This is a genomic window from Pseudoalteromonas shioyasakiensis (assembly GCA_013391845.1).
GTDB lineage: Bacteria > Pseudomonadota > Gammaproteobacteria > Enterobacterales > Alteromonadaceae > Pseudoalteromonas > Pseudoalteromonas apostichopi.
The window spans coordinates 2313599-2774971 of sequence record CP058414.1; the positions used below are offsets into that span (position 1 = coordinate 2313599).

The 461373-nt window shown below is 40.4% G+C and carries 394 protein-coding genes, 2 tRNA genes and 8 pseudogenes (2 of these 404 only partly in view); 152 read left to right on the top strand and 252 right to left on the bottom strand.

Annotation, left to right across the window (positions count from 1 at the left end; all coding sequences use genetic code 11):
- From HYD28_10620 to HYD28_10635, 4 genes and pseudogenes are all read left to right on the top strand, one after another.
- A pseudogene (locus tag HYD28_10620) lies at nt 1–433 on the top strand (AAA family ATPase); it begins 407 nt to the left of the window's first position.
- 528 nt (nt 434–961) lie between these two features.
- Nucleotides 962–1441 carry a DUF58 domain-containing protein gene (locus HYD28_10625; protein QLE09368.1) on the top strand — a complete coding sequence of 160 codons (480 nt, stop codon included), beginning with the start codon at nt 962–964 and terminating at the stop codon, nt 1439–1441.
- A gap of 2 nt (nt 1442–1443) precedes the next feature.
- Nucleotides 1444–3384: a DUF3488 domain-containing transglutaminase family protein gene (locus HYD28_10630; protein QLE09369.1), complete on the top strand. Its 1941-nt coding sequence runs from the start codon at nt 1444–1446 to the stop codon at nt 3382–3384.
- Nucleotides 3385–3392: 8 nt separating this feature from the next.
- Nucleotides 3393–4715 (top strand): Na+/H+ antiporter family protein, encoded by a 1323-nt coding sequence (locus tag HYD28_10635; protein ID QLE09370.1) that lies wholly within the window; start codon nt 3393–3395, stop codon nt 4713–4715.
- A 31-nt stretch (nt 4716–4746) separates the two neighbouring features.
- On the opposite strand, the gene HYD28_10640 is transcribed toward HYD28_10635, so the two are convergent.
- On the bottom strand, nt 4747–6717 hold the full coding sequence (locus HYD28_10640; GenBank protein ID QLE09371.1) for a response regulator: 1971 nt from the start codon (nt 6715–6717) through the stop codon (nt 4747–4749).
- A 173-nt stretch (nt 6718–6890) separates the two neighbouring features.
- Here HYD28_10640 and yvcK point away from each other — a divergent pair, with 173 nt between their 5' ends.
- Nucleotides 6891–7796 carry a uridine diphosphate-N-acetylglucosamine-binding protein YvcK gene (gene yvcK, locus HYD28_10645; protein ID QLE09372.1) on the top strand — a complete coding sequence of 302 codons (906 nt, stop codon included), beginning with the start codon at nt 6891–6893 and terminating at the stop codon, nt 7794–7796.
- Here the strand turns inward: yvcK and HYD28_10650 are convergent.
- Complete coding sequence (locus HYD28_10650) at nt 7761–8093, bottom strand: Hpt domain-containing protein (GenBank protein QLE09373.1); 333 nt, start codon at nt 8091–8093, stop codon at nt 7761–7763. The two genes, yvcK and HYD28_10650, sit on opposite strands and share 36 nt — an antisense overlap.
- A gap of 20 nt (nt 8094–8113) precedes the next feature.
- Between HYD28_10650 and HYD28_10655 the strand changes: the two genes are divergently transcribed.
- Nucleotides 8114–9148 (top strand): glycosyltransferase family 4 protein, encoded by a 1035-nt coding sequence (locus tag HYD28_10655; protein QLE09374.1) that lies wholly within the window; start codon nt 8114–8116, stop codon nt 9146–9148.
- On the opposite strand, the gene HYD28_10660 is transcribed toward HYD28_10655, so the two are convergent.
- The 14 genes from HYD28_10660 to HYD28_10725 form a co-directional block, all read right to left on the bottom strand.
- Nucleotides 9117–10571: a sigma-54-dependent Fis family transcriptional regulator gene (locus HYD28_10660; protein ID QLE09375.1), complete on the bottom strand. Its 1455-nt coding sequence runs from the start codon at nt 10569–10571 to the stop codon at nt 9117–9119. The genes HYD28_10655 and HYD28_10660 overlap by 32 nt on opposite strands.
- Nucleotides 10572–10674: 103 nt before the next feature.
- Complete coding sequence (locus HYD28_10665; GenBank protein ID QLE09376.1) at nt 10675–12132, bottom strand: SpoIIE family protein phosphatase; 1458 nt, start codon at nt 12130–12132, stop codon at nt 10675–10677.
- An 8-nt stretch (nt 12133–12140) separates the two neighbouring features.
- Nucleotides 12141–12839 carry an AAA family ATPase gene (locus HYD28_10670; protein QLE09377.1) on the bottom strand — a complete coding sequence of 233 codons (699 nt, stop codon included), beginning with the start codon at nt 12837–12839 and terminating at the stop codon, nt 12141–12143.
- Complete coding sequence (locus tag HYD28_10675) at nt 12836–14902, bottom strand: SLBB domain-containing protein (protein QLE09378.1); 2067 nt, start codon at nt 14900–14902, stop codon at nt 12836–12838. Before HYD28_10675 ends, HYD28_10670 begins: the two co-directional genes overlap by 4 nt.
- Before the next feature lies 1 nt (nt 14903).
- Nucleotides 14904–15761, bottom strand: coding sequence for an OmpA family protein (locus HYD28_10680; protein ID QLE09379.1), 858 nt, complete (start codon nt 15759–15761; stop codon nt 14904–14906).
- 8 nt (nt 15762–15769) lie between these two features.
- Nucleotides 15770–16090, bottom strand: a complete 321-nt coding sequence (locus tag HYD28_10685) for an STAS domain-containing protein (GenBank protein ID QLE09380.1) — start codon at nt 16088–16090, stop codon at nt 15770–15772.
- A gap of 186 nt (nt 16091–16276) precedes the next feature.
- On the bottom strand, nt 16277–18088 hold the full coding sequence (locus HYD28_10690; protein ID QLE09381.1) for a sugar transferase: 1812 nt from the start codon (nt 18086–18088) through the stop codon (nt 16277–16279).
- Nucleotides 18089–18097: 9 nt separating this feature from the next.
- The gene (locus tag HYD28_10695; protein QLE09382.1) at nt 18098–19177 is read right to left on the bottom strand and encodes a glycosyltransferase; all 1080 of its coding nucleotides are present in this window, start codon (nt 19175–19177) and stop codon (nt 18098–18100) included.
- Entirely contained in the window at nt 19174–20649 is a 1476-nt protein-coding gene (locus HYD28_10700) for a sugar transporter (GenBank protein ID QLE09383.1), read from the bottom strand. Before HYD28_10700 ends, HYD28_10695 begins: the two co-directional genes overlap by 4 nt.
- A 169-nt stretch (nt 20650–20818) precedes the next feature.
- Nucleotides 20819–21955, bottom strand: coding sequence for a glycosyltransferase (locus tag HYD28_10705; GenBank protein QLE09384.1), 1137 nt, complete (start codon nt 21953–21955; stop codon nt 20819–20821).
- On the bottom strand, nt 21952–22662 hold the full coding sequence (locus tag HYD28_10710) for an acyltransferase (GenBank protein ID QLE09385.1): 711 nt from the start codon (nt 22660–22662) through the stop codon (nt 21952–21954). Before HYD28_10710 ends, HYD28_10705 begins: the two co-directional genes overlap by 4 nt.
- On the bottom strand, nt 22655–24019 hold the full coding sequence (locus tag HYD28_10715) for an O-antigen ligase family protein (protein ID QLE09386.1): 1365 nt from the start codon (nt 24017–24019) through the stop codon (nt 22655–22657). The genes HYD28_10710 and HYD28_10715 overlap by 8 nt, the downstream gene beginning before the upstream one ends.
- Nucleotides 24003–25421 carry an oligosaccharide flippase family protein gene (locus tag HYD28_10720; protein QLE09387.1) on the bottom strand — a complete coding sequence of 473 codons (1419 nt, stop codon included), beginning with the start codon at nt 25419–25421 and terminating at the stop codon, nt 24003–24005. Before HYD28_10720 ends, HYD28_10715 begins: the two co-directional genes overlap by 17 nt.
- Before the next feature lie 9 nt (nt 25422–25430).
- A complete protein-coding gene (locus tag HYD28_10725) occupies nt 25431–26582 on the bottom strand; it encodes a glycosyltransferase (GenBank protein QLE09388.1) in 1152 nt (383 codons plus the stop codon).
- Between the two features lie 220 nt (nt 26583–26802).
- On the opposite strand from HYD28_10725, the gene HYD28_10730 reads away from it, so the two are divergent.
- Nucleotides 26803–27720, top strand: a complete 918-nt coding sequence (locus tag HYD28_10730) for a glycosyltransferase family 2 protein (GenBank protein ID QLE09389.1) — start codon at nt 26803–26805, stop codon at nt 27718–27720.
- Nucleotides 27717–28121 (top strand): response regulator, encoded by a 405-nt coding sequence (locus HYD28_10735; GenBank protein ID QLE09390.1) that lies wholly within the window; start codon nt 27717–27719, stop codon nt 28119–28121. The genes HYD28_10730 and HYD28_10735 overlap by 4 nt, the downstream gene beginning before the upstream one ends.
- Here the strand turns inward: HYD28_10735 and HYD28_10740 are convergent.
- The 5 genes from HYD28_10740 to HYD28_10760 all read right to left on the bottom strand — a co-directional run bounded on the left by HYD28_10740 (nt 28094) and on the right by HYD28_10760 (nt 31263).
- On the bottom strand, nt 28094–28741 hold the full coding sequence (locus tag HYD28_10740) for an endonuclease/exonuclease/phosphatase family protein (GenBank protein ID QLE09391.1): 648 nt from the start codon (nt 28739–28741) through the stop codon (nt 28094–28096). The two genes, HYD28_10735 and HYD28_10740, sit on opposite strands and share 28 nt — an antisense overlap.
- Nucleotides 28742–28799: 58 nt before the next feature.
- Nucleotides 28800–29009: a hypothetical protein gene (locus HYD28_10745; GenBank protein ID QLE09392.1), complete on the bottom strand. Its 210-nt coding sequence runs from the start codon at nt 29007–29009 to the stop codon at nt 28800–28802.
- A gap of 145 nt (nt 29010–29154) precedes the next feature.
- Nucleotides 29155–29589, bottom strand: a complete 435-nt coding sequence (locus tag HYD28_10750; GenBank protein ID QLE09393.1) for an acyl-CoA thioesterase — start codon at nt 29587–29589, stop codon at nt 29155–29157.
- Nucleotides 29590–29594: 5 nt separating this feature from the next.
- The gene (locus HYD28_10755) at nt 29595–30413 is read right to left on the bottom strand and encodes a M23 family metallopeptidase (GenBank protein QLE09394.1); all 819 of its coding nucleotides are present in this window, start codon (nt 30411–30413) and stop codon (nt 29595–29597) included.
- Nucleotides 30406–31263 (bottom strand): 6-carboxytetrahydropterin synthase, encoded by an 858-nt coding sequence (locus tag HYD28_10760; protein QLE09395.1) that lies wholly within the window; start codon nt 31261–31263, stop codon nt 30406–30408. The genes HYD28_10755 and HYD28_10760 overlap by 8 nt, the downstream gene beginning before the upstream one ends.
- Nucleotides 31264–31470: 207 nt before the next feature.
- On the opposite strand from HYD28_10760, the gene fabA reads away from it, so the two are divergent.
- Complete coding sequence (gene fabA / locus HYD28_10765) at nt 31471–31986, top strand: bifunctional 3-hydroxydecanoyl-ACP dehydratase/trans-2-decenoyl-ACP isomerase (GenBank protein ID QLE09396.1); 516 nt, start codon at nt 31471–31473, stop codon at nt 31984–31986.
- 78 nt (nt 31987–32064) lie between these two features.
- On the opposite strand, the gene rmf is transcribed toward fabA, so the two are convergent.
- Entirely contained in the window at nt 32065–32235 is a 171-nt protein-coding gene (rmf, locus tag HYD28_10770) for a ribosome modulation factor (protein ID QLE09397.1), read from the bottom strand.
- Between the two features lie 374 nt (nt 32236–32609).
- Here rmf and HYD28_10775 point away from each other — a divergent pair, with 374 nt between their 5' ends.
- From HYD28_10775 to gloA, 4 genes are all read left to right on the top strand, one after another.
- On the top strand, nt 32610–33242 hold the full coding sequence (locus HYD28_10775; protein ID QLE09398.1) for a TetR family transcriptional regulator C-terminal domain-containing protein: 633 nt from the start codon (nt 32610–32612) through the stop codon (nt 33240–33242).
- 60 nt (nt 33243–33302) lie between these two features.
- The gene (locus HYD28_10780; protein QLE09399.1) at nt 33303–34295 is read left to right on the top strand and encodes an oxidoreductase; all 993 of its coding nucleotides are present in this window, start codon (nt 33303–33305) and stop codon (nt 34293–34295) included.
- Between the two features lie 90 nt (nt 34296–34385).
- Nucleotides 34386–34802 carry a VF530 family DNA-binding protein gene (locus tag HYD28_10785; protein QLE09400.1) on the top strand — a complete coding sequence of 139 codons (417 nt, stop codon included), beginning with the start codon at nt 34386–34388 and terminating at the stop codon, nt 34800–34802.
- A gap of 196 nt (nt 34803–34998) precedes the next feature.
- Complete coding sequence (gene gloA, locus HYD28_10790; GenBank protein QLE09401.1) at nt 34999–35529, top strand: lactoylglutathione lyase; 531 nt, start codon at nt 34999–35001, stop codon at nt 35527–35529.
- Between the two features lie 73 nt (nt 35530–35602).
- On the opposite strand, the gene HYD28_10795 is transcribed toward gloA, so the two are convergent.
- The 10 genes from HYD28_10795 to HYD28_10840 form a co-directional block, all read right to left on the bottom strand.
- Nucleotides 35603–35815: a CPXCG motif-containing cysteine-rich protein gene (locus HYD28_10795; protein QLE09402.1), complete on the bottom strand. Its 213-nt coding sequence runs from the start codon at nt 35813–35815 to the stop codon at nt 35603–35605.
- Nucleotides 35816–36218: 403 nt separating this feature from the next.
- Nucleotides 36219–38042 carry a serine/threonine protein kinase gene (locus HYD28_10800; protein QLE09403.1) on the bottom strand — a complete coding sequence of 608 codons (1824 nt, stop codon included), beginning with the start codon at nt 38040–38042 and terminating at the stop codon, nt 36219–36221.
- Between the two features lie 55 nt (nt 38043–38097).
- Nucleotides 38098–38586, bottom strand: a complete 489-nt coding sequence (locus HYD28_10805) for a hypothetical protein (protein QLE09404.1) — start codon at nt 38584–38586, stop codon at nt 38098–38100.
- 106 nt (nt 38587–38692) lie between these two features.
- Nucleotides 38693–39454: an SDR family oxidoreductase gene (locus HYD28_10810; protein ID QLE09405.1), complete on the bottom strand. Its 762-nt coding sequence runs from the start codon at nt 39452–39454 to the stop codon at nt 38693–38695.
- 9 nt (nt 39455–39463) lie between these two features.
- Nucleotides 39464–40354, bottom strand: a complete 891-nt coding sequence (mmsB, locus tag HYD28_10815; protein ID QLE09406.1) for a 3-hydroxyisobutyrate dehydrogenase — start codon at nt 40352–40354, stop codon at nt 39464–39466.
- 17 nt (nt 40355–40371) lie between these two features.
- Entirely contained in the window at nt 40372–41514 is a 1143-nt protein-coding gene (locus HYD28_10820) for an enoyl-CoA hydratase/isomerase family protein (GenBank protein ID QLE09407.1), read from the bottom strand.
- Complete coding sequence (locus tag HYD28_10825) at nt 41514–42293, bottom strand: enoyl-CoA hydratase (protein ID QLE09408.1); 780 nt, start codon at nt 42291–42293, stop codon at nt 41514–41516. Before HYD28_10825 ends, HYD28_10820 begins: the two co-directional genes overlap by 1 nt.
- 10 nt (nt 42294–42303) lie before the next feature.
- The gene (locus HYD28_10830; protein QLE09409.1) at nt 42304–43461 is read right to left on the bottom strand and encodes an acyl-CoA dehydrogenase family protein; all 1158 of its coding nucleotides are present in this window, start codon (nt 43459–43461) and stop codon (nt 42304–42306) included.
- A gap of 110 nt (nt 43462–43571) precedes the next feature.
- Entirely contained in the window at nt 43572–45062 is a 1491-nt protein-coding gene (locus tag HYD28_10835; protein ID QLE09410.1) for a CoA-acylating methylmalonate-semialdehyde dehydrogenase, read from the bottom strand.
- Between the two features lie 92 nt (nt 45063–45154).
- Nucleotides 45155–46336, bottom strand: coding sequence for an acetyl-CoA C-acyltransferase (locus HYD28_10840; GenBank protein QLE09411.1), 1182 nt, complete (start codon nt 46334–46336; stop codon nt 45155–45157).
- Nucleotides 46337–46677: 341 nt separating this feature from the next.
- On the opposite strand from HYD28_10840, the gene HYD28_10845 reads away from it, so the two are divergent.
- The 9 genes and pseudogenes from HYD28_10845 to HYD28_10885 all read left to right on the top strand — a co-directional run bounded on the left by HYD28_10845 (nt 46678) and on the right by HYD28_10885 (nt 56254).
- Entirely contained in the window at nt 46678–47112 is a 435-nt protein-coding gene (locus tag HYD28_10845) for a MerR family DNA-binding transcriptional regulator (GenBank protein QLE09412.1), read from the top strand.
- A 44-nt stretch (nt 47113–47156) separates the two neighbouring features.
- Nucleotides 47157–48333: pseudogene (locus HYD28_10850) on the top strand (isovaleryl-CoA dehydrogenase).
- 9 nt (nt 48334–48342) lie between these two features.
- Nucleotides 48343–49950 carry a methylcrotonoyl-CoA carboxylase gene (locus HYD28_10855; GenBank protein QLE09413.1) on the top strand — a complete coding sequence of 536 codons (1608 nt, stop codon included), beginning with the start codon at nt 48343–48345 and terminating at the stop codon, nt 49948–49950.
- A 10-nt stretch (nt 49951–49960) separates the two neighbouring features.
- Nucleotides 49961–50731, top strand: a complete 771-nt coding sequence (locus tag HYD28_10860) for an enoyl-CoA hydratase/isomerase family protein (protein ID QLE09414.1) — start codon at nt 49961–49963, stop codon at nt 50729–50731.
- 8 nt (nt 50732–50739) lie between these two features.
- Nucleotides 50740–52704: an acetyl/propionyl/methylcrotonyl-CoA carboxylase subunit alpha gene (locus tag HYD28_10865; GenBank protein ID QLE09415.1), complete on the top strand. Its 1965-nt coding sequence runs from the start codon at nt 50740–50742 to the stop codon at nt 52702–52704.
- Complete coding sequence (locus tag HYD28_10870; protein ID QLE09416.1) at nt 52704–53609, top strand: hydroxymethylglutaryl-CoA lyase; 906 nt, start codon at nt 52704–52706, stop codon at nt 53607–53609. The genes HYD28_10865 and HYD28_10870 overlap by 1 nt, the downstream gene beginning before the upstream one ends.
- A gap of 11 nt (nt 53610–53620) precedes the next feature.
- The gene (locus tag HYD28_10875; GenBank protein QLE09417.1) at nt 53621–54319 is read left to right on the top strand and encodes a CoA transferase subunit A; all 699 of its coding nucleotides are present in this window, start codon (nt 53621–53623) and stop codon (nt 54317–54319) included.
- Between the two features lie 11 nt (nt 54320–54330).
- Nucleotides 54331–54987 carry a CoA transferase subunit B gene (locus HYD28_10880; protein ID QLE09418.1) on the top strand — a complete coding sequence of 219 codons (657 nt, stop codon included), beginning with the start codon at nt 54331–54333 and terminating at the stop codon, nt 54985–54987.
- Between the two features lie 388 nt (nt 54988–55375).
- Nucleotides 55376–56254, top strand: coding sequence for a LysR family transcriptional regulator (locus tag HYD28_10885; GenBank protein ID QLE09419.1), 879 nt, complete (start codon nt 55376–55378; stop codon nt 56252–56254).
- A gap of 50 nt (nt 56255–56304) precedes the next feature.
- Here the strand turns inward: HYD28_10885 and HYD28_10890 are convergent, their stop codons facing one another.
- Nucleotides 56305–56652: a hypothetical protein gene (locus HYD28_10890; GenBank protein ID QLE09420.1), complete on the bottom strand. Its 348-nt coding sequence runs from the start codon at nt 56650–56652 to the stop codon at nt 56305–56307.
- A gap of 98 nt (nt 56653–56750) precedes the next feature.
- Nucleotides 56751–57203 carry a hypothetical protein gene (locus tag HYD28_10895; protein QLE09421.1) on the bottom strand — a complete coding sequence of 151 codons (453 nt, stop codon included), beginning with the start codon at nt 57201–57203 and terminating at the stop codon, nt 56751–56753.
- A gap of 309 nt (nt 57204–57512) precedes the next feature.
- Between HYD28_10895 and HYD28_10900 the strand changes: the two genes are divergently transcribed.
- A complete protein-coding gene (locus HYD28_10900; protein ID QLE09422.1) occupies nt 57513–57935 on the top strand; it encodes a hypothetical protein in 423 nt (140 codons plus the stop codon).
- A 22-nt stretch (nt 57936–57957) separates the two neighbouring features.
- Here the strand turns inward: HYD28_10900 and HYD28_10905 are convergent, their stop codons facing one another.
- The gene (locus HYD28_10905; protein QLE09423.1) at nt 57958–58923 is read right to left on the bottom strand and encodes a hypothetical protein; all 966 of its coding nucleotides are present in this window, start codon (nt 58921–58923) and stop codon (nt 57958–57960) included.
- A 373-nt stretch (nt 58924–59296) separates the two neighbouring features.
- On the bottom strand, nt 59297–60736 hold the full coding sequence (locus tag HYD28_10910; GenBank protein QLE09424.1) for a beta-lactamase family protein: 1440 nt from the start codon (nt 60734–60736) through the stop codon (nt 59297–59299).
- A gap of 166 nt (nt 60737–60902) precedes the next feature.
- Here HYD28_10910 and HYD28_10915 point away from each other — a divergent pair, with 166 nt between their 5' ends.
- From HYD28_10915 to HYD28_10925, 3 genes are all read left to right on the top strand, one after another.
- A complete protein-coding gene (locus tag HYD28_10915) occupies nt 60903–62936 on the top strand; it encodes a winged helix-turn-helix domain-containing protein (GenBank protein QLE09425.1) in 2034 nt (677 codons plus the stop codon).
- 285 nt (nt 62937–63221) lie between these two features.
- On the top strand, nt 63222–63641 hold the full coding sequence (locus tag HYD28_10920; GenBank protein QLE09426.1) for a hypothetical protein: 420 nt from the start codon (nt 63222–63224) through the stop codon (nt 63639–63641).
- A gap of 194 nt (nt 63642–63835) precedes the next feature.
- Nucleotides 63836–64303 (top strand): hypothetical protein, encoded by a 468-nt coding sequence (locus tag HYD28_10925; protein QLE09427.1) that lies wholly within the window; start codon nt 63836–63838, stop codon nt 64301–64303.
- Between the two features lie 61 nt (nt 64304–64364).
- On the opposite strand, the gene msrA is transcribed toward HYD28_10925, so the two are convergent.
- The gene (msrA, locus tag HYD28_10930; protein ID QLE09428.1) at nt 64365–65642 is read right to left on the bottom strand and encodes a peptide-methionine (S)-S-oxide reductase MsrA; all 1278 of its coding nucleotides are present in this window, start codon (nt 65640–65642) and stop codon (nt 64365–64367) included.
- Between the two features lie 157 nt (nt 65643–65799).
- Here msrA and HYD28_10935 point away from each other — a divergent pair, with 157 nt between their 5' ends.
- The 5 genes from HYD28_10935 to HYD28_10955 all read left to right on the top strand — a co-directional run bounded on the left by HYD28_10935 (nt 65800) and on the right by HYD28_10955 (nt 73019).
- A complete protein-coding gene (locus HYD28_10935) occupies nt 65800–67323 on the top strand; it encodes a leucyl aminopeptidase (protein QLE09429.1) in 1524 nt (507 codons plus the stop codon).
- A 150-nt stretch (nt 67324–67473) separates the two neighbouring features.
- The gene (gene pxpB / locus HYD28_10940; protein ID QLE09430.1) at nt 67474–68142 is read left to right on the top strand and encodes a 5-oxoprolinase subunit PxpB; all 669 of its coding nucleotides are present in this window, start codon (nt 67474–67476) and stop codon (nt 68140–68142) included.
- Nucleotides 68139–69074 (top strand): biotin-dependent carboxyltransferase family protein, encoded by a 936-nt coding sequence (locus HYD28_10945; protein QLE09431.1) that lies wholly within the window; start codon nt 68139–68141, stop codon nt 69072–69074. The genes pxpB and HYD28_10945 overlap by 4 nt, the downstream gene beginning before the upstream one ends.
- Nucleotides 69075–69444: 370 nt before the next feature.
- The gene (gene asnB / locus HYD28_10950) at nt 69445–71112 is read left to right on the top strand and encodes an asparagine synthase B (GenBank protein QLE09432.1); all 1668 of its coding nucleotides are present in this window, start codon (nt 69445–69447) and stop codon (nt 71110–71112) included.
- 332 nt (nt 71113–71444) lie between these two features.
- The gene (locus tag HYD28_10955; protein ID QLE09433.1) at nt 71445–73019 is read left to right on the top strand and encodes a BCCT family transporter; all 1575 of its coding nucleotides are present in this window, start codon (nt 71445–71447) and stop codon (nt 73017–73019) included.
- Nucleotides 73020–73124: 105 nt separating this feature from the next.
- On the opposite strand, the gene HYD28_10960 is transcribed toward HYD28_10955, so the two are convergent.
- The 6 genes and pseudogenes from HYD28_10960 to HYD28_10985 form a co-directional block, all read right to left on the bottom strand.
- The gene (locus HYD28_10960; GenBank protein ID QLE09434.1) at nt 73125–73832 is read right to left on the bottom strand and encodes a 3'-5' exonuclease; all 708 of its coding nucleotides are present in this window, start codon (nt 73830–73832) and stop codon (nt 73125–73127) included.
- Nucleotides 73832–75730, bottom strand: coding sequence for a cyclic nucleotide-binding/CBS domain-containing protein (locus HYD28_10965; protein QLE09435.1), 1899 nt, complete (start codon nt 75728–75730; stop codon nt 73832–73834). Before HYD28_10965 ends, HYD28_10960 begins: the two co-directional genes overlap by 1 nt.
- Nucleotides 75731–75813: 83 nt before the next feature.
- On the bottom strand, nt 75814–78891 hold the full coding sequence (locus HYD28_10970; GenBank protein QLE10536.1) for an efflux RND transporter permease subunit: 3078 nt from the start codon (nt 78889–78891) through the stop codon (nt 75814–75816).
- 2 nt (nt 78892–78893) lie between these two features.
- A pseudogene (locus tag HYD28_10975) lies at nt 78894–79910 on the bottom strand (efflux RND transporter periplasmic adaptor subunit).
- Nucleotides 79911–80041: 131 nt separating this feature from the next.
- The gene (locus tag HYD28_10980) at nt 80042–80470 is read right to left on the bottom strand and encodes a hypothetical protein (GenBank protein ID QLE09436.1); all 429 of its coding nucleotides are present in this window, start codon (nt 80468–80470) and stop codon (nt 80042–80044) included.
- A 159-nt stretch (nt 80471–80629) separates the two neighbouring features.
- Nucleotides 80630–81637 carry a rhodanese-related sulfurtransferase gene (locus HYD28_10985; GenBank protein QLE09437.1) on the bottom strand — a complete coding sequence of 336 codons (1008 nt, stop codon included), beginning with the start codon at nt 81635–81637 and terminating at the stop codon, nt 80630–80632.
- A gap of 199 nt (nt 81638–81836) precedes the next feature.
- Here HYD28_10985 and HYD28_10990 point away from each other — a divergent pair, with 199 nt between their 5' ends.
- Together HYD28_10990 and HYD28_10995 are read left to right on the top strand one after the other, a co-directional pair.
- Nucleotides 81837–83162, top strand: a complete 1326-nt coding sequence (locus HYD28_10990; protein ID QLE10537.1) for a DEAD/DEAH box helicase — start codon at nt 81837–81839, stop codon at nt 83160–83162.
- A gap of 2 nt (nt 83163–83164) precedes the next feature.
- Entirely contained in the window at nt 83165–83995 is an 831-nt protein-coding gene (locus HYD28_10995) for a GntR family transcriptional regulator (GenBank protein QLE09438.1), read from the top strand.
- A 346-nt stretch (nt 83996–84341) separates the two neighbouring features.
- Here the strand turns inward: HYD28_10995 and ltrA are convergent, their stop codons facing one another.
- Nucleotides 84342–85826: a group II intron reverse transcriptase/maturase gene (gene ltrA, locus HYD28_11000; GenBank protein ID QLE09439.1), complete on the bottom strand. Its 1485-nt coding sequence runs from the start codon at nt 85824–85826 to the stop codon at nt 84342–84344.
- Between the two features lie 865 nt (nt 85827–86691).
- Here ltrA and HYD28_11005 point away from each other — a divergent pair.
- The gene (locus tag HYD28_11005) at nt 86692–87504 is read left to right on the top strand and encodes a hypothetical protein (protein ID QLE09440.1); all 813 of its coding nucleotides are present in this window, start codon (nt 86692–86694) and stop codon (nt 87502–87504) included.
- Nucleotides 87505–87803: 299 nt separating this feature from the next.
- On the opposite strand, the pseudogene pyrF reads toward HYD28_11005, so the two are convergent.
- The 9 genes and pseudogenes from pyrF to gyrA all read right to left on the bottom strand — a co-directional run bounded on the left by pyrF (nt 87804) and on the right by gyrA (nt 98051).
- Nucleotides 87804–88509: pseudogene (gene pyrF / locus HYD28_11010) on the bottom strand (orotidine-5'-phosphate decarboxylase).
- A gap of 32 nt (nt 88510–88541) precedes the next feature.
- The gene (lapB, locus tag HYD28_11015) at nt 88542–89678 is read right to left on the bottom strand and encodes a lipopolysaccharide assembly protein LapB (protein ID QLE09441.1); all 1137 of its coding nucleotides are present in this window, start codon (nt 89676–89678) and stop codon (nt 88542–88544) included.
- Between the two features lie 2 nt (nt 89679–89680).
- Complete coding sequence (locus HYD28_11020; protein QLE09442.1) at nt 89681–89962, bottom strand: LapA family protein; 282 nt, start codon at nt 89960–89962, stop codon at nt 89681–89683.
- A 20-nt stretch (nt 89963–89982) separates the two neighbouring features.
- Nucleotides 89983–90270, bottom strand: a complete 288-nt coding sequence (gene ihfB / locus HYD28_11025) for an integration host factor subunit beta (GenBank protein QLE09443.1) — start codon at nt 90268–90270, stop codon at nt 89983–89985.
- Between the two features lie 65 nt (nt 90271–90335).
- Complete coding sequence (rpsA, locus tag HYD28_11030) at nt 90336–92003, bottom strand: 30S ribosomal protein S1 (protein ID QLE09444.1); 1668 nt, start codon at nt 92001–92003, stop codon at nt 90336–90338.
- Nucleotides 92004–92095: 92 nt separating this feature from the next.
- Nucleotides 92096–92809, bottom strand: coding sequence for a (d)CMP kinase (gene cmk, locus HYD28_11035; GenBank protein QLE09445.1), 714 nt, complete (start codon nt 92807–92809; stop codon nt 92096–92098).
- Nucleotides 92810–92913: 104 nt separating this feature from the next.
- Nucleotides 92914–94194 carry a 3-phosphoshikimate 1-carboxyvinyltransferase gene (gene aroA / locus HYD28_11040; GenBank protein QLE09446.1) on the bottom strand — a complete coding sequence of 427 codons (1281 nt, stop codon included), beginning with the start codon at nt 94192–94194 and terminating at the stop codon, nt 92914–92916.
- Between the two features lie 2 nt (nt 94195–94196).
- Nucleotides 94197–95285: a 3-phosphoserine/phosphohydroxythreonine transaminase gene (gene serC / locus HYD28_11045; protein ID QLE09447.1), complete on the bottom strand. Its 1089-nt coding sequence runs from the start codon at nt 95283–95285 to the stop codon at nt 94197–94199.
- A 69-nt stretch (nt 95286–95354) separates the two neighbouring features.
- Nucleotides 95355–98051: a DNA topoisomerase (ATP-hydrolyzing) subunit A gene (gene gyrA, locus HYD28_11050; protein ID QLE09448.1), complete on the bottom strand. Its 2697-nt coding sequence runs from the start codon at nt 98049–98051 to the stop codon at nt 95355–95357.
- A gap of 176 nt (nt 98052–98227) precedes the next feature.
- Between gyrA and ubiG the strand changes: the two genes are divergently transcribed.
- The 5 genes from ubiG to HYD28_11075 all read left to right on the top strand — a co-directional run bounded on the left by ubiG (nt 98228) and on the right by HYD28_11075 (nt 103763).
- Nucleotides 98228–98938: a bifunctional 2-polyprenyl-6-hydroxyphenol methylase/3-demethylubiquinol 3-O-methyltransferase UbiG gene (gene ubiG / locus HYD28_11055; GenBank protein QLE09449.1), complete on the top strand. Its 711-nt coding sequence runs from the start codon at nt 98228–98230 to the stop codon at nt 98936–98938.
- Complete coding sequence (locus HYD28_11060) at nt 98938–99612, top strand: HAD-IA family hydrolase (GenBank protein ID QLE09450.1); 675 nt, start codon at nt 98938–98940, stop codon at nt 99610–99612. The genes ubiG and HYD28_11060 overlap by 1 nt, the downstream gene beginning before the upstream one ends.
- Nucleotides 99613–100004: 392 nt before the next feature.
- Nucleotides 100005–102290, top strand: coding sequence for a ribonucleoside-diphosphate reductase subunit alpha (gene nrdA / locus HYD28_11065; GenBank protein QLE09451.1), 2286 nt, complete (start codon nt 100005–100007; stop codon nt 102288–102290).
- A gap of 70 nt (nt 102291–102360) precedes the next feature.
- Nucleotides 102361–103491 (top strand): ribonucleotide-diphosphate reductase subunit beta, encoded by a 1131-nt coding sequence (gene nrdB / locus HYD28_11070; GenBank protein QLE09452.1) that lies wholly within the window; start codon nt 102361–102363, stop codon nt 103489–103491.
- Nucleotides 103491–103763 carry a 2Fe-2S ferredoxin-like protein gene (locus HYD28_11075; GenBank protein ID QLE09453.1) on the top strand — a complete coding sequence of 91 codons (273 nt, stop codon included), beginning with the start codon at nt 103491–103493 and terminating at the stop codon, nt 103761–103763. The genes nrdB and HYD28_11075 overlap by 1 nt, the downstream gene beginning before the upstream one ends.
- Here the strand turns inward: HYD28_11075 and HYD28_11080 are convergent.
- Nucleotides 103760–104287, bottom strand: coding sequence for a YaeQ family protein (locus HYD28_11080; GenBank protein ID QLE09454.1), 528 nt, complete (start codon nt 104285–104287; stop codon nt 103760–103762). The two genes, HYD28_11075 and HYD28_11080, sit on opposite strands and share 4 nt — an antisense overlap.
- 154 nt (nt 104288–104441) lie before the next feature.
- Between HYD28_11080 and HYD28_11085 the strand changes: the two genes are divergently transcribed.
- A complete protein-coding gene (locus HYD28_11085; protein QLE10538.1) occupies nt 104442–106844 on the top strand; it encodes a TonB-dependent receptor in 2403 nt (800 codons plus the stop codon).
- A gap of 98 nt (nt 106845–106942) precedes the next feature.
- Here HYD28_11085 and glnS read toward each other — a convergent pair whose 3' ends face one another.
- The gene (gene glnS, locus HYD28_11090) at nt 106943–108610 is read right to left on the bottom strand and encodes a glutamine--tRNA ligase (protein ID QLE09455.1); all 1668 of its coding nucleotides are present in this window, start codon (nt 108608–108610) and stop codon (nt 106943–106945) included.
- 228 nt (nt 108611–108838) lie between these two features.
- Between glnS and HYD28_11095 the strand changes: the two genes are divergently transcribed.
- Nucleotides 108839–109909: a DUF3083 family protein gene (locus HYD28_11095; GenBank protein ID QLE09456.1), complete on the top strand. Its 1071-nt coding sequence runs from the start codon at nt 108839–108841 to the stop codon at nt 109907–109909.
- 49 nt (nt 109910–109958) lie between these two features.
- Here HYD28_11095 and argA read toward each other — a convergent pair whose 3' ends face one another.
- The 9 genes from argA to sdhC all read right to left on the bottom strand — a co-directional run bounded on the left by argA (nt 109959) and on the right by sdhC (nt 121333).
- Entirely contained in the window at nt 109959–111299 is a 1341-nt protein-coding gene (gene argA, locus HYD28_11100) for an amino-acid N-acetyltransferase (GenBank protein QLE09457.1), read from the bottom strand.
- Between the two features lie 195 nt (nt 111300–111494).
- Entirely contained in the window at nt 111495–112367 is an 873-nt protein-coding gene (gene sucD, locus HYD28_11105) for a succinate--CoA ligase subunit alpha (GenBank protein QLE09458.1), read from the bottom strand.
- The gene (gene sucC / locus HYD28_11110) at nt 112367–113533 is read right to left on the bottom strand and encodes an ADP-forming succinate--CoA ligase subunit beta (protein ID QLE09459.1); all 1167 of its coding nucleotides are present in this window, start codon (nt 113531–113533) and stop codon (nt 112367–112369) included. The genes sucD and sucC overlap by 1 nt, the downstream gene beginning before the upstream one ends.
- Nucleotides 113534–113710: 177 nt before the next feature.
- On the bottom strand, nt 113711–115210 hold the full coding sequence (odhB, locus tag HYD28_11115) for a 2-oxoglutarate dehydrogenase complex dihydrolipoyllysine-residue succinyltransferase (protein QLE09460.1): 1500 nt from the start codon (nt 115208–115210) through the stop codon (nt 113711–113713).
- Between the two features lie 3 nt (nt 115211–115213).
- Entirely contained in the window at nt 115214–118033 is a 2820-nt protein-coding gene (locus HYD28_11120; GenBank protein QLE09461.1) for a 2-oxoglutarate dehydrogenase E1 component, read from the bottom strand.
- Nucleotides 118034–118117: 84 nt separating this feature from the next.
- A complete protein-coding gene (locus tag HYD28_11125; protein QLE09462.1) occupies nt 118118–118834 on the bottom strand; it encodes a succinate dehydrogenase iron-sulfur subunit in 717 nt (238 codons plus the stop codon).
- 10 nt (nt 118835–118844) lie between these two features.
- Nucleotides 118845–120617, bottom strand: coding sequence for a succinate dehydrogenase flavoprotein subunit (sdhA, locus tag HYD28_11130; protein QLE09463.1), 1773 nt, complete (start codon nt 120615–120617; stop codon nt 118845–118847).
- Nucleotides 120618–120965 (bottom strand): succinate dehydrogenase, hydrophobic membrane anchor protein, encoded by a 348-nt coding sequence (sdhD, locus tag HYD28_11135; protein ID QLE09464.1) that lies wholly within the window; start codon nt 120963–120965, stop codon nt 120618–120620.
- The gene (gene sdhC, locus HYD28_11140; GenBank protein QLE09465.1) at nt 120956–121333 is read right to left on the bottom strand and encodes a succinate dehydrogenase, cytochrome b556 subunit; all 378 of its coding nucleotides are present in this window, start codon (nt 121331–121333) and stop codon (nt 120956–120958) included. The genes sdhD and sdhC overlap by 10 nt, the downstream gene beginning before the upstream one ends.
- Nucleotides 121334–121742: 409 nt before the next feature.
- Here sdhC and HYD28_11145 point away from each other — a divergent pair, with 409 nt between their 5' ends.
- From HYD28_11145 to HYD28_11155, 3 genes are all read left to right on the top strand, one after another.
- Nucleotides 121743–123029: a citrate synthase gene (locus HYD28_11145; GenBank protein ID QLE09466.1), complete on the top strand. Its 1287-nt coding sequence runs from the start codon at nt 121743–121745 to the stop codon at nt 123027–123029.
- A 111-nt stretch (nt 123030–123140) separates the two neighbouring features.
- The gene (gene sufS, locus HYD28_11150) at nt 123141–124355 is read left to right on the top strand and encodes a SufS family cysteine desulfurase (protein ID QLE09467.1); all 1215 of its coding nucleotides are present in this window, start codon (nt 123141–123143) and stop codon (nt 124353–124355) included.
- Between the two features lie 13 nt (nt 124356–124368).
- Nucleotides 124369–124782: a SufE family protein gene (locus HYD28_11155; GenBank protein ID QLE09468.1), complete on the top strand. Its 414-nt coding sequence runs from the start codon at nt 124369–124371 to the stop codon at nt 124780–124782.
- A 3-nt stretch (nt 124783–124785) separates the two neighbouring features.
- Here the strand turns inward: HYD28_11155 and tcdA are convergent, their stop codons facing one another.
- From tcdA to HYD28_11190, 7 genes are read right to left on the bottom strand one after another with little or no spacing between them, the layout of a single operon-like run.
- The gene (gene tcdA, locus HYD28_11160) at nt 124786–125580 is read right to left on the bottom strand and encodes a tRNA cyclic N6-threonylcarbamoyladenosine(37) synthase TcdA (GenBank protein QLE09469.1); all 795 of its coding nucleotides are present in this window, start codon (nt 125578–125580) and stop codon (nt 124786–124788) included.
- On the bottom strand, nt 125581–126255 hold the full coding sequence (locus tag HYD28_11165; GenBank protein ID QLE09470.1) for a TIGR01621 family pseudouridine synthase: 675 nt from the start codon (nt 126253–126255) through the stop codon (nt 125581–125583). It lies immediately after the preceding gene.
- 3 nt (nt 126256–126258) lie between these two features.
- Complete coding sequence (gene kdsB, locus HYD28_11170) at nt 126259–127014, bottom strand: 3-deoxy-manno-octulosonate cytidylyltransferase (GenBank protein ID QLE09471.1); 756 nt, start codon at nt 127012–127014, stop codon at nt 126259–126261.
- The gene (locus HYD28_11175) at nt 127002–127199 is read right to left on the bottom strand and encodes a Trm112 family protein (GenBank protein ID QLE09472.1); all 198 of its coding nucleotides are present in this window, start codon (nt 127197–127199) and stop codon (nt 127002–127004) included. Before HYD28_11175 ends, kdsB begins: the two co-directional genes overlap by 13 nt.
- Nucleotides 127189–128166: a tetraacyldisaccharide 4'-kinase gene (locus tag HYD28_11180; GenBank protein ID QLE09473.1), complete on the bottom strand. Its 978-nt coding sequence runs from the start codon at nt 128164–128166 to the stop codon at nt 127189–127191. The genes HYD28_11175 and HYD28_11180 overlap by 11 nt, the downstream gene beginning before the upstream one ends.
- Nucleotides 128166–129908: a lipid A export permease/ATP-binding protein MsbA gene (gene msbA, locus HYD28_11185; GenBank protein ID QLE09474.1), complete on the bottom strand. Its 1743-nt coding sequence runs from the start codon at nt 129906–129908 to the stop codon at nt 128166–128168. Before msbA ends, HYD28_11180 begins: the two co-directional genes overlap by 1 nt.
- 59 nt (nt 129909–129967) lie before the next feature.
- A complete protein-coding gene (locus tag HYD28_11190) occupies nt 129968–131857 on the bottom strand; it encodes a DNA internalization-related competence protein ComEC/Rec2 (GenBank protein QLE10539.1) in 1890 nt (629 codons plus the stop codon).
- A 360-nt stretch (nt 131858–132217) separates the two neighbouring features.
- Between HYD28_11190 and HYD28_11195 the strand changes: the two genes are divergently transcribed.
- Complete coding sequence (locus HYD28_11195; GenBank protein QLE09475.1) at nt 132218–132727, top strand: DUF2062 domain-containing protein; 510 nt, start codon at nt 132218–132220, stop codon at nt 132725–132727.
- Nucleotides 132728–132810: 83 nt separating this feature from the next.
- Here the strand turns inward: HYD28_11195 and HYD28_11200 are convergent, their stop codons facing one another.
- From HYD28_11200 to HYD28_11300, 21 genes are all read right to left on the bottom strand, one after another.
- On the bottom strand, nt 132811–134544 hold the full coding sequence (locus HYD28_11200) for a DUF3466 family protein (GenBank protein QLE09476.1): 1734 nt from the start codon (nt 134542–134544) through the stop codon (nt 132811–132813).
- An 11-nt stretch (nt 134545–134555) separates the two neighbouring features.
- Nucleotides 134556–136466 carry an ABC transporter ATP-binding protein gene (locus HYD28_11205; protein ID QLE09477.1) on the bottom strand — a complete coding sequence of 637 codons (1911 nt, stop codon included), beginning with the start codon at nt 136464–136466 and terminating at the stop codon, nt 134556–134558.
- A gap of 14 nt (nt 136467–136480) precedes the next feature.
- On the bottom strand, nt 136481–136714 hold the full coding sequence (locus tag HYD28_11210) for a glutaredoxin family protein (GenBank protein ID QLE09478.1): 234 nt from the start codon (nt 136712–136714) through the stop codon (nt 136481–136483).
- Nucleotides 136707–138824 carry a bifunctional 23S rRNA (guanine(2069)-N(7))-methyltransferase RlmK/23S rRNA (guanine(2445)-N(2))-methyltransferase RlmL gene (rlmKL, locus tag HYD28_11215; GenBank protein QLE09479.1) on the bottom strand — a complete coding sequence of 706 codons (2118 nt, stop codon included), beginning with the start codon at nt 138822–138824 and terminating at the stop codon, nt 136707–136709. The genes HYD28_11210 and rlmKL overlap by 8 nt, the downstream gene beginning before the upstream one ends.
- 78 nt (nt 138825–138902) lie before the next feature.
- Complete coding sequence (locus HYD28_11220; GenBank protein QLE09480.1) at nt 138903–139433, bottom strand: cell division protein ZapC; 531 nt, start codon at nt 139431–139433, stop codon at nt 138903–138905.
- 120 nt (nt 139434–139553) lie between these two features.
- Nucleotides 139554–140564: a quinone-dependent dihydroorotate dehydrogenase gene (gene pyrD / locus HYD28_11225; GenBank protein ID QLE09481.1), complete on the bottom strand. Its 1011-nt coding sequence runs from the start codon at nt 140562–140564 to the stop codon at nt 139554–139556.
- Between the two features lie 112 nt (nt 140565–140676).
- The gene (locus tag HYD28_11230; protein ID QLE09482.1) at nt 140677–145515 is read right to left on the bottom strand and encodes an NAD-glutamate dehydrogenase; all 4839 of its coding nucleotides are present in this window, start codon (nt 145513–145515) and stop codon (nt 140677–140679) included.
- A gap of 212 nt (nt 145516–145727) precedes the next feature.
- Nucleotides 145728–148052: an MMPL family transporter gene (locus HYD28_11235; GenBank protein QLE09483.1), complete on the bottom strand. Its 2325-nt coding sequence runs from the start codon at nt 148050–148052 to the stop codon at nt 145728–145730.
- Nucleotides 148052–149056: a hypothetical protein gene (locus HYD28_11240; GenBank protein QLE09484.1), complete on the bottom strand. Its 1005-nt coding sequence runs from the start codon at nt 149054–149056 to the stop codon at nt 148052–148054. The genes HYD28_11235 and HYD28_11240 overlap by 1 nt, the downstream gene beginning before the upstream one ends.
- Nucleotides 149057–149180: 124 nt before the next feature.
- The gene (locus HYD28_11245; GenBank protein QLE10540.1) at nt 149181–150545 is read right to left on the bottom strand and encodes a DUF1329 domain-containing protein; all 1365 of its coding nucleotides are present in this window, start codon (nt 150543–150545) and stop codon (nt 149181–149183) included.
- 12 nt (nt 150546–150557) lie between these two features.
- On the bottom strand, nt 150558–152642 hold the full coding sequence (locus HYD28_11250; protein QLE09485.1) for a DUF1302 domain-containing protein: 2085 nt from the start codon (nt 152640–152642) through the stop codon (nt 150558–150560).
- Between the two features lie 299 nt (nt 152643–152941).
- Nucleotides 152942–153163, bottom strand: coding sequence for a DUF2835 domain-containing protein (locus tag HYD28_11255; protein ID QLE09486.1), 222 nt, complete (start codon nt 153161–153163; stop codon nt 152942–152944).
- Nucleotides 153163–155757, bottom strand: coding sequence for an aminopeptidase N (gene pepN / locus HYD28_11260; GenBank protein ID QLE09487.1), 2595 nt, complete (start codon nt 155755–155757; stop codon nt 153163–153165). The genes HYD28_11255 and pepN overlap by 1 nt, the downstream gene beginning before the upstream one ends.
- Nucleotides 155758–155798: 41 nt before the next feature.
- Nucleotides 155799–157280: a Na+/H+ antiporter NhaC gene (nhaC, locus tag HYD28_11265; GenBank protein ID QLE09488.1), complete on the bottom strand. Its 1482-nt coding sequence runs from the start codon at nt 157278–157280 to the stop codon at nt 155799–155801.
- A gap of 178 nt (nt 157281–157458) precedes the next feature.
- Nucleotides 157459–159483, bottom strand: coding sequence for a carboxy terminal-processing peptidase (prc, locus tag HYD28_11270; protein QLE09489.1), 2025 nt, complete (start codon nt 159481–159483; stop codon nt 157459–157461).
- 27 nt (nt 159484–159510) lie between these two features.
- Nucleotides 159511–160161 (bottom strand): RNA chaperone ProQ, encoded by a 651-nt coding sequence (gene proQ / locus HYD28_11275; GenBank protein ID QLE09490.1) that lies wholly within the window; start codon nt 160159–160161, stop codon nt 159511–159513.
- 14 nt (nt 160162–160175) lie between these two features.
- Nucleotides 160176–160454, bottom strand: coding sequence for a hypothetical protein (locus tag HYD28_11280; GenBank protein ID QLE09491.1), 279 nt, complete (start codon nt 160452–160454; stop codon nt 160176–160178).
- The gene (locus tag HYD28_11285) at nt 160451–160912 is read right to left on the bottom strand and encodes a GAF domain-containing protein (protein QLE09492.1); all 462 of its coding nucleotides are present in this window, start codon (nt 160910–160912) and stop codon (nt 160451–160453) included. The genes HYD28_11280 and HYD28_11285 overlap by 4 nt, the downstream gene beginning before the upstream one ends.
- A gap of 125 nt (nt 160913–161037) precedes the next feature.
- The gene (locus tag HYD28_11290) at nt 161038–161433 is read right to left on the bottom strand and encodes a hypothetical protein (GenBank protein QLE09493.1); all 396 of its coding nucleotides are present in this window, start codon (nt 161431–161433) and stop codon (nt 161038–161040) included.
- A gap of 154 nt (nt 161434–161587) precedes the next feature.
- A tRNA-Ser gene (locus HYD28_11295) sits at nt 161588–161678 on the bottom strand.
- Nucleotides 161679–161719: 41 nt separating this feature from the next.
- Nucleotides 161720–161810: transfer RNA gene (locus tag HYD28_11300), tRNA-Ser, on the bottom strand.
- Nucleotides 161811–162068: 258 nt separating this feature from the next.
- Here HYD28_11300 and HYD28_11305 point away from each other — a divergent pair.
- The 12 genes and pseudogenes from HYD28_11305 (at nt 162069) to HYD28_11360 (ending at nt 170038) form a co-directional block, all read left to right on the top strand.
- Nucleotides 162069–162734 carry a Bax inhibitor-1/YccA family protein gene (locus HYD28_11305; protein QLE09494.1) on the top strand — a complete coding sequence of 222 codons (666 nt, stop codon included), beginning with the start codon at nt 162069–162071 and terminating at the stop codon, nt 162732–162734.
- 55 nt (nt 162735–162789) lie between these two features.
- A complete protein-coding gene (gene tusD / locus HYD28_11310) occupies nt 162790–163143 on the top strand; it encodes a sulfurtransferase complex subunit TusD (protein QLE09495.1) in 354 nt (117 codons plus the stop codon).
- Entirely contained in the window at nt 163140–163496 is a 357-nt protein-coding gene (gene tusC / locus HYD28_11315; protein QLE09496.1) for a sulfurtransferase complex subunit TusC, read from the top strand. Before tusD ends, tusC begins: the two co-directional genes overlap by 4 nt.
- Nucleotides 163493–163759: a sulfurtransferase complex subunit TusB gene (gene dsrH / locus HYD28_11320; GenBank protein ID QLE09497.1), complete on the top strand. Its 267-nt coding sequence runs from the start codon at nt 163493–163495 to the stop codon at nt 163757–163759. Before tusC ends, dsrH begins: the two co-directional genes overlap by 4 nt.
- A gap of 3 nt (nt 163760–163762) precedes the next feature.
- Nucleotides 163763–164092 carry a TusE/DsrC/DsvC family sulfur relay protein gene (locus HYD28_11325; GenBank protein QLE09498.1) on the top strand — a complete coding sequence of 110 codons (330 nt, stop codon included), beginning with the start codon at nt 163763–163765 and terminating at the stop codon, nt 164090–164092.
- A complete protein-coding gene (locus HYD28_11330) occupies nt 164092–164739 on the top strand; it encodes an rRNA large subunit pseudouridine synthase E (GenBank protein ID QLE09499.1) in 648 nt (215 codons plus the stop codon). Before HYD28_11325 ends, HYD28_11330 begins: the two co-directional genes overlap by 1 nt.
- The gene (locus tag HYD28_11335) at nt 164732–165166 is read left to right on the top strand and encodes an NUDIX hydrolase (GenBank protein QLE09500.1); all 435 of its coding nucleotides are present in this window, start codon (nt 164732–164734) and stop codon (nt 165164–165166) included. The genes HYD28_11330 and HYD28_11335 overlap by 8 nt, the downstream gene beginning before the upstream one ends.
- Before the next feature lie 74 nt (nt 165167–165240).
- Entirely contained in the window at nt 165241–166341 is a 1101-nt protein-coding gene (gene mnmA / locus HYD28_11340; protein ID QLE10541.1) for a tRNA 2-thiouridine(34) synthase MnmA, read from the top strand.
- Nucleotides 166341–166943 (top strand): high frequency lysogenization protein HflD, encoded by a 603-nt coding sequence (hflD, locus tag HYD28_11345; GenBank protein QLE09501.1) that lies wholly within the window; start codon nt 166341–166343, stop codon nt 166941–166943. Before mnmA ends, hflD begins: the two co-directional genes overlap by 1 nt.
- A 33-nt stretch (nt 166944–166976) precedes the next feature.
- Nucleotides 166977–168348, top strand: a pseudogene (purB, locus tag HYD28_11350) (adenylosuccinate lyase).
- Nucleotides 168349–168421: 73 nt separating this feature from the next.
- Nucleotides 168422–169567 (top strand): cupin domain-containing protein, encoded by a 1146-nt coding sequence (locus HYD28_11355; protein QLE09502.1) that lies wholly within the window; start codon nt 168422–168424, stop codon nt 169565–169567.
- 12 nt (nt 169568–169579) lie between these two features.
- A complete protein-coding gene (locus HYD28_11360) occupies nt 169580–170038 on the top strand; it encodes a GNAT family N-acetyltransferase (GenBank protein ID QLE09503.1) in 459 nt (152 codons plus the stop codon).
- A gap of 68 nt (nt 170039–170106) precedes the next feature.
- Here HYD28_11360 and HYD28_11365 read toward each other — a convergent pair whose 3' ends face one another.
- From HYD28_11365 to HYD28_11390, 6 genes and pseudogenes are all read right to left on the bottom strand, one after another.
- Nucleotides 170107–170553: a DUF4826 family protein gene (locus HYD28_11365; GenBank protein QLE09504.1), complete on the bottom strand. Its 447-nt coding sequence runs from the start codon at nt 170551–170553 to the stop codon at nt 170107–170109.
- Between the two features lie 137 nt (nt 170554–170690).
- Nucleotides 170691–171179 (bottom strand): annotated as a pseudogene (locus tag HYD28_11370) (DUF924 domain-containing protein).
- 27 nt (nt 171180–171206) lie between these two features.
- The gene (locus HYD28_11375) at nt 171207–172451 is read right to left on the bottom strand and encodes a lipoprotein-releasing ABC transporter permease subunit (protein ID QLE09505.1); all 1245 of its coding nucleotides are present in this window, start codon (nt 172449–172451) and stop codon (nt 171207–171209) included.
- Nucleotides 172441–173139, bottom strand: a complete 699-nt coding sequence (gene lolD / locus HYD28_11380) for a lipoprotein-releasing ABC transporter ATP-binding protein LolD (GenBank protein QLE09506.1) — start codon at nt 173137–173139, stop codon at nt 172441–172443. The genes HYD28_11375 and lolD overlap by 11 nt, the downstream gene beginning before the upstream one ends.
- Nucleotides 173132–174349: a lipoprotein-releasing ABC transporter permease subunit gene (locus HYD28_11385; protein QLE09507.1), complete on the bottom strand. Its 1218-nt coding sequence runs from the start codon at nt 174347–174349 to the stop codon at nt 173132–173134. Before HYD28_11385 ends, lolD begins: the two co-directional genes overlap by 8 nt.
- Before the next feature lie 89 nt (nt 174350–174438).
- Nucleotides 174439–175320: a LysR family transcriptional regulator gene (locus HYD28_11390; protein QLE09508.1), complete on the bottom strand. Its 882-nt coding sequence runs from the start codon at nt 175318–175320 to the stop codon at nt 174439–174441.
- Between the two features lie 110 nt (nt 175321–175430).
- Here HYD28_11390 and HYD28_11395 point away from each other — a divergent pair, with 110 nt between their 5' ends.
- Nucleotides 175431–176552 (top strand): S-(hydroxymethyl)glutathione dehydrogenase/class III alcohol dehydrogenase, encoded by a 1122-nt coding sequence (locus HYD28_11395; GenBank protein ID QLE09509.1) that lies wholly within the window; start codon nt 175431–175433, stop codon nt 176550–176552.
- A 55-nt stretch (nt 176553–176607) separates the two neighbouring features.
- The gene (gene fghA / locus HYD28_11400) at nt 176608–177444 is read left to right on the top strand and encodes an S-formylglutathione hydrolase (GenBank protein QLE09510.1); all 837 of its coding nucleotides are present in this window, start codon (nt 176608–176610) and stop codon (nt 177442–177444) included.
- Nucleotides 177445–177458: 14 nt separating this feature from the next.
- Here fghA and HYD28_11405 read toward each other — a convergent pair whose 3' ends face one another.
- From HYD28_11405 to HYD28_11415, 3 genes are all read right to left on the bottom strand, one after another.
- On the bottom strand, nt 177459–177704 hold the full coding sequence (locus HYD28_11405) for a hypothetical protein (protein QLE09511.1): 246 nt from the start codon (nt 177702–177704) through the stop codon (nt 177459–177461).
- 52 nt (nt 177705–177756) lie between these two features.
- Nucleotides 177757–178101 carry a hypothetical protein gene (locus tag HYD28_11410; protein ID QLE09512.1) on the bottom strand — a complete coding sequence of 115 codons (345 nt, stop codon included), beginning with the start codon at nt 178099–178101 and terminating at the stop codon, nt 177757–177759.
- Nucleotides 178102–178176: 75 nt separating this feature from the next.
- Entirely contained in the window at nt 178177–179622 is a 1446-nt protein-coding gene (locus HYD28_11415) for a BCCT family transporter (protein ID QLE10542.1), read from the bottom strand.
- Nucleotides 179623–179894: 272 nt separating this feature from the next.
- On the opposite strand from HYD28_11415, the gene HYD28_11420 reads away from it, so the two are divergent.
- Entirely contained in the window at nt 179895–180311 is a 417-nt protein-coding gene (locus HYD28_11420; protein ID QLE09513.1) for an MgtC/SapB family protein, read from the top strand.
- A 4-nt stretch (nt 180312–180315) separates the two neighbouring features.
- Here HYD28_11420 and HYD28_11425 read toward each other — a convergent pair whose 3' ends face one another.
- Together HYD28_11425 and HYD28_11430 are read right to left on the bottom strand one after the other, a co-directional pair.
- On the bottom strand, nt 180316–181392 hold the full coding sequence (locus tag HYD28_11425) for an energy transducer TonB (GenBank protein QLE09514.1): 1077 nt from the start codon (nt 181390–181392) through the stop codon (nt 180316–180318).
- A gap of 102 nt (nt 181393–181494) precedes the next feature.
- Nucleotides 181495–183393 carry a beta-ketoacyl synthase gene (locus tag HYD28_11430; protein QLE09515.1) on the bottom strand — a complete coding sequence of 633 codons (1899 nt, stop codon included), beginning with the start codon at nt 183391–183393 and terminating at the stop codon, nt 181495–181497.
- A gap of 121 nt (nt 183394–183514) precedes the next feature.
- On the opposite strand from HYD28_11430, the gene HYD28_11435 reads away from it, so the two are divergent.
- From HYD28_11435 to HYD28_11445, 3 genes are all read left to right on the top strand, one after another.
- On the top strand, nt 183515–184531 hold the full coding sequence (locus tag HYD28_11435) for a helix-turn-helix domain-containing protein (protein QLE10543.1): 1017 nt from the start codon (nt 183515–183517) through the stop codon (nt 184529–184531).
- A 120-nt stretch (nt 184532–184651) separates the two neighbouring features.
- Nucleotides 184652–185851 (top strand): GAF domain-containing sensor histidine kinase, encoded by a 1200-nt coding sequence (locus HYD28_11440; protein ID QLE09516.1) that lies wholly within the window; start codon nt 184652–184654, stop codon nt 185849–185851.
- A 6-nt stretch (nt 185852–185857) separates the two neighbouring features.
- Nucleotides 185858–186757: a S41 family peptidase gene (locus HYD28_11445; protein ID QLE09517.1), complete on the top strand. Its 900-nt coding sequence runs from the start codon at nt 185858–185860 to the stop codon at nt 186755–186757.
- Here the strand turns inward: HYD28_11445 and HYD28_11450 are convergent.
- The 9 genes from HYD28_11450 to HYD28_11490 form a co-directional block, all read right to left on the bottom strand.
- Entirely contained in the window at nt 186734–187177 is a 444-nt protein-coding gene (locus HYD28_11450) for a GNAT family N-acetyltransferase (GenBank protein QLE09518.1), read from the bottom strand. The genes HYD28_11445 and HYD28_11450 overlap by 24 nt on opposite strands.
- A 33-nt stretch (nt 187178–187210) precedes the next feature.
- Nucleotides 187211–187705, bottom strand: a complete 495-nt coding sequence (locus HYD28_11455) for an MgtC/SapB family protein (GenBank protein ID QLE09519.1) — start codon at nt 187703–187705, stop codon at nt 187211–187213.
- Nucleotides 187706–187735: 30 nt separating this feature from the next.
- On the bottom strand, nt 187736–188839 hold the full coding sequence (locus HYD28_11460; GenBank protein ID QLE09520.1) for a GNAT family N-acetyltransferase/peptidase C39 family protein: 1104 nt from the start codon (nt 188837–188839) through the stop codon (nt 187736–187738).
- Nucleotides 188839–190233, bottom strand: coding sequence for a RimK family protein (locus tag HYD28_11465; GenBank protein QLE09521.1), 1395 nt, complete (start codon nt 190231–190233; stop codon nt 188839–188841). Before HYD28_11465 ends, HYD28_11460 begins: the two co-directional genes overlap by 1 nt.
- Nucleotides 190234–190433: 200 nt before the next feature.
- On the bottom strand, nt 190434–190910 hold the full coding sequence (locus HYD28_11470; GenBank protein ID QLE09522.1) for a GreA/GreB family elongation factor: 477 nt from the start codon (nt 190908–190910) through the stop codon (nt 190434–190436).
- A 76-nt stretch (nt 190911–190986) separates the two neighbouring features.
- Nucleotides 190987–191907 (bottom strand): protein translocase subunit SecF, encoded by a 921-nt coding sequence (secF, locus tag HYD28_11475; GenBank protein ID QLE09523.1) that lies wholly within the window; start codon nt 191905–191907, stop codon nt 190987–190989.
- Nucleotides 191904–193715 (bottom strand): protein translocase subunit SecD, encoded by a 1812-nt coding sequence (secD, locus tag HYD28_11480; GenBank protein QLE09524.1) that lies wholly within the window; start codon nt 193713–193715, stop codon nt 191904–191906. The genes secF and secD overlap by 4 nt, the downstream gene beginning before the upstream one ends.
- 74 nt (nt 193716–193789) lie before the next feature.
- Nucleotides 193790–194161, bottom strand: coding sequence for a hypothetical protein (locus HYD28_11485; GenBank protein ID QLE09525.1), 372 nt, complete (start codon nt 194159–194161; stop codon nt 193790–193792).
- Nucleotides 194162–194367: 206 nt separating this feature from the next.
- On the bottom strand, nt 194368–195414 hold the full coding sequence (locus HYD28_11490) for an NAD(P)-dependent alcohol dehydrogenase (GenBank protein QLE09526.1): 1047 nt from the start codon (nt 195412–195414) through the stop codon (nt 194368–194370).
- Nucleotides 195415–195623: 209 nt separating this feature from the next.
- On the opposite strand from HYD28_11490, the gene HYD28_11495 reads away from it, so the two are divergent.
- From HYD28_11495 to HYD28_11505, 3 genes are all read left to right on the top strand, one after another.
- On the top strand, nt 195624–197366 hold the full coding sequence (locus tag HYD28_11495) for an ABC transporter ATP-binding protein/permease (protein ID QLE10544.1): 1743 nt from the start codon (nt 195624–195626) through the stop codon (nt 197364–197366).
- A gap of 74 nt (nt 197367–197440) precedes the next feature.
- Nucleotides 197441–198154 (top strand): YebC/PmpR family DNA-binding transcriptional regulator, encoded by a 714-nt coding sequence (locus tag HYD28_11500; protein ID QLE09527.1) that lies wholly within the window; start codon nt 197441–197443, stop codon nt 198152–198154.
- A 53-nt stretch (nt 198155–198207) separates the two neighbouring features.
- Nucleotides 198208–199482: a protein kinase gene (locus HYD28_11505; protein QLE09528.1), complete on the top strand. Its 1275-nt coding sequence runs from the start codon at nt 198208–198210 to the stop codon at nt 199480–199482.
- Between the two features lie 41 nt (nt 199483–199523).
- On the opposite strand, the gene HYD28_11510 is transcribed toward HYD28_11505, so the two are convergent.
- From HYD28_11510 to glk, 7 genes are all read right to left on the bottom strand, one after another.
- Entirely contained in the window at nt 199524–200645 is a 1122-nt protein-coding gene (locus HYD28_11510; GenBank protein ID QLE09529.1) for a sterol desaturase family protein, read from the bottom strand.
- A gap of 183 nt (nt 200646–200828) precedes the next feature.
- Nucleotides 200829–201272 (bottom strand): hypothetical protein, encoded by a 444-nt coding sequence (locus HYD28_11515; GenBank protein ID QLE09530.1) that lies wholly within the window; start codon nt 201270–201272, stop codon nt 200829–200831.
- A gap of 125 nt (nt 201273–201397) precedes the next feature.
- A complete protein-coding gene (gene gap, locus HYD28_11520; protein ID QLE09531.1) occupies nt 201398–202402 on the bottom strand; it encodes a type I glyceraldehyde-3-phosphate dehydrogenase in 1005 nt (334 codons plus the stop codon).
- A gap of 18 nt (nt 202403–202420) precedes the next feature.
- Nucleotides 202421–203041, bottom strand: a complete 621-nt coding sequence (gene eda, locus HYD28_11525) for a bifunctional 4-hydroxy-2-oxoglutarate aldolase/2-dehydro-3-deoxy-phosphogluconate aldolase (protein ID QLE09532.1) — start codon at nt 203039–203041, stop codon at nt 202421–202423.
- A 34-nt stretch (nt 203042–203075) separates the two neighbouring features.
- Complete coding sequence (locus HYD28_11530) at nt 203076–204926, bottom strand: phosphogluconate dehydratase (GenBank protein QLE10545.1); 1851 nt, start codon at nt 204924–204926, stop codon at nt 203076–203078.
- A 431-nt stretch (nt 204927–205357) separates the two neighbouring features.
- Nucleotides 205358–206371 (bottom strand): LacI family DNA-binding transcriptional regulator, encoded by a 1014-nt coding sequence (locus HYD28_11535; protein QLE09533.1) that lies wholly within the window; start codon nt 206369–206371, stop codon nt 205358–205360.
- Nucleotides 206372–206393: 22 nt separating this feature from the next.
- A complete protein-coding gene (glk, locus tag HYD28_11540) occupies nt 206394–207392 on the bottom strand; it encodes a glucokinase (protein QLE09534.1) in 999 nt (332 codons plus the stop codon).
- 414 nt (nt 207393–207806) lie between these two features.
- Here glk and HYD28_11545 point away from each other — a divergent pair, with 414 nt between their 5' ends.
- On the top strand, nt 207807–208826 hold the full coding sequence (locus HYD28_11545; protein ID QLE10546.1) for a LacI family DNA-binding transcriptional regulator: 1020 nt from the start codon (nt 207807–207809) through the stop codon (nt 208824–208826).
- Between the two features lie 192 nt (nt 208827–209018).
- The gene (locus HYD28_11550; GenBank protein ID QLE09535.1) at nt 209019–211205 is read left to right on the top strand and encodes an OsmC domain/YcaO domain-containing protein; all 2187 of its coding nucleotides are present in this window, start codon (nt 209019–209021) and stop codon (nt 211203–211205) included.
- A 70-nt stretch (nt 211206–211275) separates the two neighbouring features.
- On the opposite strand, the gene HYD28_11555 is transcribed toward HYD28_11550, so the two are convergent.
- The 8 genes and pseudogenes from HYD28_11555 to HYD28_11590 form a co-directional block, all read right to left on the bottom strand.
- Nucleotides 211276–212196, bottom strand: a complete 921-nt coding sequence (locus HYD28_11555) for a hypothetical protein (GenBank protein ID QLE09536.1) — start codon at nt 212194–212196, stop codon at nt 211276–211278.
- Between the two features lie 159 nt (nt 212197–212355).
- Nucleotides 212356–212847, bottom strand: a pseudogene (locus tag HYD28_11560) (DUF1287 domain-containing protein).
- Between the two features lie 14 nt (nt 212848–212861).
- Entirely contained in the window at nt 212862–215261 is a 2400-nt protein-coding gene (locus tag HYD28_11565) for a glucan 1,4-alpha-glucosidase (protein QLE09537.1), read from the bottom strand.
- A gap of 12 nt (nt 215262–215273) precedes the next feature.
- Entirely contained in the window at nt 215274–216758 is a 1485-nt protein-coding gene (locus HYD28_11570) for an MFS transporter (GenBank protein QLE09538.1), read from the bottom strand.
- On the bottom strand, nt 216751–218628 hold the full coding sequence (locus HYD28_11575; GenBank protein ID QLE09539.1) for an alpha-amylase: 1878 nt from the start codon (nt 218626–218628) through the stop codon (nt 216751–216753). Before HYD28_11575 ends, HYD28_11570 begins: the two co-directional genes overlap by 8 nt.
- A gap of 91 nt (nt 218629–218719) precedes the next feature.
- Nucleotides 218720–220570 (bottom strand): glycoside hydrolase family 13 protein, encoded by a 1851-nt coding sequence (locus tag HYD28_11580; protein QLE09540.1) that lies wholly within the window; start codon nt 220568–220570, stop codon nt 218720–218722.
- Between the two features lie 2 nt (nt 220571–220572).
- Nucleotides 220573–222069, bottom strand: a complete 1497-nt coding sequence (locus tag HYD28_11585; GenBank protein ID QLE09541.1) for a tryptophan 7-halogenase — start codon at nt 222067–222069, stop codon at nt 220573–220575.
- 105 nt (nt 222070–222174) lie between these two features.
- The gene (locus HYD28_11590) at nt 222175–224964 is read right to left on the bottom strand and encodes a TonB-dependent receptor (GenBank protein QLE09542.1); all 2790 of its coding nucleotides are present in this window, start codon (nt 224962–224964) and stop codon (nt 222175–222177) included.
- Between the two features lie 683 nt (nt 224965–225647).
- Between HYD28_11590 and HYD28_11595 the strand changes: the two genes are divergently transcribed.
- A complete protein-coding gene (locus HYD28_11595) occupies nt 225648–227273 on the top strand; it encodes an alpha-glucosidase (GenBank protein ID QLE09543.1) in 1626 nt (541 codons plus the stop codon).
- Between the two features lie 59 nt (nt 227274–227332).
- On the opposite strand, the gene HYD28_11600 is transcribed toward HYD28_11595, so the two are convergent.
- Nucleotides 227333–227881, bottom strand: a complete 549-nt coding sequence (locus HYD28_11600; GenBank protein ID QLE09544.1) for a TIGR00645 family protein — start codon at nt 227879–227881, stop codon at nt 227333–227335.
- A gap of 240 nt (nt 227882–228121) precedes the next feature.
- Here HYD28_11600 and HYD28_11605 point away from each other — a divergent pair, with 240 nt between their 5' ends.
- Nucleotides 228122–228364 carry a hypothetical protein gene (locus HYD28_11605; protein ID QLE09545.1) on the top strand — a complete coding sequence of 81 codons (243 nt, stop codon included), beginning with the start codon at nt 228122–228124 and terminating at the stop codon, nt 228362–228364.
- Nucleotides 228365–228430: 66 nt separating this feature from the next.
- On the opposite strand, the gene HYD28_11610 is transcribed toward HYD28_11605, so the two are convergent.
- The 4 genes from HYD28_11610 to HYD28_11625 form a co-directional block, all read right to left on the bottom strand.
- Nucleotides 228431–228616, bottom strand: coding sequence for a YrhK family protein (locus HYD28_11610; protein QLE09546.1), 186 nt, complete (start codon nt 228614–228616; stop codon nt 228431–228433).
- Between the two features lie 9 nt (nt 228617–228625).
- On the bottom strand, nt 228626–229081 hold the full coding sequence (locus HYD28_11615; protein QLE09547.1) for a carboxymuconolactone decarboxylase family protein: 456 nt from the start codon (nt 229079–229081) through the stop codon (nt 228626–228628).
- Nucleotides 229082–229228: 147 nt separating this feature from the next.
- Nucleotides 229229–231886: a type I DNA topoisomerase gene (gene topA / locus HYD28_11620; GenBank protein QLE09548.1), complete on the bottom strand. Its 2658-nt coding sequence runs from the start codon at nt 231884–231886 to the stop codon at nt 229229–229231.
- A 308-nt stretch (nt 231887–232194) separates the two neighbouring features.
- Nucleotides 232195–235632 carry a hypothetical protein gene (locus HYD28_11625; protein QLE09549.1) on the bottom strand — a complete coding sequence of 1146 codons (3438 nt, stop codon included), beginning with the start codon at nt 235630–235632 and terminating at the stop codon, nt 232195–232197.
- Between the two features lie 192 nt (nt 235633–235824).
- Here HYD28_11625 and HYD28_11630 point away from each other — a divergent pair, with 192 nt between their 5' ends.
- On the top strand, nt 235825–237156 hold the full coding sequence (locus tag HYD28_11630; protein QLE09550.1) for a dicarboxylate/amino acid:cation symporter: 1332 nt from the start codon (nt 235825–235827) through the stop codon (nt 237154–237156).
- Nucleotides 237157–237233: 77 nt separating this feature from the next.
- Here HYD28_11630 and sohB read toward each other — a convergent pair whose 3' ends face one another.
- Nucleotides 237234–238250, bottom strand: coding sequence for a protease SohB (gene sohB, locus HYD28_11635; GenBank protein QLE09551.1), 1017 nt, complete (start codon nt 238248–238250; stop codon nt 237234–237236).
- A 115-nt stretch (nt 238251–238365) separates the two neighbouring features.
- The gene (locus tag HYD28_11640; protein QLE09552.1) at nt 238366–240798 is read right to left on the bottom strand and encodes a lipase; all 2433 of its coding nucleotides are present in this window, start codon (nt 240796–240798) and stop codon (nt 238366–238368) included.
- A gap of 228 nt (nt 240799–241026) precedes the next feature.
- Here HYD28_11640 and HYD28_11645 point away from each other — a divergent pair, with 228 nt between their 5' ends.
- The gene (locus tag HYD28_11645) at nt 241027–241770 is read left to right on the top strand and encodes a YciK family oxidoreductase (protein QLE10547.1); all 744 of its coding nucleotides are present in this window, start codon (nt 241027–241029) and stop codon (nt 241768–241770) included.
- A 204-nt stretch (nt 241771–241974) separates the two neighbouring features.
- On the opposite strand, the gene pssA is transcribed toward HYD28_11645, so the two are convergent.
- Complete coding sequence (gene pssA, locus HYD28_11650) at nt 241975–243300, bottom strand: CDP-diacylglycerol--serine O-phosphatidyltransferase (protein ID QLE09553.1); 1326 nt, start codon at nt 243298–243300, stop codon at nt 241975–241977.
- Nucleotides 243301–243588: 288 nt separating this feature from the next.
- Here pssA and trxB point away from each other — a divergent pair, with 288 nt between their 5' ends.
- The 4 genes from trxB (at nt 243589) to infA (ending at nt 246368) form a co-directional block, all read left to right on the top strand.
- Nucleotides 243589–244539: a thioredoxin-disulfide reductase gene (trxB, locus tag HYD28_11655; GenBank protein QLE09554.1), complete on the top strand. Its 951-nt coding sequence runs from the start codon at nt 243589–243591 to the stop codon at nt 244537–244539.
- A gap of 106 nt (nt 244540–244645) precedes the next feature.
- Nucleotides 244646–245362, top strand: a complete 717-nt coding sequence (aat, locus tag HYD28_11660) for a leucyl/phenylalanyl-tRNA--protein transferase (protein ID QLE09555.1) — start codon at nt 244646–244648, stop codon at nt 245360–245362.
- Nucleotides 245355–246059, top strand: a complete 705-nt coding sequence (locus tag HYD28_11665; GenBank protein ID QLE09556.1) for an arginyltransferase — start codon at nt 245355–245357, stop codon at nt 246057–246059. Before aat ends, HYD28_11665 begins: the two co-directional genes overlap by 8 nt.
- A gap of 90 nt (nt 246060–246149) precedes the next feature.
- Nucleotides 246150–246368, top strand: coding sequence for a translation initiation factor IF-1 (gene infA / locus HYD28_11670; protein ID QLE09557.1), 219 nt, complete (start codon nt 246150–246152; stop codon nt 246366–246368).
- Between the two features lie 176 nt (nt 246369–246544).
- Here the strand turns inward: infA and clpA are convergent, their stop codons facing one another.
- The gene (gene clpA, locus HYD28_11675; GenBank protein ID QLE09558.1) at nt 246545–248809 is read right to left on the bottom strand and encodes an ATP-dependent Clp protease ATP-binding subunit ClpA; all 2265 of its coding nucleotides are present in this window, start codon (nt 248807–248809) and stop codon (nt 246545–246547) included.
- 69 nt (nt 248810–248878) lie between these two features.
- A complete protein-coding gene (gene clpS, locus HYD28_11680; protein ID QLE09559.1) occupies nt 248879–249187 on the bottom strand; it encodes an ATP-dependent Clp protease adapter ClpS in 309 nt (102 codons plus the stop codon).
- A 209-nt stretch (nt 249188–249396) separates the two neighbouring features.
- Here clpS and cspD point away from each other — a divergent pair, with 209 nt between their 5' ends.
- Nucleotides 249397–249612 carry a cold shock domain-containing protein CspD gene (cspD, locus tag HYD28_11685; GenBank protein ID QLE09560.1) on the top strand — a complete coding sequence of 72 codons (216 nt, stop codon included), beginning with the start codon at nt 249397–249399 and terminating at the stop codon, nt 249610–249612.
- A 439-nt stretch (nt 249613–250051) separates the two neighbouring features.
- A complete protein-coding gene (locus HYD28_11690) occupies nt 250052–252274 on the top strand; it encodes an NADP-dependent isocitrate dehydrogenase (protein QLE09561.1) in 2223 nt (740 codons plus the stop codon).
- Between the two features lie 119 nt (nt 252275–252393).
- Here the strand turns inward: HYD28_11690 and HYD28_11695 are convergent, their stop codons facing one another.
- The 3 genes from HYD28_11695 to HYD28_11705 form a co-directional block, all read right to left on the bottom strand.
- The gene (locus HYD28_11695; GenBank protein ID QLE09562.1) at nt 252394–254628 is read right to left on the bottom strand and encodes a response regulator; all 2235 of its coding nucleotides are present in this window, start codon (nt 254626–254628) and stop codon (nt 252394–252396) included.
- Nucleotides 254629–254685: 57 nt separating this feature from the next.
- On the bottom strand, nt 254686–255954 hold the full coding sequence (locus HYD28_11700) for an extracellular solute-binding protein (protein ID QLE09563.1): 1269 nt from the start codon (nt 255952–255954) through the stop codon (nt 254686–254688).
- Nucleotides 255955–256068: 114 nt separating this feature from the next.
- The gene (locus HYD28_11705) at nt 256069–258087 is read right to left on the bottom strand and encodes a response regulator (protein ID QLE09564.1); all 2019 of its coding nucleotides are present in this window, start codon (nt 258085–258087) and stop codon (nt 256069–256071) included.
- 213 nt (nt 258088–258300) lie between these two features.
- Here HYD28_11705 and HYD28_11710 point away from each other — a divergent pair, with 213 nt between their 5' ends.
- The 3 genes from HYD28_11710 (at nt 258301) to HYD28_11720 (ending at nt 261805) form a co-directional block, all read left to right on the top strand.
- Nucleotides 258301–259599, top strand: coding sequence for a diguanylate cyclase (locus HYD28_11710; protein ID QLE09565.1), 1299 nt, complete (start codon nt 258301–258303; stop codon nt 259597–259599).
- An 88-nt stretch (nt 259600–259687) separates the two neighbouring features.
- A complete protein-coding gene (locus HYD28_11715) occupies nt 259688–260581 on the top strand; it encodes a TIGR01777 family protein (protein ID QLE09566.1) in 894 nt (297 codons plus the stop codon).
- Between the two features lie 81 nt (nt 260582–260662).
- The gene (locus HYD28_11720) at nt 260663–261805 is read left to right on the top strand and encodes a GGDEF domain-containing protein (GenBank protein ID QLE09567.1); all 1143 of its coding nucleotides are present in this window, start codon (nt 260663–260665) and stop codon (nt 261803–261805) included.
- Here the strand turns inward: HYD28_11720 and HYD28_11725 are convergent.
- Entirely contained in the window at nt 261802–262776 is a 975-nt protein-coding gene (locus HYD28_11725; protein QLE09568.1) for a LysR family transcriptional regulator, read from the bottom strand. The two genes, HYD28_11720 and HYD28_11725, sit on opposite strands and share 4 nt — an antisense overlap.
- Nucleotides 262777–262885: 109 nt before the next feature.
- On the opposite strand from HYD28_11725, the gene HYD28_11730 reads away from it, so the two are divergent.
- Together HYD28_11730 and HYD28_11735 are read left to right on the top strand one after the other, a co-directional pair.
- Nucleotides 262886–263827, top strand: a complete 942-nt coding sequence (locus tag HYD28_11730; protein QLE09569.1) for a sodium-dependent bicarbonate transport family permease — start codon at nt 262886–262888, stop codon at nt 263825–263827.
- A gap of 83 nt (nt 263828–263910) precedes the next feature.
- Complete coding sequence (locus HYD28_11735) at nt 263911–264330, top strand: hypothetical protein (GenBank protein QLE09570.1); 420 nt, start codon at nt 263911–263913, stop codon at nt 264328–264330.
- 13 nt (nt 264331–264343) lie between these two features.
- Here the strand turns inward: HYD28_11735 and HYD28_11740 are convergent, their stop codons facing one another.
- The 25 genes from HYD28_11740 to HYD28_11860 form a co-directional block, all read right to left on the bottom strand.
- Complete coding sequence (locus tag HYD28_11740; GenBank protein QLE09571.1) at nt 264344–264724, bottom strand: hypothetical protein; 381 nt, start codon at nt 264722–264724, stop codon at nt 264344–264346.
- Nucleotides 264717–265301, bottom strand: a complete 585-nt coding sequence (locus tag HYD28_11745; GenBank protein ID QLE09572.1) for a hypothetical protein — start codon at nt 265299–265301, stop codon at nt 264717–264719. The genes HYD28_11740 and HYD28_11745 overlap by 8 nt, the downstream gene beginning before the upstream one ends.
- Nucleotides 265302–265382: 81 nt before the next feature.
- Nucleotides 265383–265559: a hypothetical protein gene (locus HYD28_11750; protein QLE09573.1), complete on the bottom strand. Its 177-nt coding sequence runs from the start codon at nt 265557–265559 to the stop codon at nt 265383–265385.
- Between the two features lie 417 nt (nt 265560–265976).
- Nucleotides 265977–266927, bottom strand: coding sequence for a hypothetical protein (locus HYD28_11755; GenBank protein QLE09574.1), 951 nt, complete (start codon nt 266925–266927; stop codon nt 265977–265979).
- Nucleotides 266909–267601: a hypothetical protein gene (locus HYD28_11760; GenBank protein QLE09575.1), complete on the bottom strand. Its 693-nt coding sequence runs from the start codon at nt 267599–267601 to the stop codon at nt 266909–266911. The genes HYD28_11755 and HYD28_11760 overlap by 19 nt, the downstream gene beginning before the upstream one ends.
- Nucleotides 267598–268080 (bottom strand): hypothetical protein, encoded by a 483-nt coding sequence (locus tag HYD28_11765; protein QLE09576.1) that lies wholly within the window; start codon nt 268078–268080, stop codon nt 267598–267600. Before HYD28_11765 ends, HYD28_11760 begins: the two co-directional genes overlap by 4 nt.
- Complete coding sequence (locus HYD28_11770; GenBank protein ID QLE09577.1) at nt 268077–268775, bottom strand: hypothetical protein; 699 nt, start codon at nt 268773–268775, stop codon at nt 268077–268079. Before HYD28_11770 ends, HYD28_11765 begins: the two co-directional genes overlap by 4 nt.
- Nucleotides 268775–269107: a DUF1353 domain-containing protein gene (locus HYD28_11775; GenBank protein QLE09578.1), complete on the bottom strand. Its 333-nt coding sequence runs from the start codon at nt 269105–269107 to the stop codon at nt 268775–268777. Before HYD28_11775 ends, HYD28_11770 begins: the two co-directional genes overlap by 1 nt.
- Entirely contained in the window at nt 269094–269639 is a 546-nt protein-coding gene (locus HYD28_11780; protein ID QLE09579.1) for a hypothetical protein, read from the bottom strand. Before HYD28_11780 ends, HYD28_11775 begins: the two co-directional genes overlap by 14 nt.
- Nucleotide 269640: 1 nt before the next feature.
- Entirely contained in the window at nt 269641–270831 is a 1191-nt protein-coding gene (locus tag HYD28_11785; GenBank protein QLE09580.1) for a hypothetical protein, read from the bottom strand.
- A 3-nt stretch (nt 270832–270834) separates the two neighbouring features.
- On the bottom strand, nt 270835–272973 hold the full coding sequence (locus tag HYD28_11790; GenBank protein QLE09581.1) for a tail fiber protein: 2139 nt from the start codon (nt 272971–272973) through the stop codon (nt 270835–270837).
- Complete coding sequence (locus tag HYD28_11795; protein QLE09582.1) at nt 272970–273491, bottom strand: phage tail protein; 522 nt, start codon at nt 273489–273491, stop codon at nt 272970–272972. The genes HYD28_11790 and HYD28_11795 overlap by 4 nt, the downstream gene beginning before the upstream one ends.
- On the bottom strand, nt 273484–274635 hold the full coding sequence (locus HYD28_11800; protein ID QLE09583.1) for a baseplate J/gp47 family protein: 1152 nt from the start codon (nt 274633–274635) through the stop codon (nt 273484–273486). The genes HYD28_11795 and HYD28_11800 overlap by 8 nt, the downstream gene beginning before the upstream one ends.
- Complete coding sequence (locus HYD28_11805; GenBank protein ID QLE09584.1) at nt 274635–274940, bottom strand: DUF2590 family protein; 306 nt, start codon at nt 274938–274940, stop codon at nt 274635–274637. Before HYD28_11805 ends, HYD28_11800 begins: the two co-directional genes overlap by 1 nt.
- Complete coding sequence (locus tag HYD28_11810; protein QLE09585.1) at nt 274940–278023, bottom strand: phage tail tape measure protein; 3084 nt, start codon at nt 278021–278023, stop codon at nt 274940–274942. The genes HYD28_11805 and HYD28_11810 overlap by 1 nt, the downstream gene beginning before the upstream one ends.
- Nucleotides 278024–278193: 170 nt before the next feature.
- On the bottom strand, nt 278194–278481 hold the full coding sequence (locus HYD28_11815; GenBank protein QLE09586.1) for a hypothetical protein: 288 nt from the start codon (nt 278479–278481) through the stop codon (nt 278194–278196).
- The gene (locus HYD28_11820) at nt 278468–279103 is read right to left on the bottom strand and encodes a hypothetical protein (protein ID QLE09587.1); all 636 of its coding nucleotides are present in this window, start codon (nt 279101–279103) and stop codon (nt 278468–278470) included. The genes HYD28_11815 and HYD28_11820 overlap by 14 nt, the downstream gene beginning before the upstream one ends.
- On the bottom strand, nt 279103–279555 hold the full coding sequence (locus HYD28_11825) for a DUF2597 family protein (protein ID QLE09588.1): 453 nt from the start codon (nt 279553–279555) through the stop codon (nt 279103–279105). The genes HYD28_11820 and HYD28_11825 overlap by 1 nt, the downstream gene beginning before the upstream one ends.
- 13 nt (nt 279556–279568) lie before the next feature.
- Nucleotides 279569–280669, bottom strand: coding sequence for a DUF2586 family protein (locus tag HYD28_11830; protein QLE09589.1), 1101 nt, complete (start codon nt 280667–280669; stop codon nt 279569–279571).
- Nucleotides 280670–280691: 22 nt separating this feature from the next.
- Nucleotides 280692–281324: a virion morphogenesis protein gene (locus HYD28_11835; protein ID QLE09590.1), complete on the bottom strand. Its 633-nt coding sequence runs from the start codon at nt 281322–281324 to the stop codon at nt 280692–280694.
- Entirely contained in the window at nt 281317–281790 is a 474-nt protein-coding gene (locus tag HYD28_11840; GenBank protein QLE09591.1) for a phage tail protein, read from the bottom strand. Before HYD28_11840 ends, HYD28_11835 begins: the two co-directional genes overlap by 8 nt.
- Nucleotides 281787–282224 carry a head completion/stabilization protein gene (locus HYD28_11845; GenBank protein ID QLE10548.1) on the bottom strand — a complete coding sequence of 146 codons (438 nt, stop codon included), beginning with the start codon at nt 282222–282224 and terminating at the stop codon, nt 281787–281789. The genes HYD28_11840 and HYD28_11845 overlap by 4 nt, the downstream gene beginning before the upstream one ends.
- Nucleotides 282225–282328: 104 nt before the next feature.
- Nucleotides 282329–283075 (bottom strand): terminase, encoded by a 747-nt coding sequence (locus tag HYD28_11850; protein ID QLE09592.1) that lies wholly within the window; start codon nt 283073–283075, stop codon nt 282329–282331.
- Between the two features lie 85 nt (nt 283076–283160).
- Nucleotides 283161–284198, bottom strand: a complete 1038-nt coding sequence (locus HYD28_11855; protein ID QLE09593.1) for a phage major capsid protein, P2 family — start codon at nt 284196–284198, stop codon at nt 283161–283163.
- Nucleotides 284199–284240: 42 nt separating this feature from the next.
- Entirely contained in the window at nt 284241–285143 is a 903-nt protein-coding gene (locus tag HYD28_11860) for a GPO family capsid scaffolding protein (protein QLE09594.1), read from the bottom strand.
- Between the two features lie 195 nt (nt 285144–285338).
- On the opposite strand from HYD28_11860, the gene HYD28_11865 reads away from it, so the two are divergent.
- From HYD28_11865 to HYD28_11885, 5 genes are all read left to right on the top strand, one after another.
- Nucleotides 285339–287114 (top strand): terminase, encoded by a 1776-nt coding sequence (locus tag HYD28_11865; GenBank protein QLE09595.1) that lies wholly within the window; start codon nt 285339–285341, stop codon nt 287112–287114.
- Nucleotides 287114–288181: a phage portal protein gene (locus tag HYD28_11870; GenBank protein ID QLE09596.1), complete on the top strand. Its 1068-nt coding sequence runs from the start codon at nt 287114–287116 to the stop codon at nt 288179–288181. The genes HYD28_11865 and HYD28_11870 overlap by 1 nt, the downstream gene beginning before the upstream one ends.
- On the top strand, nt 288178–288504 hold the full coding sequence (locus tag HYD28_11875) for a hypothetical protein (GenBank protein QLE09597.1): 327 nt from the start codon (nt 288178–288180) through the stop codon (nt 288502–288504). The genes HYD28_11870 and HYD28_11875 overlap by 4 nt, the downstream gene beginning before the upstream one ends.
- Nucleotides 288504–288956, top strand: a complete 453-nt coding sequence (locus tag HYD28_11880; protein QLE09598.1) for a hypothetical protein — start codon at nt 288504–288506, stop codon at nt 288954–288956. Before HYD28_11875 ends, HYD28_11880 begins: the two co-directional genes overlap by 1 nt.
- Before the next feature lie 728 nt (nt 288957–289684).
- Nucleotides 289685–289927, top strand: coding sequence for an ogr/Delta-like zinc finger family protein (locus tag HYD28_11885; GenBank protein QLE10549.1), 243 nt, complete (start codon nt 289685–289687; stop codon nt 289925–289927).
- Here the strand turns inward: HYD28_11885 and HYD28_11890 are convergent.
- The 8 genes from HYD28_11890 to HYD28_11925 form a co-directional block, all read right to left on the bottom strand.
- Nucleotides 289924–290274 (bottom strand): hypothetical protein, encoded by a 351-nt coding sequence (locus HYD28_11890; GenBank protein QLE09599.1) that lies wholly within the window; start codon nt 290272–290274, stop codon nt 289924–289926. The genes HYD28_11885 and HYD28_11890 overlap by 4 nt on opposite strands.
- A 92-nt stretch (nt 290275–290366) precedes the next feature.
- Complete coding sequence (locus HYD28_11895; GenBank protein ID QLE09600.1) at nt 290367–291407, bottom strand: sensor domain-containing diguanylate cyclase; 1041 nt, start codon at nt 291405–291407, stop codon at nt 290367–290369.
- 226 nt (nt 291408–291633) lie between these two features.
- Nucleotides 291634–294063: a replication endonuclease gene (locus tag HYD28_11900; GenBank protein ID QLE09601.1), complete on the bottom strand. Its 2430-nt coding sequence runs from the start codon at nt 294061–294063 to the stop codon at nt 291634–291636.
- Between the two features lie 2 nt (nt 294064–294065).
- Complete coding sequence (locus HYD28_11905; protein QLE09602.1) at nt 294066–294347, bottom strand: hypothetical protein; 282 nt, start codon at nt 294345–294347, stop codon at nt 294066–294068.
- A gap of 31 nt (nt 294348–294378) precedes the next feature.
- On the bottom strand, nt 294379–294978 hold the full coding sequence (locus HYD28_11910) for a hypothetical protein (GenBank protein ID QLE09603.1): 600 nt from the start codon (nt 294976–294978) through the stop codon (nt 294379–294381).
- A 9-nt stretch (nt 294979–294987) separates the two neighbouring features.
- A complete protein-coding gene (locus tag HYD28_11915) occupies nt 294988–295389 on the bottom strand; it encodes a hypothetical protein (GenBank protein QLE09604.1) in 402 nt (133 codons plus the stop codon).
- Between the two features lie 11 nt (nt 295390–295400).
- Nucleotides 295401–295694: a hypothetical protein gene (locus HYD28_11920; protein QLE09605.1), complete on the bottom strand. Its 294-nt coding sequence runs from the start codon at nt 295692–295694 to the stop codon at nt 295401–295403.
- A complete protein-coding gene (locus HYD28_11925; protein ID QLE09606.1) occupies nt 295691–295909 on the bottom strand; it encodes a helix-turn-helix domain-containing protein in 219 nt (72 codons plus the stop codon). The genes HYD28_11920 and HYD28_11925 overlap by 4 nt, the downstream gene beginning before the upstream one ends.
- A gap of 188 nt (nt 295910–296097) precedes the next feature.
- On the opposite strand from HYD28_11925, the gene HYD28_11930 reads away from it, so the two are divergent.
- Nucleotides 296098–296718, top strand: coding sequence for a helix-turn-helix domain-containing protein (locus tag HYD28_11930; protein QLE09607.1), 621 nt, complete (start codon nt 296098–296100; stop codon nt 296716–296718).
- A gap of 12 nt (nt 296719–296730) precedes the next feature.
- Nucleotides 296731–297762: a RelA/SpoT domain-containing protein gene (locus tag HYD28_11935; GenBank protein ID QLE09608.1), complete on the top strand. Its 1032-nt coding sequence runs from the start codon at nt 296731–296733 to the stop codon at nt 297760–297762.
- 72 nt (nt 297763–297834) lie between these two features.
- On the opposite strand, the gene HYD28_11940 is transcribed toward HYD28_11935, so the two are convergent.
- Both HYD28_11940 and HYD28_11945 read right to left on the bottom strand, forming a co-directional pair.
- Entirely contained in the window at nt 297835–298680 is an 846-nt protein-coding gene (locus tag HYD28_11940; GenBank protein ID QLE09609.1) for a hypothetical protein, read from the bottom strand.
- A gap of 18 nt (nt 298681–298698) precedes the next feature.
- Nucleotides 298699–299946, bottom strand: a complete 1248-nt coding sequence (locus HYD28_11945; protein ID QLE09610.1) for a WYL domain-containing protein — start codon at nt 299944–299946, stop codon at nt 298699–298701.
- 150 nt (nt 299947–300096) lie between these two features.
- Between HYD28_11945 and HYD28_11950 the strand changes: the two genes are divergently transcribed.
- On the top strand, nt 300097–300471 hold the full coding sequence (locus HYD28_11950) for a S24 family peptidase (protein QLE09611.1): 375 nt from the start codon (nt 300097–300099) through the stop codon (nt 300469–300471).
- Between the two features lie 112 nt (nt 300472–300583).
- Here the strand turns inward: HYD28_11950 and HYD28_11955 are convergent.
- Nucleotides 300584–301068, bottom strand: a pseudogene (locus HYD28_11955) (hypothetical protein).
- A 302-nt stretch (nt 301069–301370) separates the two neighbouring features.
- Between HYD28_11955 and HYD28_11960 the strand changes: the two are divergent.
- On the top strand, nt 301371–302654 hold the full coding sequence (locus HYD28_11960; protein ID QLE09612.1) for a DUF4935 domain-containing protein: 1284 nt from the start codon (nt 301371–301373) through the stop codon (nt 302652–302654).
- Nucleotides 302655–302871: 217 nt separating this feature from the next.
- Here HYD28_11960 and HYD28_11965 read toward each other — a convergent pair whose 3' ends face one another.
- Entirely contained in the window at nt 302872–304068 is a 1197-nt protein-coding gene (locus HYD28_11965; protein ID QLE09613.1) for a tyrosine-type recombinase/integrase, read from the bottom strand.
- A gap of 138 nt (nt 304069–304206) precedes the next feature.
- On the opposite strand from HYD28_11965, the gene sbcB reads away from it, so the two are divergent.
- Nucleotides 304207–305658, top strand: coding sequence for an exodeoxyribonuclease I (gene sbcB, locus HYD28_11970; protein ID QLE09614.1), 1452 nt, complete (start codon nt 304207–304209; stop codon nt 305656–305658).
- Nucleotides 305659–305696: 38 nt separating this feature from the next.
- On the opposite strand, the gene HYD28_11975 is transcribed toward sbcB, so the two are convergent.
- The gene (locus HYD28_11975; protein ID QLE09615.1) at nt 305697–306578 is read right to left on the bottom strand and encodes an NAD(P)-dependent oxidoreductase; all 882 of its coding nucleotides are present in this window, start codon (nt 306576–306578) and stop codon (nt 305697–305699) included.
- A 114-nt stretch (nt 306579–306692) separates the two neighbouring features.
- On the opposite strand from HYD28_11975, the gene HYD28_11980 reads away from it, so the two are divergent.
- Both HYD28_11980 and HYD28_11985 read left to right on the top strand, forming a co-directional pair.
- On the top strand, nt 306693–307208 hold the full coding sequence (locus tag HYD28_11980) for a glutathione peroxidase (GenBank protein ID QLE09616.1): 516 nt from the start codon (nt 306693–306695) through the stop codon (nt 307206–307208).
- A complete protein-coding gene (locus HYD28_11985; protein QLE10550.1) occupies nt 307174–308157 on the top strand; it encodes a 2-hydroxyacid dehydrogenase in 984 nt (327 codons plus the stop codon). The genes HYD28_11980 and HYD28_11985 overlap by 35 nt, the downstream gene beginning before the upstream one ends.
- Before the next feature lie 105 nt (nt 308158–308262).
- Here HYD28_11985 and HYD28_11990 read toward each other — a convergent pair whose 3' ends face one another.
- Nucleotides 308263–309588 carry a sodium-dependent transporter gene (locus tag HYD28_11990; protein ID QLE09617.1) on the bottom strand — a complete coding sequence of 442 codons (1326 nt, stop codon included), beginning with the start codon at nt 309586–309588 and terminating at the stop codon, nt 308263–308265.
- 147 nt (nt 309589–309735) lie between these two features.
- Between HYD28_11990 and HYD28_11995 the strand changes: the two genes are divergently transcribed.
- On the top strand, nt 309736–310473 hold the full coding sequence (locus HYD28_11995; GenBank protein QLE09618.1) for a 4'-phosphopantetheinyl transferase superfamily protein: 738 nt from the start codon (nt 309736–309738) through the stop codon (nt 310471–310473).
- On the opposite strand, the gene lysC is transcribed toward HYD28_11995, so the two are convergent.
- Together lysC and nhaD are read right to left on the bottom strand one after the other, a co-directional pair.
- Nucleotides 310450–311829 (bottom strand): lysine-sensitive aspartokinase 3, encoded by a 1380-nt coding sequence (gene lysC, locus HYD28_12000; GenBank protein ID QLE09619.1) that lies wholly within the window; start codon nt 311827–311829, stop codon nt 310450–310452. The genes HYD28_11995 and lysC overlap by 24 nt on opposite strands.
- Before the next feature lie 341 nt (nt 311830–312170).
- Nucleotides 312171–313421, bottom strand: coding sequence for a sodium:proton antiporter NhaD (gene nhaD, locus HYD28_12005; protein ID QLE09620.1), 1251 nt, complete (start codon nt 313419–313421; stop codon nt 312171–312173).
- A gap of 148 nt (nt 313422–313569) precedes the next feature.
- On the opposite strand from nhaD, the gene HYD28_12010 reads away from it, so the two are divergent.
- The 5 genes from HYD28_12010 (at nt 313570) to HYD28_12030 (ending at nt 320857) form a co-directional block, all read left to right on the top strand.
- On the top strand, nt 313570–314844 hold the full coding sequence (locus HYD28_12010) for a hypothetical protein (GenBank protein ID QLE09621.1): 1275 nt from the start codon (nt 313570–313572) through the stop codon (nt 314842–314844).
- 2 nt (nt 314845–314846) lie between these two features.
- Nucleotides 314847–315392 (top strand): hypothetical protein, encoded by a 546-nt coding sequence (locus HYD28_12015; protein ID QLE09622.1) that lies wholly within the window; start codon nt 314847–314849, stop codon nt 315390–315392.
- Entirely contained in the window at nt 315392–318178 is a 2787-nt protein-coding gene (locus HYD28_12020) for an ATPase (GenBank protein ID QLE09623.1), read from the top strand. The genes HYD28_12015 and HYD28_12020 overlap by 1 nt, the downstream gene beginning before the upstream one ends.
- A gap of 122 nt (nt 318179–318300) precedes the next feature.
- Nucleotides 318301–318855 carry a DUF4136 domain-containing protein gene (locus HYD28_12025; protein QLE09624.1) on the top strand — a complete coding sequence of 185 codons (555 nt, stop codon included), beginning with the start codon at nt 318301–318303 and terminating at the stop codon, nt 318853–318855.
- Between the two features lie 163 nt (nt 318856–319018).
- Nucleotides 319019–320857, top strand: coding sequence for a TonB-dependent receptor (locus tag HYD28_12030; GenBank protein QLE09625.1), 1839 nt, complete (start codon nt 319019–319021; stop codon nt 320855–320857).
- 173 nt (nt 320858–321030) lie between these two features.
- Here HYD28_12030 and HYD28_12035 read toward each other — a convergent pair whose 3' ends face one another.
- Nucleotides 321031–321279: a YkgJ family cysteine cluster protein gene (locus tag HYD28_12035; GenBank protein QLE10551.1), complete on the bottom strand. Its 249-nt coding sequence runs from the start codon at nt 321277–321279 to the stop codon at nt 321031–321033.
- Nucleotides 321280–321437: 158 nt separating this feature from the next.
- Here HYD28_12035 and HYD28_12040 point away from each other — a divergent pair, with 158 nt between their 5' ends.
- The 6 genes from HYD28_12040 (at nt 321438) to HYD28_12065 (ending at nt 330223) form a co-directional block, all read left to right on the top strand.
- Entirely contained in the window at nt 321438–322610 is a 1173-nt protein-coding gene (locus tag HYD28_12040) for an efflux RND transporter periplasmic adaptor subunit (GenBank protein ID QLE09626.1), read from the top strand.
- A 3-nt stretch (nt 322611–322613) separates the two neighbouring features.
- Entirely contained in the window at nt 322614–325766 is a 3153-nt protein-coding gene (locus HYD28_12045) for an efflux RND transporter permease subunit (GenBank protein ID QLE09627.1), read from the top strand.
- Nucleotides 325767–325923: 157 nt separating this feature from the next.
- On the top strand, nt 325924–327540 hold the full coding sequence (locus HYD28_12050; GenBank protein ID QLE09628.1) for a L,D-transpeptidase family protein: 1617 nt from the start codon (nt 325924–325926) through the stop codon (nt 327538–327540).
- An 8-nt stretch (nt 327541–327548) separates the two neighbouring features.
- Complete coding sequence (locus tag HYD28_12055; protein QLE09629.1) at nt 327549–328412, top strand: hypothetical protein; 864 nt, start codon at nt 327549–327551, stop codon at nt 328410–328412.
- 70 nt (nt 328413–328482) lie between these two features.
- Nucleotides 328483–328758 carry a hypothetical protein gene (locus HYD28_12060; GenBank protein ID QLE09630.1) on the top strand — a complete coding sequence of 92 codons (276 nt, stop codon included), beginning with the start codon at nt 328483–328485 and terminating at the stop codon, nt 328756–328758.
- Nucleotides 328759–328780: 22 nt separating this feature from the next.
- Entirely contained in the window at nt 328781–330223 is a 1443-nt protein-coding gene (locus tag HYD28_12065; GenBank protein QLE09631.1) for a serine hydrolase, read from the top strand.
- A 30-nt stretch (nt 330224–330253) separates the two neighbouring features.
- Here the strand turns inward: HYD28_12065 and HYD28_12070 are convergent, their stop codons facing one another.
- The gene (locus HYD28_12070; protein QLE09632.1) at nt 330254–331192 is read right to left on the bottom strand and encodes a LysR family transcriptional regulator; all 939 of its coding nucleotides are present in this window, start codon (nt 331190–331192) and stop codon (nt 330254–330256) included.
- A 102-nt stretch (nt 331193–331294) separates the two neighbouring features.
- Here HYD28_12070 and HYD28_12075 point away from each other — a divergent pair, with 102 nt between their 5' ends.
- Nucleotides 331295–331951 (top strand): nitroreductase family protein, encoded by a 657-nt coding sequence (locus tag HYD28_12075; GenBank protein ID QLE09633.1) that lies wholly within the window; start codon nt 331295–331297, stop codon nt 331949–331951.
- A 36-nt stretch (nt 331952–331987) separates the two neighbouring features.
- Here the strand turns inward: HYD28_12075 and HYD28_12080 are convergent, their stop codons facing one another.
- From HYD28_12080 to dapB, 5 genes are all read right to left on the bottom strand, one after another.
- On the bottom strand, nt 331988–333031 hold the full coding sequence (locus tag HYD28_12080) for an LD-carboxypeptidase (GenBank protein ID QLE09634.1): 1044 nt from the start codon (nt 333029–333031) through the stop codon (nt 331988–331990).
- A 119-nt stretch (nt 333032–333150) separates the two neighbouring features.
- On the bottom strand, nt 333151–333627 hold the full coding sequence (gene greA, locus HYD28_12085) for a transcription elongation factor GreA (protein ID QLE09635.1): 477 nt from the start codon (nt 333625–333627) through the stop codon (nt 333151–333153).
- Between the two features lie 51 nt (nt 333628–333678).
- Entirely contained in the window at nt 333679–336897 is a 3219-nt protein-coding gene (gene carB, locus HYD28_12090) for a carbamoyl-phosphate synthase large subunit (GenBank protein ID QLE09636.1), read from the bottom strand.
- 16 nt (nt 336898–336913) lie between these two features.
- Entirely contained in the window at nt 336914–338050 is a 1137-nt protein-coding gene (gene carA, locus HYD28_12095; protein QLE09637.1) for a glutamine-hydrolyzing carbamoyl-phosphate synthase small subunit, read from the bottom strand.
- 207 nt (nt 338051–338257) lie between these two features.
- A complete protein-coding gene (dapB, locus tag HYD28_12100) occupies nt 338258–339055 on the bottom strand; it encodes a 4-hydroxy-tetrahydrodipicolinate reductase (protein QLE09638.1) in 798 nt (265 codons plus the stop codon).
- Nucleotides 339056–339349: 294 nt separating this feature from the next.
- On the opposite strand from dapB, the gene HYD28_12105 reads away from it, so the two are divergent.
- Complete coding sequence (locus HYD28_12105) at nt 339350–340663, top strand: Na+/H+ antiporter NhaC family protein (GenBank protein QLE10552.1); 1314 nt, start codon at nt 339350–339352, stop codon at nt 340661–340663.
- A 91-nt stretch (nt 340664–340754) separates the two neighbouring features.
- Nucleotides 340755–341537, top strand: coding sequence for a nucleoside-binding protein (locus HYD28_12110; protein QLE09639.1), 783 nt, complete (start codon nt 340755–340757; stop codon nt 341535–341537).
- Between the two features lie 75 nt (nt 341538–341612).
- On the opposite strand, the gene HYD28_12115 is transcribed toward HYD28_12110, so the two are convergent.
- Entirely contained in the window at nt 341613–342410 is a 798-nt protein-coding gene (locus tag HYD28_12115; protein QLE09640.1) for a M48 family metallopeptidase, read from the bottom strand.
- A 192-nt stretch (nt 342411–342602) separates the two neighbouring features.
- Between HYD28_12115 and HYD28_12120 the strand changes: the two genes are divergently transcribed.
- Nucleotides 342603–343793, top strand: a complete 1191-nt coding sequence (locus tag HYD28_12120; GenBank protein QLE09641.1) for a Bcr/CflA family efflux MFS transporter — start codon at nt 342603–342605, stop codon at nt 343791–343793.
- A 103-nt stretch (nt 343794–343896) separates the two neighbouring features.
- Here HYD28_12120 and grpE read toward each other — a convergent pair whose 3' ends face one another.
- Entirely contained in the window at nt 343897–344505 is a 609-nt protein-coding gene (grpE, locus tag HYD28_12125) for a nucleotide exchange factor GrpE (GenBank protein QLE09642.1), read from the bottom strand.
- A 58-nt stretch (nt 344506–344563) separates the two neighbouring features.
- The gene (locus HYD28_12130; GenBank protein ID QLE09643.1) at nt 344564–345508 is read right to left on the bottom strand and encodes an HrcA family transcriptional regulator; all 945 of its coding nucleotides are present in this window, start codon (nt 345506–345508) and stop codon (nt 344564–344566) included.
- A 120-nt stretch (nt 345509–345628) separates the two neighbouring features.
- Between HYD28_12130 and nadK the strand changes: the two genes are divergently transcribed.
- The 4 genes from nadK to HYD28_12150 all read left to right on the top strand — a co-directional run bounded on the left by nadK (nt 345629) and on the right by HYD28_12150 (nt 349343).
- On the top strand, nt 345629–346513 hold the full coding sequence (nadK, locus tag HYD28_12135) for an NAD(+) kinase (protein QLE09644.1): 885 nt from the start codon (nt 345629–345631) through the stop codon (nt 346511–346513).
- 94 nt (nt 346514–346607) lie between these two features.
- Nucleotides 346608–347171, top strand: a complete 564-nt coding sequence (locus HYD28_12140; GenBank protein QLE09645.1) for a hypothetical protein — start codon at nt 346608–346610, stop codon at nt 347169–347171.
- A 68-nt stretch (nt 347172–347239) separates the two neighbouring features.
- Nucleotides 347240–348913 carry a DNA repair protein RecN gene (gene recN / locus HYD28_12145; GenBank protein ID QLE09646.1) on the top strand — a complete coding sequence of 558 codons (1674 nt, stop codon included), beginning with the start codon at nt 347240–347242 and terminating at the stop codon, nt 348911–348913.
- Nucleotides 348914–348944: 31 nt separating this feature from the next.
- Complete coding sequence (locus tag HYD28_12150; protein QLE09647.1) at nt 348945–349343, top strand: hypothetical protein; 399 nt, start codon at nt 348945–348947, stop codon at nt 349341–349343.
- A gap of 74 nt (nt 349344–349417) precedes the next feature.
- On the opposite strand, the gene HYD28_12155 is transcribed toward HYD28_12150, so the two are convergent.
- Together HYD28_12155 and HYD28_12160 are read right to left on the bottom strand one after the other, a co-directional pair.
- Nucleotides 349418–351016, bottom strand: a complete 1599-nt coding sequence (locus HYD28_12155; protein QLE09648.1) for a hypothetical protein — start codon at nt 351014–351016, stop codon at nt 349418–349420.
- Between the two features lie 415 nt (nt 351017–351431).
- The gene (locus HYD28_12160; protein QLE09649.1) at nt 351432–353027 is read right to left on the bottom strand and encodes a hypothetical protein; all 1596 of its coding nucleotides are present in this window, start codon (nt 353025–353027) and stop codon (nt 351432–351434) included.
- Nucleotides 353028–353339: 312 nt separating this feature from the next.
- Between HYD28_12160 and HYD28_12165 the strand changes: the two genes are divergently transcribed.
- Together HYD28_12165 and HYD28_12170 are read left to right on the top strand one after the other, a co-directional pair.
- A complete protein-coding gene (locus HYD28_12165) occupies nt 353340–355382 on the top strand; it encodes a tetratricopeptide repeat protein (protein QLE09650.1) in 2043 nt (680 codons plus the stop codon).
- Between the two features lie 66 nt (nt 355383–355448).
- The gene (locus HYD28_12170) at nt 355449–355910 is read left to right on the top strand and encodes a hypothetical protein (GenBank protein ID QLE09651.1); all 462 of its coding nucleotides are present in this window, start codon (nt 355449–355451) and stop codon (nt 355908–355910) included.
- 23 nt (nt 355911–355933) lie between these two features.
- Here the strand turns inward: HYD28_12170 and HYD28_12175 are convergent, their stop codons facing one another.
- The 4 genes from HYD28_12175 to gltB form a co-directional block, all read right to left on the bottom strand.
- The gene (locus HYD28_12175; GenBank protein ID QLE09652.1) at nt 355934–356626 is read right to left on the bottom strand and encodes a response regulator; all 693 of its coding nucleotides are present in this window, start codon (nt 356624–356626) and stop codon (nt 355934–355936) included.
- A gap of 13 nt (nt 356627–356639) precedes the next feature.
- Complete coding sequence (locus HYD28_12180; protein ID QLE10553.1) at nt 356640–356837, bottom strand: hypothetical protein; 198 nt, start codon at nt 356835–356837, stop codon at nt 356640–356642.
- Nucleotides 356838–357126: 289 nt separating this feature from the next.
- Nucleotides 357127–358542, bottom strand: a complete 1416-nt coding sequence (locus HYD28_12185; protein QLE09653.1) for an FAD-dependent oxidoreductase — start codon at nt 358540–358542, stop codon at nt 357127–357129.
- 9 nt (nt 358543–358551) lie between these two features.
- Complete coding sequence (gltB, locus tag HYD28_12190; GenBank protein QLE09654.1) at nt 358552–363009, bottom strand: glutamate synthase large subunit; 4458 nt, start codon at nt 363007–363009, stop codon at nt 358552–358554.
- 695 nt (nt 363010–363704) lie between these two features.
- Here gltB and HYD28_12195 point away from each other — a divergent pair.
- From HYD28_12195 to HYD28_12220, 6 genes are all read left to right on the top strand, one after another.
- Nucleotides 363705–364958, top strand: coding sequence for an HlyD family efflux transporter periplasmic adaptor subunit (locus tag HYD28_12195; GenBank protein QLE10554.1), 1254 nt, complete (start codon nt 363705–363707; stop codon nt 364956–364958).
- A gap of 21 nt (nt 364959–364979) precedes the next feature.
- The gene (locus HYD28_12200; GenBank protein ID QLE09655.1) at nt 364980–365687 is read left to right on the top strand and encodes an ABC transporter ATP-binding protein; all 708 of its coding nucleotides are present in this window, start codon (nt 364980–364982) and stop codon (nt 365685–365687) included.
- A 2-nt stretch (nt 365688–365689) separates the two neighbouring features.
- Nucleotides 365690–367003, top strand: coding sequence for an ABC transporter permease (locus HYD28_12205; protein ID QLE09656.1), 1314 nt, complete (start codon nt 365690–365692; stop codon nt 367001–367003).
- An 11-nt stretch (nt 367004–367014) separates the two neighbouring features.
- Nucleotides 367015–368220 carry an FtsX-like permease family protein gene (locus tag HYD28_12210; GenBank protein ID QLE09657.1) on the top strand — a complete coding sequence of 402 codons (1206 nt, stop codon included), beginning with the start codon at nt 367015–367017 and terminating at the stop codon, nt 368218–368220.
- A gap of 81 nt (nt 368221–368301) precedes the next feature.
- Entirely contained in the window at nt 368302–369630 is a 1329-nt protein-coding gene (locus HYD28_12215; protein ID QLE09658.1) for a sigma-54-dependent Fis family transcriptional regulator, read from the top strand.
- The gene (locus tag HYD28_12220) at nt 369630–370931 is read left to right on the top strand and encodes a GHKL domain-containing protein (protein ID QLE09659.1); all 1302 of its coding nucleotides are present in this window, start codon (nt 369630–369632) and stop codon (nt 370929–370931) included. Before HYD28_12215 ends, HYD28_12220 begins: the two co-directional genes overlap by 1 nt.
- Before the next feature lie 68 nt (nt 370932–370999).
- Here HYD28_12220 and HYD28_12225 read toward each other — a convergent pair whose 3' ends face one another.
- Nucleotides 371000–371338 (bottom strand): Grx4 family monothiol glutaredoxin, encoded by a 339-nt coding sequence (locus tag HYD28_12225; protein QLE09660.1) that lies wholly within the window; start codon nt 371336–371338, stop codon nt 371000–371002.
- A 264-nt stretch (nt 371339–371602) separates the two neighbouring features.
- On the opposite strand from HYD28_12225, the gene HYD28_12230 reads away from it, so the two are divergent.
- From HYD28_12230 to HYD28_12250, 5 genes are all read left to right on the top strand, one after another.
- On the top strand, nt 371603–372184 hold the full coding sequence (locus HYD28_12230; protein QLE09661.1) for a superoxide dismutase [Fe]: 582 nt from the start codon (nt 371603–371605) through the stop codon (nt 372182–372184).
- 239 nt (nt 372185–372423) lie between these two features.
- The gene (locus HYD28_12235) at nt 372424–374346 is read left to right on the top strand and encodes a PrkA family serine protein kinase (protein ID QLE09662.1); all 1923 of its coding nucleotides are present in this window, start codon (nt 372424–372426) and stop codon (nt 374344–374346) included.
- 26 nt (nt 374347–374372) lie between these two features.
- Nucleotides 374373–375659 carry a YeaH/YhbH family protein gene (locus HYD28_12240; protein ID QLE09663.1) on the top strand — a complete coding sequence of 429 codons (1287 nt, stop codon included), beginning with the start codon at nt 374373–374375 and terminating at the stop codon, nt 375657–375659.
- 20 nt (nt 375660–375679) lie between these two features.
- On the top strand, nt 375680–377194 hold the full coding sequence (locus HYD28_12245; protein QLE09664.1) for a SpoVR family protein: 1515 nt from the start codon (nt 375680–375682) through the stop codon (nt 377192–377194).
- Nucleotides 377195–377199: 5 nt separating this feature from the next.
- The gene (locus HYD28_12250) at nt 377200–378081 is read left to right on the top strand and encodes a universal stress protein (protein ID QLE09665.1); all 882 of its coding nucleotides are present in this window, start codon (nt 377200–377202) and stop codon (nt 378079–378081) included.
- Between the two features lie 50 nt (nt 378082–378131).
- Here HYD28_12250 and HYD28_12255 read toward each other — a convergent pair whose 3' ends face one another.
- Both HYD28_12255 and HYD28_12260 read right to left on the bottom strand, forming a co-directional pair.
- The gene (locus HYD28_12255; protein ID QLE09666.1) at nt 378132–379094 is read right to left on the bottom strand and encodes a diguanylate cyclase; all 963 of its coding nucleotides are present in this window, start codon (nt 379092–379094) and stop codon (nt 378132–378134) included.
- Nucleotides 379095–379097: 3 nt separating this feature from the next.
- A complete protein-coding gene (locus HYD28_12260; protein QLE09667.1) occupies nt 379098–380102 on the bottom strand; it encodes a response regulator in 1005 nt (334 codons plus the stop codon).
- A 205-nt stretch (nt 380103–380307) separates the two neighbouring features.
- Between HYD28_12260 and tpx the strand changes: the two genes are divergently transcribed.
- The gene (gene tpx, locus HYD28_12265) at nt 380308–380889 is read left to right on the top strand and encodes a thiol peroxidase (GenBank protein ID QLE09668.1); all 582 of its coding nucleotides are present in this window, start codon (nt 380308–380310) and stop codon (nt 380887–380889) included.
- An 80-nt stretch (nt 380890–380969) separates the two neighbouring features.
- Here the strand turns inward: tpx and adk are convergent, their stop codons facing one another.
- From adk to HYD28_12310, 9 genes are all read right to left on the bottom strand, one after another.
- Complete coding sequence (adk, locus tag HYD28_12270; GenBank protein QLE09669.1) at nt 380970–381614, bottom strand: adenylate kinase; 645 nt, start codon at nt 381612–381614, stop codon at nt 380970–380972.
- Between the two features lie 179 nt (nt 381615–381793).
- A complete protein-coding gene (gene htpG / locus HYD28_12275; protein ID QLE09670.1) occupies nt 381794–383707 on the bottom strand; it encodes a molecular chaperone HtpG in 1914 nt (637 codons plus the stop codon).
- 160 nt (nt 383708–383867) lie between these two features.
- Nucleotides 383868–384476, bottom strand: coding sequence for a recombination protein RecR (gene recR / locus HYD28_12280; protein ID QLE09671.1), 609 nt, complete (start codon nt 384474–384476; stop codon nt 383868–383870).
- Between the two features lie 10 nt (nt 384477–384486).
- Nucleotides 384487–384813, bottom strand: a complete 327-nt coding sequence (locus HYD28_12285) for a YbaB/EbfC family nucleoid-associated protein (protein ID QLE09672.1) — start codon at nt 384811–384813, stop codon at nt 384487–384489.
- 59 nt (nt 384814–384872) lie between these two features.
- Nucleotides 384873–387320 carry a DNA polymerase III subunit gamma/tau gene (dnaX, locus tag HYD28_12290; protein ID QLE09673.1) on the bottom strand — a complete coding sequence of 816 codons (2448 nt, stop codon included), beginning with the start codon at nt 387318–387320 and terminating at the stop codon, nt 384873–384875.
- Between the two features lie 3 nt (nt 387321–387323).
- Nucleotides 387324–387869, bottom strand: a complete 546-nt coding sequence (gene apt, locus HYD28_12295) for an adenine phosphoribosyltransferase (protein ID QLE09674.1) — start codon at nt 387867–387869, stop codon at nt 387324–387326.
- 365 nt (nt 387870–388234) lie between these two features.
- On the bottom strand, nt 388235–388951 hold the full coding sequence (locus HYD28_12300; GenBank protein ID QLE10555.1) for a putative DNA-binding domain-containing protein: 717 nt from the start codon (nt 388949–388951) through the stop codon (nt 388235–388237).
- 28 nt (nt 388952–388979) lie between these two features.
- On the bottom strand, nt 388980–389843 hold the full coding sequence (locus HYD28_12305) for a DUF692 domain-containing protein (protein ID QLE09675.1): 864 nt from the start codon (nt 389841–389843) through the stop codon (nt 388980–388982).
- 54 nt (nt 389844–389897) lie between these two features.
- On the bottom strand, nt 389898–390386 hold the full coding sequence (locus tag HYD28_12310; GenBank protein QLE09676.1) for a hypothetical protein: 489 nt from the start codon (nt 390384–390386) through the stop codon (nt 389898–389900).
- A 172-nt stretch (nt 390387–390558) separates the two neighbouring features.
- Between HYD28_12310 and HYD28_12315 the strand changes: the two genes are divergently transcribed.
- Together HYD28_12315 and HYD28_12320 are read left to right on the top strand one after the other, a co-directional pair.
- Entirely contained in the window at nt 390559–391536 is a 978-nt protein-coding gene (locus HYD28_12315; protein QLE09677.1) for a tRNA-dihydrouridine synthase, read from the top strand.
- Nucleotides 391537–391587: 51 nt separating this feature from the next.
- Entirely contained in the window at nt 391588–391923 is a 336-nt protein-coding gene (locus tag HYD28_12320) for a TraR/DksA C4-type zinc finger protein (protein ID QLE09678.1), read from the top strand.
- Nucleotides 391924–391937: 14 nt separating this feature from the next.
- On the opposite strand, the gene HYD28_12325 is transcribed toward HYD28_12320, so the two are convergent.
- The 10 genes from HYD28_12325 to pyrC all read right to left on the bottom strand — a co-directional run bounded on the left by HYD28_12325 (nt 391938) and on the right by pyrC (nt 401092).
- On the bottom strand, nt 391938–392942 hold the full coding sequence (locus HYD28_12325; GenBank protein QLE09679.1) for a hypothetical protein: 1005 nt from the start codon (nt 392940–392942) through the stop codon (nt 391938–391940).
- 56 nt (nt 392943–392998) lie between these two features.
- Nucleotides 392999–394258, bottom strand: coding sequence for a tetratricopeptide repeat protein (locus HYD28_12330; protein ID QLE09680.1), 1260 nt, complete (start codon nt 394256–394258; stop codon nt 392999–393001).
- A gap of 11 nt (nt 394259–394269) precedes the next feature.
- Entirely contained in the window at nt 394270–394887 is a 618-nt protein-coding gene (locus HYD28_12335) for an energy transducer TonB (protein ID QLE09681.1), read from the bottom strand.
- Nucleotides 394887–395291 carry a biopolymer transporter ExbD gene (locus tag HYD28_12340; GenBank protein ID QLE09682.1) on the bottom strand — a complete coding sequence of 135 codons (405 nt, stop codon included), beginning with the start codon at nt 395289–395291 and terminating at the stop codon, nt 394887–394889. The genes HYD28_12335 and HYD28_12340 overlap by 1 nt, the downstream gene beginning before the upstream one ends.
- 14 nt (nt 395292–395305) lie before the next feature.
- Entirely contained in the window at nt 395306–395830 is a 525-nt protein-coding gene (locus HYD28_12345) for a MotA/TolQ/ExbB proton channel family protein (GenBank protein QLE09683.1), read from the bottom strand.
- Complete coding sequence (locus tag HYD28_12350; protein QLE09684.1) at nt 395830–397194, bottom strand: MotA/TolQ/ExbB proton channel family protein; 1365 nt, start codon at nt 397192–397194, stop codon at nt 395830–395832. Before HYD28_12350 ends, HYD28_12345 begins: the two co-directional genes overlap by 1 nt.
- 6 nt (nt 397195–397200) lie before the next feature.
- Nucleotides 397201–397971 carry a DUF3450 domain-containing protein gene (locus tag HYD28_12355; GenBank protein ID QLE09685.1) on the bottom strand — a complete coding sequence of 257 codons (771 nt, stop codon included), beginning with the start codon at nt 397969–397971 and terminating at the stop codon, nt 397201–397203.
- A 474-nt stretch (nt 397972–398445) separates the two neighbouring features.
- Nucleotides 398446–399060, bottom strand: coding sequence for a response regulator transcription factor (locus tag HYD28_12360; GenBank protein QLE09686.1), 615 nt, complete (start codon nt 399058–399060; stop codon nt 398446–398448).
- A 430-nt stretch (nt 399061–399490) separates the two neighbouring features.
- Nucleotides 399491–399700, bottom strand: a complete 210-nt coding sequence (locus HYD28_12365; protein ID QLE09687.1) for a cold-shock protein — start codon at nt 399698–399700, stop codon at nt 399491–399493.
- 345 nt (nt 399701–400045) lie between these two features.
- Complete coding sequence (pyrC, locus tag HYD28_12370; GenBank protein QLE09688.1) at nt 400046–401092, bottom strand: dihydroorotase; 1047 nt, start codon at nt 401090–401092, stop codon at nt 400046–400048.
- Between the two features lie 191 nt (nt 401093–401283).
- Between pyrC and HYD28_12375 the strand changes: the two genes are divergently transcribed.
- Nucleotides 401284–403653, top strand: a complete 2370-nt coding sequence (locus HYD28_12375) for an EAL domain-containing protein (protein QLE09689.1) — start codon at nt 401284–401286, stop codon at nt 403651–403653.
- A gap of 58 nt (nt 403654–403711) precedes the next feature.
- Here the strand turns inward: HYD28_12375 and HYD28_12380 are convergent, their stop codons facing one another.
- Nucleotides 403712–405991: an acyl-CoA dehydrogenase gene (locus tag HYD28_12380; protein QLE09690.1), complete on the bottom strand. Its 2280-nt coding sequence runs from the start codon at nt 405989–405991 to the stop codon at nt 403712–403714.
- Between the two features lie 168 nt (nt 405992–406159).
- Between HYD28_12380 and HYD28_12385 the strand changes: the two genes are divergently transcribed.
- Complete coding sequence (locus tag HYD28_12385) at nt 406160–408010, top strand: M2 family metallopeptidase (protein ID QLE09691.1); 1851 nt, start codon at nt 406160–406162, stop codon at nt 408008–408010.
- A 57-nt stretch (nt 408011–408067) separates the two neighbouring features.
- On the opposite strand, the gene HYD28_12390 is transcribed toward HYD28_12385, so the two are convergent.
- The 11 genes from HYD28_12390 to HYD28_12440 form a co-directional block, all read right to left on the bottom strand.
- Nucleotides 408068–408862, bottom strand: a complete 795-nt coding sequence (locus HYD28_12390; GenBank protein QLE09692.1) for a putative porin — start codon at nt 408860–408862, stop codon at nt 408068–408070.
- 220 nt (nt 408863–409082) lie between these two features.
- A complete protein-coding gene (locus HYD28_12395) occupies nt 409083–409457 on the bottom strand; it encodes a PH domain-containing protein (GenBank protein QLE09693.1) in 375 nt (124 codons plus the stop codon).
- A 2-nt stretch (nt 409458–409459) separates the two neighbouring features.
- Nucleotides 409460–410368 carry an ABC transporter ATP-binding protein gene (locus tag HYD28_12400; GenBank protein QLE09694.1) on the bottom strand — a complete coding sequence of 303 codons (909 nt, stop codon included), beginning with the start codon at nt 410366–410368 and terminating at the stop codon, nt 409460–409462.
- Entirely contained in the window at nt 410365–411183 is an 819-nt protein-coding gene (locus tag HYD28_12405) for an ABC transporter permease subunit (protein QLE09695.1), read from the bottom strand. The genes HYD28_12400 and HYD28_12405 overlap by 4 nt, the downstream gene beginning before the upstream one ends.
- Nucleotides 411184–411297: 114 nt before the next feature.
- Nucleotides 411298–412476 (bottom strand): cystathionine beta-lyase, encoded by a 1179-nt coding sequence (locus HYD28_12410; protein QLE09696.1) that lies wholly within the window; start codon nt 412474–412476, stop codon nt 411298–411300.
- 19 nt (nt 412477–412495) lie between these two features.
- Complete coding sequence (gene nudC, locus HYD28_12415) at nt 412496–413413, bottom strand: NAD(+) diphosphatase (protein QLE09697.1); 918 nt, start codon at nt 413411–413413, stop codon at nt 412496–412498.
- Nucleotides 413414–413527: 114 nt separating this feature from the next.
- Nucleotides 413528–414322 (bottom strand): glucosamine-6-phosphate deaminase, encoded by a 795-nt coding sequence (gene nagB, locus HYD28_12420; protein ID QLE09698.1) that lies wholly within the window; start codon nt 414320–414322, stop codon nt 413528–413530.
- A gap of 210 nt (nt 414323–414532) precedes the next feature.
- Nucleotides 414533–415663 (bottom strand): DUF5009 domain-containing protein, encoded by a 1131-nt coding sequence (locus HYD28_12425; GenBank protein QLE09699.1) that lies wholly within the window; start codon nt 415661–415663, stop codon nt 414533–414535.
- Between the two features lie 61 nt (nt 415664–415724).
- Complete coding sequence (nagA, locus tag HYD28_12430; GenBank protein ID QLE09700.1) at nt 415725–416837, bottom strand: N-acetylglucosamine-6-phosphate deacetylase; 1113 nt, start codon at nt 416835–416837, stop codon at nt 415725–415727.
- Nucleotides 416837–417751 (bottom strand): ATPase, encoded by a 915-nt coding sequence (locus HYD28_12435; protein ID QLE09701.1) that lies wholly within the window; start codon nt 417749–417751, stop codon nt 416837–416839. The genes nagA and HYD28_12435 overlap by 1 nt, the downstream gene beginning before the upstream one ends.
- Nucleotides 417752–418123: 372 nt before the next feature.
- Nucleotides 418124–418618 carry an NYN domain-containing protein gene (locus HYD28_12440; protein ID QLE09702.1) on the bottom strand — a complete coding sequence of 165 codons (495 nt, stop codon included), beginning with the start codon at nt 418616–418618 and terminating at the stop codon, nt 418124–418126.
- A 155-nt stretch (nt 418619–418773) separates the two neighbouring features.
- Between HYD28_12440 and HYD28_12445 the strand changes: the two genes are divergently transcribed.
- Both HYD28_12445 and HYD28_12450 read left to right on the top strand, forming a co-directional pair.
- Nucleotides 418774–419391, top strand: coding sequence for a hypothetical protein (locus HYD28_12445; protein QLE09703.1), 618 nt, complete (start codon nt 418774–418776; stop codon nt 419389–419391).
- Complete coding sequence (locus tag HYD28_12450) at nt 419388–420134, top strand: DUF3307 domain-containing protein (GenBank protein QLE09704.1); 747 nt, start codon at nt 419388–419390, stop codon at nt 420132–420134. Before HYD28_12445 ends, HYD28_12450 begins: the two co-directional genes overlap by 4 nt.
- A gap of 62 nt (nt 420135–420196) precedes the next feature.
- Here HYD28_12450 and HYD28_12455 read toward each other — a convergent pair whose 3' ends face one another.
- Nucleotides 420197–421603: a DEAD/DEAH box helicase gene (locus HYD28_12455; protein QLE09705.1), complete on the bottom strand. Its 1407-nt coding sequence runs from the start codon at nt 421601–421603 to the stop codon at nt 420197–420199.
- Nucleotides 421604–421806: 203 nt separating this feature from the next.
- A complete protein-coding gene (locus tag HYD28_12460; GenBank protein QLE09706.1) occupies nt 421807–422649 on the bottom strand; it encodes an isopenicillin N synthase family oxygenase in 843 nt (280 codons plus the stop codon).
- A gap of 238 nt (nt 422650–422887) precedes the next feature.
- Here HYD28_12460 and HYD28_12465 point away from each other — a divergent pair, with 238 nt between their 5' ends.
- The gene (locus HYD28_12465; protein QLE09707.1) at nt 422888–423775 is read left to right on the top strand and encodes an MBL fold metallo-hydrolase; all 888 of its coding nucleotides are present in this window, start codon (nt 422888–422890) and stop codon (nt 423773–423775) included.
- Nucleotides 423776–423782: 7 nt separating this feature from the next.
- Here the strand turns inward: HYD28_12465 and HYD28_12470 are convergent, their stop codons facing one another.
- From HYD28_12470 to aspS, 5 genes are all read right to left on the bottom strand, one after another.
- Nucleotides 423783–424514: an alpha/beta hydrolase gene (locus tag HYD28_12470; protein ID QLE09708.1), complete on the bottom strand. Its 732-nt coding sequence runs from the start codon at nt 424512–424514 to the stop codon at nt 423783–423785.
- A 1-nt stretch (nt 424515) separates the two neighbouring features.
- Nucleotides 424516–425103, bottom strand: a complete 588-nt coding sequence (locus HYD28_12475; protein QLE09709.1) for a GNAT family N-acetyltransferase — start codon at nt 425101–425103, stop codon at nt 424516–424518.
- 14 nt (nt 425104–425117) lie between these two features.
- Complete coding sequence (locus HYD28_12480; GenBank protein ID QLE10556.1) at nt 425118–425705, bottom strand: pentapeptide repeat-containing protein; 588 nt, start codon at nt 425703–425705, stop codon at nt 425118–425120.
- Complete coding sequence (locus HYD28_12485) at nt 425705–425911, bottom strand: hypothetical protein (protein QLE09710.1); 207 nt, start codon at nt 425909–425911, stop codon at nt 425705–425707. The genes HYD28_12480 and HYD28_12485 overlap by 1 nt, the downstream gene beginning before the upstream one ends.
- Nucleotides 425912–426020: 109 nt before the next feature.
- Nucleotides 426021–427790 (bottom strand): aspartate--tRNA ligase, encoded by a 1770-nt coding sequence (aspS, locus tag HYD28_12490; GenBank protein ID QLE09711.1) that lies wholly within the window; start codon nt 427788–427790, stop codon nt 426021–426023.
- 227 nt (nt 427791–428017) lie between these two features.
- On the opposite strand from aspS, the gene HYD28_12495 reads away from it, so the two are divergent.
- A complete protein-coding gene (locus HYD28_12495; GenBank protein QLE09712.1) occupies nt 428018–428866 on the top strand; it encodes a DUF72 domain-containing protein in 849 nt (282 codons plus the stop codon).
- A gap of 34 nt (nt 428867–428900) precedes the next feature.
- The gene (locus HYD28_12500; protein QLE09713.1) at nt 428901–429395 is read left to right on the top strand and encodes a M48 family metallopeptidase; all 495 of its coding nucleotides are present in this window, start codon (nt 428901–428903) and stop codon (nt 429393–429395) included.
- Nucleotides 429396–429512: 117 nt separating this feature from the next.
- On the opposite strand, the gene HYD28_12505 is transcribed toward HYD28_12500, so the two are convergent.
- Together HYD28_12505 and HYD28_12510 are read right to left on the bottom strand one after the other, a co-directional pair.
- Nucleotides 429513–430529 carry a DUF2914 domain-containing protein gene (locus HYD28_12505; protein ID QLE09714.1) on the bottom strand — a complete coding sequence of 339 codons (1017 nt, stop codon included), beginning with the start codon at nt 430527–430529 and terminating at the stop codon, nt 429513–429515.
- Between the two features lie 357 nt (nt 430530–430886).
- Nucleotides 430887–431567 carry a DUF3334 family protein gene (locus HYD28_12510; GenBank protein QLE09715.1) on the bottom strand — a complete coding sequence of 227 codons (681 nt, stop codon included), beginning with the start codon at nt 431565–431567 and terminating at the stop codon, nt 430887–430889.
- A 118-nt stretch (nt 431568–431685) separates the two neighbouring features.
- On the opposite strand from HYD28_12510, the gene cmoA reads away from it, so the two are divergent.
- The 5 genes from cmoA (at nt 431686) to HYD28_12535 (ending at nt 436043) form a co-directional block, all read left to right on the top strand.
- Nucleotides 431686–432411 carry a carboxy-S-adenosyl-L-methionine synthase CmoA gene (gene cmoA / locus HYD28_12515; GenBank protein QLE09716.1) on the top strand — a complete coding sequence of 242 codons (726 nt, stop codon included), beginning with the start codon at nt 431686–431688 and terminating at the stop codon, nt 432409–432411.
- A 27-nt stretch (nt 432412–432438) separates the two neighbouring features.
- On the top strand, nt 432439–433407 hold the full coding sequence (cmoB, locus tag HYD28_12520) for a tRNA 5-methoxyuridine(34)/uridine 5-oxyacetic acid(34) synthase CmoB (protein QLE09717.1): 969 nt from the start codon (nt 432439–432441) through the stop codon (nt 433405–433407).
- A gap of 191 nt (nt 433408–433598) precedes the next feature.
- Complete coding sequence (gene purM, locus HYD28_12525; GenBank protein ID QLE09718.1) at nt 433599–434651, top strand: phosphoribosylformylglycinamidine cyclo-ligase; 1053 nt, start codon at nt 433599–433601, stop codon at nt 434649–434651.
- Nucleotides 434651–435298, top strand: coding sequence for a phosphoribosylglycinamide formyltransferase (purN, locus tag HYD28_12530; protein QLE09719.1), 648 nt, complete (start codon nt 434651–434653; stop codon nt 435296–435298). The genes purM and purN overlap by 1 nt, the downstream gene beginning before the upstream one ends.
- Nucleotides 435243–436043: a DUF3108 domain-containing protein gene (locus HYD28_12535; GenBank protein ID QLE09720.1), complete on the top strand. Its 801-nt coding sequence runs from the start codon at nt 435243–435245 to the stop codon at nt 436041–436043. The genes purN and HYD28_12535 overlap by 56 nt, the downstream gene beginning before the upstream one ends.
- Nucleotides 436044–436060: 17 nt before the next feature.
- Here HYD28_12535 and HYD28_12540 read toward each other — a convergent pair whose 3' ends face one another.
- A complete protein-coding gene (locus tag HYD28_12540; GenBank protein ID QLE09721.1) occupies nt 436061–436825 on the bottom strand; it encodes a class II glutamine amidotransferase in 765 nt (254 codons plus the stop codon).
- A gap of 337 nt (nt 436826–437162) precedes the next feature.
- On the opposite strand from HYD28_12540, the gene HYD28_12545 reads away from it, so the two are divergent.
- From HYD28_12545 to HYD28_12560, 4 genes are all read left to right on the top strand, one after another.
- Nucleotides 437163–439619, top strand: coding sequence for an acyl-CoA dehydrogenase (locus HYD28_12545; protein QLE09722.1), 2457 nt, complete (start codon nt 437163–437165; stop codon nt 439617–439619).
- 198 nt (nt 439620–439817) lie between these two features.
- Nucleotides 439818–441743, top strand: coding sequence for a S9 family peptidase (locus HYD28_12550; protein QLE09723.1), 1926 nt, complete (start codon nt 439818–439820; stop codon nt 441741–441743).
- A gap of 302 nt (nt 441744–442045) precedes the next feature.
- Nucleotides 442046–442483: a hypothetical protein gene (locus HYD28_12555; protein QLE09724.1), complete on the top strand. Its 438-nt coding sequence runs from the start codon at nt 442046–442048 to the stop codon at nt 442481–442483.
- A 40-nt stretch (nt 442484–442523) separates the two neighbouring features.
- Nucleotides 442524–443003: a YchJ family protein gene (locus HYD28_12560; GenBank protein ID QLE09725.1), complete on the top strand. Its 480-nt coding sequence runs from the start codon at nt 442524–442526 to the stop codon at nt 443001–443003.
- Here HYD28_12560 and HYD28_12565 read toward each other — a convergent pair.
- Both HYD28_12565 and HYD28_12570 read right to left on the bottom strand, forming a co-directional pair.
- Nucleotides 443000–443824: an alpha/beta hydrolase gene (locus tag HYD28_12565; GenBank protein ID QLE09726.1), complete on the bottom strand. Its 825-nt coding sequence runs from the start codon at nt 443822–443824 to the stop codon at nt 443000–443002. The genes HYD28_12560 and HYD28_12565 overlap by 4 nt on opposite strands.
- A gap of 2 nt (nt 443825–443826) precedes the next feature.
- Entirely contained in the window at nt 443827–444387 is a 561-nt protein-coding gene (locus HYD28_12570; GenBank protein ID QLE10557.1) for an alpha/beta hydrolase, read from the bottom strand.
- 446 nt (nt 444388–444833) lie between these two features.
- Here HYD28_12570 and HYD28_12575 point away from each other — a divergent pair, with 446 nt between their 5' ends.
- Together HYD28_12575 and HYD28_12580 are read left to right on the top strand one after the other, a co-directional pair.
- Entirely contained in the window at nt 444834–445721 is an 888-nt protein-coding gene (locus HYD28_12575) for a LysR family transcriptional regulator (GenBank protein ID QLE09727.1), read from the top strand.
- A 55-nt stretch (nt 445722–445776) separates the two neighbouring features.
- Nucleotides 445777–446541 (top strand): YdcF family protein, encoded by a 765-nt coding sequence (locus HYD28_12580; GenBank protein ID QLE09728.1) that lies wholly within the window; start codon nt 445777–445779, stop codon nt 446539–446541.
- Nucleotides 446542–446547: 6 nt separating this feature from the next.
- Here HYD28_12580 and HYD28_12585 read toward each other — a convergent pair whose 3' ends face one another.
- Complete coding sequence (locus HYD28_12585) at nt 446548–447300, bottom strand: Nif3-like dinuclear metal center hexameric protein (protein ID QLE09729.1); 753 nt, start codon at nt 447298–447300, stop codon at nt 446548–446550.
- Between the two features lie 150 nt (nt 447301–447450).
- Between HYD28_12585 and HYD28_12590 the strand changes: the two genes are divergently transcribed.
- Nucleotides 447451–447828 (top strand): hypothetical protein, encoded by a 378-nt coding sequence (locus HYD28_12590; GenBank protein ID QLE09730.1) that lies wholly within the window; start codon nt 447451–447453, stop codon nt 447826–447828.
- 30 nt (nt 447829–447858) lie between these two features.
- Here HYD28_12590 and HYD28_12595 read toward each other — a convergent pair whose 3' ends face one another.
- Nucleotides 447859–448335, bottom strand: coding sequence for an HPP family protein (locus HYD28_12595; protein QLE09731.1), 477 nt, complete (start codon nt 448333–448335; stop codon nt 447859–447861).
- A 99-nt stretch (nt 448336–448434) separates the two neighbouring features.
- On the opposite strand from HYD28_12595, the gene HYD28_12600 reads away from it, so the two are divergent.
- Nucleotides 448435–448977, top strand: coding sequence for a TetR/AcrR family transcriptional regulator (locus tag HYD28_12600; GenBank protein ID QLE09732.1), 543 nt, complete (start codon nt 448435–448437; stop codon nt 448975–448977).
- Between the two features lie 55 nt (nt 448978–449032).
- On the opposite strand, the gene HYD28_12605 is transcribed toward HYD28_12600, so the two are convergent.
- The 6 genes from HYD28_12605 to HYD28_12630 all read right to left on the bottom strand — a co-directional run bounded on the left by HYD28_12605 (nt 449033) and on the right by HYD28_12630 (nt 460038).
- Nucleotides 449033–452218 (bottom strand): PD40 domain-containing protein, encoded by a 3186-nt coding sequence (locus HYD28_12605; GenBank protein QLE09733.1) that lies wholly within the window; start codon nt 452216–452218, stop codon nt 449033–449035.
- A gap of 107 nt (nt 452219–452325) precedes the next feature.
- Complete coding sequence (locus tag HYD28_12610) at nt 452326–453150, bottom strand: zinc-dependent peptidase (protein QLE09734.1); 825 nt, start codon at nt 453148–453150, stop codon at nt 452326–452328.
- 89 nt (nt 453151–453239) lie between these two features.
- Nucleotides 453240–456146: a diguanylate cyclase gene (locus HYD28_12615; GenBank protein ID QLE09735.1), complete on the bottom strand. Its 2907-nt coding sequence runs from the start codon at nt 456144–456146 to the stop codon at nt 453240–453242.
- Between the two features lie 131 nt (nt 456147–456277).
- Nucleotides 456278–456913, bottom strand: coding sequence for a chloramphenicol acetyltransferase (locus HYD28_12620; protein ID QLE10558.1), 636 nt, complete (start codon nt 456911–456913; stop codon nt 456278–456280).
- A 157-nt stretch (nt 456914–457070) separates the two neighbouring features.
- On the bottom strand, nt 457071–458111 hold the full coding sequence (locus tag HYD28_12625) for a Glu/Leu/Phe/Val dehydrogenase (GenBank protein QLE09736.1): 1041 nt from the start codon (nt 458109–458111) through the stop codon (nt 457071–457073).
- A 400-nt stretch (nt 458112–458511) separates the two neighbouring features.
- On the bottom strand, nt 458512–460038 hold the full coding sequence (locus HYD28_12630) for a fumarate hydratase (protein ID QLE09737.1): 1527 nt from the start codon (nt 460036–460038) through the stop codon (nt 458512–458514).
- A 181-nt stretch (nt 460039–460219) separates the two neighbouring features.
- Here HYD28_12630 and pabB point away from each other — a divergent pair, with 181 nt between their 5' ends.
- Nucleotides 460220–461373, top strand: partial view of an aminodeoxychorismate synthase component I gene (gene pabB / locus HYD28_12635; protein QLE09738.1) — the 5' portion only. The gene runs 190 nt beyond the window's last position; the window shows 1154 of its 1344 coding nt (coding positions 1–1154); its start codon is at nt 460220–460222; its stop codon lies beyond the right edge, outside the window.

Here is a 461373-nt window from a genome sequence, read left to right on the forward strand (position 1 = left end):
CCAATTTTTTGTTATTGCAACTCAAAACCCAGTGCACCAATCTGGAAACTTATCCGTTACCAGAGTCACAATTAGACCGATTTTTCATGCGTATCAGTTTAGTTTCCTGATAAACAAGCGAGAAAAACCTTATTTTAGGTCTAAACAACCGTAACTATGATGATTTACCTGTTCGCATTAACTCAGAACAACTCGCTGTTATTCAAAAAGAAATTAATACTGTAACAATAAGTCATACGGTTGTTGACTACATACTCGAACTAGTCGCTTTTACTCGCCAAGATAGTCATTTTGTAAACCCATTATCACCAAGAGCAAGTATTGCACTTGCTCGTGCTGCAAAGTCATGGGCGTATATCGAAGGTCGTGATTTGTTTTGCCTGAAGATGTACAAGCGGTTTTTCCTAGCGTGACTGATCACGATTGGGGTTAAATTCTGGCGACAGTGGTTTATGCACTTAAACATGTGCCTGTAAGCTTGTAAACATGTTAAAGCGCCCTGCTTTTGTTAAACAATTTCGTCAATTAGTTTTAATAAGTTATTAAAAAACAAACATAAAAAAAACGAAATAGAACTCCAACATAAAACTATTTATGTGCTTCCTTCTAAACTTGGTGGGCAGTTTCTAATAATTGCCCTACTTAACTTTGTGATGGGTATTAACTATCAAAATAACCTTATATTAGCGATGGCTTATTTATGGTTGTTGTTATGGTATTTGCGGATACTAACTGGCTAAAAAATGTCAGAGGTTATTGGTTAAATATCTTTCAGTGAAGGAGATTATCACCAAAAGCGCCCGTAGCACGCTTTGAACTACAAGCAAAATCACGCTGCGAATTAGTAAAACTAATCAATAATAACATCGAATCTGAAGCTGTTTCACTACAAAGCAACGAGAAAAACTCGGTTGAAATAGCACTTAAATGTAGCGAACGTGGTGCTTATGGTTTTGACAGAGTGAAAATTATTAGTCATTTCCCTTTTGGCTTAGTGTCGGTTTGGAGCTACATAGAGCCCATAGATACAGTTTATGTTTATCCAAAGCCAATACCCACAGAAAAGCTTGATACACAACTTCATGACAATGACGAACATGATGGCGATAATGCACAAATCAAAGCCGGTAATGATGACTTTTATCAACTCACTTCTTTTGTGCAAGGCACTGCACTTAATAAGGTGTCGTGGAAACACTACGCTAAAACTCAGCAGCTATTAACGAAAGAGTTTACCAGTGATGCATCACAGGAATTAGCTCTTAATTACAATACGTTAACAGGAAATAACGAGCATCGATTAAGCCAATTATGTTTTTTAGTAAACCAGTTAACCGATCAACAAATCGCTTTTTCGTTAACTTTACCCAATAAACATATCACAAAAGGTTTAGGGCGAAGTCATCAAGAAACTTGCCTGAAAGCTTTAGCGGAGTTTTAAGCATGAATACGCCGCTTATTAATACCGTTTTATCACTTCTGTTTATTGTTATTAGTGGTTTTTTGTTTACTGAAGTACCTACTCCATTTCTAGCCATATTGGCTGGCCTCAGTTTTTTAAACCTGTTTTTAGGTAAATTTTATAAAAAACTAAATGGATTGGTCGCGAATATGTTGGCAGCAATTTGCTTAGTTGCCTTATTTGTTCTGGTTGGCGTGGGCGATACAGTAAAGCTATTTGTATCGATGATGCTACTTGCTAGTAGCTTTAAATTGCTCCAAGCGAAAACCGTCAAACAGTATCAAACCGTTTGTTTACTGGTGTTTTTTAATCTTTCGACGGTATATTTATTCCATCAAGGATTATTTGAAACCTTGATTGTGAGTGCACTTTATATTGTTAACTTTGCTGTTCTTGGCTATTTGACCAGCCCGCAAAGCTTTAAGGCTGCTAATAAGCAAAGTTTTAAAACGATATTACTAGCCTTACCCATAGCGGCATTTTTGATTTTGTTTTTACCGAAAATACCGGCGTTTTGGCAATTACCGGGGCCAAAGCTTGCGAAAACGGGTTTATCAGAGCAAGTTAACCCCTTTTCTATTGCGAAATTAGCTGAGTCAGATGACTTGGTTTTTCGGGTAGAACAACAGCCTGGGCAAGCCTTACAGGCCCCCTATTACTGGCGCAGCCTTATTCATGATGAGTTTAATGGCAGTGAATGGTTAATATCGGACATTTTGAAATCTCAACAATTTAACCAAATTCGCCGTACAGTTACTCAAAGTAATAGCGTAAATTATCAGATTATTGCAGAGCCTTCATCTTCAAATTGGCTATTTGCACTTGGCTTTGCACAAAGTGCTAATTCAGATGTGCACTCAACCTACAATGGTTTGTTAAAACGCAAAGGTAACTTAAACAAAAACATTAAATACGCGGTAACCAGTAGTGAGGCTATGCTGAGCCTAAATAACTTTGAAAAACGCTTATACACTCGCTTACCTAAAACAACCAATCCACAAACAACGGCACTGGCAAAACAGTTGTCTGCTGAGCATGAAAATGCGCAAGGTTACTTTAACGCGCTACTTGATTACTTTAATCAGCAGCAGTTTGCTTACACATTAACGCCTACACCAATGTATGGTGATAATACGCTAGACCAGTTTGTATTTGATACCAAACGTGGCTTTTGTGGGCACTATGCGAGCACCGCTGCATTTATGTTTCGTGTTGCCGGTTACCCTGCCCGTGTTGTGTCAGGTTATTTAGGTGGAGAACAAACTAAAGCCGCTACGCTTAACATTTACCAATATGATGCCCATGCATGGGTTGAAGTGTTCTTTGATGAAAAATGGCATATTTTTGATGCTACCGCTGTTGTTGCTCCTGAACGTTTAAACGGTTCGTTATCACAACTGGGAGATTTAAACGAAAGCTTTAACGACAATCTTAACTTTGGTCTAAAACGTTGGAGTCATTTTAAAGCAATAAACTGGCTGCGAATTCACCTTGAAGAGCTCGACTATAAATGGACTAACTGGGTGCTTACGTTTGACCAAGAATCTCAGCAAAGTTTGTTTGATTCACTGTTTGGTAATAAGTCTGCATGGCTAACACCATTAATTGTATTAGGTACGTTATTACTGAGCTTTACTGGTTATTTCTTATATAACAAACGCCCTATTCGAAGTAGTGAACCGTTGGTTGATGACATCACTAAGCTTTATCAGTGGGCAAAAAAGCAAGGTATAGAGCCTCTAGACACTAACACGCCACTACAAAATATTGCTTTAATTAAACAGCAAAAGCCTAGATCAGAGGCATACCTAAGCGAGTTTGAGCAAATAATCATCGAAGTACGTTATCAACAGCATTCATATAACCAAAACCGCAAAAACCGCGTGCGAGTTCTGTTAAACTCTCTCAAAACAGCCAAATAGAGAACAATATGAATGCAGTAATTGTCGGCGTTATGTTGATGCTGATCCTGACACTTTGTCGAATTAATGTCATTGTAGCGATGACAGTAAGCGCTATTGTTGCGGGTTTGACCGCAGGCCTAGGTTTATCTGAAACCGTTAATGCATTTAATGATGGTTTATCGGGTGGCGCTGAAATAGCGCTTAGCTATGCGATGTTAGGTGCGTTTGCAGTCGCAATCTCGAAGTCGGGTTTAACACGCATTTTAGCGTCTAAGTTACTAAAGCAAGTAAACGACAATAGCCATAAAGGCGAAACTACACTTAGTTATCTTATATTAAGTATTATTTTGCTGTGTGCGATTTCGTCGCAAAATTTGATACCCGTACATATTGCTTTTATACCCATTCTAATTCCGCCATTACTTGTGGTGTTTAACAAGTTACGCCTTGATAGACGTGCCATTGCGTGTATTTTAACCTTCGGCTTAGCTACCTCTTATATGGTGCTACCTTATGGTTTTGGTGGCATTTACCTATACTCGATACTACACAAAAACCTCACTGAAAATGGCTTAGAAATTGTGAATACACAAGTACCGATGGCAATGATCATTCCAGCTATTGGAATGTTGTTTGGTTTATTCGTTGCGGTGTTTATCACTTATCGAAAACGCCGTAGTTACGACTCGCATACTTTAACAGAACAACAAAATGAAGTTGTGATAAAACAACCTAAAAAGGTATTAGTTGTGGGCATAACAGCCGTACTTTGCTCTTTAGTCGCACAAAATATCAGTGATTCAATGATCCTTGGTGGTCTTGTTGGTGTGGCCATATTTACCTTGTTTGGTGTTGTAAAACTTGAACAAAATGGTGATGTTTTTAGTAAAGGCATTGCTATGATGGCGATGATTGGCTTTATTATGATTTCTGCACAGGGCTTTGCTTCAGTTATGCAAGCAACGGGTGATGTAGCCTCATTAGTTAGCTCTGCAGCAGGTATCATTGAAGGTAATAAACCTCTTGCGGCTGCATTGATTTTACTCGTTGGATTACTAATAACCATGGGCATAGGCAGCTCGTTTTCGACGGTGCCAATTATCGCGACTCTATTTGTACCATTATGCATGGAACTAAATTTTTCGGTAATGGCTACAGCTGCACTGGTTGGTACTGCTGGAGCACTAGGTGATGCAGGCTCCCCTGCTTCTGACTCAACACTTGGCCCAACATCCGGTCTAAATGCAGATGGTCAACACGACCATATTTGGGATTCAGTGGTGCCCACTTTCATCCATTTTAATATTCCGCTACTTGTTGCTGGCTGGGTTGCGGCAATGGTGTTGTAAAATAAAGAAGCCCCATTATTTTGGGGCTTCTTTATTGGCTAAACAAAATGCGTAGTGCGCGGTTTAGATCATGAAAGCGAATGGGTTTGGTCAGCACTTTGTTCATACCAGCCTCAAGGCAAGTGGCTTTATCTTGATGTGATGCATTAGCTGTTAAGGCAACAATGGGTAAAGTCATTTTTAATTCTTCACGCATGTATTTAGTTGCGGTAATACCATCCATCACTGGCATCATCATATCCATAAGAACTAAATCAAAGTGTTGCTGTTGTACCTTATCGATCGCTTGTTGGCCATTATCTGCAAGGGTAACGTGGTGATTGAGCTTTTCTAAAAAGGTTTTGATTAGCACTTGGTTGGTTTTGTTATCTTCTGTAACAAGAATAGCCATTGGTTCAAGAGTTTGCTCATGCTCTATTGATTGCTGATCATCGGCAACAACAGAATATGGAATATAAATAGTAAACTTAGTGCCTATATTGATTGCACTAGCTACTCTAATCTCGCCTTTCATTAAATCAACAAGGCTTTTGGTAATGCTAAGCCCAAGGCCAATCCCTTCTACTTGTCGATTAACACCATAGTCATGCTGTTTAAAGGCGTCGTAAATGCTGGCTATTTGAGATTGAGAGATCCCCTGCCCAGTATCTGCTATCTCAAATAACAAATGGGTATCATTGAAATCAGCGTTAAAATTAACTGTGCCTACTTTGGTAAACTTGAAGGCATTATCTAAAATATTAAACAGAATTTGCCCGACCCGGACCCCATCAATATTAATTTTGTTGGGTAAGCCATCGCTTATCTCTGTGGTAAACAAGACATTAGAGCCTTGAGTGGTTTCTTGAAACTGTGCAGTAATATTTTTAACCAGCGCATTTATATCTGTTGCTTTAACATCAAGCTCCATCGAGCCACTTTCAATTTTTGAAAAATCCAGTACATCACTGATCAAATCAAGCAATAAGTCAGCGCTTGAGTTTGCGTAATCAAGCCAACGAGTTTGTTTGTCATTAAGTTCTGAATCGGCTAACAACTCCAACATGCCGACAATGGCGTTCATAGGAGTTCTGATCTCATGGGACATCACAGTTAAAAACTGTGACTTTGCTTGGTTTGCTTCTTCTGCTTTTTCTTTTGCTAATTGTAGTGCTTGCTCACGCTCTTTGTTAACCGTGATATCTTTTGCGATGCCTAAATAGCCGCGAAATTTCCCACTTGAATCAAATTGTGGCTTACCACTCAAAGAGACCCAGGCCGGAGGCGACGAATTAACTTCAAATTCAAAATCTAAAAACTCAGCATGATCTGCCAGCAAGTGTTTAAAGTGTGACCATTTTTTTAACTGATTTTGTTCCTGCTCAGTGATAATGGCATCAAAATTTTTATGTAAAAAATGGCGTTTGTATAAGTTACTATGGCTGGCGGTAGTTAAAACATTAATAAAGTGCTCATCTTTATTAGTACGCCAAAACCATTCGCTGGCGAAGTCTCTGAATAGTTCTGATAACTCTCCAAGTCTTGTTAGTAAAGAGGTTGAGTGAAACTTTTGCCGGTTAAGTCTTGTTTGCGCAGCTAATTGAACCGCTACTTGCTGTAATAAGATTTTGATTGCGGTTTGTGATTTATCATTAAAACTAGCCTGCTCTTTTATATCGAAAAAGACCAAGCACTGCGTTGTGTGTTCAGAAATATCAACATGAAATATTAGGTTATTTACGAACTCATTACTATAAAACAGTGAGTTATCTTCATTAAATAACCACTGTGACTGCGCTTGTTGTAACTTTGACTTTAATATTGTTTCGTCAAATTCAATGTACTTAATAGTACGCATTTCGAGGGATGCTTTTGAATCTTCGAAGTTTATTAAGCAAAACTCTTTAAACGAAAAATATGGCAGAAGCACTTTTTCAAGTTGAGCTTTTAATGCACGGCTATCATTTATGCCATGAAATGCCGTTAGCTCAAGTTGTAATTGCTCTAAGTTTAACTCTGCCATTGCCATTCCTAGTTAATATTGCATCGCATATTGCAAATATAGAAAACAGTTCTCAGTTTAGCCATAAAAATATCAAAATAAATTATTTAAATTTCATTGTGTTATATAAATCCGAACACTTGGTACGGGCCATGCTTCCTAAATATTAAATAAGCTTAATTAAGGCGAGTGTTATGAAAATAGTATGCATAGGCGGCGGACACGGTTTATCCCATATGTTAAGTGCAATTAGACCTCACTGCGCCGAACTGACAGCTATCGTTGCAACCACAGACAACGGCGGAAGCACAGGTAAATTACGTCAAAGCCAAGATGTAGTTGCCCTTGGTGATATTAGACGTTGTTGTTTGCAATTAGCTGATAGTGACTCATTAATCCATCAAGTTTTTCACCACCGTTTTGATGGTGGTGAACTCAATGGCCACAGCCTAGGTAATTTAGCCTTATTAAGCTTAACCCAACAAACTAACTCAGCAACTCAAGCGGTTGCATGGTTCAATGCTATGTTGGGTAATTCAGAAACGATTCTACCCATGTCAGACGAACCGACTGATTTACTAGCGGTTATGTCATCAGGCATCAAAGTATTTGGTGAATGCGATATTGATTCACAAGAAGAGCTCCCAGACTATTTAACGCTCTCACAAGATGTGAATGCTGCTCCTGGTGTGGTTAAAGCTATTGAAAACGCCGATATGCTAATAATTGGCCCTGGAAGTTTAATTACCAGTGTAATGCCTGCCATGTTAGTTGAAGACATAGCTAAAGCGGTGCAACAAACATCAGCATGCCGATTGTTTATCGAAAATATTGCCAAAGAAGCCAGCGTAATTAAATCGCTCGATATGCAACCGGTTGATTGGCTCGAAGGCATGCTTGGTTACCGGTTTTGTGACATGAGTATCTCTTTAGATGCGCTTAGTGAAATTGTGTCTCACTTTGACGATGTTGTTAAATCGCCAAACCAGCAGCACGACATTGAGCAGCTAAGTAATGTATTTGGCGAAATATTAAAAATGCCGTTAAGCCTAGAAGCTGAGGAACTAGTCAGTAGCAATCAAACTTTGCGCGTGAGTTAGCGTTTGTGCAAATTGGTCTTGCAGTAAGGCTATTAAGCTTTGTAGTTCATCGTCAAATTGTGATGCCTTCGCTTTTTGCTCAATTTGTTCTGCAAGGCCGCCTACGGCTAATGCCCCGTAACTACGGCTACTGCTTTTTAAACTGTGGGCATTTATTTCGATTTCAGACTGTTTCGTTGCGTCAGCAAGATCAGCAACGATTTGGCGGGACTCAGTGATATATACCTGCAAAAGTTGTTTTGCTAGGTCGTCACCAACATCCTGTTGTAATTGCGTATAGGTCGCAGTATCTATCATGGTCTCACCTTGGAGTGAATATGAAATATAGTGTTATTTTATTCGTAGATTCAAGCTTAATTGGTGGCATCGAAAGCCATTTGATTGCCATGAGTAAGCTGTTAGAACGATATAATATTATGAGCTCGGTACTATTTTATCAAGATCATAATAACCGTGAATTATATAAGCGCTTAGAAAATGCAAATATCACTTTCGGTTTTGCTGGCGGAAATTTAAAAAGCTTGAACGAAATACTAAAAATGTTTCCTCGCTCAGCGTTACTCCACACCCATGGGTACAAGGCAAGTATCATGGGCAAGTTAGTGTGTCGTTGGCAAAACCGCCCTTGTATTTCAACCTATCATGCCGGTGAAGCAGGCACGGGGAAGGTTTATTTTTACAATAAGCTCGACAAACTGCTAAGTTACTTTTCACTTAACTTTGCTGTTTCTAGCAAACTCACCGAAGAGCTTTACAATGCTGAATTACTTGAAAATTTTATTCCAGTAAATGAGCATACTAAAGTTTTAGGTATAAAAAATAATGATCAATTAAACGTTGGATTTGTTGGTCGTTTATCCCATGAAAAAGGCCCTGACATTTTTATTGAAACAGCCAAACGATTCAACACACCTAACTTAAAATTTCATATGTTTGGTGATGGCCCTATGGTCAATGAGCTTGATATGTCAGCGGTGAGTTATCATGGCCAGTGTGACCAACGAAAAATATGGCAACAACTTGATGTATTGGTGATCTGCTCTCGGGCTGAAGGTCTACCTATGGTGGCATTAGAAGCTATGGCACACGGGGTACTCGTTATTGCATCGCCTGTTGGTCAGTTACCACAGATAATAAAGCACCTATCAAATGGGTTAATGATGACTGAAAGTACAAGCGACGCTTTGCATAAACAGCTGAACAACGTACTTATGTTGAGTGTTGATCAAAGAAGTTACATACAAGGCAATGCACAAAAACTTGTTCAACAACGTTTTTCTGGAGAGCAGCAATTTAAGCAGCTAGATAGAGTCTATAGCTCTAGCTTACTTGCATCTCTTCCCAGCTTTTAATTTTACGATAAATGGTTGATGGACTCACATCCAAAAGAGCTGCAGCTTTAGGAATATTGTTATCACAAGCATCAATGGCTTGCTCAATATAACGTTTTTCTACTAACCAAAGCGGTTCAATATCAGCTTGAGAAAATGCTGTTACTACTTCGCTCATTACAGGAGCAGATTCTGTTGTCGGTGTTACAAGGCTCTTTGTTGCCATGCTTTCTGAATTAACAGTGGAAATAGCAGCTGTGGCTGTATGTGTTTGGCCTTGTGCATTTGGTAAGGCTGGGATCATACTCGCTTCTATATAGTCTTCATCATGCAAAACGAGAATGTTACGAATAGTATTTTCTAATTGGCGAACGTTACCAGGCCAGGCATAGCTTAAAAACAAGTTTTTAACCCCTTCTGACATGCCTTTGTATGCACGGCCTTCTTCTTTACTTATTTTTTTAAATAATGCATCGGCAATTTCGATCACATCTTTGCCACGCTGATTCAGCGGCGGTAATGCAATAGGGATAACATGTAAGCGATAATATAAGTCTTCACGAAAACGACCTTCTTGCACTTCAAGTAATGGGTCTCGGTTGGTGGCACACACAAAGCGGACATCAACTTTAACTTCTTTTTCGCTACCTACTTGCTGATAACAACCGGTTTGAATAAAGCGCAGTAGCTTACTTTGTAAATTTATGTCCATTTCACATAGTTCATCTAAAAACAAAGTACCGCCATCGGCTTGTCCTGCGGCCCCTTCCCGGTTGGCTATCGCACCGGTAAATGCTCCCTTTAAGTGACCGAATATTTCACTCTCAATTAAATCCTTAGGGATAGCTGCACAGTTAAGCGCTACAAAAGGTTTATTAGCACGAGGTGAGGCTAAATGCACCGCACGGGCACATAGTTCTTTACCGGTTCCGCTTTCACCTGTGATAAAAACAGTAGCTTTACTCGCTGAAGCAGATTTTATGATTTGATAAACAGATTGCATTTCTGATGAGCTACCAATCAAATCATAATATTTACCGTTCTCGTAGGTTGTTTGATAGCTTTTGACTGTTTGTTTTAAATCTTTAAGTTTTAATGCGTTGTTTACTGTAATGCGAAAACGATCGGCTTCGATTGGTTTTTCTAGAAAGTCACTGGCACCGAGTTTAATGGCTTTGATTGCCATTTCTTTAGTGGCATGCCCTGTTAAAACAATCACTTGTGGAGCTGAGTCTGGGTCTAAAGAGGATAAAATATCTAGCCCGTTCATATCTGGCAGCATAACATCTAAAATCACTAAATCAGGCTCAAACTCCTGCAGAGCAACTACGGCTTGTTCACCATTGTAGGCAATGCGTGTTTCGACCCCGGTTGGGATCAAATATGATTGGTACATCAGCGCTAGCGATTCTGTATCTTCAACAATGAGTATTTTGGGTGGCATTACTGACTTCCTTTATTATCGTTTTATGCTGAGATAAAGTGATTATTTAACAGTTCCTTATTAGTAGCTTAGTGCGTATTTGACCGGTTTGTAAACTCAAACTTTAGTGTTTATTGATCACAATTAACGAGGCATCGTCTATTTCAGCAGTTAACTCAACCTGGCTTGCCTGCCAAAGTGCATAAGCAAACTCTTCACTTTGCACATTTTCGTCAGTTAATTTAGTAATAATTTGGTCTACATCGCTTAATTGCTGATTATCAAGCCAACCATCGGTGAATAATAAAATGTGTTCAACATCATTTAAGTCATAACTATAATGTTGATAAACATGATCATCACTAAGGCCTAGTAAGGGATCAGTGCCGCTTAGCTGGATCAATTTGCCATTTTTGGTTATCACACAGGGGGCTGGGTGGCCTGCGTTAAACCAGTGAAGTGTGTTATTTTCAATAAAACTTATTAGTAAAGTGACTAGACTATTTTTACATAACCGCTGTTCATACAGGGCTTGGTTTAAGGTTGTTAAAACGTTTTGTATTGGGATTTCTGTCGCTAAACAGCCACTTAAAAAGCCCTTTATGGCAAAACTTTCTTTTAGTGCTGTTATACCGTGCCCCATCATATCGCCAATGATCACGGGCGCTTGCTGCTGGTGGGGGTACATACAAAAATCTCCTCCATTTTGGCTGATAATTGAGCCAAAATTATAGGCATTAAACTCCCCTATTTTTTGCCTTGTTTGCATACGCTCTTCGTTAATTAAATACTTTAATGCAGAAAAACGATGCACAATGCGCTCGATACTTTGTAATAACCGAGTTTTGCTAACGGGTTTTACTAAATAATCATCAACACCTAACAGGTTTATACGTTTTATAAGTTCTTCACTGTCATCACCTGTCAGCATAACCACAGATAAATTAGTTTTTAGGTTAGATTGATTAAGCTTTTTAAGTAAAGGCTCACTTGTGCCATTTTTAAGTTTATGATCAAGCAATAAAATTGTTGCCCCAGAGGTGAGAATTTCTTGCCAACCCGATTCACTGTCTTCACAGCAAATAACCTGAAAATGCTCAGATAAATAAGCATTCAGTAAAGCAAGTTGTGCTTTATCATCGTCTATATATATAAGCGTGGGTCGTTTATCGATATTGGTTAAACAAAAAGAGAATGTATTCTGTTGGCCAACAGTTTTATAACAAGCGTTTGGAAAGTAATGCTTGATGAGCGCAACCCCCATACCCCCTTCAACTAATTCACCACTGTCTAATTGCCACCCTGATGCTTGTTGATTAAATAAATCATAGCTTGGCATGCTGTCTTTAAATTCTATTAGCAGCTGTTTATCGGGCAGTTTATGCATAGCAAACTGCACATGCATTGACGTTTCTTGGCTATGTCGTAGTAGATTTGTCAGGTATTCTGTTGCTACTAACCCTGCTGCATCTATATCTTGATTTTTAACACTTATCGCCGTCAAAACATGTTTTAAAATGTGGCAAATCTCACTGACCGTAGGCCAATCTAAGTTAAAAGATTTTTGATATAAGCAGTCCATTTAAACTCTCAATATGGTAAAAACAACCAGCGTTGTTTAATAACTTTGTTTAACAAGTACTCTGTGAGTTTAGGCCATTTTGGTTGAAACGCTTTGAGCGTTTTCACGATGCGGCTACCCAATGGAGCAAACTGATGCTGAGCAACAACAATTTTTACATTATTAACTCCTGCGTGTTCTAGATTAGCCACACCGTGACATAAAGCTTCTTCGTCGTTATAACCAAGAGATACCGTTAAAAATGTGAGATCAGTACACAAACTCAGAGCATGCAGTGGTACATTGCCACGATTGCATTTAAGAGCAGGGCTCATATCTAAAAAAATATAGTCGTACTCTTGCTTTATGCGCTCAATAGCATCATTTAGTACACTTTTATTTTTGACCGATTCGAGCTCTTTAAGGTGCTGCATGGTGAGCAAATCTACTTGCTCAGTATTGATAATATTCAACTGACATGAAATATCACTGAAGCACCAAGACTCCGGTGTTTCTGGCTTTTCGAACTTAAATGGATTTAACGGATTTAAGTCGATAATCAGCACTTTGGCGGCTTGCAAACTTAAGCGTTTTGCGACACTGGCACAAAGTGATGTAGAGCCCTCGTTGCCGGTTAAAGATATAAAGCAAATACAACGCGCTTTGCTGTTATCTATTTCATTACACACGGCTTCAAGTTCCTGATATTGTGCTGGTATTAGTTTCATAAGCCCACCACTAAAGCAACAACAGTAATAAAGTCTAAGAAGTTTGATTTAAACTGGCTCATTAAATCCTGACCTTTGTCTGGCACATATAAGGTATCGCCAGCACGTAACACAGGGATATACGCTGAGTTAGGGTTTTTAACAAACTCTTCTAAATCAAATACACGAGACTGTTCTTTACAGCATGAGTGATTAACCACCACGATTTTGTCTATAAGTGCAGAGCTTGATGGACCGCCCGCCTCAGCAAGCACGTCAAGTACAGTCATGGTGTCATCAAAGCTGTAACGACCAGGTTTTTCTACCGCCCCCATGATACGTACTACTTGTTCTTTTGGCGTGCGTAACCAGTCTTTATCTTTTTCTGGAATATAGATAGTATCGCCCGGTAAAACATGCGGAAATAATGTTTCGTCACCGGTTTCAAAATACAGTGCAAGGTTTAATTTGCTGACTCTTGCAGCATTGCCGTTACGATGAGTAATACGAATATTACGTAAGTCAGCGTTATCTGTAGGGCCATCAGCTGCGGCTAAAATGTCGATAAAGTGCATATTGGTATTAAATGCATAGCGACCTGGTGAACCCACCTGCCCCATAATGTAAATAGACTTGCTTGATTCTTGACGGATCCATTGAGATTTATTGTCTGCAGGATCCACTGGTAACTCTTCAACAATAATGGTATCGCCAGCCATTAAACTTGGTAGTGCATACTTACCCGAATCATTTATGGTGTATTGCTCTAAATCGAAACGTTTAGTCACCTCACCGTTTCTAACAATTTTAATATCATTAATATTGGCACCTTTAGTTGGACCGCCAGCATGGGCAAGTAAATCAGTAAAATCCATTTCAGGGCTCCACTCATAACGACCGGGAGATAAAATGGCACCAATAATTTTGATTGCACGTTTTGGTGGTACTTTTAACCAGCTTTTTTCGTTTTGATCTGTTTTCTCTGGGACAAAAATGACATCTCCTGGGTTTAGGCTTGGCACTTTTACTGTTACTAAACCTTCGCTGTAACCTTGTAGGTCAAATAAGATGCTTTCGCCTGCTGGAGTTAAGATTTTAATCTGGCGAGTTTCTGCAAAACGGGTTGGGCCACCTGCATTAGCCAGAATATCCAAAAAGCTGGTGCTTTCGCCTGCCTCATAAGCGCCCGGCTTTTGTACTTCGCCCATGATATAAACTGTTCTTGAAGTGGTATTTACATCATCAACCATGATTGGCACATAAATAGTAGAACCCGCTTTTAGCTCTGGCATAGTGTCGTTATTAGGTTTATCTAAATACGCTTTTAAATCGAACACGACTGGGGTTTTATCTACGATAACGCGAATTTTGGTTACATCTGCATAGCGGGTTACACCCTCAGCACGCATTAGCGCATCGAGTACACTCATGTTTTCTTTAAATGAAAAGCTACCAGGATTGTGCACCTCGCCAAGTAAGGTAATTGCACTGTTATCACTTGCATCACCTGACGCACTTAAGGTTTGTGCATCAAAGTCAATTTGTACGTTACCTAACAGCGGAGACACTGGAGCAAAGACTGTGTCAGCACTTTGTAATGCAGGTAATAAATCAATGTTGCCTGAATCTAAGTAGGCTTTATAGTTAAACTCAATCATCTCGGTGCCACGGCGAATTTGTAAACGGTCTAATTGAGCGCCTGGTTTTAAGCCGCCAGCACGGGCGATGACCATTTGAATGTTGCCATCTTTAGGAATACTTACTTGTGATGGGTCGTTCACATAGCCCATAACATTGATAAAAATATCTCGTGAATGAATTTCGACATAAAAGTCATCCATCGCCACATACATTTCACTTAATGCTATGCGTAGTTGGTTTTGCACATCATCTAGCTGTAAGCCTGCTACTTTAAAACGACCTAGCTCTGGTAAGGTAATAGCCCCTTCTTTATCAACTTCAAACGGTTCGCTAAATTCAGCTTCGCCTGGTAGGTATAAGTAAAGTTTATTACCGACTTCAATCTCTTCTGCGAAAGTAGGTAACGCGAATATAAGTAAGCAAAGTAAGATTAACTGTTTCATGTTATTTCTCCTTAGGACCATTTAAGATTTTAGTCCAGCGGGATAATGCATGTTTTTGTTTAGTGGCTTTATCGTCACTCATGTCAATAATAATTGCCTCTACTCGTCTATCTGAATGACGTTTAGAACGTGAGTCAGGTTCGTCGCTGTACGGTGTTAAACTACCTTGCGTTAAGGTTGTTATTGTCGCAGGGTTTACACCATAAATACCTAGCCAGTGTTTTACAGTTTCGGCACGTTTTAGTGCTAACTCATAGTTGTTTTGTTGCTGACCACTAATGTCAGCATGACCAACAAGCAGTAAGTTAACTTCATCAACTTGTTTAATTAAGTCAGCCGCTTGTGCTAAACGTGTGATGTATTTAGGAGTAACCTGAAAATCATTAAGCGAGAACTGGTTATCACTATTTAAAAGCTCAGTGATCTGGTCTTTAAGTGATGCTGTCATGTTTTTTTCAGTATCAGTAACGCCTGCACATTGGCTCATCGCATTAACAGTTTCAAAGTGCTTAGCAAGCTGATTTAAACCGTGATAGTGAATAAGTAAATCATGCTCAGCATCAGACCACATTTGCGCTGCTATTAGGCGTCTTATACGGTTTTCGTATATTTGTGCTTTTAGCAGTTGTGCTGGCATACATTGCTGTATCCCTTGTGCTTTTAATAAATCTAACTTTAAAACATGATGTTGAAATTCGCTTAGCACCACGGTTTCTTGTGTGTCATAGATCATCTCGTGTTGTTCATCAGTAAGCGGATAATTTTGATATTTTTCTGCCCAGCCTCCTTGCCCCTCATCAGGCCAAGAAGCACATCCACCAAGCGTTAGCAAAATGATTGTAAATAGTATGTGCTTCATAAATCACCTCACGCGATATCAGCTTGTTCGATAAATGGAATCGTCTTATCAACTCTTAATAGACTCATTAGTTTGTGTGGTTGCCCAGACACATTAAGCAGTGATAATTTTTGCCCTTTTTTCTCAATCCGTTTATATAAGAACACCATGGCACCAATGCCAGATGAATCAATAAATGTAGTAGAGCTAAAATCGAGTACCACACTTTGCTGTTTGCCATGTGCAACTTCTTCAAACTGATCTTTAAAGCCATCGACGGCTAGACCAGAAAAGTCACTAGGTAGTGAAATTAGTTTGGTATCGTTAGAAAATGATGTGTTGTTAGCCATGATCTTCACCTTAGTTAAATTGGTTAGTCATAGTAACTAGTACAACTAAAATGCCAGTTTATAAGGTGTTGAAATTTAAAGGCTAAATGATGGGGGGATGCATAATGCAATTAACTTTTTGCTGTTAATTTGCATTATGCAACGTGATTTGCTTAATTTATTTGATAAAAAAGACGTGGATTGGTATCACTGCCCTTTGCCTGTAAAGACAACTTGTAATGTTTTAACCACAATTGAAAACTCAAGCTTCGCCCAAGCACGCGGTGATGACATACTCAGTGAATAGGCGTAATCCCAGCCAATTTTACTGCGTGCATCGTCTATGGTTTCGTCATAACCGTTCATCACTTGAGCAAGACCAGAAATACCTGGTTTAACCCCGTAAGTACGCTGGCAAAAATAAGGGATGTCTTTTTCTAATTTACCATAAAAAACAGGACGCTCTGGTCTTGGGCCAATTAATGACATCTCGCCTTTGAGCACATTAATTAATTGCGGAAGTTCGTCAATTCGTGTTTTACGCATAAAGCGCCCTACTGCCGTTATTCTTGGATCATCTTTACTGGCCCACACAGCACCAGAACGCGACTCAGCATCAACAACCATAGAGCGAAACTTATAAACATAAAATAACTCAACGAAGTCATCTGAGCTTTCACCCACTCTAAGTTGCTTAAAGATGATAGGACCTTTAGATGTAAGCTTTATAGCCAGCGCTGCAATTAAACAAACAGGCCAAACTAGACTTAACGCAAATAAGGCACCTGCAATATCTAGGCTTCGTTTGATGACTCTAATAACAGACTTGGTTTGTGCTTTACTCGCAGATTTTACACGTTGCCAAGGGGTGTCGAAGTAACCTTGTTCATAACGAATGATCCCCCAAAGTGCTAAAAAGTAGCTATTTAAGATGTAATTAACTTTATCGACGATAGGAATGCGTTTTTTAAACGCGAATAGTGTTTTAACAGCTTGTACTGCGTGAAGTGACAAAATGCCTGTAGCAATCAATTGTGACCATACAGATTGCGTGACGATAGCCTCTATAAATACACAAGCATAAATACAGGCTAAAATAATTGGCATAACCCCACGTAATACTTTGTGCGAGAAAAAGTTCATACAAGTCCACCCTAAACGCGGGTTAAGTAATAAAAAAAGCGCTTTTATTTGTTGCCAATTACCGGCACCTAATCTTACTCGGCGTTTATAATCCTCACTTTGCTCATCGCATTCTCGCTCGTAAATGACTACTTCTTCATCAACAACGGCTTTACCACCTTTGCTTAAAGCTTTCATTGATAGCACGAAGTCGTCGTTAATGGTGTTTTTCTCTAATTCATTTGCATACTCAGCTCGCATGGCAAACATTGCCCCTGGTACGCCAATCACAGCGCCAAGGTTTGACTCTGATTTTTTCACTTGGTTTTGGTACTGCCAGTAGGCTTTTTGCGCATCTGGTGCATTTTCATCTAAGGTGTAAACACCTGTCGAAATTGCCACTTGCGGATCACTAAATTGCTTAGCTACTTTGTTTAATGCATCAATGCTCAATAAAGCACTAACATCAGTGAACATTAAAATATCATTGTGATATTTCGCCATCCCCATCAAGGTATTTAACCCTTGTACTTTACCTTGGTTTTCATCACGATGGTGAAAATAACACTGCACGCCTTGCTTATGTAATACCTGCTGTGCTTTAAGAGCTTGTTGATAGCTTTTATCGGTGCAACCATCAAAATAAACATGAATAGAATAATGATGAGTGTCATATACTAGTGATGCTAGGTTATAAAGCTTTTCAGCAATATGCTGTTGTTCATTGTAAGCACACATCAAAACAGCAATATTCGGTGTGTAGTTGTCATCAAAAACGGTTTGCTTGCTTGTTTTTTGCTTTTTGCCTGCAACACACTTTAGTAATAATGGGTAGCCAATATGATGATATGCAGCAATACACATCAAAATGATGAATAATGTAGTAAAAATAGTCATGGTTGGCTCCTACACTGCTAATGCAGAATATAAATTGTCGTATTTACTACTCATGGTTCTTGCATCAGCGACTGCAATAGCATGATGACGAATGCAAAGACCATGTGGCAGTTTACATGCTCTCAAAATAGCCGGTGCAAGCTTGTTAAACTCGTTCAAAGACACAAGCTCACCTTCGTTATCGGTGACAACCTCATGAATTCCACCTACATCAGACGCTACAACTGGAATACCACATGCCATGGCTTCAATAATCGATAATGGCAAACCTTCACGCTGTGAATACAAACACATCACGTCGATACTCGAATAAAAGGCTCGCATATCGTGAACATTGCCTAAAAAGTGCACACGTTCGTTAAGCCCTAAATTACGTACCAAATTCATTAAAATGACTTTTTGATCGCCATCTCCAGCAAACACCATATGGTAATCTTCAGGTAAGTAATGCAATGCATGAATAAGATCTTTGTGTCCTTTACCTTCAATTAACCTTGCAGCACAGCCAACTAGCTTAACTTTGTGGGGTAAATTGAGCTGATTTCTGGCGGTTGATTGATTAATTGCGACAAAATTATCGCAATCTATACCATTTAAAATGGTGCGCTCAGGAATGATTGCTGTTTTAGCTCTAAATTCATCGGCAACAATACGTGCATCTGCGACCCAATAAATATTTGTTAACGAGTTAAGTAACTTAGTGAAAGTACATTGTTTAACGTTATTTAAATACCAGGCATCATGAATTGTTGATATATGACGAACCGTATCACCGGTCAACGCACAAGCAAGGCCTGCATAAATAACAGGACCAACATGATGACTGTGAATAATATCGATATCATGATCTTTTATTAATGCCTTTATCTTTGCTATAACAGAAATACTCACGCCTGGTTTTTTGTTTAAACAAATCACGCGATGGCTAAATTGTTCAAGCTCTGGCCATTGCTCAAACGCAGATTGTCTATCTCCCTCAAGAGAAACAATAATACTTGAGCTACTAAATTGGCTGTTTTTGAGTAAAGTAATTGCCATTTTTTCTAGGCCACCTACTTGCAGGTGTTGAACTAAGTGCATGACATTCATGATTTATCTCCTTCAATATTACCGAAGTTAGTTTCGGCATTGACGATAGGAAGTACTGTTACCACCTCTGCGCTGGTAAGTTTTTCGATGGTTTTAATATCTTTTAAGTGACTGTCACAAAGTGCAGCAACAAATACGCTTGCACTACCTGTGAAAATTCCAAGCACAATGCCAACGATAACGGTCATCAGCATTGATGTATTGATAGGTTGTGTTGGGCTATAAGCTCGCTCAATTGTTTTAACTTTGTCAGGTCCTTCGTATTTAACTAATTTGCCCGTAACTTTGGCCATTTCGTAACGGCTCAGCATGTCTTTATAAAGTGATTGTTTAACATCGTAATCACGCTCTAGTTTACGTAATTGTTTTTCTACATCACTGGTTACTAACAGACGTTCACTGACAAGCTGCACTTGCTCTTCGAGCATTGCAAATTCTTGCTCTTGCTGAAGTAAATTATTACGGGCCTCTTCAAGCGCAAGAAGTTGTGATACTAAAACACTGCTCTCTTTACCATCACCAGACGGAAGCGTATTAACCATTTGCCATAACTGATCAAGATTCGTTGTGTCTAGCTCTTCACTAGATGCTAACAGCGCCTGTTGGCGACTTTTTAAGTTTGCCAGTGTGCGTTTTTTCTCGATAATCTTGCTATGTTTATCGGTATAGCGTGTTCTCAAAAGACTTAATTCAGATTCAGTACGAATTATCTTTTCTTCTAAATTGCCTAAAATTGGATTGGCCTGCCCTACTTTACTCACTAAGGCATTCAGTTTTGCTTTAGCGCCTGAAAGAGCAATCAGCTTTTGTTGTTTTTCGCTTAGTAAGCTGTCGAAGGTTTGGCGATTGCTATGTAATACATCGGGTAAGGTATTACTGTTTTTGGTTTTAAAATCAGCCAGGGCTTCTTCAGATAACTCAAGTTCTTCGCGTAAACTATCGAGCTGTTTAAAGAAAAACTGCTCAGAAGTATCAAGTGACGCCTTTGTTGGTGCTAATAAACGTTCAATAAATTTTTCTACCACCTTTTCAAGTACTGGCTTCATTTGTGATTGGTCATGCCAAATAAAGTTAATGCGGACCAGCTCATCGCCAATTAACGAAAGTGATAACGCTTTAGATAGTTTTTGATGGATTTCTTCAACTTGTTTTGGCGTAGCATCTTCAGCTATTAATTGGGTTTCTTTTGCTACTGCAATAAGTACCTTACGACTGATAACTAAGGTACGCAGCGCTGCCATACGATCAGAAAGCTGAAACGAGAAAGACAGATCATCTAAGTAAGGATTAAGTAGTGCAGACTCTTCAATTAAGATGGTGGCGTGATTGGTATATTGTTTTTGCGCAGATAAGCCAAGCGCAATGACGACGATTGGCACAATGCAAAACGGAATAATAAAGAGCTTAATACGCGTGTAAAGCGCATAAAGCCCTAAATAAATTAACCGTTTGATCTGCTCTTTAACTAACATACTTTACCTTTTGCTTTGCATTTTGCGAAATTGCTCGGTTTTAATTTGCAAATTGATAAAAACAACCGAAATTTCTATAGATAGTTAGTTAATTGCAGTTAGTGAGCCAAAATGAAAAAAGCCGCATCTTGTATCGATACAAGATGCGGCTTTGGGTAGAAAGGTTTATTTAGCAAAACCTAAGTTGTTTACAGACTAGCTTGGCTTTTGCTTGCCAGCTATGATCACTTGCCTGCCGAGATTGGTTTGCTCGCCAATTCAAGTTGTTTGATTTACTTAGGCTTACAGCATAGTCGACACGCTCAATAAAGCCCTGGTGGTTGTCTGCTATTAATATGGTCTCTTGGTACGGATTAACCGCAGCAAAGCGTGTCGTGACAATCGGTGTGCCTGTGGCTATGTATTCTTTTAATTTAAGTGGATCACAGGCCCTGATCTGTTCATTATCAACAAACGGTAAAATTGACACCTGCCAATGCTGTGAAAATGAAGCTAAGCGATCATGCTCTACAGCTTGTATATGGGTTACATTGTCTAACTTTAGTAGCTCAGAGAAGTTTTCTACTATGTGGCCTATCAATACTAATTGATACATAGGTCTCTCTTTGGCTAGTTTTAATAATAAGGCTTTATCAAGCCACGCATTTAAGGAGCCATAGAAACCAATAATTGGTTTGCTTATTTGCTCAAGTTCAACGGCTTTTGTGGTTTGCGTGGTAAAAAGCTCTAAATCGACACCATGAGAAAGCATTTTAACTTTAGATTTCGGCATTTTGTTGGCAAGAAACTCACTCACAACATAGATGGTGTCAGCTTTTTCGATAAGGTCACTTTCAAAAGGCGCGACCATTTTATGATCAACCCCCGCAAGTGCAGAGAAGTCATCACCACAATAATAAATGACTTTATCCTGCGCTCGCGGTGAGATTAGACTAATTGCAGTAGGCACACTAAGCCAATAAACTATTGGCTCATCATCTATGAAACCTTTTCGATTAAAAATCCATTTATTAAATAGCCTTACTATTACGCTATCGTGCCAAGGTAAAACCGCTAATGTGTGAGCTGTTAAATTAATGTTCTGGCCAGTTTTGGTTGTCGTCGTTTTCGGTCTTGAGGGCTTTGATAAAAAAAGGCTTTTTAATTTATTAAAAACTCGTTTCACATCAATCAAGCGAAATGTTGGTTTTCGCATACCAATCGAGTTAATCCAAATAACCTGATGTTGTTTTGCTAGTTGTTTAAATAGGTGCTGTGTACTACTTGGGTGACTTTGCCAGTCTTCGCCGAATACAATAAACTTCATAGCGAATCCTCCAGCTGTTTAACAGTTTTAGCTGGATTGCCAGCAACAATAGTATTTGCTGGCACATCTTTAGTAACTACAGCGCTTGCAGCAACTATAGCACCCTCGCCTATTGTTACACCTGCAAGCACAGTTGCGCCGGTGCCTATCCAAGCGCCTTGTTTGATAATGATATCGCCAACTTGGCATTCATCATCAGGCTCACCAAGAGCACGTCTTTCAGAGTTTAGAGGGTGACCAGGAAAACCAGCTAAAAATACCCGACCTGCAAGGCGAACATCATCTTCTAAAACGATTTTTCGACCAACAGAAAACGCATTCTGCCAACCAATATCTACATTACTGCCAATTATAAGTTTGGGTGTGTTATTACCATGACTACGCCCACAAAAAGTACTGATGCCACTAATTCGTGTGTTGTCATTACAGCTAATTTCAAGTTTTCCTAAAATTTGCGGCATACCAGAATATAGGTATAAATTTGCTTTTGAGCCCTTGATTTGGCTTTTAAATAGTGGTGTGTAATAAAAAATGCGCCCTAGCTCACTCACTACTGTTTTAACCAATAAATGTAATTTATATATAAATGAATGAATACCTGGGATAACCCACATTTGCGGATTGCGAATCGATTTCGCAAATTGAAAAAGTGATTTTGCAAATGGGCTGTCACTTGATTTAAGCCATTGTTTAATATTTTCACTCATGTGAGCTCTCCCTTTGTCTATCAATTACAAGCTTTTCTAATGCAATAGTTAAAGCAAGAATGATATAAATAGGCCATGTAAATGCCTGAGTTAAAAAGGTGCCTGACACCATAAAGCCAATTAGGCCGCCCTTTAGAGCTTTCGCATTTACATCTATTTGTTTGTCATTAATCTGTTTATTCATTAAGAACACACGGTTCAAGGTGCGATAAATACAGGCAATCACTAATACAAAAATGCATATTCCTACGATGCCTGTTTCACCTAATACCTGAAACCACGTACTGTGTACTGCATGATTCTTGCCATCCCAATGTGGGCTGTAGAAATAGTAATTAACGACAAAGTTATTAACCCCAACCCCAGTTAATGGATTATGTATTGCCATATTGATTGCAGCTTGCCATGCGTAAATACGGCCCATAGCAGATTCATCAACACCGCCCTCATGAGAACCGCCACTTTGTCTGTCTGCAATACCTGCAAAAGCAACCATGGCTAACATGCCCACAGCTCCAATACAGCCTACAACTACCGGATTTTTAACTTTTTGATAAATAAAGAAACTAAGTACAGCAGCAATGCCAAGTAAACCACCTCGGCTTTGCGTGGCAATAACACCGCTAATTGCAATAACTAAGCAAATAAATGCAATGATGCGTCTAAATTTATGGGCACTTGAATCAAATACTTCAGCAGCTAAAAAAGACACGGGAAACATCATTACAAGTGATAAATCGTTAGGATCACCAAGCTGCGAGCGAAGTTCTCGCGAAATAGTGACGCGAGTACCTTCTACTAGGCCAATACCGTTCATTTTATTACTCAGGGCAACTGAGGCAATGGCGGCACCTGAGATCATGATGCCAATTCTAACCAAATTAAAATGCTTTAATGTGCTCATCCACCACGAGATTGCAAATACCATAATGAGTACTTTTGTTAGTACACCTGACCAGTACTCCATCGCTAAACCGCGGTTTGAGGCACTAAAAACACAGATAGTGAGCCAAATAAACCAAGCAAAAAAAATCAGATGATTAGTATGCCAATGCGGCTTTAATTTTTGTGAGATAAAAAGGTGCCAAGCTATTCCCAATAATGATGCAAGCGCAAGTAGCTTGGGAATTTTAAAAGGCATTAAAAAAGGAAAAGCTTCGTGTAATCTAAAATAGCTAAATAAAATAAACAAAATTATAAAAGCCACACTTACCTTTACTGCAGTGAAAGCGGCAAAAGGTAATAGCAGCAATGCAAAAACTGCTATCGGGCCCAAAATGGCATAGGTAACAACCACAAGTAAGGTTACTAAAATGCCATTAATGAATAACTGATTTTGTTTATAGTAATTGAGCATAGTGATGCTCCTTCATTAAGCTTGTAATTACATGCTTAATCAAAGATTTATATTGAAATACTAGGCCAACTAAATAAATTAAACACACCACCCATTTAGCATAACTAAGCTCGTTAAACTGTAATGTGATAAACGTTATAGAGGCCAATGCTAACCAGCTTGGAATTAATGCAGCAAAATTTAGATTTAGAGGTTCTAAATATTGACTAACTGAGTAAAGGCAAACTAATTTAAAGCTTTGCATAATAATTAACGACAAAATTGCGCCTTCAACTCCAAAGTTGGGCACTAAAAAATACAGTAGACTTAGGCCTAAAAGCGCTGTGATAAAGTTAATTAAGGATACAAACACACCATTCTTGTGCATGTAGCAACCTATATTAAAAATATCGCTGTGATGGCGTATGGCAACAACAATAATTAATAAAATCAGCCAGCTATCTTTGCCATGGTATTCAGCAGGAAGTACAGAGTTTAGAGCGATGGGTGCCAGTAAACTCATTAAAACACACATAGCTAAGCCTGCATTTAACGAGATGATTGCATAATTTTGGTATTGTATTTTATCTTGCTTAATTAAGCTGAAGCGCTTAGCAAACCACCAAAGTCGGATTGGCTCAAAGGTAAATGAAGTTATAATGGCGAATTGTGCTGCGACGTAATAACTTGCTAAAACACTCTCGTTGAACCGTGCAACAATGAACCAGTTCTCGGCACCATTCCCTACATAAACAAACAATCCTGACGCGATAATTGATGTTAAAAATAACGTCTGTGATTTTTCTATTCTCCAGCTAAAACGTGAATAGCTCACTTTAAGTACGTGTCGCATATCACTCAAAGTGACTAACATAATCATAAAGGTACACACCACACCAGAAATCATTACACCAGTTACACTAAGGCCAAGTACTAACAAAGTGACCGTTAAGCAAGTTTGCATGACCGTATGCGCAATACTAAAAAAGCAATATTTTTGCGCGTAGCCAAATAAACGGTAGTAGGTGTACGGGATAGCAAGTACCGAGGCAAAAGTTAAATTTAAAATAAGTAACCTAAAATCAATCACCTTTATTTGCGCAGGTAAGGTTGCAATAATTTGCTCGCTAAATATAAAGCTACAGCCTAAAAAAAGCGCACTAAAACAGATTGTTAATACCAGAGAGTCTCTAAATAACGCCATTTTTTCACGAAAAGATGGATACTGTTGTTTTAGCAGTAGCTCAGGTAAACCAAGCGAAACCACTAAAGAACATAGCGCCGACATGGTCACCAAAAAGTTCAGCTCACCAAATTCGCTTTTTTCTAAAAAGCGTGTAGTTATTGGTAAAAGCAAAAAGCCAAAACCTTTAACAGCAAATATTGCTAAAGCAAAGTAAACGATTTGTTTTAAGTTACTCATAAAACCTCCCTATAAAGATTCAACCCATTTGGAAAGTTGCTGAGCTTGCTTAACTGCGTTGTAACGCTCGTTAACATGTTGCTTAGCATTTTGACCAAGTAGGTAACGCTTATGTGGAGATAATTGGTGAAATTTATAAAGCATTTTGCTAAGCCCGGAGATACTACCTGGCATACATTTCATACCAACACTTGGGGTTACAATTTCGTTTGCTCCCATTAACGTGGTAGTGAGAACAGGAAGGCCACAAGCCATGGCTTCTTTTAAAACTAACGGGCCTGTATCACGGTCGCCATTCTCTGCGACGCAAAAAGGCGCAATAAGGGCTGAGTAGAAAATCAGGTTTGAACTAACCCAGTCATGAGGTTTTTCACCTAGAAAGCGTATATATTTACGAATACCTAACTCTTCAGCCATGTACATTAAATCGTTCAGCATTGGACCGTCCCCTACTATATCGAGGGTAATACCAAACTCTTTTGGAATATGCTTAATTGCGGGTAAAAGAAATTGAAGACCTTTCTTTTCGACAAGGCGGCCAATGAAAATCAACCGAACAGATTCATTTAGTGAAGATGGTTCAAATTTAAATTGGCTGGTATCGATACCGCAATGCAGCAATTTAACATTGCTCTTTGAAAAGCGCTTAAATTGCATAGCCATTTCTTCACAAACAGCAATCGAAAAATCACAAAGTGCTAGTTTTGGTTTTAAATCTGCGTTGTTAACGTAAACATCATGACCGTGGCCAATAGAAGACACGGTAATGCCTGATAGTTTTGCTGCAACGATGCCGTATGCAAGTGGGCCATGCATAAAATGACAATGTAAATGGTCTATCTTTGCTGCTTTTATATAGCGTGCAATTTGATAACCATACGCAAGTAATGATTGTGTTGAAATTGATTTAAATTGAGCTGCAGTATGCGTTGCCCTTGCTAACTTATAAATGTTAAACATAGAAGGTAAGATCAATTTAAACGCAGGTTTAGTGATTTTTTTAACTTCAATGACACTGGTTAAGTTAATCAACACACTGGTTTTTTCAAATGTAAGAACTGTCACCTTATGCCCTGCATTTAAAAGAGCTTTAATTTCCGTAACAACAAATGTTTCAGATGCAATCGGAAAGCTTGGGACCAAAATAGCAATGTGCTTCATAAAAACGCTCCTATAAAAACTGTTATAAGAGCTATGGCAAGTTCCATACCCAGCAAAAAAACCGAAATATTCCCGAATTGAGATAAAAAATTACCGAAGATTTGCAAAATGCAACGCACAAAGAGAAAAGGCTGAGTAATTTAACAGAAAATACAGATTTAAAGCTGGCTTTTAAATTGCGTATCCTTCAATACGTAAATTAATGCTTTTGGAGCATATTATGAACAGCCAAGTCAGTATTATCATTCCCAACTACAACTGTTTGCAGTATCTAGATACGTGTATTAACAGCATTTACCAGCAAAAAAATGTAAATTTTGAAATCATTATTGTTGATGATGGCTCTACAGATGGCAGCAAAGAATACCTTGAGCAACTAGCTGCTGACAAAAGTGAAGTACGCATCTTTAGCCAACAAAGAAAAGGGGTTGTCGCTGCTCGTAACCTGGCAATTACGCAAGCAAAGTCAGAGTACTTAGCTTTTTTAGATGCCGATGATTATTGGTCAGCAGATAAACTTGCAGCTCAGTTATCATTTCATAAAAAACACCCAGATTGCGTGTTAAGTTTTACTGACTACATGCATTTTAATGAAAAGAACGAAGATATAATTGGCTGTTTTGATTACTGGCCTGAGTTTAAATGCAACGAAGAAAACACAGACTTCCAATTTCTTGATAATCCAATAAGCCAAATGATCACCACCAACATTGTTGGCACTTCGTCGGTCATGGTTAAGCGCTCTGCCATTGTTGAGGTGGGTGGTTTTGATAATAAGTTAAGTAGCGCTACCGATTTAGATTGCTGGTTAAAAATAGCTAAAAAAGGTTATGTAGGTTATTCAACCCTGTGTGCAATGCACTATCTAATGCGTGCTAACTCTATAACATCAAATAGAGAAAATAGATTAGCAGCGATGGTCGAAATTATTAATCGTAACCAATCTGTTGTATCAAACAATGAACGAAAAAAAATTAAAGCACGATTAAGTGAATGCTATGGCGAGTTCTACCGTGAACTTGGTCAGTATTCAAAAGCACTTATGTATTCAAACAGAGCCTTTTGGCTATTCCCTCATAAACGAAACTTTAAACATATGCTGTATGACTTGAAGCACTTATTTGGAGCGCATTCATGAAAAAAAACATTGTAATCATCGATGATGATGAAGCAATTTTAAGGTCGCTAAAACGGTTATTAGGTACTAACAACCATGTAATTTGTTTCAACGACCCTCTATCGGCAATTGAGTATGCGAAAAAGAACCCAATTAGTTTAGTCATTTGTGATTTGCTTATGCCTGCAATCAGTGGTTTTGCTGTTTTAGAGGATATTAAATTGCTACAGCCGAACTGCTCTCGCCTTTTGATTACTGGCTATGCAGAGCTAGAAGCTTCTAAAAGTGCACTTAACAATAATATAGCTAATATGATTACCGCAAAACCTTGGGATAACTTTGAACTAACTATGCTGGTTGATATATTAATTGAAAATAGTCACCTTAAATTTAATCAATGCGTAGAAAATGTGAGTTCATAGTGCAGCAGTTTGTGGTCGCTGCCGTTTACTGAGTTAACACCAACATTAGATAAAGAAATGTTTTCACTCACTAAGCAGTGATCTATTGGTAAACCCAAAACTTTTAAATCACTTAGCTGATTATTGAAAGACCAACTTGTATAAAAATCTGCGCGATTAAAGCAACTGCTTTTAGTCTTTATAAAGTACCGTGACCAAGGTACTGTATTAAAATCACCGGCAACTAACCAACTCCCTTTCAAGTTTTTAATTTCATTACTAACTTCACTTAATACACTATTTCTCTGACTCCATAAAGTATGAGTTCTAGGTGATGGAGGATGAAAAAAAACACTATTTAACATAATGTTATTGTACAAGAAACTAAGTTTTACATAGCCAAGTTTAGGATTATCAAAGCGTTTAATTTGCCTTTGCACAATAGGTAGCTTGGAGATAACAAGAATGCCAAATGGTGCCCCTTCAACTTCAGCATAACCAAACAAATGATATTGCGTGTTGAGTTCATCAAGCACATGGCGCTGCGTATCATTAAACTCAAACAGTACCAAGATATCATTTTGCGTACCTAAAAATTGACTGTCGATGATCTGTGCTAAGTTAGGATTGCTATATTGCAAATTTACTTGTGCGATTTTGATATCGGAATTTTTAACAGCTTCAGATGATGAGTAAGGTTTAAAGTGAAATAGAAACTAAGCCAATACTTAAAAAAACTAAACAAAAAGAAAGCTTTTTATTCCATAACAATAAAAGTATTGCAGGTAATAAGCTACATATAATCAGCACGCCACGCAAAGCGCCTGCTAAATCAAACAGGTAACCTTCGAGTTGATTAAAAGCCAACAATATAATTAATATATAAATAACCAGTAATATTAAACGCATCGCACTCCCCCCTTTGATTACTTATAGCTGCATATTTTGTTCCTTGCTGATAGATTCATATAACATAAATAGTATGATGTGTTCTTTTGTTGTAAAAAATTAAGCACCCGAAGGTACTTAATTCACTTTAAACTTACAGTAAGTCTTACTCGAAACCGTTAATCATTTTATCGCAAACTACCGGAGTTGGTCTGTGGTTATCATCAACAGCAACAAACGTAAAGCTACCTGAAATAGCTAAGTGCTTGTCATCTTTGTGCATTCTTTCTAAAAAGATTTCAACGTCTACTTTAAGGCTGGTATTACCTACATGTACAACTTTAGAGATAAGCTCTGCGAATGTACCAGCCGGAATGGCTTCTTTAAAATCTACACGGTCAGACGAAATCGTTACAAGTGGCTTACGACAAAAACGTGTAGCAGCAATAAACGCTACTTCATCCATCCACGCCAACGCGTCACCGCCAAATAAAGTATTGTGGTGGTTGGTACGGCCAGGAAAAACAGTTTTTGTTACTGATGTTGTTGAGTCAGCAATACGCTTTGCAATAATAGCGTCACGATCGATTTGTTGTGTCATAGTCTCTACTTTTTATTAGCTAATGTATCTTGCATCATTAGCGCAGGATCAAGGCGTTCATTCTTCCAATTAAAACGCCAGTCTAAATGAGGGCCAGTTACGCGACCAGTCGCGCCGATCTCAGCAATTTTATCGCCACGCTTAATTTCATCCCCTACTTTTACATCTAATTTGCTTAAATGGATGTAAGTAGAGGTAACGCCATGGCCATGGTCAAGAATTAAAGTACCACCAGAGTAATATAAGTCAGCATCAGCAAAAACCACTGTGCCGCTGACTGGGGCATACACTGGACTACCCGTTTTATTGGCAATGTCTAATCCAAAGTGTGGTCGACGTGGTTCACCATTAAAGTAGCGCTGGCTACCATAAACACCAGAAATTCGCCCAACTGCAGGCTTATAAACGGGATCTAAAAAATAACGTAAATCAGAATTAACTTGTCTAGCTTTACGAACAGCAACAGCTTCACGGCTAATACGTTCAGACACTTCTTTAGGGGGCGAAACATATTTTTTTGCAACACCGGTGATTTTATCAATTTTGTAATCACGCTTAGTGATCACAATTGCTTGTTCGTGGCTTACACCAGCACTATCAACCCAAGAAAGGCTATGATTTGTCTTAGCATCACGACCAAAGCCGAAAACAAACTCACCATTTGTTGAAAGCTTAAGAGACTCACCATTGAAGCTAACACTTTTAGCGCCTTCAATTTGACCTGTTACTAAACCGCCTTGAGTTAAATGTCCTTTTAATTCAACAGCACTTGCAGTTAAAGAAAACAATCCTGCAAATGCTGCTATTAGTAATCCTTTACGCATAACTTATAGACCCCTTGCCAACCCCTTCATAAGCTGTAATTTTTACTTCTGATTCAGGGTATTGGTTTTTAACTTGTGAACTTAAGTAGTCTGCAATGCACTCAACCGTAGTATCGCAAGGTAAAATGTCGCAGCGTGACTTATCAATCGCCATTTCAAAATAGCCTTGCTGTGATGTATAAGCAAAACATACATCGTTATCTTGTGCTGTTACATGCTTAAGGTCTGATTTATTAATTTCATCTTCAGCTGTTGCTAAATAAATGTCTTCCCATTTATCTGCCCACTCTTTTTGTAAGCGAGGCATAGCCATACCATCAAGGCTAATACCAATTTGTGAGCGATGACCATGAATAATACGCTGACAATTACCATCGTGCTTTTTAAGACCGTGACTATAGTGATAGTAAAAGCTTTGGCTGTGCTCTGGGTATAAATTAATTTCAATCTTTTCAATGTTGCTAGGTAACTCAGGCATAATAGTTTTAATTAAAAACTCAGTTACCGATTTTTCATCTACAATATCAGCATCAATTAAACAAAATGCTTGATTTGGAGCACTCATAGCTAAGTGGTAATTATCACCAAAGTGACAATCTAACACGCTGTGATCAGCATGCTTTATAATTGAACCGTTTAGACTGTTAGGCACAGCAAGTTTATGGTCGATACAGTTATCAATAATGCCCTTAATCTGTTTTTTGACTAAACCAAAATCAAGGACCATCGACTCATCATTTAATTGACCGTGCAGAGTTAAATCCACAATCCAGCTCTCGCCAACTGCGCCGCGTTTATTACACAAGTAAGAAAAATCAATCACTGTTAGTGAGTTTACAAAAAGGATCATAAATTTCCTTTAGACTGGTTAAAGAATCACAGCAATTATAATGATTTTTACTTCACAATGCGCGGTTTTATCTCCCTTTATCAGCGACACTTTAATTAAATGGTCATAAAACAAGCGAAAAATAGCAAAAAATTAACTGCTCCGAGTTGTTTAGCGTACAAGTGTACGCTAAAGTACGGGGCAATTTCTAAGCGATGAATAAGAGTTATGGAACCTAAAAACAGCTATACAAAAGAAGAATTGGTCCTTTGTGGTCAAGGTGAAATGTTCGGTGAAGGCAACTGTCGTTTACCAAGTGACAACATGCTAATGATGGACCGCATTATCTCTATCACTGCTGACGGTGGTGAGCACGGTAAAGGTCAGATCGTTGCAGAACTAGATATCAACCCTGATCTTTGGTTCTTCGACTGTCACTTTAAAGGTGACCCGGTAATGCCAGGTTGTCTAGGCCTAGATGCAATGTGGCAATTAGTTGGTTTCTTCCTTGGTTGGTCTGGTGGTCCAGGTCTTGGTCGTGCACTTGGTGTAGGTGAAGTTAAATTCACAGGTCAAATCTTACCAACAGCTAAAAAAGTAACTTACCGTTTAGACATGAAGCGTGTTATTAAACGTAAATTATTCATGGGTATGGCTGATGGTACTGTTGAAGTCGATGGCCGCGTTATTTATGAAGCAAAAGATCTAAAAGTAGGTCTTTTCCAAGATACATCTGCGTTTTAATCTTTAATTTAAGATACAAAATAGCAGGTACAAAAAAGCCCCTTGATGGGGCTTTTTTGCGTGAATAAGGTGCCTATATTAAGTTTTGAACATATTACGGTTTTCAATGGCCTCTCGCCAGCCACCCAACCATTCAGATTTAGGGTCGATTTGTTGATAAGGGCATTGTTCTTTTGAACGGCCTGCCAAGCCTGCTTTATAACCTTGAGAATGAGCTCTTTCTAAACGATCTCTTTTCTGTCTCTTCATAGGTAATATCCTCACCTTTTATATTTATAGATATGTAGCGAAATTGACATCTACATTTAATGAATAGTTAATAAAACTGTTAAATTCAAATGGCAAAAAACAATTAAATAGTTTGACAATAACTAACATGCTGATGCTCAAATGAATTAACATTTAAAATGACTAAGTGGTCGTACCTCTTCATCTAAAACGACCTATAAATACACTTAAATTCAGCTAAACACGATACAGCTCTTTTTAGCCTCCTAAATTATGACCAACACTTTTTTAGCAAAGTTCCCATTTAAATTGTAATCATGACAAATTTATGATGATTACAATTTAGTCAAATTAATTCTTGCATATTAAAAACCGATCGGTCTAATATAGTCGTCATGGAAAAACATAGCAAAGTGCCAAGCCGTCGCGGCAGGCCACCCAAAATAGCGCGTTCAAATGCAGATACTCGTGCCCTATTAATTAATACGGGCTTAGCTGTATTGACCGAAAAAGGCTTTAGCGCAACAGGCATTGATTTAATTTTAAAATCGGCTCAAGTGCCAAAAGGGTCTTTTTATCATTATTTCAAAAGTAAAAATGATTTTGGCTTAGCACTCATCGATGCTTATGACAATTATTTTCAAGCAAAGTTAAAACGCCATTTAACAAACGAAGCTACAACACCTCTTGAGAGAATTGTGCTGTTTGCAAATGATGCTAAACAAGGGATGGCAAAATTTGAATTTACACGTGGGTGCTTAATTGGCAATTTAAACCAAGAACTCAGTTACCTTGATGATTTCATGATTGAACGCATCAAAAAGGCTTACAATAGCTGGCAAGCATTAATTGAACAGTGCTTACTTGACGCTAAAAAGCTAAAACAAATACCCCAAGCATCAGATTGTAAGATGCTTGCTGAATTTTTTTGGATTGGCTGGGAGGGTGCAGTAATGCGCTCTAAACTTGATAAATCAAGTGAACCGCTTACCCTTTATACAGCACAATTTTTACGCTTAATTTTATAAAGCCGTTTTAAACGGTTTTATTTTAACCATTAAAAGACGATCGGTCTAAAAGGAGTCAACATGACAACATCAGTAAAATCGGTAGTTATAAACAAAGATGATCAAGGCTATCATGCCGAGTACACAGACTTTCCCGTAGAAAATATCCACCAGCACGATGTAAATATTGATGTTGACTACAGTACCTTAAATTACAAAGACGCTTTAGCTATCACTGGTAAAGGCCCAGTAGTAAGAACATTTCCAATGATCCCAGGCATCGACCTTGCTGGCACTGTTAGCGAATCTAACAGTGATGAATTTAAAGTAGGGGATAAAGTATTATTAAATGGCTTTGGGGTTGGTGAAAAATACCTAGGCGGTCTTAGCGAAAAAGCATCAATGAGTAGTGATTGGCTGATCCCCCTACCCGCTAACTTAACACCAAAGCAAGCAATGCAAATAGGAACAGCTGGTTATACAGCTATGCTAAGTATTATTGCTTTAGAAAAACAAGGTATCACGCCGCAAAGTGGCGAAGTCCTTGTAACTGGTGGTAATGGTGGCGTGGGTAGTTTTGCTATCTATTTATTAAACAAGCTTGGCTTTGATGTTGTTGCTACAACAGGCCGCATGAATGAAGCACAGCACCTTGAAAAATTAGGTGCAAAACGTGTTTTATCGCGTGATGAATTTTCGTCACCGGGCAAACCACTAGCTAAAGAACAATTCGCTGGTGCAATTGATTCAGTAGGTAGCCACACACTTGCAAATGTGTGTGCATCAATAAAATATGGTGGTGTTGTAACAGCGTGTGGTTTAGCACAAGGCATGGACTTCCCAGCAACAGTCGCGCCGTTTATCCTTCGCGGTATAAGCCTTATGGGTATAGATAGTGTAATGCGTCCTAAAGAAGACCGCATTGAAGCATGGCAGCGTTTAAGCGAGCTTGTTGAAACACAATACCTAGATACCATATCGCAAGAAATTCCTCTTTCACAAGCGATAGCAAATGCAGAAGCGTTACTAAAAGGTGAAATTCGCGGCCGCGTTGTGGTTAATTGCAAAGAATAAGCTCGAAAACAAACATTCTTAGCAAGTTAGCTATAAAACTAGGGTAAAGGCAATTATACTTACCCTAGTTTTGTAATACCGGACAGTCTAATGAGTAATAAAGAAATTTTCAGCAACAACCCACTGCAAGGTGTTGGTATCGAGCAAGTCGTAACAGAGCTTGTCGAACAATATGGCTGGGAATTACTCCACGCCTATATGCGTCTAAACTGCTTTAAAAATAATCCTGATGTTAAATCTGCGGTTAAGTTTTTACGTAAAACCCAATGGGCACAAGAAAAAGTAGAAAACTTTTATTTGTATCGTCTTAAAAACTTACCACGCCCTGATGATGTAAACTATGAATTGCCACCTCGCGATCGTGTGATCCCTGCTGATCAAAAACCAGGTGATCCTTGTGAGTTAAGTTTTACCGACGCCAAACGCATTCATGCTAAAAAAGAAGCCAAGCAGCAAGCACGAGCACGTAAGCAGCGTTCAAATGCGAGTAACCCTTGGGGTAATTGATCGACAAAAGCTGTAAGTTTTATGCTATAAGTTGAAATGAGCCGCCTGTTGGGCGGTTTTTTTATATGAGTGAGTTAGTAAGTTAAGAATTGAAGTGCTACCTAAACACGTCAATAATATTTGTTATTAATTTAAGGGTAACCTGATTATGTTAGACTGATTGCATCATCAGTAATTTGAGTTAAAAAGGATGTGTATGTCTAACTACAACGAGTCACCTGAACAAATCGCAAACGCAACGCAAGATTACGTAATGCAACAAACAATGTTGCGAATTAAAGATCCAAAGCCATCTTTAGATTTCTACCAAAACGTTTTAGGCATGAAGTTATTGGGTAAATATGACTTCCCTAAAATGGAGTTTACACTGTACTTTTTAGGTTATGAGCAAGACATGCCAACAGGCAGCGATAAAGAAAAAGCACAGTGGGTATTTCGCCGCCCTGCTCTTATCGAGCTTACACATAATTGGGGCACAGAAAACGACGACAGTTTTGCTGGTTACCACAGTGGTAATGATGAACCAAAAGGCTTTGGTCATATCGGTATTAGCGTGCCAGACGTGTACGCAGCATGCGAGCGCTTTGCAAAATACGATGTTGAGTTTGTTAAAAAACCTGACGATGGCTCAATGAAAGGCTTAGCCTTTATTAAAGACCCAGATGGCTATTGGATAGAGATACTCTCAGCTGAAGGGATCACTGAGATAATTGAAGAGCATAAGTAAAAGTCAATCACTCATAAACCTGCTATTTAGCAGGTTTTATATTTCATAACTTAGAATTCTTACAATCTAATTTCTAAAAATTAGAAAAACCACTACTTTCATCATCACTTGATACTGTAACTGAAAGCTCTTGATCTATGCTTTCAAAAACTAAAAAGTTTATTGGCTTACAACAAACCTGACAATCTTCGATGTACTGCTGATCCAAGTCTGCTGGATCTAGCAAGATTTCTATTTGCTCACCACAATAAGGACAAGTAATCCTTTTCTCTGTTAATTGATTCATCAGTTATGTTCCTTATTATTGAGATTACTGTTAGTAATTTTTATTTAAATAAATTCAAACATGTAATTATTAGGTTGTATCAAAAAGCTCATGGCACTTAGGAAGATATCCCCAAACCCTTATAGTTGTTTTGCCTTTTTCGTAAGATAAACCTATCTTATCTAAAAGCTCAGTTAACCTCTGAGAATGATCATGCTCTTTTATAGATTGATTCCCTCTGACGTCTACCACTTCTTCTATAAAGCACAAATCTAGCCACCGAACACCTATAAAAGGAAATGGTAAATGAAAGTACTACTCACAATCCCATTCTGATATGTGCCCAGTTACCCATTTTGAACGAAAAGGTGGTTGCCAATTTTGTCTTTCTCACTAGCCGATGTATAAGCCAAAGGCAGAAGGCTCAGATGTCTAACACTCTTTTTGGATCTCGCGGATAAAACTCATCAGGCTGTTTAGTGCACAAATCAAATTCACGGGTATTTTTGTAAGGTAGCTTCATAAAGCCTGCCACACCGACATCAGTGATATTGACAGCATATTGCATAAGCTTGCTTAATAAGCGTTTAAATTCAGGCTCTTTACTGGCATCAAGCAAACGATAGTAATGATGTATTTTCATCCTATCAGGTAAGGCTTCAAAAATGATGCAGCCAGTATGGTGTATTTGGTTTAGCTCAAATACGCACTTAATGACCTTTTTCGGGAGCTGTAACTGCTCATCTGGGTCTTTACCATCTTCAAAGTAAGAATGCGGTCTGGTTACGTCTGAGGCTTGTAAATCCATTACTTCATAATCAAGCTCAGGTAAATGCTCAAACTTAAATGCACCGGTGCCATCCCGTTCCAGCTGAATGGTTTTACGTGCATCAAACAGGCAACATTTAAAGAGACCTTTTTGTTCAATTCCCTGCGCCAACATCACAGTGTTGTTTATGGCATCGGTAAACGCAGTGCCAAGTGTTTCATCATGCAGAATAAGTGAAGACTCAACAAACAGGGAGTTTTCTTTCCAATGAAAGCTCAAGCCCCCTACTACCGGGTATTTAGCTAAACGGCTTATTGATGCCAGAAAAGCTTTTTCGGTGTCGCCGGTATCAAATAAAAACTCTTTGTAGTATCTATCGAGCTGAGCGTCATTTACATCAAGTAATTGTTGATTATGGTCGGCTTGCCTTAAAAATTGCTTACGTGAGCTGTAAACCACCGTATCTGGGTGCTCATCAAACTCACTAAACCAATAAGGAATATAAGGGCGAATGACTTTACAAGGTAGCTCAGGTAGGTAAGCTTTAGCCATTGTAGGCATATTACGCATAAAATAATCACCCGCCCCATCGCGAGTGGCCTTATTTTTTGAAAGCATACCATCAATGACTCGGGCAAGCTCCATAGGTAAATTTAAGCTTGTAGCCGGAATAACCGCTGCACCAAATCGGCAAGATTGAGCAGAGGCTAATGCATAAAGAGTTGATGCAACACCTTGTTCATCAAATCGTGGCGATGATTGTCCACCTGACATTTGCTCGTCACCAATAAAATACACATCACCCATACGTGCATTCGTGGTGCTTATATCAGCAGACATAAGATCCATAAAATTGCTGGCAACCGGATTCCCTTCAGCGTCTATTTGTGCATAAACAGAGCTGCCCCAGTCTACCAACGACAATTTATTGGTTTGTTCATCATAAACAATATTAGAGGGTTTAATATCGCCATGCACAATTGGCTGTGGACTTAGACCATTTTTGTGTTCACGCAAATCTACCAGCACATTGCGTAGCCTAAGAGCCAGCGCCATGACTTTTGCTGCACTAAAACGCCCCTGTTTGATGGATATTTTCTCTAAGTCTTCACCTAGAGCGCGCTCCATCATTAAAATACCTTGCTTTTTAATGCGTTCAAAAGCATAAAATTTGGGCACCAGCGGGTTATTAACTTGCGAGAGCATGTAGGCTTCGTCTTCTAGGCGATCACGTACACTTTGTGCAAGGGTTATACGTGAAAACTTAAATACCCAAGGTAAGCCTTCATCATCAACACCCGCAAAAACAAATCCAAACGCTCCAGAACCAATTAATTCAACGTCACTGTAACCAAGCAAGGTAAGTTGTTTAATACATATGTTAAGCCATTGACGGTGCTTTTTAGCATCATGGTGAGACAGCAAATAAACAGACTGTTCTTCATTGATATAAAAATTGCGGATTTGTTTGGGATTCACTGCATCTCTCAAAGTTAAGCGGCATTTAACCGCTTAATTATTGAATGCTAGACAGTTAATTACAAGGCTTTTGCTCTTCGATGATCCAGCCATGATTTTTAAAGACTAATTCTGAAAAAATTAAGATGGCGCCAGCAAGTAAAATAAGCTCGTTGAGTGATATAACTTCTGCCATGAATATCCATCCCAAAACAAAAAATGCTAAGAGATCGAGATACCTGAAATACCAAGCGACTTTTCGTGTTTTACCGTATGTGAGTCTGTAGCGTTGTACTAATTCACCTTCACACTCTAATGATATAACAGCTGAGAACTTGAAGAAGGGTTTAACGCTTATACACAACTGACAGGATTTACCATCAATATTAAACTCATGAACAGATTTTGTTTTAAAGTTACGTGATTCTGCTATTAATTCACCGTCTACTTTCAGAACTTCTTTACCTGAGTAAGCAGAACCCCAGTATTCAATTAAATGTTCACCCAGTTTGAAGTTAGCTTTAATTCCCTTGCTCATTGATACTGTAATGCCATCACTATTCATAAAATCTCCTTATCATTATGAATTTAAAATACTTTAAATATAAAAAAACGGCAAGCTAGGCTTACCGTTTTGGTACTTTCAATTGGTAAAGGGTTACCAATTAAAATTAAAGGCGAATACCGCCATCAATTTCAACAACACGACCCGTAAAGAAATCATTCTCTACAATGTATTGTGCTGTTTGAGCTATTTCTTCAGCTTCACCAAAACGACCGACAGGCGTTACCGCCATCATGCGTTGTTTTGCTTCTGGTTTCATTGCATCTGTCATTGCTGTGCGAATAACACCTGGTGCAATTGCACCAACACGGATACCAAAACGACCTAACTCTTTCGCCCAACCTGTTGTCATCGCAACAACACCGGCTTTAGATGCAGCATAGTTTGTTTGGCCTATGTTGCCAGCGCGTGCAACGCTAGACATATTAACGATAACGCCACCTTTGCCTGACTCAATCATGTGGCTCGCAGCTTCACGTCCTGCTAAAAATACACCGGTAAGATTCACATCAATCACTGATTGAAACTGAGCCAACGACATTTTATCAACCACTTTGCCTTCTTTCGCTTTAATAAACATACCATCGCGTAAGATACCTGCATTGTTAATTAACACACCGATATGGCCAAAGTCTTTGTTAATAGTATTAAACGTTGCTACAACAGCGTCTTCATCGGTCACATTGGCAGCATAAGCCATCACTTTTGTGCCATGTTTAGAAAGTGCAGATACTGCAGTATCAAGTACGTCTTGTTGCATATCTATAAGTGCAATGTTAGCACCAAGTGATGCAAATTTTTCGGCCATCGCAAAGCCTAAACCTTGCGCACCACCTGTAATTACGATGTTGTTGTTTTTAATTTCCACAACAAACTCCTACTTCGAGAATAATTTAAAAATAGCGCTAAAATCATCACTACCTGCACCTTGATGCTGAAGCATAGTGTATAAATTCTTCGCCATTGACCCCATTGGGGTAGATGAATTACTTTGTTGAGCCGCTTCCATAGCAAGACCTAAGTCTTTTGCCATCAAATCAACCATAAAGCCAGGTTTATAATCATTACTTGCTGGTGCTGTTTCCATTACACCAGGGCATGGATTGTAAAGCTCAAGCGTCCAGTTACGGCCAGAGCTTGCAGTCATGATGTCACTTAACACTTTTGGATCAAGCCCGTTGTTAATGCCCATTTGTAGTGCTTCGCTAGTACCAGCCATTAAAATGCTTAGCAGCATGTTGTTACATATTTTTGCCACTTGGCCAGCGCCAATATCACCAGCATGGAAGATGTTTTTACCCATATCAACTAAAGCAAGCTTAGCTTTTTCAAAGTGGCTTTGCTCACCACCAACGATAAAGGTTAAAGTGCCTGCTGTTGCACCAGCAACACCACCTGATACCGGCGCATCAACAAAATCAATGCCTTTTTGAGCAAGTTCGCTGCCCACCTGACGCGCTGACTCTGCGTCAATGGTTGAGCAGTCAATGACTAAGGTTTTGCTATCAAGTAAGTTGATAAGACCCGTTTCACCTAAGTAAAGCGACTTAACATGCTTGCTTGCCGGAAGCATACTGATAAATATATCTGCACCAATGGCACACTCAGCCGCATCATTTGCAGCAACTGCACCTTTATCGGCAAGTTCACTTACTGCTGTTTTATTTAAGTCAAACACACGAACTGTGTGACCCGCATTAACAAGGTTTGCCGCCATCGGGCCACCCATGTTGCCTAAACCAATAAATCCTATTGTTAATTTAGCCATTTGTTTACCCCTTGGACTTAAGATGAAGTTAACGAATTGAGTGGATGAGTTTGCTCATCCCAGCGTGGTGTAAAGAAGCTATCTACAACTACTTCGTCGATATCGCTAAGCGATTTAAACTGCCAGTTAGGTGCACCGTCTTTGTCGATTAATAGCGCACGGACCCCTTCTTGGAACTCGCCTACTTCGCCACAGCGTACCGACATGCCTAGTTCCATTTTGAAGCACTGTGCTAATGTCATCTCTTTTGAGTTTGCTAATTGACGTTCAACCAGCGCACAACTAAGCGGACAACCATGCGCTAATGACTTTTGCGCACGTGTGAGCCATTTGTCTTCGGTATCTAAACCTTGGATGTAGTCGATTTTGCCCTGCAATGAGTCAAATTCAGCCAACTTTTGAATAACCTCAAGATTATCCTTTACGTTTCCTTTAGGTACGCGGCCTGAAATATTATCAATCGAGATTAAAATTTTAGTCAGCTTTTCGTGATTTAATGAAGCTGTTTTGCCCCACTTTTCATCAGTGATAGCCGTTAACATAGCATCATATTTATCGGCAGTTGCATAGTGATCAGCAAGATTAACAAACAATGCATCTTCAGCATTGATAGACGCTGCAGTTAATCCTAAAAATAGACCAACTTGCTCAGGCATTTTATGTAAGAAATAACTGCCACCAACATCAGGGTATAAACCAATGGTAAGCTCAGGCATTGCAATACGAGAGGTTTCTGTTACCACGCGGTGACTTGCCCCTGCCATTAAACCTAAGCCGCCACCCATAACAATGCCATTACCCCAAAGTAAAATTGGTTTTTCATAGCAATGAATCAGATAGTCTAATTTATACTCAAGGGTAAAAAAATCTTCGATGTAATTAGCTGGCTCACCCGTGCTCATTGCTTTATGCAGGCTTACTACATCGCCACCGGCACAAAATGCTTTTTCGCCAGCACCTTTTAAAATAACCATGGCAACAGTGTCATCTTCAGCCCATTTTCTAAGCTGAGGCTCAAGCAGTTGGATCATGTCGTAATTTAAGGCGTTTAACGATTTTGGCGCATTGAGTGTAGCAATTGCAATGAGGCCACTTGCGGCCTCAGCAGTTTCAAACACCACAGGCGCATCTTGATGATTTAGTAGTGTTACATTAGTCATTAGCCATTTACCCAATTAGCTTTACGCTTTTCTAAGAACGCATTCACACCTTCTTTTTGGTCTTGCGTATCAAATAATTGTACAAATAACTCACGCTCTAGTGGTAAAGCATGAGCCATTGGCTGCGTGCGACCTTTTTGAATAAGCTCTTTACATGCAGTAACAGCAACCGGACTTTGCTCGCCAACTTGGTTAGCAAGTTTCATTGCCGCAGCTAAACTTTCGCCAGCGCCAACCACTTCTTCAACAAGGCCTATCTCGCGTGCTTTGTCTGCTTTTAGGCGCTCGCCACATAAGATCATGCGTTTTGCCCAGCCTTCACCTACAAGCCATGCAAGATTTTGCGTACCACCAGCACATGGCAGTAAGCCAACTTTTGCTTCTGGTAATGCCATTTGTGCTTGCTCTTCGGCAATACGAATATCACAAGCAAGTGCAACTTCAAGGCCGCCGCCCATGGCATAACCATTAATTGCCGCGATTGATACGCCACGGAAATTGGTTAGTGCTTCAAATGCATCACCAAACACTTTTGACATAGTTGCAGCTACACCTTTGTCACCACTGGCAAACACGTTTAAATCGGCACCAGCGCTAAAGAACTTTTCACCTTGACCTGTGATCACTAATGCATACACATTTTTGTTGGCATTTAGCTCAGTCACAGTCTCTTTAAGTGCTGTTAATGTATCTTGTGTCCAGGTATTCGCTGGCGGGTTGTTCATGGTTAAAACCGCTACGTTACCTTCAATATTTAAATCAATCGATGGATTAGACATAGTATGCTCCTTATAGAATGTCGCCAGCTGACTCGGCTAAGATACGACGTGCGATAATCACACGCATGATTTCGTTTGTGCCTTCAAGTATTTGATGCACACGTACGTCTCTAAAATGACGCTCTAATGGGTATTCTTTGATGTAACCGTAACCACCGTGAATTTGCAGTGCATCATCACAGACTTTAAAACCAACATCTGTTGCAAAACGTTTTGCCATTGCACAATAAGTGGTTTTTTCGCTATCACCGGTATCTAGTTTAAATGCCGCTAAGCGAACCATTTGACGAGCCGCAACAAGTTCTGTGTTCATATCGGCAATTTTGAACTGCAATGCTTGGAAAGCAGCTAATGGCTTACCAAATTGCTCACGTTCTTTTAGGTATTCGCGAGCAGTATTAAGAGCTGCTTGTGCTGTACCTAATGAACAGGTAGCAATATTAATACGACCCCCGTCTAAGCCTTGCATTGCAAACTTAAAGCCTTCGCCTTCTTGGCCTAATAAGTTAGCCGCAGGAACTCTTACACCTTCAAAACTAATTAAGCGTGTTGGCTGGGCATTCCAGCCCATTTTTTCTTCAGCTTTACCGTATTCAATACCCGCTGCGTCAGCAGGAACAACAAAAGCCGAAATACCTGCTGCGCCTTCGCCACCAGTGCGAGCCATAACAACGAGTAAGTCAGTTTCACCAGCACCCGAGATAAACATCTTAGAGCCTGAGATCACATACTCATCGCCCTCTTTTACTGCTTTGGTTTTTAGCGATGCCGCATCAGAGCCAGAGCCAGGCTCAGTTAAACAGTAAGAAGCAAGTAACTCACCCATCACTAATTGTTCACAGTACTGGGCTTTAACTTCATCAGTACCAAAGCTTGCAATCATCCACGTTGCCATATTATGAATGGTCAACATAGCGGTCGTTGCTGTACAACCCATGGCAAGCTGTTCAAAAATAATGCTTGAATCTAGGCGAGATAAACCTAAGCCACCCGCTTCTTCTGGGGTATATAAACCACAAAAGCCAAGCTCACCGGCTGCTTTTATCGTGTCTTTAGGGAAAATGTGTTCTTGGTCCCACTTAGCTGCGTATGGAGCAAGTTCAGACTCTGCAAACTGACGGGCTGTTTCAGCAAACGCTTGCTGATCTTCGGTTAAATTAAAGTCCATAGTAGACCTCTATTTTGTTGTCTTATTCTTGTGTGAATAACGATTGTTGTCGTTTAAATGTGTGTTCTTTGAGCGAGCGTGTGCTCGCTCAGCAGTAAATTAATTACGGCTTATTTAAGGTTGATACTCATGTTAGGACCTGAGGCGATATCATCCTCGAACCAACGTGAAGTAATTGTTTTCGTTTCTGTGTAAAAACGAATACCTTGCTTACCATAGGTGTGTTGATCACCGTAGAATGAGCCTTTCCAACCTGTGAAAGAGAAAAACGGTAGTGGCACAGGAATTGGCACATTGATACCAACTTGACCTACTTCGATTTCATGTTGGAATTTACGTGCAGCAGCGCCGCTTGATGTGAATAACGAAGTACCGTTACCGTACGGCGAGTTATTGATAAGCTCAATCGCCTCCTCAAGAGTATCTACAAACATACAAGCCAATACAGGACCAAAGATCTCTTCTTTGTATAAATCCATCTCGGTTGTTACATCAGTAAATAGCGTTGGACCAACCCAGTTACCTTGCTCGTAACCTTCAACAGTAAAGTCAGAGCCATCAATTAAGCACGTTGCACCTTGTGCTTTACCACTTGCGATAAGTGATAAAATACGATCTTTAGCTGCTTTTGATGTTTGTGGGCCGTAAGCCGCGTTAGCATCATCCCATACACCAGGGCGTACGTTTTCAAAGCCTGCTTTAATTTCATCAACCCAGTCTTTTGCTTGACCAACAAACACAGCAACCGAAATACCCATACAACGCTGACCTGCAGCACCTACTGACGCGCCAACTAAGTTATTAACAACATGCGCTTTACTCGCATCAGGCATAATAACCATATGGTTTTTTGCACCTACACAGGCTTGTACACGCTTAAGATTTGCAGTGCCTTTTGAATAGATGTATTCACCAACACCACACGAACCAACAAATGAAATAGCGCGCACTGCTGGATCTTCTAATAAACGGTCAACTTGAGGTTTTGTTCCATGCACAACTTGTAACACCCCTTTTGGTGCACCCGCTTCAACAAATAGTTCAGCTAAACGCATTGGTGTTAATGGATCTTGCTCTGATGGTTTCAGAATAAAGGTGTTACCACACACAATAGCCAGTGGGAACATCCATAATGGGATCATCGCAGGGAAGTTAAATGGCGTAATACCCGCACATACACCTAGTGGCTGCATGTAAGAGTAAGTATCGATTTTACGGGCTACGTTTTCCATTGTTTCGCCCATCATTAATGATGGTGCATTGGCTGCTTGCTCAACAACTTCAATACCACGCCAAACATCACCTTTGGCATCTTCAAATGTTTTACCCAGCTCATGACAAATAATCGTCGCAAGCTCATCATGGTTTTCTTTTAACAGTGCAGCGTATTTCATCATAATGCGCGCACGCTCAGAGATAGGTACTTCTTTCCAAGTTTTAAAAGTTTCTTTTGCAGATTCAATGGCTGCATTCATTTCTGCATCCGTTGCACACGGAACTTGAGCTAACACTTCTTGGTTTGCAGGATTGATAACATCAATCAGCTGCGTTGAACTTGATTGGGTAAATTCGCCGTTGATAAATAAAGGTACTTGGTGCATGAGGCACTCCTCCCCAGTGGGTATAAAGAGGCCGCAACATGATAGTTTTTAAAATACGTTGCGGCTGTGAGAGATTAAGTTCGAAAACGTAATTAAATTGCTTCGACTGCCATAGCAACAGCTTCACCACCACCGATACACAGTGAGGCAACACCTTTGCTAAGACCACGATTCTTTAATGCATGAATTAACGTTACTAAGATACGCGCGCCACTGGCACCAATTGGGTGGCCGAGTGCACAGGCACCGCCATTGACATTTACTTTGCTTTCATCAAGTTTTAACTCGTTAATTGCAAGCATAGTCACCATCGCAAAGGCTTCATTGATTTCCCATAAATCAACATCATTAACAGACCAACCTGCTTTTTCTAAAAGCGATTGCATAGCGCCAACCGGTGCTAGCGTAAATTCGCTAGGTGCTTGTGAATGTGTGCTGTGAGCAACGATACGACAAAGTGGTGTTAAACCTTGTGCTTTAGCATCTGATTCACGCATTAACACAAGCGCTGCTGCACCATCAGAAATTGATGAAGAGTTTGCAGCTGTGATAGTGCCGTCTTTTTTGAATGCAGGACGTAAACCAGGGATTTTATCAGGACGTGCATTACCTGGTTGCTCATCAATCGCAACAGTCACATCACCTTTACGCGTAGAAATAGTATGCGCTGCAATCTCGTTCGCAAATGCGCCGGTTTCAATCGCGCTGTTTGCTTTAGTCAGTGAGCTAAGTGCAAAATTATCCATTTGTTCACGACCAATTGAATACTGATCGGCAGTGTCTTGAGCAAAACAACCCATTGCTTTGTTATCGTAAGCATCTTCAAGGCCATCACACATCATGTGATCTTTTACTTCACCATGACCCATACGCATACCTGAACGTGCATTCGGTAACATATAAGGCGCGTTGCTCATGCTCTCCATGCCACCAGCAACCGCTGAGTTGATAGAGCCTGATTTAATTAAGTCATGGGCAAACATCGCAGCCTTTAAGCCAGAGCCACACACTTTATTAATTGTTGTTGCACCAGTACCTTGATTAAGGCCCGCTTTTAACATCGCTTGGCGCGCAGGTGCTTGACCAAGACCAGCTGGTAATACACAACCCATAATTACTTCATCAATCTTATCGGCTGATAAACCGGCTTGCTCTAAGCTACTTTTAATAGCTGTAGCACCTAAATCAGTTGCGTGTGCACCACTTAGTGCGCCCATAAAACCACCCATAGGGGTACGTTTTGCGGCAACAATAACAACGGCTTCAGTAGTCATAATTGGCTCCATGTAAGTGGTTATCATCATGTGTTCAAATCATGTGTAACCAAACAGTTAATTTGTTATAGTTTAAATTCGATTTAATTCAGCATACATAATATTTACGTTTACGCCAACGTAAATCTAAAATCAACTTTTTTGCGGTCGCTAAAACTGTAAACTTATCTGTATTTTGTTGTATTAAAAATCGAACATCTGCTTACAAGGCTAGATAAATTAGGCTTTTCAACAAATCCAACCAGTTATCTTTATAAGTCTAAAGTATAACCCCCAAATCACCCTTTACCTTTACGTAAACTTCACTTATATTGGTGTTATTCGAATGAGGTAAATAAATCATGAAACAAGACAATCAAACAAACTTCGAAAGCGCAGCAGTTGAACCTGCTAGCAATGAGCAAACGTTTAGTATCAGCGAACTAGCAAAAGAATTTGATATTACAACCCGCTCTATCCGCTTTTATGAAGACCAAGGGCTGATCTCACCTGATCGCAATGGGCAAACCCGTATTTATTCAAAACGCGACAAAGTAAGACTAAAACTTATTCTACGCGGTAAACGCTTAGGTTTTACCTTGGCCGAAACGGGCCGTTTGTTTGAACTGTACGACGCAGATAAATCAAGCGCTAAGCAGCTAGTGACTATGCTTGACCTTATCGCAGAGAAAAAAGCGGACCTAAGCCAACAAATGGACGACATTAAAGTCGTACTGATGGAATTGGTTACAGCAGAACGTCGCTGTCGTGAAACCCTTAATAATTTAGACGAATAACCTGACAACAATCTCGTCAACAGACTCTCACAGGAACACACATTATGAGCACTATTTCACTATACAAAGAAATGAACTTCGGACTTGGCGAAACAGCAGACATGATCCGCGATCACGTTAATAGCTTTGCTAGCCAAGAAATTGCCCCGCTTGCGGAACAAACAGATTTAGACAATGCCTTCCCTAATCAACTTTGGCCACAGCTTGGCGAAATGGGTTTATTGGGTATGACAGTGCCGGAAGAATTTGGCGGTGCAGGCCTTGGTTACCTTGAACATGTCATTGCAATGGAAGAAATTAGCCGTGCAAGTGCATCGATTGGTTTAAGTTATGGTGCTCATTCAAACTTATGTGTTAACCAAATTAACCGTAATGGTACTCAAGCACAAAAAGAAAAATACCTGCCTAAGCTAATCAGTGGTGAGCACATTGGTGCCCTTGCGATGAGTGAGCCAAATGCGGGTTTCTGACGTAGTTTCAATGAAATTAAAAGCTGAGAAAAAAGGCGATGTATTTGTGCTTAACGGTAACAAGATGTGGATCACTAATGGTCCAGATGCCGATACCTTTGTTATCTATGCAAAAACAGACTTAAATGCCGGCCCTAAAGGGATTACAGCTTTCATCGTAGAGCGTAACACGCCTGGATTCTCAACAGCACAAAAGCTAGACAAGCTTGGGATGCGCGGCTCTAACACCTGTGAATTAGTGTTCGAAAACTGTGAAGTACCAGCAGAAAACATTCTAGGTAACTTAAACGAAGGCGTAAAAGTACTTATGAGTGGTCTTGATTATGAGCGTGTTGTACTAGCAGCTGGCCCGCTTGGCATTATGCAAGCATGTATGGACATTGTTGTTCCTTATATTCATGAGCGTAAGCAATTTGATAGCCCAATTGGTCAATTCCAGCTTATTCAAGGCAAAATCGCTGACATGTACACGCAAATGAATGCAGCTCGTTCATATGTTTACACGGTAGCGCGTGCCTGTGACCGCGGTGAAACAACACGTAAAGATGCTGCTGGTGCGATTTTATATGCGGCAGAGCTTGCGACTAAAATGGCGCTTGATGCTATCCAAATCTTAGGTGGTAATGGTTATATCAACGAATATGCGACAGGTCGTTTATTACGTGATGCAAAACTATATGAAATTGGCGCAGGTACATCTGAAATCCGCCGCATGCTAATTGGCCGCGAATTATTCACTGAAAGCCGATAGGACCTTGTTATGACGATTTTAAAATCGAGTGTAAATCCACACGATCCGCAATTTTTGCAAAATCACAACAACATGGCCGCTCTCGTAGGTGATTTACGTGAAAAAGTCGCTGATATCCGTTTAGGCGGTGGCCCTGCCCTGATTGAGCGACACCAAGGTCGTGGTAAGTTGTTTGTTCGTGACCGAATTGAAACGCTACTTGATGAAGGCTCGCCATTTTTAGAGATTTCTCAATTTGCTGCCTTTGGTGTGTACGAACAAGCTATTCCATGTGCGGGTGTTGTTGCCGGTATTGGTCGTGTGAAAGGCGTTGAATGTATGATCATCGCCAATGATGCAACGGTAAAAGGCGGTACATACTTTCCACTAACGGTGAAAAAACATCTACGTGCACAAGATATCGCAGAACGTTGTCATTTACCGTGTATTTATTTAGTTGATTCAGGCGGTGCAAACCTGCCTGAACAAGATGATGTATTTCCAGATAAATTACACTTTGGCCGTATTTTCTACAATCAGGCACGTATGTCTGGTAAAGGCATTCCACAAATAGCGGTCGTAATGGGTTTATGTACCGCAGGTGGAGCATATGTACCGGCTATGGCTGATGAAAGTATTATCGTAAAAGAACAAGGTACAATTTTCTTAGCAGGTCCGCCACTGGTTAAAGCGGCTACAGGTGAAGAAGTGAGTGCTGAAGAGCTGGGTGGTGCTGATGTTCACTGTAAAACATCAGGTGTTGCCGACCACTATGCTGAAAACGATACTCATGCACTTTCTATCGCGCGCCAATGTATCGAACGAATTAACTATCAGCGCCCTACTGCACCCTTACTTGATGATGTTAAACCACCGCGTTACGACATTAACGAAATTTACGGCATTGTTGGTACCGACCTTAAAAAACCATTTGATGTCCGCGAAGTGATTGCCCGTGTTGTTGATGATTCATCATTTGATGAATTTAAACGCTATTTTGGCGAAACCTTAGTAACCGGCTTTGCAAAAATATTTGGTCACCCTGTGGGTATTGTTGCCAACAACGGCATTTTATTCAGTGAATCAGCGCAAAAAGGCGCGCACTTTATACAGTTATGTGCACAACGCAAAATCCCTTTGGTGTTTTTACAAAACATTACTGGCTTTATGGTTGGTAAAAAATACGAAGCCGAAGGCATCGCCAAACATGGTGCAAAAATGGTAACCGCTGTTTCATGTGCTGATGTGCCAAAATTCACCGTGTTAATTGGTGGCTCGTATGGTGCAGGTAACTACGGTATGTGTGGCCGCGCGTTTGAACCAACCATGATGTGGATGTGGCCAAATGCCCGTATCTCTGTGATGGGTGGTGAACAAGCTGCTGGTGTTCTTGCACAAGTTAAACAAGACGGTTTAGCCCGTAAAGGCGAAAGCATGACTGATGAGCAAGTCAGCGAGTTTAAAAAGCCAATTATCGAGCAATACGAAAAACAAGGTCATCCATATTACGCCAGTGCCCGCCTTTGGGATGATGGCATTATCGATCCTGCTGATACTCGCAATGTATTAGGGCTTGCCTTAAGCGCAGCTAAAAATGCACCAGAGCGCGATTCACAGTTCGGCGTATTTAGAATGTAATGGAGGCCTTATGTCAGTAACACTCGAAATAACAAAATCAAATGTGGCTGTGCTGGTACTAAGTCGCCCTGAAAAACACAATGCATTTAACGAAGAAGTCATCAGTGAGCTGATCCGTTTAATTGAACATGCAAATAGCTGTGATGTGCGCGCACTGGTTCTTAAAACCGAAGGTAAGCATTTCTCTGCTGGCGCTGATTTAAACTGGATGAAATCTATGGCTGGCAATGACTTTGCTGAAAACTTAGCGGATTCAATGCAGCTCGCTAAGCTTATGAAAGTACTTGCTACAAGCCCTCACCCAACGGTTTGTGCAGTGCAAGGTGCAGCCTTTGGCGGTGCATTAGGCTTAATTGCCTGTTGTGATATAGCTATATGTCAAGACGATGCACAATTTTGCCTAAGTGAAGTAAAGCTAGGTCTCGTTCCTGCAGTTATCAGCCCTTATGTTATTAAAGCCATTGGTGAGCGCGCTGCACGTCGTTATTTTTTAACGGCAGAGATATTTGACGCTCACACGGCTAAGCAACTTGGTTTAATTCACCAGGTCACTGGCGATTTACAAACAGCCCTCGACAAACACTTACAAAGTCTGGTTAACAATGGCCCTGTCGCTGTCAAAGCAGCGAAGCAGCTTATTAATGATGTCGCAGGTAAAGAAATTGATGATGCACTTATTGAATTAACCGCTGAGCGCATTGCACGCATTCGTGTATCTGAAGAAGGCCAAGAAGGTCTCACTGCTTTTTTTGAAAAACGTGCCCCTAACTGGCAGAAATAGGAACCATTATGACAACAAAATCATTGAAAAAAATTCTCGTTGCCAACCGTGGTGAAATTGCCTGCCGTGTTATGCGTACAGCTAAACAAATGGGCTTAACGACGGTCGCTGTGTACTCAGATGCGGATAAACATGCTCAGCATGTAAAGCTAGCTGATGAGGCGTATCACATTGGCCCTGCACCAAGTAAAGATTCATACCTAGTAGCAGACAAAATCATCGACGTTGCTAAACATGCAGATGTTGATTGTATTCACCCTGGTTATGGTTTTTTATCTGAGAACTGTGACTTTGCACTAGCATGCGAAAAAAATGATATCGCTTTTATTGGCCCGCCAGCATCAAGCATTGAAGCCATGGGCTCAAAAACCCGTGCTAAAGAAATTATGCACCAAGCAAATGTGCCTTTAGTGCCTGGTTATTATGGTGACAATCAAGATACTGATTTCTTACAAGGAGAAGCTGAAAAAATTGGTTATCCAGTACTAATCAAAGCAGCCTTTGGTGGCGGTGGTAAAGGCATGCGAGTTGTTGAACACGCAAAAGACTTTATCAGTGCACTTGAAGGCGCAAAACGTGAAGCTAAAGCCGGGTTTGGTAACGACTTAGTACTTCTAGAGCGCTATGTCACTAAACCTCGCCATGTTGAAGTACAAGTTTTTGCCGATAGTCATGGTAACTGTGTGTACTTAGGCGATCGTGACTGTTCTTTACAACGACGTCACCAAAAAGTAATTGAAGAGGCCCCAGCACCTGGTTTATCTGATGCACTTCGCAAAGAAATGGGTGAAGCAGCGGTACGTTGTGCCCAAGCGATTAACTATCGCGGTGCAGGTACGGTTGAGTTTTTATTATGCGGTGATGAATTCTTCTTCATGGAAATGAACACCCGTTTACAGGTAGAGCACCCAGTAACAGAAATGGTAACTGGTGTTGATTTGGTGAATTGGCAAATCAACATTGCGGCAGGTCAAGCATTACCTCTTAACCAAGCTGATATTCAGCTACAAGGCCACAGTTTTGAAGCGCGTATTTATGCGGAAGATCCTAGCAATGACTTTATTCCGTGTTCTGGTCACATTGACGCCCTATTTACACCGAACGAATCTGAATTTGTACGAATAGATACAGGCATTGCAGCAGGTGATGAAATTAGCCCGTTCTACGACCCTATGATCGCTAAATTAATTGTTCATGACGATAACCGCGAGGCAGCACTGGGGCGTTTATCGAGAGCACTTGAGCAATTTCACCTAGCAGGTTTTAGTTGTAACGTTAATTTCTTACATAACCTTACTAACCACCCTACTTTTCAAGCAGGTGCACCCGATACGCACTTTATTGAAGACCAAGGTGAGCGCCTTGTTGCTAAAAACGAGCAACAGTCAGTTATTGCAACCGTGGTGGCAGCCTATGCGTATGCACATCAACTAAAAGGTGAAAGCAGCAGCCCATGGCAACAATTAACAGGCTTTATGCTAAACAGTGACGCTAAAACCACGATTCCGTTTGTTGATCTAGACGTTCATGCGGTTAAAACCTCAGATGGTTTTAGAATCAGCCTTGACGGGGTTGACTATACAACTTCGGGCAACGTTGAAAATGGCCTTGCAAACCTAGTCGTTAATGGCGAAAAAGTTGTTGCTCATATTAATCAAACAGACTCTCACATCACAGTGATGTACAAAGCACAACAAAAGGTGCTTGAGCTGATTGATAAACACTATATTAGTGAGCACGAAAGTGATGCACTACCACTTGCCGCGCCACTCAACGGTACTGTTGTTAAGCATTTAGTTGAGGTAGGTAGTACTGTTTCTAAAGGTGATGCGGTCGTCATTATTGAAGCTATGAAAATGGAATACACCCTTAATGCCCCGCATGATGGCGTATTAACGAGCTATTGCTTTGCTGAAGGTGAACTGGTGAGTCACGGTGATATGCTAGCGATTGTTGAAGAGCCGGAGGCGTAATGGCACAGTTTCCTGATTTTGTTCGCATTGTAGAAGTTGGCGCCAGAGACGGTTTACAAAATGAAGCAGCCGTTAGTACTCAAGATAAAGTAGCACTGATCAACGCCCTAGCTGAAGCTGGTCTTAAAGATATTGAAGCAGGCGCATTTGTGTCACCTAAATGGGTGCCACAAATGGCTGATTCTAGCGATGTAATAAGCGCTTTAAATTTACCAGACGTTAATTTAAGTGCCCTCACCCCGAATTTACGTGGTGCAGAAGCAGCTAAACAAGTCGACATACAAGAATTTGCTATCTTTACAGCTGCAAGCGAAGCGTTTTGTCAAAAGAACATCAACTGCTCTATTGATGAAAGTATTGATCGCTTTAAAGATGTCATGGATTTTGCCAAAGCGAATAACATTCGTGTTAGAGGCTACGTTAGCTGCGTTATGGGTTGCCCATATCAAGGTGATGTCGACTACAATGATGTATTAAAAGTATCAGAGCGATTACTCGAGCTTGGTTGTTACGAAATTAGCCTAGGTGACACCATTGGTGTGGGTACGGCGAAAAAAGTTGATGAGTTATTAGATTTACTCTTGCAACATATTGATAAGTCGAAACTCGCTGTACATTTTCATGACACCTATGGACAAGCGCTCACAAATATTTACACCGCGCTAAACCGCGGTATAGCAACGGTTGACAGTGCTGTTGCAGGCCTAGGTGGTTGCCCTTATGCCAAAGGCGCGTCAGGAAATGTTGCCACTGAAGATGTAGTTTACTTACTACAAGGGCTTGGCATAGAGCATGGAATTGATTTAGAAAGACTGGCGAAAGCTGGTTGGGCTATTTGTAGTGCATTAAATAAACAACCTGTCAGCAAGGTATCACTTGCTCTAAAGAACACTCAGAATAATTAAGGAGTAGGCTCATGGCCGGTTTCGATAAAGTGGTTTCAAGTTATGAAGCTGCAATGGAAGGTTTAAAAGATGGCGATACCATTATCGCTGGTGGCTTTGGCTTATGTGGTATTCCTGAAGGACTTATCAGTGAAATTAAGCGTAAACAAACTAAAAACCTAACAGTTGTTTCGAACAACTGTGGTGTAGATGATTTTGGTTTAGGCATTTTACTTCACGATAAACAAATTAAAAAAATCATCGCTTCTTATGTTGGCGAGAATGCGCTTTTTGAACAACAACTTTTAAATGGCGAAATTGATGTAGTTTTGACACCGCAAGGGACGCTCGCTGAAAAAATGCGTGCTGGTGGTGCTGGTATTCCAGCATTTTATACTGCAACGGGTTACGGTACCCCTGTTGCCGAAGGTAAAGAAGTCAAAGAGTTTGATGGCCGCCCGTATATCTTAGAAGAATCAATTACTGGTGAGTTTGCCATTGTTAAAGCTTGGAAAGCAGACCGCTACGGTAATCTTGTATTTCGCCATACAGCAATGAACTTCAACCCGATGGCTGCGACAGCAGGTAAAATTACTGTTGCTGAAGTAGAAGAGATTGTAGAACCAGGTGAACTTGAGCCAAGCCAAATTCATACCCCAGGTATTTATGTTAATCGCGTGATCAAAGGCGACTTTGAAAAACGCATCGAACGTGTAACAACTCGCGATTAAGGAGCAATAAAATGGCATTATCACGTGAACAAGTTGCAATGCGTGTTGCACAAGAGCTACAAGATGGCTATTACGTAAACCTAGGTATTGGTATCCCTACTCTAGTTGCTAACTATGTCCCAGATGGCATCGAAGTCATGCTACAGTCTGAAAATGGCTTACTAGGCATGGGTGCGTACCCAACTAAAGACCAAGTTGATGCAGATATGATCAATGCGGGTAAAGAAACCGTGACAGCAGCCACAGGTGCAGCAATATTTAATAGTGCAGATAGTTTTGCCATGATACGGGGTGGTCATGTAGACTTAACAGTATTAGGTGCATTTGAAGTTGACCAGAACGGTAACATCGCATCGTGGATGATCCCAAAGAAGCTAATTAAAGGCATGGGTGGCGCGATGGACCTCGTTGCTGGCGCGAAGAATATTATTGTTACGATGACTCATGCAAGCAAGCATGGCGACTCTAAGTTATTAGAAAGTTGCACTTTACCGTTAACTGGGGTTAACTGTGTAAAGAAAATCGTAACTGATTTAGCCGTACTAGAAGTTAAAGACGGCGCATTTCATCTAATCGAACGCGCTCCAGGCGTGTCGGTAGACGAAATCATTAGCAAAACGGCAGGCAAATTGCTTGTTGAAGGTGATGTTCCAGAGATGGCTTTATAAGCTACTCACATCCCATGTACCGACCTCATTCCCAGTGCCAATGGCGCTGAGTTACCCAAAATCCCTCGCAAGAGGGATTTTTTTTATCTAAAGTTAGCCTTTCGCCGCACCATTTTGTCACATAAATAGTATAAAATGCCCTACCTTAGTGAATCGCTAGTATCTATTACTTAGACTATTACCAAAAAGGTAAAACTGCTAAGATCACTTTTTTGCTAAACATTAGCCTAAACATAGATTAAACGAGCGATTCGCGGCTGTTTTTTATACAATATAGCAAGAGTTAGCTATATTCATTCTTTAATCTCTATTTTTTTACATTTTGGGATAATAATTGCTTAGCAGTTAATTAACTAACAAGCGCTATTGAGACTTACTGAAATTAACTATGCAAACACCTATTCGTGGCTTACGCTCATTTTGTTTTGCTGCTCGCACTCTTAGCTTTAAAGATGCAGCAAACCAACTTTACCTTACGCCTTCTGCCGTAAGCCATCAGATCAAACAATTAGAAGAACAATTGGGTATTGAACTGTTCGAACGTCAAACCCGCTCTATCCGCTTAACTGCGGCTGGTAAGAATTTTTATGACTCTGTATCGCCGCTTATTAAAGCGCTAGAAAAAACCATCAATGAGTTTAGTCAGTTACAAGAAAATGTGACTATTAGTATTACGCTACCTGAGTTTTTCGCCAGTGAGCTTTTAATGCCAAAACTAAGCGAATGGACTAGCGAACATCCAAATACAAACTTACAGCTTAATACCTTAAAAACGCGTAAAGAACTGACTAAGCAAAGCGACTTGTCGATTGTATTGTCTTCGTCTAAACCGCATGAAGGCGTTGTACATGAGCTATTTTCGCTATCGTACACACCAGCTTGCAATAAAGAAAACTGGCAAGCATGGCAAGAAAACCCGTTTCAGGCCTTAAACGAAGTACCTCTTATTCTTCATAAAGCACGGCCGTGGGCTTGGCACCAATGGGCAGAGCATGCTGGTATTGATGACTTTGCACCAAAACAAATTATTCAGGTTGATAGTATGTTTGGTGTGGCACGTGCGGCTCAACAGGGCATGGGTATTGCTCTTATCCCCTTGCCAATTAGTCAAACTTGGTTTGATGAGCAGTGGTTATTTAATTTCACCGATATGCCACTAAAAACCAAAGATAAGTACTACTTAGTACAACACGAGCCGGCAGAAACCAATGCACAACTAGAGCTATTTATTAAATGGATGATAGATACTTTTAAACACCTTAAGTGAGTGATAGAGCGTAATGACCCTCAAGTTAATTGAGGGTCAATTTTTAAAATTTAGCTTTTAGACTTGGTCACCAAAATACTCACTTTGTTTTCACCAATTTCAAAAGAAGCCTGTTTACCATATTCCACAATAAAAGAAGGAGTAAAAGATCTTCCAGCGAGTGTGATAGATGTTTCTATAGCCGCCGTATTCTCTTTTTGTGGTGTAACTTTAACTTCATAGCTAAACCCCTCACCTATAGAGATGGTCGCAAGTTGTTTTTCTTCCACCCGCATTACTGGCGATGCTAGTAGCTCATTCGCTTTATAAACAGATGTTTCAACTTGAAAACTATCAGCTGCGAAACAACTTGTTGATGCTAAAAATACTCCAGCTACTAAACCTAACTGTTTTTTCATATTTATTTCCTTATCTCATTTATAGGGTTTGTCCGTAATTAATATCAGTTAGTACGTTTATTTGATACACGGAAATTTCTGAATGTTAATTATCTCTATCAAAGCTCTCGATAATACACATCAATGGTATGTGATATAGCTTCATAGCTGTTATTTTCGTGTTTAAAACACGCTTTTCTTAGTTCCTTCTCTTCGTAGTTTTTACCTGCAACAACGACTTGATCTAAAGTTTGTGAACGTGCACAAAATTGTCTTTTTGAAATTGTTTCTATTTTGACTGATTCAGCTTTTGAGCGCGGCAATGAACTAGGCTTTGGGTTTTGCTTCATGCCTTCAAGTAACTGAGCTTTAGTAACAGGCACAGTATCTGACCCTACCCCTGGAACATGCAATGTTTGTTTAATCGTATAGTTTTTACTTAATAATGGCGCAAACAAAGATACATCGTTGCTCAAATAAGCCTGCTCAAAATTAAGATAAACAGCGACTTTATCTTCAGCAGCATTGGCAATAACAGGCCCTATAAGTAACAACGCGAATATCAGTTTCATGGTTATACGCTTATTTTTATGAATAAACTCAATGACTATACATACCACCATAAATTACCGATTTTATTTTTAATTAACAACAATTTGTTTGTTTTCTGTACTCTTTAGGTATTAAAACCCCGTGTCTACTTTATCCGGGTCAGATTCAGAAGGCTTACGGCTCAAAGATTAATTCACTGCATTAGACTAAAGTCTATAGGTTAAATTTCCTCATCTATTAGGTCATTTTTTATCGTTTGTTGAATTTGCGCTGTTCAATTAAAGTTCATTTGTCGGCGATTGATGCCGATTTAAATAGAGGAAAAGATTATGTTTAGTACACTTATGAAACGCGTTGCACTTAGCTCTTTATTAACTTGTTCAGCTATGGCAGTGGCTGATCAAAGTGACTACAAATTGATGGTAATTGACCAGTCTATTACTGCTAATGTTGCAGAAATCCGTCAATACGAACAGGCATTTAATGACTGTGCTTTGAGTGTGAAAGATAAAAAGTTCTCTGAAGCTGAAACACTATGCTCAAAAGCAATCAGCTTACTAAGTTCTAGTAAAGTACCTAGTCATAAACGTCGCGAATTAACGTCGTTTACGTTAAGCAATCGTGGTGTTGCCCGCATCATGTCTGAAAACGACACTGCAGCACTGTCTGACTTTTACGAAGCAGTACAAATTTCAGGTAACGAGTTAGTTGAACACAACTTAACTCGTGCTAAAAAGAACTTAGCTTTATAAGTTCTCACAGAATTGTGTTGTCTCAAAACCCAGCTTCGGCTGGGTTTTGTCGTTTATGTGTTATTAGTTTTTTGTTTTGCGATTCTATTAATGAATCAAGCTCTTTAAGTAATAGGCTCTCTACGGTCTTTTTATCCAATTTTGCCAATTGTTCTAAGCTGTAATTTTTGCCAATTTCTTTAGCTAAAATATAACCTAGATAGTAACCTCTCCTGTATGGTAGGTTTGTCTCGTCCTGTGTGAAATTGAAAAATGAAGAATATGTTTCAGGCTTTATTGAATAAAACTTTTTCTTAAGGTCAACGAGAGAATACAGCTCTCTTGATTGAATCTTTTCAATCAGATTGTCAGGTATGTTTAGCATCAATTCATCATCACTCGCTGACGGGCTCAATTGATGTGAAACGTAAGTTGCTAAACCCTCAGTCCAAATCGAACACCATAGCTCAACATCACATTGAAATAAATTTTCATGATAAACATGAAATAGTTCGTGATGAAGAAATGGCGTATCATTTTTCCAATTATGATATTTGGCCATAAGATCGACACCAAACATTAAGTAAGACTTACCATTCAAATCACGAGTTGCACCATTGAACCTTCCAAGCGAGTGAAGTATGTAAATGGGTGTTTCAGATTTGAAATTGGGGAAAGTAGCAATGAATGATTCCATACTGCTATTTAAATCTTTAGATAAACGCTTATTTTTTGAGTGATAAATCTCTTCTATTGCACTAAAACCCGCAATAGCTTTTAAAAAGCTTTTATCACTATAAAAAGGTGCAAATTGAGAAGCGAAATGTTGAGAGAACTGCTCTGCTCTCTTTTCTTGTGTCAAAGTCTGGGTTGACTGATATAAAGTATAAAAATCATCAGCGAGATTAATTACTTCGACGTCAGCTGACTGGGCGTTAGCAAACGCCTTAAATGAAAGCACTCCAGATATGAATGTTGGCAGTAAAAGAGCTTTAGATAGATTTAGCATAATTATAATTAGTAATATTTGTCATGTTAAAGCCAGATACGTTGAGGCTTTGGTATTCCGTACGCCCAGTAGCTTTTTGAAATAAACCTGTAAATTACATCAATATCGAGGTCAGTTTTATCCGTGCTGATTTTATATGCTTGCACCAGTATTCCTTTATGATGTTAACACCTGTTATTTAAGAAGTTTAGTTTTAACAAAGTTACTAACCGATTGCTACATATAAAATTAGAGCGCATTTTAAACAGGGAATAGCCTACTGACACAAACACTGCCACAACGTAAAACCATTACATTGTTATTAAATTTAACAATAATAGATTTGCATGTTGTTTATAAGGGGCTTTAATACGCCCCTAATTTTAATGAATTTTTACAAACGCTTTATTAGTTGATCTACTTTTGCCACAACAGGCCATGCAGAAGATTGATAATTGCCTAACACAACTAAAATATACCCATTGTCCATATACATATTTAGCCTGGCAGTCATACCTAAATGCGAACCATTATGCCCAACAATCGTATTTCCTTCTGAGTTTCGGACTGAAAACCCATAGCCCCAGTTTGGCGCATTAAGTTCAGGCTTTGCTGTAAGGGCAACTTTAGAAAGCTCAAGACTGAGTAACCCTCCATTTTGCATAGCCAAGGCGAACTTATGTAAATCGCCTACCGTTGAGTATCCACCACCTGCTGGCCCCCCTTTCACTGATTGAAACATTAAGTTTTCAGTTACTTGACCCGTTTCTACTGAGAACCAATAATTCCGAGCAGTGTTCTTGACCGGTACGTCTAGATCAAAACTTCCGCTTTGTTGCATGTTGGCTTTTTGATAAATATTTTTGTTAATGAAATCAAAATAACTTTCGCCAGTAACATTCTCAATAATCTGACCAAGTAATGTCACACCTGTATTGCTATATCGCCATTGTGTTCCAGGTTCAAATGTTGTGTTAATAGACGTGTATAAATGTTGAATATCTTTAAGTGAACGCACTTTATTTTCTATTTCGCCATACCCAGACATATTGCCAATACCCGATGTATGACTTAATAAATGTCGGATCTTAATTTTTTCAAAGTCGCCCTTGCCTAAAAGGCTTTTATCAATAAATTTGGTTAACGAATCATCAAGAGATAGTTTGCCAGCTTCAATCAATTGCAATATAGCAACACTCGTAAACATCTTATTCATTGAGCCAATCTGAAACTTAGTATCTAAGTTATTTTTTACATCATAGCGATGTGAAGCGAGGCCATATGCAGCGTTAAATAAAACATTATTATGTTTGGCAAGTAGTATTGTGCCAGAGAAAGCGCCATTCTTAGCAAGCCTCTCAGTATATTCTTTAACCTCGTTAACTAATTGAGACTCAGTAAATGAACCTTTAGAGTCTGGGTTTTGAGGGTCAGCATCGATATACCAACCTGTAATTGCTTGTAATGGCTCATTATTAAAAAGAATAACCACCTCGTGCTGCATTTCGGTATTTTTTGAATACACTTTACTGATATGTCGTATACGATTATTTAAGGTTTCAAGCTCTGTTGAAATAACATTCAACTCGCCATGGAAAAGTGCGGTGTTGATAGAATACCCAACATATCGATCTTTGCCTGTACCGTCCCAACGTGCAAGAGAGTCTGGCGAAAAGTTCTTTACTACAAATCCTTCAACCTTATTTAAATCTTTGCTGTTCAAAACAGTGATGAATTGATTAGCCAAATTGTTATAGTCTAGTTCTTTTGTTGCCTGTGCTTGTTGACTAATGCAAGAGATAAAAATTATAAGTGTAATTAAATATTGCTTCACTTTATATTCCTTTTACTATTTATTGATTAAGATGGCACTGGGCCTTTTGATTATTTTTTACTGTTATGAATCGTAAAAAGCGATGAAGCACTAATTAAGAAAACATTAAGAAAGCATTAAGCTTAAAATAACTAATAATAACAACAGGATAAGATTAGCTTTGAGTGTGAGTGAATTGCCAAATCAATTTTGTATTAATGACTTTCTGATTGATGTTGAAACTGGCGAGGTAGTAAGTGAAGGTAAAGTCCAAGTTATAGAACCTAAAGTGATGGCTCTTCTGCTGGTTTTTGCTCAAAGACCGCGACAAGTTCTATCGGCCGAAATGCTTTTTGAAATTGTTTGGCCACAGGCAATTTATAGTCCAAACTCAGTTCGAAGAAATATCGCACTTTTAAGGCAAGCATTGTCTGATGACAACAAAAGCATTATCAAAACACATCCAAAACGAGGCTACAGCCTTGACGCTCAAATACATTTTCCTGATAAGAAAGCAATCACCTCATCTAAAGAACTACTACACAAAAAATATTTAAAGCAAACACTGTTACTTGTCCCTGTTCTATTTATCTTTATATTGTTTTTTAGTTTCTCTAGCTCAAGTAATGACATTTCTCTAGAGAACCTTGAGCCAGTTACGGCAAGTAATGAAAAAGAACGCTTCATGCAAGTTAGCCCTGATGGGCGGTTTGTCGCTTATATTCAAGCTACCAATAAACCAAACAAGCGAAAGCTTTTAATCAAAGACCTAAAATTAAATGCACATTGGCAACTAAATACAACCTTAAAAGCGTTTACCTATCTTGCATGGGATAAAAACACAAATGCACTGGTTTATTCATTTAAAGGAGAAGAAGGTATCTCATTTAACCGCTTACTACTGAATGAACAGGCTAAAGTAGTAAATGAAGAAAAGCTTTTCTCGCGTAGCGATATTACTTGGAACAGTTTGTTTTTTATAGATGACCAGCAAAACCTTTATTATTTGGCTAATCGAAATAGCTCCGAGCACAGCCGAAATGTAAGCTTGTATCGCCATAACTTGATAACTGGCAATTATGAAAAACTACTCCAGCCAAGTGATGACTTTAAACCTTATAAACTCGCTTTATCACCAGATCAAAAACAATTAGCATTAGTTGGGTTTAATGAAAATGCAATATCTGAAGTAAAGCTTTTAAACTTAGCGAATAGCGAACTTACATCAGTCGGTAAAATCGATCATAACTGGCATTTTATGGATTGGTTTGAAGATGGTGATTCTTTGCTGCTAAGCAATGGCAGTGAGTTAAAGCAACTTAAATTAAGCGGAGAACTAACTACTCTGAATTTTAAAAGCTATAACTTTTTGGTTTATCCCCAAATAGTTAAAGACAAGCTTTATTTTATTGAAGCTAAGTCTGATCAAGATATCTTAATTAGTAGTTTAGATTTACTGCCTACTCCTACCAAAATTATAAACTCTAACACTATTGATAAAGGAGCTGCACTTTCACCGGATGAAAAACACATTGCCTACATGTCAATGAAACATGGACTACCTCAACTTTTTTTAAAAAATATAGAGAATGAAAAAGAAACACTACTGTTTGAGAACACTAAGCAAGAATTTGCTTTATCAAAGCCTATCTGGGACATCTCGGGAACCCGCATAGCAAGCAGTATAAATAACAAACCGTTTATTATTGAGTTTGAACAGAACCAATTCTCAGTCAGATGGTTAAATGAAATCATTGGTGAACCAATAGCGTGGTATAAAAAGTCAGATGCCATTTTGTTTGTTGATAAGAACACTCACAATGACGAGATAGTTAGGTTTAATTTAACTACTAATCAGATAGTGTCATTGAAAACACAATTGACCTATAAAGAAGTCTTTTTAAATGATAAAGACGAATTACTGAGCTTTCACAATGGCCGAGTTATAAGCAATGGAGACACTAACCTTTTAAATAATAGGCATTTTATTTTAAGTGTCTATCCACAGGAAAATGGTTTTTTCTATCAATACACACAAAATCAGACACCTACTATGAATTTTTATGATTATAAACAAGGTGTTCAAAATCTAAGTAATGATTTTCAACAGTTTTGCGTAGTGTTTTGTAGCCAAATAACAGCACTAAACGGAAATACCATTTTATTAAAAGAACAACATGATACGGCAGATATTTTAGTTTTGAAAATAGCTCTAAAGTAATAGCCATTCTTCTGATATCTGCCGTATACCTACAAATCTACTTGCTAGGGGCACTCTCTGAAATAAAGCAATGACATTAGTGTGTAAGTTTAATAGCTTAATTGGTTTTTTAATATTCAAATTCCCCCCTCTACTACCCCGCCACACCTCAAATACTGAGTAATTACTCTATAGATTAAATTTCTTCATCTATCAGTTTTAATTTAATCGTTTGTTTAGCTTATAGGAATATTTTAAAGTTCACTCGTTGGCAAGAAACACCAACTTATTCAGAGGAAAACTATCATGTTAAAAACACTTGTAACCACTATTGCACTTAGCTCTTTATTAACTTGCTCAGCGATGGCAGTAGCCGATCAAGCTGATTATAAACTGATGGTTATTGAGCAAGCTCAAACTAACGACAATGCAACTAGCCAATACGAAACTGCCTTCAACCGCTGTGCATTAAGCGTTAAAGAAAAGAATTTTTCAGAAGCGGAAAGTCTGTGTACTCAAGCAATTTCTCTTCTAAGCACAAGTAAAGTACCAGGTTACAAACGCCGCGAATTAACATCGTTTGCACTTAGTAACCGTGGTGTTGCACGCATCATGTCTGAAAACGATACTGCTGCACTTTCTGACTTTTATGAAGCAGTGCAAATTTCTAAAAACGAACTTGTTAACCATAACTTAAGCCGCGCAAAACAAAACCTAGCGCTGTAAAAGTTACCCCAACCAAATTGTTGTCGAAAGCCCGGTTCTTGTGTGTTCTGACCGGGCTTTTTTTCGTCTTAAATATCTGCTTTATAGAATACTTTTCTTCACCTAACGGGTGCGATTATCTCGTTTGTCAGTTTTATACAGTGTTTCTAACTTTATAGAGTAAGCATATTGCTTACACTAACAAGGAGAAAACAATGTTTAAATTAAATCTTAAACCCTGCCTGTGGTTAATATTATTTGTTTGTTCAAATTTTGTATTTGCCAACAACAACGACTTTAAACTCATGGTTGTTGACGATAACGCAAGCTCAAAAGCAATTATGCAAGGTAACTTTGCTAATAATTCTTTAGAGACAATGAACGAAGCTAACAACTATATCGTGCCATTTAATCGTTGCGTTGCGAGTGTGAAACTGAAGCAGTTTGATAAAGCTGATCAAGATTGCTCTCAAGCAATCGCGATGCTTAAAAAGGTCAATGCTCCACACTATAAGCGTAATGAACTGACGTCTTATGCATTAAGTAATAGAGGTATTGCCAGACTAATGGCGAAAAATGATACGGCAGCCATTGCCGATTTCTATGAGGCTGTGCAGCTAAATAATAACGAGCTGGTGTCGTTTAACTTAAATCTCGCTAAACAGGAATTAAAATTGTGGTAAAAAGTCATCAGGCTAAAAGAAAACCAGCCATGTTGGCTGGTTTTCTTATACCAATTACATTTTAAGATTTATCTCTTGGCACAAAATCAAGCACTGTAGCATTTATGCAGTATCTATCTTTACCTCTTGGCCCTTCACCAGGGAACAAATGACCTAAGTGAATGCCGGAGCTTTTTGACTTAAGCTCAATTCGCTGCATGCCGTAACTATTATCTTCATGCATTGTCACACTATCTTTTACAGGATGAGTAAATGAAAGCCAACCGGTGCCAGAATTGAATCTGTTTCGGGTGTCAAAAAGCGGCGCACCACTTAACTTATCAATGAAAATTCCATCAGGTGTATTTTTAAAGATATCGTATTGTTTACAAAAAGGGCTGTCTGTAGTCGCATGAAAAGCCACTCTAAAAGCTTCACTGTCACCCAGCTTAAATGCGCCTAACGCTTTGTAAAACTCACCTTTACTAACATACCCTTGTCTGCCATAAACCTCTTCACCATTTTCAATAAATAGTAAAGTAGGAGTCGCCCATGTCGGAGTTTTTATGTTTAAACCATCAAGTTCATCAGCATGGCGAAAGGTCATAGGGATCGACCCCATGTATTCATTGGCGACCTCTTTTTTGAATTTTTCACAGTATGGGCAATAACCTTTAGCATCTATCACTACAATTTGCTTACCTGCCAATAAGGCTGTGTTATCAACCTGCTGTTTTTCTACTGGTGTAAAAACAACGCCTGTTGAGTGATCTGGGCAATAGCCATTAGGATTTTTCTTTAAATAATCTTGGTGATAATCCTCAGCAGCATAAAACGCATCAAGCGGTTTTATCACAGTTACAATCATGCCAAACCCTGCTGCTGTTAGTTTCTCTTGATATTCATCTTTAAGTTTATTGGCAATCTCGAGTTGCTCATTATTACTAGTCAAAATTGTTGAGCGATATTGAGTACCAATATCATTACCTTGGCGATTTAGCTGAGTAGGATCATGGTTTTCAAAATAGTGTTTTAAAAGTGATTGTGTTGTTAACTCGTTACTGTTGTATGTCACTTTAACTACTTCTGCGTAATTGTTTTCATCAAAACGACGAGAACTACGAGTAATATTTTTGTAAGTTGCTTTAAATCCATGCCCATCAGCATAACCAGATACCGCATCTAACACGCCATCCAGTGCTTCATAACGTTTTTCTGCTCCCCAAAAGCAACCCGAGCCAAGCACTATAGTTTCGATATGCCCTGTTGCATTATCTGGCATTGTGTCAGCTTTAATTGGGCTGATGGTAAAAATGGCACTGCAAGTGAATAGTGTCAGTAACATCGACTTAATTGTCATACTAATTTCCTCGTAAAAGCCTGTATTTAATAGAGACCGAGCATAGGTATTAATAATTTCAACTTAAACGCATGCAAACAGCGATTCACCGCTAACAATTTAACTCTTAACCTTATTTACGGTAAAACACAGCTTTTTAACATTGGGATATTAAAAAATGAAAATTGCACACAGCTTATCTGCTATTGCATTAGGATTAACACTTGCTACGCAAGTGAATGCCGCAGAGTTCACTTTTGCAAAATCAATTAAACCGAACGACAACACCTTAGTTTTATTTTTAGATACAGATAGCCAAGTTGCTAACTTTAATTATTTAAAACCAGAAACCCAAACTCACTTAAACAAAGTTATTGAGTTTAGTGACTTTAAAGCTGGCTATGGCAAAACATTAGAAGTAATCGCGCCAAATGGTAGCGAACACCAACGCATCTTACTTGTTGGCTTAGGAGAGCAGCCGAAGCTGGATGCAGCAAAAATGGCAAAACTGGGTGGTAATGTTCACGCTAAATTACAGTCTGCTAAACAAGCAACTGTAAGCCTAGATTTTTCTGAGTTAAAAGACAGCGCAATCAATGCAAAATACGCTGCTGAATTTGCTCATGGTGCGAATTTACGTGACCATCGTTTTGAGCAATATAAAAAAGAACAAGACAGCCATGTTGTTAACTACACGGTTGATGTTGAAAATTTAGACCAAGCAGTCAAAACTCACAAATTACTGCAAAGTATTGAGCAAGGTGTTTTTTTAGCGCGCGATTTAACGTCTGAAGTTGCAACAGAAATGACTCCTGCTGATTTTGCAAAAGCTGCAAAAGAGCTTAAAAAGTTAGGTGTTAAAATCACTGTTTTAGAACCTAAGCAAATCAAAAAGCTTGGCATGGGCGCACTTGAAGCGGTTGGTCGTGGTAGTGAAGAAGGTTCACGTTTAGTTGTTGCTCATTATCAAGGTAATAAAAACACGCCTATCGCATTAATAGGTAAAGGTATTACCTTTGATTCGGGTGGTTATAGTATTAAAACAGGTGCATCAATTGCCCGCATGAAGTCAGACATGGCAGGCGCAGCAGCAGTACTAGGTACTGTAAAAGCAATGGCACTTGCTAAAGCCGATACTAACGTAGTTGCTGTGATGGGCATGGCTGCAAATATGGTGTCACAGTTTTCTGTAGCGCCGGGTGATGTAGTTAGAACTGCTGAAGGTTTAAGCGTTGAGATTGTCAATACGGATGCTGAAGGCCGCTTAGTTCTAAGTGACGCAATGTGGTATGCCCGCGACAAGTTTAAGCCGAGCATTATGGTAGATGTTGCAACCCTAACAGGCTCTAAAATTCGTGCTGTTGGTAATGAATATGCTGCGGTATTCTCTGATGACGATACACTTGTTGAGCAGTTAACAGTGGCTGGTAAACAAGTAAACGAAAACCTATGGCGTTTACCACTAGGTTACAAAGATGCCTTAAAATCAGACATTGCTGACCTAAAAAATATCGGCTCACATGGCCCTGGGGCGACTACAGCTGCAAGTTTCTTACAACACTTTGCTGGTGAAACTCGCTGGGTTCACATTGATATTGCTGGCAACGCGCTAAACTCTAAAGCTAAAGATGAACTAGCTGAAGGCGGAACTGGTTACGGTGTACGTTTATTATCTAATTGGTTATTAAATAACGCACAGTAATTGCTATTGCACTTTTCAAGTGGCTATAAGTAATTATAGCCACTTGATTGTCATGAGTTTTTCTAATTAACACCAAAGACACATTTACATCATCAACATCCAGCCTATATGCTAAGAAGCATTAAGGGATAATAATAAGATTAATGAGTAATGACGACGACCAATAGCACACCTAAGATTATGGCGCTCACTACACACAGCATTTTTTTTGATGCCTACGTGACAGGAAGCGACACACTTAATACACAAAAGAAAATATGGGCATTAGCTCAGTACTGTAAAAATAGTGATGATTTTGTTGATGTAGTTCCTGCCAATAATAATTTAACCCTATATTTAAAAGAACCAACTCAACTTGCAGGCTGGCTACCAAGATTACTTGAGCAATGGCACGAACTTAAATCCAGTGACTTTAATTCGCGTCATCATAAGTTAGCTACGCGCTACGGCGGTGAATATGGGCCTGATATCGCGCATGTTGCTAAGCATCATAACCTCTCTGTCGACGATGTTGCTCAAATGCACAGCAATGCCAAATACCATGTTCTGTTTTTAGGCTTTAAACCCGGCTTTGCTTATTTAGATGGTTTAAATCCAAAGCTTTTTACACCTCGTCATGCTGAACCACGGCTTTCTGTACCAAAAGGTTCTGTTGCTATCGGCGGTGAGCAAACGGGTATTTACCCTGAAACTTCCCCCGGTGGCTGGCAGATTATCGGCCATACAGATTTTAAATTATTTGATATTAATGCTGCTTCACCATGTGCTATTGAGCCCGGCGATACTTTAGAGTTTGTTATTCAGGAGGTGTTAAAATGATCACTATCATCAAACCTGGCATGCAAATGTCTATACAAGATCAAGGACGCACAGGATCTCGTCACTTAGGAATTGGTCAATCTGGTTGTATCGACCCTTATGCGCAAATAATAACGAACCGTTTAGTCGGCAATGATGATAATAATCCAGTAATCGAAATCACCTTAGGTCTTGCTGAGATACAATTTGATAATGATTATTACATTGCTCTACATGGCACTGATATGAAAGCCACAGTAAACGGCAATGCCGTGGAACCAGGATGGAGTTTTTATATCAAAAAAGGTGATGTATTAAAGCTCAATGCAGCACGCCATGGTTTTAGAAGTTACCTTGCGATTGGCGGCAAGTGGCATTTACCAGAGCCTATTTTAGATTCTTACTCAACTGATATTTCAGCTGGTTTTGGTGGTTTAACCGGTCACGCACTGCAAACTGGTGATACCTTTCAAATTACGCCTAAGTACAAGACCAAAATTGGTTTAGGCGCCATGCTTCCACCTAAAAGTACGCAGATACGAATTCATGCTGCACCACACGCCGCGTTGCTACCTAAAAACACCATTGTAAACTTTATTAATCATTCATGGCATGTGTCTCCTAACAGCAACCGCATGGGCACAAGACTATTAAGTGATGAGTGTGATATCAGCCATGATATTTCACTACCATCTATGGCTGTTGCTCCTGGGTGTATCCAGTTACCGCCAAACGGTGAACCCATAGTGCTTTTAAATGATGCGCAAACAACGGGGGGTTACCCATTACTTGGTACAGTGATCGAAGCAGATCTTCGTCACTTTGCACAATTAAAACCAGGCGATTTCTTACACTTTAAGTTTGTGACACTCAAGGAAGCGCATGAAGCACAAGAAAAGCTAACTGCACACTTAAATCAACTTGCGATAGCCCTTAACTATATTAATAAATAACTCATAATTTATTTAAGTTAAAATTAGCGAGCAAAGCTAACCTTTGCTCGCGCTATCTTTACGACTTGTCTATACATTTAAAAAGGTAAAAAACCACACATTTTTATGCACCAAAGCTGTGCAGGTCATTTAGTAATAAGAGCCTTTATATTAGGCCCTATATCACCCAATTTGTGCAAATCAAGCATTTAAACTGCTCAGCCTTTAACCACTTACCCCATACTGGTGCAAAGACATAATCCTAGGTGCATATTTTATTCTCAATTAATTAAAAAACCTGTGTGACTTAGGTAATTATTTCTGTTAAAACAAACATTCGCAGTTATATAAATTCTGTTAACTGCGCACATAATTGGAATGAGGAGTCACTATGTGTTCAATATTTGGGGTATTAGATATTAAATCTGATCCCACTCAATTGCGAAGCCAAGCAATTGAGATGTCAAAACTATTAAGACACCGCGGACCAGATTGGTCTGGCGTATATTCATCTGATAAAGCTATTTTAGTGCATGAACGTCTTGCTATTGTTGGCGTTTCGAGTGGTGCACAACCATTGTACAACCCAGAGCGTACAAATATTCTTGCTGTTAATGGTGAAATTTATAACCACAAAGAATTAGCCGCAAGCTTAGAAACTGATTTTACTTTTCAAACTCAGTCAGACTGTGAAGTTATTTTGGCTTTATATAAGCAAAAAGGCCCTGAGTTTTTAGACGATTTAAATGGTATTTTTGCCTTTTGCTTATACGATGAAGAGCAAGATGCCTACTTAATTGGTCGTGACCATATCGGTATTATTCCACTTTATACAGGTCATGATGAACATGGTAACTTTTATGTAGCTTCAGAACTGAAAGCACTTTCGCCAATTTGTAAACATATTGAAGAATTCCCTCCGGGTCATTTCTTATGGAGCAAAGATGGGCAACTTCGTAAATACTACAGTCGTGATTGGCAAAGCTATGATGCTGTAAAAGACAACGAAGCAAAAACAAGCGATGTAAAAGAAGGTTTAGAGGCTGCTGTTAAACGTCAATTAATGTGTGACGTTCCATATGGCGTTCTATTATCAGGTGGTTTAGATTCATCTGTTATCTCGGCTATTACGCAACGTTTTGCTGCAAAACGTATCGAAGACAATGACGAGTCTGATGCTTGGTGGCCAAAACTACATTCATTCTCTGTGGGTCTTGAAGGTTCGCCTGATTTAGCAGCTGCACAAAAAGTAGCTGATATGATTGGTACGATTCACCACCCTATTCACTTTACAATTCAAGAAGGTATTGATGCACTACGTGAAGTGATTTATCACATCGAAACGTATGATGTAACAACCATTCGTGCCTCAACACCAATGTATTTAATGGCGCGCCAAATTAAAGCTATGGGTATTAAAATGGTGTTGTCTGGTGAAGGTGCCGATGAGCTTTTTGGGGGTTACCTTTACTTCCACAAAGCGCCAAACGCGCAAGAGTTCCATGAAGAGCTTAATCGTAAGGTATCAAAACTAAATATGTTTGATTGCTTACGTGCTAATAAATCGATGGCAGCATGGGGCGTTGAAGCGCGTGTTCCATTCTTAGATAAAGAGTTTGTTGATGTAGCAATGCGCATCAACCCAGAAGCGAAAATGTGTAAAGACGGTAAAATTGAAAAACACATCATTCGTGAAGCGTTTGACGGCTATTTACCAGACGAAGTGCTTTGGCGCCAAAAAGAACAATTCTCTGATGGTGTTGGTTATAACTGGATTGATACTTTAAAAGAGTATGTAAACGATCAAGTTAGTGATCAAGACCTAGCTAATGCAAAATACAAATACCCGATTAATACCCCAGATTCTAAAGAGGCGTATTTCTATCGTAGTATTTTTGAAGAGCACTTCCCAGGTGATGCAGCTGCGAAATGTGTTCCGCATGGCAAATCAGTTGCTTGTTCAACTCCTGAAGCGCTTGCATGGGATGCATCATTCCAAAATAATGCTGATCCTTCGGGTCGTGCTGCGGGCGTTCATAACGACGCGTACAAGAAGTAGTAAATTTGTGCTGCAAACACTATGTTTGCAGCACTTTCATCTCAACTAAAATAATTTGCTTTGAAATAATACTGTCATCAAATTATTCCTCACCCGCAGCAATTTGTTCACAATTCCAACAAAAAAAGAAAAAAACTGCATTTATTCGGCTGTTTAGGGACAAAACCATTTACATTTTTTTTCGAGCTCCTACACTAAAGATTAGACTTTGGTACAAATTTAGTTCGTCTACAAACTATTTTTTAATTTCCTACGTAAAAAGAGGATTAGTTGAACTTGTGCCATCCGGCCGTTTAGCTTTCTGCTAGATATAACTACAACAAGAGGTATTCATGAGCGAACATCATGATAAGTACAGTATCGACAATACCGACTATACCGTCGGTCAGGACAATGTACAAAAATGGGGTTTTGATGTGCATAACCCTGTATTTGGCATCAGCGCTGGTTTAATTGCCCTATTCTTAGTGGCAACATTAGTTTCAGATGCTGAAACAGCAAAAACTACCCTGAATGGTATTAAAAACGACATTATTAATAATTTTGATGGCTTTTTTATGTGGTCAGCAAACTTATTCGTATTGTTTTGCTTAGCATTAATTGTTTCACCATACGGTAATATCCGCCTTGGTGGTAAAGAAGCACGCCCAACTCACTCTCGTATTTCTTGGTTAGCAATGCTATTTGCTGCAGGTATGGGTATTGGGTTAATGTTTTGGGGCGTGGCAGAGCCAGTCGCGTACTTTACAGGCTGGTACGAAACACCACTAGGTGTTGAAGCAAACACACCAGAAGCCGCTAAATTGGCAATGGGCGCAACTATGTTCCATTGGGGTCTGCATCCTTGGGCAATTTACGCTGTTGTTTCTCTTTCGTTGGCATTCTTTTGCTACAACAAAGGGCTACCTTTATCTATTCGCTCTATTTTTTACCCTATTTTAGGCGACAAAGCATGGGGCTGGCCTGGGCATTTAATCGATATTCTAGCAGTGCTTGCTACCCTATTTGGCCTTGCGACCTCACTTGGATTAGGCGCACAACAAGCGGCCGCAGGTATTAACCATGTATTTGGCACTGATAGCGGAATTGGTTTACAAATTGGCGTTATTGTTGGTGTAACTCTACTGGCTGTGATCTCTGTTGTTCGTGGTATTGATGGTGGTGTAAAACTGCTTAGCAACGTAAACATGCTTATCGCTCTAGTGTTACTAGTATTTGTTGCAATCGTTGGCTTTGCCGCAGCTTTTGGCAACCTTCCTAACACAGTAATGGGTTATGTTGAAAATATCATTCCACTTAGTAATCCACATGGTCGTGAAGATGAGACATGGATGCACGGCTGGACAGTATTCTATTGGGCTTGGTGGATTTCATGGTCACCGTTTGTAGGTATGTTCATTGCGCGCGTATCTGAAGGCCGTACAATTCGTGAGTTCTTAATTGCTGTACTACTAGTCCCAACTATTGTCACCATCTTCTGGATGTCAATTTATGGTGGTATTGCTATTGAACAAGTGGTTGATAAAGTAGGTGTGCTAGGTGAAAAAGGTTTAACTGATGTACCACTGGCTATGTTCCAAATGTTTGAAGCTCTGCCAATGTCGCAAGTGCTTTCGTTCATTGCTATTGTGCTGGTACTTGTGTTCTTTATCACTTCATCAGACTCAGGTTCATTAGTAATCGACTCAATCACTGCAGGTGGTAAAGTTGATGCCCCTGTACCACAGCGTATTTTCTGGGCATCAATTGAGGGTGCTATTGCAGCGGCACTTGTTTGGATTGGTGGTACACAAGCTATCGAAGCATTACAAGCTGGAGCCGTATCAACTGGCTTACCTTTCACATTTGTATTGCTACTTATGTGTGTGAGTTTAATCCTTGGTTTAAGAACAGAACCGAGAAACTAACCACTCAGCTCTAAATAATAAAAACGCCGCATTTGCGGCGTTTTTTATTTATAAGCTTTGGTCAATTAATTTAAATTACCCGATATATAGTCGGTGCAACGGTTGTTATATAAGAAATTCGCTTAGCGGCGTATCTTGGCGGTAATGATATGCGATTTGCGCTTGTAATAGCTCTGCGGTAGCAGTGGCATCATTCAGCGCATTGTGGTTTTGATACGCGGGCAGCGAATAACGAATACGAGAATCAGCTAATCGCACAGAATCAAGCTTAGAGTTGAATAATCTACCTAGTAACCCCTGCTTTGCTCGCAGAGCACGAGTTTCCAGATCTAGCGTGTCTATAACGGCAAACTCAAGGCCTTCACCTAATCGAGCTTGCAACGCTTGATATAAAAAATGCCTTTCAATGGGTGCAAAATGCACCACAATCACTTTGCCCTTCAATGCTGTTAGCAATGGTTCCATAATTGTTGAGAAATCTGGCGCATCGCTTACTTCTGAATGGGTTATGCCATGAATAACAATCGACTCTTCAGCAAGCTTACGCCTTGGCTGAACAATCCAATGCTGGCTATCTTTACAAAAGATACGCTTAGTATTAAATGGGATTAAGCCGACACTGACTATATCGTCATTTTGAAAATTTAGACCTGTTGTCTCAAAATCAAGCGCCACTAAGGGAACGTCACAGATTGGTATCTTTAGGTCACAAATGGCAGATTCATAAAACTCTTGAATTAACGGCTGTTTACTAGCAGCTAATAACTGCTGATACCGAGTCGGCCAATCAAGTTTTGCCCCTTGTTTTGCCATTACTTAATCCCTGAGTTAGCAGAGTATCTGAATTTAAGGAAACTCTGCGCTTTATCTAGAATCGCAAATGCCTCTTTTAGATTTCGTTGCTCAAAAGGAGAAAGCAAATGAGGCTCAAGATCGTTATCAGGTTCTTCATCAAGCTTTTCAATTTGCCATGCTTGGTGCCTAATTCTGATCATGGCAATATATTCAAGGGCATCACGTAGATCTTGTGCCTTACCCTCGGGCAACAATTTAGCTTCGATAATATCTTCCAAACGCTCGAATGAATTTTGTTTGCGGCTACCTACTGCCAGAGCATGTACACGAATAACATCTGATAAAGGCGCAGTTCCACGGCGTTTTAAATTCATTGATCGCTTATGCTGACCATTGTGCTCTAACACAAAGTCTTTAAAGAAACCTAAAGGCGGTGTTCTATTTCGTGCATTGGCAGCAAGATTAGCCAAGAAACGTTTATTCTTGCGCCCTTCTGTTGCAATGAATCGCTTAAGCTCATCAGCCCACTTGTTTTTACCGTAAACGCCATCTAAATCAAAAAAGATGGAACTATGTAATAATGCCTGTGGTTTTGGTTCTGCCATCCAACCGGCAAATTGTTCTTTCCACTGCTCCCGCGTTAAACGCCACTTTTTAAAAGACGCCATAATTTCACCTTCACAGTATTTATAACCACACTCGGCTAAACCATCACAGACAAAATCAGCTAACTTTTGAAAATAATCGTCGTGTAATTCTTCATTAAAACTATTATCAAGGATAATGGCATTATCTTGGTCGGTGACAATTAATTGTTCATCACGAGCCATTGAGCCTAAAGCGATAAAACAATAAGGAACTGGTGGCGGGCCAAATTTTTCTTCGGCTAAATCAAGCAAACGCTGTTTAAATGTGCGTCCTATCACAGCCATAGCTGTGCCTATCATATGTGAGTTAGCATCTTCATTTACCATGCGCACAAACACATTAGGTAGTTGTCTTGCATAGTAAGCTAAATCTTCAATCGATTGCTGAGCTAATATACCTCGCACCAACAATAAGCTACTTTGCGATTCGTAACGTAAAATATCCGATAACGAAATAACACCAATGGGTTTTTTCTTCACAACGACTGGCAGGTGGTGAATGTTATCTCTGAGCATAGCAAGCACAGCTTCAAACACGTACGCATTACTATCAAGCAGAACTAAGTCTGTTTGCATAATTTGCTCTGCTGGCGCTTCGTAACTCAAACCTTCAGCAATCACACTGGTACGTAAGTCTCGGTCAGTAATGATTCCTACCACCTGACCGTCATCATCATCGGGATCATCACTAATTGGTTTATCCGCATCAGTCACTAACACTGAAGATACCGACTCTTGTGTCATCAATTGTGCAACCATTTGCACAGAGGCACTTTTTGCAACAGTCACTGCATCACGGTGCAGTAGTGACTTCACTTTTGCTGTTGTTAAGTCGTTGCTATCCGCTTGTTCAACAATTGCCTGATGAAGGCGCACATTACCATCGGCTTCAAAAAAGTCGGCAAATACTTCGTATTCATCACAGTATTGGTTAAACAACTTCACATTGATGCAATAAACTAAGGTATCTTCAAGTGCCTTTGCCGGAAAACGCACTTTACGGTTCATAAGAAGACCCATTGAACCAAAAATTCCACCGATAGTTAAACGGTTATATAAATCACCATCACGCCGATACATTTCAACGGCACCAGTGCGTATAACAAATAAGTCTGCAATATCATCACCATAATTTAATATTTCTGTGCCGGCCCGAAAATAGGCTATTTCGACTTGTGATGCGAGTTTATTTACAGCCTCATCAGGTAGATCATCAAAAGGAGCATGATCGGAGAGAAATTGGGCAATATCAACGTGTTCGGCTTGCATACGCGTACCTAGTTTTAAACATTTGATTTAATTGTGAGGGTAATTGGCTATTTTTTCAAAGAAAAATAGCCAATTTGTTAGGATTAAGCCTTTTCTAACTCTTCAGCAAGAAGTTTCGACTCATCACCTCTTGGTTTTGTGAAGCGCGCTAGACCAAGATAAATAACCGGTGTTAAATAAAGGGTAAATAACACCGCAAGTGCTAAACCGCCAAACACCACCCATCCAATCGCGTTACGAGCCTCTGCTCCAGCGCCAGTAGATAGAATTAGTGGTAATGCACCCAGTAAGGTTGAAACCAGTGTCATTGCAATTGGGCGAAGGCGAACTAATGCGGCCTCTTCAACAGCGACTCTTACCGTTCGGCCTTGGTCACGTAACTGATCAGCAAACTCCACCAGCAATATTGCATTTTTGGCAATCAAGCCAATCAACATCACTAATCCTATTTGCGAGTATATATTTAGTGAGGTACCTGTTAGATACAAGGCTAAAATGGCTGACGTAATACCAAATGGCACTGTAATCATCACCACTATTGCACTATTAATACTTTCAAACTGCGCCGCAAGTACCAACAGTACAATTAAAAACGCCAATACATAGGTCATCAATACTTCATTGGCAGTTTCTTCGAAGGTTAATGCTTCACCTTTAAACGCCAAACTAATACCAGCAGGTAGAGATTGCTCTGAAATATCACGGATTTTTGTTACCAGCTCAGCAATTGTAACACCCTCTGGCATTTCCATACTTAGCTCAATAGCACGACGCTGTGCATGGCGCTCTAGCTCTGCAGCCACACCTTCTTCTGTGATAGTCGCAACGCTACTAAGAGGCACTAACTGACCGTTACGACCGCCAACATACAAATTAGCTAAATCGCTTGGATTAGTGATAGTTTGGTTTTGAGCTTGCAACATGATTGGGATTGATTGATCACCAATATTTAAATCAGCAATATCATCACCATTAATTGCAGCTCGTAGCGTTACTGATATATCACTAAGCGAGACACCAAGCTCTTCGGCACGACGTCTATCAATATTGACCCGTAATTGTGGTTGTGACGGCTGATATGAAATACGCACAGGGGCCACTTCTGGCACTGCCTTTTCAATCTCAGCAGAAAAGTCTTGTGCTGCTTTAAATATCTCAAGATAGTCTTGCCCTAATAACGCAAGCTCAATACCACCACCTTGACCGCGTAAATTCAAACTATTTGAACCACCTGGGTAACCAGCCGCACCTGGAATATTTCCTAAAGGACCACGAATCTTATTGATGATTTCTTGCTGGCTAAAGTGACGTTCGTCCCAATGTTTTAATGGCACGGTGATAAATACAATATTTGGATCCCATTGCCCAACCACAGTATAAATAGACTCAATATCACCACTTTCTACATACGGCAGTAAGATATCTTCCATTTGCACCGCTTGCCTGTCCATAAAGTTCAAGCCAACACCATCAGGACCTCGTGCAAAAATACGAATTTTGCCGCGATCTTCTGTTGGCAATAGTTCGTTATCTAAATTGAAATACAGTGCCCCAGAGCCTGCTGCAACCAACAAACACGCAAAAAAGGTTAGCCATGCATGTTGAAGAACTCCGTGTATTGTGCGCTTATATACGGCGGCTAAAACATGGCCAACTTTAGCAAAAGGATGAAAACCGCCCTGCTTTAATTTCAGTTTTGAAGTTAGTGCAGGTACCAAGGATAAAGCAACAAAACTTGAGATGATAACCGCGCCAGCTAGCACACCACCAAACTCTCTAAATAATCGCCCTGCTGTTGAAGGTAAAAAGGCAATAGGCACAAACACCGCAGCTAATACTGCGGTTGTCGCCACAACAGCAAAGAACACCTCGCGAGTACCAACCACGGCAGCAGCACGACGTCCTAGACCTAAACCACGTTGACGCTGTATGTTTTCACTGACCACAATTGCATCATCAACAATTAGGCCTGTTGCTAATACTAATGCAAGTAAGGTAAGTATATTAATTGAGAAACCAAGGGCCCAAATCAGTGCTAAAGAGCCAATTAACGCAACAGGTATCGCAAATGCAGGAACAAGTGTTGCCCGCCAAGAGCCAATAAACACCCAAAGTGTGATCACTACTAATAGTACTGTAAGTAATAGTGAGTTAATTACCTCATCAACTGAGCTTCTAATAAACTGCGCATCGTCAGAGGTTAAAGTAAACTCCATTTCAGGAAAACGTTCACGCATACGCTCAATTAAAGTGAGCACTTCATCAGAAATTTCAATGGTATTAGATTGGGCCTGACGAATAATTTCCATGCCAATAACAGGTGTGCCATTGAGCCTGACAAATGAGCGCGGATCTGCTGGACCAAAGTAAACAGCAGCGACATCACCAATACGAGTATCATCACGGACAATGATGTCTGCCACTTGCTCTGCAGACACTGACGTTGCATCCGCACGAACAATGACTTGTTGATCGCTTGATTTTAAACTACCCGCAGGCACATCAAAGGGAGCTTGACGAAGTACATTAGCAATATCTGGCACCGTAAGGTTAAAGCTGCTGAGCTTAAGCGGGTCGATACGCACTCTAAGTACCCGTTCACGGTCACCATTTAAGCGAACATCGGCAACCCCAGGAATGGTTAAAAACTGCGGAGCTAAATCAACATCAACGCGCTCTGTCAACGCCTCAAGGGACAAACTATCGCTTGATACTGTTAAAGAGACAACCGCTTCTGCATCATTATCGGCTTTAATAATTGATACCCGTTCAACTTCTTCGGGTAATTCTCGTTGTACTCGCGCTACCGATTCGCGTGTTTCGTTTGCAGCATCATCTAGATTAACACCGGGGCGAAACTCAACCACAATACGGGCATTGTTTTCTTCACTTTGCGCACGAATTGACTTAACACCACTGACCCTAGCAACCGCCCCTTCGAGCTTACTGGTTACTTCGGTATCTACAGTTTCTGGTGAGCCCCCAGGAAAAGAAGCTGATACAGTAATACGAGGTCTATCAACATCAGGAAGCTCTCGTACTTCAACTCCCGCTATTGCAGCAATACCAGCGATAATAATGAGTAAGTTAAGTACCACAATTAAAACAGGGCGACGTATCGCCATTGATGGTAAGTCTTCCATCATAGGTTGCTGTTTCATCATTACTCCTTGGCTAGCTTAATTTCATTAATGAAATTAAGCTCTTGATTAGGTCTAAGGCGTTGAACCCCTTCAGTTACCAGTAAGTCGCCTTCTTTTAAGCCTCCGGAGACTAATAAACGCCCAGCTAAACGCTGCTCAATTTTTACATCAACGCGGGTTGCTTTATTATCAACACTCTTCCAAACATAAGGGCCTGCAGCTCACCACATCATCGCTGCTTCTGGTACTACGGCAAGCTCTTCACCTAGAATATTTATATGTACACGGAAGCTCATACCCGGCATAAACTGTTGATCATTATTATCAAGCTTAGCTTTTGTTCTGAGTGTGCGGGTTTGTGCATTGATACGTGAATCAAGCTCTGCCACCTTAGCCGTGTAAGTTTCATCGCCTAACCAAGGCACCACTTCGACTGCTGATTTTTGTTTGAGCACAGACACAGCTGCCTCTGGGGCATTAAAATTAATATAAAGCGCTGAAATATCATCGATGGTAGCGATGGCTGTTTGGGTTGTGATCCTGTCGCCCACTTCGACGTCAGTTAAGCCCATAACACCGCTAAATGGAGCGCGAACTTCACGGTCTTCACGCTCTGTTTTTGCTTGCATTAACTTCACTTTTGCAAGCTCATAAAGCGTTTTGGCATCATCTAAATCACTTTGCGGTACCGCACCACGGGAATGGCTTTCCTCAAGCCTTTTCATGGTGCGCTCAGCATCTTTTAAAGTAATTTCAGCTTCCATCAGCGCAGCTTTTTGTCTGCGCGAATCAAGCTCTAATAGTAAGTCACCTTTGGCAACCTTATCGCCGGGCTTGAAGTAAACAGCAGTGACTCTATCCCCAACAGCTGGGTAAAGTGTTACAGAATGAATAGCTTCAGCATTACCCACAGCTTTTATCTGTTGTTTAGACTTTTCAACAGACACTGATTCTACAACTACATTAGCCGCCTCAGCGACAGAAACACAACTAATACAGGCAATTAAAGTCCATGTATGTAATTTGCCAATTGTCAAAATTTCACCTAAATAAGAATCGTTTTAATTGTTACGAAGTGTAACAGCTTTGTGATCAATAAAAAGCTGACTTCGTTTAATAAACAATTAGCCAAGGTGAAATAGACGACGCGCTCTCGCGTGTTTATTAATTAGAAACGGCAATGTAATGAATCTGTTTCTTTTACATGTGCTTCACTGGCAACGGTTACCTCAACACATCCAGATGCACTATTTAATTGTTCCTTTTGAATAAGCGTAAAATTCCCTTCTTGCTCTGATCTTAAAGAATATTCAAAGGCATCATTACTACCTTCTGATATCGCAGTCACTATGCCGCCAACAAGCGCCCCAGCAATAGCGCCTGCAATCATATCTTCGTGGTTACCATCTAACTGATCAACAATGCCTATAGTAGAACCTGCAGCAATCCCTGTTTTAACGTTGGATGACAATTTAACAGGTTGCACTGACATGACTTTTGCGTAAAAGCGTTTGATCATTACATTTTGGTCTGCTCTATCAACACCTTGCGAGGCACAACCTCCTAGAAATAGTAAACCTAGTAGTAATTTCTTCATTGTTTTCTCACCCCATCAGTTTAAAGCTTAAGTAAGATACTATTCCTGATATAAGTTAGAGACTGTTTAAGATGTGTAAGAAACTGTATGTGGCTAATATACGAGCATAAAAAAACCCCAGACAGTGCTGAGGTTTTTATCAATTCAAAAAGCTAAGAATTACTGTTGGCGCTGTGCTTCTTTTTGCGCTTTTTTAGCTTCTTTACGCTTACGCAGAACTTCTTGCGCTTCGTTACCGATATGGCCTTCACCGCGAGCTTGTGCTAATTCGATTTGCTTTTGACGCTCAGCAAAACGTGCACGTTGCTCTTCTGTAAGGCTGTCGTGACAGTGATGACACGAAACACCTTCCATGTATTCAGGCTTTTGCTTTTCTTCTTCAGTGATAGGCATACGACACGCATGACATTGGTCGTAAGAACCTTTTTGTAAATCGTGATTTACTGCAACACGGTTATCAAATACAAAACACTCACCTTCCCACATAGTTTCTTCCTTTGGTACTTCTTCTAAGTACTTAAGAATACCGCCCTCAAGGTGGAATACTTCGTCAAAGCCTTGCTCTTTCATGTATGCAGTTGATTTTTCGCAGCGAATACCACCGGTACAGAACATCGCCACTTTCTTGTGCTTTTCTGGGTCTAGGTTTTCTTTCGCCCAAGCTGGGAATTCGCGGAACGTTTTGGTGTTTGGATCAACCGCATTTTGGAAAGTACCGATCTCAATTTCGTAATCGTTACGCGTATCGATAAGAATCACTTCAGGGTCTGAAATTAATGCATTCCAGTCAGCTGGTTTTACGTATGTACCCACTACTTCACGTGGGTCGATACCTTCAACACCCATAGTTACAATTTCTTTTTTCAGTTTTACCTTAGTACGGTAGAACGGGCATTCGTCATCGTAAGACTCTTTTGTCACGATGTTATCTAGGTTTGGTTGTGAATCTAACCATGCAAGTAGGTTATCGATACCTTCACGCTTAGCAGAAACAGTACCGTTGATACCTTCAGCCGCAAGTAACAAAGTACCGCGTACTTCATTGTCTTCCATCACTTTAAGTAATGGTTGGCGAATCGCTTCAAAATCAGGAAGGGCTACAAATTTGTATAGTGCGCAAACAACAAAGTGCTCGCTAGTTACATTGTCTTTATGAACAGCAGTCATGGTTTTACCTTTTGCTTTAAATGCCCATGTTGGGCGTTAACCGAATCGCAAATCCGGCGCATTGAGGGCGCGTATTTTACGCGAATTAGCGATAATTGCAAAAACTGATGCGAAATAGCTGTGTTTTTACTGTCTCCTAGTAAGGCAAGTGCGTTATAATGAACAGGATTTACAAATTTTGCTCATCGGAGATTACGCATTGCACTTTACTGAACTTGGGATTGATACACGCCTCGAAAAACAACTAGCGCATCAAGGCATCACCCAGCCCACTGACATTCAAGCTCACGCGGTACCTACAGCTATCGCAGGCCATGATATTTTTGCACAGTCAAAAACAGGATCGGGCAAAACGCTGGCGTTTTTATTACCTGCTGTACAGCGCGTAATGAAACAAAAAGCTCTCAGTAAACGCGACCCTCGCGTTTTAATCGTTGCGCCTACCCGCGAATTAGCAACCCAAGTATACAGCCAATTAAGATTATTAATTGCTGGCACAAATATTAGTGCGGTAAAAGTACTCGGTGGTGAAAACTTTAATGACCAAATTAAAGCACTTCGTAAAGACCCTCATTTTGTAGTGGCAACTCCGGGGCGTTTAGCTGACCATTTAAGTCAACGCTCATTACAGCTTTCAGGCTTAGAGCTTTTAATTTTTGATGAAGCCGACCGTATTTTAGATTTAGGCTTTACCGAGCAAGTTAAAATGATCAACGAGCTTGCTGATCACCGCTTGCGTCAAACGTTATTGTTCTCAGCAACCCTTGACCATGCACAAGTTGATGCCCTGTCACGCAACTTATTACGTTCACCAAAACAAATATTGTTAAGTGCCTCAAACGAGCAACATAGTGACATTACTCAGCAACTTTATTTAGCTGATCACTTAGATCACAAAGAAGCCCTACTTGAGCACTTTGTAAAACAAGACAATGTTGGTCAGTGTATTATTTTCACCGCAACACGTGCCGACACTCAGCGTTTAAGCCAACTTTTAAATGATAAAGGCTTTAAAGCGCAGGCGCTTGCGGGTGACTTAACACAGGCTAAGCGCCTTGAAATCATGGATGCCTTTAGCCGTGAAAACTTCAAAATTTTGATCACTACCGATGTTGCATCACGTGGTCTTGATTTATTAAGCGTGACCCACGTTATTAACTTTGACCTACCAAAACATGCCGAAGAATATGTGCATCGTATTGGTCGTACAGGTCGCGCAGGCTTTAAAGGTACTGCCATTTCATTAGTTGGCCCGAAAGATTGGCCAAGCTACAAAGCAATTAAAGCATTTTTAAATGATGAATTAAGCTTTTTCACCGTTGACGGCCTTGTTGGTAAATTTAAAGGTCTGCGTGAGAAAAAACCAAACACAGTTTGGAAAAAAGCAGAGAAAAAAGTGGCTGCTAAACCTGCTAAACCAAAACGCAAAGCAGCCCCTAAGAAGCCAAAAGCCCCTATTCAAGCACCAATTGATGTAGATGGTTTTGCTCCAATGCGCCGTAAGAAAAAGCCAGAACAGGAATAACAATGAGTATTTTAGGAACCACACAAACCCTTTTCGTTAACGAAATATCTAACGAAGGTGCTTATTTAGATGGCCGTGATTTAGGCGAAGTATTCTTACCAAGCAAAGAAATTGACTACGATCTAGAAGCTGGCGACAGCGTGCAAGTATTCATCTACTTAGATCATGCAGGTCACCCAACCGGCACCACAAAAAAACCATTGGCTGAGGTAGGCGAATTTGCCCTACTACGTGTTAAAGCGATTAATAGCACCGGTGCGTTTATGGATTGGGGCCTCGAAAAAGACGTACTAGCACCATACAACGAACAAAAGCCAAAAATGAAAGACGGCTTTTCGTATCTTGTACGTTTGTACCTAGATAACGCCAGCCAACGTATTTGTGCATCGAGCAACTTTAATAAGTTTTTATCGAAAGATGAGCCAACTTACTCTGTAATGGAAGAAGTTGACTTAATCGTTGCCGGTAAAACAGACCTAGGCTACAAAGTACTTGTAAACGAAGCTCACATTGGCGTTGTTTACTACAACACGGTATTTAAAAAGCTGTTTGTTGGCCAGCGCTTAAAAGGCTTTATTCAAAAAGTACGTGAAGACGGCAAAATCGATGTACTACTTGAAAAGCCAGGTATGGGTAAAGTAAACGACTTAGGCGAAAAAATCTTAGATAAATTAAAAGCCGAAGGCGGCGTACTTCACCTAGGTGATAAGTCAGACCCTGAAGCAATTAAAAAGACTTTCTCAACCAGTAAAGCAAACTACAAAAAAGCCATTGGCGGTTTGTTTAAGCAAGGTTTAATTGATATTGAAGCAACATCGATTAGATTGAAATAAGTTGCGAGCCACGAGCTACGAGTTACGAGCTACGAGCTACGAGCTAACAAGATCATTGATATATGAAAAAGAGTAAAGTGAAAGCTTTACTCTTTTTTTATTCTTACTGGTTTTGTTAGCTTTAACGTGTGGATGCCGTAAATTTTCTAACGCTATATTGAGTATTTTTCATTTAAAAGTGAAAGTCGGCATTGTGTCATGAACTGCCTTTCCGGTTTGGTCTAACTCATTCCTGTCGGATAGACGACACCTGTTACCAAGTGTCGCCCTCCTAAGAACCGTACGTGCAACTTTCACTGCATACGGCTCAAGCCTTCACGAAGGCACCTAATTGGTACCCAGCAACTTATAAAGCAGCGAGATTAGGCTCATTCCAAGAGTTGCGGCATTGCCTCTTTGCTTTTCTCTTTGCCAAGTATTCTTGGTATAAAGGATCAAAAGGCGTAGCTTCACTCCTGATTTTCACATGTCTCTCTATTGGCACCTTAGCTATTTGAAATAGATTAAACTGACAATCCATGTTCATGTTCATGTTCATGCTCTTCTGCCAACCGTGAAATTGCCATTGGCCTCGACGGTTGATAAAGTACTTCATGGCGATCCAAGTTTTTGATTTTGTTGGATGACGCCTTTTAGCCCAATGCCATAACGCTAGAAATAGTTTGTGGCTCACATATCCGAATACTTGTTTGGCAACGCAATGGCGATAGTAATTCGACCAACCCCTGAGTTTCGGATTTATCAACTTGATTAGATCGTTAACGGGGGTAGTTGCGTGCTTTTTAATGAGTTCGCGCAAGTTACTCAGAAATATTAACGTGTTAGATTTGCTCGGTTTAATGAGCAGTTTTCCTTTGTACTTCCTATGGTTAAAGCCTAGGAAGTCAAAACCACGGCTAATGTGGGTAATGTGCGTTTTCTCTTCGGAGAGCGTTAAGCCTCTATGTGCTAAGAAGTCAGCAATCAACGGTTTGATATCGTTCTCCAGCACGTCCTTTGAAGTGCATGTGACTACGAAATCATCGGCGTATCCTATAAAGTTGGCTCTCGCCCCATTTTTAAGTGCGGTGGACTTAATGCGTTGCTCAAGACCTGCAAGAGTCATCAGCATCAAGGTTGGAGATATGATCCCGCCTTGTGGTGTTCCCTCGTCAGTGCGATAGAACAGCCCTTTGTCCATAAAACCAGACTTTAACCATTGTTCCAACATTCGTTTATCTACAGCTATATTATTCATAAGCCATTGATGCCCAATCTTGTCGAAACAGGCTTTGATATCTCCCTCAAGAACCCATTGCGCGGATTGCTTTTTACTCAAACAGAGAAAACACTGAGCAATAGCATCAGCAGTGCTTCTATTGCGCCGAAATCCGTAGCTATTTGGGTCAGCAAGTGTTTCTGACACAGGCTCTAGTGCAAGAAGGTGAAGCGCTTGTAGCGCTCTATCGACCATGCACGGGATACCCAAAGGTCTGAGCTTGCCGTTTTTCTTAGGGATGTAGATACGCTTGAGCGGTTTGGCTTGATAAGCCTTTCTGCTCAATTGATTGACTGCTTTCATGCGGCGCGTATCCGTATTCCAGATGACGCCGTCTATTCCGGGCGTTTTACTGCCTTTGTTTTGTGATACTCGCTTAACAGCAAGAAGTTTTGCCGAATGCGAGTGAGTCAGTATCCACTGCAACGCTTTCGCTTTGCTGTGTTTACCTTCTCTTGTTGCTTTTGCAATACGCATCTGAAGCTTTAAAACGTGCGACTCAACAGTTTTCCAATTTATGGATTGCCATTGAGCACTGTCAGGGGAGGCACTAATCTCTTTTGAAATCATCATTTGCGTTTCTCCTTGAATAAAGTTCTTCAAATTCTCTTGCAACGGAAGACCAGTCGGAAGTCAGCTCACTTTCGTGCCAGACAGACGTCTGTATCTGCATCATTACAATCCAGCCTTTGCTTTCTCCAACATCCTCTACCTGCATCACTATCGGCTATATAAGCTTTCCCAAAGGGAGTGATACAGGCTTACCGTGTTCCGTATGTTGCGCAATGTCAGGTTAGATGCCCGCTATAGTGCGGAGAGTTCAGTGATCACGAAAGAGCATGGGGCAATCTCTTTCCGACTCTCGTGCCTTTTGGCTACAGCGTATTAACCACTTCCGCTGTTTCATCGTATAACGCACCTTACGCGGATTCACTTATGTTCATCATACTGACTGCCTAGCACTCACCCGATTTGTGGTTATCAGGAGGATCGTCCTCTCACGATTAAGATCCCGATTGGCGCATACCAACCTTCGTTACATTGTCAGAGCCGCTACTTTATTCAGGCTCCTAGGATCATCTGGTGATACAGATGGTTCACTCATTAAGCGGTGAACAGCGCTTCATACGACTTCACGTCGCACGCCCCAAAACAAGTTAGGGTAAATCCTCTAATGGTTGCTTTTAGCGAAGCAGGCATTCAAAATGTTAATGAATAATCAATTCTCGTAATGTAATTTTAGCAATTCTCGAAAAAGTAAATTCTCGGTTATAGGAGAATCTAAACAATTGTAATTCCTTTAGGCTATGTGTAAGTTATTAATAATTAAATTAATAAAAATCGTATTTTGATAATTCTGGAAATTGACACATTGAGTGTTAACGGGAATTCTCGGTAATACGCTGTTATGCCACTACCGAACTGAAAAGGTAAGTTGATGTCCCGATTACCATCTAGGTTATTCAGAAAGAATCGAGTAGCGAAGGCTGTCGATGAAGTTATCTTATCTGCGTATAAGAAAGATCTTAGATATAATTTCATTAAAAAAGATGTTCCATTACTTGCAACAAAGAAAAAACCAGCAGCTTTTAAAGAAATTTCTAAAGTACTATACGTAAACGACATTACACCACCTGTTTCTAAACAAGGGCATGATGCAAAGACAGTGTTAGGAGCTACTGGTGAAGCTTTAACAGAGTTATTATTTGTAGAAAAACCAGATCTTGATTCAAATAATCGTGGTTTTGATTTAAAAATTGATGCTAGTTTAGTAGAAGTAAAAAGTACTGTTGAAGATAAAGTATCACTAAGTAATGTTCAGTATGAAAAATCTGATTATTTGATAATTCACATTTTTCATAAATATAATGATTCATATTTATCTTCATACCTTGTACCAATGAGAATTCTGCGAGAAATAAAAGGTGATAAAAATGGAAGAGTTTCTGTAAATATCTACAAAGAAAAATGGGTTGAAAAGTTCAAAATAACACCAATAAGAATTATTCAATATTTCAAAATTAGAAAACGATATATTACCGGAAAAACACGAACTCTAGTTCATGTGGCTAATCAAGATGTCTTAGATAAAAAAATAATACACGCATCAGTTCATGTACAAGCTATTTTTGAAATGTATAGTAGCTTTAATGCCTGGAAATGGGAGTTAAACTTTGTATATTATGAATATTTTTATCATCAAACATTGGATTGGGTGTATACATATGATTACTTTAATACTAATAGATAGTGGCATAAAAAACGCTTTAAACGTACAAAAACAGTTGGTTAGGTTCCGCTTCGCTCCACAAAATAACCAACAATTTTTGTCCGCTTAAGCGGGCGTTAACCCATAGAAATTTTATGCAAAATTCGTCGAATACAGCCGACGACCTAAAACGTTTTTGTCCAAAAATGAGTTTGCTCGAGTTCCTGATTCTCAGATGTAGATAACCTAGTGTAATTACCACAAACAAAAAAGAGCACTGTATATAGCGCGATTTAAACCGTGCCTACAATGCTCTTTAAAGACTATTTAAAATAACGAGGTTATTTTAGTGAGTCGTTAATTTCTTTTAGTGTTGCAACTGGGTCTGCCGATTGGGTGATTGGGCGGCCTACAACTAAATAGTCGCTGCCATCTTCAACGGCTTGTTTAGGTGTCATGATGCGCTTTTGGTCGCCTGCATCGCTGCCTGCTGGGCGAATACCAGGGGTAACCAGTTTAAAGTCTGCGCCGAGTTTCTGCTTTTAGCTTTTTCGCTTCTTGTGCTGAGCACACTACCCCATCAAGGCCTGATTCTTTGGCAAGTTTTGCTAGGTAAATGACTTGCTCTTCTGGTGTTTTATCTACACCTAAACGAGTAAGCTCTGCGGCATCCATACTGGTTAGTACTGTTACTGCAATCAGTAATGGCGCGTCATCACCAAACTGCTCTAAAGCTTGTTTTGCTTTAGTCATCATTTCAACGCCACCAGAGGCATGCACGTTAACCATCCATACACCCATTTTTGCAGCTGCGGTTACAGCTTTAGCCACTGTGTTTGGAATATCGTGAAATTTTAGGTCTAAGAATACATCAAAACCTAAGTCGATTAGTTCCTTAACAAAGCTAGGACCAAAATACGTGAACATTTCTTTGCCAACTTTAAGGCGACACGTATCAGGCGATAATTGCTTTACAAACGCAAGAGCTGTTTGTTGATCATCGTAATCAAGGGCAATTAATACTTTTTTTGAATCTTCGACAGACATAACTTTCCTAAAAACTAATGGACTAATATGAATTAAAAACCGTCTATGCCACGGCTTGGAACAATTGTTTCCCAGTGCTTACAAGATGGACATACCCAATAAATGGTATGACTGGTAAAGCCACAGTGTTGGCACTGAAAATCAGGTTTGGTTGCGATATAAGAGGTTACTAGCTTATCAATTTGATCGAGTACATCTTTAATATCGTTGTTTTGTTTGGCAAGTAGCTGTAATAAAAAGCTAAAGCCCCGAATAGTTGGATGACGCTTTAAACTATCCGTTAAAAATTTTATCGCTTGCTCTATGTGACCTTGCTCAAGTAAGGCTTGGCAGTGTTTTATTTTTATTAATACGCCACCTTTATCGAGCAGTTCATTAAGTAATTCGTAAAACTGATGCGTTAAATTTAGCTTTTGATAGCTCAGCGCAAGCTCTTCAATAAATACTGGCGCAAAAAACGTGAACTGACTGATTAGCTCGCGCCAATAGTAAATTGCTTTTACATAATCTTCATTGGTAAAGGCACTGTGACCAAGCTCATATAATGGACGAATGGCTTTATGGTTTAAGCTAATGGCTTTACGCATAATTTGCGTATCATTATCTTGTAAAGCCGCTTCACAGTAAAAATTGGCAATGGCTTTTACATGCTGAGGTTTAGTGAACAACTCACTGTGGGCCTCGTACATGTTAATGCCCTTTTCCCATTCACGAGTTTGTGAATAAAGATTGATAATTGGTTCGAGCGCTTCTTTATATCCTGCTTTTACGAGCCAAACTAAATGCTCTTCTGCGCTATCTAATAAGCCTGCCATGATGTAATCTTCAGCCAGCTCTAAACGACTGGTTGCAGCTTGTTGTTCATCAAGGCTTGGGTGTTTTAATAACAACTCATGAATTTTAATTGCGCGGTCAAGCTCGCCACGGCGGCGAAACATAGTTGCCAGTGTTGAATAGTGTTCAACTGAGTCGGCAGCAACTTCAAGTAGATTGATAAGGTGCTCTAAGCCTTGGTCTTCTTCTCTGTCTAAGAGAAATTTAAGGCCTTTAGAATATTCAGAGGTGATTTGGCGATTAAGCTGATGAGCTTGGTTTTTAGCGCTGTTTTTACCCATTATCCAACCGTAACCGGCTGCAACGGGTAAAAGTAAAAACAGAAGCTCAATCATGATTAGGTGTCTTTATTAGCAACAAGCTTTTTATTGTTTTTTTCAGGCGCTAATTTTTTCTTTAAACGATAATTTTGCCACTTTAACTGAGAAAATAGTGTAAAGCTTATAAAACAACCAATTGCGACACCTAAAATAAAGCAGATACTTATTACAACAGCTAGGGGTAAAGTATTACTAGCGATTAAATAATTGATTTGCACCAATTGTGGATTCTGTGAACCAAGTACAAACGCAATAAATAAACACAGCGCAATTAATACAATTTTTAATACCCTAAACAAGTAACTACTCCTGTATAAAACTAGGCAATACTCGCATTTACGCGGTCACGTAACTCTTTACCTGGTTTGAAATGTGGTACGTGCTTACCGTCTAACTCAACTGTTTCGCCAGTCTTTGGATTACGACCTGTGCGAGGAGAACGATAATGCAATGAGAAACTTCCAAAGCCACGGATCTCGATGCGATCTGAGCTAGATAATGAACCGGCCATTTGTTCAAGAATTTCTTTAACGGCATTTTCAACATCTTTCACAGGGATGTGTGCATGTTGCTCGGCAAGTTGTTCTATCAATTCTGACTTAGTCATAGCGTTTCCTTAAAGAGTGGTAAAGGAAGGGCAAAACTGCCCTTCCAATTTTAAAAGACTAGATATTAGTCTTTTTGAGCATTTTTGAATGCTGCAGCCATAGCGTTTTCGAACGCTGGCTCTTCTTTCTTAAGCTTCTCTAGTACTTCTTTCTCTTCTGCTTCGAAAAGAGCTTTAACAGATAAGCTTAAAGTGCGGTTCTTACGATCAACACCAACGTATTTCGCTTCGATTTCGTCGCCTGCAGAAACTACAGTAGTAGCATCTTCAACACGCTCTTGAGCGATATCAGCTACACGGATGTAACCTTCAACGCCTTCGATAAGCTCAACAGTTGCGCCTTTCGCATCAACTTCAGTCACTTTACCTTTAACAATAGCACCTTTTTTGTTTGCGTCCAGGTAGTTATTGAATGGGTCAGCTTCGATTTGTTTAACGCCTAGAGAGATACGCTCACGCTCTGGGTCAACTTGTAATACGATAGCAGTGATTTCGTCGCCTTTCTTGAATTCACGTACAGCTTCTTCGCCAGGCGTGTTCCAAGAAATGTCTGAAAGGTGAACAAGACCGTCAATACCGCCTTCAAGACCGATGAAGATACCGAAGTCAGTGATTGATTTGATCTTACCAGTAACTTGGTCGCCTTTGTTTTGTAGACGAGCAAATTCTTGCCATGGGTTAGCAATACATTGCTTAAGACCAAGAGAAATACGACGACGCTCTTCGTCGATTTCAAGAACCATAACTTCAACAGTGTCACCTAGTGAAACAACTTTTGAAGGGTGGATGTTCTTGTTAGTCCAATCCATTTCAGAAACGTGTACTAGCCCTTCTACGCCTTCTTCGATTTCAACGAAACAACCGTAGTCAGTAAGGTTAGTTACACGACCAGAAAGCTTAGAACCTTCTGGGTAACGACCAGCGATAGCTGCCCATGGATCTTCGCCAAGCTGTTTAAGGCCTAGAGATACACGAGTCTTTTCTTTGTCGAATTTAAGAACTTTAACTGCGATTTCGTCGCCAACATTAACGATTTCTGAAGGGTGCTTAACACGCTTCCACGCCATGTCTGTGATGTGTAGTAGACCGTCAACACCACCAAGGTCAACGAACGCACCGTAGTCAGTAAGGTTCTTAACGATACCTTTAACTTCTTGACCTTCAACAAGGTTAGCAAGAAGCTCTTCACGCTCTTGTGAGTTTTCTGATTCGATAACTGCACGGCGAGAAACAACAACGTTGTTACGTTTTTGGTCAAGCTTGATTACTTTGAACTCAAGCTCTTTACCTTCAAGGTGAGTTGTGTCACGTACTGGACGAACATCAACAAGTGAACCAGGTAGGAAGGCACGGATTGAATCAACTTCAACAGTGAAACCGCCTTTAACTTTACCGTTGATAACACCAGTAACAGTCTCTTGCTCTTCACATGCTTTTTCTAAGCGGATCCACGCTTCGTGACGCTTCGCTTTCTCACGAGAAAGGATAGTTTCACCGAAACCGTCTTCGATTGCGTCTAAAGCAACATCTACTTCGTCGCCAACAGCAACTTCTAGTTCACCAGCAGCATTTTTGAATTGCTCAGCAGGGATTGCACTTTCAGATTTAAGACCAGCATCAACAAGTACGATGTTGTTCTCGATTGAGATAACAGTACCTTTAACGATAGAGCCTTGCTCTGCTTCAAAACCCTTAAGGCTTTCTTCAAATAACTGCGCAAAATTTTCTGACATTATACGTCTCTAAATAATTAAATAACCAATTAGCAACCATGCTGCATGGGGTTGTTAAAATAGCGCTGGCTTCCTGCCGGCACCTTAATAAATTACTTTTTAGCTTTTGGAAGCTTTCCTGCAAGTACTGCTTCGTCGAGTAAAGTTACAACTTTATCAAACACTTGCATTGCATTGAGCTCACTAGTATCAAGCTCAATAGCGTCTTCTGCAGGAACAAGCGGCGCAACTTCACGCGTCATATCGCGGTGATCACGAGCTTTTATGTCCTCAAGTAGACCACTTAGTGTAACATCAAGACCGCGTTCATTCAACTCAGCAAAGCGACGACGAGCGCGCTCTTCAGCTGATGCGGTTAAATAAATTTTCAATGGTGCATCTGGAAACACAACTGTGCCCATATCACGACCATCGGCAATTAGGCCGCTCTCAGTACGAAACGCACGTTGACGACGTAATAATGCTTCTCTCACCCGTGGTAATGCAGCAATCTTTGATGCCGCAGCACCCACTTCTTCGTTGCGGATTGTGGTTGTGACGTCTTCGCCTTCCAAGACAATTTTAGAAGTATGTGTTTGGCTGTCGACCAAAAACTGTACATCTAAGTTTGCAGCTAACGGCACTAGCGCATCTTCATTATCTAGTTCAATTTGATGATGAAGCGCTGCAAGTGACAGCACACGATAAATCGCTCCACTGTCTAATACATCCCAACCTAATTTCTCGGCTAACAAGCGACAAACAGTTCCTTTACCTGAACCACTTGGGCCATCGATGGTGATTACGGGCATTGATAACGCCTGCATTTATAACCTCCTGCAATGCACACCAAAATAAATCCGCGATATTATACGTCAGTTCTTAAAATAGATCCGCATCTAGAGTGTAACTTTTTATATTTTCTTCTGTTTTATTGACTTGAGACAGACTCTAGTACTTTGAAAAACGTTGGAAAAGTTTTGTATGTACATTTAGGATCGTTAATGGTTATCGGCTTCCCGCCAACAGCAACCATCGCAAAACACATGGCAATACGGTGATCGTTGTACGTATCAATCGCTACATCATTGAATGTTTCTGGTGGTGTTATTTCGATGAAATCTTCACCCTCAACAACTTCTGCACCAACTTTTCGAAGCTCAGTAGCCATTGCATATAAACGGTCTGTTTCTTTTACACGCCAGTTATAGATATTACGAATCGCCGTTGTACCTTTTGCGAAAAGCGCAACGGTTGCGAGAGTCATCGCTGCATCAGGGATTGCATTAGCATCAATATCAACCGCGTTCAGCTCGCCTTTACGAACCACCAGCTTTTCATCGTACCAATCGATTTTAGCGCCGACTTGTTCCATAACTTTGGCAAAACCAATATCACCCTGAACAGATGCAGCACCTACCCCATTAATTTCAATTTCGCCGCCTGCTATTGCAGCCGCCGCAATAAAATAAGAGGCGCTTGAAGCATCACCTTCGACCATAATACGCTCAAGTGCTTGATACTGCTGACAGCCTTTAACGTAAAACGTTTCATAGTTGTCATGACTCACAATAACACCGAAACGCTTCATCACATCTAGGGTAATATCAATGTAAGGCTTTGATACCAGCGTGCCTTTAATGGTGATTTCTGTGTCGCCATTAAATAATGGCGCCGCCATTAGTAACGCAGTTAAGAACTGGCTCGAAATACTGCCATCAATTTCAACTTTACCGCCGTTGATTTTGCCGCCTTTAATGGCCAGTGGTGGATAGTCTTTATGCTTAAGATATTCAACATCACCACCCAGGGCTTGCAGTGCATCAACCAAATGGCCGATTGGGCGCTCTTCCATACGTGGCTCACCCACCAGCTGATATTCGCCTTCTACAGCAGCTAATACAGCTGTCAGTGGACGATAAGCAGTACCAGCATTGCCTAAAAATAATGGCTCACTTGGGGTTTTAAATTTACCTGCAACCCCCTCTACGGTAGCCACTGTTTTATCTTCATTAAGCGATACATTTACGCCCAAAAGATTTAACGCACCTAGCATATGACGAATATCATCACTGTCGAGAAGGTTTTCAACAACCGTTGTGCCCTCTGCCAGTGCTGCTAACAGTAAGATACGGTTTGATAAGCTTTTTGAGCCTGGCAGTGTCACACTACCATTTACTTTTGAGATTGGTTCAAGACGAAGCTGTTCCATAATTAGCTGTGCTCCTTGGCGAATTTTTCCATAAAATTAACCAAAGCTTGAACACCTTCAAGTGGCATCGCGTTATAAATGCTTGCGCGCATACCACCAACGATACGGTGACCTTCAAGGGCTAATAAGCCTGCTTCTTTTGACTCATTAATGAATTTTTCATTCAATGATTCATCGTTTAACCAAAACGGTACGTTCATGCGTGAACGGCAATGCTTGGCAACTTTATTACTATAAAAATCTGAGCTATCAATAAAGTTGTAAAGTAATTCTGCTTTTGCGATGTTTTGCTCTTCCATCGCTTTAACGCCACCGTTTGCTTCAAGCCATTCAAATACTTCAGCAGCTAAGTACCACGCAAATGTAGGTGGTGTGTTATACATGCTGCCTTGTTTCGCTTCTAATGCGTAATCAAGAATTCCTGGCTTTGCAAGGCCTTCACGTTCAAGTAGCGTTTTACGAATAATAACAATCGATAAACCAGACGGGCCGATATTTTTTTGTGCGCCAGCGTAAATAAGATCAAACTGATTTACATCAAATTCGCGCGATAAAATAGTCGATGACATATCAGCAACAATCGGTGCAGATGGATGTGATGGTACTTCGAAAATTTCAATGCCATCTACGGTTTCATTCGGGCAATAGTGAATGTACGACGCATCAGCAGGTAATTCCCAGCTGCTTGCTGGTTTGATAGAGAACTGACCATTTTGCTGTTCATCATCACGTACATTAATACTTTCAACAGCAGTGAATTTAGCAGCTTCTGAAGTAGCACCTTTAGACCATACACCGTTTTCACAGTACACAGCTGGTTTATCATCAAGGTGAAGATTCAATGGCACAGCACTGAATTGACCACGGCCACCGCCGTGCATAAATAACACTTCAAACTCATCACTAATATTCATTAAGCGACGCAGGCTTGCTTCACATTTAGCAGTAAGTGCTAAAAAGTCGCTGCTGCGATGGCTAATTTCCATCACAGAGACACCTAAACCTTGCCAATCTATAAATTCTTTTTGTGCTTTTTGCATAACTGCCGGCGGTAGCATTGCCGGTCCTGCACAAAAATTATATTTAGTCATTACTTTGCCTCATTCCAGTAATTATAGTGCGGATAAAAAAAGCGGCCGAAGCCGCTTTTTAAATCAATGTTATTCTGAAGGTGGGTTATCACCCGTTTCTTCAGTATTGGTATCGACTACTTCAACGGCCTCGCCTTCGATGGCTTCAAGCTCATCAACTTCGATTTCTTCGATACGTTGTAAACCAACTACTTGCTCTTCGTCAATAGTTCGTATCAAAATAACGCCTTGAGTATTACGACCAACCGTAGAAACCTCATTAACACGGGTACGTACTAATGTACCGCGATTAGAGATGATCATGATTTCGTCGTTTTCGTCAACTTGTACTGCACCAACCACAGCGCCATTACGCTCGCTTACTTTGATTGATACAACACCTTGTGTTGCACGGCTCTTCGATGGGTAATCTTCAAGTGCTGTACGCTTACCGTAACCGTTTTCTGTCACAGTTAGGATCGCACCATCTGACTTAGGTACGATTAACGACACAACGCGTTGGTCATCAGCCATCTTAATACCACGAACACCCGTTGCTGTACGGCCCATCGGACGTACACCTTTGAAGCGGATTTCCGGGTTACCATTTTCATCTAGAACTGGGTTGCCGTTTTCATCAACAACTTCTGACTCTTCTGCTTCTTTAAAGCGGACAACTTTACCGGCATCAGTGAATAGCATGATTTCATTCGTGCCATCAGTGATATCAACACCAATTAAGCTATCACCTTCATTCAGGTTAACAGCGATAATACCGCTCGCACGTTGACGGCTGTATGCTGTAAGTGGTGTTTTCTTAACTGTACCAAACGCAGTGGCCATGAAGATGTATTTATCTTCTTCGTACTCACGTACTGGTAAGATAGCGGTAATACGCTCATCAGCTTCAAGTGGTAATAAGTTAACAATTGGCTTACCACGCGCTGCACGGCTTGCTAATGGTAACTGATAAACTTTCAACCAATATAAGCGACCTGCCGTTGAGAAACACAGAATTGTATCGTGTGTGTTAGCAACCAATAGACGCTCGATGAAGTCTTCATCTTTCATCTTAGTTGCTGACTTACCTTTACCACCACGGCGCTGTGCTTCGTAATCAGAGAGTGGTTGATATTTAACGTAACCTTCGTGAGAAAGCGTTACTACAACGTCTTCTTCATTGATTAGGTCTTCAAGGCTAATATCGTGAGCAGCTGCACTGATTTCAGTACGACGTTCGTCACCATATTGCTCTTTAATTTCTACTAGCTCGTCGCGGATAACTTCCATTAAACGATCTGGGCTTGAAAGAATGTGTAAAAGCTCAGCAATTAGATCAAGTAAGTTTTGGTACTCGTCTAAGATTTTCTCATGTTCAAGACCTGTTAGTTTGTGTAAACGTAGGTCTAAAATTGCTTGTGCTTGTTGCTCAGATAAATAGTACTGACCGTCACGGATACCTAAATCAGCGGCTAACCAGTCAGGACGTGCTACGTTATCTTCACCTGCCTTTTCAAGCATAGCTTTAACTGTACCAAGTTCCCAAGGGCGAGCTGTTAATGCTGCTTTTGCTTCTGCTGGGGTTGGTGACTTACGAATAAGTTCGATAATCGGGTCGATATTCGCAAGAGCAATCGCTAAGCCTTCAAGCGTGTGAGCACGGTCACGGGCTTTACGTAAATCGAATACAGTACGACGTGTAACAACTTCACGGCGGTGAACGATAAACGCTTCAAGCATTTCTTTTAAGTTGAAACACTTAGGTTGATTGTTATCAAGTGCAACCATGTTCATACCAAACACAGTTTGTAACTGAGTTTGTGCATATAGGTTGTTTAAGATTACTTCACCAACATCACCACGTTTGATTTCGATAACGATACGCATACCGTCTTTATCTGATTCGTCACGTAGTGCGCTAATACCTTCAATCTTCTTATCTTTAACTAGCTCAGCGATTTTTTCGATAAGGCGCGCTTTGTTAACTTGATAAGGAATTTCGTGAACAATAATGGTTTCACGACCAGTTTTTTCGTCAACTTCGATTTCAGCGCGAGCACGGATGTATACTTTACCACGACCCGTTAAATACGCCTGCTCAATGCCTTTTTTACCATTGATAATCGCCGCAGTCGGGAAATCTGGACCCGGGATATATTCAATAAGGTCAGCAATTGACATGTCTGGGTTTTGGATCAGCGCTAAACAACCATTGATAACTTCTGTTAAGTTATGAGGTGGGATGTTTGTCGCCATACCAACAGCGATACCCGAAGAACCATTTACTAATAAGTTAGGTACTTTAGTAGGTAATACGTCAGGAATTTGCTCAGTACCGTCGTAGTTAGGTACGTAATCAACCGTTTCTTTTTCTAAATCAGCTAATAATTCATGTGACATTTTCGCCATACGGACTTCCGTATAACGCATTGCTGCCGCAGAGTCACCGTCAACAGAACCAAAGTTACCTTGGCCGTCAACAAGCATGTAGCGTAATGAGAAAGGCTGCGCCATACGAACGATGGTGTCATATACCGCGCTGTCGCCATGTGGGTGGTATTTACCGATTACATCACCAACAACACGTGCTGATTTCTTGTAAGGTTTATTCCAATCATTATTGAGTTCGTTCATTGCGAACAAAACGCGGCGGTGAACAGGCTTTAAGCCGTCACGTACGTCTGGCAATGCACGACCTACGATTACACTCATGGCATAATCAAGGTAAGAATTTTTTAATTCATCTTCAATATTGACTGGCAGAATTTCATTGGCGAGATCAGTCATTTGATTTCACATTCCTTCAGTATTGACTCATTAAGAGGCAAATCGCCGTCTTAAGAGGTTTAGTTATTATTTCCTGACCATGCTATCACAATTTATTTAGATTTACAGGCGCTAAATCTTTGCGATTTATTAATTTACCCCTATATAATGGCCTCAGATTAACGAGGAAGTTTTTTATGACCGAGCATCAGAATGTAGATAATGCAGAAATTGCAAAGTTTGAAGCCATCGCAGAACGTTGGTGGGACCGCGACGGAGAGTTCAAACCCCTTCATGAAATAAATCCTCTTCGCTTGGATTTTGTCGCAGATAAAGTGGGCGGCTTATTTGATAAGGAAACCTTAGATGTTGGCTGTGGTGGCGGCATCTTAAGTGAAAGCATGGCCCGTATGGGCGCTAAAGTAACTGGCATTGATATGGGCCAAGAGCCATTAACCGTTGCTAAGTTACATAGTTTAGAAACAGGCGTGCCTGTTGATTATATAAAAGTACCTGCAGAGCAATTTGCTGCTGAGCACCCTGCTCGCTTTGATGTTGTGACGTGTATGGAAATGCTTGAGCATGTTCCAGATCCTGCTTCTATTATTCGCGCTGTAGCAGAACTTGCTAAACCTGGTGCCGATGTATTCTTTTCAACATTAAATAAAACACCAAAAGCTTATTTGTTTGCCATTGTTGGTGCTGAAAAGCTATTGAAAATGGTACCTGAAGGTACCCATGACCATAAAAAATTCATTAAACCTGCACAGCTTATTGCATGGGCTGAAGAAGCTGGATTAAAAGTACGCGCCAGTACAGGTCTTAACTATAATCCGTTTTCTAAGCAGTACAGCTTAAACGATGATGTAAGTGTTAATTACATCCTGCACTTTGAGAAACTAGCGTGATGAGTGGTGTGCAAACACCCTCTATCGATTTTGATGCCTTTATCTTTGATTTAGATGGCACTCTACTCGATACTGCGGATGACTTAGGTGGTGCATTAAACCGCGTGTTAGCAGATGCCAATGTGGCCCCTGTTGCTGAACATGTTTATCGCCCTGCTGCTTCTAATGGTGCAAATGCATTATTAGAAGTAGGCTTTGGTGATAAATGGCCAGAACTTGAACAACTCGCTTTGCGCCAACAGCTTCTTGATTACTACGCCGAAGATATCGCTGTACACAGTAAATGCTTTAATGGCATCGAACAGCTTTTAATTGCACTTGAGCAAAACAATATTAAGTGGGGCATTATGACTAATAAGCCCGGCTTTTTAACTGAGCCCTTAGTACAAGCTATCCCCTCTTTGAGTAAAGCGATGGCGGTAGTAAGTGGCGATACATTAGCTGTTTCAAAACCATCTCCCGATCCACTTTTACACACAGCTGAGATCTTAGACGTTGATCCCTGTCGCTGTTTATATATCGGTGATGCTGAACGTGATATTCAAGCTGCAAAAGCTGCCAATATGTATAGTGCAACGGCGTTATGGGGTTACATACCCAGTGTTGATGCTGCTCTTGACTGGCAAGCGGATTTCAATTGGCAAACACCCATTGATGGATTTAACCATATATAGTGTTATTTGATAGAAGAAACCCCATATATTGTGATTTGATTCACTTTTGAGCATTCTTTGATGATAAAAAAATCAGTCAAAATTTATTTTTAAAAACGATAAATTTTCTGGATCTTTTGTTGATTTCTACAAATTTCGTCTTCTATGAATGTTCAAAGGTTAATGGTTACTAACACAATACGTTTATCCAATAGTTATCCACAAAATGGGGCAATTCTATCCCTTGCAAAACAACGCAGACCACACTATCTTGTGATCTGCAATTTAAACAACACCAGATATTGTGGCTAAATGTTATTCAATTAGTTCACCCTGGTATTGAATAATAATAATTACATAAAGAATACCTTTGTCTTTACAACGATAATTTCCCAAGGAATACAGGCAAAACTATGAACCAACAGCTATCTGTAAGCAAACGTGACGGCCGTAAAGAGTCACTTGATCTAGATAAGATCCATCGCGTGATCGCTTGGGCCGCAGAAGGTCTAGAGAATGTGTCTGTCTCACAAGTTGAATTAAAATCTCATATTCAATTTTATGACGGCATTCGTACCGATGACATTCATGAAACAATCATCAAAGCTGCAGCTGATCAGATCTCTAAAGATACGCCTGATTACCAATACCTAGCTGCTCGCTTAGCTGTATTCCATTTACGTAAAAAAGCGTACGGTCAATTTGAGCCACCACGCTTATATGATCACATCACGAAATTAGTTGAAGACAAACGTTATGATCAACACCTTTTGGTTGATTATACCGAGCAAGAAATTGACGAGTTAGATGCTTACATCGATCACAACCGTGACCTAAACTTCAGCTACGCTGCGGTAAAGCAACTTGAAGGTAAGTATTTAGTTCAAAACCGTGTTACTGGTGAAATTTACGAAAGTGCACAGTTTTTATATATCTTAGTTGCTGCAAGCTTATTCTCTGATTATCCAAAAGAGACGCGTATTGATTACATCAAGCGTTTTTATGATGCAGTGTCTACCTTCAAAATTTCGTTACCTACGCCAATTATGGCCGGTGTTCGTACGCCTACACGTCAGTTCAGCTCATGTGTACTAATTGAATGTGGTGATAGCCTAGACTCTATTAATGCGACATCATCTGCGATCGTTAAATATGTTTCGCAACGTGCTGGTATTGGTATTAATGCGGGTCGCATTCGTGCGCTTGGTAGCCCTATTCGTAATGGCGAAGCGTACCACACAGGTTGTATTCCATTTTATAAGCACTTCCAAACTGCTGTTAAGAGCTGTTCACAAGGTGGTGTTCGTGGCGGCGCAGCTACGCTGTTCTACCCACTTTGGCATTTGGAAGTTGAAAATTTATTAGTTCTAAAGAACAACCGTGGTGTTGATGATAACCGTGTACGTCACCTTGACTACGGTGTGCAGTTCAACAAATTAATGTATAGCCGTTTAATCAAAGATGATTACATCACATTATTTAGCCCATCAGATGTTCCGGGTCTATACGATGCATTCTTTGAAGATCAAGCGAAGTTTGATGAGCTATACATCAAGTACGAGCAAGACGAGTCAATTCGTAAAAAACGTATTAAAGCGATTGAGTTATTCTCAATGTTTGCACAAGAGCGTGCGAGCACAGGTCGAATTTACTTACAAAACGTTGACCACTGTAATACGCACAGCCCGTTTATCTCGACTGTTGCGCCAATTCGTCAATCTAACCTATGTTTAGAAATTGCATTACCAACTAAGCCTCTTAGCAATGTAATGGACGAAGAAGGTGAAATTGCCCTTTGTACGCTTTCAGCGTTTAACTTAGGTGCAATTGAGTCACTTGATGAATTAGAAGAGCTTGCAGAGCTTGCTGTACGTGCTCTTGATAACTTACTTGATTTCCAAGACTACCCTGTTCCTGCGGCTAAAAACGCAACGATGGGTCGTCGTACGCTAGGTATTGGTGTTATTAACTACGCATACTACTTAGCGAAGAACGGTAAGCGTTACTCAGATGGCAGCGCAAATGCCCTAACTCACAAAACATTTGAAGCTATTCAATATTATCTAATGAAAGCATCAAATGAGTTAGCGAAAGAACGTGGTGCGTGTCCTAAGTTTAACGAGACAACGTATTCTCAAGGCATTATGCCAACAGATACTTATAAGCGTGACCTAGATCAGTTCTGTGATGAACCTCTTCACTTAGATTGGGATTCATTACGCGAAAGCATTAAAGAGCATGGTATGCGTAACTCTACGTTATCTGCACTTATGCCTTCAGAGACATCATCGCAAATCTCTAACGCAACAAATGGTATTGAGCCACCACGAGGTCATATCAGCGTTAAAGCAAGTAAAGATGGTATCTTAAAGCAAGTAGTTCCAGATTATGAAAATCTGAAAGATAACTACGAGCTACTGTGGGATATTCCTTCAAACGATGGTTACCTACAGCTTGTTGGTATTATGCAAAAATTCGTTGACCAAACGATCTCTGCAAACACCAACTATGATCCATCTAAGTATGAAGGCGGTAAAGTACCTATGAAGGTGCTATTAAAAGACCTACTGACTGCGTACAAGCTCGGTGTTAAAACTCTGTACTATCACAATACACGTGATGGTGCATCAGACTCTCAAGATGAGTTAACACCAGAGGTAGAAGATGACGGTTGTGCAGGCGGCGCTTGTAAAATCTAATTAAATTAATAACATAACAAAAGCGGGCTCATTAGCCCGCTTTGTCCTGACTGTTTTTTGAGAAATCACTATGTCTTATACAACTTTTAGCCGAAATCATAATAACCAATTACAAGAACCGATGTTTTTCGGCCAAACGGTAAACGTGTCACGTTACGACCAACAAAAGTACCCTATCTTCGAAAAGCTAATCGAAAAGCAACTTTCGTTCTTTTGGCGTCCTGAAGAGGTTGATGTAAGTAAAGACCGTCTTGACTTCCAAGCGTTACCAGATCACGAAAAGCACATCTTTTTAAGTAACTTAAAATATCAAACTTTACTTGATAGTGTGCAAGGTCGTTCACCTAACGTTGCGTTACTACCAATTGTGTCTATTCCTGAGTTAGAAACGTGGATTGAAACATGGGCGTTTAGTGAAACGATTCACAGCCGTTCATACACACACATTATTCGTAACGTGACGCAATCTCCTGAGCTTATCTTTGATGATATCGTAAGCAACGAGAAAATCAGCGAGCGTGCTGATGCCGTAACTAAATATTACGACGATTTAATCAACATGATTTCTGTTTACAACCTTTACGGTGAAGGAAAACATGTAATCAACGGTGAAGAAGTTAAAGTCAGTTTATTTGACCTTAAAAAGCAACTTTATCTTGCTATGATGTCGGTGAATATTCTAGAAGCTATCCGTTTCTATGTTAGCTTTGCCTGTTCATTTGCATTCGCAGAGCGTGAATTAATGGAAGGTAATGCGAAAATTATCAAGCTAATTGCACGTGATGAAGCTCTACACCTTTCTGGAACACAACACATCTTAAACATTATGCAAGAAGGTAAAGACGATCCAGAAATGGCCATCGTTGCCGCACAATGTCGCGAAGAAGCGATTCAGATGTTTGTTGAAGCAGCTGAGCAAGAAAAAGATTGGGCTGAGTATCTTTTCAAAGATGGTTCAATGATTGGTCTGAACAAAGATATCTTATGTCAATACGTTGAATACATCACTAATGCCCGTATGACTGCAGTAGGCCTACCAGCACAGTTCGAAAGTAAGAGTAACCCTATTCCGTGGATCAACTCTTGGTTAGTATCTGACAATGTTCAAGTTGCCCCACAAGAAGCTGAAATTAGCTCTTACCTTGTAGGTCAAATTGACTCTCAAGTTGATGCATCTGACTTTGGTGACTTCGACCTGTAATGAGCTCAAACACAACTGCAGAGGTTATCCTTGCAGGAACAGACAGCCAGAGTCTTGAATTCGATTCTGGCTGTTCATCTCTCCTTGAATGCCTAGAACAACACAAAATTGATGTCCCCTACCAATGCCGTGAAGGCTATTGTGGCGCATGCCGTGCTAAATTAGTCGAAGGTGATGTGAGTTATAATCAAGAGCCACTCGCGTTTGTGCGGGCAGGTGAAGTATTACTATGTTGTAGTAAACCCAATGGAAAAGTAAAACTTGAGCTTTAATGCCATACAAGCTCGCTAGTTTGGTAGAAATTTTCTTTATCAGAGACACTCACCATTTGCTGATCAATTGTAACATTCCACTGTAGATTTTTAGTTAAATGACTCGCCAACTGCTCAATGAAGTTATCATCAAACGCAATTAAATGACCATTACTGATCAGCTCCAACTGATGTTCATTTTCTTGTAACCAATTGTTGTTTAATGTTGTTACAACCCAAAGCTCGTCAACTCTTTTAGCTATTTTATTGAGTTGTAAAATATCCGGTTGGTCAACAGCAAGCCATGTTTGATAATGCTCATCTAATGCTTTTATTGACACATCCGGTTCGCCATGACTGAACTTTGCATTCAGCATCGCTGTTTCGTTGTGTGAAAATAAGCAATAACTTAAAAGCTTAAGAACAAAGTGTTGATAGCTTTCACGACGGTCACAAGCAGTAGTAAACACCTCTTTGTGATTGCGGTGCTCTCTTAAATCAGCAATTGTAAAATTCGCTTTAAAAACTCTATTTTTATCAGACATAAGATTTAGCCATCCAAAAGTAACAGCCTAAGTATAGTGTATGGTGTTAAAATCGCGACTTAATGGAAAGTTATAGTATAACGTTATTGCGATTGAAAAATTGCAGTGTTATATTATAACGCAACACTTAACAACAAACTTAGAAGTAGTAATGATGAAACAAGTTTCAATTCTTTCTAGTGCTGTTGCCGCTGCGCTGTTTTCTCAATCCACAATGGCTGCTGTGATCACAGGTCAAGTATTAGATAAAAACCAACAACCTATCAGCAATGCTGAAATACACGTACACGGTAAATCTCAAAGCGTTGTTACTGACAAACAAGGTCAGTTTAAAATTGATGTAGACAACCAAGGTCAACTACACATCAGTAAAAATAATTTCATCGATAAACGCATTGCTATTAATGGTGACGATCAAAACCTAGTCGTTACACTTACACCTACTTCCGTTGAAACGGTTGTTGTTTATGCATCAGCACTTCATAAGAATAGTCTTGAGATGATTTCGCCAGTTAATGTATTAGCGGGCGATGAACTAAAAGACAAGGCTAAACCGACTTTAGGCGAAACACTAAAAGGTTTACCCGGTGTTAATGCAAGCTATTTTGGCCCTGTATCTTCTAGCCCAATTATTCGTGGTTTAGATGGTCCGCGTGTAAAAATCACCCAAAATGGTCTTGATAGCAGCGATGCATCACGAATTGGTCCAGATCACGCAACATCGAACGACAGCTTAGCAGCTGAGCAAATCGAAGTACTTCGCGGCCCTGCTACCCTACTTTATGGCTCTGGCGCAATTGGTGGTGTGGTCAACGTAGTTGATAACCGTATTCCAACGGATAACATTGATACTTTAACAGGTGCTGCACAATACACTCACGATACGGTATCAAATACCAACACTTATGCTGCAAAACTTGAAACCGGTAACGATGGTTTTAACTTCCATTTTGATGGTACTAAGCGTAAAGGTCATGACTACAAAACACCAACGTTCGAGCTTCCTGAAGAGCATGACGAACATGAAGGTGAAGATCATGAAGAACACGAAACAGCTAACAGTGTTGAAAACACCTTTATCGATAGCCAAACTGTTAACTTTGGTACAAGTTATGTTGGCGACCACCTAACACTGGGTGTTTCTTATGGTCGTATCGAAACTGATTATGGTATTCCTGCTCATTCACACCATCATCATGCGCATGACGAACAAGATGAACATGAAGACGAGCATGATCAACATGAAGAACCTGTTTTCGCTCAGCTAGAGCAAGATCGCTGGCAAGGTTACATGAGCTATGCACTTCATGATAACTGGATTGAAAATATCTCACTACGCGTTGGCTACACCGACTATAAACATGCAGAAATTGAAGATGGTGCCGTGGGAACGGTGTTTACAAACAAAACAACTGAAGCACGTGCAACCGTTGAGCACAAGTTAGGCCTTTGGCACGGTATGGCAGGTTATCACTACACTGAGTCTGACTACGATGCAGATGGTGAAGAAGCTTTTACACCTGCAAGTGTGACTAAAACAAACGCAATTTTTATGCTTGAAGAGCGCCAGTTTGGTGATGTGACCGTTGAGCTAGGTGCACGCCTTGAAGATTACCAAATCGACTCTGCTGTAAGCATGGCTGAGCATCATCATGATCACGATCATGAAGAGGAAGAAGAGCACCATGACGAAGAAGCTGAAATCATCAACTACAGTGAAGATTTCACAAACCTGAGCTTATCTGCAGGTGCAATTTGGCAATATCAAGAAGGCCAAAGTGTAGCTTTAAGTGTGTCTCGTTCTGAGCGTGCGCCACTAAGTGCTGAATTACTGTCAAACGGTGTTCATATCGCAACAGGTACCTACGAGCTTGGCTTAGGTTATCATATTGAAGACAGCGAAATTCATTTTGAGCCAGAGGATATCGAGCAAGAAACTGCAACCAACTTTGATTTAAGTTTCCGCCGTTTTATTGGTGATTTTGGTTATACAGTTAACTTCTTCTATAACGACATTGAAAACTACTACTACCAGCAAAATACAGGTTTGGTATTTGATGAAGAGCATGGCTTAGAATCTGCAGCTGAAGCAGACGAAGATGCAATGGCGGTTTATCAGTTCAGTAGTAAAGATGCAAAATTATACGGCATTGAATTTGACGTACACTATCAAGTAACGCCAAGTGCCTTGGTTAAAGTGTTTGGTGATTCAACAACCGCTAAACTAACAGATGATGAAGGTTATTTACCTCGTATCCCAGCTAATAAACTAGGCTCTGAATTACAGTACACAATTGCTGATTGGAAATTTAGCCTAACAGGGACTCATTATTTTGAACAATCAGACATTACTGCTTACGAGACAAAAACAGATGGTTATACCCTGTTTGATGCATCAGCTAACTACCAACTTGACCTAGGTCCTGTGGATACACAACTTTATATCAATGTTGACAACTTAACCGATGAATTAGGCTTCGTACACAGTTCATTTATTAAAGAAAAGGCTCCACTACCAGGTCGTAACTTCAGCCTAGGTATTCGTGGCTATTTTTAATCTGATTTAACTTTTAATAGTTATAAAAAAACCCTTTCACTTTAAAAGTGAAAGGGTTTTTTATTAAGCTTAGAAACTTAAACAATTAGTAAAGGGGTTTAGCCTTTCTGTTCAATCTTCGCCCATGAATCTCGAAGACCCACAGTTTGATTGAATACTAATGAATCTGCTTTGCTATCACGACAGAAATAGCCTGTACGCTCAAACTGGAAGCCCTGCTCTGCTTGTGCATTTGCAAGCGATGGCTCAACTTTAGCATTTTCAAGAACCACTAGAGATTCAGGGTTAAGTGTTGCGTTAAAGTCTTCTGCTGCAGCTGGGTTTGGTACGTTAAATAAACGGTCGTATAAACGAATTTCAGCTGTGATAGATTCACTTGCTGATACCCAGTGAATTACACCTTTAACCTTACGGCCATCACTTGGGTTTTTACCCAGAGTTTCAGGATCGTAAGAACAGAAGATAGTCGTGATTTCGCCATTTTCGTCTTTTTCAACGCGCTCAGCTTTAATTACATATGCACCACGTAAACGTACTTCTTTATCAAGCACTAAACGCTTGAACTTGTTGTTTGCTTCTTCACGGAAGTCTTCACGCTCGATATAAAGCTCACGAGTGAAAGGCACATCACGGCGACCCATCTCTTCTTTATTCGGGTGATTTGCAACAGATAACGTTTCTACTTTATCTGCGTCATAGTTCTCGATAACAACCTTGACCGGATCAAGAACAGCCATTGCACGTGGTGCATGCTCATTTAGGTCTTCACGGATACATGCTTCTAACATGCCCATTTCAACCATGTTTTCTTGTTTAGTGACACCGATGCGTGAACAAAATTCACGTACTGAGGCAGGTGTATAACCACGACGACGTAGACCAGCAATCGTTGGCATACGTGGGTCGTCCCATCCTTCAACATGACCATTAACTACTAAGTCGTTTAATTTACGCTTAGACATAATGGTGTATTCAAGATTTAATCGTGAAAACTCGATTTGTTGCGGATGACACTCAAGGCTGATGTTATCTAATACCCAATCGTATAAACGACGGTTATCTTGGAATTCAAGCGTACATAATGAATGTGTGATGCCTTCTAGCGCGTCGGAAATACAATGCGTGAAGTCGTACATTGGATAAATGCACCATTTGTCGCCCGTTTGGTGGTGATGAGCAAAACGTACACGGTATAAAATCGGATCACGCAATACCATAAATGAGCTTGCCATGTCGATTTTTGCACGCAGTACACACTCGCCTTCTTTGAATTCGCCATTTCGCATTTTTTCAAAAAGCGCTAGGTTTTCTTCAACTGGCGTGTCGCGGTAAGGACTGTTTTTACCTGGTTCTTTCAAAGTACCACGGTATTCTCTTGCTTGATCAGGAGATAAGAAACATACATATGCAAGGCCTTTTTCGATAAGCTCAACAGCATAACCATATAAAGCATCGAAATAGTTAGATGAATACTTAATTTCACCATCCCATTTAAAACCTAACCACTGCACATCTTCTTTAATTGAGTTTACGTAGTTGATGTCTTCTTTTTCTGGATTCGTATCATCAAAACGTAAATTACAAAGACCTTGATAATCTTGGGCGATACCAAAATTCAAACAAATAGACTTCGCGTGACCAATGTGTAAAAAACCATTTGGTTCTGGTGGAAAACGCGTGTGTGTAGTCGCATGCTTACCGCTTGCGAGATCTTCATCGATACGCGTTCTAATAAAGTTACTTGGGCGATTCTCAATTTCCGCCATAGGAGCATAATCCTCTGAATATTGCATGGTGACAAAACTAATGCATTATTACAAAAACAAACCCTAACATACAGTAGTAGAATCATGTTTATTGAAGATATTAAGTCGATTGTTGAATACATAGTTCACAGACTCAACAAAAACGGTAAAAAAATTGTTCTAACGCAATAAAATGATCATTGACTAACGATATAGTGCCACTAGTTTCACTACCAATAAGGAAAAAAGATGGCTTCGCTCAATCAACACCGAGTCTATATTCCAAGCTCAGCACGTGCAAATCAGTATGTGTTAGTTGAATTTAAACCTACTGATGAGTTTTTTGCCCAGTTCACAAATGTTAGCTGTGCTTATAAGCGTCTTGCAAGGGAGTTATTTGCACTCTGTGATGAGTATGAATTACACAACGTTCACTTAATCGCTAACGATAAACTGCCGGTAGTTCGTTACCATGATGAGGCGTATAGTTTAGAAACCGCGAAACAAATTTTATTTTTCTATAACCCTCAATACCATGAAGCACACAATGTGTTTGCTGATGGTGAACAAAAATGCAAAAAAATTCGTTTATTGTTCTTGGCGACTGGTGAAGATATTCGCGCTAATGCGGCAAGTTTTCATCATAATGTGCAGCGAGTAATAAACTCTTTACAAGAAAAGATATTAAGCAATCAGCCAGCTTTAAAAGTTCGTGATCACCAACACCTTACTTATGATTTATTTGCTAAAGCAAAAGGTCACAAAGAAAGCTATGGTTATAAATTACGAAGCTTGTATCCTCGCTTTCAATCTCGCCAATGTCATTTACCAACTGAACACAGTGAGATAGCTTATGCAGGTTTTTCGATTCCTGTGACTCGTGCTATCAAAACTCAATTTCAACATATGTTGAATGAAGAGAATTACACCGAGTTTTATCAATACATTTTTGATGCGTTTAAACGTGCTTGTGATAAACGCGGATTAACACTGGGTGCATTTATCGCTAATGGAACACGACCTATTGTCCGAAATAGTAATATTGATAACGCACAAAGTAACAGTGAACTACAAAAGTTAACCTTTGATTGCAGCTCTGAGCAAGTACAATTACAACAATATTGGAATGCAAATCAACTTGTTGATTCACTGCATTTCGTAATAGCAGCAGCAGACAAAGACAAACATGACATTGGTTATGGCAAGTTTATGAATCATGTACAGAGTGCGATTAATGAAGTGACAGATGAACTGGCATTTAATCCAACTCGTCAAGATTTACGTGTTCGTTTTTATCAGCACATAAACTATCAATACTAACTAAGTTTAGTTTAATTAATCGAGGTGACGTATTCACGTCACCTTTTAATTATCGATTATTGCTTAGCTTAGTTAAGTCTAGTCGTAGCACCTTAGAACGACGCTCGTAGTTATAAAGTGCTTTTTTCTTTTCAGGTAATTCATCAACCGTGACCAGTTCAAAGTTTTGCTCTAAAAACCAATGAATACTACGGGTGGTCAACGCAAATAAATGCGAATAACCTGCACGTTTGGCTTTATTAATAATAAACCGCAGCAGAAAACTGCCACGGTCTGCATCTCGGTACTGAGGATGAACAGCAAGACTTGCAAACTCCCCCACTTGTTCATCTGCAAACGGATACAAAGCCGCACAGGCAATGATAAGCCCATCACGCTCTATCACAGTAAATTGTTCAATTTCAATTTCAAGCTGCTCACGAGAACGGCGTACTAAATACCCCTGCTGTTCAAGTGGCCTGATAAGATTAATAATACCGGTAATATCAGAGATGCTAGCACTTCGTAATTGTTCAGAGCTTTGCGGCGCGATTTGTGTACCAATACCATCTAATGAGAACAACTCTTGTAGTAACGCGCCGTCTTCTTTATAACTAACTAAGTGACAACGATGCACGCCACCACGACAGGCACCAATCGCCGCTTGTAAGAAAACCGTTGCACTTAAACATGCATCTGGTTGATTACGATAACTTGCTAATAGTTGCTCAGCTTCATTTGGCATTAACTCAGCAATCGCTTCACCATTTTCATCTAAAATACCAGCTTCTTGGCAAAACCCGAGCATTTTATCTGCACGAAGCTTTAGCGCTACTTGTGTTGCAATTTCTTCTGCAGTTAAGTTAAAGCTTTCACCGGTAACCGATGCCGCGATTGGTCCAAGTAATACAATACCGTTGTTATCTAATTGATGGCGAATCCCCGCGACATCAACACGTCTTACTCTACCTGAATGATGATAGTCTACACCTTCATCAACCCCTAAAGGTTGAGCAATAACAAAATTACCACTCACTACATTTAGAAAAGAACCTGACATAGGAGTACTACTTAAAGACGTTGATAAGCGCGCGGTTATATCGAACTGCATAGCACCCGCGACTTTTTTAATGACTTCAAAAGTTGCATTATCAGTCACTCGTATCTCATTATGAAACTGACTAGTTATGCCAACTTGTTCAAGTGCCGCATTAAACTGTGGACGAGCCCCAAATACTAATACAATCTTAATACCAAGACTGGTTAATAGCGCGACATCGTTGATGATGCTGCGACAACCAGACTGATCAATCGCCTCTCCGCCAAGCATTACAACGAATGTTTTACCGCGGTGAGCATTAACGTATGGGGTTGACTGGCGAAATCCATCTACCAATTCTGTGGTACGCACGTAATATTTACCTTATTAAAGTCGAATGTTTTAATAAAAACAGATATACAAGCCACAAGTGTAGAGAATTTATATTCACAAATAAAGCATTATTATTCTTAATTTATGATTAGAATTTTCTTGTCGGATCTAAAAAAATTGATAGATACAAAAAAGGCCCGCATAAGCGAGCCTTTTTTAAGAGATTAAAACTGATTACCAGCCTGTTTTCTCTTTAAGTGCATTACCGATATCAGCTAGTGAACGTACAGTTTTTACGCCAGCAGCTTCTAATGCAGCAAATTTCTCATCAGCAGTACCTTTACCGCCTGCGATGATTGCACCAGCGTGACCCATACGCTTACCTGCAGGTGCAGTAACACCCGCAATGTAAGAAACAACTGGTTTAGTCACGTTGTGCTTGATGTATTCTGCAGCTTCTTCTTCTGCAGTACCACCGATTTCACCGATCATAACGATAGCTTCAGTTTGCTCGTCTTTCTCGAACATTTCTAAAACGTCGATGAAGTTAGTGCCAGGGATTGGGTCACCACCGATACCAACACATGTTGATTGGCCGAAACCAGCGTCAGTAGTTTGCTTAACCGCTTCGTAAGTAAGAGTACCAGAACGTGATACGATACCTACTTTACCAGGCTTGTGGATGTGACCAGGCATGATACCGATCTTAGTTTCACCCGGAGTGATAACACCTGGGCAGTTAGGACCGATCATACGAACACCAGTTTCATCAAGCTTAACTTTAACGTCAACCATGTCTAGTGTTGGGATACCTTCAGTGATACAAACGATTAGCTCGATGCCAGCATCGATAGCTTCTAAGATTGCATCTTTACAGAAAGGTGCTGGTACGTAGATAACTGATGCAGTTGCGCCAGTTGCTTCAACAGCGTCACGTACTGTGTTGAATACTGGAAGACCAAGGTGCGTTTGACCGCCTTTACCTGGGCTTACACCACCAACCATTTGTGTACCGTACTCAAGCGCTTGCTCAGAGTGGAAAGTACCTTGGCCACCTGTGAAACCTTGACAGATAACTTTTGTATCTTTATTGATTAATACAGACATTATTTGCCCTCCGCAGCAGCAACAACTTTTTCAGCTGCGTCTGTTAGTGATTCAGCAGCGATGATGTTAAGGTCAGAACTAGCTAGTACTTCACGACCAAGTTCAGCGTTAGTACCTTCTAAACGTACTACTACAGGAACGTTAACACCTACTTCTTTAACTGCGCCGATGATACCTTCTGCGATCATGTCACAACGTACGATACCACCAAAGATGTTAACTAAAACAGCTTTAACGTTGTCGTCAGATAAGATGATCTTGAATGCTTCAGATACACGCTCTTTAGTTGCACCGCCACCAACATCTAGGAAGTTAGCTGGCTTGCCACCGTGTAGGTTTACGATGTCCATAGTACCCATTGCTAGGCCTGCACCGTTAACCATACAACCAACGTTACCGTCTAGTGCAACGTAGTTAAGCTCGAAGCTTGCAGCGTGAGCTTCACGCGCGTCTTCTTGTGAAGGATCGTGCATTTCACGGATTTTAGGTTGACGGTAAAGCGCGTTACCATCTACACCGATTTTACCGTCTAGACAGTGAAGGTTACCTTCGTCTGTGATTACTAGAGGGTTGATTTCTAATAGAGCGAAATCGAAATCGTTGAACATGTTAGCAAGACCCATGAAGATCTTAACGAACTGTTTCATTTGAGTAGGGTTTAAACCTAGTTTGAAGCCTAACTCACGAGCTTGGTAAGCTTGAGGACCAACTAGTGGATCGATCTCAGCTTTGTGAATTAGTTCTGGAGTTTCTTCTGCAACTTGCTCGATTTCAACACCACCTTCAGTAGATGCCATGAAAACAACTTTACGAGAAGCACGATCTACTACAGCGCCAAGGTATAATTCGTTAGCGATGTCAGTGCAGCTTTCTACAAGGATTTTAGCTACTGGCTGACCATTTTCGTCTGTTTGGTAAGTAACTAAGTTTTTACCTAACCAGTTCGCAGCGAACTCTTTAACTTCGTCGATTGTTTTAACTAGCTTAACACCGCCAGCTTTACCACGGCCACCTGCGTGAACCTGTGTTTTAACAACCCACATATCACCGCCGATTTTCTCAGCAGCTGCTGCAGCTTCTTCAGGTGTATCGCAAGCGAAACCTTGAGAAACTGGTAAACCATATTCGGCAAAAAGTTGTTTTGCCTGATACTCATGCAAATTCATGATGCTTTATCCAATTTTTTATACTAAAAGAGCTGAATATTTATGCAAAATAAACAGCTATCCCAAATTGCGCACTTAGTATAAATCCCAAGGCTCCACATGAAAACCCCAGTTAGACCAAAGGCGCAAAAAAAAAGCTGTGAACAAGGTTCACAGCTTAGTTTTCATACAACCAGATTAAACATCTAGTAGTAAACGAGTCGGATCTTCAAGTAACTCTTTAATTGTTACTAAGAAACCTACAGATTCTTTACCATCGATTTGGCGGTGATCATAAGATAACGCCAAGTACATCATTGGTAAGATTTCAACTTTACCATTTACAGCCATTGGACGCTCTTGGATTTTGTGCATACCTAAGATTGAAGACTGTGGTAAGTTGATGATTGGTGTAGATAGTAATGAACCGAATACACCACCGTTAGTGATAGTGAAGTTACCACCAGTCATGTCATCAATTGATAATTTACCGTCACGACCTTTAAGCGCTAGCTCACGGATACCTTTTTCGATTTCAGCAACAGAAAGCTTGTCACAGTCTTTAAGTACTGGTGTAACAAGACCACGTGGTGTAGAAACCGCGATGCTGATGTCGAAGTAGTTGTGATAAACAATATCATCACCATCAATAGACGCATTTACTTCAGGGAAACGCTTAAGTGCTTCAGTTACGGCTTTAACATAGAAAGACATGAAACCTAAACGAATACCGTGACGTTTTTCGAATACTTCTTGGTACTGCTTACGAAGATCCATGATTGGCTTCATGTTAACTTCGTTGAAAGTCGTTAACATTGCAGTTGAGTTTTTCGCTTCAAGAAGACGATTAGCGATTGTTTTACGTAAACGAGTCATAGGAACACGTTTTTGTGTACGATCACCCATAGGTGCTGCTGGTGCTGCTGCTGCAGCTTTAGGTGCTGCTGCAGGTGCTTTTAAGAATTTATCAACATCTTCTTTTGTTACACGACCATTTTTACCAGAACCTTTGATTTTTGATGCATCAAGGCCTTTCTCAGCAATTAAACGACGTACTGACGGCGTTAATACGTCAGAGCTATCATTTGATTCGCTTGCTGGCGCTTCTTCAGCTTTAGCTGCTGGCGCTGCAGGTGCTGCACCCGCTTTAACTTTACCAATTACTTGCTCACCAAGTACTGTTTCGCCTTCAGCGTGAATGTGCTCACCCATGATGCCGTCTTCTTGAGCAACAACTTCAAGAACAACTTTATCAGTTTCGATGTCAACAAGGTTTTGATCGCGAGTTACCGCTTCACCTGGTTGAACGTGCCAAGTAGCAATTGTCGCGTCTGCGACTGATTCTGGAAGTACAGGTACTTTAATGTCCACTTCTTTACCTTCTGATGCTGGTGCTGATTGCGCCGCTGGCGCGTCTTCTGATTTAGCTGGTGCAGATTCGTCACTTGCTGGTGCAGCATCTGCATCACCAAGTAATGCAATTACTTGTTCGCCAAGTACTGTTGCACCTTCTTCTTGTGAAATTTCAGTGATTACACCGTCATTTGGTGCAACAACTTCTAAAACAACTTTATCTGTTTCGATATCTACTAAGTTTTGGTCGCGGCTTACTTTGTCGCCAACACTTACGTGCCATGTTGCAACAGTAGCATCAGCAACCGACTCAGGAAGTACAGGAACTTTAATTTCTGTGCTCATTGCTTATCCTTTCTTTTCAATAGTAAGCGCATCTGCAACGAGCGCTTGTTGTTCTTTATTATGCACTGACATGTAACCACACGCTGGTGATGCTGATGCTTTACGACCTGCGTAAGTTAATTTAGCACCGGCTGGAATTGCATCAACGAAGTGGTGTTGAGAACAATACCATGCACCTTGGTTTTGCGGTTCTTCTTGACACCAAACAAAATCTTTAACGTGTTGGTAACGCTGCATGATTGTATCCATCTCAGCATGTGGGAATGGATATAGTTGTTCTACACGAACAATAGCAATGTTATTTAATTCTTGCTTACGACGCTCTTGTAGTAGCTCGTAGTAAACTTTACCACTACAAAATACAACGCGTTCTACTTTATCTGCTGCAATATCATCGATTTCGTCAATCATATTGTGGAACACACCTTCTGATAACTCTTCAAGTGAAGACGTTGCCAGCGGGTGACGAAGTAGCGACTTAGGCGTCATAACAATCAATGGACGGCGTAAAGGACGAACAGATTGACGACGAAGCATTGCATAGACTTGTGCAGGTGTTGAAGGAACACATACTTGCATATTGTGATCAGCACACAACTGTAAGAAACGTTCTAGACGTGCTGAGCTATGCTCTGGACCTTGACCTTCATAACCATGTGGAAGTAAACATGTAAGACCACATAAACGACCCCACTTCTGCTCACCTGAACTTAAGAATTGGTCAAATACAACTTGTGCGCCATTCGCGAAATCACCAAATTGTGCTTCCCACATTACAAGTGAAGTAGGTTCAGCTGTAGCATAACCATATTCAAACGCAAGAACAGCTTCTTCAGAAAGAACTGAATCGTAAACTTCAAATGCACCTTGATTTTCACTGATATTTTGCAGCGGTAAGTATGTTGATGCATCTTTTTGATTATGGATAACCGCATGACGGTGGAAGAATGTACCACGGCCAGAGTCTTGACCAGTTAAACGGATATCTGTACCCGCATCAACAAGCGTTGCATAAGCAAGTGTTTCAGCCATACCCCAATCAAGTGGTTTTTCACCTGTAGCCATCAACTTACGGTCATCGTAGATTTTATTAACACGCGACTGAGCTTTATGGCTTTCTGGGAAGCTTGCTACTTTTTTACCAAGTTCTTTTAATTTTTCAACAGATACTGTTGCATCGTACTCAACATCCCAATCGTGACCAACAAACTTAGCCCAATCAGAAGAGTGCGATGTTTCTAGTTGAATTTCTTCAACAACACAGTTGCCTTTATCTAGACCGTTACGGTAATCATCAGCAAGTGCTTTTACTTCATTTTCTGAGAATGAACCTTCAGCAACTAATTGATCTGCGTAAATTAGACGAGGTACTGGATGCTTTTTGATTTTTTGGTACATAAGTGGTTGAGTCGCATTCGGCTCATCCGCTTCGTTATGACCATGACGGCGATAACATACTAAATCAATCACTACATCACGTTTAAACTGGTTTCTGAAATCTAGCGCGATTTGAGTGACAAATGCTACCGCTTCAGGATCGTCAGAGTTAACGTGGAAAATTGGTGCCTGAACCATTTTCGCAATATCAGTACAGTAAGGTGTAGAACGTACATCAGACTGTTTAGACGTTGTAAAACCTACTTGGTTATTTACAACGATGCGAATACTACCACCACAACTAAATGCATTAGTTTGCGATAAGTTAAATGTTTCTTGAACAACACCCTGACCTGCGATTGCAGAGTCACCGTGAATAGTAATCGGTAATGCTTTAATACCTGACTTATCACCTAGACGGTCTAAACGAGCACGTACCGAACCCATAACCACTGGATTAACGATTTCTAAGTGAGACGGGTTAAATGCAAGTGCCATGTGCACGTTGCCACCCTTAGTTGCAAAGTCAGATGAATAACCCATGTGATATTTAACATCACCTGAGCTTAATGTGTCTTTGTGTTTACCAGCGAACTCATCGAATAATTCTGATGGGTTTTTACCTAATACGTTCACTAGTACGTTCAAGCGACCGCGGTGAGCCATACCAATAACAGCTTCTTTTTGTCCGCTTTCACCTGCACGATGAATTAGTTCTTTAAGCATTGGTACTAATGCGTCACCACCTTCAAGTGAGAAACGTTTTGCACCAGGGAACTTAGCCCCTAAATATTTTTCAAGGCCATCTGCAGCTGTTAATCCTTTAAGGATACGTAGCTTTTCTTCTTTAGAGAACTTTGGACGTGATTGCACTGATTCTAAACGTTGTTGTAACCAACGCTTTTCTTCAGTTGAAGTGATGTGCATATACTCAGCACCAACCGACCCACAATAAGTCGTTTTGAGTGCTTGATATAGCTCACCTAATGGCATGGTTTCGCGACCGACAGCAAACGAACCCACATTGAATTCACGGTCAAAATCAGCTTCAGATAAATCGTGGTATTCAAGTTCAAGATCTCGAACTCGCTCGCGTTCCCAGATACCTAACGGATCTAGGTTGGCATTTTGGTGACCACGGAAACGGAAAGCATTAATAAGTTGTAGCACTTTGACCTGTTTAGGATCGCCAGAGCCACCCTCTGCTACCACTACTTCTCTATGCTTGTTTTTAGCAAGCTGTGCAAATTGTGCACGAACATCTGAATGTTTTACGTCAACATCCACACCATCAACTTTTGGTAATTGTTCGAACACTTCTCGCCATTCTTCTGGCACAGAAGTCGCATCATCTAAGTACGCTTCATAAAGCTCTTCTACGTAAGCAACGTTACCGCCGTTTAAGTGAGAAGATTCTAGCCATGCCTTCATCACACCTTCGTGCATTTATAAGCCCTTTTCTTTAGCGCAGAAATTAATTGTTGTAAAAACAAGGTGGTTAATCACTTAACCACCTTACATATTCAAGCTTTAAACAGCGCGGTTCAATAGCATTGATTTGATTTGTCCAATTGCTTTGGTCGGGTTAAGACCTTTTGGACACACGCTAACACAGTTCATGATACTGTGACAACGGAACACGCTGAACGCATCGTCTAGGTCTGCAAGACGCTCTTCAGTTGCTGTATCGCGGCTATCAGCCAAGAAACGATAAGCATGAAGAAGACCCGCAGGACCGATGAACTTGTCTGGATTCCACCAGAACGAAGGACACGATGTTGAACAACATGCACATAAGATACACTCATATAAGCCATCTAACTTATCACGTTCTTCGATTGACTGAAGACGCTCACCCGCCGCAGGCGTGTCGTTGATTAGATAAGGCTTAACTTTTTCGTATTGAGTGTAGAACTGACTCATGTCAATAACAAGGTCACGTACCACTGGTAAACCTGGTAAAGGACGAATTACGATTTTACCTTTGCCACCTTTTAGTAGCGTTGATAAAGGTGTAATACACGCTAAACCGTTTTTACCATTCATGTTGATACCGTCAGAACCACACACACCTTCACGGCATGAACGACGGAATGATAATGTTGGATCTTGCTCTTTTAATTGCATAAGAGCATCCAATACCATCATATCTTGGCCTTCTTGCGTTTCTAGCGAGAAGTCTTGCATACGTGGTGCATTATCAACATCTGGATTGTAACGATAAACCGAAAATTGTACTTGTGCCATCGTCTCGCTCCTAGTATGTACGTGCTTTAGGTGGGAAAGCTTCACGCAGTTTCGGCGCGTAGTTTACTTCACGTTTTGTCATTTCATCTGTAACTGGGTTATAGATAGAGTGACATAACCAGTTGTCGTCATCGCGATCTGGGAAGTCAAAACGAGAGTGTGCACCACGGCTTTCTGTGCGGAAGTTCGCAGCTACTGCTGTTGAGTAAGCTGTTTCCATCAAGTTATCTAGCTCTAGACATTCGATACGTGCTGTGTTGAATTCAGTTGACTTGTCGTCAAGACGAGCGTACTGAAGACGTTCACGAATTTCTTTAAGTTCTTTCAGACCTGTTGCCATTGCATCACCTTCACGGAATACCGAGAAGTTAAGTTGCATACACATTTGTAGATCTTTCTTGATTTGAACAGGGTCTTCACCTTGGCCAACTTTAGAGTTTTCCCAACGATTAAAGCGAGCAAGAGATGCTTCAAGGTCAGACTCAGACGCATCTTTACCAGCTTCAACACCGTTAAGGTACTTACCTAAGAAGTTACCGGCTGCACGGCCGAATACAACTAAGTCAAGTAGTGAGTTACCACCTAGGCGGTTAGCACCGTGTACAGATACACAAGCAATTTCACCAACAGCGAATAAACCTTCAACTACTTTTTCTTGGCCATTTGCATCGATTTGTAATGCTTGACCATTAACGTTAGTTGGAACACCACCCATCATGTAGTGACATGTTGGGATAACTGGGATTGGCTCTTTAGCTGGATCAACGTGTGCGAATGTTTTCGCAAGGTCACATACGCCTGGAAGACGTAGGTTAAGTGTCTCTTCACCTAAGTGGTCAAGCTTAAGCTTGATATGTGGACCGTAAGGACCATCGCAACCACGACCTTCACGGATCTCAGTCATCATTGAACGAGCAACAACGTCACGAGACGCTAAGTCTTTAGCATTTGGCGCGTAACGTTCCATGAAGCGTTCGCCGTCTTTGTTTAGAAGGTAACCACCTTCACCACGACAACCTTCAGTTACAAGTACACCAGCGCCAGCAATACCTGTTGGGTGGAACTGCCACATTTCCATATCTTGCATTGCAACACCAGCACGTGTAGCCATACCAACACCGTCACCAGTATTGATGTGTGCATTCGTTGTAGATGCGTAGATACGGCCTGCACCGCCTGTTGCTAAAACAACAGCTTTCGATTTGAAGTAAACAACTTCGCCAGACTCGATGTCGATTGCTGTACAACCAACAACGTGACCGTCGCTGTTTTTAACTAAATCAAGTGCGTACCACTCAGAGAATACGTTTGTTTTGTTTTTAACGTTCTGTTGGTATAAACAGTGTAATAGCGCGTGACCAGTACGGTCAGCTGCTGCTGCAGTACGTGCAGCCTGTTCACCACCAAAGTTTTTCGACTGACCGCCGAAAGGACGTTGATAAACACGGCCATTTTCAAAACGAGAAAATGGTAAACCCATGTTTTCTAATTCAGTAATAGCTTCAGGACCTGTTTTACACATATATTCGATAGCGTCTTGGTCACCGATAAAATCGGAACCTTTAACAGTATCGTACATGTGCCATTCCCAGTTATCTTCATGTGAGTTACCCAGAGCAACCGTAATACCACCCTGTGCAGACACAGTGTGAGAACGTGTAGGGAAAACTTTTGAGATAAGTGCACAGGTTTTGCCTGATTCAGTGATAGCTAGTGCTGCGCGCATACCCGCACCACCGGCACCAATCACTACAGCGTCAAATTCACGAACAGAATAATTCACTTAAACACCCCATAAAACGATTAGACCAATTGCTACGTAAGCAACAGCCATAAGGTTTAATACAAAGCCTAAAACAGCACGTAATTTAGCGTTTTTGACATAGTCCGTAAGAACTTGCCAAAGGCCGATACGGGTGTGAACCATGATGCAAACTAGGGTAATTAAGGTAAACCCTTTCATTGCTAGGTTAGAGAATAGGCCCTGCCAGGCTTCGAAAGTGACTTCTGGCGTACATAAAAAATAACCGATAATAAAAATCGCGTAAGCGCCGATTATTAATGCAGTTGCACGTAGTGATACGAAATCTTGTACACCATCACGTTTAAGAGTTGCTTGATTTAAAACCATATCCACACTCCTGCTAGAATTGCAGCTACAACACCTAAAGCTAATGCAACTTTAGCGCTGAAGTTACCTGATTCAAGTTCTTCCCAGTGACCCATGTCCATAATGATATGACGGATACCACCGATTAAGTGATACGCCAATACAGAAATGGTGCCCCATGCTATGAATTTGGCAATGAATCCGCTGAACAGACCCTTGACGAATTCAAAACCTTCTGCAGAAGAAAGAGACTCAGACCAAGCCCAAATGACAAACGTTAAAGCAAAAAATAATGCAACACCGGTGACGCGGTGAAAAATTGATGCTTTAGCCGTTGCCGGCATAGATATAGTTGTTAGATCTAGATTTACAGGTCTTTGCTTTTTCACAGTTACTTGCCCATCTTGCCCACTTAGGAGCTCATCTACTTGTTTTTCTAAAACCCATCAAAATGAATTTCGATGGAACTATCTAAGTAAACCGTGTTGATACACAAAAAGTTCACACTGATGCAAAACTCAAATGTAAAAATAAAGTTTACCTACAGACAATACGGTATAAAACCTTGGATAGTATATATAGCCAATGGTCTTTTTACAATTCTTGTTTAGTAAGAGACGTTTGCGAATTAGCCAATAGTATAATATTTAATCCTGGTAGAATATTTATTATCCATTTGTGCATAATGTTTATAAAAATTGACTTTACACCCCTCTTTCACGTTAAAATGAAAAGAATGTGCTTAAACAGATTCAGAACATAACAATCAGAGTTGTTATCTTAATAGGAGATAAATAGATGGCGGATAAGAAAGCCACGGTCCATATTGATGGTCTTGATCCAATCGAACTTCCAATTTACCAAGGCACTGCTGGCCAAGACGTAATCGACGTACGTACGTTAGGTTCTCACGGCCACTTCACTTACGACCCAGGTTTCATGTCGACCGGTTCTTGTGAATCTTCAATCACTTACATCGATGGCGGCAAAGGTGTTTTATTACACCGTGGTTACCCAATCGAGCAATTAGCTGATGAATCAAACTACATCGAGCTTTGCTACTTACTATTAAACGGCGAGTTACCTACTAAAGAACAATACGAAGCGTTTGCTCAAGAAATCACGCACAACACAATGCTTGATACTAAAATTGCAAACTTCTTCCAAGGTTTCCGCTTTGACGCTCACCCAATGGCAATGCTTTGTGGTGTTGTAGGTGCTCTTTCTTCTTTCTACCACGAAGATTTAGACATCACAGATGCAACACAACGTAAAACAAGCGCAATCAAGCTAGTTGCTAAATTACCAACTATCGCTGCTATGGCTTACAAATACAACGTAGGCCAACCGTTTGTTTACCCACGTAACGACTTAAGCTTCGCTGAAAACTTCTTACACATGATGTTCTCAGTACCAGCTGAAGAATACAAAGTAAGCCCTGTTCTTGCTAAAGCAATGGACAAAATCTTCATGCTTCACGCTGACCATGAGCAAAACGCGTCTACGTCAACTGTTCGTTTAGCAGGTTCTTCAGGTGCTAACCCTTACGCGTGTATCGCTGCTGGTATCGCATCTTTATGGGGTCCTGCGCACGGTGGTGCTAACGAAGCATGTCTTAACATGTTAGAAGAAATCGGTTCTGTTGACCGTATCGACGAGTACGTTGCTAAAGCGAAAGACAAGTCTGATCCTTTCCGTCTTATGGGCTTTGGTCACCGTGTATACAAAAACTTCGACCCACGTGCGACTGTAATGCGTCAAACGTGTCACGAAGTACTTGCTGAGCTAAACATTCAAGATCCACTTCTTGATATCGCTATGAAGCTTGAGCAAATCGCACTTGAAGACCCATACTTCGTTGAGAAGAAATTATACCCTAACGTAGATTTCTACTCAGGTATCATCTTAAAAGCAATCGGTATTCCAACAAGCATGTTCACTGTAATCTTTGCAATGTCACGTACTGTTGGTTGGATCTCTCACTGGGATGAGATGCTTTCTCAACCTGGTCACAAGATCAGCCGTCCTCGTCAGTTATATACTGGTGAAACTTCACGCGATTACGTACCAACAGACAAGCGTTAATACGAATTTGCGTTTAAAAAAGGCCGCTTTGCGGCCTTTTTTGTTGCCCTGCACTTGTCTATTTGTACAAAGTAATTAAAATCGTCGCATTCTTGTAGCTTAAGGCCTTTCATGTTCGATATCACAAAAATACGTGCTGACTTTCCAATACTGAATGAAACAGTCAATGAGCAGCCTTTGGTGTATTTAGACTCAGCGGCTACCTCACAAAAGCCACAGGCAGTTATTAATGCACTTAGCCGTTTTTATAGCCACGAGAACGCCAATGTGCACCGCGGCCGCCATACTCTCAGTGAAAACGCGACACGCCAATATGAGCATACAAGAACGCTACTTGCAGATTATTTTTCAATAAAAAATAATGAGATAGTGTGGACCAAAGGGGCAACCGAATCGATTAATTTAATCGCAAATGGTCTGGCTTCGAGGCTTAATCCTGGCGATAAAATTGCCCTATCTGCTATTGAACATCACGCCAATATAGTCCCTTGGCAACAACTAGCACAGCGTACCGGCGCAGAGCTTATTATTATGCCTATTGAAGATGATTTGGTCATTGATAGTGCTCATTGCAGTGACTTTATAAAACTGCATCAGCCAAAAATTGTCGCTGTTACCCATGCATCAAATACATTAGGAAATATTACTGATTTAGGACCTATCCTTGCAGCATGTAAAGCCTCAAATGCGATTTCTGTAGTTGATGGTGCACAGGCTGCTATGCATTTACGTCCTAACTTACAAGAAATTTCCTGTGATTTTTATGTATTTTCTGCCCATAAAATGCTCGGACCAACAGGATTAGGTGGTCTATATGGACGTTTTGAGCTACTAAATTCGCTTGACGTTTACCAGACCGGTGGTGAAATGATTGAAGCAGTGAGCCTTACTCATAGCACTTTTCGAGAGGCGCCAGGTAAATTTGAAGCCGGCACTCCAAATATTGCTGGTGTAATCGCCTTTGCTGAAGCCATTAATTATTTAACATCTTTAGATTTTCAGCAGATGCGTCAACATGAGCATACAGTTTTCGATTATGCAATAAATAAATTGGCTGCTATTGATGGTATTAAAATCTATTCAAACCAAAGAGATAACATTGGTAACATCAGCTTTAATTATCGCGATGAACATCCTTTTGATTTAGCCACCCTACTTGATGGGTTTGGCGTTGCAGTTCGCAGTGGTCACCATTGTACACAACCTATAATGAGCCATTTAGGTATTCCTGGTACAGTACGAGCCAGTTTTGCGTTATATAACAATAAAGATGACGTAGATGCATTTATCAGTGCCGTTAAAAGTAGTATCGAAATATTAGATTAATTGTGGATAAAATATGAATTCAACGTTTGAAGCCATTAGTAAAGATATTGAAACGGCTGCAGGCTGGCAGCAAAAATATCGCCAAATAATGCTGTTAGGTAAGCAATTACCTATTATGCCTGAGGTACTAAAAGTTGATGACGCGCTCGTTAAGGGGTGTGAAAGTAAAGTTTGGCTATATATTGACTTTGATCACTCAGAAAACAGCCTCGTTTTAGCTGGTGACTCTGATACTCGTATCGTAAAGGGGTTATTGGCTTTGATTTTAGCCTTATACAATGGTCTAACACCGGAGCAAGCAGCACAAATTAATGCATATGATGAGTTTGAACGACTCGGTCTAATTAGCCATTTAAGCCCTTCTCGGGGTAATGGCATCAAAGCCATGGTTGATAGAATTCAAACCATGGCCGACCAAAAACGATAAGTCTTATACATGACGCTGTTTTTTATCAAGGTACTTTCTAATTGCTTTGGCTGCAACAAAAAAGCCAAAGCTTCCAGTTACCATCGTGGCTGAGCCAAAACCATTGTTACAATCCATATTCATTGAGCCATCTGCACCTTGTTTTGCTTGGCATACCTCACCTTCAGAGGTTGGATATACAAGCTGCTCTGTTGAATAAACACAATCAACGTTAAATTTACGCTTTGGATTGCTACTAAAGTTGTACTGTTTTCGAAGAATATAACGTACTTTTGCTAGCAAAGGGTCATGAGTAGTTTTAGCTACATCACCAAAGCTGATTTGACTTGGATCAGTTTGCCCACCTGCACCACCGGTAGTAATAACGGGTAACTTTATACGTTTACAATGAGCAATTAGCGCCGCTTTTTCTTTAACAGCATCAATACAGTCAATTACATAATCAAAACCTTGAATATGTTCACGAATGTTATCTAGCGTAATGAAGTCATCAATAACGTTAATTTTGATATCAGGGTTTATCAGCTCACAACGTGTTTTCATGGCTTCAACTTTTGCCTCACCTACCGTACCAGTTAAAGCATGAATTTGACGATTCACATTCGTAGCACATATATCATCAAGGTCAATGAGAGTTAGTTGCCCTACACCCGTTCGAGCCAACGCTTCAGCGGCCCAACTACCTACGCCCCCAATACCTATGACACAAAAATGTGCTTGTTGTATCCAATCAAATTGCTGATGACCATATAAACGTTTAATGCCACCAAAACGGATGTCTTGTGTTGTTTCTTTCATTTACCAATCCAACGTCCAAGGAGCTGTCCACTCTTTGAATTCGTCTGAGTTAAAAACTTCATTGAGATGAGCGCCTAAAGTGTAATCGCAGCGATATTCTTTAAGTTGCTCTTTATAACTAAACTGTAGTGCATAGGCATGCAAATTTGTTCGTTCATCCTTGCTTCCTGCGTAGAGTGTATCGCCGAGTATAGGTGCACCTAAACTTTTCATCGCCACCCTTAGTTGATGAGTCTTGCCAGAAAATGGTTTTAACAAATAAGCACGTAATCCTGCTCGAATACTTTTTGAGTAAAATCTTGTTATAGCAGGGTTAGTTTGACTCTTTAATAACTTAAATGCCCCTCGACGACTTTTCTGCATGTCACCTTTTATCCAGCCTTGTTTTTTCTTTGGTTTAGCATCACTGAGTGCTAGATAAAACTTGTTAACTTTATGAGCACTAAACAGCGCGGTGAATTCAGCTGCTGCTTCTTTGCTACGGGCTAAAATAATCAAACCTGAAGTAACTTTATCGAGTCTATGAACTGGATATAGCTTTTCATTTACCAGTTGCTCAGCAAGTACAACAAAACCAGCACATTCTTCACTGTGAAAGCTAACACCTGCAGGTTTATAAAAGACATGGAAATCATCTTCACTTGCATGAAGATGAACGCTGTTTACATCATGCATTATTTAATTGCCAAGCACAGCTATGACGCGAGCCAAATCTTCAGGGGTATCAACGCCTGCTTGTGGAGCGCATTTTGCCTTAGCGATTTTAATCTTGTGACCATGGTAAAGTACACGTAACTGTTCTAAAGACTCTAGTAGCTCTAAACGCGTTTGCGGCAACTCAATATAATCTTTGATGAAGCCTGCGCGATAGGCATAAAGACCAATGTGACGAGCAAAATCAGTTAAATTTAATTGAGAGTGATCATTTTTCATCATCGCATCACGGTGATAGGGAATTGGCGATCGAGAAAAATACAGCGCGTTGTTATCCACATCGCTAATGACTTTTACACAATTAGGATTAAAAATATCTTCAATCTCATCGATACTTGTACTTAATGTAGCCATAGGTGCATCCGAATCAGCAAGAAGCTTAGCAACTTGAGATACGTTTTCACTTGCTAATAAAGGCTCATCACCTTGTACGTTCACTACAATGGTGTCACTCTCTAGCTCTAATTGCTCAACGACCTCAGCTAAACGCTCAGTGCCCGATTGGTGATCTTCACGTGTCATCAGTACATTACTGGTAAACTCTTTAACTGCATCAAACACTATTTGATGGTCAGTCGCGATATAGACTTTTGATGCACCAGAAGCAACCGCTTTTTCATAAACGTGTTGGATCATAGGCTTGCCACATATATCAGCAAGTGGTTTACCAGGTAAACGCGTCGATGCGTAGCGTGCTGGAATGACGACTACGAATTCCACTTATCAACCTCTTCTTGGCTTAATTCACGAGCTTCATTTTCTAGTAGCACCGGAATATCATCTTTGATTGGATACGCAAGTTTCGCAGCAGTGCTAATAAGCTCTTGATTCTCTTTATCAAGACGTAATTTACCTTTGCACACTGGGCAAGCGATAATTTCAAGTAATTTTGTATCAAAGGCCATTGAGGATCCCTTTTTGTTTTAATAATAAATTAAGTTTTTCGATAACTGCAGGTGTCGGTTTTGCATCAACAGGTAAATAATACCAATTAGGCTTTGCAAAACTAAAGCATTTAACTGCATCTTTTTCTGTCATAAACACGGCGTCATCTGCAAAATCGCTAAAGTCACTTGCTTGATAAGCATAATGATCACGAAAATGATGGGTAGATAACAAGCTAATACCCTGCTGCTTTAAACTCATTTCAAAGCGTTTTGGGTTACCAATAGCACTTACGGCATGGCCTTTATCTTGTACTGAACCGATCGGTTCTGCATTGCTAACGGCTCTAAACGGACTACACGTTAAATCATAACGACTCTGTGCGTCGCCACCATTTTCAATTACTAGATCAACCGATTTTAAACGCGCCTTTGTTTCGCGAAGCGGACCTGCTGGCATGAGCAGTCCGTTACCAAATTGACGTTCACTATCAACAATACAACACTCAATGTCACGCGCCATTTTATAATGCTGCATTCCGTCATCAGAAATGATGACATCGATATCATGTTGTTCTAATTTTTTAATGCTAGCTTGTCGATCCGGTCCTACCATAACAACACAGCCTAAGCGTCGTTTAATAAGCACAGGTTCGTCACCTGCTTGTGTTGTAGTTGTTTCATCAGTCACTAACAACGGATACGAATCAGACTGACCACCATAGCCACGGCTGATCACTGCCACTTTTAAACCTTGCTGTTGTAAGTATTCAGCAAGCCAAATAACAAATGGCGTTTTGCCATTGCCACCGACACTAATGTTGCCGACGACTATTATAGGAACACGCGCTTTAAAAGCCTTAAGTATATTAAGCTTATAAAGCAAGGCACGAAGTGTAGAGATAAGCCAAAAAAGCGCACTCAAAGGTAACAACAAAACACTGAGTAAACCTGGCTTTTTATACCAGCTTTTTTCAATTACACTCACTACTGCTCACCAAACTGCATTTTACATAAAGCGGAATAGGTGCCGTCTTTTTCAAGCAGCTCGCTATGCGTGCCCTTTTCGATAACCTGACCATGGTCGATTACATAAATACAATCACTGTTTTCTATTGTTGATAAACGGTGTGCTATCACAATCGAGGTTTTTTCTTTCATTAAGCTATCAAGTGCTTGCTGGATCAGTTTTTCAGACTCTGTATCGAGAGCAGATGTCGCCTCATCAAGAATTAAAATAGGAGCATCTTTTAAAATTGCACGCGCGATTGCAATTCGCTGACGTTGACCGCCTGATAACATTACGCCGTTTTCACCTACCATGGTATTTAAACCATCAGGTAAATCTTTAACGAACTCCCAGACATGGGCTTGCTTAGCAACTGCCATTAACTCATCGTTTGTTAATTCGCGCTCGAGTCCATAACAAATATTATTCGTAATAGTGTCGTTAAATAAAACCACTTGCTGTGAAACCAGTGCAAATTGCTTACGTAGGTCTGTCAGTTTGTAATCAGCGATGTTGACACCATCAAGCAAAATTTCACTGTCACCTTCAAGCTCATAATAACGTGGTAATAAATTCGAAATGGTCGATTTACCTGAGCCTGAACGACCCACTAAAGCAATACTTTCGCCAGCATTAATCGAAAGTGATAAATTCTTTAATACAGGCTCATCTTTAGTTGGGTATTTAAAGGTCACATTGTTTACTTCAATTTTACCAGTTACTTTATCAACGCTGTAACTGCCAGTGTCTTTTTCTACTTCTTCATCAAGTACTAAAAAGATACTTTGCGCTGCTGAAATACCACGTTGTAAGTCACTATTTACGTTTGATAGTTGCTTAAGTGGACGTAACAACATCATCATTGATGAAATAAGTAATACGAAGTCGCCAGAACTGATGGTATCAATCATTGACGGCATAGACACGACCCATAGAATAACCGCCATCGCGCTTGCAGCTAATATTTGGATTACGGAGACACTTAATGCTTTGGTCGCGTCCATTTTAATGCGCTGCTGACGGTTATGATTGTTGATTGCAGAAAACTGTGAGATTTCTTGCTGCTGACCACCAAAACCATGAATAACTTTATGACCAGATAGCATTTGTTCTGAGCTGCGAGTGACTTGACCCATTGCAGACTGGATTTTTTTCGAAATCATACGAAATCGTTTTGATACAAATGCGACAATAACAGCCACCAGCGGAATAATGACTAAAAATATCAGTGAAAGCTTCCAACTGGTATAAAACATATTGAAAAGTAAAAAGACAACAAACGCCCCTTCTCTAACAACAATTAATAAGGCTTTAGTAATGGCTTGTTGAACTTGCTCGGTATCAAAGGTGATTTTAGATATTAAATCACCGTTCGAATTTTTATCATGAAAAGAAACTGGCAGATGTAAAATATGTTCAAATAATTGCTGGCGCAGGGTTCTCACAACTTGAGAGCCCACATAGCTTAAACAGTAAGACGACATGTAGTTAAACATGCCTCGACCTAATACCAATGCAATTACAACAAAGGGAGCGTAAGTTAAAACATCCGTGTTACGGTCATTTAAACCATCATCAATGAACGGTTTCATTAAATTGATAAACAATGCATCCATGGCAGAATAACCAATCATGCCCACAATGGCGAAAAACGCGATTAACTTATAATCACCCACATAACTGATTAATCGCTTGTAGATTTGGGATGTAGTTTGATCCATAACACTCTCTTATTCATAGACTTTGACTATTGTAGCCTTAAGGGGGTAAAAACAAAACGTCAATCTTGTTCGAACCAATAACTTTCCTGCTCGCGCGCAAACTCTATACGATAATTATCTTCATAGAATTTTATACGAATATGGCCAAGTTCTGCAGTTGAGAACTGTCGTATATGGTGCTCATTGTATCGTTTTACAACATCTGGGTGAGGAAATAACCATTGTCCTTGGTAAGCAGATGAATGGATAACCACTTCAGGCTCTACAGCATTTATAAATCTATTACTTGAAGAAGTATTACTACCATGGTGTGGGCTCAATAAAACAGTCGATTGCAGGTCGACACCATTTTCAATAAGCTTGGTTTCCGCAGCTGTCGAAATATCGCCCGTAAGTAACACCGAATAGTTTAAACGCGTTATTTTTAATAAACATGACAGATCGTTTCGATTATCTCTACTGTCGTCGGCATGAAAACTATTAATTTTGACCCCTTCGAGTATGAGACTGTTTGTTTTACACGCCTCTTCAAGCCCTTTAGGATGGAAGGTGCTTAAAGTCTCTGCATAGCCTGCTAATTGCCAACTAGCTAATCCGCCAGAATGGTCTTTATCTAAATGACTGATCACGGTTGCAACAACAGAGAGTTGTTGTTTACGAATGCTTTGAAGTAATACTCGGCGAATATAATCGTAGCGGCCAAAATACTGAGGCCCTAAATCATAGATAATGGCTTTGTTATTGGCACTCACCATCACCATTAAACCATGCCCCACATCAAACACGTCTAACTGAAATTGAGCTTTGGGCTGTAACTTGAAATCAACGGCATAAATACAAATGGGTATTAAACAAACGTACTTGTTTGGACAAAATAACAAAATAAGCAATGTGCTGTAACTAATGACTAATAATGAAAAATCAAACTCGCTGAATGGAAACCAGCGCAAATCATGGGGAATAGAGAGCAACAATTGATAACTCAAATACAATACACTGTCTACTAAAGACAATAAACTTGTAATATCGAATAGACTCGAAAGCAAGCTATAAAAAATCAGCAGTGGTAATATCAGTAAACCTACTAAAGGTACGGCAATAAGATTTATCAATAAGCCGATAATGCTCGTGCCATTGAAAAAATAAAGAGATAAGGGAAGTAACCCGATAAACAAAGCACACTGAATCTGGAAGAGTTGAACAAACCTGTTTAAAAATCCAAGTCTTACATCTAGTGTATTTCTAGTTAATAAAAATATTATTGTTACCGCTATAAAACTAAAATAGAGTCCAGGGTTCAACATTGCAAATGGATCTATCAACAATACGATACATAAAGCATAAAGAATTGAGCGCCAACGCAGCGGATTTTTACCCAAATTATAAATAACCAAATAACACCCAAGCATTACAAGTGCACGACTGGCAGAGACAATGAAACCGCTGAGGTAGACATAAATAAATGAACAACTAAATCCAAATAAAGCAAAAATATTATTCAGTTGGAATGATTGTCGAATAGGCAAATGACTGACTCTTAGCAACCACTTCGAGCTAAAAAACCCTACTGCATATATAAGTCCGATATGAAGTCCTGAAATAGCAAGCAAATGACTTAAACCTAATTCACGCAATTGATTATTATCTTCGTAGCTTATTTTGCTTTTATCGCCAGTTAAAAGCGCATAATAGAGCCACTGTAATCGGCTATTTGCTGTAATTTTATCTATGTATTTTAGGTATCTATCACGTAAACTCGTATTGGTATGATGATCTAGATAAGTTATTTCTCCTACGCTTCGACCTTTATAAAATATTCGCTCGAGTAGCGCTTGCCTTTCTCTATCAAAACTATAGAAATTCTTAACAGAACGATAACGCTTAAGTTTTAGGGATGCACTTATTTCATCACCTGAAACAACGGGTTTATCTGATGAAATACTTAGCATCGCAAAAGGAGTTGGTCGAATCGTAGCAGGACAAGATTCAATACTTTTTAAATTGGCTTTTATATAGTAAGGGCTTTTATCACTGTATGTTTCAACCACCTCAAATCGAACTAATCGCCTTTGTTGATAATCGATTTGACAGTCAGAGGTTGAGTAAAAAATGAAGTAATGAAAAATCACTACTAAAATAGCGCAAATAAACCCTGACAATAGAGTTAAAAAAGGCTTAAAATAGGCACCTGCTAGCAATACAGCAAAACTCATTATATAAAACGCCGCAGTGCTAAATGTATATAGGGTGAAAAAACAGCCTATGACAAAGCCGCTGCATAACCAAATAGATGTAAATGGTTGCTTTAAATGGCTAAAAAAACGATCCAACGCTTTTTACCTGATCATAACAAGGTAAGAGAACACAAGTATTTAAGAATTTTTGGTCGTTTATTGCATGATGCCAATTTATGGCACTTAAATAGACGTTCAGCACGCGGTGCATTTGCGGTTGGTTTATTTTTTGCGTTCATCCCTGTTCCTTTTCAAATGGTTCTTGCAGCCGCCCTGGCTATTCCATTTCGAGTGAATTTACCGATTTCTGTTGCAACAGTGTGGATCACTAACCCACTGACCATGCCTCCTATTTTCTATTGTTCATATATTGTTGGCACTATTGCACTTGCTCAACCACAGCAGCACTTCCAATTTGAACCAAGCTGGCAATGGTTTATAGATAGTCTAACAACAATTGGCCCAGCCTTTTTAGTCGGTTCACTCATTTGTGCAACAGCTGCTGCAATCATAGGCTATTTTGCTACCGACATGCTTTGGAAACGCTCTGTTCGTAAAGCGTGGATACATCGCCATAAAAAATAACTGATTTCAGTATAGACAAAAAACCCAGCTTTAAGCTGGGTTTTTTATTTAGGTTTTAAAGTAATTTACTTTATACCAAGTTTTTATTTTCTAAATATACGACGTGCTGCTGCAAATGGTAATAGCAGTAATGCATACCAAGGAAAGCTTGCTGATTGACGCTCGTATTGCTCAACCTCTTCAGCTTGACACTCTTCAACATTGCCATCAATTGGTGTTAACTTAACAGCAACTGCAACACTTTCGTATTCGGTATTGCCGTTAATATCTACAACAACATTGCCAAATGAATCTGTTTTTTCAACTGTTTTAGTCGCAACACCGAAGATTTCGTTATTGTTGTTAATTGCCTTTGCTTCAGCAACCGTATATTTAAAACGAGTCTCACCATCTTCTTCGAAACACGGTAATAAATCGTTTAAGTTAACAATTTTATCTTCACCAATGGTGTACATGAAACCTTCACGACGACGAGTTGACGTATTGTAGATATCTGTCTCGCCTTCACCAACTACAATACCATTATCATTGATATCGTTTGCTAATGAGCTAGAGCTCGAGAAGTAATCCGTTGGGAAAACAACACTGTCGCTTTTCTTGTCATAGTAAAAGAATTTTGTTCGGTTTGTGCCGTCAATACGTTTACTTGCATAACCAACTACAACGTCATCGTTGTTAACAGCTAAAGGCTGACCTGAGATCCAATCATCTTCTTGATCAATAAACTCTTTTACTTCACCATTTTCGAAGATAACAGGCATTGTAATTCGCGTATCTCTGCCTTTGTATCGAACATCAGAAGTACCGACGATTAAGCCACTTTCATTGATCGCAATTGCGTTGCTACGAAAAGCGAAATCTTCGTCATCTTTCGGTGTTAAGCCTAAACCAAGCATCTCAGTGTTAGTAATGTTTAAATTGCTATCTAACGTCCACTTCACAGCCTGTTTATTATAGATACCTGTTTTATATTGACGATTATATGATTCCACACAATCAGAAACAGGTTCATCTTCGTTATCGCATTTATCTTCAATATCTTTTAAAGGGTCAGCAGCAATGTTCGTTGATACTGTACCTACAACTTCGTAACCATTGGCAGTCTTGACAATATCATTCGCCGAACTAACACCACCAAAATCATCAAATTCAGGCGCAAGTTCAACTTTTACACCATCGGCTGAGATTACGATGGCACGACTGATAAAATCTCTTAAGAAATGCGTTTCTTCTTCGTCTTCATCTGTTTGAGTAAACGATGTTTTCTCATAGGGTGCACTACCCCAACCTACCATCACACCATCATCTGTTACAGCATTAAGTAAGTTAGAAGTCGAGCGCGTTAAACCATCAAAATCAACTGACTGCTCATCAAATAAAACTTGCTCTGTCGAACCTTCTGCGGTGTAACGTGTTGCGATTGCACTTGATAGCTTTTGGTATTCTGAGTCAGTTGCACGTCCAGTTAAAAAACTAACCATGAATGCATGAGCATCAGCGTTAGTATTCACTGCATCGTTGTTCTCAATGTCATCTAACGTAAATGTGATTTCTTTATCAATTAATTCAAATTGTTTTTTAGCGGTATCATAGGCGTCTTTGATCAACGAATCCGTAAAATCGATATAAGAGATATCTACTGGTAACTTGTAAAGACCATTTGCTAAACCAATAATGTGTCCATTTTCACTAACATCTGTTATGTAGTTAAACTTCGCGCCCTCGATTCCACCTAATTCTTCTAATTTATAGGTTGCGCTCATCGCTGAGGTACTTAGGGTGGCTAAAATACTGGCAGCGAGTAATTTGTATTTCATTTTAATCCTTACTACTGATTCTTTAAATCTTCGAGTTCTTCCCAGCGCTCAAAAGCGGCTTCAAGCTCAGACTCTAACTCGGCTAAATGGTTCAATGCTTCTGTTGTAATTGCAGCATCTTGCTTAAAAAAGTCAGGGTCATTAACCACAACTTGCTGAGCGTCTAACGCTTTTTCAAGTTGTTCCACTTTACTGGGTAATTCTTCTAATTCAAGTTTTAATTTGTAAGAGAGTTTATTACTTTTCTTTGGTGTATTATCTTGGCTAACAACGGCTGGCTTTTCTTGCTTAATTTGTTGCTGTTGTTGTTTTTCTTGCTCAGCTAAATGAGCAGCGTATGCTTCATAGTCGCTGTAACCGCCAACAATGTCTGTGATCTTGCCGTTCCCCTCAAAGGCCCATACAGAGTTACAGGTATTATCAATAAATTCACGGTCATGGCTAACTATCAATACGGTGCCTTGGTATTGGTTAATAATCTCCTCAAGGAGCTCTAACGTTTCGATATCAAGGTCATTGGTTGGCTCATCGAGTACAATAATGTTAGATGGCTTTAAAAATAGCTTTGCTAACAATAAGCGATTCTTTTCACCACCAGAAAGTGCTTTTACAGGCGTACGAGCACGTGCCGGAGGAAATAGGAAGTCTTGTAAGTAACCTAACACATGACGAGAACGACCGCCCATCATCACTTCTTGCTTGCCTTCAGCAACGTTGTCTTGCACTGTAGCTTCTTCATCGAGCTTTTGGCGGTATTGGTCAAAATAGGCAAATTCTAAATTAACACCTTGTTTAACACTGCCGCTATCTGGAACTAAGTCACCAAATAAAATTTTCAGCAGCGTTGTTTTACCTATACCGTTTGGTCCCACAAGACCAACTCGGTCGCCCCGCATAACAAGCGTCGAGAAATCTTTCGCAATCACTTTGTCTTTAAATGCATGACAAATGTTTTTAGCTTCAAACACCAACTTACCAGAACGATCAGCAGTTTCAATGTTGAAATCAGTTTTACCAACTTGATCTACACGTTGCTTACGCTCTTTACGTAATTCTTTTAGTGCGCGTACTCGCCCTTCATTACGTGTTCTACGTGCTTTAATGCCTTGACGGATCCACGTTTCTTCTTCAGCTAAACGTTTATCAAACAGTGCATTCTGTGTTTCTTCTACTTTTAAATCATGCGCTTTTTGCTCAAGATAAGTTGCGTAATCACCAGGATATGAAACAAGCTTACCACGGTCTAAATCGAGAATACGAGTAGCAACTGCACGTATAAACGCACGATCGTGAGATATAAAAACGATACCGCCTTTAAACTCTTTTAAAAACTGCTCAAGCCAAATAACACTACTCATATCTAGGTGGTTAGTTGGCTCATCAAGTAACAGTAAGTCGGGTTCACTAACCAAAGCTCTTGCTAGAGCAACTTTACGTAGCCAACCACCCGATAATGATTCAAGTTTGGCCTCTGGCTCCAGCTCTAAGCGAGATAAAACTAATTGAATACGGGTATCAAAACGCCAGCCATCAACTGTTTCCAATTCATTAGATAAACGCTCTAATTTGTTCAGCAATTTATCGTTATAGTCTGTTTGCATTTGATTACTAACGTGGTGATATTCTATCAGTAAGTTAGCAATATCTGGCATGCCTTGAGCAACATAATCAAATACTGAACCTGCTGCCCCTTTGGGGGGATCTTGCTCTAGACGAGAAATACGAATACCGCCTAATTGGTTGATTTCGCCATCATCCAATGTCACTTGGCCATCAAGTACTTTTAGTAGTGTTGATTTTCCTGCACCGTTACGGCCAACGATACATACACGCTCACCTGACTCAATAACGGCATCGGCATCATCTAGTAGCGGATGTGTACCATAAGCGAGTTGCGCTTTGGCTATTCTGATTAAATCCATCGTGATTACTACTCTTATTCTTTATTATCAGCAATAAATTGCGCTAACTGCTCAGCATCAAAAGGCCAGAATAATTTCTCACCTTGATGAGCTTCAACAACCGGAATACTGGTTTGGTATAGAGCAATCAGCTGTTCACTGTCCATAATGTCTTTTGCTACAAACGAAGCGTTTGCAGCAATTAATAATTCATCGGCCATTTCACACAGATGACAGCCATCAGTGTGGTACAGGGTAAAATTAGCCATGGGTAATAAGCCAACTATTATGGATTTGCTTATTACGCTTAAAGTCTGGTGATAGAGTCTTATCTGAAATGTTTTCTGCTTTTAAACCCAGACCCATTAGCCCTACTTCATCCATGCTAAAGCCACGCTTATTATTTGAGAAAATAAGCGTACCGTTCGGGCTTAAGATTTTCTTAACCCACGTAAGTAATTTAATGTGATCGCGTTGTACATCAAATGCATCTTTCATACGTTTTGAATTTGAGAAAGTCGGTGGGTCTAAGAAGATTAAATCATATTGACCTTGAGCATATTCAAGCCATTTCAAGCAGTCAGCTTGTTCAAAACGATAGCGAGTATTACTTAGGTCATTCAACGCAAAGTTCTCTTGCGCCCACTTTAAGTAAGTTTTTGACATATCAACGGTGGTGATAGCTTTAGCACCACCTACTGCCGCATGCACAGATGCACTGCCAGTATAAGCAAACAAGTTTAAGAAACGTTTGCCTTGCGAATTTTGTTGAATATATCGGCGTGCCAAACGATGATCTAAAAATAAACCAGTATCTAAATAATCAAAAAGGTTAACTTTAAATTTAGCACCAAACTCTTCGACGACTTGAGTGCGATTTTGTTTTGATACTTTAGTGTATTGCTCTTCACCTTTTTGTTTTTTACGCACTTTAACTGCGATATTTTCAGGTGCAATTGCTAACTGTTCAGCAGTCAGGCTTATGACATCCTGTAGGCGTTTTTGTGCCGTATTATCATCAATTTCTTTCGGTGCAGCATATTCAAAAATAACAGCTGAGTCATCATAAACATCAACAGCTACGTTATATTCTGGAATATCAGCATCATAAACGCGATAACAGCTCACTTCATTTTGTTTTAACCAGTTCTTTAAGTTTTGCTTGTTTTTCTTTAAGCGGTTTGCAAATGCCGTTGAGCCTTCAAAATTAAGTGCAGGTTTGTCTTCTTTGCTTAGCTCTACTTGTTTATCGTCTAGTTGGTATAGATTTAAAACAACATCTAACGGGCCATTTTTGAACTTATAGCGTTTTAATTTAACAAGTTTTAATAATTTAAATAGGCTTTCGTCTGTGCCTAATAAAGCAAGCTTCCAATGGTTAAAGTGCTTTTTAAAGCCCACACCTAAACTACGGTGTAAGTTAACCAGTTCAGCCATTGAACCTAAGCGCTCACCATAAGGTAAATTTGAAATCACCACTCCTGGTAATTTCGCTACAGAGGTTAACTTAGTCGCATCGCTTTGTTTAAATTTAATCACATTACCAAGGTCTGCTCGCTCGGCGTTTTCCTGAGCTTTTGCAATCACACCGCCATCAATATCATGGCCAATAAGCCATAACTTTGGATCTGTAATTTGAGCAGTTAATTCAGCTTTTAACTCTTTATATTTTTGAATACGAAAACTTGGCAAGCGCTCGAACGCGAAACCTTCACGGAATAAACCCGGAGCTTCATTGCGTGCCATGCTGGCTGCTTCAATTAAAATGGTACCAGAACCACAACATGGGTCGAACAAAGGTTGCTGTACGTTTTCAAGCCAGCCACTTCGTTTTACAAGAGCTGCAGCTAAATGCTCTTTAATCGGAGCCTTGCCTTGATCTTGACGATAACCACGTTCAGATAAACGAGGGCCAGAATAATCGATATAAAGCGCGACCCCTTGGCGGTTCAATCTAGCTACAACACGAACATTGGCGTTGTATTTATCAACATCTGGGCGTTGTTCAAATAAATCCGCAAAATAATCGACAATCGCATCTTTAACAACGAGACCTGAAAATTGCGTATTTTTTAAGTCGTTATTAGTACCGCTAAAATCAACAGCAAAGGTTTGTTTAGGACCAAACCATTCTTGCCAAGGCTGCAAACGTGCAAATTGATAAAGGCTGTCTTTGTCTTTCACGCCTTCTTTTTCTTCTATCAGCATCATGATACGAGTGGCAAAGCGACTCGATAAACAAATCTTTTGTGCTAATAAGCTATCAGCTTCAAAACGTACAGAGCCCACGGTTTGTTTTGAGACTTCTGCACCGAGTGCTGTAAGCTCATCAACAAGTAAATTTTCTATTCCGATAGAAGTAAGTGCGATAAATTGCAAAGTAAAAACCCTTAAATGCTAATTGCGCAGGATTATAGCATAGCTTGGCGAACAAAAACGCCAACATTTGCAGGGATATTAGGCAGATTTAAACTGTTTTTGTTGAATATAAACAGGATGGATACGGTTATTTAAAACCTTAATGGCTTCAAACTGCTCAAGTGATAGATTTTCGTCTAATTGAAAATGTTGACTTAAGTTAATACACACTGAGGCTTCACTTGAATGGTCGACAATTAAAAACTCACCCTCTTGTGCTTGTGAGCACAACTTCACTACAGCTTCAACACTTGGTTGGCTGCCGTGATACTCATGAAAAAACCAACTTTTTGCAAGTACTGGCTTTAAATGAAATTTTACCGCTGTGGCATTAAGAGCAATTTGGCAAAGCTCTGCAGGATTCCATAATGAGAAAGTTTCGAGGTATTGATAAACTTGCTGATAAAAAGCAGCATCTTCAAGGCTAAAATTTGGTTCTTTTAGCACAGCATCGGTAAGTTGGCGAAGTTTATAAGGCGTGCACAGTTGCATATCTTGGTCAAGATCAACCAAAAGACGATTATTTTTCGCACAAGCAAGCCATTTCCATTGCTTAGATGCTTGTAACATGTCTCCTCCCTAAAGAATAAATACTGTGCGCTTAATCATAAATTATAACTAAAGCAGACCATTAATAAAATGATTTTTTAGAACATTTTATTAATGATCAATTGCTTAGATAACTGATCCTTATAAGCCATTTAGGATCGTTTTTACCAATTCCGGACCTTTATAAATAAAACCAGTGTAAACTTGAACTAGGTCTGCACCTGCTGCAAATTTTTCTTTTGCCGACTCGGCATCGTCGATACCACCCACACCGATAATCGGTAGTTTACCTTCGGTTAAGCGCTTAAGCTCGCTAACCACGTGGGTTGAGCGCTGACGAACTGGTTGCCCAGATAAACCACCCGCTTCATTTGCGTATTGTTGGCCTTGCACCAAAGCGCGCTCAAGAGTGGTGTTCGTGGCAATAACGCCATCGATCTTATTGTTGATCAATGATTCACTTACTTGAGCAATTTGTACTTCATCAAGATCTGGGGCGATCTTAACCAGCATAGGTACTTGTTTGTTATGCTTTGCAACTAAATCAAGTTGTTCGTTCTTTAAGCTTTGTAGTAAATCATCCAGCGCTTCACCGTATTGCAAGTCGCGTAGACCAGGGGTATTCGGTGAAGAGATATTTACCGTAATGTATGATGCATGTTCGAACACTTTACGCATACAGTGGATGTAATCATCTTTACCCTGCTCGTTTGGTGTATCTTTATTTTTACCAATATTGATACCTAAAATTCCGTCATATTTCGCCGCTTTAACATTGTTAACTAGGTTATCAACACCCTTGTTGTTAAAGCCCATGCGATTAATAATCGCATTTGATTCAGGTAGGCGAAAAATACGTGGTTTATCGTTACCAGCTTGAGGACGTGGGGTAACAGTACCTACTTCAACAAAACCAAAGCCCATTTGCGAAAATGCATCAATACACTCTGCATTTTTATCTAAGCCTGCTGCTAAACCTACCGGATTTTTAAACTCTAACCCTAAAAAATTTACAGGTTTATTAGGGACAGATTGAGACCACGCAGCACTCAATGGCGTATGAGCAAATCGTCGTAAATTATTAAGTGCAAATTCATGAGCCCACTCCGCATCACGGGTAAACATAAAACGGCGAGCTAGATCATAAAACATGGTTTGTTCCTCAGGTAAAATAAACAAGGTAGCCGTTTAAAACGGACCATTGCAAATTAAGGGCAAAAAAATACCCCAGCGAGCTGGGGTATGTATTTTAACGACTTTTCACTTATTTGGAAGTGTCACAGTTGTGGCTTAGCAACATTAGTTCACGAAGTGCCACTGAGAACTTCGCAAAATCGTGGCTTTGCGATGTTTTGAACTCAGATAACATCTGCTTCCAACGTTGTAATAGTAGATCTTGATTATCCATCCACTCATCAATTTGTGCATCAATGTCTTTGCTATCTGCTGCAAAGCTATTAAGTACCACAGCTGATAATGTACGTTGTTGCCAATCCAGCTCTTCACGGTATGACGCACGAGCAAGTGCTTGCCAGTGGTTCGCAACCGGTTGGTTAGTGATTTGGTCAAGGAACCAATGAAGGCCCATACGTGCACCCAACTTGAAGTACGTATTAGAAACCATATCAATACTACGCTCTGAATTATTTGCAATTTCAGCTAAGTCCATTACAGAGAATAAGCTTGATAGTGAAACTATGCGTGTCGCTAGTGCTTTTGGTACATTGCTGTCAATTAACTTGTCAGCTGCTTTAACTAGACGCTCGCTCTCTTTTTCAACCATATAGCTGTTTAGGTTTTCACTTAAATCAGCAAATGTTGGTGCGAAGAATTCAATTGCTTGCTCAATCGTTTGTGCTTTATTGCGATGACGTAAGAACCAACGTGTTGCACGACGAACCGTACGACGTAACTGATATAGCATTTCTGTTTGCACAGCTGCTGGGATCTTATTATCAAGCGCAACAATTGATGACCACGTTTCTGGCATCTGGAACACTTCTTTTGCAATTGAGTAGCAAAGTGCGATTTCAGCTTCATTCGCACCTGTTTCTTCTTGCATACGAACCATAAAGTTAAGGCCCATATCGTTAACGATATTATTCGCAAGTTTAGTTGCGATAATTTCTTTACGAAGTGGGTGGTTATCCATTGCATCGTTGAACTTCTCACGAAGTGGCACTGGGAACGACTTAACTAATAATTGACGGTAGTATGGGTTTTCAGTGATTTCATCAACCACTAGAGACTCTTTAAGTACCATCTTCGCATAAGAAACTAATACAGATAGCTCTGGACGAGTTAAATCTTTACCCGCTGCTGCGCGCTCTGCAAGTTCTTCATCAGTTGGAATAAACTCGATTGCACGGTTTAACTTGCCATCTTTTTCAAGTGCGTGGATGAAACGTACTTTTTCTTTTAGCGTCGACGTACCTTTTGATTGAGTAATCGATAAGGTATGCGTTTGACGATAACAATCTTTTAATACTAACTCAGATACTTCATCAGTCATTGAATAAAGTAGCTCATCACGTTGCTTACGCGTTAAGTCACCTTCAGCAACTAGACCATTAAGTAAAATCTTAATATTAACTTCGTTATCTGAACATGCTACACCACCCACGTTATCAATGAAGTCAGTGTTAACACGACCGCCTTTAGCAGCAAATTCGATTCGACCTAATTGTGTTGCACCTAAGTTACCGCCCTCGCCTAAGATCTTCGCACCAAGCTCAGAACCATTAATACGAAGTGCATCATTCGCGCGGTCACCAACATCAGCATCAGTCTCTTTAGAGTGCTTGATGTAAGTACCGATACCACCATTCCAAAGTAAATCAAACTCCATCATTAGTGCTGCTTTGATTAACTCATTAGGTGTCATGCTCGCTTTCTTAGTGCCAAGCATTTTCTTCATTTCTGGGCTTAAGCTAATTGATTTAGCCGCACGAGAGAATACACCACCACCTTGTGAAATAAGGTCTTTGTTGTAATCTTCCCAAGAAGAACGCGGTAGATTAAATAAACGTTCACGCTCTGGGTAAGATGTCGCTGCATCTGGGTTTGGATCAACAAAGATGTGCATGTGGTTAAACGCTACTTGTAAGCGAATGTGCTTAGAAAGCAACATACCATTACCAAATACGTCACCCGCCATGTCGCCGATTGCCACAACAGTGAAATCAGTTGTTTGACAGTCAATATCCATTTCACGGAAATGACGTTTAACAGATTCCCACGCACCTTTTGCCGTGATACCCATTTTCTTGTGGTCGTAACCTACTGAGCCACCTGATGCAAATGCATCACCTAGCCAGAAGTTATATTCATTTGCGATGCCGTTAGCGATATCAGAGAAAGTCGCAGTACCCTTATCGGCAGCAACAACTAAATACGGGTCATCTTCATCATGACGAACAACATCAACTGGTGGCACAATTTCACCACGTTCAATGTTATCTGTGATATCTAATAAACCACGGATGAAAATCTTGTAACACTCTTGGCCTTCTTTGAAGAATGCTTCACGCTCTGTTGGTAGCTGTTTACATACGAAACCGCCTTTAGAACCAACTGGTACGATAACCGTGTTTTTAACTTGTTGCGCTTTAACAAGACCCAGTACTTCAGTACGGAAATCTTCACGACGGTCTGACCAACGTAAACCACCACGAGCAACTTTACCACCACGTAAATGCACACCTTCAACGCGCGGCGAGTATACGAAGATCTCGAACGCAGGAAGTGGTAATGGCATTTCTGGGATCATAGAAGGTTGCACCTTGAATGATACGTAAGACTTAAATTGGCCATCCGCTTCTTTTTGGAAGAAGTTCGTTCTTAGGGTTGCATTGATCATATCAACGTATAAACGGATGATACGGTCATCATCCAGGTTTGCTACGTTTTCTAGTTCAAGATTTACTTGTGCAACTAGCTTCTCAAGAGCCTTCTCACTACCTGGGTTCTTAACAGAGAACTTTTTAGTGAATAAGTTAACGATTTGCGAAGCAATATGTGGGTAATTGGCAAACGTGCTTTCGATGTATGTTTGCGAGAAAGTTACACCAATCTGACGCATGTATTTAGCGTATGCACGAAGAATAGACGCTTCACGACCTGTTAAGCCACCCATTAATACTAAACGGTTGAAACCATCGTTTTCTAATCGGTTATTCCAAACATTAGTCAGTGCGGCACGGAAACGTGCTGATACTTTATCAAAATCAGCAATGCCCTTATTGTCAATTAGCATGGTGAAATCCATGATCCAATTAACTTTACCGTCAGTCGTTTTAACTGAGTAAGGTGTTTCACCCACTACGCGTAAACCAAAATTTTCTAACATTGGCATTACGTCAGATAAGTGGATTGGCTCATCTTTATGGAATAAGCTTAAACGAACAACGTTAGTATTTGCTTCTTCTTGTGGACGGTAAAACAACATTTCTAGTTTGTTTTCGTCAGTAAGAAGTTCTAGTTTTTCAATATCAACAACCGCAGCACTTGGTAAAACCTGATCTTTATACGCACTTGCAAACGCTTGTGCATATTTACGGTTTAGTTCTTTGCCGCGTGCTTCACCTGCACTTTCAAGTAGTGCAGATTGGAGTCTATCTTCCCAAGTACGGGCAGCTTCAATTAGGTTGTTTTCGATGTCTTTCACGTTATATTCAATATTATTGTCAGTCACACGCACCGTGTAATGTGTACGGGCTAATGTTGACTCAGAGAAGAAAGTAGTAAATTCGACTTTTTCGTCAGAATTAAATGCATTGGCTAAGATACGTTGCGTTTCACGACGAAGAGCCGTGTTATAGCGCTCACGCGGTACATATACCATGCAAGAGAAGAAACGGCCATATGCGTCTTTACGCACAAAAATACGGCACATATCACGCTCTTGTACTTGTAATACGCCCATGGCAACTTCAAGTAGATCAGCTTCACGTGCTTGAACAAGTTCATCACGTGGATACGTTTCTAAAATATTTAATACCGCTTTGTATGCATGAGTGCCTTTTGCAAAGTCACACATTTCCATAATGCGGTTAATCTTACTTTTCAGTACAGGTACATCAGCGGCGCTGTTGTTATAAAAGCTTGATGAGAATAAACCAAGGAAACGGTCTTCACCAATTACATTGCCCGCATCATCAAAACGCTTAATACCCACATAGTCGATATACGCAGGGCGATGCACACGAGATACTGAATTTGTTTTCGTTAAAATTAATAAATTGCTGCTACGTGCTTCTTGGCGAGCTACTTCAGGTAATTCTGAAAGTAAACGGCTATGCTCTTCGTCTGTGTTTTTCATTAGACCAAGGCTAGTGCCCTTTTTACCTTTTAACTGGTAATCACCTTGCACTGGCGAAAGTTCATACTCACGGTAACCCATTAGCGTAAAGTTATCCTTGGCTAACCAGTCTAAAAATTCTACCGTTTCTGCAACTTCGCTTTCGTTATTATTATGATGGCGTTTTGGTAAGTCTTTCGTTACCGCAATAAGTTTTTCACGAATTGGCTGCCAATCTTCTACAGCAATAGATACGTCAACTAACACACTCTCAAGTTCTTTTTTGAAAGACTCAATGACTTTTGCATCTGTTTGACGATCAATCTCGATAAAGAACACAGTTTTTGTCGACGTTGATTCTTGCTCAGCTTTTAAGCTTGAAATACCGGTGATTTTAGCGTTTTTATCACGTTGGATTTTCAGCGGAGAGTGAAGTAATAAGTGAGAAGCGATGTTTGCGCGGGTCATGGCCATGCGCACAGAATCAACTAGGAAAGGCATGTCTTTCGCGATGATTTCAACAATAGTGTGCGATGACTGCCAGCCATCTTTTGCTACTTCAGGATTGAAAACACGGACAACCGCGTCATCAGAATTATTTTTTTCTAGCGAGTTCCATAGGCTTAGTGCAGCGCCATATAAGTCACTATCGTTGCGATGAGCCAAATCCTCTTTAGACATATTGCTGTACAAGGCTTTGGCGAATTTCTCAACGAGTAACACATTATCAGCGTGAACTTTTTTCTGGATCAGCTTACAGACATTATCTAAGATAACCGAGGCTTGCCCTTCATTTCGTGTCATTGTATGTTCCTTAATCTATACTACTTATCGATTAGTAGAATATTTGTACAGCCATTTATTAGCGTGGAGTCAGGTAAATTCTAACTCTTTTACAGCTAATAAACAGCCTTTTCGATGAAATCATTTTAAGCTTTTCAGCTATTTGGTCATCTATTCACAAAATATAGATATAAATGGCCATTACTGGCCATATTGGAGCACAATTATTCACATTATTTTTTCTGGTCAGTCCAGAGGAAGCTACCAATTGCAGGTAAAAGTAGTACTGCACCCAACATGTTAACCAAAAACATGAAGGTCAGAAGAATACCCATATCCACTTGGAACTTCAGATCAGAGAAAATCCATGTGCTAACACCAATGGCTAAGGTAATACCTGTGAACAGCACTGCACTACCACGCTCTACTAATGCATTACGATAAGCTACTTCCAGTGCCACACCTTGTTTTAGCTGCCCCATCATTGATGAAAGTATGTAAATCCCGTAATCGACACCAATACCAACACCTAAAGCGATAACTGGTAATGTCGACACTGTTAAACCTATTTCAAGTTGTACCATCAACGCTTGCGCTAAGGTTGATACGATGTACAGAGGTAATACGACTGCAACCGTAGCCTTAACACTTCTAAAGCTAATTAAGCATAGCAGGATTACGGCGCCGTAAACGTAAAGCATCATAGGTAACTGTGCAGCCGATACCGATTCGTTCGTTGCAGCCATTACACCTACTGGCCCTGACGCGAGCTTAAACTTCAATTTATCCGTACCTTCAGCGGCAGCAAACTCTTTAACCTTTGCTACTACATGGTCAATAGTTTCTGCTTTGTGGTCATTTAAGAAAATAATCACTGGCATTACAGAACAGTTACCATCGAGTAAACCTGAGCTTGTTTCGACGCGTGAAGTAGCTTGCACTAAACTGGCGGTATTGCGCGGCAGACTCTGCCATTTTAAATTACCTTCGTTAAAGCCGGCATTCACTGACTGTGCAACAGAACTTAAACTCACTGCTGATTGCACCCCTGAAACGTTCTCCATTTGCCATTGGAAGCGGCTAATACGTTCCATAACATCATGCTCAGTACACGCAGCAGGATACGCTTCTACAATCACTTTTAGGATATCTGATGAAATGGTGTATTTATCAGAAATCAAAAAGGTGTCTTGGTTATAGCGGGCATCTTGGTGCAAAGATGGCGCACCAGCATGTAAGTCACCAATACGCATTTTGTCAGCTTGCCAGTAACCCACTGCAAATAACACAGCCGTAAAGACGATAATAAAACCAGCTGTTTTACGATCAGTAGCTTTTACTAATAGCTCGCGTAACTTATCTAAGAAATTTGGTTTATCTGTGTGAGTACCCGCTTGAATATGCACAGTGCCTTCAAAGCGCATATAAGATGCCCATACAGGTAATAGAATCAGGTTAGTGAAAATAATTACCGCCACACCTAAACTCGCTGTGATGGCAAGTTCGCGAATAATACCAATATCAATGGTTAGTAAAGTTAAGAAACCAATTGTGTCAGATAACAGTGCGATACCACCTGGGATCAGAAGTGCCCTGAAGCTTGCCTGACAGCAAACCCGAGTTGAACTACCTGTTGACACTTTTTTACCGATGTCATTAATCATTTGCACACCATGGCTTACGCCAATCGCAAACACTAAAAACGGCACTAGAATTGACATAGGATCTAAACCAAAGCCTAAGGTCGATAACAAACCTAACTGCCAGACAACCGCAATGATTGAACACGCAATCGGTAAAATCGTCAGCTTTAAGCTTTGACAAAATAACCAAACCATCACGAATGTGAAAGCAATCGCAATAGCAAAAAATAACAGTACGCCTTTAGCCCCCTCAGCTACATCACCTGCCATTTTTGCAAAACCAATGATATGGATACTGACTTTATCAGTACTGAGCGGATCACGGACTTGCGTTTCTAACTTTTCAGCAAACGCTAAAGTGTCTAGTTTTTCTTGTGTTTGCGGGTCAGTTTCGAGTAATTGGGCTGTCACCATCGCGCAAGAGTAGTCACTGGCAATCATGCGGCCAACCACTTTTGCTTTTTCGATATTTTCTTTTACAACCGCAAGACCACGTTTGTCAGCGGTAAAGTTTGCCGGAATAATTGGACCGCCAGCAAAACCATCTTCAACCACTTCAACAAAACGCGCACTCGGTGCAAAGATTGAATTTACTAATGGACGATTCACACCGGGAATAAAATAAAGCTGGTCATGAACTGCTTTAAGTTGGGTAAAAAATTCTTCATTAAAAATATCACCGTCTGCATCACAGACTGAAATCAAAATACTGTTTGCACCACCAAATTGTTTTTCGTGTTTGGTGTAAACCTTCATATAGTCATGATTGAGCGGAATATTTTTATTAAACGATGCGTCTAATTGAATTTGTGTTGCTTTGAATAATAAAAAACAGGTGATCAAAGCAAAGGAAATAATTGCGAATAAGCGATGACGAAACACCGCTCTTTCTAAAATATCTAAAAAACCACGCATTACGGATTCAACTCCTTCACTTTAATGCCATTTTCTGAAGCCATAATTAGTTTGTCTTGAAACACAACACCATCAAGTAACGATTTACCATCGGCCATTTGTTCTTCTGTAAGTTGGTCATTCTTAATATGGAAAATCACCCCACTGTTAGCAAATAATAGCCACTGGTTGTTGTAGTTAATCGCGCTATTAACGGTTGCATAATTGTCGTGTGGTATTTGCTGCCACTGTTCACTGCCAGCTTGGCGAGTAAAAATGTTGCCTCTAAGGCCTGCAACTAGGTCTTCTCCACCTTGATCTGCAGTTGACGCAAACGTAAAGAAAGAGCCCATATAGATCTCTTCAAGACGCTGCCATGTTTGCCCATTGTCGAAACTTTGTGCCATTAACCCCATTTCACCAGCTAGGAATAAGCTATTATCGGTTTTAACAATACGATTAAAATGTGGGAGTATTGAAGCGGTTTCAATTTCATACCCTTCTGGATCACTGTCTTTTAAATCATTGAGGTATTCACGGTCTTCCTCAAATAATAGACTATCTAAAAAACGTTTCTGCCAAGTTTGGCCACCATCATTAGTTTCAAAAAACATGCCGTAAGCACCTACTGCATAACCATGCTCAGCAGTAGTAAATAAAATATCTAAACATGGCTTATCCATGTTTGGTAGAGACTGCTGTAATTGCCAGGTTTTTCCTGCATCCTGTGTATTAATGATGGTTGCATCATGACCACAGGCCCAGCCTAAATCGCTATTATAAAAATCAACTGCAGTGAGTAGTACTTGGGTCGGTACACTCGCTTGTTGCCAAGTTTTAGCATCTGTACTTGTAATAACCACACCATGTTTGCCAACAGCAACAAGATTTGAGCCAGCTAGTTCAATGTCGGTGAGTAGAGTTTTGTTTGCGTTAACAGCGCTAATAGCTTGTTGCGGCATAGGCATGTCTTGAGCAAAACATGAAGCACTATAAGCAAGACAGGCATAAAGCAAATACTTCATAAAGATAAATCGCCTTCGAAAAGATAAAAAAGAGAAGTCAAAAAAGTCACTGGGAAACCTATTGCGTGTACTGATGACTTACGCGAATTGCAAAAGGCACCTGGAGTCAGGTGCCTTAATTTTATTAACGACCTTCGCGGCGTAATGCGCTTGAAGTAAACTCGTTATCGTTGAATGATTGTGAGAAATCATACATTTTTTCTTGATTATCTAAACCAATTGCTAAATAACGACGAGAGTTAAGGTCATGATAAACTTCTAACGTACTCCAATGAGTAGGTACTTCATAGTAGTTAAGGCCATGAGCCATCGCTACACGATACATTTGATCGCGGTTATCATAGATATCCGTTACATGTACTTGCCAGCTATCTTCATCAATATAGAAAACACGTTTCTTATAAATATGACGAGTACCCTCTTTCAGGTTCGCTTCAACAACCCAAACACGGTGTTTTTCATAACGAACATGCTCAGGATTGATATGACCTGCTTGTAAAATATCATCGTAGCTTAGTTTGTCGCTGTGAAGCTTGTAGCTGTTATAAGGAATATAAAGCTCTTGCTTACCTTTTAATGTCCAGTTGTAACGATTCGGAGAACCGTTGAACATATCAAAATCATCAGTCGTACGTAAGCTGTCAGCTGCTGTTCCCGGTGCATCATAGGCAACATTAGGTGCACGACGAACACGACGCTGACCTGAATTGTATGTCCATGCTTGGCGTGGCGTTAATATTTGGTCCATGGTTTCATGAACTAGTAACGCAGTACCTGCAAGACGAGCAGGCTCAGTTACTTTTTGCTTAAACTTAAACAAGATATTAGATTCTTGTAGTTTCTCTGGCGTTGCTTCAGGTGATGAGTATTCAACTAATAGTTGCTCATCAAAACCAACATAGTTGTATGAACCTGACGCTGTCGGTGCTGCTTGACCACCAGAGCGCGCAATTGATAAACCACGGAAACGTAGTAAGTGGTTCCAAATAGCTTCTAAACCATCTTTAGGAATTGGGAACGGAACACCTACAGCGGTATTTTTAATACCGTTACCACCTTCTACTAACTCAGCTGTCGTTGCATATTTTTTAGTCGCATCGTATACAAACTGAGGATAAGACGCACTACGACGAGTTGGGTAAATATTCATCTTGAACGTATCAGGATACGTGTTGAATAATTCAACTTGACCTGGGCTCAAGTAATCTTTGTACTGGTCAACGTTCGATTTATCAATCGTAAATAAGATTTTATCATCAGCAAACGGGTCAGGATGATGCATACCAGGCTTATAACTAGCAGGTGGTTTTGTTATACCACCAGTCCAAGCCGGAATAGAGCCATCTTTGTTTGCTGCTTTTTCTGCGCCAATAGGCGTTAAATCATTACCTAAACGAGCCGCTTCATCAGCGGTAATTTTTGCAAGTACACTTGAGCTTGCGAAAACGCCACAAAATGCTGCTGCGATGAGGGTAGGTTTTCTAATAATCATAATTTACCCTTAGATTGAATATTTAATATTGAAAGAAACATAATCGCGGTCAGAGAAAGTATTCGTTGCGCCACCACCCCAGAACGAGTTGTAGCTAAAGTCGAATGACCACGCATTTTGATAGTTGAAGTTCATGGTAACACCGAGCGATTTACGGTCTTCAACAAATAAGAACATTGGATCAGGTGTAATACCATTTACGTCGTGCGAGAACACAAAACGTGGCGAGAAGTTAACACCGCTAAAGAAGTTATAATAATCACCTTTGGCAATTAGGCGATAACCCCATGCAGAAGCCGTTGGGAATGGATTCGTTTCAGGACCGTTTGAAAGACCTAAGTGTAGCGTTGAATAATCATCGCTTAATGGGCCTTGCATGATACCGCTTCGACCAGTACCGGCAACGTTTAAACGAAGCTCATCGTAATCTGGCATATCATTAATACGTACACCACCAATTTCACCAACTACCGCCCAGCTATCAGCACCTAGCGAAGGACCAAATAAATGCGTTGCAGTAAATTGTAATTGTGCTGTGTTACGAAGAATAAAGCCTTGTGCAACTTCACCTGGACCTACAACACTCGTAGCATCGCCTAAACTCATTTGTGAAATACCAGCAAAGTCAGGACGAATACCTGCAACCGCTAATTGCTCAGGCATACCCGCGTAAAGTAACTCTACGTCATCAATTTGAAGTGGTTCGTCTTGACGGAATGCAAATTCACCAGCAAGCGCTGTTTCACCGACTGATGTATTAAAGCTTAGACCATAAAGCTTAATATCTTCAGGGTATTCTAGCTGTCCTTTAGTAAATGCTTGTAAGCCTGTTACATTATCTTCTGTGATTTCTGTCGTTAGTAACATACCGATATCGGCAGCTATTGCCGCATCAGTAAAGTTTGATACTTGACCCGAAATTACTGGGCGACGACTATGATAGTTAATGTGGTATAGCGCTACTTCGGTGTCGTTTAATTCAGGTAAGTACATACCTAGGCGTAAGCCATATTGACCACCGTCATCAGGTTCGTTTTTACCTGCAGAACCTTTGCCTTTTAATGCCACTTTGGTCGGGTAAGCTAGGTACATTTGTGCCATCATTGCTTGACCTTGTGCTGATGTAGGATCAACACCTTGCGAGCGAACAATGTCATCTAAATTATTTAAGCTTTCTGTTAAGAATGCTAAATCAATATCTGGGTTAGAGGTGAAGCCCAGTTGAATATTTTGCTGATAACCATTTTCAGACGCGAAATCGTTAGTCGAGAAATATGTACCTGCCGCAGGAAGACGTGTTTCATGCCATTCATACTGGTAGAAACCTTCTAGCGTTAAATTATCTGTAATACCGAGAGATGCCCAAAGCATACCTACAGGTATGAACGCTTCTTTTAATTCTGCACCAGGGGCTTTTAATCGATCGATATCAACTGGGTTTACGTTGATACCATGCGAAATCAAAGTACTCTCACCCCAGTTAACAACTTGTTGGCCTAAACGAATAGACAGTGGGTTACGACCTTCATTTAAATCAAAGTTTGCCCATACATAGGCATCGAGTAAACGTAAATCAGCACACACTTGTTCTTTTGTGTCGTCATCATCACATGGATCAACTTTATTGCCTGAAGTTGGATTGCTATATGCGTAATCACCATCCATCAACGCAAAGTCGTAGAAGTACATAAAGCGAGTGAAGAAACCAAAGTTATCTTTGCTGATTGATAGCTCGTGGTTACCTTTTAATAATTTTGAAAATGAATCACCACTATCAAAATTAAGATTACCTGCATCACCATTATTTGAATATGCACCTGGTTGGTTCCATACATCAGCAGAAGAATAGATTGGATTTAAAGCAGAATGATAACCCGTCCAATCGAATGAAGGGTTATTACTTTTACCTATATGTTTGAAATCTCGGTCTTCAACACGAATACTTTGGCCATAAGAGAAATTAGAGTCAAAACGTATGTCAAAGTCACCTAATTCAAAGTTTGCCGCGTGCAAAGATGTGCTTGAGAGTCCGAGTGTAGCCGCCGCGAGTCCCAAAGCTATTTTGTTTTTAACAAAAAGCGATCGTTTTATCATTGTGTTCATCCCCCTGTAACGGGTTGTTTTGTGATCAAATTGTTGTTTTTAGTATCTTTCTAACGATAGAAGCGAAACAGTAAAATTACAATATAGAACGCGTTCAATCGGTTAATATTTATTTAAAAATGTGACGTTTACGCATTGGTAAGACGTCATACCAGATATTTTATACACGTAAATTAACAATAGAACAAATCGAATTAACAAAAATATAATAAATTTAGAGAATAGTAGACAGTGAAAATTAACTTTTTAGTGATTAAAAAGTACAAAATAAAAGCAGCCAAAGCTGCTTTTTAACTAATTTTCTCTAGTTTTAAAAACTGATTTTCAGCGGTTAATGTCAACCTAAAGCGCCCTCTTATACCTAAGGATGAAATAAAAGGGCGTAAATGGTTTGCATCAAAGCGAACAGTCTTGCCACCATCCTCTGTGACTTGCACAGATTTATATTTACCATGATAGTAATCAAGACATTCTGAATAACTCAGATACAAGGCAAAGTAATACTCATTCATTAACTTTCGAGAGCTTTCTCAACTTTTTCAAACAAATCATCACTGAGACCATCTAAATCAGCTAAGCGTTGCAATTGTGCTTTCATTGCCGCTGAACGATTTTCATCATAGCGTTTCCATGACATAAACGGTGTCAGCATGCGCGATGCATTTTGCGGGTTAATATCATTAAGCTTAACCAGTAAATCACCTAGTAATTGATACCCTTTTCCATCTGCACGATGGAACTGAGTGATATTAAAGTGACTAAAGCTTCCAACTAATGCACGCACTCGGTTAGGGTTACCAAAGTCAAAACTAGGATGATCATAGAGTGCTTTAATATCGTTGATACTCGTTGCTGAATCTTTCATTGCTTGTAAGGCAAACCATTTATCCATAACAAGCACATCATGACGCCATTTAGCATCAAACTCATTTAGCAGTGTGTCACACAGTGGATGGTTTGCTTTAACCACAGCACTTAATGCAGCAAGGGCGTTGGTCATATTGCTACTGTTTGCAGATTCTCTAATCAAGCTGCTAACTTCGCTATGATTTGTTTTCGCTAAATAGTATAAACAAAGTTGCTTAAGAGCACGTACGGCAACGGCTGTAGCGGATGTTGATCCATCGTCATCAAGGGCGTTAAAACAATTAACCAATGACTCTGTTAGGAAGTTGGCAATTTGCGATTCAAATGCATTTTGCACAGCAATAATGTCATCAACAGGGATGACGGTATATTCTGCAGCAAGAGTATCGTAGCTAGGCAGCTTTAACAGCTCCGCAATTAGTGCGAGGTCACCTTCACGATTATCAACTAGTAGCTTTAATGCCGACAAGATATCATCAGATAAACAAGCTTCACCACTGGCAATCGCCGCTTTCATTTCATTCGTAAATAAACGCTGCTGAGCATCCCAACGTGAAAAGTCACTGCGAGCAAAACGCATAATATGTAACAGATCAGCTGCAGACGTATTTTGATTAACAATGCATGGCGCTGAGAAATCTTCAAGTAGCACTGCTACTGGGCGCTGTGTAATATCTTCAAAAACAAATTTCTGCGTTTTTTCAGTAACATTTAATACCGAATCTTGTGGCTGATTATCAATCACAAGAGGTAGCGACTGCCCTTCACTATCTAAAAGCTCAATAGCAAACGGTATGTGCAATAAGGCATTGTTAGGCTGATTATCAGGTGCGAATTGTTCAATACTCAATGTAAAAGTCTGATTTTGTTCATTATACACTTGTTCTACATTGAGCTTTGGTGTACCCGCTTGGCTGTACCATCGCTTAAATTGCGTTAAATCAATACCGGATGCATCACTCATTGCAGCCACAAAATCATCACAGGTAACAGCTTGCCCGTCATGGCGCTCGAAATACAATGCCATACCTAGCTGGAACTTCTCTTCTCCCAGTAAGGTGTGCATCATACGGATAACTTCAGCTCCTTTGTCATACACAGTCACAGTATAAAAATTATTCATTTCAATGACTTTCTCAGGTCGAATTGGGTGCGCCATAGGCCCTGCATCTTCACTGAATTGGTGAGTTCGCATAACTTTAACTGCATCAATACGATTAAGTGCACGGGAGCCTAAGTCACTACTAAACTCTTGATCACGGAAAACCGTTAACCCTTCTTTCAACGACAATTGGAACCAGTCTCGGCAAGTGACTCGATTACCTGTCCAGTTATGGAAGTACTCGTGGCCAACTATAGACTCAATCGTATGATAATCTTTGTCGGTGGCCGTTTCTTGATTTGCTAAAACACATTTTGAATTAAAGATATTGAGACCTTTATTTTCCATTGCACCCATGTTGAAGAAATCAACGGCAACAATCATGTAAATGTCTAAATCATATTCAAGGTTAAAGCGCTCTTCGTCCCATTGCATTGACTTCTTTAAAGACGTCATCGCGTGGGGCGTTTTCGATAAGTTGCCTTTATCCACAAACAAGGCTAATTCAACTTGTCTACCAGACTGGGTTGTATAATGGTCACGTAGCACATCAAAATCACCAGCAACAAGTGCAAATAAATAACTTGGCTTTTTAAATGGGTCTTGCCATTTTACAAAGTGACGTCCGTCATCTAAGTTACCTGACTCAATTTGGTTACCATTAGACAGTAAATGAGTGTATTTTTTGTCGGCAATAATTGTCACATCAAAGCTGGCAAGTACATCTGGTCGGTCGAGGTAATAGGTAATCTTTCTAAAACCTTCAGCTTCACATTGCGTACAGTAAGCACCGCCTGACAGGTACAATCCTTCTAATGAGGTGTTTGTTTGCGGGTCAATTTGGTTCTCAATTTTAAGTATAAAATTTTTAGGCAAATTATGAATGATCAGCTTTTCATCTTCGAGCGTGTAATCATTATAAGCTTTGTCATCAACCATCACAGAAATTAGTGTTAAATCAACACCATCTAGAGAAAGATCAGCATTACTTTCGTCAGTACGATTGATTGTCATTGTTGACTGTACTGAGGTTTTTAACGGCGCTAGTTCAAAATGTAAATCGATGTGTTGAATTGAGAATTGTGGGGCTTGGTAATCTTTTAAATATTGAGCTTGAGGTTTACTCGTAGCAGACATAACTGACTCCAAATGGCCCTGCTTAGCAGGGCCTAAATAGTTTATTCAGCGTTAGCTTGTTGTTTAAGGTGTTTTGGGGTTATACGTAAAATTTTAATACCCAAATAGGCATAAACAATCGCTAATAATGGATTAATTAAATTAAAGAATGCGTACATGGCATAATCAAATGGATTGATTAGTAAAACACTTTGCATATAGGCACCACAGGTGTTCCAAGGAATAAGAGGGCTAGTAATTGTGCCACCATCTTCTAACGTACGAGATAGATTTACCGGCTTTAAGCCTCGCTTTTCATATTCGTCTTTAAACATACGACCAGGAACCACAATTGCGATGTATTGGTCAGCTGCAACTGCATTAGTACCAATACAAGTTGCAATAGTTGCAGTAATAAGAGAGCCAGTGCTTTTAGCAATTTTTAAGATGCTCTTAACGAACATATCAAGTAATCCAGTTTTTTCCATGATTGCGCCAAACATTAAGGCCGTCATAATTAGCCAAGTGGTTGTCAGCATGCCAGCCATACCTCCACCGCTTAATAATGAGTCCATTTTTTCGTCGCCAGTGTCAATACTGAAACCATCAAAGAAAGTTGTCCAAACTAACTTAAAATAGCCAATCAGATGGCCTTGTGATGCATCAATTTGGCTGTTAATTAAATCTGACTGAAATAACATAGCCCAAATCGCACCTAACACCGCACCAATCGATATTGCAGGGAACGCCGGCATTTTACGAATTGCTAAAAGCAATAACACAACCAGTGGTACTAGCATTTCAAAACCGATATTAAAGTTTTGCTCTAATAAATTAACGATTTCATCAATACGCCCTGCTTCTGTTGAGCCTCCAGCATTAAAGCCCATAAAGATAAAAATGATTAAGGCAATGATGAAGCTTGGCACTGTTGTCCAAAGCATATGATGGATATGCTCAAATAAATCAGCACCAGCTACAGCAGGTGCTAAGTTAGTTGTTTCAGAAAGTGGGCTTAATTTATCACCAAAGTAGGCACCAGAAATAACCGCACCCGCCGTTACAACTTGTTCAAGGCCAAGGCCTGTTGCAACACCTAATAACGCCACACCAATGGTCGCCGCTGTGGTCCAAGAACTGCCTATACTCATAGCTACAATGCCACAAATTAAGCAGCTAGCCGCATAAAACCAGCTAGGATTTATTATTTGTAGCCCATAGTAAATTAGAGTTGGTACAGTACCCGATAACAACCAAGTACCAATTAAGGCACCCACCATTAGCAGAATGATGATTGCACCGAGTGATAAGGTGATCCCTTCAATCATGGCTTGTTCTAGTTTTTTCCAGGTATAACCATTTTTTAAACCAATTAATGCTGCAGTAAAAGTAGCGAATAATAAAGCGATTTGGTTAGGACCTGATGATGAATTATCACCGAATAAATAAACAGCGGCGCCTAGCAGGCACACGAGCACAGTAATTGGGATCAAGGCATCTAAAAAACTGGCCTGTTTAATTGGCTTCTCTTCAATTGAATTCAAAAGATAGTCTCCTACACGTCTTATGTGGCGTGTTTAATTATTATTGTAAGCTTGACGCAAAACTTCAGTGGCTTTTGGGCAGCCATATCCTGCAATTATAACAACCTGACCTGTTTTAGGTAGCAAAAAAGGCGCCTAAGCGCCTTTTTATTAATCAATATTGCTATTTAATTGCCAATTATTTCTTAGCAATACGACCATATTTAATAAAATCCTGCGTGATTAATGCAGCCTCTTCTAAGAAAGGGTCTAGTTCATCAAGGCTATCAGGTAAATCATCAAGCTTTTCTACTGGCTTTTCACCAAGGCGAACTAATCGTTCATTAGCACGCTCTAAAGCACGCTCTTCACTTTCATCTTTCTCTTTTAAACGCGTCGCTTCAACCAGTGAGATAGTTTTACGGTCTTTCTCTTCTTGGTAGCGCTTAATGTCATCAAACACATAACCAAACTCCGGCTCATCTGCAATTCGCGAATCATGAAGCTTATTAACGTAAGCAATAGCTGGTTTCAAGTTATCGACTGAATTATATTTAGCACGAATGATACTATCCCAAGGTAAGGCATTATCTTGTTGGCTCTCGCCCCACTCCGATGGTTCAATTGCTGATGGGAATGACACATCTGGGATCACTCCTTTGTGCTGCGTGCTTCCGCCATTGATACGGTAGAACTTAGCGATTGTATATTGCACGCTACCTAATGGGTGATCGTATAAGTCATAGGCGCGGCCAAGGGGTTTATGCTGCTGTACTGTACCCTTACCAAATGTTTGTTCACCAATCACAATTGCACGGCCATAATCTTGCATTGCTGCAGCAAAAATCTCTGAGGCTGATGCACTGTAACGATCAACTAAAACAGTGAGTGGGCCATCATAAAAAGTGACGCCGTCACGGTCTTTTTGCTCTTCAATACGATTATTTAACGTGTGAATTTGCACTACTGGACCTTGGTCTATGAATAAACCAGAAAGCTGAGTTGCTTCGTAGAGTGAGCCCCCACCATTTTGACGTAAATCAATGATAATACCGTCTACTTTGGCTTCTTTTAATTTCGCAATTTCAATTTTAACGTCTTGCGATAAATTGTTGTAGAAACCAGGAATTTCAATAACACCAATTTTGCTGGTTAAGTCAGAGTATTTTGCTTCAAATACTTCAGATTTTGCAGCGCGGTCTTCTAAGCGGATCTTATCACGAGTGATTTCAACTACTTTAGGTGTACCGTGAGCATCTGCACCTTTTAGGTATTGCAGGCGAACTTTTGTCCCTTTTGGGCCTTTGATCAGATCAACTACGTCATCTAAACGCCAGCCAATCACATCAACAAACTCTTCACCTTCTTGGGCAACACCAATAATACGGTCATCTGCTTTAATTTGTTCTGACTTATCAGCCGGGCCACCAGGTACTAAGCTACGAATTACTGTATAGTCTTCATCATAGCTAAGCACAGCACCAATGCCTTCTAATTCAAGATCCATGTCCATCTTAAATTGCTCAGCACGGCGAGGTGATAAATAAGAGGTATGCGCTTCAATGCTTCGTGCGAATGAATTCATCACGATTTGAAAAGCATCTTCACTATTAGTTTGCACTAAGCGTTTTTGCGCATTGTGGTATCGTTTGGTCAAGACTTCTTTAATGCCTTGCCAGTCTTTACCCGTCATTTTTAATCGTAAAGCATCGTACTTGACTCGTTGACGCCAAAGTTCATCAAGCTCAGCTTGGCTTGTTGCCCAATTGGCGTCTTCACGGTCGAACAGATACTCATCTTCTTTATCGAACTTCATTTCGTTTTCAAGCAGCGATAAAGAATAATCATAACGTTCAAAACGACGTTTTAAGCTTAAGTTAAAAATATCAAAGGCAAATCCCAATTTACCTGTCGACAATGCATTATCAAACTGATCTTTATACTGCTCAAAAGAAGCAATATCAGACGCTAAAAATACATTTTTGTTGTAGTCGAGAGATTCAATGTATCGATCAAAAACCTTTTCAGATAATTGATCGTTAAATTTAATTGGTTTGTAATGTGCACGAGTAAATAAGTTTGTCACCCGTTTGCTTGCCGTACTATGTTGGCTTTCTTGCTTGAGTACTGGCAGATCTTTTTCAGTCAAATTGTCTGAAGATGCCAATAATGAACCTGAAAACAGGGCAGCGACTAACGGAATGAGCGTAAACTTTTTACTCATACACAACTCCTTTATTTTTTACAGCTATTAAATGATATACAGGCTGTCTGCTTTGGTCTTAACTTGCATCCCTGTTACTAACTCAACGTGAACTTCATCTTTATTCACTTCAGTAATAACTGCGTTTACAAGTGCTTGGCCAAGTTTAACTTTAACTTTGCTATTAACCTTGACCTCAGAGGCAGGTAAAGGTTCAACTTTTCCTGAACGTTTTGCAGGAGCAGCTTTAGCTGGCTTATTACTTACTTTAGCGCCTTTTTCGCCTGATTTAGCGTGGTGGCCAGTATTCTTTTTGTAAGATTTTGTGTCACCGTCTTTACGTGGACGCTGCGGCTTCTTACGCTTCGCCATTTTAGCGCGGCTTTCTTCTAACGCTTTTTGTGCGTGCTCAATGTGCTCTTGTTCAACTTTTTCGTCTTGATTACCATCAAGATCGATACGGAACTCAGACTTTGTCACTGCTTCTAAATAGCGCCAGTTTGAGGTGTACTTTCTTAATGCTTGACGTACCTGAGTTTTACTTACCTTCTCAGAACCTTCAATGCGCTCAGCAATATCTTTAAAGATACCGACTTTAAGCGGCTGAATACCGTCTTTTTGTTTAAAACATTGTGGAAATTCTTGATATAAGAAATCCAGTACTTCATTAATATCTTTTAGCTTGTTTGTGGTTTCCATCTTAGAACCTTTTATTACATCTTTTCATCAAGTGATGAATCGACATAGTGTGTTACCCAGTCGGTCAACTCTTCGAAGTCCGCTTCAATAAGCGCTAAATCACCACGAAGGTGTTCCCAAATACCATTTATAATTTCATCAATTGATTCACAGTCAAGGTCATCCGGTAGACGATCCCAAGCCATGTGAATCAGGTCGTTGAGCCTTTCAGCAACAACTTCTTCTTCCCCTTCCCAATCACCAACATCAGCAATTGCAAAGAGGTAATCTTGCACATTTAGCAGATCTTTCATTTTAGATTTGCCTCAAAGCACTTTACCAATGCTTCTAAACCAGCTTGATCATCAGCATCGAATCGCGCAATGCTTGGGCTATCGATATCAAGTACAGCAAATACTTTACCGTCTTTGAAAATCGGCACAACTACTTCTGAGTTAGATGCAGCGTCACAGGCAATATGGCCAGCAAATGCATGCACGTCTTCAATGAGTTGTGTTTGTTGTGTTTGCGCGGCAGTTCCACATACCCCTTTACCTACTGGAATACGGATACATGCAGGATTACCTTGAAACGGCCCTAGCACTAATTCTTCAGGTGAATCCATCAAATAAAAGCCCGCCCAATTTACGTCCTCTAGTGAGGTAAATAACAGCGCACTAATATTTGCCATGTTGGCAATGATATTTGATTCACCAGTGATTAGCGATTCAGTTTGTTTAACTAATGACTGGTAAAAATCTTGCTTTTGCATACCAAACTACTTCTTATTAAACATACAGTAGCTAAAGGTACTCTTTGTAGACGACAAATGAAACCTTTTGAGGGCAAAAAAAAACATTTTGCCCTCAATTTCATTCAGCTTGATTAATTATTCTGCTATTGATGAGAAGATTGTGCTGTAAGGCCCTGTCTTAAACCAAATAAAAACAGCCCTGCTGCAAGGGCAGACATGACAGCATTGACTACAAATGCCATACCTGTTGTAGCACTCAATAAGTAACTAAAGATAGCTCCACCTAGTAAACCCAGTGTCAGCACACCTGAATAATTTACTTTCGCATACTTATACATAAGCAGGTAGCCAGGTACCACAAATGCAGCCATAGTTAAGCCTACAATGTGTGCATTGGCTATTGCACTGACAAGTAAGTTAAAGAAAATACTAAAGCCATTTCCTTCAAGTGAAAACGCATAATAAAGGCCTAAGATACAACCAACGATCACAGGCGATAATAAAGAAAGTCCTACACTCTTTGCTAAACGATGTTTCATAAATTCCCTAATGCCACAAAGATAATACGAGAAGTATTAAGCATGGACTAACTAGGGAAAATGCGAAATATCGACAATAGTCGTAATTTGCTTGGCAAAGGAATAAAGCGGCAGAAACAAAAAAGCCGCTGAATAAATTCAGCGGCTTCAATGATGGTGGAGAGATAGGGATTTGAACCCTAGAGGGGCTACAAACCCCTGCCGGTTTTCAAGACCGGTGCATTCGACCACTCTGCCATCTCTCCGAATGCGAAAACCTACCCGCTTACGCAAGTAGTAAAAATAATGGTGGAGAGATAGGGATTTGAACCCTAGAGGGGCTACAAACCCCTGCCGGTTTTCAAGACCGGTGCATTCGACCACTCTGCCATCTCTCCGACGGCGTGCATAATAGATAAGGAAGCCGGGTTTGTGAAGCTTTTTTTTCAAAAAACTGTTTAAGTGATTAAAAAACAACTAAATCGTTCAGCATTAACACAATCAAACTCAAAATATAATCGATTTGAACTTTTCTATTATTTATCTTGTCTATTGATCCACAATAGTTTGCCCAAATATATAACTCTTGATAGGCTTAGTTCAGTTTAATAATTGGAACTAACGAACGTATAAGTTCATTTAAAGGAGCTCTAACAATGGCGTTTAATCAATCGTACAATACTGCTAGACCAGTAATGTCGACTATTGAAACCAATAAAGTTTTGAAGAATACCTATTTCTTACTGGCTATGACACTGGCATTTAGCGCAGTAACAGCGGGTATTTCAATGGCAATGAATCTACCTTATTTTATGGGTTTAGTATTTAGCTTGATTGCATTTGGTGTACTTTTTGTTGTCAACAAAAAGGCAGACAGTGCATCAGGTGTTGCCTGGGTATTCGTTTTCACAGGTTTGATGGGCGCAGGACTTGGTCCAATGCTTAACTACTACGCTGCAATGCCAAATGGCCCTATGCTTATTATGCAAGCCCTAGGTTCGACAGCCTTAATCTTCTTCGGCTTATCAGCTTACGCTCTAACCACTAAAAAAGATTTCTCATTTATGGGTGGTTTTTTAATAGTGGGCTTAATTGTGGTAATTATCGCAAGCTTAGTAAATTTATTTATTGGTAGCTCTATTACCTTTATGGTAATTAACGCTGCAGTTGTATTGATTATGTCTGGTTTAATATTATTTGACACTAGCCGCATTATTAATGGCGGTGAGACAAATTACATCCGCGCAACAGTTGCTTTATATCTGAACGTGTATAATTTATTCACGTCACTTCTACACCTACTTGGTGCAAGTGATGACTAATTAAATAGTTCTGCTAAAATAGCCCCTTTCTAGGGGCTTTTTTATTGGATGCGTTTTGGCACAATTTGTACTTTCTCTTCATACCGCGCCGACCGATCATGACACGACACAACGGCTAATTAAATTTGCGCAAGCTTGTCTTGATTCTGGTCACTCAATTACAGCTATCTTTCTTTATCAAGCAGGTGTTTTCCACGCAAGTAATCATTTAGAACTTGCCAGTGATGAGTTACCAATTAATCGTTTATGGCAAGAATTAAACTCGCAAGATGTTCCTCTGCTTCTTTGTGTTACTGCTGCAGAAAAACGAGGGTTAGATATTGATAACACAGGCGTGTTTACAGTTGCTGGCTTAGCTGAGTTTGCAATGTTAGTAAGTGAAGCTGATAAATGGGTGCAGTTTAAATGAAAAACATTCTTGTGATCAGTCAACACAGTCCATTTGATGATCAACATATTCGTGAATCACTCGACACTACACTGATTTTTGCTGCTATCGAACAAAACATTAGTTGGCTTCTTAGTGGTGAGGCAGTATTAGCTCTGAAAAAAAATCAACAGCCAGAGCAACTTGGCATTAAAAACTATTTTAAAACCATTAAAACCCTTGAGTTATACGATGTTGAAAACATTTATGTCTGTGAAAAGTCGTTAATGGACTTTAACCTTTCAGAAGATAGTCTGATTATCGATGTTAAAGTAGCTAACTTTGAGCAACAGCGAGACTTAATTACAGAGCAGCATCAGGTGGTGACGTTATGAGTACATTGCATATTTTTTCGAAACCCTTATCCCACTATTGCAATAATATGTTGGCTAATCTAATTACTGCACAGGATAAGGTACTACTAGTCAGTGATGCTTGTTATAACAATATGCAATTTAAGCAGTTCTCATCCTGTCTATATTTACTTGAAGAAGATACTACAGCTCGCGATATTTCACTCAATAAAGAGGATATCGTAATAGACTACACACAGTTTGTAGAAATGACTTTAAATGCACAGAACACAATTACTTGGTAAACCATGCTTGAATTTAATAACAAACAAATAGAAACAGACAAACAAGGTTATTTACTTGATTCAAATGATTGGTGTGAAGATCTAGCGCCTATCATTGCTGAACAAGAGAACATTACTTTAAGTGAACAGCACTGGGAAGTTGTGCACTTTGTGCGTGATTTTTATCTTGAATACAACACCAGCCCAGCTATTCGTATGTTGGTCAAAGCTATGGCTCAAAAGCTTGGTGAAGAAAAAGGTAATAGCATGTACTTGTACAAACTTTTCCCTAAAGGTCCTGCTAAGCAAGCAACTAAAATTGCAGGTTTACCTAAACCAGCTAGGTGCATTTAATGGTAAACAAACCTAAAAGTAAACCACGTCGCAGTAGTGGCCGAACATACTCAAGGCCGATACAAAAACGTGAAGTAAAAAAAGCAATTAGCCCAGAGAAACGTAAAGTCGTACTGTTTAACAAACCATTTGATGTGCTTTGCCAGTTTACTGATGACCAAAACCGCAAAACGCTTGCCGACTTTATTACTATTAAAGACGTTTATGCAGCAGGACGCCTAGACAGAGATAGTGAAGGGCTGTTGCTACTTACAAACTGCGGTAAATTACAACACACTCTCACTGAACCCAATAAAAAAACAGCAAAAACGTATTGGGTGCAAGTAGAAGGTGATGTTACTGATGAGGCTATCTTTGCGCTTAACAAAGGCGTAGAGCTTAAAGATGGCATGACCAAGCCTGCCAAGGTTAGGCGAATTAATGAACCCGCAATTTGGCCACGTACCCCGCCCGTTCGCGAACGAAAGAATATTCCAACTAGCTGGTTAGAAATATCCATCACTGAAGGAAGAAACCGCCAAGTTCGCCGTATGACAGCCCATGTTGGTTTCCCTACTTTGCGATTAATTAGATATAGCATTGGTAACTATACTCTTGATGGTTTGGACAGTGGCCAGTTTAAAGTCGTGAACAATCCCGATGCATAAACCTAATGTCACAGTTGCTGCAATCGTCAGGTGTCAAGACAAGTATTTACTTGTTAAAGAGCGCGATAAGCACACAGGTGAAATTTGTTATAACCAACCAGCAGGTCATTTAGAAGCCAATGAAACCTTAGCAGAAGCAGCTCATCGCGAACTTGTTGAAGAAACTGGCATTAGCCTTAATGCCAATCATCTTGTTGGCATTTATAATTTGCATGCCGCAAATGGCGTTCACTATATGCGTTTTAGTTTTGCTTTTAATTGCCCTACACTAATAGCACCCTCCCCCCAGGATGATGATATTCTCAGCGCAGATTGGTTTAGTTTTGAACAAATTAAAAGCCTACCACTGAGAAGCCCCCTCGTTTTAAAATGCATTGAAGATCATTTAGCTGGTAAAGCCTATCCACTTAGTTTGATTTACCAATAACGGCTGTGATTTTGGCTGGTTTGGGTATATAATATCGGCCTTTCCATAGCAGTTAAAAAATGACAGCGAATATTATGAGCGAAAATAGTCACATTAAAGTCATCGTGGGTATGTCCGGCGGTGTGGATTCTTCTGTATCAGCGTATTTATTAAAGCAACAAGGCTATCAAGTTGAAGGCCTGTTCATGAAAAACTGGGAAGAAGATGATAATGATGAATATTGCGCTGCAGCTGAAGACCTTAAAGACGCACAAGCAGTCTGTGATAAATTAGGTATTGAGCTTCATACTGTAAATTTTGCAGCAGAATACTGGGATAATGTTTTTGAGTACTTCTTAGCAGAGTACAAAGCAGGCCGTACGCCTAACCCAGACATCATGTGTAATAAAGAAATTAAATTCAAAGCATTCTTAGAATTTGCAGCTCAAGCACTCGGCGCTGATTACATCGCTACTGGTCACTATGTGCGCCGTGAAAAACGGGGTGATAAATTTGTTATGTGTCGTGGCCTTGATGACAATAAAGATCAAAGTTATTTCTTATACACTTTAAGCCATGAACATATTGCACAAACGCTTTTCCCTGTAGGTGATATTGCTAAACCTGAAGTTCGCCGTATTGCCGAAGAGCAAGATTTAATAACTCACGATAAAAAGGACAGTACAGGTATTTGTTTTATCGGTGAGCGTAAATTTAAAGATTTCTTACAAAAATTCTTACCGGCACAGCCAGGTAAAATCGAAGATACCGATGGTAATGAAGTTGGCGAGCACGAAGGCTTGATGTATCACACTTTAGGTCAACGTAAAGGCCTCTTAATTGGTGGTATGAAAGAAGGTTCGGGTGAACCTTGGTATGTTGTAGACAAAGACATTGAACGCAATGTACTAGTTGTTGGCCAAGGTAAAGACCACCCTCGCCTATACAGCAATGGCTTAAATGCAAATCAACTACACTGGGTTGACCGTGTCGGCCCTAAAGGTACAACACGCTGCACTGTTAAAACTCGTTATCGCCAAGAAGACATCAGCTGTACATTACTCGTTGGTGAAGATGGCATGGCTCGCGTATTATTTGATGAGCCACAAAAAGCGGTTACACCTGGTCAATCAGCCGTATTCTACGCTGATGAAGTCTGCTTAGGTGGTGGTATTATTGATTCGGTGATTAAGTAATGACAGAGCACCAAGTCATGGCTTTAGCTGCCATGTGTCAAGTTGCCAAACAAGTACAAAAAGTTGCGCAATATGGCCAAGGCAGTGATCACGAATTAGAAAAGTTATTAAGCTGTATTGTCGAAACATCACCTGATACACCTGAAGATGTATATCAGGGTAAACATAATTTACGTGAAGGCTATCGTATTTTGATTGCCCAGCTTTCTGCCGGCGCAGATAAAGACGTCGAAATCGTAAAATATGTAGGTGGCTTAATGCAATTAGAACGTGCCTTGAGCGCAAAACAAAGCAGCTTAAATGAATTAGGTCGTCGCATTGATGACGTTAAACGTCGCCTCGACCATTTTGCTATCACAGATGATACTGTAGTAGCAGCGCTTGCTGATATTTACTCGTCGGTGCTAAGCCCCCTTGGGCATCGTATTCAAGTTTACGGCAAGCCAGAGTTATTAAAACAGCAGCTCACGCAAAACAAAATTCGCGCCTTATTATTGGCCGGAATTCGTAGTGCCGTGTTATGGCGACAAATGGGCGGTAAACGCCGTCACTTTTTCTTTGCAAAAAGAAAAATCCTCGCTATTGCTAAACAATCAATTTAATTATCGTTCAAACTAGACAATTTAGGAGTCATTATGGAGCTTTCAGCGTTAACCGCTATCTCTCCGGTAGATGGTCGCTATGGCAGCAAGACCACGGAACTACGCAGTATTTTCAGCGAATTTGGTTTAATCAAATACCGTGTAACTGTTGAAGTTCGTTGGTTACAAGCTTTGTCTGCAGCTAGCGCAATCACAGAAGTACCGGCATTTAGCGACGAGGCTAATGCTTTACTTAATGCCATTGTTGATAACTTTAGCGAAGCTGACGCAGCACGCGTTAAAGAGATCGAGCGCACAACTAACCATGACGTTAAAGCAGTTGAATACTTACTTAAAGAAAAAGTGGCTGACAACGCAGAGCTTAACGCAGTTAACGAATTCATTCACTTTGCCTGTACTTCAGAAGACATCAATAACTTGTCTCATGGTTTAATGCTAACTGAAGCGCGTGACAAAGTATTACTTCCATACTGTGACCAACTTCTAAATGCATTAAAAGAAAAAGCAGTTGAGTACAAGTCAGTTGCGATGATGACACGTACCCACGGTCAACCAGCTACCCCTTCTACAATGGGTAAAGAGTTTGCAAACGTCTACATGCGCTTAAAGCGTCAACGTGACCAAATTGCTAACGTAGAAATGTTAGGTAAAATCAACGGTGCTGTAGGTAACTACAACGCTCACCTAAGTGCATACCCAGATTACGATTGGCACAGCCACGCTGAGCAGTTTCGTAACGAGCCTAGGTTTAACATTCAACCCGTTCACAACACAAATCGAGCCACACGATTACATTGCCGAGTTATTCGATGCAGTTGCACGTTTCAACACTGTATTACTTGATTTTGACCGTGACGTTTGGGGCTACATTGCACTTAACCACTTCAAACAAAAAACAATCGCAGGTGAAATTGGTTCTTCAACAATGCCTCACAAAGTAAACCCGATTGATTTTGAAAACTCTGAAGGTAACTTAGGTATTGCTAACGCTATCTTTACTCACCTTGCACAAAAACTACCGGTATCTCGCTGGCAACGTGACTTAACTGACTCAACAGTGTTACGTAACCTAGGTGTTGGTATGGGCTACACTCTTATCGCTTACCAAGCGACATTAAAAGGTGTAAGCAAGCTTGAAGTAAATGAAGAACGTTTATTACAAGAGCTAGATCAAAACTGGGAATTACTCGCAGAGCCAATCCAAACTGTTATGCGTAAATATGGTATCGAAAAGCCATATGAAAAACTTAAAGACCTTACTCGTGGTAAGCGCGTAAACCAAGAAATCATGGCTGATTTCATCGACGGTCTTGAGTTACCTGAAGAAGCAAAAGTAGAAATGAAAAAATTAACTCCGGCTAATTACATTGGTCGTGCGGTTGAGTTCATCGATAACTTAGCTTAAATTCAAACAAAGACTTGAAAAAGCGAAAGGCCTTCCTTTCGCTTTTTTTATACCAATTCGCTTAGGTCATGTTATGTATCAATTATCCATCAATTCACTTACCCAAGAGCAATTTTTAGCTCAGTATTGGCAAAAAAAACCATTGCTTATCAAACAAGGTTTTAAAGACTTTACTGACCCCATTGAGCCAGAAGAGCTTGCGGGTCTTGCAATGGAAGAAAGTATTGAATCACGAATAGTGACCAATCACTCAAATGACTGGCAAGCACACCATGGTCCGTTTGAAGACTTTAGCTTATTGACTGAAAAGCACGCTACATTACTAGTACAAGCGGTTGACCATTGGCATAGCGATGCTGCTCAATTACTAGAGCCATTTCGCTTTATTCCTAACTGGCGCATCGATGATTTAATGATTAGCTACTCAACACCAGGTGGTGGTGTTGGCCCGCATTTAGACCAATACGATGTGTTTATTATTCAAGGCCAAGGCAAACGCCATTGGCGGGTTGGTATGCCTGATGCTAACCTAAGACAGTTTGCGCAAAATAAAAGCCTGCTACAAGTCGAGCAGTTTCCTGCTGTTATCGACTGTGTTCTAGAGCCTGGTGATATTCTTTATATTCCACCGGGTTGTCCACATGAGGGTTACGCAGTTGAAAACGCATTAAATTACTCTGTTGGCTTTCGAGCACCAAACCAGCGCGATTTATTATCACAGTTTGCAGACCATTTGATAGATACTGAACTTGGCAATCAACGATACAGTGATGCTGAGCTTAAATTACGTGACTCAAAAGGCGAACTTAAGGAATTTGAAGCTGAAAATGTTAAACAGCTGATGATTGCTGCAATAAATGATGATGCAATATTTAAGACTTGGCTTGGTAACAATATGAGTCAGCCAAAACATGAAATGGATTTAGCACCTTTAGAAGAACCTTATACATTAGATAATTTACTTGAGTTACTACGTGATGACGAGGTTGTTTTTGAGCGCTTAGGTGGCACCCGAGCAATCTATCAAGTGATTGGAGATAAAATACTTTTAAGTGTTAATGGCATTAATTACATGCATGATTTACATGAGCTTGAATTAATTAAAAAGCTCACAGATCAAACCTGGCTGACAGCTGCTGATATAAATAGTTCAAAAAATAATCACATTTTCTTAAAAACTTTTACTACACTTTTAAATGAGGGTATTTGGTTTTGTTAGGAGCGTGTGTTTATGGGCTATCAAATAGATGAAGTTGAATGGAGTATCGACAAGGAACTTTTACAACAGATCCGAGAGCGGGTATTTGTTTGCGAATTGCATATTCCAAAACACATTGAGTTTGACCATTTAGATAAAACAGCACATCACGTCCTTGTAACAGACGAATGTAAATGCCCAGTTGCTACTGGGCGTTTATGCAATGATGGCCTAATTGGTCGTATAGCTGTTTTGCCTGAACACCGTAACCGTTCGGTTTACAAATCATTATTGAATTACTTAGTAAGTATGGCTGAAAAGCAAGGCTGTGACTGTGTAAGTATTAATTGTATTTTGAATGAGGTAGACAGGTTTAAACAAAATGGCTTTTCAGCAGATGGTTTAGTGTTTATGGAAGCTGGTATTCCAAGGCAGCGAATGCTCTGCCCTATCAAGCAGTTTGATACGCGGCCATTCACTTTAGTACATTAAGGTTTAGGTAAAATAAAAAAGCTGAATAAAATTATTCAGCTTTTTTATTAGTAAGTTTGTAAAGTCAGTTATGCTGGCTCGTTTTGCCACATTTCTTCTTTTTCAAACAACTCATATAAGCCATGAGCACGATTGATTAGCAAATTCGCAAAATCAACTTTGGTTTTGTCTACGGCCCCTGATTGCATTAGCTGATCAGCCTTCAATTGCCACTGCATTGAAAAATAACGTAATACTTCACGTGCATTAGTTGCTGCGCTTGCTTCAGCGTGATCAGTCGGTAAGCGACCCGTGATCACCCAATAGCTTTTACCGTTTTGTGCTTTAAATTTCCAAATTGCCACTAAAGGCGCAATGAAACGACTTTCTTTCTCAACAACAGTTTGCGGGATAACCCCTTTTTCTGCTAAATGCTTTTGTGCATTTTGGAAACATTCTCTTTGCCAAATAACACTTTGTTTTTGCGCTTCGGCTTGTTCTTCTGGTGTTAATGGTCTTGCTTGTTTTTGTTCCATGGTGGTTACTCTTTTACAACATTTCTGACACTTTAAGGTTTAAAATGGCGCTGTGCAAGTGTTTACGGGCAATCAAAAGGCATTTTAATTTACTTGAGTATTATTCAGCCAACTCAGAATGAAGAGTTAGGCACAGTTTAAAATTGCAGCTCTTCAATTGTTGATTCTCGACCTAAAATTGTGTTGCGGTGTGGGTAACGACCAAACCTATCAATAATAACTTTGTGCTTTAGTTCAAACTCATAATTACTCATGCCTTTAAACAATTGCTCAGCCTGCTGATGAATGACTTTCGATTCACTGTGCATAAAAAGCATATAAATAAACGCTACTTGTGAGCTTTCAAGTTATATATCAAAACCTAGTTCGATAGCTCTTTGCGCTAAGCTTAGTGCTTACGGATCTTGGCTAAACGCTTTCGCTGTTTCACGGTCAATACCGCGTGAAAACTGAGCTAACACGATGATTTCAGCTAATAGCCTAGTGCATATATTCACTAATCAGCATGCTCGCCAGCTAACCTGCAAAAGACATTATGAAAACTAACGCTTAATTAATGCATCAACTTCATCAGATTGTTAATACCAACCTTCAGGGCCAAATTCATGAAACCAAAAATCAATAATCTAATGCTTGTCCAAGCTTGAATTTCTTTAGTTACCAAGTACTTTTGCAGGGTCTACCCGGGTTGCTTGCCACGCTGGGTAAAGTGTTGCCAAAATTGCGAGGACAAAGGTGACAATCACGGTGATAACGATATCTTGCCATACTAATTTGCTTGGTAAAAACTCGATAAAATACACACCTTGTAACGGGTTATCACCAAATAAGTTACTTACCCAAGTGAACAGTTCACTAATATTTAATGCTAGCATCACACCGATAATCGTGCCCAAAATCACACCTATTAAGGCTTGTGTAAAACCTTGCATAACAAAGGTCGCTAAAATGGTACTATCTTGTGCGCCCATGGTTTTTAAAATCGCAATATTTGCCTGTTTCTCACGTACTTCCATCACTAGAGACGAAACAATATTGAAACTCGCTACCGCAATTATTAAAAACACCACGATATACACAATGGTACGAACCATTTGAATATCTTGATATAAGCTCCCCTGCGTTCGAAACCAACTAGAGACATAAACATAATCTGGAATAACTTGCCCAACACGCATCGCTGTTTGATGGGCGGCGAACACATCGGCCACTTGTAATCGTAAGCCGGTTACTTGGTTTTCATTAAAGCTCAGCACATTTTGCGCTTTGTCTAGACGAATAAAAGCCGCGGTTTCATCTATTGGACCTCCCATTTTAATAATACCAGCCAGATTCAAGCTCACGCGTTTTGGAGCCAGTAAAGTGTTACTTTGCTGGTTTATCTGTGGGATTAATAAGGTAACTGGATCGCCAATTTTAAGACCTAATCGGTTTACTATTTGTTGTCCTAAAAGCACATCTTCTTGTTGTAACTGGCTAACTAAGCGCCCTTCTGTAAATTGGTTTAATGCCGACACCTGATTTTCAAATTCAGGGCTAACACCGCGCACTTCAACCGCTTTTAACTCACTTTTATATTGCGCCATACCATTAACACTAATAAAGGGTGCAGCACCTGTTACACCGGTTTGAGAGCGAAGTAGCGCAATTTTTGATTGCCAGTTATTGATTGGTTTATTTGGCGCGACATATTCAACCTGTGGTACAACAGATAAAAGCCGATGCACTAATTGCTGCTCAAAGCCATTAATAACTGAAAGAGCAACAATTAAGACGGCTACTCCTAAAAGTATGCCAATCGTCGAAGCTTTAGCTATAAAGCTAACAAAGCCATTTTGTCCGTCTTTTTGTCCGCTATGAGCGCGGAATCGTTTTGAAATAAAGGCACTAAGCAACATGCTGAGACTCTTTAATTGCAAGCTTACCATCATCTAAATAAGCAATTTTGCCGAGTTTATCTGCAAGCTCTAAATCATGAGTTACCACTACAAAACTGGTTTTTAAGCTGGTATTTAACTCTTTAATTAAGTCGTAAATCTTAATAGCGTTTTGTTTATCTAGGTTACCCGTTGGTTCATCGGCAAGCACCAAAGCAGGCTCTGTTACTAATGCACGTGCGATTGCAACCCGCTGCCTCTCACCACCTGATAAAGCCGATGGTTTATGTTCGCTGCGATGAGACAAGCCTACTTTATCTAGCATGTTATGCGCTTTTTCCGTTGCATCGACTGCACTTAAACCTTTAATTAAGAGTGGCATAGCAACATTTTCAATCGCAGTAAATTCCATTAATAGATGATGGAATTGATAAATAAAGCCTAAATTTTCATTCCGGAAACTGGCTTGTTGTTTTCGATTTAATTTAGAAACCTGCTGACCTTTAATTTCAACCTTGCCTGAACTTTCGTTATCCAAGGTGCCTAATATATGCAATAAAGTACTTTTGCCTGAGCCAGAGCTACCTACAACAGCTAACATTTCGCCTTGTTTAAGTGTTAAATCAACCCCTTTTAATACCGCAACCTCGTTATCGCCATCTTGATAAACTTTGTTCAGCTGCTGACAATTGATAACTAAATCACTCATAACGTAATACCTCTGCTGGATTCACTTTTGCAGCTTTTCTGGCAGGATACAAAGTAGCTAAAAAGCTCATCGCAATACTCCCTGCAGCAATTAGACTCAAACTCATAACATCAAATTTAACTGGTAAACTCACACCCGCTAATAAATTGATGCCTAACATATTTAATAATTCATTAATGTTGCTACTTAATAGCACACCAAGTAACGCACCAATGCTGGTACCGATCAGACCGTTATATAAGCCTTGGATCATAAAAACATGCTGCACTTGTAACGGGGTTAAACCCAGTGTTTGTAAAATAGCTACTTCACTTTGCTTCTCACTGACCATCATGGTTAATGCTGAAACTATATTAAACACCGCAACGAGCACGATTAAGCCAAGTAACATCGACATAATACGCTTTTCCATCGCCACAGCAGCAAATAGTGTCCCTTGGCTAGCTCGCCAATCAGCCACTGTGTAATCATTTAAAATAGCTGACTGAGATTGCAAAACTTGCTCAACAGCAAATGGTTCATAAAGCGAAACACTTAAGTTTGGTGCCGCTGATTTTGCCAGCTTTAAAACCCGGCCTAACGAATAACCACTAGTAAATGCCAATGACATATCGATTTCTGATTGCGTTTCATAAAGAGCGCCAACGGTAAACAAGCGCTGGCTAGGTACTCGACCTAGGGGGGTATATGAACTCGCATTAGGCATAATCACCCGTACTTTATCCCCGAGCGAAATGCCTAATTTTCGGCTCAAATAGCGGCTAATAGCAATATGGTAGTTGCTATCCATTACTTGTGACCAATTACCGGCAACAATTTTATCCTTTACGTTATAGAGGGAGCTTCCTTCATCATAGAGCCCTTGTAACAATACGCCGTGCAAATCTTGGTTAGTTTGTAAAATTGCTTCACCATGACGATAAAGGTTAACTTGTTTAATATCTTGAGAGTTTTCTAGTTGCTGCTTTAACTGCAGCATGGTTTCTTTCGAGTTATCATCAGCTGATACTTCGATATGGGGAATTAATCCAAGCATGTTGGTTTTCAGGTTATTTTCAAAGCCATTCATTACTGAACTGACTGTAAACAAGGCCATTAAGCCAATAGCAATGCCCGCAATAGAGAAAAATGAAATAAATGAGATAAAGGCATTACCCTTTGAGGAGCGACTATATCTCAGCCCTATAAAAAGGCTAACAGGTTGAAACATAATAAGTTATGGATATTCCAAGGGCTAAATATGCGCTCATGTTAGCACAGATTTAGCTAGCATGGGATGCGCGAAATTGTAAAAAATAATTATAAATCTGATACTTGAACAGTAGCAACCAAATGGTCTAGTAATGCTTTTACATTGGTTGCTATAAACTGCCTAGGTGGATAAACACCCCATACACCTTCAGGTGCGGGTGCAACATTTGAAAGTACAGCGGTCAACTTGCCACTGGCTAGGTGTTCATTAACATAGTAATCCGGTAGTTGCACGATACCCAACCCTTTCATAGCAGCGTCAACCAATGCCCAACCGCTGTTACATGCTAACCGCCCAGCCACTTTTATATGCTTATCTTGGCCTTGCTCTTTTACCCGCCAGTAACTGTTATTTCCAATCAGGCAATTATGCTGATGTAATTCACTAACACTATGTGGTTGGCCAAATTTATTTATATATTCAGTGCTACAGCAAATAACAAGCCTGCGCTGACTAATACGCCGTGCTTTCAAGGATGAATCCTTTAAATGACCGAGCCGAATTGCTAGGTCATACCCATCTTCTAATAGATTGACTTGTTCATTACTTAAATGGCTGATCACTTCAATATCTGGGTGTTTTTGCATAAACGAATGTACTGCAGGCATGATAAAACTTTCACCGTACATCACTGGGGCTGTTAGCTTTATACTGCCTTTTGGTGTCAGTTGCTGCTCTGCAAGCAGTGCCGTGGCATCATCCATGGCATGCTGTAATTGCTTTGTTTGATGCGCAAACACCTGCCCCTCTTGCGTTAGCACCACTTTACGGGTCGTACGGGTTAGCAATTGTGTGTTTAATCGCTCTTCTAATTGACTCACATAACGGCTTACATGGGCCACCGACATACCCAGAAGTTTACTTGCTTTGGTAAAACTGCCCGTTTCTGCTACCGCTAAAAATTCATCAATTCCGTGCCAACGATTCATTATTACCATACTGTAAAAGTGTTTTAATAAAACGAAGATTATCATTCATTGAGAAATAAATAAAATAGACTAGGTTTAATACTTACTTCCAACAACTATAAGGGAACGTTATGACTGATTTTATTAAATCAAAAGCGGCTATCGCTTGGGGTCCAAATCAACCACTATCAATTGAAGAAGTGGATGTAATGATGCCTAAAAAAGGCGAAGTGCTTGTAAAGATTGTTGCTACAGGTGTTTGTCACACAGATGCATTTACTTTATCTGGTGAAGATCCTGAAGGTATTTTCCCAGCAATCCTTGGCCATGAAGGCGGCGGTATTGTTGAAGCTGTAGGCGAAGGCGTCACACATGTTGAAGTAGGCGATCATGTTATTCCTCTTTATACTGCTGAATGTGGCGAGTGTAAGATGTGTAAATCTGGTAAAACAAATTTATGCTCTGCGGTACGTGAAACGCAAGGCAAAGGTTTAATGCCAGATGGCACGACGCGTTTCTATAAAGATGGTCAACCAATTTATCACTACATGGGTTGCTCTACTTTCTCTGAGTACACTGTATTACCTGAGATTTCACTAGCTAAAGTAAGCAAAGAAGCCCCGCTTGAAGAAATTTGTTTACTTGGTTGTGGTGTAACAACTGGTATGGGCGCTGTAACTAAAACTGCAAAAGTTCAAAAAGGCGATACTGTTGCTATTTTTGGTCTAGGCGGCATTGGTTTATCGGCGATTATCGGTGCGAAAATGGCTGGCGCAGGCCGTATTATTGGTGTTGATATCAACACAAGCAAGTTTGATCTTGCTACTAAATTAGGCGCAACTGATTTAATCAATCCAAATGACTACGACAAACCAATTCAAGAAGTCATCGTTGAAATGACTGACGGTGGTGTTGATTTTTCATTTGAATGTATCGGTAACGTTAATGTAATGCGCTCTGCCCTTGAGTGTTGCCACAAAGGTTGGGGTGAATCAGTGATTATTGGTGTTGCAGGTGCAGGCCAAGAGATCTCGACACGCCCATTCCAACTGGTAACAGGTCGAGTATGGCGCGGTAGTGCGTTTGGTGGTGTTAAAGGTCGCTCTGAACTACCAGAGATTGTTGAGCGCTATATGAATGGTGAGTTTGCGTTAAATGATTTCATCACACACACCATGAAACTTGAAGATATCAATGAAGCTTTCGACTTAATGCACGAAGGTAAGAGCATCCGCTCAGTTATTCATTATTAATCTTTTAATTTGGCGTTAGGTTAATGCCTAGCGCCTTTGTTTCAAGGATTTGGTTATGCTAGAAAACATAAGCTCAACAAAAGTCAGCGGTGGCTGGCATAAACAATATACCCACCAAGCTACCAGTACACATTGTGCTATGCGCTTTGCGATATTTTTACCACCCGGTGCCAGCGAAACGAATAAAGTGCCAGTGATGTACTGGTTGTCAGGTTTAACCTGTACCGATGAAAACTTTATGCAAAAAGCCGGGGCATTTAAAAAAGCGGCTGAACTGGGTATTGCGATTGTCGCTCCAGATACTAGCCCGCGTGGTGATAATGTTCCTGACGATGAAAACTACGATTTTGGTCAAGGTGCAGGCTTTTATGTCAATGCGACTCAAGCGCCTTACAATGTGCATTACAACATGTACGACTATGTTGTGTCTGAATTACCTGCACTTATCGAAGCACACTTCCCTGTGACGACTAAAAAAGCCATTGCTGGTCATTCTATGGGTGGTCACGGCGCATTGATGATTGCACTAAAAAACCCGAAACAATACGTCAGCGCCAGTGCTTTTAGCCCGATTGTTAACCCGATTAATTGCCCTTGGGGTGAAAAAGCGTTTAGCAATTACCTAGGTAATGATAAAGCAAGTTGGCTTGAATACGACAGTTGTGAGTTAATGAAAAAAGCCGTCGCTGATGATTATTTACCGATTCGCATTGATCAAGGTGAGGCCGATAACTTCTTAACTGAGCAACTCAAAACGGAGAACATATTTGCTGTCGTGAATGAGAAAGATTATCCAGCCGAAATTAACATGCACGCAGGTTATGATCATAGTTACTTCTTTATCAGTAGCTTTATTGACGAACACCTAATGTTTCATCAAACGTATCTGTGATTAATATCTAATTTTTAGTGTGAGGGCTTAGCTTCCTCACACTCTTTAATACTTCGTGTGATTTGCCTGCAAACTAACTTTGGTTGTTCCTCTTTGGGTTCGAGTAAACCTATTACAGCGCTATCAATTTCAAAGCCTAACTTTGCAAATGAAAAGCCCTCAGAGTCCGTTACTGTGCTGTTAGTTTGATTTGCATTTGTGGTTGCAAGGTTTGTTGGTTGTGAGTTTTTTGCATAGCCATCTACTATTGACCCCGCCACTGTACACCCCACTAATTGGTAGCTAACAAAGCAAATAACAAGTTTTGAGAAGTTAATCTTCATTATTAAAACTATCCATTAATGTAGGTCTTTTTTTCGGCTCAGCTTGAACCTCAACACATTCATTTACTGCGCGACTTATTTGACGACATTTAAGCTCAACATCTTTACCTTTGCTACCATTCTCTAGACCTTCAATAATCGCCTTGTCGATTTCGTAACCTAGCATTGTCATGGTCATGCCATAGTTAACTCGGTCATTATCTTTTTTATCTGCATAGGCGCTTGCAGGCTGTGCTTGGCTAGAGGCCCCGCCAATACCATCTGCAACTAGACCAACTGCTGTACAGCCACTAAGTAAACTAAAAGGTAGCATCACATACAAAAATTTAAGCATCGGTCCTCCAATACACTTAAGCTTATTTTATAAGCATAATGAAAAATGCATAATTTAACTGTAAAAAACTGTAAATTAATCACAAATATCGCGAATAAACTCTTTTAGAAACCCAACTAACTGCAATAGGAATATTAATAAGAAAGGTAAAGCGCCTAAAATTGCAACGCTTCGATTTAATGGCTCATCTTGTAAAAGTAAAAGAGCCAAGCTGCATAAGAATAATGCCAAACACCAAGTGTAAAGGGTCACTCGATTGCTAGGATCAGCTCCTACAAGTTCCCTTATGACTAAAATTGCAGAGTCAGCTGATGTTGCAACAAATATCAATAGTAATAACAAACTAGCCCAAATAAACACGGTTCCTTGCCAACCTAATTGATTAAAAAAGACAAATAATCCTTGGCTGTAATCTTGTTTTATCGCTACTAAAATACCCGCTTGATTGAGTCTATCCCATTCAATTGCTGCCCCAGAAAAGGTCGCAAACCAAATAATAGTCACTAAAGTAGGAATACACACAACCGCAAAAATAAATTGCCAAACCTTACGCCCCTGACTTATTTTGGCTAAAAAAACACCAACAAATGGACCCCAGGCTAACCACCAAAAGTAATAGTTATATGTCCAATGAGTGGCCCAATCCGGCGCTTTTAATTGGCTATCAAATTGCCAAGTTCCAGTTACTAGCAGCTGTAAATAATAGCCAGTTCCATCTAGAGCAATTTTTATAATTGGCTCAATCGGCACCACTGTTAATAACCAGACCAACAAACTGAATGCCAAAATCACATTAAAAATGCTTAGTGATTGTACGCCGCGACGTAAACCAAACTTTACTGATAGCGAATATATAACTGTTAATAAACAAACGATTAATGAGCCAACTAATAAAGTAGAAGTAACTCCCAACTCTATCTCAACCCCTTTACTTATCAACAGAGTTGAATTTGCTATAGTGCCAACTACACCAAAAAATATCGCGAGAACAGCAATTAATTTTACAATAAAAGAGACTGTAAATTTTGTTGATTTATCAAACCTGTTACCTACTGCAGTAAGAACAGGCGAACAAATATCACCAGTCTTACCACTATATTGAGTTAACCCACCAAGCACTAAAGCAAATACCGCATAAAGTGCCCAAGCATGAGCCCCCCAATTAACTAATGTTAGCGCCAAGCTACTGGCTAATCTATCTGGATATAAGCTTTGTTTAAGGGGCGGGTCAAGCGAATGTAAAGCAGGCTCCGCAACTCCCCAAAAAACTAGGCCAGAGCCCATTCCCGCAGCAAATAACATAGCAAACCAGCCAAAGTTAGAATACTCAACAACAGCATCTTGCCCACCTACTTTACGGCTGCCTAATGGACTAATAGCTAAAATTATGATGGCGAACAATAAAAAATTCACCATTAAGAAAAAACTACTCCCAATCCAATCTAAAACCGTTTGTACAAAAGGCTGTACTTGTTCAGTGATAAAACTAGGCAAAATTACAGCAATGAGCGCACCTAACATACACAATGCGAGAGCAGTTTTTTCAAGAGATGAGGTTGTATGTTTCAAACTGAAGCCTATTTATTTAGCGTGTTTAGCATACTGTCTGTATGCTGAAATTTCAAACAGCCAAAAGACTGAAAAAATGACACAGTAGTGCGTAAAAATCGCAAATTATATCAAGCTCTACTTTTAAAAACCCGGCTACATGTCCCTAGTTTCCTCATTTTAATTAATTTGCTGATCGGGTATTGAAATTGCAACACTCGGCTATTAACAAAAAGGAATTGATTATGGACTTTAATCTTGATTGGCACGAGATCCTCGATAACCTAATGCACCTGGGGATTGCCTACTTACTTGCCCTACCCATGGCATTTGATCGAGAAAAAACGAGTAATGGCGCAGGTCTTCGTACTTTTCCATTAGTTGCTGTTGCATCTTGTGGCTATGCATTAGTTGGAATGTCTGTTTTAACTAGCTCAGAGGCTGAGTCAAAAGTACTCGAAGGGATTATCACGGGTATTGGTTTTATTGGCGGTGGCGCCATTTTGAAGAACAAAAACTCTACTTATGGAACAGCCACAGCAGCCAGTATTTGGAACATGGGACTTATTGGCATTGCTGTGGCATTTAGTCGTTACGAAATCGCCTTTCTAATGGCATTAATTAACTTCGTAACGCTAAGATATGTAAAGCGTTTAAAGTAAACAATTAACTGGCGTCATATTTTGAATTAACAATAGCATAACCAGTTTGTTTTACTTTAATCTCAGCAGAATTTGTAGATTTAACTAATAAACCGCAGCGTCGGCTTTGTTCATCAAGCACATAACTCACTGAATCATTTGCTTCAAGGTCTATTACTTGATCAGCACAACGGATCTGTAATTTAGATACATCACGTGCGCCCTCTATCTTGATAGAACCACGAGATAACGACAAATATGAAAGCTTATCCTTTGAGACATTAATTTGTGAATTGATCTGCGGAGTACGAGCTAATAAGTCATCAATTTGCTTAATTGTGGCAAGTTTGTTTTCTTCTGAAAACTCTTTTCCTTCTATATTATCTAATGCATCAATGGCGTTGTAAGCAAGATTGAAGTCACCCTTGAAGCTGTACCATTGTAAAGCGCTTTTAGCGACTAAATACTGTATATCTGTTGGCAACTTATTTCGTAGTAAATAGGCAATAGACAGCTGCTCATCAAAGCCAAACCATTGTTGTTGATGGTAAAAAAATTGGCTTTTTAGCCATGCAAATAACGCCTGTTCAGAGGTGTTTTTAGTGTGATCTTTATATAGCTTGGCTAATGCTTGCTCAGCTTTTTTAAATTCCTTTGCTTGCAGCATTTTATTGATTTCATCGTACTCATTGATAAAACCACGGCTAGCTTTATCATTTGAGTAGCCATTAAAATACTTACCTACTTCAAAAGAAAACAGATAACCACCTTCAACTGTTTCACCTTTTTTAGTCGCGGGTGCAAATTCTAAGTTCGTTAAATATTTCTCTGCGTTTTCTTCACTACCACGAGTATCAGATGCCATAATCACTTCGATATCTTTAGCTTTACCTTGTTTGTCCACTACATAAGACATTAAAGCCCAGCCCTCTAAACGAGAGCCATTATAACTACCTGGATAACGCGGATTTGTATTTTTTACGATATAGGCGGAAGTTGCTGCTTGAACATCAACACCTAAATCATTGACGTCTCTTGCTAAAGCCTGTGTTGGTAATGCGATAAGTGAACAAAGTACAGCGAGTTTAGTAAATTTAATCATGAGTAATTGCTCCAATTCCCTTTGATAGGAACATTTATAGCACTAAAAAAGGCGCTTTAAAAGCGCCTTGCTGTCAAGAATGTACTTAAACAAGTCTTGATCTTAAAACATGTCCGAATAAGGGTTTGATTTTGATAATAAAACCTTTTTATCAAAACCTGGGATTGTCATTGAGTCTTGGCAAATTTTGATGTCATTTTCATCAATTAAGCCGTCACCAAAGCGATAAATAAGCTCATAATGACCTAAATCAGCCTGTTGTTGGTAATCAGCTTGAGCTTGAGCTACTTGAGTATGACGATCCTGATATTCCGCCATAACCACATCACCATGACGCTTTGCTAGCATTTGCAATGTAATTGCTGGAGATAAAACAGTCGCCGTTGCGTTGTTACCACCAAACCCTTTTGAATTTATAAATGCAATGTCCATTGCATCACATTGATAATGTTCTGTGCGAATATCTAAATGCTCGCTATAAACGTCATCAGCCACTTTATCGATTGTAGTAATCCCTGGCATAATGTTATGACTAAACACGCCTAATGCCATGGCTAATTGATCACCACTGGCTGGAGCAATAGTATGCCCAACATACGCTTTAGGAGCTGCAATCTTCCAATTATCAATAGCAAATGTCTGTGCTACCTTATGGTAAATTAATGATTCTGTTACGCGGTTTTGAGGCGTGCTTGAGCCGTGAGCCAATATAAAGCTACGTTTTTGTACCGCTTCTTGACCAACAATACCACTAGCTAGTGCAACAGATTTTGCCATTGTAATATAGTTACCAGGGCCCGGTGCTGTGATTGATTTTTTAATTCCATCAGCATTTACGAACACATCCGCAACGCTACCTAACACATCAGCACCTAACTCTAATGCCAATGCATCATCCATTAAGATAGCAACCTGTGCACCTTCACCAATTGTAAAGCCACAGTTTTCACCAAATGGACGGCTTGTACGGCGATGATCAACGACTTCTGAATTATCAAGGCGCTTTAGGCCCTCTTCATTTGCAAGTGCGCTCATATTACCAAAGCCTTCAACAATTTCTGGCGTAATAGCACACTCTACTGATGCCACAATCGCTACTCGCGTGCGACCTGCTTGAATATCGTTTACAGCAGCACGTAGGTTATATAAAAACGTGGCACACGCGCCTGATGTGGTAAAGGTCGTACCCACGTTACCTGTTACATAAGCATTGATAAAGTCGGTCGACATGGTGTTTAAGCCAAGTGCAAGCTGTTTTGTACTAACGCGATCACCTTGTTGACGCGCACGAATCAAACCACCAAAACCTTCATCATCAACTTGCCCAGCAACAGAGGCTGAGTAAGTACCAATTTGATCAGGCTCAACACTGTTCATTACCTGCTGCCACGGTAGACCAGTCGAACGAATTGCATCAGTTGCAGCAAAGATAGTTGCTTGCAGACCTCTAGGCTGGTAGCGGCTGTTATACATAGCTGAAGGTTCGAAACCTGTCGGTAGTTGACCCGCCGCTTTAATTGGATTATCGCGGGTACTGTCATGTTTAATAGCAAGATCAGCACTAATAGTTACTTTTACTTTTTTATCGCTCAACTCCTCAATGTGCCAGCTACTAGGTACAGGGGTTGGTAAATCACGGCGACGCGTTTCAAAAACTATTTGTTGTTCATCTGACGCTGTTAACGTCATTTTTTGCTGCCACGGAGTCGCATCAACATCGAAGTGATTTTTTTCAATTTTGCGAATAAGTGTGCCAGCTAAAATTTGTTCACCGAACTTAGCTTCGATATCTTTTTCAGCAACTGTATTGCCTTGAGCATCTTTAAGTACACCTTCAGTAAGGGTGACTAAGTTCATTAAAGTCGCTAAGCCTAAAAATGTCTCCTGACGGGCTTTAGCGTCCAAGCTGTCTAACACGATACGACGATAACCTTGATGAAAAGAAGTGCGGCCAGCGGCATTAATACCACCCATACCAACAATAACGGGTAATGCTGTCATAAAAAACCTTGAGAAAACGTGTTATGAGAATTAAACCAAGTTTAAATGGATTAACTAATACACTTTGTGCTTAAATAGCCAAATAACCTGCATAAAAGGCCAAAAACAACTGGTCGGAGCAATTTCAGTGACGAAACTTCAACATCAAAAAGCCATAGAAATTAGTGTTTTGGTTTATCCACACTTACTAATAACTAGTTTAACCTTACCTATAGAAATGCTTAGAGCCGGCGAGGCCTTTGCCAAAAGCCATCATCAGCATAACGAATTTAAACCTCTCAACATCAACTTAGTAGCAACTAGCATAAAAGCGATCCCCAACCGCACGGGGCTAGCAATAATGCCCGATTGCGAAACTGCCTCAGCGCCAGCTAGTGAGTTAATTATTGTCCCTGGTATTTGGCGCAACCCGCGACCTGTAGTAAGCAAACAGCAAAGCTTGGTTGACTGGCTTGGCGATTCTTGGCGGCAAGGCAGTCATATCATTGGTGTAGGTACTGGCAACTGTTTAGTTGCTGAGGCTGGATTACTTGATGGTCACCCTGCTACCACCCACTGGCATTACGCAGAGCAATTTAAACGTGACTACCCTAAAGTGCAGCTTAAACCTGACTTTTTTATTACTCAATCTGAGCGTATGTATACAGTTGCCAGTTTAAATGCCCTTGCAGACGTTATAGTCCATATTATTAGCCAATATTATGGTCGAGCAGCAGCGCAACATGTTGAACGTAATTTCTCTCATGAGATTCGTAAGCCCTATGAAGATCAACGTTATCTAGAAGGTGCGGTTGATAAGCACCCTGATGAACTTATTGCGCAAATTCAATTTTGGCTGAAAAACAATTTAACCTCTGAACTGACCCTGCAAGAAATTGCGGCGCAATTTAGTTTAAGCTACCGCACCTTTACACGCCGCTTTCGTCAAGCCACCAGCCAAACACCCGTTGAATATTGGCAACAGCTGCGTGTTCAAACGGCAAAAGAGTTATTAGCCTCATCAAATTTATCTATTCAAGAGGTAGCACTAGAAGTCGGATATAACGACCAAGGTCATTTAACAAGGGTATTTAAGAAAGTGCTTTCACAAACACCAAGTGAATATCGCACAGTAGTTAGGCGTAAACTGTTTGGTTAATTAATAAGAAATTACTGATTGAAGAACAATAAAATCTGATATGGAGCATTTATGTTGCTCAATTAGAATTTGTTACTAAGCTATCACTTAGTAGTATTTGTATTTAATTGAGTTCAAATAATGTATCAGCCTGATTATGATGAATTAGTTGAGAGTTGGAATAAAACCCTTGAAGTATTAGCACTGTTTGCCGATGTGCCTGTCGCTTTAGTAATGAAGGTCGAAAATAATATTATTAGTGTATTTTCTAAAAATGCAAACCAATTAAACCCATACGAAATAGGCGACAGTGAAAAGTTTAAGAATTCAGGCCTTTATTGCGAGCATGTTGTAAAAAACCAGAAACTGCTGAATATACCTAATGCACTTATTGATGATGATTGGAAAGAAAACCCTGATATCAAGCTCAATATGGTTTCCTACTTAGGTTTGCCCATTTCTGCTGGCGATACAACGCCATTTGGTACAATATGTATCCTTGATAGCAAGCCCCATGAATACAACGAGCCAGTGATAAAACTACTCGAAACAATAAAACAAAGCTTTGAGACTCAACTAAAATTACTTTACCAACAGAAACAATCGCTTGAACAAAACCAATTTACTGAACTTGCCACTTTAATTCGTGGCATTGCCCATGAGGTCAATACTCCTTTAGGTAACTGCATAACAGCCGTTGATTTCACTCAACAAACAGTGACAGAAACTCAAAATAGGCTTACACAGAAATGCTTGAGTCAGCAAACACTGCAAAATACACTAAACACTTTGTTAGACACTCATGAACTAGTAAGTCGCAATTTAACTACTTGCGCCTATAAGATAAGAATTTTACAGGATTTGCTCTATACAAAATCACAATCAACTAAAACAATCATGACGTTAACTCAGCTTTCGGAGTCATTGTATAAGCATTTAGAAGAGCAAATAAAACATCGTGGTATCAAATTAGATATTAATTATCAAAACCCTCATAGCCAATTCGAAGTTGAAATAGACTTGCTAAAACAAGTACTTTTTATTTTGCAGCAAAACTCAATTGAGCATGCGTTCAACAACATCGAAAACCCTGCTATAGAAATTGATATTTATGATTTTGATGAGGTATTAAAAATTCACTACTCCGATAATGGCACCGGTATCAGCATAAGTGAACAAAACTCCATTTTCACCCCATTTTATAAAGGTAAAAACAACCAATCAGGTATTGGGCTTGGCCTCAGCATTGCGAAGAAAATAGTTACTCAACAACTACAAGGTGAAATCTGTGTTCAAGAAAGTAACAACGGCGCTCACTTTTTAATTAGTTTGCCGAAGTAAGTTTTAATGAAGAAATCATACTTTTTTACATTGATGTTATTTACTCTAATTTCTTCTTTTGTTGAAGCAGAGCCAAATTATGATGAAGTAAAGCAATTAATTAACAAGCACTTTATCCGTAAAAATGATTATTCAGACAAATCAGCCTATCTTGGCTATAAAACTCCAAACGTTGCAACACTTCTTAAATCACTCAATGAACCTCATACTTATCTCAAGGATAAAGATTCAAATATAATTTTTTTCAGCGCCAAAAAACGCTGTGTTAATAACAGTAAAATTAAGCTGAGTTTTCAAAAAGGTAAACTTGCTTATCTAAAAGTTTCCAGTATTGGTGCGACAACAACGGAAGAAAAATCTCAATATGTTCGTAATTCAATCAATAATATAAGATCTCAAGACAACGAGAATTCTCGATACTGGATTATTGATTTAAGAAAAAATAGCGGCGGCAATATGTGGCCGATGTTGCAAGCACTTTCCCCTTTTTTCGACGCTACACAAACATTAGGTGAATTCCATTTGTCATCTGGAAGCATTACTAGATTTGGATTTAAAGATGGAATAGCCCATGAAAGCACGCTACAAAAAATCAATTTTCAACCAGATACTTATCATTTAAAACATCAGCCTATCGGGATTTTTGTTTTGATTGATTCTAGCGTCGCTAGTTCAGCTGAAGCATTGGCAATTGGGCTATCTTCTCTTAATAATGTAACACTTGTTGGGGAGAAAACGTGTGGCTTAGCTACTGTCAATACTCCGTTTGAGCTCAGTGACGAAAGTATTCTTGTTTTAACAACAGGCGAGATGGCCAATATTCATGGGCAAACGTTTAAAAATGGAATCAAACCTAGCATGAGTAGTCTAGAATTTAGTACGCTAATCAAAGACTTTGGAGAATAAAATCTGACTAGTTTGTGGGCTACCTCTGTCCTCATAACCCACTATTGCATAACCATTTTTGATAAGCATATTCAGCATTGCAGGAAAACGGTTCATAGACTTAACCATTATAACTCGGTAATTATTGGTCTTAACCCAAGCTTCTTGCGCGTTTAATAATGATTGAGCTATGCCCTGCCCTCTACATTTTGGCGCAACTGCACCAAGCCAGCTATAAAAGGTGTTTGAATCTAGCTCATAACCCAGTTTGTAGGCCACAGGCTCATTTTCGATATAAGCAACTAAAGCTAGATGCTCAACATCTGCACACCGTGCTTGTAATTTACTGAGGCTATTTCGGCCATCAAACTCAGGAATTTGACTATCAACAAGTAACAAATCTTCTAAACAGGACGGCTTTATTGTGTAACAAGGCTCCATGAATCACTCTAATCTAACTTCTATTATCTAACTTCACTTTTCTTTTCGATAATACAACTTTGAATAGCGTTTTACACGAACATGCACACCGCGACCTAAGCTCTTAAATTTAGCTTCAAGTACATCTACGCCATATAAAATAACGACCACTAATACTGAAAGTTTAATTGCAGCTAACAAGTTATCAGTGGCAATCACAACACCTATAGAGGCTAATACCCAGATAGTTGCTGCGGAAGTTACACCAACTACCGCGCCATCTTTTGCAAGCATTACTCCGGCACCTAAAAAGCCAATACCGGTGATAATTTGGCCCACTACACGTGAATGGTCTATCACATCGCCATGCAACATAAATGCAGTAGCAAGAAATAAGTAGGTGCCTAACACAATGAGTGCGGAGGTACGAATACCAACAGGCTTACCGCGTAACTGACGCTCCATACCAATAATTGCGCCGCAAAATGCGGCGCTACCAATTGCTGACCAAGAATAAGGGGCAATATCAAATAAACTACTCAGAGTCACTGTACTTCCAAATCAAACTAACAATTAAATTTATAAATAAAAGGCCATCGCAGTGCTGAGTCTTGATGAACCAAAACTAGCCATTTTGTTAAAATCGGCTTTGGTTATTGGGACATGCTGACAATCAATCGCCAATTGTTTTTCGTTTTCACAAAACGGGTCATGCACGTACAAGCAATGCTCATCAATATGCGTTACACACACCCAATGCGGTGACTTTTTACCATCAAATCGATAGGTACTGATCAATAACACCACCGCTTTACCCTCCGCAAGCCAATCCTCAATAGCAACCAAGGTTAACTCTTGATAGCGTACTGGCAACTTTGCAGCTATCGCTTCTGCCACAAATTGATTATGAACCGTATGCAAGATGGCTTTTTTCTTTTCGCTTCTTACACCATCAATAAACAAAGTTTCACGAGTATTTAAAACTACATCAGCTTTAAAACCTCGTTTCATTGCCGCAAGTGCTAACCCTAGAGGGTGACAACCGCCATGCCCTGATGTCATAAAAATAGTGGTAGCTTCACGCCATATATCCAGCTCTTTCAGTTGGCTCATTGCGGTATCATTCAATGATGACATTGCCATTAATAACGCCGCAGGACCACAGGTAAACTCGGTTGTTTGCTGGTACCAAGGCGTGTGTTTATCGGCATTAAACTCGATATTACGTCGAATGTTTTTTTGCATTCGATGGGCATCACTATGGTCATCATAATAATCACTGTAATGACCAAACACCTGGTAACCCAGTTTTTCATATAAGCAAATTGCCGATAGGTTGTTTACCGCAACTTCTAGACGCATATATAAACGGCCGCGTTTAGCTGTTTCGTTTTCAAGCGCAAGCAGTAACTTTGAAGCAATGCCTTTGCCTTGCTGAGATTGCAAAACCGCCAGTGAATATAGCCGAGCAAGACGCGTCCCCTTGTGACACCAAACCAAACCATAACCAACTAGTTGGTTCTCGATCTCGGCCACCATCAGTAAGCCATGCGTTGCGCTGATCCAACGTTTTAAACTACGACTACTTAATCTATCTTGACTAAAGCTTTGTTCTTCAATGGCAACAAGGGCCGCCAAATCCGTTGCCTGAGCAAAACGGATTTGACAAACAGAGGCGTTCATTAACCACGGCCTCGTGCTTCTAAGCGTTGTTTAAACTCATCCATAATGATCATATAAAGCTCATCACCTAAATAGGCATCTTCGACTTTATGGTCGATACTTGGGTTGTCATTCACTTCTAACACGTATGCTTTACCTTGATGTTCTTTAACGTCAACACCATACAAACCTTTACCTACCGTTTTGCAGGCTTTTAACGCCGCATCGAGTACCACTTTAGGTAATTCAAATGTTGGCAAGGTTTCAAAGCCACCAGAAAAGAAACGTTTTGCATCATGGTTATAAATTTGCCAGTGATTACGCGCCATTAAATAACGACACGCATAAATTGCACGGCCATTTAACACCCCGACACGCCAGTCGTATTCGGTGTACATGTACTCTTGTGCAAGCACAAGTGCACTAAACTCAAACAGCTCTGTTAATTTAGCAACTAACTCATCACGATTAGCAACTTTAAATACGCCTTTTGAGAAAGAGCCTTCTGGCATTTTTAATACCAGTGGGTAGCTGAAGTTTGCTTCTAAACTTTCAATTGTCTCTTCACTTGTATCAGCCACAACGTGAGTTTTTAAACTCGGCACTTTTTGATAATTAAAAGCATCGTGCAAATACACTTTATTACAGCAGCGCAGTATCGACTCTGCATCATCAATCACCACTAACCCTAAGCTTTGTGCTTTACTCGCTAAACGATAGGTTGGATGGTCGATGGCCGTTGTTTGACGAATAAACAACGCATCAAATTGTGCAATATTGGTAATTTCATCAAATGTAAGTGCTTGTGCATAAATACCATGTTTAGCGGCTGCTTTAATAAATTTAGCAATGGCATCTTTATCACTTGGTGGCACTTTTTCTTGGTGATCAACCAATATGGCCATATCCCAACGGTAACGACGTTTTTTATCGTGAATGCGCCATACAGACATCGTAAAGCTATTGAGTTGCTTTACAAACTCTGTAAAGCCCGTGTCATCTAATGATGCAATCGCACCTTGCTTCACAACACCTTGTTCATCACACACCAAAATAGGCGCAGGATATTGCGAGAATAATGCTTTAGTTGCTTTGCTTTGCTGCTCTTGATCTGTGTGACCAAAAAATACAGTACAACCAGCAAGCTCTTTATGACGCGTGCTATGCTCATCGCTACGTAGTGCATTAATTGTTTTTACACTCGGTAATACCTGATGCTTTCTTGCTTCAGCAAGCAAAGAACAATAATAACCTTTACTTAAATACTGCCCTGTATCACACAAGTTTAAAATGCGTGTTTTTGGCTCATTATGTTTTGGGTAATCACGTAAGTAGGTGTCAAAGGTAATGACATTTTCGAAATTTTGAGCAATACGTTGCTCATTGTTATCAACCACAATCAAGGTTTTAAACACGACTTTTCCTAAATTAAGTCTTATGAAAAAAATGAAAACACCCAGCCGATTAAGTGAACGCATGAGGCTAAACTTCACTTAACTAGATGGGTGCTTATAAGCATTAAGCTTGATGTGATTTATAGAGGTTTTTTTACTTTGTGACCAACGAGTTATTTTTTACTTGAAGATGAAATTTACTGATTAATAAATTTTCTTGATCATACTATTTCTGTAACGCTATAAAACTGTGCGTTACCTGCAATTGTCAGTGTTACTTCATCATCAATTTGCTTGCCAATCAGCTGTTTACCTAACGGCGCTTCACGGGTTACAACATATATAGGCTGTTCTTTTACGGTGACTACTAAGCCACCTGCACTTGGGCCCATAAAAAACCACTTTGAGTTATCTTGTTCATCGACAAGACACACTAATGCACCTTCACGAACCTTATTAAATTCGCTTTCTTTAAACACTGTATTGAATGCTTGTATGTCACGGTAGCACTCATTAACTCGTTCAGCTTGCCCTTGCGCTAAATAAGCGGCTTCTAAACCCAAGGTATCGTATTGAGTTTCAGCAACACTTTCTTCGTGGGTTGCTGCATCATGAGCCGCTTTTGCCGCTGCTTTGGCGTCTTGCAGTTGTGCCTCTAGCGCAAAGCGTAAATGTTCAATTACGTGTGTTTTATTCATATCAAAGCAGTTAAAACAGAAAAGCCGCTATTCTATGGAAAAATAGCGGCTGATGAAAGTAAGTTATAAAACTGACTTATGGCATATCCATATAGGCTTTGGTTTTATCATCCAGTGTTTGGGTGTAATTTTCTGAACTTAACCCTAATAATTGCGGTAAGGTGGCGGCGATACAAATCGATGAGAAGGTGCCCACCACAATGCCTGCAAATAACGCGATAGCAAAACCCGTTAATGCAGCGCCAGCAAGCAGCCAAATACAAGCAATGGTCGCAAGTGTTGTGCCTGAGGTGATCAATGTACGCGTTAACGTAGAGCCAATTGCATCATTAATCACAACATGGGTATTAATGCGTTGATTGTCTGGCTGAATACGTAAAAGCTCTCTAACTCTGTCGCCAACAATAATTGAGTCATTTAATGAATAGCCAATAATAGCCAGTAAACTCGCCAGCACGGTTAAATTAAACTCAAGCCCTAACAAGGAAAACAAGCCAAGCACTAAGATTAAATCATGTAACAGTGCAACCACTGAGCCTACCGCGAGTCGCCATTCAAAACGTACAGCTAAATAAACCATAATGGCAATCAGTGCTGCAAATAATGCTAAACAGCCTTGCTCAAAAAGCTCATCACCGACTTGTGAACCTAAAAAAGAACTTGAAAGCACGGTAAATTCTACACCTTGCTCATTCAGCTCTGATTGCCAATTGCTGGCTTCACTAAGCTCTGGCGCTTCTCTTAAAACAAAGTGGTATTCACCCGCTTTAGTTATGGTTAATTTGTTTGCAATTTCAGGACTTAACTTTGCCTTTAAATCAGCAATAGTTGTTACTGACGTTGTGTTTATCTCAGTGATGTAGCCACCTGTAAAATCAAGGCCAAAGTTTAGCCCTTTGACAGATAAAACACCTAAGCTCGCGATGACTAAAACACAGCTTAGCAATAACCCTAAAACGCGCGATTTACTCGCTGCAGTTAATGTTGACCAACTCATGCTTTAGCCCCCGATAAATTTGTCAGTTTAATGTAGAGTGTTTGGCTAAGCGCTTTTGAAATGTAAACACCGGTGAATACGCTGGTTAATAGTCCGAGCGCTAATGTAATTGCAAAACCTTTCACAGGCCCATAACCAATGGCGTATAGAATGATAGCTGTGATCATGGTGGTCACATTGGCATCAAAAATGGTCGTAAATGCTTGGTTATAGCCTTGCTCTATTGCTTGATAGGTAGGTCGACCTTTACGTTTTTCCTCTTTTATTCGCTCAAAGATAATTACATTAGTATCAACTGCCATGCCTATTGTTAATACAAGCCCTGCGATGCCCGGTAATGTCAACACCACGCCAGGTAATAACGACATTAAGCCGACTAAAGCGGTTAAATTAAGTAACAACGCAATGTTGGCAATCAGGCCTAAACGACGATACCAAAGCGCCATAAATGCAAGGGTAATACCGATACCAAGCATTAAAGCAGCTAATCCGTGTTCAATGTTTTCACTACCTAAGCTTGGACCTATGGTTTGTTCTTGAACGATTGTCACTGGCGCTGTGAGCGACCCTGCACGAAGTAAAAGCGCTAAATCGTAAGCTGCTTGTGGGCTTTTCATATTCGTAATACTAAAACGAGAACTTAAATGCTGTGCAATGTTTGCCACATTGATCACTTCGCTTTTTTTCACAACTTCGCCATTTGCATTCCGGGAGTATTCAGAATACACCGTGGCCATTGGCTTACCTATATTGTGCTTTGAAAAAGCAGACATTGCATCGCCACCTTGAGAGTCTAAGCTAAGCTGGACTAAAGGCTTGCCCCATTCATCTTTACCAACACTGGCATTATTGATGTGATCACCTGAAAAAATCGCCACAGGATTTAAATTAACAACACCACCACCTTGCACATTAAACGCTTTACCACCCACTTCGACGACCTGATAAAAATCTAGGGTCGCTGTTGCACCAATAATGCGTTTAGCTTCTGATGGATCTTGTACCCCTGGTAACTCGATTCGAATTCGTTGTTTACCTTGCCTTTGCGTCACCGCTTCTGTGATGCCAAGCTCTTCAATACGTCCACGCAGGGTTGTTAAGCTTTGTGCCATGACTTGTTTATTGAATTCGCTTTGGCTTTGCTCATTAAAATGCAGTAATACTGTGGTTAGGTTATTACTCGTTGATTTAGTTTGCATCAGGCCTTTGAATTGACCTTGTAAGGTTGAGATGAGTCCTGGGAGTTGCCCTTCACCGCTTGGTAAAATTTGCAGCTCAACCCCTTCTTTTACTTCACTGGCTCTAATACCACGAATTTTGTCTTTTCGAAGCGTCAATTTAGTTTGTTGATACACACTGTTTAAGTGCTCTTGCATTGCTTTATCTAGGTCAACATCAAGCACAAATAGCACCCCACCATTTAAGTCAAGTCCTAACTTAATCGGTGAAAGACCAAGCTGCTGAAGCCATTGTGGGCTTGTCGCATGCTCAACAATTTTAGCTTCCAGCTGTGGGTATTGAGTTTTTATAAAACTCAGTGCATTGGCACTTTGAGTAGGCTCAGCTAATAAAATAGCCAGTTGTGCTTGGCTATCATTAGCTTCAGACACTTCAAAACCATGTTGATTTAGTGAAGTTGTCACACTTTGCAGCGTCACAGTTTGATCTGGCAAGCTAATGTGCAACCAAGATTTGTTAGGGTAAAGATTAGGTAGTGCGCTAACCGCTAATAAAATACACGCCGCTATCATAGCGACATAACTCATTTTTAGACGACGCCATAGCGCCGGCTTTGATTTATGTGACATACATGACTTCCTTCCAGCATTTTCAGCCGGTAAAAAAATAATTCCAAAAATAAAAAAGTAACGAAGGAAGTCGTTTAGCTATGGTAGGTCGTATTCGCTTTGTACAAGAGATTAGCGTCTTTCCAGCCACTAATGCGGGATTTACGTTGCGTGGCTAACGCAAACCATGGGAGCATGCGCACAGCACTTGGTGGCGCTAAAAAGTGCTCTTTTCCCCAATCTTCAGCAAAGAATTCAATTAATAGCTCGTAATCAGGGTCAACCTGACTATGGTAAAGAAACAATGATGAATTACTGGCAGTTAAACGCGGCACAAGGGTATCAAACCCCGATGGTTCTACCGGTTTAGGATGCTTAGCTGTATGAGTTTGAGAAATAACTGGGGTTTTAGTCAGCTCGACTTGGAACAATTTAGTGGCAGCATAGTGTGAGTGAGTGTCAGGCATAGCCATGCTCTGTGCACTAAAGAACACAGTAAATAGCAAGATAATGACTGAGAAAAACCGTAACAAGAACTGACCAATAAATTAAGTGGATAACACAGCTATAATGAGGGTAAAAAAATAAAAAACAAGTTATTACTTAAATAAAAGTAACTAAAATAAAGCGAGCCTAACTCGACCCGCTTATTAATTTAACTTTGTTAAACAAGTTAAACTTCTAATGATGACATGTCGATAACAAAGCGTGAGGCCATATCACCTTGCTTTAATTTATCGAAAGCGTCATTAATTTGTTCCATTTTGATCATTTCAACTTCTGGCAGAATATTATGTAACGCACAGAAATCGAGGATCTCTTGGGTTTGTGCTATACCACCTATCAATGAGCCAGCAACACGGCGACGTCCAAGCAGAAGTGGAACAGAGTTTGATTCTGCAAGTTCACCAACTTGGCCAACTAGCACTTGGGTACCATCTATATCAAGTAGTGGCATATAAGGTGTAAAGTCATGTTTAACGGGTATGGTATTAATTATTAGATCGAATTGATTAGCATGTGCTTGCATCGCTTGTTCATCACTTGAGACTAATAAGTCTTTCGCACCATAATCTAAAACCTGTTGTTTTTTCTTATCACTGCGGCTAATTGCCGTAACATGTGCACCCATTGCAGCTGCGATTTTAATTGCCATGTGACCCAAACCACCTAGACCAATTACCGCAACACGGCTGCCTGGGCCAACATTCCACGTGCGTAGTGGTGAATAAGTTGTGATACCCGCACATAGAATTGGCGCACATTTCGCTAGTTCTAAACCTTTAGGTACATTGAGTACGAACTCTTCACGAACCACAATGTGTTTTGAATACCCACCTTGAGTAAGTTCGCCACTGATACGATCTTGCCCTGAGTATGTACCCACCATTCCTTCGCGACAAAACTGCTCTTCACCATGATGACATTGGTCACAGCTCAAACAGCTATCTACCATACAACCAACAGCGACATTATCGCCCACTTTGTATTTAGTAACGCCGCTACCCACTTCAAGAACGCGGCCAACAATTTCATGACCCGGTACTACTGGGTACTGAGTCCAGCCCCAATCGTTTTTTGCTGTGTGTAAGTCTGAATGACACACGCCACAATAAAGAATTTCAATTGATACATCTTCTTCACGAAGTGCACGGCGTTCAAAATGATACGGCTCTAATGGTTTTTCTGAATCATGTGCTGCATAACCGACGGTTTTCATGCTTACTCCTTAATTTTCTTCGTGTTTAACTCATGCAATTAACAAATTTGCTAATGCGCTGGTGTATACTGCACTCAGTATAGAGGTAAATTTGCAAATTACACTTGCCTAAAACACGAAAGCTTTTGCCTATTTTTATCAAATTGATTTAAGAGACCCCCATGCGTGGAATGAGCCGCAAAGAACAGGTGACGAGATCGCCTGATGCAATGAACCTATCACAAAGCATCAAAACACTCTGGCCCTATTTAATGACCTTTAAAGGCCGAGTTATTTTGGCTGTACTAGCTCTTATTGCAGCCAAGGGGGCCACATTGCTGATGCCTTGGGCACTAAAAGAAATAATCGACGAAGTAGATTCTAGTATCAACCCGATATTAAGCGTTCCTATTGCCCTGCTCATCGGCTATGGTTTGCTGCGCTTTGCCAGTGTGTTTTTTGGTGAAGTTCGCGATGCATTGTTTGGCCGTGTTACTGAGCACGCTATGCGCCATATTGGTTTAAAAGTATTTAAACACTTACATAGTTTAGAATTAGCCTTTCACCTTGATAGGCAAACAGGCGGTATTAGTCGCGATATAGAGCGTGGTACAAATGGCCTCAGCTTTTTAATGCGCTTTTTGATGTTTAACATCGTGCCAACCCTATTTGAAATAATCACAGTCGCCATTATTTTTGCGACCTTGTTTTCACCTTGGTTTGCATTAGTCACTGTTATCGCTGTCGCTATTTACATTGCTTTTACTGTAATAGTAACTCAGTGGCGTAACCGATTTATACGTGAAGCAAATACTGCCGATAACAACTCAAATACTCGTGCTATCGACAGCTTACTAAATTACGAAACCGTTAAGTACTTCAACAATGAACATTATGAAGCAAACACCTACGACAGCTTTTTAGCTAAGTGGGAACAAGCGAGGCTAAAAAATCGTTTATCGTTACTGGCGCTAAATTCAGGGCAAGCACTTATTATCGCCGCAGCTATTACAGCACTAATGTGGCTAGGTGCCAGTTCAGTGGTCAATAAAGAGCTGACCATAGGTGAGCTTGTAATGATCAATGCTTACATGATCCAGCTATTTCTACCTCTTAATTTTTTAGGCTTTGTGTATCGTGAAATACGCCGTGCACTAACTGATCTTGAAAACATGCTCGGCTTATTAAATCGAAAAGCCGCTATTAGCGATGACAAAGATGCAAAACCATTAACTACAACAAAAGCAGCTATTCGATTTGAGAATGTCTCTTTTAGTTACGACAAACAACGGCCTATTTTAAATAATTTAAGTTTTGAGGTTACTTCAGGCAGTAAAGTAGCGATTGTCGGTGCCAGTGGCGCAGGTAAAAGTACCTTAAGCCGCCTGCTTTACCGCTTTTATGATGTGGATGCGGGCAAAATTTATATTGATGAGCAAGTAATCAACACAGTTACACTTGAAAGTTTGCGCCAAGCTATTGCCATCGTACCGCAAGATACCGTGCTATTTAACACCAGCATTCGCGAAAACATCGCCTACGGAAATCCAACGGCAAGCGAAGATGATATTGATAAAGCTATAAGCCTTGCCCACTTAGATGGGTTTATTGCAAGCCTAGATAAAGGCGATAAAACCCTTGTTGGTGAGCGCGGTTTAAAAGTGTCGGGCGGCGAAAAGCAACGTATAGCAATTGCCAGAGCCATTTTAAAGGGTTCACCTATTTTATTATTTGATGAGGCAACATCAGCGCTTGATTCGCATTCAGAGCAAGCTATTTTAAGTGCTATGCGTGAAGTCGCGCAAAAGCACACCAGCATAGTCATTGCCCATCGTTTATCTACAATCACCGACGCAGACAAAATTATTGTTATGAAACAAGGACAAGTTGTTGAACAAGGTCAGCACCAACAGCTACTTGCGGCGAATGGCGAATATGCTCGAATGTGGCAGTTACAGCAAAGCGACGAATAAACACTGTTAACTACTAGGTTAAATGATTAGAATAACGGCTTTATTTTTATCTATAACAAAAAGGCAACACGCAGATGGGCAGAGCTTATCAAAACAAAAAAGACTCAATGGCAAAAACTGCGGGTGCAAAAACCAAAGTTTATTCAAAGTACGGAAAAGAAATTTATATCTGCGCTAAGAATGGTGGTGTTGATCCCGATGGCAACTTAGCACTTCGTCGCTTAATTGAGCGTGCTAAGAAAGACCAAGTACCTACGCATGTAATCGAGCGTGCAATCGATAAAGCCAAAGGTGGTGGCGGCGAAGATTACGTAGCAACTCGCTATGAAGGTTACGGCCCGGGCAACTGTATGATCATTGTTGACTGCTTAACCGACAACAACAAACGTACCTTCGCTGACGTACGTGTTTGTTTTACTAAAGCAAATGCAAAAATTGGTGCGCAAAATTCAGTATCACACTTATTTGATCACCTCGCTATTTTTGTTTTTGACGGTGATGATGACGAAGCTGTATTAGAAGCATTGATGATGGCAGATGTCGATGTAACAGATGTAGAAGTTGAAGACGGTAAAATCACCGTATTTGCTCCACACACAGAATACAACAACACCCGTACAGCACTTGAAGAAATGGGAATTACTGATTTCCACGAAGATCTAATTGCCTTTGTGCCGCAAGTAGAAGCACCAATTGAAGGTGAAGACGTTGAAGTAATGGAACGCTTTTTAGCCATGCTAGAAGACTGTGATGACGTACAAAACGTTTACCATAACGCACAGTTTTAATTAAAAAGGCCAACCAAGTTGGCCTTTTACCTTTTAGCACAAAGGAATCAACATTGAATACCCTCGAAGAGTTAAAAGCCGGTTCTCTACAAGGTTGTACACGGCTTCAGCTTGTTGCAGAACTAACTGAATTCCCAAAAGAAATTTATACCCTAGCCGATACGTTAGAAACCCTTGATTTATCTAATAACCAGCTAAGTGATTTACCTGACGATTTTTACAAATTAAAAAATCTAAAACGACTGTTTTTATCATTTAATCAGTTTAAACACATACCTGACGTGCTAAGACAATGCCCAAACTTAATCATGGTGGCATTTAAAAGTAATCAAATTACTGAATTTAAAGCACACTGTTTGCCAACGAAAATTGAATGGCTGATCTTAACTGATAATCAAATCCCCGCTTTGCCGGATACATTTGGTGAGTACAGTCAGCTTAAAAAGCTGGCACTGGCCGGCAATCAGTTAACACATTTGCCAGCCTCAATGGCTAATTGTAAAGAGCTTGAGCTAATACGTTTAAGCGCCAATAAGCTTACAAAAGTTGAAGATTGGCTTTTAGCCTTACCGAAACTTGCTTGGCTTGCCTTCTCTGGTAACGATTTAAATCGTTCAACCAGCTTACATTGTGAGCTGTTTAGCCAAATAGCACTGGATGAAATCGATGTTAAAAAGCAGATTGGCCAAGGCGCATCTGGGGTTATTCACTTCGCAAACTGGCATCAACGACCTGTTGCCCTTAAGTTATTTAAAGGCGAGATCACCAGTGATGGCTACCCACTCGATGAGCTTAATTGCTGTTTACAAGCAAGTGAGCACCCAAACCTAATTAAAGCGTTGGGCTATGTTGATGAAGAGTCACAACTGGGTTTAGTAATGGAGCTGATCAATAAAGAGTTTACGAACCTTGGCTTACCACCATCACTTGCAAGTTGTACCCGTGACACATTCGAAGACAACTGCCAGTACACGCCAGAAATGGTGCTAAAAATCATTCAACAAATGACAAGTACCCTCGCCCATTTGCATAAAAAGCAAGTTAGCCATGGTGACATTTATGCCCATAACAGCATGATCAATTCACAAGGCGATTTATTGTTTGGTGACTTTGGTGCCGCAACCGATTTATCGATGCTAATGCCAACTCAACAACAGCTATTAGAAGGCATTGAAGTACGTGCCCTCGGTTATTTTATCGATGATTTACTGACTGTTGTGACTGAACAAAACAACATTACAAAGATGCTTGCCGACATAGCCCAAGAGTGCTTGGTACTCAACTCAGAAAAACGACCTCGCTTTTCTGAGCTGCTTGCGCGATTATGATTTAATACTAATTTGCCTATAAACAAAGCCTCACTGAGGCTTTATTTTTGCCTGTTAAACGGAAACAGCTGCTGCTTTAACATTCCTTCGGGCATGTAATCGCCAACCACACCATATTTATCGGGCCACTCTGCTTGACCTTTTACAGCGGTGCCAAATAGATAATCTAAAAAAGAAAAATGCGCTGCATAGTTACGGTCAATGGCCGCTTTATCAGATGAATGGTGCCAATGATGAAACTGAGGAGTAACCAGAAAATACTTTAACCAACCAAAATTTACGCGAACATTGGCATGGTTAAACACAGCCTGAAAGCCAACAATAATCACATAAAGGCTAATGACTTCAGATGGAAAGCCCAGTACAAAAATAGGCGTAAGTACTAAGCTACGCGTCACTAATATTTCTAAAATATGCTGACGTGAGCCTGCGAGCCAATCCATTTCTTTTGCACTATGATGCACGGCATGAAAACGCCAAAGCAGAGGTACTTCGTGATAAGCCCTGTGCACAAAGTATTGCATTAAATCGGCCACTAAAATAATTAAGAAGAGCTGGAGTAAAAATGGCATTTCTATAATAAAGCCTTGCACAGTATCAGATACAGCCCAGCCAAATGCGTGATGCACAAACTGATTGGTTGCAAGAAGCACAAAACCGATAATTAAATGATTTACAAAGAAATGATTTAAATCGCCTTGCCACTCAGTGCGGAGAATTTTTTGCTCTTTGCGGTGCGGTAGCAGCTTCTCAATTAAAATAAAAATCAGTGTGGAGCCAAGTAAATCAAGAATGAACCAATCAAGCCCTAGGTATGGCGTATTATCTCTAAAATCGCCCACTTGAACATTCGGGCCACCAAATGCAATAGCAAGAAGTATCAGCACCCAAGCTGTAGCACCGAGTCGTTTGTTAGTGTTACGAACAAAGTTCAACAAGCCTAAACTGCCTGAAATAATTAGTGCCACGAACATTAGCTGACGCAAAAACTCAACGCTGTAGTTTTGTCGAAGCTCTGGCGTCGTTAAGTACTCAGGAAAGTGAAAAGCTAATACTCCTAAACAGGATAAAATCGCTAAGAAGCAGGCAATATAGCCACTGATATTGCCTTCACCCACTTGAAACTGCTCAGCCCGAAATAACCGATGATAAAGACGAGTCATGATATAAAAATCCATTTATCAATTTTTTGCAGCATAACACAGAAGAATTTAGGAACAAATGTACGCTGAGTCATCACGAAAATGTGTAAATAAAAAATTAATAGCGAAGAAGTGTCTAATATTATTGAACATCCATATCCTTATAAAACGATTTAGGCTTATAAAAGAATAAGCCTTTAACTATTACTGAAATGCTTTATCAAACTTATCTTGATCAAGGTATTTATCAAATGCACCTAAAGCATTACCCACACTTGGCTCAGCCATTAACTCTTGCATTGCAACTTCACCGACAATACCGAATGCGTTTTCCATTGCTCCCTGACCGCCGACTTCTATCGCCGCCTTTGCTTGCTTTGGACAGTCTTCGGTTAATAAACGCGTAACTAACGCACCAACATAGCGATTAGTTTCATCCATATCTTGTTCTGTCACGTTCGAGAAAGGCTTAATTATACTGTGCGTCGACATACCTAGATAAATCCACTTAGCGAGGTTCTTTCGTTCTTTGCCATTTAGTGAATCAGTTAAACACACTGCAAGTTGCTGTGCTTCTTGCGATGCGGATACATAACAAGGCAGTATCGACGATAAAAAGAGTGACGTAGTTAATAAGATTTTTTTCATTATCTTTCCTTGAAAACAATTACGCACAATAAAGTAATGTGAATCCAAATTAATTTCCAGTAAAAACCAAAAAAGCCACGATAAACGTGGCTTTGTTGGATAAAGCTTAAACTTTTACTGTTCTATTATAAGAACTGACCTAGCGCTTTAACTTGGTCTAACATGCGGTTTGAGAAACCCCACTCGTTATCGTACCAAGCCATCACTTTAACAAGCTTACCATCTACTTTAGTTTGGGTAGAATCGAAGATTGAAGACGCTGGGTTATGGTTAAAGTCGATAGAAACAAGCGGTAGTTCGTTGTATTCAAGAATACCTTGCATTGCACCTTCTGATGCTGCTTTAACTACTTCATTGATTTCTGCTGCAGTTGTTTCACGCTTAGCAACGAACGTTAAGTCTACTAAAGAAACGTTGATTGTTGGTACACGTACTGCCATGCCGTCTAGTTTACCCGCAAGTTCAGGAAGTACTAAGCCAACTGCTTTAGCAGCACCTGTTTTAGTTGGGATCATTGACTGAGTTGCGCTACGTGCACGATATAAATCTGGGTGATAAACGTCAGATAAGTTTTGATCGTTTGTGTATGCATGAATTGTCGTCATGCTACCTTGCTCGATACCTACTGTGTCGTTGATTGCTTTTGCAATCGGCGCTAAACAGTTTGTTGTACACGATGCATTTGAGATAATGTTGCTGTCAGCGTTTAATACTTCACTATTAACACCATGAACAACAGTTGCATCCATATCAGTACCAGGAGCAGAAACGATTACTTTTTTAGCACCTGCTTCAATGTGTTTAGCCGCTGCCTCACGTGAAGTGAATAAACCAGTACATTCTAGAACGATATCTACGTTTAGAGCTTTCCAAGGAAGGTTTGCAGGATCACGCTCTTGCGTAAGGGTAATTTCGTCATTACCAATTAGCATGGTGTTTTCAGCAAGTGTTACTTTTTGAGAAAATTGACCGTGAACTGAGTCAAATTGAGTTAAATGCGCGTTAACATTTGCTGGTGCTAAATCGTTAATTGCAACGATTTTGATTTCGTTGTTTTGAGCTGACTCATAAAGGGCACGTAATACGTTACGACCGATACGTCCATAGCCATTAATTGCAACATTAATCATTCTAATATCTCCCGTTAATTATTTTACTTCACTTGCTTGGCGAGCAAGCGCTTCAATGGCTTGCCAGTCTTTGTTTTCAATAAGTTGTTTGTCTAACATCCACGTACCACCCACACAGATTACGTTTTTAAGTGCGAGGTAGTTAGGTGCTGTTTCAAGGCTAATGCCGCCTGTTGGACAAAATGTTACTTGTGGTAAAGGGCCACCAATTGATTTCAGCATTGCAGTGCCACCCGCTGCTTCTGCAGGGAAGAACTTTTGAAACTTAAAGCCTTGGCTTGCTAATTTCATTACTTCACTTGGTGTCGCAGCACCTGGTAAAAATGGAATATCAGACTCTTTAGCCAGTGCTAATAATTCGTCGTTTACGCCAGGGCTAACCATAAAGTCAGCACCGGCTTTAACTGATGCATTAAATGTCGCTTTATCAACCACAGTACCTGTGCCAACGTATGCTTCTGGTACGGCTTCTTTCATTAGCTTCACTGCTTCTGCCGCAATTGGCGTACGCAAAGTAATTTCTAATGCTTTTAAGCCACCGTTATAAAGCGCACGTGCAAGGGGTGCTGCATCTTCAAGTTTTTCGATAACAACAACCGGTACCACAGGTGCCGATGATAAAATTTTCTCAATGCTCATTGTTTGTTCCTCATAGCCCAGTAACGGCGTATTATTATTCTAAACCAAAGGCGCTAGCGCCTAGGTCTGCACTACTTACTATATTTCTGAAACCTGCAAATAACTCTCGACCTGTGCCGTATGTTTGGCTTGGTTGGCTAAGTTGTAATTCACGTTTTGCTAATTCTTCATCGCTTACATGTACTTTCAATACACCTGCTGGTGCGTCAAGCGTCACTAAATCACCTTCGTGAATTTTAGCGATTACACCACCTTCAACAGCTTCTGGTGCTAAGTGGATTGCAGCAGGAACTTTACCAGATGCACCCGACATACGACCGTCTGTGACAATCGCCACTTTGTAGCCTTGGTCTTGCAGTGTTGCCATTACTGGCGTCAACTTATGAAGTTCAGGCATGCCTTTCGCTTTCGGACCTTGCTCTTTAATTACAGCAATAAAGTCTGTGTTTAATTCACCGCGGCTATACGCTTCTTGTAACTCACCTTGTGAGCTAAATACTTTAGCTGGTGCAGAAACAACTTGGTGTGACTCTGCCACTGCTGATACTTTAATAACTGCTTTACCAAGGTTACCAGTAAGAAGCTGTAAACCACCCTGCTTACTAAACGGGTTATCAATTGGGCGCAATACTTCTTCGTCGTGTGACTTTTCAGGACACGACACCCATTTAACTTTGCTTGGGCCTGTGCTGTTAGTCATAATCACCGATGAATCTTTATCTAACATTGGCTCCGTGGTGTATGCTTCTAACCCATCACCGACAATCGTTTTCACATCGTTATGTAAGTAACCTTTGCTAAGTAGTTGCTTCATTAAGAAGCCCATACCGCCAGCTGCTTGGAAGTGGTTCACATCAGCTGAGCCGTTCGGGTAGATACGCGTAAGAAGTGGCACAACTTCAGATAAGTCAGCCATGTCTTTCCACGTTAGGATCACACCTGCAGCTTTCGCAATAGCCACTAAGTGGATTGCGTGGTTTGTTGAGCCGCCTGTTGATAACAAGCCAACTAAACCATTAATAATTGTTTTTTCACTTACTACATCTGCAAGGCAGTTAGCATCTTTTGTTTCGATTAACTGCTTTAACATGGTTTCTACAGCATGACCTGTTAAACCATCACGTAGTTCTGTGTAAGGGTTAATGAAAGAGCTACCTGGTAAATGTAGACCCATGATTTCCATTAACATTTGATTCGAGTTTGCCGTACCGTAGAAAGTACATGTACCGGCACTGTGATAAGATGCGCTTTCAGCTTCAAGAAGCTCTTCACGACTTACTAAGCCTTGTGCAAATTTTTGACGAACACGAGCTTTTTCTTTATTCGGGATACCCGATTGCATTGGACCTGCTGGTAAAAAATACGTTGGTAAATGACCAAATGATAAAGCACCAATTAAAAGTCCTGGGACGATTTTGTCACAAACACCTAAACAGAAAACACCGTCGAATACATCATGCGATAAAGAAACCGCAGTAGACATTGCAATCACGTCACGTGAGAACAATGATAACTCCATACCGTCACGGCCTTGTGTTACGCCATCACACATTGCTGGTACACCGCCAGCAACTTGTGCTGTTGCATCGTACTTAGTCGCAAGGTTTTTGATGATTTCTGGGTAATCTTTGTAAGGGACATGCGCAGAAAGCATGTCGTTATAAGCGTTGATGATAGCTAGATTTGGTTGCTCGTCTGCTTTTAAACGATCTTTGTCATCGCTGCTACAAGCAGCCATAACATGTGCAATATTACCACAGCCTAAACCTGCACGAACTCTTGTTTGTTTTTTTGCGTGCGAGATTCGCTCTAAATAATCTTGGCGGGTCTCTTTACTGCGTTCGATAACGCGTTCGGTGACTTCTTGAATACGAGGATGCAACATATAAATTCGACTCATCTCTATAGTTAGAGGATAAAGGCTCAGTAACAATTACAGACTCCACGAAAATAATTATACTGAGCATCTTTGATTTACCCGTTCAAAGGTACGCTGACAGGCTGTCTCTCACAACCAACCTGACACCGGTGTCACTGTATTAACTCATGACTGTGACACCGGTGTCAACCTTATCTGTTAAATTTAGTTTAATTTTTTTAAATGACCAAATAATGAACAACTTTATTTTAGTAGAATATGAGCAGAATTCATATGAAGTACTACTATCAAAGGCGTACCCTCTAGCCTAAGTTTGTAGTTAGTTCTATTTTAAAACAATGAGTTAAAGTGTTGTTATCCATTTTACCCATCTGAAATAAAAAAGCCCGAGAACGCGTCACTCATTCTCGGGCTACTGTGAAAAAACAAGATGAAATTTATTTAATTGCAGCTGTCGACTCACGAGTAATGAGTTTTGCTTCAAGGGTTACTTGATAAGGCGACTCTTGTGGGTCACTAATATGAGTAATCAATTGCTTGACTGCTTGCTGAGTCATTTCTTCAACTGGTTGAGCAATGGTAGTTAACCCTGGCCAGATATGACGAGCAATTGGAGCGTTATCAAATCCAGCGATAGAAATATCATCTGGCACTCTTAACTGCATTTGCGTAGCAAGTTTTAACACCGCTGCTGCCATGTAATCATTTGAAGCAAATACCGCCGTTGGCCGAGGATTTAAATCTAGAATAGTACGGGCACTGTCAACACCTGAGTGATAACTGAAGTTACCTTCTTCAACTAAGCGCTCATCAAACTCAATGCCGTTTGAAGCAAGTGCTCTTCGGTAACCTTTAAAACGTTGCTCTGTAGCACTGTGATCAGGGTGACCTTTAATGAAAGCGATTTCTTTATGACCAAGCTTAATAAGATGCTCAGTTATTTCAAAAGCTCCCTGCTCATCATTACTTCTTACAGAAATAGAGTCGTCTTCAAGTACCGCTGATGCGACGCGAGCATACGGGATCTTTTTCGATTTTAAAAAGCTTACAAGTTCAGGAAAATCTGAAAATGGAGGGGTCAGTACAATACCGTCTAAACGCGAGGTTTGAATCAACTGCTCAATATTACTAATTAATTCGTCGCCACGTAACTCACAAGGATGGATCAATAAGTTGTAATTAAGCTCATGACAGGCAGCTAAGGCACCAGTTTGGACACGGGTAATATAGCTTTTACTAGGATTATCGTATAAGCAACCAATAATAAAACTACGGTTTTGTGCCAAACCTCGTGCAATTGGGTTTGGCGTGTAATCAAGCTCTTTAAATACTTTAAGTACTTTTTCGCGCGTTGCATCACTCACGTTTGGCTCGTTGTTGAGAACGCGAGATACTGTTTTTTTCGATACACCGGCATAGCTGGCGACACTGTTGATGGTTACTTTCTTCATCCGCTCTACATCCAACTGCTAATTACGCATTACTTTTAACATGTATACACGCAGCAGCACCAATGAATGGAATGTTGTCTTGTGTTACAAGCGTAACAGGGATCTGTGAAGTATATTGCGACATTATGCCTTTGTCTGCAAAACGTTCAACAAATCGACTAGATAATAGACGTTGTTGCATGCGAGGTAAAATACCACCACCAATAAATACGCCACCTAATGCGCCAAATGTCAGGGCTAAATCCCCTGCTACGCTACCAATCCAATCACAAAATTGATTTAGCGTTGCATCACACACTTCACATTGACCTGTAGTTGCCAACTCACTGATTTGTGCTGCATCTAAATTCTTAGCTTCAACGCCTTTTACTGCAGCCATAGCACGATATAAATGCGCTATACCAGGGCCTGAGAACACAGTCTCTACAGACACATGATTTAATTGCTTTTTAAGTTCAGTAATTAGCAACCGGTCTAATTCAGTTACTGCTGCAAGAGTAATATGGCCTGCCTCGCAGCTAAGAACAGCGCTGCCTTGAGATGTTCGAACTAAACACGCAGCACCAAAACCTGTACCAGGTCCCATTACGGCAATATTAGCATTTTCATCAGCTTGGCCTGCTTTAACGGCCATATTTTGTGAATCATCTAAATAAGGAGCCGCATAAGCAAATGCAGCAAAATCGTTGATTACTTCAAGTTGCTCAAATGCGAATTCAACTTTTAAGTCTGCAACATTAAAGTGCCAGCCAAGGTTTGTTAAATGTACTTGACCTGCTTTAATCGGACCCGCTACCGCTAAACATGCACGGTTTGGCTTTGGAAATGAAATTTGGCTGAAATACTGAGTAATTGCACTTTCTAAAGAGCCAAAGTCAGCACTTGGGAATGTTAAATTATGCTCGATAACAAACTGGTTAGTTTGTGCATTAAAGTCAGTGATTAAAGCGAAACGAGCGTTAGTGCCGCCAATATCGGCAACAAGAATAGGAGCGAATTCTGTCGTTGTCTGTGTGTTCATGTTGTTTTCTCTATTTGTCTAAGCTAGTTGCCGCTTATTTTTCTAGTTTTCAATGGCAAAGCCATTGTGTCTGCTAAACTTTGGGTCATTGCCTCAAGGAAGCTATCTTTTGTATTAAAAAAATGCTGCCCAATTGAATGGGCAGCCAAATACGTTTTGACAACAAAATGATAAAACAGTGACATTATGACACCGGTGTCAGATTGGGATCAATAAAAATTTTCATTATTTGTGCATGCATACGTATTTATTAAGAAAACCTGCGTATTAAGTATCGAAAAAGCATATATATACGCATAAAAAATGCCTAGCTGTGTACAGAACAGTCACACACACGCCGCTTGTCACAAATAGCTTGAAAAAAATATTAAATAGCCGAAAATGGAAATACTTCTTCTGTTATTTGGTAACCATATGAAAGGTAAGGCGACATCATTTGACATTGCACATTATGCGGGTGTGTCACAGTCAACCGTGTCTCGCGCGCTGCGAAATAGCCCTTTGGTCAACGAAGAAACGCGTCGACGTGTTCACGAGGTAGCAAAGCAGCTCAACTATAAAGTTGATAAAAATGCCAGTAACTTAAGAACACAACAAAGTAGCACCCTGGCACTTTTATTATTTGAAGATCCAACCTCGGATGAATCACAAATAAATCCTTTCTTCTTAGCAATGCTAGGCAGTATTACAAGAGCCTGTGCAAAAGAAGGCTACGATTTACTCGTATCGTTTCAGTCTAGCAGCTCTGATTGGCAAGCTGATTACGAAGACAGCCACCGTGCAGATGGCCTAATTTTGCTTGGTTATGGTGATTACCTCGATTATCAACCTAAGTTTAAAACCTTAATTGACCAAAACACTAAGTTTGTATGTTGGGGTGCAAGCGTAGATAACCGCCCAGATTTAACTGTCAGCTGTGATAACTACGGCGGTGGTAAATTAGCTGCTGAGCATTTACTCGCAACCGGAAGAACTGATTGTGCATTTATTGGTGATGCCTCTGATCATAGCCCTGAGTTTTTTGCTCGCTACCAAGGTTTTAAAGATGCATTCTTAGCCAAAGGCGTGGCTTTAAACGAGCGTAAGATGGCTAATGCTATTTCAACAGAAGAATCTGGCTATCACGCGACTCGTTCCCTCATAGCAAATAACATTCGTTTTAACTCATTATTTGCGGCCAGCGACTTGATTGCTATTGGTGCTATTCGCGCGTTAAAAGAAGCAAAAATCAAGGTCCCCGATGATGTACATGTTGTTGGTTTTGATAACATTGCGGTTGCCAGCTTTGTAAACCCACCACTTACCACTGTTCAACAAGACACTACCCTCGCCGGACAAATGTTGGTAGATAACCTGCTCAAACTCATTCGGGGTGAAGATGTAGAGAATACCCTTTTACCACCACGGTTAATTATTCGTGGTTCGAGTGTTTAATTTTTAGCGATAACAGCTTTGTTATCGCCTACTCCCTTCCCAACCAGAAACTTATTGCATTAAAATTAGTTTTTTTTCGATTTACCCAAGACTATTACTTCGAAAAAGCAGATAATTACACCTATTATGATGAAAACGCTTATCTGGCACACAAAGCTTAGATAGCAACGCGCACAAAGGTGGAATTTTTTAATGGAAATTAAAGTTAATTTTCTCGACAACCTCAGGCTTGAAGCTAAGTTTGATGATTTCTCTGTCATTGCAGACCAACCTATACGCTATAAGGGTGATGGCACTGCACCAAGTCCATTCGATTACTTCTTAGCTTCATCTGCATTGTGTGCGGCTTACTTTATTAAAGTGTATTGTAATTCACGCGATATCCCGACAGATGGTATTCGTGTTGCACAAAACAATATCGTTGACCCAGAAGACCGCTATAACCAAATTTTCCAAATTCAGGTTGAATTACCAGAAAGCCTTTCTGAGAAAGACCGCACGGGTATTTTACGCTCTGTTGAACGCTGTACAGTAAAACGTGTTATTCAAACCGGCCCTGAATTTAAAATCGATACTGTTGAAAGCATTGAAGCTGATGCGCAAGCAATGCTGATGGCAAAACCAGGTGATGACAGCAACACGTTTATTTTAGGTAAAGATTTACCGCTTGAAGAAACCATCGCAAATATGACGACCATCCTTGAAGAGTTAGGGATGAAAATCGAAATCTCTTCTTGGCGTAATATTGTGCCAAATGTGTGGTCTTTACATATCCGTGACGCTGCGTCGCCAATGTGTTTTACCAATGGTAAAGGTGCAACTAAAGAAAGCGCGCTATGTTCTGCTTTAGGTGAGTTTATTGAGCGCTTAAACTGTAACTTCTTCTATAACGACCAGTTCTTAGGCGAAGACATTGCCAATAGCGAGTTTGTTCATTACCCAAATGAAAAGTGGTTTGCACTAACTGACGATGACTCGCTACCAGAGGGTATTTTAGATAATTACACCCGTGAAATTTATAATCCAGATGGTGAACTTTGTGGCTCACACCTAATCGATACCAACTCTGGTAATAAAGATCGTGGTATTTGCTCTATTCCTTATGTTCGCCATTCAGACGGTGAAACTGTTTACTTTCCTTCAAACCTGATCGAAAACTTATTCTTAAGTAATGGTATGAGCGCAGGTAACAATTTTGCCGAGGCAAAAGTACAATGTTTATCTGAAATTTTCGAGCGTGCCGTTAAGCGTCAAATCATTGAACAAGAAATTGTTTTACCAGACGTACCACAGGAAGTATTAAATAAATATCCAGGTATTGTTGCGGGTATTAATGGTCTTGAAGAACAAGGTTTCCCTGTTGTAGTAAAAGATGCCTCGCTAGGTGGTCAGTTCCCAGTGATGTGCGTAACACTCATGAACCCTAAAACAGGAGGGGTATTTGCCTCTTTTGGTGCGCACCCAAGCTTTGAAGTTGCGTTAGAGCGCAGTTTAACTGAGTTATTACAAGGCAGAAGCTTTGAAGGCTTAAACGATGTACCTAAGCCAACGTTCAATAGCATGGCGGTTTCTGAGCCTGAAAACTTTGTAGAGCACTTTATTGACTCAACGGGCGTGATCTCATGGCGTTTCTTCAGCGCTAAACACGATTATGATTTTGTTGAATGGGATTTCTCTGGCAGCAATGAGGAAGAAACAGCGAGCTTATTCGGAATTTTAGAAAGCTTAGGTAAAGAAGCTTACATTGCTGAGTTCTCTGACCTTGGTACTGCTTGCCGCATTTTGGTGCCCGATTACTCAGAAGTTTATCCTGTAGAAGACTTAATCTGGGACAATACCAATAAAGCACTGAACTTCCGCGAAGATATCTTAAACCTACACCGTTTATCAGAAGATCAACTTGCCGATTTAGTTGAACGCCTAGAACAAAGTGAACTAGATAACTACATTGATATCATCACCTTAATCGGCATTGAGTTTGATGAAAACACAGTGTGGGGTCAGTTAACGATTCTTGAGCTAAAACTGCTTATTTATTTAGCACTCGGTGATTTAGAAGCGGCAATGGAGCTGGTTGAAGCTTTCTTACAATATAATGACAATACCATTGTTGAACGTGGCCTATTCTACCAGGCAATGCACGCAACGTTAGAAGTAGCACTAAGCGATGACCTTGAGATTGAAGATTACATTCACAGCTTCACTCGTATGTTTGGTCAAGAAACCATGGATGCTGTAGTTGGCTCAATCAATGGCGATGTGATGTTTTATGGCTTAACAGAAACCAGCATGAAGCTTGAAGGTTTAGATAGACACCTTCGTTTAATCGAAAGTTACAAAAAGCTACACGCTGCTCGCGCGAAAAAAGCGGGGCTGTAACCAAGGAATATCCGAGCCGCACGTTTTCACAACGTGCGGCTTTACTTTTTCGCGACACTTAAATGTTAACTTAGCGAAAATGCACGCCTGTAATATCATACTCAGCAATAAAGCGGCCACCATAAGTGTCTACAAACATAAACTCCATCTCTACTTTTTCTCGTTGGCCTTTATGTTCAAGCAATTCAATAATAAAGTATTTATTCGAATTAAGGTCAAAAGAACGGCCTTGCGTTTCTCGTATAATATTAAACTTTGTAGGGTTACCGATTCTGTCAAAGTACTCAAAAAGTACGTTTAAACCGCGCGCATAAATCCCTGAGGCTCTTTGTGAGGAATTAGGTTGTTGTTGGGCCAACAACCACGTTTTGTCTTTTTGATTTACAGCTTTAATAAACTCAGTAATTAATTGTTGGTGTTCAACCAAAGGCGGCATATTTACTTTTTTAAGTGCTTGTATGAGTTTATCACCCGCTATACCTGTTCTCGCTATGTAATTATCAAAACCGGCCTCTATCGACATATAACTTAGATAGTCAGCAAGACCATCTCTGTACACCTGTTCAAATGTGCCATATTCTTCCGAGAGAATACGTTCAAGGCGATTATAGAAAGAAAAAGCATGCGCAGAGTCTAATTTTTTCAATTCCGAAGTATCTATCAATTGACCAAAAAGTAGTGCATTTAAGTCAATTACATTCGTTTTGTCGTCAAACGTAACTATTTCTTTAGCCCACTCTTTATTGGCTTTGGCAAGTTGCAGATAGTAACGTTGAAAAGGTGCACCATGCTCATCAGCGATGGTTATTTTCTTTGTCGAAAAGTCATAAATTTTAGCGTTTTTTGTAGGGCCAGTTCTAACACTTACCTTAAAGCCTTTTGACAGTGCAGTAAATTTATCAGACTTCTCAATCACAACTTCCTTTGAAGCAAAAACAGTCGTCGTAAAGAGCAGTAAAAAGCTGGCAACGAACCATCTAGCAGTTTTCATATTAATTCCTTTTTATGCTAAATTCAGGTTTACCTAGTACAGGTTCAAAGATAACTTAAATGTATATTAAAATGGTAAGTAATTGAAGCCCAATGCAAATGCTAGGGTTTTAGGTTTATAACGTTAATGTCCTGTCATTTTGTAATTAAGTAACATATCTTAGTGATTAGGCCATATCGTTAGTATGAGTGGCCTTGTTGTAACTCCTTATAGTTCAGCTGTCACTATTCCAACATGGGGTAAGTTGCCAGATAGTATCCAAGTTACAATATCTCTCCTTTTATAATTACTAACGTCTTCACTTAAAGTCAGGCTCTGCACATGTCGTTGAAAGAAATGCTGTAAGTAAGGGACACGAAGGTGATCAATATTTGAATCCGACTTTGTTAGACCTCATATTCTGCTTGATGGATATAAAGTAAAGTTATCACGCATGCCTTCATTCACGCGTACTTGTAAATCGATTCCAAGTGTCCTATAACTGCGAATTATGACATCAGGACACATGCCAATAGTGACAGGTACATCATCATTTGGATAAGCAATTCTTTTATAGCTTCCATCATTAACAACGCAGTGATTTGTTCGCTACTTAGAGGCAGGCAACTTTAAAAACAAAAGCCACAGCAAGTGCTGTGGCTTTTGTGTCAATGCGTTAGTAAAACTTACTTCAATGCATCTTCAACAACTGGGTAATGATCCCATACTTGTTTATCGCTCACTGAACGAAGTAACTTGATGTATTCAGCGTGAGTCCAAGCAAGCGGTGTTGCCGAGTTTGTGCCCTCACCTAACTGATAACCAGCTTTATTGTTACCTACGCCATCCCAAACTTGTTCAGGTAACATCATGCCTTCATTGGCAAAAGCTTCCATTCCTTTTACGTAGGTGTCTTTAATCGCTTGTTGCTTCATCGCATCTAGGCTATTGGTTGCGTTTGCCGCAGCGATTTCATAGTGACCACGCTCACCTGTGAAAAACGGCCATACACGCCCACGTTGACCAGGGGTGTTGTTACCACCTTCAGCGTAGTTGTTACCTGTCATTTGGTCTTCACCGTAACCATCGTTACCATAGCGGCGGTAGCCTGGGAATGAGCCCGAACCATCAGCAAAGTTAAAGGTATAGCGTACTTGAAGGTTATCAACTAAAGTTTCGTCATCATACTCTGGTAATGTTTTTACAATGCTCGGAGCAAGTGCATCACGTACACCATAGCGTACAAGCTCTAAGAAACCACCATCAAGGATTTGCTTTTTGTCAAAGCCTTCACGACCGTTATTGGCGTTAAGTGTAGTTGATGAGTTTGGATCTTTGTCTTGACCGATACGAATGAAATATTCACCATCGCTGTTTTCAGACTTAAGGTTACCTTGAGTCGTAAACATCGTGCTTTCAATTTCACTGTTGTAGGTTTTAGCCGTTGCTAGGTAACGCTCTGCATTTTTAGTGTCACCTGCTTTTTTAGCAATATCAGCAGCTGTCACTAGACCTGCAACAACCGCAGCTGTTGTTGATGGGGAAAAACCATTTTGTTCTTCCCAGCGCTCTTGTTGCGTTGCTGGAGGTGTAATTTGCGTGTCGTTCCAAAGAATTTTGGCAAGGCCACCATCAACCAAGAAATCAGCAGCTGGTTTTAACATTTTGCCATACCAATCTGTCAGCTCTTGATCGCTAAGTACGCCTGCTTGATGAAGTTTCCAAGCTAACATAATTGGCATTGCTGTTTGGTCAAGCTGTACACCTACCCACTCAAGTTCACCATCAACATGTGTCTTTTGTAAGAACCAGCCAGTGTCACCACCATTGCCTGGTGTGTTATCTGTTACTTGTACTTTTTCTAGATACTCAAACGCCGTTTTAGCAGTACGTGCATCACCCATGGCCATAAATGCCATTGCAACTTGATAGAAATCACGAACCCAAACCGCTTTATAACCGGTAGAACCTGTTTTAGCCGAAACCGTTTCACCCCAAGGGTTAGAAAGTGACGCAATTAAAGCACCTGCATGAGTTTTATCTTCTTGCGCTTTTAACACCATAGCACTGGTATAGAGCAGCTTACCATTATCAGCAGTGCTGTTAGTTAATGTGCTCAAAGGTTCAAGGCTTGATAAGTAGTCTTGCCAACCAATGGCAGCACCTTCACCGTTATATGCAGCAAGCACTTTTTGATAGCCTTGGTTTAAACTTGCTTGACCTTCTTTTAGGCTTGCAACTTCAGATTTACCAAAGCTTAAAGCTAAATCAAAGGTGGTGTTTTTTGATACTTCGCCCAGCTCTGCAAGTAAGCTTACATTACCCGACTTATCACCGGTAATTTGGTAAGTAGTTGGTAATGATTGCGATGCTCTCAACTCTTTTAAGCCATCACTTACACCCGTAAAGCCAACGCTTGCTTGTTTGAATGGTTGAGCGGCTTGTAAAGATAAAAAGTTATCATCTTGCCAAGCAACTAGACCCTTGTCAGTCACTTTTGCAAAATCATCTAAGCCATTGTTATCGATATAAGGATTCACATTAACGTAGGCTTTCACATCTTCAAGGTCTGTATTAAATACACTACGAACAAACAGTGTTTGCCCGTTAGGATCTGTAAAGATATGTTTTTCTAAGGTGAAACGACCTTGCTTGTCTTTACTTACTACTTTGTACGCAAGCGATAATGGGCGACCTGCGTCATCTTTATATAAATAATCAATGCTTACATCCAGATCATCGTTCTCTGTTACGGTAAAATCTTTACCAACGACAACAAATTGCATATCTTTGATTTGTGCTTGGTGAATTAAACCAAACATGGTTTCTGTGATCATGCCTTTAGCAATTGAAAACCAAACTTTTGATACTTTGCCGGTAGCAGCTGCGTCGCTATAGTGACCGTCTTGGTATTGCTCATAAGAGGTACCAATACCTGTTTTACCAGAGTATGCCCAAAAAGGCTCAACACCCGGTGCACCCGGTGCAGAAACTTGGTCTACCGCTATATTTGCTGATTGTTCTGAACTACAAGCTGTTAAACCTAATGCTAAAAAGCTTGCTGTAATTAGATTAAATTTTTTCATTGTGTGTCCTTATTATTGTTGCTTAACGCGCAGTACGGCGACCGCTGCTAGTACGAATGACACTGCACCTAGCACTAACGCATAAATCGGTTGATTATCAAAAAGGTGGCGTAAAATTAGGCCTAATACGCTTGCCGCTAAAAGCTGCGGGATAACAATAAAGAAGTTAAAGATACCCATGTACACACCCATTTTCTTACTTGGTACTGAGGTACTTAACATTGCGTATGGTAAAGAGAGAATTGACGCCCAAGCAAAACCAACCCCAATCATTGGCCAGATCAGTAAACTTGGATCTTTAATAACAATAAAGCTGACCAGCCCTAATGCACCTAACACTAGGTTGATAGCATGGGCCATTTTTAGTCCCACTTTTTTAACGACAATCGGAATACACAGTGCTGCAATGGCAGCAAAGCCATTGTAAGCGGCAAATAACACACCAACCCAATCCGCACCATTGTTGTATGCAAGTGAGCTTGTATCACTGCTGCCATAGTGGAAACTTGTTACCGCCGAGGTGGTATAAATCCACATTGCAAACAATGAGAACCAGCTAAAAAATTGTACCCAAGCTAATTGCTTCATTGTTTCTGGCATAGTGAATACATCATTCACAACTTGATAAAAGCCACCACTGGTTGCATTTTTAGCTTTTAGAGCACCGGCTATAAATTGAATAACACCAAAACTAATCAAACCACCAGCAAGCAAATAAAGCTCTTTTTCAAGAGATAGACCTGTAACAATTCCAAGAACGACAAGGCCAAGAACCGTAAAAATTGCAGCCCCTTTGTTAAAATTCACATCGCTTTGAACATCGCTCGAGTCATTGCTTTGCTCTTGCTCATGAAAACTTTCTAGCTCTTCTGGGGAATATTCTTTAGTGGTAAACACAGTCCAAAACACTGCAATAATTAAAACTACTGCACCAAAGTAAAACGAGAATTTTACAGAATCTGGGATTTGTCCAGCTGGTGCTGTATTGGCAATATCGAACCAGTTAGTCATCATCCAAGGTAATGCCGACGCGACAACCGCACCGATACCAATGAAGAAACTTTGCATTGCATAACCAGTTGCACGTTGCTTTTTAGGCAGGTTATCACTAACAAGTGCACGGAATGGCTCCATGGTCACGTTAATTGACGCATCCATGATCCATAGCATACCCGCTGCAATCCAAAGGCTTGGTGAGTTAGGCATAACGAATAACGATAACGTTGTTAGAATAGCCCCATAAAAAAAGAACGGACGACGGCGACCTAACTTATTCCAAGTTTTATCGCTCCAATAACCGATGATCGGTTGTACAATAAGACCTGTAAGAGGCGCTGCAACCCAAAGGATTGGAATGTCATCAACATTGGCACCTAAGGTTTGAAATATACGGCTCACATTACCGTTTTGTAATGCAAAGCCAAATTGGATCCCTAAGAATCCAAAACACATATTCCATATTTGCCAAAAGCTTAGCGTTGGTTTGTTATTATTCATAATCAGCCTTTAGAGTAAATACTGCACTGCTTAAACCATTCATTTGTAATTGAATTGGCCCATTCGTTGTTGCCTCAGAAATCACAATGTCGGCATGATTTTCTAGGTTATCAGTTAACGTTAAATCACTGTGGTTAAGCTTAGGTAACAACGCTTGGTTAAGGTTAAGCTCAACATTTTGTGGGTTCTCTGAAAAGTTACTTACTACAAGCACCAGTTGTTGGCCAAGCTTACGCGTAAAAGCAATGACTTGCTCTGAACCCGTCAATTCAACCGCTTGCATGTCACCACCAACAATGGCAGGAAGCGTGTTTAACGACATTAACTTAGTGTAGTAAGCGCGTAGATCAGCTTGCTGCTTTGAAAGCGCACCACCATCGAATTTACCATTATTCATCCACGCTTGATGCGCAGGTACACCCATGTAATCGAAGATACTTGTGCGGGTTGGGTCGCCAAAGCCACCATCTTCAGAGCCATCTTCACCGACAGCTTGACCAAAATAAAGTAATGTTGGCGAACGCGACATTAGTGTAGAAACCACCATAGCCGGCTTACCTTTTTCACTGCTGCCAGCGAAATCTGGGCTAGCAATACGTTGCTCATCATGGTTTTCTAAAAAGTGCAGCATGTGCTCTTCAATATCAGCCACTTGGCTTTGGATATCGAAAATAGTATCCGCTGATTGCTTGCCTTGCATCACAGCTTTAACTGTGTCGTAAAAACCGACTTTGTCGTAAAGGTAATCCATCTTACCTTGCTGGATATATGGGCGGTAAAGCGTTGGGTTATAAACCTCAGCCAAAATAAAGGCATCGCTTTTTTGCATCTTGATTGATGAATTTAAAAAGCTCCAGAACTCAACAGGCACCATCTCTGCCATATCATAACGAAAACCATCGACACCTTTATCTAACCAATAAAGCGCGATATCGCGGAATTTATACCAGCTATTTGGTAGCTCTTTATCTTGCCAAAATGCGTAGTGCGCACGGTAATCTTTATCAGCGTAATCAGCAGGTAGCGTCGGGAAATCGTAGCTGCCATCTGGCTTCACGCCGTAATTAATTTTAACTGTTTCGTACCAATCATTGATGTCAGGTTTAGCTGCACGTGCCCCATTACCCGTCCATTTTGCTGGTGTTTCAGCAAACTGATTATCTGCTAGAGGATGCGGGTTACCACCTAACACTTGGTAGCTATCGCTGGTAGGAACTTGAAATGACTGCCCTGTTACATAGTAAAAGTTATTATCGCGAGCATAAGTTTTCGTCGTGTCATCTTCAGCACCAAAATCTTTAACACCTTCAGGCTTTGCGACCGACTCATAGTTACGCGCTACATGGTTTGGCACAATATCAATAACAACTTTCATACCGTGCTCATGAGTACGATTGATTAGCTCTTCGAACTCTTCTAAGCGGCGCTCAGGGTTAATTGCTAAATCAGGATTAACATCGTAATAGTCTTTCACTGCATAAGGTGAGCCTGCACGGCCTTTTACAACATCAGGGTCATCTTGTGACAAACCGTATTCGGTATAGTCAGTTACTAAAGCATGACGCGGTACACCTGTGTACCAAACATGTGTTGTACCTAGCTCTTTAATGCCTTGTAATGCAGCATCATTAAAATCAGCGAATTTACCTACTCCATTTTCTTCTAATGTACCCCACGGTTTATTGGTGGTATTTGTATTACCAAATAATCGAGTGAATACTTGATAAACCACAGGCTTAGAGATAGATGCTTGGCTCGATTCTGATTGCTGCTTTTGCGTGTTCTGCTGTACTGGCGCATCGTTACCACAGGCAGTTAAACCTAAAACCGAAGCCACTACTAACGCAGTTAGTTTGTATGTTGTCATCATTACTTCATTTTTCTGTAAATATCAGTTAATACTAATGTTAAGGGCTGCATACGGACAGTAAATGCATACGTATTCAGCCTATTAGTTGCAATTATTCAAGCTCGATTAAGCGTGCTTGCATAGCTTTTAAGCGGATTGGCTCTGCAAGTTCAACGCGTTTTTTGCTGATTAAATCGCGTCCTTTATTATTGCCTTTCAGCACTTCTTGCATGTAGCTTAAATCCCAATCAATAGCTTGTTGGTTTTTGTTAAGAACGACCAATACAGTTTGGCCATTATGCTCTCTCACATAGCTGTAAACGCCTTGCTTTGGTGAAAAATGCATTAAACGACCTTCACTTAGCGCTGGTTTTTCTAGGCGCAGCTTAAGCAGTTTTTTAATGGTACTTAACATCTCTTGCTGATCAGTTGAAAGGCCTTTGCCTGTGAATGCATTTGTTTTTTGACCCGTAAACCCACCAGGGAAGTCAATGCGAATATCACCGTGGTCATTACTTGGCGTGTTATCAAGCAAAAGCTCTGTACCGTAATAGATTTGTGGAATACCGCGAGTTGTTAACAGCAGCGTCATGGCTAATTTAGTTTTTGCGAGGTCTTGACCAAGCTCAGTGTAAACACGGCTCATGTCATGGTTATCAGCAAACACTAAAATGTTATCTGTATCAGCATATAAAAAGTCATTCGCCAGCGATTGATATACTTTTATCCAACCTGTATTCCAGCTTTCTTCTTCGTTAAGTGCTTGGATTAATGCTTCTTGTAATGAAAAGTCCATCACACTTGGTAAATCAGAGGTATATCCATCTTGATTGACTTTGCCGCGCTGCCAATAAGATGCAATTGCCGGGTTGGTTGTCCACTCTTCGCCAACAATATTAAAGTTTGGATACTCGGTCATAATCGCTTTAGTCCAATCGGCTAAAAACGCTTTATCTGAGTATGAATAGGTATCAACACGAATGCCGCTTAAGTTGGCGTATTCAATCCACCAAATGGCATTTTGAATCAAATAAGTTGAGAGTAACGGCTGGCGCTGATTTAAATCAGGCATCGACTCAACAAACCACCCATCATTAAATTGACGTTTATCGTATTGGCTGGCATGAGGGTCTTGAATTGTTTGTCTGGCGTGGCTTGTGGCATTTTTACCGTTTTCAAACTTGCCATCAAAGTTAACCCAATCTACTGTTGGCATGTCAGCCATCCACTGATGCGATGAACCAAAGTGGTTAAGTACCATGTCCATCACTAAGCCGATACCATGCTCTTTCGCTTCTGCTGATAAGGTTTTATAAAGCGCATTACTGCCCATACGCGGATCAACCTTGTAGAAGTCAGTAATAGCATAACCATGATAAGAATAACTTGGCATGTCATTTTCAAGCACAGGTGTTAACCAAAGTTGCGTTACACCTAAGTCCTCAAGATAATCTAAGCTATTAATAACACCTTGAATATCACCGCCATGACGACCTCCTTTGAAGCTCGGATTTGCAGCCTCCTGCATACCTGCAACGCTGTCGTTACTTGGGTCACCATTTACAAAGCGATCAGGATTGATTAAATACAGCGTATCTTTGTTTGTAAAGCCATCGCGGTTGGCACTTTGCTTATCTCGAGCATTTAATGGGTAAGTAAACGTTGTGCCATCTTCAGCTTTAAAAGTCAGTTTTCCCGGCTTTGTATTATCGCTGATGTTTAAATCTAAAAAAGCGTAGTTAGGGTTATTTGTTGTTGTCACCCCTTTAAACTCAACGCCCTTGTAAGGCATCATTTGCCACGCTTTGTTAGCAATATTGTTATCGTAAAGCATTACTTGCAAAGAATCGTTTTGCATTCCAACCCACCAATTTTCTGGTGAAGCGGTAAGTGCAAAACTCGCTGTCGAGTTAAAAATAGTAAATGCGGTCGTTAACGCTAAAAATGTCTGTGTTTTTTTCATAATTAATTTTGTACTTTTTCTAAAAATTGACTGTGACTCGGTAGCTGCTCTACGGTGTTATTAATCAACGTTTTTAAATTACTAAATAACTCATTTAACTGCTCATCAGATAAGGCATCAGTTAATGGATGATGATCGTCTGCAATAAGACCTTGCCCTATCATGACTTGCTGCCAAGCAACTTCAGCAAATAGCTCTTCGTCTTCTCTTACGAGCTTGCCGCTGGATTTAAATAGCTCAATTTTATTTTTAAGACTGCTTGGAATATCCATGCCTTTGCAAAAACGCCAAAATGCAGTGTCATCACGTTCAGTTAGCTTGTAATGAAGGATAATAAAGTCACGAATTCGCTCAAATTCTGTTTTACTTTGTTTATTAAATTCATCAACTAAGCTTTGCTTAATACCTTGATGAGGAAAAAACTTAATTAAACGAATGGCTGCACTTTGAATTAAATGAATACTAGTCGATTCTAAAGGCTCTAAAAAACCACTCGATAAGCCAACCGATACCACATTTTTATGCCACTGCTTTAAACGACGCCCTGTTTTAAATTTAATAATACGTGGCTCTGTCAATGGCTTAGCTGGTAAGTTGTCCAGAAGCTGTTGTTTAGCTGATTCATCAGATAAGAAACGAGACGAATATACAAGGCCGTTTCCTACACGATGCTGTAATGGAATTTGCCATTGCCAACCAGAGTCTTTTGCAATTGACCGTGTATAAGGAATTGCATCCGTAGCGGATTCACTTTGCACTGCAACAGCACTATCACAAGGTAGCCAGTGTGACCAATCTTCAAAACCTGTATTGAGTGTTTGTTCTATCAATAAGGCACGCAGGCCTGTGCAATCAATAAATAAGTCGCCATCTATTTGCTTGCCATTTTGCATCAGCAAAGAAGAAATATATCCGCTTTGATGGCATTGATTAATCGATTCAATTTTGCCTTCGATACGTTTTACGCCCCGTGATTGCGCTAATTCTTTTAAGAACTCGCCATATCGTGTGGCATCAAAGTGATAAGCATAATGTAAGCCTGCTAATTGGGTATTAGGAATATGACTAAGGTGGGAAAATTTATGTGCTTTTGCAGCTTGGTAATTAAGTGAGAAATCCCAAAAATCAGGCGCGTTTTGTGTTTGATTTGCTTTTAGCCAAAAATGATAAAACTCACAAAACGGAAAGTCTTTACCTATCTCACCAAAGGCATGCATATAGCTATGGCCTTGGCTGCGCCAATTTTCAAACTCGATACCTAGTTTAATCGTTGCGCCAGTGGCCTTTATAAATTCTTTTTCAGAAATGCCAAGCGCACCATTTAGATGCAAGATAGGTGGAATGCTCGCTTCGCCTACACCAACAGTGCCAATTTCTGCTGATTCAATAAGCGTGATATCAAGCACTTTCCCAAGTACTTTATTAAGTAACGCAGCGGTTATCCAACCAGCGGTACCACCACCGGCAATCACTACCTTTGTAATTTTTTTTGATTCCATAGTACACCAAACGCCAAATTCAATTCATTGAGTGTAGCTCACTGATATAAAAAAGCCCTTGTAAAACAAATCACAAGGGCAATTTTCTATCGCTGTTTTAGCTAATTACAGCTTATAGCTGAAGCCTAACAGGAATGTACGACCGTAGTCTTGGTAATCACGTACTTGAAGTGAGTTATCACCTTGTAGTGATGTAAACGGCTCTTCAGTGATGTTTTGCACTTGGAAAGTGACAGATAAACCGTCAAGGCTCTCTACACCACCTTCGCTGAAGTCATAACCAATTTGAGCATCCCAAATTGTTTCGCCTTTAATATCAACTTGTGTAGTAGCAAAACCTAAACCGTATACGTCACCTTTAAAGTCGCTACGCTTACGCATGCTGGTACGCGCTTGGAAACCATTACGCTCAAAGTAAACTGTTAAGCTATCGATTTGATCAGATAGGCCAGGTAGCTCATAGTCGTTACCATTTTGGTCAGTTAAGTCTTGCTCAACACCTGTATGGCTTGCGATTAGGCCAAAACCGTCTAAAGATTCGCTGAACATTGTGAACGGTAGTGTTAATGAAAGCTCATAACCCCAAAGGTCACCAGAACCACCATTTACTTTACCAGAACCAGTACCAGTTGAAGTCGCAGGGATTTCACCAGTAGACGGGTCAGCTACACCACTCATATCAATTTCATAAGTACCATCGAAAATCCACTGAGTGATATCTTTGTAGAATACAGCTGCAGCGAAATAACCTTCTTCATGGAAGTAATTTTCGTAGCTTAAATCAAAACCAGTTGCTTCTTTAGGCTCAAGCTCTGGGTTACCACCAGATACACTCCAGTAGTTACCGTTTTCATCTGGTTGTTGATTATAAGATGCATTAACTGATGAGTTCATTTCGTCTAAGCGAGCACGAGAAATCGTTTTCGCTGCGCCGAAGCGTACAGTTTGCTCTTCATCAATTGCAAACGATAAATTGATGCTTGGTAAGAAGTGGCTGTAGTCATGGCTTACATCGGTCTCTGATACAACAACTAAACCATCAACAGTGTTTGCAGCAAAACCCTGTGAAGACTGTTCAGTTTTCACATAACGAACACCAATATTACCTGTTACAGGGATTGAACCCAGCTCAGCATTGATATCAGCTTGAGCAAAGAATGCTGTTACTTCTTCTTGTACAGTCCAAGATTGTGTTTTGTGCTTTGAATCAGTAAGGCTTTCTTGAAGAAGGTTATAATAACCATCATTTACTAAACCATTGGTATCATAAGCAACCATGTTACCCATGCCGATGAAATCAAGACTCGCTGTACCTAAGCGGTATTGCTCCGGGATTGATACCATGCCAGGGTTCGATAAAGAGAAGTCTTTTAATGTCATGAAGTAACCTTCCGACAACTTACTCTTTTCACGGTCACGGTATGACATACCAAATGACACTCGGCTGATGTAAGCATTATCAAGTACTTTGCTTGCAGCAAGTTTTAATGTGCTTAGTTCATCATTAATTTCTGGCGCATTAATAAAGCCATCTTGCGCTGTATTTTGATACTCAGTACCTGTTAAACCATACTTGTCATTAAGTGCAGCACTTGCACCCCAAGATAATGGGCCACCAAGTTGAATTAAGTCATAATCACTGTAATCAAGGTTATGACTAAATTGCGCGCCAGTGTTACCACCGTCAAACTCATAGCCGATTGTATCAGCAACACCATTCGCGTCACCACGACCTGTACCTGAGTAGCTTTCGATACTCCAAATTTGACGTTCAACTTCAGAACGGCTTACGTCAAATTCTACTGACCAATCATCGCTAATGTCATATTTTGCATTAAAACCAAACTGAGTGAGCTCAGCATTACGCTCTTCGTAGTCATTACGAACAACAACACGTTGGCCTTCTGTTACTGCACTAGTAATGAAACCAGTGTCAGCGTCAACAACTGCTGAACTTGGGTCGATTGAACCTTGGCCCCATGCGAATGGAACTTCTATACCACGTAGGATTTTTTCATCTGAGAAATCTACATATAAGGCATCAAATGTCATGTTTAAGCGATCAGTCGGCGCAGCTTCAATTACAAGCATTGCTGTATCACGCTCAAGAGTCGATGAACGTACAAATGGCTTAGCACCACCTAAAATTGAGTATGTATTGCCATCTTCACCCGTAAACTCAGGATAACCCCACGAGTTCCAACGTTTTTCTTGGTTTGGTGAGCTCATCGTGTTGTATGCAAATGCAACACCGATTGTGTCATCAGCAAATTGGTCAATGTATGAGAACGTACCGCGGAAACCTTGGTCGTCACCGTCTGGATTTAATTTATCAAAACCTGTTTGCTCATATTGACCGTTGAACATGATAACTTGTTCACCTTTACTTAAAGGTTTCACAGTTTGCATGTCGATTACACCAGCAATACCTTCAGCTTCAATACCTGCACTTGGTGTTTTGTATACCGTTACGCCACTCATAATTTCTGATGGATAAAGGTCAAATTCTACACCACGGTTGTCACCGATTGATACTTGCTCACGACCGTTGAATGTCGTTGCACTTTCGTTTTCACTGAAACCACGAACACTTACACGGCTAGCTCGACCGTCTAGGCGTTGTGCTGTTAAACCAGGAAGGCGTGCGATTGATTCTGCAATTGATGAATCAGGTAATTTACCGATATCTTCTGCAGAGATTGACTCAACAACTTCAGGAGTGAAGCGTTTAGTATTAATAGATTCTACAACACTGCCACGAAAACCTTTAACTTCGATAACTTCAACGTTATCGTTTTTCGCTTTTTGGTCTTCTTCTGCAGCATACGCTACAAAGCTATTTAAACCTGCGGCTGTTAAAGCCAGAGTTAATATACTTGGTTTGAACATAGACATGATGTTTTCCCATTACCCAAATTGTAATGCCAACGTGTTGCAGTTATTCATTAACATAATAGCTGAAATTCGCTGACTGATTTTGTTGTCGAATTGAATATTAACGCTCTGATTATTTTCTTAACAAATTTATGCATACGTATTCAGCGTAGCTCACCCTCACAAAAATTAACAACATTTTTACAAAACCAACCTTCAACCCACTGAATTTAAAGTGTTTAATGATTTTTACGTCTTAGTTAATAGTAATGAAACATTTTTGCTATATTTAAGAACCTAATTTGGTTACAGAAATGGATACTAAGCCATTTATCTCGCTTAAATAGCGACATGACGCAATTATATTAGGAACAGACCTGCAACAATGATAATTGGTCTTACCAATTGTGATGGTGCACCATTCTGGTGTAATCCAGCTATTTTATGCACCAAGCTGGAGTTTTCATTTGTTGATAAGAGAAGGAATATCTAATTGGTAAGTTTTATTAATTGATATTCGAGTTGTTTACTTTTAAATCAAGTTAATGAATTTTACTGAGCACATAGATGAATTTGGCGTGCATACGTATGCAGAGTTTTTACAGTATCTCACCCTTCACGTATGCTTTTGACATTCCGGCAACATATTGCATTAACGGTTGCCTAACAGTTTACATACACTGAGTGTCACGATGGAGAAAAACATGGCTCAAAAGCAGTGGTATAAAGGTGCGGTTATTTATCAAGTTTACCCGCGCAGTTTCCAAGACACCAATGGCGATGGCATTGGTGATATCAAAGGTATCATTGATCGCATTGATTACATTAAAAGCCTAGGTGTTGATGCTATTTGGGTTTCACCTTTCTTTAAATCGCCAATGAAAGACTTTGGTTATGACATCAGTGACTACCGTGATATCGACCCATTGTTTGGTAACCTTGATGATTTTGATGAACTCATTGCACAAGCGCACCAACGTGATATTAAGATCATTATTGATCAGGTATTGAGCCATACCTCTGATCAACATCAATGGTTCCTTGATAGCCGTGAAGATAAAACTAACGACAAAGCTGATTGGTATGTATGGGCTGATGCAAAGCCTGATGGCACACAACCAAATAACTGGTTATCAATTTTTGGTGGCCCTGCATGGCAATGGGAACCGCGTCGTGGTCAATATTACTTACATAACTTCTTTGCTGAGCAGCCAGATTTAAACTTCCATAACCCTGAAGTTCGTAAAGCAGTATTAGATAATGTTGAGTTTTGGCTTAAGAAAGGCGTTGATGGTTTCCGCTTAGATGCAATCAACTTTTGCTATCACGATGCTCAATTACGTGATAATCCAGCTAAGCCACCAGAGAAGCGTCAAGGCCGAGGCTTTAGCGAAGACAACCCATATGCGTTCCAGTATCACTACTACAATAATACGCAACCTGAGAACCTTAGTTTTATGCAGGACATCCGCGCCCTACTAAACAAGTACCCAGGCACAGTTGCTCTAGGTGAGATTTCATCAGAAGACTCACTAGCAACCATGGCTGAGTACACATCAGGTGGTGACAAACTTCATATGGGTTATAGCTTTGAGCTACTGACAAACGACTATAGCGCGGAATATATTCGTAATACAGTTAGCACTTTAGAGCAGCGCATGACTGAAGGTTGGCCATGTTGGGCATTTAGCAACCACGACGTTGAACGTGTTGCTAGCCGTTGGAGTCAAGGTGAAAAAATTGAGCCTCAGCAATGTAAGATGCTAACAGCCCTACTTGCTTCATTACGTGGCAGCGTATGTATGTACCAAGGTGAAGAGCTTGGTTTAGGTGAAGCTGAAGTTGCATTTGAAGACTTACAAGACCCATATGGCATCACATTCTGGCCAAACTTTAAAGGCCGTGACGGTTGTCGTACACCGATGCCTTGGGATGCAACGGATGCAGAGCAAGCTGGCTTCTCATCAGTAAAACCTTGGTTACCTGTGGGCGATGCGCACAAATCAGTTGCAGTAAATACGCAAGATCAAGATAAAGATTCGATTTTGAATGCCTACCGTGAATTTATGGCATGGCGTAAAGATAAAAACGTTCTCTTAGAAGGCGATATTGAATTTATAGATACGCAAGAGCCTGTGCTTGCTTTTTATCGAACGCTTAACGACACTAAAATGCTTTGTGCATTTAACTTGGCTGCGCAAAGTAGTGAACTGACAATCTCTGACTCTGTGTCTTCACAGCATACTGAGATCTCTCATCACACAGCTGAATTAAACAATAATACAGTCACTCTGCCCGGGTTCGGTTGCTTTTACGCAACCCTGAATTAAGAATCAGTTGTTAAAAACCAAGCCCTGCTATTGCAGGGCTTTTTTATGGAAGATTGCTATTAATGGTTCATGGTTTTACTATTTATGTAATCCGTTAGCGCAAATAACACCCCCGACACCACAAAAGTAACATGAATTAACACCTTCCAGAGTAACTCATCTGTGGAATGATTGTTTGAGCTGATAAACACTTTTAAAAGCTCGACAGCCGAAATAGCAACAATTGCACTGATCAATTTCATCTTAAGACCCGAGAAACCAACCTTACCCATCCAAACAGGTCGATCTTCGTGATTTTCTATATTTAACTTTGAAACAAAGTTTTCGTAACCACTGAAAATGATAATAAGCAAAAGCCCTGCTAGTAGCGCAGTGTCAACTAAGGTCAAAATGCCCACCAAAAGCTCTTGGTTTGACGCAGTGAACGTATTTAAGGCCATACTGTATAAGTATTTAAAGAACTTTAGCAGCAGTAATACCACAGCGACTAATAAGCCAATAAAGAATGGCGCTAATAACCAACGCGAGCGAAAAATAAAACTCTCAACAACGTGTTCTAGCTTGCTTGGTACTTTCTTTATTTTTGGATGAGTCACTTGTTCAGACATAACTTAATTCACTTTTCTTTTTAAAATTAGCGCGATAATACGTGTATTAGCTTCACCATTGCTAGCCTTAGAGGTAAAAATAGTGGTTATTTTTTGCTTATCTTTACGATAAAAAAATTTCGTTATCTTTTTTTGAAATTTAGTTTATAAATTCACTCAAGCAAAGTGAGATACACATTGCGCACCATTACTGTGCAATTGAGCCGGTAATAATTACTTTTGTTGATTAGGAATAATTAAATGAAAAAAGCATTGCTAGCACTAATTTTGGCACCTGTTTTAAGCGTGTCAGCAACGAATGCAATCGCTAATGAAGCACCAGAAGCATCAGCTGAAATGATCAAAGAATACACCGAAATGTGTTTAAACTGGGCAAAAGATGATGACATCAGCAACGAAGAATTAAAGCCATACGTATTAAAGTGTGTGAACGATGAGCTTGAAGCTGAAGGCTATAAAAAAGTAAAAGACGTACAAATCTAATTTTACGCCAGCTTAGAATATGGAAAACCGGAATGACACAAAGATGTGCGCTCCGGTTTTTTGTTATTAATTGCTGTAATAATCAGCGAATGCACTTAATAAAAATAATGACGAACCTATCATGAATAACACCACCCCCAATGTGGCATATTCTATAAATGCAGGTAAAAATAAGGTACTACCAAAGAAAAAGGCGCATGCTGATAATATATTTACCAACGCATTAACCCTAGGTGCGAGTGTAAACTTCATAATTATTCTCTACTCCGTTAACTCAGGGATAAAGTGAAACGCTTTAACGATACGGTTCCAACTATTAATCTCTAACACAATTGCCGTCAGTGCCACGACATCTTTTTCAGTAAATATTAAAGACACTTGGTTGTACACATTGTCTTCAACATGCTTATCAATGACATTTGTTAATGCTTCTGCCCAGGCTAATGCTGAAACTTCTTCCTCTGAGAACACTGGAACTTCACGCCAAGCAGCCAATACATCTAATCGTTGCTGATGCTCTCCATGGCGTCTTAACTCTGCTGAGTGCATATGCTGACAAAATCCACAGCCATTTATTTGCGACACTCTGAGTCTTACTAGATCTACAATCCTACTAGTTATTTTTGAATCTTCTGGTAGTGTGCTCAGTCCAGTTAAATGTTCAACAAGTCCTGGGTTAAGTGAATATACCTGCTGTTGGGATAAACGAGTTTGCATTATAAATCTCCTATCTTAATAATGGAGACAGAATAGCAACTGATTAAAAGCAAAGATTGGTAAAAAACGACATTAGCAAATGTCATAAAAGCACAAAAAAAAGGATTGCAACTGCAATCCCTTTTTATGATCTAAATAGATGTAAACTTACTTTTTAGTCGCCGCTTTTTTCTTAGGCGCTTTCTTTTTACTCTCTTCTACCCATTTTCCATTTTGGTAGTGAGCAGTCCAGCCTGTGGCTTTGCCATCTACTTCACTCATTACATACTGCTCTTTATTTTTACGGCTGTAACGTACAATTGAAGGATTGCCATCAGGGTCTTGTGCCGGCGCATCGGCAAGATAGTAAAACTTTTCAGAAATGCGGTCTCTGAAGCGTTTTAACTCTTCAACTTTAGGCGCACGCGTTTCACGTGATTTAGGGAAGGTATTTGCAGCTAAGAAAATACCCGATGCACCATCACGCAGTACAAAATAAGCTTCTGATTTTTCACACTCTAGCTCAGGTAAATGAACTGGATCTTCCTTCGGCGGTGCAGCTTCACCATTTTTAAGTAACTTACGAGTATTTTTACACTCTTCATTACTACAGCCAAAGTACTTACCAAAACGACCTGATTTTAACTGCATATCTGAACCACATTTATCACATTCAATAATGGGGCCGTCGTAACCTTTAATTTTAAAGGTACCTTGTTCAACGATATATCCTTTACACGCAGGGTTGTTACCACATACATGTAATTTGCGTGTTTCATCGATTAAGTATGAATCCATTGCCGTTTCACAGATTGGACAACGCTTCATTTGCATCAGTGATTCTGTTTCGACGTCTTCAACATCTGCAGCAATTGCTTCATCGCCTGGCACCAAGTTCATAGTTGTTGTGCAACGCTCTTTTGGTGGCAGGTTGTAACCCGTACAGCCTAAGAACACACCGGTTGATGCAGTTCGGATACCCATCTTGCGACCACAGGTTGGACAATCGATGTCGGTTTCAACCATTTGATTTTGGCGCATACCGCCGTGCTCTTCATCACCTGAGGCAACTTCAAGCTGGGTTGAAAAATCCGCATAAAACTTATCTAGTACTTGTGTCCAGACACGTTCACCTTCTGCGATATCATCCAGACGACCTTCCATCTTAGCGGTAAAATCAAAGTTCATTAGATCTTCGAAGTTTTCAACTAACCGGTCCGTAACAATCTCACCCATTTTTTCAGCGAAGAAACGACGGTTCTCAACACGCACATAACCACGGTCTTGAATTGTTGAGATGATAGATGCATACGTTGAAGGACGACCGATACCACGCTTTTCTAATTCTTTAACTAAGCTTGCTTCACTAAAGCGTGCTGGTGGCTTTGTAAAATGTTGTTTAGGGTCTAACTCTACTAGCGTGAGTACATCACCTTCTTTAACTGCAGGCAGTGACTGATCTTCTTCGTTTTTCTTACGAACAGCTGGCTGAACTTTTGTCCAACCGTCAAAGCGAAGCACACGGCCTTTTGCTTTTAATTGATAATCACCCGCGCCAACCGTTAAAGTTGTTAAATCGTATTCTGCAGGGACCATTTGGCAAGCAACAAACTGACGCCAAATTAGTTCATATAACTTTTTAGCATCGGCCTCAACACCATCTAAATGACCAGATAACACAGTGACACTCGAAGGACGAATCGCTTCGTGAGCCTCTTGTGCATTGCCTTTAGAACTATAGCTGATAGGTGCTTTAGGTAAATACTTTTCACCAAATTGCTCAGTCACGTAATCACGACACATTTCAACGGCATCTTTCGATAAGTTAGTTGAGTCGGTACGCATGTAAGTAATGTGGCCAGCTTCATACAAGCGTTGAGCCAACATCATCGTCTTCTTAACACCATAACCTAGGCGCGTACTTGCTGCCTGTTGCATGGTTGAAGTAATAAATGGTGCACTCGGTTTACTCTTGCTTGGCTTTTCTTCAACACTAATGACCTTGTAGTCAGCTTTTTCAAGTTGACTAACGGCAGACATCGCCTGCTCTTCATTAACTGGCTTAAAAGGCTTGTCAGCGTGTTTGGTAACTTCTAACCTTAAAGCTGCTTCAGTATTTTTTACATCAGCGTGGACATCCCAAAACTCTTCAGGAATGAATGCTTTAATCTCACGTTCGCGTTCAACGAGTAGACGCACCGCGACAGATTGAACACGACCAGCTGATAAGCCACGAGCAACTTTTGCCCATAATAGCGGCGACACCATAAAACCTACAACACGGTCAAGGAAACGACGTGCTTGCTGCGCATACACCATATCAGTGTTTAGTTCGCCCGGTGTTTCGAATGCCTGTTGAATAGCATTTTTCGTAATTTCGTTAAAAACAACTCGCTTATATTTTTCAGGCTCGCCACCAATAATCTGTTCGAGGTGCCATGCAATGGCTTCCCCTTCTCTATCCAAATCGGTTGCGAGATAGATTTTATCTGCATTTTCAGCAAGTTTTTTTAATTCTTGAACAACTTTCTCTTTGCCTGGCAAGACTTCGTAATGTGGCTCCCAGCCTTTTTCAGGATCAATACCCATGCGGGCAACAAGATTTTTATAATCGCGTTGCTTTTTGTAGGCAGCTTTTTCTTCTGGTGACATTTTTCGAACTTCAGCAGGCGTTTTCGTCGCTGCAGTTTTCGTTTTGCCTGAACCTGAAGTTGGTAGATCACGCACATGCCCAACACTGGACTTTACGATGAAATCGTTACCTAAGTATTTATTAATTGTTTTTGCCTTTGCTGGAGACTCTACAATTACAAGTGATTTGCCCATAGCTGCCTATTTCTGACCGAATATTTTAAAAGTTTTTTGCCCTTATAAATGTATATCCATCACATTAAACAAATAAGTATGATTTTTTAACATTGGAGCACGAATATTTATAGGTATATCTACAAACACCAATTGTTACAAGCTTTTAATCGAAACTTTTCTTCATTGACTGAATAATTAAACAATTTTTGTTGCTAATTTAGTCAATGTGGCGTTTTGCGGTAATTTCAAGGGGAATATATAGAACAGCAACAAAAATGCCAACCTTCTGGTTGGCATTTTTTTAAATTTAAACAAATAACTACTTATTAGCCATCATCAGTAATTGCAATTCGAGCAGTTGAAATGTTGCCTTTTCCAGTTGTAAATTCAACAGTTAAAAAGCCTTCAGTTTTACCATTTCTTTCTGACTCTCGACTTATTGATAAAACTTCTCCAAACGCTGCTGTCGCAGCTGAATTTCGAAGCTCAAAGCCATCAGTGCCGCTGTATTCTCCATTATCTGCAGTTACTGAAACACTGGTCCCTGCAGGCATTGGATTATTAAAAATATCAGAGTAATAAACTGCAAAAGTTAATGCGGCTAATTCAGTACCAGAATCAGCAGTTGTAATGTTTATATTTCTCACATCACAATAATTAGTATCAGCTGTTTCCTCTAAATCGAGAACAAACGCACCTTTTACATCAGCTGCAGGAAAACGTCGGATTGGATTACATTCCTCAATATCCCTAGCAAGTTGCATTGCATTATCTGTGAAAACTGTAGGATCATCTTCAGTTGTTTCAGCAAGAGCATCAGCAAATCGGCTACGCAGCTCATTTTTTGTAACTACAAATCGACTGTACGCAGTACTACCAGACATAATAATTTCAAAAGAATCTCGAATATCAACTAATTCTTTAGTACATAGGCTTTCAAAAGTATCACCATCTGTTGGCGTTGTTGCCTCTGACTTACATACTAAACCATTATATTTTCCATCCGCTAGTGTATGCATGCCATTAAGGTCAATATCCCAGCTTTCTTCGAAGAGTCCGGCATTCGTATTTTCTGGACTACACGGATCATCAGTAGCACCTTCTTGACAATTTTCAGCAGCCTTTGTCACTGATGCAGTAACTGGGTCGTAAATTGCTGCTAAACCATCATAAAAACCATTTTCATTATGATCGATAAATGCTTCTGTCAGGTCATAGCCACTGTAATATTCGTTGGTGTCAAAACGGCCGTTACCATTAATGTCGATGAATGACTCTTGACCTTTTGCTGTGACAAGTACTGTGGCACGGCCTCCTAGCGGTACGCCATTTTCATTGAATGCAGCGTTTAAAATACCTGCCATACAAGGCGCTGCGGCTCCAAAGTAAAGGTCACAGTTAATTGCATCAGTTTTTGGATTAATGCTGTTGATTCTGTTACCCCACTTAGCTTCTGTAAATGGTTTTGGATTTTGTGAACGCCACTGGGCAACACATTGTCCATCAACTGTATTACACTCAAGCTGAGGGTTAAACTCTGTGCCATCAATTGTTCCTATAGCACCACCTTCTGTTGTTAAATATACAGATGTGCCATCAGGTACAGGATTATTAAAATGATCTGCAAGATAAACGTTAATTTCCTCAAGAACACCGTTATAATTTAATGCTTCGACATTAAAGTTTGTTGGGGCAGCCGTAAAACTATTACCATCAGGTAAACCTGAACTAATTGAAACAAGATCAGATACGGTTGTTATTTGCTCATCTAATGAAACTAAAGAAAGCTGACCTGTTGGACATGAAACATTGTTATCTCGCTCAGATTCATCAAGAAGGCATTCATCATAAAGCTCTTTCCAACAAGTTACATTATCGTTTTGGTTTTCAGGAATCAGTTCATCTGGTATATAGCACGCTTGTACGCGAACAGCTTGAGGTACAAAGCCTGAATTAACTTGAATTCTTGCTAAGCCCTCTGAATCTGTAGAAACACTTGCATGCGAATAACCTGTCGCATCTGTTACTTCAGAAAGTGAAATGCCACCATTAGTCGAGCTCAAACGAAAATCTAATCGCTTTTGTTTTGCCGTATTACCAATTTCGTCAGTTAACTTAAATGTAAGTTGACTAATTTCTTTGCGAGATACACCACCAGTCCCTTTTAGTGCAATTACATTCTCGGTAGCTTCAACAAACTCAATCGAACTTACAGCTGCGGCCGATACTGGCACATTCACTGAAACAACTTTTGGTGTTCCCCCGGTAAGGACTGTTGCTGTGACCGTATCACCTTGTGTTGTGTTACAGCCGTTACTTCTATATGTTGCAGTTGCAATACCGCTAATACTCGTTGCGGTGTCATCCATAACAGCGAGGTCAGATTCAACGCAACCAGATGTAAACTCAACATCTAATGGCGTTACAAACAGCTCACCGTCAGCATCATAAATACTAACTGTAATAACCGTTGTTGCACCCGCTGCAAGTGGCACAAATTCGTCATCAATTACATTACCGGCGTCATCTACCTTGTTATATAAGCCATTTGAAATTTCTACACTTAACTCAGCAGTTGCAATTTCGAATGCTTTCGATGCAGTCACCGATTTAGCAGATACAGATACTTCACCTGCACCACTATTTGCGCCAGGTTGTAGTTTTAAAATTGCAAAACCAAAGTTGTCAGTAAGCGCTTTTCCTGATTCTGGTAATAAAGCGCCAAGATCAGTCGAAAGCTCAGCGATAATACCGTCGATACCATCACCCGAACTTGTATCAGTCACTTTTACCATAACGTCGATGAGTTCGTCAGATGAAAACTGATTTACGACGCTACACCCTGAAGCTAGGTAAGTTGTTTCAAGTGATGTTGTATTACGATTAGCCTCCCAGTTAGTTGCGCACCCTTGTAACAGCTTGATATCAAGTTCCGCTTCGGCACTTTCAACAGGGGCATCATCACCATTTGAAATAAAGCCTGCAATTTTAGTGATTGTGTTACCGCTTTCATCCGTGTATGTAGCAACTACTTGACCAGCCCCTTTAAAATCACCACTACTTAACGTTACTGAAGCTTCACCATTTGCATCAGTTAATGCAGTGCCTAATACAGGAGTGATTTTGCCTGTATAATTTGTTGTAAAAGAAATTAGCTGCCCCTGTAAAGGCTGTTCTTCTTCTAATAAGGTTGCAGTAACTGTCCCTTTATTATCTTTGCTAACAGGGTTTCCTACTGTAAATGGCGAGCCTGTGCTGTCTAAAATTGACACATCAAGAGTAATACTGCCACTAACACTTGAGTCATCTGTTTCAGAGCCATCTGATGTAAAGCCAAAGGTATCACTGAATGTTTCATCACCAACAACATAAGTAGCAGTAATAATCCCTGCACCCGCAGTATCACCCGCAGTTAGTGTAATTGACGCGACACCACCAGCATTAGTCAGAGCAGTTCCAGAAACAGGATCAAGCAAGCCAATGTCACCATCTAAACTAAAGCTTATAACTTCACTTGAAACCGCATCACCATTACTGGTCAGAGAAGCTAATATAGTTAATGGTGTATCAGATGTTACTGAGCTCGATTCTTGATCTGTGTCCTTTACGAAACCTTGAACAGCAACGACAAAACTTGGGTTATCGGTTGTACCATCATCCCCACCACCAAGTGAACCACTATCATTCTCTAATGACCCACCGCCGCCACAGGCAACTAACAATGAGCTGAAAACTATAATACTTAGCCATCGCAATAAAGGCATTGACCTCTCCCTAGTTAGCTATTTTAAAATTATTTATATATTTACCTAATATTAACCTAAAAATTAAACGAAGATCATAATTTTTTTCCTTTAAAGGCAACGAAATTCTTTAACTATTTATCGAATTTTTCTGTATAAAAATCTTCATGCTGGTAGTCTATGGCAAAATTTATAAAAAAATAGACTGGGTGTATGTCAAAAGTACGATCTTTAAGCCTTACATCTCGTATCATGGTAGGTATGGTACTGGGTGTAATCGTTGGTTTTATCTTTCAAGCCATTTTAGCGGGTGAAGACGATTTCCTTATTCCACTAGGGTTATTCTCTTTACCAATTAAAGCATTTTTCGTTGATGGAATTTTCCATGTTGGTGGTCAAATATTTATCGCAAGCTTGAAAATGCTTGTGGTACCACTGGTTTTTGTATCATTAGTCTGTGGTACTTGCAGCTTAAGCGACCCCAAGAAATTAGGACGTTTAGGTGGTAAATCAATTTTGCTTTATTTAGCGACTACTGCAATCGCTATTACCGTTGCTATTACCTTAGCGTTATTGGTAAATCCAGGAGAAGGTATCAATCTACCTTCAGATGCTAATTACAGTGCAAAAGAAGCGCCAACTCTCGCACAAGTTATCATTAGTATGTTCCCGACAAACCCTATTGATGCAATGGCAAGCGGTAATATGCTACAGGTTATTGTTTTTGCATTATTATTTGGCGTAGCGATGGCGCTTAGTGGTAAAGCGGGTCAACGAGTAGCAAATGTATTTGAAGACTTAAATACCGTTATTCTAAAGCTAGTTACTTTGCTTATGAATATTGCACCCTATGGTGTTTTCTTTTTAATGGCAAAACTATTTACTACTATAGATTTAAAACTAATAAAGAGCCTTGCATTGTACTTTGGTGTAGTTGTTTTTGCCCTACTCTTCCACGGTATTGTTAACTACAGTGTGTTGTTAAAAATGTTTACAGGTCTTAACCCTATTACGTTTTTAAAGAAAATGAAAAATGCCTGCCTATTTGCATTTAGCACATCAAGCTCAAGTGCAACCATGCCTATTACCCTAGAAACTGCTAGCAAAAAATTAGGCGCACATAATTCAGTTGCCTCATTTACCGTGCCTTTAGGTGCAACCATTAACATGGACGGCACAGCAATTATGCAAGGTGTTGCTACCGTGTTCATTGCACAAGTATTTTCTGTTGATTTAACAATTTCAGATTACTTAATGGTTATTTTAACCGCAACACTTGCATCTGTAGGTACTGCTGGTGTGCCTGGTGTTGGTCTTATTATGTTAGCGATGGTGTTAAACCAAGTAGGCTTACCTGTAGAAGGTATTGCTATCATTATTGGTGTAGACCGTTTACTTGATATGACACGTACTGCTGTCAACGTTACTGGTGACTGTATGGTGACTTGTGTAGTTGCGAAATCTGAAGGGGAATTTGATGAAGACGTATTTAACGACCCAAATGCCGCTAAAGATTTAGAAGACTATCATAAATCGATTAAGTAATTATTTACTGGCTATTTATAAGTAAAAAACCCGCTTGAACAGCGGGTTTTTTATTTTAATTTTATATTTAGCACAACCTAAGGGTTTAAGCCTTTTAAGCGAGACATTAAACTCACACCCGCTTTACTTACACCCGAACTTAAACCAATAGCTAATTTGTCACTTAAATTTTTCTTAATACGGTATTTCACTTTAAAGATTTGGCGCTCTTTAGCTTGGCTCAATAAAATGTCATCACTGGTATCAATCTTGTCAACTAAGCCTTTATCAAACGCTTGAGTTGCAAACCAGTGCTCACCTGTAGCAACAGTATCAATATCAAGAGATGGACGCTGCTTACTAACAAAGGTTTTAAATAAACCGTGAGTTTGTTCAATTTCTTCTTTGAATTTTTCACGACCTTTATCGGTATTTTCACCAAAGATAGTTAAAGTACGTTTGTACTCACCCGCTGTGATTTGCTCAAAATCCACATCATTCTTTTTCAAGATTTTATTAAAGTTAGGAATTTGCGCAATAACACCGATTGAGCCTACAATTGCAAATGGTGCTGCGACAATCTCATTGGCAACACACGCCATCATATACCCTCCACTGGCTGCTACTTTATCTATGGCAACAGTTAAATGAATTTCGGCATTACGTAAGCGCTGTAACTGTGATGCTGCAAGACCATAACCGTGAACCACACCACCACCACTTTCTAGACGAATAAGCACGCGATCTTTTTCTTTATCAGCAATAGTTAAAATAGCCGTAATTTCTTCTCTTAGGCTTTCTACTTCATGAGCATCAACACTGCCGTTAAAATCTATGACATATAAGCGCGCTTTTGGCTCGTCGCTTTGCTGTTTTTTTGCCTCGAGTTTTTGCTGCTTGTGGTGTGCTTTAAGCTCTTTCTTTGAAAGGGTGTTTTCAATAAAACTTTGCTTTAAATCGTCAAGTTGTTCACTTAAGTCATCAATTGTTATCTCACCTTTTTTAGCTTTGGGTTTCACTGCAGCGCCCATAATAATGGCAACAATCACTGCAATTGCGATGACAAATGTTAGGGTCTTGGCAAAAAATAACCCATATTCGTATAAAAATTCCAATCAAACTCTCCATTTATTAATGATTCGCCACAATTTACCACGCTTTAAAGCAAAAAAAAGCCACATGAAGTGGCTTTTTACTTAATTGGTTATTACTTAATTAACAAGGTTTCGTTTATTCAGTGACAACATCTGAGTTTGTAACCTGAAGATACTGACCACGGCTTGCTAAGAAAGTCGCGATTTGCAATTGCATTTCAGCCGTTGCTGCAGCACTTTCTTCGGCCGTTGCGCCTGAGTCAGGTGTAGCAACAGGTGTTAAGACTGAGCTGTGGTGACCTTTGGTAAATTTAACAACATAGCTCATTGCGTCCGCTGTTGGGCCTTGTGTTTGTGCAACTGTTGTTAAACCCATTAGATTAGCAAGAGGTAAACTACCTGCAATTGGATTACTCGCTACCATTGGTGGAATAACCATATCAGCATTATTGTTCGCACCATCACCGACAACTACACTCATGTAAACTGGTGTGCCAAGAGCTGCAACTGATGCTGCATAGTTAGAAGGGTCGCCACTATCAAGCGCTGTTTGAGCTGCAAATGCAAACTGAGTTACCACACTTTGAATGTTAGCTAATTTTTCGGTTTCACCAGCTACTGTTAACGAACCTATGTACTCTTTATAAGCACATGTAACATAAGCTGTTTGATTTGAAGCAAGTGAACCACAGTTAGATAATGCTTCATTTTGAGTATAAGCGCCAAACTCTGCTGACTCTGCAGTACCAGCCGCAAGTAATACAGAACCTTGTACAAAAGGACCAAATGTATTTGATTCAATCAAGAAGTTTGCAATACCACCGCCACCACTGGCAAGAGCTACACTTTTAACGTTAAACATTGGGTCAACTTGAGCTGCTAAAGGTGCATTAGTCACAGCAACAAAAGCTGGTGCAACAACAGAGCCTAATGAATGTCCTAAGAATGATACATCTTGCGCATTTAAATCAGCAGCACCAGTAAAGTTCAAGCCTAAACGCAAACCAAGCAAATCAGCTACAGACTGACGTAAACTATCACGAGCTACCAATAAAGACTGTAAATTCATGTAACTTAGTACAGAACCTGTAGAGGCATTAAAATCGTCAGTACCGTCGCCATCTACATCTACACCACGCTCACCATGCATTGGGTGATCGATTGCAGCCGTTGCAAAACCTTGCATTGTTAATTGCGCTGTAATTGCTAGCATATCTTCTTTTTTAGAGGTAATGCCGTGCTGAAGGATAACAACAGGCCAGCCTGTCTCAGGCATGCTCAATGCGTCTAAGCCAAGCTGAGCTCGCACTGCATTAATAACAGGTAAAATTGGTTTAGTAATTTGCACTGGCACATTAGCAATGCTTTGTGTTTTTGGAATTGTGTTGTACTTAGTTAAGTGTTTTGTTTGATCTAAGCCTAAATCACGTAACTTGCCTCCACTTAACGCCATACAAAGGCCATCAGTTTCGCTAATAGGATCGGTTGGGAATGAATCACCCGCTGCAGCTGCATAGCCTAAAACAGCAACACCACTGTCACAAAGCCCTTGCCAATAAGTCGCAGATAAATCATCAACCGTTTTACCTGTAGGAGTTGCTAAATACATAGGTAACATCACGCTACCTTTTTGATATTGCACCCCACCAAAAACGGGTGAAACACCTGTAATACCTTGCGATGCAAATACTTGCTCGACTGTAATAACTGGTTGCTCAGGAATTTGAACCATAGGTGTCGGCAAGGCTGGTTGCGAAAGACTCGCTGCTAGGAGTTGCTTAACTGTACCAAGCACTTGACCTGCTGACTGCATTGTCATCGCTGCTGAATAGATAATTTCATCTTTTGTGATTGCACCACCTGATGTCACTGCATCTTCATAGCTATTGATAACCGCTTGAAGTGACTTCTGTGAATCAGTGATAAGTGCTGTCTCTTCGCTCACTAACGCGTAAGTTGAAGAAGGCTCAATTGAACGTCCTTCAGAGTCCATTAATGACGTTGTTAAAACGTTAATATAGGTACTACCAGCTTTGAACGGTTTAAGTGGGATCACAGCCACAGCATCGCCAGAACCTTGAGTAATAAAGTCAACACCAAAGGTTAATTCAGACACCAATTTACAGGCAATACCCGCAGGCACTTGCGAACAAGTTTCATCTGTTTGGCTTGCGCCCATGATTACTTCAAATATACGTACTGCACCAGGAGAAGCAGCAGATGCCGTATCAAGTGAGATACCCGCAGGAAAAGTTAAATCGATTTTAAACGGAGTTTGTGTTGACCAACCATCAAGTGCGCCAAGTGCAAGTTGTGGATCAGCATACGCTGCACGTTCAACACTAACATTGTTGTCATCTAATTCACCTGGCATGTTTAAAGTGCCATCAAGAGTACCACTCATTAATAAATCATTTGGTACTGAGATCACACTATTTGCTGGGTCAAATTTTACTGTCGCGGTTGGGAGAACAGGTGGATTATCATTTTTTACATCTTCTAATGTTTCCCCTCCACCACAGCCAGTAATGGCTGACGCAATGGCTAGTGAAAGTAGCAGTTTTTTCATAATTTCGCTCCGCGCAAATCTTATTGTTATTGTGTGTTCAAGGTAAAAAGTAGTTATTCTACTACCATTATTCTAAGTTAATTTAATGTAATTGGAATATTAATAAGACATTAGACCAGTTAAAGTTAACGTAAAGTTTCGATTTTCGCCACCTTAATTTGCAATAAATTCGATAACTTGGCTTTTTGCTATGGTAAAATGGCGAAAAATCTAATCAATGGTACGTTTATGCATACTTATAAAGCCGCAGAGAATGCGCTAAAAGACAAAGTAATTTTAATAACAGGTGCCGGTGATGGCATTGGCCGTGTTGCCGCATTAACTTATGCTAAGCATGGTGCCACTGTTATTTTACTCGGGAAAACAACAAATAAACTAGAATGTGTATATGATGAGATCGTAAATGCAGGATATCCACAACCTGCTATCGTACCGATGGATTTAAAAGGTGCGACTAAACAAAACTACCGAGACTTAGCGGCAACCATTGAAATGCAGTTCGGTAAGTTAGATGGCTTATTAAATAACGCAGGTATTTTAGGATCATTAGGTCCGCTTGAGCACTTCTGCGTTTCAACCTTCGAAAATATTATGAAGGTTAACGTAACTGCGCAAGCTATGATCACTAAATTTATGTTCCCACTGCTTCGCAAATCACCAAGTGCATCTGTTATTTTTACTTCGTCAGGTGTAGGCCGCCAAGGCCGTGAACATTGGGGTGCTTATGCTATATCAAAATTTGCTGTTGAAGGTATGATGCAAACTTGGGCTTGTGAAGTAGGTAAAACCAATATTCGTGTTAACTGTATTAATCCAGGTGCTACCCGTACATCAATGCGTGCTTCTGCTTACCCTGGTGAAGATAGAGATAAATTAGCAACACCTGAAGATTTAATGCCAACTTACCTATACTTGATGAGCGATGACTCAAAAGAGGTTAACGGTAAATCTTTAGATGCCCAACAAAAGTAAGCTAATAACTAAACATAAAAAAAGCAGCATTTCGCTGCTTTTTTATATTTAGGCAAGACAGAACCCATATAGTGTGATCGTTCCAAAAAAATAGGCGATAACGCAGTATCAATGTCAAACGCGCTCTGCCGTCAGGGGTCTTCCTAAAGGCGATTAAATCGCCCCTAGAGAGAACAAATTTTAATCTACAAAGGTCAACACGCCCTAAATAAAACGCTTGATAATAAAATCAACTTTTACACGTTTTGCCTGACCTAATAGTTTTTTAACCGGTGCTGGGTAATCATCCATCGTTTCTAAATCTTGCGGACCTGTTAAGCGGCGGCAATGTGTCAAAATAGCTTGTTTTTCATTCTCTATTTGCTTAAGGATATGCTGTTTAGGGTCGTCGATTAAAATACCATTTTCAATATCTAAGCCCCATGCACGTGGGTTTAAATTATGCCCACTAAGCAAGTGTAAACGTTTATCAGAACAAATTCCTTTTAAGTGGAAAGAGTTACTTTCATGCTTCCAAAGATAGACATTCAAATTGCCGTTACTGATATGTCGTTTCTGAGACTTTAAAAACTTATATAAAATCGTTTCGTATAAATATGGTAATGCACCAATTTTACTAAACGGCTCACTTGGTGGCAGATAAAAATCATTCGCGGTTTTATCTCCTACGACAATAGTCACTTGCTTGCCTTGTTTTAATAAACGTCGTAATGACCGCATTAAAGGTGCAGGAAAGTTAAAGTAAGGGGTATAGAGGACAAGCTCTTGTTCTGTGGTATCAAATAACGATTTGATTAAACGATTCAGCTTATTGCTACGGCGCCCTAAACCTAAGAACAATCGGACACCAAGCTCACCAGCACTTGCTTCTGCGGCGCTTGCGTAACTTGCCGATTTAAGGTCGCGCATCAATTGCTTCTGCGCGACTTTAATATCGTTAAATTTTACGAGTGGGCGCATATCAATGCGTGGTACCGCAACAGAACTTAAAAGATGAGTTTCAATAAATTCGATGACCGAATTGCATAATCCAGCTTGATGAACTAAAAAATAGCGATCTAAACGATAACGCTCATCTTGCTGAAGGTACACATTATTTAAGCTTGCACCGCTGTATAATAATGTATCGTCAATTACAAAGCCTTTTAAATGCAGAACCCCGAAAAGCTCTTTTGCCTTTACAGGTACACCATAAACTTCCACATTTGACTGATACTGCTCTTGAAAATCACAATACATGCTGGCATTGCCATCAGATTTAGCTGCTCCAATCAAACCACGTTGGGCACGATGGAAATCAACCAACACTTTTACTTCTAAATCAGGATTAGTAAGTGATGCCTGATGTAACGCAGTTAATATTTCGCGCCCCGCTTCATCGTCTTGAAGATACAATGCGGTAATATAAATCCTGTTTTTTGCTGAACCAATTAAACGCAATAGTTCAGTGCGATACTCTTTTGCATTGGTTAAGACTTGTACGTCTTGTGTAGTCAGCCCAAAAGCGGGCTTTTCCTGCCAAAATACCATAATTGCCTGTTCGTTTAGTTAGCTCATAGCACGAGCTAATATCAAAATTAGCTAAAACATATCAAAAAATTATTGCTTGGTCATGAATTACCGTACTTTGAAGGCATAACAATTGGCAATTAGACCATTTTGTGAGCAAAAAGAGCTATTTAAATTATAATAAGTAAGGATTATTTGACAGCTTAGCGATTTGACTAAAAAAATAATCAGGGCTTTTGTTTACATCCGCCTTGTTTTTCTTAGAATCGGGCGCATAGACATCGTATTGAAACGTTTTTAGGAAAAAACATGAGTGACGCAAAACACTGTAAACTATTAATCTTAGGTTCTGGCCCTGCGGGCTACACAGCAGCGGTATACGCAGCACGAGCTAACCTAAACCCTGTCCTTATCACTGGTATTCAACAAGGTGGTCAGTTGACTACGACGACTGAAGTTGAAAACTGGCCAGGCGATGCACACGGCTTAACGGGTCCTGCATTAATGGATCGTATGAAAGAGCATGCTGAACGTTTCGAAACTGAGATTGTCTTTGATCATATCAACAAAGTTGATGTATCAAAACGCCCTTTCACTTTAACTGGTGACTCTGGCACATATACTTGTGATGCATTAATTATCGCGACAGGCGCATCTGCTAAATACTTAGGTTTAGAATCAGAAACTAACTTCCAAGGTCGTGGTGTTTCTGCTTGTGCAACCTGTGATGGTTTCTTCTACCGCGGTCAAAAAGTAGCGGTTGTAGGTGGTGGTAACACAGCTGTTGAAGAAGCGCTTTATTTATCAAACATTGCTGATGAGGTTCACGTTATTCACCGTCGTGATAGCTTCCGCAGTGAAAAGATCTTAGCTGATCGTTTAAAAGAAAAAGCAGAAAACGGTAACGTTGTTTTACATTACAACCGCACTTTAGATGAAGTGCTTGGCGATGAAATGGGCGTAACTGGCATTCGTATTAAAGCAACTGATTCTGAAGAAACAGAAAATCTAGATCTTGCGGGTGTATTCATTGCAATTGGCCATAAGCCAAATACTGACATGTTTGAAGGTCAGCTAGAAATGAAAGACGGCTATTTAGTAGTTCAGTCGGGCTTAAACGGCAACGCAACGCAAACAAGCGTACCAGGTGTATTTGCTGCAGGTGACGTGTCAGATCACATTTACCGTCAAGCAATCACATCAGCAGGTACTGGCTGTATGGCTGCGCTTGATGCTGAACGTTTCTTAGATAACCTATAAATTAGTTGATCTAAAACACTAATTACTGGGGCTGTTGCAAAAACAGCCCCTTTTTTATAACTAAAATTTTGTTAAAATTAGAACAAATAACAACGATAACGCTGATATGATCAAGCAACTTTACCAACTCTCGCCCGAGACAGTTGATTTTCCAGATCCAGAATTAGCCCTTGATGAGCCTGATGGCCTGTTGGCGATTGGGGGTGACCTATCAGTCGAGCGTATCCAAAGAGCCTACAATACAGGTGTTTTCCCTTGGTTTAGTGATTATGAACCCATTATGTGGTGGTCGCCTAGTATGCGCGGTATCCTTGAGCTCGATGAATTTCATGTTAGCCGCAGTTTAAAAAAGTATTTAAAGCGTTTTCCTGTGCGTGTCACTGTTAATCACGCATTTGCGCACGTTATCAATGCTTGTCGTGAACAGCGTATCGATGCAGAAGGAACTTGGATCACTGAGCAAATGATGCATGCCTATATCGAAGCACACCATCAAGGTATCGCTCATAGCCTTGAAATTTGGCATGAAGATAAAATAGTTGCTGGCCTGTATGGCATCATGCAAAACGGTATATTTTGTGGTGAATCAATGTTTCATGAAGTCAGTAATGGTTCGAAACTGGCAATGTGGGCATTAGTTAATTGGCTTAAGAAACACCAAGCTCATTTTATTGATTGCCAATTAGAAAACCCTTATTTAATCACTTTAGGTGCAAAAGTTATCCCACGCAGGGAATTTTTAACTAGACTTAAATTAGCGCACAGTTTTGTGCCTAAAAGACATATGTGGCAACCACAAGAGTTGATTAATATTTATGACTGAGCACTTACCCGCTAGGCTTGGTTTAAGCCAGCAATTTGATTGCAGCTATTTACCAGACCGTCAGGAGCAACTACTTGTTATTCTTGACCCAAGTTGTTATTGCCCTGATAAATTTGAGCAATTATTAGCATTGGGATTTAGGCGCAGTGGTGACCAAATATACCGTCCTCATTGCCCTGTTTGTAATGCTTGCAACTCAGTACGCGTATTAGCCCAGCAATTTACTCCATCTAAATCACAAAAACGTAAACTAAACAAAGCAAAAAAAATATTTACTGTAAGCTACAGTGATTATGAACGGGCTGAGTACTACCCGTTATATTGCAAGTATATCACGCAAAGACACCAAGATGGTTCTATGTTTCCACCTGATCAAAATCAGTACGAAAGCTTTTTGTTTTGCCAATGGCTACCTGTAATTTTTATAGAGTTACGGGATGATGATAAGTTAGTTGGCGTTGCTGTGACCGACTGTATGAGCAACTCAGTCTCTGCGATTTATACATTTTTTGATCCTGATTATGAGCAGTACAGTATTGGTAGCATCATGATCATGGAGCAAATTAAATTTGCAAAACAACAAGCAAAACAATTCGTCTATTTGGGTTACCAAATCGACGAATGCAATAAAATGAAATATAAAACCCAATTTTTGCCTGCACAAAAGCACATTGGCGATCAGTGGTTGGCGATTTAATTTACAAAAATGAGCCCTGTAGCTTTACTTATTGCAGTATTTTCGGCAAAATCTGCAGCGTTTAACTATTAAAGAGGTGTTACGCTAAACATGGCGAAAGAAGACGTAATCGAAATGCAAGGTACGGTCCTTGATACTTTACCAAATACAATGTTCCGAGTTGAGCTAGAAAATGGTCACGTTGTTGTGGCTCATATCTCTGGTAAAATGCGAAAAAACTACATCCGCATCTTAACTGGCGACAAAGTAACCGTAGAAATGACTCCTTACGATTTATCGAAAGGTCGCATCGTATTCCGTGCTCGCTAAGTTAGTGCGTTAACGAGAGATTTAGCTTTTTGCTGCTTTGAATGAGCAGGTGTGTTTATTACAAAGAGCTAAAAGCGTTTGTTAAATGGTGTTAAAACTAACTTAGTTTTAATTCCATTTAATAAACAAAAAGCCCAGCATTAGCTGGGCTTTTTGTTTGTACTTAACTTATTAGGCTAAGCAGTTTCTAGGTTGGTCTCAAAATCAAAATGAATTTTTTTATCTTTGACCGATACCTTAACCGAACCACCATCAGCTAGCTCACCAAACAAAATTGCATTTGCTAGAGGCTTTTTAAGCTCATCTTGAATAACACGGGCCATTGGACGCGCGCCCATAGCTTTATCATAGCCTTTGTCAGCCAACCACTCTCTTGCTTTTGAAGTTAGCTCAAGATTAACTGATTTCTTATCAAGTTGTGCTTGCAATTCGACAATAAACTTATCAACCACTTGCAAAATAACTTCTTTTTCAAGGTGATTAAACCAAATAATGTTATCTAAACGGTTTCTAAATTCAGGTGAAAACACTTTATTGATTTCAGTCATTGCATCGTGAGAGTGATCTTGCTCAGTGAAACCAATCGACTTACGGACTGTTTCCTGAACACCTGCATTGGTTGTCATCACTACAACCACATTTCTGAAATCGGCTTTACGGCCATTATTGTCTGTCAGTGTTCCATGATCCATTACTTGCAACAGAATATTATAAATATCTGAGTGCGCTTTTTCTATCTCATCCAATAGTACAACTGCATGTGGGTTTTTGATCACAGCTTCAGTAAGTAAACCACCTTGTTCAAAACCAACATAACCTGGAGGTGCGCCGATTAGTCGACTTACCGCATGCCTTTCAACATATTCAGACATATCAAAGCGAATAAACTCAACACCCATACACTTAGCAAGCTGTTTAGTAACTTCTGTTTTACCAACCCCTGTTGGGCCAGCGAACAAGAATGAACCAACCGGTTTATCTTCGTTTGCAAGACCAGAACGCGATAAACGTATTGCCGAAGTGAGCGCATCGATTGACTGATCTTGACCAAACACCAGCATCTTCAGGTTGCGGTCAAGGTTTTTCAGTGTTTCTTTATCACTTGAAGAAACGCTTTGTTGTGGAATACGAGCCATTTTTGACACAATTAGTTCAATATCAGCCACACCAATGGTTTTCTTACGCTTCGATACAGGCTGTAGACGCTGATTAGCTCCTGCTTCATCGATGACATCAATTGCCTTATCAGGTAGGTGACGTTCATTAATGTATTTAGCACTCAGTTCTGCTGCGGCTTTTAAAGCTTTTTGTGTATAACGAATACCGTGATGTTCTTCATAACGCTCTTTTAAGCCGTTAAGAATTTTAGTGGTATCAGCAACACTTGGTTCAAGCACATCAATTTTTTGGAATCGACGAACTAAAGCACGGTCTTTTTCAAAGATGTTCTTAAACTCGTTGTAAGTTGTCGACCCCATGCAGCGTAGCTTACCACTTGAAAGTAGTGGCTTGATTAAGTTTGATGCATCCATTACGCCACCCGATGCCGCACCGGCACCAATAATGGTATGAATTTCATCAATGAATAAAATTGAACCTGGTTTAGCTTGTAACTCTTTTAATAGTGATTTAAAGCGTTTTTCAAAATCACCACGATATTTGGTCCCCGCTAATAATGCACCCATGTCCAGTGAGTAAACTACTGCATCAGCAATCACTTCAGGTACTTCCTTGTTCACAATACGATAAGCAAGGCCTTCAGCAATCGCTGTTTTACCCACCCCAGCTTCACCAACCAATAGTGGATTATTTTTCTTACGGCGACATAAAACTTGCACCGTACGTTCAACTTCGTTGTCACGACCCACTAAAGGATCAATATTGCCATCAATAGCTTGCTGATTCAGGTTAGTGGTAAAGTTTTCAAGCTTAGTCGGTTCTTCACCTTGTACTTCTTGTACTTCATCATGAATATCATCATGGTCTTCACCACCGATATCATCATCTGCTTTAGAAATACCATGTGAAATAAAGTTAACAATATCTAAACGATTAATGTCTGATTTTTTGAGTAAATAAACTGCTTGGCTTTCCTGCTCGGAAAAAATTGCAACCAGCACGTTAACACCAGTTACTTCGTTTTTCCCTGATGATTGCACGTGAAATACAGCGCGTTGTAATACACGCTGAAAACCTAACGTCGGTTGTGTTTCTCTGTCTTCTTCAAGATCAGGAATCACCGGTGTTGTTTCATCAATAAAATCTGATAACTCAACTTTTAATGCGCTCATATCAACGCCACAGGCGTTTAACGCTTCTCCAGCAGAAGGGTTATCGAGCAGTGCAAGTAAAAGATGCTCGACGGTCATAAATTCATGACGACGTGTTCTCGCTTCGCGAAACGCCGCATTCAAGGTTAGTTCTAAGTCTTTGTTTAGCATTGGCAACCCCTTACTGAGATAATATTTATATACCGTTGTGACGGGCTAATTGATCACCCACCTTGGTATTTATTCCTGCTCACAACTACAAAGCAGTGGATGCTCGTTGTCTCGTGCGTAACGATTGACTTGTTCAACTTTGGTATGAGCTACATCAGCGCTGTACACACCGCATATCGCTTTACCATTATGATGAACTTGAAGCATCACATCTGTTGCTCTATCGCTATCCATATTAAAAAACGTCATTAGTACTTCTATCACAAAGTCCATAGGCGTGTAATCGTCATTATTTAAAATGACTTTATATTTTCGCGGTGGTTGCAATTTTTGCTTTTCACTATCGCGAACTGTTTCAATAACACCAGAATCTTTCATGCCACTCATAATTAAATATAGTCTTGTCTTTAGAACTCAAGCAAACTTGAATAAAAAAATAAATAAATTGTTAAAAAATAGTCTAAAACACTTGACTGACTGGCTAAATAAACTACAGTCAAATATAGATTGATTAATCATTAGTCAGTCTAGCAAATTACACGGTTTAGAATAACTAAATTAGTCAACTTATAGAAGGATGTAGAAGTATGGCTTGTGGAAAAGTCAAATGGTTCAATAATGCCAAAGGTTTTGGCTTCATCGTAGAAGACGGCAGCGAGACTGATATATTCGCTCATTACTCAACGATTGTAATGGACGGTTATAAAACACTTAAAGCTGGTCAAGATGTAACATTCGAATTGCAACAAGGTCCAAAAGGGTTACACGCAACGAATATTGCGCCTAACGATGAAATCTCCTAGGTAAAACCTATTCGAGTATCAAGCGAGAGACCTTGTTAAGTTCCTCGCTTACTCTTCTGCTCTAAATATATCCTTACACTTCTCTTGAAATTACATTTCTTAACCCCAATTGTTTAATTGTTATTAGCCCTTTAGAGCCAAGCTTGTTACACTCTTGTTGCTTAAATTTAGCTTTTTCGTCATTTTGACGTAAGGCTTTTGGCTAATTTCATAATTTGCTTATTTAAGCTATAAGAATTTTACAGTCTGTCAGCTGTGGTTATTTTAATACTTTGTATTGAGTTGCAACAGCTAACAGACTGCTTGCTGTTGTTTTATCAAGGCACTTAATTTTAAGCTTGGTATTTCAAAGCTATCTATTGCATTGTTGAATATGGCTAATTAAGGGTTACTGTTAGCAGTCATTACCAAACATTACGCCAACTATCTAGGAATGATGATGACATCAAAAATTATCTATACTAAAACAGATGAAGCGCCAGCTCTTGCGACGTATTCATTGTTACCAATCATCCAAGCGTACACTAACGCTGCTGGTGTTGAAGTTGAAACTCGCGATATTTCATTAGCGGGTCGTGTAATTGCAAACTTCCCTGAGTACTTAACTGAAGATCAACGTATTGATGATGCACTTGCTGAATTAGGTGAAATGGCAAAAACACCTGAAGCTAACATTATCAAACTACCTAATATCAGTGCTTCTATCCCTCAGCTACGTGCAGTAATCAAAGAGTTACAAGAAAAAGGTTACGCGTTACCAGACTACCCATCTGAGCCAAAAACTGATGAAGAAAAGAAAGTTAAAGCAACTTACGACAAAATCAAAGGCTCTGCTGTAAACCCTGTACTTCGTGAAGGTAACTCTGACCGTCGTGCACCTAGTTCAGTTAAAGAGTATGCTCGTAACAACCCACATTCAATGGGTGCATGGAGCAAAGATTCTCAATCTTACGTTGCAAGCATGGAAGAAGGTGACTTCTTCGGTTCTGAGAAATCAATCACTGTTGCAGAAGCTACTGACGTACGTATCGAGCATGTTGCACAAAATGGTGACATCACAGTGCTTAAAGCAAGCACACCATTACTGGCTGGTGAAGTAATTGACGCTTCATGCATGAGCGCAGCTAAGCTTCAAGCTTTCCTTGCTAAAGAAATTCAAACAGCAAAAGACAAAGGCGTGTTGTTCTCATTACACATGAAAGCAACTATGATGAAAGTGTCTGACCCAATCATCTTCGGTCACGCTGTAAAAGTTTTCTTCAAAGACGTATTCACAAAACACGCTGATCTTTTCAAAGAGCTAGATGTTGACGTAAACAACGGCTTCGGCGATGTATTCTCAAAAATCGAAAGCCTAGATGCAGCTAAAAAAGCTGAAATTGAAGCAGATATCCAAGCGGTTTATGAAAACAACCCTGCTATCGCTATGGTTGATTCTGATCGTGGAATTACTAACCTTCACGTGCCAAGTGATGTGATCATCGATGCATCAATGCCTGCTGCAATTCGTTCTAGCGGTCAAATGTGGAATAGCGAAGGTAAATTACAAGACACAAGCTTTGTAATTCCAGATCGTTGTTACGCTGGTGTTTACCAAGCAACTATCGATTTCTGTAAGGAAAACGGTGCATTCGATCCAACAACAATGGGTAGCGTACCTAACGTTGGTCTTATGGCACAAAAAGCTGAAGAATACGGTTCACATGACAAAACGTTTGAAGTAGCTGCTGCAGGTACTATCCGTGTTGTTGATACTGCTGGTACAACTTTACTAGAGCATGCTGTTGAGCAAGGCGATATCTGGCGTATGTGTCAGGTAAAAGACGCGCCAATCCAAGATTGGGTTAAGCTTGCTGTTAACCGCGCTCGCGCAACTAACACACCGGCAGTTTTCTGGTTAGACGAAAATCGTGCACACGATGCTGAGTTAATCAAAAAAGTAAACACGTATCTACCACAACATGATACTGATGGTCTTGAGATCCATATCTTAGCGCCGGTTGAAGCGACTAAATTCTCTTTAGATCGTATCAAAGAAGGTAAAGATACTATTTCAGTAACTGGTAACGTTTTACGAGACTACCTAACTGACTTATTCCCAATTCTTGAACTTGGTACAAGTGCTAAAATGCTTTCAATCGTACCACTTATGAATGGTGGCGGTTTATTCGAAACTGGTGCAGGTGGTTCAGCGCCTAAGCACGTTCAACAATTCGAAAAAGAAAATCACTTACGTTGGGATTCTTTAGGTGAGTTCTTAGCCCTTGCTGCTTCTTTAGAGCATTTAGCGGTTAATACAGATAACAAGAAAGCACAAGTGCTTGCTGACACACTTGATAAAGCAACAGGCACATTCTTAGCTGAAAACAAATCACCTTCACGTAAAGTGAAAGAGATTGATAACCGTGGTTCGCACTTCTTCCTTTCATTATTCTGGGCACAAGAACTTGCTGCACAAAATGATGATGCGGAATTAAAAGCACAGTTCACACAAATTGCTGCTGATCTTGAGTCTCAAAAAGACCAAATCGTTAATGAATTAAACGATGCACAAGGTCCAGCTATGAGTGTAGGTGGTTATTACCAACCTAATGATGAGCTAGCATTTAAAGCAATGCGTCCAAGTTCAACATTCAATGACATTCTAGCTAAGCTTGTTTAATTATTTAAATTTTATTTATCTAGTAAACTAGCTATAAGAGAGTTATCTCAAAGCGCTTATTCGCGAAAGAGATAACTCTTTTTTTTGCTCTCGTGACTAACGAACCTGTTAGGTTTTCACTAATTTGATTGCTTTTCAGAGCGGTCATTCTCATTAAAACACCACTTGAATAAAACTGTTTTCACACATTGGTAGTCTATTGGTTTAGCAATAAAATCACTCATTCCCGCTGCAAAACATCGCTGCTTATCCGCCTCAAGCACATTGGCTGTTAATGCAATAATGGGCGTATCTTCATAAGCGGGGATTTTTCTAATCAATACGGTAGCTTGAGGGCCATCAAGTACAGGCATCTGCATATCCATAAAAATAATATCAAAGTTGTTTTGCTGACTATTTTCCTTACATAGCGCTACGGCCTGCTCACCATCCCCTGCTATTTTTATAGTTCTTATCCCGAACTCATTCAACATGGCTTCGATAACGACCTGGTTAATATCATTGTCTTCGACTACAAGTACATTAAGTGATGAAAAGTCTGCCTGTTCCTCTTCGGTTTCTTGTTTATTTGCGGCTTCAAACTCAGACTGCTCAAAAACCTGTGTTGTTTTTAACTCAAAATAAAAGTGAGAGCCCTGCCCTAAATCACTTTCTACATGCAAAGGAGCATCCATCAAATTTAGTAATTTACTTGATATAGCCAATCCAAGGCCTGTGCCACCGAAGCGCCGTGTAATTGACGTATCAGCTTGCGAAAACGCTTCAAAAAGCTTGCTGAGATTTTCTTTCGCGATGCCAATTCCCGTATCAACCACAGAGAATTTGATCTTTAGATTGTCGCTCTGACCTCGATTAATTCTTATATCAAGCGAAACACTTCCTTTTTCGGTAAATTTAATCGCATTCCCTAATAGATTTATTAGCACTTGTTTTAAACGGGTTTCATCGGCAAAGAAAATACAATCTTGCTGTGCTTCGGCAATAGAGATATTGAAGTTAATATGTTTATTTTGAGCTTGCTCTTTAAATAAGTGCATAAGCTCATCTAGCATAGAGTTTAAATGCACTGGTATCGATTCTAGCTCAATCTTAGAAGCTTCAATCTTACTAATATCTAAAATATCATTGATGATCACTAATAAACCAGACCCTGAGGATTGAATGATATTTAGCATCTTCACTTGCTCAGGTGTTAACGTGGTGCGCCTCAATTGACGTGCCATCCCGAGAATACCATTCATAGGAGTGCGAATTTCATGACTCATGTTCGCAAGGAATTCTGATTTTACTTTCGTTGTATGCTCTGCTGTTGTTTTTGCCTCTGTAAGGTCTTGGCTCAATATACGGAATCTATCAGCGGCAGTTGCAAGCACACCAATTTCGTCTTTACGATTTAAATCATAAATAGGAGCAGATAAGTCACCTCCTAAAAAGTGTTGAAAGCTAATCGTTAAACGCTTTATTGAGTGAGTTATTTGTAGGTGGAAAAATGCAGCTAGCCCGATGATATAAATCAGTATACCTATAGAAAGAAAACGAAGTGTTTGATCTGCCTTTATTACTATATCTTGCGCTTCTCTTTTTATTTTTTGTAATCGAGTCAATGATTGCTCGCGCAACTTATCTGCGAGCGTACTGAATTCAATTGCATCTCCAGCCATAACAACATTTACTAAACTCAAGTAATTTCTATTAGCTTGTACTCCCTTGGAAAATACTTCTTGATACGCTGTAGCCAGTTCACTACTTTTAATATATTTAGTATTTGATAGTCTATTATTTGATAAGATAGTAAGCGCTTTATTAACCGCTGCTCTTTTTGAGAAATCTTTTTTCGCAAGAAACAATGAGGCATCTCGATGTAACTCATGCCAAACGTTCAGCTGCTCTGAGATAGCTAACTTTTCTTCGCTTGAAGCAGTGTTTAATTTAAGGGTGTTTAGATAATTAATGGCTTGGAAATAAATATTAGGAAGTTTGTCGTCGGTAAGCTCTTTTTTTATCTCATAACGTTTAGCAAGCACACTCAAATTATCGCCATACCTGGTTATAAGCTGTGTCATCGAGTCTAGGTAAACTTGGTTTTCAAGTTCGTCACTTTTTAAATCGACACTCTCTAAGCGTACTTTTATACTTTTAAAGTTTTCTATTATTTTACTGAATACTGTTTTGCTTCCTGAAACCCCATAAACCGAGATATCTCGCTGAATTTCAACAATATCCTTGTTGATGCGCAAAATCCCAACTGCATAGTTACTAATACGGCTTATATCGTTAATAGAAGCTTCAATGCTTTGTAGTCGTTTACTCAGAACAATGTAACTCGCTCCCATTGCAAGTAAAACTAGCGTCAACGCTAATAACACCTTGGCCGCTAATGACCGAGAAATAAATGTCAGCAAAGTACTTCCTTATGAATTTAGTAATTCATACCATTTATCTAAACTGTAATCATAATTAGGCATAACCGTATTCCATACTGCTATGTTCGAAAAGCGCTTAATGTAGCTACCTCCATCACGTACCTGACCAGCTTGAACCGAAATTTTTCCGTCTGTTCCTCGTAAATCAGTGGATGCTTCTTGCCCTTCGTACCAATATTGCCATTCAGGCTTTGACATCAGTGGCTTGCTGCGCTCAGGGTTAGAAATGTAATACCCTTGCCTTGCGATAAACGCTCCCGGATAGCCCGACAGCCACCAATTCATGTACTCATAGGCAGCATCTTTAACATACCCTTGGGTATTGGCAGATAAACACATTACCCCATGCCATGCACGATAGCCTTCTTTGGGGGAAGCATAAACAACTGGAATACCTTGGCCTTTACATGCACTAACACCTGGCGAAAACATGCTTTGAATAGTGACTCGTTTCATTTTCATGAAGTCGACAGATTGCGGCACCGAAGTCCAAAATCCAGCAAAGTGACCTTCTCGTTTCTTATGTTGCAAGATAGCGAACAACTGATCAATCTCACTAATGCTCATATTACCCATATCTTTAAACGTCATCAGGCCTTGCGCTTGGGCAGCCAATGCCGCATCAAAAATACCAATAGTTGGTGCATTTACTAGCGCTACTTTGCCTTTATTCTTTTCGTCGAGTAACCAAGACCATGACTCTGTTTCGTATGGGGTACCCTTTTCTATGAACTGTGTGTTGTAACCAAAGGAATCAACGTTATGCACATAAGGCATGAAACTAATTGCATTAGTTGGTGTAGTTGAAAGCGTGCCATCTGCTTGTACATAAAGCAGTTTATTAGGTGAATCACCAGCACCTAATTTAGCGTCAGGAGCAATTTTTCCTGTTTTAGAAAGAGGGTTAATTTCATGCCAATACCTTAACCGCTCAGTTTCTATAGGTTGAATAGCGCCAGCTTGCCATAAAATGTTAATTGAATCTGACCATTGCTCGTATAAATCAAAGCTACTTGGATCTGCAGCCGCTTTTTGCAACACAGCTGCACTGCCCATTGGCGTAAACTCAATATTAATACCCAGCTCAAGCATGGCTTTTTGCCTAAGTTCTTCTTGTAACGTAACATGGGTGCCCATCACTCTAATAGTAGGAGTGCTTTTAGCGAATACATAGGGGACTTTGAAAGCAAGTGTTGATGCAACAGCACCAACCCCTAACGTTTTAAGAAAATCTCGGCGGTTATCAGAGTGGTCCATTTAGCATTCCCAATATGTTAAACCCGTTAAAAGTATAGGTTAAATTTGGAAATTACCTAAAGTAAGTATAAGAAAATACTCAATGCGGTTGAATCATAAGCCAACCACAGTTAGCTAGATTAAAAAATGTTCTTTTGCACTCGCAATTGCTTGTTCAATGGCCGTGTTTTTAACTGGCTTAGAAACAAATAAATCCATTCCTGCTTCTTTACAGGCAGCTTTATCATCCGCAGAGGTATTTGCAGTCAAAGCAATGATAAAAGTTTTATCTATCGGGCATATTTTTTCATTTCTCAAAACCCGTGTTGCTTCAATACCGTCCATTTCAGGCATAACACAATCCATAAAAATCAAGTTGTAGTTATTTTGTTTGCACTTATTTACCGCATCAATTCCATCGCAAGCATAATCAGCAGTCAAGCCCAACTTCTCTAAATGAGCTTTCAACACGAAGCGATTAATTTGGTTGTCATCAACAACTAATATCGATAAAGGCAAGGTTGAAAAGTCGATATCACTGGCATGTAGCGTATCATGTGATTGTGGCTGCCCAAGCTTTAGAGGTAATTGAATATCAAAGCAACTACCTTTTAGATATTCGCTGCTGACCTTTATCGTGCCACCCATGTAGTCAATGAGCTCTTTTACAATAGCAAGACCTAGGCCTGTTCCGCCTTTATTACGATCTTTATCTTGCTCTTGGGTAAAAGGCGAAAACAGTGATTTCATAAAGGTTTCAGTCATACCAATGCCTGTATCGCTGACTCGCATATTTAAGATCACATCGCCATTTTGCGGTTTAGCCGATACGTTTAGTTTAATAGTACCTTGCTCAGTAAACTTTAATGCATTGCTAAGTAAGTTAGACAAAATTTGAGTGATACGAGTATTATCGCAATAAGTCCAACATTCATCACTAATATCAATATCGACCTCAAAATTAAGATTCTTTTCTTGATATAAAGGTAAATATAACGACGCTAAATCAACAAAAATTGTTTTTAATAAAAAGTGACTAGGCTCTAATTTGAGTTCACCATGATTTATCTTAGAAAAGTCGAGTACTTCGTTAATGATGTTTAACAAAATATCAGCACTTCGCAGTGCAACTTTGAGTTTTTCTTCACGTTTTTGCTCTGACTTTTCATATAGAAGTGTCGTAAGCATGCCTACAATACCATTGAGCGGCGTGCGCAATTCATGACTAATTTTGGCCAGCAAGATGCTGCGCTCTTCAAGTGTTCGCAGTGCATCAGCTTTTTGCTTTTTGAGCTCTTCGCGCAGCAATACTTCTTTAGTAATATCCTGAAATGTCCCGATTAATCGAACGCACTGGTTGTTCTCAAATTCTGCTTCACCATAGGTTGACACCCAAACAATATTACCTTTAGCCGTAACCAATTCAATTTCAAGATTCCAATCCTTTCCTAGCTCAACCGCTTCTTTAACAACTTGTTGTATTGCATTACGACTTTCGCCTTCTTTATAAAACTTAATAGCAGTTTCGAGGTTAGGTGCATAATCAGCAGGAACCTCATGGATGGCTTTAGTTTGTTTACTCCAGTACAGCTTATTTTCTAGCAGGTCGAACTCCCAAGAACCTATACGAGCAACTTCTTCAACTTGCGCTAACATATAGTTCTTTTTTAATAACCGTTCAGACGATGCATTACGTGCCAGTTCATTGCCTAGCCACTGAGCAAATAGCTCAACATAATCATGTGATTCTTCATTGAACGGTTTTGATGCATTAGGTGCTGAGAAATTAACGGTACCAAATACTTTTTTGCCAACAAAAATAGGGGCGCCAATGTATGATTCTAGTTGAAAATTGACATAACAAGGGTGCTCTGCAATAGGGCTTTTTGAAGCGTGATGAAATGAGAGCGCCTTATTGGCTTCAAGGGTATGAGCACAATAAGTTCCCGAGACATCAAATTGCGTACCAACAGCAATCGCATTATCAGGAGTAAGAGCATGAATGACCGTATAAACCTGACCATCTACCCGACTCACAATAGCAAACTCAAGATTAAAAACGTCTAAACCAAACTTTAACAGCTTGGTTACTTTGTTTGAAAAATCAATTTCTTGGTTGGATACTATATCGTGAAATTGGCGCAGAAAGTTCACAGTCACTCCTTGTTACTTAAAACTACATATTGTCAAAACAGCATATCAATAATTTATTGAGTGTTCACTTAAAAAGAGGTAAACAGCCTAAACTTGCCAAATACGTTATAAAATATCATTAAAATGACTATTTTTATTGATAAACTGGCAAAACTCTATGCTTAGTCAATACTTTATTATTAAAGTTAGTAATTGTAGGCACTTACCATTTCAATGTCACTTAGAGCCAAATTCACCCTTTTACTGTCAACTGTTTTATTAGTGATAGTAGCTAATACCTTTATCATCTATTTATTAGATAAAGAGGGTCAGGCTAAGCTTGAAACAGTGATCCGCACTCATGATGTACTTGATGAGTCAGAAAAGCTTTACAAGCAACTCATAAACGCTGAAACAGGTCAACGAGGCTATTTATTAACACAAGACATCAGTTATTTAACGCCCTATTACTCTGCTCTTGATCAAGTAAAAGAACATTTTCTAAACATCAATAAGCTCACCATAAACAACCCAGAGCAAAAGAATACACTTGCATTAATTGATGAACTAATAAGTAAAAAGCTAGCTGAGTTGGCATTAACTGTTGAACTTGTTTTGCAGGGCACACCCTCTGCGCTTGAGAGAGCAAAAGTCGTTGTGTTAACTAATAAAGGTAAGCAGTTTATGGATCAAATCCGCACGCAGATTGAACTATTTCAAGATACGGCACGAGCAAAACTAGAACAACAAGATGCTGAATACCAAGAATCCAAAATTTTTATTACGCGTTTCGTCACTATGCAAATTCCACTAGCCATTATCTTATTATTGTTTTGCGCCTTTTATATAAATTCTAAGCTTTTAAAACCCCTAAAACTATTAATACACATTACCAAACAGGTTGAAAAAGGCGAAAAGCCGAAAGCTTTAACAATTGATATCCACGATGAAATAGGCTACTTGATAAAACGCTTTGTACGCATGAGTGACATTGTTTATGAACGAACGAGAAAATTAAACTTTCAGGCAAGTCACGATCACCTAACAGGAGTTTTAAACCGTACAGAATTAAAACCAGCATTAAAGCATGCTATCAACCTTTGCTCCGAAAAAAATAAGCTTGCGGTTATATTCATTGATATAGATAAGTTTAAACAACTTAATGATGAATATGGTCATCTAATCGGTGATCAAATACTAATAGAAACCGCAAAACGCATTACTTCATCTGTTAGAGCCGATGATGATGTATATCGCTATGGAGGAGATGAATTTGTTATTGTTACGCATAATATAGCCAAAAGCAGATTTATTGATGCAATGATTGATCATCTATTGGAGTGCTTCAATCATCCTTTTATGCTGGAACAACACACAATAAATATTTCTATTAGTATTGGGGTAGCCTTAGCCCCAGATCATAGTACAGAGTATAAGCAACTACTCGAACTCGCTGACCTGGCGATGTACAAATCTAAAAGACACCCTAAAAAGAGTTATCACATTTATCAAGAAGGTGAAAAAAAAGAGTAATCTAAATTACTGCTTTATCCGTATAAATTTGCAAAAACACTCATCAGAATGTATAAAAAATACACAGCACTTTCATTAAGGTAGCACTATGCATATTTTTTTAACCGGTGGAACAGGCCTTATTGGTAGACATTTGTGCCCTTTCTTATTAAACCACCATAAAGTCACTGTACTTACTCGCAACCCAATTCAAGCAGCCGTAATCCTGACTCATCAAGTGCATACTGTGAAGTCACTAGATGAAGTTAATTTTGAAGAAATTGATGCCATCATCAACTTAGCTGGTGAACCTATCGTTAATAAACGTTGGAGCGAGTCTCAAAAGCAAACTTTACTTAATAGTCGAATTAATCTTACTTTACAGATCTCTAAAGCAATTAGCCGATGTGAATCTCCACCCCATACATTTATTTCAGGCAGTGCTATTGGTTTTTATGGACGACAAGATAATCAGCCGATTGATGAGAGCTTCAATGATATTTACCCTGAATTTAGTCACGTTCTTTGTCGAGACTGGGAGCATGCAGCTACGAAAGCACATTCTGATAAAACCCGGGTGTGCTTACTTCGTACTGGTATCGTGTTAGCTAAGCAAGGTGGTGCACTTGGTAAAATGCTTCCTGCCTTTAAGTTTGGCTTAGGTGGGCCATTAGGCCATGGAAAGCAAGGAATGTCATGGATTCATATTGATGACATGATCCAACTAATCCTTTTTGTTCTCTCACATCAAAATATCCATGGGCCAATAAACGCGACTGCACCTAACCCTGTTGATAATAATGAATTTAGCCAGACATTAGCTAATGTCATTTCGCGTCCGGCTATGTTGCGTATGCCTAGTTGGGTGTTAAAAATGATGATGGGTGAAATGTCTGATCTACTGCTTTACGGTCAATTTGTGCTCCCTAATAAGCTACTAAGCCATAATTATCGATTCCACTACCCGACATTAAAACCAGCATTAGAAAGTCTAAAAATATAATTACTATGTCTAGGTTGATTAGAGGTAACTAATACATAATAATTAACTTGATATTAGTCGAGTGATTATTCAGGGAAAATCATGATGCAATTACCCACCATAATCAGCATTTCAATTTTATTGAATGTGATTATTGGGGCTTTCTTACTGTCTTTATACTTTCTAAGGCAACAATCAAGCTATTTATACTGGGGAAGCTCGTGTCTAATTTTTGTATGCGCACAAATTACAGCCTCTCTACGAGCTATTATTGACTTTCCTTTAATTACGCACTATCTGGCCGATTTACTAATTATTGCAGCACCATTATCAGCAATATTAGGAATTCATGCTTATTGCCAGTCTGACAAAAAATACCAAAGTGCATGTGCATTCGTGCTAGTTTCATCTTCTGCCATATTACTTCCTCTTTATAATCTGCCAATAAGTCAGTTGCTCACAACGGCCATCATTGCCGTATGCTTTGGTTATGCTGCTTACGCGCTTAAAGAGCTACATGTGAAGCGCATTATGCATTTAGCATTACTCAAGGTATGCTTTGTAATTCATTCTTTAATCATGGCTATACAGTTTTTGCTGCTACTTTCTGATTATCTAGGTTTGTTAAACATAGACTTAAACCAAATAATAGCTGTTATTCTGATAAGTCATATCATTATCACTACCCTAACAGCCATGATTTGGCCACTAATAATGTTTCTAGAATCTGAGCAAACATTGAGTGACCTTGCTAATCGCGATCCATTAACTGATTTATTAAACCGCCGGTCATTTATAACTATTAGTAACAATTATTTAGAAAAAGCAAATAGCAGCCTTACAGAACTCTGTGCTTTGATGATTGATATCGACTTCTTTAAAAGAGTAAATGACCTACATGGTCACGAAACAGGTGATGAAGCACTCAAATGGGTTGCGAACAAGATTAAAAGCCAGCTTCGTGAACACGACTTAGTTGCTAGAATAGGTGGTGAAGAGTTTGCAGTAATACTACCCAATACCAGTCAAGTTAAGGGTGAAACTCTATCTGAAAGAATTCGCTTAGCCATCCACAACGATAGCTTTCACCATAACAACCAAGAAATTAATCTGTCTATTAGCATTGGTATAATCACCCACAAGTCGGGTACTAATAATGTAAATGAACTACTTGCAAAGGCCGATAAAGGTTTATACAAAGCTAAATTAAATGGCCGAAACCAAGTTGTGACAATGGCATTTTAATGGTGCCTTTTTTCTAGCTGAACATTAATGCTCCCATTTAGCTGACTCAGCTCATTATTTACCCACTCTTTGTCTAAGCATTGCTCTAAATTTAACTCGGCAAATTTTAAAAAATTTCGCGCAGCATGCGACAAATGGCGATCGGTTCGCACCACAAAATACCAATGACTCGCTAAGTTCACATCTTGCACATTTAGCATACAAAAGCTGCTATCGTGTGGTGGTAAGACATGACGAGACACGACTCCCAGACCCATGCCAGAGCCGACAGCAACACGAATAGCTTCATTACTTGCCATTTGCACTGTATTACTTAATACAACCCCCCGACTTTGTAGCTCGCTTTCAAACAGCATTCGCGTGGCAGAGCCCTGCTCTCGAAGTAAAAATCGTTCTGATATTAAATCGTGCAATGTAACGTAGTTTTTACTTACAAGCGGGTGATTAGTTGGCGCAATAAATACCAATGGATTTTGTAAAAACCGGCCAGCCTTGGCGTGCTCTAATGATGGGGGATGACTAAATACATAGATATCATCTTCGCCTCTTTCAAATCGAGCAAGCACCTCAGCACGATTACCAATTTCAAGCGGCAGCTCAACATGAGGGTGTAAGTTACTATAAGGACCTAATAATTTCGGCAAAATATATTGTGCAGTATTCACAATTGCAATTTTACAGCGACCGCGCTCACCACCTCTGAGCTCAGCTAAGTAATCTTGATAATCATCAAAATGGCCAAACACCTGCTGACAAGTTTGAAATAACGCGAAGCCAGCTTCAGTAACATGAAGACGCTGCTGGTTAACCATCACTAAAGGTTCATTAACGGTTTCTTGTAGGCGCTTAATTTGTTGCGATACAGTCGGTTGAGTTAAATGTAATTGCCTTGCTGTCTCACTAATTGAGCGTGTTTTTACTACGCACATAAACACTTCAAGTAAACGAAAAGAAATATGTCTCAAGTCCATTAACAAACACCTATAGATAATTACCTATAGAATATTATCATTTATTTAATTATTTACTATGTGAATTTTTAATTAGAATAGCGTCGCTTTTAACCTAGAGGAGAACAAAGTGCCTGATATTGTTGTAATGTTTTTTGTTTTAGGACTCACAGCTGGATTACTTCGCTCTGACCTAAAGATCCCGCAAGCGACCTATGAAACCCTTAGCCTATTGTTAATGCTCACCATTGGTTTAAAAGGTGGTATGGTGCTGCATGGCAATTTGCATTGGCAACTTTTACCTGAAATGGGTGCCGTTTTACTACTTGGCGGTTTGATCCCACTAATGCTTTACCCTGTTTTAAACAAACTGCTTAATTTATCTGTTGCTAATAGTGCAAGTATCGCAGCACATTATGGTTCAGTAAGTGCAGGTACATTTGCGGTCGCTTTAGCTTATGCCGAATCTAACTCGTTAAATGTTGGTGCGGAAGTCACTCTTTATTTAGTAATGCTTGAATTACCAGCGATCATCGTTGGCTTATTACTATACCGTCGCCTTGGGAATGGCTCTGGGCAAAACCTCTCGCTCAAAGCGCTTTGGCATGAAACACTGACGAACAAAAGCGTGATACTCCTTGTTGGTGGTGTAATTATCGGCATGATGTACGGTACACAGCAAGGTAGCCAAGTAACAAGCCTTTTAACAAACAGTTTTAAAGTTGTTCTGGCATTATTCCTACTGGAAATGGGTTTAATGGCTGCGCAAACACTGCGCCCTATTCCATGGCATCACTGGCGTTTAGCATTATTCGCACTTATAACACCTAACCTATTAGGAGCCATTGGCGTCTGTGTTGGTACAGCTCTACAACTGGAATTAGGCTCTGTAGTGATATTGGCAAGCCTTGTTGCAAGCGCTTCTTATATTGCAGCTCCTGCGGCTATTAAAGCAGCTATTCCAGATGCAGACATAGGTTTAGCCATGTTATGTTCCTTAGGGATCACCTTTCCTTTCAATGTATTACTTGGAATTGGTATGTATCATCAAATAGCATTATTCATGAGTTAAAAATTTAACTCACTATCACTTTATGCATGAGATTTTTTTAAAAGTCGTTTAATATAAATAAAAAAGCAGTGCAAGGACATGCTATGTTCAATCAAACGCTCAGCGCCGAGCAACAGCATGTAAGTGATATTTTTATGCGCTTATGTAAGCTTTGTGAGGTGCAAAACAATGCTGAGTTAGAGCAACATTTATCGTTAACGCCTGGTTTTTGTGTGCAAAGTATCGAACTTGCTTCAGTGCCTTATCAATTGATTGATAAAATGGCTAAAGCTACGCAAGTTAGCTTTGATTCATTACTTAATGGTTACGAACATAAAACGCTCGCGCTCGATGGACCACTATTAGAAGCAGTTAGTAGCGGTATTATCAAGAGCATAAAAAAGCTATCTATAGCTGGGTTAATTAAGGGTGATAATCAAACTCAAGAAGCACTTAGTCAACTTGCAGAAATTCAGCTTGAACAAATAGAAAAAGAGCTAAAAATACAAAGCCAGGTTAAATAACCTGGCTTTTTAATTAATTCTTACCTTTGTACATTTTGTCGTAAATGTCGGAAATGTTGTTTTTCTCATCATAGTATCGCTGTAACTCTCCAAGCGATAACTCCTTTAGGCTTTCACTATCAAAACCCATTGGCTCTACCAATTTAAAATGAGCTGCTGTTGGAGAATTTTCAATTAAAGCCGCAACCTCATTTTTTAATTCTTCAGCTTTATTAAATAGTTTAATTGCTTTGCTAATATCTGTTTCGTGCTCGGCTTGCAACGTGCACCAAACCACCTCAACAGACTTTGACCTGATTTGATCTTCAAAGATATTCTTGCGCGCAATCAACCATGTACTTGCAATCAGCAAGATGGCTAAAACAGCAATGGCTATATAAATTAGTTCAAGCATTACGATCCCTCGGTAAACTAAATGTTACTATACACCCAAACTTGGTCCGTAATACATCAGGAAAAAGCATTATAAATGATAGTACAAGGCTGATATACAACACAATAAAGCTGTAAACATAATGTATCTGGGCAAATTCTTGCTGCAAATCCAGAACAACAAATTTCACCCAAATTAAAGAGTGGAATGCACTCAAGATCATGAACAGCTTAACTACAGCGAAAAAAAGTTTGGAAAAAACAAAACTAAAAACTAGGTGGGCCTTGTACATCAAAAAGAGAGTAACGAGGTTTATAATGGTAACAACAAGATAAATATTTTGTGCACTTGCTGCCGAACTATGATTGCTGACGTATGCTAATACATATTCCATTAGCAAAGCCGTAATCAAATAATTTGCACAAACAAAAGAAATGGTTACGAAATTACTAAAAAGCTCTTTATTAGCTAAGGCTTTTCTCAGTGAGTTTATCAGAGCGATAATAAAAGCTGTTGCAATTACAGCTTGAGAGGAAAAAGCTGTTGTGTATGGTTGAATTACCATCCACTTTTCATACAGGTTTTCAAAAAATTCCACTTGGTCTAACCGTTTTTTAGATTCTATGCTAAACCCTAAAAGGAAAAAAAACCAGCTTAAAGCTGGCTTCTTTAGATTAAATTAATTTTCTTTTTTCTTTGGATTCAAGATGATGATACCACCAGTATTATTTATAGTTTTCTTTTTTGGGTTTAGGATAATGATGCCACCAGTATTTTTAATTTGCTCAACTGAGTTGGTTGAAGCTGGTGCTGCGTCGAATGCTAAAGTAGATAGTAATAAAGCTGATAAAGTCATTTTTTTGTTCCTTCATTGTTAAAGATAGTTTTCGCTAGCAAATACCGAGCCACTAAAATACAAATAAGGTAAAAACTAACGACTAGGCTCTATATAAGCATAAAATTAGGCTTTTAGGCCATTTTTTATACTAACCATGTATTTAAAACATACACTGAACAGCCTCGACACCTTTAGCCCTATAATCTAACAAGCCTCTATGCCATAATTCTGTTAATTCAAAAAATAAGTCAAAGCGGCCCGACGCTTAGCAAGGTTTAATGCATGGCATATCCAGAACAACAGCAACCAACAATTTACTGGCACGACTATACGTAAAAACCAGTAACACGCTGATTTATACGATTTTTAAATTTTGTTAAGAATAAATTTATACACGCAAATATACACACCGGCAATTTCTTACCACTAAGCTTTTTACTCCACTATCGGCTCTAATTTACCTTTTAAGGTGCTTGCTTTCGTTTTATGGCTAGTGAATTCAACTTTTGTGATTGGTGGCCCTGCACCTGCGCTAGTATGACCGTGGTTTTCTAGGCTTTGGTTTATGTCTTTTACTAAGCCTATTAAATCAAGTAGCACTTGAGCCACATTGACTGAGCTATCCCCTAGCCACACTGTTTTACCCTCGACCTTGGCAAGTTCGCTTGCCTTGGCGTGTAGGTTCTTTAATGTTTTTAAGTTCATGCTTTCAGTGGCTTCAATATCCACCTGTTTCTTACTGCCAAGTAATAAACCCTCAAGTGCAACAATTAAGGCCTTTTCACCTACCACCGTTTTTAGTGCGCCCATCACTTCATTAATTTGGTTTCCATCTACCTTTGTAATGTCGTGGGTGTCTATAGTGCAGGTTCGTTGATGGTATTTCTCGTCGCGGTTGCGCGATTCTATTTTACTGCTATCGCTTGTTTGCGTTATGTCACCATCTGTGGACAAATGCCAATGGCCATCACGCCCCTGTATCTTACTGCGACTGTTTTGCTGTAGCGCAACGTCTGTGCGTTTGTGTTCTGGCACTAAGGATTGCCATGGCAACAAGCTTGTGATCACGGGGTGGCTATTTAAACCATCGATATATTGTATTAAACAATGCATACCAGGTGCAGGTTCGTTTAATAACCCATGATCCGGCGCTTGGCCTGTACCAAGTGTAACTTGTTCAAATACGGGCACCGCTAATGGCTCACCTGTTTTAGGGTTCAACAATTGAACATCAGCGGCTTTGAGTGGTTTAAACGCGCTGCTTATCATTGCGGCATTAGGTAAATCATAAACACGTTCAATACGTGCAAGCTGTGGTAAATGCTTGCGTTGCCCAAGTTCAGGGAAGTATCGAAGTACTAAGCGCTTTATAGCGTTTTTGACCATCTGATCACCTGCTTATCTGCTGTTAAAGCCACTTCTGTAATAAACCGACCATTCAACTTTATGCCCGGGCGCAACTTTGGCACGGCCATCAATGCGCCCGTGTTTGATGCTGTTACGTTTATCGGGTGCTCTTCAAACTCGTTTATTTCGGTTTCTGCCCAGCGTGAGTCGTGCCAGCTGCCAGCATATACTTTGCCGTCTGGGCGTTGTTGAAATATAAAGTTAGGAATACTAAATACCTGCTCACATTGGCGCAGTGCTTCAATGCCCGATCCTTGATGATAGAACGCAGGCACGGGGGTGTTAGAGTAGTCTGCATCTGGGTAAATAAACTCAAGCCCTACCTTGCTTAGCTCGTCACATACATTTGCAAACGTTGCGTGACGAATAGCAAAATGGTGCACAAACGATAGCGCACCGATTAATTCACGACATGTCAAAAACCACCGCCCATTACTTTGATGTTTTGCTTCTATGACACCTAAAAAGTATGGCTGCATGGCGTCTTTTTCATAACCAATATGCAGCTCAACTAAGCCATGTGGCTCTTTCTCTGTTACCACAACAAAGCTTGCACGGCCTGTACTGAATAAGTCCAGTTGAATGCTGTCACTCACAATGTTCGTAACTTGAAGGCCACCAATTGTAAGCACTCTAATTAGCCTATGACTCATGGCCCTTCACTTTTCTCAAATGCGGTTTGTACTGTGGTGTGCCCGTCAACAGCCTGTGTTTGGCTATTCTCTTTTGCTTTACCATCTATTTGTTGCTGGCTACGCTCTGCGGTTGATAGCACTTCAAGCAATTTAAATGTCACTTGCCAGGCTTTTACTTCCTCAAGCTCGGTTGCTTTTACTTCCCCATTGAACTTAGCTTTACGGATTTTATAAGCCTGTGTGATATCACTGTTAATTGTAAATACAGTTCGCGCCCCATTTTCATCAATTGACTTAGCCTGGCCTACCAACTCTGCAAGCTCACTTGCATCGACGAACGGGATTTTAGTATTGACGGTGATCACACCTGGCTTGACACCTTTATCACCTGATAGCGCAAACGAACCAAACCCGCTTAGGTCATCACTTGGCAGTTTAATGCCACAATTTATACGTATTTCGTAACCTGGGACTTGCCAGCCATTTAATGTGATCATGAAAATAGCTCTTTTATTGGTGTGATTTGTTCAGTACTACCAACAAACGCACAATAAGCCCAGTGCTTGTCATTGTTACCTAACAGTTCAATTTGCTGTCCCAATGCTCGTGCACTTTGTGCATTACTGTGTGTGATTGATATATGGGGGCCAGCTTTGAACCTAGATAAACTTAACCGTGAATTTCTTGCAGACTTTAACTGCGCCGCCTCGTTTAATGCGGTATCTATATCGCTAATCAGTTGCACACCTTCATCACTCACCAACTGCAAGCTTTGATCTACGAATGCATGTGATAGTGCGGTAATACCGCAGCAATCTTGCAAACCTTGCCACTCGATAGATTGCTCTGTTGTTGGCAGTTTCATCTTATCAGTATCAAGTGTTGTTAAGCTTTTGGCATGTTGCTCCGCATGCAAAAAAATAGGTAGTGGGCACAACTGATTAAACGCTGTTAACTGATTTATAAAGTCATCAATATGTGCCGAACTGCAACTTAAAATAACGGCATTAAATGTGTTTGGTCGTGTTTGTCTTGTCATGTCTTTAACTGCTGTAGCTAACGACTGACTACCTGAGGCAGCGGTGATCAAACTTGGCGTTTGGTAGCAATTTAAGCCAATGGTATACACATTTAGACAGGCAGCATTTAACGCTTCTCTGCTTGGCGTTTTAAATGATGAAGGGATCTGCATCACGCGCCCTTAAACAAACGCTTACATTGACTGTATGCAGAAACAAAAAACCACATAGGATAAGCTTTCCAACACGGAACACCATAAAGCAGTAATAGTTGCAGAAACTCTGCATGAGGGTGTTGCCTACCCGTTTTCAAAGCAAAGTCATGCCAGATTGCAGCCTCTAACCCTTGACCAAATGGGTTGTGAAACCAACGAACGTACCAAGGAATCGAAAAACCGTCTGTTTCAAACCCTTTGTGCACATCACCAAAGATTGTATTTAATGGCTCTAGTAACTTAGCTTTACCCTGTTTAATAAAGTGGAGCTTCACACTATACATATGCATCAAACTCCACTTTATCGAATGCTAACCGAAATGGTGCTTCGATAATTTCCAACCCTGCATTTAAGCGTTGTGCTGTAATTTGATAATTACCTGATTGCTCAAACTGAGCATCCATCGTTATTAAGCCGTTTACAATGCTCGCCTTGACACGTATGTCATCAACCACTGTAGATCCGTTAATAACACGCTCTACCACAAGCATCATTTCACTATCTGGTAATTGCGCGCTTGCTACTAGCGTAAATTGTGTGTTTTGTTTAACCCACCAGATACCACCATTCCCAAGCGAAACACCTTCCCCCGTGATAGTAGGTGAAGATAGTTCAATAACGGGCTTTGCATCGTTTTCACTACCCAAATGATTGCTGATAAATTCATCTGACTCTGGGCTTTCTAAACGTTTATTGCCACTGTAATGACACAGCCAGAAATCTTTGCCTTTGTACGTTACTTTTTCCATATCTGAGAAAAGCTTAAAGTCGTCAGGATAAGAAGAAGTACCGCACACATCAAAGTAATCAATTAAAATCATTTTAAACCTCGTCCGCAATAATACGCTCTGAACTCAAATTGGCGGTTGGAAGCACGCATAGAGCGCCATAACTGGCCTTATACAAAGTATTCCCATCAATGTAGTAAAGCAATGAACCATCGACTCTTTTAGGGCTAATGGCGTATCTATCTATACTGTGCGGCAAATCATTTTTAACCCAGCTCTCTCCTAAATCCGTAGAAGTGTAAAAACCATAAACAGTCGATGTTATTTTGCCGTAAATATAAATCGCCCCTCGGTCAATTATGATATTCATTAACCCTGTAATATCGGCTGGGATTTTCAATTCAGCCCAAGTTGCGCCACCATCAAGACTTAGTTTCTTATGTGAAATTTTATTCCATTGATAGGCAACAAGCTGATTGTTGTCGTATGGGTCTACATCAACCATTGTGAAGCCAGTGCCAAACGACTCCTTTCGAGTCCAGCTAGCACCTAAATCTGTAGATTCAACAATATACGCATTGTCACCATAAGCTTTTCTTGATTGCATCCACAGTTTACTAAAATCCTCTGTTCCAGAAATAAAGTACCCATCATAGGGCGCATATAGCTCATTTGGTCTATTACTAACAACCCAACTTCCCCCGTAGTTAGTTGACGCACAAAACCACGCCCCTGAAGCATCTTCAACTGAGATTGCTGTATTCTTTCCATCTCTTGACATAAACACATTTGAATTGCCAAAACCAGGCGAGTACGTCACGAGTGAAATGGTTTGTTTTAGCGTAAAACTTGCCCCGTAATCACTCGAAAAATAGATATAAGCTTTACAGGTAGCCGAACCCGCAGAACTCAACCCTGAGGCATAAGAAACATACTTACCATCAGCACTACACGCCACCTGCCCAGACGCATTACCACTACCACCATTTATTAAGGCGTAACTATCCGATGAACGAGTGTATTTATATAGACCAGAGGCATAAGCAAGATAACAATGCTCGCCATCATCTGAACTTACCGTTGCGGTAGCAGACGATGTGGTTATAGCTTCAATTAGAGATATTTGCTCTTTCTTTCCCAATGCAGCTGTCAGTTTTGGATATTTAACTTCATCTAACAACTGACCGTTCAGCTCAAGTAACGCATTGCCTGCACTGGTTTTCTTGTTGTAAGAAAGAATCACATCACCAATAGCTAGTTCGTTCTTTTTTGAAATACTGTCCACCGCTTAAAACTCCCATACGTTATCTGTTTTGTTGAAAACAAAAACACGTTCGCTTTTGTCATCTGCAACAATTGTCACTTGCGTATCAACTTCACCATCTAAGAGCCGTTTAAATTTTATCGGTGAACCATTTTCAACCATAATGCTAGGTTCGCCATTGCTTGCACGAATAGAAAACCAATCTTGATCTTGTAATGCACTACCACCTACCCGCGCAGTTGGCGCTGTATGCTCGCCTGCATTTAATGAGTGCCGACGATAAAGAGTTATATCTTGGCTTCGTGTAAAAGGTCTTTCATTAAGCAAATCATCTAAACGATCACCTACTTGGTTGGCTGCATTAATACCTGCAGTCCCCCTATCATAGGCCGTCTTAGCTGCTGCTGAGGTTGCTGCCGTTGTAGTACTCGTTGACGTTACACTGCTACTTAATGGCCGCTGTGTATCTGTAAACTTTGCATTGACTGGCACATCCGTTAATACACGGCTATTCGAAACCTTGCCATTTAGCGCATTTTGTAAACCAGCAATGCTGCTTATGCTCAGAGATTCAAGTGTTGATTTGTTGAGTTTGATGTAATCAACAATCTCTTGTATTTCGTTAAGTGTTGTATCGTCTGAGGTAAGTAGCGCATTGATATTGTCGATAAGGCCTTTCAATACACGTCCTTGATTCGCACTCAAAGATTTATCAGACGCAGTGCTTGTTAAACTGTTTACGACATCACGCCAGGTGTTTGTATCGGTAAATACAGCGCCTGCAGGAACATTGGTTTTTACTTTTTCATTTAAGCTATTTTGTACCGCATTAGCTGCATTGATCCCTGCTGTGCCCCTGTCATATGCGGTTTTAGCTGCGGCTGAAGTAGCAGCCGTAGTGGTACTCGATGATGAAATACTGCTTGATAAAGGTCGCTGTGTATCGGTAAACACCGCTCCTGAGGGTACATTCGTTTTTACTTTATCATTCAGGCTATCTTGCACTGCATTAGCAGCATTAATACCGGCAGAGCCTCTATCATATGCTGTCTTAGCTGCTGCTGAGGTCGCCGCTGTCGTTGAACTTGTAGACGACACACTGTTACTTAATGGACGTTGCGTGTCTGTAAATTTTGCATTAGCAGGCACATCAGTTAACACACGACTATTTGCCACCTTACCGTCAAGAGCATTTTGTAAACCAGCAATATTACTTATGCTCAGTGATTCAAGCGTTGACTTGTTTTGTTTGATGTAATCAACAATCTCTTGTATGTCATTTAGCGTTGCATCATCAGACATTAACAACGTATTGATGTTATCAATAAGCCCTTTCAATACACGGCCTTGGTTCGCACTCAAGGATTTATCAGACGCCGTGCTTGTTAAATTGTTGACGACATCACGCCAGGTGTTTGTATCAGTGAATACAGCGCCCGCAGGAACATCCGTTTTAACCTTTTCATTTAAGCTATTTTGCACTGTATTTGCTGCATTGATCCCAGCGGTGCCCCTATCGTAGGCCGTTCTAACTGCAGCAGATGTTGCTGCCGTAGTAGTACTCGATGAGGAAACACTGCTTGATAAAGGTCGTTGCGTATCAGTAAATACCGCGCCTTCAGGTACATTCGTTAGTACCTGCTCTTTTTTTACATATGCATTGTCATGATGATGCGCATCAAAATCGGCACGACTCACAAGCTCAGTGTCTTGAACTTGCCATGGCAAAACAGCCAACGTAATGTTGAGTTGTTCAGCAATGTTTTGGCTTCGCCACACAATACTTTTAACGCTGTAGTTCCCAGTCACTGCACCGTTGGTTTTTATTTTTGTTTGCGTCTCGGTTGTTACAACCGCAATCAATACCTGTTCATTGTTTGCTTTCGTTGCCACCACTCCATACCAGTTATACTCAAAATCACCGGTGTCGTAGCCAAGCACTGCACTCATAACAATGGCATTACCATCTACTTTAGACACCGCTTTAACTGGCTGAGTATGAGCAAGGGTTTGGGGTATCGTTACGTTCGGATCAATTGGGACACTTGCATCTTGATCTGCAATATTTGCAAACACAAAATGCGTGATGTTTTGCACTTCATCACCAGCAAATACCGCATTGCGATAGTCTATCCCTGCATTAGTAATTTGTAATTGACTCACCCTGTTACCTCTTTTTCAAACTCAATTAGGGCAATACCCTGCCCTGTATTAACAGCCGCCATTGCACTTAAAAAATACCGCCGACACGTTCTGCCGTATTGTTTGATTAACTCCGTGACTAATTGCTCTTTACCACTGAATTCGCTCTCTAACATGGCAATTTCTATCATGTCCCAATCAAAGCCAGGGACACGCTCACTGACGCTGACAAACCCAAAACCTAAACGTCTAAAGATTTGTTCCATCCCCGTGTTTGAACCGGCATCTGTTGCATTGGCAAATGCATGCCTAACACGCTTTCCATATAGTTCGACTGACTCACCAGGTAAGCGCTTTATGTCTCTTTCCCAAGCGAGTAAATCAAGGATGGCTGTTTGTGCATCTTCTCGATGTTGTTGTGATAACCACCAAAACAAATAACTTTCCACTTCATCCCAATAACGCTGCGCGACATTTGCCAGTGCACTAACATCACGGCCATTCATCCATGTAGGTAGACTCGGTGTTAACTCAGCCATTATTAACCGCCAAGCTATTGATTGTTGGTAACCACAAGCCACATGAAATATCGCTGTTTTGAAAACGAATGGTTTTAAGCTCACTAAACTGGCTGTGTAACTCACTTGCCAATTTACTGAAGCTGAAAAGCTCGTTAGGCTTACACTGAGTAACCCCTTTGTAAGCGGCGTTTTCTCGAAAGGCGGCACGAATAAATTGTGTTATGTCCCCTAGGCGGTCTTTGGTATTGGGGTGTTGTTGATAGTTGGCCGTGATATCAATTGGCTGTGTGCTTATTGCAAACACTTTCATATCATCACCACTGCCATGGTTACCCGCTGCGATGTGGTTATTAATTTGATCAAGTAGTGCTTGGCTAATTTGTCCAACATCTAAGAACACATAAGCATTTGCACTACCTGGGCCCCGTGGCGCGGTTTTATCAAATACGATGTTGTCAGACTTGATAGCAGCAAAGCTTGAAATAATTGAGCGATATACAGCATCAACGTGATAATCACCCAGCGAACCAAATGCATCACGGATACGCTGGCGATAGTTTTCATCCGATTCAATATCTTGCCCTGCGGTTGTTAACCAATCAGCGCTGTTTGTTGCACTGAGTCCTTCAATATCACTGAGAACCCGTACATAGTAGCCCGCAGCTAAATTGTAATTTTGTCCAGGCTGCTCAGCCTCAACCATCACATCATGTTGAATCTCACCAACAGAAAATGGCTGATCAAATAACGTTCGCACACGGTATACTTGACCATTAATAGGTAAACTTTCGACAACTGTACCTGCGGGTAAAACAAGAGAGGTATCTGAATCGACACGCGAAATCGTGATCCTGCCTTGGGCTACAACTGCATCAAGCTTATCCGTTTTACGCGCTTTACCATGTTGCTCTAACCACTCATTTTGTGCCAAGAGTACAAATGAATTTGGCATCACTTGCGTAATTAAGGCATTAATCAATTGCTCAGTAGGTTCAACCATGATCGATTTTTGCAAACGAAAAAATGGACTAAACGTACTTGTATTGCTGACCGAAAATTCTCCCTGTTCAACATGCTTTTGCCAAAGAGCCTCAATCTCTTTGCGCTCAACTGGGATACCCGCATTGATCAGTTCTTGTTTGAAAATCTCGCTATAATCCATTAAATAGCCCCTTCAGAGGTCTTTGCCGTAATTGCTATTTCTCCGGTTAACTGTTTCACGACTTTAATTGTGCCAGCTAACAAGCGTTCATCCTGCTCTACGATAAGTTCAATTTCAGTTAAAATTTTAGCCACGATGTTTTTGTTTCTAAGACCAATTAGCTCTGTAAGTTTGCCGCTTTCGATAATGCGGTGTTTGACGTCTTGCGCTATCACATCGGTATTCGTCAGCTGGCTGGGCACTGCAAAGCTATCTAGTGAAATATCGTTATCTAGTATGTTTAAATCGATATTAATAATTGCCATTAGCCAGCAAGCTCCATCAATTGTTCAAAACTTTGTGCGGGATCGTCTGACTTAATTGTCAAGCTATCAATATGTACACTCTTACGATTGTCACTCTCACTTGAGTTATTGGTGTGATGTGAATTACGCGTTAGGTTTTGTAAAAACGATGACTTTTGAACCTTCGCTTTATAGGTATTATTTTGCTGTTGCTGCTCATTACTTAATTGTTCAATGTTATATGCACTGTCAGTGGCTGAGTTAGTAACAGCCTGATCCATTTTACTAGTTGGCAACGCCTGATAAGGTGTAATGACTTGATTAACACTCGCCAGTTTCGCATTTGTGCTATTAAATTCTGGCGAGTTAACTGCGTTAGTAAAATTATTAGCTGTGTTTACTACTGACGTTTGTAGTGCTGATTGAGTTGCTAACAGTGTTAATCGTTCACTAGGGCCGACATAGTTATTTGTAGCTGTACTCGATGCCGATGTGTTCGTTGCATCATTTGCTGCAGCATAGTTACTCATAGCTATGATTGAATTAGCCGCCTGTGTTGCGGTATTGCTTACACTGTTTTCAATAGCACCATTAACAGCTGTGTTTGCTGTAACTGAATTCGCCGTTTGAAAAGCTGTATTGCTTGCACTGTTTTCAATGGCACCTTTCACTGCTGTGTTTGCTGTGACTGAGTTAACAGTTTGTGTAGCTTTATTGCGTGCGCTGTTTTCAATAGCACTATTAACAGCTGTATTTGCTGTAACTGAGTTAGCCGCTTGTGTCGCTACATTACTTACGCTCTTTTCAATTACGCTATTCGCGGCTGAGTTTGCTGTAACTTGATTAACGGCAAGTGTAGCTACATTGCTTACACTGCTTTCAATCGCATTTCTTAATTCTGTGTCACGAATACTCGAAACGGTTTTATTGGTAAGTAAGTTATCAACATCATCACTTACTGAAGCATAGTTAGATGTAACGCTGTCGGCTGGTAATTGTGCTGCTTTGTTTATAACGGTTTGGCCGTATTCACGACTAAACGCATTATCCGCATTTTGCATCACAAAGTTATTTGGTTTTGATTGTGATTGTATAGACTCTAATTGCTCTGCTTTCGCTTTAACAGCGATGTCATCACCAGTGAAGAAGGACACCACCATATTAAGCACACCGTTGTCAGCAATACTCTTTAAAAAGCCGGTAATACGTTCAAAAATACCACCGATGGAATTGCTTACCCCACTAAAAAACTGAGTTACAAAACTAAATTTATCGCTAATGTAGGCTACGAACTGCTCAACAAGTCCCCCTGCACCATCCCACAGGCTTGAGAAAAACCCAATTACACCTTGTGCAATATCTGCAAAGAATCCACTTATTGCACTGCTAATACTTGAAACCGTATTCCATAAGAAAGTAAACACTGATCCAATAGCTGAAATTGCGGGGGATAATAGGTCATAAATACCGCTAGCAATGGTTTTGATTAACCACCACATAAGCTGCAATGGTAACGTTAATAAATCAAACGCTACACGCAACCCTTGGGATATAATTGAGCTTTCAGCCCAATCATTAAATGCAGCGGTAATATCATCAAAGTAATAAACCAATGCAGCCACAGCCGCAATCAAGGCAATGACACCTGCGACTACCCACGTAATTGGATTAGCCCAAAGTGCCGCGTTAAATAACCATGTAGCCGCTTGGCCTGCTAGCATCACCGTTTTAAACGCGCCCATAGCAAGTGCCGCGGTTCCCATGCTAGCAATAAGCGCCACAAAGCCTGCAACGCGTAAAGCAACTAGTGCGCCTTGCCATAACCTTGTAATTAAAAGGTGTGCATTCGTTAGGGCAATACCTGACAACATTGCCATACGATACAAGCCCATAACTGCATTAAACGCCCCCATGATCACAATGTAACCAGTGAATGCAACAATGGCCCCAGCAATGATCCCCGTTAACGTGGGGAACGCTTGAGATAACCATACAACCGTTTGAAGTAATGACGACAACACATCAACAACAGGCTCTATAATGGGTAATACAGCTTGCCCTAAACTGGTCAATGCTGCATTGAGTGAGCCCCCAAACTTACTCCAAGACGTGCTCATTGCATCAGCCATTTCAACTGCAACACCCATATCAGTAATATTTGCTAGCGCTGAAATATTGCCTTTTAACTGCTCTGTTTGAGGCATTAGTAACTTAAGCATGGCAACAGCTTCATCACTACCAAATGCATTTTTAAGCGCATCTGATTTTGCAACAGTGTCAATTTCACCAAAGCGCCCTTTCAAGCGCTCAATGACTTGCACCATGGGCAGTAACTTACCTTGTGAATCTGTTAGCTGAATACCTAACTTTTGCTGTGCACTGCCAACACCAGTTAAAAATGCTTTGTATTTTGTGCCCGCTTCTGAGCCTGACATGGTAGCCTGTAACTGACCCATCACCGCCATTGATTCATTCATTTCAATGCCGTGTGAATTAGCTGCTGCACCTAAGCTTGAGAACGCCCCCGCCATTTCACTACCGGTGGTTTTAAACATACGAACGCTGGCAGCGGTTTGCCCTGTCAGCATGTTTATCCATTCGCTTTTACCCACTTCCTTTGCAGTATCTTGGTAAATACCGTACATGGTGCCAAAATAATCTGTGGTTGTGGCCGCATCTGACTTTGTGCCTTTTGCCAAAATAGCTGACGAATTGGTAAATGTTGAAAGTTCTTTACCAGTGAGGCCAGCAATTGCAGATTGAATGTCGTAGGAGCTGCGAATAATATCGGCTGAATTACCACCGTAATTACTCACAAAGTTAAGCGCGGTGTTATTCAGTTGTGTGAGGGCTTCGTTGCTCACATTCAACGAACTCACTTCGCCCATAGCGGCTTGCGCTTCAATAGCAGGATTAAGCGAACCAACCAACATCATGGCACCGCCAGCGGCGCTCATTAATCCACCCGTCATTTGTTCTTTCGCGGCGGCGGTTTGTTCACTCAGTTGATTAATTTTAGACATGATCTTATTAACCGGGCCGGTCACCTTATCAATGACCCCGATTGAATACATCAGTTTGTCTAATTTGCTGAGTGAACTCATCTAACCATCACCATTAAGCGCCATACAAATGCCGTTGTTGACGGCGGTGGCTAATAATTCATTTTGTTGAAGCTCTAAAAATAGGGCCTGCGCTAAGCTTTCATCGGTTACTGGCATCGCGCCAAAATACTTAGCGTGATAAGCCAGTAGCTGATCCGTTCGGTTTTTCTTTATTTGCTTGGCGCGTTCTTCGATTTTTTTACGGTGAAGTTAAACTCCGGCTGAAAATCTTCTACAACCGTCGCCGCTAAATGCAAAGCCGCACCCGGTTGCTGTAAGAGGTCTTTCAACTCTTTAACTTGTGACTCATCCACCGTTGACATTAAAAAGTTCGTTGCCGGTTGCACTTTATTGTTTGGCGTAATCGAGTTGATGTATTTGTTATAAGACTGCGTATCAACACTGAATTTAAACTCAGTCGTTCCCGCATCGATAATAATTGGTTTAGTTAATGCCATGTTCTTTGCTCTCTTTAATATCTGCTTGCTCAAGCAGCGTGTATGTAAAATAAGGGCCGTACTTGGCTGCTGATTGCTCACACAAAGCAATAAACTCAGCAAAGTCATTCGGGCTTGCAAACACCTGGCAACCCGCTGACCACTTATCAACTTGGGTTGATGTGGTTTTACTGTTTGCGCGGTGGCAGTTGATGCCAAAATACCCTTGCTGTAGCACTGCTTGGGGTGTGACGTCCGTGTCTAATTCGGTGTCTTGGTTGTTGTCACGTAAAACAACAACCGGTTTATGTTGGACTAACGCACGGTATTTCCCTTGGTGATAACCCAAAGCCCATAAACTTTTATGCTGCCCTGCAATAAGTACCGCTGTACCATCAACGTTCATAGGGTGTTTGCGCCAGTAAAGGCCTGCATCAGTCGTTGCTTTAAATTGCTTAAGCTGCCATTCACCGCCTTCCTGATACAACACACAAATAGCATCATTGAAGGTGTTAGCCCGCGTATTTGCATGACGAATACCTATGATGTTTAGGTTTAATTCACCTTCAAATAATGTGTGCCCACACGCTTGCATGGTGTTCATTAGTGTCGTTGCAGTTAGGTTACGAATGGCTTTAGACATTACAGATCTCTCACTTCTTCAGCTGTTAGGTAAGGCACACCATTGATTTTTACAAAATCAGGGCTCGTTACTGGGCACTTGATAGACGTTGTATCTTCTTCGCCACCTTCAGCTTTTAGATTCAAGATTTCTTCAAGCTGTGGCAAACAACCAAATGCTTCAATGTTTTTCTTGCCCGCAGCGACTTCAGCGTTAAATGCCACATCAAACGGTTCAATGCCTTTCCAACTGCCCGCTTGTTCAGCTTGCGCTTGCACGATTAACCAGTTTTCATGATCAAGCTTTAGCGTTACTTCGGCTTCGACTGGACCATCAATAAAGCCTTTTGGTACACCGCGTACATATTTTGGCTTACGGCCATCGGTGATTTTTACGGTGGCTTCGATAACATGCACCATTGATGAACCAATGAAGATATCGAAGTCCTTACCGCCTAATACTTTTTGTGTCATAACTGCGTTGCTCCTATTCGTCGCGGTCTAACATGATCCCAACCACAATCGTGTTTGGTGAATCAATCGGCTTCACTTTCAGCACGACTTGCAACGTGCGTGAGTCTAAGAACGTGAGATTAATACTGTCATCCGTTGGCGCATCAATCAGACCAGGGAACTTATCGGCACCAATGTTGATTGACTTGCTCATATCACGCAGTGGTTTACCCATGACACGTTTGCCAAATTCAATGCCACTGGCACTGTTATTCAAACGTCGGTTCTTGATTTGTTGAATGGCAATAATGCGAACATCACGCGCCGCTTTATCAACAATTCGGCCTATTTCAATTTGCTGAAAATCGCCGCCTTCAGCATCCAACATATTGACGTCACCGAAATAAACCCCATCGAAGTCGGGATAAAACTGCGTACAACTTAAACGTAAGGCATCCAGTGCCGCCGTGGTTGCATTCGTCAATGGGTTGTCTGTGGCATCTACGGGCAATGGCATTAATGACATGGCACCAGTTAAAACACGCATTGGGCTGTCAGCAATCGTGACTGAGCTTTTGCATAATCGACCCGTAACGGCGCCCAGTTCGTCACCAAATAAAAGCGGAATAACCGCCACACGATCCGCTACCACACCTTCAACCAAAGGTTGCAATGCGGTCACTAAATCGGCCCAGTTTTGACCTTCGGTTAAACCGGGTGCAGCGACCAAAAAACGCACGCGACGCGCAAAACGCGATAGTACTTCTTGTGCTTTTGCCTGGTAACTTTCTACTTCGGCTTTACCCGTCACTGGCGTACAAATCACGATTGTTTCAGGGCTTACACCTTGATCCATCGCTTTATCAATCAACGTCATGACATCATCACCCACTGCATGTGCAATCGCGTAGCCGGTAACAAGATCATCGCCATTACGTTGCCATGCTTTAAGTTGGGTTTTTAACGGTGAGTCTGCATCACCTAACATTGCATCGAAGTCTGTTTGTGCATTAATCGGTTGGATAACGCCTAGATTGTCGGCTGCTTGGCCGATAATTAAGACACTACGTTCAACCTGTTTTGTAGCGCCACTGCCTGATTGAATGGCTGCAACGGATACATTACCTTGTGCCATGGTCGTTCCTTATTTGCTTGCGCTACGCCACCTGCATAGCTTTGTTTAAAATAAAACTCTGTTGCTCTTTTTGTTCAGAGGCGGTTTGCCCTAAGAAAGAGCGGGCAGGCAAATCAATTTGCCAGGTACTCTTACTTGAGTTGCCCTTTAAATCTCTGAGTAAAAATCCTGCTTGGTTTTTACTTAGGTGTTCTGTTATCCATTTAATGCTTGCGCGTTTAGCCCCTTTGCCCTTACCACGCGGTATTTTGTAACCGGCTGCAATTAATGCTCTGGCTTGATTGCGTGTTGCCAATCCTTCCTTACGCTGCTCACCGTTATTTTTGTGGGCTTCTGCAGTTATGCTTATCCCTTCTTGCTGCGCCCTGGCTATTTTGCCTGTGCGGGTATCTTTAAAAAAAACGCTGGCGTTATTTGGCCCATACCGCACTTTCATTCGACTCTTTAGCTTGGTGAGCATTTTTTTCTTTTTACCGTTTGCTCTGCCTTTCCACGTTTTGCCCGTTAAATCTTTTTGTTGGGTTATTCGCCCTTTGCTGCTCCGGTTCGCAGCGCGTATTGCACCCCGTAACAAGTTGCGCCGTTTGTTTGGCTTCAGCTGTAAAAACGCTAACTGCTCTTTGCTCTGGCCTTCGTCAAATTTGACGTTAAGCACTGCTAACTTCCCCATGCAATGTGAACGCTTCAGCTATCCACAAGCTTTGCTCGCCAAAGTCATAACGAATGCCGTTTAATTCAAACGGGCCGTTGTCTGTTTGAATTAGCGCAATATCTTCACAAAGCTGGTCAATCGTTAACTCAACTTCATTACTGTTGTCGTCGTTAACATCTGCACTAAATTCAATGTCTGTGCTATCAAAACGCCCGCCATTGTTTTGCAACCAAAACGATGCAAACGCACAAATCAATGCTGCCGGTGCTGCACACGGGTTTATGCTAATAACCCCTGAATAATAAAAGCGTGCTGCTAATAACCCGTTGCCATTGACTGTTTTACTGCTTGGCTCAATTCGCCCGCCCTCAATCCAACAATCAAATTGCGTTTCTAGCGCGAGTTTATGGCCTTGGTAGACCGCCCCCACTAAGTGCTGCTTAAGCTTGGCTATTTTGCTTTGGCTCATAGCAGCTCAACCGATAAATTGACGCTCAGTGATTGCAATAAACGCAGTGCGTTGACGCTTTCACGTTGCCAATGCTCATGATTATCAATGGCAGATTGGCTTTGTGCTGTAGCACTATCACGGTGCGTACTGCCCAGTTTTGAAACCAGCAAGCTTGCTTTAGCTTTGCTGTACACCGCATCGTGATAAAAAATCACTTGTTGCGCATTCAATGGCTCACCATAAGTAAGCTGCACACCTTCAAGCTCTTGGTTAATCTCAGCTTGTGCGCGTGTGATCTTTTCAACGAGTAAATCACTTTTGTTCGCGTACTCACTGGCAACTGCATAATGTTCAATAAAGTGTGCCGTGCTTAATGCGGGGTAATAACCATTACCTGGCACATCAACATTGACGCTTTGTAAATCCGCTTGTGGCATACCGCTTAAATTCATCACACACCTTTACTTAACAATTAAATTGGGTGTGGGCGCCACTTAGTCACATACGTTAAGCAAACAATGCGAACGCTGTGCTAAGTTGCCCACCGGCGTTGGAGCTAGTCAGCGTCAACCGCTTGTTCTGGCTCGCTTTGTTTTAGTAACTTTTGCAGGTCTTTTAGCAAACCTTTCACACCTGCCCCCTCGTTAATAGCTAATGCTTGCTCTGCGAACGCCGCTGCAAAGCCGTAGTTATGAAGTGATGCATCGACTTTAGCCGCCATTGCGTAAAGCTTGCCGCCTACCACTTCTAAACCGGTCCAATCTTGGTTTTTAACTGTGGTAATTAAGCGATGCAGTACAAAACTAATGGTGAATAGGCCCGTTTGTTCAGATTGCGAAAGGTAATAGTTGGCATCGTCATAAAGCTGATCGATAACAAATGCAGGCCAATGCTTGGTATTAAACACCGTTGGTAATGGCTGCTTTTGCTCGACCATCAAAGGCAGTAGCTCTAGCACGTCATCCCAACGCTTGAGATCTACAAGCCAAATAAACACCCATGCTAATACTGTGTTGTGATGGTTTTGACCGCTTAAACGATAACGCTTGATGTAGCCAAGGTAATCGTTACGCTTTAACGCTTCAGACTTATAACTGGCTTTATCTGCAATATCGGTAAATGTTTTTAGTTGAGCTAAGTCAGACTCGATGGCCGCTACAAAAAACGGGTACTCTTTTTGCTCGTTCTCGGTTACTGGCGCGTTAGCTTGAACGACGTCAATCGCTGCTGTTGGCGCATGTGTTTCAGTGCTAGGCGGTACAACGCTTGCTGTTTTGGCTAATGATTTTTTAACTAAGCTCATTTAAAAACACTCTACTAGTTGGTTAAAAAAGCCGCCCCCGAAACTTTAGGAAATAAGGGCGGCAATGGTTGCTGCTGTTAGTTAATTACACCCAGTCATCGCCCGCTTGATTTGGCAACTTCACATTGGCTGATTCAAAGTAAATCGCTTTTTCTAGGTCTTCGACGTAGTAACAGTCGTTACGTGATAGGTAGTCTTCAATACGTTTTTTCTTCGCGTTATTTTCAACGCTTGTACGGGTTGAGCCTGTCTGAACGTAATGACTTAAATTGTCAAAGCTGGTGACTAAAATGCCGCGAGCTGGGAAAAATGGGATTTTATAGCTTGCCAGGCCACCATAGGTTTCAATGACCTGTTGAAGCTCAATCTTGGTTTTTTCACTTGGTGTATGCGCTTGCTTGGCGTAAAGCTTATTTTTATCGTGTGCGAGAAGTTCATCACCGATAATCGCCACCATGTTGGCGCGTTTATGCTCTGGAATACCTTGCAATGCGTCATGCACTGCTTGATCTAGGTTTTCATAGTCGCCGCCTGCACCAATACGGATCTGGGTAGGCGTCAGACCTTCAGTAACAACACGCTCCGGTGCATCACGACGTAGTAACTGCAACCAACCGATGTTGACATCATTCATCATTGGGTATGCAACAATGTCTGTCGTATCGGCGGCATGTGTGCCGTTCCAACCAATTTTGATAATATCCAGTGCAATCGCTTGGCGAACATGGTTACGGTAGCGTTCGTGGAAATCAGGGAACTTCGACCACTGATCCATTTTTACCCAGGTGATATGAATGTCACATTCTGTTGGGTAACAACGGAATTCACGTTTATCTAGTTTCGATACATCACGGGTTTTACGTTCTTTGTTGTCGTCAGTTTCAACGCCTGCACGACCAGTCACCCCGCCGTCAACACTCATGATCACCGATTGGCCTACTAGGTCATCAACCGGCGCGGTATTGATCATCTGTAAAAATTCAGCCGACTCATACACCGCGTCGTAAAGTCGCTGCTCTACAGTAGGCTCTACGTTAAATTGCTCTGACATTGAAGTCACACCATAGTTAACGGCCATGCCTGCCATGATGGCTACAAATAACTCTTTTGTTCTTGTCTTCATGTTCTTTCCTGCGTTTAGCTAATTTAGATTAAGTGCGTGTGATTACAGCAAAGTGCTGTATTTACCGTCGTCGCCTTCCGGTTCATCGTCGGCGTTGGTGGTATCATCCGCAGGGGAATTTGTTGCTTGTTCGAACTTAGCCGTTAATTCTTCAAGCGCTTTTTTTGTGCTTGATAGTTCGTCTTGAACTTGGCTTAACACAGTGTCATCACCTGAGTTTTGTTCATCCGCTGGCGGTGATTCTTCACCTTCCACTTTGGTTGTTGAGAATGAATCAAGCTTTTCGGTTAGGCCGTCTAGCTTTTGGCTGAATTCGGCAAGTGGTGTGCCCAGTGCATCTTTTAGTGCATTGGCTAATTGTGTTTCGTTCATGTCCGGTTCTTCCTGATTGAATGAAAATAGTCGTTTAAAAAAGGGTTTTTTAGGGGGGTCATCATCGACGGGATCACATGCCCCTAATTCGACTGTTAATAAGGCAACGTCCTTGTCGTCTGGCCTACTCTTACTACTGAAATTAATACGGTCTGTGTAGCAGCTCGCTGGGTAATCGGTTACCGCAAGGCCTGTAAGGTAGGTTTTACCCGAGCCCATAAAGTCACGGTTTATTTCAATGCTGAAGTACACAGCTTGGTCAGCTTTGTTTAGCTCAACAAAGCTTTGATTAGGTGCCAACACTGCATATAAGCACACCACACCTTCTTCGTTTTCGCGGGCTTCAACGCTCAGTACATCACCCAACATGCCGGGTATATCAACATTGTGTAAATTTTTAGCCGCCCAGCCCGACCAATCACGTTCATGATCAAGGTTAATGCGTGCGCCATATTTACGCGGGTTGTAGGTTTCTACAATGTCGGCTACGTCTTGCTCAGTGATTTCACGACCATCGACAGTCATGCCTACCGCAGCAATGGAAAGTGGTTTTGTACGTAGTTGACCTGGCATAAATAAAACCTTTGTTGGTTGAGCGTTTTGCTTTAAAGTTGCTTGCAGTTTGCACCCTCTTTTTGCTCCTTTCCAACGATTTAACTTTTTGAAATTCCTATATTTAGCTTTTAGGAATGCATAGGTTTTTATCTGACAGATCACGCGCTTTATTACGAATACACTCCCGCTATAGATTAATAAACGCGGTGCATTATGAAGGCGAACTACGGACCAGAAATACGCAAAAAAGCACAAGACTTGTATGTGGTTGAAGGCTACACGGTGGATGAAATTGCCGAGCTGGATGACATGCCAAGTGCGCGTAGTGTTCGCCGCTGGGCTGAAGCTGGTAAATGGGAAGATATGTGCCCAAGTTACAATGCTGAAATGGCATATAGTAAGCGCATTAATTTATTGGCCGACAAAGAAAATAAAACCGATGCGGATTACAAAGAGCTCGACTTTTGTACCCGTCAGCTTTGCGCACTGAATAAAAGTAAACTTGCCCCTGCACCTAAACAACGTGCCAGCAATGATGACTCACCTAGTCATCAAGGTAATAACGGCAACAATAAAAAATCGAAGAAGAAAAAGAAAAACGATTGCTCCGGCATTACCGTTGATATGCTCAACGAGCTTAAAGACAAGTTACTTTACCCACACCAAAAACATTGGTTCGACAACCAAGACTATCGTAGCCGGTTTATCTTAAAGCCGCGTCAAATTGGGGCAACGTTCTACTTTGCATTTGAAGCATTCTACGATGCAGTGGTAAACGGCCGGAACAAGATTTTTATATCAGCGAGCCGCGACCAAGCCGAAGTATTTAAAGCCAATATTGTCGCGCTAGTGCGTGAACACTTTGATATTGAATTAACCGGCTCACCCATGGTGTTAAACCTTAAAGGTGGTAAAACGGTTAAGCTTATTTTCAAATCGACCAACGCACGAACGGCCCAATCGGAAAGCGGCGACTTATACATAGATGAAGTGTTTTGGATACCTAAATACAAAACATTACGCGGCCTTGCACAAGCAATGGCAACGCATAAGCATTTGCGTATTACCTATTTTAGTACGCCTTCAGTTACCAGCCATGAAGCGTATGATCATTGGAATGGTAAGTGGTATCGCAAAACCAAAGCCTGTAATGATCCTGAGTTTGAAATTGATGTAAGCCACACAGCGCTGAAAGATGGCATGTTGTGTGATGACGGTATATGGCGCCAAATGCTCACCGTGCATGATGTGGTTAATTCAGGCTTTGACCGCATTGATATTGACGTCCTTGAAAATGAATACAGCACTGACGAGTTTAATAACTTGTTTATGTGTAAGTTTATTGATGATGCACACAGCGCCTTTAATCTTAACCAAATCATGGCCTGTGTTGGTGACTCAACCAAATGGGATGACTTTAATTTAGAATGGGAACGCCCGTTTGCCTTAAAACCAGTTGTCATTGGTTTTGACCCTGCCCGCTTTGGTGATAAAGCCAGTGTTGCCGTATTAAGCTGCCCGATGAAACCAGGTGAAAAGTTCCGTCTGCTTGAAGCAATTGATTTAAGCGGTAATGACTTTGAAGCCATGGCCGCAGAAATAAAACTGCTTACCGAAAAATACAACGTGCAACATATTGGCGTTGATACCACCGGCATTGGTTATGGCGTGTGGGAAATGATCACTAAGTTTTTCCCTAACGCTGAGCCTATTCATTACAACCCAATAATTAAAAACCAACTGGTTATTAAGGCTATTAACGTCATTAAAAACCGCCGTTTTGAGTTCGATGAAGACGCAGTAAACATTGCCAGCTCGTTTATTAATATTCGTCGTAAAGTCTCTGGCGACCAAATCACCTACGCCACAAACCGCACAGCCACCACAGGCCATGCCGATATTGCTTGGGCAATTATGCATGCTATGAAATTTGAACCATTGGACGGCAATGCCCACAGCCGCCAAACCTCTGTAGGAATTGCAGCTTAATGAGTAAACCACGATTACAAGTGAGTAACGGCCAAATGCCGAACTACAACCAACGAACAGCCGTAACCGATACATTTAGTTTTGGTGATCCTGAGCCGTGCTTAGACAACCGGCTAACCGATTACATTGGTGTATTTAGTGACAGCAACGGCGTTTATGCACCGCCTATTAGCTTGCAAGGTTTAGTGAAGCTTTTACGTGTTAATGCCCAGCACGGGCCAATACTCTACTTTAAGCGCAACATGATCTTAAAGTGGTATAAACCAAACCCGCTTTTGAGCCATCAAGCACTTAGCAAATTCGCATTTGATTTGTTGTGGAGTGGTAACGCCTATTTACAGATTATTCGTAATGCGTTTGGGCAAATCATTAAACTGCGTCATTTACCTGCACTTACTATGCGTTATACCAATACGCGCGGTGTGTATGCCCAACTGAGTAACCGCACTCACCAGCCTATTTATTTTAAATCTGGTGAAGTGATTCACGTAAAAGAATATGACCCAGCCCAGGGTATTTATGGCATACCGCAATACTATGGCGGTATTCAGTCGGCGTTACTCAATGAAGATGCCACACTATTTCGCCGCCGTTATTACAAGAACGGTGCACACATGGGCTTTATCTTCTCCATGGCAGATCCGAACTTAAGCCAAGAAGATGAAAATGCACTTAAGAAAGCCATCCAAGATAGTAAAGGTGTGGGCAACTTTAGAAGTATGTTTCTTAACTTCCGTAGTCAGAAAACCGATGCCGAAAAGGCGATAAAGATAACACCTGTCGGTGATATATCCACCAAAGACGAATTTGAACGCATTAAAAAAATAACCTTAAACGACATGCTCAGCATGCACCGTGCACAAGAAGCACTTAGCGGCCAATCGTCAGGTGATAGCCCGGGCTTTGGTGATTTAGACAAGATCACTCGCGCTTATTACAACAACGAAGTGGTGCCACTTCAACAAGACGTACTGGGTATTAACAACTACTTACCCGCTGCACAGCACATTCAATTTAAAGAGCCTGAGTATTCAGACTTAAACCCGACTGTTAAGGAAAGCGCATGAGCTGGATAGATATTTCAGAATTTATTAAACAATGGGGGCAATTACTTATGTTGAGTTTTTTAGCAGCCACTATTCAAATGTATTTAAGCAAAAAACAATTTACGTTTTTTCATTACTTAATGAGCGTGCTGATTGCGATTTTTGCGGCCTATTTAGCCGCGATGTTTTGCGAGTGGCGTGGTTTTGATGAAAGTTTAAAAACGGGTGTCATTGGTGTAACAGCCTACGCCGCCCCACACTTATTAGAAGGGCTCGACAAAGTGATCAAGTCATTCAGTAAAGACCCGAAAGCCTTTATTAAATTAATTAGGGGGATCAAATAATGGGCTGGTTAAAAACACTCATTTCATTTATTACAGACCCAATTGCCGACTTAACCGGCGGCTATGTAGAGCGTAAACGCATTGCCGCTGAAATGGCCGCTGATGTAGCGCGTGCTGAAAACAATTTTAAAATTGCTCAGTTTGAAGGAAAGGCAAAGCGCTGTATGCAAGCAGAGCAAAACGACGCTGACTATGACTTACTTGTTCTTAAGAACCGCGACAAAACCATAATGGATGAAGTGATTATTTTATTCTTTTTGGGGTTGTTCATCTGTCACTTTATACCTGCTATGCAGCCGTACATGGCTGAAGGCTGGAAAGCGATGGGCTATAAAGGTGCGCCCTGGTACTTTGAGTTTGTGATTGTGGGGATTGCCGTTTCAACGCTTGGGTTAATGCGGTTGTTTAGGGCATTTTGGCGAAGCAGAGACAATAAAAAAAGCGCTAGTTAGGAGCTAGCGCTTTGAGTCAACAAATAAAATATTTGCCTTTCGGCTTGGTACTATGCAAAAAAGATTCTATTTCTGATTTCAGAACTTCAACGATGTTACTAATAAAAGTAGGTTGTTCGTCTTTAGAGTCTAAGTATCTTAGAATTTCTACCTGGTACTTAATTGAGGACTCGATCGAATATCTTACTGGATAGAATATTTTAAATTGCTGACGTGACACAACATGGTGTTGATTTTCAAAGTTAATGTTGAAGACGAGATGGCGGTCTTGTTCTTCTATGTAAGAACAACTACCTTTATCTTCAATGCATTGGAGGATAATATTTTTAATAAATATATCAAATTCGTTCATCTTATTCCCTTAACTCTAAACCATAAACCCATCCTTTAAGTTTATTTTTGGAATGTATCAGAAACTCTAAAAAATTCCAAGACAGTTGTTCCTTTTTTAAATATTTTATTGTCATTTTTTGTCAAAACTTGTCATATTTTGACATTCAGATCTTTTTGAAGAAGCTCTCAGATCCTTTTTTTACGAGCTCTAGGAAATGATTCCTTGTCAAAAAGATTGTCAATTTGACGCACTTTTTGCACGAAAGCGGAAGGCGAGGAGGAGTGAATTTTTCAGCCTTTGAGTTCTATGCTAGCAGTAGGATGGTTATTTGTCAGACAAACAAACACTGTATATAATCACAGTTATTGTTTTGTTAATTTATATTGGTGTGGCTATGCGGGTAACGTGTCCGAACTGTGGAAGTAAAGCGACTATTTCATCAAGAGAAAATCAATCAACCCATGTAGCTGATCTCTATATATCATGTACTGATGTTAAAAACTGTGGGGCAACGTTTGTTAGTACATTAGCATTTAAACATTACTTAAACCCACCACGCCAAACAACTGCGCAACTTGCAGCATCATTAATAAATAAACTACCAAAAGAAGAGCAGCTAAGTTTGATGGGGTTCTAAAAACCGAATAACTTTTTATAAAAAATAGAACGACTTAAGTAGATACCAAAATAAGCCAATAACAAAAAAAGTATATTTGAAACAACGAAAGCATTTGATTCCAAAGCAACCCCATGTACGAGTCTACCTCTTGGTTGTGAAGCCTCTATAAACGTCTGAAAACTAAACCCGTAGTAGCCTAATAGCATAATAATCACAATTACCATGGAAAGTATGGCTATAAAGTCACCATCTGGTTTACGAAAGAAAATGATCGAGGAAAGGTAGATTAAAAGAAATGTAGCGATGCCAGAAAATAAACCCAAAAGAGAACCCGCTGAAACTAAAGAAATCCATTCAATTAGCATAGTAGTACATTTAGCCTATAGTAGTATTATAAAACAATCCTCGTAAGTAGAGATTATCCCACAAGACTCAGCAACGCAAGATAGTTTATTACCTAATACTCAACGCGATTTTTACCTTCTTCTTTCGCTTTATATAGCTGTTTATCAGCTTGTTTTATCACATCTTTGATAGATGTTCTTTTGTCTAATTCAACCAAACCTGCACTAAATGTGAAATTCAAAGCTTTAATGCCATGATTAATCAATATATTCTTTACTGCACTCTGCAACCTAACTAAAGCATTATTAGCACCCATAAGGCCTACGCCTTGAAACACCACAAGAAACTCTTCACCCCCGAAGCGAAAAATTAAATCTTCTCGTCGGAGGGTTGTCTGCGCTATTTTGGTGAAACTTTTCAATACTTTATCGCCCGCTTGGTGTCCATACGTATCATTTATTGATTTAAAATTATCGAAATCAATAAAACCAATAGTTATAGGCAAGTTTTTGCGTTCATGGAGACTTATAGTCTTCTCAATAGTGTCAAAAAAATATCGACGGTTATAAACACCAGTTAACTCATCGTGAAACACTAGGTTAACGAGCCTTTCTTCTAACTTAGCTTGTTTTTGGGCCATAAACCGATAAGTGCAACAATCTGCGATCAGCTCAGCAAAATAAACCTCATAGCTATTCCACTCTCTGAAATTGACTTTTTGTTCAAAACAAACAACTCCAATTGGACTACCCTCACTAAAGATAATTGTATCTAGCATAGACTTGATATTTTCTATTTTTAAATATGTTTCGGTGAAGTCGATTGTTCTATGATCAGTGAGCGCATTATTGGCTACAATAGGGGTTCCGAACTCTATTGCTTCGAAATAGCGCGGGTAATCACTCTTAGTTAAATGTGGTAGTTCGTTAGGAGTATCATTGACTCCCCAGTCTGTATTTGCAACGCACTCTAAAATATTATTAGGTTCAGATTTTAATAACCAAACTGAAATACGACTTACATCCAAAGTTTCAAGTGAATCCTGCAAAACTTGCCACATAAACACTTGAACTGGTGCACTAAGATCAACTTTCATTGATGAATGCCGCCTAATTAAATTGGAATTTACTAAGATTTTATCTTTATTATCCAAGAGCAATCCTTACAGCTAACAATAGTACTCTTCTTAAATATAGAACTTACCACACGTAATTTAAAATAATATAAATAATTCCTGAAAGCCCAAAGTCGAATTAGCATTCAAATATACTATAGCTCCAAAGATAGGCTTCAGTTCATTAAGTAAACGACTTTATCCTGAAGGTCCACTTTTGACATCAAAAGCTATTTTCTATCAGATTTAATGAATGCTTATTCAATTAATCCATTAACTGTAATCGCCACCAATCGTTCTCGTTATTTGCTGACACTTGTCCTTCATCAACTAATACAGCTAAATCCCAATCCCCTATTGTAGTAAGTCCTTTATCATGCTTTGTTGCAATCAATGAATCACGTCCATCATTCTCGGCAAATGTGTATGCAAGCTCTATTAACTCTTTTGCTTGTTGTCTATGTGTATCGGTTACATGCCAACTACCCGATTTTTGGGCGAGTGTTTTCGCTCGATATTCAATAGCGAGTCGTTTTTCATGTTTTTGTTGGGCTGCTTCGTCCAGAACCTGCAACTGACCATCCCTTATTTGGTAAATTTGGTCGTTACGCCTGATCCTTTTGCCCGAAATTAGATCCTTTTTAACCTGATCAATCTCTTTTTTGTCATAGCCTACCATATCAAGTAATAACTCATCCCTAGAGCCCGTGGCTATGGGCGTACAGTTATTACCACTAGTCCAAGATAGGTCGGCTGCGCCGACGTTGGTGTTGCCCTTAGCTGCGGTTTTCTCTGCTGTACCTTTGAGTTGCCTGGTCCACTCGACTAATCGAGTTATTAACTGGTTATTGTTTATAGTGCGGTAAACGCCTTTGATGCGTTTCACCAATTCTGCGTAGTCATTACCTTGTGGGGTTTCTTCGTAATGGGTTTTAAAGTTTGCATAGCGGCCAATACACATACCACCCTGCAGCTTTACGTATTCTTTCCAGTTTGCTGCATCAGCTGCTTGGCGTATTGGCTCAAACTCGTCATCATCAAGTGCTTTACGCATACGGCGTAGCTCTCGATAAACCGTAACACTAGGCGACCCTTGAAACTGAAACTGGCGGATATTCCACGTACTTGCCCAGGCTAAAACAGGGTTAACCTGGCTTGTTAAGCTTTCACCCGTTTCAGCGTCTTCATGATCAGTGACACCATAACCATCAATGTTTTTACTGATGTACTTAGCAATATAGCTTGCAGCACTACCCTTGTTTTTATCCATGATCACAGCATCAAAACGCGGGGAAAAAGTGCGATAAAACTTGCTTGGCTCTTTGGCCTTTTTGCCTTGGCTTTTTTTAAAGCCCCACTCTTGGCGCTTTTGCTTATAAATCTTAAATAAACGGGCTTTCTCTGTATTAGCACGATAAGGAACACACGCTTCAACAAACTTCAGGTGAGTGCCCTCTTTATCTACATTCACCCATTTATTAAATACTTTGGCTCGGGTTAACTCAGGGCCGTAACGGTTATAGAGCTCGGTTTTATCTTCTTGAATAAAGTACCAACGTAAAATTGCATTGATTTCTTGTACTTTGTTTTTAGGCATGAAAAGCATCATGTGCCAATGCGGGCAACCATCTGCATGGGGTTCAACTACACGTACACCAAAGTATTTAAGGTCACGGCGGTTCAATTTAGAACGGGCTCTTGCCCAGGTACGAGTCAAATAGCTTTGTGCATCTTTGGGGGTTGTGCCCTGCCAATGGGCTGAATTTGCATGGTACTTTGCAGGACAAGTAATTGTATAAAATACGCCTACATAACCCATTTCGTCAGCGAGCTCTTCAGTCTCACGAATACGCAACATTAATTCATTACGGCGGTTCGCTGGGTTTGCAATCCCACTTTTAACCGCTTCAATTAGGTCAATTACATCTCCGTCACTACTCTGCAACTCCATCATTTCAAGAAACTGACGCCCGCTTGCTTGTGCAAAGCTAAATTCACGTTGCGCTTGCTTAGATGAGTACGGGCTAATACCACGGCGTTTAAACTTGTTGTTTTTCTTGTCGTGGTAAAGGTCTTTACCCACCTGCCCTGTGGCTATTTCTAATAGCTCTATAAATTGTCGGCGTAGAGTTTTTAATTGACGAGCCCACCACTTATCACACTGCATTTTAAGTAAGGCAATTTCAAAACATTCACTGGGTAAGTCATCATCACGCATGGCATAAAATGGCACGTTTACACCAATCGCTTTTGCATTTTCTGCCACGGCTTCATAGGTAAACCTGAGTATTTGCTCATAACCCAGTGTTTGGTGTTCTTCACTTACATCAATAGCAATTTGCACACACTCAATTGCCAAATCACCGGCATGCTTTTTTGTTTTCTCAACACTACTCAAAATATGCCAAGGTAATGGCATATTTTGAGTAATACTGAACAACACGCCAAAGCGTGGCTTTAATCTGTTTATAGTGCGGCGCAACCATTTATTAGCCCGGTACTCACTCCCCGCTTTCTTTTGGTTATATCGGTCAATGTATTTACGTGCTAGTCGGCTTTGTAATGGCACAGGCACATTTTGTAAGCCACGCGCTAAATAGTTGTGGTTGTCGATATCACTAATAGAAGAAATTAAACCCTTAGCTATGCTCGATAGTCTAAGGGTTTCTAAATCAAGAAGTTGATTTTTTAGCATTGCTATGCAAACTCAATCAAGCTTAGATCGTCATGAACTTGAACCGCCTCTAGTACGCTCGCCATTTTGTCGTAAACATGTGCATACTCAGGGTAGTCATCAACAATCAACTTAATCACTGGCATAAAGTCAGTAAGGCAGTTTTCGCATTCCATCAACATGGCAAACGTTGGACGCTTACCTAAGTTCCTAACTGTAAAATTAACTTGGTCAATGGCATGTAATACGATGTTGTCTACTAAACGCTGATTTTTAGATGGATCTCGGTCTTTGATAGTGGTCATTTTTAGTCGTCCTTTGGGGTTTTGATCGTTGTTATTTCACAACGCCAAGTGTGGAAAAGATTGATTTAAATTCTTCGGCTCGGTGGCCTAGGTAGGTAATGAAGCAGCCCTTTGTTGCGCCTTTCTTCACATTGCCTTGCGGGTCTTTAAAGTGAGTTCGGCCATCAATAAAGCAGCTAACGCCCGCATTTAATAACTTTTGGCACCATGCTTCTGAGCTATTAACAAAAGTTATATTCATCGCTTCTTTAAAGTTGCCTAAAGCAAACTGATTTAAATAGTAATCAACCCAATCACCATTGCTTGCAATATCTTCGGTAATACAATGACCTCGATACTTATGGTAGGTAGGATCATTGCATATTTTCTTAACACACTTAGGCTTGCAAGCTAGTTCACCTTTATTGAATGGGTGGTTAAGCCAAATAGTTTCAGCAATCCAGTCTAACGATAAAGCGTCATCTTCTTTGGTGAAAAATCGCTTAGCTTTCACTGACTGATTAGCAATTTCATTACTTGCAGGGTCTAAATCAATTACTGGAAACATTAAGTGAACACGTTCTAACACTTCATCTGGCGTGTAATATTCAACATTACCGCTATCTTGATTGATTAGCTGATCTGGCGTCATGATCAATCCTTAATGTGTTTGAGTGTTAGTTTGTTGCTCAGTAACCAAGTGCGGAACTACTTCAAACTTAGGCTGAGTACGTTCAAACTTTTCAGGCATCAACACATTTGCATCATCAAACGTGGCAACAATACTTTGTAGATTTAAAATCGCTTTATGTACGGCTTTGCGTTCTTGAAAATCGAACTTGTAAAAACTCATTTTTACGTGACGTTGTTTAAGCCCTGCAGCAAAACAAACAATCTTTCGCTGTTGTTCTGTCAGAACTGCATCAAATAGGTAACCAGGTGTACGCTTTGTATCACCCATCAATGCTTTAATTTCAGTAAGGCCCTTTGGTAATTTTCGCCCTTCAACAACTTCAAGTTGAACTGCATTTTTTTCATCACTCTGTGCTAAAGAATTTGCCATGATCAATGCTCCTAGCTATTTACGTTTTGTTGGTACTGGTTTCTAAACTTCACTAAATCTTGAACACGGTAGTAGTTTGATTTTCCGAACTGGACTGGCAGCGGGAACCCTTCAACCTTTGATAGCTCCCAAAACTTTTTACGACCACAACCAAGCAACTGCATAGCTTCTTTAGAATCGACTAGTTTTTCATCCAACTCTTTTACTTGTTCACGCAAGGCTAAGTTCTCTTGAAGCAGAGCGAACAACATGGCCTTTGCATCTGGGTGCACGTTTAAATTCACGATTTCTTGCTCAGTATTCATGCGGCACTCTCCTTATTACATTTTTGATGATCGGCCAGTAAATCGTTTACCGATACTTCGCCGTTTGTTAGTTCAGAAATTCGTGGAATGTATTTAGCTGGGGCTTGACCATGGCGATGCACCCAGTGAAATACAACTGATTGTTTAGTTCCTAAGATACCTGCAAGCTTTGTTTGTCCACCTATAAGACTCACCGCTTTTTCAATGGCTGACATTTAAATCTCCAACTACTCATGACCACTTTTATATATATTAAGATCACTTTAACTGGTTTGTAAACCACTAAATGTTGTATTTAGCGAAGGTAAACCAAAAATAGCGATTTGCAATAAAACAACTTAAAGTTATTATTGTTACTTACGAACATATAAAGTGTTTATATTTAACAACTTTTGGAGATGATATGGATATTGCAGAACGTGTTAAAAAATTAAGGAAGAAATTAAATCTAACTCAGTATCAACTTGCTGAGTTGGTAGGTGTCGCTCAAAACTCAATACAAAAACTAGAAAAGGGTGACACTAAAAATCCACGTAACATTGAAGCATTAGCACGCGCTCTACAGTGCACACCAGAGTATTTACGCTTTGGGGTTGGTGAGAGTGGAAACGATAATGTAACTGCAGGACCTTTAACACGAGCTACAGCACCGCTAATTAGTTGGGTTCAAGCTGGCGCTTGGTCAGAGATTAGCGAAATTAAAGCTTATGATGCTGATAGATACATGTGCCCTGTAAACTGCAGTGACCTGACTTTCGTGTTAAAAGTGCAAGGTATAAGCATGGAACCCAAGTTTAACGATGGTGATCTCATCTTTGTTGACCCAGAAGCTGAGTGCATCCACGGTTCGTATGTCGTAGCCCGTTTAGATGACGACAACCAAGCCACTTTCAAACAGCTGATCATAGAAGGTAACCAAAAGTTCCTCAAAGCCGCCAACCCCAACTGGCCAGAACAACTCATCCCCATCAATGGTAATTGCACGTTGGTAGGAAAAGTAATATTTACGGGTAAGTCACTTTAAATAGGAAATGATATGAAAATTCAAGAAATGGAGTTAAATGAATTCCTATCAAGAAACAACATTAATAAGGAGGATTTCAAAAAATGTGAGCTTGATTGGGTGCTTATACAAAGTATTGGGGCCAAACATCAATCAGAGATGAGTAGACTTGATGATCTTGCTGAATCATACGCAAAAACTATTCAGCGTTTTGATAAGGTTCACTCTGTTAGATGGAGAATTAAAGATCCTGAGCATTTAATGGAGAAAATAGTACGAAAAACTACCAAGTTTTCAGGTTCTTATAATAAAGATTATCTAAACATTTCCGTAGAAAACTATTTTGAAATGGTAACTGATCTGATTGGGATTCGTGCGCTACATTTATTTAAACAGGACTGCGTGGATATAATAACCTCATTAGAAAGTACATGGGAAAAAGCGGAGCCGGTAACGGCATATATTCGAAAAGGTGATAATGAAGAGGGTTATGAAGATATTGGCACTTGGAAAGTTAAAGAACATAAAGCTGGTTATCGTTCTATACACTTCGTATTCTCAACTAATCCTTATAAATCTAAGGTTTTCACCGAAGTACAAATTCGCACTATTTTCGAAGAAGGTTGGAGTGAAATAGATCATAAAATTCGTTATCCAAATTTTTCAGACAATAAAAATATTGCCGCTTTCTTAGATATTTTTAATAGATTAGCAGGAAGCGCTGATGAAATGGGTTCTTTTGTAAAAGCTTTGAGCACAATGATCAGCAAAAACCAATCTGAATTACAAATTCTTGAAGAAGAAAAGAGAATACATCAAGAAAAAATTAAAAATCTATTGGAAAGGCTTAAGCAAGAATCTAACTCAAATGAAGTAACTGGGTTAGTACATGACTTGGAATCTGAACTAGCTCATCAGCACTTATCTAGATCTCTTGGAGCGGCTGGAGCAGAGCTGTACAGAGACGACAGTTATGTAGCAATAGAAGATAATATTCTTACTGAGTTTCTTAAGCAGGCTCAGGCTGCAGCGATGGTAGGTAGTACATACAAGCCTACTCGATAAAATCGCTCAGCTTTCGTTTTAAAATAAGCCCATTGATACGGGCTTAATTAACTGTCAATATATGAATGATAATCAACCAATAAATCCTTCATATGGATTTTCTTTTAAGTTTTCGACTAAAAGGTTAAGTTCTCTGCTATATTCACTAATCGAAACGGGTTTTATGTTTTTTGCGTTTTCGTTAGTGAAACTAAAAAAAGCTAATTCTTCAAGCATCTCTCCGACAACAAATATAAAATTATTAAAGTCCTTAGGGAGTTCTCTATTATTTTTAACTTGTGTTTTATAAGTATCGTCAATTTGAAACGTACTCTTTGGAACAACCCCAATTTGTGATGCCAGAATTAAAAAGCTATCTAATAGGTTGCAAAAAGTTGAATTAAGCTTCATTTCACCTCCTGCTGGTTTTTTTTTGAAAAGTAGCTTGAGGTCACTTAAATATACATTGTATCTATCTATAAAATAATAAAGAGATGAGCTGCCGCCCTGCTCTCCTTTAGAGACTAACTCTAACTCTTTGTGATTATTAAAAGGAAATAGCTCTTTATACAGCTTTGATTTTCCTTTAATTTCTACATCATGTTCTTCCGCAAACTGGGAGAGCATCTCTATAAATTTTTTCTTATGTTCATAATAATTTGCGAACGTATTTTGCTCCCGAGCAATTTCTATTTGATGGTAAGTCTGTTCACTTCTATGGATCACAGCAATGAAGCCAGCAACAAAAAGAGTTGCTGATAGCGCCTTTAAAGGAAAATCAAAAAGCTCTAAAAACGATGAAAAACAGGCAGAGTTTTCACACCATACAAGGTTATCAGTAGAGTTCATTATTACTATTGAGCTTCCAACTGCTATGCCTACTCCGATAATTATAGCACTCCATAACAGCTTACTTTTCCACAAAGTTTTGTTTTCCACTTTTTCTTTTACTCCTAGTTATATGAAAATAGTGACAAGCCCAATTGGTAAAGCAAGCAAAGTACTGAAAAGAGCGACACTAACAACAAAGCACCCTGTCGCATTGTTTTTTATAGGTTCATTTATACTTTTCGTTTTTGATGTAGAACTAAAATTTGATTGTAAGTTTTTAATGAGAGCATTTTTTGTTATTACCTGTTCATCATCACCATTTATGTATTTGATCAACCCGCTCACACGGGACAGATTAAATGTTCTTTCATCACCAGCTTTATGACAAAAGCCCGTGAACGATAAGTCATCATTTTCAAATTCATAGATATCTACTTGTCTTGTTGATTTTTCCGCCATTGCATTTTCATAGCTAAACTTTATTGTTACTTGAGGCTCTCTATTTTGGCTAACGCTTTCAGAAATAGTGGAAAGATTGGGCTTTGCTGGTTCTTGTCGATTTAGTGACTTCTCTTCAACAATCGTTCGTGTTTTGGGAGGTACTAAGGTATTTAACTTCTGCTGTAACAGAGCTTGTAACTCTCCTTCGGCATTAACGGTTGCTTCTTCCCAAACAGCTATTTTAAATGGCTTTGGGTAGTCAAATTCATTTAGTGCGGATTCAATTTCGTTTAAATAAAGAACATATAAAGATTTTATTTTTTCTTCAAAAATAGGTAGCGCTTTAATAAGTTTGGGTTGAACTAATGTATTGGGATGCTCTTCTTCATATTTAATTAATTCATGTATAAGCGCACCTTTATTTTTTTTAGTGAGCTTTATGCCTATAGCTTTACAGCGCTCCTTGATTTCTGGCAACTTTTCATAGTTTAAAGCTATCTCCCAATTCTCATACTCTATAAGAGGAACTTGTTTAACAACACCTGCTTTTCTCAATGTATTAGCAAAATCATCTTCAACTACTTGCGGTTCTTCATTGATTTCAGGCTCACCAACATCAAAGTCACCTATAAATGTATGTAGATCATGCCAATACTTTTTTATCCACGTATCGGAGCTAAGTAGCTTTTGTCGGTTGGCACACATTGCTTTTTCAAAACTTTCAACATCTACTTCATAGCAGTACTCTTCATCAAATATGTAATCGTAAATTGTTTTAAAGTCTTGCTCTGTATTTGGCTTTTCTTCTCGCAACTCTTCTTTTAGCTCATCTAAGTCACTTACATCTTTTATTTTTATTCTGGCATTTTTTGGTGTAGGTAAGCGTTTGGCAGCATAAGAGCCGCTAGCGTTTTTAAAGTAGGTGTAATCCATATCAATTCCCTTTTGATTAATACTATAGATTAAGTTTTTGTTCATATTTCAACAAGCTGGGGATTTATACAGTCAAAGGAAATTAACGTACTGTATAAAAACACAGTAACCAGCTATAATCTTAAGAATACTTTGTATCCGGTACTTATTATGATTATCGAAAATGTGAATGTTGGGCCTAAATTTAAAGAGCTTTCTAAAACGTTAGATATGAGCTTTTTGAAGGACTCAACTTTTATCGGCCGCGCAAGCGGCCGTAGTATGGAAGGTGTGGGTATCTATGATGGTGATTTGTTAATTATTGATAGGTCTAAAGATGTGCAACAGAACGATGTAATAGTTGCATGCTTAAACGGTCAGTTTGTTTGTAAGATAGCCGACTTAATTAATAACCTTTTGTTGTCGGCAAACCCAGCTAATAAGCCATACAAATTAACTGGGTTTGACCAATACAATGTTGAGGGTGTCGTTACACAATCAATCAGAATGCACAGAACTACTAATGTTTTAGAGTTTGGGTGTTAGATTTTCTTACTGTAAAGTTCCTCTGTAAACATCTATAGCGCCCCCCTGCACTTAGGTATAGATTTTAGCCTTTCACGTAGAACTTGTATTTTGCCTGGACATAAACTTTAAGTTAAGAGGCACGGCTTGCTGCGTGCTTATTTGAGCGTCTTGTTAATTGCTGCCCTTTTATGTGTGCAACCAAGAGCATTAAAAATCTGAACAATGATTTGAACTTAAGATCAGATTTTTTAGCGCTGTTAGATTTACTAACTTAATTAATGAACCAATTTTCAAATAAGCATTTTTAACTAAATATTCTGTATCTTTTCCTATGTATTTTTTAAACTCGTCTATACCAGCAATAGTGTTGATTGTTACTTTTTTATATTTAGAAATAGAGTTAAACGAAAGGCCACGTTCCATCGACCTATCAAAAACAGTCCGCTCTAAACCATTCGCTATTTGAATAGGACTAAGCTTATTCTGAATCGCGTCTGCAAGGAAAGCCAAATTGCTCTCAATCTCAAATATCAATGATTGCCTGCCTGCATTCTGAGAGTGCCACCTAGCTCTTTCTTTATCAAAGATTTCGTATAACTCTTTCCAAATGCTCATGTAGCTCCTTAAGGTATTAGAAATATTTACAAAGAGCGAACCTCGCTTTCTACAGTGCAACCGCTCACTTTTTGAATTATTTATTCTTAGCAAACTTGCTAACTCATTACCAGCATTATTAAAAATAAATAGTACACTTATATTACTCTATTAAACTTATCCAAAATTTTAGAGATCTTTCTGATGACAATACCTAGGGTTATTTGTTAAAACTATATGGTGTAGAAAAATTAGCGTGCGGTTGGCAGAAATACGTGTGATAAGCTTGCTATTAAATTGTTAAATTTATTGGGTACTAATAATTGTCAAATCTTCAGTTCAACAAAAGAAAAATATTCCCCAACCCTTCAGATACGTTTTTTTTCAAGCTGGAGCCTTTAGAGTCTATTAAAGATGAGTGTATTTTTGTGTTAGACGCCAATGTTCTATTATTACCATATACAACAGGGGTAAAAAGCTTAAATGCAATTAAAGAAGTTTATAAATCACTTTCTCATGCAGACAGAGTATTTCTACCTGCTCAGACAGTAAGAGAATTTTTAGATAATCGAGCTATAAAAATAGCTGACATGAACGAAACCTTATCCAAAAAAATGAACCAAAGCTTTCAGTACGTAGGCTCCCATCCTTTATTAGGTGAACTTGAAGAGTATAAATCTCTAGAAGAGCAGGAAAAGAATGTTCGTGAAGCAATTAAAGCTTATCAAGGTGAAATCAAGAAAACCCTCAAGGTAATAAAATCATGGGGATGGAACGACCCTGTAAGTGATATGTACCATGAAATATTGGGTGGCAGGGTTCTATCCGATGAACTGCTTAATATTCAAGAAATAGAAAAAGATTTAAAACGAAGAAATGATTTAAACATACCTCCTGGTTATAAAGATAAAACTAAAGATGAAAACCAAGCTGGCGACCTTCTTATTTGGCATGAGATCCTATTGCTAGCTGCTGAAAAGAAAAAGCATTTAGTATTTATTTCTGGTGACGAAAAACCAGATTGGTGGCATCAAAGTGGGAAGAAACCACTATACCCAAGATTTGAATTGGTTGATGAATATAGAGAAAAATCAGAAGGTAAATCATTTCATATTATAAGTCTTTCAAGTTTACTAGAGCTTTTTAATGCTGAAGATGAAGTCGTTAAAGCAGTCAAATCATCTGAAGACAGTGTTAAATTTAAAACTAAACAATCACTCCATTCAAACTCAGAGTTAGCTGAAAGAGCTTTGCTAATCGTTGAAAAACTTCGTTCAGCTCTAATTGCAAATAAAATAGAAAGGGATCGCGTGATAGAGCAACAAATGCAAGAAATGAGAACAGCGACTGAGGAAAATCGGGATAAAATTTGGCATAAGTATAATCGAGTTGATAGAGATCCTACAGCTAAGCTTATGAATTATTACAACTCAAATTTTAAAATTGACGCAATCATGATCCGTAGTGAAATGGAATCTCGTCTACCGAATGAAATTTTAGAGAATCGTGAAAACACTTCTTTTGATATGTATTCTCATCCTACAAACCCATTGGGGTTGGAAAGTGTAGTTGATGATCTAGAATATTTGGCAAAAAGTTTACCATAAATAGCACAGGTCATTAAACGGACAAAACAGTTGAATATTCTCTTAGCTCAATATCATAACCAACTTTTTAGCCTCTTAATTCGGCAACACTTGAACCTATTATTGGTATAAAGGTGACCTTCGGATATAAATCGTTTAGGTTAAAAATTTTACCGATAATCCTCTTTAAATTTACAACAGACAGTTGAAAGTTGATTTAAGCTAATTCTTAAATAAATCAATTTGAGTTAAATATTAAATTGCAATAAAGCTCATAGCCTTCTCTCTGTTCTTTCATCCAGTCATGTTTGTTGTAGACCGCCATAACACCGCGCATTGTATGTCCGAGCATCTTTTCTGTTACATGAGGTGCTACACCATGCTCACTTAATAATGTAGATAATGATCTTCGTGCATCATGAGGTATGAATTTTGGCATATTGTATTTTTCAAATAGCTGCTCCCAAACACGGCCACAATAACGGTTAATGCTATGTGTTGTCATCGGCTTACGTGGGTTGCTGCCTGGTATTATGTATTCAAAGTTTCCGTAAACAGATACAAGCCTATTCAGGATTTCTTTCATCAAGCTAGAGATTGGGCGCCTTATCGTTTTATTTGTTTTTGAGTTTTCCGGTGGTACAGTCCAAACATCATTCTCAAAGTCAAAATGCTCCCACTTAGCTAAACGAACCTCAGACTGACGAGCGCCAGTTATGAATATAAGCTGCAAACAAGACTTGGTTGCTAATGTTGCTCTGGTAGATTCAATCTGCAACCAAAGTTTAGCTATTTCATCTAGCTGTAAAACTCGTTGGCCTACACTCGCATGCTCACCTACATCACTTACGTTTAGATTTAACACCGGATTAAAAGGTTTTACTAAACCACGTTTTTCAGCCCAGCCTAATATTGATTTTATACGGGTTAAAATTGTGCCGGCGGTTTTAGCACTGCCATCACGCTTAACCATATCAAAGTACTTTACCCAGTCATGAATAGTCATATTGTCGACGGGTAAGGCTCTATCGTTTAAGTAAGGAGTCACCCATTTTTTTACATGGTTTTTGTAAAGTGTTTGGGTTTTCTCTTTAAGGTCTGGCACGCGAGTTAATACCCATTCATGAGCAACTTCAGTGATTGTGGGTAAGCCCTTTGCATTGTTACGCATTAGCTTTAATTCAATGCGAGGATCTTTCTTTTGACTAAGCCAGTTTTGAAACTGTGGTATGTACGATTGAGCTTCTTTAATAGAAAGGCCAGGATAACGACCAAGTGTGATGATCACTTGTTTGCAATCGACTCGGCAACGATATTGCCAAGTAATCGTTCCTTTTGCTGATATCCTTACACTAAGGCTATCTCTGTGCGATAATGTGCAGGGCTCTTGGTTCTTGCCTAACAAATTTCGGAGTTTGGTATCGCTTAACGGCATTTAATTTTTTATACACACTTACAAAAAAATTTATACACGATACTATACACACCTTGAGATCATTGCAAGAAACACGAAGTAACTAGAAGAACTAAAAACAAGCCCAAACGCATTGAATTTAAAGGCTTAGGATATTGCATGGCAAACAGAGAATACTACGACACACCCCCTACGATATACTGGCACGACTACGAAACATTTGGCGCAAGCCCGCAAAAAGACCGCCCGAGTCAATTTGCAGGTATTCGTACTGATCTCGATTTAAATATTATTGGTGAGCCGTTAATTGAGTATTGTAAGCCAGCGGCTGATTACTTGCCCCATCCTGAAGCGTGTTTAATAACGGGCATCACACCGCAAGTTGCGATGCAAAAAGGCTTGATTGAAGCTGAGTTTATGGCAAAGATCCATGCTGAGTTTAGTCAACCGAACACCTGTGTAGCGGGTTATAACAGCATTCGCTTTGATGATGAAGTCACGCGTTACAGCTTATACCGTAATTTTTATGACCCTTACGAGCGCGAATACAAAAACAATAATAGCCGCTGGGATATCATTGATCTGGTACGAGCATGTTACGCGTTACGCCCAGAGGGCATTGAATGGCCGCTTAAAGAAGACGGGTCACCTAGCTTTAAACTCGAGCACTTAACCGTTGCCAATGGCATTGAACATGCTGCCGCTCACGATGCATTAAGTGATGTAACGGCAACCATAGCGTTGGCAAAATTAATAAAAGAAAAACAACCAAAGTTGTATCAGTTTTTCTTTAGCTTACGCTCTAAAAAAGCACTAGCTGATTTAGTTGATGTATTTAACATGACACCATTAGTGCACACCTCATCACGAATTCCGGCAAGTCAGGGCTGCACAAGCTGGATTGCCCCAATGAGCTTTCACCCTGTCAATAAAAACGCCATTATTTGCTTTAATTTGACTGAAGATCCGCAAGTCTTATTAGATTTATCTGTTGAAGAGCTGCGCACGCGTCTTTACACAAAACACAGTGACCTTGGTGAAGGTGAAGCACCTGTAGGCTTAAAGCTCGTGCATTTGAATAAATGCCCTATTCTTGCACCAGCAAAAACCTTATTACCAGAAAATGCAGCTCGATTAGGTATTGACCGAGAAAAATGCTTACAAAATCTAGCCATTTTAAAAGCCAACACTGAGCTTCGCGACAAAGTAACCGAAGTGTTTAATGAACAACGTGATTATGGCGAAACCACTAACCCTGACTATCAACTTTATGATGGCTTTACCAGCCACGCTGATAAAGCTAAATTTGCCATTATTCGAGATGCAAGCCCTGAGCAATTAGCCTCAATGCAGCTTGATTTTGATGATAAAAAGTTTGCCACCTTACTATTTAGATACCGAGCTCGAAACTGGCCTCAAACACTCAGCCAAGATGAACTGGCAAAGTGGCGCCAATATTGTCAAAACAAACTAATGCATGGCGAAGATAATCCATCAATTAGTGGGCAAGATTTCATGATCACACTTGAGTATCTGGCTCATGAAAATGATGATAACGAGAAAAATCTGCATATTTTAAAAGCCTTGTACAATTACGCACAAAGCATGTAATTGAAAACGCGACAATCATTGTCGCGTTTTTATAGGTATTACTTTTTATGTAACGCTTCGATGCGCGCTAATAAACTTGAGGTGTCATAGCGTCCACCACCTAAAGCTTGTACATCAGCGTAATATTGATCAACTGTTGCCGTCATCGGCAAAGTTGCGCCGTTTGCCTTTGCCTCATCTAGAGCAATGCCTAAATCTTTACGCATCCAATCAACAGCAAAACCAAATTCGTATTCGCCAGCCCACATGGTTTTGTAGCGGTTTTCCATCTGCCATGAGCCTGCTGCACCTTTAGAGATGGTTTCAATGACCTTTTCACCATCAAGGCCGGCTTGTTTTGCAAAGTGTAATCCCTCGGCTAAGCCCTGCACCACACCGGCAATACAAATCTGATTAACCATTTTACAAAGTTGGCCAGAGCCTACTTCGCCTAATAATTGGCTAAAGCGACTAAAAGCAGCCATCACAGGCTGAACAACATTAAAATCAGCTTCATCGCCACCAACCATCACGGTTAACACGCCATTTTCTGCACCTGCTTGACCACCAGAGACTGGCGCATCTAAAAATGCAATACCATGCTGTTTAGCTTGAGCTCCTACTTCACGTGCAACTTCAGCCGACGTTGTGGTGTGGTCTACTAAATAGCTCCCCTCATGCATACTTACAAGAACACCATTTTCACCATAAACAACTGAACGTAAATCGTCATCATTGCCTACACACATGAAAACGATATCAGCACCTTTAGCTGCTTCACTTGGCGTTTCACAATAACTACCTTGATATTCTGAAACCCACTTTTGCGCTTTAGCTGTTGTGCGGTTGTAAACTGTCACGTTGTGACCTGCGTTAGCAAGGTGACCCGCCATTGGGTAACCCATTACACCTAATCCGATGAAGGCGACTTTCATTGACATAAAACTGACCTATTTGAGTGATAAATTAGTAACAATTTCATTATCTCAACCGATTAACTAAAAAGCGAATGAAAAAAAGTTCATTTAAACCAGTCAAAAACACACAGGTAACACATGGATAGTATATATCGTTTCAACGCCCAGCTTGCATCTGGTGAAAATTTTAGCCTTGAATCGCTACAAGGAAAAACAGCGCTTATCGTCAATATTGCCAGTAAATGTAATTTTTCAGTGCAAATGGCAAGCCTTGAAAAGCTCTATCTAGAATATAAACAGCAAGGATTTACTGTGCTTGGGTTTGCATGTAATCAATTTGGCCACAATGAGCCCCTTGATGGCAATGAGCTACAAGCTTTTTATCAGCAGCACTTTGATGTCAGTTTTCCTATTTTTAACAAAGTATTAGTTAACGGCCCTGATGCCCACCCTTTATTTAATCATTTAAAGTGTCATACCCGTGGAATTGCACAAAACCGCGCAATTAAATGGAATTTCACCAAATTTCTTATAAACTCAGAGGGTCAACTCGTTGCGCGATATGCCCCGCGTACCAAACCCGAAACCCTCAAAATGGTGATAGAGAGTAATTTAAATGATGAAACTGGCCTTATTCAGTGCGCAAAAATATGAGCAACCGTTTTTTGAAAGGAATCTAACTGAATACGCTGACTCTGTTTCGCTCAGTTATTTTGAGCAGTCTTTAAACATCAATACAACTCCTCTTTGTAAAGGCTTCGATGCGGTGTGCGTGTTTGTAAACGATACAGTCGACAAGCACGTCATTGCAGATATGGCAGCTGTAGGCGTAAAAGCAATCTTATTACGCTGTGCAGGTTTTAATAATGTAGACCTTGATGCAGCCAAAGAGCATAACATCAAGGTATGCCGCGTCCCGGCTTATAGCCCCGAAGCTGTCGCAGAGCATTGTATTGCTCTAATGCTAACGCTCAACCGTAAAACCCACAAAGCCTTTAACCGTGTACGTGAAGGTAACTTTGATTTAAACGGCTTACTTGGCTTTAATCTGTTTAAAAAAACCATTGGGATTATAGGCTGTGGCAAAATCGGTTTAGCTTTAGTGAATATTTTAAATGGCTTTGGGGCTAAAGTACTCGTTTGTGACCCAATGGCAAGTGAAGGCCCTTATACTTTATGTGATTTAGACACATTGCTCACACAAAGTGATGTCATCTCTTTACATTGCCCACTCAACGAGCACACCCATCATTTAATTGATAGCAGTGCATTTAAAAAAATGAAAGACGGTGTTATGTTAATTAACACCTCTCGTGGTGCACTTCTCGATAGCCAAGCATGTATTCAAGCGCTTAAGTCTAAAAAGCTCGGACATTTAGGACTTGATGTGTATGAGCAAGAGTCAGAGTTATTCTTTAAAGATCATCGCGAAGAAATCATGCAAGACGATATTTTTTCACGCCTTATTAGTTTTCCTAATGTGTTAGTGACAGGCCACCAAGGCTTCTTCACCCAAGAAGCGCTTAGCGAAATAGCCTGCACCACACTACAAAGTGCTAATGAGATAAGCCAAGGCTTACCATTAACTAACGAAGTTAGTTAATGAGTGCGTACCTTATACTAAAAAGGCGTGAGGTTTAAACCCCACGCCTTTTTACTTTTGTCTTTTACCTCGAAACTAGAAACTTGTAACTCGCAGCTCAAGACTCTATTTCAACAACGCCACGTTCACAAATACTGCTGTCATTAATAACGGGCACACAAAGCGAATATACTGAGCAAACCAATAATGAGGGCCGCTCGAGACTTGATGCAATTTATTACCACGTTGCCATAACCAGCCTACAGTAATGAAATAGAACAGTCCCATTAAAGGTAGTTGGTACTGCGTAAGCACCATAATCACCAAACCAAATAACCAGTCAAAATTTAAGATAATAACTGATGAAGCGATAAAGACGATTAAAGTTACAAATAAAGTCGCTTTTTTACGCTCTATACTGTGGTTCTCAACTAAAAATGCCACTGGAATTTCAGTTGATGAAATTGTTGATGTAACAGAAGCTATTGACATTAACACGAAAAACAATAATCCAACGAGTAAGCCCATTTGCCCCATAGTACTAAACAGCTCAGGTAAAATTGCAAAAATTAACTGCCCTTCACCTACTAATTTACCGTTGCTAAACACTTCTACACCGTTATGCTGAGCAACAAAAATAGCTGGTATAATCAACAAACCCGCCAAAAAGGCAACCCCCGTATCTAGCAACGCCACTGTTCCGGTTAGTTTAGGAAGGTTCGCATCAGGCTTTAAATATGAGCCATAAACCATCATACAGCCTACACCTAACGACAATGAAAAGAACGCTTGTCCCATTGCCGCAATAATTAAGTTTGCATCAAGAATTTGACTAAAATCTGGCACTAAGTAGGCTGCAAAGCCATCTATCGCACCATCTAAGGTCGCGATATAAGCAATTAACGCCACTAATAACACTAGCAATAATGGCATTAAACGGCGTGACCAAGTCTCGATTCCTGATTTAACCCCTTTTAAGATAATACTCGCAGTTAGAATAAGCATCAGCGGCGTAAACACAAAGTTGCGTGCCATTGAATCACTATGCAAAAAGTTACTTAACTCAGTAAAACCCAAGAAGCTAGCGATTGGCTCAAGTGCATACGCTAACATCCAACCTGCGACTATCGAATAAAAGCTTAACATCACAATTGCACCAAACAGACCTATGTAGCCTGCTGCAGCGCCCACTTTAGGAGCCGTATCTTGCCATGCATTGGATAATGCTTTTACCGGATTAGCTTGCGCTTGGTGGCCTAAATACAGCTCAGTATAAAGGGCTGGAAGCGCTAATAAGAAGATAACAATGAAGTAAACAAGTAAAAATGCACCGCCGCCATGGTTTGCCGCTTGTGTTGGAAAGCCCCAAATATTACCTAAACCTACCGCCGCACCTGAAGCGGCTAATACGAAACCTAGTCGGCTGTGAAAGCCGTCACGAACTTGTGCCATACATCTATAAATCTGTTATTATTTTTCCTCATTAAACCATAATTACAGCCAACTGCGTAAACTATTTGAGTTGTTCGTGCTCTTACAAGTTCATTTGCTGTAAAAATAAACAAAACTAAATACGAACCCCCGTATAAGCGTTAAATCATGAGCAGCCACTATTTTTCAAACACCTTAGTTATTAATCTGCAGCCGAACAACACAGCACAGCAAATTATGCTTATGGAAGCATCAAACATCGATATTTCAAGCTTAGCTATTGAAAAATTGCTCAGTGAGTTTGAATTATGTGTACTTGAAAAACGCAAAGTGCCCGCAGCTAAACAAGAGTATTTAGCGACTCGCTTAACGTTAAAGTATTTATACAAACATACTTACCCTCATGATGATTTAGCGCTCAATGAAATATCAAGCCAATTTGATGACAAAGACAGTAAGCTAAAACTACATACACCCGTTAGAGAGTCTGTTTGGGCTTGCTTATCTCATTCAAATGGTTTGATAGGTGCTGCCCTCAACCCAGCTCAGCAGCTGCTTGGTTTTGATATTGAACAAAGCAACAAACCTCGCCCTTTTATCAAGCTTGCAAAGCATTTTTATCATCAAGATGAAGTTGACTTAATCAGCAGTTTTGATGCACCCGATGAACAGGCACAGTGTTTTTTTAGAATTTGGACATTAAAAGAAGCCCTTGCTAAGGCAAGTACTCAGCCGATTGCGAAACTGCTCGCTCCCAATGTATTTGAAGAAATACGTAAACATAATTTCTGCGCTAGCAGTAATTGTATTGAAGGCTTTGACATAAGTGTTGTGGCACAAAAAAGCACTGACTGGCAGTGCTCTTTTATTAGCTTTAGCGACTTACGCCGCGACTTGGCTTTCTAATAATCGGCTGTGAATTGCCTGCACAACGTCATCTGACTCGCTTTGCTCCACCAAAAAGCACAGGTTATGTTTACTTGCACCGTGGCAAATTAAACGAATATTAAAGTCGCTTAATACCTGCATTAAATTCATTTCTTGCTGACGTAATTGAATTTCAGAACCAATTAAAGCCACCAGCGTTAAGTTATTCTCGACCGACACATGACAAAACTCAGAAAGCTTATCTAAACAAGCTTGATCCAGCTCTGGACGTGATGCATTTGGCGCGTTATCCAAAGTAATTGCAACACTAATTTCTGAGGTTGTAACCAAATCAACTGAAATATTAAACTCACTTAAAATGGTGAAAACACGCGCTAAGAAACCACTAGCAAGGAGCATTTCTGGGCTTTTGACTGTTAATAGAATTTGGTTTTTACGCTGTGTTACTGCACGAATACCTGGTTGCTGAGATTTTTCTTTTTCAATCCATGTACCACCTAATTGTGGCTCACGGCTTGAACCAACAAACACACTAATATGACTACGGCTCGCAGGTAAAATGGTTGCAGGATGCAGTACTTTTGCACCAAACGTTGCCATCTCTGCCGCTTCATCAAAACTCAAGCGTGCAATTGGGCTTGCTTTAGCGCATAAACGCGGATCAGTACTGAAAATACCCACAACATCAGTCCAAATATGCACGCTTTTTGCGTTAATTGCTTCTGCAAGTAATGCCGCGCTGTAATCTGATCCTCCACGCCCTAAAGTGGTTGTTTGATTATGTTCATTGCTACCAATAAAACCCTGAGTTACTACAACGTGGTCATCAAGTAGCGGCACTAAATGCTCTTTAGCAGCCGCAGCGGTTGCTGCAACATTCGGTGTTGCTTTAGCAAATTGGCTATCTGTTTTTAGCACCTTGCGTACATCAAAACGCACCGCATCAAGACCTTGCCCACGCAATACTTGTGTAAATAAATACGATGATAAACGCTCACCAAAGCTAAGTAGCTCATCTTGCTCCGCTACTGACTTAACCCCTTCTGATGCCAGTTTTTGAAAGGCTTTGAGGGTTTCATTAAAGCCATGAGCTAAGTCAGCATCAAGCGATAGCTCAGCTAAAATAGCTTCTTGAATGGCTACCACACCTGTGATGTGCTCGTCACGCTCAGCCGCGCTCAAATCAGCTTTACACAATGCAACTAAATGATTTGTCACGCCAGCACTGGCACTCACAGCAACAATACGAACTTGATTATCAGCACAAATGATTTCTGCGCAGCGGCTCATAGCATCAAAGTTAGCTACACTGGTGCCACCAAATTTTGCAACAACGTAATCTGATTTTGTGTTGGCGGCTAATTGGGTATTCATGTCGTCTCCTTTTGTGGAAAACTATCCACAGTAATTCAAGAAGAACTCGGCAAGGGGGTGCTTTGAAAATAAAGAGTAGTCCATGCCAGAAGCTCTCCACCTAGTTTGGTGACAGTTTTGAGGATTCAGCCCCATAAACCGAAAAGTAACCGTGACGTCCGGCTAATTTTCTCGGCGAGTACTTCCCTCATTAATGGTCATCGGCGTTCGTCACCTCACATTAACTACCTAAGTATCGCACCTCTTCTGAATGTTAAGTTAACACCTGGTTAAAATAACAAAGCCTGCTAAAAAAGCAGGCTTTGAAAGTTAACGTTTAGACGTCTAGCTGTCAAGTTGTTTTATGAAATTAAACTGCCTGCTAAGTGCGACCCGTAATAGCCAACGGTATAAGCAATTAATAAATAAACCGACATTTTAAGATAGCTCATAAAGGTCAGTGCTTTTACTTTACTCATGGCGATAATACCTGCCGCAGAGCCGATAATAAGCATTGAACCACCTACCCCTGTTGCGTAGGTAAACGACAACCACTGCTGTGGACTCATCACAATATCAGCTTTTAAAAGTGCAGCAGTTAAAGGTACGTTATCTACCGCTGCTGATAATAGCCCCATCATGTAGTTTGCATACTCAGGCGCCATCAACTCATATAGGTGAGTAAACTTAGCAAGCATACCTACTTCTTTTAATGCACCAACCAGCAATAACACACCTACGAAGAACAATAAGGTGTCGTACTCAATCTCACGAATATAATCGATAATTTTTTTGTTGACGTCTTTTTTGCGCATTAAGAATTGCGCAACCAAAAACATTAGTGATAAACCAAATAAAAAGGTTAAAAGCGGTGGCACATTATAAAGCACGCTCAAAGTTAACGTGGCAATAATCGTCGAGAAGAAGATAACCGCAATGGTAATATCTGTTTTTTCAATACGACGAGCTGTTTGCTTTTCAAATACTACATTACCCGACATACCCACAGATAACATTGCCGCAAGCAGTGCAACACTTGTCAGTGCAGGCGCAATTAATAATAGTAAATTAGCAATGGTGACCTTTTCGTCTAAGAAAATCATCAGAGTTGTAACATCACCCGTGATCAACGACACCCCACCCGAGTTAACACTAAATACAATCAAGGTTGCATATTTTATTAATTTTTTAGGATCTAATTTTAGTGACATCACCACCGCAAGTGAGATTAAAGTCGCAGTTATATTGTCTGATATCGATGAAAATAAGAAAGAAAAGCCACCAATCAGAAACATCAACTTTCGTTCACTGATTTGATTTGGCATAATTTTATGAACAATATTCTGGATAAAGCCTTTAGAGTTTAAATACGCAACAAAGGTCATCGCTGCCATTAAAAACAGCCATAAAGTCGCGATCTCTAATATATTGTGATCCAGTTGATGTTGTATGGTTTCTGGGCTTTGCCCATGAATTGGAGAGATAAATAAGATAATCCAGCATAAAGTGCCAAAAAAAAGCGTCGTTTTGGCCTTGTTTACATGGATAATATCCTCTATAACGATAAGCAAAAATGCCACCGCTATCAGGGTTAGGATAAGTGGGGTTACCATGGTGTTTGAACAACCTTTATAATAATGTAAAAATTGTAAGTCGAGTGTTTCGGCGCGGATTCTAGCAGCATAGAAAGCATAAAACTATTATCAATTACATAATTTACTACTAATCGCTAACACCTAAGTCTGAATTTACTGGAGCCTTATGATCCCAGCTAAAAAGTTATTAAATACCCTTACTGAACATTGGGGGGTGTTAGAACTGCTATTTAAACGTTTTAAGATGGCTGATTTCAGTTTGAAAGACGTACAAAATGCGATAAAACAAAAACAACCTTCATGGTCAAATGAACGCATTTATAAGGAAACAAATCGTTTATTAAATCAAGATATTATCATTCCATTAGCGAAATCATCGCAATTAGAAATCAATCGAGCGATTGCTGATTTTGCGACTTTCTTGCTACAAGAAGAACACCTAGGTCTTGCCCAAGAAATTAGTGTACTAGTTGATGATTTAGCTCGCCTTGGTAGTCGCTTGGCTAAAGCAGGTGAAATTGAAGATTACGACGAGCTACGCCGCTTTAGCCGTATTATGGATGATCGGGTACGTAAAATAATGAAATTGTTTGCCCACAATGAAAACGCGATTTTAAATATTGTTGAGCAAGCTAAAGCAAACAACGCCGTGCAATCTTTGCAAAAGCGCTATCAAGCAGTGATCGAAGCGTTTGATGAATACATTGAACCTATGCTTGAAATGGTTGATATACGTGGTGACTTCCACGCTTGCTTTAACACCATCGAAACGCAAATAAGCGCACAAATCGAACAAATTGACCGCCTAGGTAAGTCATATCAAGACAAACGCATGCTTGAGCAATTGCGAACCCGTATTTTAGAAATGCATTTAGTTGGTCGTGAAAGCTTACGTAAAAGCGCCGATATGCTAATGCCGCTACGTGAAGAATTACGCCGTAACAACCTAATTACTCGCCAAGCAGCCAAAGTACTTGGTTTAGTGCGTAAAAATGGCGTCGATAACATGCTAAGTGCGGTACAACCTAACTTTGTCTCGGATGCACAACGCTTTTCACTTGGTCAACAACGTCATATCGTGGCCTATATGGCAGGCTTAGTCGACTTTGAGCACGATGAATATCAGCTACCAGAGCATGATGATGTGCCCGCCTATCAAAGCCCGCATATCCCTGATTACAACGACGTTAAAACACAATTTAGAAAACGCTTTAAAAAAGCCAGCAAAAAAGCTCAGCCGCTGCTTAGTTTCTTAGATGAAAGCTACCCAGATCTAGAAGCTGACGAAATGCTGTTCTTGTATCAAAAATTAATTAGCGATGGCGACCTTGAAATTAGCCAAAGCCAAGAGAAAGTAAAAATAAAAATTGCCCAGCAACACTTCTCTCTTTACCCATTTAACTCATCGATTGCTGACGATAAAAAAGCAACAGAGCAATAACCATGACAGATATTAATTTAGATGATTTAACGCATCTGCAAGCTATTAATAAAAAGCTCACGTCAGGCTACCACATTAGTGAACAAGACACGCTGATGTGGCAAGAGCTTGACCAACACATTGATGCCTACCGTGCCCTTTTTAATGCACTCGGCCATGACCTACAGCATGATAGCCGTGGCTATTACTATTTTGGTAGTGACGAGAGCACCCCAAACATGGGTAAAATTTCACGTGCCATCGCGCTGACTATCTACATCTTGATTGAGCACTATGCCAATACTGGTAAAGATCCTATGCGTGCCTTATTTGACGAGGTAAACGACCTTGAACTGATGCAAACCTTAGTGCAAATCAACAAGCACTTGTTTGATCAATTAGAAATATTCTCTGGCTCAGGTTTACGTAAAGATGTGTACCTACGTATGGTGCGTTTAGGCCTTGCTCGCGAAGTAGAAAATGGCTTTATGCTGCAAGCGCCAATTTATCGTTATATCGATGCATTAATGGAAGTAAACGAAGAAACCTATCTAGGAGATGACGAATAATGCAAAGCCAAAGCCTTTACGGACTCAGCAAACTTGCGCTTTTAAATACCGCAGGCTATGCAAAATGCGTGATCCCACTGGATAAAAGTAGCTCAATTTGTGCACCGAATAATACCGGTAAAAGCTCGGTTATTAATGCCCTGCAATTTCCGTTAATTAATGATTTACGCTTAACAGAATGGGATGGCCACGATTTAGACGAAACTCGTAAGTTCTACTTTTCGTCAGATCAATCCTATATTTTACTTGAAGCTGACCTACCTAATGGCCCTGTGGTTATTGGTGTTGCTGGCCTTGGTAAAATTGCTGGTTATGCGCATCAGTTTTTTTGCTATCAAGGTAAGTTAAACCTAGATCACTACACCCAAGGCAAGACAATTGTTAAATTCACCAAGCTTTTTAATCACTTAAAAGAGCAAGGTTTCAACCCAATTGAATTAAAAGCGCAAGAGCTGAACGCCCTACTTACTGGCGGAGCAACCCCGTTTGATGGCGATATCAATTTAAAGATGATCCCACTCAATAACGTGCAAGACTCTGCAATTTACAAAGAAATTTTCCGCCGTATTCTTAACTTGCACAAGTTAGGAGCCAGTGATGTTAAGCGCTTTATGTTACGTGTATTTGAGCGTCATATGTCAAATTCACGGGTCGATTTTTATGAAGTATGGCGACGTTCATTCGATAAGGTAAATCGCGCTAAACGTGAATTAAAAGCCCTTGAGTCAATGCAAGAGCCTATCGCAGCCCTTGAATCTATGCTTGAGAATCAAACGGTTTTAAAAGGCAAACTTGCCGCCTATGCGCCAAAAATTGACCAAGCACTGATTGACTTTGAAACCTATCAACAAGAGCAACTCACTGAGCTAAATATTGCCCTTGAAGATATCGAGCACGAAAAACATGAGTTCGACCAAAAGCAGCAGCTGTATATTCAGCAATCACGTGACATTGAGCGTAAGCAAACTCAAATTGAGCAGTGGTTTTTAGACTATCGAGCACTTAAATCTGAGTTTGAACTAGTTAACAAAGCCACCTTAAAAGTAAGCCTTACGCAGCTTAAACAAGATTATGAGTCGCTTTCGCATTCATTAAGCAGTGCCCAAGGTCAAAGCTTACACACGCTTGATTACCGTATTAGCGAAACACAAAAGCAAATTAAGAGCTTAAAACTACAGCTAAAGAACCTCGAGTTCAATTTATTCACCCGTATGCGTGAAGATTTATCTTTAAAAGAAGTTGAAGAAATTTCGCGTATTTTAAACCCAGATATCTTATCGTTTGCCACCACCAGCAATGGTGATGTTGATATCACAGACGAAGATGCCTTCGGTGAGTTTTTAGAGCAGTTATCGGCAAACGTAAAAGGCGGTGTACTGACTCTTCCTGGTGCGACGATTAAACTAAAAAAGCTAAGCCCTGTGCAAATGCAAACGGGCGAAAACAAAGAGCAATTAACTGCGCAACTCGCTGCACTTGAAAACTCCCTGAAAGAGTTTAAACAACAGCGCGAAGTAGCTGCTAATGTCGCTGAAAAGCAAAAAGAAAAAGATGCCTTGTATGATGAGCTAATGGCCTCTGAAGAAGCATTAAAACGCTTTGAACAATTTGAAGTGATGCAGCAATCTGTCGATGCTCAAACTCTGCTAAAAGAGCAATTAAATGCAGAACGCGAACAAGTTGACGACTACCTGCAAGACATTCAAAAGAACAGTGGCTCAATTAGCGATCGTCGCTCAATTATCAAGTCGAAAAAAGATTTGCTTGCGCGCCAAGCTGACCGCTTACGCCAAGTTAAATCTGAACGTATCGATCACACACTTGATTTTTACTCAGGCAAAGTCACACCATACATGATTGAAATCAGTATTGATTTTGATAACTTAAGTGACCTCATTCATCACTTTAACAAAGACTGCCAAGAGCTACGTAACTTTGATATCAACGTACGTAACACCTACATGCATATTTATAATGCGGGTATTACTAAATTTGATAACGAAAACGATGAGTTTACTAAATACGAAAAGCTTATCAGCGCGTTTCATAACATTGATAACGAGCGCGATGCTGTTGAGCGTCAAGGCCGAGTTGCATTAACCGAAGTGGCAGCTACCATTAAAGGCTTGCGTGAAGACTTAGACCGCTTGCGCCGTGAAATGAATAGCTTTAATAAAGGCATTAGTCAACATCGGATCTCTAACCTTCAAGCATTCAAAATTAATGTTATCCCGCGCAAGATGCTGGTTGATAGCATTGATACCATCATTAGTACCTCAAATCAGTTTGAGCAAGGCGATACCCTCGACTTATTAAGCCAAGAGCCTTATAGCGAGTCTGCGGTAAACGAAGCAAAAGATCATTTAATTAAGTTTGCTTCTGAAAAAGCAGGTTTAACACTGACAGACTTGTTCGATATTCGCTTTGAAGTGGTAAATCGTGCTGGTGACACTGAGCACTTCGAGAAAATCGACTCAGCCGGCTCTAACGGTACCCGGATTACCATTAAGCTACTTTGTGGCATGCTGTTTATTCGTTACTTATTAAGCGATCAAGAGCAAAACCTGTATCGTATTCCGATTTATATCGATGAAGCTGCCGATATCGACCCGCAAAACCAAAAAGCAATTATCGAAACAGCACTTAGCTTTGGCTTCGTGCCGATTTTTGCCTCAGTTAAACCACAAGTTAGCTGTGATTACATTGTCCCTATTCGTACTGTCAAAGATGGGGTGCAAAACTGGGTCGATGAAAAAGACTGGATAGAAGTTGAACACAGTGCTTAATTACAAACTATTACAGTACTTATTTGTAAATGTGCCATAGTATTTAAATAATCATTCAGTTGAGTATTATTTGTGTTATGTTATCAATCAAGTAGTGGAAATTTTGCCAAGGAGCAAACAATATGAAGAACTTATTAATCGCGACGGCTGTATTATTTTTAGCGGCTTGTGCTAAAACGCCTGATTGGGATTACGACAAATCTGCAGATTTTAGTAATTATAAAACCTTCTCTTGGGTACCTAATGCCAGCTTGACTAAAAACGTAGCGAACTACCAAATTAGTCCTTTAATGGAAAAACGTGTGCGTGAAGCAGTTAATGCCGAACTTGAAAAAAGCGGTATGAAGCTTGTTGATGTAGCGCAAGCAGATGTACTTATTAACTATCATGCATCAGTTGATACTAAAATTGATGTAGATACCTTCAACGTAGGTTACGGTGCACGCTGGAATTACTGGGGTATGGGTTATAACACACAAACAACAACTCGCGAATACGAAGTCGGTACGTTAATTTTAGACGTAGTAGACCGTGCTTCTAACCAATTAGTTTGGCGTGGTGCTAAAGAAGGTCGTTTGCAAAAGAACCAATCACCTGAAAAGCGCACTGAAGTTATCAAAGAAACTGTTGCTAACATTCTCAGTAACTTTCCACCGCAATCAATTAATCAAAACTAAATGCCGTTTTAGTAAAAAGACCGCGCACTTGGCGCGGTTTTTTATTGCCTGCTGAAATCTGGTTGGAGTGGTATAACTCAGTGATTCAGATACAATACCCGCAATTTTCAGTGCGCCTAACTAGCCCACTACCCCAGATTAAACAAAATCAAGAGAGTTTTAGATGGTACGCGCAGTACAGCTTACACTTCCCGCTTTATTCGTCACTTGCTCAGTGCTAGCAGAAGACACCAACAATATTGAACAAATCACCGTTGAAGTTTCAGCAACCGCAAATAAAGAACCGGTTGGTACTTTTGATGCGCCGGTATCAAACTTAGAATATGACCCACGTGTCGATTTGCAATCACGCAATATGGCTGAAGCACAAGCTGATGTCACTATTCGTGGTGGTATCTTCGAAAATACTGGCTTTCGTGTCGGTAGCAGTACATTATTTGACCCCCAATCTGGTCACTACTTTGCTGAAATTCCTATTGCCCCACAGATGCTAACAGGCCCTTCAGTACTTACAGGGGCTGATAATGCCCTTTATGGTATGAATAGCTCGGTTGGCACGGTTTCATTTGGCTGGCGCCCTATCACAAGCACTGGCAGCGTTTCACTTGGCACAGGTACGAATGGCTTTAATTTACAAAGCATTCATGCTGCCCATAGCCAAAAGCTGGATAGCAAACCTGATTGGCGATTAGGTTTTGAGGGTGAATACTCGCACTCAAAAAGCGATGGCTCAATTGATAATGGCGACCACGACTTTGAACGTGCCTCAGCACGCGTTCAACTTGCAAGCGATACCTCGCAAACTGATTTAATGTTCGGACGCCAAGAAAAATTTTTTGGTTGGCCAAATCTTTACACGCCATTTAACTTTAACGAAACCGAAGATCTTGAAACCAACCTTTTCATGCTCAATCACAAGCAAATGTATGGTGATAGCAGTACCTTTGAAGTGACTGGTTATTATCGTAAACATAACGACCATTATGTATTGTCTCGTGAAAACCCAGCTATTTTTGAAGCGTTTCACGAAACCACCGTTAAGTCATTGGCACTCTCTGGACGTCACCGTTTAAATGACCACTATGCAATTAATTATGCTGGACAATTTATTGCTGATGAGATTGAATCAACATCTCTTGAAAACAACTTTACGTCACGCAATTACACTAAGCTAAGTATCTTGCCTGAATACAAGACGGCCCTTACAGCTAACAAAGAGCTTATGGTTCGTGTTGGTGCTGCTTTTGATGATACTAACCGTGATAGTTCAGATACCTCCTTTATTGCAGATGCAAGCCTTAAAGTAGCTAATCAAAATGGCAGTGAACATACTTGGTACGCATCATACGCCGAAGCAACACAAGTTCCCGGTTACACCGCAATCGGCGGCAGTGAAACGGGCGGGTTATTCAGAAGTAATTACAGCCTTGAGCGCGAAACCACCGATAACCTTGAATTAGGTTTACTAATTGAACAATCTTCGTGGCGTTTAGATTCAGCTATTTTCTACCGCAAAGATAAAAACCTTACGGATTGGACATATCGCTTTGATGCAACTTCAGCACGTTTTGCAAACCCGGTTGATATAGACACCTTAGGCGTTGAGTTTTTAGCGAATAAATCGTTTGAAAGCGCTGAGTTGATTGCCAGCTACACCTATTTAGAAAAGTCAGAAGACTATGGCACGGCAGATATTGATGCGAGCTTTTATGCGCTTAACTACCCTGATCACCGTGTAACACTGGGTGCAGTATGGCAACCAATGGATGTGCTTGAGTTGCGTATCGATAACGAATGGCGTAAACAACATAGTAACCGCCTACGTAGCTCTGATGATGAAGCCTTCTTCACGCAGTTAACAGTAAAGTTCACGCCAGCCCAGCTTGATAATGTGTTTGTTACCTTTGCAGCTGACAATATTTGGGATGAATCATTCGAAGAAGTCCCGGGTACCCCAGGCCGCGGCGAACAATATACTTTAAGCGCTACCTATACGTGGTAAGTAAAAACAACAATGCCAGTCAATTGACTGGCATTGTTGTGACACGTTTTCTTCTAAGATCTTTAAAACACCACAGTCAAATTTATTTAAAATGCCATAGCGAAAACTGTGACTTTAAAAAATAACCTAATTTATCCCAGTAACTGTTAAAAAATGTTAAGGGTTTAATTTTTTTAAGTCATCTGCTCAAGTTCGGTAATTAAATACAATGCTTGTTCATTTGTCGTGCCACACACATCAATAGTGGCAGAAAAATCACTACACACCTTGGGCCTTGATTCATCACCAAATAATTTACACAGGTTATTATTATCCAGTTGAATACAGCGCTCTCCCGCCGCTTTCCCGTTGGGCATTCCTGGGATCGGTGAGCTAATACTGGGTGCAATACAACAGGCGCCACAGCCTAATCTACATGCCATTTTATCTGTCATTGAGTACCTCTTATAGAACCTTTGTAGCGCCTTTGTAATATGTGTAATGGTTTGTTACATCTTCGAACGCCTTGTAAACACTTTATTGCGTATGCTTAGCCTATCAAATTTATTTTTAATTACCGTCAACCGTGAGGGACTATCCCGTGGCTAGTAAAAAACAAATCATTCTCCCTATCGCCGTATTAGTCGGCGGACTTGGAATGGCATTCGCATTTGCCTCTATGAAGCAAGCGCCGGTCGAAAAACCAGAACAAGATTTGCGACCGCTTGTATCAATTAAACCGTTAAGCTTTGACGCCATTACCCTTGATGTAAAATCATACGGTATCGTTAAACCGAAAAACCAAACTGAACTTGTTGCGCAAGTGAGTGGTCAGGTTGTCTCGCTGTCAGATCAATTTGTACAAGGCGGATTTGTTAAGCAAGGCGATATTCTAGCACGTATTGACCCAAATGATTACGAAGCTGCACTCATTGAAGCAGAAGCAGGTCTAGCGCAAGCAAGCTCTGCTCTTGAAATTGAACGCGCGCAAGTATCTGTTGCACAAGCTGAGTGGGACCGCATCAAAGGTGACTCAAACCAAGTTATTCCATCTGAGCTGTATTTACGTAAACCGCAACTCGCTGAAAAGCTTGCAAACTACCGTGCTGCTCAAGCCAGTGTAAAACGCGCAAAACGTAATCTTGAGCGCACATACATTAAAGCGCCATACGATGCCATTATCGACGAGCGCCTGATTAGTTTAGGTAGTGTGGTAAACCCGGGTAATAGCTTTGGTAGCCTAAGCTCAACATCACTGGCTGAAATTCGTTTACCTGTTGCTGATAAAGATCTGCAATACCTAAATAACCAAGGAATTGGTGCAAGCGTATCAATTAATGCTGAATTTGCAGGTAAACAAACAACGTGGCAAGCGACTATTGTACGCAGCGAAGGGGTCGTTGACCAACGCAGCCGCATGAATTACCTAGTAGCACAAGTAGCAACGCCTTATGAGCAAAAACAACCACTGCGTTTTGGCTCATACATTAATGCCACTATCGAAGGTCGAGCGCTGGACAATGCGATTGTTGTTCCGCACCATTTAGTTAAAGACAACAAGGTAGCTGTTTTACAAGATGGCGAAACACTTACTTTTAAAACACTTAACATTGTGCGCGAACAAAATGGCATGGTGATCGCCGATAATGGCCTTGCTAACGGTGAGCAACTTATTACCTCAGCACTTGAATACCCAACTGAAGGCATGGCAGTCAAGCTAGATGACGCAAAACTAAGTGTGCCAACAACACAATTAGCGTTAAAAGAGGAATAAGCCATGACCACGCACAGAGAAAAAGGGCTTATTGCCTGGTTTGCACGCAACCCAGTTGCTGCAAACTTACTTATGATCTTTATTTTAGTGGGCGGCTTATTGACTGCAATGTCAGTGCGTAAGCAAATGTTCCCACAGTTTGAAAGTAACTGGATCAGTATTCAAGCTGTCTACCCAGGGGCTGCACCACAAGAGGTAGAAGAAGGCATAACCATAAAGGTCGAAGAGTCTTTAGAGGGCCTCGAAGGCATTAAACGTTTAATTACTTATTCGAACCGTGGTTTTTCACAAGCTTGGATAGAAATCGAAGAAAAGTACGACCCGCAAGAAGTACTCGATGAAATCAAGATGCAGGTTGATTCAATCAATACCTTCCCTGCTGAGATGGAACGCCCAATTGTTCGCCGTGAAAAGTTTGAGCAAGAAGTTATGATACTCGCGCTGTATGGCGATATGAGTAACTACCAGCTCAAAGAACTTGGTAACGACATAAAAGATGAACTACAAGCTTTACCACAAATTAACTTGGTCAACTTTTACAGTGGCTTAAACTACGAAATTGGCATTGAAATCAGCCCAGATAAACTACGTGAGTATGGTTTAACTTTCCGTGATATTGCCACAGCCGTTCGTAGCTTCTCTGCCAATATGTCAGCAGGTCAAATTCGCTCTGAAAATGGCTACATTTCAATGCGTGTTGAAAACCAAGCGTATCGTGGTAAAGAGTTCGAAAAGCTGCCTTTATTACACTTACCTGATGGCGCCCAAGTTTTCTTGGGTGATGTGGCAACAATTAACGATGGCTTTGAAGAAGGCCTGCAATATTCTAAGTACAATGGTAAAAATTCACTGACTTTTGAAGTAAATGCTTCGAAAGATCAAGACATCACTAAGGTTGCTGCAGTATTAAAAAAATACCTAGCAGATAAAGCGCCACAGTTACCAGCAGGTGTAAAGCTATCGCCAATTGTTGATTTAACTTATTACCTTGAAGGTCGTCTAAACATGATGATCGACAACATGATTTGGGGTGGTATTTTAGTTATGGTGGTACTTGCCCTATTCTTGCCACTGCGCTTAGCGTTTTGGGTCATGATGGGTTTACCTGTATCATTCCTAGGTGCATTTTTAATGATGCCACTTGGCTTTATAGACATCACTGTTAACTTAGCTTCTTTATTCGCATTTATACTGGTGCTAGGGATAGTCGTTGATGATGCTATCGTCGTCGGTGAGTCAGCCAGTGCTGAAATTGAAAAGCACGGTCACAGCCTAGATAACGTAGTGCGCGGCGTAAAACGCGTTGCAATTCCTGCAACCTTTGGTGTATTGACTACTATCGCCGCATTCTTACCGCAAACACTGGCATCAGGGCCTGGTTCTGCCTTTTCTAAAGCCATTGGTGGCGTAATTATCCTTTGCTTAATTTTCTCATTGATTGAATCAAAACTGATTCTACCGGCTCACTTAGCGGCCATGAAAAATAAACCTGCGAACCCTAAAAATCCATTACACCGCTTGCGTTTAGGTATGGATAATGGCCTGAAGAACTTTGTCGATAATTACTACACACCATTTATAGGTCGCTGTATTCATTACCGTTATACCGTGATTGTTGGCTTTATCTGTGTACTTATTGTCAGTGGCGGTATGTTCGCTGGTGGTTTAGTGAAATTTGTTGCGAATCCTAAAATTCCACATGATTTCCCACGTATCTCAGTTGAAATGAACTTATCTTCTTCTGAACAAGCGACCCTTGAAACAGCACAAACAATTGAAAAACTGATTTTAGATGTCGATAAGCAACTTGAAGAGCAATATGGTCAAGCGATGATCCGTGACTTATCTGTTAGCTTACGCGGTCGTACAAGTGCACGCATTATGGCGATTTTAGTCGAACCAGACTTACGCCCTATTGATACTTTCCAATTAAGTGCAATGTGGCGCGAACAAATGCCACCACTGCCAGGTGTGAAAACGCTTAATATTGAAGACAGTATCATGAACGGCGGCCGTGATGACGGTGATGTGAGCTTCCGCTTAGAAGGTAAAGATATCAATAAACTAAAAGAAGTTGCAGCTAAGTTAAAAGAAAAGCTAAATAGCATGCAAGGTGTAGGTGATGTAAATGACTCACTACAATCTGCAACTGACGAAGTTCAACTTGAACTTAAACCACTTGCTTACAGCTTAGGCTTAACCTTATCGGATGTGGCATCACAAGTTAGCTTTAGCTACTACGGTTTAGAAGCACAACGTATTTTACGTGACGGTGAAGAGATTAAAGTAATGATCCGCTACCCTCGTGAATCGCGAAATGCGGTAAGTGACATCACTGATGCGCGTATCATTACGCCAACAGGCGTTGAAGTGCCTCTTGCAGAAGTAGCGAAGGTCAACATCGTTGATGGTGTGAACCGTATTCGTCGTGAAAACGCAAAACGCACTGTCAACGTTTGGGCTGCGGTTAACACTGATCAAGCAGAACCATTTGCCATTGCAAAAGAAATTCGTGACGAGTACTTACCTAGCCTATTGAAAAGCTACCCAGGTGTTGAAAGTAATGTGGCTGGTCGTATTCAAGAAGAAATGGATAGTGTGGCAGAACAAGTACGTGATTTTGCTTTGTCTATGATGATTATATTTGCGTTACTTGCTATTCCACTGCGCTCATACTCGCAGCCATTCATTATTATGTCGGTTATTCCATTTGGTGTAATTGGCGCGATGTTCGGTCACATGATCTTAGGTATGACAATGAGTAGCTTATCGGTATTCGGTATCATCGCTGTTGCTGGTGTAGTAGTAAACGATTCGCTAGTAATGGTCGACTTTGTCAATAAGGCCCGCGCTGAAGGTGTTGCAATCAAAGAGGCTGTTATGCAAGCCGGTGCTCGTCGTTTTAGAGCAATATTACTAACCTCAATTACGACCTTTATTGGTGTATTACCAATCATTATGGAAACAAGCTTACAAGCAAAAATAGTTATCCCAATGGCTGTATCTCTAGCATTCGGGGTGTTATTTGCGACTGTCATTACACTTATTTTAATCCCTTGTCAGTATGTTGCGTTAGAAGACTTTAAACGTTTAATTGGCAAGTTTAGAGGTAAAAAAGTAGAGCCAGAAGCAAAATTACAAACAACCAGTAATTAAACCCCTCTCAAAATCCCAACCGAACGCTTGGCAAATTCATTTGCCAAGCGTTTTTATTTAAAAATATGTTCCTATAAATTGTATTGCTTTGCTAAGCTTAAATGAGCAAAAAAGAAACAATTTAAGCAAATTACAAACTTGTTATAGGGACATAGCTATGAAGATTCTGCGCTACACCGTTTTGGTCAGTTGTTTATCCATTTGCATGCCTGTATTGGCTGAAAACCAATATTTACAACAACAGTTAGAACCTATCCTGATTGGTGAATCTCACAGTATTGAAAGAGAACACATCCATTCTCCTGACATGACCGTTGCCACCTATAAAGCAAATGGTTTTGAACGTGTTTGGAATGACACCAAATATGCAAAACAAGCTCTCAAGTTAATTGCTCAATCAGAGCTTGAAGGCCTCTCACCCAATGACTATCACTTTGATACATTAATGGCGCTGGCCAACGAAATAGATAAACGCGGAACAGAGGCTGTCGAAGCTCAGTTTGATGTACTTATGACAGATGCTGTCATGACGTATGCAAAACACTTAATACGCGGGAAAATAAACCCAAAACAACTTACTGCAACATGGAATTATGGACAGTTTGACGTCAGTCCTGATGCTGCAGCTGCCTCTTTACTTAAACACGTTAAGTCTAAAAGCCTTGATAAAGGCCTTGAAAACCTTAAGCCCGTATTACCTCATTACAAACGCTTAAAAGATGCTTTAGTGTTTTACCGAGAACTTGATGCAACTGGCGAGTTACCTGCCATCACATTGCAAAACAATATATTAAAACCGGGTCAATCAGACGCAGCAGTACCGCTGTTAAGACAAAAGTTAAAGCGCTTAAATTATTTTCAAGGCAGTGGTAATGATGATACTGATTATGACAACGAGCTAGTTGCAGCAGTTAAGAATTTTCAGAGTGCTCATCAAGTTACTGACGACGGTGTGATTGGTAACGCAACGTTAAAATTACTCAACAAAGATTACAGTGAATACATTGATGATATTTTAGTAAACCTAGAGCGTATTCGTTGGGTTGATAATACTCTCACAGAGCGCTTCTTAGTGGTAAATATCGCTGGTTTTAAACTATTTTTATTTGAAGACAACAAATTAAAATGGCAAACCAATGTGGTCGTTGGCATAAACTACACCAAAACCCCAATATTTAAAGGGCAAATGAGCTATATCGTGATGAATCCAACATGGACAGTACCGCGGAGTATTGCAGGTGGCATTATCAAAAAAATGAAAGAAAACCCAAACTACTTAAACGAGAAAGATTTTGTTGTGGTTGATAGTCGCCGTAACCCAGTGGATAGCAAGAGTATTGATTGGGCAAATGCTAGTCGTAAGAACTTTCCGTACTGGTTTGTACAACAACCTTCAGAGAATAATTCATTGGGACAAATTAAATTTATGTTTCCTAATAAATACTCAATTTATTTGCACGACACCCCTGCAAAAACATTATTCCAGCAAGACCAACGTGCATTTAGCCACGGCTGTGTAAGAGTTGATGACCCATTCACCTTAGCTGAGAAAATATTAGAAACGTCAGATAATTGGAGTCGTAGCGACATTGATGACGCCATTGCTGCAAAAGAGACTACAAAAATCAGCTTATCAAAACCGCTAGATGTACTTTTAATGTACTGGACAGTCGCAGGTGACGACGAGAGCTTACAATTTTATACCGATGTCTATAATCGCGATGGCGCGTTATTAAAAGCACTCACCACGCCATTAGCAAATAATACAATTTAGAGGTAACTATGTATTTCAGCCGTATTATTTTAAGTGTGTTCTTCGCGTTAACTACATGCTCTGTTGCTGCCATTGAATTAAGCGACTCGCTGCACAGCATTGTTCTTGATGCAAAACAGGTTCTAACACTTGATAACACGGCTGATTTTGCTCCAACTGCAGTATCAGACGTTGAGACTGAGCGATTAGGGCCAAATAGCATTGCAATTTACGCCCCAGAAAATGCAGGGTTTTATAACCTAGTATTGAGTAACGATGAAACCAGTAAACACCTACTTGTGATTGTTAAAAAACCATTCAATGCAAACAATAAACAGTTAAATAATTACCAAATAGGCCTCTACCCTACGCCCTATAAAGGCTACACACAATACAGTGCACCTAACGGGTTTATAGAAATTTTTGAGAAAGACTTATCACGCCAGCTGACTCCTCATGTGCAAGTTAAAAATATAATTTGTAAGCAAGTGAGTGGCTTTCCTAAATATCTTTATGTCAACAACGGTGGCTTGATGATGCTCGAAGAACTACTCAAGTTTGTACAAAGTGAAGGGATTAAAGTCAGCAAGTTTGCCTTTATCAGCGGCTATAGAACACCCCACTACAATCGCTCAATTGGTAATGGCAAATATAGTCGACACCAATATGGCGATGCTTTCGATTTATACATAGACGAAGATAGTGATGGCCGAATGGACGATTTAAATGGCGACGGCAAACTGACAGTTGCTGATGTAGATGTACTTTATAAAGTGTTCGAAAAATTTCAAAAACAAAGCCGTTATAATGGTGGTATAGGGCGCTATAGACCCGCCTCCCATCACGGTGGTTTTGTACATATAGATAACCGAGGATTTACCGCGAGGTGGTAATACAACCTTCATATAATCCTTGTTTAAAGATCATCCGATTGCATTATTTTTGCTTGATTGCTAAGTTATTGTGTACAAGGGAAAATCGCAGCAAAAAAATGTAATTCAAAACAGTGGTATTGATGAAACACAACTTGATTTAATCGCCCTACTCAATGACAGACAACCACCAGTTAGTACAACTCTCTATGTCAGTAACGGTGATCTAATAAGCCCCACTGATTATTGGCAAGCACTTCAAAATGAGAGTGTCTCTGTTGTGCATTACAGTGATTTAGACCACACAAAAATGGTAAGCCTTATCAATCAAGCCATGCGCAATGAGGTTTTACATAGATTAATGTAACCAACAAATAACAAGGATAGCAATGAACATACACTTTAAGAAATTAAGATTGCTTGTAGTTTTTTATTTACTCGCAATTTCAAGCCTTGCCCATAGCCAAAATATGCAAACAGAGATGGCCGACTTTATTCAAGGCTTTCATGAATACAAGCAGTTTAACGGCAATGTATTAGTTGCAAAGGATGGAAAAGTACTGTTTGAAAAAAGCTTTGGCTATGCCAACTTTGAGTGGGATATAAAGCATAGTGATAAAAGTAAGTTTAGAATTGGCTCTATAACAAAACAGTTTACCGCCATGTTAATCCTGCAATTGGCACAAAATAATAAGCTTAAACTCGATGATCATCTTGCAACATACCTTCCTGAATACAGACAAGATATTGCCAATAAAATTACACTTCGCCAAATACTTAATCATACCTCTGGTCTTGGTAATTATACCCAAGCAAAATCGTTTCGTGATGAGTACAGCCGAAACCCCTACAGTGTTGATGAATTTATTCGCTTGCTATGTAGTGATGATCTAGTGTTCGAACCTGGCACTGAATTTCGTTATAGCAATTCTGGCTATTTTATTTTGGGTGCGGTAATTGAAAAGGTAACTGGCCAAAAATATAAAGAGGTATTACAGCAGAATATTTTAGACCCACTTAAAATGAAGGATACAGGCTATGATTCCCACAATAAAATCATTAAATTTCGCGCCTCTGGATACGACAACGGGCTAGCTGGTTATAGCAACACCGATTATTTAGATATGTCTATCCCGTATGCAGCTGGGTCAATGTATTCAACAGCGCGGGATTTACTAAAATGGGATCAAGCCCTTTACTCAGATAAGTTATTAAACGACGCATATAAAAAGCAGATGTATCAAGTTTCTGGGCAAAGAAATTATGCGCTTGGTTGGGAAGTAACAAAGCTCGATAAAAACATTTACGGAAAACCCCTAACACGTATTCAACATGGCGGTGGTATCAATGGTTTCAATGCGTTTATAAGTAGAATTATCGAAGACAAATTACTTATTGTCATTCTAAATAACACGGGTGGTGCACCTCTCACCCCCATGACTAACGGTCTCTTGGCAATCTACTATGACAAACCTTATGAAAAAGCGACAGAACATGTAGATAGCAAGCTTTATAAAGCATTTAAAAGTGAAGGTATTAAAGGGCTCAAGAAAACCTATAAGCAAATGGTGAATGATGGGAATACGCCAAGAGAAAGGTCGTTAAACTACTTGGGTTATGAATTAATGCAGATGAAAGAACTAGATGCCGCAATTACTGTATTTGAACTCAACAATCAATCTTATCCAGAATCAGCAAACACTTATGACAGTTTAGGTGAAGCATATTTAGCAGTCGGCGATAAACAAAAAGCATTGGCAAGTTACAAAAATGCTCTTAACTTGAATCCTGACAGTGAAAGCGCTAAACAAGCAATTGAGAAATTACAATAAATAAGCCTTGTTACTCTATACCTAAAATAATTAGTTATCGAGTACCCGCTTATCTAAAATGCCTTTTTCAATCAGTTGAGTGAGAATCGCCTTGGTTTTTGCTCGACATATATCACGAACTAAACGAACCGCAGGTGTTATAGATTGTCGACTTGGACAGATTAACCAAAGCTCGGCACATAAGTGAGGGTAATTTTGCATAACCGGCACGACCCGACCTTTAAGTAAATCATCACTGATATCAATGCATGATTTAACAGCTAGACCTTTACCAGCCACACACCAACGTCTTACTAAATCTCCATCATTAGACGCTCGGCGGCCTTGCATTTTCACTTTAAAACGCTCTGTTCCATCGGTAAATTCCCAGACATTGTTGATGATATCTTGAAGTTGATAAAATAAACCTTGATGCTGGTTTAATTCATCAGGATGTGTCGGCGCTCCATATTCGGCAAGGTACTCTGGGGTTGCACATAACAACCGAGGAACATTACAAATTTTAAAGCCATATAAGTTTGAGTCTGATGGCGAGCCATATCTGAGCGCAAAATCAACAGAGTCTCGGTAAAAGTCGACATTACTATCGCTAATATGAGGACGCATACTCAGCTTTGGATATTCATCAAGTAACTCATCTAACCAAGGAATAATAATGTTGCGGCCTAAATCTGAAGATAATGCAACTCTTAGTTCACCTTCTATTTCATCATGCTCGCCTTTTAAGGCAAGTGTCGCTTGATCTAGCATGAGCACCGCTTGCTGACACTGAGGTAAAAAACGCTCCCCTGACGCCGATAAACGTAAATGGCGAGTAGTACGAACAAACAATTCAGTACCAAGAGCTGCTTCAACGCGCTTAATTGCTGCACTAGCGGTTGCAGCACGCATGTCTAATTTTGCCGCAGCGGTTGTAATACTGCGAAACTCTGCAACCTTGAGGATTAATTTGAGATCTTCAACCAGCATATTAACTAAAAATTTTTGATAATGTTTATTCGATTATGCGCTTTATCGTAAAGTATGCAAAGCGTAAACTGCACCTAATTGTTATACATGCGGGAGCAAATCATGACACACCCTATTATTTCTGACTTACAACGCCGATACACAAGTAAGCGCTACGACGCATCAAAGCAAATTAGCCAAGCAGACTTAGCTGTAATTTTAGAAGCTTTACGCTTATCGCCATCGTCTATTAATTCTCAACCATGGAAGTTTATAGTCATCGAATCAGAGCAAGCAAAACAACGTTTCCACGATAGTTTTGCAAATAAGTTTCAGTTTAATCAGGTACATGCAAAAACTGCATCACATACTATTTTATTTGCTTATAACCCAAGTTATAAACGTGATGACTATGAAAAAGTCATCGATGCAGATATTGCTAATGGTCGCACAAAAGCTGAAAACAAAGAGCAGGCGTTTGGTGCGTTCGCATTTGTTGATTTAAATACTGATGACCATGGCGATAACGCTGCTTGGACTAAATCTCAAACCTACATTGCATTAGGTAATACTATGCATACTGTGGCTCGTTTAGGTTTAGATTCAACACCGATGGAAGGCGTCGATAAAGACTTACTCGGTGAACTATTTGCTGATGAGTTAGATGGTTATGTATGTGAAGTGGCACTCGCTATTGGTTATCACGAACCAGAGCAAGATTATAATGCTACATTACCAAAATCTCGTTTAGATAAAGACGCGGTAATTACTGTAGTATAAAACCTATAAATTATGCAGGCTTTGCCTGCATAATTGTTATTTTAAGTCTGTCTTTACAATGATATTACTCGCCATACCTTCACATAAGTCTGCAGTTATTGTGGCAACTGCTCCATTTATTAATGCTAAATTAGGGGCAACGTGACCAATGTCCGCATCAACAATAACTGGGAACAAATTACCTTTAAATGCGAGTTCGATTGCTTGGTATTCATCAAAATAGCAGTCGTTATTAATTGCTGGACTGCGGCCGAATACCACCGCATTTACATCGGTGAATACATCATTCAACTTTAACGATAACAAACAACGTGCTAATGCCATCGGGCTGAGCTCTGCATTTTCTAAATATAAAATTAAGCCCTCTGGCGCATACTGCTTTTTAAATTCATGCAATGCATAGTAATTTGAGGGTAGCAACAAGCCAAGAGTATCTAAGCAACCGCCGATTAAACGCCCTGAAACTTCAATCTGGCGTTTATCTTTATAGTTAATACAGCGCCATTGACTCGGGGCTGTATAGTCAAATTGAGCTTGCGGATCGGCTTTATAATCAATTGGTTTTTGCTGATAATAAGGAGACGCGACTTGGTGCAGTTGCTGTTTTTCTTCAAGTGACATTGCACTGAATATATTTGCTAAATAAACATCTGAATCGTCAGGGTGAATTTGCATTAAATTCGCAGCGTGCAAGGTTGCCCAGCCACAACGAGTTGTTAATGCACATGCAAAAGTGCTTATATCTGAAAAGCCAACCAACCATTTAGGCCTTGCTTTACTTATCGCATTAAAGTCGAGAAGCGGTAAAATCTCCATGGTGAGATCGCCCCCCCAAGGTGGCATGATGGCTGCTATTGAATCATCAGTTAAATACTCCATTAGCTCATCAGCACGTTGCTTTGCACTATTGTGTGACTGACGCAAGCAGGCACCCTCAATGACAGTAAAACCTTTGGCTGTTAAGCCATTAAGTACTAAGTCTAAACGCGTATGAAACGCTGTATCTACACCTGATGAAAAAGCACATATGGCTATTTTATCGCCTTGAACAAGCGGTTTAGGATACTGAATTTTCGCCATTATTACTCCTTCATTACGACTGTCTTGTAGTCAACGTACCGAATAAATCCACGCATGTAAACAGGTATAAAAAAACCGCAGTATATAACTGCGGTTTTTATCAATGCTTGGTTAAGCTACTAAATATACTCAACTTCAATGATTTCGTACTCTACTTCACCGTTTGGCGTTTTAATGATAACGGCATCATCTACCTCTTTACCAATTAAACCACGCGCGATTGGTGAGTTAACAGAAATCAGGTTGTTTTTGATATCTGCTTCGTCATCGCCTACGATTTGGTATTTTACTTCAGCATCGGTTTCAACATTAACGATAGTGACCGTTGTGCCAAAAATAACTTTACCTGTGTTAGGCATTTTAGTTACATCAATGATTTGCACATTTGAAAGCTTCGCTTCAATTTCTTGAATACGGCCTTCGCAGAAACCTTGTTGCTCACGAGCAGCATGGTATTCAGCGTTTTCTTTCAAATCACCGTGCTCACGTGCTTCAGCAATATCAGCAACGATTTTTGGACGGGTAACTGTTTTTAATTCGTTAAGTTCTTCGCGCAGTAATGCTGCACCACGAACTGTCATCGGAATTGATTGCATATTATTCTCACTTAATCCCAAGGGCGATTGCCTCGCCCTTGGCACATTTCCTTAGTTCATTCGCTGGTGTAGTTCCTGAACTGACGTCACCTTGCTACGGTCGTCTGCTTGGTTTGCAGTACAGTTAGCAAATGCCGCGTTCAGAGTCGTTGTGTAGTTAGTCTTATGCTGTAACGCACCACGACGTAACACCTTCGAATCTTCAATCGCTTGGCGGCCTTCAGTAGTGTTTACAATGTAGCTGTATTCACCATTTTTAATTCTATCAAGAATATGAGGACGACCTTCGTATACCTTGTTCACGCGACGAACTGCAATGCCTGCTTCTTCAAGTGCTTTTGCAGTGCCACCTGTCGCATCTAGCTCGAAACCAAGTTCAGTCATGGTTTTAGCTAGTTCAACAATACGTGGTTTGTCACTGTTGCGTACCGATAGTAACGCGCGACCACCGCGTGGTAAAGTGTTGCTTGCACCTAATTGTGCTTTAGCGAATGCTTCGGCGAAAGTTTCACCAACACCCATTACCTCACCCGTTGAGCGCATTTCAGGGCCACGGATTGGGTCAACACCTTGGAACTTAGCAAATGGCAGTACCACTTCTTTTACGCTGTAGTAAGGTGGGATTACTTCTTTTGTAATACCTTGACTTGCCAGCGACTGACCTGCCATACAACGTGCCGCTACTTTAGCAAGTGCAACACCTGTCGCTTTTGAAACAAACGGTACTGTACGCGCAGCACGTGGGTTTACTTCGATTAAGTAAACTTTACCGTCTTTCACAGCAAACTGAGTATTCATTAGACCTACTACGCCAAGCTCTAGAGCCATATCAGTCACTTGCTTACGCATCACGTCTTGCACTTCGGCTGTTAATGAGTGAGCTGGTAATGAACACGCTGAGTCACCTGAGTGAACACCTGCTTGCTCGATATGCTCCATGATACCACCGATGATTACTTGCTCACCGTCACAGATAGCGTCAACGTCAACTTCGATTGCGTTATCTAAGAAATGGTCAAGTAGTACTGGCGCTTCATTTGATGCAGATACCGCTTCAGTCATGTAACGACGTAAATCGTCTTCATCATAAACTACTTCCATCGCACGACCACCTAGTACGTACGAAGGACGTACTACGAGTGGGAAGCCAATTTCAGCAGACTTAACAATCGCTTCTTCTAAAGAAGTAACCGTTGCATTCTCTGGTTGAAGAAGGTTTAGACGCTCAACAAGCTGTTGGAAACGCTCACGGTCTTCTGCACGGTCGATTGCATCTGGTGAAGTACCAATTACTGGCACACCATTCGCTTCAAGTTCACGAGCAAGTTTCAGTGGAGTTTGACCACCGTACTGAACGATAACACCTTTTGGCTTTTCAACACGTACGATTTCTAATACATCTTCTAGCGTGATTGGCTCGAAGAATAGACGATCAGATGTATCGTAGTCAGTTGAAACAGTTTCAGGGTTACAGTTAACCATAATTGTTTCGTAACCATCTTCACGTAAAGCTAATGCAGCGTGAACACAACAGTAATCGAATTCGATACCTTGACCGATACGGTTAGGGCCACCACCGATTACCATGATTTTATCTTTGTCAGATGGATTCGCTTCACACTCTTCATCATAAGATGAGTACATATAAGCTGTGTCAGAGCTGAACTCTGCAGCACAGGTATCAACGCGCTTGTATACAGGCACGATATCTAACTGGTGACGCTTCTTGCGAATTTCTGCTTCAGAAACACCTGCAATTTCAGCGATACGCGCATCAGCAAAGCCTTTACGCTTAAGCTTACGTAAGAACTCAGCATTTAAACCAGCCATACCTACTTCGCTGATTGTTGCTTCGTCTTTTAAGATGTCTTCGATTTGCACTAGGTACCAAGGGTCAATCTTAGTTAGTTCGAAAACTTCTTCAACGCTCATACCGTGACGCATTGCATCTGCTACGTACCAAATACGCTCAGCACCTGGCTCGCGTAATTCACGGATGATTTTTTCTTTCGCTTTCGGATCATCCAGGGCTACAACTGGGTTGAAGCCTGTTGCGCCTACTTCTAGGCCACGTAATGCTTTATGCAGTGACTCTTGTTGATTACGACCAATCGCCATAACTTCACCCACAGATTTCATCTGTGTTGTTAAACGGTCGTTTGAACCTGCGAATTTTTCGAAGTTAAAACGTGGGATCTTAGTAACAACGTAGTCGATCGACGGCTCGAAAGACGCTGGTGTTTTACCGCCAGTGATGTCATTTTGTAGCTCATCAAGCGTGTAACCAACAGCTAGTTTCGCTGCGATTTTCGCAATTGGGAAACCTGTTGCTTTTGATGCTAGTGCAGACGAACGCGATACACGTGGATTCATCTCGATGATAACCATACGGCCATCAACTGGATTCACACCAAACTGTACGTTTGAACCACCTGTTTCAACACCGATTTCACGAAGTACCGCCATCGATGCATTACGCATGATTTGGTATTCTTTATCAGTCAGTGTTTGCGCTGGAGCAACCGTGATTGAGTCACCAGTGTGAACACCCATAGGGTCAAAGTTTTCGATAGAACATACGATGATACAGTTGTCGTTTTTGTCACGAACAACTTCCATTTCGTACTCTTTCCAACCGATTAATGATTCATCGATTAAAAGTTCATTTGTTGGTGATAAATCTAAACCACGCTCACAAATTTCATCAAATTCTTCTTGGTTGTATGCAACACCACCACCAGTACCACCCATAGTGAATGATGGACGAATGATACATGGGAAACCGATGCGACTAAGAACATCGTGTGCTTCTTCCATTGAGTGAGCGATTTCTGCACGCGGACACTCAAGGCCAATGTTCTTCATTGCTACGTCAAAACGCTCACGGTTTTCAGCTTTATCGATTGCATCAGCAGTTGCACCGATTAGCTCAACACCGTGTTTTGCCAGTACGCCGTGCTTATCTAAGTCAAGCGCACAGTTTAATGCTGTTTGACCACCCATAGTAGGTAGTACTGCATCTGGCTTTTCTTTTTCAATGATTTTCTCTACCACTTCCCAGTGAATTGGTTCGATGTACGTCGCATCCGCCATTTCAGGGTCAGTCATGATAGTTGCAGGGTTCGAGTTTACAAGAATTACTCGAAAGCCTTCTTCTCGTAGTGCTTTACACGCTTGTGCACCAGAGTAGTCAAATTCACAAGCTTGACCGATTACGATCGGGCCTGCGCCTAAGATAAGAATGCTTTTTATGTCGGTACGTTTTGGCATTGTTACTCCGGTTAAATTAGTTAGAACGTGCTTGCATCAAGTCGATGAAGTGGTCAAATAATGGCGCCGCATCATGTGGACCTGGGCTTGCTTCTGGGTGACCTTGGAAGCTAAATGCAGGCTTATCTGTGCGGTGAATACCTTGTAGTGTGCCATCGAATAATGAAACGTGAGTTGCACGTAAATTCGCTGGTAATGTTGCTTCGTCAGCTGCGAAACCGTGGTTTTGCGCTGTGATCATTACAACATTGCGGTCAAGGTCTTTAACTGGGTGGTTACCACCGTGGTGACCAAACTTCATTTTCACCGTTTGTGCACCTGAAGCAAGTGCAAGTAATTGGTGACCTAAACAGATACCAAAAATTGGCGTGTCTGTTTCTAGGAAAGTTTTAATGGCTTCAATCGCGTAAGTACACGGCTCTGGATCACCAGGGCCATTTGATAAGAAGATACCGTCTGGGTTTAATGCCAGTACATCTTCTGCAGATGTTTGTGCAGGAACGACAGTTAATTTACAACCGCGGTCAACTAACATACGTAAGATATTACGTTTAACACCGAAGTCATAAGCAACAACGTGGAACTTCTCGTCTGCTGCTTCTAGCGTTTTAAAGCCTGAACCTAAAGTCCAGCTTGATTCGCGCCACTCAAAATTTTCCTTGGTTGAGACAACTTTTGCTAAATCCATGCCTTTTAAGCCTGGGAAGGCTTGCGCAGCTTCAAGCGCTTTATTCTCATCTAACTCGTCGCCTGCAATGATACAACCATTTTGAGCGCCTTTATCACGTAAGATACGTGTTAATTTACGAGTGTCGATGTCTGCAATACCTAAGATATTGCGTTCTTTTAAGTAATCACTTAACGATTGCTCGTTACGGAAATTACTTGCTAGCAGTGGCAAATCACGGATCACTAGGCCTTTAGCCCAGATTTGACCCGCTTCTTCGTCTTCGCTGTTAGTACCCGTATTACCGATATGTGGGTACGTCAAAGTTACGATTTGTTCCGCGTATGAAGGGTCAGTCAAAATTTCTTGATAACCAGTCATAGACGTATTGAATACTACTTCACCGACTGACATGCCGTCAGCGCCGATTGCAGTACCGCGAAACACTGTGCCGTCTTCTAGGACTAACAGAGCGGATTTAGTCAAGTTAACCTCCTAACAGTAAAAAACGGGAGTAAAGTCATTTGCTCTACTGCCCGTTTAAAGCGATTGGAAACACGCATTTATGAATTTTTGGCAAATTGGCACTATTCTACAGTAAATTAGCTTTCAGATCTAATCTTAATTAATAAAATAGTAAAAATAAGCGTTATTAACTAAAAATTCACTGAAACTGCCAAAAAAGAAACTAAACTACTTCAAGTCAAGCACATCTTGCATGTCATAAAGTCCAGCTGGTTTGTTTTTCAACCAGCCCGCAGCTCTTACAGCACCTAACGCGAAGGTCATTCTTGAACTTGCTTTATGAGTTAATTCTAGCCTTTCGCCAGAAGTTGCGAAATATGCGGTGTGTTCACCTACTATATCTCCGCCTCTCATGACCGAATAACCGATTTCATTTTGCGATTTTGCGTGTTCGTCATTGCTTCTATCAAAACGCGCGACTTCATCATGCTGCCAGCCTTTTGCCTCGGCAATAGCTTCACCAATTGCCAATGCAGTCCCTGATGGCGCATCAATTTTATGACGATGATGGGCTTCAAATATTTCAATGTCCATGTCATCACCAAACTTCACAGCCGCAGTCTGCACTAAGTTAAGCAGTAAATTCACACCTACGCTATAGTTGCGAGCAAAAACAATCGGAATGTGTTTCGCTGCTTCATTGAGGGCATCAATATCATCTTGGTTGAGGCCCGTGGTACCAATTACCATTGCGATATTTTTTTCGACCGCTGTTTGCAAGTGGTTGCGCATTCCTGCCGGTAAGGTGAAATCAATCAATACATCAGCATCTTTTACTTCTGTTTCTTTACTAAATGATACATCCGCTGATGCAGCACTGTTTAATTGATTAACCGCTATATCTAAAAGTGGCGAGTTATCACGCACGTACGCGCCCGTTAATTTTGCGTCATTTTTTTTTGAGACTGCTTCTAAAAGTGCAAGTCCCATGCGGCCGTTTGCGCCAAATACACCTATGCGGTTCATATAGTTACCTTATCTATTCTTCTAAGCTGGCTGGATTTTATCGAAAACTCATGTAATAGTCAGGTTAGCTTATAAAAAATACAGAGCTAATTTTAGATTTATTAATAGAACAACAATAATAACAGATAGTCTTTGCATTTAGCCATCTATACATTTAAACTTCTTCCTTTGCGCCGATTTGGTCTTTGGCTTGCGGGCGCTGTTGCAACAGCATTGTCTTTTGAGAATGCAGGCAACTAAATACAGCTAAAAGAAGTATTTGGCTGTGTTATTGGTTATCTAACGAGGAATATGATGCAGCCATCATTTAATAAAACAAAAGCAAAACTTTCTTTGCTGCCGCTTTTGGTGTTTGTCGGCTTATTTTTAGGCGCTGGCTTATACTTACAGTCTCAAGGTGTCGATTACGCCTTCTATCAATTGCCTGCCCCTGTGGCAATTTTACCTGCCATCATGCTGGCTTTTATCTTAAATAGAAATACCATCAACCACAGTGTTGAAACCTTTATTAAAGGTGCGGGCCATAGCAACATCATCACTATGTGTTTGATTTATCTGCTTGCCGGTGCGTTTTCTGCCGTTGCAGGTGCAACGGGTGGTGTCGATGCCGTTGTTAATGCGGGTTTATCACTCATTCCGCCAGCTTTATTACTACCTGGATTATTTTTAATCGCTGCGGTTGTGTCGACTGCAATGGGTACTTCAATGGGGACTATCGGTGCTATTGGCCCGATTGCTTATGCAGTCGCCCAAAAAACAGGCATTGATCCATCATTGATGGCAGGCACGATTGTATCGGGTGCAATGTTTGGTGATAACTTATCAATCATTTCTGACACAACTATTGCTGCAACCCGTACGCAAGGCTGTGAAATGAAAGATAAATTCCGTGAGAACTTAAAAATTGCCTTACCCGCTGCAGCATTAACTATCGGTTTGTTATTCTTCTTAACGCCTGCAGCTGAAGCTGTAGAAACACAAGATTTCGATATTTTATTAGTGTTACCTTATGCCTTTATCTTAGTACTCGCAGTAATGGGCTTTAACGTCTTTGTGGTGCTGTTTAGCGGTATTATCTTCGCTGCACTAATGGGCTTTACTGGCAGCTATGAAGGTGCCAGTTTTGTTAAGGATGTCTATAAAGGTTTTACTGATATGCAGGAAATTTTCTTGCTATCGATGTTTATTGGTGGCCTTTCAGAGTTTATCCGTATTAATGGTGGACTTGATTATATTGCTAACAAAATTCAAGCAATTACGAAAATCATTGCAAAATGGCACCGTAAGGTCGCGGATCAATTAGGTATTGCGGCACTGGTGATGACCAGTAACTTATGTATTGCTAATAATACGGTATCAATCATTGTTGCTGGCCCAATTGCTAAAAAATTAGCGGATGATGGCGAAATTACTGGTAAGCGTTCAGCAAGCTTACTTGATATTTTTGCTTGTGTAACACAAGGCTCACTACCTTATGGCGCACAAGCGTTACTTCTCGGTGCGACTTTCAAAATTAGCCCTTGGCAGGTGTCTACTTCATCTTACTATTGCTTTATTCTTGCCTTTACAGCTGTGGCTGTAATTTGCTTACGTCGGAATAAAGCTTAAGTTAAATAATTTTTGCCAAGATACGCCCAATTTAGGGCGTATCTGCTATAATCCTCCCTTTGTATCCCCTTTACACCATCAATATTGAGATATGAACTTGAAAAAGATCCTTTCTGTTGCTGCGCTATGTGCAGTAAGTACTTCAGGCTATGCCGCTAATTGGAGCTCTACGCAATTACACGTTAATAACGGTGAACACAAAAATCCGTTTTCATTAACTAAGTCAAATACCACGGTTGTTTCATTGCAACACGCTTCTGGTTACGACTATGGCGATAACTTCTTTTTTATTGATTACAGCAATGACGACCGTCAGGATGGCTATCAAGATAAAGACTTTTACGGCGAGTGGTACTCAACATTCAGCTTATCAAAAATCTCTGACAGTGACTTCTCATACGGCGCAATTGCTGATGTAGGTTTAACTGCAGGTTTTAATGCTGCAGGCGATTCTAAAGTTCTTAAGTATTTACCAGGTGTAAAACTTAGCTGGCAGGCACCTGGCTTTAGCTTTTTATCTACTTTATTTACCGCTTATATCGATGACAGTGAAGGCGTAGCACGCGGTGGTGCCCCCACTGAAACAAATAGCTGGATGATTGATGTTGCATGGGGCTACCCATTCACTATCGGCTCACAAAAGTTCAACGTAACGGGCCATGTAGAATACATTGCTGAGCGTGAAAACGAATTTGGCGAAGATGTTAAAGCGTGGATTTTAGCGCAGCCAATCATCACGTGGGATTTAGGTCACGCAATGAGCATGAAAGAAAATACGCTACTGCTAGGCCTTGAGTGGCAATACTGGCACAACAAACTAGGTACAGACACAACTGAATCAGTACCACAACTTCACGTTGAGTGGACGTTCTAATAAGCTGAAAGCTGAAAAAATTAAAGCCTGTAGTCAGCTAGACTACAGGCTTTTTTAATTCCTAGATAATTTTTATTACAGTTTACACTGTGGGTTTTTGCCTTTTGCTTTAGCAGCTTTTTGGGCTTTTAATGCATCCGACATATGCTTTTGTAGCTCTTTAATTCGGTTACCCGGTGCTGGGTGAGTCGACATAAACTCTGGGGTGCCGCTACTGCCTGCTGCACTCATATTTTGCCAAAGCGATACTGATTGCTCTGGGTTAAACCCTGCTTTTGCCATTAAATCTAGGCCGACAATATCTGCTTCTGATTCATGTGAGCGGCTAAACGGCAGCACTACACCAAATTGGGCACCTAACCCCAAAGCTTGCATAATTTCGCCTCGATATTGCACATTACCCATATCAAGTGCTGCACCACCAACTTGCAGGCCTGTTTGTAACAGTGCATTTTGTGATACACGTTCATTAGAGTGCTCAGCAATAACGTGTGCTACTTCGTGACCTAGTACTGTTGCAAGTTGGTCTTGGTTTACAGCAACTTTTAATAAACCTGTATGAACGCCAATATAACCACCAGGTAATGCAAATGCATTCGCTGAATTTTCTTCAAACACAACGACTTCCCAAGACTGCTTTGCATACTCGTTAGGTAAAACTGCAATAACATCATCAGCAATACACTTCACATAAGCATTGACACTTGGATCAGTATTAACAGGTTGCGTTTTTTTCATTTCAGCAAAACTTGCTTGACCCATTTGACTCATCTGTTGGTCTGAATATAGCGCGATTTGCGTGCGCCCTGTTGGAGAGGTTTTACAGCCAGCTAAAACAGCGGTGGCTAACACTGCCATGATTAACTTTTTCATACTAGTCCTTCAAATACTTAGTGTAATTTTGATCAATATAGCAAAGCATTGCTTAATTTTATATGAAAATGAACAATCACCCACTCAGTTGTTATTATTTAGTTAATTCTTTTACTTAGCAGGCAAACTAAGTTCACCACAGTGATTCACACTGCTACAATAGTGACCTAATGTTTGATGAATGAGTAAACAATGCCTTCCCCTGAGACTTTAAATAAACGCATTTTATTGCCTTTACTGGCAAGTATTGTCGCGATTACGCCTTTGGCAATTGATTTATATTTACCGGCAATGTTGGTAATTGCTAACGACCTACAAACAACCATGCCAAATGTGCAAATATCACTCAGTATTTATTTAGCGGGTTATGCCCTTGGTATGCTTTTTTTTGGCCCGATAGCCGATGAACTTGGCAGGCGATTACTCGCTAAGGTTGGCTTAGCACTATTTGGTATAAGCTCATTAGCACTGGCGTTTTGTTCTAATATCGAATTATTTTTATCTCTCAGGGCGGTACAAGCATTCACTGGCGCCGCTGCAACGGTCGTTGTGCCGGGTATTATTCGCCACATTTATCGAGAAAACACCGCCAAGGGTATGTCTTACGTATCAATGATCATGATGGTTGCCCCGCTCATTGCTCCTACTCTTGGCTCATTGATCATGGGTATTTCAACCTGGCAGGTCATTTTTATTACCTTAGCTGTCTATAGCTTTGCAATTTTAGCTTTAGTGCAAATTCATTTAATCGATATTCCAATCTTTAAGAGTCAGCAACGTGGCTTGGCACTGTTCTTTAATAGTTATAAAACGGTATTTTCCCGTCGTAGCGCCCTTGCCGATATTGCCAGCTCAATGTTTGCCTCATTTGCATTCTTTTGCTTTTTAACATCGGTACCTTATGTATATCTCGATTTTTTTAAAGTAGATGAGCAATTGTTCGGGGTGTTATTCGCCTTTAACGTGTTGGCTTTAATGTTCGGTAACTTTATGAATACACGTTTAGTGCCGCGCTTGGGTTCTCGTAAGCTTTTATTTATTGGCCTTGCCATTGGCTTCGTTTCTGGTGGGGCATTACTGTTATTCAGTGTGATGCATTTATCATTGTATTTTATCGTTGCAAGCATCGCACCACTGATGATGAGCCTAGGTATTGTAGCGAGTAATGCAGACTCATTGATACTAATGCAGTTTGAGGAAAAGTCAGGTACTGCAACAGCCGTTATTGGTACATTAAGATTCGGCAGTGGCGCTTTAGTTGGCCCTATCCTTGCCTTTGTTCACCCTCAAAGTGCCATTCCATTTTCTGCGATGATGTTCAGCGCACTGATACTTATCTTACTAGTGCAGCTTTGGCATCGAAAACGATACCAATCGACTTAAATATTTAACCATCCTAGCGAGCTAAATGGTCGGTAACTTAACACGATTGCTATCAAAAAAAATGCCTGTAATTAACAGGCATTTTTTTATATCTCTTTAAAGCTTATTCAGCTTCTTTCGATACCATAACCATTGCTGGACGTAATAAACGGCCATTTAATGTATAACCTTTCTGCATTACTGCAAGAACAGTATTGGGTGCTACATCATTGCTTGGCTGAATTGACATTGCTTGATGGAATTCAGGATTAAATTGCTCACCTTGAGGGTTAACAATTTCAACACCGAATTTTGATACTGCATCATTAAAGCTTTTAACTGTCATCTCAATACCTTCAAGGACAGGCTTAAGCTGCTCATTTTCTTTATCAGAAAACTCAATAGCACGCTCTAGGTTATCGATAACTGGTAGTAATTCGTTAGCAAACTTTTCAAGTGCAAACTTATGCGCTTTTTCTACATCTTGAGCGGCACGACGACGCATGTTCTCAACATCTGCTGCAGCACGAACAACACTGTCTTTTTGGTCGTTAATCGTTTGTTTAGCTGCCTCTAGTTCGCTGTGTAGTAATGCAATTTCAGCTTCAGGGCTCATTTCTTCGCCATCAACTTGCTCAGCTGCTTTTTCTGCAGCTTCTACTTCAGCTTGCATTTGCTCAAATTCTTCGTTTAGTTCAACTTCTTGCTCTGGTGATTTTGTCTGCTCAGACATAGCTTACATGCTCCAATTCTTTACAACTGCGGTAATTATGGGGATTGAATTAAAAGATTCAAGAGGCTGATGAGCCGATTAACTTAAATTCTTGGATGATTGCTTCTATTTGCGCTGATTTTGGACAAATTACACAAAATCGACTCTGGTATTCATGGTTATTAAAATATGGAACGCTGATCACCATCAGCTCATTACAATCCGTAAATGGTAATTGTTCTGTATTTAAAACCGATAAACCATTTTTAAATGCGAGTTTATCTTCAACAAAATTTAAAAATGATACACCTATATTTAAACTGGTCTGGCAATCAACTTGGCGGTAAAGGTAGTTTTCACCCACTACAATGCTATTGTCTGAACCAAGCTTTTGACTTAATTGCCGAGTCCATTGTGTCAGTGAGTCATGGCAATTATGTGGTGCAGTGCCTGCCATTGCCTGCATACGATATAAACCTTCCATTAAGGTTTGCTGGCTAAATACAGTATTGAGCCAAGTGGCAAACTGATAGCGAACGGCATCAGATGAGTCTTCAGGTTTGGTAATACAAATATTATGGCTCTGCCCTGCTCTATCGATTAATAAAATAAGCCAATTACTACCATCAAAATCTAGCACCTCTACTCGGAAAACCAGCTGTGAGCTGACTTGAGGTAATCCCACACAGCAACACACTTTATAGCGTTGACTTAAACCATGGGCAAGCTCAACTAATTGTGCTTGTTCAGGCTGCCAATATGTTGCGATTTCAGGCAGAGCAAAAAACTCTGTGAGCCAATAATCAAACCCAGCATTGGTAGGCACACGGCCTGCTGAAGTATGGGGCGAATATAATAAGCCCACTTTTTCAAGCCGTGCCATTGCATTACGCACTGTTGCTGAACATACTGCCATACCTTTTTGTTTGGCAATACGAGTTGAGGCAACAGGCTGACCTTCTCCATTACAGTAAAGGCTCATTACAGCTGAAAAAATTTGTTGGTCACGCGGATTTAATTTCATAATTTATTCATTTAGCTTCTTGCCAGTGGATATTTGGGCGCATCAAGTTTATTTCAAGTTATTTTCAAAGCATTAATTTTTAATGTAATCTAGCGATATGAAAGTTTAAGTGCAAATAACATGGATTCACCGTTTAAAACCATAGGTCTAATTGGCAAACCTAATCACAGTGCCGCGGCTGCCACACTTGGTCGCTTGCACACATTCTTGCGTGCGTTAGGATTTGAAGTACTAGTAGAACAACGCACTGGCCGCCAGCTTGAAGACGTACCTGCTGAAAACCTAGTTAAATTGGTAGATTTAGGTGAACGTGCAGACTTAGCCATAGTAGTGGGCGGCGATGGCAATATGCTTGGTGCAGCAAGAGTTTTAGCACGTTTTGATGTAGCCGTAATAGGTGTAAACCGTGGCAATTTAGGCTTTTTAACCGATTTAAACCCTGAAGGTTTCGAAGCCAGCCTTGAACAAGTGCTAAGTGGCCAATTCCTCGAAGAAAAGCGCTTTTTGCTTGAAGTTGAAGTATATCGTCATGCTGAACTAAAAAGTGCGAATTTGGCGGTTAATGAAGCTGTATTACACGCCGATAAAGTCGCTCATATGATTGAGTTTGAGGCCTTTATAAACAACGATTTTGTGTTCTCACAGCGCTCTGATGGATTAATTGTATCAACGCCAACGGGTTCAACAGCTTATTCACTTTCTGGTGGCGGTCCTATTTTAACTCCAGAGCTGAACGCAATTTCACTCGTTCCGATGTTCCCGCACACTCTATCAAGCCGTCCCCTTGTGGTTGATGCGGATAATGAAGTGCGCTTAAAACTTAGTCTTGAAAATACCGATAGCTTACAAGTCAGCTGCGACAGTCATGTAGTCTTAGCTGTGTTACCTGGTGATGAAGTGGTGATAAAAAAAGCAGATAAAAGACTGCGTTTAATACATCCAAAAGAGTACTCTTACTACAACGTACTGAGAAAAAAGTTAAACTGGGGAAGCCGCTTATTTTAAGCGGCTTTTTTATCTTAAATGATTGCCAAGGCGCAGTGATTAGCGCAAAATAATCAAACTTAATGCTGTATTTTTTTAAGGATTATAAGGCAAAATGAGCTATATCGTTTTTCTTGCTCTATTATTACTGATCACCTTACTAGGTTGCTACTGGATGGTTGAGAGCAACCGTCGTAAAGCTATTGAAGCAGAAAAAAAACACTTTAATCAGCGAGTAAAAAAAATCAACAATGATTTTAAGGATAAATTAATTGATTTTAGCGAAAGTAAGATAATTCGTCCGAAGAATATTCAACGCTTAAGTATGATCACCAGCAATTATTTTGTTGTTCAAGCTCATAATGAAGAAAACCTGACCTACCTTGAGTACATTAGCGATTTACTGCTCAACACTATCATTATGGAAGCCAGCAAAGCACAAAGCCCTGAGCAGATTGATCAGCTTGCAGACAGACTACAATATTTTATGGCTGAATTACCTTACAATGGCATTGAATATAACAAATCGTTTTACCAAGAAGCCCTACCATCACTGATTGAAGTAATTAAATATCAGCCTCCAGTAGATTTACAAGACGATCAGCTGCCAGCCCAGAGCACACAAGCGCCAGATGATTCCACAGCACAAAATCAACTGTCAGAATTAAGCAAAGCTTAAAAATTTAATTTGCAAAACCCGAAAACACTGTATAAATTAACAGTTAATTAGCTGGATGGATAAACAGTATGTTAATCGGGTTAGAAATTAAAAACTTTGCCATTGTAAGTAATTTAAGTACTGAGTGGCACAATGGTATGACAGCCATTACAGGTGAAACAGGTGCGGGGAAATCAATTGCAATTGATGCCCTCTCTTTATGTTTAGGCGAACGCGCTGATGCTGGTGCTGTTCGCCCTGGTACTGATCGTGCAGAAATTTGTGCACAATTTGATATTAGCCAACTCCCTCTTGCCCAACACTTTTTAGAGCAACATTTACTTTCAAACAGTGAAGGCGAATGTTTACTACGCCGTGTTATTTGCAAAAATGGCCGCAGCAAGAGCTATATTAATGGCAGCTCAGTTACAGCTGCACAGTTAAAAGAGTTAGGTCAGTATTTAATTTCTATTCACGGACAACATGCCCATCAGCATTTATTAAAAGCTGAACATCAATTACATCTGCTTGATGCCTATGCTGGCCACAATCAATTATTAGCTGATGTTAAAGAACGCTATAAAGCCTACCAAGCATTACTCAAAGAGTTTAACCAGCTTGAGCAACAACAACAGCAACAAGCCGCTCAAAAGCAATTACTTGAATATCAAGTAGCTGAGCTAGATGAATTTGCCCTGCAACCTGGCGAGTTTGAAGAGATTGAAGCTGAGCATCACAAGTTAAGCCATAGTCAAACCATCTTAGAGTCATGCCAACGTGAGCTACAACACTTATACGAAAGTGATGAACAAAGTGCTTGTTCGTTATTGCAACACAGCGCACAGCAATTTGCTGAGCTTGCGAACTACGATGAAAGCTTATCAAGTATTGCATCACTACTAAGTGAAGCTGCAGTGCAAGTTGAAGAAGCAAGTCGTGAAATTCGCAGCTATGTTGATGTTACTGACTTAGATCCTGCCCGTTTAGATGAAGTAGAAACCCGCTTAGCAGGTGCTATGGACCTTGCCCGTAAACATCACATAAAACCTGAAGAGCTTGTTAAATTTCATCAGTCGATTGCAGAAGAGTTAGCATCAATCAGCTATAACAGTGACCGCCTTGTTGCTCTTGAAAGCGAAATTAGTTCTGCCCTTAAGCAATACAAACAAGCAGCTCAACTATTGAGTGAAAGCCGTCATAGTTACGCTGAGACACTTAATCAGCTAATCAGCGATAGCATGGCGAATTTATCTATGGAAAACGGCAAATTTGCGATTGATATTCAACAAACTACCGATAAAGCACCAAGTGCAATGGGCTTTGATACGGTTTCGTTTTTGGTGTCGACGAACCCAGGTCAACCAATGCAAGCCCTCTCTAAGGTAGCCTCTGGGGGTGAGTTATCACGTATTAGTTTAGCTATTCAGGTTATTATTGCTCAACGTGTTACTACGCCTACACTGATTTTCGATGAAGTAGATGTGGGGATTTCAGGCCCAACCGCCTCTGCTGTCGGCAAGCTTTTACGCCAACTAGGTAAATCAACTCAAGTTATTTGTGTGACTCACCTTCCGCAAGTTGCTAGCTCTGGGCATCAACAATTTTTTGTAGCAAAAGAAATTGCAAATGGCGAAACCTTTACGCAAATGAATAAACTTTCAAAAGATGGTCGTATTGATGAAATTGCACGACTACTCGCAGGCGATAACATTAGTAAAATGGCAAGAGCTAATGCCAAAGAGCTTATTAGCGCACATGCATAAATTGGTAGTTAAGTCTGTTTAGAGTTTATAAATGAATATTAAAAATATATTTACTGTTGTGATACTTGGCTTGATTACGCTAAGTTCAAGCCATACTCAGGGTGCTACTACAAATTCAGCTTATCAAAGTACGCAATTATTCATTATTTTATTTGAATGTATATTAGTTGCACTCCCTACAACCGCTTTTTTGTTGGTTGTTTGGAGTCGCTGGAAACATTTGCGTTTTAAACAGTTGCTACAAGCCGTGTTAAATTCATCTTTGATTTTAATGCTACTTAGCATGGTAACAGTTACTCAGTTAACACAAGGCTTATCGTCATGGTTAATTTTTTTAGCAATCAGTCATACATTACTTGTTGGTATTAATTATTTATTTCTTAGACAGCATTCTAATAAAGTAAAAAATACCCTTACAGGCTGCTGGTAATAGAATCAACGTTAGTTTTATAAAAAATCGCGAAGCTTTTAACACTTCGCGATTTTTACATAACTTGGCAATAATTAATCTATCTCACTGGCATAGTTAAACAAGTTCATTAATAGACGATCCGCCATACTTGTCACTTTTGGGCCTTGTGTAATATTTTCTAATTTATATTGAATTGTTAGCATTCCACTATCAGCCAAGATAATATCGCCTGTAGCAGGGTCTTTTACGATAGTTGGCAAGCCTTGTTGGTTTACAGCTAAGACTTGGGCCCCCGCAGGCATCTCTGAAAAATAACCTCTTGCTGTACCTGATTGATAAAACTCAATTACCTCTCCAAATGGTCCTGCGAACATTCTTTGCTGTGCTTTGGTATTCTCTCCTGCTGGATTAGGCATACTTGGTCCATCAATGTAACCTTCTGCTGTTACTTTATAACCCCATCTTGTGTATATTTTTTCCTCTGGGTAATCAGCATCACCAGCAATAATAGCAACATTACCTTTCTTTAATGACCAATTATAGGCTTCATCGAGCTCTGCATCTGTAAAATTACTTAACCTGAAACTACCAATAAAAAAGATATCGGTGTTGTAATTATTTAATGCTTCCTCTGTAATTGAATTTGCCGCTGCAAAATCATGATTTATTGATAGAGGTTTACGAACAACACCATTTTCACCGAAATTGTCTGTACTAGTTAACTTTTCTAGGGCCCAAAGCATTAGCAAGCCGTTAAGCGTATACCCTTGCCAAGTGGCTTGTCTGTTTTGGTCAATGCTAGTGATGACTATCGATTCTGGCTCAGTGCTACATGTATACTTTTTATTATAGCAAGCAACTGGTTTTATCGTATCCATAGCTAAATCATTGACACGCACTGGGAATGAACCTACTTCACAAGTATTACCAGTTTCGATAGATGCCTTATAAAGTTTGGTAAGATTGAAGTGTCCTTGATCATTAATTACTTCACGAGAAATCAATAATTCACCGTTTTGATCTACCGCAGCGCCTGTTACAGTTACTAACCCATGATTTGATATTCGAGTTAATTGTAATGTTGATAAATCAAGTGAGAAGATACTTTTAGAAGAGATCAAATAAATCTTTGAATCTTTTATAACTATGTCGCCCCGAAGGATATCAGAGCTGCTACCATAACCCGTCATTTCACCTACGTACTGAGTCTCTCCTGAATCAGGGTAGATAATGTAAAACTTGCTACCCTTTGAGCCATACATAACATCTCGCTCAGGATCATAAGCAAGTCTTGTCATTGGGCTGCTACGACCAACTTCTACGTGCTCACCAGTTGCCATATCCACATATGCAAGTTTGGTATATTTAAATTTATTACCTTTAATCGGTAAGCCTTTTAGTTCTTCATCGGTCAAATTTAAAGAGCCAGGATCTAGCTGATATGTTAGTGGTCTAGGGGCAGATACATAATATAAACGGTTACGAGTACTATCAAACGCCATAGCTGCTGAGGAAAACTTAGCTTTCGAATGAATCGCAGCACTTTGATCTTGTTCATTCAAGGAAAAGACAATCCCTAAGTCACCTCGCCCAGAATTAATTCCATATAGCTCACCGGTACACGTATTTGCATAGGCACCCGACGAAAGTGCAGTGCAAAGTGTCATTATCGATAACATAGAGATTTTCATTTTATATTCACCTAAAAAGATAAAATCAAACTTATTTACTAACAATTAAAAATAAAAAGTTAGCAAATATTAATTTATATATATAGCACAAGGTAAATACTTACTTTTAAATCACAACAAAACAATAGGAAAATTTTGATTTTAACAACAATCCATAATAATCAATAATTAAAAATGATAAAACAAAAATAAAGTAACAAAAAAGAACCATTCTAAAGCAAGACTTTAAAACCAAGGCTGCGCTGTAAATAAATCATAAAAATAAGCGCACACCAATTTAAATTTAAATTTAAATCAGATTAAAAAGAAAACTAAACACTACTATCATTTATTAGAATGAATTTATGATGGGAGACGATTTATATAAATTACCATCGTGAAGTAAATGACTTCACGATAGTTTAAATAAGGATAATTAATCTATATCACTTGCATAGTTAATTAAGTTTAAGAATAGCCGTTCGGCCATGCTAGTTACACCTGTACCTGGAGTGTAGTTCTCAACTTTATCTTGAGTGTTAACAATACCATTATCAGATAATAGAATATCGCCAGTTTCTGGGTCCATAACAATTGTAGGCAGACCATCTTGATTAACTGCTAATACTTGAGTACCTGCTGGCATTTCAGAGAAATAGCCTTTCGCACCACCCGCTTGATAAAAACTCGTTACACCACCAAATGGGCCAGCAAAAATAGCCTGCTGAGCATGAGTACCCACACCATCAGGGTTTTGCGTATTTGGGCCGTCGACATAACCATCACGCGTGACAGTATAGCCCCACTTTGCATACACTTTTTCATTCGGCAAGTCAGAGTCAGCTGCAATAATAGTTACGTTACCTGGTTTCTTTGACCAATTGTAAAGCTCTGAAACTTCAGCATCTGTGAAATCTGTATCATGAAAACTCCCCACAAAAAAGATATCTGTGCCATAAGAATCGATTGCAGCTTCTGTAATGGAGTTTGCAGCGGCAAAGTCATGATTAATTGTAAGTGTTTTATTTACAATTCCACCTTCACCAAAATTTGCTGCACTCTTAAGTTTTGCGACAGGTTTATCAAATAAATAAGCATTCAATGTGTAATTTTGCCAAGTCGCTTTTCGTTGCTTATCAATACTCGTGATAACAACTGACTCTGCACCGGTACTACAGGTTGGTTTGGTATAACAAGCAACTGGTTTAAGTGTGTTTAAAGCTAAATCATTAATACGCATAGGATACGTACCCATTGCACATGTTTTACCCGTTTCAATTGATGCTTTATACAGCTTAGTTATATTGTAATTACCTTGATCGTTAATAACTTCTCGAGCAATAACCAGCTCACCATTTTGATCAAGCGCAGCACCGGTCACTGTCGTTAAGCCATGTTCAGATTTTTTCGTTAACTCAAGTGTAGAAAGGTTCAAAGAGAAAATGCTTGTTGCAGAAACTAAATAAACTTCTCCGTTTTTAACAATCATATCACCACGAAGAATATCTGAACTATTCCCATAGCCAGTCATATTACCTACAAACTGAGTTTCACCAGAATCTGGGGAAATAATATAAAACTTACTGCCTTTAGAGCCGTAGATAACATCACGATTTGGATCATAAGCTAATCGAGTCATCGAATTAGAGCGACTAAACACTGTGTGCTCATTTGTATCCATATCAACGTAAGCGAGACGAGTATACTTATACTTTTCACTTTTAATTGGCAGGTCAGCTAGTTCATGACTTGCTAAATTAAATTCACTTACATCAAGCTTATACGAAAGCGGTCGTGGAGCTGAAACGTAATAAAGTCGGTTTCTTGTACTATCAAATGCTATAGCTGCTGACGAGAAAGCAGCTTTTGAATGAATCGCTGCACTTTGCGTATGTTCATCAATAGAAAAAACGAAACCTAAATGGCCTCGACCAGAGTTAATACCATACAGCTCGCCTGTGCAGCTATTTGCCGAAGCATCTGCAGCCACGGCTCCGCATACCATCAATATTGACAGGATAGATTTTTTCATTGTATTTCACCTGAAGAATTAACTAAAACTTTATCATTAACAGAAATAGCAAATAAATTATTTACTATTAATTTAATGGAGCATAAATTATCCAAATCTAGATTTTAGGATTCCGTAGGTTGAATACAATCAGAAATTTTTGATACTGAGACAAAAAGATGAAAAATCATAACATCTCAGGTGTAACTGAATTAAGGATAAAACTTTATCATTAATTGAAGTTTAGTTGTGATAAACGCTAACTAATAACTCCATAATTTGCACACATTTGCTGGTTAGTATAAGCACACTTTAAGCTTATTCTAACTGCAAATGAAATACTCTTTACTTATCGCTACATGTTTACTGTCTTTTTCCTGTGTAGCAACCTCACTACCAAGCTCTCTATTAAATCAAGTCACTGACCTTGAGAACCAAGGCAAGCTCATTGAAGCACTCACTATTCTAGAGCAATACAAAGATAAAAATAGCGCTACATCGAGCCCTGTAATTGTGATGGCACAAGCGCCTCTGTTACGTAAACAAGGTCATTACAACAAAGCGATTGAACTATTATCGCCATTACAAAAGCTTGCTAGTTTAAGCAAAAAGGACCAATACCACATCCAAAAAGAGTTGGGGATCAACTATCGTCGCCAATTAAAAACAATAGAAGCAAAAAAACACTATATGGCAGCCTTAGCGCTTGCAAACGAGCTTGAAGACAAAAACCTACAAGCACAAAGCCATAGCAATTTGGGTTCACTATACGACACACTAAATGATCTTGAACAATCAATGCATCATCAGGTAAAAGCACAAGCGTTATTAGAAAACAGCGATAATTATGAACTTGTTGCCACTAACTTTTATAACTTAGCAAACCTTGCTCACAGGCTTGATGACCTCACGCAATCTGAGTACTTCTATAAAAAAGCACTCGAGTTTGATATTAAAACCAAAAACCAAATGAATATTGCTGATACCAGTTTACAACTTGCCAAGCTGGTGTATAAACGAGGCGATTTAGAGCAGGCTCTTCCCTTATTAAATAACGCCTTTACCCGTTTAGCCGACGTCAAAGCCTATGAAAATATGGCGACGGCGAAGCATACGTTAATGCAATTGTATTTGAAAATAGGCAACCAGCATATGGCTCTCAGTAGTGCTGAGTCTGGGCTCAATGCAGCACTTAAATCTGGCTCGGCGTTAAGTAAGATCTACTCTTACTTTAATTTAATTGAATTGCATTTAGTCCTTAAAAACCCTGAGCTAATTGGTCTTTATTTAAGTCGAACAAAAGAGTTGTTACTAGGTATCAATAACCGATTATTGAATCAAAAGCAGCACGGCTATACCGCAATTTATGCTGAATTGATAGGTGATTACAAGCTAGCAGCTGAGCAGCTAAAGCTTGAAAATGAACTGGCCGAGTCTTTGTTTGAAGAACATCTAAATCAAGCTGTCGAAAAGAATAAAAAGCAATTAACAGCAATCGAGCAACAGCAACGAATTGATGATGAAATACAAAAAAACAAACTCGCAACTGCACAAATGAATAACCAGCGACTAGAAAAACAGATTTGGTTGTTGTCTGCTGGTATTGTTTTGTTGTTTAGTATCCTTGCGTTAGTACTCTATTACTTCAAGCATCGAAAAGCGTTATTTAAAGCCAAGCTTTATCAATATAACTTAATTGAAAAAGACAAAATGCTCGCTGATATCTCTCATGAATTACGCACCCCATTGAGCGTATTGAAACTGCATATAGAAGCGCTTGAGCTCGACATTCAAGAAAACCGTGATCTCGCCTACAGCAAAATTAATGGCAAGATAGCACAACTTAATAATTTAATTTCGGATGTATATCAGTTATCGCAAGCTGAAAATAAAACCCTTACATTGAACCTTCAACAATATAATGCCGCACAAATTTTTGCTGAATACGAGCAAGACATGCGCCGTTATGTTTGCAGCCATCAGCTAACTTTTTTGGCTGACATTGTTATTGCTAATGATGTTGAGATCACGGTAGATAAACAAAAACTCGACCAAATCCTCAACAATATTTTTACTAATGCGTGTCTATATACAGACACCCCAGGCCATGTTCGCCTAAAGGTGAGAGCGAATAAACAAGAGCTGTTTATACAAGTCGATGATACTTCTCCGGGTGTAGGTAAAGCTCATATAGGCAAGCTCTTTGACCGTTTATATCGTGTTGAAGAGTCTCGTAGCCGCGCATCAGGAGGCTCAGGTTTAGGGTTATCAATTTGTCAGAGTTTTGTCGAATTGATGTCCGGTACTATTAACGCATTACCGGGTAAGTCAGGTGGCTTATGTATTAGAATCTTACTGCCTTTAGGTAATAAATAAGCCTCTCCATTTTTCCACCACATTTTATTGCTTAAATAGCACTATAAACTACTGTGGAATGGAACCATGTCAGAATCATTAAAGCACGCTCAATGGGCAAAATCTATTGAGCGTAAACATCGCCAAAGCAATATTAAAAAAACCAAAAAGTCCCCACTGCCAATTTATGCGGCCCTTGCCAGCATGCTGTTAAGTGCAGCACTCTATTATGCAAGCTACGAAAAGCCAATAGAGTACCCTCCACTATCTGAAGCTGCAAAACAACGCATTTCTCAGTTCTTTGCAAAGCAATTCTTACTAGGCCAGTGGCGCTTAAATCAAATAAAGTACTCAACTGATGCGATTCAGGTCTATGTACGAACGCCTTCTTCGATAGCCCTTGAAGGTGAAGCGCTTAGCCAATATTTACATTACGCGTTATGTCCTGTTCCTAGCAAACAAATTTGGCAAGATATTCAAGCAAGGGAATTATCAGTGTATATGTTTACCCATTCGATTCGAAAAGGTGAACGTACAGTGTGTAATTAATAGTAAAGGCGATGAACGCCAAATCAATTGATTTGACGTTCATCATAGCGATAGCCTGCACCATAAACGGAAGCGACTATCTTAGGAGAGAACTGTAAATTCTTCAGTTTTTTACGAATATTTTTGATGTGACTGTCGATTACGCGGTCGGTAATATCAAAGTTATTGGGCTGAATGTGATCAAGTATCTGCTGCCTTGAAAAAACACGCTTAGGGGCTTTGTACAAAAGCTTGAATACGTCAAATTCTACTTTAGTTAAACCCAAAGACACGCCCTTTATTTCAACTTCAAGCGCATCTTCGTTTAAGCAAATAGTAGCAGGCGTTTCAACAGTTTCCTTGCTAATAGATACTGGCGCGCAGCGTCTTAAAATAGCTTTAACACGCATCACCAGCTCTGCACCGCTAAAAGGTTTACATACATAGTCATCTGCGCCATGTTCTAACCCTTTTAACCTATCAGCTTCTTCGACTTTAGCGGTTACCATAATAATAGGCACCATTGAAAAAGCGCGGATCTGCTTCATGCATTCCACGCCATCTAAATTAGGTAACATTACATCTAGAATTATTGCATCTGGATTATTTTCTTTAACCCACGATACCACAGCACTGCCATCAGTGATGTGGTGAGTAGTAAAACCAGATGCATTAAAGAACAACAGTACTTGTTCTGCAATATCTAAGTCGTCTTCAACGACTAATATCTGCGGCATTTTTATTTCCGTTTTATATTTTTTTTATTGTTTTCAGTTGTTGCTTCACCATCGCTTTAAGGGCGTCTGATAAGGTTTCATCTAGTAAAACCATAGTCAGAATATCGTGCAGGTCTTCACTATTCATGACCTCATTGAGTAAATCATTTTCAGATTTTGAATTCGGCTGAAAAAAGCTTAACTGCTCGTTATTAGTGTGTTCGCAAAACATTTTCTTTTTATCCATGTTGTTAGCATCAAATATTCAGATGGGCTTCTGCCTCTGATAGACATTAAAACGCAACAATGTGGAGTAAATATGGAGTTAATACGAAATAATGAACTTTTATGTTCTACTGTAGAATTCATTCGAAGATTGTAGGTAATAAGCGCTATTTTTTCATTATCTTTCTGGATCTTGCTTAAATTCTCAAAACAAGAAATAAGTATATTTTATGGCAGGTAATAAAAAAGCAAGCTAGGTAGCTTGCTTTTATAAATATTAAATGAACCCCTTAGGATTAAACTTCCAAATAATCCATAATCCCTTCTGCGGCGTTTCGGCCTTCGAAAATAGCGGTTACCACTAAGTCTGAGCCGCGAACAATATCGCCACCAGCAAAGATTTTAGGGTTCGTTGTTTGATGGGTAAATTCACCTTTTTCTGGTGCGTTGATGCCCCCCCAATGATTGATTTCAACACCGTACGGCTCTAACCAATCCATTTTATGAGGTTTAAAACCAAAAGCCATTAGCACTTTGGTAGCTTCAATAACATGTTCAGAGCCGGCAACTTCTTCAGCACGACGACGACCATTTTCGTCCGGCTCACCAAGCTGGGTTTTCACCATCTTAACGCCAGCAACTTTACCTTGCTCGTCAACAACAATGCCTTTCGGCTGTACGTTGAAGGTAAATTCTACCCCCTCTTCACGGGCATTTTTAACTTCACGCTTTGAGCCTGGCATATTTTCTTCGTCACGACGATAAGCACAAGTTACTTTTGCAGCACCTTGACGAATAGAGGTTCTCACACAGTCCATTGCTGTATCACCACCGCCTAACACGACAACTTTTTCGTTCGCCATATCGAGATAAGCTTGTTTGTCTTCTGCATAGCCCATAACACGGTTTGTGTTACCAATTAAGAACGGCAGTGCATCAAACACACCATCAGCATCTTCATTCTCAAGCCCTGCACGCATACTTTGATACGTACCGACACCTAAGAAAACGGCATCATATTCAGCCAAGATTTCATCAAGAGTAATATCAACGCCAACTTCAGTGTTTAGCTTAAACTCGACACCCATTTCAGTGAAAATTTCACGACGCTTTTGCATTACTTCTTTTTCAAGTTTGAATGAAGGAATACCAAATGTAAGAAGGCCGCCAATTTCAGGGTGACGGTCAAACACCACAGGTTTTACACCGTTACGTACTAAAATATCCGCACAACCTAAGCCTGCCGGACCAGCACCAATGATAGCCACTTTTTTGTCAGACCAAACCACATACGACATATCTGGTTTCCAGCCCATCTTAAAAGCGGTATCTGTGATGTACTTTTCGATATTACCGATAGTGACAGCACCAAACTCTTCGTCAAGTGTACAAGAGCCTTCACACAAGCGGTCTTGTGGGCACACTCGACCACACACCTCTGGTAAGCTGTTTGTACGATGAGACAACTCTGCCGCTTCTAAAATACGGCCAGTACGAATTAATTTTAACCACTGTGGAATATAGTTATGTACTGGGCATTTCCATTCACAGTACGGGTTACCACAATCTAAACAGCGATCCGCCTGTGAGTTAACTTGCGTCTCAGAAAACGGCTCGTAAATTTCTACGAAAGATTGTTTACGCGCTGAGATTGGCTTTTTACGCGGATCAACACGTTGTACATCGATAAATTGGTATACATTTTCGCTCATACTACCCCCTTACTGAGCCTGAACACGAAGCTCTGCGCTGCTGCGCGCTCGGTGCCCAAGTAAACTTTTTACATCACTAGATTTTGGCTTAACTAATTTAAACATCGGAATGTATAAATCGAAGTTAGCTAAAATCTGCTCAGCGCGGTTTGAGCCTGTAAGTTCTAAATGCTCAGCAATTAGACCGCGTAAATGTTCTTGGTGTGATGCCAACCCTTCAAGCGTGACAATCTCAACAAGTTCAGGGTTAATGCGTTTTTCAAAGTCATTACCTTCGTCAAGAATATAAGCAAAACCGCCTGTCATACCTGCACCAAAGTTGATACCCACTTTACCAAGTACGCAAACAACACCACCTGTCATGTATTCACAACCATTGTCACCCACGCCCTCTACAACCGCTTGGACGCCTGAGTTACGAACTGCAAAACGCTCACCGGCACAGCCTGCGGCAAATAATTTACCGCCCGTTGCACCATATAAACAGGTATTACCGGCAATGGTCGCTTTGTGGCTTTCGAAAGAAGAACCCAGCGGTGGGCGAATTACTAGCTTACCGCCAGCCATTCCTTTACCAACATAGTCATTCGCATCACCAACAAGCGTCATTTCAAGACCACCTGCATTCCACACACCAAATGATTGACCTGCTGTACCATGGAGCTCAATAGAAACAGGATCAGCAGCCATACCTTGGTTACCATGTTTTGACGCAATATAACCCGATAGCATAGCCCCTACTGAGCGGTCTGTATTGCAAATACGGTTAACCAGCGAGATACCTGATTTTTCATCAATTGCTTGCTTCGCTTTTTCAAGTAAGGTTTCGTTTAGCTGACCTAAGTAGTGTGAGCTATTAGGCACACTACAATACAAGGTTTCACCCGTTGGGTTGTTTGGTACGGCAATAACTGAAGACAAATCAACTTTCTTTTGTTTCTCTGTCTTGCCTTCAATTGCTTCAAGTAGGTCCAAACGACCTATTAAATCTGTTAAGCGAGTTACACCAAGGCTTGCCATAATTTGGCGCGCTTCTTCGGCAATAAACTTAAAGTAGTTCATCGCCATTTCTGGCAGACCATGATAATGCTTTTGACGCAGCGTATCGTCTTGCGTTGCAACACCGGTCGCACAGTTATTTAGGTGACAAATACGTAGGTATTTACAACCAAGAGCTACCATAGGCCCAGTACCAAAACCAAAGCTTTCAGCACCTAAAATAGCCGCCTTAATGATATCTAGACCCGTTTTAAGGCCACCATCTGTTTGTAGACGAATACGGTGACGTAAACCATTTTCTACTAACGCCTGTTGAGTTTCAGCAAGACCAAGCTCCCAAGGACTACCTGCATACTTAACAGAAGTGAGCGGGCTTGCACCTGTGCCACCGTCATAACCAGCAATAGTAATCAAATCGGCATAGGCTTTAGCTACACCTGTTGCGATAGTACCTACACCTGGTTCAGAAACTAGTTTCACCGAAATAAGTGCGTCTGGATTTACTTGTTTTAAATCGAAAATAAGCTGAGCTAAATCTTCAATCGAGTAAATATCGTGATGTGGCGGAGGCGAAATCAAAGTCACACCCGGCACTGAATAACGTAATTTTGCAATATACGGCGTTACTTTTTCACCCGGTAATTGACCACCCTCACCTGGTTTTGCACCTTGCGCAACTTTAATCTGAATTACATCAGCGCTACGTAAGTAATGTGGTGTTACACCAAAACGACCTGAGGCAACCTGCTTAATACGCGAGTTTTTCTCTGTGCCGTAGCGAAGCTTGTCTTCACCACCTTCACCCGAGTTTGAGCAACCACCTAAACGGTTCATTGCAATTGCGAGTGCTTCATGCGCTTCTGGCGATAACGCACCAATACTCATTGCTGCAGAGTCAAAACGTTTGAACAGCTCAGTTGCAGGTTCAACATCATCAACACTCACACCTGTATCAGGGATCTTGACTGCCAACATGTCACGTAAATTGGTGATCGGGCGGTTATTTACTAAATCAGCATACGCTAAGTAATCTTTGTAATCCCCAGAGCGTACTGCTTTTTGCAGTGTTTGAATAACATCTGGGTTATAAGCATGGTACTCACCACCGTGAACATATTTTAATAATCCGCCATGGCTCAATAATTTACGCTTACTAAAGGCCAGCTTATGAAGCTTACGTTGGTCATCATCAAAATCTGTAAAACAAGCCCCTTTAATACGACTAGCTACACCGTTAAAACAGGTTTCTACAACCGCATCTGATAAACCAACTGCCTCAAATAACATTGAACAGCGGTACGAAGCGACAGTACTGATGCCCATTTTCGACATGATTTTATACAGACCTTTGTTAATCGCATTACGATACGCAAGCGTTACTTCGCAATAGCTCTTATTCAGGGTCTTGTTATCGCTCATTGCAACTAATGATTCATAAGCAAGGTACGGATAAATTGCCGTTGCACCAAAACCAAGTAATACCGCAAATTGATGCGCATCACGGACACTGCCCGATTCGATGATGATATTAGATTCACAACGTAAGTTATTATCTACTAAACGCTTTTGAATTGAACCAACCGCCATCGCCGCAGGAATCGGTAAATGCGTTTCGCTAAAGTTACGATCACTTAAAATAAGCATGACACAGCCTGACGCCGCTTTTTCTTGTGCTTCATCACAGATACGTGTGATTGCTTTTTCTAAGCCTTCTTCTGCGGTGTAAGTGATATCAATTTTACAGTAGCTGTAGTGCTCATCGTCAGCATTGATCAGCTGTTGCATATCAGCATACATCAAAATTGGCGTATCAAACTGTAAACGCTTAGCATGGCCGGTGGTTTCGTTAAATACGTTTTGCTCACTACCAATACAGGTTGCTAGTGACATAACGTGATTTTCACGAAGTGGGTCAATCGGTGGATTCGTTACTTGCGCAAACTTTTGTCGGAAGTAATCAAACAGTGAGCGATGGCCTTCTGACAGTACCGCAAATGGCGTGTCATCACCCATAGAACCCGTTGCTTCTTGACCATTTTCACCCATAACACGAATCACGCTATCAAGCTCTTCGTTAGTATAGCCAAACATTTTTTGATACTTAAGCAGTGTTTCGTCATCAAAAGAACGGTTACCCGCATCTTTTTCAGATAACTGTTCAAATGGCGTTAAACGCCTAACGTTTGCCTCTAACCATGCTTTATATGGGTGGCGAGATTTAAGGTCTTGGTCAATTTCATCTGAATGCCATATTTTCCCTTGATGAGTATCAATAACTAACAGCTCACCTGGTCCGACACGGCCTTTTTCAACGACTTCGTCTGGTGCGTAATCCCAAATGCCCACTTCAGAGGCAAGCGTGATAAATCCATCTTGGGTAATTACATAACGCGCCGGACGCAAGCCATTACGGTCAAGGTTACAAGCCGCGAAACGGCCGTCAGACATTACAATACCAGCTGGGCCATCCCATGGTTCCATATGCATTGAGTTGAAGTCATAGAACGCACGTAGGTCATCATCCATGGCACGGTTTTTCTGCCATGCTGGTGGGACAAGCATACGCATTGCACGGAATAAATCCATGCCTCCCGCTAAGAACAACTCAAGCATATTATCTAAGCTTGAAGAATCTGAGCCGCTTTCGTTAACGAATGGTGCGGCTGATTGCAGATCTGGAATAAGTGGTGAGGCAAACTTATAAGCACGGGCACGTGCCCATTGGCGGTTACCTTGAATCGTATTAATTTCACCATTATGCGCTAAATAGCGGAAAGGTTGAGCTAAAGGCCAACGAGGCTGTGTATTAGTAGAAAAACGTTGGTGGAATACACAAATCGCACTGGTCATGCGAATGTCAGCTAAGTCTAAATAAAAGTTAGGTAAGTCTACAGGCATCATCAAGCCTTTATAGACAGTGACCAAACCAGATAAACTGGCAATATAAAAGTGTTCATCATTTTCGAGGCGCTTTTCAGCACGACGACGCGCTACATACAAGCGACGCTCTAAATCTTTTGGACGCCAGCCTTCTGGTGCGCTAACAAAAATTTGTTCAAAGCCTGGTAGTTGTTTTTTTGCAATTGGCCCTAAACATGACGCATCGGTAGGTACTACGCGCCAGCCTTGAATACTCAAGGTTTCTTTTTCGAGTTCTTCACTCAACACATCTTTAGCTGTTTGCGCAAGTACAGGATCGGCATTTAAAAATACCATGCCAACGGCGTAGTTCTTACCTAAGTGCCAATCATGTTCGCTGGCAATAGCACGAAAGAAACTATCAGGTTTTTGCATTAATAAACCACAGCCATCACCAGTTTTACCATCTGCAGAAATACCACCACGGTGTTCCATGCGATCTAAGCCAGTGATTGCTGTTCGAATCAAGCGGTGACTCGCCTGACCATTGACCTGGGCTATTAAGCCAAAGCCACAATTATCTTTTTCTAATTTTGAGTCGTATAACATAGACCCCTCCCCTTGCTACAACGACTAGCGGTTCAGTCTTTTGTGACAGTGCTAGCAGACGAACAAAACTATCGCCAAATACCTCATGAGTCAATAGAGTTTTGAATACATATTCATATTCATGAATATTTCTCACTTAAAGGCACTTTCTAAATTCTATGCTATTTTTTTACATTTAGGCGTATTTCACCCGTTATTTTTTTATGACACTGGTGTCAAATTTAACAACTTGTAAAAAAACAATCTAAAACCCGCCTCTTTACGTTAACGTAAACTGTGCTTTATTATGAATAATTATTCAAAATCTGAATATCAATGCAGTTTTTATGAGGTATCACCTAACGCTGCTGCATCATTATTTACTCTTGGCTTTAGCATAGTAACAAACTAGGTCTCTGAGCAGCCGACCTTAGTCGCAATGACTGACTTTCTTTACCCTCGCGTCAATAATCAGCAATTTAAAAGTGTCCGCAGCGGACACTTTTTCTGTCCGCGGACAGACATCTACTCATCAAAAAAAATAAAAACACAATACTATCAGAAGCTTAACAATTGGCACGCTACTGGTATAGATAAGTCATCAGCGAAATTAAGGATTTCAAAATGTTCACTATCAGTTTGTTTATGGCTTCTCCGCTTACCATGATTGCCGTTGGCTTCATGATTGTATGTTTTGAGAATCGTAAGGAGTTATGATGATAAAGGATACCAGTGCCCAAGATATTACTGTGGCTAAAAAAAACACCATTAAGAAACCACTTATATTAGCAGTAGGTGTAATACTTGTTGGTGCGCTTGGCTTTCAAGCATTGTTTGCCAGTAGCGATGGCAGCATTTCGGTTGATGCAGCAAGCCTACAAATTAGTGAAGTAACCCAAAAGACGCTTACTAGAGATGTGGCAGCGAGCGGTAAAATCGTTGCAGCTAATGCGCCAAAAGTTTATAGCCCTGAACGAGGTTTTGTTGATTTAAAAGTAAAAGCCGGTGACAGCGTTGAAGTAAACGAAGTAATCGCCACCGTAACCAGCCCTGAGCTTACTAACGAATTAAAACAGCAACAATCAGTATTAGCACGATTAGAAGGTGAACTACAACGCAAGCAACTTGAAGCACGTCGACAAAAACTAAGCCTTACTAAAGCCCTTGATTTAGCACAGGTTGAACTAAATGCCGCAGACAGAGAAAACCGCCGAGCTAAACTCTCTATCGAAAAACATTTAATCAGCCAAATAGATTTAGAAAAAGCCGTTGATGACTTGGCCCGCGCCAAACTTTCCTTTAAACATGCAGAGCAAGAAGTCAGCTTAGCTAAAGATACCCTCGCATTTGAACTAAAAGCTGCAGAGCGCGATCTGACGCGTCAGCAACTCATCGTTGATGACTTATTTAGGCAGGTGAATGAACTCACAATTACTGCCAGTGTAAGCGGTATTGTTGGTAACTTATTAGTGCAGCAAAAAGAAGCCGTTACACAAAGCCAACCATTAATGACTTTGGTGGATTTAAGTAACTTTGAAGCTGAACTACAAGTACCAGAAAGCTATGCCAATGAGCTAGGTCTTGGTATGCAAGTTGAACTGACTTTAGGTGCCCGTCATGTAACAGGAACCTTATCGGCTATTTCACCGGAGGTGAATAATCGCGAGGTAACTACCCGCGTACGCTTTGACAGTGAGGTTTCTGGTATTCGCCAAAACCAACGCTTAACCGCACGTATTTTATTAGAGAATCGCGATGATGTATTGCAAGTAAAACGCGGTGCATTCTTACAGCAAGGTGGCACCCAGGCTTATAAAGTTGAAGGTGACATGGCTTATTTAATCGATATAAAAACCGGTGCTAGCAGTATCAATGCTGTCGAGATAATAGAAGGCGTAGAGCCTGGCGATAAGCTAATCATCTCGAATTACGACCGCTTTAAAAAAGCATCCACACTGGTTTTACGTTAACAAATAAAAGGAAAAATCAACATGCTTACAATGAACGACATCAGCAAAGTGTATCAAACTGACATGGTACAAACTCATGCCCTTCGCGACTTCAACCTACAAGTAGATGAAGGTGAATTTATTGCAGTAACTGGCCCAAGTGGCTCGGGTAAAACCACTTTTTTAAACATCGCAGGTATGTTGGAGCCATTTAGCGAAGGCCAGTACATGTTAGATGGTATTGATGTGGGGAAACTAAATGACAACCAACGCGCTGATCTACGAAATCAAAAAATTGGTTTTATATTCCAGGGTTTTAACCTCATCCCTGACTTGAACTTATATGAAAATATTGAAGTGCCATTGCGTTATCGTGGCATTAAAGCCGCTGAGCGTAAACGCCGTATTGAGCAATGCCTTGAGCAAGTTGGTTTAGCTTCACGAGCAAAACACTTACCGCAACAACTTTCTGGTGGTCAACAACAACGTGTGGCCATTGCCAGAGCACTAGCCGGTGAGCCTCGCTTTTTACTTGCCGATGAGCCGACGGGTAATTTAGATAGCTTAATGGCACGCCAAGTAATGGAACTACTTGAGCAAATCAACCGTGACGGCGCAACCATCATCATGGTAACCCATGATCCAGAACTTGCACGCAGAGCCCCACGCAATATCCAAGTTGTTGACGGCCAGCTAGCTGACTTCACCTTATATCAAGGTACCCAAAATCTCAAAGCGGCTGGAGTATAACCATGTTCCTTCATTATTTAGATTTAAGCTGGCGCAGCTTTAAGCGCACGCCACTTGTAAGCTTTTTAATGGTATTGGCCATTGCTATTGGTATTGGCGTAACCATGACAAGTTTATCTGTGTATCACATGATGTCGGCAGATCCTATTCCTGAAAAAAGTAGCAGCCTTTATTCTGTGCAGTTACAAACCATGGATGAAGGCCGTACTTGGTGGACAGTCGATAACATGCCACTGCAATTAACTTATCAAGATGCAGTCAACCTTAATAAAGCAAAAGCCGGTGGTAAACGCGTCACTATGGTAAGAACGGGTTTTTCGGTTTATTTAGACTCAGACAAAGTAAAACCATTTATTGGTCAAGCGCGCCTAACCACTCCTGACTTTTTCGATATGTTTAACTTATCGTTTATTTATGGTGGAGTGTGGACTGAGCAACAAGAAGCAGATGCAGCCCCTGTAGTGGTGATTAATAAAGATCTAAACGACAAGCTTTTCGCAGGTCAAAACCCCGTAGGTAAAATGGTTTATCTAGATGATGCCAGTTATGAAGTTATTGGCGTGATTGATGATTGGGATATCACCACAAAATACTATGACCTTAATAACGGCGCATTTAATAAAACCGAACAACTGTTTTTACCATTTAGCCTAATGAAAGCCCGCGAGCTTGAAAATTGGGGTAATACCAATGGTTGGAAACATGAAAAAACCAACACCTTTAACGACAAACTAAATTCAGAAATGGTGTGGTTGCAGTTTTGGGTTGAACTAAAAACACCTGCAGAAAAACAAGCTTACCAAGACTTTTTGATGGCCTATATGCAAGAGCAACAAAAGCTCGGTCGTTTTAATCGTGAAAAACTAACGGCCACCTTACGCGATGTAAATGAGTGGATGCAATACAACAATGTTGTCAGTGAAGACAACGAAATTTTAGTCGGCCTAAGTTTTATGTTTTTAGCCGTGTGCCTTGCTAATATTTTAGGCTTATTACTGGCGAAGTTTTTACGTCGAGCTCCTGAAGTGGGTGTACGCCGCGCATTAGGCGCCAGTAAACGCCAAATCTTCTTTCAACATATCGTTGAGGTGGCAATGTTAGGCTTCTTGGGTGGCATCTTCGGTATTATTTTGGCGCAAATAGGTTTATTAGGCGTACGCCATAGCTATAGCTACTACAAAAGCTTAGCCACGATGGATTTAAGCATGCTATTAAGCGCGCCAGTGATTGCAATTACCACCTGTATTATTGCTGGCCTTTACCCTGCATGGCTAGTGTGTAAAACCAACCCTGCTATTTATCTTAAGAGCCAATAAGGAAGACACCTATGTTAGAAATTAAACCTATCTTTCACGCCTTATGCCGCTCAAAAGTTGGCGCTATTTTATTACTGATACAAATTGCCATCACCACTGCGATTGTCAGTAATGCCGCGTTTATTATTCAAGACAGGGTCAGCTACTTAAGCCAAGAAACAGGCTACCCTGAAGAAGATATTTTCGTTTTTAATGTCATGATGTTTGGCAAAGACGTGTCTCCATCTCAGCAGTACGAGCTAGATGAAACTATGCTCCGTCAAATCCCAGGTGTAGTTGATGCGGCTTACTCTAGTAATACACCGCTTTCAGGCAGTGGATCTTCGTCAGATTTTAGTTTAAAGCCTGCACCTGAAGAGAGTAAATCCGTCCGTACGTCTTACATGTTTATCGATGAGCATGGCATTAATACCTACGGTGTTAAGCTCATTGCTGGGCGTAACTACACCGAAGATGAAGTCATCGTGACCGATAACTATGATGAACTTTCAAAAGTAACTGTTGTAACTAAAGCCCTAGTTGATGAGCTATTCCCTGACGGAAATGGTTTAGGTCAAACAGTTTATTTTGGTGACATTCCAATGAAAATTATTGGTGTTATTGATCTTATGAAAGGTCCATGGCTAAAAGACAGCCGCCCAGATAACGTAGCACTGCTACCTTTTATCAAGCCAGGTACAAATGCACGTTTTGTGGTCAGAACTGAGCCAGGTCAACGTCAATCAGTTATGAATCGCGTTGAAGAGGCCATGCTTAAAAACTACAACAAACGTGTTATTTCTCGTATCCGTGGTTTAGATGATGACAAAGAACAGTACATGGCTGAAGACACATTAATGATGAGAATGCTGGTTGTACTCATTGCAATCTTAGTGTTAGTAACTGCACTGGGTATCTTCGGACTTACCTTATTTAATATCAGTAAACGTACAAAACAGATTGGTACTCGCCGCGCTTTAGGTGCAAGAAAATCAGCCATTATTAACTACTTCTTAGTTGAAAACGCCATGATATGTGTAGTTGGTTTAGTGATTGGCGTTATTGCTGCCATATATTTAGGCCAGGTGCTGATGCAGCATTTCTCAATTGCTCAACTTGATATTAGCTACGTGCTAGTAACAGCATTAGCAGTATTTATTATGAGTCTGTTGGCAGTACTTGCTCCAGCAAAACGGGCGGCGAACATCTCTCCGAGCATTGCAACTCGAACAATTTAGTTCTCCCAACCTATGCTACACTGGATTTACAGTGTAGCATTTATCTTGCCCCCTTATTAGGAAAATAACTAAAACAATTATATGGAAAAAATACTTATCGTCGATGATAACCCAGCCATCTTGGATGCGTTGTCATTATTACTTGAAATTCACGATTTTGAGGTCGTTACAGCAAGCAATCCTCTTGAGGCTATTCAAGCTGTGCAATATCAACGTATTGCGCTTGTTATTCAAGACATGAACTTTACCGCCGACACAACCTCAGGCGAAGAAGGCAAAGAGCTCTTTTATGCCTTACGAGACATTAACCCTCATTTACCAATTATCTTGATTACCGCATGGACTGAGCTGTCAACAGCCGTTGAACTCGTAAAAGCGGGTGCAGCTGATTATCTACCGAAACCATGGGACGATACCAAGTTACTTACCTGTGTAAATAACCTGATAGAGCTGGGTAAAGTAAAACAACAAAACGAAACCTTTACCCGCCACCAGCAAGAACGTGATGCATCTGTGCATAACGCTAATTTAGTGGGTCTTATATATAAAAGTACCGCTATGGAGCACATTGTTAATCTTGCAATTCAAGTTGCTAAATCGGATATTTCGGTGCTTATCACAGGTCCTAATGGCAGTGGCAAAGAGCGAATTGCACAAATAATTCAGGCTAATTCATTATTAGCAGACAAACCCTTTATCACTGTTAATGCTGGCGCCCTGCCAAGCGAACTGATCGAAGCTGAGCTATTTGGTGCAGAAGCCGGTGCGTATACAGGAATTACTAAACAGCGTATTGGTCGTTTTGAAGCCGCCGATGGTGGCACACTATTTTTAGACGAAATTGGTAACTTGCCACTCTCTGGGCAAATGAAACTATTACGCATTTTACAAACCGGCGAATTTGAACGCTTAGGTTCAACACAAACACGCAAAGTGAATGTTAGGGTAATTTCAGCAACCAATGAAGATTTAAGTCATGCAATTAAAACTGGTCAGTTTCGTGAAGATCTTTACTACCGTTTGAATGTCATTGAGTTAAATTTGCCAAGCCTTGCTGATCGCCCAGATGACATTTTAGCTTTGGTCGCACACTTTTTACCTGAGCGAGCATTCTCACTCAGCACAGAAAAAGCCCTACTTGCCCACAGCTGGCCTGGTAATGTTCGCGAACTTGAAAATGCCTGTAAACGTGCTGGGGTTTTAAAGCCCACAGGGATGATTGAGCTTGCCGATTTTGGCTTACAAGTTGAAGTAAATAGCCCCGCACAAACAAGAACAGAGCCAAGCAAGCAAGAGATTGAACTTGCCATGCGCGAGTACCAAGGTGTTATTGCGAAAGTGGCTCGTCATTTTGGATTAAGTCGCCAAGCCCTTTATCGTAGACTTGATAAATTTAAGATTGATTATTAATGACAACACAGCGTTTTTCGTTTCGATATAAAATCATAACCTTATGTATTACAGCGTCTGTATTGCCGCTGATATTGGTTTGTTACTTTTCGGGCATAAGCTTGTTTTACAGCATTTTAGCTCTACTTGCATGCGTGTTGATAAGTGCTCTTTTTGCCGCCCAGTTATCTGCCCCGCTCATTGATGGAATGAACTCTCTCGAAACCGGGCTACTTAATTTTAAAGATGGCGAGCTGGCTACATTATTAGCATATGAGGGCAGTGATGAGCTTGGCGATTTATGTCGGCTTTATAACCAAACTGCAAAACAGCTTCGCCAAGAAAAACAATGGATATATCAGCGAGAGCTGATGCTCGATAAAGTTTTACAAAGCTCGCCACAAGCAGTGCTTTTGACTAACGACCAAGGTTTTATCGTTTATAGCAACCACAGTGCACGCAGCTTACTCGATGCTAAATCAGCTCTTGAAGGCGCTAAACTTGAACACTTTTTAGAATCTAGCTGTGAGCAATTAACGCGCGCGATTCACAAAGGGGTCGATGGTTTATTTACCCTTGATAAAGAAGACCAAGAATCGCAAACTTGGCATATGGCGACAGGCCGATTATTACTTAATAATCAGTTTCACCAACTGTTTGTATTTAAACAGCTCACTCGCGAGCTAAGCCGCCAAGAAGTTGAAGTGTGGAAAAAAGTCATTCGCATCATTAGTCATGAGCTGAATAACTCACTCGGCCCAATGTCATCCATGCTTCATAGCGCTCAGTTATTAACTAAAGAAGTCGACGAGCCACGCTTGAAGCGGGTCTTTACTACCATTGAGGACCGCATCAAGCATCTTAATGAGTTTGTGCAAGGTTATGGCAAATTTGCCAAGTTACCAACACCGCAACTATCGACGGTTAACTGGCATACTCTTATTGAACAGCTAAAAAGCCAGTGGCAGGTTGATGTATCACTAGATGAGGGTGTAACAACTGAAGCTGATCACACACAACTAGAACAATTACTGATCAACCTATTAAAAAATGCCTATGAATCAGGTTCTAACCCTGAAGATATCAATTTAACTGTGCAACAAGAAGCAAACGGCACTCACATCACAGTGAGCGACAAAGGCAAAGGCATGAGTGAAGCTGTGATGGCTAATGCGCTTATCCCCTTCTATTCAACCAAGACAACTGGTAGTGGCCTAGGTTTAGCACTTTGCAGAGAAATAGTTGAAGCACACCACGGGCAAATTAGCTTACACAACCGCGAGCAAGGTGGCTTAAGCGTGCATGTTTTATTACCCTCATAATACCTATAAGCAATAATATTGGTATAAAAAAAGCCGCAATCAGCGGCTTTTTTCTACACTAAATTCGATTATTCAGCGTCTTTTTCTTTGTACTTTGCAGCTGTTTCAGTAATTAGTGGTTGTAATTCACCACGCTGAAACATTTCGATGATAATGTCACAACCACCGATAAGCTCGCCTTCTACCCATAATTGTGGGAATGTTGGCCAGTTTGCGTATGCAGGTAACTCTGCACGGATGTCTGGGTTAAGTAGAATGTCAACGTAAGCAAACTGCTCACCACATGCCATAAGTGCTTGTGATGCTTGTGAAGAAAAACCACAGTTAGGTAACTTTGGTGATCCCTTCATGTAAAGAAGGATTGGATTTTCAGAAATTTGCTGTTTAATTTTATCGATGGTTTCCATTTACAACCTCAAAAAAGACATTGGCTTACTACATTGGCCTTGAAAAAGTTTCACTGTGGCCTCAGATATATAACTTAAAATCGGCATTCGTAGCCACAATTTTAAATAGTCTTTAGCAATAGCATTGCTGTTTGCTAAAACTTGAGTAAAATACTCAACAATTATAGTAACACTATAATACCACTTGGTATAGGGAAGTACGCTGTTTACCTTGCTATTACCTATAACTGAGTGGACTATCAACCAAGAAGATGGAGATAAAAAATGGCATTTGAACTACCGTCACTACCATACGCAATCGATGCATTAGAGCCACATATTTCAAAAGAGACTCTAGAGTTTCACCACGGTAAACACCACAACACTTACGTTGTGAAATTAAACGGTCTGATCCCAGGCACAGAATTCGAAAACAAATCTCTAGAAGAAATCGTATGTTCTTCAGAAGGTGGCGTATTTAACAATGCTGCACAAATCTGGAACCACACTTTCTACTGGAACAGCCTATCTCCAAACGGTGGTGGCGAGCCTACTGGCGCAATCGCTGACGCGATCAATGCTAAATGGGGTTCTTTCGACGCATTCAAAGAAGCGTTAAACGATAAAGCAGTAAACAACTTTGGTTCAAGCTGGACTTGGTTAGTTAAACTAGCTGACGGCACACTTGATATCGTAAACACGTCAAATGCTGCAACTCCATTAACTGATGAAGGTGTTACACCAATCCTAACTGTGGATCTTTGGGAACACGCTTACTACATCGATTACCGTAACGTTCGTCCAGATTACCTAAAAGGTTTCTGGGCATTAGTTAACTGGGACTTCGCGAACGCTAACTTCGCTTAATCTTCTGTTACTAACAGTAATCCAAAAAAGACGCTTCGGCGTCTTTTTTATTGCCATTGCACGCCCCCTCTAAGTCGCAGCCAAGTCCTCAGCCAAAAAGCGTAATCAAGATGAGCTTTTTTCAATTAAATTCTTAATTTTCTTGCGCAAAAATTCAAAATCGTGACTAAGCTTTAATTAGCCTTTGCTTTTCTCTTAATCTAATTACACGTCATTTTAGCGGGTTTTCGGAGGTCTCTATGAGTATTTTTGAGCATTACCAATCACGATACGAAGCAGCGCAAGAAGAAGAATACAGTATTGAGGAATTTCTCGAAATCTGTAAGAAGGATAAATCAGCTTATGCCAGCGCACCTGAACGTCTATTGATGGCGATCGGTGAGCCGGAAATTATCGACACATCGACCGATGCGCGCTTAAGCAGGCTGTTTTCAAATCGCGTAGTTGCACGCTACCCTGCATTTCACGATTTTTATGGTATGGAAGATGCCATTGAACAAATCGTCTCTTACTTAAAGCATGCTGCGCAGGGCTTAGAAGAATGTAAGCAAGTGCTGTATTTACTTGGCCCAGTAGGTGGTGGTAAATCATCAATTGCTGAAAAGCTTAAATATTTAATGCAACAAGTACCAATTTACTCAATAAAAGGCTCGCCCGTCAACGACCACCCTCTAGCGTTATTTGACCCAAATGAAGACGCTGAGCTTTTAGAAAAAGAATACGCCATTAAGCCACGTTATTTAAAAACAGTGATGTCACCATGGGCTGCAAAACGCTTAAGTGAGTTTAATGGTGATATTAGCCAATTCAGAGTAGTTAAGCGCTACCCATCAATTTTAAATCAAATCGCAATTGCCAAAACAGAACCGGGCGATGAAAACAATCAAGATATTTCAGCTTTGGTAGGTAAAGTAGATATTCGCCAGCTTGAGCACTTTGCGCAAAACGACCCTGATGCATATGCATACTCTGGTGCCCTTTGCTTAGCAAACCAAGGCTTAATGGAGTTTGTGGAAATGTTTAAAGCGCCAATCAAGGTGCTACACCCACTGCTTACAGCCACTCAAGAAGGCAATTACAACGGCACAGAAGGTATTAGTGCCCTACCGTTTAATGGCATGATATTAGCTCACTCAAATGAATCTGAGTGGCAAACATTTAAGAACAACAAAAATAATGAAGCATTTTTAGACCGTGTTTACATCGTCAAAGTACCTTATTGTTTACGTGTGTCTGAAGAAGTTAAAATTTACAATAAACTACTTGAAAACAGTGAGTTACATGATGCACCATGTGCACCCGGCACATTAAAGACATTGGCGCAATTTACCACACTTTCGCGGATTAAAGAGCCAGAAAACTCAAGCATTTATTCAAAAATGCGAGTCTATGATGGCGAAAGCTTAAAAGACACCGACCCGAAAGCTAAGTCGTATCAAGAATACCGCGACTACGCCGGTGTTGATGAAGGCATGACAGGGCTATCTACCCGCTTTGCGTTTAAGATTCTATCGCGGGTATTTAACTTCGATACCACAGAAGTAGCTGCTAACCCCGTGCACTTATTCTATGTGCTGGAGCAGCAAATTGAGCGTGAGCAGTTTACTGCCGATGTTGAGGAGCGTTACTTAAGCCACTTAAAAGGTTACCTCATTCCTCAGTACGTTGAGTTTATCGGTAAAGAGTTACAAACGGCGTATTTAGAATCTTATTCTGAATACGGACAAAACATCTTCGACCGTTACGTCACTTATGCTGATTTCTGGATCCAAGATCAAGAATATCGTGACCCAGATACAGGCCAGCTATTTGACCGTGCAGCACTCAATGCAGAGCTTGAGAAGATTGAAAAACCTGCGGGTATTTCAAATCCTAAAGATTTCCGTAATGAAATTGTCAACTTTGTATTGCGTGCGCGTGCACACAACCAAGGCAAGAACCCGCTTTGGACCAGTTACGAAAAACTTCGCACTGTTATTGAGAAAAAAATGTTCTCAAACACTGAAGACCTACTGCCTGTTATTTCTTTCAATGCGAAAACCTCGGCTGAAGATCAGAAAAAACACGAAGACTTTGTCAATCGTATGGTTGAGAAAGGCTATACCCAAAAACAAGTACGTTTACTTTCTGAATGGTATTTACGCGTTAGAAAATCGCAGTAAAAAACGTTTGTTTTAAGGGGGTTGTTATGGCGCATTTTATTGACCGACGCCTGAATGGAAAAAACAAAAGTACCTTGAATCGTCAACGGTTCATCAGGCGTTATAAGAAACAGATTAAAGAAGCGGTATCTGATGCCATTAATAAGCGTAGCGTAACCGATACTACCAGCGGCGAGAGTATTTCTATTCCGCAACGTGATATCAGTGAACCTATTTTTCATCAAGGACGTGGCGGTGACCGCGAACAAATCCACCCAGGTAATGATCAATTCTCTACGGGCGATAAAATCAAGCGGCCGCAAGGGGGTGGTCAAGGTGGAGGCAGTGGCGAAGGTGAAGCCAGTGACTCGGGTGAAGGACAAGATGACTTTGTATTCTCCATTTCAAAGGATGAATACTTAGACTTACTGTTCGAAGATCTTGAACTGCCTAACCTACAACAAAATCAGCTAGATAAACTCGTACAAATGAAAACCCATCGTGCAGGTTTTTGTAATGATGGCATGCCAAGCAATATTGATATAGTGCGCTCATTACAAGGCTCACTTGCTCGCAGAGTAGCAATGACCGCAGGCAAAAAGCGCCACCTTGCTGAGCTTGAAGGTCAGTTAGCGTTGCTAAAAGCAGAGGAAGAACCAGACAAAGCTGCCATTGCGTTACTCGAACGTCAAATTGAGGAACTACAAAGTCGCATTAACGCAGTGCCATTTATTGATAATTATGACCTACGTTTTCGTAATTATGAAAAACAGCCACATCCTACAAGCAAAGCAGTGATGTTTTGCTTAATGGATGTCTCAGGTTCGATGGACCAAGCTACTAAAGATATGGCAAAACGCTTTTATATTTTGCTTTATCAATTTCTAACCCGCAGCTACAAAAATATAGAAGTCGTCTATATTCGCCATCATACCCAAGCGAAAGAAGTAGATGAGCAAGAGTTTTTCTATTCTCAGGAAACGGGTGGCACAATTGTATCGAGCGCATTAAAGCTAATGAACGAAATTATCGCTGATCGCTACAACCCAGAAGAGTGGAACATTTATGCAGCACAAGCCTCTGATGGCGACAACTGGGCAGACGACTCACCGAACTGTGGCGAAATTTTACGTAATAAACTACTAAAGGCGGTGCGCTATTACGCCTACATCGAAATTACAGCCCGTGCCCATCAAAGCTTGTGGCGAGAGTATCAGTCGATAGCGCAAACCCACGACAATTTTGCAATGCAACATATCCGGGGCGTTGAGGACATTTACCCTATTTTCCGTGAATTATTTAAAAAGAATCGTCAGCAGCAAGGCGCCGCATAGCCTTGCGAGTGAGGTAAAGTATGGCCGATAAACGTATTAGTGACGGTCCTGATTGGACATTTGATTTATTAGCAGAGTATCAAACTGAGATTGAGCGGGTTGCGAAAATTTATAAACTCGATACCTACCCAAATCAAATTGAGGTGATCACCGCAGAACAAATGATGGATGCCTATTCCAGTGTAGGGATGCCGATTGGCTACAGCCACTGGTCGTATGGTAAAAAATTCATTCAAACAGAACAAAACTATAAACGAGGACAAATGGGCCTCGCTTATGAAATTGTTATTAACTCAGACCCTTGTATTGCTTATTTAATGGAAGAAAATACCCTACCAATGCAAGCTTTGGTAATGGCTCATGCTTGCTATGGCCACAACTCGTTTTTTAAAGGTAATTACTTATTTAAAACCTGGACCGATGCCAGCTCAATTATCGATTACTTGTTATTTGCAAAAAATTACATAGCTAAATGCGAAGAAAAATACGGCATTACCGAGGTCGAAAACCTGATTGATTCATGTCATGCCCTTATGAATTATGGTGTAGACCGTTACAAGCGCCCGCAACGAATTTCACTGTATGAAGAACAAAAGCGCCAACAAGAACGTGAAGATTACCTACAATCACAAGTGAATGAACTTTGGCGTACTATTCCAACCTCACAGCAAGAGTCTAAAAAGCGTGAGCGCCGCTTTCCTGATGAGCCACAAGAAAACATTTTGTACTTCATCGAGAAAAATGCCCCGCTGCTTGAGTCATGGCAACGGGAAGTCATCCGTATTGTTCGTAAGATTTCTCAATATTTTTATCCACAAAAACAAACTCAAGTTATGAATGAGGGCTGGGCAACATTTTGGCATTACACCATTTTGAACCACCTTTACGATGAAGGAAAACTCACAGATGCCTTTATGCTCGAGTTTTTACAAAGCCATACAAATGTAGTGTATCAACCACCATACAACAGTAACTATTATTCAGGTATAAACCCTTATGCCCTTGGCTTTAACATGATGGTTGATATCCGCAGAATGTGTGAAAACCCAACTGATGAAGATAAAAAGTGGTTCCCTGAATATGCAGGCAGCGATTGGTTAGAGACGCTGCATTTCGCAATGCAAAACTTTAAAGACGAGAGCTTTATAAGCCAGTTTTTATCGCCGAAAATAATTCGTGATTTTAAATTATTTACCATTATTGACCATGAAAAAGAACCGACTCTTAATGTGGGGGCAATTCATGATGAGCTAGGTTATCAACAAGTTCGTGAAACGCTTTCGGCTCAATATAACTTAAGTAATCTCGAGCCAAATATTCAAGTCTATAACGTTGATATCAGAGGAGATCGTTCATTAACTCTGCGCTATGTCCCCCATAACAATATTCCCTTAGCTAAATCAAAAGATGAAGTGCTAAAACACCTTTACAGGCTATGGGGCTTTAAGGTAAAACTGGAACAAGAAACCTCAACAGGTGAAGTTTCATTACTGGGTGAATGCCCAAGCAGTGATACCCGACACACAACAGAGTAGCCAAAATGAATAAAAAAATACTGGTGATCATCGACTCAATAGCCGATGCTAAAACGTCTATTTTACATGCAAAGCAAAAAGCCAAAGGCGTTAAGCATATTGATCTTGTTGCTTTTAGTTATGAAGATACCAATAACATTTTATTCTCTATTCCACCAGATGAAGCGCTTGCGATACAAGACAAAGAACTCGCTAAAGTCCGTGCAGCGCTTAGCCCTCTGATCAGTGAGCATCTAGATGACGGCAGCTATACATTGCAAAACCTGTGGCATGAAAGCCCAGTACAGTGGCTTGCAAATGAGCTTGATACGTCAAACTATGATATGGTGATTAAAACCCGTCACATTGACGAAGAAACGCAATTTAGCGAACTAGATTGGCAGCTTATCCGTTTCAGCCCACTCCCCCTTTACCTAGCCGCCGATAACAAATGGCGTAACAATACCAATGTACTCGCGGCTCTTGATTTAGGCAGCGAAAAAGCCACTAAATACTGTTTAAACGAGGCAATTATTAAAGCAGGTTTGGCCTATGCTAAAGACTACGACAGCGAATTTTATGCGTGTTATACCGTGCACGTGTCACCATTTTTACGTGATTTAGGCATTGTATTTTCAGATGAACAAGTGACAAATGCTTTTGAAAAACTCCCCGTCGCGCAGCGTACCTTAATTGAAGCGCACGACTTAAAAGAAAAACTAAAAATCAAAGCTGGTGTGGTTGAACAAGTGATTCCAAGCGTTGCAGCAAAATTAAATGCTGATTTAGTGATTATGGGCTCGGTTGGTAATACAGGTATTAAAGGTCATTTAATTGGTAATACTGCTGAAAAGGTCATGAAGCTACTTAAAACAGATATTCTCGTTTTACCGCCACTTGGCATTTAATCGGCAAAATCTTAAGAAAATTAGTATAAAAAAGGGGCTTTTGCCCCTTTTTATAAATCTGTATAAGCAGTAACCATGTTACGGCCATTTTCTTTAGAGTGATACAAGGCTTTATCTGCCGCTTCAACCCACTTTTCGTAGCGATCAAACTTTTCGTCAAAGCAGGCAAAACCAATACTGACCGTCAGTTGAATTTGTTTGCCATCAAAGTATATTGATGAGTTCTCAATCAGTGTTCTTAATCGCTCAGCAAAAATATGCGCACCTTCATGATCAGTATCTAGCAAGGTTACCGCAAACTCTTCACCACCATAGCGGCCAGCTAAATCGGTTTCACGCAAAGTCTTACGCAGAAGGTCAGCAATATGACGCAACGCCTCATCACCTCCGCGATGGCCATGCTCATCATTAACCTTTTTAAAATGATCAATATCAAACATCAACAAACTGCTACACCCGCCACTGCGAACAATACGCATATACTCTTTACGTAATTTTTCTTCCCAATAACCACGGTTGGTCAGTTTAGTCAGCGCATCTGTTCGACTCATTTGTTCAAGCTTACTGTTGGCTTCTTCTAGCTCTTTTTTGTTTACAGCTTCATCCGTTACATCATAAATAATGATACAGATATGCGACACTTCACCTGTGGTCGTTGTCAGCGGAATAAAGGTAGCATTTTGATACATATGATCCGCTTTACCGGTAATTGGGCGGTAGTTTTTGAAACGGAAAATATATGGCTGCTGCTCCCAAATAGTAAATGAACGATTATTTAGTATGAACACAGACTCTGATTTACTGCGAAACCACTTTTCATCAATTGATGGAAATAAATCAAACAGATCTTTATCTTTCACCGCGCTTGGTAGCAAGCCTGAATGGTTTTCCATAAAACCATTCCAGATGCATACTTTGTAGTCTCTATCGAGCACTACTAGGCCTACATCAACGGTATTAAACATATCCATTAACCAATGGAGTTCATTCATATTAAAATCGGCTGCAGGCATAGTTTAATCTTCTAATAAATAAGCTACTTTGTACTTAAGGGTTTTAAGTGAGTCCTCAGTGAACAGCAACATCAAATCACAGTTAATATTGTGATTTTCGATGCCATAGCTGATCTCAATCGCCAGTGTTCGTTGCCAGCGAGATTTATTGGCTTTTACTAAATCGGTGACATCACAATGCTGCCCTAGCACCACAGGATGACCTTGGCTAAAACGCATATCTAGCTGTTTAGAAAGCCCTGATAAAATCGCACCGATCAGAATGTTGCTCACATCCATTAACAGCTCAAGCTCGACATTATCGTTTAGCTCACCTTCGTAATTCATCAATGACGCGATTTCTTTAAAACTTGAATCGTTTAAAAGTAGTAATGCTTCGCCAGATACTCCACCGCCGATAAAACCTTGGCATACACCCGATGTAGTTGCATTAGCATCAATAGAGCGCAGAGCCATATCAAGCTCATTTACTTCTAATACATTTACATTAGGGATAGGCAGCTTTACGAATACATTAAGAAGACGCGCTAATAAGTCCCCTGCTTGCCCCATAGCGACGTTAGTGAGCTCTTGATAGATATCACGCACATCAGGGTCAACTTGCTCACCTAGCTTATTAGCAAGGCGCTCACGCATGGCTTTATCTTTAATACCATGGTGTTCGATGATATTAGCGAGCTTTTCCGCAGAGCAAGGTTTTTGAATAAAGTCGATGGCACCTAACTCTAGCACTCGTTGATGCGCATTAGGTTGAATATCACCAGACACAACCACGGTGAGAACATGAAGGTCCTGTTCTTGAATGGCTTGAAGCACTTCATAGCCATCCATTTCAGGCATGTTTAAATCAAGAAATAGAATTTCTGGCTGAATTTTTTTAATCTGCTCAATACAGTGCACACCATTTTCAGCGAACTCAACTTTAATATCCCAATCATCGGGTAAAGAGCGCGCTAATTGTCGACGTGCTAACTTTGAATCATCACAAACTAATACCGATGTTGACATACCTTCTCTCTAAATACGCACTTTTAACTAGATACTAACTAGTGCCAGTAACTTTATTATTATTTTTCTATATAAAAAATCGGTTCACGAACACATGTTAATCAAACTATTGGTTATTTACAATTTTAAATTGTACTAATCCTTTGAGCCACTCTATGAGTATAATACACTGATGTTAAATGCGTTAATTTGAAGGAATCTTATTATGTTACGTCCGCTAATATTTGCACTAGGTGCTGTATGCACGTTTAGTTATGCTGGTGATTTATCAGAAAATAGTTTAGATGCAGGTAAGGTTTCTGCCCAATCTAAGCCGGTCACTTTACTAGGTCAAGGTGTTGAAGTTGGTCAAAAAGCGCCTAATTTTAAAGTAGTAGATGGCAGCTTTACACCTGTCACACTAGATAACTACCAAGGTCAAGCAGTGCTTTTAAGCGTAGTGCCAAGTTTAGATACGGGTGTGTGTAGTATTCAAACCAAACACTTTAATGAAAAAGTAGCTACTGAGTACCCAAGTGTTGCTATGCTTACCTTAAGCGCAGATTTACCGTTTGCACAAAAGCGTTTTTGTAAAGCCGAAAATATCGACAAAGTGGTGACTTTGTCTGACTCAGTGTGGCGTGACTTTGGTAAGAACTACGGTTTGATTATCAAAGATATGGGCTTATTAACCCGTGCGGTGTTTGTGTTAGATAAAGAACATAACATCGTTTATAAGCAGCTAGTTGATAATTTATCAAAAGAGCCTGATTACGACGGTGCCATTACGGCATTAAAGAAACTGTAAAGCGCAATTTTACTTGCAGTGAGACAGACACAAAAAAACCGCCCAGAGGCGGTTTTTTATTTGTGATTCTAAAAGGTAAATTAACCTAGTAGCTCACCAAGTTGTTGGCTAACAGCTTCAACAGCTTGAGTACCGTCTAATTTGTGGTACTGAGTGTTGCCTGCTTTTGCTTCAGCTTGGTAGTAATCAACTAATGGTTTAGTTTGGTCGTGGTAAATACCTAAACGCTTACGTACTGTTTCTTCAGTATCGTCATCACGAATGATTAGATCTTCACCTGTGATGTCATCTTTGCCATCAACTTTAGGTGGATTATAAACAACGTGATAAACACGACCAGAACCAGGGTGTACGCGACGGCCGCCCATACGCTCAACGATGATTTCGTCAGCAACGTCAAATTCGATAACGTGATCAACTACCACGCCATTCTCTTTCATTGCATCTGCTTGAGGAATAGTACGAGGGAAACCATCTAGTAAGAAACCTTTTTCGCAATCTGGCTTAGCGATGCGCTCTTTAACTAGACCGATAATAATTTCGTCAGATACTAATTGACCTGCATCCATTACTTTTTTAGCTTCAAGACCAAGTGGTGTACCTTCTTTGATTGCTGCACGCAGCATATCGCCCGTAGAAATTTGTGGAATACCGTATTTGTCCATCAAAAACTGAGCTTGAGTACCTTTACCTGCACCCGGCGCGCCCAAAAGAATAATGCGCATATCATTGTCCTCTGTGTGATACTAATCTTAAAAATGGTCGATCAGTGGAGTTTTGTTTTTAGAGCCTGAATTCTTCCACAACTAAGGCTATACCTCAAGTAACTTATACCAATTGCCTATATTAGCGGCAATAAAAAAGGGAGCCTTGCTCCCTTTTCCAACTCATTATGCTAAAACGCTTATTTGCTTAAATCTAGCATAAGTTTATTCAAACGAGTTACAAAGCCTGCAGGGTCTTTTAAAGTTCCGCGCTCAGCGAGTAGTGCTTGATCTAGAAGTACTTGTGACCACTGGGCAAACTTGTCTTCATCTTGTTCAACATTTAAGTGTTTAACAAGCTGATGCTCTGGGTTAAGCTCAAAAATTGGCTTTTGCTCAGGCACAGTTTGACCAACTGATTCCATTAACTTTTGCATTTGTGAGCTCATATCATGCTCATCAGCAACAACACATGCAGGAGAGTCCGTTAGACGATGCGTAAAGCGTACGTCTTTAACGTTATCACCTAGTGCAGTTTTAATGCGCTCAACTAGGCCTGCAACTTCTTTTTCTGACTCTTCTTGCGCTTTTTTCGTTTCTTCGTCATCCATGTTGCCTAAATCTAAGTCACCACGGGTAATTGACTGGAATGACTTTTCGTTGAACTCTGTTAAGTAGCTCATCATCCACTCATCAACACGGTCACTTAGTAGCAATACTTCGATGCCCTTCTTACGGAAGATCTCTAAGTGTGGTGAGTTTTTCGCTGCAGCGAATGAATCAGCAACTACATAGTAAATCTTATCTTGCTCTGGCTTCATACGCTCAATGTATTGTTCAAGCGATACATTTTGTGTGCTTTCGTCAGTATTTGTAGAAGCGAAACGCAGTAGCTTAGCAATGGCTTCTTTATTTGCCATATCTTCCGCTGGGCCTTCTTTTAACACCTGACCAAATTCGTTCCAGAAAGATTGATAATCTTCTTCGCGGTTTTTCGCCATGCGCTCGAGCATTTTAAGTACGCGCGATGTACAACCTTTACGGATTGCCTGTGTTACTTTGTTGTCTTGCAAGATTTCACGCGACACGTTAAGTGGTAAGTCGTTTGAATCAAGTAAACCTTTCACAAAACGGAGGTAGCTTGGCATGAACTGCTCTGCGTCATCCATAATGAAAACGCGTTGCACATACAGTTTTAAACCTGATTGACGCTCACGGTTCCATAAATCGAAAGGTGCTTTTTTCGGGATGTATAACAGGCTAGTGTATTCTGTTTTACCTTCAACCTTGTTATGTGCCCAGCTTAGTGGCTCTTCCCAATCATGACCGATATGCTTATAAAACTCTTTGTACTCTTCGTCTGTTACTTCTGACTTATCACGAGTCCATAGTGCTGTTGCGCGGTTAATACCTTCCCACTCGCCTGGCTGTGCTGGAATCTTCTCGCCATCAGGACCTTCAGATTCAGGTACTTCTGCTTTATACATTTCAACAGGAATCGAAATATGATCAGAGTATTTAGTTACGATACTACGTAAACGGAACTCATCAGCAAACTCTGTTTCGTCTTCACGAAGGTGAAGAATAATTTCGGTACCGCGTGATGGTTTATCAATCTCTTGTAATGTGTACTCACCTTCACCTGCAGATTGCCATTCAATACCTTGGCTTTCACCTGCTTTACGAGTACGCACTGTTACTTTGTCAGCAACGATAAATGCTGAGTAAAAACCAACACCAAATTGACCAATCAATTGTGAATCTTTGCTTTGGTCGCCTGTTAGGTTTTGAAAAAACTCTGCAGTGCCAGATTTTGCAATGGTACCTAGTGAATTAATCACATCTTCACGGCTCATACCAATACCGTTATCAGTAATGGTGACCGTGTTTGCTTCTTTATCAGCACTGATACGTACTTTTAGTTCCGCATCATTTTCATATAAATCGCCATTAGAAAGCGCAAGGAAACGTAATTTATCTGCCGCATCTGAGGCGTTTGATACAAGCTCACGTAAAAATATCTCTTTATTAGAATAAAGAGAATGAATCATCAGGTTTAATAGTTGTTTGACTTCTGTTTGAAAGCCTAATGTTTCTTTTTGTGCTGCAGTCATTGTGTAAATCTCCAATTAACAAAGTGTCTAATCTGCACTATGACTCTTTATATGGGGTAGGCTTTTGGAACTTCAAGGCAAAAAATTAAATTCGCGGGAAAATTAGGGGTTAAACACAAAAAAGCCTGCTTCAAGCAGGCTTTTGATACCATTTTCGGTATTAGTTTTGGTTTACGGCGCGTCGTCCGCTAAATGCGTGCATAAGCGTCATACCATCGAGTAAATCGAGCTCACCACCAACAGGGACACCATGAGCTATCCGAGATGCACTCACCTGATACTTATGACAAAGCTCTGCAATATAGTGGGCTGTGGTTTCACCTTCAACACTTGGATTGGTTGCTAGGATCACCTCATTAATGCCACCTTGTTGCAACTTGCTTTCAAGAATATCAAGGCCAATTTCTTTTGGTCCTATGCCATCAATTGGCGACAAATGACCCATTAAAACAAAGTAAAGGCCTTGGTACTGACCAGTTTGCTCAATAGCAAGTACATCGGTTGGTGATTCAACCACACACAATAAACCACTATCTTGGCGTTTAACACTAGAACAAATATCACACACAGCTTGCTCTGTAAAAGTACGACAAGATTGACAATGCCCTACTTCATCCATTGCTTTAGTTAATGCATGGCCAAGTTGTTTACCACCTTGACGGTCACGCTCAAGCAAATGAAAAGCAATGCGCTGTGCCGACTTAGGGCCTATGCCTGGTTGGCATCGTAGCGCTTCAATTAGCTGTGTTAAACTAGGAGATAGTTGCATAGAAAATCACTTAGAATGGCATTTTCATACCTGGTGGTAATTGCATACCGCCAGTTACTTTGCTCATGCGCTCTTGCGTTTCTTCAGCAACACGACGTACAGCATCGTTACACGCTGCCGCTAGTAAATCTTCGATCATGTCTTTGTCGTCTTCCATTAGGCTTTCATCTAATTCAACACGACGTACATTGTGGTTACCAAGCATAGTTACTTTAACTAGGCCTGCACCTGCTTCACCTACTACTTCAAGGTTTGCGATTTCTTCTTGGGCTTTTTGCATGCGCTCTTGCATTTGCTGCGCTTGCTTCATCATGTTACCCATTCCACCTTTAAACATAACTGTCTCTCTTTCTAAACTACTTTAATTGGCATGAAGATAAGGGCTATTGTAACGAATTACAATGCCTGAATACTGTTTTCATCGATTATAGCGCTAAATAACTGTTGAAATTGCACTATGTTTTCGTCGCTATTTATTACATCAATTGCTTGTTGATGACGTCCGGCATCAATTTTTTGTTGAATCAAATACGGTGAATCAATTACGCCATCAGCAAACTCGATACTAAGCTCTACATTATGGCCGTAAATTTCACTTAATGCAGCATTGAGCTTTTGTCTTAGCACTGCGCTGTCTAAATGGCGCTGTGACGAGTCAACCTCAATGTGCAGTTGGTTATTCTGCTTGGTAAAAATTGAATGCAGTGCAAATTGGCGCATCCGTCCGCCGAGCCCCATGCGCTTTATTAAATACGCCCATTCATCTTGTTCGTGTGCAAATTTAATACTGCTGATCGGACTTTCAAAATCATCAGGGACCGGAATACTGGCTTCTTCTACTACTGGCTCTGGCACTTTTTGCGGGTTGATCTGCTCAAGCAGCTCAGGCGCTAAGTTTTCAGTAATTGTTTGATGCTTTTCTCTAAAGTCGACTTTTTTTACTTTATTACTGCTCTCCCCCGTTTGCTGGGGGATGGGCTTTTTTACTTCAGCAGCCATTGCTTGCTGCTGAGGCTGAATATTGGTCGTGGCTGTGCTTTGTTGCGCTGGCGGCTCTGCTTTGGGCTTCGCTTCAGATTGTTGTTCTGCTTTAGCATTCGTTTGCGTTGCAGCACCACTTAAACGCCCAGCACCTGAGATATTGCGGTCTTGTAAAATACGAGCAATGGCCGACTGCGCCTGACTTTGCTGCTGTTGTAATTGCACTGGTGCAGTTTGCTGTTGCTGAGGTGCTTCATTTGCAGTAAAGCCCTGATCATAGGCGCTATTCATCACATCATCGTATTGCGCAGCAAGTGATGAGTCCATTTGTGCATCATGATCAATCATGTAATCTTGCGAAGAATACTCCTGTGGAGAGTATTCAGCTGCAGGTACTTGCTCTGAGTAGCTTTGCTCTTGCTGTTTTGGCGCTGGTTCAACTTCAGCGGTCATTGCAGTTTCAACAGATTGCTGAGGCTGTTGTTCAACACCAGACTGTACTACCGCTGTTGCTTCAACTTGCTGGTCAGGCTCTTGGCTATGCACTGTTTCTGCTTTAGCTGCTTGAACAGGTTCAGCTTCAATAGGCTCAGCTTGAATTTGCTGAGGCTCTGAAGGAACAGCAGTTGTCTGTGCAGAACTTTGTGCTAAAAGTGCTTGCTCTGACGCTGCTTGTTCACGTTGCGCCGTTGATTTTTTCAAAATATCACGCAGTGCACCGGCACCACTTGGCTTAACCTGCTGCTGGGTATTCGTTGGTGTTTGGCTTTGTGCAAATTGCGTAGGTTGGAATGCCAACAAACGCAACATAATCATTTCAAAACCTAGTTTAGCATCGGGTGCCCACTGCAAATCTTTTTTACCATTTAATAGCAATTGGTAGTAAACCTGCATCTGCTGTGCATCAGTGGTTTGCGCTACTTGCTCAATAAAATCACGGTTAGTATCATCAAGTGCCGCTGCACTAGGCACGAGTTGCACAAGCTGAATAAGGTGCGTCAGGGCGATTAAATCGTCGAGCAAGGCTACAAAGTTAGGGTTTCGACTTACGACCGCTTTTACTTCTTGAAGTAGTGCATCGCCATCTTGGCACAGTAGCGCCGCTAACATGGTTTGGCTATATTGAGTATCCATCAAGCCAAGCATGGTTTGTACTGCCTGATGATTTATACTGCCGTTGGTTTGCGCAATTGCTTGGTCTGTAAGGCTCAGTGCATCACGCATACTACCATCAGCGGCCTTAGCTAAAATAGACAATGATTTATCATCAAAACTTAGCTGTTCTTGATTAAGAACATGGGCAAGCTGATCATGAATTTCTGATTGCGACAAAGCATTAAGATTAAACTGTAAGCAACGCGATAAAATCGTCACGGGCAGTTTTTGCGGATCAGTTGTCGCTAATAAAAATTTCACATGCTCTGGAGGCTCTTCCAATGTTTTTAGTAATGCATTGAAACTATGCTTTGACAGCATGTGAACTTCATCGATTAGGTATACCTTGTAACGACCACGTGTTGGTGCGTACTGAACGTTATCAAGGATTTCGCGGGTATCTTCTACTTTGGTACGCGATGCCGCATCGATTTCTAATAAATCAATATAACGACCTGCTTCAATGTCAGTACAACTTGAACATTGGCCACATGGCTCTGCAGAGATACCCTTATCGCAGTTGAGGCTTTTTGCGAATATACGTGCGATGGTTGTTTTACCCACCCCACGGGTTCCAGTAAAGAGATAAGCATGATGGAGTCTATTTTGTGTTAATGCATTCACTAATGCTTGTTTAACATGAGACTGCCCCACTAACTCGTGAAAGGTTTGTGGTCGCCATTTCCTTGCTAGAACCTGATAACTCATTAATTATTCGCCTTCGAATTCAACCAACTTTAAGATTTTGATGCCCATCTCAGCAACACGTTGCTCACCACCAAGCTCTGGTAAAGAAACAACAAATGCCGCATCAGTTGCGTTACCGCCTAGTTTAGCAACTAATTTTGCAGTTGCTTCGATTGTGCCACCTGTAGCAAGTAAGTCATCTACTAGTAACACTTTATCACCAGGTACAATTGCGTCTGTATGAAGCTCAAGAATATCTTCACCATACTCTAATTGGTAGCTTTGTGAAATCACTTCGCGAGGAAGTTTACCTGGTTTACGAACTGGAATGAATGGAATACCTAGTGCGTATGAAAGTGGTGCACCAAAGATAAAACCACGAGATTCAGTACCGATGATTTTTGTAAAACCTTGGTCTTTGTATGCTGCGATAAAGCTGTCGATAGTTGCTTTAAATGCGTCAGCATTAGCCATTAGTGTTGTTACGTCGCGGAACATAATGCCCGGCTTAGGGTAATCAGCGATCGTTGCAATGCTCTGTTTGATGAGCGTTGAAGTTGCTTGAGTCATAATTATACTGCTCAAAAAGTTTATCTAACAAAGCTCGAGAGTATAACATCACCTTAGTGGAAAGTCGGTAGCAAGTTTCGAAATTAATCACTTAACTACAACAAAAAAGGCTGCATGGTGCAGCCTAGTGTCTTAAATTTGCTTGCGCAGATTAAGATAAAGAAGTGATCCAACCAAGAATAGCGTTAAGGCAGCCAATGCCACCGAATACAGCTAAAAACGCAATGAAATAAGTTGCATTGAACGGATCTTTAAAGTCTTTATCATTCGACATAGTTACTACCTTTATTTAAGCACGACAAAATAAGGTGCACATAATAGTCGAACAGCCCTCATCAATAAAGAGCTTTAGCCGATTTTTAAACCTATGTATTAGTAACCACAACACCGCGCTCTGCCATAGCGCTTAAGGTATTGAGGGCCCCTTGATACAGCTGCTCTTGGCTAAATTGAGGAGCATGCTCTGCAACTGCTTGGCATACATCATTTAAATCTGCACCAGGCTTAGATTCAATAATATTAAGCAGTAATGCGGTCATCGCATTTGTTGATAAAAACTGTACTTCATCATCACTATCACGATAAACCACGAAGTAACTTGCTTGTGCTGTCGGCTCACTTGGTTGATTATCCACACTGATAGTATGAACTGGGAAGCTATAACTTAAATTGCGAGCAAACGAACTTAAATATAATGGGGAGCTTGTCACTTTATGAGCTGATAATTTCACTTCTTGTGCCACCTCTTGAGCAACCGACACATCAAGCTCAACCCATTCATAATGCGCCAGTTCGAACATAAAAGCAGGATCATCACTTTGCATTTCATAGTCATTTGCAAGAAAAGTCAAAAACTCCCCTGCTATATCTAAAAAATAAGGTGATTTACAGTCATGCATACTAAAGAAATGCCTAATGAGTCTCTGCCAAGCTTGCTCAGTATATAAACTTTTTAGCACTGGATACGCAGAGCTGACAAAACCATCCACATTATTAAAAAATAAATCGCGGTAAATCGCCATGCGACGCTCTTCAACATCGGCTGGCTTCTTATTATTTTCTGGGTCGCGAATATGCTCCATAAACTCTTGCTGTACTTGCGTAAAATGATTAGGCACTGTGTTTCACCGTTGCTTGATTTCGATGAGCAGCAGCCTCTTGCAACGCTCCAATGGTTCTCAGCTCTGTTAATAATTCACTCATAGGAGGAATATTAAAATCACGCTCTAATAAGGTGGGAAATACCCCATGAATTTCATAGGCTTTTTCGAGCAATTGCCAAACGGGATCGATCACTGGCGCACCATGAGTATCAACGAGTAAATCCTCAGCCTCAGTGTAATGACCAGCAACATGCCCATAGGCAATGCGATTAGTTGGTAATGCTGCTAAGAATTTCCCTGCATCATAACCATGATTAATCGAATTGACGTAAATATTATTAACATCGAGCAGTAATTTACAATCCGCCTCTTCTAAAACCGCATTAGTAAATTCAAGTTCCGTCATTTGTTGACCGGGCGCGCCATAATAAGAAACATTTTCAATTGCAATTGGCTGCTCAAGAATATCTTGAACTTGCCTAATTCGAGAGGCAACATGCTTAATAGCATCTTCAGTAAACGGAATTGGCATTAAGTCGTACATGTGCCCTTCTCCCGAGCAGTAACTTAAGTGCTCACTAAACAGACGAACATTATGCTCTTTGAAGAAAGTTTTAAGCGATTGCACAAACTCAATATCAAGTGCTGAAGGTGACCCAATCGATAACGACAAACCGTGACATACAAAGGCATGTTGCTCGGTTAGCTGCTTAAATTGCTTACCAAATCGACCTCCAAGCTTTAGCCAGTTTTCTGGTGCAACTTCTAAAAACTCAATGGGTTTAGGAACATCGATAAGCATTTCATCAAGCATTTCTCGGCGCAAACCTAGCCCAATCTGCCCAAAATCAGCTACTGATTCTTTTAACATACTACCTCCTACTAAAAAGGGCCTTTACGGCCCTTTCAAAAGCTAAGTGAGCGCTTAATGGTTAGAACCACATTTACCTTCACCACACTTACCTTCTTTAGCTTTCTTTTTGTCTGCGCCACATTTGCCTTCGCCGCACTTACCTTCTTTAGCTGCTTTTTTAGCTGCACCGCATTTACCTTCGCCGCACTTACCTTCTTTAGCTGCTTTTTTGTCTGCGCCACATTTACCTTCGCCGCACTTGCCTTCTTTTGCTGCTTTTTTGTCTGCGCCACATTTACCTTCGCCGCACTTACCTTCTTTAGCTGCTTTTTTAGCTGCACCGCATTTACCTTCGCCGCACTTACCTTCTTTAGCCGCTTTTTTATCGCCGCCACACTTGCCTTCTCCACACTTACCTTCAGCCGCGTCTAACTGATACCCTGCTTGCATTTGCTGAAATTCAAATGGATTCGCGTTCGCATCAGTTACTGCAAAACTTGACGCACCTACTACAACCGCACCTAATGTTAATGCAATTGAATTTTTCTTAACTGTGTTCATTCGATGACTCTCTTTTTTATAAAGGGTTATTAAACAAGACCTGTGAACTACAAATATCTTTCAATTTTTTCTAATTATTTTCTGAAAGTGCGCAGAAAGCAAATTACGATTTATAAAACAATCTAGAACAGCTAGAATACGCGTCCTAATTTTTGATAAGTAAACAGGTATCATGCGACTAGTTTTAGCACCGATGGAAGGTGTTGTAGATTTTAAAATGCGACAACTCCTAACTGATTTAGGTGGATTTGATTTATGCGTTACAGAGTTTGTTCGTGTCGTCGAAGACACGCTACCCGAGCGCGTGTTTCATCGCTATTGTCCTGAGCTAAAAACAGGTGGCTATACCCGTGCAGGTACACCTGTACGTATTCAATTACTGGGTCAAGTTGCCAATGCTTTAGCTGAAAATGCAGTTAAAGCAATACGCCTAGGCTCACATGGAATCGACTTAAACTTTGGTTGCCCTGCTAAAACGGTAAATAAAAGTAAAGGTGGTGCGGTACTTTTAAAAGACCCTGAGCATATGTACGAGATAATCAAAGCCGTACGTGATGCTGTCGACCCACGCCATGAGGTGAGTGCTAAAATCAGACTTGGCTTTGATGATGATAGTAATAGCCAAGAAATTGTTGATGCTGTTGTAAGCGCAGGCGCTTCAAGTCTTGCTATTCATGCCAGAACTAAACGAGATGGTTATAACCCTCCTGCTTACTGGGAAAAAATCCCCCCATTAATCAAAAACAAGAATATTTCAGTAGTTGCTAACGGTGAAATTTGGCAAGTTAAAGATGCTATACTTTGCCAAAAAAGAAGCCATTGCCAAGACTTAATGCTTGGTCGTGGCGCACTAGCAATGCCTGATTTAGCAAAACAAATAAAGTCACATGCACAAAACGAACATTATACTCCTATGTTATGGGAGCATGTGATATACCACATTATTCATTCATCAATGCACCAAGACGAAAGTAAATGTGAAAAGTACTTTGCTTCTCGAACTAAGCAATGGCTCGGTTATTTAAAACGCCAATACCCACAAGCAAGCGTACTTTTTGATGAGATACGTCGCTTAAAAGCCAAAGATGAAGTAGCTGATGTGCTAAGAAAGTATGCCAAAGCGCCGAGTATTGATACAAATCATAATTAGCAAACGGATTTTGTTTGATAATACTAGTATTGCCCACTTGGAAGAAACGCGATGAACAATACTGAAATTCAAACAAAGTTATCTGCGGAACTTGCGCAGGTCAGACAACGTTTACTTGATATGCTGGCTAATTCTGAACAAAGCTATCATCAGCAACTACTATCGCAACTCAAAGATAACCCTCCTTCGGATTGGTTAGAGCTGACAGCAAATAACCTTGGCTCTGAATATCAAATATTGATTGCTCGGATAGAAAAGTTGGAAGCAGCACTTTGCCAAATTGATATCGGGCAGTATGGCTATTGCTGTGATTGCGAAGAAAAAATCGATGACGAACGTTTACTTGCAGATCCTGCAAGCCAACGTTGTCGGCGTTGCGCTCCATAGAGCGCAATGCTGTACTAATTTATAAAAATAAAACTCATTGCAGGATAAAGTATAATATCCTCAATTAACCAATCCGCTTGCAGCTGATCTACGCCTAAACGCTTCATTAAATTGACACGTGCTTGCTGTTCACTCCAAGTGTGATAATGAATACCTAAGTCGGTTTCCATCATAACTTGCCAGAAGTATTGCTCGCCTTGCGTTAACTTACGTTTACTTTTTAGCGGGTCTATATAATCAAGCTGCCAATCAAGACCACTGTGCTGATGATTTTCCACAAAATAAGTCATCACTAATGGGTTAACATGAGAATCTGATACAGGTAATACAAAATCTGCTCTTTGTAACTGCTTAAGTGAACTTTGGACCTCACTAAGCCAGTTTAAAGGAGACTTAGTCTCACCACTGAAGTAATTAAGTTTACTTTGGTACCAGTCTTTACCGTTCGCTAAACCAACTAAACCAAGCTTTGTACGAGGTTTATATTGAGTTAAGTATTGATTGAGTTTATAAAGCGCTGCTTGGACACTGTCATCGCTGTTATCCAGATGCGATTTAACCATGTTATGCAATAACGTTAACTCAATTTTATTTAATTTAAGGTTGCTTTGTTCAGCAGCAATTAACTGCATTTCAACTAACTCTAACCAATTAGCTAGTGCATTTGCTGAATAGTTATCCTGTGAACGAGCTTGACTAATAACATCACGTTGTACAGGCCAGACAAAATAACGTTCAGGATAACGCTCGGCAATAATTAAATAATTTAATTGCGCCTGTTGTGACTCATTTAAAGACGTCGCTTTTAGCTTTTGATAAGTTTGGTGACGTGCTTGCAAATAACTTTCTGAGAAAGGCCAGCTAGTAGCTTCAGTTTGCAGTTCTTGATTAGATAATAAATTATTAATTCTTTGCAGCGCTTGCTGCCCTTCCCTAAAAGTCTTGAAACCTGAAGATTGCTCAGAGCAAGCTATCAGCATCACACTTGCGACAAGTAATAATACGATCTGTCTTAGCATTTTAAAATTCCATAAAAAAAGCCCCAGAGGGGCTTTTTAATTTAAAACAACATCAATTAGATTTTTACACCGTTACGAGCGGCTTTATCTTTGATGAAGGCTGACCAGCTCTTCGCGAAACGACGCGTGCGCGGATCATCCATTGCCTTAGTGATAGCGTTGTAAGCTTGCTTGTACTTCTCTTGGTAGTAGTAAGCTTCAGCTAAATCAGAATAGATAGTTCCTTTTTTATCAGAACCTAACTCTAATGCCTTGTTCAAACGAACAACGGCTGCACTATAATTTTGCGATTGTAAAAGTAATGAACCTGCTTTGCGATAAAGCTCTGCATCGTCATCAAATTTAGCCGCTTCTTCATAGTATTTAGCTGCTTTTTCAATATCTTTAGAACGGTGGTAATTAGATGCCACTGCGCTGATATTTTGCTTGTTACGCTTAACTTTTTCTTCGTTGATTGCCTTTTCAAGCACGACTGCTGCTTTGTAAGGAATATCATTTAACGAATAGAAGTTAGAAAGTACTTTGTATTCAACTTCGTTTTCAAAATAGCCATTTTTGTAGGCAACTTCCATGGTCGCTAGACCTTTTTTGAAGTCTTCGGTTTGTAGGTAGTATTTACCTAAACCAACCCAGGCTTTTTTGTCTTCAGGCCAAACACGAACAATCTCTTCAGCTACTTCTACCATGTTTTTGTACTGTTTAAGTTCAAAATAGGCAGCTAGCTTTAATTGGTAAGAAGCTTTTGCAGGTTCTTTTGCCAATTCAATTGCTTTGTCTGCAGCAGGAAGAACGTCTTTGTAAAGTTTTAACTCGTAGTTTGCTTGCGCAATACGTGTATAAACTTTGTCGTCTTCCTCACCTGTGAAGTCCATCCAAGCTGCATAAGCTTCTTTCGCTTTTGCATATTGCTCAGTACCCGCGTACATATCACCTAGAAGTTTTAGGCCTTGCTCTTGGTCAGCAAAGTTTAAAACGTCAGGCTTAACTGCCGCTGAGATGTGCTTAATAGCCAATTGGTACTGCTCTTTTTGAGCGTACATCTGACCTAAGTAACGATCAACTGTTGCCTTATCGAAATCATCCGAAGGATCGATTTCTTTAAGTAGTGCAATCGCTTCATCAAGCTTATCTTCATTGTACAAGTCAAACGCTTTAATAACTTTCTTACCAACGCGCTCGCCCATAACTTTAGTTTTTGCTTTTTTACGCGCTTCAATCTTCGCGTAATCTGGCGCTGCTAAAGCAGGTGCAGTGAAAGCTACACCTGATAGAGACATAAGAAGCGCAAGTGCAGTTACTTTAGATAAATTTCTCATTACTCGCCTCCTTAGTTGCCTTGGTTAAGTTTAAAGTCTAATTGTACTTGAAGACCAAATTGCTTCTGTGGTTTACCATCGATGATTTTCGGACGGTACTTCCACTTACGTAGCGCACGTTTAGCTTCGCGGTCGAAGATACGTTTTGGATCGGCGTCGATCACTTCAACATCTTCTACACCACCAACTTCATTGATAGTGAATGAAAGTTGTACCCAACCTTCCTTACCATCACGCGCTGCTTGCGTAGGGTATTTTGGTTCAATACGAACGATAGGTGTCGCATCACCATCACGTCCAAATGCACCTGGACCACTTAGGCCACCAGCTGTGCTACCCACATCGATGCTTGGCATATTAAATGACAAACCACCAGTGTTCGGGTTGCTGTTTTCCGGCTGAGGCGGCTGCGGCTTAGGCGGCTGCTTTGGCGGTGGCGGAGGCGGAGGCGGAACACGCTTCCTCTCCTGCACCTTAGATTCAGGCGGATTCGTCATAATTTCGACTACGATCTGTTCTTTTTGTTCAGTCGCACGATCAGCTCCACCGGAGATGAGGTACGCCATGAAGTAGAACAAGCCGAAAGTAACTGCCCCACCTGCAATCAGTGAAAACAGAAAACGAATCATTACTGATCTCCAGCTATTGAAATTTTAAGGTTATCACCCGTCGCTTTGATCTGGTCCATAACTTTAACCACTACGCCGTGTTTTGCTTCTTTATCAGCTTGCAAAATCACAACTTCAGTAGGTTGTTCTGCTAATAAACTTTCAAGTTTAGCTGATACACGCTCAACGTCTACTTGTTGTTTATCAATCCAGATCGCACCGTCAGCACGGATAGCAACAAAAATGTTTGCATTTTTTTGCTTCGTAGCTGCAGCTGCTTTAGGTTTATTGACTTCGATACCAGCCTCTTTAACGAACGATGTAGTTACGATAAAGAAAATAAGCATGATAAATACGATGTCAAGCATTGGCGTCATGTCAACCGCTGCTTCTTCTTCTTCACGAAAACGTTGTTTACGTGCCATATTTAATTCTCTCTCTAGTGATGAGGCATGCTATCTACAAGTTTAGCTTTCGCCATTCTCGCTCTCGCTTCTAGACGTGAGCTAAAGAATACTCCAGATAGTGCCGCAACCATTCCAGCCATTGTTGGGATTGTTGCCATTGAAATACCTGATGCCATTAAACGTGCGTTACCTGTACCTTGAGTAGCCATGGTTTCGAAAACCGCGATCATACCCGTTACAGTACCTAGTAAGCCTATTAAAGGACAAATAGCTACCAATGTCTTAATCAACAACATACGCTGATCTAATTTTTCAGACGCTTCAGAAATCCATGCTTCACGGATTCTGTGTGCGTACCAAGACGTAGTGTCTTGGCGGGCATCCCACTGAGCTACAATGTTCTTCGTCATACGAGGAAACTCAGCTAGTAGGAACCAATAGCGCTCAATCATTAAAACCCACATAAGAAAGAGTGCTATCGCGACCACGTATAAAACCTGGCCGCCTGTGCCAACAAAATCCCTGATAGATTCCCAGATCTCCATCAGGACTAGCATTAGGCTTTCTCCTTCTCCGCGTGAGCAGCGATGATACCTGCGCTTTGCTCATCAAGGACATGTAGAACCGACTTACTACGACCCGCAACAATTGAGTGAAGTAGAATAAGTGGTAGAGCTGCAATTAGACCTAACGCTGTAGTAACAAGTGCTAGAGAGATATTACCAGCCATGATCTTCGGATCACCTGTACCGAACAATGTGATTGTTTGGAACGTAAGGATCATACCGATTACCGTACCTAGTAGACCTAGTAATGGAGCGATTGCTGCCAAGATCTTGATGATGTTGATACCAGCTTCAATGCGAGGCGTTTCACGTAAGATTGCTTCGTCAAGTTTAAGCTCAAGGTTTTCAACGTCTTGATTCTTGTTGTCAGCATAAACCTTAAGAATACGACCCAGTGGGTTGTTTGTATTCGGAGTAGAAAGGTTTTTAAGCTGGCTCTTAATCTTAGTGCTAGTAAGCGCAAGATCAATGAAACGAACGATGAAGATAAGTAGACCAACAACAAGTAATACTGTGATGATGTAACCTACTTCAGCACCTTGCTCGTAGTATTCCATTAACGATTTCTTCTGCGTGTTGATACGTAAGATCGCGCCACGAGTCGGGTCGATGTATACGCCAGCATAGTTGTCAGAAGAAGTATTTTCTAAATCGCTGATACCAGCTAGGATGTAGCTATCAGGTTGCTTACCTAGTGGTTGGATTGCTTTAGTTTCTGGTGAGTAGATTAAATAACCATCGTCAGTTACTAAGTTGAAGTTACCGATACGCGTTACTTTCTTCACAGAAGATGAACCGTCAAGACCCGCAACTTCAGTTTCGAAAGTTGAAACTTTAGCTGACTCAGTCATTTCAGTTTGAAGAGAAATCCAAAGCTCTTCAAGTTCACGTACAGTTGGAAGTTCTTTCGCAGCAGCTAGTGAGCGAAGTACTTCAGCACGTCCTGGTTTTTCAGCAGAAACAAGTGATGCTTCGATTGAACCGATTGCATCAGCAGCTGCACGACGTACAACACCGAACATCTCACCTAACGTACCTTGAGCGTTTAAAAGAGCTTGCTCTTTCTCAGCTAAAGTATTTTCGTTTTGTGCATATTCTTTAGCTAAACGGTCACCACGAGCTTTTTCAGCAGCTAGGTCACTTTTAGCTTTGTTAAGTAACGCTTGCTTATCAGCACGAGCTGAAAGGAACTCTTGTTCACGTTGCTTATTTAATTTGCCTTCAGAGATACGTTCTTGCTTAACTTGCTCAAGAATTTTGTCTAAAGCATCAGTGTTTGCATGTGCATTAAGCGCGGTACCTGCAGAAACAGATAGTACTGCTGCAACAGCAAAACCTTTAAATAGTTTCTTCATTATTGATTACTCCGCGCCAAAGATTGGTAGTTTAACAAGTTCTAATGTCGCTTGTTTACGCGCCATACGAATAACTTCTTTAACAGGTTTTAGGTATTCTTCACCTAATTCTTTCCACTGTTTAGTGTTGTTATCCCACACCCACGCGTGCTTAAGGTCAAAAGACTGAGCAACGTAAGTGATACGACCTAAACGACCGAAGTCAACGTTGATGCTCTTACCGTCGATCTCAAGAGTACCTTGTGAAGCAGTTACAGCTGAGCTGTATGCAGTTTCAACAGTGTAAGCTTCAAGAACTTGGCGGAATTTTTCAGATGTAGTAACTGATGCTGACGCCATGATGTCACGAAGTCTTTCAACACGTGCTAGACGGTTTTCAAGATTGAACGGAACGTCCGCTTTGATGAATTGCTCAAGCGTATCGATCATGCGATACATCAAAGGCACAACGTTTTGTTTCGTGTTATCGATAGTTGCGATTTGACGGTCAAACGACTCGATTGAAGCATTTTGGTCAGCGACCAAACGTGCTACGTGATCGTTATAAACCTTCATTAGCTCAGTTTCGTCAACAACGCTACGGTACTCAGCGATTAGCTCTTGAGTTTGACCATATACATTGTCAATTTTAGTTTGAGACTTAACAGCAGCCTTTTGAATTTGTTGACCTGCATCTTGCACATCTTTCAAAGGATCTGCAATCACATTGCTGCTTGCAAATGCAAAAGCGCCAACCAACGCTGATGCTACAAGACTCTTTCTGATTTTAACAGACATAGTTCCCAACCAATTAAGTAATGTTACTTTTATAATTTAATTACCCCCCGAAGAGGACAACCCTGATATCTTTTAATAGATATCAACCCTCCAATAATGCTAAATGCATCAGAGTCTGTCAACTTGATGTTCGGCTTTCGTCGGAAAAATTTGGTGACTCGTCGTTGAAAGGAAAAGAACCAAAACAACGAATTAACAAAAATATAACAGAGGTATTCATATGATACTTCTATAGCCCTTTGCTGGCGAACATTGCATTCATATTAGGTTCAACCTTAAACATAAATGTAACATTTTATGAAATCTGAAAATGCTGAAGAAAAATGAAAAAAAAATTCCATTTATTCATCTAAAAAATCTATTTTGAAGAATTTTTATGCACTCGCCACGTGTAACCGCTCAATAAGCAGCCAAATCAGGCACTAAACACAAGAATGAGAGAGTTGAAATCTCTCACCGCTATGGGTGAGAGAGTTAAAATATTGCGCGGTCTTTTACAAGCTTGGCAAGTGAAATAATTGAATCAACTTCAAGCTTTTCAAATATTTTCGCTTTGTATGTACTTACTGTTTTGTTACTAATAAAGAGCTTTTCACCGATATCTTTGTTCGATAAGCCTTGTAGTAAATAATTCATCACCGCAAGCTCACGTTCAGTTAGTAACTCGTCAATGTCTTTTTCCGAAGCGATTAAGTGCTCTTGCGGGAAGAATGTATAACCACGCAAAATCATTTCAACGGCTGAAGAGATATCTTCAAGGCTTTCTGCTTTGTTTACAAACCCCTGCGCACCAAGTTTTGCAGCTGTACGGATAATATGCTTGTCTTGCTTAGCTGATAGAAACAACACTTTACCAGTAAAACCACTACTGACGGCGCGCTTATATAAACTAAAGCCATCGGAGTCTTCTAACTCGATGTCTAAAATCGCTAGCGCTACATTATTACTTTTTAAAAACTGCAACGCTTCTTTTTGACTTGCAACAGCTTGTACTTCGTTTACTAGTGTAGACTTGGCAAGTGCCATTTTAATTGCTGTTGCCACCATTGGGTGGTCGTCTACCAAAAGTATATTGTTTCCTATGCTCATCGATTAGCAAACCTTCATTATATTTCATCAAACAAGTATAAGTTACTCAGCATTATTTCCACATGTGGATAAGTTAAGTTTAGCGGGTTATTTCTAGTTTGGTGAAAAATAACTGTAAACATTTTGCTGCTAACTTTCGAGTTCAATCAAAACTACTAACTAACATAACAGACGCTGTTATGTTTAATAAATTACATCGTTACAGCATATAATACTTTAGTTATGGAGAGTAGCTTTTAGAGCATAGATCGTGAAGTTCTAGCTTATCGTCTGATTAAATTAGTCGCTTTCAATGCCTTTGGAGGAATATAATTTCGGTACAGCTAATTAATGTTTGGTGAGATATGAGTGTTGCGATTTTTTGTGAGGTAATGATGAATTTTGGTGAAACAGAAACTGTTCCACCAAAATGAGAGGTTCACATAATAAATTATGCTACTTCTACGTTCTCAGCTTCAGGGCCTTTTTGACCTTGTTTGATGCCGAAAGATACTTGTTGACCTTCGCTAAGAGTGCGGAAGCCTGTACCTGTGATAGCACTGAAGTGTACGAATACATCAGGGCCATTTTCTTGTTCAATAAAACCGAAGCCTTTAGCTTCGTTGAAGAACTTAACTTTACCAGTAACCGTGTTTGACATACCAAATTTTCCTGTAAGTCAATTATTAAAATTCAGCCATAATGGCTCTATCCTCCCTGAGTGAATGCCCAATAAACTTGGGGTAAAGTACAGGAAGAACCAATAACCTAACCGGTAACCGTACAGCCGCACATTATCCGTAAATTCAATACGCAAAAACTCAAAGCAATTTAAGACTAACACATTAAATAGTTTTTAGCTCTATTAATCGAAAATAATTTTAAGGTCAACTGCCGAAACAAAAATATATGACAGCATTATTTATAAACAATTAATAATAAATGAAAAAAGCCCATCAAAATGATGGGCTTCTAATTTTCAAGAAAAGAGTGCTATTGCTTTAGATTATTTTACTTGCCAATCCATTTTCGCTTCAGCTTTGATTGGCACCACTTCTGAATCACCTAGTTTATAGCTTGCTGGTACCGTCCAGCTTTCTTTAAATAGTGTAATAGTATCTTGGTTACGAGGCATACCATAGAAGTCTGGACCAAAGTGGCTTGCAAAACCTTCTAGTTTATCTAAAGCCCCCGCTTCTTCAAATGCTTCAGCATATAACTCAATCGCAGCATGTGCTGTGTAAGCACCTGCACATCCGCAAGCTGCTTCTTTTTTATCTTTGTAGTGCGGAGCAGAATCAGTACCTAAGAAGAACTTTTTACTACCACTTGTTGCAGCAGCAATCAACGCTTGTTGATGGATATTACGCTTCAAAATAGGTAAGCAGTAATAATGAGGGCGAATTCCACCCGCTAACATGTGATTACGATTATAAAGTAAGTGATGAGCAGTAATTGTTGCTGCTACATTTTCAGGTGCATTATTAACAAACTCTACCGCATCTTTTGTTGTGATGTGCTCAAGCACAATTTTTAAGTTAGGGAAATCGTTCACTACGTCCGCTAAAATTGTTTCTAGGAACACCTTCTCACGATCAAAAATATCAATAGATGAATCTGTCACTTCACCATGAACAAGCAACAACATACCCACTTCTTGCATTGCTTCAAGTACTGGGTAGATGTTTTTGATTGAAGTAACACCTGAATCTGAGTTTGTAGTCGCACCAGCTGGGTACAACTTAGCTGCAACAATTTTACCCGTTGCTTTCGCTTTTTTGATTTCTTCTGGCGTAGTTTTATCTGTCAGATAAAGCACCATTAACGGTTCAAAGTTACCCTGTGGGCCGGCAGCTTTAATTCGCTCATAGTAAGATAACGCAGTTTCTGTACAAGTTGCCGGTGGAACAAGATTAGGCATGATAATTGCGCGACCCATGTAACGGCTTGCGTCACGAACGGTATCAACGAGTTGCTCACCATCACGTAAATGAATGTGCCAATCATCAGGGCGTGTAATTGTTAGAGTTTGCATCGAATTTAAATCTGACATTGCTTGTTTCCACGGCTAAAGTTAGGGGGATAGCGTAAACTTTGAGCAAATAACCTTGCTAAATTACCCAAGTTCATATTCAGGTGCCTAGTTTACACCAGTTCCAGTTTTTTTTGAAAATAACTTTGTGGATAGTTTGATAGTAGGTTAACGTAATAAATTAATACAACATTTCGGTTACCTTTTATTCTATGCCTAAGAGTTTAGACACTGCTTTTGCACTTGAGGTCAAAACAGACCAACTACATATAATTAATCAATTTTCATCATCTGTAATGCAATTAGACACAGTTGAAGAATTATTAGAATATGTTACGTCTGAAGTAGTTAGCCGCCTAGGCTTTATTGAATGTGTAATTTACCTCGCAGATGATAAAACTCGCACCCTAAAAGAAATGGCTTCTATAGGCACAGCTGGCAGCCATGATACTTACCATATTGACCGTACAGAAATCAGCTTTGATCAAGGCATTACGGGTTATGTCGCAAGTACTGGTAAACCTTTGATGATTGCTGATGTTAGCCAAGATCCACGTTACATCGCTGATTCTCGCCCAGCTCTTTCTGAGCTTTGCGTACCATTAGTTTACAAAGAAAAAATACTGGGTGTGATTGACTGTGAGCATCCGCAAAAAGATTACTACAATGACGCGCATTTAGAGATTTTATCAACTGTCGCGCATTTATTAAGTGCCAAGATCAATCAGGTTCGCACCATAGAAAACTTACAGCAAACCGTCATGCAGTTAAACGATGCGCAAAAGCTAGAACGATCGATGCTGCAAATCGCCAATTTGACGTATCAATCAAGTGAACTAGATAGTTTTTTTGAGTCATTACACGGCATTATTACCTCTTTACTCAGGGCAGATAATTTCTTCATTGGCCTTTATGACAAGCAGCTCGATGTGCTTGATTTAGTTTATATTATTGAAGAAGGCGTGCGCTCAAATGCTCATAAAAAAATATCGAAAGAACAACTAAAAGACACTGCGTCTTATTACTTACTAAATATAGATCAGTCACTTCTTTTTACTAAAGAAGAATTTCAGCAGCACATTGATGCTGGGCATTTTAAAATGGTCGGTCGTCAGGCTGAGTCTTGGCTAGGTGTACCGTTTAAAGTGAATGAGCGTATTAGCGGTGTCATTGCCGTACAAAGCTACAGTAAAAGTTACCATTATGACGAGCATGATCGTGCCTTACTCACTTATGTTAGCCGTCAAATCAGCATGGCAATAGACCGTCAATTATCAAGGCAAGAGCTTGAGCATCGAGCTCTTCACGATGAATTAACAGGACTTGCTAATCGTTCTTTACTGATTGAGCGAATTAAACATGCAATACTTCGCCTTGCAAGAGCAAATAAGCAACATAAGCATGCCCTACTCTATTTAGACTTTGACCGCTTTAAAAGTATCAATGATTCGTTAGGCCATGAAGTTGGTGACCATTTTTTAGTTAAAATTTGTGAATTGATCTTAAGCACTATTCGTAACACCGACACCTTCGCCCGCTTAGGAGGCGATGAGTTTGCCATTTTTATGGAAAACATTACCGATAAACAACAAATAAATGATGCCCTTGAACGGATCCAGCATGTGCTCGCACAGCCCCTTGATATTGATGGACACCTTCTACAAGCATCGACTAGTATAGGTGTTGCTTTTTGTGAAAGTAGTCGCGATCAAGCGTATAAGCTATTGCAGCATGCTGATGCAGCAATGTACGAGGCGAAATCATCTGGCCGTGGTAAAGTTAAGTTTTTCAACAATACAATGCGTAAAAAACTTAAAAATCATGCCGATATAGAAAATGATTTACAGCATGGCATTGAGCATGACGACTTTGAACTTTACTACCAGCCAATTTTTACTATTCAAGACACAAGAGTTGTTGGTTTTGAGGCCCTTGTGCGCTGGCATCACCCAAGCAAAGGCTTTGTCTCGCCAAATGATTTTATTCCGGTAGCAGAAGACACAGGTCAAATTATCAACCTAGATTTACATTTACTTCAGCTTGCTGCAAAGCAAATTGCAAAGTGGACGAGTGAAGGAAAAGCATTTGGCCGAATTACCGTAAATGTGTCATCGCGTCACTTTGCTAGCCTCGATTTTGTGGAACAAATACATGCCTTATATAAGCAATATAAGTTACCTCTTGGCTCACTATGCTTAGAAATAACCGAATCTGGACTTATCGGTAATCTAGAGCTGGCGACAAAAATCATCAAGGGTCTTGAGCCTCTTGAAGTGAAACTGTGTTTAGATGACTTTGGTACAGGCTATTCCGCGCTTGGGTATTTACACCAATTACCGATTCATATAATGAAAATTGATAAAAGTTTCATTGACCATTTAAACAAAGCGCACAACCCCTTAGTCGATGCTATTTTATCGTTAGCGCAATCATTAAAGCTCGATGTAGTCGCAGAAGGAATTGAAACGGAAAAACAATTGGCTATTTTAAAGCAAACTCAATGTAAATTTGGCCAAGGCTTTTTAAAAGCAAAGCCTATGCCCGCTAGTGAAGCAGAAAAAGTGATAGCAAACGGCCTGTAACTAAGTATAAAAAAGCCTTGCGAATGCAAGGCTTGGCTCTATTAAATATTAGCAACGTTTACAGCTCCCCAGGAGCGAAGTTATCCACAGCTATCGCTTTTTTGCGCAGCTCATTGGCTTTGTTCATTCGCTCAGCAACGGTTTCGTTAATCAAGTTTTTCTCTGCCGCTACGACTATTGCATCCTCAAGTTCAAGGTTTTTAGCAATAGTGCCTTCTTTTTGCCATTTACGAAGCTGCTTAAAGTCATCGTGGGTATCAATCATGGCTAGAAAGGCATTTTCCATCACCCCTGTGCCGGCATTTTCATCAACATAACAAAGGTGAGTTAATCTGTCTCTGAAGACACCTGGCTTGCTCATGTGCTCACACATAGTTTGTGCTAACTCGTCACTTGGGCGGTGATAATGATTACCTACCGGGAACACAATGCGTTTCAGTAAGAAATTAATTACAGGATTAGAGAAGTTTTTAAAGAAACCATCGAATGCCTGACCTATGCAAAATAACGAATGCTCAACAGCATATTGTACAAATGATAAATCAGCTTGTTGACGGCCTTCATCTTCGTAGCGTTTCAGTACACATGAAGCTAAATATAAGTGACTAAGCACATCACCTAGGCGCGCCGAAATCATCTCTTTACGTTTTAACTCACCGCCTAAAACCAGCATAGCAACATCAGTACAAAACGCTAAGCCACGACTCATGCGGCTTAATTGTTTGTAATACACAGCTGTTGCACCAGATACCGGCGCTTTTGCGAAGTAACTACGTGTTAACCCGTGTACAAACGCCATGCCTGCATTGCTACCAGCAAACAAAATATGTTGCAGTAGTAATGAGTCAAACTCTTTTAAAGCAACATCATGATCTTCCATTGCAGCCGCTTCCATTTCTTTAAGAACAAAAGGATGGCAACGCGTAGCACCTTGACCAAAAATCATCAAATTACGAGTGAGAATGTTTGCACCTTCTACAGTAATCGACACAGGGATCCCCATATAGCCATGAGCTAAATAGTTATTTGGGCCCACTTGGATCCCTTTACCTGAGTGAATATCCATAGCGTCATTCATAACAGTACGACCCATTTCTGTCATATGATATTTTGCAATTGCAGTAACCACAGACGGACTCAACTTCATATCAATCGCGCCTGCAGTCATTAGTCTTGCAGACTCTAAGGTGTAAGTTAAACCACCTATGCGCGCAAGAGCCTCTTGCACTCCTTCGAATTGTCCAATTGAAACACCAAATTGTTGACGCACAGTTGCATAGGCTGATGTCATTCTTGAAGCCAAATGGCCTGTTGCTGTACTAAGCGCAGGTAACGAAATACCTCGGCCTGCACTTAAACACTCAACTAACATGCGCCAACCTCTACCTGCGCCTTTTTCGCCACCAATGATCCAATCAAGTGGAATAAACACATCTTTACCGTAAGTTGTGCCATTCATAAATGCCATATTCAACGGGTAATGACGCTCACCTGTCTGTACACCTTCGTGATCAGTAGGAATTAGCGCACATGTAATGCCAAGCTCTGTTTTATCACCTAATAAGCCGTCAGGATCGTACATTTTAAATGCAAGACCCAGCACTGTAGCAATTGGTGCAAGAGTGATATAGCGTTTTGACCAGTTAAGTTTTAAGCCAATCACTTCTTCACCGTTATGCATGCCCTTACAAACTACACCAGTATCTGGAATACTACCCGCATCAGAACCCGCCTCAGGGCCCGTTAAAGCAAAACAAGGCACATCATCACCTTTCGCTAGGCTTGGTAACCAACGCTCTTGTTGCTCGGTAGTACCATAATGAAGCAGTAATTCGCCTGGGCCTAAGCTATTTGGCACCATGACGGTGACCGCAGCGGTTAAGCTCTTAGTGGCAATTTTCGATACGATGGTTGAATTAGCTATGGCTGAAAACTCACGGCCACCAAATTTTTCAGGAATAATTAACGCAAAGAAACCTTCTTTTTTTAGGTAGTCCCACACTTCTTTTGGTAGGTCTTTATCTTTTTGCACGATTTGATAGTCATCAAGCATAGCTAACAAGGTTTCGACTTGCTCGCTCATAAATGCGCGTTCTTTTTCGCTAAGTTCGGGTTTAGGGAAACGATGCAGCTTTTGCCAATCAGGGTTACCGCTGAATAATTCACCATCCCACCAAACATCACCTGCTTCCATGGCTTCACGCTCTGTTTGCGATAATGGCGGCAAAACTTTTTTAAACATACTAAACGTAGGTCGTGTAACAAGATTGATGCGAATGTCTTTCACAGCAAAAATTACAATCACAGCAACTAGTAACAGAATAATTACGGTCGTCATTGTGCAATCCTTTTATTTTATTTAACTGCTTCAAGTATGACTGATCGTGCCATAAATACAACGTAAGCAGCTCTTACTAAGGTTGTTTTTAGCGATGCTGTTTGTTGTTTACTAAGACACTGCTATTATGCATGTGCAATAAATAACAATAAACTTCTAGGGAACGTTATGAAAAAGACTCCATTTAAGCTCAGTATGAGCGCACTTATGGTAGCGAGTGCTCTTGCACTTACTGGCTGTAATGATGACGCTGCGAGTACTAAAACGACAACGACTGAAGTCCAAACAAGTCAAGTAACCGCACAAGATGCCGCTAAATTTATCGCCGATACTGAAAAAGAATTAAGTGCGCTTTATTTAGAAGCAAGCCGCGCTGAGTGGATTTATGCCAACTTCATCACCTATGATACTGCTGAGCTATCTGCTGAAGTTAATCGCAAAATGACCGAAGCCGTTGTACGCCTTGCTAATGAAGCTGCAAAATTTGATAGTTTAGAACTTGATTACGATGCACGCCGTAAACTTGATAAGCTAAAACTAGCGCTCACTTTACCTGCACCACAAGATGCTGAAAAAACAGCAAAACTCTCGCAGTTAGTTGCTGAGTTAGGTGGTATATATGGTAAAGGTAAATACTGTAAAGAAGATGGTAGCTGTTTAAGCCTTGGCGAAATGACCGCTAAAATGGCAACGAGCCGTGATTACAATGAATTGCTTGATTTATGGCAAGGTTGGCGTCAGGTTTCAAAACCAATGCGCCCACTGTATGAACAACAAGTTGCTTTAACCAATGAAGGCGCAAAAGAGCTAGGTTATGCGGATACAGGTGCTATGTGGCGTAGTAAATACGACATGCCAGCCGATGATTTTGCAAAAGAGCTTGACCGTATTTGGGGCCAAGTTAAACCTCTTTATGATTCATTACATTGTCATGTTCGTGCCAAGCTAGGTGAAAAATATGGCGAAGATAAAGTACCACAAGACCAACCTATCCCAGCACACCTTTTAGGTAATATGTGGGCACAGACTTGGGGTAACATTTACGATGTTGTCGCACCTGAAAATGCCGATCCTGGTTATGACGTAACTGAACTATTAGCTGAGCACGATTACGACGAACTTAAAATGGTACGTGGTGCTGAGAAGTTCTTTACATCGATGGGCTTTGCGCCACTGCCAGATACTTTCTATGAACGCTCACTGTTTACTAAACCACAAGACCGTGACGTGCAGTGTCATGCTTCAGCATGGGATATTGATAGCAAAGATGACCTGCGTATTAAGATGTGTATTCAACGTACAGGTGAAGAATTCTCTGTTATTCACCACGAGCTAGGCCATAACTTCTATCAACGTGCATACAAAAATCAGCCTGTTTACTATCAAGAGAGTGCGAACGATGGTTTCCACGAAGCGATTGGTGACACCATTGCGCTTTCGGTTACACCGGGTTATTTAAAAGAAATTGGTTTATTAGACGAAGTGCCTGATGAGTCAAAAGATATTGGCCTACTAATGAAAATGGCATTAGACAAAGTAGCATTTATCCCATTTGGTTTATTAGTAGACCAATGGCGCTGGAAAGTTTTCTCAGGTGAAGTAACGCCAGAGAACTACAACAAAGCGTGGTGGGAATTACGTGAAAAATACCAAGGTGTACAAGCGCCTATCGCACGTAGCGAAGCAGACTTCGATCCGGGTGCAAAATATCACGTACCAGGTAACACGCCTTACACGCGTTATTTCTTAGCACACATTTTACAATTCGACTTCCACAGAAGTTTATGTGAAATTGCTGGTAACAAAGAAGCGATACACCGCTGCTCAGTTTACAACTCTGCTGAGGCGGGTGAAAAACTAAATGCGATGTTAGAAATGGGTTCAAGCCGCCCATGGCAAGAAGCTCTTGCGACGATCACTGGTAAAGAAGAAATGGATGCAACAGCAATCTTAGATTACTTTGCACCGTTACAAAAATACCTTGATGAGCAAAATGAAGGCCGCCAGTGCGGTTGGTAATGATAAAAACGAAAAAGCCCGCATAATGCGGGCTTTTTTATGTCATCAAATTAATGATTAAAACTGTAAGCTTACGTTTGCAAAGTATGCATCGTAATCTGAGTCATCCCAGTTGTTTGCATAACCTGCTTTTAAGCCAACGTTTTTGTTAAAGAAGTGCTGTGCACCAAAGCTGTAGTCATCTTCTTTGTCAAACGTCACAAACACTGATGTTGCTTTGCTGAAGTAATAGTTAGATGCTAATTCCCAAGAACTACCTACATTATCAGTATCAGAAATAGTCCCTTCCACTGTTAGGTAATTGCCTTGCTGTAAATCCATAAAATATTTGGCGCTAACAGCACGATAATCAAAATTATCATCACTGGTTAGCGTAAAGCCAATGTAATCTGTGCTATTCAGCTCATGATTGTAAACAAGATCAAACATAACTTGATTTTCATTATCTTCGATATCGTAAAAAGTGGCTTTTAATAACACGTTTGGATTGAAGAAATACCCTGCTGACACATTAAACTGATCAATGCTTGAAGCGACGTCAGAATCATAATTGGTATAACCTGCACCGATTACGAAATCTTGTACGAAGTATTCACCACCGATGTTAGTCACATCACCAAAGTCATCATCAGCGTACGAACCAAACACGTTGGTTGTTCTGTTGATGTATTCAAACTGGTCGTATGGACCCATTGTTTTCTTTGGTGCGAAGTAATATGTTGAATCAACACTTACTGTGTCGTTGCCATCGGTGTCCATGTACCCTAAATGGCTGATTGATTGGTAACTATCCGCAGCAGTCGCGGCAGTTGACAGAAGCATACTCGAAATAATAACTGCTAACTTTTTCATAAACAGATTTCCCTATTAACATTGTTTCATTGCTGTTGAAAACTAGCCTGATGGCTAAGTTGGGCACATGCTAACGTGAGAAAACTGAATGAGAACTTAACTAAGCATTTGTTTTTACTTGATTAATTGTAATAAAGTGTCGGCAAATGTAAAGAAAAAGTTGGCCGAAACTTTCGCCTCTGAGCCAACTTTCAAAGAAAAAATAAAGTGTGTCAGTACCTTATAAAGCAAACTGGCTTATAATTCTATAAACCTCATTAATGTTATCTCCTGCTTTAAAGTCTTTACTAATTGGTGTTGGATCTGAACCAACCCAAATTTTCAGTTCAGCATCTAGGTCAAAATGCCCGGCACTTTCTTTACTAAACTTAGTAATTTTTGAGTAAGCAATGCTCAACATTTCAACTTTTGAACCAGTAACACCTTGTTTATCAATGATAATCAATCTTTTATTTGTAAAGATGAACATATCACGAATGACTTTATAGGCTCTTTGTACTGTTTCACCATCAATCAGGGTATTGGCAAGCAGTTCTTCTAAATCGTCGTTATCAACTTCACTTGCGTTACCCATTAATCCACTTAATAGCCCCATAACTAGCTCTCCTTATGAAAGATTTGGTTTTCGAGTGTGTGACCATTCACCAGTTGACGATACTGCCAACCTTGTTGATAACAAAAGTGTAGAAGATTGATATCAAAAGGCTCGGCTGTTTTCTCAAACTCGATCACATATTCTTTTGCTTGGCTCATATAAACATGATGTACGTGGGCAAGGCCAGCAAGCTTTGCTTCTACATCATCATATTGTTGATTCAACTGTAGCGTAATAAAGTGTTTGTTATCTTGAGTGCTTGAACGGGCTTGATGTTCACTTAAAATACCTTTATCAAGGTGTAACACCTGAGAACATAAACGCTCAAGCTCAGTCAAGTCATGGGAGCTTAAAATAAATGTTGCTTCGTTACTTAAAGAACTTACCAGCTCTCTCACCTCACGAGCATGAATTGGGTCAAGGCCCGCAGTTGCTTCATCAAGCATCACTATTTCTGGTGAACCAATCAAGGCTTGTGCAATCGTCACTCGCTTACGCATACCATGAGAAAGGTCATCTGGTCGCTGCTTAGCCACTTCTGACAAACCAACGAGCTCTAAAACACGAGCCGTTTCTTTTTTACGAACCGCACCACTTAGCCCTTGTAATTGACCATAAAAGTTAAGTTGATGCGCAATACTAAAGCGAGGATCAAGCTGTGCATCTTGTGGTAATGCCGTTAGCTTACCAAATAACTCCGCACTCCCTGGGGTATGTCCCATTACCGATAATTTTCCTGAACTAGGTAAAATATAGCCGCATAACAAGCTAAATAAGGTCGTTTTACCCGCACCATTTGGACCAACCAGCGCCACTGGAGCCCCTTTATTTATTTCAAAGCTGACGTTATCTAGCGCTCGTTTAGCCCCATAGTTTTTTGACAAACCTTGTGCTTGAATTAAAACGGTCATAGTGAGCTCCTCGAAAAAATTCGTTCACCAGCAATCAATAACACTGCAGTTTGTAAGAGTGGTAAACCAAGAGCAAGTGTTACGCCGGCACGTTGACCAGCCATTAAATCAAGTTGATAGCCCGGAAATATGTAATTTAAAACCTCAAATGCAGGCCATTGCCATGTTAGTAAGCCAATCACAATATTACCGCCAGCAAAGAACAAAATAGCCAATACAAATGCAAGACGCGATGAACGAGCAAAGGTATTCAAAAAGCTCATTAGGGCAATAAAAGGCATAACCGCAACAAGCAAATAAAATAACAACATAAAGCTTCGTGATAAGCCAGAAAGCAGCAAACTTGGCTCACGATAACCGAGCATTGCAACCGTTGCCATCAAAGTAACAAACAACAGTGCCGCTAAAATTAATAGCTGTCCTAAAAAGCGGCCAATGATAATTTCTGAGCGAGTGGCTCTAAGTGATAAAAAGCGTAACGTACCTCGTTGTCTGTCGCCCACTGTCTGGTCACTACATAAAAACAAACAAAAGCTTGGGAAACTAAATAAAGCAATCAGCCAATAAACGGCCAGTTCAGATTCAGGCCAATCAAGTAATTTACTGATGCCAATGGCGCCAAATGCCTGCCTAGCAAAGTCGGCAAAATCAGGTGAGCTAATCAAGGTCACAGATTGGGCAATGGGATAGCGTAAAATAAGTAGCCAACAAATGGCAAAAGCGGCAACCGCCAACAAACCACGCTTGGTCAAAAATAGTCGTACCAGCTCAAATTGGGCAATTTGTGCAAGACGTTTAGGATGTAACTGCGTCACTCATAATCCTTAATGAATTTTATTATTAGAATTACACTAAGTTGAAACAGCTTGAATTACCAGAAAAAAAAGACCCGACTAGCAGGTCTTATGTAACAAAGTATAAACTTTAACCTAGAGGTGGCTTTCGTACACAGCCAGTGCTTGATCAAGGTCGGCTAGTAAATCAGACACATCTTCAAGACCAATGTGTAGCCTTATCACTGGGCCCTGCGACCAACCAGTTTCAGAGCGAAGACCTTTCATGCTCAAGTTTGCCGTGACTAAGCTCTCATAACCGCCCCATGAAAAGCCCATTTTAAAATGGTGCAGGCTATCTAAAAAGGCATCAATCGCTTGTTGATTACCCTGCTTCATTACAAATGAAAATAAGCCGTTACTGCCATCAAAGTCTCGTTTGAAGAACTCATGACCAGGGCACGTTGCAAAGGCTGGATGGCGAATATGATCAACCAAAGGGTGTGTTTCAAGCCATTTAGCCACTTCTATGGCTGCTTGTTCATGTTGTTTTAAACGCACAGCCATAGTACGCAGACCACGTAGCGCTAAATAGGCATCATCTGCAGAGGTACATTGACCAAGTAGGTATGAATTTTCTCGAAGTGTTGGCCAATACTTTTTGTTGGCAACAGCAACACCCATCATCACATCTGAGTGACCAACAATGTATTTTGTAGCCGCTTGAATACTAATATCAACGCCATGCTCGAGCGGTCTAAAATGCAGACCATTACCCCAAGTGTTATCTAGCATGGTCATAACACCGCACTCATTTGCTTTAGCAACCATCGCTGGGACATCTTGCACTTCCATGGTGATTGAGCCAGGTGATTCTAAAAACAATACACGGGTGTTATCTTTAATAAGCTCACTAATCCCTGCGCCGATCCCCGGCGGGTAATAGGTTGTTTCAATCCCTAAGCCAGCAAGTATTTTGTCACAAAAATCACGGGTAGGTTCATAAGCTGTATCCACCATTAAAATATGATCACCCGTTTTCACAAACGATAGCAAGGCATTACTGATTGCAGCCGCACCTGATGGGTAAAGCGCACAACCCTCACCACCTTCAAGCTCTGCAATTGCTTCTTGCAGAGCAAAATGCGTCGTCGTACCGCGACGGCCATAAAATAAAGTTTTATCGCCACGTTTCTTAGCCGCAGCTTTTAAGTCGGCAACTGAGTCAAATACCACAGTTGATGCACGTTGTACGACAGGGTTCACAACCCCTTGTGTATACGCTTTTTTACGCCCTGCAGAGACGATTTGGGTATTTTTATTTGTCTTTGTCATAATTTGTCCAAGCTGTGCTTTACAGGTTGCGCCAGTGCTCAACCAAAAATCGAGAAATAGAATCTTGTCGGGTTAGTTTAAGATGACTACCCTGCTCATGCCATTGGCCGAATTCATTAAGTTCAGCACGGCTAAACCATCTTGCATCGTCTAACTCGTCTTTATCTACCTGAATATCTTCTGAGACCGCTGTGGCCATAAAGCCAAACATAATTGATGATGGAAATGGCCAGGGCTGTGAAGCTATATATTGAATATCTGTAACAGCAACACCCGCTTCTTCCATTACTTCACGGGCAACGGCTTGCTCTAGTGTTTCACCTGGGTCAACAAAACCTGCAAGTGTTGAAAAAACACCCTCAGGCCAGCTTGCTTGACGGCCCAGCAGGCAACGCTCTATTCCGTCTGAAAAAGTTTTCGTAACGATCATAATAACGGCAGGATCGGTTCGCGGAAAAGTTTGATGCTGACAAGTTTGGTTTTCACATAAACGCGAATGCCCAGCTTCAACCATATTATTTTCATGACCACAACGACCACAAAAACGGTGCGTTGCGTGCCAAAAACACAAGCCTCTTGCCAGTGCTGCAATTGAGCCTTGTTTAAGCTCAACTTGTGGGCCCAACTTGCGAATATCAACAAACTCAGCGCCGTTGAGCATTGGCTCAATAAGTGAGTCTGGTTCATGGCTGACATCTAATGCAAAATGAGCCACATCATCGTCGTCTAACCCCAATAAAATGCCTTTTGATAAATCGAGATGATCCACTTGAGATAAGCGTAAATAACACACTTCAGGACTGTCTTTAACAAATAAACTTTGATTGTTATTGACTAATAACCAGCGACTCTGAGAATTCATTTGAGCCTTTAGCCACTTAGGATCTTTGCGGCGGTTTGATGCACGATCCAATGGCATTTGAGAGTAATTCAGCATGGCGTTCCTTGAAAATAGTTTACTTAGTAAAACTACCATAAGCGGATGATAAACCCAATTTATTACAGGCATAAAAAAAGCCCAAACAGGGCTTTTTTATTCTCTCTCACAATTTTACAAGGTCGCTAGATGCGCTTGTAGTTTTTGGTTCTCAGCTTCAATATGCCGATAGAACTCTAAATCTTCTAATTTACTCGCTGCTGCTTTATCAATGATGATTACGGCATCTTTATGAAGTTGCAGTGCTGAGGCTGGGCATTTAGCCATTAACGGACCTTCAACCATGGCGTGAACGGCATCTGCTTTACTTGCACCGGTTGCTAAAAGTACCACTTTTTTAGCTTCTAAAATGGTGCCAATACCCATAGTGATTGATAAATGTGGTTGATATTCGCCTTCGGCAAAAAATCGTGCATTGTCTTCAATTGTCGCTTTCGTAAGTGTTTTAACACGCGTGCGTGATGTCAAACCTGAAGATGGTTCGTTAAAACCAATATGACCATTACGGCCAATACCAAGTAGCTGTATATCAATACCACCAGCTGCTGCGATTTTTTGTTCGTATTCAGTACAAGCAACAAGCGGGTTTACTGCATCACCCGGCGGTACATGGGTGTTCTGTTTGTCGATATCAACATGGTTAAACAGCTGCTCATTCATAAAGTAGCGGTAACTTTGTGGATGTTCGCCAGTTAAGCCTAAGTATTCGTCTAAGTTAAATGTTGTCGCTTGGCTAAACGAAATATCGCCTGCTTTATTTTTTTCGATCAGTTGTTGATACAAGGCAACGGGTGTTGAACCTGTAGCAAGGCCAAGCACTGATGCTGGTTTTTTTAGTAATTGTTTAGCAAAGATGTTGGCACCATAAGCTGCAACTTGGGCTGCATCATCAAGAATCACTATTTGCATATCGATTAGCTCTAATTATAAGTTGGAAAAAAATGGGACCTAAAACCCAACCCCACGTGCAATCGAGCTGGGTTTTAGATCAAACCACTGCCAGGATACGATGCAGTAGCTATAACCATTATGACAACGCTGTCATTATCACTTCTAGTTTTACCTTTGTAAAGTAAAAGTGAATAAAAAATTACTCTTTTTGTTAGTGTTTAATAATTATCAAACACTAACAAAGATCTTACGGCGATACATCCAATGCAATACCAGCATTTGTACTGCTAATAACGCAATCACCGCCATCAGGGGTTGCCATACCTCTGGCACAGCTCGAACCACACCACCAAAAACGCTTTGGCTTACATAACCCCAATTCACAAGACTTGAGGCTAAGTAAATAATAATTGAGTTTGCACCTATGATCACAAAAGGATACGCGGCGCGCTGGCCCGGCAGAATATCAACCAGTGCATAAAATACGGCTAGCAACATGGCACTCCAACCAACCGTTACAAGCACAAATGAACTGCTCCAAAGCTCTTTATTTACTGGGAACTGTAAGTCCCATAACCAACCTAAACAGACACTTACAATCCCTGCAGCAAACAATAATGCGGTCATTTTCCACTCGCCAATTTGCTGAGCACGGGCGACTAATTGACCTGCAAACACGCCCATTAAAGCATTGACAATCGCTGGGATATTCGACAAGACACCTTCTGGGTCTACCACACGGTTTTGATAACTAATACCTGGCAGTAAGTGTGCATCAAACCATGCATTCCAACTCCCTGCTGCTGAAAGGTCACCAGCACTGCCGCCTGGCACAGGCACAAAACAAAGCAGTAACCAATAGCCCACTAAAATAGTCGCTGCGGTTATAATTTGCGTTCGTAAACTGGTGTGCCAAACCAACATAGCACAGAAGAACCATGCAATGGCGATTCGCCCAAGTACACTGGCATAGCGAATTTCATCCAAAGCCATTGGCATACCAGTGCCCCAGCCGTGGTTATACAAAATACCTAATAAACACAATAGTAAAAGGCGTTTTCCCGCCTTACGGTAATAAACTTTGCGTTCCTCAAAAGGCAAATGGTCAATGCGTTTCGGGGCTAGCCCCATCGCCACACCCGATAAGAAGATAAATAATGGGAAAATCAGATCGTAAAATGTGAAGCCATGCCAGACGCTATGTACTGTATGTGCTTCAAAAACTTTCCAGCCAGTCCAGCCTGTTAAAACGAATAGCGCTGCGAATAGTGACTGTCCGCCTAATATCCAAAACATATCCATGCCACGCAATGCATCCAGCGATGCCAAACGTTTTCTTGTTGGTTGTGTTGTTGTCATTGTTTACCTTTAATACAAAAAGCCCCGCGATACTTCGGCGGGGATTTTTCCAGGGAAGTTCTTACAAAGCTTTACCAGCTATATATGTCGCTTTTACATATTGATTATCATCTAGCACAACAAAATCAGCATCAAACCCGCTCAGCAAGCGACCTTTTTTATGTAAACCTAAATATTGTGCAGGATAAAGTGATGCCATACGTAAGCTCTCAGCAAGGCTAACATCCAATGTATTCACTGTGTTGCGCACCGCACTTGCCATATCAAGTACGCTGCCTGCTAATTCACCGGTAGTTGAATTTAATCGATCGCCAGTACGAATGACTTTACGACCATCAAAGAAATCAAACTCCATATCGTCAGTACCCACAGGTGGCATTGCATCTGTGACTAACATAATTTTTCCGCGCTGCTTGGTGCGAATTGCTAATTTTGCTGATGATGGGTGTACATGATGACCATCAACAATTAAGCCGCACCAGCTGTTATCATCCCAAAGTGCTGCACCAACAACACCCGGTTCTCGTGATGTAAATGCTGACATAGCATTAAATAAGTGGGTGAATCCATCAGCACCAGCAGCAAGTGCTGCATTGGTAGTCGCAAAGTCCGCATTAGTGTGGCCAATAGATACTTTTACGCCACACTCAACTAAGCGAGCGATATCATCAGCACTAACATTCTCAGGAGCCAAGGTAACGATTTTAATGCCTAGATCTTGGCGTGCATAAATTGCAAATTCTTGCTCTGTGATTGGACGAATGAATTGCTCGCTGTGGGTACCTTTTTTAGGAAAGGAAAGATGTGGCCCTTCAAAGTGCACGCCCATAACGCCCGGAACCCCTTCAGCAATTGCTTGTGCGGTTGCATCAGCGGCCTTTGCCATTACTTCTACTTTGTCGGTAATAAGCGTTGGCATAATCGCTGTTGAACCAAACTGACCATGCGCTTTGGCTATTCTATCTAAGCAATCTGGCGTTTGTTCTGCATTAAAAAATGCCCCGCCACCGCCATTAACTTGAACATCAATAAAACCAGGGGTAACTAAACCTGTTAATTCAACAGCATCAGCATGTGCTTCAACACGTTTAAAGACACCATTGTCGACGCTAAAATACACATCTGATAAAAATTCTTCACCGGTAAACAATTTACTCGCATGATAAATCGTCATTACAAACCTACCTCTTGACTTTGTTCTAGTACAGATTGCTGAGCAAAATAAACAGCGCCCATTTCAGGTGGTTGAATAGGTGTCTCAACTCGTTTAGCAATATCTTCTGCAAGCCACTTATTCAGAGGCTCAGCTAAACCGCCAATCATAGATAAACGTGGAGGCTTATTCTCAAGTAAGCGCTGCGCTAATTTGCTCACGTAATCTGCGCCTTCTTTGACTATCGCAACGGCAACTTTGTCATTGTTATTGGCTGCTTCAAATACATAACGGGCTAATTTAGCAAAACTGCTCGAAGGCTGACCAGACATTTGCTCAACAATTGCCATCGCATTATCAGCAGCAAAATGCTCAGTGATCACTTTAGTTAAATTTGTTGATTCGCCTAGACCATCAAGGTCTAGCAAGGTCGCTTTTATTGCTTCAAGACCCATCCATGCGCCACTGCCTTTATCTCCTAGGGCAAAACCATGACCACCAAAGTTAGTTGTACGACCATTTACACATGAAAAACCACAAGAGCCCGTGCCAGTGATAATCACCGCACCATCACTGCCTTCATGTGCACCAATGCAAGCAGTATGTAAATCAGTCGTGAGGAACATTTGTTTGAATGGATGTTCCCATTCCATAATCTTGTCATACAAGCTAGGTAGGTTAACACCCGCCAGACCTAAGCCGGCATAAAGCTGATGAACTGTATCAAGTGGTAAACCAGCATCACGAAGCGCTAATTGTGTTGAGACCATAATTGATTCGAGAGTACGTTCCAAACCATGTAATGGATTTGCAGGACCACCTAGGCCAGTTCCTAATACACCTTGTTTAACAGAGTAGATAGTTGCTCGACATTTCGTTCCGCCACCATCAATACCAATAAACAATTGGTCCTCATTCACACTCTTCGCCATCATTTAACGACCCCTAGCCTTCGTTTAGTTTTTATCTAAATCGCATTATTTTTATTATCTGAATGCGAAATCATCTCAACCTTTGTTGATTTAATGTTACACAACAAATGACAGCGTTGTCATTATATTTTTTATAAAATTTCGTATAACTTTTATATTTATTTTTAATTTGTTGAATTAAATAGCTTTATTTAATAGAAAAGAAAATTAGAAACCACATCAACGATGTCCTATAACACCTTAAATTATACTTTTTTGCATAATTTAGCGCATTGTGAGTGACTATTCTTTTATTCATCATCAAGTTTAACTAATGCAAGCTTAGCCGAAATAATACTTTAGTTAAACATTTTATTTAAAATGGAATATTTTTTTCTACCTTGATAACAACAGTGAATCGTCAATACAGTGAAATTCAGCTGCGGCTTGCTTTAAAATATCGGCAGTGAGGTGCTCTGCCCCATAGACATCACACGGTAGCTGATACTTATTCGCTAAATGGCCAAGCAATAACGCAAAATCTCCATCACCCGAAAGTAATACCATTTTATCGAGCTGCTTGGCATGCTCTAGCATATCAATGGTAATGCCAACATCCCAATCCCCTTTCGCACTACCATCTCTGCGCTGAATAAAAGGTTTCAGTTTTACCTCAAAGCCAATTGCGCGCAGAATATTTTGAAACTGCGATTGCTTTTCATCACCACGATAAATTGCATACGCAATGGCGCAATCAATTTCATAGCGTTCGCTCATCTGTGCCCAAAAGGCATTATAATCAAAGTTTTTCTTGTAGCTTTCTTTACAGGTGTAATAAATATTTTGTACATCTACAAAGATACCGACTCTTGGCTTATCAACTGCTGACATAATTTTTCTGTTTTTAGTGATTTGTGTTCACTGTAGCATATCTAGGTTGATATTTACGAAAAAGTAACCTAAATTGGTTACATAAAACAAAGTAACCAAATTTGGTTACTTAACGCGATGTAACTAAATTAAGTTACTTAACCTAAGGGATCATAATGATTGCGGTGATCAGCGGTGATTTAATTAAATCACAAAAAATTCCACAACAAGAATACGATGCCATGCTGTATCAGCTTGATCAAAGCTTACGCTTTGTTGCTAAGCGCTTTAATGCAAGTTTTAGCATATATCGTGGCGATGCATTGCAAATACAGTTAACAGAGCCAGAGCAGGTCTGTCATGCTGCAATTTTGTTGTATTTGCAAATGAAAGCATCCAATTACGAACTGCGACAAAGTTTGGCTATTGGCTCACTCGATAACTCCCGTGCCGATATAAAAACAGCCACAGGCAGCGCCTATACTCTATCTGGCCGGGGGTTAGATAATATGGGCCATCAACGGCTCACTTTACAAATAGACAATCAACCCCTTGAAGAGGGTTTTTTACTCAATATTGAACTAATAGAAGTATTACTTGAAAAAATGAGTCAAAAACAAGCAAATGCATTGTTTTATTATTTAACAGCAGAACACAACAACCATGCCGAACTTGCTAAAGAACTCGCAACAAGCCGAGCCAATGTCACAAAGCTATTAAATTTGGCTCACTACCAATTAATTGAACGTTTTATACAGTACAGCCAAACCACACTCAAAGGAATGACAAAATGAGTTTTTCATTACTTATCGTAAGCTTAATTTTAGCGCATTCAATTGCCGACTTTTACTGGCAACCTATGAGCTGGGTACATGACAGAAATACGCGCCACTTTCGTGCCAGTAAACTTTACTTGCACGTGCTCATCCACGGTGCTAGCTCATTTTTGGTACTATTATTTTGGGAGTTTAATTATGGCTGGCAAGCGCTTTCAAACGTCGTTATCGCCACGGCAGTGATTATGGTTACACACTATCTAATCGACCTTGCTAAATCTTACTCAAGTAAAGGTGTGGTTCCTTTTATTGTTGACCAACTTGCACATTTAGTTATCTTGTTCTTACTGGCTATATGGTTAAGCGAAAACGATGAGTTTTTTACACATAGCTGGCAATGGCTAATGCAACCGGCAACATTATGGGTGCTGTGTGGCTATTTATTAATTTTAAATCCAACAGCGGTGTTTATTAGAATGATGTTAGAGCGGATCACATCTGGCTTTAGCGCCACGGGCAGTTTACCAGCGGCGGGGCAAAGTATCGGCATGCTTGAGCGGGTATTGATGCTAACATTTATCTTACTGGACCAATTTTCAGGCGTTGGCTTTTTACTTGCGGCAAAATCCGTATTCCGCTTTGGTGATTTAAGTGCCAGTAGAGATAAAAAACTGACTGAATACGTTATGCTCGGTACCTTACTCAGTGTCAGCGTGACTTTATTTATTGGTTTAGCTGTTAATTACCTTAAAGCCGTGTGACTTTGCAGACCCATAAAAAAACGCGCCAACACAGGCGCGCTTTATATTAATTAACCAATAAATTAGCTGTTATTTGAGCCATCATTCTTAGGGCGACGTCTGCGCTGAGAATTCTCCCCTACAGACTGACGCTTAGCCCATGGGCTTTGTGTTTGCTCGTCACTTGCTTTCTTGGCATTAGATTTTTTCCCAGAACCACCACGGCGTGGACCTATGCCACTGCCATTGCTATTTGGTTTTTTACTATCCGACTTAGGCTTAGAAAACGGCTGTTTGGCTTTTTTCGGCTTTTTGGGTTTAATTGGGCGTGCATCAAGCTCTCGTTCAGGTACGGGATTGCTTGGTTCAAAACCGGCTTCAGTCGCGCGTGGGATCAATTCACCAATAAAACGTTCAATACCGTAAAGATCAACTGCATCTTCAGCTGTCACAAACGAAATAGCATGACCCGATGCACCTGCTCGGCCTGTACGGCCGATACGGTGTACGTAATCTTCATAAATATTCGGTAAATCGTAGTTAACAACGTGAGGTAGCTCAACAATATCAAGACCTCGGGCAACGATATCGGTTGCCACTAGTACGCGCACTTCACCTGATTTAAAGCCTTCGAGTGCTTTAACACGAGCGCCTTGCGATTTATTTCCGTGAATGGCAGCACCCACAATATCATCGCGTTCAAGCTGCTTAACTAAACGGTTAGCACCATGTTTGGTACGACAAAATACCAATACTTGTTGCCAATCGTTAGTACGGATCAAGTGGCTAAGTAATGCTGTTTTGCGCGATTTATCTAGTGCATAAACTGATTGAGTAACCGATTTAGCGGTCGTGTTTTTTGCTGCAACTGAAATTTCAACCGGATCGTTAATTAGCCCTTTTGCAAGTTCACGAATTTCATCAGAGAAAGTCGCTGAGAACATCAGGTTTTGACGTTTAGTTGGCAGTTTAGCAATGATACGTTTGATATCATGGATAAAGCCCATATCAAGCATACGATCGGCTTCATCAAGGATCAGTACTTCTAAATCATCAAACTTAAGAGCATTTTGATTGTGTAGGTCTAATAAACGACCTGGTGTTGCCACTAAAATATCAACACCTTTGCGAAGGCGCATCATTTGCGGGTTAATTTTAACACCACCATACACTACAAATGAGCTGACATTTGAATGCTTAGCATATTGCTCAACATTTTCGCTTACTTGCAAAGCAAGCTCACGAGTTGGTGCCAATACTAATGCACGTACTTTATTGCCACCGGCTTTAGGGCCTTTTGACAAGCGCTCAATTAGCGGCAGCGTAAAACCCGCGGTTTTGCCTGTGCCAGTTTGCGCTGCGGCCATAACATCGCGACCTTCAATGATCGCAGGGATAGCTTGTGATTGAATAGGCGTTGGTGCTTCATAGCCCTTTTCTAAAACTGCATTTACTAAAGCTGGTGATAAACCTAACCCATCAAAACTCATACTATCTCTCTTTAAAAAATTCAGCCGATACGGCGAAGTGGGCGCATTATACCTAGGATAGTCAATAATGCATGGAATTATTTACAAACTAGTACTTAATGGTGGATTTAGCAGAATAATTTTAGGTATAAAAAAAGCGGCTCTGATGCCGCTTTATCTTATATACCCAAACCACCTTGAGGTGGTTTGGGTATAGCTAATCTTTACTTAACACCAAGTTCGCGTAAACGCTCTTGTAAATAGCTGTCTGCAGTGTAGCGCTCAGAAAGCACAACATCAGGACGCGGGTGTAAGAATAGTGGTAACGAAATACGTGATTTCGTTGACGCTTTACCCGTTGGGTTGATCACGCGGTGAATAGTTGATGGGAAGTAACCACCTGACGCTTCTTGTAGCATGTCACCAATATTGATGATCAGGTTACCAAAATCACATGGTACGTCTAACCAACCACCATCTGTTTTTTGTACTTGTAAACCGGGTTCATTCGCCGCTGGTAATACAGTTAATAAATTGATGTCACCGTGTGCTGCCGCACGGATTGCACCAGGCTCTTCATCACCAGTCATTGGTGGATAGTGAAGAATACGCAGGAGTGTTTGCTCAGAGTCAGCAATCATATCTTTAAGGTCGATAGAGAACTTAGCACGCACCTCTTCTGGTGCTTCTGCCTGAACCCAACTTAATAATGTTGCCGCAAACTCATTGGCTAAGCGATAGTACTCACGGATTTCTTCTTCTAGCTGTGCTGGAACACGGCCTTTTGGATAAACGTGGTAGTACTCTTTAATATCTTTAACGGTAAAGCCTTTTGCAACTTCTGACACTGATGGTGGGAAGTAACCATCTTGTGTTTCTTTTGAAAATAAAAACTCATGCTTTTGCTCAGAATTAAAGAATTCTTGCCAATTTTTGTAAATAGACTCAACTAATGACTGAGGTATTGGGTGGTTTTTTAATACACCGAAACCTGTGTTTCTTAGTGACTCAACAAATTGAGCGGCCGCATCGCTCGCTTTATAATCAACGGTAGGTAAATGTTGCATTGTCTTTTCCAGTGAATAAGGTTCTAGAAGTCTGTGCTAAGCATAGCATTTCTTCATTATAGCGCTTCGCGAGAATAGAGAAACACAAGCAAAAACATAAGGACTTATGTCCGCCCCTGCCTAGCTTAGCTCCTTAAGTTTGATACAGATCAACTAAGCCTTTAAGTAGTATAATGCGTACTATTACATAAACTTTGATATGGTTAAAAAGACATGTTTCAACACGAAAGGATCGCTTATGTTCACAAGGCTGCAAATTTTACTTTTCAGTGCGCTCATACTCGTTACCAATCCGGTCACCTCAGCTGTGCAAGCAAACTATAAAGTCGAAAATATTAAAGATAATGTATATCGCTTTACTGCCGGCCATTATCATAGTGCTTTTATGATTGTTGATAACCTTGCCTTGGTAACTGATCCTATTAATAGCGATGCCGCAAAATACTTAAAACGCTATATAAAGAAAACCTTTAACGCAGATATCAAATACATGCTATACAGCCATAGCCATGTTGACCATGCGATGGGCGGTAATGAGCTAATCGATACCAACACAACTGTCGTCGCTCATCAGTTTGCAGCTGAGGACCTTAAATTGAATAAAGTGCCTACTGCCCTGCCTGATCTTACTTTTACCGATACACTCAAAGTCGATTTAGGTGATAGCTACGTGCAGCTTAATTACTATGGGCCAAATAATGGCCGTGGTAATGTCAGTATGCGCTTTATGCCTGCCAATGTACTTTATGTTGTTGATTGGATTGTACTTGGCCGCATGCCATATAAAAATCTGATTGGTTACGATATTAACGGCATGCTGCATTCAACCAAAGCCGTGTTAAATGAACCTGCGTTTGCTGCATTTATAGGTGGCCATGCTGATACAGGCAACCGCGATGATGTTGTTTCTTACTTACACTACATTGAAGACTTACACACTGCCGTTCGCGATGGCATGTTAAAAGGTAAAAACCTTGCTACCTTACAAAAAGAAATAAGCTTGCCCCAATACAGCCATTTAAAAATGTACCAGCAATGGCTACCACTGAATATTGAGGGTGTGTATAACAACCTTGTCGAGATGGGCTATTTTAATTTTCGCAGCGATATTGATGCTCAGTTTTAACTGAGCATCAAAAACGTGCCAAAAACGTATTAAGTTCTCTACTCATGCGTGCGACAAGCGCTTCTGGGCCACCATCATACATATCGTTATGGCGCGAATCTTTAAGCTTAATTTGCGTCACTGGGTATACAGCGAGTTCTTGCTGCGTAAGCAATACGTTGCCATCTGCTGGGTAATCGCTACCACGTAGTGTCAGTACAGCAATATTTTTGTTCCTTGGGGTCAGCATACGACGATGATCGAGGGTGATCAATTTAGAAACCTTAGCGGGATAAATAGCGGCATATAATGCTGCAATATCCCCCCCATTTGAGTGACCAAATAAAGTGAGCTGATTAAAGTCATACTCACCATAACGCTTTGCAAGTTCTACGGCTAAAAACTCAAGGGTTTGTACACCACGGTGCCAGTTTTCCATGCGTGTGGTCATGTAGGGTGGCTCAGGGTTTAAACTCGGATCGCCTTTTAACTCATGAGCAACTTCAACCGTTAAATAACCATGCTGATGGAAGGCCTGCTGGGCAAATTGATAGTCTGTATGCGCCATACCATAGCCTGCCCCAATAAACGCCACTGGGCACTTTTTCTTTATCGTGCATTTGCTATCGGCTGCTGTAATGGTCACCGGAATATGGCGGGTGCGCTCAGTATCAAACAGTATCTCTGTTTGATTAGCAAAGGCTTTCTGCCCGCTAAGGGTTAAAGCGAGTATTAGCGCCGCCTTTTTAATATTTAACATTCTATGACTGCTCTAATTTGAATTCTAAGCTACGTTTAACCATAGGCCACTCACCATCAATAATTGAAAACACCACGGTGTCGCGTACGCATCCATCGGCCATAATTTGGTGATTACGAAGCACCCCATCTTGTTTCGCTCCTAAGCGGGCAATGGCATTGCGTGAAGCCTGGTTATGCCAATGGGTACGAAACTCAACAGCAATCACATTAAGTGTTTCAAATGCATAACTCAGTAGCAGTTTTTTACATTCAGTATTAACACCAGTACGCTGAAAACGCTTGGCATACCAGGTGTAGCCAATTTCTAAACGGCGGTTTTTACTGTCGATATTACAAAAGCGAGTTGAGCCTATCACCTCATCGGTGTGTTTATCGATGACAGCAAATGGTATTGCGCGACCAAGTGATTGTTGTTCAAACGCCATACTTAAATAATCGTCAACACGTTCTTCATTGGGCACCGAGGTAAACCAAAGCTCCCAAAGCTTTCCATCTGAAGCGGCGTTTACTAAAGCATCACGGTGCTCAAGCGTTAACGGCACTAATTTAACAAATTGACCTTCCAAAAAGATGGGACTTAAATCCATAACTTTCCTTAACTTTAATCCACCAGCTCGATGTCGAGCCCTGCTAATAAATCCAAAGCGGCATAACGTTCAAATTTGGCCTTACTGATATTGTTAGCTGTTATATCAATAGCAAAGTGACTAGCACCTATAAAATTAGCTTTACTGAGATTGGTTTGTTGAAACAAGCTGTCACGAAAATCAGTATCAGTAAAATCAGCAGAAGATAAATCTGCATGTCTAAAATCAACATCTTTGGCAAAACAGCTACGCATTTTTAAAGCTTTTAAGCTAAGCTCAAAAAAGCTGCTGTGGCTAAGCTCACAGCCAATAAAACTCACTGGAGCACGGCTAGCGAGTAGCGGCCAATCAACATCAGTAAAGCGCACACTGGTTAATTTACACTGTTTAAAGTTCACTTCTTCGAGTGAGGTGTATCTAAGCCCAAGCGCAGCTAAATTACAGTTTTTAAACTCACACTCTATAAACCGGCAGTTTTCAAACTGACTATTGCTAAAGTCACAGTCGATAAATTCACATTGCTCAAATTCGCAATGCGAAAATGTTTGGTCTACTAGGTTTACTTCAAAGGTGTGTTCAAAATAAAGCGAGTGGCTTACGATCACGCGGTGGTCTCAATATCTTGTTTAAGCGCAAGAACTGCAATAAAAATAAGACCAAACAAGGGAATAAGCGCTAATAATCCACCAATAACGGCCACCACGATTGGTGTTGAGGTTTTACGCTTGCCTAAGTAATAGCTGATAGCGGCAAACACAGGGATTAAAATAACAATTATTTGGCCGATTAAAGTTGCATTGATATTCATTTTCTCTCCTTGAAGAACATACTAAATATTCATTTAAGCACAAAAAAACCCTAAGGCATATACCTTAGGGTTATTATTCATAAAGTCTTATAATTCAGTTTATTATGAATTATTCAGCGTCTTTCGCTACAACATTAATTGCTAGCTCAGTTAATGCATCTGCATTTGCTTTGCTTGGTGCATCTGTTAATAAACATGATGCTTGCGTTGTTTTAGGGAAAGCAATCACGTCACGAATGTTGTCAGTACCACATAACAGCATAACTAAACGGTCAAGACCAAACGCAAGACCCGCATGCGGAGGTGTACCGTACTTAAGTGCATCAAGTAAGAAACCAAACTTGTCTTGTTGCTCTTGTGCATCAATACCTAAGATTCTGAATGCTGTTTCTTGCATATCGGCATTGTGAATACGTACCGAACCGCCACCAACTTCGTAGCCATTTAATACCATGTCGTATGCATCTGATAATGCTGCAGCTGGGTTTGCTTCAAGCTCTTGGGCAGAAATACCTTTCGGTGCAGTGAATGGGTGGTGAACCGCATGCAATGTACCTTCGTCGTCTTCTTCGAACATTGGGAAGTCAACAACCCATAAAGGTTTCCAGCTATCAAGATCAGTAATGCCTAAATCAACACCAATCTTAAGACGTAATGCACCCATTGCTTCGTTTACAACGTTGCGCTTATCAGCACCGAATAAAATGATATCACCAGATTGCGCATTAGTACGCTCAAGTAATTGGTTGATCACCTCTTCGTTTAAGAATTTAGCGATTGGTGATTGCACACCTTCAACGCCCGCAGCACGGTCGTTCACTTTCATCCAAGCTAGACCTTTCGCACCATAGATACCGATGAATTTAGTGTAATCGTCGATTTGTTTACGAGAAAGCTCAGCACCGCCTGGTACAGTTAATACAGCAACACGGCCTTTTTCGTCATTAGCAGGACCTGAGAATACTTTAAACTCAACGTCTTTTACTAAATCAGCAACGTCAACAAGCTGCATTGGGTTACGTAGGTCTGGTTTATCAGAACCATATAAACGCATTGCTTCGCTGTATGGCATCACTGGGAAGTCGCCTAAGTCAACGTCTAATAATGATTGCCACATTTCTGTAATCATTTTCTCAGTCATTGCACGCACTTCATCAGAGCTCATGAATGACGTCTCTAAATCGATTTGTGTGAATTCTGGCTGACGGTCTGCACGTAAGTCTTCGTCACGGAAACATTTAACAATTTGATAGTAACGGTCAAAGCCCGACATCATTAATAATTGCTTAAATAACTGTGGCGACTGAGGTAAAGCGTAGAAGCTACCTTTATGAACACGGCTAGGTACTAAGTAGTCACGCGCACCCTCTGGTGTTGCTTTTGTTAGTACCGGTGTTTCGATATCTAAGAAACCGTTGTCATCCAAGAAACGACGCACAAAGCTGCTCGCTTTTGCACGAAGCTTGATACGGTCGCTCATTTCAAGACGACGTAAATCTAGGTAACGGTATTTTAAGCGGCGCTCTTCAGAGTTTTGCTGATTAAAATCAAGTGGTAATGGCTCTGAACGGTTGATGATAGTTAAGCTTGTGCCTAAAATTTCAACTTCACCTGTTGCCATGTCTTTGTTTACTTGGCTATCAGGGCGTGCGCGAACAACACCTTTTAACTGCACACAAAACTCTTGACGTAGTTTATTCGCAGTATCCATTAATCCTTCTACTTCAGGATCAAAAACAACTTGTACTAAACCTTCTCTGTCACGTAAATCGACGAAGATAAGGCCACCAAGGTCACGGCGTTTGTTGATCCAACCACATAGTTCAACTTCTTGATCTACGTGAGATTTATTTAGCTGTCCGCAATATATAGAGCGCATAGTATTCCTGTCAGTTAAAGACTTATAGCCGCCTGCTCTTAAGAGTTCGCTATTTTGAGAGCAAAAGCCACTATACAAAGTAATCATTTAAGGCAGAGCATTATACCCAAACCATCGCAAAATGCGAGTGCCAGCAGTGCTTGTCGGGGGCTAAATATACGCCTCGACTTCTGAGCAAACATTTCTTTTGTTACACTAAGCAAAGTTTCAATTTATTGGTTGATTTAATGCTGTATTTAGGTTGTCCGCAGTGGTCTAGTACCGCATGGAAAGGAAATTTACTCTCTAGTCACTGTAAAAGCGCCGACATGCTCAGTGAGTATGCGCAATGCTTTAACTCAGTTGAGGGCAACACCAGTTTTTATGCTGACCCAAGTCATGAGTCATTATTGCGCTGGCATGATGCGGTACCCGAAGATTTTAAATTTACTTTTAAGTTTCATCGTCGTTTTAGTCACGAATTACAACTGACAAATATAAATAATGAACTTAATGCATGGCTAAACTTATTTGAGCCAATCTTTGCTAAAACGGGGCAAGTTATGTTGCAGCTACCCCGCGCCTTTGGACCAGAAGCACTGCCACTGCTTGCTAATTTTATTGCACAACTCCCCAAGCAACTTAGTTACGGTGTAGAAGTACGTCACCCAGGCTTTTTTAACAAAGATGATGCTGAAATTCGTTTAAATCAGCTATTAATTGAAAACAATATAGACCGCATAAGCATGGATACCCGCGCTTTATTTGCTGTACCCGCCGATACCGATGCACTCATTGATGCGCAAAAGAAAAAGCCTTATTTACCTGTGCATGCCATTGCAACAGGAGATCAGCCAATGCTGCGCTTTGTGATTGCCAGTCTTGAACATGAATACAAGTCGTATTACCAGCCATGGCTGAAAAAAGTAAAACAATGGCTTGATGAAGGAAAATCACCCTATTTGTTTTTCCATACCGCAGATAATCGCCAGTCACCACTTTTAGCAAGACAGTTTTGCCAAGATTTAGGTTACAATCACCCCGCGCTCGCGCCGTTTATAGGTGAACGCGAAGCAAGCCAAAGCAGTTTATTTTAGCGCTTAGTATAAAGCCCGATTTGTCAGAGAACATATGAAAGATTACAGCCGTTATTTTCAAGGTTACCCGCCCCACATCATTGAGCAAGTGTTACAGTTATTTAAGGGTGACAGAGCCGCAAAATACCTTAAAGGCAAATACCCTGATGCGCATAGCATTACCAGCGATAAAGCTTTATACAATTACGCCACTGAATTGAAAAAGCGTTACCTTAAAAATGCCCTGCCATTTGGCCGTGCCGCGTTCAAAAAACAAGGCGATATGGTCACAAATGCCTTAGGCACCCATACTTTCCGTATGCAAGGTAAAACCCGAAAACACGACCTTGCCATTAATAGCGATCTACTTCGCGCACCTGAACCACTTCTCAAAGCACTCGTCGTACACGAGCTGGCTCATTTTAAAGAAAAAGACCACAACAAAGCTTTCTATCAACTTTGCTGCCACATGGAACCGCAATACCATCAACTAGAACTGGATTTGAGAATATTCAGTGTGTTGGTAGGTGAAGGGAAAAATCCGTACTAAAGCTATCAGCTAAAAACATAAAACCTGAGGAATGAATGTTAAGCTATTGTTGTTCAAAAACACTAATAACTATCCTCCATCTCAATCAGCTAAAAACTGACGGCTGAAAGCTGACAGCTAGACTTCAATTACCTCAAACCTTTTCTGTCCTATCAGCTGACCTGACTCGGTAACCACTTTAACGACCCATTTTCCTGCAGCATTTGCAGGGAAATTCGTTTTATGACTCCAGGCACGATAGCCCTCTTTGCGACCACCAGAAATATCCAAGGCTATGCGGTCAACTTCTTTACGATTATGTACCCATACATGGAAGATTTTTTCATCTAAACCTCGAGGGGCTTTTACCGCACTAAAACTATATAAACCTTTTCCATGCAAGCTCTGCTCAGTGAGTTCTGTTATTGGCGAAAGCGGTTTACGGGCTTGTTCATCAAGCTGATACGACATGCTCATATCAGTTAAACGCAGTGCCGCAGGGGGTACAAAACTGCGTAATTGCCAAAGCCCAGCACTTAAAGCGCAAAGCAATAACACCAACAGTGGGAAACGCCACCATTTCGCATTTGGCATCAAATTGCCAAGACTTGGAATCGTTAAAATAACAGCCGTGATCAGCGCAATTTCAAAACTCTGGCTGGTCGTTAACTTTAATAAAATAGGTAAGGTAACCGACAGCACGACAAATAAAGAAAAGCTATGAAACACACTAAACCAGACACTGTGCCTTGCAAGCTTTTTGTAATAGAGGGGATCAACAACAGAAACGAACGCACAAAGTATAATTAAAGCGGTAAACGCGGCCTGACCATGGTCCCAAGTTGTCACCGCCAAGAAAAATGGTAAGGCAAAAAACAAACTTTCTTGCTGCACAACTTGAAGCGCAAAGCGCATCACGTTGGGCGACACCGCCACACCAAAACGCTCCTCTACTTTATCTCTTAGCCAGTTATCTATTAACAACCACAACCAAGTAACTAATAACAAAATAGAGATAAGCTGCGAAAACGACTCTTTTCGCTCAACAAAGACAAAACTTGCCACACCACTGCAAAAAGCCAACACAGCCATCAACCCCGGCCGCTTCTGCATCATGAAAACAAATTTAGTTATAAAGTTTTTTAAGTAATTCATGCAATCATCAAATCCATTTAAGGCTTAATGAGTAAAGCATAAATTGGATGAATGTAGGCTTTAAAAGGAGCTTTAAATTCAGCTTTAAGCCAAGACTAGTTACTCAACTGCCTATTGAGTTATTTCAGTTATTTAATTTATGTATAACGCACCAAAGCATTAACTTAATAAAAGCTGCAAAACCATATTTCAAACTCCGAGTTTAGTGCCCTCAATTGAATTTTACAGTTGCAATAAGCTTATTATAAAGCACTGAGTGTTTAGCACTTTAAACACAAAAAAGCGCGGTCTAAACCGCGCCTCTGTTTATTTTATCTGACGGCTGAAAGCTGATGGCTGACAGCTCAAGTCGTTGGGTTACAAACCAAGTTCTGCCATAAAATCATCATCTGCATCGTCTGCTTGTGATGATGCTTTTTGCTTTTCAGCTTTTTGTTTAGCTTCGTTCTCAATGATGTCATCTGGGTCAACGGCTTCTGAAATATCAAAGTCATGTAGCTTGATGAATTCAGTTTTATCCATTGCCAGCTCAAGATAGAAGATATTTTGCTTAGCTGTGGTGAATGTCACACGGCGTGCTTGCGGTCTATCCATGGTAGTATCAACAGAGATTTGAACCTGCTTGTTAATTGCCATCATCTTAGGTTGGTTTTGCGTGATAGAAGTATGCAGCTGGTCACGTACTTTTGACGTAAAGTCACCAACGATTTGGTTCATCAGCTCTCCGAGTACGTTCGCCACATCATCTGATAAATGGCTTTGTGCAATTTCGTCTTCTGGCATACCCATGTTACGCATGTAATCATGGTAAATTTCCATGGCTGCTTGCGCTGTGAAGTTTGTTACCACAAGACCGGTAAAGCCACCATCGAACAATACAAAACAGCCAATATCTGGGCGCATACAGGTGCGGGTGATTTTTTGAACCATAGCAGAATAACTAATACCGTTACCACTTGCTGAAGACAGAACTCCAGTCACTGAATGACACAGAGTTGATAAGATATCTTCTGTACTGATCACTTTGCTTTTTGTCATTAAACTTCTCTTTTTTGTACTTGTTATTGATAATTCTAGCCAAGCTACTGAATTTATCACTGACTATCCAGTTAAAAATGCTAAAATAGCGGTATTATTTTTTAAAGAGACTGTTCACGTGACGCAAAAAGACAGTATTTATGCCACTGAGCAAGCGGTTAAAGACTTTAGCTTTGACCAACATGTAGTAGAAGTTTTCCCTGATATGATCCAGCGTTCGGTGCCGGGTTACGCAACCATTGTTAGCACCATAGGTAAACTGGCTGGCGAGTACGCGCAAAGTAATTCAAACCTATACGACCTAGGCTGTTCACTTGGTGCTGTAACGTTAAGTATGCGCCGTAATATTCGCACCGATAACTGTAATATTATTGCCGTCGATAACTCAGAAGCGATGGTTGAACGCTGTAAATTACATTTACAAGGTTTTCGCTCTGACGTGCCGGTCACTGTCACGCTGGGTGATATAAACGATTTAGCAATCGAGAATGCTTCTGTGGTAGCGATGAACTTTACACTACAGTTTATTCCACCTGAAAAGCGCCAAGCAGTGCTTGAAAAGATTTATGCAAATTTAAAACCTGGCGGCGTTTTGCTGCTTAGCGAAAAAATTAGAGGTGAAAATGAGCAATGCGATAATTTGCTCATTGATTTGCACCATGATTTTAAACGTCACAACGGCTATTCAGAACTGGAGATCAGCCAAAAGCGCACGGCTATCGAAAATGTCATGCGCCCTGATCATTTATCTACCCACTTAAACCGATTAAGTGAAATTGGTTTTAGCCAAACGCAAGTGTGGTATCAATGTTTTAACTTCTGCTCGATGATTGCAATCAAGTAATCATCACAACGATATAAAGAGTATTTCATGTCTCAATGGTTTAACCAATTTTACGCTGCGATTGCACAAAGCCCGCTTAGCCACTGGCTCGAAACTTTGCCTGGCCAATTAAAGCACTGGGAACTAGAAGCTAGCCACGGTGATTTACCAAAATGGCAAAAAGTGCTGAAAAACTTACCTGAGGTAAGCACAAACCATGTGAACCTTCAGGATAAAGTACAAATTGGCACCGGTGATGAGCTATCTGAAGGCCAGCAAAAACAGTTAACGCATTTATTAAAGCGCATGATGCCATGGCGTAAAGGACCATTCAGCTTACACGGTATCGAGATTGATACTGAGTGGCGCAGTGATTGGAAATGGGATCGTTTACTGCCTCATATCGAACCGTTAAAAGGCCGCACTGTGCTTGATATTGGCTGTGGCTCAGGTTATCACTTGTGGCGCATGCGCGGTGAAGGCGCTAATTTTGTAGTGGGCATTGATCCATCCGATTTGTTCTTATGCCAATTCCAAGCGATTAAACACTATCATCAAGATGACAACGTGCACTTATTGCCGCTAGGTGTAGAAGCCCTGCCAGAGCTAAAAGCATTCGATACAGTATTTTCGATGGGTGTTTTATATCACCGTCGTTCACCTATCGACTTTTTAGCACAATTAAAAGCGCAGCTTCGTCCAGGTGGTGAGTTAGTTCTTGAAACTTTGGTTGTTGAAGGTGACGAACATACAGTTTTAGTGCCAACCGACCGTTATGCGAAAATGCGTAATGTATGGTTTATCCCAAGCACCGCCGCATTAAAACTATGGATGGAGCGCGTTGGTTTTAAAGATGTGCAAGTAAAAGACTGCGCAATCACAACGCTTGAAGAACAACGTAAAACCCAGTGGATGGAAAACGAATCACTGGTCGACTTTTTAGACCCAAATGACACCAGCAAAACCATCGAAGGTTACCCAGCCCCTCTTCGCGCTATTTTAACCGCGAAAGCTTAACAAATATCAGTTACAAGGCTGAAGGGTCATTTGCTTGATACTTTAGCCTTGTAACTTGAAAGCAAAAAAAACCGGACAACTGTCCTTGTCAAGTCGGTTAAAGTGATTTTTCAACTAGCCGCGCCATTGCAATTGTTGTAAAATACGCGCGTTTCTAAGCAACCCACATGCAACTTTTTTGAGGAAAACCTGTGAGCGAACAAAAACAGTCTCTTAGCTATAAAGACGCGGGCGTAGATATCGATGCCGGTAATGCACTTGTTGAGCGTATTAAAGGCGTAGTTAAAAAAACCAGACGTCCTGAAGTAATGGGCGGTATCGGTGGTTTTGGCGCACTTTGCGAACTACCAACTGGCTATAAAGAGCCTGTACTGGTTGCTGGCACAGACGGTGTTGGTACAAAACTACGTTTAGCAATCGATCTTAAAAAGCACGACACAGTGGGTATCGACCTTGTTGCTATGTGTGTAAACGACCTTATTGTACAAGGTGCAGAGCCACTATTTTTCCTTGATTACTATGCAACTGGTAAATTAGACGTAGATACTGCGGCTGATGTTGTAACAGGTATTGGTAAAGGCTGTGAGCTTTCTGGCTGTGCATTAATCGGTGGTGAAACTGCTGAAATGCCAGGTATGTACGACGGCGAAGACTATGACATGGCTGGTTTCTGTACTGGTGTGGTAGAAAAATCAAAAATTATCGACGGTACTAAAGTTGCTGCAGGCGACCAATTAATCGCACTTGCATCAAGTGGTCCTCATTCAAACGGTTTCTCATTAATTCGTAAAGTCCTTGAAGTATCTGGTGCAGACACAAGCGCTGAACTTGAAGGCAAAGCACTTGGCGATCACCTTTTAGAGCCAACTCGCATCTACGTTAAACAATTACTTGAGCTATTCAAGCAAGTTGATGTACACGCGTTATCTCACATCACAGGTGGTGGCTTCTGGGAAAACATCCCGCGCGTACTTCCTGAGTCTGCAAAAGCAGTAATCAAAGGCGACAGCTGGGAATGGCCTGTAGTTTTCAACTGGTTACAAGAAAACGGCAACATTACAACACACGAAATGTACCGTACATTCAACTGTGGTGTAGGCATGGTATTAGTTGTTCCAGCTGACAAACTTGAGCAAAGCTTAACAATTCTTAAAGATCTTGGCGAAAATGCATGGCATATCGGTGAGATCCAAGATGCAAAAGCAGGCGAAGAGCAAGTAGAAATTTTAGGTGGTCGTGACTAATGACCCCTTGTCGTCTTGTTGTATTAATTTCTGGTAGCGGTTCTAACCTTCAAGCCATCATTGACGCGTGTGCGCGTGGTGAAATTAAGGCCGAAATCGCCGCTGTAATTAGTAATAAAGCCGACGCCTATGGCCTTGAGCGAGCAAAAAATGCAGGTATACAAACTCGTGTACTTAGCCATAAAGATTTTGACTCGCGCGAGGCCTATGATGCTGAGTTAATGGACATTATTGACAATTTTGAACCAAATCTAGTTGTATTAGCTGGTTTTATGCGTATTCTTACTCCTAGCTTAGTGCAAAAATTTAAGGGAAAAATGTTGAACATTCACCCTTCTTTGTTGCCTAAGTACCAAGGGCTGAATACCCACCAACGAGCGATAGATGCAAAAGATGACGTTCATGGTGTTAGTGTTCACTTTGTCACAGAAGAGCTAGACGGCGGTCCCGTTGTTCTTCAAGCCAAAGTTCCGGTACTCGAAAGCGATACCGCAGAGACACTCGCACAACGTGTTCATCAGCAAGAACATATAATCTATCCATTGGTGGTCAAGTGGTTCAGTGAACAACGACTCAAGATGGAAGCAGATTATGCAGTTTTTGACGAAAAGAAACTTCCTGCACACGGCGCGCACTACCCAGAATAAAAATCTAAGTGCCCTACTTGCTTGTGTGGGCACTTTATTACTTCCTACCAGTGTTTTAGCTGGCGACCTCACTCAATACCAAGCAGAATACGATGTACTTCGTAAAGGCGAAACCCATGGTAAAGCAGTCCGCGAGCTTAAAAGAGCCGCAGACGGTAATTACGTGATCACTTATCACAGTGAAATCGAATGGATGATTTTTTCGGACTCACGAAAAGAAACATCAATGTTTACTTATCATGATCACAAAATCTCTCCAGTAAGTTACACTATGGAGCGCTCGGGAACAGGGCCTGATAAAGAATACAGCTTAAAATTTGATTCAACTCAAAAGCAAGTGCAAAGCAATCAAAGTAAATACCCACTTAAAATTGATTGGTCTGATGATTTTCAAGATTCACTGTCTTATCAAGTACAAGTCCGCGAAGAACTAAAACAAGGCAAAACGCAATTATCGTATCCATTGATTGATAAAAAAGGTAATCTGCGAAATTACGACTTTGAAGTTGTGGGCACAGAAATGATTTCGCTGCCAATTGGTAATGTAGAAGCCATTAAAGTAAAACGTTTATACGATAACGATAAGCGTCAAGCGCTAGCTTGGTTTGCTCCTGAAATGGATTACATGTTAGTTCGTATGTGGAAAGGTGAAAAAGGGGTAGAACAATTTGAAGTGCAACTTAATTCATTCACTGTGACCACACCAGTCTCGTTAACAAATCAAGAAAGTAAAGAAGCGCCCTAATAGCGCTTCATTCTTTTTTAGATTTTTTCGCCCATTTTAAACAGTGCAAACTCACCCGGTTCCATTTTTTGCCAGCGCTCGTCATTGGTGAGTGGTCTTGTCGCAATGACAGTAACCACATCATTCGGTGTGGTTTCTTTTTGAAAATCGACCACCATATCAGCATCAATTAATGTTGCTTTACCAAACGGTGCTCGACGAGTGATCCAATGTAAGTTATTGGTACAATAAGCTAAAACATAAACACCATCGGTAAGTAGCATGTTAAATACGCCTTTTTCACGCAGTGTGTGAGCAAGCTTAGCAGCATAACGAAATACAGATGCCATATTTGATGGGCGCTTAGGGTATTTTTCGCGAATTTTATCGAGCAACCAACAAAACGCTAGCTCACTGTCGGTATTACCCACTGGCCGATAATAATCTGGCTTTAAATCATGATAATTCGATAATTGCCCGTTGTGAGCATAGGTAATTTCGCGTCCCCACAACTCTCGGGTAAATGGATGAGTGTTTTCAAGACATACACGGCCACGATTACCTTGGCGAATATGACTTATCACCGAAATACTTTTTATTGGATACGCTTTAACGAGTTTAGCAATTTCTGATTGGCAACTTGGCTCTGGATCTTTAAATGTACGACAGCCTTTACCTTCATAAAAGGTGATGCCCCAGCCATCTTTATGTGGGCCAGTATTACCGCCCCGCTCTAATAATCCTGAAAAACTGAAACAAATATCCGTTGGTACATTGGCCGACATGCCAAGCAACTCACACATAGAACTCTTAACCTATAAAACTAATCGAAGGAAAGGCATGATGGGCTGATCCCTGCCTGCGCTCATTGTTAAACATAGCGCTAAAGATGGCAACTGCTATGCTGAGATTTTCAGAACTATCTGAGCAATTCACAACTAATAGCTGTTTTAGCGGCGATGATTATCAGTAATTACTCAACAATTTCTAATTTGCTGTAAATCTTTTTGCACTGATAGTCATTTTTAAATGAATAAAACTCACTGAACAGACTGTTTTAATCTCTGTTCTGCTCTTGATAATTCGCTTTTCTAGCGCTACTCTAAAAGAGGTGGTCTGACCTCTATTAAGGAATAATCAATGACTCTCATATTTTTACTTGGTTTACTCGTGCTGCTTAGTATTGCGAGTTACCACAGAGCAAGCTGGAATACCTGCTTAGGTATTACCATTGCGACTTTACTTGTTGGCACATTTGCTGGCGCGTTTGGCGCAATTAGTTGGCTACTATTCTTACTTATCGCTGTGCCACTTTCTGTGACTGGCGTTCGTCAACAATACATCATTAAACCTATTTTTGCTGCTTTCAAAAAAGTAACACCGACTATGTCGGATACTGAAAAATCAGCAATCGATGCCGGTACTACGTGGTGGGAAGCGGATCTGTTTTGTGGTCGTCCTGACTGGAACAAATTACACCAATACCCAGCTCCTAAACTGACTATCGAAGAACAAGCATTTATTGATGGTCCTGTTGAAGAAGTGTGTAGTATGCTAGATGACTGGCACGCAACTCACGAACTAACTGATTTACCGCAAGATGTTTGGCAATATCTAAAAGATAATAAGTTCTTTGCCATGATCATCAAAAAAGAATACGGCGGTTTAGAGTTTTCTGCCTATGCACAATCATGTGTACTGCAAAAACTAACAAGTAAATCAACGTTGCTATCTTCTATCGTAGGTGTACCTAACTCATTAGGTCCGGGCGAGTTACTTCAGCACTATGGTACTAAAGAGCAAAAAGATCATTACTTACCACGCTTAGCGAGTGGTCAAGAAATTCCTTGTTTTGCGCTAACCTCACCAGAAGCAGGTTCTGACGCAAGTGCAATTCCTGATTACGGTGTTGTTTGTAAAGGTCAATGGAACGGTGAAGAAGTTGTTGGTATCAGCCTAACATGGAACAAGCGTTATATTACTCTTGCTCCTGTTGCAACTGTACTTGGCCTTGCATTTAAATTGCAAGATCCTGACGGTTTACTAGGTGATGACAAAGAACCTGGTATTACCTGTGCGCTGATCCCAACAGATACTCCGGGAGTAGAAATTGGCCGTCGTCACTTCCCGCTAAACGTACCATTCCAAAATGGTCCTACTCGCGGTAAAGATATCTTTGTACCACTTGATTACATCATTGGTGGCCCGAAAATGGCAGGTCAAGGCTGGCGTATGCTTGTTGAATGTTTATCTGTTGGTCGTGCAATCACATTGCCGTCTAACTCTACAGGTGGCATAAAAACAATCGCGCTTGCAACAGGCTCTTACAGCCGTATTCGTCGTCAATTCCGTTTACCAATTGGTCAAATGGAAGGTGTTGAAGAATCAATGGCAAAACTTGCAGGTTACGCATATAGCTCTGATGCTGCAGTTAGTATGTCTACAGGGGCTGTTGACCTTGGTGAAAAACCATCGGTTGTATCTGCAATTATTAAATACCACTTAACTGAGCAAATGCGTGAAGCGACTATTCACGGCATGGATGTTCACGGTGGTAAAGGCATCATGCTTGGTCCAAACAACTATTTAGGTCGTGGCTACCAAGGTGCGCCAATTGCGATTACCGTTGAAGGTGCAAATATCTTAACACGTAACATGATCATCTATGGTCAAGGTGCAATTCGTTGTCATCCATTTGTGTTAACTGAGCTAGGCGCTTGTGCAATTGAAGACCGCGAAGAAGCCCTTGCAGTATTCGATAAAGCGTTAATGGGTCACGTTGGCTTTACTATTTCGAACCTTGTTCGCACTAAGTGGTTAGCATTCACAAATGCCCGTTTTACGAGTACGCCGTACAAAGATGAAACCGCTGAGTTTTATCGTGTTGCGTCACGTTTCAGTGCATCGTTAGCATTAATGTCAGATATCAGCATGGCGGTATTTGGTGGTTCATTAAAACGTAAAGAGCGTATATCTGCACGTTTAGGTGACTTACTAAGCTACTTATACCTTGTATCTGCAACACTTAAACGTTACAACGACGAAGGCCGTAAAAAAGAAGATTTTGCGCTTGTTCAATGGAGCTGCCAAGATCACCTTTACCACTGCCAACGTGCACTAGCTGACTTAATTAACAACATGCCATCTGCCCCACTTCGTGCGATGCTAAAAATCATGTTATTCCCATTCGGTCGTCCAGTTCGTAAGCCTACAGATAAGCTTGAGCACAAACTTGCTCACTTATTACAAGTACCAAGCGAAACTCGTAACCGTTTAGCTAACTACATTTACCTTAAAAACGAGCCGCTTAACCTTGTGGGTCGTCAGGAGCAAACGCTTAAAGACATTCTTGAAGTTGAGCCTTTGTTTGACAAGGTATGCCGTGAAAAAGGCGTGAAACTGCCTTTCTTCCAGCTTGATAAAGTAGCGCAAATGGGCCTTGAAGCAGGTATTTTAAGCCAAGCTGAAGCCGACAAATTAGCTGCTGTTGAAAAAGCCCGTCTTGATGTTATTAACGTTGACGACTTTGACCCAGCTGACTTAGTTGCCGGTAAGGTAGCCCGCGGCGAGAGCGATAAAAAAGCAGACGCCGCTTAAGCTAGCAAAACAATTCCAATTGTTATGAAAAACCAAACCAGCGCAAATTGCGCTGGTTTTTTCGTTTAAAAACTCTCTAACACACTCATGTACCTATTCATTTACATGATTTGTAACAAATATCGAACGGGTAAAACTTGCGTTTAGATTATGAACAGGCAACACTTTATAACGAAAAATTAACAAGGAATAATTACAATGAAACCGAGTTTTCAAATAGCAGCAGTTGCATGTGCGCTTAGCCTTGCACTTGCAGGATGTTCACAATCAACCCCATCAATTAGCATCACCGAAAGCGTGCAACAAAGCCAAAATGTTAAACAGTATGATGCTGAAACTTTTTTTGATACAACCTCAATTATGGGCAGCAGCTTTTCACCTAAAGGCGACAAAATACTCGTTAGCAGTGACGAAAGCGGCATTTATAGCCTGTATGAAGTAGATATAAAAACTGCCAAAAAAACCCGCTTAACAGACTTTGAAGACAGTACTTATGCAGTGGCTTATTTCCCTCAAGATGAGCGCGTATTATTTACTAAAGACTCAGGCGGTAACGAGCGTTATCACATCTATGTTCGCGAAACAGATGGCACAGTGAAAGACCTCACCCCTGGTGAAGAAACCCGAGCAGGGTTTGCTGGCTTCACCGAAGACGGTAAACAGTTTTTTATAACCAGCAATCAGCGTGATGCTAAGTTTATGGACCTATATCGTGTTGATGCTAACAGCTATGAAGTAACACCTGTTTATCAAAATACCATGGGCCTTGATGTCGGCGCAATCAGCCCTGATGGCCGTTTTATTGCTTTATCGAAAAACAATTCGAACAAAGACAGCGATGTATTCATACTTGATACTCGTAAAAAAACTCTGAAACCAGAGCTCATTACCCGCCATGACGGCGACGCTAAATACGGCCCTGAAACATTTTCAAGAGACAGTAAATCATTGTACTACTCAACTGATGCTAAGGGTGAGTTTGCAGAAGTATGGCGTTATGATTTAACTACCGGTGAGCACAGCCCTGCCCTCAAAGATGAGTGGGATGTAAGCTTTATTTACTTCTCTAAATCTGGCCGTTACCAAGTAAGCGGTGTTAATGCTGATGCAAGCACTAAGGTGTCGATAATCGATACCACCACAGGTAAAGGTATTGCCATGCCATCACTGCCTGCTGGTAACTTACGCGGTGTAAATTTTTCAGCTGATGAAAAAACCATGGCGTTTTACCTAAATTCAGACACCTCTCCAAGCAACCTATTTGTATGGCAAGTCGGTGAGTCGAAAGCTAAACAATTAACCAATACATTAAGTGATGCAATTGATCAAAGTGACTTGGTTGAAAGCACCATTGTGCGATTTAAAAGCTTTGATGGTTTAGAAATTCCGGGAGTTTTATACAAGCCTAAGCAAGCCAACAGCAACAACAAAGTACCTGCTTTAGTATGGGTGCATGGCGGCCCTGGTGGACAAAGCCGCACTGGATATAGTGCTATGCAGCAACATCTAGTAAATCATGGTTATGCCATTTTTGCAGTCAATAACCGAGGTAGCTCAGGTTACGGTAAAACCTTCTTCCATTTAGATGACAAAAAGCATGGCACTGACGATTTACAAGATATCGTTTACGGTAAAAAACACCTGCAAAGCCTAGATTGGGTCGATGCTGATAAAATTGGCATCATAGGGGGCAGCTATGGTGGTTTTATGACTGCTGCTGCACTTGCCTTCGAACCTGAAGAGTTTAAAGTCGGCATTAATATTTTTGGTGTAACGAATTGGGTTAGAACCTTAAACTCGATTCCACCATGGTGGGAAAGCTTTAAAAAGGCGCTGTATGACGAAATGGGCGACCCCGCGACAGACGGTGAACGTCACCGTGCAATTTCGCCACTATTTCATGCTAAAAACATCACTAAGCCTTTAATGGTGATTCAAGGTGCTAACGACCCTCGCGTTTTACAAGTTGAAAGCGATGAGCTCGTTGCCGCTGTAAAAGCAAATGGTGTGCCTGTCGAATATGTATTATTCGATGATGAAGGCCATGGGTTTACTAAAAAGGAAAACCGTATAAAAGCCTCAAACGCATATCTTGAGTTTTTAAATACCTACTTAGATAAATAGCAGAACTACAAAGATTAAGAGCCGGTTTCTATACCGGCTTTTTTATGCAAAATACCTGTATAGAAGCAAAACTTAGCTATTTACATAGTACTGTATAAAATACTGTATAGCTTTAGCGGTAAATTTCTCACCTTTTTCAACCTTCAACACAAAACCATAACCAATTGTTTAATAACAACTAAATTATTTTAATTAAAATAAAACTGAATTATTGGTTAAAAAATAGCAAAAAGTACTTGCGCAAGAACACTGTATAAACTACTGTATACACATACTGTATAAACAACCAGTGAGTGAAAGTTATGTTACAGCCAATTACCTTAAGAACAGTTAAAAGCTACCAACAAGATAACGACAAAGCGTCTGTTAACTTAATTCAAATTGAAGATGAAATATCAGCAACCTTTGAACTATTAAAGGTATTGCATCATTACAATAGCCAAAATGCATGGACCCTATTAATTGCTCCTGATCATGTTCCTAGTAAAGCGTTATTAGATTCGTGTTCGATTGATACCAGCAAACTGCTTGTGATAAGACAAAAGCATTTAGTTAACCTTGAGTATGTACTTAGCTCAGCATTACATAACGGTAATTTTGCTGCTGTAATCACATGGACAGATATTGTAAGCAATCATCAACTTGATTCGATGAACTTAAACCTTGAGCAGGCATCTGCTAAGTTTTATTGTTTTACAAAAAGCGCCCAATTAGACAATTTAGTACCGCAGCCACAATAGGCTTGTTAAAATAACAATTTATAGTTTTAGGTAAGTTGTTATGACATCACTCACACACTCCCTTTGTCCTTGTGGCAGCGAATTGACTTACGAGCTTTGCTGCCAACCTTTTCATACAGGTGCAAGCCAAGCTGATAACCCAGAGCAACTTATGCGTTCTCGTTTTAGTGCCTACGCGCTAAAAGATGCTAAATATGTATTTAGTACCTATGCACAAAGCCAGCAAGCCGCTAACCCGGTTCGCGAAATCAAAGATTTTGCTAATAGCTGCCGTTTTACCAAACTCAGTGTTTTAGATACTGAACATAATGATCAAGAAGGTTTTGTAGAATTTAAAGCAAATTACTTTTACCAAAACTTGTATTGTGAGTTACACGAAAAATCGCGTTTTATTAAAGAAGATGGCCTATGGCGTTACCTAGATGGTGATATAACGCCAGTTGCAGATATTAAAATTGGCCGTAATGATGAATGCCCTTGTGGTAGCGGCAAAAAATATAAAAAGTGTCACGCTCTTTAGTTATCATTAACCTGATAAATCCAGTCTAAGGCTTGGGTAATCGTTGTTGGGAATGCAGTTGCATGGCGTGCCTGAGGGATAACAAATAAATTTGTTGTAACCAGCGCGCCGCTTTGTTTATTTATTTTAGCTGCTAATTGCCTTGCGCCCGAAACCATTTGTTCACCTTCACTTTCTTCAAGTTCTCCGATACCAATATACACTTTAGTTGTTTTGCTCGTGGCCACCACAGGTAAAGCTAAAAGGTCATGCTGCTTAAACCACACTGAAGGGCTACCTATGACATAACTGGAAAAAAGCGTAGGCTCAGTAAACAAGGTATAGGCTGCAAATAAACCACCAAGCGAGTTACCGACCAAGGTGTTTTTTTGGCTCGTTCTGTAGTGAGCATCAATATAGGGCAATACGGATTGTTTTAAATAATTGAGGTAGTTTCTTGCTCCCCCAGTCTGTCGCTGCCAATTTTTATCTTCAAATGGGGTGTAGTCATAAATACGGCTATTAAGCCCAGACATGCCTTTTTGGTATCCTATAGCAACGATAATCACCTCTTCAATGGACCCCGAATTCATCATAAAGCGACTAGCACCAGAGGCAATTGGCAAACTATAATTTGCATCTAATAGATACACCACAGGGTAGCGTTTATGACTTTGCTTTTGGTAGCTAGGTGGCAGTTTAATAGTGATTGGGTATTCGTTGTCTGAATGTTTATCTTTAAGCAAAACTGTATCAGTGCGCGGCAACGTAAACGGCTCAGCATCGCTTGAAAAGCTTATTCCGAAAACACTAATCGCTAAAAATAACAATATATAAGGCATAGTTAATCCTTTAGCCACTTCTTAATAGGTAACACCCATTCATCTTTTGGCTTATAAAATGCGCCATGTGATAGCCCTGTATTGATGCTTATTTCTTCGAACTTGGTTACCTCATTCCTATCAATTAAAAATTGGCAAGAGCCAACCTGATCTGAACGTTCAAAGATAGAGTAAACCTTGCCGTAAGCTTTAACTGATGGGAGCTTTTTAATTAAACCAGCACAACCAGCTAAAATAATTAAATTGATATTTGTACGTTTAAGTTCATTGGCTGCCATTATCGACAATGCCCCACCCCTTGAAAAACCAACCAAACTGATGTTTGATTCAGCAACACCGGCAGTTATTAATGCTTCAACGTCTGCTGCAAGCTTTTTCGCAAACACAAAAGGTTCTGTGCCTTTTGGTCTATGGTAAGCAATTAAATGATAGCTCTCATCTGCAAGCGCTTCTTTTACGGCAACAAAATCATAAATCCCAAAGGTTTTGTGAACAGGCTTAGGGTTATGCCCTTCTACAATAAAACCATGTGAATAAAAAACATAGTGACCATTTGGGTCAATTTCTGTCGGAAACTGGCTGTTAATAGTGCCAGCAAAAGCAGGCATAACCCAACAAGCACAGAGTAAAAATACAGTACGCAACACAGACATCCCTATGAAAAATAAAACTACCATTGTTTTAGATAATAACATTATAAAAAATAATACCTTAGCGAACAGCTCTACCCTACTACTATTAATTGAGAATAAATATCAAGTTAGTTCTCGCAAGCTATAACACTATTAAAATAGCAAGTTTCAACTTGAGGTAAATTCATATAATTTCATAACTAAATTACAAAAAATCACATGACAACGCTGTCAATTATTTATAGGAAGGCGTATTGTAAAAAAGCGGTTAAATTAATCGCCAATTTTAGACGTCTAGACGTTGAAAAAAAGAATTCTAAGGCGTAGTATGTTCGTAATCTGAGTCAGACTCACATTTTTCATGAGATTTTTTAAAGATGATTGATATAAAACACTTAAAAACCATAGCGACCCTTAAAGAAACAGGCTCTTTGGTCAATACAGCGCGTGAGTTATTTCTAACTCAATCGGCTTTATCGCATCAAATTAAAGATCTTGAGAATAAGTTAGATTGCCAACTGTTTGAACGTAAGACACAGCCTGTGCGCTTCACACCACAAGGTATGTTACTTCTGGAACTTGCTAACGAGGTATTACCTCGAGTTGAAGCAACGAAATGTCGCTTAAAGGAAAGCCTGAATCAGCCAATATCAAATTTACGTTTAAGTGTTGAGTGTCATGCCTGCTTTCATTGGTTGCTACCAACCATAAAAGAATTTAATAACTTTTGGCCTGATATTAAAATTGATTACGAGCGCGGCTTTAGTTACGACGCTATCCCAGATTTAATTAATGATGAATTAGATCTAGTGCTGACTTCTGATATTCGTGAACCCGATCAGCTTGAATATGCTCACCTGTTTGATTTTAAATTAAAACTAATCGTTGCACCGGATCATGAATTGGCAAAAAAAGCCTATGTCACGGCCCTTGATTTAAAGAACGAAACAATTATTTCTTACCCTATTCCGCGTGAACGCCAAGATATCTTTAAACATTTCATTCAAAATGCACGATTTGATGGCACCCTTAAAACTGTTGACCAAGGCTTATTGATTTTCCAATTAGTGAGCGCAGGTATGGGAGTTGCTGCATTACCAGATTGGCTAGTCACCCCTTATGAAAGCCAAGGGCTTATTAAGTCTATTCCGTTAGGTGCATTAGGTCTTACACGCCCTATGTATTTAGCGATGAAAAAAAATATGAAAGATAACCCTGTTTATCGCCACTTTTTAAATACTTGTAAGCAAAATAACGGTCGCTAAAGCAAGGCAAAATAACTAACATAGCATTATCTGTCACAGACAATAGCATTGATATATGTTTGAAATTAAAAAGATCATTGGCTCATTATTAATGCCCCTGCCGTTGTTGGGGCTGCTTACTTTAGTGATGGTATTTTTAGCCATTACACATAAACGCAAAGCACTCTATTTTGGCTTTGTTAGCATTTTAACTTTAATGCTGATAAGCACGCCATTTATTGGCCAGTCATTGATAGCTACAAGCAATAACCCTGCATGGCAATTTAACCAAGCAAAACATCCTAAACTTGATAATATTGTGGTACTTGGCTGCTCAATAATGCCCAACTCGCGCCTTCAAGCAAACCACCAGTTAGGCGATTGTGCGCTTGCTCGCTTACTTGAAGGTGTTAAGCTTGCTCACCATTATCCAAATGCCACCCTCTATGTATCAGGGGGCGGTTTTGCTAATACCACCAATAGTCAACTCATGTTTGAAACAGCAAAAGCGTTAGGTATTTCTGCAACAAGAATTAAACAAAACCCCCTCGCTATGGATACCGCAGAAGAAGCGAAGCGACTTGCCATATATTTAGTTGATAAAGAAACTGCCCTAGTCACCTCAGCAAGCCATATGCCGCGAGCGAAAGACTTATTTAATGCACAAGGTGTTGATGTGATCCCAGCGGCAACCGACTTTCAAGATTTTAGTCAGTATCCAACGTATAAACAGTTTATACCTGATGACGCTGTACTTGTTGCAGTTACCAGAGTTGCTCATGAGAAAATTGGCAGTGCATGGGTGAGTGTGCGCCGCTGGATTGATCCAGAGGCGCTATAGACTTAATCAGACTGGATTGTCTATATCGATAAACGTTACATCAAAACCATGCTGCTCAGCTAAAAGTTCGCCTAAGGCTTTAATGCCATAACGCTCAGTAGCATGGTGTCCTGCTGCAAAAAAGTCGATGCCTTGCTCACGTGAACTATGAATAGTCTGCTCAGAGGCTTCACCAGTAAGATAAGCATCAATACCTTGAGCAGCCGCTAAATCAATATACCCTTGTCCACCTCCTGTACACCAAGCGATGGTTTCGATTTTCTGTTCTCTAACCAAACTAGTTAATGGTGCACGGTTAAGTACTTGAGTAATTTTGTCGGAAAACTCTTCACCGCTTAATGGTGTTTTTAAACGTCCCTTTACTGGCACACTATTTGGACCTGATTCAAGCCCGCCTGTGAACTCAATATCGAGTAACTTTGCCAATTGTGCGTTATTACCAATGTCGGGGTGAATATCAAGCGGTAAATGATAGCCATATAAATTAATATCATTTTTTAAAAGTGCCGCTATACGGCGCTTTTTCATGCCCGTGATTGGCTGTGATTCCCCTTTCCAGAAATAACCGTGGTGTACCAAAATAGTATCTGCATTTTGTGTAATAGCAGCATCAATCAATGCTTGACTTGCTGTGACACCCGTCACTATTTTTTTTACTTCGCTCGCACCTTCAACTTGTAAGCCATTTGGGCAAAAGTCAGCGATAGAATCAGGTTTAAGAATGTCGTTTAATAATTGAGTAAATTGTTTGCGTTGCATATAAAAATCGTCCTTCAACCCTCTATTTTGTGCAAATTTTGGCGTTTATGAGTGAAAAATGGAAGGAAAATCGCAAAAAATTGAAAAGTAAGCTGAAAATAGGTATAAATATATATTCTTAATCTGTGTTTACAACGTATAGGGTCTCTGATGAGCAAACTAGACAAAACAGAAGTGTTAAATGCCTTCGAAGCAGCATACGAAGCAGCGAATGGTAAGAAACCTGAAATCACAACAAAACCTGGTTGGTATAGCATCGACGGTGGCAAAAATATGCGCCTTGCTGATGTTGCAGCGCTGACTGAAGAGCTCACTTCTGGTAAAACAGCTGAGCCTAAAGCAGAAGAAGCACCAAAAGCACCAGCGAAAAAAACCAAAACTAAAACCGCTGCGCCGGCTAAAACAGCTAAGAAAGCATCGTTCACTGTTGTTACAGCAAACGATGATGGTTACAAAGCTGAAGAGCTTTGGATTGTTAACCTAGCTGAAAAAGACCACGATTGTCGTTTACCGCGTGGTGTTGTGTAATTTAATTACACTTAAAAATTTTAAAAACCGCTACTCGTTAGCGGTTTTTTTATGTCCATTCAACTGAATATTTAATAGCCATTGACTTAAGTAACCAAATAACACAATAAACACAGTTCCAATCAGTACGGGCATCACTAAAAAATCCCAACTTTGTAGAGATTGCATAATCAAAATTGGGTTAGCGCCTGCTGCGGGATGAATTGTATCTGTCAACATCATCAGGCTAATTGCCAACCCTGTGGCTAAAGCAATTTCAACGGGCCCTACTCCAACATAATTTACAAATACAACGCCGATTAAAGCAGTCAAAATGTGCCCGCCGATGACATTCTTCGCTTTCGCTAAAGGACTGTGCGGTACACCAAACACCAGCACCGCAGTTGCACCAAATGGCGCCATCAACCAAACACCATAATTTCCTAATTGCTGCAAATACGCTAAAACAAAAATTGCCATACAAGCAAATATGCCAGCAATAGCAGCTTTACGAAATTTATTTTCCATAACACCTCCAAAAGTAGACCAAGTTGTCTACCTCGCAAATGGTAGACAACTCGGTCTACTTCTGTCAAGCTATCATTAGTCACCCAATGAGGCTTTGTTATGGATAAACGAACACATATTATTTTGACTGCCCTGTCACTTTTTTATCAAAAAGGCATTCATAGTGTGGGAATAAACGAAATTATTAATGTGGCTGGTGTCGCCAAAAAAACCATGTACCACCATTTCGCAAGTAAAGATGAATTATTACTTGCGTGCCTTAGTGAGCGACATAACAGATTCTTAAATTGGTTAACGCATGCCACCAGCAAGCTAACCACTGTTGAAGAATTTAAAGTAGCTTTGATCAGCTGCCATGAAGCTTGGTTTAATTCTGAGGTGACTGAGTTAGGTGATTTCAATGGCTGTTTATTTATTAACACTGCAGCCGAGTTTCCTGATCCTGCCAGCCTGATAAATCAAGCCTGTAAAGAACATAAAATGGCCATACAGCAGTTAATTAAACTGCGTCTGTCATCGTGTAATAACATGGAAAGTGCGCAGCTGGACACGCACAGCTACTATTTAATGACGCTCGTTGAAGGCATGATCTGCCAAGCAAAACTAATAGGAACTAAACAGTTTCCTCACTTAAAACAATAAGTAAATCATAAAAAAAGCGGCACAATGGCCGCTTTCAGTTTAGATTTTTACTATGTTAGATTTTTTCAAAATATAACTTTTCGCGTTTTTTCTCACCCACTTCGTTCATTGTTGCAGCATCAAATAAACGACCATTAATCATGGTGTAATCTATTTTATCTGTATCACGAATATTAGTTAGCGGGTTACCGTCAATAACGATTAAATCGGCAAGTTTACCCGGTTCAAGAGAACCGATGTTGTTATCAAGGCCAATGTATTTAGCAGGATCTAACGTTGCTGCACGAATTGCTTCTAGTGGCGTCATACCACCTTGAGCAAACATCCAAATCTCCCAGTGTGCAGCTAAACCTTCACGTTGACCGTGTGCTCCCAGATTGACTAAAACACCTAAGTCCTGTAGCTCTTTGGCAACACGGGCATTGTTAAAGTGATTATAGTGATGATCGGGAGCCTTAACACGACGCATTGAACGAGGTAAAAGCTGATTCTTTGGTACAAACTTACTTAAACGCGGGTGATTCCACACATCAGTCTTATCGTACCAATAATTTTCACCCCAAATGCCACCGTATGCTACACCGAGTGTCGGCGTGTAACCAACATCGCTTTGTGACCAAAGCTGGCGAATATCATCGTATATATTGGCTACAGGAATTGAGTGTTCAATACCCGTATGACCATCAACCACCATGGTTAAGTTGTGCTGCAGTAATGATCCACCCTCTGGCACAACCATCATTTCAAGTTCACGACCTGCTTCAATTACTTGCTGGCGCTGTTCACGACGCGGTTGGTTATATGATTTAACACTAAACGCGCCCACTTTCTTTAAGCGCTCAAGGTGGAACTTAGCATCTTCTAGCGAGTCAATGTGCGATGTATAACCTGGCATATTCGCACCATATAAAATGGTACCCGTAGAGAAGATACGAGGGCCGACAATCATGCCTGCTTTTTGCATTTCACTTGCAGCAAAAATCTCAGTGGTGTCGTTTGATGGATCATGAATCGTTGTCACACCTAACGCTAATCCAGCTAAGTTCTTCCAGTTTTGCTGTGGAATGATCTCATCGCTACCTTGCGAGCCATGTGCATGCGCATCAACAATACCCGGCATAATTGTTTTACCAGTCACATCAATTACTTCTGCGCCTTTAGGAATATCAACACTGTCTTTACTACCTACAGCTTTAATATGCTTACCGTCGGTAACAATAACGCCGTTTTCAATGACCTGCTCACCATTCATGGTAATAATGCGCGCGCCAGTTAATGCAAATACAGATTTAGGCTCCGCCATGGTTTTTGTAAAACCGATATTGTCGCCACTTTTAACTTTAAAATCAGTCTCAGCATTTTGGTTAATATCAAATAAACCCGCTAGGCTTGCATGATATAACTCAGGGCCCAAGCTCCAATAAAGTTTATCGCTTGTACCACTCCAACTGATATTTTCACCCGCACGAACAGAGAGCTGCTCAATTGGGAATTGGCTATCTTTCGGGCCAATATTAATGGTTTTACCACGTTCAACAAATGGCGTGACAAACACTTTAAATCGCTCTGCAAACGCTAAGTATTTACCATCTGGTGATACTCTAAACTCTGTTGCATGCTCTGATTCATAAAGTTTACGAATTTGTTTTGATTCAAGTTCAACAACGCTTAATGTTGGTTTTGGCCAAGGACTCATCACATAAATACGGTCGTTTGCTACACCAAATTGTGGTTGATAGCCTGATTTAGTGATAAGCGTTGCTTTACCGCCTTTAGCACTTACTGAGTAAATACCTGGCTCTAATGACCATGTAGGATTAAGAATACTGCCGCCTGACGCTTTACGGTAAACAACCGTTTTGCCATCTGGGCTAAATGTTGGCTCTACATATTTACCCGGCTCTTTGGTAATAGTATCACCACGACCACTACGCGCAGATACAACACGTACTGAGCCCTGCTCATTATCATCCCATGTTGTGTAAACAATTTTCTTTCCATCACGAGAGAACTGTGGGAATAATTCAAAGTGATCGTCTTGCTTAGTTAAGCGCTTCACTTTGCCAGACTCTAAATCACGCTTATAAATATGACCTAGCGCTTCAAATATAGCCGTTTCACCATCCGGTGAAATTTGTACATTGCGCAGCATTTTCACATCAAAATTATCGCTATCGATGTTTTGTGTAAAACGCACTGCTTTTTGAATTTGCTTATTGGTTTCAACTTTAAATGGAATAGTCGAAACAGACTTATCATCGACATCTAGCTTATGGATAGTACCACCAGCCCAAAATACCAATTGTTCGTTATCTGGTGTCCAAGCGATTGTTGGATATACGCCATGAATAGCCCATGTCTCTTGCATATCGCGCTCAAGCTCGCCATACAGCTTAGTATGCTCACCGGTGTGAAGGTCATATAAGTACAAGCTTGTTTGAAAATCATCACGCTTGATGTAAGCAAGCTTTTTACCATCTGGCGAAGGTGTAGGACGAATAGCCCCGCCCATGCCATCGATAATTGTTTCAATATCGCCAGTTTCACGGTCATAGCGTTTAATTTTATAAATACCCGCTACAGAGTCTTTAGAGTAATGAAATGTTTTACCCGGCGTTGCATCATGAGAGAAATAAACATAACGCCCATCTGGCGAGAACATTGGCTCACCTAAGTCTTTTTGGTCGTTTTCGCGTGCAGTTAGCTGTACACCTTTACCACCCGCTTTATGGTATAGCCATACTTCACCTGCACCCAAAGAGCGGCTTGCAGTAAAGTGCTTACGAGCCACTAAGTAGTCTCCATCAGGGCTCCAAGCTGGGCTATTTAATAAACGAAATGTTTCATTCGTTACTGCCTTTTGGTTTTCACCATTTAAATCCATAACCCAAATGTTGTCGCCACCACCTTGGTCTGAAGTAAATGCAATGTGCTTACCATCAGGGCTAAAGCGCGGTTGCATTTGCCATGCTATATCACTGGTTAATTGCGTTGCAGTACCACCAGACATTGGCATGGTATAAATATCGCCGAGTAGGTCAAACACGACTGTTTTACCATCAGGGCTAATATCAACATTCATCCACGTGCCTTGCTCAACACTAATTTTAGCGTCTAAGAATTGGCCTTTTGGTGCGTCTACCTGCCATTTTTCATCATTTGATTGCTCAGCTGCAGCCACTTGCCCTGTTAAAGCAAGTGAAATCGATACAGCAAGCGCTGTATGAAGCATTTTCTTCATTGAAATCTCACTTTTTTATTGTTTTGCTTATATGCACACTTTTAGGATTGCACCAAATAGCATAGCAAGATTCCAGTGATTCGTGTTAAACAGACGTAAATAGTCGACTAATGCCACGCAATCGGATCAAACTGATAAAAGCCAACCAGTAAATGGTATATTTCTGGGTCAAACTGTCTGAGTTCAGCAGGCTTTTCTAAAAAGGTTTCAGTAATAACAGCAAAAAACTCTGCCTCATTGGTCGCGCCATAGCTGTGAATAACATGAGGCATGCCATAGGCTAAATGGGTTTTTAATTGATTAAACGCACGGCTAAATACTTTTGCCCACTTTTGGTAATCCTCATTACTCGAAAGCAATGGCGTGCCTGTAGTTTTGCCGGTTTCTTGGTCGAGCTGATGGGCAAATTCATGAAACACCAAATTATGACCATCACTTGGCAAGCGATTCCCCTCAAGGACATCATGCCAGCTCAATACCAGCGTTCCGCCCGGCCATGATTCACCTTGTCGCACAGTATTGTGATAACTGACAAGCCCAGCATTATCACGAGAAGTTTGCGGGGCATAATACGCGCTTGGGTAAAGTAGGATTTCTTTTACATTGCGATACAAAGGCCAAGGTTTATTAAGCACTAAAACACAAGCATCAGCCGCTACAATCAACTTCATTGCATCGTTAAGCTCAAGGCCATCACAGCCAATAAAGCGTTTTTCATTTAAAAACCAAACGATGTGACGCTCCAGCTTTTCGCGATCTGCATCCGTCATTTTTCGGTAGATGGGCATATAGTTTAACAGCAGGTTCTTTTGCTGTGCATTGAGGGAATTATTGAGGTATTTTTTCTGCCAAAAGTGATTACGGATATCGTCCCAGCGCCAGTAACACACAACAAAAATTATTAAAAAAAGTATCAAAACCAGGTTAAGCATTACTATCGCCTAAAAAACAATCTTGATACTTTAATGTGTGCAAACAAAAAAAGATCAATTGTTTACACACATTTTTATTTTCAGATTGGCTAATCTAGCGCAGTGCAACCTTGATTATAAATAAAAATTTTATTACGCCCGTTGTTTTTAGCGTGATAAAGAGCTGTATCTGCATGTGATAATAAACGGTCATAATCAGTAACTTCTGCATTATCTGCAACGCCAAAACTAACCGTCACTGAGAGCTCTTGTGCTAATTCTGAAAAATCGTAATCGGCTATTTCTAAACGGATAATTTCACACATTTTTGCAGCTTCTTCAGCATTTTTATAAGGGAACAGCAGAGTAAACTCTTCACCGCCCCAACGAGCGGCATAACCTTCATCAGGGAAGTTCAGGCGCAGCAAACGAGCAATTTCACAAATCACTTTATCGCCAATTAAGTGCGAGAAGTTGTCATTAATAAGTTTGAAGTGATCAATATCCATAATGGCAATACTAAGCGTTTTATTATCACGCTGAAATTGATTAAAGTTTTCAGATAACCAGCTATCGAAAGCTCGTCTGTTCGGTAATTGCGTTAACTGATCATGGTTCGCTAAATGAGCAAAAGCATCCGCTTGGGTTTGTAAATCATGCATTTGCTGTTCAACTTTTTCGGTTAACTCAATTTCAATACGCTTATAATGATATAAGCGGTATTTATAAATGACATAAGCAGTAAAAAGTACGGCAATTAAGATAAATAACTTAAAGCTAGTTTTTTGCCAAAAATAAGGGGCGATTTTAAAACGCAGTACTTGCTCATTATTTTGCCAATCACTATTAGGATACCCTGCACGCACTTTAAAGGTATATTCACCCGGCGGTAAATTGGTGTACTCCGTAATGGCCAGACGCCCCCTGTCTACCCATTGTTGATTGTAACCACTTAATTGAGTTTGGTAGTTTAAACGCCCAGGCATGATAAAACTAAGCCCTGCATAGTTAAACGAAACACGAGAAACACCAGCAGGTAAACTCAAAACTTCATTACCAACAGGTAAAGTCATTGGTTTGCCATCGACTTCAAAGCTTTCAATAACCGTCGATAATCGTCGTTTACTAGCTTCTTTTAAGCGCTCTGGTGTTACGATAGCGACACCTTTAGCAGTAGCAACCCATATTTGTCCATCGGAATGAAGAACAGCTGCAGGGTTTGAACCGCCATTTGCTTGCGCGCTCAACATGCCATCGCCTTCATCATAAAGCTGCATCGAAATGCTCATTGGTTGAACTTTTTCAGGGTTATCTAGTATTGCAACTAACTGAGCTTTGTTGACTTGAATAACACCACGGTTACTGGTCAGCCATAATGAGTCACCTTGCTCAATTACTTGGAACAGCTTATCAACTGGTAAACCATGATCTCGACCAAACAAGCTCATTTTATCTGTGCTGAGATTGTAGCGAACTAGGCCTCTATCAGTAGCAAGCCACATAGTATCGTCATCTAAATAAAAGCCGAATGCATACTCAGTACTGAACTGCTTTGGAAACTCTAGAGTTTTAAACTGCTTTGTTGCTGGGTCATAAATTGAAACACCGACCCCCGTACCAACCCATAACCTGCCATGGTCATCTTCGACAAGGGCCATAATGAAATCACCAATTAAACCATCTTCTGTGGTGAATAATTCAGTTTGCCCGGCAGGATCTATTTTGGTTAAACCACCCGCAGTGCCAATCCATAAGTTATCCATTTTATCGAACAACACAGCGCGAACTTCATTACTAATCAAACCATTACTGCGATTTCTTACTGGGTAAATTTGTTTGTTTACCACTTTCATTAAACCTGCAGTATAAGTGCCTAACCACACTGTGCCTTGTTTATCTTCGGTTAAACTTAAAACTGATAGCGGGTCTTTTTCATAGGCTTGGCTAAGAGTTGTGAGCTTGCCATTTTCAATACGGTTTAAACCATTACTACTGCCCACCCACAAACTACCATCAGAATGCGATAACACGGTACGCACATAGTCAGATGCAAGCCCACGACTTTGACTCCAATTTGTAAATGGCGCTTCGCGCAGGCGAAATAAACCAGCATTAGTGCCAACCCAGATACTTTTTTCGCGATCTTGCAGTAAAGATAAAATACGGTTGTTGGGTAAACCATCATCGGCGGCCAAGTTTTCAAGTCCTACACTGCTGAGTCTGAACACCCCTTTATTGATGGTACCAAACCACAAATCGCCTTCACTATCTTCAAGTAAGCTAGAAATAGATTCTTTATTCAGTACAGGGTCAACAGAAATGAATTTGTCTTGCTGCTTTTTCCATACTCCCTTTTCGGTCCCAACAATTAAGGTACCTGAACTAGTGAGTAACAAAGTAAAGACAGAGGCGTCAGGTAGGCCTGATTCTTGACCTACTCTACGAACTTGATTATTAATAATTTGATAGAGTCCATCACTGGTAGCAGCCCAGATCACCCCAGTTTTGTCCTGTAAAAGACGATATGCGCTCAGCTTATCAAGTAACTTTTGCTCAGTGGCATTTTCAGAAGCACGATAAGTAATGCCTTGTCCTTCTAGTGCTAACCAAAGCTCACCTTGTTCAGTGACAAGCGCATGATTTACCATCGCAGAAGAACTGGGTAATGCGCGCCACCCACCTTGTGAGCGAAGAGCAATACCACCTCGCGCACCCACGATATATAAATCTCCATTATCCATGGGAATAAGGCTACGTAAGCCTGAATCTGGTAAACCAGGAATTTCTGTGCGAGTGAAAAGTTTAAACTCACGGCCATTAAAGCGAGAAAGGCCTTCCCAAGTCGCTATCCAAATGTAGCCATCTTTAGTTTGCGTAACGCTATTAATACTATTATGAGGAAGTCCGGCGCGAGTGCTCCAAGTCTCTGTAAAGTAGTCACTCAGAGAGAGGCGTGCAGAGTCTGCAAAAGCGCTGAAACATAAGAAAAGAAAAATACAACTAACTACCCGCACCATAAAACTAAAACCCTGATATTTATTATCGTTCTATTCAGTGATGTAGCTCTGTGAAGCCAAAGTCATCGCTAACTTCAGATAATACTACATTAGTTGCAATTCTTACTCACTTTAATGACATTTAGCAACAATCAATTACAAAAATTCGTAATTTTATCTTGCAGTATTTTCAAAAATCGCGCCACATGTAAGCCATCCATCAAAGCATGATGCACATCAATTGAGAGTGGCATCTTGCCAGTTTTCGAGTCATATTGACCAAACACAAACTTAGGTATACCAAGGCCGTGCCCCTCACTCACGGCATGCGAGAAGCCTGTGAAGTTTAACCATGGAAGCACTGAGATATGAATAAGATCAGGCTGCCCTTCTGTTGCAGCAAATGCATCAGAAAAAAATGGCTTTGCTTTACTTGTTTTGCTCGCTGCAATGGCATGTTTTGAGAAATCGTCCATCGACGCTTGTTTTTCAAAATAACTAAAGCGGAATGTTTCATCTTCAGCAAGCTCTACAACACTGCCTCTTACCGATGACAGTTGTACTGGCAAACAATCAATAATACGTTGACGCATCGGCGCATAATCATGGCATGCTTCAAGTGTTAGGTAGACATAGCAGTGAAAAAACGAATAAGACTCTGTTTTACATTTAGTGTAGAGAGCTGCCATATCGAGCGAAACACACACATTAAAATAAGGCAGAGAAAATTCTTTGAAAAAAGCAAAATGCTGTTTACGAGGCCAAGTCGCTAGATCAATAGGCGTGATTTCACAAGATGGAGCTTTCATTAGGTGTCCTCGAAATTTAAAAGCTGAGTGTACCTAGCAAGCTTAACTTCGTCACCTTGATGCGATAAATAACAGATACAAAAAAGGTGCGACCTGCGCACCTTTTTTTGACTGTAAATTTAGTGAATTTACTAAATTATAAGCCGTTTTCGATGATTTCTAATGCTAGCTCATCTGCAATTAAATGCGTCGACTTTTGCTCTTTTTCAGAGCGAGCAAAGATTTCAGTTAGGGTATCAAAGATGCCTTCAACGTGTTTCGTTGATGCTTCTGCACTATAACCTTCTGGCGCTGTTTCGTAGTAAACGTTGATGATACCACCTGCGTTAATTACGTAATCTGGAGCGTATAAGATACCTTTTTCACGAATAATTTCACCGTGACGAGACTCTGCTAATTGGTTATTCGCACAACCTGCAATAATCGTTGCTTTTAAACGAGGGATAGTCGTGTCGTTTACCGTTGCGCCTAGTGCACACGGTGCATAAACATCGACATCTAAGTCGTAGATTTCATCAATACCAACAGCCGTAGCGTTAAAGTCATTAACAACACGCTCAACAGCTTGCTCATTGATATCTGTTACAAATAACGTTGCGCCCGCTTCGTGTAAATGCTTACATAGGCCATACGCCACCGCACCTAAACCTTGAACTGCTACTTTAACACCTGCTAGGTCTTGGTGACCACGTTGATGTTGTAATGCAGCTTTAATACCTAAGAATGTACCATAAGCAGTGAAAGGTGATGGGTTACCACTTTTACCTTCAAGACCTAATACATAGTTAGTTTCTTTATTCATAATAGCAACATCGTCACAGGTGATGTTCACGTCTTCAGCTGAATAGTAGCTACCGCTTAATCGCTCTAATTGACGACCAAATGCACGGAAAAGTTGCTCTGATTTTATTTCTTTTGCATTACCAATAATCACTGACTTACCGCCACCAAATGGTAAGCGTGCCACAGCATTTTTATACGTCATACCTTTTGATAAACGAAGTGCGTCAGTTACAGCATCTTCATCTGTTGAGTAGTCCCACATTCTGCAACCACCAACTGCTGGACCTAACTTGGTATTATGAACCGCGATAATAGCTTTTAGGCCTGATTCTTTATCTGAACAAAACACCACTTGCTCGTGGTTATCAAAGTCGACTTTATTAAATACAGCCACAGTTAAATACTCCGAAATTTTCTTACCCTAAGGGGTGTGAGCGCTGAAAGTGCCGAGACTTTATCACTTCGTTTGCTCCCTTGCCACTATATGAGATGATAAAACTAAGCAAAGTTCCCCTGCCGAAATAACAACTCAAAAAATAACACTTTAAAGAAAAAACACACCATAAAAAGCACACTTTAAGCATTGTTAATTCAAAACAAAATATTAACATTGCATACTTAATTACGTGAACGTAAAGGTAAAGTATAGCGTAAAGAAAATATTACAAAGAAATTGTATCGATAAAGCCAAGAAATATATGCTTTTTAAGGGTATGGTGAAGAAATAACTAAGACTGGTCAGAGCTGAAAAAAACGGCGCTGTTGCGCCGTTTATTTAAAGAGTTACAAGATGGTTATTTTAATTTGCCATCAAGTTCTTCGATCTTTGCTTTCCAAATAGCTGGACCTTGCGTATGCGCATTCGCACCTTCACTATCAACAGCAACGGTTACTGGCATATCTTCTACTTCAAACTCGTAGATTGCTTCCATACCTAAATCTTCGAACGCAACAACACGTGCTTTCTTGATTGCTTTAGAAACAAGGTAAGCTGCACCACCTACCGCCATTAAGTAGATAGACTTATTGTTTTTGATTGATTCTACTGTAGCAGGACCACGCTCAGCTTTACCAATCATACCGATGATGCCTGTGTTTTCTAACATCATATCGGTGAATTTATCCATACGAGTCGCAGTTGTAGGGCCTGCTGGGCCTACTGCTTCATCACCCACAGCATCTACAGGGCCAACGTAGTAGATAAACTTGTTATCAAAATCAACGCCTTCTGGTAAACCTTCACCTGATTGGATCATGTCTTGTAGACGCTTATGAGCTGCATCACGACCCGTTAAGATAGTACCAGACAGAAGTACAGTTTCACCCATCTTCCATTCTTGCGTATCTTCTTTAGTCAGTGTGTTTAAATCAACGCGACGTGTACCTTCGCCAACTTCAAACGTAACTTCTGGCCAATCTTCTAGTTTCGGTGCTTTAAGATCAGCAGGGCCTGAACCATCTAACGTAAAGTGAACGTGACGAGTTGCTGCACAGTTAGGGATCATAACCACTGGTTTAGAGGCTGCGTGAGTCGGTGCAGTTTTGATTTTTACATCAACCACTGTTGTTAAACCGCCTAGGCCTTGTGCACCAATACCTAATTTATTTGCACGTTCGAAGATATCGATACGCATTTTTTCTTCAGTCGTTTCTGCGCCGCGCTCAATAAGCTCGTGAATATCAACTGGGTCCATTAGAGATTCTTTCGCAAGAACAGCTGCTTTTTCTGCAGTACCACCAATACCTATACCTAGCATTCCAGGTGGACACCAACCAGCGCCCATAGTTGGTAATGTTTTTTCAACCCATGCAGCCACATCATCAGACGGGTTAAGCATAACCATTTTCGTTTTATTTTCTGAACCGCCGCCCTTAGCCGCAACCATTACTTCAACTTCAGCGCCTGGCACTAAGTCGATATGAACAACTGATGGTGTATTGTCTTTGGTGTTTTTACGCGTACCAGCAGGGTCTGCAACAATTGATGCACGTAACGGGTTATCTGGGTTTAAGTATGCGCGACGGGTACCTTCATCAACCATTTGCTGAACAGTCATGTCTGTTTTATCCCACTTAACATCCATACCTACTTTTACGAAACAAGTAATGATACCTGTATCTTGGCACAGTGGACGTTTACCTTCAGCAGACATACGAGAGTTAATTAAAATTTGCGCAATGGCATCTTTTGCCGCTTTGCTTTGCTCTTTGTTGTAAGCTTTTTCTAAGGCTTGTACGAAATCGAGAGGGTGATAAAAAGAAATGTATTGCAATGCATCTTCAATGCTATCAATGAAGTCTTGCTGACGAATTGTACTCATTACGGGTTCCTTAAGTTTTTATCGCGTAGCGCTGTACGTGATCCTGAGTAAACCGGTGACGAAGATTTACTCTACGGGTTAGTCATGGCATCACTATAAAGGAAATCATAACGCTGCCAATCAAATTTAACTTATGATACCCTCCTCGCCCGTTTCGGGCTAGTTATTCAGGGCAATGTAGATGATAAACGATGAAAATTTATGCATTAAATTAGAATTAAGCGGTGATTGCATCACGCTATTTACTCATTTCGCTCATTTGCCCCACGCCGTGTTACTTGATTCAGCTAATAGCGAGCATGTGAATAGCCGATTCGATATCATTGCCATTGCGCCATTAAAGCAATTAGAGGTGCGCGATAATCAGTGCTTTGTAGATGGTAAATTACAATCAAGTGATTGCTTTAGTTTGATGAAATCTGGTCTTAGGGAGTTTAATCACACACCAAACTCAAACAACCTACCTTTTACTGGTGGTTGGCTTGGTTATTTTGGTTATGATTTAGGTCGCGTGATTGAAAGCATGCCGACTACTGCCGAAAACGATATTAATATGCCGCAAATGGCAATAGGTCTTTATCCTGATGCCCTTATTTTTGATAAGCAACAACAAAGCTGGTTTTACGTCTGTCAGCCAAATCATAATCGCTTAGCACTCTATCAACAGCAGCTAAACGAAACACCAGAAAGTGCAGAGTTCGCTCTAACAAGTGGCTGGCACTCAAATATGACCAAAGCCAGCTACAGCGAAAAGTTTGAACAAATTCAAGCTTATTTAAAAAACGGTGATTGCTACCAAATCAACCTTGCTCAGCGATTTAGAGCTGAATTTTCGGGTTCAACATGGCAAGCCTATAAACAGTTGCGAGAAGCCAATAAAGCACCATTCTCAAGCTATATAAACCACCCTGATGGCGCTATTTTATCAATCTCGCCTGAGCGTTTTATTTCAGTTAACCAGGGCCAAATAGAAACCAAACCAATTAAAGGAACGCTTCCTCGTTTGGCCGACCATGAACAAGACCAAGCGCAAGCTTCTCGCTTACAACAATCTGAGAAAGACCGTGCGGAAAATGTCATGATTGTCGATCTTTTGCGTAATGATTTAGGAAAAGTTGCCCGCCCAGGTAGTGTCACCGTGCCGTCCTTATTTGCCATAGAGAGCTTTCCGGCAGTACATCACTTAGTAAGTACTGTGCGCGCAGAATTAGCGGATGGCAAAGATGCCGTTGACCAAATTCATGCTGCTTTCCCGGGTGGTTCAATTACCGGAGCACCGAAGATTCGCGCTATGGAAATCATAGAAGAGCTTGAACCGCATCGCCGTAGTGTGTA

What these genes read in the sequence shown, in the direction of transcription:
- HYD28_12315 (QLE09677.1), top strand. Translation starts at nt 390,559, where the DNA reads ATGCGACTAGTTTTAGCACCGATGGAAGGTGTTGTAGATTTTAAAATG.
- HYD28_11640 (QLE09552.1), bottom strand. Translation starts at nt 240,798, where the DNA reads ATGAAAAAACTGCTACTTTCACTAGCCATTGCGTCAGCCATTACTGGC.
- HYD28_11855 (QLE09593.1), bottom strand. Translation starts at nt 284,198, where the DNA reads ATGAAGACAAGAACAAAAGAGTTATTTGTAGCCATCATGGCAGGCATG.
- HYD28_11600 (QLE09544.1), bottom strand. Translation starts at nt 227,881, where the DNA reads ATGTCTGAACAAGTGACTCATCCAAAAATAAAGAAAGTACCAAGCAAG.
- HYD28_11700 (QLE09563.1), bottom strand. Translation starts at nt 255,954, where the DNA reads ATGGACCACTCTGATAACCGCCGAGATTTTCTTAAAACGTTAGGGGTT.
- HYD28_11325 (QLE09498.1), top strand. Translation starts at nt 163,763, where the DNA reads ATGCTTGAATTTAATAACAAACAAATAGAAACAGACAAACAAGGTTAT.
- HYD28_10820 (QLE09407.1), bottom strand. Translation starts at nt 41,514, where the DNA reads ATGACTAATGTAACACTACTAAATCATCAAGATGCGCCTGTGGTGTTT.
- HYD28_11930 (QLE09607.1), top strand. Translation starts at nt 296,098, where the DNA reads ATGGATATTGCAGAACGTGTTAAAAAATTAAGGAAGAAATTAAATCTA.
- HYD28_11820 (QLE09587.1), bottom strand. Translation starts at nt 279,103, where the DNA reads ATGTCTAAAGCCATTCGTAACCTAACTGCAACGACACTAATGAACACC.
- HYD28_10705 (QLE09384.1), bottom strand. Translation starts at nt 21,955, where the DNA reads ATGAAGTTTATTGTATTCGGCGAAGACTGGCAAAGTCACCCAAGTAGT.
- nhaD (QLE09620.1), bottom strand. Translation starts at nt 313,421, where the DNA reads ATGGTAACCCCACTTATCCTAACCCTGATAGCGGTGGCATTTTTGCTT.
- HYD28_11155 (QLE09468.1), top strand. Translation starts at nt 124,369, where the DNA reads ATGAATTCAACGTTTGAAGCCATTAGTAAAGATATTGAAACGGCTGCA.
- HYD28_12235 (QLE09662.1), top strand. Translation starts at nt 372,424, where the DNA reads ATGAGTATTTTTGAGCATTACCAATCACGATACGAAGCAGCGCAAGAA.
- HYD28_11060 (QLE09450.1), top strand. Translation starts at nt 98,938, where the DNA reads ATGAGTGGTGTGCAAACACCCTCTATCGATTTTGATGCCTTTATCTTT.
- HYD28_12600 (QLE09732.1), top strand. Translation starts at nt 448,435, where the DNA reads ATGGATAAACGAACACATATTATTTTGACTGCCCTGTCACTTTTTTAT.
- HYD28_12245 (QLE09664.1), top strand. Translation starts at nt 375,680, where the DNA reads ATGGCCGATAAACGTATTAGTGACGGTCCTGATTGGACATTTGATTTA.
- HYD28_11330 (QLE09499.1), top strand. Translation starts at nt 164,092, where the DNA reads ATGGTAAACAAACCTAAAAGTAAACCACGTCGCAGTAGTGGCCGAACA.
- asnB (QLE09432.1), top strand. Translation starts at nt 69,445, where the DNA reads ATGTGTTCAATATTTGGGGTATTAGATATTAAATCTGATCCCACTCAA.
- HYD28_11765 (QLE09576.1), bottom strand. Translation starts at nt 268,080, where the DNA reads ATGATCACATTAAATGGCTGGCAAGTCCCAGGTTACGAAATACGTATA.
- mnmA (QLE10541.1), top strand. Translation starts at nt 165,241, where the DNA reads ATGAGCGAAAATAGTCACATTAAAGTCATCGTGGGTATGTCCGGCGGT.
- HYD28_10660 (QLE09375.1), bottom strand. Translation starts at nt 10,571, where the DNA reads ATGCCACCCAAAATACTCATTGTTGAAGATACAGAATCGCTAGCGCTG.
- HYD28_10905 (QLE09423.1), bottom strand. Translation starts at nt 58,923, where the DNA reads ATGCTAAATCTATCTAAAGCTCTTTTACTGCCAACATTCATATCTGGA.
- HYD28_11715 (QLE09566.1), top strand. Translation starts at nt 259,688, where the DNA reads ATGCATATTTTTTTAACCGGTGGAACAGGCCTTATTGGTAGACATTTG.
- HYD28_11230 (QLE09482.1), bottom strand. Translation starts at nt 145,515, where the DNA reads ATGACACGAAATGAAGGGCAAGCCTCGGTTATCTTAGATAATGTCTGT.
- HYD28_10680 (QLE09379.1), bottom strand. Translation starts at nt 15,761, where the DNA reads ATGAAGCACATACTATTTACAATCATTTTGCTAACGCTTGGTGGATGT.
- proQ (QLE09490.1), bottom strand. Translation starts at nt 160,161, where the DNA reads ATGGAAACCACAAACAAGCTAAAAGATATTAATGAAGTACTGGATTTC.
- HYD28_11710 (QLE09565.1), top strand. Translation starts at nt 258,301, where the DNA reads ATGTCACTTAGAGCCAAATTCACCCTTTTACTGTCAACTGTTTTATTA.
- pepN (QLE09487.1), bottom strand. Translation starts at nt 155,757, where the DNA reads ATGTCTGCTACGAGTAAACCTCAAGCTCAATATTTAAAAGATTACCAA.
- aat (QLE09555.1), top strand. Translation starts at nt 244,646, where the DNA reads ATGATCAAGCAACTTTACCAACTCTCGCCCGAGACAGTTGATTTTCCA.
- nagB (QLE09698.1), bottom strand. Translation starts at nt 414,322, where the DNA reads ATGCAAATAGTGATTCTTGATGATGCAGCCCAAGTTGCAGCTTATGGT.
- HYD28_12250 (QLE09665.1), top strand. Translation starts at nt 377,200, where the DNA reads ATGAATAAAAAAATACTGGTGATCATCGACTCAATAGCCGATGCTAAA.
- HYD28_12605 (QLE09733.1), bottom strand. Translation starts at nt 452,218, where the DNA reads ATGAAGAAAATGCTTCATACAGCGCTTGCTGTATCGATTTCACTTGCT.
- htpG (QLE09670.1), bottom strand. Translation starts at nt 383,707, where the DNA reads ATGACTGCAGCACAAAAAGAAACATTAGGCTTTCAAACAGAAGTCAAA.
- fghA (QLE09510.1), top strand. Translation starts at nt 176,608, where the DNA reads ATGCTAGAAAACATAAGCTCAACAAAAGTCAGCGGTGGCTGGCATAAA.
- HYD28_12390 (QLE09692.1), bottom strand. Translation starts at nt 408,862, where the DNA reads ATGAAAAAGTTAGCAGTTATTATTTCGAGTATGCTTCTGTCAACTGCC.
- hflD (QLE09501.1), top strand. Translation starts at nt 166,341, where the DNA reads ATGACAGAGCACCAAGTCATGGCTTTAGCTGCCATGTGTCAAGTTGCC.
- HYD28_11630 (QLE09550.1), top strand. Translation starts at nt 235,825, where the DNA reads ATGTCAAAAGTACGATCTTTAAGCCTTACATCTCGTATCATGGTAGGT.
- HYD28_11865 (QLE09595.1), top strand. Translation starts at nt 285,339, where the DNA reads ATGAAGGCGAACTACGGACCAGAAATACGCAAAAAAGCACAAGACTTG.
- gyrA (QLE09448.1), bottom strand. Translation starts at nt 98,051, where the DNA reads ATGACTGATCTCGCCAATGAAATTCTGCCAGTCAATATTGAAGATGAA.
- nrdA (QLE09451.1), top strand. Translation starts at nt 100,005, where the DNA reads ATGAACCAACAGCTATCTGTAAGCAAACGTGACGGCCGTAAAGAGTCA.
- HYD28_12410 (QLE09696.1), bottom strand. Translation starts at nt 412,476, where the DNA reads ATGACAAAGACAAATAAAAATACCCAAATCGTCTCTGCAGGGCGTAAA.
- HYD28_11095 (QLE09456.1), top strand. Translation starts at nt 108,839, where the DNA reads ATGGCTTCGCTCAATCAACACCGAGTCTATATTCCAAGCTCAGCACGT.
- HYD28_10675 (QLE09378.1), bottom strand. Translation starts at nt 14,902, where the DNA reads ATGAAACAGTTAATCTTACTTTGCTTACTTATATTCGCGTTACCTACT.
- HYD28_10805 (QLE09404.1), bottom strand. Translation starts at nt 38,586, where the DNA reads ATGAATAGTGATGGCATTACAGTATCAATGAGCAAGGGAATTAAAGCT.
- HYD28_12540 (QLE09721.1), bottom strand. Translation starts at nt 436,825, where the DNA reads ATGTGTGAGTTGCTTGGCATGTCGGCCAATGTACCAACGGATATTTGT.
- HYD28_11360 (QLE09503.1), top strand. Translation starts at nt 169,580, where the DNA reads ATGGGCTATCAAATAGATGAAGTTGAATGGAGTATCGACAAGGAACTT.
- HYD28_12555 (QLE09724.1), top strand. Translation starts at nt 442,046, where the DNA reads ATGTTACAGCCAATTACCTTAAGAACAGTTAAAAGCTACCAACAAGAT.
- HYD28_12350 (QLE09684.1), bottom strand. Translation starts at nt 397,194, where the DNA reads ATGAAGAAACTATTTAAAGGTTTTGCTGTTGCAGCAGTACTATCTGTT.
- HYD28_11450 (QLE09518.1), bottom strand. Translation starts at nt 187,177, where the DNA reads ATGGAGCCTTGTTACACAATAAAGCCGTCCTGTTTAGAAGATTTGTTA.
- HYD28_11445 (QLE09517.1), top strand. Translation starts at nt 185,858, where the DNA reads ATGAAGAAATCATACTTTTTTACATTGATGTTATTTACTCTAATTTCT.
- HYD28_12580 (QLE09728.1), top strand. Translation starts at nt 445,777, where the DNA reads ATGTTTGAAATTAAAAAGATCATTGGCTCATTATTAATGCCCCTGCCG.
- aspS (QLE09711.1), bottom strand. Translation starts at nt 427,790, where the DNA reads ATGCGCTCTATATATTGCGGACAGCTAAATAAATCTCACGTAGATCAA.
- mmsB (QLE09406.1), bottom strand. Translation starts at nt 40,354, where the DNA reads ATGGCTAAATTAACAATAGGATTTATTGGTTTAGGCAACATGGGTGGC.
- HYD28_11510 (QLE09529.1), bottom strand. Translation starts at nt 200,645, where the DNA reads ATGACTCGTCTTTATCATCGGTTATTTCGGGCTGAGCAGTTTCAAGTG.
- rpsA (QLE09444.1), bottom strand. Translation starts at nt 92,003, where the DNA reads ATGTCAGAAAATTTTGCGCAGTTATTTGAAGAAAGCCTTAAGGGTTTT.
- HYD28_11545 (QLE10546.1), top strand. Translation starts at nt 207,807, where the DNA reads ATGAAAGGTAAGGCGACATCATTTGACATTGCACATTATGCGGGTGTG.
- HYD28_10750 (QLE09393.1), bottom strand. Translation starts at nt 29,589, where the DNA reads ATGACACAACAAATCGATCGTGACGCTATTATTGCAAAGCGTATTGCT.
- HYD28_11285 (QLE09492.1), bottom strand. Translation starts at nt 160,912, where the DNA reads ATGCAAAAGCAAGATTTTTACCAGTCATTAGTTAAACAAACTGAATCG.
- HYD28_12240 (QLE09663.1), top strand. Translation starts at nt 374,373, where the DNA reads ATGGCGCATTTTATTGACCGACGCCTGAATGGAAAAAACAAAAGTACC.
- HYD28_12495 (QLE09712.1), top strand. Translation starts at nt 428,018, where the DNA reads ATGCTGTATTTAGGTTGTCCGCAGTGGTCTAGTACCGCATGGAAAGGA.
- HYD28_10730 (QLE09389.1), top strand. Translation starts at nt 26,803, where the DNA reads ATGAACAGCCAAGTCAGTATTATCATTCCCAACTACAACTGTTTGCAG.
- HYD28_11725 (QLE09568.1), bottom strand. Translation starts at nt 262,776, where the DNA reads ATGGACTTGAGACATATTTCTTTTCGTTTACTTGAAGTGTTTATGTGC.
- HYD28_12485 (QLE09710.1), bottom strand. Translation starts at nt 425,911, where the DNA reads ATGAATATCAATGCAACTTTAATCGGCCAAATAATTGTTATTTTAATC.
- HYD28_11880 (QLE09598.1), top strand. Translation starts at nt 288,504, where the DNA reads ATGGGCTGGTTAAAAACACTCATTTCATTTATTACAGACCCAATTGCC.
- HYD28_12445 (QLE09703.1), top strand. Translation starts at nt 418,774, where the DNA reads ATGATTGCGGTGATCAGCGGTGATTTAATTAAATCACAAAAAATTCCA.
- HYD28_12020 (QLE09623.1), top strand. Translation starts at nt 315,392, where the DNA reads ATGCAAAGCCAAAGCCTTTACGGACTCAGCAAACTTGCGCTTTTAAAT.
- aroA (QLE09446.1), bottom strand. Translation starts at nt 94,194, where the DNA reads ATGGAACAGCTTCGTCTTGAACCAATCTCAAAAGTAAATGGTAGTGTG.
- HYD28_12110 (QLE09639.1), top strand. Translation starts at nt 340,755, where the DNA reads ATGAACTTGAAAAAGATCCTTTCTGTTGCTGCGCTATGTGCAGTAAGT.
- HYD28_12170 (QLE09651.1), top strand. Translation starts at nt 355,449, where the DNA reads ATGTCAGAATCATTAAAGCACGCTCAATGGGCAAAATCTATTGAGCGT.
- fabA (QLE09396.1), top strand. Translation starts at nt 31,471, where the DNA reads ATGGAACCTAAAAACAGCTATACAAAAGAAGAATTGGTCCTTTGTGGT.
- HYD28_11605 (QLE09545.1), top strand. Translation starts at nt 228,122, where the DNA reads ATGAAAAAAGCATTGCTAGCACTAATTTTGGCACCTGTTTTAAGCGTG.
- HYD28_10720 (QLE09387.1), bottom strand. Translation starts at nt 25,421, where the DNA reads ATGAGTAACTTAAAACAAATCGTTTACTTTGCTTTAGCAATATTTGCT.
- HYD28_12215 (QLE09658.1), top strand. Translation starts at nt 368,302, where the DNA reads ATGGAAAAAATACTTATCGTCGATGATAACCCAGCCATCTTGGATGCG.
- HYD28_12185 (QLE09653.1), bottom strand. Translation starts at nt 358,542, where the DNA reads ATGAGCGAAAATGTATACCAATTTATCGATGTACAACGTGTTGATCCG.
- HYD28_11250 (QLE09485.1), bottom strand. Translation starts at nt 152,642, where the DNA reads ATGATAAAACGATCGCTTTTTGTTAAAAACAAAATAGCTTTGGGACTC.
- HYD28_11645 (QLE10547.1), top strand. Translation starts at nt 241,027, where the DNA reads ATGCATACTTATAAAGCCGCAGAGAATGCGCTAAAAGACAAAGTAATT.
- HYD28_10775 (QLE09398.1), top strand. Translation starts at nt 32,610, where the DNA reads ATGGAAAAACATAGCAAAGTGCCAAGCCGTCGCGGCAGGCCACCCAAA.
- HYD28_11900 (QLE09601.1), bottom strand. Translation starts at nt 294,063, where the DNA reads ATGCTAAAAAATCAACTTCTTGATTTAGAAACCCTTAGACTATCGAGC.
- HYD28_12230 (QLE09661.1), top strand. Translation starts at nt 371,603, where the DNA reads ATGGCATTTGAACTACCGTCACTACCATACGCAATCGATGCATTAGAG.
- HYD28_12075 (QLE09633.1), top strand. Translation starts at nt 331,295, where the DNA reads ATGACACACCCTATTATTTCTGACTTACAACGCCGATACACAAGTAAG.
- nrdB (QLE09452.1), top strand. Translation starts at nt 102,361, where the DNA reads ATGTCTTATACAACTTTTAGCCGAAATCATAATAACCAATTACAAGAA.
- HYD28_12470 (QLE09708.1), bottom strand. Translation starts at nt 424,514, where the DNA reads ATGTTAAATATTAAAAAGGCGGCGCTAATACTCGCTTTAACCCTTAGC.
- HYD28_12565 (QLE09726.1), bottom strand. Translation starts at nt 443,824, where the DNA reads ATGCCTTATATATTGTTATTTTTAGCGATTAGTGTTTTCGGAATAAGC.
- HYD28_11770 (QLE09577.1), bottom strand. Translation starts at nt 268,775, where the DNA reads ATGCAGATCCCTTCATCATTTAAAACGCCAAGCAGAGAAGCGTTAAAT.
- sbcB (QLE09614.1), top strand. Translation starts at nt 304,207, where the DNA reads ATGGCAAACAGAGAATACTACGACACACCCCCTACGATATACTGGCAC.
- HYD28_11125 (QLE09462.1), bottom strand. Translation starts at nt 118,834, where the DNA reads ATGGCACAAGTACAATTTTCGGTTTATCGTTACAATCCAGATGTTGAT.
- HYD28_11920 (QLE09605.1), bottom strand. Translation starts at nt 295,694, where the DNA reads ATGAATACTGAGCAAGAAATCGTGAATTTAAACGTGCACCCAGATGCA.
- tcdA (QLE09469.1), bottom strand. Translation starts at nt 125,580, where the DNA reads ATGAAAGAAACAACACAAGACATCCGTTTTGGTGGCATTAAACGTTTA.
- HYD28_12440 (QLE09702.1), bottom strand. Translation starts at nt 418,618, where the DNA reads ATGTCAGCAGTTGATAAGCCAAGAGTCGGTATCTTTGTAGATGTACAA.
- HYD28_10980 (QLE09436.1), bottom strand. Translation starts at nt 80,470, where the DNA reads ATGAAGAAATTACTACTAGGTTTACTATTTCTAGGAGGTTGTGCCTCG.
- HYD28_11830 (QLE09589.1), bottom strand. Translation starts at nt 280,669, where the DNA reads ATGGCACAAGGTAATGTATCCGTTGCAGCCATTCAATCAGGCAGTGGC.
- HYD28_10860 (QLE09414.1), top strand. Translation starts at nt 49,961, where the DNA reads ATGTCAGTAACACTCGAAATAACAAAATCAAATGTGGCTGTGCTGGTA.
- HYD28_11815 (QLE09586.1), bottom strand. Translation starts at nt 278,481, where the DNA reads ATGGCATTAACTAAACCAATTATTATCGATGCGGGAACGACTGAGTTT.
- HYD28_12475 (QLE09709.1), bottom strand. Translation starts at nt 425,103, where the DNA reads ATGGATTTAAGTCCCATCTTTTTGGAAGGTCAATTTGTTAAATTAGTG.
- HYD28_12195 (QLE10554.1), top strand. Translation starts at nt 363,705, where the DNA reads ATGATAAAGGATACCAGTGCCCAAGATATTACTGTGGCTAAAAAAAAC.
- HYD28_11570 (QLE09538.1), bottom strand. Translation starts at nt 216,758, where the DNA reads ATGAATAATAACAAACCAACGCTAAGCTTTTGGCAAATATGGAATATG.
- HYD28_11470 (QLE09522.1), bottom strand. Translation starts at nt 190,910, where the DNA reads ATGAATAAAACACACGTAATTGAACATTTACGCTTTGCGCTAGAGGCA.
- HYD28_11910 (QLE09603.1), bottom strand. Translation starts at nt 294,978, where the DNA reads ATGACGCCAGATCAGCTAATCAATCAAGATAGCGGTAATGTTGAATAT.
- HYD28_10695 (QLE09382.1), bottom strand. Translation starts at nt 19,177, where the DNA reads ATGAATGTCATGCACTTAGTTCAACACCTGCAAGTAGGTGGCCTAGAA.
- HYD28_10700 (QLE09383.1), bottom strand. Translation starts at nt 20,649, where the DNA reads ATGTTAGTTAAAGAGCAGATCAAACGGTTAATTTATTTAGGGCTTTAT.
- HYD28_12545 (QLE09722.1), top strand. Translation starts at nt 437,163, where the DNA reads ATGACTCTCATATTTTTACTTGGTTTACTCGTGCTGCTTAGTATTGCG.
- HYD28_11585 (QLE09541.1), bottom strand. Translation starts at nt 222,069, where the DNA reads ATGGAATCAAAAAAAATTACAAAGGTAGTGATTGCCGGTGGTGGTACC.
- HYD28_11795 (QLE09582.1), bottom strand. Translation starts at nt 273,491, where the DNA reads ATGGCTGAGTTAACACCGAGTCTACCTACATGGATGAATGGCCGTGAT.
- HYD28_11005 (QLE09440.1), top strand. Translation starts at nt 86,692, where the DNA reads ATGTCCCGATTACCATCTAGGTTATTCAGAAAGAATCGAGTAGCGAAG.
- prc (QLE09489.1), bottom strand. Translation starts at nt 159,483, where the DNA reads ATGAGTAAAAAGTTTACGCTCATTCCGTTAGTCGCTGCCCTGTTTTCA.
- HYD28_10715 (QLE09386.1), bottom strand. Translation starts at nt 24,019, where the DNA reads ATGCTCAATTACTATAAACAAAATCAGTTATTCATTAATGGCATTTTA.
- HYD28_12435 (QLE09701.1), bottom strand. Translation starts at nt 417,751, where the DNA reads ATGATGGCGAAGAGTGTGAATGAGGACCAATTGTTTATTGGTATTGAT.
- HYD28_11870 (QLE09596.1), top strand. Translation starts at nt 287,114, where the DNA reads ATGAGTAAACCACGATTACAAGTGAGTAACGGCCAAATGCCGAACTAC.
- HYD28_10690 (QLE09381.1), bottom strand. Translation starts at nt 18,088, where the DNA reads ATGACTATTTTTACTACATTATTCATCATTTTGATGTGTATTGCTGCA.
- HYD28_11490 (QLE09526.1), bottom strand. Translation starts at nt 195,414, where the DNA reads ATGAAAACCGTCGGTTATGCAGCACATGATTCAGAAAAACCATTAGAG.
- HYD28_10900 (QLE09422.1), top strand. Translation starts at nt 57,513, where the DNA reads ATGTTTAGTACACTTATGAAACGCGTTGCACTTAGCTCTTTATTAACT.
- HYD28_12150 (QLE09647.1), top strand. Translation starts at nt 348,945, where the DNA reads ATGAATATTAAAAATATATTTACTGTTGTGATACTTGGCTTGATTACG.
- recR (QLE09671.1), bottom strand. Translation starts at nt 384,476, where the DNA reads ATGCAACTATCTCCTAGTTTAACACAGCTAATTGAAGCGCTACGATGC.
- HYD28_11120 (QLE09461.1), bottom strand. Translation starts at nt 118,033, where the DNA reads ATGCACGAAGGTGTGATGAAGGCATGGCTAGAATCTTCTCACTTAAAC.
- HYD28_12610 (QLE09734.1), bottom strand. Translation starts at nt 453,150, where the DNA reads ATGCTTAACCTGGTTTTGATACTTTTTTTAATAATTTTTGTTGTGTGT.
- HYD28_12585 (QLE09729.1), bottom strand. Translation starts at nt 447,300, where the DNA reads ATGCAACGCAAACAATTTACTCAATTATTAAACGACATTCTTAAACCT.
- HYD28_12050 (QLE09628.1), top strand. Translation starts at nt 325,924, where the DNA reads ATGAAGATTCTGCGCTACACCGTTTTGGTCAGTTGTTTATCCATTTGC.
- HYD28_12055 (QLE09629.1), top strand. Translation starts at nt 327,549, where the DNA reads ATGTATTTCAGCCGTATTATTTTAAGTGTGTTCTTCGCGTTAACTACA.
- HYD28_11355 (QLE09502.1), top strand. Translation starts at nt 168,422, where the DNA reads ATGTATCAATTATCCATCAATTCACTTACCCAAGAGCAATTTTTAGCT.
- nadK (QLE09644.1), top strand. Translation starts at nt 345,629, where the DNA reads ATGGATTCACCGTTTAAAACCATAGGTCTAATTGGCAAACCTAATCAC.
- apt (QLE09674.1), bottom strand. Translation starts at nt 387,869, where the DNA reads ATGACTCAAGCAACTTCAACGCTCATCAAACAGAGCATTGCAACGATC.
- HYD28_12560 (QLE09725.1), top strand. Translation starts at nt 442,524, where the DNA reads ATGACATCACTCACACACTCCCTTTGTCCTTGTGGCAGCGAATTGACT.
- HYD28_12310 (QLE09676.1), bottom strand. Translation starts at nt 390,386, where the DNA reads ATGAACACAGTTAAGAAAAATTCAATTGCATTAACATTAGGTGCGGTT.
- HYD28_10640 (QLE09371.1), bottom strand. Translation starts at nt 6,717, where the DNA reads ATGGCAGAGTTAAACTTAGAGCAATTACAACTTGAGCTAACGGCATTT.
- HYD28_12255 (QLE09666.1), bottom strand. Translation starts at nt 379,094, where the DNA reads ATGCCTGCAGCCGATTTTAATATGAATGAACTCCATTGGTTAATGGAT.
- HYD28_11740 (QLE09571.1), bottom strand. Translation starts at nt 264,724, where the DNA reads ATGCTTGAACTAATTTATATAGCCATTGCTGTTTTAGCCATCTTGCTG.
- sufS (QLE09467.1), top strand. Translation starts at nt 123,141, where the DNA reads ATGTTCGATATCACAAAAATACGTGCTGACTTTCCAATACTGAATGAA.
- pyrC (QLE09688.1), bottom strand. Translation starts at nt 401,092, where the DNA reads ATGTCAGATTTAAATTCGATGCAAACTCTAACAATTACACGCCCTGAT.
- HYD28_12505 (QLE09714.1), bottom strand. Translation starts at nt 430,529, where the DNA reads ATGAATTACTTAAAAAACTTTATAACTAAATTTGTTTTCATGATGCAG.
- HYD28_12375 (QLE09689.1), top strand. Translation starts at nt 401,284, where the DNA reads ATGCCTAAGAGTTTAGACACTGCTTTTGCACTTGAGGTCAAAACAGAC.
- HYD28_10795 (QLE09402.1), bottom strand. Translation starts at nt 35,815, where the DNA reads ATGAATCAATTAACAGAGAAAAGGATTACTTGTCCTTATTGTGGTGAG.
- HYD28_12180 (QLE10553.1), bottom strand. Translation starts at nt 356,837, where the DNA reads ATGTTTTGCGAACACACTAATAACGAGCAGTTAAGCTTTTTTCAGCCG.
- HYD28_11750 (QLE09573.1), bottom strand. Translation starts at nt 265,559, where the DNA reads ATGACTTTATCAGCTTTATTACTATCTACTTTAGCATTCGACGCAGCA.
- HYD28_10870 (QLE09416.1), top strand. Translation starts at nt 52,704, where the DNA reads ATGGCACAGTTTCCTGATTTTGTTCGCATTGTAGAAGTTGGCGCCAGA.
- HYD28_12285 (QLE09672.1), bottom strand. Translation starts at nt 384,813, where the DNA reads ATGTTTAAAGGTGGAATGGGTAACATGATGAAGCAAGCGCAGCAAATG.
- HYD28_12220 (QLE09659.1), top strand. Translation starts at nt 369,630, where the DNA reads ATGACAACACAGCGTTTTTCGTTTCGATATAAAATCATAACCTTATGT.
- HYD28_10925 (QLE09427.1), top strand. Translation starts at nt 63,836, where the DNA reads ATGTTTAAATTAAATCTTAAACCCTGCCTGTGGTTAATATTATTTGTT.
- HYD28_11625 (QLE09549.1), bottom strand. Translation starts at nt 235,632, where the DNA reads ATGCCTTTATTGCGATGGCTAAGTATTATAGTTTTCAGCTCATTGTTA.
- HYD28_10845 (QLE09412.1), top strand. Translation starts at nt 46,678, where the DNA reads ATGAAACAAGACAATCAAACAAACTTCGAAAGCGCAGCAGTTGAACCT.
- HYD28_11085 (QLE10538.1), top strand. Translation starts at nt 104,442, where the DNA reads ATGAAACAAGTTTCAATTCTTTCTAGTGCTGTTGCCGCTGCGCTGTTT.
- HYD28_11175 (QLE09472.1), bottom strand. Translation starts at nt 127,199, where the DNA reads ATGGCCTTTGATACAAAATTACTTGAAATTATCGCTTGCCCAGTGTGC.
- HYD28_12045 (QLE09627.1), top strand. Translation starts at nt 322,614, where the DNA reads ATGACCACGCACAGAGAAAAAGGGCTTATTGCCTGGTTTGCACGCAAC.
- HYD28_11965 (QLE09613.1), bottom strand. Translation starts at nt 304,068, where the DNA reads ATGCCGTTAAGCGATACCAAACTCCGAAATTTGTTAGGCAAGAACCAA.
- HYD28_12330 (QLE09680.1), bottom strand. Translation starts at nt 394,258, where the DNA reads ATGAGAAATTTATCTAAAGTAACTGCACTTGCGCTTCTTATGTCTCTA.
- HYD28_12305 (QLE09675.1), bottom strand. Translation starts at nt 389,843, where the DNA reads ATGTTAAAAGAATCAGTAGCTGATTTTGGGCAGATTGGGCTAGGTTTG.
- HYD28_12590 (QLE09730.1), top strand. Translation starts at nt 447,451, where the DNA reads ATGAGCAAACTAGACAAAACAGAAGTGTTAAATGCCTTCGAAGCAGCA.
- HYD28_12140 (QLE09645.1), top strand. Translation starts at nt 346,608, where the DNA reads ATGAGCTATATCGTTTTTCTTGCTCTATTATTACTGATCACCTTACTA.
- HYD28_11945 (QLE09610.1), bottom strand. Translation starts at nt 299,946, where the DNA reads ATGGATTACACCTACTTTAAAAACGCTAGCGGCTCTTATGCTGCCAAA.
- HYD28_11205 (QLE09477.1), bottom strand. Translation starts at nt 136,466, where the DNA reads ATGGATTTAATCAGAATAGCCAAAGCGCAACTCGCTTATGGTACACAT.
- HYD28_11875 (QLE09597.1), top strand. Translation starts at nt 288,178, where the DNA reads ATGAGCTGGATAGATATTTCAGAATTTATTAAACAATGGGGGCAATTA.
- HYD28_11385 (QLE09507.1), bottom strand. Translation starts at nt 174,349, where the DNA reads ATGTTTCAACCTGTTAGCCTTTTTATAGGGCTGAGATATAGTCGCTCC.
- HYD28_12615 (QLE09735.1), bottom strand. Translation starts at nt 456,146, where the DNA reads ATGGTGCGGGTAGTTAGTTGTATTTTTCTTTTCTTATGTTTCAGCGCT.
- HYD28_11190 (QLE10539.1), bottom strand. Translation starts at nt 131,857, where the DNA reads ATGCTAAGTATTTCATCAGATAAACCCGTTGTTTCAGGTGATGAAATA.
- HYD28_11280 (QLE09491.1), bottom strand. Translation starts at nt 160,454, where the DNA reads ATGAAAGATCTGCTAAATGTGCAAGATTACCTCTTTGCAATTGCTGAT.
- pssA (QLE09553.1), bottom strand. Translation starts at nt 243,300, where the DNA reads ATGGTATTTTGGCAGGAAAAGCCCGCTTTTGGGCTGACTACACAAGAC.
- HYD28_12175 (QLE09652.1), bottom strand. Translation starts at nt 356,626, where the DNA reads ATGCCGCAGATATTAGTCGTTGAAGACGACTTAGATATTGCAGAACAA.
- HYD28_10655 (QLE09374.1), top strand. Translation starts at nt 8,114, where the DNA reads ATGAAATATAGTGTTATTTTATTCGTAGATTCAAGCTTAATTGGTGGC.
- HYD28_11840 (QLE09591.1), bottom strand. Translation starts at nt 281,790, where the DNA reads ATGAGCCAAAGCAAAATAGCCAAGCTTAAGCAGCACTTAGTGGGGGCG.
- adk (QLE09669.1), bottom strand. Translation starts at nt 381,614, where the DNA reads ATGCGCATTATTCTTTTGGGCGCGCCGGGTGCAGGTAAAGGTACTCAA.
- purN (QLE09719.1), top strand. Translation starts at nt 434,651, where the DNA reads ATGACCCCTTGTCGTCTTGTTGTATTAATTTCTGGTAGCGGTTCTAAC.
- HYD28_11690 (QLE09561.1), top strand. Translation starts at nt 250,052, where the DNA reads ATGACATCAAAAATTATCTATACTAAAACAGATGAAGCGCCAGCTCTT.
- HYD28_12455 (QLE09705.1), bottom strand. Translation starts at nt 421,603, where the DNA reads ATGAGTTTTGATGGGTTAGGTTTATCACCAGCTTTAGTAAATGCAGTT.
- HYD28_10890 (QLE09420.1), bottom strand. Translation starts at nt 56,652, where the DNA reads ATGAAAAAACAGTTAGGTTTAGTAGCTGGAGTATTTTTAGCATCAACA.
- HYD28_10855 (QLE09413.1), top strand. Translation starts at nt 48,343, where the DNA reads ATGACGATTTTAAAATCGAGTGTAAATCCACACGATCCGCAATTTTTG.
- HYD28_11515 (QLE09530.1), bottom strand. Translation starts at nt 201,272, where the DNA reads ATGAAAAAAATCTTATTAACTACGTCACTCTTTTTATCGTCGATACTG.
- HYD28_10875 (QLE09417.1), top strand. Translation starts at nt 53,621, where the DNA reads ATGGCCGGTTTCGATAAAGTGGTTTCAAGTTATGAAGCTGCAATGGAA.
- HYD28_12070 (QLE09632.1), bottom strand. Translation starts at nt 331,192, where the DNA reads ATGCTGGTTGAAGATCTCAAATTAATCCTCAAGGTTGCAGAGTTTCGC.
- HYD28_11575 (QLE09539.1), bottom strand. Translation starts at nt 218,628, where the DNA reads ATGATGACAACATACAAACTAACTGCGTTAGTAGTGGCTTCGGTTTTA.
- HYD28_11845 (QLE10548.1), bottom strand. Translation starts at nt 282,224, where the DNA reads ATGAATTTAAGCGGTATGCCACAAGCGGATTTACAAAGCGTCAATGTT.
- trxB (QLE09554.1), top strand. Translation starts at nt 243,589, where the DNA reads ATGAGTGACGCAAAACACTGTAAACTATTAATCTTAGGTTCTGGCCCT.
- HYD28_11755 (QLE09574.1), bottom strand. Translation starts at nt 266,927, where the DNA reads ATGGTCAAAAACGCTATAAAGCGCTTAGTACTTCGATACTTCCCTGAA.
- sdhD (QLE09464.1), bottom strand. Translation starts at nt 120,965, where the DNA reads ATGGTTTTAAATCAAGCAACTCTTAAACGTGATGGTGTACAAGATTTC.
- HYD28_11420 (QLE09513.1), top strand. Translation starts at nt 179,895, where the DNA reads ATGGACTTTAATCTTGATTGGCACGAGATCCTCGATAACCTAATGCAC.
- glnS (QLE09455.1), bottom strand. Translation starts at nt 108,610, where the DNA reads ATGGCGGAAATTGAGAATCGCCCAAGTAACTTTATTAGAACGCGTATC.
- HYD28_10650 (QLE09373.1), bottom strand. Translation starts at nt 8,093, where the DNA reads ATGATAGATACTGCGACCTATACGCAATTACAACAGGATGTTGGTGAC.
- HYD28_10955 (QLE09433.1), top strand. Translation starts at nt 71,445, where the DNA reads ATGAGCGAACATCATGATAAGTACAGTATCGACAATACCGACTATACC.
- HYD28_12115 (QLE09640.1), bottom strand. Translation starts at nt 342,410, where the DNA reads ATGAAAAAGTTAATCATGGCAGTGTTAGCCACCGCTGTTTTAGCTGGC.
- HYD28_10635 (QLE09370.1), top strand. Translation starts at nt 3,393, where the DNA reads ATGAATGCAGTAATTGTCGGCGTTATGTTGATGCTGATCCTGACACTT.
- cspD (QLE09560.1), top strand. Translation starts at nt 249,397, where the DNA reads ATGGCTTGTGGAAAAGTCAAATGGTTCAATAATGCCAAAGGTTTTGGC.
- HYD28_12200 (QLE09655.1), top strand. Translation starts at nt 364,980, where the DNA reads ATGCTTACAATGAACGACATCAGCAAAGTGTATCAAACTGACATGGTA.
- HYD28_11395 (QLE09509.1), top strand. Translation starts at nt 175,431, where the DNA reads ATGACTGATTTTATTAAATCAAAAGCGGCTATCGCTTGGGGTCCAAAT.
- HYD28_11290 (QLE09493.1), bottom strand. Translation starts at nt 161,433, where the DNA reads ATGAAACATCGTTTAGCAAAGAGTGTAGGACTTTCTTTATTATCGCCT.
- msrA (QLE09428.1), bottom strand. Translation starts at nt 65,642, where the DNA reads ATGACAATTAAGTCGATGTTACTGACACTATTCACTTGCAGTGCCATT.
- HYD28_12105 (QLE10552.1), top strand. Translation starts at nt 339,350, where the DNA reads ATGCAGCCATCATTTAATAAAACAAAAGCAAAACTTTCTTTGCTGCCG.
- HYD28_12160 (QLE09649.1), bottom strand. Translation starts at nt 353,027, where the DNA reads ATGAAAAAATCTATCCTGTCAATATTGATGGTATGCGGAGCCGTGGCT.
- ihfB (QLE09443.1), bottom strand. Translation starts at nt 90,270, where the DNA reads ATGACTAAGTCAGAATTGATAGAACAACTTGCCGAGCAACATGCACAC.
- HYD28_11735 (QLE09570.1), top strand. Translation starts at nt 263,911, where the DNA reads ATGTTCAATCAAACGCTCAGCGCCGAGCAACAGCATGTAAGTGATATT.
- HYD28_11935 (QLE09608.1), top strand. Translation starts at nt 296,731, where the DNA reads ATGAAAATTCAAGAAATGGAGTTAAATGAATTCCTATCAAGAAACAAC.
- HYD28_11810 (QLE09585.1), bottom strand. Translation starts at nt 278,023, where the DNA reads ATGAGTTCACTCAGCAAATTAGACAAACTGATGTATTCAATCGGGGTC.
- HYD28_11760 (QLE09575.1), bottom strand. Translation starts at nt 267,601, where the DNA reads ATGAGTCATAGGCTAATTAGAGTGCTTACAATTGGTGGCCTTCAAGTT.
- HYD28_10865 (QLE09415.1), top strand. Translation starts at nt 50,740, where the DNA reads ATGACAACAAAATCATTGAAAAAAATTCTCGTTGCCAACCGTGGTGAA.
- HYD28_12395 (QLE09693.1), bottom strand. Translation starts at nt 409,457, where the DNA reads ATGGGGCTATTAAGTGGATTAATGGGTAACGCAAGTGAAGTTGATAAC.
- HYD28_11305 (QLE09494.1), top strand. Translation starts at nt 162,069, where the DNA reads ATGGCGTTTAATCAATCGTACAATACTGCTAGACCAGTAATGTCGACT.
- HYD28_11995 (QLE09618.1), top strand. Translation starts at nt 309,736, where the DNA reads ATGAGCAGCCACTATTTTTCAAACACCTTAGTTATTAATCTGCAGCCG.
- ltrA (QLE09439.1), bottom strand. Translation starts at nt 85,826, where the DNA reads ATGATGATTTCAAAAGAGATTAGTGCCTCCCCTGACAGTGCTCAATGG.
- HYD28_12630 (QLE09737.1), bottom strand. Translation starts at nt 460,038, where the DNA reads ATGAGTACAATTCGTCAGCAAGACTTCATTGATAGCATTGAAGATGCA.
- nudC (QLE09697.1), bottom strand. Translation starts at nt 413,413, where the DNA reads ATGCTGAATTACTCTCAAATGCCATTGGATCGTGCATCAAACCGCCGC.
- HYD28_11390 (QLE09508.1), bottom strand. Translation starts at nt 175,320, where the DNA reads ATGAATCGTTGGCACGGAATTGATGAATTTTTAGCGGTAGCAGAAACG.
- HYD28_11580 (QLE09540.1), bottom strand. Translation starts at nt 220,570, where the DNA reads ATGAAAAAAACACAGACATTTTTAGCGTTAACGACCGCATTTACTATT.
- HYD28_12575 (QLE09727.1), top strand. Translation starts at nt 444,834, where the DNA reads ATGATTGATATAAAACACTTAAAAACCATAGCGACCCTTAAAGAAACA.
- HYD28_10755 (QLE09394.1), bottom strand. Translation starts at nt 30,413, where the DNA reads ATGCGTAAAGGATTACTAATAGCAGCATTTGCAGGATTGTTTTCTTTA.
- HYD28_11985 (QLE10550.1), top strand. Translation starts at nt 307,174, where the DNA reads ATGAAACTGGCCTTATTCAGTGCGCAAAAATATGAGCAACCGTTTTTT.
- HYD28_11590 (QLE09542.1), bottom strand. Translation starts at nt 224,964, where the DNA reads ATGTCTATGTTCAAACCAAGTATATTAACTCTGGCTTTAACAGCCGCA.
- HYD28_12335 (QLE09681.1), bottom strand. Translation starts at nt 394,887, where the DNA reads ATGATTCGTTTTCTGTTTTCACTGATTGCAGGTGGGGCAGTTACTTTC.
- HYD28_10960 (QLE09434.1), bottom strand. Translation starts at nt 73,832, where the DNA reads ATGGCAAAACAAGGGGCAAAACTTGATTGGCCGACTCGGTATCAGCAG.
- dnaX (QLE09673.1), bottom strand. Translation starts at nt 387,320, where the DNA reads ATGAGTTATCAGGTTCTAGCAAGGAAATGGCGACCACAAACCTTTCAC.
- HYD28_11195 (QLE09475.1), top strand. Translation starts at nt 132,218, where the DNA reads ATGGCTAAAAAAACGATCCAACGCTTTTTACCTGATCATAACAAGGTA.
- HYD28_11165 (QLE09470.1), bottom strand. Translation starts at nt 126,255, where the DNA reads ATGCATGATGTAAACAGCGTTCATCTTCATGCAAGTGAAGATGATTTC.
- HYD28_12155 (QLE09648.1), bottom strand. Translation starts at nt 351,016, where the DNA reads ATGAAAATCTCTATGTTATCGATAATGACACTTTGCACTGCACTTTCG.
- HYD28_12300 (QLE10555.1), bottom strand. Translation starts at nt 388,951, where the DNA reads ATGGAGCATATTCGCGACCCAGAAAATAATAAGAAGCCAGCCGATGTT.
- HYD28_10920 (QLE09426.1), top strand. Translation starts at nt 63,222, where the DNA reads ATGTTAAAAACACTTGTAACCACTATTGCACTTAGCTCTTTATTAACT.
- HYD28_12320 (QLE09678.1), top strand. Translation starts at nt 391,588, where the DNA reads ATGAACAATACTGAAATTCAAACAAAGTTATCTGCGGAACTTGCGCAG.
- HYD28_12550 (QLE09723.1), top strand. Translation starts at nt 439,818, where the DNA reads ATGAAACCGAGTTTTCAAATAGCAGCAGTTGCATGTGCGCTTAGCCTT.
- HYD28_10985 (QLE09437.1), bottom strand. Translation starts at nt 81,637, where the DNA reads ATGACTGCTGTTCATAAAGACAATGTAACTAGCGAGCACTTTGTTGTT.
- ubiG (QLE09449.1), top strand. Translation starts at nt 98,228, where the DNA reads ATGACCGAGCATCAGAATGTAGATAATGCAGAAATTGCAAAGTTTGAA.
- HYD28_11860 (QLE09594.1), bottom strand. Translation starts at nt 285,143, where the DNA reads ATGCCAGGTCAACTACGTACAAAACCACTTTCCATTGCTGCGGTAGGC.
- HYD28_11975 (QLE09615.1), bottom strand. Translation starts at nt 306,578, where the DNA reads ATGTCAATGAAAGTCGCCTTCATCGGATTAGGTGTAATGGGTTACCCA.
- HYD28_10710 (QLE09385.1), bottom strand. Translation starts at nt 22,662, where the DNA reads ATGAGTGAAAATATTAAACAATGGCTTAAATCAAGTGACAGCCCATTT.
- topA (QLE09548.1), bottom strand. Translation starts at nt 231,886, where the DNA reads ATGGGCAAATCACTTGTAATTGTAGAGTCTCCAGCAAAGGCAAAAACA.
- HYD28_12260 (QLE09667.1), bottom strand. Translation starts at nt 380,102, where the DNA reads ATGTCAACATCGGTATTAGTTTGTGATGATTCAAAGTTAGCACGTCGA.
- grpE (QLE09642.1), bottom strand. Translation starts at nt 344,505, where the DNA reads ATGTCTGAGCAGACAAAATCACCAGAGCAAGAAGTTGAACTAAACGAA.
- HYD28_12205 (QLE09656.1), top strand. Translation starts at nt 365,690, where the DNA reads ATGTTCCTTCATTATTTAGATTTAAGCTGGCGCAGCTTTAAGCGCACG.
- carB (QLE09636.1), bottom strand. Translation starts at nt 336,897, where the DNA reads ATGCCAAAACGTACCGACATAAAAAGCATTCTTATCTTAGGCGCAGGC.
- HYD28_11500 (QLE09527.1), top strand. Translation starts at nt 197,441, where the DNA reads ATGGGCAGAGCTTATCAAAACAAAAAAGACTCAATGGCAAAAACTGCG.
- rmf (QLE09397.1), bottom strand. Translation starts at nt 32,235, where the DNA reads ATGAAGAGACAGAAAAGAGATCGTTTAGAAAGAGCTCATTCTCAAGGT.
- gap (QLE09531.1), bottom strand. Translation starts at nt 202,402, where the DNA reads ATGATTAATGTTGCAATTAATGGCTATGGACGTATCGGTCGTAACGTA.
- dsrH (QLE09497.1), top strand. Translation starts at nt 163,493, where the DNA reads ATGAGTACATTGCATATTTTTTCGAAACCCTTATCCCACTATTGCAAT.
- tpx (QLE09668.1), top strand. Translation starts at nt 380,308, where the DNA reads ATGTTACGTCCGCTAATATTTGCACTAGGTGCTGTATGCACGTTTAGT.
- HYD28_11850 (QLE09592.1), bottom strand. Translation starts at nt 283,075, where the DNA reads ATGAGCTTAGTTAAAAAATCATTAGCCAAAACAGCAAGCGTTGTACCG.
- HYD28_12460 (QLE09706.1), bottom strand. Translation starts at nt 422,649, where the DNA reads ATGCAACATTTACCTACCGTTGATTATAAAGCGAGCGATGCGGCCGCT.
- HYD28_12400 (QLE09694.1), bottom strand. Translation starts at nt 410,368, where the DNA reads ATGACCGTTTTAATTCAAGCACAAGGTTTGTCAAAAAACTATGGGGCT.
- HYD28_11410 (QLE09512.1), bottom strand. Translation starts at nt 178,101, where the DNA reads ATGCTTAAATTTTTGTATGTGATGCTACCTTTTAGTTTACTTAGTGGC.
- HYD28_12450 (QLE09704.1), top strand. Translation starts at nt 419,388, where the DNA reads ATGAGTTTTTCATTACTTATCGTAAGCTTAATTTTAGCGCATTCAATT.
- HYD28_11080 (QLE09454.1), bottom strand. Translation starts at nt 104,287, where the DNA reads ATGTCTGATAAAAATAGAGTTTTTAAAGCGAATTTTACAATTGCTGAT.
- HYD28_11805 (QLE09584.1), bottom strand. Translation starts at nt 274,940, where the DNA reads ATGGCAATTATTAATATCGATTTAAACATACTAGATAACGATATTTCA.
- HYD28_10880 (QLE09418.1), top strand. Translation starts at nt 54,331, where the DNA reads ATGGCATTATCACGTGAACAAGTTGCAATGCGTGTTGCACAAGAGCTA.
- lysC (QLE09619.1), bottom strand. Translation starts at nt 311,829, where the DNA reads ATGAATACCCAATTAGCCGCCAACACAAAATCAGATTACGTTGTTGCA.
- HYD28_12035 (QLE10551.1), bottom strand. Translation starts at nt 321,279, where the DNA reads ATGGCATGTAGATTAGGCTGTGGCGCCTGTTGTATTGCACCCAGTATT.
- HYD28_10735 (QLE09390.1), top strand. Translation starts at nt 27,717, where the DNA reads ATGAAAAAAAACATTGTAATCATCGATGATGATGAAGCAATTTTAAGG.
- clpA (QLE09558.1), bottom strand. Translation starts at nt 248,809, where the DNA reads ATGCTAAACAAAGACTTAGAACTAACCTTGAATGCGGCGTTTCGCGAA.
- HYD28_10780 (QLE09399.1), top strand. Translation starts at nt 33,303, where the DNA reads ATGACAACATCAGTAAAATCGGTAGTTATAAACAAAGATGATCAAGGC.
- eda (QLE09532.1), bottom strand. Translation starts at nt 203,041, where the DNA reads ATGAGCATTGAGAAAATTTTATCATCGGCACCTGTGGTACCGGTTGTT.
- gloA (QLE09401.1), top strand. Translation starts at nt 34,999, where the DNA reads ATGTCTAACTACAACGAGTCACCTGAACAAATCGCAAACGCAACGCAA.
- HYD28_12510 (QLE09715.1), bottom strand. Translation starts at nt 431,567, where the DNA reads ATGACAAAAAGCAAAGTGATCAGTACAGAAGATATCTTATCAACTCTG.
- HYD28_11415 (QLE10542.1), bottom strand. Translation starts at nt 179,622, where the DNA reads ATGTTAGGTGCGCTCATTGCTGTAATTTTGCCTAGTTTTATCACTGAA.
- HYD28_10970 (QLE10536.1), bottom strand. Translation starts at nt 78,891, where the DNA reads ATGAAACAGCAACCTATGATGGAAGACTTACCATCAATGGCGATACGT.
- gltB (QLE09654.1), bottom strand. Translation starts at nt 363,009, where the DNA reads ATGTTATACGACTCAAAATTAGAAAAAGATAATTGTGGCTTTGGCTTA.
- yvcK (QLE09372.1), top strand. Translation starts at nt 6,891, where the DNA reads ATGAAAATAGTATGCATAGGCGGCGGACACGGTTTATCCCATATGTTA.
- HYD28_11800 (QLE09583.1), bottom strand. Translation starts at nt 274,635, where the DNA reads ATGGATTATAGCGAGATTTTCAAACAAGAACTGATCAATGCGGGTATC.
- HYD28_11780 (QLE09579.1), bottom strand. Translation starts at nt 269,639, where the DNA reads ATGATTTTAATTGATTACTTTGATGTGTGCGGTACTTCTTCTTATCCT.
- HYD28_11555 (QLE09536.1), bottom strand. Translation starts at nt 212,196, where the DNA reads ATGAAAACTGCTAGATGGTTCGTTGCCAGCTTTTTACTGCTCTTTACG.
- HYD28_11885 (QLE10549.1), top strand. Translation starts at nt 289,685, where the DNA reads ATGCGGGTAACGTGTCCGAACTGTGGAAGTAAAGCGACTATTTCATCA.
- HYD28_11825 (QLE09588.1), bottom strand. Translation starts at nt 279,555, where the DNA reads ATGACACAAAAAGTATTAGGCGGTAAGGACTTCGATATCTTCATTGGT.
- HYD28_12425 (QLE09699.1), bottom strand. Translation starts at nt 415,663, where the DNA reads ATGACAACAACACAACCAACAAGAAAACGTTTGGCATCGCTGGATGCA.
- cmoB (QLE09717.1), top strand. Translation starts at nt 432,439, where the DNA reads ATGTCTCAATGGTTTAACCAATTTTACGCTGCGATTGCACAAAGCCCG.
- HYD28_10825 (QLE09408.1), bottom strand. Translation starts at nt 42,293, where the DNA reads ATGTCTAATCCATCGATTGATTTAAATATTGAAGGTAACGTAGCGGTT.
- tusC (QLE09496.1), top strand. Translation starts at nt 163,140, where the DNA reads ATGAAAAACATTCTTGTGATCAGTCAACACAGTCCATTTGATGATCAA.
- HYD28_12355 (QLE09685.1), bottom strand. Translation starts at nt 397,971, where the DNA reads ATGTCTGTTAAAATCAGAAAGAGTCTTGTAGCATCAGCGTTGGTTGGC.
- HYD28_12500 (QLE09713.1), top strand. Translation starts at nt 428,901, where the DNA reads ATGAAAGATTACAGCCGTTATTTTCAAGGTTACCCGCCCCACATCATT.
- HYD28_12120 (QLE09641.1), top strand. Translation starts at nt 342,603, where the DNA reads ATGCCTTCCCCTGAGACTTTAAATAAACGCATTTTATTGCCTTTACTG.
- pyrD (QLE09481.1), bottom strand. Translation starts at nt 140,564, where the DNA reads ATGTTTTATGATCTAGCTCGCCGTTTTATGTTTACCCGTGATGCGGAG.
- HYD28_11365 (QLE09504.1), bottom strand. Translation starts at nt 170,553, where the DNA reads ATGGAACAAAAACAAGCAAGACCATTAACACCAGAAGAACAAGCCGAA.
- HYD28_11905 (QLE09602.1), bottom strand. Translation starts at nt 294,347, where the DNA reads ATGACCACTATCAAAGACCGAGATCCATCTAAAAATCAGCGTTTAGTA.
- HYD28_10935 (QLE09429.1), top strand. Translation starts at nt 65,800, where the DNA reads ATGAAAATTGCACACAGCTTATCTGCTATTGCATTAGGATTAACACTT.
- infA (QLE09557.1), top strand. Translation starts at nt 246,150, where the DNA reads ATGGCGAAAGAAGACGTAATCGAAATGCAAGGTACGGTCCTTGATACT.
- HYD28_10840 (QLE09411.1), bottom strand. Translation starts at nt 46,336, where the DNA reads ATGACTACTGAAGCCGTTGTTATTGTTGCCGCAAAACGTACCCCTATG.
- HYD28_11925 (QLE09606.1), bottom strand. Translation starts at nt 295,909, where the DNA reads ATGTCAGCCATTGAAAAAGCGGTGAGTCTTATAGGTGGACAAACAAAG.
- HYD28_11425 (QLE09514.1), bottom strand. Translation starts at nt 181,392, where the DNA reads ATGATTAAATTTACTAAACTCGCTGTACTTTGTTCACTTATCGCATTA.
- HYD28_12165 (QLE09650.1), top strand. Translation starts at nt 353,340, where the DNA reads ATGAAATACTCTTTACTTATCGCTACATGTTTACTGTCTTTTTCCTGT.
- HYD28_11950 (QLE09611.1), top strand. Translation starts at nt 300,097, where the DNA reads ATGATTATCGAAAATGTGAATGTTGGGCCTAAATTTAAAGAGCTTTCT.
- HYD28_11375 (QLE09505.1), bottom strand. Translation starts at nt 172,451, where the DNA reads ATGTTGCTTAGTGCCTTTATTTCAAAACGATTCCGCGCTCATAGCGGA.
- HYD28_11980 (QLE09616.1), top strand. Translation starts at nt 306,693, where the DNA reads ATGGATAGTATATATCGTTTCAACGCCCAGCTTGCATCTGGTGAAAAT.
- HYD28_11720 (QLE09567.1), top strand. Translation starts at nt 260,663, where the DNA reads ATGATGCAATTACCCACCATAATCAGCATTTCAATTTTATTGAATGTG.
- dapB (QLE09638.1), bottom strand. Translation starts at nt 339,055, where the DNA reads ATGAACCGCATAGGTGTATTTGGCGCAAACGGCCGCATGGGACTTGCA.
- clpS (QLE09559.1), bottom strand. Translation starts at nt 249,187, where the DNA reads ATGAAAGATTCTGGTGTTATTGAAACAGTTCGCGATAGTGAAAAGCAA.
- HYD28_11615 (QLE09547.1), bottom strand. Translation starts at nt 229,081, where the DNA reads ATGCAAACTCGTTTATCCCAACAGCAGGTATATTCACTTAACCCAGGA.
- HYD28_12225 (QLE09660.1), bottom strand. Translation starts at nt 371,338, where the DNA reads ATGGAAACCATCGATAAAATTAAACAGCAAATTTCTGAAAATCCAATC.
- HYD28_11530 (QLE10545.1), bottom strand. Translation starts at nt 204,926, where the DNA reads ATGTTGCATCCTCGTATTCAAGAAGTCACCGAACGCGTTATCGAACGC.
- HYD28_10835 (QLE09410.1), bottom strand. Translation starts at nt 45,062, where the DNA reads ATGCACCAAGTACCTTTATTTATCAACGGCGAATTTACCCAATCAAGT.
- HYD28_10965 (QLE09435.1), bottom strand. Translation starts at nt 75,730, where the DNA reads ATGCAAGCCGAACACGTTGATATTGCCCAATTTCTCTCCGATCATGCT.
- HYD28_10665 (QLE09376.1), bottom strand. Translation starts at nt 12,132, where the DNA reads ATGGACTGCTTATATCAAAAATCTTTTAACTTAGATTGGCCTACGGTC.
- HYD28_11890 (QLE09599.1), bottom strand. Translation starts at nt 290,274, where the DNA reads ATGCTAATTGAATGGATTTCTTTAGTTTCAGCGGGTTCTCTTTTGGGT.
- HYD28_10830 (QLE09409.1), bottom strand. Translation starts at nt 43,461, where the DNA reads ATGGACTTTAATTTAACCGAAGATCAGCAAGCGTTTGCTGAAACAGCC.
- HYD28_11255 (QLE09486.1), bottom strand. Translation starts at nt 153,163, where the DNA reads ATGAATGAGTATTACTTTGCCTTGTATCTGAGTTATTCAGAATGTCTT.
- HYD28_11235 (QLE09483.1), bottom strand. Translation starts at nt 148,052, where the DNA reads ATGCGTGGTTTTTTAGATATTTTAGAAAGAGCGGTGTTTCGTCATCGC.
- odhB (QLE09460.1), bottom strand. Translation starts at nt 115,210, where the DNA reads ATGAGCACAGAAATTAAAGTTCCTGTACTTCCTGAGTCGGTTGCTGAT.
- HYD28_12080 (QLE09634.1), bottom strand. Translation starts at nt 333,031, where the DNA reads ATGGCGAAAATTCAGTATCCTAAACCGCTTGTTCAAGGCGATAAAATA.
- HYD28_11595 (QLE09543.1), top strand. Translation starts at nt 225,648, where the DNA reads ATGGCTCAAAAGCAGTGGTATAAAGGTGCGGTTATTTATCAAGTTTAC.
- HYD28_10995 (QLE09438.1), top strand. Translation starts at nt 83,165, where the DNA reads ATGAGTATTTTAGGAACCACACAAACCCTTTTCGTTAACGAAATATCT.
- lapB (QLE09441.1), bottom strand. Translation starts at nt 89,678, where the DNA reads ATGATTGAGCTTCTGTTTTTACTTTTACCCGTTGCAGCCGGTTACGGT.
- HYD28_11430 (QLE09515.1), bottom strand. Translation starts at nt 183,393, where the DNA reads ATGACAGCATTACCCGTTATTGTTGGTATGGGTGGTATTAATGCCGCT.
- HYD28_10630 (QLE09369.1), top strand. Translation starts at nt 1,444, where the DNA reads ATGAATACGCCGCTTATTAATACCGTTTTATCACTTCTGTTTATTGTT.
- HYD28_12535 (QLE09720.1), top strand. Translation starts at nt 435,243, where the DNA reads ATGCAGTTTTTGACGAAAAGAAACTTCCTGCACACGGCGCGCACTACC.
- HYD28_12065 (QLE09631.1), top strand. Translation starts at nt 328,781, where the DNA reads ATGAACATACACTTTAAGAAATTAAGATTGCTTGTAGTTTTTTATTTA.
- sucC (QLE09459.1), bottom strand. Translation starts at nt 113,533, where the DNA reads ATGAATTTGCATGAGTATCAGGCAAAACAACTTTTTGCCGAATATGGT.
- HYD28_12325 (QLE09679.1), bottom strand. Translation starts at nt 392,942, where the DNA reads ATGCTAAGACAGATCGTATTATTACTTGTCGCAAGTGTGATGCTGATA.
- HYD28_11240 (QLE09484.1), bottom strand. Translation starts at nt 149,056, where the DNA reads ATGAAGTATTTGCTTTATGCCTGTCTTGCTTATAGTGCTTCATGTTTT.
- HYD28_11220 (QLE09480.1), bottom strand. Translation starts at nt 139,433, where the DNA reads ATGTTACAAGCATCTAAGCAATGGAAATGGCTTGCTTGTGCGAAAAAT.
- HYD28_11535 (QLE09533.1), bottom strand. Translation starts at nt 206,371, where the DNA reads ATGAAGAAAGTAACCATCAACAGTGTCGCCAGCTATGCCGGTGTATCG.
- HYD28_11775 (QLE09578.1), bottom strand. Translation starts at nt 269,107, where the DNA reads ATGCATATGTATAGTGTGAAGCTCCACTTTATTAAACAGGGTAAAGCT.
- HYD28_10885 (QLE09419.1), top strand. Translation starts at nt 55,376, where the DNA reads ATGCAAACACCTATTCGTGGCTTACGCTCATTTTGTTTTGCTGCTCGC.
- HYD28_12030 (QLE09625.1), top strand. Translation starts at nt 319,019, where the DNA reads ATGGTACGCGCAGTACAGCTTACACTTCCCGCTTTATTCGTCACTTGC.
- HYD28_12210 (QLE09657.1), top strand. Translation starts at nt 367,015, where the DNA reads ATGTTAGAAATTAAACCTATCTTTCACGCCTTATGCCGCTCAAAAGTT.
- HYD28_10685 (QLE09380.1), bottom strand. Translation starts at nt 16,090, where the DNA reads ATGGCTAACAACACATCATTTTCTAACGATACCAAACTAATTTCACTA.
- cmk (QLE09445.1), bottom strand. Translation starts at nt 92,809, where the DNA reads ATGCAGGCGTTATCAATGCCCGTAATCACCATCGATGGCCCAAGTGGT.
- lolD (QLE09506.1), bottom strand. Translation starts at nt 173,139, where the DNA reads ATGAGTGATTTAGTTATCAATTGTCAGCAGCTGAACAAAGTTTATCAA.
- HYD28_12345 (QLE09683.1), bottom strand. Translation starts at nt 395,830, where the DNA reads ATGCTAGTCCTGATGGAGATCTGGGAATCTATCAGGGATTTTGTTGGC.
- HYD28_11565 (QLE09537.1), bottom strand. Translation starts at nt 215,261, where the DNA reads ATGAAAAAATTTAATCTAATTACAGCAAGCTTTTTAGCATTAGGTTTA.
- HYD28_12010 (QLE09621.1), top strand. Translation starts at nt 313,570, where the DNA reads ATGATCCCAGCTAAAAAGTTATTAAATACCCTTACTGAACATTGGGGG.
- HYD28_12380 (QLE09690.1), bottom strand. Translation starts at nt 405,991, where the DNA reads ATGACGACCGTAATTATTCTGTTACTAGTTGCTGTGATTGTAATTTTT.
- msbA (QLE09474.1), bottom strand. Translation starts at nt 129,908, where the DNA reads ATGGATCAAACTACATCCCAAATCTACAAGCGATTAATCAGTTATGTG.
- sucD (QLE09458.1), bottom strand. Translation starts at nt 112,367, where the DNA reads ATGTCTGTATTAATCAATAAAGATACAAAAGTTATCTGTCAAGGTTTC.
- HYD28_11460 (QLE09520.1), bottom strand. Translation starts at nt 188,839, where the DNA reads ATGAACGCCTCTGTTTGTCAAATCCGTTTTGCTCAGGCAACGGATTTG.
- HYD28_10945 (QLE09431.1), top strand. Translation starts at nt 68,139, where the DNA reads ATGATCACTATCATCAAACCTGGCATGCAAATGTCTATACAAGATCAA.
- glk (QLE09534.1), bottom strand. Translation starts at nt 207,392, where the DNA reads ATGAACACACAGACAACGACAGAATTCGCTCCTATTCTTGTTGCCGAT.
- HYD28_10670 (QLE09377.1), bottom strand. Translation starts at nt 12,839, where the DNA reads ATGAAACTAATACCAGCACAATATCAGGAACTTGAAGCCGTGTGTAAT.
- HYD28_11145 (QLE09466.1), top strand. Translation starts at nt 121,743, where the DNA reads ATGGCGGATAAGAAAGCCACGGTCCATATTGATGGTCTTGATCCAATC.
- HYD28_10895 (QLE09421.1), bottom strand. Translation starts at nt 57,203, where the DNA reads ATGAAACTGATATTCGCGTTGTTACTTATAGGGCCTGTTATTGCCAAT.
- HYD28_12340 (QLE09682.1), bottom strand. Translation starts at nt 395,291, where the DNA reads ATGGCACGTAAACAACGTTTTCGTGAAGAAGAAGAAGCAGCGGTTGAC.
- recN (QLE09646.1), top strand. Translation starts at nt 347,240, where the DNA reads ATGTTAATCGGGTTAGAAATTAAAAACTTTGCCATTGTAAGTAATTTA.
- HYD28_12360 (QLE09686.1), bottom strand. Translation starts at nt 399,060, where the DNA reads ATGAGCATAGGAAACAATATACTTTTGGTAGACGACCACCCAATGGTG.
- HYD28_11915 (QLE09604.1), bottom strand. Translation starts at nt 295,389, where the DNA reads ATGGCAAATTCTTTAGCACAGAGTGATGAAAAAAATGCAGTTCAACTT.
- HYD28_11550 (QLE09535.1), top strand. Translation starts at nt 209,019, where the DNA reads ATGGAAATTAAAGTTAATTTTCTCGACAACCTCAGGCTTGAAGCTAAG.
- HYD28_10760 (QLE09395.1), bottom strand. Translation starts at nt 31,263, where the DNA reads ATGATCCTTTTTGTAAACTCACTAACAGTGATTGATTTTTCTTACTTG.
- HYD28_12130 (QLE09643.1), bottom strand. Translation starts at nt 345,508, where the DNA reads ATGAAATTAAATCCGCGTGACCAACAAATTTTTTCAGCTGTAATGAGC.
- HYD28_11200 (QLE09476.1), bottom strand. Translation starts at nt 134,544, where the DNA reads ATGAAATACAAATTACTCGCTGCCAGTATTTTAGCCACCCTAAGTACC.
- secD (QLE09524.1), bottom strand. Translation starts at nt 193,715, where the DNA reads ATGTCACATAAATCAAAGCCGGCGCTATGGCGTCGTCTAAAAATGAGT.
- secF (QLE09523.1), bottom strand. Translation starts at nt 191,907, where the DNA reads ATGAGTTGGTCAACATTAACTGCAGCGAGTAAATCGCGCGTTTTAGGG.
- HYD28_12025 (QLE09624.1), top strand. Translation starts at nt 318,301, where the DNA reads ATGAAGAACTTATTAATCGCGACGGCTGTATTATTTTTAGCGGCTTGT.
- HYD28_12595 (QLE09731.1), bottom strand. Translation starts at nt 448,335, where the DNA reads ATGGAAAATAAATTTCGTAAAGCTGCTATTGCTGGCATATTTGCTTGT.
- HYD28_10745 (QLE09392.1), bottom strand. Translation starts at nt 29,009, where the DNA reads ATGCGTTTAATATTACTGGTTATTTATATATTAATTATATTGTTGGCT.
- HYD28_10725 (QLE09388.1), bottom strand. Translation starts at nt 26,582, where the DNA reads ATGAAGCACATTGCTATTTTGGTCCCAAGCTTTCCGATTGCATCTGAA.
- HYD28_11495 (QLE10544.1), top strand. Translation starts at nt 195,624, where the DNA reads ATGAACCTATCACAAAGCATCAAAACACTCTGGCCCTATTTAATGACC.
- HYD28_12015 (QLE09622.1), top strand. Translation starts at nt 314,847, where the DNA reads ATGACAGATATTAATTTAGATGATTTAACGCATCTGCAAGCTATTAAT.
- HYD28_11665 (QLE09556.1), top strand. Translation starts at nt 245,355, where the DNA reads ATGACTGAGCACTTACCCGCTAGGCTTGGTTTAAGCCAGCAATTTGAT.
- HYD28_11335 (QLE09500.1), top strand. Translation starts at nt 164,732, where the DNA reads ATGCATAAACCTAATGTCACAGTTGCTGCAATCGTCAGGTGTCAAGAC.
- HYD28_11440 (QLE09516.1), top strand. Translation starts at nt 184,652, where the DNA reads ATGTATCAGCCTGATTATGATGAATTAGTTGAGAGTTGGAATAAAACC.
- HYD28_11210 (QLE09478.1), bottom strand. Translation starts at nt 136,714, where the DNA reads ATGGCTAATTTTACCCTGTACCACACTGATGGCTGTCATCTGTGTGAA.
- nagA (QLE09700.1), bottom strand. Translation starts at nt 416,837, where the DNA reads ATGACGATTTATCATGCGAGTAAATTGTTTACCGGTGAAGAATTTTTA.
- pxpB (QLE09430.1), top strand. Translation starts at nt 67,474, where the DNA reads ATGACGACGACCAATAGCACACCTAAGATTATGGCGCTCACTACACAC.
- HYD28_12365 (QLE09687.1), bottom strand. Translation starts at nt 399,700, where the DNA reads ATGTCAAACACGGTTACTGGTAAAGTTAAGTTCTTCAACGAAGCTAAA.
- greA (QLE09635.1), bottom strand. Translation starts at nt 333,627, where the DNA reads ATGCAATCAATTCCGATGACAGTTCGTGGTGCAGCATTACTGCGCGAA.
- serC (QLE09447.1), bottom strand. Translation starts at nt 95,285, where the DNA reads ATGACTAAATATAATTTTTGTGCAGGACCGGCAATGCTACCGCCGGCA.
- HYD28_12465 (QLE09707.1), top strand. Translation starts at nt 422,888, where the DNA reads ATGTTCACAAGGCTGCAAATTTTACTTTTCAGTGCGCTCATACTCGTT.
- HYD28_11990 (QLE09617.1), bottom strand. Translation starts at nt 309,588, where the DNA reads ATGGCACAAGTTCGTGACGGCTTTCACAGCCGACTAGGTTTCGTATTA.
- HYD28_12385 (QLE09691.1), top strand. Translation starts at nt 406,160, where the DNA reads ATGAAAAAGACTCCATTTAAGCTCAGTATGAGCGCACTTATGGTAGCG.
- HYD28_11485 (QLE09525.1), bottom strand. Translation starts at nt 194,161, where the DNA reads ATGCCTGACACTCACTCACACTATGCTGCCACTAAATTGTTCCAAGTC.
- HYD28_10785 (QLE09400.1), top strand. Translation starts at nt 34,386, where the DNA reads ATGAGTAATAAAGAAATTTTCAGCAACAACCCACTGCAAGGTGTTGGT.
- HYD28_11610 (QLE09546.1), bottom strand. Translation starts at nt 228,616, where the DNA reads ATGAAGTTTACACTCGCACCTAGGGTTAATGCGTTGGTAAATATATTA.
- HYD28_11075 (QLE09453.1), top strand. Translation starts at nt 103,491, where the DNA reads ATGAGCTCAAACACAACTGCAGAGGTTATCCTTGCAGGAACAGACAGC.